Raw genomic sequence first — 449,965 nt, 5'->3', positions numbered from 1 at the left:
CCGGAGCATGTTCGCCCGGCCGCGCGTAGACTGAATCTCCTCTTCGGCGGCCCGGAAGGTCGGACACATGACGCCACCAACAGTGGACTGCTGGCCGCGACAGCCCGCACAGCCGTGACAGAGTTCGACCATGCCCTCGAAGCCGTTGTCGTTGTCCCAGTTGAGCGCGGGGTCGAACCCGGCGTCGAAGTCGTAGTCGGGCGAGAACCGGAGGTTCTCGGTCATGTCGTAGTCGCCGCAGATGTTCCCCGGATTGAGGAGCCAATCGGGGTCGAACGCGGATTTCAGGTCGCGGAAGACGTTCCAGAGGTGGTCGCCGTACAGTTTGCGGTTCCACTGCGTTCGCGCGCGGCCGTCGCCGTGTTCGCCCGAGACAGAGCCGCCGTACTTCACGACGAGGTCGGTCACTTCGTCGGCGATAGCCTCGAACGTCTCGACGCCTTCGGCCGTCTTCGTGTTCACGAGCGGGCGAATGTGGAGGACGCCCGGCCCGGCGTGGGCGTAGTACGAGGCGAAGGTGTCGTGTTCGTCGAGGATGTCCTGGAAGTCAGAGACGTAGGCGGGGAGGTTCTCCGCCGGAATCGCCGTATCTTCGATGTACGCGATGTGCTTCTCGTCGGAGGTCCGCGAGAGGAGAATCGGAAGCCCCGACTTGCGCATCTTCCAGAACTTCGCGCGCGTGTCGGCGTCGTGGGCCTCCATGAAGTCGGTGGCGCAGCGCTCCGTTTCTGTCACCGAAGTCGCCCCATCCGAGGGGTCGAACTCGGTCGCACCCGAATCAGGAACGCGGTCCGCGACGAGGTCGGCGACTTTCTGCTTGCCGTCTTCGTCGGAGTCGGCGTAGAACTCGACCAAGAGCGTCGAATCGGTTCCCTCGGGCAGCATCCCGACTACGTCCGCGAACTCGGCCGTGTCGCGGGCCAAATCGAGGAGCACGTCGTCCATAACCTCGACCGCGGCCGGTTCGTGTTCGAGGATGGGCGCGACGTCGTGCATCGCGTCGATGACGTTGTCGTAGGTCAGGAGCGCGACAGAGGCCGTGTTCGGAATCTCCGCTAAGGAGACGGTCGCCTTCGTGACGATGGCGAGCGTCCCCTCCGACCCGGCGATGAGGCGACCGAGATTGACGTGTCCTTCTTCCCAGTCGTCGTCGATGCCGGTGTCGTCGGGCGTCCGGCGCTCGCCGCGCATCTCGTCGACGAGCATGTCGAGGTTGTACCCCGAGACGTTGCGCTTGAGGTCGGGGAAGCGCTCGGAGATTTCGTCGGCCTCTTCGTCGAGAATCTCGGCGACTTTCGCGTAGATTCGCTCTTCGATAGTGCCCGTTGGGTCGCCCTGCTCGCGCAGTTCGTCGACGGTCGTCTCGCCGAACGTCGTCACCGTGCCGTCGGCGAGGACGACCTCGACTTCCTCGATGTAGTAGTCGGTCTTGCCGTACTTCAGCGAGTGTGCGCCCGTGGAGTTGTTTCCGATAGCGCCGCCGAGTGCGGAGCGGTCGCCCCACGCCGGGTCGGGGGCGAACTTCAGTCCGTGTGGTGCCAGTTGTTCGTTCAGGTCGCCGAGTCGAACCCCGGCCTGTGCCGTGGCCGTCCGCGCCTCGGGGTCGACGTGTTCGACGTCGCCCATGTAGCGGACGAAATCGAGGACGACTGCCTCGTTGACCGTCTGCCCGGCGAGACTCGTCCCACCACCCCGCGGAAGGACGGGAATCTCGCGTTCGGCGCAGTACTCCATCACCGCCGCCACGTCGTCCGTCGAGGCCGGCATGACGACGCCGATGGGCATCTTCTCGTACGCGGACGCGTCCGTCGCGTACATCGTTCGCGTGTAGGTGTCGAATCGCACGTCGCCCTCGACGATAGATTCGAGGTCTTCGACCAGCCCCGGCCGTTCTACGTCGTCGTTGACGTAGTCGTAGTTCCCCTCGGTCGAGGGGTCGGCGGCCGCGTCGTGCGTGTTTGATGCCATTGTCAGTTGCTCGCTAGTAGTCGATTTGTGTGACACAATAAAGACACCCGAGAGTGGGTGAATCTGCTCGAAATTCGTTGCCGGTACGCCATTCCGTCGCCACCGTTCAGAATACGCCCGGGAACAGCACGTAGCTGAACAGGAGCGTCAGAATGCCGGTGGCAGTCCCGTAGTAGACGAGCGGGATGAGTTCGAGGCGGATGACCCGACCCTCCTCGCCGACGAGGCCGACGACCGCGAGCGCGGCGACGACGTTGTGGACGGCGATGAGGTTACCGATGGCACCGCCGACCGCCTGTGCCCCGAGCATGATGGTCTTCGGCGTGCCAATCTGGTCTGCGACACCGTACTGGAAGGTGCCGAAGAGGATATCCGAGACGGTGTTCGACCCCGCGAGGAACGCGCCGAACGCGCCCACGTACGCGGCGAAGAACGGGTAGGCCGAGCCAGCGACGCTCGCCATGCCCTCCGAGAGGACGATGAGCATGCTGTCGGTCCCCGTTGCTGCGCCGGACTGCAGCATAATCTGGACTGTCGCGACTGCGAACAGCAGTGCGACGACCGCCGGAGTGACCTTCTCGATGGTCTCTGCCCACGACGCCTTGATTTCCTTGCTCCCCATCCCGTGAATCGGAATCGTCAGCAGGTGGACGGCGATGAACACCGCGCCGGGCAGGTAGAGGAACGCGAAGTCGTTTCCGAGGTCAGTTCCGAGGATGTTGCTCCACGCCAGTTTGAACACGTCCATCGTGATGAAGCTCTGGACGGGGTCGACGACGCGGGTGACGACCAGAAGCAGCGCGACGAGCGCGTACGGCGTCCACGCCTTCAGAAGCGACATCTGTCCCGCGGACGCGGGCATGCTCGACTGAACGTTGCCACCGTCGGCGGCGACAGAGACGTTGTCGCTGGTCGATTCGCCGGGCTGGATGTCACCGACCCAGTGGTCGGGCCACGCGGACTCTGGCTCGAAGTCCCACTCCTCGTCGGGGTGGAAAAAGCCCGCTTTGAGTGCGCCGACCGTCACGGCCAGTCCGACCATCGAGCCGAGCAGCCCCGGGAACTCCGGTCCGAGGAAGTACGCGGTGAGGAAGTAGGGGACCGAGAACGACGCCCACGCGAAGAGCGTGAGTGGAAGCACTTCGAGCGCTGGCTTGATGGACCGCTCTTCACCGAAGAAGCGGGTCATCATCGCGACGCCAATGAACGGGAGTGCGATGCCGACGATGACGTGGTGCATCGCGGCGAATACGGCGATTTCGCCGACCCACGCCGCGATGGTCTCGAAGTTACCAGTGCCGAGTACTTCGGTGCTGATGGATTCGACGCTCTCGAAGATGTCTATCATCCCGATGATGAGCGGCGTCCCGACCGCGCCGAAGGTAATCGCCATCAGGTTCCCCGTGAGGGCGACCACGACGGCGGCCAGCGGCGGGAAGCCGAGGCCGACGAGAAGCGGGCCGACGATGGCTGCGGGCGTCCCGAAGCCAGCGGCCGACTCGATGAACGAGCCCATGAGGAACACGAGCAGGACGACCTGTACGCGGCGGTCCTCGCTGATGTCTGCGAACCCGCTGTTTATCGCATCGAACGCGCCCGTCTGCTTGAGCGTGTACAGGAGGAGGATTGCCCCGAAGACGATGTACAGGATGTTCGCTGCCGTGATGAACCCGTTAATCGTCGATGCCGCGATCCACTGTACCGACATGCCCCAGCCGACGACGCCAGCCCCGACTGCGACGACCCACGCGACGGGCATCGCCCGCGTCGCGGGCCAATAACGCCCGACCATGAGGTACGCGATTGTCAGAAGCGGAAGCAGCGCGATGAGTGCGTCGGCCGCACTAACCATGCTGTCCACCCCCATTGTTGATTCCAGCCGATGCCATTCCAGTTCCGTGCCTGATTCCGTGCATCGTGGAATCTCATACACAACTTTTGTGATATATATCTATCGTTCGTCCCGATTTGTGACATGAAATCAGGCTCTCCTTTCCCGTCCTCCCGAGACCAATACACACGTGTGAAAACTTCGAAATAGGCGATTAAATGCCAAAAAAACGGGGTTTGCAGAGGTTCTATCTCAGGCACGATTTCCTCAATTTGAACTGTGTTCTCCTGTCGCATACGACCAATATACTCGTATGAAGTGGCCATTACACACATCTGAACTGGGAGTTCACTCGTGTGCAAAGGCTTTTACTCTCGTGTGTAAAGGACAAACCATGGAAGACGAGGCTGGCGCGCGCCCCCGAAACGAACACGGGCAGTACGTCGGCCGCATCTCGCTCGACGCGGTGTTGACGGTCTTCGACGACCGGGAAGACGCCGCCCGACCACTGACCGCGGCGGACGTGATGGAGGAACTCGACTGCTCGCGTCGAACGGCGCACAACAAACTGAACGAACTCGAAGAGCGCGGCGACCTCGCGACGAGGAAAGTCGGGGCACGGAGTCGCGTCTGGTGGATCCCGATTCCCACATCTCCCGAACAGGACCCCGCGACGACGAAACAGGCAGCCAATCCGCAGTCCGAATCACCGGCGACACCCGCTTCCGAACCAACTGACTCGGAACACGCGAGCGACCACCCGCCGGCTGTCTCGAACGCTATCGAGGCCGCTGACCTCCCGGGCAGTGGCCCGATGCTCGACTCCCGACGCGAGGCGCTCTCGGCCGCATACGACTACCTCACCGACCACCCGGAGGCGAAGAAAGCGGACTTCCTCCGCGATGTCTACCACGACTACCCCGCGGGGTTCGAATCCGCCGAAGGCTGGTGGAACGCCATCCAACCCGCGTTGAAGCAACTTCCCGGGGTCGACCCGCCGGAAGAACGCGGCCACATCTGGCACTTCCTCGGCGGCTAACTCCCGTCACCGCTGGTGCCACATCCCACGATTTTATACCGTGAGAGGAACCATTCACGGCAGACGCACCGATGTCCCACGATTTACCGGGTATAGCTTCTCTCGATGGGGATGTCGATGAGCGACGGTGACGCCGACTCCGGGGCCGGGGACGGTTCTCCAGGCGACCGCTCACCACCAGACACGGGCACCAGCGGAGACCATTCAACGCCAGAGGCAGGCACCGGCAACGACCGCTCAGCGCCAGAGACGGCAGACTCCCGTGAGTGGGAAGACGCCAATCGGTCGCTGGACGACCACCCCACTGGCGGCGACGACGTGTACGCCTCCGAAGTAGAAGGGAAACAGTACCGCGGAACGTGGTACCTCCCGCTTCGGTACGAGGACCTCGACGAGGCACCGGAGTCCGAGGAGTATCCCGACCAGGGGACCGGCGGGTCGTTCCGAGTCGCCGACCTTCCTCGCGTCCCCCGAGTCGGCCACGTCGTCGGGCCGTCGGCTATCATGCTCGGCGCGTCGCTCGGAAGCGGCGAGACGCTCTTTTGGCCGGTGTTGACCTCGCAGTTCGGATGGACGCTCTTCTGGGCGTTCCTCGTCGGTATCCTCACGCAGTTCGTCATCAACACGGAACTCCAGCGGTGGACGCTCGCGACTGGCGAGAGCATCTTTCGCGCCTTCGCGCGCGTGGGAACGTATTGGCCGTGGCTCTTCCTCTTCGGGGGCCTCATCAGCCTCGGGTGGCCCGGGTGGGCCGCCGGTGCCGCACAGGTCGCCGCGGTCGGCCTCGGTTTCAGCGGGACCGTCGAAGTGCTCGGCTTCGCCGTCGCGTCGTGGAAACTCATCGCCGCGGCGTTGATGGGCGTCATCTGGCTCTCGTACCAGATATCGTCGGTCATGTACAACGCCGTCGAGGTGTTCCAGATTGGACTCCTGTTCGTCGCCATCGGGGCGGCGTTGATGCTCGTCGCCGTCACCGGGTCGTGGGTCGAGTTCGGTTCCATCCCCGACGCCGCAGGGTCGGTCGGAACCCTCCCAGAAAGTCTCGATATCGCAGTGTTCCTCGGCGGGCTCGCGTTCGCGGGTGCCGGTGGATACCTCAATCTCTCCCAGAGTCTCTGGATGCGCGAGAAGGGGTACGGCATGGGCAACTATCAGGGCCGAGTGAAGAACCCGCTTCGCGGTGACGACCCGGAACCAATCGAGCGCGATGGCTTCACGTTCCGCCCGACTGTGACCAACCTCCGTCGCTGGCGCGGCTGGTGGAAAGTCGTCCAACTCGAGCACCTCCTGACGTTCGTCGTCGGGTTACTCCTCGTCGCACCGGCGCTGATGAGCGTCGCCATTCACTACTCGCCGGGTGAGACGACCGACGCGATTCAGATGTGGCTCGGAGGCATCGCCCCGTTGGTCGGTCCCGTCGGGACGTTCCTCGTCTTTGCCATCCTCTTTGTCGCCCTGTTTACGACCGAGTACGCCATCGTCGAGTCCTTCGTTCGAAACAGTGCAGATGCGCTCTACGAATCCTTCGGCCGTGAGGCCGGATGGGACCTGCCCAAGCTCTTCTGGCGACTCCTCACGGCGTTCTGCCTGTGGGGGCTCATCATCATCTTCGCGTTCACCTCGCCGTTCGAGGGGCGCGAACCGTTCTTCTTCCTCGTCGTGGGTGCTGCCATGTCCGGCATCATGATGTGGCCCTACACCGCGCTCGTCCTCGTGATGAACACGACGCGCCTCCCCGAACACGTCCAGCCGGGGTGGGCACGCGTCGCGGCGATGTGGTGGGCATCCGGCTTCTACGGCTACTTCAGCGTACTTCTTATGGGGACGACGCTCGTCGAACTCGGGTTCCCGGTGTTCGACACCGCACCGACGATTCTTGGAAGCAATCTCGGTGGGTACGTTCTGTGGGCAGGATTCCTCCTCGTTCAGGGATACGCGGTCGGACGCTCGGCCGTCGGAAAATATCAAAAATCGAATACAGTCCCGGGCGCAGACGAGGCGAAAGGCCGGTTCTCGTGAACTCCCGAAACCTTCACAATTAACCGACACAGGGCTGTTCGAACCCGAAGAACGATTATGCAGAACATGTAATGCGAACACATGTCAACCGGCACGGTTGCGACGTTCGAGGACTCTCTCGAACGACTCGAAGTAGGCTGGACACACACGTCTTCGGACGAGTTGGGCGACGTCCTCCGCGAGGTCTGTGACGACCCTGCGGTGGGTGTTCCACTTCCGTCTGACGCACCACTCCCGGAGTGGGTGAACACGAACCCCACACCGGCGGACCTCCGTGAGGCGAATGCTGGCGTCACGGCAGCGGGAATCGGTATCGCGGACTACGGCAGCGTCGTCGTGCAGGGCACACCCGACGGTGTCGAACCCGTGAGTCTCTTTTGTGACCGACACGTTGCCGTCCTCCAGCAGTCGGACATCGTTCCCGGCATGCCGGAGGCGTTCGAATGGCTGGGCGAGGAGTTCCGCACGGGTCACTCCTCGGCTATCATTGCGACGGGACCGAGCGCTACCGCCGACATGGGTGCGCTGGTCAAGGGCGCACACGGCCCCAAAGACGTTCACGTGGTGATTCTCGATGAGTAAGGCACGCGAGGCCAAGGCGGCCAAGATTCGGCAGTTGATGGAGACCGAAGGCGACGCCGTCAACACCGGCACCAGCGGATTCAATCAGGGTCGATACGAGTCGGTCCAAACGCTCGACGACTACGACGGCCTGAAGTCAGAGGCCCGGGCCGTCAAGGAAGACGCCATCGAGCGCCTGCCAGAACTCATCGACGAACTCCGCGAGACGGTCGAAGAAAACGGCGGCACGCTCTACATCGCCGACGACGCCGCCGACGCGAATCGCTATATCCGCGAGGTATGCGAGGACAACGACGCCGAGCGAGTCGTCAAATCGAAGTCGATGACCTCCGAGGAAATCGAGGTCAACGAAGCACTCGAACACGCTGGAACCGAGGTTATCGAGACGGACCTCGGCGAGTGGGTGTTGCAGGTCGCCGACGAGGCACCCTCGCACATCGTCGCGCCCGCAATCCACAAGTCCCGCGACGCCATCGCCGACCTGTTCAACGAGACGTTCGACCCCGACGAACCGCTGGAGACGGCCGAGGAACTCACCATGTTCGCCCGCGAGCAACTGGGCGAACTCATCGAAGACGCCGACGTGGGCATGACCGGCGCGAACTTCATCACCGCCGACACGGGAACGATTGCCCTCGTCACCTCGGAGGGCAACGCCCGAAAGACGGCCGTCGTCCCCGACACGCATGTCGCTGTCGCAGGTGTGGAGAAACTCATCCCGACGGTCGAAGACCTCCAACCGTTCGTCGAACTCATCGGGAAGTCGGGAACCGGACAGGACATCACCTCCTACATCTCGCTTCTGACCCCGCCCGTCGAGTCGCCGACGGTAGACTTCGACGACCCGGACACCCCGATTACAGACGCCGAGACCGACCGCGACTATCACCTCGTCCTCATCGACAACGGTCGCATGGCCATGCGCGACGACGACCAGTTGCGCGAGACGCTCTACTGCATTCGGTGTTCTGCCTGCTCGAACGTCTGCGCCAACTTCCAGCACGTCGGCGGCCACGCCTTCGGCGGCGAAACCTACTCGGGCGGCATCGGAACCGGGTGGGAAGCGGGCGTCGAAGGACTCGACTCCGCGGCCGAGTTCAACGACCTCTGTACCGGCTGTAGCCGGTGTACCACCGCCTGCCCCGTCGAAATCGACATTCCGTGGATAAACACGGTCGTCCGCGACCGCGTCAACCGTGGCGACGTCTCGGAAGTCGATTGGCTCGTCGAGGGTCTCACCCCCGACGAGGAACCCGGCGGAGTCAGTTTCCAAAAGCGGTTCTTCGGCAACTTCGAGACGGCCGCGAAGGTCGGGAGCTTCTTTGCCCCCGTCTCTAACTGGGTCGCCCAGTCGTCCGTCTCTCGGAACCTCATGGAGCGGTTCCTCGGCATCGACGCCCGCCGGGAACTCCCGGCGTTCCAGCGTGAGACGCTGGTCGAGTGGTTCGACGCCCGAGGGTCGCGCGTCCAGAACCCAACGCGAACTGCCGTCCTCTACCCCGACGTGTACACCAACCACGTGCAGGTCGAACGCGGCAAAGCCGCCGTCCGCGCGCTCGAAGCCCTCGACGTCGAGGTCGTCGTTCCCGACGTTCGGTCGTCGGGCCGCGCCCCGCTCTCGCAGGGCATGATTGCGACCGCCGAAGACCACGCCCACGACGTGTACGCCGGTCTCGCCGAGTACATCGACGCTGGCCACGATATCGTCGTCATCGAGCCGTCGGACCTCGCGATGTTCAGAGGCGAGTACGAGAAGTTCCTCCCCGAACAGTCCTTCGAACGCATCGCCGACAGCAGCTACGAGGTCATGGAGTACGTGTTCGGCCTGCTCGAAAACGGGGCCGATGCTGACGCGCTTTCGGTCGTCGACGGCGACGAAGTGGCCTACCACAGCCACTGCCAGCAGCGAACCCTCGGTCTCGAAGGCTACACCGAAGCCGTCCTTTCGGACCTCGGCTTCGACGTGGCGACCTCCGACGTGGAGTGCTGTGGGATGGCCGGTTCGTTCGGCTACAAATCCGAATACTACGAACTGAGTATGGACGTCGGCTCCGAACTCAAGTCGCAGTTCCAGACCGACGACACGCGCGACCGAACCGTGGTCGCAAGTGGAACGTCGTGTCTCGAACAACTCGATTCGCTCCTCAGTCGGCCGACCCAGCACCCGGTGCAACTCGTCGCACCGAGTCGGTAGGCTGCCAGCGACCCCACCGACTCTCTCGGCTTCACTGCTTTCACGACTTCTCCCGACTCTTTCAACCCCCTGTCATCTCTCCATCTGTTGTGCCGTCTGACGCCCGTCAGCCACGCGTCTGCGTCGATTGCGGGGGGCTACGAACAATTAAGGCCCGGCATCTCATGATGGCGGATATGGACGGGACGCCCGAAGAGATTACGACGCTCGTCGGCCGCGAGGTCTACTCGAACAGCGGTATGTTCGTCGGTGAAGTCGAAGACGTCCGTCTCGACTTGGACCACGAGTCAGTCACTGGAATGGCACTGACCGAACTGAATCAAGAACTGTTCCGCGGACAAATCGAACCCGGAAAGGGAGTTCTCATTCCGTATCGCTGGGTTCGCGCTGTCGGCGACGTCATTCTCATCAACGACGTCATCGAGCGCCTGAAGACGCCCGACGAAGACGAAGAGTCGCTGGCTGTCTGATTAACTGCCGTTACCGCTCTCTCCGCTTTCGACACCCATCGCACGGAAGAGCTTCCGCTTTACCGCTTCTTCGGTGAGTTGCAACAGCGTATCGCGGTTGTCGTCGCTGGACTCGATGCCCGTGAAGATGCCGAGCGGAATCTCGACGGACCCCTGCGTGGAGTGGCCGCCCGCCTCGCCGATTCCCGTGAAGGCGTCCGAGAGAATCTTCCCGATGTTCATGCGGATGTCCTTCGACCGCGCCGCGAGGTAGATGGTGTCGTCGGCGATGCCGAAGACGGCCGTCGTGGTGATTCCCTCCAGATTCAGGAGGTGCTGTGCGGCCTGCGAGAGGGCGTCACGGTCGCGGATGAACCCGGCATTCGAGACGAGGTGCGACCCCTGAACCTCTCGGTTTTGAATCGCCTCGGCAAGCACGTCCAGCGTCTCCGGCGACATCGACGGCGACTCGACTTTTTCGAGGATGTCGTGGTCGGCGAAGGGATAGAGGTACGCCGCCGCGGTCAAGTCGGCTGGTGTCGTATCGCGTTTGAAGTCTAACGTCTCGGCGCGGATGCCGTACAGGAGTGCCGTGGCGACCGCTTTCGAGGGACTGAGGTCGAACTCCTGGATGTACTTCGTGAGGATAGTCGACGTCGACGAGACGTTCGGCCGAACGTCGGTAAACTGCGCGTCGATACCCTCGTCGGGCTCGAAGTGGTCGATGAAGACGGCGATATCTGCATCCCCGATGTCCGGGAGTCCCGACTTCATGTGGTCGACGAGCGCCAAGGCACCGTACTCGTCGAGCGCTTTCGCGTCTCCTCGCGGCGTGAGTTCGATACCGAGGATGTTCACGAACGCCCGATTCTCTTGGTGGCCCATGTCGCCCGAGTAGAGGATGTCGGCGTCGACGTCGTACTCGTCGGCGATGGCTTGCAGCGCCACGGCCGAAGCGAGCGAGTCCGGGTCGGGGTTGTCGTGGGTGAGAATCGCCATCCCGTGGTCCGTCTCGCGCAGGAGGTCCGCCAACTGGCGCGCTTTGTATTCGAGTTCGCCGGACTCGACGCTTCGAAGCGCGGAGTCGGCGATGACCTCCGAGGGGTTGATGACGACATCGGCCCCGAGTTTCGTGAGTTCGTCCTCCGAGACTGGGTCCGAAGCGCGGACGACGACGAACTGGTCGTCGTTGCGCTCGCGGATGGCCGAAACGGCCGCCTTGTTCGCCTCGACGTCAGATGCGAGGATGAGAATGACGTCTCGGCCGGCGACGGCGTCGGCGACTTCCTCGTCGGCGATGTCCGTCGTCTGCGCGTTCAGGTCCTGGTCGCGCAGGGCTTCGACGCGGCTTTCGTCCTTATCCAGGATGAGGACGTCTTTCCCTTCGTCTGTCAGTTCCTCGGCCACCGCGTGCCCGACGCTCCCGCAGCCGAGAATCGCGTAGGTGGACATCGAGGAGACTGTAACCCCTGCACTCATCGTTGGCGGCTACTCCGGCGGGCCGACACTTAACACCCACCGTTCTCTCTCATGGACGGCACCCGGCCACCACCTCTTTGCCGTGTGCGCCTCTCTGCCGTCGCCGTACAGAAAGGAAAGTCATTTTACCAACCGGGGGTTACGAGGAATCGCAAGGGCCGGTAGCTCAGTTAGGCAGAGCGTCTGACTCTTAATCAGACGGTCGCGTGTTCAAATCGCGTCCGGCCCACTTCCTTTCCGATGGAATCACAGTTTCCAGAGAGCGGTTGGTGCGTCCAAATATACGTAGTATAGCCATTAGAACCATCTGGAACACCCGAAAGTCCGGCGTTAGTTCAACACGAGACTGACGCGACTCAACGCAGTCTTGCGATTAGCCAATAGTCGAAGTAGTCTGACGGTATCAGCACATGGACTCGCGTACTGTATTCAGCATACCGTTTCCCTGCTATCTGATGAGTTGCTATTTGAGGTAGTCAGTCAGCGACTGAATTACGTCCTCGACTAGCGAATCGCTGACCGTCCCTTGCCAGTAGTCGATGTCTCCGCTTCCGAGTGACTGAACGCCCCACGGGACGATACGACTCTCGTCGGGAGTTCCACCACGAACCCAGTTCGTGTCAGGAATATCGACAAACTCCTCGTGCCACGTCTTCGTCGTCAACGTTACTGCAATGTACTGGTCGCCATGGAATGGTTGCCCTTCGTGATTCGAGATGACGAGCCACGGACGCGCGTCCTCGTCACCTTTGAACGGGTCGTCACCGTAGACAACATCTCCGGGCTCGTACGTCGGCGATTTCTCTTCGTCCGTCACTCCTCGTCCCTCAGACTCGGATGGTCTTCTTTCGGTGCGTGCTCCCGCCACTCGTCTCTGTTTTCGGTTCCCAGTTGTTCGTTGAAGAGTGCTGTCGCTCGCTCGTATCCACTATACGACCGAAGCCTTTCTTCATCGGTCGTCACGGCCCAGTACGTCGCCTTGTGCTCGACGAGTTCACGCTGCTTCAATCGAGTCAGTGCAGTGCTTACTGCACCCTCATCGAGGTCCGTCTGGGATGCGATTTCACGAGCCTGAAATGCCCGGTCGTCGTGAGCGGCAAGGAATCCAAGGACCTGATCAGGGACGGACAGACCCGTGAGTTCCTCCTCGCTTGTATTCTCGAAAGTTTCCCTGTCTATCGACATCGTCGAGTGAAAAGATGGTCTCCGATGATAAGAGTGTAATTGGTGAAAACTATGAAATCTCACACGGCGTCTATGATAGGCCACTGTGTCGCTTCACAGGCACCTCTCCAGACGAGCTTAGGTTCAAATCGCGTCCGGCCCACTTCCTTTCCGAAACAATGCCCTCGAGAGCCGAGCGTCTCGATACGGAGAGCACGTTCCCGATAACTTATACCACACGACGGTGTGGATGGTCTCATGCCCAAGAGCGACCGGACCGGCCTCATCCTCGTCTTCATGACGCTCCTCGTCGCCGCCGTCTTCGGGCTCGCGGTCGGTATCCCCGACCACTTTCGGGCAGACCGGTTTCTCGTGTCGCTCACGCCTGACTTCGCCGTCTTGTTCGGAAGCGACGTCCTCGCAGGGACGGTTCTCGTCCTCCTGTTTGCTGGTCTCGTCGGCGGTGCGAAAATACTGCTCGGACCCTAGCAATCGAGTGCGAGCCACGTGTTCCCGCGCCCTGGCGTCGGCGCAAGCGTGAGCGTCACCGTTTCTCCCGCTGCTGTTCGTTCGAGTGCACGACGAACCCCCGGCGACCCGTACCCCACCAGTGTACGGCACTCGCCGGAATCGACTAGGCGGACGGTCATTGCCCGATGGTCGTTCATCTCCCGCTCAACCCTCACACGCCGTGTTTCGGCTCGTTCACCCGGCTTACTCCCACCACCATGTTTCATGTTAGCATATCAATCAACGGTCCAAATAAAATGTCTGGCCACAATACGGAGCGCATTTATCAGCGTCCTCACGCCGACGACAGTTTCGAAATACCTTTTCGGTCGATACCCAGAGACGACGTATGGACCGCACCCGCCTCAGGTTCTGGGCGCTGTACTTCACTCGGTTCGCTGGCGGGTTCGGTTTTATCACTCTCGTCACACTCCTCCCGAAATACATCAACGAGCTAGACCCCACTGCGTTAGTCCTCCCCGAAATCGCAGTCGGTAGCGTCGTTCTCGGCGGCGCAACGCTCTCGCGCGGCTTCGTCATCGGGATGTACACGACGGCATTTACACTCGCACAGACTGTCGCCGTCGTCCCACTCGCGTGGGCGGGGGACCGCTACGACAAACGGTTGGTTCTCGCTGGAACGGTCGGCGTCGGTGCCGTCGTCTACGCTGTTTTCCCACTCGTCGATTCGAGTCTCTCGTTCGTCGTCGCACGTGCCGCACAGGGGATTGCCGTCACCGGTGCGGGCCTCATGTCGCTCGCGCTCGTCGGCGAACTCGCGTCGCAGGGCACTCGTGCGAATCACATCGGCAAGGCGAACGCCGCCCGATTCGCGGCGTCGATTCTCGGGAGTCTCAGCGCCGGGTACCTGTACGACGCGTTCGGATTCACACCGATTTTCGTCGTCATCACGGTCTTGATGACCGTCGCAACCGTCGGCATCTGGGTGTTCCTCCCACCGGACGAGACGACCGTTCACGGTTTTCCGTTCACCGACCTCGCGCTCAACGAACGTATCTTGACGATGGCGACGTTCCGGGTGCAGTACGCCGTCGCCGTTACACTCGTCCGCACGTGGGTTCCTATCTACGCCGGTGTCGCCGCCGCATCGGGCGGCCTCGCATACGGCGGGATTGCTGTCGCCGCCACAGTCGTCGCCGAGAAGTTCACCAACATGCTCTGTCAGCCCTTCACCGGCCGGGCTTCAGACACCTACGGCAGAGCCCGATTCGTCTTCGTCGGCGGCGGCCTCTACGGTCTCGTCGCGCTCGCCGTTCCATTCTCGCCCGCCATCGGCGAGGCGCTCGGACTCCCGTCGATGTTTCCCGTCTTCGGTCCACTCTCGCCCGCGTTTCTACCTCTCGTCGGTTTCGCTGGTCTTCTCGGAATCGCGGACAGCATCCGCGAACCGGCCAGTATGGCACTGTTCGCCGACGAAGGCTCTGACGGCGCAGGTGTCGCCAGCAGCTTCGGGATTCGGGAGTTGCTGTGGCGACCCGGCAGCGTCGTCGCACCACTTCTCGGCGGCTATCTCATGACCGACGTGGGGATGGAGTGGGTGTTCTACGTCGGCGGCGGGTCGGCTCTCACCGGCGTTCTCTCTTTCCTCGGCGTCCTCGTGTGGTCCCACGGGACTGGCGCGCTCGGACAGTGGTGAGTCTGCCCCCGTCTTCGTAGTTAATTCCTTCCCTGTCGTAGTGTGTGCATGACCGAAGAACCAACGCGCACGTCGACACGTGACCGGACGGTGACAGTCAGAAGAACCCCGCCGCACCGTCACTCGTCTGTCCGCTCCACGCCGCCAACATCGAGTGCGACATCCGGGCCGAACGCACTTGCGGGCGTCTGGAAGCCAGCGGGTGCGTCGCCGTCGCGGACGCGGGCGGCCAGGTAAGGTGCGCTGTGGCTGGTAAACAAATACGACTCCGGCGTCACCAACCGCGAGACGACCGACTCCTCGCCGTTCGTCGCCCGTCCCCAGACGTACATCGACTCTTCGCGGCGGGCGGTCTCGCTCGGCCCGTCGACGAACCAGTCAACGAGACTATGCAATACGGACTGCACGGGGGTGCTCCCGAGCAGCCACCCCAGTCGGTTCGACAGCCGCATGAACCGGATGGTCGCCTCCGGCTGGGCGGCGTAGACAGTCACGTTCGGGATGCCTGTCGTGTGGTACGCCGTGGAGACATCGCCCCACTGGATGGTCGCTGCGGTCGTCGGGCCGTCACCGAAGTCGATGGTCCGGGCGTCGTGTGCGACCGGTACGTCTACGAGGTCACCGTCTCGGCGGACCGTACCGCTCTCGCCGAGCGACTCGATAGTCGTGTGGGCGGTGCCGGGTGAGAGTTCATCGAGACCTTGGAAGCCAAGTTCGAGGTGGGTCGCGTCGGGGAGCCGTTCGGCAAGGTGGGCGGCGAGGCTGTCGGTCGGCACCACGTCGAAGCCGACGCCCGGCATGAGCGTCACGCCAGCGGCCTCGGCCTCAGTGTTGCGTGCGGCGATGCTCTCGAACACCTCGATTTCGCCCGTGATGTCGAGGTAGTGGGTGCCCGTCTGGATGGAGGCATCGACCAGCGGCTCGCTGGTCCGGACGAACGGCCCGGCGCAGTTGAGGACGACCTCGGCATCCGCGAGCGCGTCTGCAACAGCGCGGTGGTCGTCCAGCGCGAAGACGCGGTGGTCGAGGCCGTGGTTGGTCGCCAGCGACTCGACCTTCCCGGCGGAGCGGCCGGCGACGATGGGGTCGAGACCGTCCGCGACGGCCTGCTCAGTCACGAGCCGTCCGGTGTAGCCATACGCGCCGTAGACGAGAATGCGGTCGCTACGCATCTGATTCCCTCGTAATAGAGGTGGATGATAGCTCGGTGTCGACGCTGCCGGAGGTGCCTGTGACGAGCATCGCCTCGTGAATCGTGGTGGCCATGATACCCCTTACTCCACACACTGGAGTCATAAGCTGTCGAGTATAGCGTATTGGAGTAACTCCAGTTTCACGGAGTAAAGCTCGACAGACACTCGGCCAAGCAGTATCGCTCCAGAAGTGAGGGCGTCTCCACGACAGAGTCCACAGACACCGAGGATATCTGCACGACCGAGGGCTGACGCCTCGCCGGGAGCGACAGTATTGGATTGCCCCAACAGAAGCCACGCCGCAATCTCATCCACCGATGGTTGTTTCGGGCGACGCTAGCACCATTTGATATAGCAATATGTGGTTCATTTGTCTGACTTCGTGCGAATTTACCGTAGATGCTGTCCGGCCACCAACCGCCAACAAAATGTGATTTCGATGGTTTCAGTGTCGTGCTCGCACAGTATTGGCCCGTTCGAGTTCAGTACCTCGCCAGCAATTCGTCGAAGTACGGTTTTCCATTTCCGTGGTGGACGCGCGAGTAGTCGAAGGTGAACACCTCGTGCGTACAGGTTCCCGTCCAGCCGGTGTCGACGAGTGCGGCGGCGAGCGGTTCGAAATCGACCCGCCCCAGTCCGACGGGCAAGTGCTCGTCGTCCGATTCGATTCGGGTGTCGTTCAGGTGGATGTGTGAGATTCGGTCGCCGTGTTCGCGTAGCAGGTCTGCTTGCCCGGCCCCGTCTATCCCCGTCACGAATGCGTGACCCGTATCGAGACACATCTTGGCATCAGGGTGGGCGTCCGCAAGGAGTCCGGGGAGTTCGGCCGCATCGACGGGTCCTTTCAGGTTCTCGGTGACAACTTCGAACCCTCGCTCGGTACCGTAGTCCGTCATTCGACGAACTGTGCTTCGGATTCCCTCTCGAATCGGTTCTTCCCCGATTCGCCCTGGGCGCGCCAGCGAGTCGGCGTGGATGACGCCCTTCTCCGCGCCCATCTCGACTGCCACATCTATCGCCGCCTCCAACTCCCGACACGCCCCGTCGCGGACGTGCTCGTGCGGCGAACACATATCGAATCGGTACGGGAGATGGACGATGAGGTCCAGATTGTGCGCCGCTGCGGCCTCACGAACAGACGCGGGGTCGATTCGCGCTCGGTGGAACGCCCCCTCCATGTTGAGTTCGACGTAGTCGAAATCGGCTCCAGCAGCGTCTTCGAACACGTGCCGGTATTCTTCGGGCGAGTCTACCCACGAGACGAGGAATCCTTGTCGGACGGCCATGGACGGTTTCTAGCGGCAAACGAGTTATAAATCCAATAGCTATCTGTTGCTATCGCACGTCTCATTATCGAATATTATTCTGGAAAGCGATAACTGCTGCTCTCGCATCTGTGGCGTAGCACGATACTTGGTGTTTGGGGCGCTTCCTGTAGTGATTAAGCCATGTGACTAACGTTATCATTCTAGATAATGAAAACCCTAGGATTATGTTACTCGATTGTATTGTAAGCGCCACTGGCCCTTTCAGACTGACAAGAGTGGGAGGGACCGACCGGAGAGTTACATCATATGTTCGAATCACTTCGCAACGACGACCGTGGTCAAGTCGGTATCGGGACGCTCATCGTGTTCATCGCGATGGTTCTGGTCGCTGCAATCGCGGCGGGTGTTCTCGTGAACACCGCCGGGTTCCTGCAGGCGACTGCGGAAGATGCCGGACAGCAGAGTGTGAACAAGATAACCAACCGAGTCGAGGTGCTCAACGCACACGGCGTGGTCGGGACTGCGGACAACATCAAGGATATCAAGATGAATCTCCGTCTCGCCGCGGGGTCTGGAAGCGTAGACCTCAACTCCACGACGATTAAGTACATCAGCACGACGTCGGTCCAGACCCTGACGAATCAGAGTACGGCCGGAGGCGACGACGGGACTCCACAAACCCCGGACGCGGACGAGTTCGCAATCGAGAAAGTGACTGCCGACGATGGCACCTTCGGCGTGCTGAACACGATGGGTGACCGCTACACCATCATAATCGCCGCCTCCGACGTCGAAACCGGGACCAACGGCGCAGCAGACGACAAGGGACTCTCGACGGGTGACCAACTCACGCTCGAAGTAACGAGCCGAAACGGCGGAACGACACCTGTGATTCTGAACATGCCCCAACAGTTAGCGGGCAGAGACGACGGCGACCCGGTCAAACTCTAATTTCTCCCTCTCGACGCTTCTTGTCCGCCGCTTTCGACACCTTCGCTCGCCCCCAGCGACAGTGAACGCGTGCTGTGGGTCCGCCGTTACGCGTTTTCGACGCCGTAGCCGCGGTCACGAAGGAGTTCTCGAACTCGTTTCTCGTGGTCGCCTTGAATCTCGATACGGTCGTCTTTGACCGTCCCTCCGGTCCCGAGTGCTGACTTGAGGTCGCTGGCGAGGTCGTCGATGTCGGTATCGGTCTGGAACCCCTCGATGATGACCATCTGTTTTCCGTATCGCCGCGTTTCGGTCCGCACCGTGAGTTCCTGTGTCGCGCGGTCGAGGTCCGAAAGCGGGTCGTCTGGGATGTCGAGGTCGTCGAACGGGTCGTCTTCGCTCATCGTCTTGGGTATACTTCGCCGCCCAACCAGAATTCAGTTGCGGACGTGAAGACCGTGCTCGACTTTCATACACCGGTCTTGGACGACATCGACGCCAGCAGCTTCCGCCTTTCGAGCAGCCTCGTCGTTTCGAATTCCGGGTTGCAACCAAATCGCCTTCACGTCGTCACGGGCGAGTGCTTGGGCGACGATTTCGGGAACCTCCTCGCTTGGTCGGAACACCTCGACAACGTCGACGGTGTCTGTCACGTCGGCCAGCGAATCGACTGCCGGGAGACCGAATATTTCGTCGGCGTTCGGGTTGACCGGCCGAAGTTCGTATCCGTGACGCTGGAGATACGCCGGGACGATGTGCGCCGCTTTCTCGTAGACGGTCGATGCCCCGACGACAGCGACGCGGTCGTATTCGAGAACTCGACGGAGTTTCCCGGCGTCTTCGGATGGCATACTCGTGATTACAGGAGGCGGGAAATCAGTCTACCGCCGACGGTACTGACTCAGCGGAGTTGCTCGATGAACGAATTAATCATCTGGACCTCGTCGTCGTTTATCGCGTGCCCCAGTTCGTCGTAGAGTCTGCTGTCTACGTCTCCGCCGAGTCGTTCGAACACCCGCGCCGAATCGTGGATGCGCTCAGAATCGACGTAGGGGTCTTCCGAACTGCATCCGAGGAACACCGGCGTTCCGTCGATGGAACCGTCGCGGTCCTGTCCCGTCTCGGGCCCGGGGAGGCTTCCAGATAACACGACGAGTCCGCCGTAGCGGCGCGGATTGCGTGCGACGAATTCACTCGCGAGACACCCGCCTTGGGAGAACCCGAGGATGAGCGTTCGTTCCGGTGGAACACCGGCGTCAGCAGCCACCTGAAGCGCCTCCGACACGCGGTCGAGTGCGGACGAAAACCACGGCTCGTTGTCCTCGAACGGCGCGTACGCAGCGCGGGGATACCACGTCTTGCCGGCCGCTTGCGGTGCGAGGTACATCACGCCGTGGTGCAGAAACTCGTCGATTAGCGTGAGGATATTTCTCGCGGTCGACCCCCGACCGTGAAGCAGCACGACGGCCGCGTCGGCCGCTTGCGGTGGTGCGCCCGCAGTCTCGATAGGCTGGCCTCGGTGTGGGTCCGCTTTCGACCCGGTTGAGTCGGTATTCCGCTTCATCAGTTCTCCTCTGGCTTCGAGAGATCCAGCGGCGGGAGTTGACCTTCAATCATCTCGCGGTCTTCTTCGAGCCACGGCGGGAGAAACAGCGACTCTCCGAGCGCGTCGCTGTCGACCCCCGCCGCGACCCCCGGCCGTTCTGTCGCGAGTTCGAACAAGATGCCGCCCGGCTCGCGAACGTACAGCGAGTAGAAGAAATGCCGGTCCTTCACGCGCGAAACGTCGTACTCGCGCTCCCGAAAGAGGTCGTGCCACTCGTAGAGTTGCTCCTCGTCGGGGACGCGCACAGCGACGTGGTGGAGCGACCCCGCACCCTCGCGGCCGAACGGAGCGTCCCGGTCGAGGAGGTCGATGACGGTCGCACGGTCACCCGATGCCTGATATCGGACTCGGTCGCCCTCCTGTGCGACGAGGTCGAATCCGAGCGTATCGAGGACGCTCGCAGTAACGAAGACACTCGTCGAGAGCAGGGTCACGCCGTGGATGCCGCGAATCGCGTGGCGAGTCGGGACCGACCCGCCGTCCCACGGCTCGACGGGTGACTCGCCGGTGACGAGTTCGAGGTCCGTGCCGTCCGGGTCGGAAAACTGAAGCACAGTTTCGTCGAACCGTTCGGACGGCCCCTCGACTGCAACGTCGTGTTCTGCGAGGCGGTCTTGCCAGTAGGATACCGACTTCGGCGGAATCACCAGCGAAGCGGTACTAATCTGCGGTTTTCCCGGTCGGCCGTCGTCCTCGGCGGGATACGGAAAGAACGTCAAAGCCGTCCCTGGTGACCCGGTCTCGTCGCCGTAGAAGAGGTGGCGCGTGAACTGTTCGTTGAAGTTCACCGTCTGCTTGACGAGGCGAAGCCCGAGCACGTCTCTGTAGAAGGTGACGTTCTTCTGGGCGTTGCGAACGATTCCTGTGAGATGGTGGATTCCGGGTGTATCTGTGAGCACGTCTGGGTTGGTAGGGGTGGGTGGTGAGTGGTGAGTTCGTATGGTGCTGTGCGTTGTCGTGAGTGTCGTTTGCGTTCGTACGGGGTCGTGTGTCGTTTCACTTCGCGCGGGCGGATTAGTCGAGCCCGCCCGTTCCAGTCTGCGCGTCGGGAAGCGATTTTCTCTCGACCGGGAGGCCGAGTTCTTCGAGCGCGGCTTCGAGATGTTCGCCCTTAGCGAACGCTGCACCGGCCTGAAGGCGCTTCTGTTGCGCGAGTGCAAGTACCTCGCCGCGTCGGTCGTCGGGAATCTCGTATTTGTCCGTCGCGAGTTCGATGACGAGTCCGTTGTGGTCGGTCGTGTACAGCGAGTGGAAGATTCCACGGTCGAACTCGTTGTAGTTGTAACCGTGTGCTTCGAGCCCGGCGCGAATCTCTTCGAGGCGTTCGGGGTCGAACCGGAACGCGATATGGTGGACGCCTCCAATCGGCGTTCGCAAACGCCCCGTGTTCGACTCGCGGCCCTCTTTCACGAAGAACGTGAGCATGCGCCCGTCACCCGGGTCGAAAAACAGGTGCGTGATGTTTGGCGCGTCGAGGTTCGGCTGTTTGAGGACGAGCGGCATCCCGAGCACGTCGCGGTAGAACGCAATCGTGTCCTCGACGTTGCTCCCGATAATCGAGACGTGGTCCATCCCGGTCACGTGGAACGCACTCGCCGGGAGGTCTGCGGTCACGAGCGGGTCGGTGGAGTGAGCTTGTTCGTCTGTCATGGTTTCCTTGTGTTACCTGATTCGGTTTCGAACCGATATAACTGCTCGCGGACACCAACATAACCAGGTGACACCGATGCCAGTACGGAATCTCCCTCCACGTACCGAGTTCGTGCAGCGGAACCTAGTTCACTGGGTGCACACGGACACTCCCCTCTCTATTCGGGCCTAGGGTCATTAACGTGTCACGCGTATCACACCCTATGGACCATCTCGAAACGCCCGCGGTGCATCGACTGTTGACCTCTCCCGCCGGGCGGGTGTTCACGTCTCGCCCCTTCGAGGCGCTCAAGACACGGATGCTGCCGCGCGAATTCAGTGTCGTCCGCGCCCGCGCTGCCGCCGACGTCGCACTCAGCGCGGGGCCCGAAGCCTTCCTCCGAGAGGTCGATGCCCCGCCTGCACCGCACCTCCACGACAGAATCGAGCGCGCACTCGCCGAGTACGCCCGCATTCGGGACGCCTACGACGAGACGATGGAGCGCTGGAACAGCGTCTTCTGGGGCGACTACGAATCACTCCCGGACGAGCGCGTCGCTATCGAACGTGAACGCCGCGAAATCTCACAGCAGCGTGCCAAACCGAGTGACGTCTTCGGGTTCCTCTCGAAAGACCACTTCGTGCCGCCGGTCAAGTTCGAGACGCCAGACCCGGAGGCTGCGAAGGTTCGGTGGCACCACGAACTCGCCGAACCGGAGCGACTCTACGGCTTCGCTGAAGCGCGGGTGACAGAGGAGTTCCCCCGGGTCGAACGCTCTGCCACCGTCCGCGGACCGGGCACTGTCGAGTACCTTCTCAGGTTCACGTCGCCATCGCCGCACCTCGGCGACAAGGCGACTGCGCGGGTGTACGAACCCGACGACGCGGATGGCGACCTGCCGACGCTCGTCTTTCACTCCGGCTGGGGCATGTTCGACGACCAACTCGTCTACTGGCCGGAAGAGGAGTACCTCGGTCGGACGCTCGCCCCGGAGGGGTTCCGCGTCATCCTCCCGGACGCACCGTGGCACGGCTGGCGCGAACTCTCGGGATACTATAGCGGCGAACCCTACATCGCTCGCGCACCCGTCGGGCTGTTCACGCTCTACTCGGCCGCGGCGCTCGAAACCGGCGTCCTCGTCGATTGGGCGCGAACCGAGGGCGCACCAGCCGTCGGCGTCGGCGGCGTCAGTTTAGGTGGGATAACGGCCCTCCACGTCGGCGGTCGGTGTGACGACTGGCCTGAGTCGATGCGACCGGACCTGCTGTTCCCCGTTGGGATGCCGGGTGCAGTCGACCAGACGCTCCTTTCGGGCGAGCTTACGAACCTCCTCGGCATCGACACCGTCCTCGATGCCGCCGGCTGGACCGGCGAGACGCTTCACGAGTTCGCACCGCTTCTCAACCCACCGGAAGAGCCAGCAATCGCTCCCGAGCGCATCTTCTCGTACATCGGCACGCGAGACGAAATGGCCCCGTCGCGAACGGCGCGCATCCTCCTCGACGAGTGGGGCGTGCCCACGCAGAACCGACGCGAGTGGGACTGCGGCCACTTCGGCGTCCTCTCGAAGTTGATTCGGGGCGACGAGTTCCAACAGACCGTCAAAGGAGAACTCGGGGCGGCGGCCAAGGGCGAACACCCCCGAGTGACCGCCTGAAACAAAAGCGAGAGTCGGAATCGGAAACGAGCGTCGCTTTTTCTATTCCTCGTCGGCGAGGAAGTCGGGTTCGGGACGCTTTTCGGCCGCTTCGGCTTCGAGGTGGTCGCGGAACTCCTCGACCGTCACGTCCTGCGCTTCGCGTTCCTTGCGGTCACGCACGGAGATGGTCCCGGCTTCTTCCTCGTTGCCGCCGACGATGACCATGTACGGGACGCGGTCGGTCTGCGCCTCGCGAATCTTCCGGCCGAGCGTCCACGAGCGGTCTTCGATGGTGGTACGGAAGTCGCCGAGTTCGTACTTGAGCTTCTTCGCGTAGCCGATTTGGTCGTCCGAGATGGGCAGGATACGGACCTGCTCGGGGGCGAGCCAGAAGGGGAACTTGCCGTTGTAGTGCTCGATGAGGACCATGAAGAACCGCTCGAAGGAGCCGTAGAGGGCGCGGTGAATCATCACCGGGCGGTGTTCTTCGTTGTCCTCGCCCGTGTACGACAGTTCGAACCGCTCGGGCATGTTGAAGTCGAGTTGGACCGTTGGGCCGTCCCACTTGCGGCCGAGGGCGTCTTCGAACGCGAAGTCGATTTTCGGGCCGTAGAAGGCACCGTCACCGGACTCGACGACGTAGTCCATCTTGGAGGCGTCGAGGACGGACCTGAGTTGGGACTCCGCTTGCTCCCAGATTTCGTCGGAGCCGACAGACTTCTCGGGGCGCGTCGCGAGCGCGACTTCGTAGTCGAGGTCGAACGTTTCGAGGACTTCGAGGATGATGTCCATGATGTCCTCGACTTCCTGTTCGATTTGGTCGGGGCGGACGAACAGGTGGCCGTCGTCGATGGTGAACGCCCAGACACGCGAGAGGCCGGAGAGTTCGCCGCGCTGCTCTTTCCGGTAGACCTTCCCGTTTTCGGCGTAGCGAACCGGCAGGTCGCGGTAACTCCAGCTCCCCTGCTTGAAGATGGTCGCGTGACCCGGGCAGTTCATCGGCTTCAGGCCGTACTCCTCGTCGTTCACGTCGAGGAGGAACATGTCGTCCTGGTAGTTGTCGTAGTGGCCCGACTGCTTCCACAGTTCCGTCCGGAAGAGGTGCGGCGTCTCGACGTAGTCGTAGCCGTAGTCGTCGTTCAGGTCGCGGCCGTAGGTCTCCAGCGCGTCGAGAACCTTCTTTCCGTTGGGGTGGTACAGCGGCAGGCCTGGTCCCGTGACGCTCGGAATCGAGAACAGGTCGAGTTCCTGCCCGAGTTTGCGGTGGTCGCGCTCTTCGGCCTCGGCGCGCATTTCGAGGAAGTCTTCGAGGTCGGATTCGGACTCGAAGGCCGTCCCGTAGACGCGCGTCAGCGTGTCGTTTTCCTCGTCGCCGCGCCAGTAGGCCGCGGAGATGTTGAGAAGCTTGACAGCGCCGATTTCCCCCGTCGATTCGACGTGCGGACCCTTACACAGGTCTTCGAACTCGCCTTGCTCGTAGAACGAGAGTTCGTCGTCGCCGGCGGCCTCGGTTTCGAGGATGTCGCGCTTGTAGGGGTTGTCGGCGTACTTTTCGAGTGCTTCCTCGCGGTCGACGAGGGTTCGCTCGATGTCGAGGTCTTCCTCGATGACGTTCCGCATCTCGTCTTCGATGGCTTCGAGGTCCTCCTTTTCGAGGTCGACGTTCGTCACGTCGTAGTAAAAGCCGTCGTCGGTCCACGGGCCGATGGTCAGTTTGGCCTCGGGGGAGAGTCGCTGGAGTGCCTGTGCGAAGACGTGGGCCGCAGAGTGGCGAAGCACGTCGAGATACTCGTCGGACTGGTCGGTGACGATGACGAGATTCGCGCCGTCGTGGAGCGGCGTCTCCTTGTCCACGAGGTCACCATCGACGACGCCGGCTACGGTGTCCTTGCCGAGGCCGGGGCCGATTTCGAACGCGGCGTCTCGCACCGTCGCACCCTCCTCGACGGAGAGTTCCGTTCCGTCTGGGAGGATGACAGCGATATCACTCATACGCGCACGAAACCGACGGGGGAGAATAAGTGTTGTTGAGACGGCGCGCGAAACGCGGAGACGCGGCCGAATCTGTGCTATTTGGTACCGAATACTGGAACGTGTGAGTGGCCTGTCCCGACCCAAAGGACCAACTGGGTTGCACCCCGTGCAATTGGTATGCGATTCACCCGACAGAGCGGCGTCTTCATGCACGTCACCTCGTTGCCCGGCGCACACGGCATCGGTGACCTCGGAGACGGTGCCCGCGAGTTCGTCGACTTCCTCGCGGACGCCGAGCAGTCGATGTGGCAATTCTGCCCTCTCGGGCCGACCTCGCCCGCGCACGCGAACTCACCCTATCAGTCCTCGTCGTCGTTCGCCGGGAACCCGCTTCTCGTCGACCTCACAGACCTCGAAGCTCGCGGCTGGCTGACCGACGACGACCTCGAACCCGTCCCCGACTTCGACGACCACGCCGTCGAGTACGAACGCGTCGGCAACTACAAACGCTCCCGGCTTCGAACCGCCTTCGACCGGTTCGAGGCGGACGCGTCCGAAGACGACCACTCCGCGTTCGAGGACTTCTGCGAGCGCGAAGCCGGATGGCTCGACGATTACGCCCTCTTCGCGGCGCTGAAAGACGAGTTCGAAGGCGCGTGGATAGACTGGCCCGAGGAACTGAAAACCCGCGACCCCGACGCGCTCGACCGCGCCCGCGACGAACACGCCGCCGAGATTCGCTACCGCAAGTTCGTCCAGTTCTGCTTCGACGAGCAGTGGCACGACCTCGCCAACTACGCCGACGAGAAGGGCGTCACGCTCGTCGGCGACCTCCCAATCTACGTCGCGCTCGACAGCGCAGACGTGTGGGCCGCGCCGGACGCGTTCGACTTGAACGACGACCACGAACCGGCCGTCGTCGCGGGCGTCCCGCCGAACCCGAACGATTCGGGGCAGCGCTGGGGCAACCCCCTCTACGACTGGGACCACCTCCGCGAGAACGGGTACGGCTGGTGGCTCGACCGTCTCCGTCGCCTGTTCGACCTCGTCGACGTGACCCGCATCGACCACTTCAAAGGCTTCGACGAGTACTGGGCTATCGACGCCGACTCGGACGACCCCGCAGACGGCGAGTGGCGAGATGCCCCCGGCCACGACTTCTTCGAGGTCGTCGACCGCGAACTCGGCGAACTCCCCTTTATCGTCGAAGACCTCGGCTTCCTCGACCCCTCGCTCGTGGACCTCCGCGACCGCTTTGCCTTCCCCGGCATGCGCGTCCCGCAGTACGCCGACTGGTGCCGCGAGGGCGATATGTACCAACCGATGCACTACCCCGAGAACTCGGTCGCCTACACGTCGACGCACGACACCGACACCTTCGTCGGCTACTACCAGTCGCTCGACGACCACACCCGCGACTGCCTGCACTACAACATCGGTGCCGATGGCTCCGAAATCGAGTGGTCGATTATCGACGCCGTCTGGAACTCGGCGTCCGTCCTCGCGTTCACGACGATGCAGGACCTCCTCGGTCTCGACTCGCACGCCCGGTTCAACACGCCCGGCACGCAGAACGGCAACTGGGAGTGGCGTGTGACTCGTGAGGGCCTCGACGACGATGTCGCGGCCCGTCTCGCCGACCTGACGGACCTTCACATCCGAAACTAACGAAGGAATCCGGCATCGAAACCCGCAAATCCCCCGCGCCCAAGGTGGAAGCGATGGAGACGGGTGTCATCGACCTCGCGGACCTCGACGGCGCGTTCGACCTCCAATCGACGCTGGAGAGCGGCCAGTCGTACCTCTGGGACCGGCCGGACGGCCGGATGTACGAACGTGACGCGGCCTACGGCGGCGACGCGTGGTACCAGACGGTCGTCCCGCCGCTCGATGGCGTCTCGGACGAGACGGCGGTCGTCCGGGTTCGCCAACGAGACGGCCAGTTGGAGTGGGAATCGACGACCGACGCGGTCCCGATTTTGACGCATCTGCTCCGCCTCGACGACGACCTCGACGCGATTTTCGACGCGATGCCCGACGAACCGTTGGTCCAGCGCGCGTACGACGCCTACCCCGGCATGCGGCTCGTTCGTGACCCGCCGTTCGGGTGTCTCATCTCGTTTATCTGCTCGGCGCAGATGCGCGTCTCTCGTATCTTCGGGATGCAAGAGCGCCTCCGGGAGACCTACGGCGAGGCTGTCGAGTTCGACGGCGACACCTACTACGCGTATCCGACTGCGGAGCGACTCGCTGAAACCTCCGAAGACGAACTCCGCGACCTCAGTCTCGGATACCGTGCGCCCTACGTCCAGCGGACCGCAGAAATGGTCGCGACGGATGAGGCAGACCCAGCGGACGCGCGCGGGCGCAATTACGAGAGCGCGCGTGAATTCCTTACGTCGTTCGTCGGCGTCGGCGACAAGGTGGCCGACTGCGTGCTTCTGTTCTCGCTCGACTACCTCGAAGCGGTGCCACTCGACACGTGGATTCGCTCGGCTATCGCCGACCACTACCCCGACTGCGACCGCGGAAACTACACGGACACGTCGCGGGCGATACGCGAGCGCCTCGGCGGTTCGTACGCGGGATACACCCAGACGTACGTGTTCCACTACTTGCGCTCTGGCGGCGAGTGAGGCCGTTTTTCATCTGGCAAGAAGGTTGATAGCCTTCGCGCCACAATTTCGTACCAATCATGGACTGCAGAGTCGTCGTCGAAGCCGCGGTCCCGGTGTACGACGTCGAGAACGAAGACGAGGCGATTCGCATCGCCATCTCGAAGACGGGTGAGATGCTCAACCCGGACCTCAACTACGTCGAAATCAACATGGGGACGCGAATCACTCCCGGCGGCGAGGAGTTACCCCCGGCCTTCATCGCCGCAGACGAGGCCCTCGTCGCCCTCGAACTGGAGATGACCGTGTTCAACGTCGAACAGGAAGAACACGCGTCCCGCATCGCTCGAAAAGAAATCGGGCAGCGCCTCGAAAACGTCCCGCTGAAAGTCCTCTCTGTGGACCGTCTCGAAGACGAAGAAGAGGCGAAGACAGACGGAAACGGCGACGGCGACTCCGACCTCATCCCCGAGTTCGACGACCTCGTCGAAGACGACTGAGACCCTTGACGTCGCCGCCGAGACTCGTCGGCTCGATTAGCGGGGCCTGCTGCCGCTCACGAGCATTTTTGGACTACTACCGACACAGCGCACTCGCTGGTGTGTCGTAACTTCGTGGAGGAGAACGCGTAGTCGTTGCCTTCGATTCAGTCGGCTTGTGGGGCGACGGGTTCCGGTTCGGCTGCTTCCATCGCTCCAGTGATTCCCTTTGCTAACTTAAACACGGCTGCCTTGTGGTCAGTTTTGGATTTATGGATAGATGTCGGTCGGACACCAAGAGAATTGTATTCGACGAGTTCAATCTCTTCATCTTCCCATGCTTCCATCTGCGTGTGTACCTCGGCGAGCAGGCCGTGCAGGTGGATGAGTTCCTGCTTCTTCATGAGCAACGCTGGCTTGAAACCGGAGGGATATAGTATTATCTTGAGCCACGTTAGCATGCAACTTTCTTAAACGCCCGATTATCGGCGTTTCAGGCAAAATTAAGTGTTAATAATCTTTCAATTGGTTTCCTGTTTTCGGCTTCTGTTGGAAAACCCCGTCGAAATCTCCGGAGTCCTTTATACCAATATGTACCGCGCGCTCTCCCGCGCCGTTGGCGTGAATGTTTTAGGCGGCGCTGTGAGTATGTCAGATATGGGCTACGAAGACCACCTCGACCGGGCGCTCTCTGAGACGCCGGACACCGCCGAGCGAGGTGACCGATTCTCTGTCCCGGACCCGGTCGTCCGCCAGGAAGGGAACGCTACGGTCTACGAGAACTTCGCAGACACGCACGACACGCTGGCGCGAGAGCCGAATCACGTGCTGAAGTTCCTCCAGACCGAAATGGGAACGAGTGCCCAGATAGACGCGGCGGGTCGCGCGCGACTCACCGGCTCGTTCAAACAGCGCCGCGTCGCCGACGCCCTCGACGAGTACGTCGAGTCGTTCGTTCGCTGTAGCGAGTGCGGCTCTCCCGACACGCGATTCGTCACTGAACAAGGAGCGAACGTGTTGAAGTGCGATGCGTGCGGCGCGCTATCGGCGATTCCTGATATCTAAAAGACTGTACTGCTGCGACGCGTTTTATTCGAACTGTTTGAGCGTCTGAAGATCACGCTCCGTCCGCATGAACTCCGCAGTACGCCGTGTCGTACCGCACCCCTGACACGAGAAGTTATCACGGTGAGGAGGAAGGTCGGTCGGAGTAGTCTCCCAGTCCTTTCCACATTCGGGGCACAAGAGTCGGACGAATGCTTCGACCATACCCCGATATGCTCCGGGAGCGCGGATAAATCTTGTTACGGGTTCGCACAATAAAGAGGTAGCTCGTCCACCGGGTCCACCACGAACGCTTAGGCGAGCATGTTGCTGTCTTGCACTTCGAGCAGTTCCTTGTAGCGGTTGCGGATGGTCACCTCTGAGATGTCTGCGACCGCAGAGACCTCGCTTTGAGTCACCTTCTCGTTGGTGAGGAGCGCAGCGGCGTAGACGGCGGCCGCTGCGAGTCCGACCGGGGACTTCCCGGAGTGGACGCCGGTTTCTTTCGCCCCGCGGAGCAACTCCCGCGCCTGTCGCTCCGCTTCGTCGGAGAGTCCGAGTTCGCTGGCGAAGCGGGGGACGTACTGCTCGGGGTCGGCGGGCTTAATTTCGAGCTTCAGCTCGCGGACGATGTAGCGGTACGTCCGCGTGAGTTCCATCTTCTCGACTCGGGAGACCTTCTCCAGTTCGTCGAGCGACCGGGGGGTATCGGCCATGCGGGCGGCGGCGTAGAGAGACGCCGTCGCGACACCCTCGATGGAACGGCCGGGGAGCAGGTCGTCGTTGAGGGCGCGGCGGTAGATGACCGAGGCGGTCTCGCGGACGTTCTCCGGGAGGCCGAGGGCCGAGGCCATGCGGTCGATTTCGCCGAGTGCCTGCTTGAGGTTGCGTTCCTTGGAGTCGCGGGTGCGGAACCGCTCGTTCCACGTGCGGAGGCGTTGCATCTGCTCGCGCTGCCGCGGTGACAGGGACTTGCCGTATGCGTCCTTGTTCTGCCAGCCGATGTTGGTCGACAGCCCCTTGTCGTGCATCATCTTGGTCGTCGGCGCACCGACGCGGGACTTGCTGTCGCGCTCGGCGGCGTCGAACGCGCGCCACTCGGGGCCGCGGTCGACCACGGTGTCTTCGACGACGAGTCCGCACTCACCGCAGACGGTCTCGCCGCGTTCGTTGTCCTGAACGAGGTTGCCACCGCATTCGGGGCAGATTTGTTCTTCGTCGTCTACTCGCTGCGATTCGTCTCGCTCGGACTCGATTACGTCTCGAGCCGTCGCGTCTTTGCTGTACGTTCGGGTGGTGGTGGTGTCAGTCATTATGGGTCGGAGGGCGCGGACACGTCTCGGCCGGTTGAAATGAAGAAGACGAAAGAGGATACTCCGGCGGGGGACGCGTCCTTACCAGTAGTAAGTTCGAGAAATATTTAAATGTTTCCCCGTTGTGCGAGGAGAAATCGAACGAGGTAGCCGTTGTGTTGGCTCGAAATGGACGTGAAACGCTACCGGCCTGCGGTCCACGGAATATGTTAATACTTTCGTTCAGACTACAGCCATCCCTCCCGTCGAAAGTAGACGAGAAGGATGCCCGCAACCCCGGCCATACCGAGCATCGTGGCGAGGTATCCGTATCGCCAGCCGAGTTCGGGCATGTTGAACGGAGACGCGGCAGGGTCGAAGTTCATGCCGTACACGCCCACGACGAACGTGAGCGGGAGGATAATGGTCGCAACGACGGTCAGTGTCTTCATCACCTCGTTGGTCGACTGCGAGAGCGTGTTGAGATACATCTCGCGAGTGCCGCGAGCGAGGTCACGGTACGTCTCTGTGAGGTCGACCAGTTCGACGAGGTGGTCGTAGACGTCGCGGTAGTACTTCTCGGTCGGCTGTCTCACGAATTCTGGGTCGCCGCGCGCGAGCACAGCGGCCGCTTCACGAGTCGGCCAGACAGTCTTTCGAAACGAGAGCAGGTCGCGTCTGACGGCGTTCAGTCCCTCTAAGACCGATTGGTCGGTCCCTTCGAAGACGGTGTCCTCGATGCTCTCTATCTCCTCGCCGACCTCGTCCAACAGGTCGAAGTATCCGTCTACGATGCGGTCGACGACGCGAGACGCGACGAAGTCGGGACCGAAGCGTAGCATCCGCTGTTCTTCGCGTTCGATTGCATCCCACACGCGGTCGATTGGGGCGAGTTCGCGCCGCGTGAACGTGACGAGCCAGTCGTCGCCGAAACAGAGGCCGACCGGTCTGGTCAGAACCTCCTCTTCGAACGGCTGGTCTCCCTTTCGGAGCGTTGCGATTCGAACCAGAACGAAGGTGTAATCGAGGTACTCTTCGGTCTTCGGCCGGGCGTCGTTGCGGATGTCTTCCACCGAGAGCTGGTGGATTCCGAACTTGTCGGCGACCCGGTCGAAGTCGGCCTCGGCGGTCGCTCGGACCCACGTCGTCCCGTCGGCGTCGCGGGCCGCAGCCAACTCGTCGGCCGAATAGGTGGTCACGCCGCCGTCGTCGTAGACGAGCGCGGATATCACGCGTCGCCTCCGATGGCCCAGAGTGTGATTCCGACCATGAGCGCGGTCACGGAGAACGCACGCCCGGGATACGCGACGAAAACGCCGCCCCCGTAGCCAGCCACCCCGAGGGCAGTCACAGCTACCCCTATCTTTCGCATGCGACTCATGAACACACCGACCAGCGGCGACGAGAAAAAGTCTCGCTCAGAAACGAGGTTTCAGCCCTCTGCTTCGGCCGGGTGTTCGACAGAGCGCATCAGTTCGAGGATGTTACTCTCTTCGTCGCCGAGTTGCTGCGGGTAGAGCCCGAGTGCGACGATGAAGTCGTCGTTGTGGCGGACCTTCGTGACGTGGACGTAGACGTCGAGCGTCTGGCCCTTGACGCGGGCAGTGGCGCTGTACTTCGTCACGTTGGCCGTCTCACCAAGCACCTGTACGTTTCGCGAACTCACCTGTTCGACGTCACTGAGACCCTGATAGCGACTCTGGATGAGTCCGACTAACTGGTCGTTCGAGTAGTCGCCGATGGGGTTCAGCGTCTCGCCGGCGACTTCGACCGCTGGCGTCGAGATGACGCTGAACACGCCGAGTTTCACGTCACCGAAGAGCCCGAGGTCGAGCGACTTCTCGTAGGTCGTGACGTGGTTGCTCGCGACTACTTTCCGCTCCTGTCCGGCGACAGAAAACGAGCGGTTGACTTCGAGGGTCTGGGTGCCGTTCGTTTTGTAGCCGGCGTCAGAGGCCACCGTTGCGTCTGCGGCCGCAGGTTCGGACGATAGCTTCAGCGCTTCCTCGCCTGTCAGGACGCCGAGACACCCGCTCGTGACCACCAGCAACGCGAGCGCGGCGACAGTTGCGAAACGTTTGGTACTCATCAACGGTCGTTCCGTGCCGCGGTGTATAAGTTCGGTGGCTGGAGACGGTGAAACCCTGAAATGTCAGGCCAAGAGGGTTCAGCGACTCACTCTGCGACGTCGCGAGACTCGTTCTCACGGCGGATGAGACGACGACTGTAGAGGTAGTACGCCGGTGCGACGAATGGGAGCGCGAAGGCCGCACCGAACCAGAGGTGCCGCGAGAACCCCCAGTCGAGTCCCTGGCTTCGGAGTGACTTGATGTCAGCTCGGATGAGCCCAGCGTAGAACAGGTGCGTGACGAGATAGACTGCGAACGCCTGTTCGGGACCCATGAAGAGCGAGACGACGACGAAGATGACAAGCCCGATACCGTAGATGACGGGCAACACACCGCGATATCGGCCGTGAACCGCCCGTTGGTTCTTCTCGCGTTCGCGTTCGACCGCCCGCCCGCGGCGGTACTCGTCGGTGCTCATGTCCAGACCGTCTCGCTGGCATCGAAAAAGTGGTTCGTTCGAGAATGACTGTCACGCACAGGTCGCTGGCTAGCCGAGATACTTGACCTCGACTTCGTGAGCGCCGGACGCCGTCGGAATCGAAATTCTGTCTCGGAGGTGGTCGCGCACCGCCGTTCGCCACTCCGAGACGGCCGCTGTGTGTCGCTCGTGGTGGGTTTCTACGTCGTACGGTTCGGGGCGCGTCTCGTGTGTCTCTGGATAGTGTGGAGCGGTTTCAGCGAGAAAACTCTCTGGAGACAGATGCAACGGCGACGGCTCTCCGTAGTCGCTTGCTTCCCCACCGGCGAGATGAATCCGTGCTCGCATCCGCCCGTAAAACGGCGGCGTCACCCGAAGAACGGCCGTTTGACTGCTTCGCTGGTTCGCTTCGAGGGCCGTCACGAGGTCACTGGTCGTCACTGCGAGCGAGCGGATATCAGTCGGGTCCGACGACGTTCGCGGACCGCTCACCCACCTGCGGGGTGGCGATTCGTCGCCGACCCTGGTCGCAGTTCTCCTTCGCAATCCGGACAGTTCGCTCGGTACGACGACGCACTCACCGTTGTCCGACAGTCCCGACAGACGTACGATGCCCGTTCCATCGAATACTCGTTGGAAGTGGTATATGTTAAACCTTACCACGGGTGAACAAAGGAGCGAGACGGCCCTCGGTCCGAGTCCTTTTACGTGGACCGGACACAACCCGCCACCATGACAGACGCATGGTTCGCCGGTGTGGACCCAGATGACCCCGCTGCAGGAGCGACAGGGGTCCGTGAGGGGCACGCAGACGCCCCCGCGGACTGGCCTGCCGAAGCCGTCCAAGGCGGGTTCGCAGCCGACGAATCCGAGTATTACGAGCGTCTCCGGGAGGCGACTATCGAAGCCGCACGCGACGAAGTCGCCGAACGCGAGGGTGCAGACGACGTACAACTCACACACGCGGTTCGCGCCATGGACGACGCCGAGCGAACCGCCAACGAACTCGCCGAGCGCGTCGTCGAGTGGGCGGGAACGCTCTACGAGGACGTGCCACGCGGACTCGACGGTGTCCGCGACATCGCCGACCGCGACCCGACGACGCCGGCCGAAGAACGGGTCGTCTCGTACGCGACTCGTGCGGTCGACCTGCTCGCCGAGCGCGACGAACTGCGGACGTTTATCGAAGAGCGCGCCCCGTCGGCCGCGCCGAACCTCGCCGAGATGGCTGGTCCGGTCCTCGCGGCCCGACTCATCTCGCTGGCCGGTGGTCTCGACAAACTGGCCAAGGCACCCAGCGGAACCGTACAGGTGCTCGGCGCCGAAGACGCCCTCTTCGCGCACTTGAGCGGCCGCGCGTCGTCGCCGAAACACGGCGTCATCTTCACCCACGAGTACGTCAACGGAACCAGACCCGAAGACCGCGGGTCGGCCGCGCGCGCCTTCGCCGGAAAGCTCTCTATCGCCGCCCGAATCGACCACTACTCCGGCGATTACCGGCCGGAGGTTCACGCCGAACTCACCGACCGCATCGAGACGATTCGCGCCCGCGCCGAGGAGGGAGACGAATGAGCGACGGCCTTCCCGAAGGCGTCGAGCGCCGCCCCTACGACGGCCGCGAGCGACTCGCCACGAACGGCGAACCGGTGTACGGTGAACCGACCGATTCCGACGGCTGGCGCGCGTGGGACGCCGGACGGTCGAAACTCGGTGCGATGCTCGAACTCGAAATGGACACCGGTCTCGACGGCGGCGAGACGGTCCTGTATCTCGGTGCCGCGTCGGGGACGACCGTCTCGCACGTCGCCGACTTCGCCGGCCCGACCTACGCGGTCGAGTTCGCACCGCGTCCCGTCCGCGACCTCGTCGGCGTCGCCGAGGACCGCGACAATCTCTTCCCGCTTCTGAAAGACGCGCGCGACCCCTCGTCGTACGCGCACGTCGTCGAAGCCGACGTAGACTGTCTGGTGATGGACGTGGCGACTCGCGGGCAGGCGACGGTCGCCATCCGCAACAAGCAGTTCTTGGCCGACGACGGCCGGTTGCTGATGGCCGTGAAAGCCCGGAGCGAGGACGTGACCGCCGAGCCGGACGACGTGTTCGACGACGTCGTTTCGGACCTCGAAGCCGAGTACGAGATTCTGGAGACCGCGCGACTGGACCGATTCCACGCCGACCACCTCGGTATCGTCGCCCGGCCGAAATAGTCCACTGACGGAGACGGCTGTCGGTTTCACTGGCATTCAGCGCGGGGTGCGGGTAGGAGAACGGTTCGCCGGGGTCCACGACGTTTTTAATTCGGCGACTCTAACCGCGTTTCGATGGAACTTGGGTCGGCGGACGCATTCGAACGGATGGGTACACTCGGTGTCGAAGAGGAGTTCTACATCGTCGATGCCGACGGCCGGCCGGTGTCGGGGACCGACGACCTCGTCTACGGTCCGACACCGCCGGAGCCGCTCGCCGACCGTATCGACCACGAGCTGTTTCAGTTCACTATCGAGACACAGACGCCGCTTATCGAGGACCCCGGGGAGGCTGCCGACGCGATAACCACAGTCCGCGAGGCGCTCGTCGAACACGCGTCGAATCAGGGCTACCGAATCGCCGCGGCGGGCCTCCACCCGGCGGCGAAGTGGCGAGAACTCGACCACGCGACGAAGCCGCGGTATCAGGCGCAACTCGACCGAATTCAGTACCCACAGCACCGAAACACGACCGCCGGCCTGCACGTCCATGTCGGCGTCGACGACGCGGACAAGGCCATCTGGATTGCCAACGAACTTCGCTGGTATATCGCCCCGCTGTTGGCGCTCTCTGCGAACTCTCCTTTCTGGAACGGCTTCGACACCGGCCTCGCCTCGGCGCGGGCCAAGATTTTCGAGAACCTCCCGAACACGGGGATGCCGACCGCGTTCGACGACTTCGCGGACTTCCAGACGTTCGAGCGCCGGATGGTCGAACACGGCTCTATCGACGACAGAGGCGAACTCTGGTACGACGTGCGCCCTCACACCGGCCACGGCTCGGTGGAGATTCGCACCCCCGACGCCCAGACCGACCCCGACCGCGTGGCCGACTTCGTCGAGTACGTCCACGCGCTCGTCTTGGACCTCGCGGACCGATACGAGTCAGGCGAAGACGGCCACGACATCCGCCGTGAACTCCTCGACGAGAACAAGTGGCGAGCCACGCGCTACGGCCGCGAGGCGAGCTTTATCGCGCCCGACGGCGAGGGCGTCGTCTCGCTCGAATCGTTCGTCGAGTCCGAATCCGACCGCCTCGGAATCTCAGGCCTCCAAAACCTCCTCGACGCCGAGTCAGGAACCGAGATTCAACGGCGCATCCACGCCGAAGCGGGACTCGACGCTCTGTGTGAGTTTCTCACTCTCGAATAGCCGAAATTCTGAGGGTGGAGGGTCCAAACGGCGGGTCTGACGAGAAACATTTTTTACCGCCTGTGTTTTGTCCTTTTCCGTAGCACAAATGCCTGCGAATCAGCCCACCGGGAAGCACGCAGAGTCGACGGACGAGAAACAGGACGACAGCGCGGCGGACCGTGCTGTCTCCGAATTCGACGACGGGTTGGTAGACCTACTCGCGTGGATTCTCGATACGGAGACGCGGGCGCGCATCTACGTGTACCTCCGGAAGAACCCCCACTCGACGAGCGAAGAGGTTGCTGAGGGAACCGGTCTCTACCCGAGTACCGTCCGCGAGGCACTCGCCGAACTCGCCGACGACGAGACGGTCGACCGACGGAAGCGAAAGAACTCCGGCGCGGGGAACAACCCCTACGAGTACGTCGCCATCCCGCCGAGCGAACTCGTGCAGGGTGCTGTCGGACAGGTCCAAGAACAACTGAACGCGGTGTTCAACCTCGACCGTCGCCTCGGTGCCGACTGCTCTGACGAGACCGAACCGGTCTCGATTACCGTCCGCGAAGAGTAAGTCACGCGCTCTCTCCTGCCGCGCGTAAACTCCAGCAAATCTGTTTCGGATAACCCGACCCGCTTAAGTTGCGGGGCCTCCACCCCGAGTGTATGCACGTCGCGCTGGGCGGGACGTTCGACCCTGTCCACGATGGACACCTCGCGCTCTTCGAGCGCGCGTTCGAGTTGGGCGACGTTACGGTTGGACTCACGAGTGACGAACTCGCGCCGAAGACCCGCCACGTCGACCGCTACGTCCGGCCGTTCGAAGACCGGAAGGCGGACCTCGAAGCCGAACTCGAACCGCTGGCCGAGGCGCACGGCCGCGAGTTCGAGGTTCGACAACTGGACGTTCCCACCGGCATCGCAACCGAACCCGGATTCGACGTTCTCATCGTCTCACCAGAGACCCGCGAGGGCGGCGAGAAGGTCAACGAGATTCGCGAAGACCGCGGGCTGAAGCCCCTCCAAATCGAGGTCGTCGACCACCTCCCCGCCGAGGACGGCGAACGCATCTCTTCGACCCGAATCGTGATGGGCGAAATCGACCGCCACGGAAACCTCACACCCGACCGAGAGGGTCGCGGCCGAACCCCACCCAGCGCCGACGAATAGTTTTCTCGGTGCACTTCTGTACCGGAACGGACACCGCGGGGGTCTGTGCGGACTGCGGCTCTTGTCGTCACTTCCTACAGCAACTTCATCTCGCGTGCTACTGTATCTCTAGGGATGCCTACCGTTCAGACGAACGATATCGAGACTCACTACGAGACGCGTGGAAACGGCCCGCCTCTCATCTTTATCCACGGCGCACTGGCTGATCATTCAGCAGCAACACGACAGTTGGCGGCGTTCAGCGACACGTACACCGCCATTGCATACGACCTGCGGGGCCACGGCAACACCGCAAATCCGCGTCACGAACCGTACTCAATCGACCGATTGGCGGAGGATATCCACGCGTTTATCACCGAATTGGACCTTGAGAACCCAGTTCTCTGTGGGGTCTCGATGGGCGGGATGGTCGCGCAAGTCTACGCGAGTCGGTATCCGAATCAGCTTCGCGCCCTCGTGCTCGCCGACACCTTCTCCCCGGCGTTCCTCGGCCGGCGCGACCGTATCGAGCGATTCAGTCTGGTGAACGTTATGGCGGCCCTCGTTCGACTCGTGGGATACAACCGCGCGAAGGGACTTCTGTTGTGGCTCGGACGAAAACTGGAGCGAGACCAGACGACGAGCCTCCGCCCGGAGGCATTCCCGGATATGGAGACTGTAGATGCCGTGAACTCCCTCAAGGCAGCCGCCGGTTTCCACACCACCGATATCGACCTCACCTCGATTACCGTCCCGACGCTCGTTCTCTACGGCGAACACGAACCCTCCGTAATCAGCCGCCATGTGCCGGTACTCTCCGCCCGAATTCCTGACTCGACCGTCCAGGAAGTCCCCGACGCAGGCCATGCATCCCCGTGGGACAACCCCGAGTTCTTCAACAGCACAATTCGCGCGTTTCTCACGAGTCAACCCCAAATCGAAGTCGAGTAGAGGCGGTTTCAACAGAGGCGTTTTCTTCTCCCCCTCTGTACTGTCACTCATGCGTCACCCGCTTTTCGCCAGCTTCGCGGTCGGCCTCGTTTCGGCCTTCGTGGTCGGCATCGGCGTCACGGAAGTCGCGTCCCGATGGATTGCCTTCTCGCTTTTCGTCGGCATCCCCGCCGGTCTCGTCGCTGGCGTCGTCGGCGTGGCCGTCGCCTATGCGATTCTCACGCGGAAGGTGGCACCCGTCGTGGAGACGACGGACTGAGTCGTGTTGGCGGGCGCGAGTGCGACCCCTGAAACCGCTCCTCACCAACTCGGCGGCCGGAAACCGGCGTCGCGGAGGAGGTCTTTCCACCGCTGTTGGATACTGAGTCGGGAGACGTCCATCGCGTCGGCGACGGCGCTTTGGGAGCGTTCGTCACCGGCGATGAGCGCCCCGGCGTAGAGGCTCGCTGCGGCGACGGCGTTCTTCGAGCGGTCTTCGTCGGGGAGTTGCGAGAGAAACAGGTCCGAGGCGAACGACCGGGCTTCGCTACCGAGTTCGAGACTGTCGGCCGCGGCGTCGATGTTGGCCAGCCACTCCTCGTTGTCTCGTTGGTCTCGGGCGCTGTACATACTCGGCGTTGCGGCCGGGCGTACATAACCCCGACGGCGAACGACAACTTGATAGGCCGGATAGAGTTACTCGAAAGTGCGCGCGGGTAGCCAAGTGGCCAAAGGCGCAGCGCTTAGGACGCTGTGGTGTAGACCTTCGCAGGTTCGAACCCTGTCCCGCGCATACCGTCTCGAACATCGTGAGAGACGTGTCTGCGCGCCAAAGGATTCGAACCAGAGAGCAACTCGGAGAGTTGCGACCGTGGTTCGAACCCTGTCCCGTACCTCGCTATTCACGGAAGCGCCGACGACAACGCCCGCCACCCCCCAACCAGTCACTCGCCTCCACACGTTCGAAGCCACCCCTCATCTGCCAACAGGCCTTTTAGCTATGCGAACACCGCTTTTCGTGAAGCGGGAGAACTTCGACATAGGGACGATAGCTTCCCGCTTCGTTCCTCGTTATCAGACCGAAGTCGACGACACTCGGCGACCGATGGTGCCAAAACACATTCGTCTGTAGTCCATCGACTGAAACCAACGATGGGCCAGACGTTCGAAATTTCGGGCACGTCACTCAGTCTCGTGCTGTACGCGTTCCAACTGGTCGCGATTCTGCTGGTCCTCGGCTTCGTCGTGTTCCCGCTCGATAGTTCGGCCACCGTCGTGTTAGGGCTCCTGTTCGGAGTCGTCGCCCTTGCGGTGATATTCGGTGTGTGGCGATTGGCGACCGGACGCGATGGGGGACGCCACCTCGGTACTACGGAGGATATTACCTACGACCCGTTTGCGGACCCCGGACAGGCAGCGAAAGACAGATGGGAGAAAGCAGTCCGCCGACTCCCCGGCCGTGACGACGACCGGGACTGAGCACTGACGCCACAGCGACGGGCACACACCCGAACTGGACTTCTGGGACCCACGGCCCCATCCGAGAACCACGGTCAAGCACGTTGTGTGGTACCAATAATCATTTAAATACCCGACTTTGTCATCACTCAAAACTACCCCGAATTTGTTCGGAGTCAAACTTACTGGTGCGATGGACAACCCACCGATGGATGCAAGACCAGTCCCTCTACAGTGAAATCGGTGGCCACGAGGCCGTCGACGCAGTCGTCTCGGACTTCTACGACCGCGTGCTTGCCGACGAGTCGGTCGCCCACTACTTCGACGACACGGATATGGCGAAGCAACACGCTCATCAGGTGCAGTTCATCAGTGCCGTGGCCGGTGGGCCGGTCGAGTACGACGGCGAAGACATGCGCGACGCACACGCGCACCTCGGTCTCACAGGCGACGATTTCGACGCCATCGCCAACCACCTCGAAGTGGCCCTCCGAGACAACGGTGTCTCCGAGTCGAATCGGGCGGCGATTCTCGACGAAGTCGAAGCACTTCGCGCCCCAATTCTCAATCAGTGAAATAGCGTCGGTCGAGCGCACGACAAGCGTCAGACACGACACAACCCTTTTTCTCACCCGGCGTGTGTCTCCACCAATGGTGGCGCTATCCGAAATATTGGACGACCTCGTGTCGGATGTCGACGGGCTGTTTCTCTTCACGCCGAGCCACTCGCATTACGAGCGGTTCGCCGACCTCGATGTCCCGACGGTCGTTATCGCCCCGGAGAATACAGTCGAGGCCGAGCCGTTCGTCGAACTCCCGCTCCAATTCCAAAATGTGAAAGACCGCATCCGGTTCGGGGTCGAGGGTGCGATGGAACAGAACATCGTCGAGGCGGGCGACGACATCGCGTGCAACGTCGGCATCTTCGGCGGCGACCCCGACTCGGTGGTCCGCGTTCGCGTCGAAGAGAACATGCGCTCGGGCATCTACGACCTGTTCGCCAACTCCCGCGCGGACCCCGGCGTCATCCGCGACGTGTTCGAAGTCGCTATCGAACTCGGAAAGAAGGGACAGAAGGGCGAACCCGTCGGCGCGCTGTTCATCGTCGGCGACGCCGGGAACGTGATGAACAAGTCCCGGCCGCTTTCGTACAACCCCTTCGAGAAGTCCCACGTCTACGTCGGCGACCCCATCGTGAACGTCATGCTCAAGGAGTTCTCGCGCCTCGACGGTGCGTTCGTCATCTCCGACTCGGGGAAAATCGTCTCCGCCTACCGCTATCTCGAACCTTCCGCCGAGGGCGTGGACATCCCGAAAGGCCTCGGCGCGCGCCACATGGCCGGCGGCGCAATCACCCGCGACACGAACGCGACTGCAATCGTCCTCTCGGAGTCTGACGGACTGGTTCGCGCGTTCAAGGGCGGCAAGATGATTCTCGAAATCGACCCGGAGGATTACTGAAATGACGGGGTTCGTCGCGCCCCTTCCGCTCCAACCGGTCGATACCCTGGTCACACGAATCGTCGAGTTGGTCGGCCTGCGGTTCATCGGCGTGCTGGCCGTTCTCTTCGTCGGACTCATCTTGGCCTATGCGGCCGGGACAGCCGTCCAGCGACTCCTGATCGGCGTCGGTCTTCCCGACGCCATCGAGGGCACGGCGTTCGAACGGACCGCCCGCGACTTCGAGACCTCGACCGTCGAAATCCTCTCGTGGCTGACGCGGTACTTCCTCCTCGGCGTCACCATCTTCGCTGCACTCTCGGTTGCGGGTGTCAACTACGCAGACAGGTTTTGGAACCTCGTCATCGCCATCCTCCCGCAACTGTTCATCGCCATCATCGTCCTTATCGTCGGCATCGTCGTCGGCGACAAGGTGGAACTCCTCGTAGCCGAGCGGTTCCGCGGCGTGAAACTCCCACAGGTGAACATCCTGCCGTCGCTCGCGAAGTACACCGTCTTCTTCCTAGCCGCACTCGTTGCGCTCTCGCAGGTCGGCGTCGCGACCCTCGCTCTCATCGTCCTCCTCGGTGGGTATCTGCTGGGTCTCATCGTCCTCAGCGCCGTCGCGTTCCGTGACCTCCTTCGGTCCGGTGCGGCTGGGACGTATCTGCTGTTTTCCCAGCCCTACACCATCGGCGACGAAATCGTCGTCGGCGACGTTCGCGGCGTCGTCCAGGAGTTCGACGTCTTCGTCACACGCATCGAGTCCGAAGACGAGGAGTACATCGTGCCGAACGCCCGCGTCTTCGACACGGGCGTCGGACGCATCAGGTAACGCTCCCTCGGCGGTTCTCGACTGATTTCGTCGGTGGGTTGTCGTTTCATTTCAGCACCATAACAGTTTAGAGCGGTACCGCCGATTCAGTCATATCGGAATCCCTGAATTCGATGATGACAAAACTGCCAACTCTCGACGCGTCGCCTCCAACGACCCGCGCTCTCGACGCGGCTGAAGCCCTCCTTTTGGGGTTTTACCACCAGGACCTCCGCGAGACGCACCTCACGAACTGCGAGTTCGACGCGGCGCGAGCGGCCGCCGAGAGCGCCGAAGCACACATGTCTCAGGCGTTCCGCTTCGAGTTCCCGGACGTTCCATCGCCGAGGTCGGAGCGAGCAGGTGAGCTATTCATGCGTGCGCTCTTCGTGCAGGACGAAATCGAGAATCAGGAGGCGTTCACTCACTGCTTTACCCACGAGGTTCCCGACGATGTCTTCGTCTCCGACGTGGAGGCGATGGTCCAGACCAGTATCGACGACGACGCTCGGTGGGCAGACTGCGAGCGACTCCTCGAAGCGGCGTGTGACGAGGTGGGTATCGACCCCGAGTACGCCACGCTTCACGTCCGATTTTGGCGGATGCACGGACAGAAACGCGATGGATGGCGCGCTGCCGCTCGTCGTGCGCACCGCATCAAACTCGCGTGCATGGTTCCAAAAGCAGACACGGATACCGTCGAGACGCTCGCACAGTACTTCGTCGCCGGCGCAGAACGCCACGACGAGTGGGCGCGCCGAGACGTCCACCAGGAGGTCGGTTCGGCCCTCGATATCGTCGCCACGTACTATCAGGCCATCCTCGACCTGAGAGACGTGTGACACTATTTTCACTATCTGAACCACCGCTGATAATAAGTACTGGTGGGGCAATCGTATCGCAGGAACAGCATGGTGGACCACAATCCGGGGCTGTATCACGAAGTCTTCCACAGCACGGACGTTCCGATGCTGATTACGGATACGAACTTCACGTTCCGGGATATCAACGCTGCCGGACTCGACCTCCTCGGCTACGAGTACGACGAAATCGTCGGGGAGTCGGTCGGCATCATCGCTGGCGACACCGAGACGTACCACCAAATCGTCGAGGAACTCGTCGCCGGCGAGACGTGGTCCGGTGAGTTCGTCGTCTGCAAACGAGACGACCGCGTCATCTACGGAAACGGGTTCGCCACTCCAATCGTCGTCGACGACGAGGTCAGAGGGTTTCTGGCGCTCTTTCTCGACAACACGAAACAACAGCAGTACGAGAGCACCTCCGAGGTTCTCAACCGCCTCTTGCGACACGACCTGCGTAACGAACTGAACGTCATCTACGGCTACACACAGCAAATCGAAGACCGGGTCGAAGACGAACAGGCACTCAAAGAGCTCCGGCTGGTCCAAGACCGGGTGCTCGATATCGTCCACAAATCGGAGCGTGCCCGCAACCTCCGAGACCTGCTCGAACGGTCTCACGGCTCGTCGAACAGACCGATTCGACTCGACGTGGTCCTCCAAAACGCGGTCGTCGATGCCATGATTGAGTTCCCTGACGCGGAGTTCGAGTTCGGCGAGGTTCCGACGCTCTCTGTCGTCGGCGACGACTTGCTCGGTGAAGCACTCGAATGTATCCTCGAAAACGCCGTCGAACACAACGACAAGGAGACTGCAACTGTCGAAGTCGGCGTCGAACGCGAGGGTGACGACGTCGTGGTTCGTGTCGCCGACAACGGCCCGGGCGTCCCCGAAGACCAACGTGACCTCATCTTCGGCCGCGAAGAGTACGACCAACTCCACCACGGCACGGGTATCAGCCTCTTTTTCGCCGACAGCGTCATCTCGTCGTACAACGGCGACCTCTGGGTCGAGGACAACGACGACGAGGGCGCGGTCTTCTGTCTTCGCCTCGAAGTTGCGGACGAAGACCCGACCGAGTGACCACTGCCTGCGGGCTACTCGTCGTTTGGTTCGTCCGCTTTTTCTGACATCGGTCGCGCCGGAACGCCCGCCACGGTCGCCCCGGGCGGCACGTCGCGCGTCACGAGTGAGTTCGCCGCCACCTGCGCGCCTTCGCCGATTTCGACACCGGGGAGAATCGTCGCTTTCGCGCCAATCATCGCCCGTTCGCCGACGACGACCTCACCGGTTCGGTACTCGTCTTGCAGGAACTCGTGACACAGGATGACCGAGTCGTAGCCGATTATCGCGTGGTCTTCGACCGTCACCAATTCCGGCCAGAACACGTCCGGCGTCGCCTCCAACCCCCACGAGACACCCGTTCCGACCGTGACGCCGATTTGCCGGAGCGCCCAGTTTCGAATCCGAAGCGACGGGGCGATGCGGGCGACGAGGACGAACACGTAGTTGAGCATCACCCGCCAAACGGGTTTCGCGTCGGTCCAGTACTGAAGCGAGTTCAGCGGTCCCGGCGTCGGGTGGTGGTCGATGCGGTCGTGTCGAGGGGTGTCGTCGTCGGTCACGCCAGTCGATTCGGTGGCAGTGCTAAAAGTGGCACCGTCGTGCGTCGGAGAAATCACGGGGCTGCTGGGATGTCACCCGCCGCAGCCCGCTGGACTGTTATTCGCCGCGAAGTTCGGCCATGTGGTCGATGCGCTGCTGGACGAGCGTCTCGGTCCCGATGTCGTGGCGGATGTGGAACCCGTCGCCAGCGGCGGCGAGGGCGTCCTCGGCGAGTTCCTCCGCGCCGGAGATACTGTCCGCGACGCCGACGACGGCGAACGACCGAGAGGTCGTCGTGTACAGGCCGTCGTCGCGGGCGTCGACGCTCGCGTAGTAGAGGAGCGCACCGGCGTCTTCGTCCACCTCGACTTCTATCTTCGCGCCCGCCTTCGGGTCGGTCGGGTAGCCCTCGGGGACCGCATATTTGCAGACGGTCGACTGGTCGGCGAAGTCGAGTTCCGGAAGCGACTCGCCTTCGCGTGCCGCGACGAGCACGTCGAGGAACGGCGTTTCGAGAACCGGCAGCGTGTTCATCGCCTCCGGGTCGCCGAAGCGGGCGTTGAACTCGATGACCTTCGGCCCCTCGGTCGTCAGCATGAACTGACCGTAGAGGATGCCCTTGTAGTCGGGCAGCGCGTCGACGACGGCTTCGATGACCTCGACTGCGGCCTCGTAGTCGCCTTCTTCCATGAACGGAAGCGACGGCGTCACGTCGGTGTAACTGCCCATGCCGCCGGTGTTCGGGCCTTCGTCGCCCTCGTAGGCACGCTTGTGGTCCTGCACGGCGGGCGTGACGCGGAACTCGCCGTTGGCGACGAACGCTTGGATGGTGAACTCCTCGCCGACGAGGCGCTCTTCGAGGACGACGCGCTCGTAGTCCGAGTCGCGGAGGTACTCTTTGGCCTCCTCGGGCGTCACTTGGTCGCCGATGACTTTCACGCCCTTGCCGCCGGTCAGACCCGCGGGCTTGACCGCGAGGTCGCCGTCGTACTCGTCGATGTAGTCGCAGGCCGCCTCCATGTCGTCGAAGGTGGCGAAGTCCGGGTTCCCCGGGATGTCCTCGTCGCGCATGAACCGCCGCTGGAACGCCTTGTCCGTCTCGATGCGGGCCTCGGCCGCCTGCGGGCCGAAGGTGTAGATACCCGCCTCGTCGAGCGCGTCGGCGACGCCCGCGGCGAGTCCCGCTTCCGGGCCGACGATTGCCAGCGTCGCGTCCACGGACTCGGCGTAGGCGACGATGTCGTCAGCGGCCGTCTCGGAGATGGTTTCGAACTCCGCGGCCAATTCGGCGATACCGGGGTTTTGGTTGCTCGCACAGGCGTACAGGTCGCAGTCAGGGGCCAGCGCGCGGGCAATCGCGTGCTCGCGGCCGCCGCCACCGACCAGCAGGACGGTCTCGCTCATACTCGCATACCCTGCGCACGGGAGTGTAAAGATTGCTCTTCTCAAAAGCAGTTCTAATCACAGATGTGCATACAATCGATGTCCATCGCGTCCCGATACGGCCGTAGCGACTTCCGGAACCCCGGCATTCATGTCATATCGTCCTCACCTACGCGCATGGATTCCCCACCGCAAACCGACCGGCGGGAGACGGGATACACCCTCCACGGCGACGACATCGATGACCCGTATCTGTGGTTAGAAGAGTCCGACGACGACGTGGCCGCGTGGACGGCGGCGCAAAACGAGTACGCCGACGAGTACCTCCACTCGCTGGACGTTCGCGAGTCGCTCAGGCCACGGTTCGAGGAACTGGCGCGGACGACGACGTACATGGCTGTCAAGCCTCGTCCGAACGGCTACTTCCAGCGTGTCCGCGACGCCGACGCCGACCACCCGGTCCTCACGTTTCGCCCGGATGTAGCCGCCGACAGGCGAGTCCTCGTCGACCCCAACGAGATGAGCGACGACGGGAGCGTCTCTGTCGACTGGTACGTTCCGAACCCCGACGGTACTCTCGTCGCCTACGGAGTCGCCGAGGGTGGTGACGAGCAGTACGACGTTCGAATTCTCGAAACCGAGTCGGGCGAACGACTCGAAGAACTCACCGGCGTCGGCCAGACCGGACCGTGGGGCTTCAGTTGGACGGACGACGGGTTCTACTACCTGACCACGGGGTCGATAGACGACGGCGGCCAACTGGACAAGGCGGTCCGATTCCACGAACTCGGCAGCGACCCGGCGGACGACTGGACGCTCGCAGACGACTTCTCGGCGCAGGTGTGGCCAGTGGTTGAGACAGACGCCGACAGCGACTACGTCGTCCTCGGCGAGAGCGACGGGTGGGAGCGAACCGACCTCTACTACGCCGAACTCGGGTCCGACGAACTCCACCCACTCGTCGTCGGCGAAGACGCTATCTTCCACCCGACGCTCGACGGGAGCGACCTCTACGTGAATACGTCGCTCGACGCGTCGAACTACCGCGTGGCCCGCGCGTCGCTGGACGCTTCGGACCCGAGCGAGTCGTTCGAGACGCTGGTCGAAGCGCGCGACGACGCCATCGCCAAGGAACTCGACGTAATCGGTGACAACCTCGTCGTGAAGTACCTCCGCGACGCCGCTCACGAACTCGTCGTCTTCGACCGCGACGGGACCGAAGTCGAGACGGTTCCTGTCCCGGGCCGCGGGTCTGTCGCATCGTTCGGCGGCGAGGACGACCTGTTTTTCACGTACGAGTCGTTCACTGAACCGTCCACAGTCCGCCGGTTCGACTTCGGCGCAGACGGGACGTCAGTCGTGGACAGTCCCGATACCGAACTCGAAATCGACGTGACCGTCACCCAAGAGTGGTTCCGGTCGGCTGACGGGACCGAAGTTCCGGCGTTCGTCGTTCGCCGTTCGGACCTCGAACGCGACGGCGACAACCCCACAGTCCTGTACGGGTACGGTGGGTTCGAAATCAGTCTCACACCGTTCTTCCAGCGGTTCTTCATCCCGTTCCTCGAATCGGGCGGCGTGCTCGCCGTCGCCAATCTCCGCGGCGGTGGCGAGTTCGGTGAATCGTGGCACCACGCGGGTCGCCGCGAGCACAAACAGCGGGTCTTCGAGGACTTCTTCGCCGCAGCAGAGTTCCTCGTCGAGGACGGCTACACTTCGCCGGAGCGACTCGCCTGTTTCGGCGGCAGCAACGGCGGCCTCCTCGTCGGAGCGGCGGTCACTCAACGCCCGGACCTGTTTGCGGCGGCAATCTGCAAGGTCCCGCTCCTCGACATGCTTCGGTTCCACACTTCGCTCCTCGGAGAGACGTGGACCACCGAGTACGGGTCGCCCGAGGACCCCGAGGCCTACGAGTACATCCGAGAGTACTCACCGTACCACAACGTCGAGGCGCGCGAGTATCCGGCTGTACTCTTTTCGACCGCTGAGGGCGACGCCCGCGTGGACCCGTTCCACGCCCGGAAGATGACCGCCCGCATGCAGGCCGCACAGGAAGGCGACGACCCGATTCTCCTGAAAACTCGGTCGAAGACGGGCCACGGAACCGGGAAACCGATTTCGACGGTCGTAGAAGAGAACCTCGACGGTTGGGTGTTCCTCGACGACCACCTCGACGTGTTCTGAGACGGCTCGCCCGCCGGGGACGCGACGGTGACTCGCCGCCTCCACGCCGCTTTAGTTCACGGGGTCCCGACTTCGAGACATGACCGACCCGGTGGGACGCAACCGACTCGACGACGAACAGAGTCCCTATCTTCGCCAGCACGCGGACAACCCCGTCAACTGGCAACCGTGGGACGACACGGCGCTCGAAGCCGCCCGCGAAGCGGACAAACCCATCTTCCTCTCTATCGGCTACTCGGCGTGTCACTGGTGTCACGTCATGGCCGACGAGAGCTTCTCGGACCCCGACATCGCTGAGACGCTCAACGAACACTTCGTTCCGGTCAAGGTCGACCGCGAGGAGCGACCCGACCTCGACCGCATCTACCAGACCATCTGCCAACTCGTCACCGGCGGCGGCGGGTGGCCGCTCTCGGTTTGGCTCACCCCGCAAGGAAAGCCCTTCTTCGTCGGGACGTACTTCCCGCCGGAACCCCGACGCGGTGCGCCCGGGTTCCGCGACCTCGTCGAAAGCTTCGCCGAGTCGTGGCAGACCGACCGCGACGAGATAGAAAACCGCGCCCAGCAGTGGACGAGCGCCATCCACGACCAACTCGAAGACACGCCCGACACGCCGGGTGAGGCACCCGGTTCCGAGATTCTCGAACAGACGGTGCAGGCTGCGCTTCGCGCTGCCGACCGCGACGACGGTGGCTTCGGCGGCGGCCCGAAGTTCCCCCAACCCGGCCGCATCGACGCGCTCCTTCGTGGGTACGCAATCACCGGCCGCCGCCAGGCACTCGACGTTGCGGTCGAATCCCTCGACGCGATGGCCAACGGCGGCTTGCGCGACCACCTCGGCGGCGGCTTCCACCGCTACTGCGTGGACAAAGACTGGACCGTCCCGCACTTCGAGAAGATGCTGTACGACCAGGCGGGACTCGTGCCCCGGTATCTCGACACCTACCGTCTCACCGGGACCGAGGCGTACGCCGATGTCGCGGCCGAGACGTTCGAGTTCGTCCGCAGGGAACTCTCTCACGACGACGGCGGCTTCTTCGCCACGCTCGACGCCCAATCCGGCGGCGAGGAGGGCACGTTCTACGTCTGGACGCCAGACGAGGTTCGCAGTCTCCTTCCCGAACTCGAAGCGGACCTCTTCTGTGACCGCTACGGCGTCACGCCCGGCGGCAACTTCGAGAACAAGACGACCGTGCTCAACGTCTCGGCGACCCTCTCCGACCTCGCCGAGGAGTACGACATCTCGGAAGACGAGGTCGAAGACAAACTCGCAGAGGCCCGAAAAGCCCTCTTCGCCGCTCGCTCGGGCAGAGAGCGCCCCGCCCGCGACGAGAAAATCCTCGCTGGCTGGAACGGCCTGATGATTTCGGCGTTCGCGCAGGGCGCAGTCGCCCTCGAAGACGACTCGCTCGCAGACGACGCTCGCCGCGCGCTCGACTTCGTGCGCGAGCACCTCTGGGACGCGGATGCGGGACACCTCTCGCGGCGCGTGATGAACGGCGAGGTCAAAGGCGATGGCTACCTCGAAGACTACGCCTTCCTCGCCCGCGGCGCGTTCGACCTGTATCAAGCAACCGGCGACGTAGACCCGCTCGCCTTCGCACTGGACCTCGCTCGCGCGATTCACCGCGAGTTCTACGACGACGCGGCCGGGACGCTCTACTTCACCCCCGAAAGCGGCGAGGCCCTCGTGACGCGCCCGCAGGAGGCCACCGACCAGTCCACACCGTCGAGTCTCGGCGTCGCCACCTCGCTATTCCTCGACCTCGAACACTTCGCGCCCGATGCTGGCTTCGGCGAGGCCGCCGACACCGTCCTCGAAACCCACGCGAACCGCATCCGCGGCAGCCCGCTCGAACACGTCTCGCTCGCGCTCGCCGCCGAGAAAGCCGCAAGCGGGGTTCCAGAACTGACCGTCGCGGCCGACGAGATGCCCGCCGAGTGGCACGAAACGCTCGCCTCGCGGTACCTTCCGGGTCTCGTCGTCGCACCTCGGCCAGCCACCGACGACGGACTGGACGCGTGGCTCGACGAACTCGAACTCGACGAGGCTCCGCCCATCTGGGCCGCCCGCGAAGCGGACGGGGGCGAACCGACCGTCTACGCCTGCGAGAACTTCACCTGCTCCGCGCCGACTCACGACATCGACGAGGCGCTGGCGTGGTTTACCGCGGGACGGGACGACTGAGAAGCGGGGTTGCTTCCCCCGCCTTCTCCTAAACAGAGTTCAGTGGCGGTGTCCGTCACCCATCATTCGACACCGACCAGCACGCCCTGCTCTTCCGCCCGGTACGACGACAGATACATTCGGTTCTCACCGGCAACGGGTGCAAAGCCCATCTTCCCGTCGAGTTCCAGCGTCCACCGGGGGTCGCCGGAGTCCACGTCGAGGGCGTAGGCGACCGCCGCATCGTCGCTCTGGGGGTTTTCTGTCGCGGCGACGACCGAGTTCGCAGTCACCATGGGATGCGAACGGAGGTACGTGTCGGCTTCGTAGCGCCAGCGAACGTCGCCGTCGTCGCGACCGAACGCGACTGCTTGTGAGCCGCCGGTGGCGTACACGCGCTCGTCGTCGACTGCGAGGCGGCCGAAGCGACGGTCTCCGGTCGGTTGCTCCCAGACGCGACTTCCATCAGTCATATCGAGGGCGTGAATCGCGTTCGCACCGGAGAAGTAGAGTGTCCCGTCGACGGCGGTAATCGGGTTGATGTTCTCGCCCCGGGCGGCTTCCCACACCACGTCGCCCGTCTGGAGGTCGAGCGCCGCGACGACGGACGCGTGGTCGTCTTCTGATTCGTTGTTTTCGCCGTCCGGGCTGAAGACTGAACCGACGTAGACCGTGCCGTCGACGATAGTCGGCGTCGTCAAGAAGACGTGCCCCGACTTCGAGTATCGCCACAGTTCCTCGCCCATCGTGTCGAACGCGATGACGTGGTCCTGCTGTGCGAGACAGACGACCCCGTCCGCGGCACTAACCGGGCGATTTACCGACCCACCGAGTTGCGCGTGCCACCGAATCGCTCCGGTTCGGGCGCTCACCGCATAGAGGCTGTAGTGGCCCGCGTCGCCGACGTACACCGTCCCGCGGTAGACGACCGGCGGGCACCCGGCGTACGCCCCATGCGGGTCGCCGAAGACGGTCCGCCATCGCTGTGTTCCCGTCTCTCGGTCGAAGGCGAAGAGCGCCCCGACGGGGAACCGGCCCCCCTCGTCGTCACGTACTCCAGCAGAGAGGTACACTGTGTCCCCGGACACAGCCGGCGTTGTCACTGGACCGTCGTTCTCGATACGCCACGTCTCCATTGGGTCGGTCACTGAAAGCGACGGCGCACGGCGCTGATTTGCAGGCGTGGGTCCCTGTTGGGGCCAGCCCGCGTCTTCGTTTGGGAGGGGCTCGGTGTCTCGTGGGCCACAGAGGTTCTGGGCGTTGCACCCTGCGAGAGCGGCGGCACCGAGTGACGCGAGGACCTGTCGTCGTCTCATCTGGTCGGTGTACTCGGCCGTATCGTATCAGTCCTCCGACACCGTGAAACGAAAACGACTCGACCGCGACTCAGTTCGACAACTGCGCTGCGAGGTAGACCGCGATGGGGTCGGCTTCTTCCTCGACGAATCGGGCGACTTCCTCGCCGTCGAGTTCGACGACGACCGTCGGGATGTACTCGATGTCGTACTCCTCGACGCGGGGGCCGATTTTCGACCCGTCGTCGGCTTTCTCGACCGGGTAGTGTTCGATGCGGTCGGTATCGACGCCAGCCGCGTCCAGCGCCGCGCCGAAGTCCGGCAGTTGGTCTTGGCAGTCGCCGCACCAGTCGCCGCCCCAGACTTTGAACGTGTAGTCGTCGCCGCCGAGGGTCGCAACGGCCGCTTCGTACCCGTCTGCGTTCCACTCGGGGTTCGGTTGCATCGTCTCCAGCGTCTCCGCCTGTGCCATGGGCGGGTGTAACGAACGCGCGGATTTAACGGGTGCGCTCGCGGCGGGGTTCGCCACGGTCGCTTGGCTCATCCCCCTCAGCAGCCGAACAGTGGCCGAATCGTCCGGCTCCGCCAGTCGTTTAGGTGCGCGTGGTAAACCGGAGAGCGATGGACGACAGTATCCTCGACGCTATCGGGTCCCCCTTGGTCCGCGTCGACTCGCCCGCCGGGTCGACCATCGCAGCCAAAATCGAGTCCAAGAACCCCGGCGGGTCGGCGAAAGACCGCCCCGCGCTGGCGATGGTCGAGGCGGCGGAAGACGCAGGCGACATCGAACCCGGCGACGAACTCGTCGAACCGACCTCCGGGAACACGGGTATCGGATTGGCGGTGGTCGCGGCCGCGAAGGGCTACGACCTGACTATCGTCATGTCCGAGTCGATGTCTCCCGAGCGTCGCGAAATCATGCGCGCCTACGGTGCGACAATCGAACTCGTCGAGGGCGGCATCTCCGACGCGAAAGACCGCGCCGACGAACTCGAATCTGAGGAGGGAATGTACCAACTCCGGCAGTTCGAGAACCCGGCGAACCCGAACGCCCACTACCGAACGACCGCAGAGGAGATACTCGACCAAATCGGCGACCGGCAAATCGACGCCCTCGTCGCCGGAATCGGTACCGGCGGCACGATTTCGGGGAACGGCCGCCGCCTCAAAGAGGAGTTCCCGTCGATGACCGTCGTCGGCGTCGAACCCGAACAGAGCGCCGTCCTCTCGGGCCACGAAGTCGGCGACAACGAGTTTCAGGGGATGGGGCCGGGATTCGTCAGCCCCAACCTCGATACCGACCTGCTCGACGACGTGGAAATCGTCGCGGTCGAAGACGCCGAAGCCGAGTGTCGAAGACTCGCCCGCGAGGAGGGTATCCTCGTCGGCCAGTCCTCGGGTGCATCGCTGCTCGCAGCCAAGCGTGTCGCCGAGCGCATCGCGGAGCCTGCCGCTCCCGACGCAGAGCAACCGCTCGTTGTCACGGTATTCTGGGACTCCGGCGAGCGATACATGTCCACCGGAATGTTCGACTGACGGTTTTTTTTCTGGCTCTTCTCGTCTGAATCGTCGCTCTCGGCTGAATCGTCGCTCTTGTTCGAATCGCTGCTATCGGCCGAATTCGTCTTCGCCGACGCGGACGACCACCGTCTCTTCGACGTCCCGAAGGTCGTAGGAGGGGACCGACCCATCGACTCGCGTCACGTACATCGGTTCGACGAGACGGCCGTCTTCGACGCCGTAGATTGCGAGGTGGTCACCGGTCTCTTCCGGCGAGACGTGGCCGTCTCGAACGTCGCGGGCGAGGTCGCGAGAGAGCCACTCGTCGGCTGAGATGGAGGGTTCGAGGACGAGGCAGGCGTCTGCGAATCGGACGAGATACCAGTTGAGGTCGTTGAGGAGCGACACCGCCGCGCCGATGCTCACCGTCTCGACGCACAGCGAGTTCTCGAACGGCTCGGTGATGTCGTACGTCGAGAGCGCCGCGCGGGCGGTCTCTCGCGACAGCAACTCGTACTGGAGGTGAACGTCTTCGGACCCGACGATACAGACCTGCGTCACGTCGGAGAGGACGGTATGGATGCGGTAAAGCGGTTCCGATACTCTGGCATCGTGGGAAAAAATCGACTGGGTTCAGGTTCGCGTCCGGTTTCGCGCCGCCTCGGCCGCGAGGTCGAAGAGGTCGTCCGGTTCCGCCCGCTCGACGGCGGCGAGAGACGCGTTCGTCTCTGGATACGACGGAGCGACGCGCTCACACCCCACCGGAAGCGTGGAGTCGTGGAAGGTTCCCAACTCGCGCGCTTCGGCGACGATATCCGTCTTGTCGCGGGTCAAAAGCGGCCTATGAACCGGGTACTCGGTCGCAGCGGACGTGACGGCGAGGTTCTCGCCGGTCTGACTCGATTTCTGCGCCAGCGACTCACCGGTCACGATGGAGTGAGCGTCTTCCTCGGCGGCGACTTCGGCGGCGATGGCGAGCATCACCCGACGAAGCGAGAGCATTCGCGTGTCGTCGACGGTGTCCATCAGGCGATCGACCACGTCGCCACCGGGGACAACGTGGACGCGCATGTCGAAGTTCGGCGCGCGGCGTCCGATAGTTCGGACGGTCTGGACGGCCCGTGCGCGGTGGTCGGCACCGCCGAAGTCGCCGAGGTCGACGTAGACGGGGACGATTTCGCACCCGCGGCGCATCAGTTCCCACATCGCGACGGGCGAGTCGATGCCGCCGGAGATGAGCGCGACCGCCTTCCCCTGTGTCCCCAGCGGAATGCCGCCCGGCCCATCGAATTTCTGAATCGAGACGTACGCGGTGTCTTCCCGACACTCGACGCGATAGGTGTGGGCTGGATTGTCGAGGTCGACGGGCGCGTCGGTGGCTTCGACGACGGCGCTGCCCGCGTCGCGCTCGATATCGCGGACAGAAAAGCCGTGGTTCTCTTTGGGACCGATTCGGTCAGCGTCGATTGCGAAACTCGCCCCGTCTGGGTGTTCTGCGGCGAAATCGCGGCACACCGTGACCATCGAATCGAGCGTCGGTTCGCACGCGACAGTCGGTCTGGCCCAGACGACGCCGGGGACCTCGGCACACGCGGCGGCGACCGCCTCGGGGTCGTCGGCGTCGACGACGCGAAGTCGAGACCAGGTTCGTTCGACGCGACCCGAGAGGGATCTGTCGTCGAGGACCGCCTGCAGGTTCTCCCGGAGGCGTTCCTCCATCTTCGCTCGGACGCTCGAACTCTTCGTTCCGACCTCGCCGTAGCCGACGAGGACGACGCGTGCCGTCTCGTTCACACGCCTGCTTCTCGGCCACCACGTTTCAGCGTCTCGTTCCGCTCGTCGGATGTCGTGTCAACAGCACTAATATAATTATATAGTTGCATATAGTACCTTTTACTGAACTGTAATCAGTGGTCGAACCAATATAAACCGCTTAATACGAAACGCGCCGTGTACTGTTTGTAGATTCGACCAGAGCGGTATGTTGTCGTGTGACAGTGACGACGACGCCGCGACGGTCCGCAAGTCGCCGTTATCCAACGATGCCATGACCAACGAGTCGCCTGCCGATATCGACCTCTCGGACCCGCAGTATTATCTCAACCGCGAGCTGAGCGAACTGGCGTTTCAGTCACGAGTACTCAACGAGGCGCTCGACGACAGAAACCCGCTTCTCGAACGCGTTCGGTTCCTCGCCATCTTCACGAAGAACCTCGACGAGTTCTTCATGAAGCGTGTCGGCGGGCTGAAACAGCAAATCGACGCCGGGGTGACAGAGCGAACCACCGACGGGCGGACTCCCCGCGAACAGTGGGAAGAAGCCATCGACAAGGCTCGCCCGATGTTCGAACAGCAGGCGGCGTGTTACCGCGAGGAGATACTGCCGGCGCTCGCTGCCGAGGGCATCCACATCTGTGACTACGACGAGTTGACCGCAGACGAGCAGTCTGAGATGCGCGACTACTTCGAGATGTCCGTGCTGCCGACGCTCACTCCGCTTTCGTTCGACCCGGCGCACCCGTTTCCCTTCATCTCGAATCTCTCGCTCTCGATGGCGGTTCTCACGCGCGGCGGCGACGACGACCCGACGTTCACCCGCGTGAAGATACCGCAGAATCGTCCTCGTCTCGTCGAAGTCGACACCGACACCGACGAGACCCGGTACGTGCTCCTCGAAGAGGTCATCCGCGCGAACCTCGACTTACTGTTTCCGAACGTCGAGGTGCTCGACACTGCGGTGTTCAAGCTGACGCGAAACGCCGAAGTCAGGCGCAACGAGGAGGTCGCAGAGGACCTCATCGACATGATAGAAGAGGTGCTCGAACAGCGCCGATTCGCGACCGTGGTGCGACTCGAAATCGAAGACGACGCATCCGACTCGGTGACAGACCTCCTCGTCGAGCAACTCTCCCTCGACGAGCGAGAGGTCTTCTCGCTTCCCGGCCCGCTCGACTACCGCGAGTTCATGGACCTCACCGACCTCGACAGGCCGGACCTCAAACTCGACTCGTGGACGCCGCAACCGCACCCACGGCTGCACGACTTGGGTCGCAACGAGGCCGGTTTCAAGACCGGCGAGGAGACGATATTCGACGAAATTCGCCGGAAAGACGTGCTGTTGCACCACCCGTATCACTCGTTCGGTGACACGGTCCAGCGGTTCCTCGACGCCGCAGCGAACGACCCGAACGTCCTCGCTATCAAGGCCGCCATCTACCGGACAGCCTCAGACTCGAAGGTCATTCAGGCACTCATCGACGCCGCCGACAACGGCAAGCAGGTCGCGGCGATGGTGGAACTCAAAGCCCGGTTCGACGAGCAGAACAACCTCGAATGGGTCAGAAAGCTCGAAGAAGAGGGTATCCACGTCGCATACGGCACCATCGGACTGAAGACGCACACGAAGACGGCGCTCGTCGTTCGCGAGGAAGAAGACGGTGTGCGTCTCTACTCGCACGTCGCGACCGGAAACTACCACTCGGGAACCGCAAAGGGGTACGTCGACCTCGGCATGCTCACCGCCGACCGCGACATCGGACAGGACCTCGTGAAGGTGTTCAACTTCTTCACCGGTCCCTCGCTCGACGAGGAGTTCCGAAAACTCCTCATCGCACCGGTGACGATGCGCAACGAGTTCACGAAGTGTATCCGGCGCGAGGCCGAGCACGCTCGGGCGGGCCGCCCCGCCCGAATCGTCGCGAAGATGAACGCGCTCGAAGACCCCGGTATCGTCGAAGAACTCTACAAGGCGTCGATGGCGGGCGTCGATATCGACCTGCTCGTCCGCGACATCTGCCGCCTTCGTCCGGGAATCGACGGCCTTTCCGAGACCGTGACAGTTCGGAGTGTCGTCGACCGCTTCCTCGAACACTCTCGCATCTTCTACTTCGAGAACGCCGGCGACCCGGACTACTACATCGGCTCTGCGGACTGGATGACGCGCAACCTCGACAAGCGCGTCGAGGCTATCGCCCCCGTCGAAGACCACGATATCCGCGAGCAACTCCGGTTCATCCTCGAACTCGGCTTCGCCGACAACCGCAAGGCGTGGGAGATGAACGCCGATGGCTCGTACGACCAACTGACGCCGGGGAGCGACCCCGAAGTCAGAATGCAGTCGATACTGATGGGTCAAGCACTCGCCGCGAACACGCAATCGGACCTTCCCATGGGAATGCCCGCGTCGCACCCGAACGTTCCCGAGACGCTCCTCGTCGAGCCGAACCCGACGTTTATGGCGTCCCGAGAGGACTCCGACCAACTGACACCCGATATCGAGAACGGTTCTCCACACCCGATGGGAGTCTCCGGTGCTGCAGACACCTCAGCGCCAACTCTCGTCGACGAATCGGGCCAACCACTCGACGATGCACCGGCCCAGTCCCAGAACGGTGAGGGGACCGAGGTGGTCGCTTCCGAGAACGGTGACCCGCGTGCGACTCTCGACCGCTTCCCCGAGAAGTGGTACGTCCCGAAGAGCAAGCACTACCAGTACGCCGTTCGGACGCCCGACGGCAACCGCGACTACCGGAAGACCGCAGCGGCGGCCGCGAAGCTTCTCACGAAGTACTACGACTCGGACGCTCAGTGACCGGTTTTTCCACTGGTCGAATCCACAGTTCCTGGTTCGCAGTTCCTGGTTCGCAGTTCCTGGTTCGCAGTTCCTGGTTCGCAGTTCCTGGTTCGAACGAGAGAACAGCGCTGTTCTGCGCCGACTCGTCTTCTTAGAACGTGCTGAGTTCGCCTTCGATAGTGCGTCGGGTGATGTCGGTCACGTCGGCGAGTTCGCGGTCGATGATGGCGACGACGTCGTCTTCGATGTCGGCGACGGTGACGCCGTCGTGGGTGACGACCTTCGCGTCGGCGACGTGCGGTTCGTCGATAGGGCGACCGATTTGGGAGAGCAGACGGACCTGCAGGTCGCGGATGCCGTCGACTTCGGCGACGACCGTCTCGGCGATGTGGGTCGAAAGCAGGTTGTAAATCTTCCCGATGTGGTTGACGGGGTTCTTGCCGGAGGTCGCTTCCATGCTCATCGGACGGTTCGGCGTGATGAGACCGTTGGCGCGGTTGCCGCGGCCGACAGACCCGTCGTCACCCTGCTCGGCCGAGGTGCCGGTCGTCGTGAGGTAGATAGAGCCTTCTTCGTAGTCGTCGGCGGTGTTGACCTCGACGTTGACCTCGCGGTCGGTGTACTCGGTTGCGAGGTCCGAAACGAACTCGCGGACGTCCTCGACGGCGGCGATGTACTCTTCCATGCCATCGACGTAGGCGTCGACCATGGCGGCGGCGACGGTCACGTCGATGACGTTGCCTTCGCGCTTGCCCATGATTTTGATGTCCTGTCCGAGTTCGGGGTGGTCGTCGCCGTAGCGAGCGCCGTTGAGGGCGCGCTCCGTCTCGCGGACGATTTGCTCGGTCTCGGTGAGCGGGGCGTGGCCGACACCGAAACTGGTGTCGTTCGCCATCGGGACTTCCTGTGTCTCCTCGCCGAAGACGTCTTGGAGGTCGCCGGAGCCCTCACCGAGTTTGACGTCGACGATAACGTCGCTGCCGACGTCGAGTTCGGGGAGGTTCTCGGTCAGGTACTCACGCGCCGCGCGAAGGGCGACGGAGTCGACGGGGAGCTGAAGCGTCTCGCCGTCTTTCACGTACTTCTTGGTCGCCCGCCCGACGATGAGGAGGTAAATCGGCTCGATGACTTCACCGCCACCGAACGCGGGGGCGGCAGTACCGGCGACGAGCTGTGTCTCGTCCGTGTTGTAGTGGAGGACTTTGCCGACGCGGTCGAGATAGAGATTCGACAGCGCACGAGAGACACTTTCGGCGACACCGTCGCAGATAGAATCCGGGTGACCGATTCCCTTTCGTTCGACGATTTCGACCTTCTGGTCCTCGATTGCCCGCTTGTCGGCGGATTCGAGGCGGATGTTTCGGTCGCTCATTGGCCAGACGTACCCAGCGGGCCGTTCTATAACTTGCGGAAACCTTGCCTCAAACGTGTATTACTATGGGGTATCAGGGTGGCAACGGTTGCCGTTATTCTTCGGGCGCGCCGAGCAACATCCCGAGGTAGGAGGTCCGAATCTGGTCGTCGGGGTCGAGTCCGAGCTTCCGAAGCACGTCGAAGGCACCGTCGCGAGCGTCGTCGAGGCCGGTTTCGACTTCGACTTCGACCTCCACGAACTCGCCGAGTCCGGAGACGGCGTCGAGGGAGACGGTGTATCCGTCGAGTGCGAAACGTTCGCGCTCTTTTTCGACGGTCGCTGCCGGTTCGAAGCCGACTGCGCCACAAATGTCGTCCATCGTCTCGCCGTCTTCGACGCCCGTCTCGAACTCGCGGCGGGTCTTCGACGACTCGTCGACGAGCGGGCCTTTGTAGGTGAGACGGGTCGTCTCGGAGACGACCTCGTCGCTCTCGTATCGCTTCTCACGGCGAAGACGCAGCGCCTCGTCGGTCTCGGCGAAGTCCTTGTGCGGTGCGTCGTAGTAGGTGTCGGTCTGTGTGACGCGATTGACCTGCTCGGCCCCAGTCGTTTCGAGGCGCTCTCTGACCGCCTCGTGGTCGGCGCGAACCTTGACCTCGACTTCGTACATCGACCGAAGGGTGGGGTCGCGCGACAAAAACGTCGGTGACTCGCGAGCATGGCGGGGACGAGAAAATATGTCTGAGTTGACATTGGGAGCTTTGGAGTTCCATCGTCCGAAACGGAACAGTACGTATTTCTGGTATGTCAATTGTTACCCTTTATCGTGGGGGCTATCGTAATACGAGGAGACGATGAGCCAAGAGACACCGAATCCGGCCGTGGGTGGGGTAGAACAACCAGCAGGCGAGACGCTCGAACCGGAGATAACCGGGCGCGTCATCGCCGCGGCGATGGGTGGCGGTCTCGTCGGGACGGTACTGATGTTGCCAGTGCTCGTCGGGATTCCCGAGCTACTCGGACTGTTCGTCACGGAACCGGTGACGCGATTCGCCGGGTTCGCGCTGTTTTTCGGGTTCGAACCGACGGTTACCCTTGGGGTCTTACTGTTCGGTATCGGTGGTGTCGTCGTCCTCCCGTTGACGTTCGTGGTCGTCGGCGCGTTCCTCCCACCGGAGTCGCCCGAATACCTTCGGGGCGTCTCCTTTGCGACACTGTACTGGCTCGGCTTCGTGCCGGCGTTCTGGCCGGGAACGGACCTCGCGGTCCTCGCGTCGTTCCTCGTGTTCTCGCTGGCCGCACACTGGATTTACGGCCTCGCACTCGGGTACACGCTCGACGTCGTGGCCGAGATTCCACAACACCAAGTCTAGTCGGCTTCGAAACGGGCCACCGTTGCTGGCCGTCACGACCCACATTCTTCCTGTTTTTGCCACCTGTCGCCAAGTCACCGCCGTTCGCCGAAACAGTGATTATCATGAACGTTAATTAACATGGGTAGGTGATGTTATCAATGGGCACAACACTCGTCGGCAGTAGCCCGCTTTTCCTCCAGTCGGGACTCGTCCCGCGGGGGTCGCGCATCATCGTCTTCGAGAGTATCTTCGAGGTGTTCCTGCTCCTCGGAACGCTCGTCGGAGTGGTGGTCATCGGCTATATGCTGTACAACGCCTACAAGTACCGCTCCGGGGCAGCAAAGGGGGGCAAGGAGGTCGAAGACCGCCCCGTGCTGGGCGAGCTTCCGACGGGTAGTGGGGGAGGACGGAAACTCGCCACGTCGTTTTTCATGAGCATGATTATCGTTGTCTCGCTGATTTCGTGGACCTACCTGACGCTTCTGTACGTCGAGGAGGGTCCGTCGGCGGACGACTCGTTGGACATCGAAGCCGAAGGCTACCAGTTCGGATGGCGATTCACCTATCCGAACGGCCACACGACCGACGGCGTCCTTCGCATCCCGGCAGAACAGCCAGTCAGATTGCAGGTGACGTCGGCCGACGTGTTCCACAACTTCGGCATCCCCGAGTTGCGTGTCAAGACCGACGCGATTCCCGGACAGGAGACCGAGACGTGGTTCGTCGCCAACGAGACTGGGACCTACACCGCTCAGTGTTACGAACTGTGTGGCGCCGGCCACTCGTACATGTCCGCGGAGGTCATCGTGATGCCTCCTGACGAGTACGAGGAGTGGTACGAAAGCACCGGGAACGGGAGTAGCGAACGCGTGAGCACCGAAAACGAGAGCGCATCCGTGGAGGCACGAGCAGCATGAGCGACACGAACCCTGAACGGACAGACGGTGACTCTGAACGGACAGACGGTGGCACAGAAGTCGGGAGTGAAGTCGTCTCGGGCGGCCACACCGACGACCACGACCACGGTCACGACTTCCCGGGGACGGGCAGTATCAAGCGCTGGTTCGTCACGACGAATCACAAAGACGTCGGTATCCTCTACATCGTCACGTCGCTTTTCTTCCTCGTCCTCGGCGGCGTCCTCGCGTGGTTGATGCGCATCCAACTGTGGGCACCGCGCGCCCCGACTGAGACGATTCTCGCCCCTGTCGCGTACAACCAGGCCGTCTCGGCCCACGGGCTGTTGATGGTGTTTTGGTTCCTCTCACCGTTCGCGTTCGGCTTTGCGAACTACGTCGTCCCGCTCCAACTCGGCGCGAAAGACCTCGCGTTCCCCAGACTGAACGCGCTTTCCTACTGGCTCTACCTCTTTTCCGGCATCCTCTTCGGCGTCTCGTTCTTCCAAGGCGGCACCTTCTCCGGCGGGTGGACGATGTACGCCCCGCTGAACGTCCCGACGTTCACACCGGACGTCGGGGCGTCGACGGCGGTGCTGGCGCTCGTCCTGTTCGTCGCCTCAGTCACCGTCTCGTCGGTCAATTTCCTGACGACGATGCATCGGATGCGGGCCGAGGGGTTGACGCTCCGCAATATGCCGCTGTTTAGCTGGACGATTCTCCTCACCGTCTGGATGATGCTCTTCGCCTTTGCGGCGCTCCTCGCCGCGCTGATGGTCCTCTCGGCGGACCGACTGCTCGGGACGACCTACTTCGCCATGGAGTCACCGGCGGGGGCGCTCCTCTGGACGCACCTCTTCTGGTTCTTCGGCCATCCCGAGGTGTACATCGTGTTCTTCCCGGCGCTCGGCGTCATGGCCGAGGTGTTCCAGACGTTCACCAGCCGCCGCATCGTCGGGCGGAAGTGGTTCATCATCGCGATGGTGCTCGTGGCGATTCAGAGCTTCGTCGTCTGGATGCACCACATGTTCCTGACGAGCATCAACCTCCAGGTGAAGACACTCTTTATGATTACGACCATCGGCATCTCGCTGCCGTTCGACCTGATGGTCTTCGCGCTCATCTACACCATGCTGAAGGGGAAGATACGCTTCACGACGCCCTTCCTCTTCGTCTTCGGGGCGCTCCTGTTGTTCATCATCGGGGGTATCACGGGCGTCTTCCTCGGCGCTGTCGTCCTCGACTACGAGTTCCGCGGCACCTACTGGGTCGTCGCGCACTTCCACTACGTGATGGTCGGCGGCGTGACGGCGCTCGTCGGCGGCCTCTACTACTGGTTCCCGAAGATTACCGGCCGGATGTACGACGAGTTCCTCGGGAAGGTCCACTTCGCGGCCTACTTCGTCGGCTTCAATCTGCTGTACTTCCCGCTTTTCGTCGCGTGGGAGACGCCACGGCGTGTCTTCGACTACGCGCCGGAACTCGCGCCGTGGCACCAACTCGCCACTATCGGCGGGTTCGTCCTCGGGTTGTCGTTCCTCATCATGTTCTACAACCTGTTTAAGAGCGCCTTCACGGGCGACCCGGTCTCCGACAACCCGTGGGAGTACGCGACCACCGCGGAGTGGGCCGTCTCGTCGCCGCCACCCCTCGAAAACTTCGAGGGCACGCCGACCTACCGCGACGGCCACCTGTCGTTCATCCTCGACAGAGAATCGGACGCGACAGGTGGTGCAACCGCGGCCGACGGCAGCGGGGGAGCAACCGCAGACGGCGGCGTCGCAACCTCACCACACACCGCGGTTACGACAGAGTACGAACCGACGGTCGAGGCCACCGAGGTCGAAGGGCTGAGCCACGCGAGCATCTGGCCGTTCGTCCTCTCGCTGGGCGCGTTCCTCATCTTGCTCGGTATCTCGCCGCTGCAAGACGCCGCGTTCCCCGAAGGGATGATGGGGGCCGCCTATGCGACGACTGCTGTCGCCGGATTCGGCGTCACCCTCGGGTCACTCATCGCGATGGGGCTCGAACCGTTCCACGGCCCGGTCTTCGACGAGGGCGAGGCGTGGCCGTTCTCCGGCATCGACAACGGCAAGGTGGGGATGTGGATATTCCTCGCGTCCGACGTGGTCCTGTTCGGCGGCTTCCTCGGCGCGTACATCTTCACGCGATTCGCCTTCGGATGGACCGGGTGGCAACCCGTCCCGGACGACCCAATCCCGGGACTCGTCAACACCTACATCCTGTTGACGAGCAGTTTCACCGTCGTCTTGGCGCTCGTCGCGGCCGAGAAGAAGCACAAACTGGGGCTCGTCACGAGCCTCGGAGCCACCTTCGTCCTCGGCATCGGCTTCCTCGTCAACAAGGCGCTGGAGTGGCAGCACCTCTTCCACGAGGGGCTGTGGCTCTCGACGAACGTCCGCACGTCGACGTTCTTCCTCACGACGGGGCTGCACGCAGCCCACGTTATCGCGGGGCTCATCGTCGCACTGTATCTGACCGCACGCGCATGGAGAGGCGCGTACCTCGAAGACAGCCGGTCGGTGGAGTACTTCGGCCTCTACTGGCACTTCGTCGACATCGTCTGGCTGTTCCTCTTCCCGCTGTTCTACATCCTGTGAGGTGACCACGATGGTATCAACAAAATTCTATACGGCGATTTACGTGGTATTGTTCGTCTCGGCGACGGTGCAGGTCCTCGTCGAGTTCGCGGGGTTAGCCTACTGGACCGCCTTCGGCATCATCATCGTCCTCTCGGCGGCGAAGGCCGTGCTGGTCGCGGCGTACTTCCAGCACCTCCGTTGGGAGCCGCGGTCGCTGACGTATCTGGTCGGCATCGGCCTCGTGGCAGCGCTGGCACTCACGGTCGCAGCGTCGTACTCGCTCCTGTGACCGTGACTCGCTCAGACGCAACAGCCGACGTCGAAGCCGATTCCGCCTCCGCGGTCAGCGACAGCCCTTCGCTACGCACGGCTGTCGCCTACGCGCTCCTCTTTTCGGTCCCTGTCGGCGTCGGCGTGACTGTCATGATGACTCGCGTCGTTCCCGGCAGTCTCACGACACCGCTGGTCGTCGGTCCCGGACTCTTGCTCGGTATCACCGTCTTCGCACTCGTCGTCGTGGCGGCCAGAAGCGGCGAGAACGCGGCGAACTGATTCGCCTGCAGGACGGTCTCCGGGCATACCTTCTTGATGGCTGGTGTGTTATCATTGTACATGATTGAACACTCGGTCGAGCTCGGCGTCTCGTTCGTCGGCGTCGTGCTCGGACTCGTCATCCTGCTCGTGGCGGAGGCGGTCGGCGCGGGCGAAGTTGTCATCGCTGCGGGTGGCGCGGTTGCGATTCTCGGCGTCGCCGTTCTCACTGCCGTCGTGATGCGCCTTCCAGAACCCGCTGATTCCGACGGCGACCACGAACACGGCCACGCGTGACGCTGAAGAGAAGGCCAATCAAAGTAAGGAGAAGCCCAGTTAGAGGCTGAATCCGACCACGGCAAGCAAGAACAGCACCGCGTAGGTCGCCCCGAGTGCCCCCGCGACCTTCAGGTGGTACTGAAACAGGTCTTCGGACTCGGCTTCGACGGCCACTTCGTACGCCTCCCGGTCTGCGTCTGTCCACTCCTCGTGTACGTCGCCGACGTGCAAGTCTCGGAGTCGCTCCCGGCGGAACGGTCGGTCGCAGTACGGGCACGTCGCAACCGGTTCCGCTCCGTCGGGGACGCTCGTCTCGGGGGTCGGCGTCGCCATCCTGTGTTCTCTCAGTCGGCTCATCCCGCGACACCTCCGAGTGTCGGTTGGGCGACGACCCAGAGACTCGACGCCGTATAGCAGATGGTCACGACGACGAACGGGTACTGGCTCCGGAGCGGTTGCAGTCGCCCGGGGAAGACGTCGAACGACCGCGTGTGTGCCACCCAGACGGCCAGTAGATGCCCGAGAACGACGAACACGAGCTGTAGACTCCCGAACCACTCCGGGATAGCTAACACCGTGATGTTCGCAGGTGGCGAGAGCGGGTCGAACGCGACTGTCGCCAGCGCGGGTGCAAGGCCGACGACGTAGCCCGCGAAGTGGGCGAGGTGGTAACCTGCGGCGATAGGAACCAACGCGGGTGCGAACCATCCGGCGATGAAGTCGCCGGTGACGTACGTCTCGGCGGTCTTGCGGGCCGAGTCGGCCGCGCGATGGTAGACGACGAAGAAGACGAGAAAGCCGGCGACGACGCCGACGAGGTTCACTCCCCACGAGGGAACTGGGGCGAGCGCGTCGAGGACGCGTCCCCACGCGACGGTCGAGACGAGGCCGTCGTACGTCGTCACCCACAAGAGGCCGATGACGAAGGCGACGTCGTCGGTGTCCATCGCCGTCTCGACGCGAGCCAATCCCGCTCCGGGGAACGACACCGAGAGTCCGTCGTCAGTTCGCTGAATCGGTGCGAGCAGGCCGTAGAGTCTGAACACACGGGAGACGGGGTCGACGTGGTCGAACCACGCGTCACCGAAGACGACGGCCCCCGCGACTGTCACGACCGAATAGCCGAGGACGACGACCGCCAGCGCCCGCGGATTGGCCGAAAGCGGGCTGACGACTTCTATCCAGACGAGCGCGAGCAGGCCCACGACGCTCGGCCACGACCCCACCGCCTCCGGGATGGTACGCGTCGGAATCCCCCCGAGTGACCGGACTACTGTGCCCAGCGTCCGCGTCGGATTCACGAGCGGCCACACGTCCACGACGAGGTAGGTCAGCATGGTGAAGCCAGCCCACCAGCCGACCCAGACGAGGAGCACACCGAGATTCGCAATCGCGGTCTTCGGCCCGAACAAGCCGGCTGCGACGACTGTAAGCAACCCAACCACGCCGCCGACTTGGAGTCCTCTTCCGACGAGTTCGACGGGGCGACCGAGCGCAACGCTCCGGCGGGCGAACGCGCCGAGCGTCTCGTCGTCGGTCACGAACGCCGAGACGAGAAAGGAGACGCCGACGACGCCGCCGCCGGAGACGACGACGAGCCAGAACGGTGCTGGGACCGACCGGAGCGACCCGCCGAGCGACCCGGCGTGAGCCGCCACTGGCTGTGTCGCGGCCGCGAGGCTACCAATGAGTACTGCCAGTGTAACGAGAGTGCGGCGGGCCCAGCCCAGCAGACGTTGGAGACTCATCGTTCGCAGACCGCCACGCCCCACATCTCAGAGCAGGCCGAGGAGTCGCAAGGAGAGGGCGACGATGAACAACAGGCCGAGTACCCACGACCCGAGAAGCGCCGCCTGCGACCGTTCGAGTCCCCAACTCCGAGCGGCGTGGTACGTCCCGTGAAAGAGGTACGCAACCACGACGAGGACCGTGGCTCCCACGAGTACCGCGCCCGCGGTGTTGGTCATCTCCTCGGACACGCCCCCGCCGCCGACGAAGAGGACAGCTATCAGACCGAATCCGAGTGCGAGGAGAAGGAACGCGAGCGAGAGCACCGTCGGGTCCTCGGTCCAGTTCGACATGGTACTGCTCGGTTCGCCACTGCTGCCACCCGAGCCACCGCCACCGACGGGCGCGCTGACCGTGTACTGTCGCCACCCGCGTCCGACGTACGCCACGACGAACGCCAGTAGTACCACCCCAACGACGAACCCAACGAACAATTCTGTCTGAGCCATGTTGACACGCCTCTATTAGTATAAACCGTGATAGTAACATAAACGATTCGACGGATATCGTCTGTCGTGCCCGAGTTTCGGGGGTACGTCCGACGGAACACCTCGCACCGGCGAAACGTGATTCTTAAGGGTCGCACGAATCACGTAGGGTGTATGAGCGACGAACAGCAGGCGGAGGCCGAGCAGGTCGATGAAGAAGTCGAGTCCGGTATTCAGGACGGCGACTTCGTCCGCCTCGCGTACACGGTTCGCACGGTCGAGGACGGCGACGTCGTCGACACTACGAGTAAGGAAGTGGCCGAAGAGGCCGAAATCGACGTCGAAGGCTACGAGTTCGAACCCCGAGTCATCATCGTCGGTGCGGGTCACGTCTTCCCGGCCGTCGACGACGAACTCATCGGCGCCGAAGTCGGCGACGAGGGCGACGTCGAGATTCCGGCCGCCGAAGCATTCGGCGAGTACGACGAGGACGAAGTGCGCACGGTCAGCGCCAACAAGATTCCGGAAGACGACCGCTACCCCGGTGCGCAGGTCACCATCGACGGCGACCAGGGTCGTCTGGAGACCATCATCGGCGGTCGCGCCCGCGTCAACTTCAACCACCCGCTCGCGGGCAAGGACCTCGAATACGAATACGAAGTCCTCGACGTCGTCGACGACCGCGAAGAGCAGGCGTCCGGCCTCCTCGGAATGTACCTCCAGCAGGCTCCCGAGGTCTGGGTCCAGACCGACGAAGTCGAAGAAGAGCAGGTCGTCGAGTCTGACGACGACGAGGAAGACGAAGACGCAGAACCCGAGACGGAACTCGTCACCGTCGAGAAGGACACGCTCTACATCGAGGCGACGCCGCAGATGACGATGAACCAGCAGTGGCTGTTCTCCAAGCAGCAGATTGCGCAGGACGTCATGCAGCGTCTCGACCTCGACCGCGTCATCGTCCAGGAGACCATCGAGGGCGGCATGGGCGGCATGGGCGGCCTCGGCGGCATGATGGGTGGCGCAGGCGGCGCTGACATCGAGGAAGCTATCGAGGACGTCGACATCGACGCCGACGAACTCGCTGCCGAACTCGACGCCGACGAAGAATAAGCGAGCACCCCGTTGGTTCTCTCGAATCGGCGGCTTCTTGATACTCGCCTCCAGACCGCTTCGTAGCGATGGCTTCGTCAGACGACACTTCGGCGCTCGAGTTGCGTGACGCGACAGACCTGCACGTCGCGCTCGTCGCCGGTGTCTGTACCGTCGGACTGACGCTGGCGCTCAAATACGGTGCCGGCGTCGAGGTTTCGTTCGTCTACCGCCTTTCACCCCTCGCTCCCTACTTCGCGTACGTCTTTAGCCGTGGTGCGGGTCTCGGTGGCCGCACGTGGATGGGACTCATCGTCGCTATCACACTCGGTACGTTCGGCTTCTTCGTCGTCTAACGGGCTACTGCGCTTTCCCTGTCCGCGGCGACGTTCGATTCAGGCGATGTCGCGGCTGGTGTCGACCGAGACGCGCTCGGCAAGCCGGAGTTTGATAGTCTCGTCGAGCGCCTGCCCACCGCGGAACTTTGGCACTGCGAGCCGATTTTCTATCTCCGACCCGTCTATCTTCGTTTCGAGGTCGAACACGATGTCGGCCATGTGTTCTGTCAGGTCACGGTTCTCCGGGACCGACTCGCCTTTCAGGCCGTGGAGAATGGTAAGCCCTCGCGTGTTGACCATATGTGTCTGGAGGTCGTTGAGGAACTTCCTGAAGCGAGGCGGCTCGGTTCGTTCGAGCATATCGACGACGTCGATGACGAGATTCGCCCCTTCCGGGAGGTCGCGGACGAGTTTGTTCGCCACGTCGAGGGGTGCGTCGCCGCCGACGTCTCGAACTGTCGGGTTTCCCGTCGGCATCGGACACCGGTCGAGCGCATCTCTGACGGCGACCTCAGAGCGAAGGGTCGTGAGCCACAGCGTCCCTCGGGTGGTCGTCAGTTCGTAGAGGAAGAGTTCCGACTGGCTGGCCGGGTCTGCCGTGAGCAGAACCACGCTCCCTGCCGGGATACCCCCACCGAGTTGCCGGTCGAGGATATCGATGCCCGTCGCCAGCCGATTCATACCCAGTTCTACGACAGTCAGTCATAATAGACCTTCCCCCCGAATATCGTCTGCAAGCCGCCGATACGCGGCTTTTACTGTCGGATTTGTAAGGACTGGCGAGGTTCCGTCGGGGATGGTACCGAGCAGTGGCGCGTTGAGCACGTTGCCGACGGCATCCGGCGCGACTCGCGCCCGAGAGACGACGCCACCCACGACTGGCGTGCCGAGCGCCCTCGCCATCGCGGCCGTCTTCGCGGCATCTCGGAGCGCCGGCGTACACAACGGTGTGACGACGAGCACTGCGTCAGCGGCCCGGAGCGGTGCCGCGGCGTCCGGCCCGGCACCCGCCGGACAGTCGACGAGCGCGAGGCGGTCGTCGCTGGCGAGCGACTGCAACCACTGCTCGAAGGCATCGTCGTCCACCCCTCGCGGGGCGGGTGCGACCGAGACCGACGGGTCGTTCGGGTGCGACTGCACTGGTGGGATGTCGTCGGCCGGTCGCTCGACGCCCGCCATCGCGTGTAAATTCGGCATGTCGCGGTCGGCGTCGACGGCGAGAACGTCACCGTCGAACGCCTGCGCTAATCCGAGTGTCGTGGTGGTCTTGCCGCTGCCGCCTTTGCCGCCCGCGATTGCCAACATACGCGGGGCTGGTCCCGGCTTGGTACTTGAACCTGCGCCCGCGAAAACGAAGTGTTCTCGACGCGTCCGTTTCTCCGGCGCGTCCGTCTCTCCGGCGCGTCCGTTTCTCCGGCGCGCCCCTCAGTCGTTACAGCACCCGCCGGCCTCGCCGCCGAAGTCGACTGCGAGCGGCTCGGAGATGGCCTCGTTTACCTTCTCCAGTTCGCCGACCATCTCGGCTTGGGCGAGCAGGAACTCCTCCATCACGGGGAGTGAGTGGAGTTCTTCCTGTGCCTCTTGGACCTTCTGGAGGTCTTCTTTGGTCGCCTCGCCCATCTGTCGGGCGACGTTGAACTCCTCGCGGAGTCGTTCGAACTCGGAAATCTGCGCTTGGGCTTCGTCGTCGGCCTCGACCGCCGCCTTCGCCTCCTCGTAGGCTTCGTACTTCGGGTGGTCGGCGATGGCCTCGCCAAGTTCGCGGCCGAGTTCTTCGAGCCGCGTCGTCTGCGTGCTCATGCCCTCGCCTTGGGAATCGAGCGATTTCAACCTGCCGAACGGGGAATTCGGTCGCCCCCCGCGACTCAGGCGTGTTCTTCGACGAACGCGACGGCGTCGGTCAACTCGTCTGGACCCACGCCGTGTGGGACGTCGTACGTCCGGAACGTCACGTCGGCACCGAGTTCCTCCAGACGGTCTGCAGCGCGCTCTGCCCGCGACGCGGGAATCACTTGGTCCATCGACCCGGCACCGACGAAAACCGGCTTGTCGGCGATGCCATCGGGTCTGTGACCCGCGTGCGACTCGGCGAGGTAGCCGTGGAGGGCGACGACCCACGCGTAGTCGCCCGGGTCGTCGAGGAGCAGTGCGAGACTGGTGATTGCCCCCTGACTAAAGCCGAGCAGGCCGATTCGGTCGCGGTCGAGGTCGTACTCGTCGATGGCGGCCTCGATAGACTCTCGGACGAGGTTTCGCGACCGCTCGAACTGTTCCGCGTGGGGTTGGCTCTGGTGAAGCCCGCCGCCCGACAGGTCGAGGTCGTACCACGTGTAGCCGCCCTGTAAGCGGTCTGGCGCGCGGAGGCTCACGACGTGGAGGTGTGGCGGGAACTCTCGTGCAATCTGCAGGAGGTCCTGCTCGTTCGACCCGCGACCGTGGAGGAGAACGACGGCTGGTCCCGGTCCCTCGGTCGGTTCGGATGGCTCGACGTGAACGTGTTCGAGCGGGAGGTCAGACATGCCTGCCGCTAGGCGGCCGTGCCGCTTCAATCCACGAGTGACAAGAGGGTAACCGGGTGACAGCAGAACTGCTTAGTCTCGGATTCGGACACCCAGTGTCGCGCCGCACCCTTTGCACAACCAGAGGTCGTTCGGCTGTCTGCCGACCATCACGCTCCGTTTCCTCATCGACCGAATCTCGGGCACCGAGTCGCCGCGGACGATGTCGTCTGCACCTCTGATTGAGTCACCACAGTTGGGACACTCAGCCAACTTCGCTTCGTCTGCCGGGTCGTGGCTGTGTTCGTGACTGTCTTCGTGGCTGTGTTCGTGGTGGTCTGCGGGTTCGTTGTGTCCGTAGTAGTCGTGGTGGTCGCTACTTCTGTGTGTCTCGGTATCGTCTGCCATAGGTTTCGCTAGACGCTCTCGTCGGGAAGGTACTCCGGGGCTTGGTGAGGCTGACGCACAAGGGGCGACGGGGTGGCGATTCGAGGGGTTGAGCCGACAGTCGAAGGCCGAAAATTCGCCGCGTGTGCGGGTATGTGACGCCCAAGCGTGGGGAAGCGCCGTCGTTATACATCTCCATCGGTAAGGGTGGTCCAATGAGTCAGGACGCCTCCTCGGAGGGGGACCTTCGAAACACCGGGATGTCGCTGAAGCACGACCGGGAGTGGGACTACGAACTCGAACAAATCGTCGACGCCATCGAAGAGCGCGACGCCAAGCGCGTCGGCCTCCAGTTCCCTGAAGGCCTCAAGCGCCGCGGCCCGGCGGTCGCCGACGACCTCCGAGAACTCTGTGACGACGACGTGACGTTCATGCTCTCGGGACAGCCGTGTTACGGCGCGTGCGACCTCGACACCTACCTCATGCGCCGGACGGACGTGTTCGTCCACTTCGGCCACTCCCCGATGAAGGAGTCTGACAAAATCATCTACGTCCCGCTGTTCTCCAACGTCGACCCGTTCCCCATCATGGAGGACGCCCTCGACGAAATCGAAGGCGACGAAGTCGGACTCGTCACCACCGCCCAGCACATGAACCGCTTCGAGGACATGTGCGATTGGCTCGAAGAGCGCGGCTACACCGTCCAGACGCGGAAGGGTGACGACCGCCTCACCTACGAGGGGCAGGTTCTCGGCTGCAACTACGCCTCTGCGGACATTCCCGCCGACAACGTCCTCTACGTCGGCGGCGGTAAGTTCCACCCGCTCGGCCTCGCGATGGAGCACCCCGAAAAGAACGTCGTCATCGCCGACCCCGTCAACAACGTCGTCACGCTGGCCGACACGCGCAAGTTCATGAAACAGCGCTATGCGTCGGTTCACAAGGCGATGGACGCCGAGAAGTGGGGCGTCATCTTCTGTACCAAAATCGGGCAGGGGCGCATGGAAATCGCCGAGAAGATTCTCGAAGACAACGACAATGCCTATCTCATCACCATGGACGAGGTGACGCCGGACCGCCTGCGCAACTTCGACATGGACGCGTTCGTCAACACCGGCTGTCCGCGAATCACGACCGACGACGGCCCGCGCTTCCACAAGCCGATGCTCACCCCGCAGGAGTACCGCATCGCAGTCGGCGACGAACCGCTCGACTCGCTCTCGTTCGACACCTTCCACGGAACCTGGTAACGCGCGGCTCACACCCACTCTCGGACCCTCTCCTTTCGGACCCTCTCCTTTCGGACCCTCTCCTCGCGGCACCCTACTCTCGAATTCGCTTCTCTCCCACGCCGCTGGCGTCTCTCTTTGCGTGCTCGTATTGTCCAGCCCGAAAGCTGTCGTTCAGAAAACCTTTGTCGCCTGGGTTTGCTAGGCAACTTATGGTCCCCCCTCGAAAATCGACCTCGATAGGGCTGACGCTCCTCGGCGTACTCGCCCTCGCAGGTGTCGCCTCCGCACAGCCAGTCGAATCGACCCCACAGTTCTCTCCCACGATTCAAGCGGCCGGGTCGTTCATCTTCAACCTCGTCGTCGGCGGCCTGCTCGTCGCCGCGGCCCCGAAGTTCACGCGAAACCTCATCGACGAGATACGGTCTGACCCCGGTGAGTCGTTCATTTGGGGCCTCCTCGTCGGAATCGGCGGCCTCATCGTGCTCGTCATCCTCGCCATTACCATCATCGGCCTCCTCGTGGCGATTCCCGGATTCCTCGCGTTCTTCGTCCTCGCAATCGTCGCCGGGGGCATCGCGACAGTGTTCATCGGGTCGCTCGTGGTCGGCATGACGTCCAGTGAGTCGCCGTCACTCGGCCTCTCGCTCGTGGTCGGCGCACTCATCACCGGCGTGTTGTCCGCCATCCCGTTCCTCGGTGGACTCGTGCTTTTCATCGCGAACACGCTCGGGCTGGGTGTCCTCGGTCGGAACATCTACGAGTCGTGGTCCTGACGCTCGCCCGGAACATCTACGAGTCGTGGTCCTGACGCTCGCCCGGAACGATTCACCACAACATTGACGGCATCTACCGAGAATCGGTGAGACAGATGCCGACGACCCACCTCTCCATCCTCGGACGCGACGTCCAGCGGGTCGTCACCCCGCTCGAAGATGGCGACTTCGACGCTGACCGTGTTCGTCTGGTCCGTGCCGAGTCTGACCCCGAGCAGGGTCGCGACCCGGACGACTGCGCTCCCGGCACACCACAGCTACACGCTCGTGTCGCCCGTACAGCAACTGAAGCGCTCTCGACCGCACTCGACGCACCCATCGACGAGGTCAGACTGCCATTCGACTCGTCGTTCCCAGCGTTGTACGCTGCGACGACGGACCTCCTTCGCGAACTGGCGGCTGACGGCACTGTCGACGTGAACCTGTCGAGTGCCTCGCCGCACGTCGCGGCCGCGTTCTATGCGGCCCGAACCGCGCTCGTCGACGCTGGCGACGTCGAGACAGACGCGATTACGCTCTTTCACGTCCCGGCGACCGAGTCGCTCGACCTCGACGTGGTCTCGGACCTCCGGGCTGTCGTCGCCGACGTCGAGATGACGCGCTCGGCGCTCGACGGATTCGAGCGCGTTGCTGACGGTCCCGGAGCGGCCGCCGTGGTCGAACCCCTCCGAATCGCGCTCGAAGACCTTCGAATCTCACTCGCCGATGCGAGCGGGGACACCTCGACAGCCCGCCAACTTCGGTCTGCACGCCCCTCGCCGAGACGCGGTCAGAAAGGATTGAATGCCGTTCTCGGTCGTGCACGCGAGCAGATTGCCGACCTCGTCGAGTCCGACCAACAGATTCCAGACCCGGCGGAGACCCGCGACCCGGACGTCGTTCTCGACGCCATCGAGGCGTGGGTCGATAGCGAAGTCGGACTGCTTTCAGACGTCGAAGAGGACCCGCGTGAACTGGTCACTCGGTTCCGCGAGAGCTGTGAGGCCCGCTTCGGGAAGTTCGAAGACGAAGCGACCGTCTCGCTGTTCGAGTCACTAGGTCGCTTCGAACGCCATCTCGACGCGTATCTCGACGCGCGCGAACACCTTGGTGCGGCGTACGAATCGGTTGCGACGCGGACGGCCGAACTCGACGAACGCGTCGAGACGTCGTCGGACCGTCTGGCCGCCCTCGACGAGTCCGGTGTCGCCCGCGGTTCGGGGACGTATACGTTGGACCGGCACACGCTCGCGCCGCTCGACGACCTCGAAGCGGTCGTCCTCAAGATACTCTCGACCGGCCCGCCTCGGTCGCGCCCACGAACACGCCGAGCGGTCGCGTCGGAACTCCGCGAGCGGGCCGAACACCACGGAATCGTCGCCGCCGCCCGTGACGGCGGGCCGAAATCGTCGTTCGAGGCGTTCTGTGTCGGTGTCGCTCGCAACGCCACCGAAGGCGAGAGCTTCGAGAAACGACTCTCGAACGACCTCCGCGCGCGTCTCGACGTCGCGTTGGAGGCGCTGACCGCGAACGGCTACGTCACCACGGTCGAGCGTGAGGCCGGGCGCGACGCCGTCGAGCCGACCGACGCGGGCCGCCTCTGGGCGGAGACGACCGACTGGGAGACGTTCCGCGACGAAGTCGTCGACGACCTGCTTCGCGACTGCGTGGAACGGGAACTCGACTAAGGAGCTAGTCCCGACGTTCCTGTTCGACGTACGCGACCGCTTCTTCTGGCGTCGAACAGGGCTGGAACCCGTCGAGTCCGTCGATATCGTGCGTTTCGAGACCGGCGATTGGCCGGTCGAAGACGTGGCCGAAGCCAATCTCCGAGAGCGTGCCACCCGCGCCGTCGATGGCGATGACTGCGTCACCGTTCATCACGACGAGCGCGTTGCGCGCGTGACGGAGTCCGGTCGCGATGGGCACGTCTATATATTCGTTCGCGTCGGTTCGGTGCTCGCTGGGGAGGATGCCGATAGTCGTTCCGCCGGCGTCTTTCGCCCCGCGGCACACTGCTTCCATGACGCCGCCTAACCCGCCACAGACGACAGTGTGGCCGCGCTGAGCGAGTCGTCGCCCGACTTCGACCGCTATCTCCTCGGCGTGTTCGGCGGCCGACCCGCCGCCGATGACGCTCACGCGCACGACTGACCTCCGGCCGGTGAGTGGTCGCTGACTGCGTTCATGGTCGTCTGCACTCTGCGCCGGAGCATAAGCTCCCGGGCGTGAGAAAATCGAGAGACCGAGCGAGTAACGAATGCGGGGACGTGAGTAGCGTCGGTGCGGCTGTCAGTACTCGTCTCGTCCGAGAGCGTCGTCTTCGAGCGGGGACTCCGGGTCCCACGTCCCGCACGCGCGCATCGCCTGAGCCATCGACGAGAAATTCGCCGTTCGTTTGTGAGTGCCTGACATTGTGAACTACATGACGTTGGTATACGATAAATATCTTATCCGGGTAGCACCTTATATTCCAAATACCTAGGGGTAGTCTATTGTGATATACCGTATCAGGACGGATAATTGGGCAATTGTCCGTCGGATAGTGGGTCGGCGGCTGGGCCGGTAGAGACGGGGACGCGACTCGGATGCGGCGGCTTTCGGAACCCGGCGAGAGTGACGAGAGCGCAACGCTTAGTCCCCCCGCGCGAAGACTGGTTTCTATGACGGTAAGCGACTGGAGTGACTGGCTTCCGCGCGCGGTCGAGTCGGCCGACCCGGAGACGGTCGCAATCTGGTATCTCGGGTGTAACGGCTTCGTTCTCAAGGGCAGCGACGGAACGACGGTGTTCATCGACCCCTACGTCGGAGTCGGCGACCCGCCGCGGACGGTTCGGATGGTTCCGGTTCCGTTCGACCCCGAAGACGTGACCGAGGCCGACGCTGTGCTCGCCACGCACGAACATACTGACCACGTCCACGGCCCGAGCCAGGCCCCGATTCTGGAGAACACCGGCGCGACGTTCGTCGCCCCGGACGACTCACTCGCGGTCGCCTACGACGACGAAGCGTGGCTCGACGACTACGACCTCTCGGAGGACCAGTTCGAGGAGGTCTCCGAGGGCGACACCATCGAAATCGGTGAGTTCACGGTTCACGTCGAGCCCGCGTACGACCCCGACGCGACTCACCCGGTGTCGTACGTCTTCGAGCACGAATCGGGGACGTTCTTCCACGGCGGCGACACCAAACCGTCCGACGAGTTCACCGACATCGGCTCGCGCTACGACATCGACCTCGGCGTCCTCGCGTTCGGAACCGTCGGCAACATCGCCGACAAGGAGACCGGCGAACCCGTCCGGACGAAGTGGTACAACGACGAAAACCAGATTGTCGAGGCCGCGAGCGACCTCGACCTCGACCGCCTGCTCCCGTCGCACTGGGACATGTGGAAGGGGATGACGTCGGACCCGAAGGTGCTGCACCACCACGCGAAGAGTTTCGCGGCCCCGCGCTCGCTCGAACTCGTCGAAATCGGCGACCGAGTCGACCTGTAACCGTCGAGCCGGAACTCACGAATCGCAAGACAGCGCCGAGGTGGGTGGTTCCTGCCCGGTTGTTTTATAATGTATGTCGCGGAAGTGGCGGCCATGAGCCGCGAGTCTGATGGGGTCGTCACAGTCTCGGACGGCGAGGTAGCTGTCGAAAAGACCTTCGCCGCCGACGAGTTCCCCGTCCCAGCAGTCAAGTTTGTCATCTCTTCTTCCCTCGACGAACCGACTCGGATTCGAATTATCGACCGAATCCCCGAGTCGTTCCCGATGGAGAGTGTGGGCTTTCACCCCGACTACGAGAGCGAGAATTGGACCGCGTACAAGGACAACCGCGTCGAGTACGAGCGAACGCTCGACCCGGACGAGGAGGTCGTGACAGTCTACGGAATCAGACTCACGAACGGCGAAGACCCCGAGTCGTTCCTCGAAGAGCCGACGCTCGAACGCATCCCGGTCGATGGCGGCATCGACCCGGACGACATCGACGACATCCTCGGCGAAGACCGGAGCCAACTCGTCCGCGACGTGCTCGCCGGAAACCGAAGCCCCGGCGACGACGAGCCCGCGGACGCTGCCCAAGACGCGCCGTCAGGCGTCGGCGAAGAGGCACCGTCCGACGACGACCTCGCTGCCGCGTTCGGCACCGACGAGTCCGATGCTGATGCGTCCGACACCGACGAGTCGGCACCGTCCGAACCCACCGACGAGGACGAAGTCGTCGCGGCCGCAGCGGCCGAATCGGAAGCGCAAGAAGAGAGCGAATCGGCTCCCGACGCCGATGCCTCAGACGATGAATCGGAGACGGCGCTGCACGGAGGAGACGAGGATGCACCCGCCGCTGTGACCGAACACGTCGACGAACCTGCTGTCGGTGACGCTGCCGAGGCGGCCGACGATGACGTCGATTCGGACACGGCAGTCGAAGCCGAGACAGAGACCGAAGGCGAAGCGGAACCTGCCGAGACCGACGCAGACGGTGTCGAGGCTGCGGACGACGCAGTCTCAGCCCGCGACGCCGCAGCAGCAGCCGACACGCAGACTGCTCACGCTGCACCCGAAGAAGGGCTCGCCGCGGCCCTCGCCGACGAGATTCGCTCGGGGTCGGTCGAGGACGACGACCTCGACGTCCTGCGCGACGCCCTCGACATCGACACCCGGCGGAGCACCGAGGTTCGTATCCGACGGCTCCAATCGCAGGTACAGGACCTCGAAGCCTACTCTGACGCACTCGAATCGTTCATCGACGAAGAGGGGACCGGCGAGGAACTCATCGCCGACTTCCGCTCCGAAATCGAGGACTTCCGCGAGGACATCGACGCGCTCGACACGATGGTCGACGACGCGGTCGAGAGAGTCGACGACACCGTCGTCCGCCTCGACTCGGCAGAAGAGACGCTGGCGACCGTCGACGACCGAAGCGACCGACTCGAAGGACGTGTCGGCGACGTCGAGGGTCGCGTCGACGACTACGGCGAACAACTCTCCGAGCAGTCCGACCGGTTCGAGGCCGTCGGCGAACGCCTCGAAGACTTCGACGGGCGACTCGAAGCCGCCTCGCGCAACATCGACGCGGGTGCCGCGCGCCTCGACGACGTCGAAGAGACCGTCACAGCCCACGACGACTCGCTCGACCAAATCGACGCTCGCTTCGGCGACCTCTCCGACCAACTCGACGAGATTGCCGGTCGCATCGAGAGCGTCGAGGAAGACGCGGCGGCGGCGACCCAGACCGCCTCGAACCTCGACGACGAAATCGGCGAGATTCGCGAGGACATCGCCTCGCTCGACGGCGACGTGGTCGACGTTCGCGACGCGATGGAAGCGCGTCTCACCGACCTCGAAGCGAGCATCCAAGACGTCTCCGTGGAGGACGAACTCGAACCGCTTCGGAGCGATATCGACGACCTGAACGACACCGTCGAAGAACTGGAGACCTTCCGCGACCGACTCGCTGGCGCGTTCGGAACCGGCATGGGCGGCAACGGCGGAAACGGCGGAAACGGCGGAAACGGCGGAAATGGCGGCAACGGCGGCGACGAACACGAAGAGTAAGCCACCAGCCCACGGCGACCCATTTCCATTGGCTACACGTTTTCCCGAAGCGCAACCTGTTTAGCGGCCCGCCACAACCATCGGATGATGACAGAGACGGTGCGCGTCGCCGTTCCGCGGAAGGGACGCCCCCTCGAAGCGGTGCTCGAACGATTCGCTACGGCGGCCGACTTCGCCGAGGTCGCCGACGAGATAACCTCGACCCTCAGGTTCGAGAAATCCGTCACGAAGGGCCATTCACATCCCGACCAGAACGTCTACGAGCGACTCGCCGCCTACAGCGACCTCGAGGCGGCGACCGCACCGGAGTACACGCTCCTCCGCGACGACCGCGAGGGGATGCCTCGCCGAATCGTCTTCGACAGCGTCACCTTCGAAACCGACGACGTGGAGGTCCACCTCGTCGGCCGCGAGGAACCCTTCCGGGCGCTTCGCACCCACGAGTTCGCACTCGGCTTCGACAGCGCCGACCTCGTCCTCGAAGAGGTCGTCCAACTGCAACCCGACGGCCTCGGGAGTATCGAGGACGTCAACGCCCGCATCGACCCGATGGACACCGACGTTCGCGTCGTCTCGGGACTCGGCGACACGGTGTACCACACGCTCATGGCCGACCCCGAACTGCTCCCGCCGGGGGCAGACCTCGACCGCGACTTCGTCGCCGACTACGCGGGCGACCTGTGTATCTCACCGCGGTACGAGCGACTGGTCGAAGCCGTCCTCGGGACGCGCTGTCTCGACGACGTGACGTTCGCGTATCCCAACGAGGGCCCCGAAGAGGAAGCCGCAATCGCGGACACCGGTCTCGGCGTCTACCTCACGATGACCGGGTCGACAGCCCGCGAACACGGTCTCGTCCTCGGCGAGCATCTCTTCCCGAGCGAGACGGTGCTCATGGAGAACGTCGCCGAGACGCAACCTGAAGCAGAGACGGTCAAGAACATCGTCGCGTCGCCGGACCTCGAAACCGAACTTCGGGTCTGACGGGGCTGTCGGGGTCCACGCCGAGGACACTCGCACCTTTTGTAACCCCTCCCTCGCGCTGTTTCCGACACGACCAGCGACGTTCTCGAAGTGTGAAATGTGTAGATACGTTGATGATTGTGCAGTGCTAAATGTTGGCACATGGACTTCGACGAATTCACTGGCCAGGTGACACACCGACTCGAACTCCCCGGCACTGGCAAATCAGTCCGGGCGATTCGCGCGACGCTTTCGACGCTCGGCCAACGAATCCAGAAAGACGAGGCGAAAGACCTCGCGAGTTCGCTCCCGGTGGAAATCGACTGGTACCTGACGGGCGCGGTCCGAGAACACGGCGAGCGCTTCGACTGGCACGAGTTCGTCGACCGCGTCAGCGAAATCGAGGGTATAGACCGGTCGAAAGCGGCGTATCACGCACGGGTCATCGTCGACCTCGTCGCCAGCATCGTCCCCGAAACGGAGATTCGGCAGGTTCGAAATCAACTCCCCGAGGGCGACGACGGTGAGAACTGGGACCAACTGTTCTCTCTCGTCGACAGCGGCGGGTGGGGAGACGCACAGGAAGCACAGACCGGCGGCGGCCCGCAACCGACAGACGAGGGCGAAGGCGACGCGAGCGCATGAGGCCCCGTCAGCCGGGAGCGCGGTCGATACCTACTCCGGTTTTTGACAGGCCATCAGCGTCGAGGCCGTCGCCGACGTGAGCCCACCGCTGTCGTCGAGTGAGATGGTAGTCCTCGAATTGTTGCAATCGAACACCGACTGGTCGATAGAGACTGCCTTCTCGGTGTCGTTGTCGAGTCGCACCACTCGTGCGACCAGTGCGCTCTGCTCTGTCACCCGAACGTCGACTCGGGCGTCCGATTCGAGTCGGTAGCGACCACCGAAGGCGACTCGACCCTCGTCGGTCTCTATCGCCACGTCGACCAGCGTCGTCTCGTCTGTCTCGTTTCCGACCGACACCGCGTGGGGCTTCGTGTACGACTCACTGGAGAGCGAGCCATCGCCCACCGTCACCGAGAGCGCGTCGTCTCCGGTGAGTGTCGGCGGCGCGCAGGCCATCCGCGTCGATGCGCCTGCGACCGAAATATCGTCGCCGTCGGGCGAGAACGCGGTCCACGACTGGTTACAGTCGAAGTCGTCCGGCGACAGCGACTCTGTCGCCGTCGCGCCGCTCTGTACGTCCGTGACACGCACGTCGTAGTCGGCCGGCACTCGGAGCACGACCGACACCTCGGCGTCAGGGGCGAGTTTGTACGTTCCCGCGTGAGGGTGTGCGAGCGTCGGCGTCACTTCGATTCGGGCGACCCACGGCTCTTCGGTATCGTTCGTGAGTCTGAGTCGGTGCGGAACGAACCCACTGTCTCCGTCTGGTTCCGTTCCGACGACTGCAGTCACGCGCTCGCCCGCATCGACCGCCAGAGAGTCGTCCGAGTCGTCGGTGTCCGGTTCGTCCGTCGTGGGCGGCGCGTCAGTCGTCTCGTCATCACCAGTAGAGCCACCGTCGTCGGCGCTTGCCAGACAGCCAGTGACCGATGTGAGTCCGATTCCAACAGCAGAGAGGAAGGCTCTTCGTTGCACACTGTACCCGACGGACTACCGTATCATCTCCCTATGGTTGGCTCAAACGCGTCTTTGAGTCCACACCATCGCAAGGGCCACTGCGAAGACGAGGGCCGCGCCGACTGCGAGAACGACCAGTCCCGGCCCGTCCAGATATGCCGAGAGGAACGTCGTCGGCGTCGTCGGCTTGGGCTCGGCCCGCGCAGTGAACGTTCGAACCGGCGGCTGTCGCGTCATCCAAACCGCTTGGACGGCGAGGCTCGCGACGACGGTCCCAGCGAGTCCGCCGACGAGCGTTCGCAGTCCAGACGAGAGCCGCGGCTCGGTCTTCTCAGCCCCGGCAAACAGGACGACGGCCGTGTTCGTCGGCCCGTAGACTGCCATCTCCCGCCCCTGCGCGGAGAGCCACGTCGTCACCTCCTCGACCAAGTCGGCGTCTTCGAGGCGTTCGAGGTGGTAGCTCACGGTCTGTAGCGTGGTGTCGAGCGCGGACGCTAACTCGGAGGCCGGACGCGGTTCCTCGTAGATGGTGGTGAGGATAGCTCTCGCAGTCGACGACGAGAGTGCCGAGAGGATGTCGTCGGCGGCGGGGTCGTCGAGTGCGACGAGAAGCGGGTCTATCTCCCGGTCGTGAATCGATTCGGCGGCGGGTTTCAACGGTAGCAACGAACTCACGGTCTCGCGCCACGTTCTCGCTCGACTGATAAAGGGTTGTGCAAGAGTCAAACGGTCGTTGTAGTTCTCTGTCTGGTACCTCGTGGCGCACACAGCTTTGCCGCCCAGAGCCGTCTCACTCCTCATGGGAACTGTTCCCGACGAGGCGGCGAGACTCGTCACGAGCGAACCGCTGATGGCGCATCTGGCGACGTGTCGCGGCGGCCGCCCCCACGTCGCGCCGGTGTGGTACGTCTACGACGAGTCCGACGCGGTTGTCGAACTCGTCACAACCGGCCGAAAACTCGCGAACGTCCGGGAGAATCCGCGGGTCGCCCTCTCGATTCAGAAGGACGTGGAGGGGCGGGCGCAGTGGATGGTCTCGATGCTCGGCACGGCGACTGTCGTCGACGACGATGACGCCACACGCGACGCGACGAGACGCATCAACGAGAAATACGGGGCTTCGGAGTCGGCGTGGTCGGAAAACGTGCTGGTCAGAGTCGCTATCGGGTCGGCCTCGTTCAGGACGTATTGAACGGGTTGGCCTGTGGTCGGGGTGGGCTGTGGTCGGGGTGGGCTGTGGTCGGGATGGGTTGTGACCGGGGTGGGCTGTGGTCGGGATGGGTTGTGACCGGGGTGGGCTGTGGTCGGGATGGGGTGGTCGGTTTCCCAGTTACTCGCCGTCACCTCGTCCGAAGAGGACGTAGATAGAGACTCCAGCGAGCGCGACGAGCAGGAGCAGCACGAGGAATGGTCCGTTCCCGCCGTCGTTCGTCTCGTCGGACGAGTCCGGGTTTTCGACAGCCGTCGCCGCGGCCTCCTGTTCGGTCTGCTCGGTCACGACGCGCAGTTTCCCAACGGATTCTCCATCGACGGTCAGTTCGTACGTTCCAGCCGATTCGAACGCCGCATCGAGCGAGACGGTGCGTTCTTCGCCAGCATCGAGTGCCACGGTCTCGGTGGCAATCGTCGTTCCATCGCTGCGCAGTTCGAGCGTGTAACTGCCCGCTGCACCGCCGAGGTTCGAGAGCGTCACGTCGACGGTTGCATCGTCGCCGACACCCATCTCGTCGTGCGACAGCGCCGTCTCGGACACCTCGAATGCCGGGGCCGTCGCGCCGATGACGAACTCAGAGAGCCCGGGCGACTTGGCCTCGAAGACGTACTGCGTCTCCGTCTCTCCGACGAGTCTCGTCGACAGTTTGTTCCACCGAACCGTCTCGTTGCGGTACAGTGCAACCGACTCTGGGGTCACCCGGGTCGAGTCCAGATACGCCTTGCTCACGCGGAACGTGAACGTCACGTCGTCGATGCTGTCGTCAGCGAGGTCGTCGTGGTCGACGATGACGTAGCCTGCTGGTCGCGCGCCGGTCTCTTCGAGGAACTTGCGGTCGGTGCCGGACATACCGCGCGTCGTGTTCGACGGCCCAGTCGAGTCGGCTTGACCGGTCGTCTCTTGTGCGCTGCCATCCGATTCCGAGTTGGACGCAACCTCTCTCGTCGTGACGTTCAACGAGAAGTCACCAGACCGACTGACGTTCATCTTCATGTTCGCCACGGAGATGTTCGCCGGACGCTGGCGGTCGGTCGCGTTCGCGGTTTCGTTCCCGGCGTCGGCGGCCGTCTCGTTGCCGGTACTGGTCTGGTTCCCCGTCGCCGTGCTGTTTTCGAGGTCGGTACTCGACGTGTTGTTCGCGCGGTCTCCGGTGTCGGAGTCCGCCGTCTCGTCGAACGTGATTTCGACGGTGACGCCGGGTGTCACGTTCTCGACTTTCACGTCTGCGGATTCGCTCTTTTCCCTGTCCGAACTCGACTTGCGTTCGACGCGCACCTTCGTTCCGCTCTTCTCACCGGCCGGTTCGTCCTTCGAATCGTCGGTTTCCGGTGCGGTCGTGTCCGAACGCTCTGATTCCGAGTCATCGTCGTCGGAATCGCTGCTTCCGGAGCTGCCACTGCCGGACCGATTATTGTCCGGGTCGACGACGGTCACGACGACGGTGTCGTTTGCGGTGTTTCCGGCGGCGTCAGTGGTGGTGAGCGTGACGGTGTAGGTCCCGGGAGTGTTGTATGCGTGCGCGGCACTCTCGCCGGTTGCACCGTTTCCATCGCCGTAGTCCCACCGGTAGTTGACGATACCGACGTTGTCGGTGGAGTCACTCGCATTGAACTGTACTGGTCTGTTCTTGCTCATGGTCTGGTCGCTCCCGGCGTCCGCAGTCGGGTCGGTCGTATCGTTGACCGTGACGACGAGGGTGTCGGTGTCGTTGTGCCCGGCGGCGTCAGCGGTCTCGACGGTCACGGTGTAGGTACCGGGCTGGGCGTAGGTGTGCGAGACGTTTTCGCCGGTGGCATTCGAGCCGTCGTCGAAGTCCCACTCGTAGGAATCGACGCCGACGTTGTCGGTGGAATTACTCGCGTTGAACTGCACCACGGTGTCTTCGTCGACTGTCTGGTCCGAGCCAGCGTCGGCGACAGGAGCAGTCGTATCGTTGACCGTGACGACGAGGGTGTCGGTGTCGGAGTTCCCAGCCGCGTCGGTGGCGGTCAACGTCACGGTGTAGGTGCCGGGTTGGGCGTAGGTGTGCGAGACGTTTTCGCCGGTCGTGCTGTTTCCGTCGCCGAAGTTCCACTGGAGGGAATCCACATCGACGTTGTCTGTGGAGTTGCTTCCATTGAACTGGACGGCGGTATCTTCGTCCGTAGTTTGATTCGACCCGGCGTCCGCGACCGGGTTGGTCGCGTCGTCGACGGTCACGACCATCGTGTCCGTGTCGTTGTTTCCGGCGGTGTCAGTGACGTTCAGCGTGACAGTGTAGGAACCGGGCTGGGCGTAGGTGTGCGAGACGTTTTCGCCGGTCGCGTTGGTGCCATCACCGAAGTCCCACTCGTAGGCGTCGATAGCGACGTTGTCCGTCGAGTTGGTGCCGCTGAACTGGGCTGTCGTATCTTCGTCGACTGTCTGGTCCGACCCGGCATCTGCCGTGGGTGCGGTGCTGTCGACAGTGACCGCGGCGTCGCCCTCGGAGTAGTGGATGCCGAACTCGACGTACGCGCCACCGCCCGAGACGGCGGTGATGGTCGTCGTCCGGGAGGCACCGTTCAGTTCACCGGCGAGTTGGTTCGCGTTCACCCCCCAGTCGTCGAGGAGTTTCTGCGGCAGGAAGGCCTCGAAGAAGCCGGTGTTGTTCGCGCCGCTCGTCGTGAAGTGCGGTGCCTTCACGCGCAGTTCGACCTTGTCGTTCGTCCCAGAGGTGTTGTACTGCGGCGACCCGAACTCCTGTGCGTCAGTCACCATGACCGAGCCGTTGAGTCGCTCGCGGTGCGTACTCGGCAACACATCGAGGTCGTCGACGGCGAAGGTGAGCGCGGCCGTCTGCGACTCGTTCGCTTGGATGGTTCCCGGCCACGAAGTCGGCGAGGAGCCGTTCGCGTAGAAGAACGACTGCACTTCGGCTGGCGTGCCGGTAATCGAGAGCGTCCACGTGCCGTTTTGGTGCTGCGTCCGCGTCCAGTTCACGTCGTGGGCGCTCCCGATGAGTGCCCGCGGGGTGTATCCCTGGACGGTCACGTTCGTCCGAAGGACTGTCGTCGAGTCGGCTCCGAGTCCGGCGAGTTCGTAGTCGGCCTCGGTGCTGAAGTCCGAGGTGTTCGCCGTGGCGTTCTTCGCTTGCAGTTGGAGCAGTCCACTGCTGAACCACGCGTCCAGCGTGACGTTGCTCATGTCTGGCTGTGACCCCGACACGTACTCGATACTGCTCGAAACGACCGCGGTCCCAATCGAGACGCTTGCGGACTCACTGGACGCACCGTCGTTGTTGGCGGCGTCCATCGCCGAATCGAGCGTCGCAGTGTAGGTCCCGTTGCTGGAACCGTCGTACGTGGCCGTGTAGGTGTACGGACCACTGCCGGTCTCAGTGAAGTTTCCGAGCGAGAGCGTCGTCCACTCTGGCCCGCTGAGAGAGACCTGTGTGCCTCCCAGTTGCTCGCTCGAATTGAACGTGATAGTCACGTTCTGCCCCGACGCCTCCGTGGCGCTGAAGTTCGTAATCGTCGGCGGCGTGGTGTCGACGAGGACGCTGTCGGAATTTCCGGACGCCTTGTTGTCGCCACTGCTGTCGTTTGCCACGGTGAGCGTCCCGGTGTAGGTGCCGTCGGAATTCCCGACGTAGTTTGCGCCGTAGGTGTAGGTTCCGTCGCCGTTGTCCATCTCAGTGAAGTCGTTCTCGGTGAGCGTTGCTGACTCGGCACCGCTGAGTGTCATCGAGATATCGACGATTTGGTCGTGGGTGTCGAACGTGACGGTCACGTTCTGACTCGATGGGTTCGAGACGGAGAAGTTCGACACGCCCGGCTCTTTGAGGGCGTAGAAGTGGCTGACAGAGCCGTAGTAGAGTGTGCCGTTCCACGGGAGAGGCGTCGGGTAGAGGTTCGCTGTCGGCGAGTCGTACTGCCACAGTTCGGTTCCGTCGGTCGCGTTGAAGGCGTGGACAGTTCCATTTCCGAAGTCGGAGATGTAGAGGACGTCGCCAGCGACGACAGGCGCACCGCGGAAGTCGCTTCCCGAAACGTTCCAGAGTTTGCTCCCGTCTACGGCGTCGAGTGCGACGAGGTCGCCGCCACGACTGCCTGCGTAGAGCGTGCCATCGGCGTAGACCGGGCTCCCGTCGACGTCTCCAGTCATGGTGTAGTTCCATCGCAGCGACCCGTCAGTCGCGTTCAGGGCGTAGACTTGTCCGTCTCCGCTTGTCGTCCCTGACGTGCTGTCGCTGCCGATGAAGACAGTGTTGTTGGCGACGGTCGCGTCGGATTGTATCCCGTCCACGGCCGTGTAGTTCCAGATTTTCTGGCCGGTGGTGGCGTTCAGCGCCGTGACGTTGTCGTCGTCGGCCCCGAAGTAGACGACGCCGTCAACGACCGCAGGGTTTGACTCGACGAGCACAGGCTGAGACAGCGTGTGGTACCACAGTTCCTCGCCAGTACTCGCGTTCAGCGCGGTCATGTTGCCGTCGTTGCTGCCGAAGTAGACGACGCCGTCGACGACTGCTGGTGCAGACCGGACGTTGGTTTGCGTCGAGTAATTCCAGAGTTCGGACCCATCAGTCGCATTGATGGCGTGGAGTTTGTAGTCGTTCGAGCCGAGGAAGAGTACACCGTTGGCGTACGCGGGTGTCGTCCACGTCGACCCGGAGGACCCACCCGGTGTTGCGTTCCACTTTTCCGCGCCGGTCACGGGGTCGACCGCGTAGAGTTTTCCGCCATCGTGGAAGGCAAAATAGAGCGTGTCGCCGACGATTGTCGGTTGCATCACCATCGGCGTTCCGTCAGTCATATTCCAGAGTTCAGTGGGCGTCGAGGTCGGTCCCGACTGGTCTGGATAGTACCCGGGGTTCCCCTGCCCACCGTGGAAGTTCGCGTTCGCCGATTGGACTGTCACCGTTTGGCTGGCGAGTCCTCCAACCGAGACGTCGCGGTCACCGGTGTCCCAGAGCGTCTTCGTGAACGAAACGGTCGTCGTCTCGCCTGCGTTCAGGCTCCCTGTCTTGGAGGCGACGACCGACCCGTCGACGGTCACGGTCGCGTTGTAGGACTGTTGGGAGTTCCCCGTGTTCTCGACGGTGACAGTGGCGTTGATGGCACTCCCTGTGTAGAGTGTGTCGGGTGTCACGGACGCGGAACTATATACGATATCCGGCCCGTCCACCACGGCGAGCCTTGCAAGTCCGGCGAGTGACTGAGTTTCTTGTATGTCTCCGCCCGCGATTCGATGCTGATACTCTGGCGTTGCACCGACTGCGGTCGGGTAAAAACCAGCAAAAGTGGCTGTGGACGAAACAACTATTAGTAGCGTGAAAACGAGCTTCCAATCTATCCGGTTATCATTATTCATGATGTATCAACTGACGAACCATATACCGTTGTCTAGAATATAACTTGAACGGTTGGTATGCGCTGGTGGTATTCTGAAACAATCTCTCCCGGCAGTGATGTGAGAATATTCGAGATTCGGTTGTATGGGCGGTTTTAGTTCCTATCACCGACTGTTCGACTGGCCGGGAGAGTAGCGACTATCCGAGAGTCACCAGATTCCAAAATTTGGAAACAAATTGATATGCACACTTTCAAAAATAATCAAATATTTTGACACATAGGTCGCCGCCGTGTCTCGATTTCGCATGGACTATCACAGACTCCCGCGAGGTGCTCGTCCGTTGTTCGAGCGATAGGGGACGTCTTCGAAAGCTCGTGGACTATCGAACAGACGACCTCGGTCGCCTCGGAGTTGGGTAGACTCCGAACCGACGACCGATGGGTGAGCCGAACGTCGCTTGTTCGCCCGAACGGGCTTTCTGCGAGCTTTCACACAGCGACCAGGGTGCGCACGCCGGGGTCGCTGTGGAAGGCGGGACTCGTGACTCGGTTAGATATCGCCGTTGACGATATCCGCGACTCGCGTTCGGTCGAACAGTTGTTCTTCTTCCGGGATGTCCGGGTACGGCTCTCCATCGACGTAGCCGGGCCACGCACCGAACTCGTCCGGATAGAGCTGCTTTGCGGCCATCTCGGTCTGGAACAGATTGAGAATCGGACCCTGTCGCCGCGCTCCTTGGGTGTAGACGCGGCCTTCTTCGACAGCAGTGATTTCCCCCGCGACCTGGTGGTTTTCGAGCGAGGTTCTGATTTCGTCGATGTTGTGGTACTCCGACATCGGGCCGAGGACGAGCAATACGTCCGGGTCGGCTTCGAGGAGGAGTTCGTAATCCAGTGTGATGTTCCGGCCATCGTCCTCGTACCCCGGCCCGACGGCCGCTGACAGTGCGTCTGTGGCACCGAGCGGTCGAGTGTGCGCGGCGTAGTAGCCCGGGTGGTTCATCTTGTACCCCCAGATGCGGTCGTCAGACGTGGAGAACAGCACCAGCGCGGCGCTCGGGCGCTCGCCTTCGGGTGGAAGGTGCTCTTCGATGTGGGTCAGCATCGAGTCGCGGACGGAAGCGAGTGCCTCGTACCGCTGGGTCTCCTGAAAGACCTGAGCGACCTTGCCGAAGATTTCCCAGAGAGGATAGTACTCGTAGTCGTCGGCCCAGCCCTCGGGTGGCGCCGTGTGGCTCCCGCTGAGTGTGTTGCCGAACCACGGACCGACGTTGCGCTCGATTTCGGTGAGAGCGTCTTCATCCCAGCCTTCTGCCGTCGCTACCTTCGCTGGGTCGGCGAGGTGGACGTCGCTGTCCAGTTCGTACAACTTCTCTTTCGACGGTGGCCACGAGGAGTACAGTCCGTCCCAGTCGATGGAGACGCCGTCGAGATGGTGTGTCAGCTTCTGGTACAGCGATTGGATGTAGCCCGGCCCGTGCAGTGCGTTGACCGAGTTTCCCCGGCCGAGCGCGAGCACCATGTCGGTGTGGTGGTTCAGTATCGTGAACACACTCTCCGGCACCGAGTCGAACTCGACGTCTCCCATCGGGGCCATGCGTACTGAATACGATTCGTCTTCAGCCGTAGCCTCGGTGGACGCCGCTGTGGTGGTACTCGTCCCCTCCGTCGTCGCCTGTTCTCCTTCGCTCGTACAGCCAGCGAGAAGCCCTCCTGTGAGGACTGCACCGCCGTACTTCACGTAGTCACGCCGTGTCGGCGCCTTCTCGTCGTTGGAACTGCACTCCATGTTTTAGGCTGACCTAAACAATGTATAGTTCTTATGGATTTTAGGCCAACCAAAAACGCGAACTCATCGCGGTGCGCCACAGTGCGGACACATCGGCGGCCCGGATTCCGGCAACGCGACGCCGCAATGAGGGCATTCCTCGTCACTCTCGGGTGAGCTAATCGCATCGACGGCTTCACTCGTCGTCCTTCGTACGGACTCGATGGTTCCGAACTCGTCACAGTCACTTTCCAGTGTCTCACTTTCTCGTACCGCGTCGAGAGCGAACTGCACACGGTCGTCGGCGAACGTGTCGTCGTCGCCGTCGGGTGCTTCGAGCGTCGTCTCCAGCGACGACCCCTCGTAGACTCCCTCACGAGCAAGCACACCGAGGGCTTCGGCGGCCCGGCCTCTGACGTGAGCGTTCTCGTCACCCAGTCGCTCCGCGAGCGCGGCTGTGACACCGCTGAGGCGCTCTGGGTGTTCGGTTCCGACTGCGACGAGTGCTGTCGTGAGGTGGTATCGAACGAGTTCGTTCTCGTCGTCGAGGTGCTCGGTGAGTCTCGAAACGTGGTGGCGAAGTCGCTCTGGATTCCCCACGGCGACGTATTCTATCGCTTTCGCCAGTTTCTCTTTGACTTCGGATTTGTCGAACGACAGGCCGACGCGGAGGTCGGCGAGGACCTCCGGTGAACTGACCTTGTCGGGGTATTCGAGTGCAACGTACCCGAGGACTTCGGCAGCGCGGGCCCGCACGTAGTAGAATTCGTCTTCGTCTGCGAGACGGGCTGCAACCGGTTCGGCGACCGTGACGACTGCGTTCGGATTCGATTCTGCGATAGTGACGAGCAGCCTCGCGGTCGTCAACCTGACAGACCGTTCGGCATCGGTCAGAAATGGAGTGAGTGCCGGAACGACGCCGTCGAACACACCCGCCTGTTCGTCTGCAAGGCTTCGGAGCGTCCGAAGGGTGCGCTTCCGCGTTTTGGGTGTCGCTGCTTCCAACTCTTCCAGCGACTCGACTACCTGACCGTACTCGCCAGCGGTAATGAGCGACGTAAGGGAATCGACTGAAGATGACTGTCTGGCGTCTTCCATCGGCAGTTCGGTATGTCAGGAATATTTCCCGTCTACAATGAATCCGATGGTTTGGGGTGTGATGTCGAACACCCCATCTCTACGTTTCCTCCGCAGTCGCGAACCCCACCAACCAACAATTGGGTATAGCGACATACAATTTATTCATTGGCATGCAGACAGAGTATTCACAACCTAGAGTAGTGAATAAATGTTTGATTCGTACGTTTCGCGCACTCTATCGCCCCAATTGTGGGTGTAGGTGTCGATGATGTCTCCGCCGACGTCGCCACGGAGGTACTTGACGATACCCCTGTCACCGGTTCGGTCTCGGAGGTGCGTCGTGAAGAAGTGCCGAAAGTAGTGGGGTGTGACGTTCTCTTCTCGGTCGCCACCTTTGCGATACCACCCGAAATCGGCGGCGCGAGCGGTGACGACGTGGTGGACTGCGTCCGGCGTCAGTCGCGTTCCCCACCCGGATGCGGTGCCGAGAAACAGCGGTTCCGCAGGCGAGGTCGTATCGGGCCGAATCGCGAGCCAACGCAGCAGCACCGTCTCTAATTCGTCGTCGACGGGGACGACCGTCGAGCGCTTTCGTTTGTTGGAGGCCGTTCGCTCCTCACCGTTCGAGGTCGCTCCAACACTCGGCTCTGCGGAGACGTATATCGACGGGCCGCGACCGTCGAGTGCCGCCCGAGTCGATACATCGGCGAGCGGTTCATCGACCGAGAGTGAGAGGTCGCGAAGGTCGAGGTTACAGAGTTCGCCGACACGCATCCCCGTCTTGAGGAGCGTGACGACCAGTGCGTGGTCCAGTGGATGCCGTATCTGGCGGACGAACCCCCGCATCTCGGGCACCGAAACCTCCCTTCGCGCCGGGTTGGTGTCGATTCGCTCGTCCATCTCCTCGACGACGAGGCTCATCGGGTTCGAGTCGAAGACGCCAATTTGGGCCATATATGCGTAGAATCGGTGTAGATAGGAGGCGTACGTCGCGACCGTACTTGGTGTGACGTCACGATTTCGGAGGGTGTGCACCCACGCCATGCAGTCGCGGTGGCTCGCGTCTTCGACCGCCGTCGCCGACCCGGTGGGATTTTGCGATGGGTTCCCGAGGAACGCTTCGAACTCCCGGAGGACGCGCTCGTACGCATCGCGGGTTCGGTCGGACTTTCCGTGATAGGTCATATCCTGGAGGAAGTACCCGACGGCGTCCTCGACTTCGGACGGTTGCTCAGCGGCCATCGTCCTCCGCTAAGGTGTACCCGCCATGGCGACCACTGTACACGACTCTCCCCGACGACTGGAGCTCTTGGAGGGTCGATTCGAGTCGGTCTTCGATGTTCTCGGTGAGCGTCGAAACGAGGTCGTCCCACGACTGATACGATTGGGCTTCTAGTGCGTCGACGACACGGTCCGAGAGCCCACCATTATTTCCGCCTCTTTTGTCCTGATTCGAACCACCGTTCTGAAGAGGTGTTTTCGCCCCGTCGACCCCTGGGGTTGTGGTCGCTTCATCGCCTCTCTCAGGAACGTCGAAATTTGCCCGTCCTGCCTGTACCATGGTTCTGACAAATTCGCTCTGGCTCATCCCGAGTTGGTCGGCGTGTTCCTTCCAGATGTCTTTCTGGTGGGACGGCACGTAGGTTTGGACGGTCGTTCGGTCGCCCTCGTCGCTCATAGTCGGGTCGACTCGGAGGGAGATATTCAATCTACCGGCACTATCACGAATAAGGGAATTTATCTGAATCTGTGCCAGTATAATTCGCAGCGAAATATGGGATTATGCTGAATTATAATGGTGTAAAAATCGGTGTCTGATTGCACCATTCAGGATATACTTAATTGCTCGAAACGTCTGAATTCGGGGTTTTCGAGAGGTTTGATTTGGCAGAGATATTGGGTTGCCACAAAAGCAACATATTATTCCAACATGGCCCTCACATTCGGAATGCAACCCGGAATTTAGATGGGTATTTTGTATGCGTTTACCCTTGGAGTTCAGGTGCGAAGATTCCCTTTCACGGGATTCGTTTTTCCACGAGTTATATTTATGAACTAATATGGGTTGGCTGAATTCTCTATGTCTGCGCTGGTTAGTTTCGAGATGGAAAATATAGAATTATATTTGGTTAATTTCTACGCTAGTGTAGTTATTACAGAAGAGCATGAGGGCGTATATATTTGGCAGAATCTGAGTCATATATCTAGAACAGACGAGATGAAAATAACAAATAGAATGTAGTTCAGAAACCTCTGAAATTATGTTGGCTGAGCTCCTTTGTTTCAGTGTGAAGATTGCAAAATAATATGCCTCAATATTGTCCTAACCGATGCGAGAGTGTTGTCGTTTCGAGACACAATGCGCCGGTAAATACCGACTAAATACCTCAAAACACCCTCCGAAATATAATTAATTCTAGTACAAAATCAGTATCCAAATTTTGTTGGGTAATCAACCCACCCTGGCGAGAAAAATCGCGGTCTACGTCGACGACGGCCCATCGGCTGGCACACTATTGGAGTCGTCGGAGTTCGAGTTGCTTCGCCACCGAAGGACCGCGGCACCGACGAGGAGTGCCCCCCCGGCGATGAGGAAAAACGGCTCGGCTCCGAGGACGAATCGAGTCACGCCGCCGTCGTGAGCCGGGACCTCAGTGTAGAGTCCTGGGTGGGTCGTCCACTGCACGATTGCTCGGAGGGGATAAAACAGGACGATAGCCCCAGTTACGGCTGGAACGATGGCCAACTGTCGCCATCGCAGTGCGGCAATACCGCCAACTGCACCGAGAGCACCAAGCCGTGCCAGCAACCGCTCTTCGTGGTTGAGGCTGCCTCCCCACCCCGTCTCGATTGTTCCGTCGTACATCGGGGCAACGTGCAGTGCGTCCTGGTATATCCCGAACGCGACCGCTCCGAATCCAGTCACGGCGAGGGCCGCAGCGACGAGGTGCTGTCGCTTCATACGCTCTCTTTCGTTGACGAATTGAATAAATCTCTTGACGACTGTACTGGGTTGGGGGACAACTCCTCGCCAGAGCCGGTTGCTGTGTCACTCTATACTTCCAGAGCATCCAAACTCCCATAGTCTCCCCCGGCGACGAACGGGCGCTCAGACGCCGTGTGTGGCGCTTGAGGCACCCTTGATGGGAGTGTGATGGGAACTGGTGCAATTGTTCTTCAGAGCGCCGTGTGGCGGGTAGGGCAACCAGTGGCGAGAGTAGTTTGCCTCGTGTTGCTCCGACCAGTCGGAGTCGTTCGGTCTCCATAGTACGTACTCTCGCCAAAAATCCGCTGAAAACGGTATCTTCGTGGGTATTCGGGGCTCTTCGGTGTCTTCCACTTCATTCAACCCCGTTCGACACCTGACTTGTGAATCATATAGTGCTATACACAATCAGTGGTGCTGAGACGTGTCCCGGCACGAACCTGCTGGTGAGGCTTACTCAGCAAGCACGACGACGCGCGGAGAATCGAGTGAAACGTCTCTGCCAGCGAACCCACCGAACAGCGAGATATCTTCGAATCCGGCTCGTTCACACATCTCCCGGAGTTCGACGGGCGCGTACAGTCGTGGCTGGAACGCTATCGTGTCGAGATAGTCGTACTCGGTGCCTTCCGACGAGAACACGTCGACTGTGGTCTCGAATCGCCCCGTCTCGACGTCGAAGTCCTTCCGTTCGACGTGGAGTTGGTCGCCCACTTCTTGGACGTTCGACTCCTCGAAGTCGCGCACGTAGAACTCCTTGTTGCTCGTCTCGATTGCTAACACGCCGTCCTCAGAGAGAAGACGCCGTATCTCCGACAGCATCTCCACGTCGGTCTGTTTGTCGTAGTATCCGAGAGAGTTCCAGATGATAGTGACGAGGTCGAACGGTCCCTCGAACTGCTCTAACTCGCGCATGTCGTGGACGTGGAACTCGGCCTGTCCGGTGAGTTCTGCGTCACTGGCCCGCTCTTGGGCTTCTCGAATGAACTCCGGGGAGAAATCCAGCCCTTCGGCGTTGCACCCCTCCTCGGCGAGTGCCAAGACGTGCCTTCCGACGCCACATGCAACGTCAAGGGTTCGCTCCGGGCGCACTCCCCGCTGGTTTTCGACGAGTCGGAGAAGCTGTTCGACCTCCTCCGATGCCTGTTCGAACCGTCGTTCGAGTATCTCTCCGAACGTCTCTGCGTTCTCGATAAAGAGCTGCTCTGTCCAGTGTGTCATCCCGTTATTGAATTATTATTGTCAATATCTGGGAAAAGTATACTGGCTGTTGCAGCGGGTATCTCTCGGGTCGAAAAAATGCAAGTCGTTCGCGTGCTCGGCCACTCACGCGTTCGAAGCCGGGCTGCGAACCGTGCTCTCTCTGGCTCTCTCCGACGTCGGCAGTTGCGGCTCGACAGGCTCTCGTTCGCGCAGGAGAGCGTTCAGCGCGTACTCGCTGAAACTCCTCGCGCCACAGACGAGACACTCCTCCGGTGGTGTCGAAGATGCGGTCCCGTGGACGACTCCACAATGTCGACACACGTGCAAGTGATTTCTATCCCCCATCGCGTCTTCCTAGTCGAGCGAGAGACGCTTGGGTAGAATCCGCGATACGGGTGATTGTGTTGATTAAGCTGATGTAAACGACGACCATCCCGGATTGTCGTCTGTCTCGAATCCCAGTGGGTCGAAACGTCGTTTCTGCTCGGCCTTCCTCACGCCTTCGTTACACCTCGACTGGTTCGATGAGGCCCCGGCCGTCGTTCGCAGGACTGTTGACCCGTGTCGAGACGGGATAGGCAGTCATCTCGTCGTCGGGATGCGTATCGAGCAGCGACTCGACTTCGTCGGTGTCGCCGTGGAGCCACGTCTCTTCTTCTTCGGGCGCGAGGACGACAGCCATGCGGTTGTGGAGGTCGGAGATGAGGTCGTTTGGCTCGGTCGTGACGACGGTGAACGTCTCCAGCGGTTCTTGCTCGCGGGATGGACCGCTCTCTCCGAACTCGCCGAGTCCCGTCTGCTTCGTCTTCGGCGTCCACCGTTCCCACAGGCCGGCCATCGAAAACGGGCGGTCGTCCTCGAAGGCGACGCGATACGGTTGTTTGGACCCGTCGCGGTCGACCCACTCGTAGAATCCGTCGGCGGGAACGAGACAGCGGCGCGACTCGTACGCGTCGGCGAAACTTCGCTTTCGGTCGACCGTCTCGGCGCGGGCGTTGATGCGGTCGTTGCCGACGCTCGCGCTGTCGGCCCACGAGGGAACGAGGCCCCACTTCAGGAAGCGAAACTCGTCGGGGGCGTCGTTCGTCACCACGGGGAGTTCTTGACCGGGCGCGCAGTTGTACCGGGGTTCCATCGGTCGCGTTGCGGTCGCCCCGAATCGTTCGCGGAGGTCTTCGGGCGACGTAAAGAGCGTATACCGGCCACACATGTCCCTGCGTTCGCGCCGTGTGGGTAAAACGCCGACGGCGGCGGCCCTCTCCGACACATGTGCCGCAACCGACACTCCTCCACGACGACGGATTTAGGGTCGCCACCGCCTCCATCTCTGTATATGCGAATCGAGAACAGTTTCATTCCCGTTCGCGGTGTGGGGCCGCAGACGGAGCGAAATCTGTGGTCGTCGGGCGTCACTCACTGGGACGAGTTCGACCCCTCACTCGTCGGCGGGAAGACGGCCGACCGAATCGAGTCGTACGTCGCCGAGGCCGCCGAGCACCTCGACGACGGGAACTCGGGGTTCTTCGACGACTCGTTTCCGTCGGGCGAACGCTGGCGACTCTACGAGAACTTCCGCGACGAGACGTGTTATTTCGACATCGAGACGACGGGGCTCTCGCCCGAGCGCGACCAAGTGACCACGGTCTCGTTCTATCAGGGCGGCGAGACGACGACGCTCGTCAGCGGTGAGGACTTGACTGCTGACGCGCTCCGAGAGCAGTTCGTGGACGCGAAACTCGTCGCGACGTTCAACGGGGCCAGATTCGATATTCCGTTTCTCGAAACCTCGTTCGACGTCGATATCGACGTTCCGCACGTCGACCTCATGTATCCCTGCAAAAAACTCGACTTGACGGGCGGGCTGAAGCAAATCGAGCAGGATGTCGGCATCGACCGGGACCGCCCGGACATCTCCGGCCGCGACGCGGTTCGCCTCTGGCGCGAGTACGAACGCGGCGACGACGACGCCCTCGACACGCTCGTGTCGTACAACCGCGAAGACACCGTGAATCTGGAACGCCTCATGGAGACTGTGACCGGCCGCCTGCACGACCGAGTCTGTGACGGCGTCGACGCTGACTTCGCTTGAATCGACGACGGAACCACCTTCTTTTTCACCCCCGAAAGCGACGCGCCGCACATGGCCGACGACTCCGAGGCCGACGCCGACGCGACGATAGAGGGTGAGATGGACGAACCGACCGACGACGAGGTGGACGATTCGACCGCTGAAGCTGAGCATCTCGAAAACGGCCAGCAGGCCGCCGCAGGGGAGAGACCAGAACACGCACGCGGGGACGAGACTGTCCCGCACGTGGAACTCGAACTGTACGAACTCTCTGTTCGTGTGAGTGGACAGTCCACCGACGGCCTCGACGAGGTAGAGGAATCGGCGACTCGACTCATGGACGTGCTTATCGAACACGCCAGACAACTCGAAGACGAACCCGACACGCGCGGCCTGAGCTAAGATTCATTTCGGCGAATTGGCACTGTTTTTGGTAAACCTAAAAGCTCAAGGGCAGCGGTCGACAACCCCGCGCAATGAGTTCGTACACGTTCGACGACCTCGCGGTCGTAATGGGCACCTACAACGAGGAACAGGCTATCGGGTCTGTCATCGCAGATATCGACCGCATCACCGACGGCCGAGCCGAAGTCGTCTGTGTCGACGGGTCTGACGACCGAACGCCCGAGATTGCTCGAAAGATGGGCGCACGAGTTATCGAACAGGAGCCCCAGGGCTACGGCGTCGCGGTCGAGGAGGCCGTCCTCACGCCCGACCGGCCGGTCGTCGTCACCACCGACTGCGACGACACGTATCCGATGGAGTACCTGCCGAAGTTTCTCGACCTCATCAACGACGGGTACGACGTAGTCTCCGGCGACCGAATCTCGAAGGGGGCCGAGACGATGCCGACGCTCAACCGCTTTGGGAACAAGGCGTTCGCCCGGATAGCGAGTTTCCTCATGGGCGCGACCGTCCACGACACGACCACGGGGATGCGCGCCTACCGGCGCGAACTCCTCCACGACATCGACTGGACGGAGAACACGGGTCTGTCGGCCGAACTGCTCATCCGCCCCGTGATGCGCGGATACGAAATTGCAGAAGTTCCCATCCCGTATCGCGAGCGCGCGGGCGAGACCAAACTCGACCCCTTCGCTGGCGGCGCTGCCATCGCGAAGTCCATCGTGAAAGTCTGCCTCGAAGAGCGCGCACGGTTGTAACCCACCGAACAGAGCGAAACTGCAGTTAACTGCTGAGTCCGAGGCTGTGCTCCGTCGCCACCGGTCGTGCACCACGCCACCAGACCGCATGGAGTTCATGCGTCGGTCGAACGAATCACTGCTATGGACCGACGCCGCTTCCTCGCCGCACTCGGAGGTGTCACTGCGCTTTCCGGCTGTCTGGAGGGTGGCCCACCCACAGCGGACGGAAACACACAGGGGGACACAGACGACGCCGGAGGCTCGACAGCCGGCGGCACGACGACTCCGTCGCGAGCGTCGGCGTTCGACCTCCCGGTTCCGAAAGACGAACTCCGGCGTGGGGCACCGAAAGACGCCATCCCGGCTATCACCGCCCCCGTCTATTCCGACGACTGGACCGGATTCGACGAGGTGAACGTCACTCTCGAAGACTCCTTCGAGGTCGTCGGCGTCGAAATCGACGGTATCGCTCGGGCGTACCCACTCGCCATCCTGAACTGGCACGAAATCGTCAACGACACCTTCGATGGGCGGCCTGTCGTCGTCACCTACTGCCCGCTTTGCGGGAGCGCCGTCACCGCGGACCGACTCGTCCAAGGCGAACCGACCTACTTCGGCGTCTCGGGATTCCTCTGGATGTCCGACCTCGTGATGTACGACGACCGCACGGAGTCGCTGTGGAGTCAAGTGCTCGCTACCGCCATCCGGGGAGAACTGACCGGCGACACGCTCTCGCTTATCCCCTCGACTATCTCGACGTGGGGCGAGTGGAAAGCGTCGCATCCAGAGACGGAGGTACTGGTGCCGCCGCCGGTCTCCGGGACCATCAAAGGACGACAGACCCGCCGGTACGGCGTCAACCCGTACCGAGGCTACCAGCAGTCCGGTGCTATCGGCATCGGATTCAACGAGGAAGTCGACGAGCGACTCCATCCGAAAACCTCCGTCATCGGGGTCACGTCCGGCGGTGTCGCGCGGGCCTACACACTCTCGACTGTCAACGACGAGGGGGTCGTCAACGACGAAGTCGGCGGCCTTCCGGTCGTCGTCGCGTCGTCGAAAGACGGGTCGCTCGTCGCCTACGTGCGACGGGTCGATGGCGAAGTCGTCGAGTTCGAGCGCGACGGCCGGGACCTCGAAGCGGCCGGGTCGCGCTGGGACCTCCTCACCGGGCGCGCGCTCGACGGCCCGCACGAGGGAACCACGCTGACGCGCGCGAACGACCGCTCGCCGATGTTCTGGTTCGCGTGGGCAGATTTCAACCCGGAGACGGAGATTTACGGGCGATAGACTCGAAGGAGTCTCGCCTCCGGGAACCCGGGGACGGCACCCCCTGAGTGGTACTATTTGACAAGAGACTTATCCGCTCACCTGTCACCTCTGTGCTACAGTGTCTCCGAAATTGCGTGGCCTCCTCGTGTTTCTCCTCTTGATTGGAACACTCGGAACCGTCGCCTCCTACGGATGGGCGTACGACTCACACCTCGGCCAGCACACCGTCAGCGTCATGTTCGAACCGGCCGATTCGACGCCGAACTCTGCGGTCGGGACGCCGGACGACCTCCCGCCGAAAGCGGCTGAATCAGTCCGAACCGGCGTCGAAGACGGCTTTGTCACCGTCCACAGAGACGACCGAGACGAGGTAGCCGAAGCTCTCGAATCGCTCCCCGGCTACGTCCGCGTCGATGGCGAGACCTATCGTGTCGTCCAGGTCGCCGACGAGAACATGACGCTTCTCGGCCCGCTCCCGCAACTTACGGCCTTGTTCCTCTCGCTTGGCGTCCTCGGTGTTGGCGTCGCAATACTCCGAAACGGGGCGCTCAAGCCGCTTTCGGCCGCCGCCGCGATGACCATTCCGGGGGTGGCGCTCGCCGTCGATGTCGCTGTCACACTCCTCGATTCGATGCTGACGTTCTCGGGTGGTGCCGACCTTCCGGTGGTTCCGGCCGCGACCGGATTTGCAGTCGTCGGTGTCGCTGCGCGGACGCGTGACTGGCCGCTGGCGGTCGGTGGTACCGTTGTCGTGTTGCTCGCCGCGCAGTTTGCGTCCGTCCTCGGCGGCACCTCGCTCGGTCCGCTCGGGTCGCTCGTTCCCGGCGCCCCGCTGTTTGCACTCGGCTACCTGTTGGGTGGTGGACGCCTGTACGACGTGAACGCGGGTAGGAACTCGTCGACAGTGGCGTCCGAGTAGTTCGGGTCGTTGCGAACGGGGACGTCCAGTTGCGGAGTCGCGGGGGAGTTACGACGACTTCAGAATGTCGCGGACGCGACGCGGTTCCCCGTTGAGGGAAGGCTGCTTTTCGACGATTTTCAGCACCTCGTGGTCGGTCACGTCGGGGTAGGATTTCCCGATAGCCTCCTCGATGAGCGCCTTTTCGAGGCGGAACTCCGTGCCGTCGTAGACAACGTCGACGCCGTCTTCGTCGAAGGAAAGAACCGTCATAGCTGTTCATCGATGCTACGGATATTTAAACGCACGCCGTCGCCTCCGAAATCACAAGCCAGCGTCACGTCAGACGCCCGTCTTGCGGACGGTTTATTATTGCCGAGGTGGTGGTTCGGAGCGTGTCACTGGGCACAGACCCACTCGAGGCGCTCGAAGTCCCCGACGGGACGACGGTCGAGGAACACGACCTCGTAACCGACGGTGACGTGGTCGTCGGCGGCCAGAGCACCGTCGAGTTCGGCGTTCGCGGACGGAACGTCGTAGCCGGCGAGCGCGTCTCGTTCGGCGGCGACATCGAGGCGGAAGGCGACTGCCGTCTCGACCTCATGAGTGACGTGTCCGGAAACGTCCTCGTCGGCAAGGACGCCTACCTCGGCGAACGCGTCCACATCGCCGGTCGGCTCATGGTCTCGGGCGACCTCGACATCGGCGACGACGTAGATATCGAAGAGGGATTCGAGGCAAACGGTTGGATTGTCATCCGCAATCCCGTGCCGACGCTCGTCTTTTACTTCATCATCCTCTCGCAACTGCTCCGACTCGGCGAGGAGGACGCTGCGGGCGAACTCGCGGAGTCACTGAGCGGCGAGTCACCCAAAGACCCGCTTGTCATCCCGCGAAACGCGACTGTCTCGGACGACGCGTGGCGGGTCTCGACGCCCGCGTTCATCGGGTCGGACTGCCGAATCCACGGGAACATCCGCGCCCGCGAAATCGAGTTCGAGTCCGACAACAACGTCTTCGGCAGCCTTCGCGCCCGCGACGACATCGTCGTCGGCTCGGGGACTCGAATCCACGGCGACGTGACGACGCGAAACGGAGAAGTCCGCATCGAAGAAGGCGCGCGCGTCCTCGGCGACGTCTCCTGCCGCGACCTCGTTCTCGAAGAGGGTGCCCTCGTCGACGGGACGATGCGCGCTCGCGGCGAGATGCGCATCCATCGAGATAATCTCTCGCGCGACGCCGAGTAGGAAGCCGAATCACTCGCCCACCGCTTTCTCCCGTCGCTGCGAGAAAAGCACAAATCAGCCTTTGTGTCAACCCAATCATTAACCCTCGACGTGGTGAGTGTCAGCTATGGACAGAAGACTGAAACTTCTCTCTGTCGCCCTCCTCGTGGTCCTCGCCGGGTGTACCGGCGCGGGTAGTGGCGGTGGTGGCGGCGACGCTGCGACCGGTGAGAGCATGACGCTCGACGCGGGCAGTGGCGCGGCCGAAGAGGCACAGGCGTCCGACGGAGAGGACCTCGCCCAAATTCAGAACCGGCAAATCATCAAGACTGGCCGCGTTCGGTTGAGCGTCGACGAATTCAACTCCTCGCGCGACGCTGTCGAATCGACTGCCGAATCCCACGGCGGGTTCGTCAGCGACTCGAACGAGCGAGTCAACCGTCGCGGTGGGTCGACCTATCGGTCCGGCGAACTCGTCGTTCGCGTCCCCTCGGAGAACTTCTCGGCGTTCATCTCCGAGACGAAGACGCTCGGACAGGTCGAACACGTCGAGACTAACTCGCAAGACGTGACCGACCAGTTGGTCGACATCGAAGCCCGACTGGAGAACCTCCGCGCACAGCGCGACAGACTCCGCGACCTCTACGAATCGGCTAACACGACCGAAGACGTGCTCGCGGTCGAAGAGCGACTCACCGACGTGCAGACGGAAATCGAGCGTCTCGAAGCCAAGCAGGCCTCGCTTGAAAACCGGGTTGCGCTCTCGACGGTTCGCGTCTCCCTGTCTGAAGAACCCCCGAGTCCCGCCCAGTGGTACGACGTGCCCGTCTTGCAGGCGTTCTTCGACTCCGTCAGCGGAGTCTTCGTCGCCCTCAGAGCCATGGTCGTCGCGCTCGCGTACGCACTGCCGTACATCGTCGTCTTCGGCGGTCTGGTGACGCTCCTCGGCGGTGGCGTCGTCGTCGTGGGTCGCGCCGCACTCAACCGACTGTCGTAGCGTCCACCCGACTGTCGTCACGTCCCACGTTTGCGGGCGATTTTTCGGCCGCCTTCCGCCCGCCGTCCGGCTAGTCCTTTTCAGCATCGCCACCATTCGTACAGTCATGCTCTCTCTTGCACTCGCCGGCAAGCCGAACGCCGGGAAGTCGACTTTCTACACTGCGGCGACGCTCGCGGATGTCGACGTGGCGAATTACCCGTTTACCACCATCGACGCGAATCGCGGCGTGACGCACGCCCGAACCGAGTGTCCCTGTCTCGAACTCGACGAGCGATGCGGGAACTGCGAGGACGGGATTCGGTACGTTCCGGTCGAACTCGTGGACGTGGCGGGTCTCGTCCCCGGTGCGCACGAGGGTCGCGGCCTCGGTAACCAGTTCCTCGACCAGTTGACGAACGCCGACGCAATCATCAACATCGTAGACGCCTCCGGGGGAACGAACGAGGAGGGCGAACCCGTGGAAGTCGGCACCTACGACCCAGTCGAGGAGGTCGATTTCATCGAAGCGGAACTCGAACAGTGGCTCGCGGGCATCGTCCACGACAACTGGGAGACGGTGGTTCGAAAGTCACGCTCGCCGGATTTCGACCTCGACGACGCGCTCACGGACCTGCTGACGGGCGTCGGTGCCAGCGAGCACGACATTGCAGCAGTGCTTCGGGATGTCGAATACCCGCCGAACCCCCGTGAGTGGAGCGACGACGACCGACTGCGGCTTGCCACCGCGATTCGCCAGCGAACCAAGCCCATCATCCTCGTCGCCAACAAGATGGACATCGCGCCGACGGAGAACCTCGAACGACTCGCGGAGACCGGCAAGCCCGTCATCCCCGCGACTGCCGACGGCGAACTCGCCCTTCGCCGAGCCACGGAAGCCGGTCTCGTCACGTACCATCCCGGCAACGAGGACTTCGACCTCGTCGGCGACGTGAACAGCACCCAGCGCAATGGTCTCGAACAGATTCGAGAACTGATGACGACCTACGGTGGAACCGGGATGCAGGAGGCGATAAACACGGCCGTCTACGACCTCTTGGACCACATCACCGTCTACCCGGTCCAAAACGAGTCGAAGTGGACCGACGGCACGGGGAACGTGCTGCCCGATGCCTTCCTCCTTCCCGAGGGGTCGACGCCGCGTGACCTCGCGTACGCCGTCCACTCCGACATCGGCGAGGGCTATCTCCACGCCGTCGATGCGAAGTCGAAACGCCGCATCGCCGAAGACCACGAACTCAGCGAAGGCGACGTTATCAAAATCGTCTCGACGGCGAATTAGTTGGGTTCTGGCTGATAATTTTTGGTTCTGTGTTGTCTTCTATGGGACAGAACCCCGTCGCGTCTGCCACAAATAAATCATATTTTGCTATACAAAATGGTGGTGCTGAAGACCGGTACGTCAGAAATAATCGCTTGGACTGTGCTGCCTCCCAGCCTTACTACTCCGAGGCGTTGATAGCGGTTCGCAACCCCGGCGACGTGAACAATCCACTCATCGTTTCCAGTACTGTCCAGAATCGGCTGCTGAATTGTCAATGAATATTTATATTCGGCACCGTTTACAAGAAGTACCTCATGCCTTGGTCACGGCGACACATTCTCGGATTTGGTGGGCTATCTGTCCTCTCTGGATTCGCTGGCTGCACGTCAGTCCCGTTCATCGGGACAATCGGGCTTGTCCTCCGCAACTATACAGAGAACGCCTACGACGCCCGAATTGAAATTCGAGTCGCTGATCGAGTCGCGTTCGAACAGACGTACCGACTCCCAACTGCGAGCGAGGCGAAACCATACGTGGTCACAGAGGCCGACGCTGTCTCCAACATTCCGAAGGGGAGGACGTACACCGTCTCCCTGTTCCTCGATGGGACGGAGGTTGACACCCTCGAAGCGACGATGGACTGTACCAAGAGAGACTCACACTCGGTAGAAGAAGAAGTTAGCATCGACATCGGATTCCCCGGGGAGAAGACTGTGGATATGGCCGACTCCCAGTGCTAACACCGAATGTCCGTCTGATTTGACGACTCGTGGCGACGATGAGAGAGATAAGCCACGCAGCAAAATCATCCTCCGAGGTCGTGTACTGGCCCAGAGAAATCTGAATGCTCACTATCACGACGCACATATGTGAGCGCCCCCGAGAGTTCGCGCAATGAGCGACGACGGTGGCGACGGCGCGAAACAACTCCAAGACGCGCTCGACAAGGTTGATTTCGACGAATTGACTGACTCACTCGCAGAAGGAATCCACCGGGCCATCGAGATGGACGAAGACGTTGAATCCGGTCCCAAGGGACCAGCCAACGAGACCGAGTACGTCCTCCATCAAGACCGTCTGCCGTCCGACCGATACCACGAACTGGCCCGAACCGTCACCAAAGAAGTCCTGAGTGTGAGTCCCCGAACGGTGGCCGAAGTCGAAGTCGGTGGCATCGCGGACTTTCTCCGGAATCGGGACGAAGCGGCCGTCGAAACGCTCCTCGAAAACGGTGCCTCGCTCGTCGAGTCCGCGACTAACGACGGGACTATCGAAGGGCGGTGTAGTGCGAATTCGGGCGTCGTCGAGGCGGTACTCACATTCTACATGCCGGGCTTCTGGCAGGCGTGGTTCCTCGACGCAGACGGGAAGGCGATTGCGGCGCGGTACGACGATAGGATACAGCACTACTGGCTCCCGGAACCAGGGTATGCCGAGTTAGGCGAGCGCCTCGACTCGGACCTGTTTTCGGCGGTCGTACCGAAAGACACGTAATCTCTTCACCGCCGCTTTCCCCGCTCTCCACTCTCTCCCTCTGTGCTAGTCATTCACAGTGTCCGATGCACTAACTCTCGGTATGGAACGCCTCGTTCGACTTCGGGGGTGGTGGAGCGGATGAGCGAGACGATTCGCCTCGGCTTCACGGGTGACGTGATGCTCGGTCGCCTCGTCAACGAGCGACAGCAACACCGCCCACCGCACGCGGTCTGGGGGTCGATACGGGAGTCACTGCAATCGCTCGACGGTCTGTTCGTCAACCTCGAATGTTGTCTCTCCACGCGGGGCGAGCAGTGGCAACGCACCTATCGCCCGTTTCACTTCCGCGCCGACCCCGACTGGGCGATTCCGGCGCTACAGGACGTGGGTGTGACGTGGGTTACGCTGGCCAACAACCACGTGCTGGACTACGAGGAAGTCGCACTCGAAGACACCTTCGACGCGTTGGAGGATGGGGAAATTCCGTACGCCGGAGCGGGACGAACTGAAGCGGATGCGTGGGAACCCTCGCACGTTCAGGTCGCCGGACTCGACGTGGCACTCGTCGCCTTCACCGACAACACGCCCGAGTACGCGGCCGACGGCGAGAGCCCGGGGACGGCGCACGTGCCAATCGACCCGGAGGACGACGCGGTTCTGGAGCGCGTCGAGGCCGCACTCGGTTCTGCACGCACGCACGACCCAGACGTGCTCGTCGCCTCGCTTCACTGGGGGCCGAACAAGCGAGAACACCCGCCGCAATCGTTTCAGGACTTCGCGCACTGGCTGGTCGAACGCGGTGTCGATATCCTCCACGGCCACAGCGCCCACGTGTTTCAGGGCGTCGAGGTGTACGACGACTCGGTGATTCTCTACGACACTGGGGACTTCGTGGACGACTACGCCGTCGACGAGACGCTGCGAAACGACCGAAGTTTCCTGTTCGAGGTTCGCGTGTCGAGCGAGGGTGACGTCCACGACTTGCGCCTCCATCCGACCGAAATCGGGGAGCTTGCGGTCCACCGCGCGTCATCGTCCGTCGCACAATGGTGCCGGAAACGACTCCGAGAGCGTTCTTCCTCGTTCGGAACGACGTTCGAGCGAGTCGACGACGGACTCCGTGTCGAGATTCGGGAGTGACCACCCCGGCGACAATTATGCCCGTGGCGAGCGTATGGCTCGTATGGCCACCGAATCGCGGACTGTTCCGACACGGGGACTGACGTTCGACGAGTCACGCCTGCTGTTGGGGTTGGGGTTGTCGATTGCCCTCGTCGCAGGGGTTGTGTTCCGCGTCGTCGGGCATTTCGTGTTAGACCCGTCGAACCCGGCTGTCGTCGCCGCCGTCTTCGTCGTGACGGTGCCGGCGATGTGGGTGCTTGCGGCCGGTATCTTCCGTTGGCGCGGTCATACTGGCGGTGCTCGGCGGGAGGCGGCAGCAGTGCTCGTCGTCCCCGGAATGCTCGTCGACGCCGCTTCGACGGCGCTGTTTCAAGTCGTCTACCCGAACATGGTGGTGAGCGCGGCCGGTCTCTTCGGTGGTCTCCTGTTGTTGGCGTACGCGACAATTCTCGTCGCGGGGTTCGTCGAACTCCCGCTCGGGAATCGGGAGACTGAGGAGGCGGCCGAGCCGTGACATATCGGTTTTGTACTTCCACTCACAGGAGAACGTATGGACTACCGTCTCGACGAGATTGACCGCCTAATCTTGCACGCGTTGATGAGTGACGCGCGCGGAACGTCCGCGCCGATGATTGCAGACGAGGTGAGCGTCTCGCCGGGAACGATTCGGAACCGCATCCACCAACTCGAAGACCACGGTATTATCACCGGCTACCACGCTCACGTCGATTTCGAACAGACGGGCCACCGATTTACGAACCTCTTTGTCTGTACTGCACCGGTCCCCGAACGCGAGCGTCTCTCGAAACTCGTCCGGGAGATTCCGGGCGTCGTCAACGTCCGCGAACTGCTTTCGGGGCGCGGCAACCTCCACGTCCTCACGGTCGGCGAAGACATGAACGACGTGACTCGCATCGGGCGCGAACTGTCGAACCTCGGACTCGACATCGAAGACGAGAACCTCGTCCGCCGGGAGTCGTTCGAACCGTACAGTCCGTTCAGTCCGAACGACCGACCCGGATTCGGTGCGCTCGCCGACGTGGTGAGTCTCGCCGGTGGGTCGGAGATGGTCGAACTCGTCGTCTCGACCGACGCGCCACTCGTTGGGAAGACGCTCGGCGAAATCGGCGACGACGACCTCCTCGCCGACGACGTTCTCGTCGTCTCTATCGAACGCGACGACGATATTCACACACCACGCGGAGGGACGACCATCGAACCCGACGACGTGGTCACGCTGCTCTCGCGTGGCGGCGTCAGCGAGGAGACGATTCGGCTCTTTGCGTCGCCGGAGACTGATGACTCCGACGTAACCGTGGCGTCCGACGAGAACGACGAGGAGTAAGGCAGGGGTTCTCGCGGCCGATATTTGAGCACAGCCACGCCTGTCTCGGGGAGTCTGGCTGCGAAAGAAGAGGTGTTCGTCTTCGCCGCGTTAGTCCGACGACGAACCGAACGTCGTCGGGACGCTCACGTCTGCGTGCTCGGAGAGGTAGTACGCGACACCGAAGAGCGCGACTACGCCGACCGGCAGGAGCATGAGCGGGCTCACGCCGTATCCACTCGCGAGGAACAGGCCAGTCGCGACCACACCGCAGAGAAGCGCGTACGGAATCTGCGTGTTCACGTGGTCGACGTGGTCTGCACCGGCGAACATCGACGACATGACGGTCGTGTCGCTGATGGGCGAACAGTGGTCACCGAAGAGCGACCCGGTGAGGATTGCGCCGGTTGCGCCCGCAAGCGGTGCGCCGAGTTGGACAGCCAGCGGCACTGCGACAGGGAACATGATTGCCATCGTCCCCCACGACGTCCCGATAGAGAACGAGATAATCGCCGCCGTGACGAACACGACTGCCGGCAGTAGTGGTGCGGTGATGATGCCCTGCGAAACACCGATGACGAATTCTCCAACCTTGAGTGATTGGCTGACGGAGCCGATGGTCCACGCCAGCGAGAGGACGGCGACGGGGAACATGACCATCTTGAATCCCTCGAAGATGGAGTCACTGATGGCGTCGAGTTGGACGCGGGCGTGACCCACGAGGATTGCGAGGAGTAGCGCACACGCCGAGAACACGCCCCAGAGAATCGCGTCTGCGGTGGCGGCTCCCTTCAGTGCCTCGACGGGGGCCTTCGACGGCCAGCCGCCGGAGTACAGGAGACCGAAACCGGTGACGGCGACGAGTGCGACGATGGGCACGGCGAAGTACCACCAGCGGGCGTCGACGTGGTCGGGCGTGACGATGTCTTCTTCGCGCGTCTCGATGAGGGGGTCCGCGCCGTCCTTGAGGACCTTCCCTTCAGTCCGTGCGCGTTCTTCTGCTTCCTTCATCGGACCGAAGTCCCACTCCATCACGATGAGGATGAAGACGAGCGCAATCGCCAACAGGCTGTAGAAGCGGAACGGGATGCTTTCGAGGAACACCACGAACGCGCTCTTGTCCACGCTGGCGATTTGGTTGAGTTGGTCTCGAATCAGGCCGACTTCGAAGCCGACCCACGTGGAGACGACTGCGACACTCACGACCGGCGAGGTCGTCGAGTCGAGCAGGTACGAGAGTTTCTCACGGCTGATGTCGAACTTGTCCGTGATGGGGCGCATGACCGACCCCGTAATCATCGTACTCGCGTAGGAGTCGACGAAGATGAGCATCCCGAGGATGCCCGTTCCGATTTCGGCCTGTTTTCGGGTCTTGATGCGGGCGATGATGCGCTGTGCCAGCGCGTTCATCCCACCCGAGAGGAAAATCATCCCGAGCATCGCACCCGAGAGGAACGTAAACAGGAGGAGTTTGCTGTTGAACGATCCAGTCACGCTGTTGATTACCAGTTGGAGCGAGTGCGCCGCCCCTGCGATGGGGTTCCATCCCATCAGGATGGTCGCACCGATCCAGATGCCGGTAAACAGTGACAAGAGTACCTGTCTGCTGACCAGCGTCAGAATGATGGCGAAGAGCGCTGGGAACAGACTGATAATCCCGTACGATTCTGCTGCCATGACAAGAGTTATCTCACCATCTCCCCATGTTAAAGGTTTCCAATTTAGGCTAAAATAATAATACAAATTAAATGATGAGGTATACCTAAAAGTCGCAGTATAATCGAAAGATAGCGGCGGGATTATCTGGTTATATCACGGAATCGTATGCTTGGCGCATGATAGCAATTGCCTCTTTCAGCGAGTCGGTGTCAGTCGCGTACGAGAGGCGGGCGTAGCCCTCGCCGTGTTCGCCGAACGCCTCTCCCGGGACGATGATGACGCCGCGGTCGAGACACTCGTCGACGAAGCCCTCCGGAACTTCGGGCATGGCGTAGAACGCGCCCTTTGGCGAGGGGACACGAAGGCCGATGTCTTCGAGCCCGTCGACGACGATGTCACGGCGCTCGCGGAACGTTTCGGTCATCTCGTCGATGCGGTCCTGTGGACCGGTGAGCGCTGCCTCGGCGGCGAACTGCGCGGGAGCAGAGGCGCACGCTTGCACGTACTGGTGGACGCGAACCATGCGCTCGACGCGACGCGACGAGCCGTAGACCCAGCCGAGTCGCCAGCCGGTCATCGAGAAGAGCTTCGACGCGGAGTTGACGACGACGACGTTGTCAGTCTCCGCGAACTCGATGGGCGAGCGGTGTTCGCCTTCGAAGACGGTGTACTCGTACACTTCGTCGGAGATACAGAGCACGTCGTGTTCGTCGGCGATGCGGGCGAATTCCTCCATGTCCTCCGGCGGCGAGACTGCGCCCGTCGGGTTGCCGGGGCTGTTCACGATGAACGCTGCCGTGTCCTCGGTGATGGCCTCCTCGACTGCGGCGGGGTCCAGCGTCAGGTCGTCGCGGAGCGGGACGGGAACCGGCTCGCCGCCCGCGAGCTTCGTCAGCGCGTCGTAGGAGACGAATCCCGGGTCGGGGATGATGACCTCGTCACCCTCGTTCACGTGGGCTTCGATGGCGAGATGGAGCGCTTCGCTCCCGCCCGCGGTGGCGATGACGTCGTCGGGGTCGAGGTCGACGCCCTGGTCGCGGCGGTGCTTCTCCGCAATCGCCTCTCGAAGGCTGAGAAGCCCCTTGTTCTCGGTGTAGCCGTCGGCTTCGCCGGATTCGATTGCCTCGATTGCCGCCTGCCGCGCGTGGGCCGGCGCGGGGAAGTCTGGCTGGCCGAGACCGAGGTTGATAGCGTCTTCACTCGCTGCTTCGAACACCTTACGAATCCCGCTGATGGAGATGCGCTCGACTCGGTCGGAGAAGTGCGTCATATTCTATCCGGCGTTGGCATCCGGGATAGTTCTTCCCACGCATGGCCGGACACGACTGCCCAACTCTGCCGTGTGTTCTCATCCCACACTCGTTAGCGCCGAGCGCTCGTTGGTGTTAGGTACGAACCGGTCTCAGGCACGCTCTGGCAACTCGCGCTACTCGCGCGCTTCGCGCAGTGCTTCGACGTGCGAGTCGATGACCGACAGCGTCGCGTCGGCGTCGACGTAGCCTTTGTCGTACTCGCTCATCGCGCTGTTGTAGTCGCTGAGGAACTGCGCCACGGCGTCTTCGAGGTCGTCGCTCATACCGAGTCGTTGTTCGGCCATGTGATTTGAACCTTCGGACGGCCGACCGTCTGCCGGTGCGAGGGCGTCGTCGCAGGCCCGCTCGGACCGTCGATTTATCACCACGCCTCGCCAACCCGCCGGTAGTGACGACACTGCGTTTCGAAGACGGGACCGTCCACGTCGCCGCCGACGAGTCGCTCCCCGCCGACATCGACCTCCCGGGCGCTGCGTCCGACCCTCGGAGTGGCGGCTTTCGAGCGCCTGCGATGCGATATGCCGAGATTCGAGACGCACTCGACGAGGCTGGCGTCGAGTACGACGACCGTATCGCTGACGACGCTCCTTCGCTCTCGCTCTCGACAACTTACGACCTCCGCGAGTACCAGCAGGCCGCGTTGGATGCGTGGCTCGACGCCAACAGCCGCGGCGTCGTCGAACTCCCAACCGGTGCGGGGAAGACGGTCCTCGCGGTCGCCGCGATGGCCCACCACTCGGTTCCGACGCTCGTCGTCGTTCCGACCATCGACCTGCAGGACCAGTGGATACGCGAGTTAGAGACCGAATTCGACGTGCCGGTCGGCCGCTTCGGCGGTGGCGAGCAACGACAGGAGGCGATTACGGTCTCGACGTACGACTCGGCGTTTCTCCGCGCCGACGACGTTGGCGGCGACTTCGGCCTCGTCGTCTTCGACGAAGTCCACCATCTCGGTGGCGAGGGATACCGCGACATCCCGCGGTTTCTCACCGCACCCGCCCGTCTCGGCTTGACGGCGACGTTCGAGCGCCCGGACGGCGCGCACGAACACGTCGAATCGCTCGTCGGGCCGCGCGTGTACCACCTCGACGTGGACGACTTGGCGGGGGACCACCTCGCCGACTACGAGATTCGGCGTGTCGAAGTCGAACTCACGGCCGACGAGCGCGACGCCTACGAGGTGGCACAGGAGACGTTCGTGAACTACCTTCGGACCTCGGGGTTATCGATGAACTCGGGCAGCGACTACCAAAAGCTCGTGATGCGCTCCGGGAACGACCCTCGGGCGAGAGAGGCCCTACTGGCCAAGCAGCGCGCCCGCGACGTAATGATGAACTCCGACGCGAAGGTGGACAAACTCGGTCGCCTCCTCGACCGCCACCGCGACGACCGCGTCATCATCTTCACCGCATCGACCGACCTCGTCTACACCATCGCCCAGCGGTTTCTCGTGCCGCCAATCACGAGCGAGACGGGGACCAAAGAGCGCCGCGAGATTCTGTCGCGATTCCGTGACGGGACCTACGACACCGTGGTCGCGGCGAACGTCCTCGACGAGGGCGTAGACGTTCCCGACGCGAACGTGGCGATTCTCCTCTCGGGGTCGGGGTCGGAACGCGAGTTCACCCAGCGATTGGGTCGCGTCCTCCGCCCGAAGACCGACCGCTCGAACGCGATTCTCTACGAACTCGTGAGCGTCGAGACGGCGGAAGAACGGGTTGCGGACCGGCGGCGGTAGAACCCCGCGTTTTCAGGCGAGCGTCACGTCTAAGTTGCCGCCCTTGACGAACGCGTCGAACGTAATATCGAACTCGACCGTGAATGGAACCGTCTCGCCGGAGGGAACCGTTACGCCGACGGTTCGAGTCGATTCCGTTTCGCCGGCCTCGACGCGCGCTTCGACAGTGACGACACGTTCAGTTTCGGAGTCGTTGACGACTTCGCCGACCACGCGGAGACGGCCATCGTCGGTCTCTTCGGCGTCGAACGTGGCGATTCTGACGGGGGGTGTCTCCGGCGTGTAGCGCTGCTCGCCAGCGGGTGCAGGTGGCGGGGTTCGCGGGCCAGTCGCGTCGGGGAGTGAGCCGAGACACCCCGACGACAGGCCGACGGCGAGCAGTCCGAGGAGACGGCGGCGCTCCATATCTTCGCCTCCGTCGCCGGTGGCATGAACTTTGCCGTCCGGTCTGCGACCGCCGCCCCGTGGTGCTTTTGTCGCCGCCGCGCCTCGTGTCGCTCGTGCTGACGAAAGACCTCCTGCGCGTCTCGCGGGCGGGCGGCGGCTATCACCCGCAGTTTGCGACTCGCGAGGACCGCCCGCTGGCCGCCAAGGCACTCGGTGTCTTTCAGCGACACGTCGGAGAGCGGCGGGCCGATTTGGACGAGGCGCTGTCGGGCCTCGAACCCGAGGCGGACGACTTCAAACTTGCCCGCGGGTTCGCGTCGCTTCTCGACCGCGACGCCGTCTTCGAGACGCAGGCTCCGCTGCCGCCCGCCCGTGCTCGCCGGGCCGCGTTCGAGGCGGCGATGGAGGTCGGCGGCGTGACGACCCGCGAGGAGCGACAGGCGGCCCTCGACGACGCAGCTACTGCGCTCGGTTCGACGCCGGAAGCCGTAGACGACTCGCTCGTCGCCGACCGAGAGGTCGAACAGGTCCTCGCCGCATTCGACCCGCGGTGGACGCCCGACGAGTTGCTGGCGCAGTACAACCTCTCGTTGGCGCAGACGGCGCTGTTCGACGCGACCGAGGTTCGGGTACGGAGTTCCGACCCGAAGGCGCTCGTCTCGGCCGTCAAACGGCTTCGGCTGATGTACGAAATCGAGAAGACTCCGAACGGCCGGGAAGTGGTCGTCACCGGTCCTGACGCGCTCTTTCAGCGAACCCGCCGGTACGGGACTGCCTTCGCCCGCCTTCTCAGGACTGTCGCCACTGCCGGAGACTGGACGCTGACGGCGACCATCGACGACCGGGGACGCGAGCGCGAGATGACGCTGACGAGCGACGACGTGGCCGTTCCGGGCGTCGAACCGATGGCCGAACCCGGATTCGACAGCGACGTGGAGGCGGACTTCGCGGCTCGATTCCGCGGCCTCGACCTCGATTGGACGCTCGTCAGGGAGCCCGAACCGCTGGAAACTGGGACGAGCGTGATGATACCGGACTTCGCCTTCGAGTACCGCCACGCCGACGCTCGCATCTTCTTCGAGATTATGGGCTTTTGGACCCCAGAATACGTCGAGAAGAAACTCGGCCAACTCGCGGACGTGGAGGACGTGGAACTGGTCGTCGCCGTGGACGAGTCACTGGGTGTCGGCGAGGAGATTACCGCCCGCGACCACCGCGTCGTCCCCTACACCGGGTCGGTTCGGGTGAAGGACGTGGTGGACGTTCTGCGAGAGTATGAATCGGACCTCGTCGCAGACGCGGCCGCAACGCTTCCCGACGCTCTCACACCCGACGAAGGCGTGATTTCGTTGGCGGCCGTCGCCGAGGAACACGGGGTCGCAGTCGACGCTCTCGACGGCGTCTCGTTTCCCGACCACGAACTCGTCGGTCGGACGCTGGTTCGGCCCGGAGTCCTCGACGAACTCGGCGAGGAAATCGAGGCGGGGATGTCGCTTTCAGAGGCTGAGTCCGCCCTCGACGAGCACGGCCTCGACGATGCCAGCGCGGTTCTCTCGTGTCTCGGCTATCGCGTCGAGTGGGAGGGACTGACCGGCGGGACGGTCAGAGAAAAATAAGACGCGGCGGGCGTCGCTCAGTCGAGTTCGACGAGGTCTTCCTGCCGCCCTTTGGGAACCGTCGAGCGCAGTTCGCCGTGGAGGTACAGGCCGACACCGAGTGGTTCGCGTTCACCCGCAATCTCGTGGGCGGCGACGAGGTAGCCCCAGTCGCCGTCCCACCAATCGAGTTGTTGGTCGTGACCCGCGACGAACGCCTTCGCCTCGCCCGGACTGAGTTCGATGACGTTCTTCGTCGCATCGCGGCAGAAGCGCTGCACCGCGTTGGTCGAGGGCTTCCAGTGTCGCTGGCGAGTTCGGAGGATGCGCATTCCGAGGCCTTCGATTTGAATCGGGTCGACGACTTCGCCGTGGAAGGCCCAAATCTTCCCCGCTCCTTTCTCCCAGAAGGTGTAGCCCTCGAACAGTTCGGGGTCGATATCGAAGCGCTCGACCCACCAGTCGATGAGTTCCTCGCGGGACGGTCGTCCCTCGACGACCCGGTCGTCGGGAGTCGCCGGGAGACGGTCGAACTGCTGGCCCCAGTTTTCGTCTTCGGCGGTCTCGTCTCTCATGCCTCTACCTCCAGTTTCGCGGTGAAGAACCCGCCCGTGTCGTTCTGGTGGGGGTAGACGCGGCGTGCCTTGGCGACCGAGGGGTCGTATTCGGCGTCTTCCCACTCGGTGACACCGGGGGAGGTTTCGAAGCCGTCGGGAACGTCCCACTCGACGAGTTCGCAGTCCTCGCGTTCGAGGACGAAGTCGAGGACCGCTTCGTTCTCCTCGGGCGCGAAGGTACAGGTGGAGTAGACGACGGTCCCGCCGGGTTTCGTCACCTGCACGGCGCGGCGAAGGATGCCCTTCTGGATGCCTGCGACGCTCTCGACGTGACTCATGTGCCACTCGTCGAGGACGTCGGGGTTCTTTCGGCAGGTCCCCTCACAGGAACACGGTGCGTCCACGAGAACGCGGTCGAACTCCTCGAACGCGCCGGATTCGTCGAGATTTCGCTCGCCGAAGGGCTTCATCGAGAAGTTGCGGGCGTCCTGATTCGTGACCGCGAGGTTGGTCACGCCCAATCGCTCGGCGTTGTGGCGGAGCGCCGAGAGGCGGCCGAGGTTGTTGTCGTTGCCGACGAGAACGCCTTCGTCGTCCATCATCGCGGCAATCTGGGTCGTCTTCGACCCCGGTGCCGCACAGGTGTCCCACACCTTCTCGCCCGGTTGTGGGTCGAGCGCGATAGCGGGAAGCGCGGACACTTCTTCTTGGCCGTGGAGCCAGCCGTGGAAGTACGGCCACGACGTGCCGGGGCTGTCGCCGTCGAGTTCGAGAATACCTGGATGCCAATCGGTCGGTTCGTACGCGACGCCCTCGTCGTCGAGGGCGTCGCGGGCACGCGCCACGGTGGTTTTGATGGTGTTGACGCGAACCACCGACGGAAGCGGGCGCTCGCAGGCTTCGAAAAACGCCTCCTCGTCGTCTACGAGGGGCGCGTACCGCTGGAGCGGGTTCATACCACGTGGATTTGACGGGGGCGTGTTTGTCGGTTTCGGAGTGTGCGGCGAGCGTCGATATTCGCAACTTCGGGACGCTTGCGTGACGCCGGGAATTGTGCTTCAGGACGCTTCTGTGACGCCGAGAACTGTGCTTCGGGACGCTTCCGTGACGTCGAGAATCGTGCTTCCAGACCTCCCCAGCGACGTGAGTGGCTGGGTGCGACCAGCCCACCACCCCGGCGGTTTTACTTTCACTGGGTGTTCATGTTTACCTATGGCACGACTTTCAGTTCTCGAAGGCGAACTCACCGATCAGCTCGACTCGCCAACGCTCATCGAGGGGCTCCCGGGTGTCGGACTCGTCGGGAAGATTGCGGCCGACCACATCGTAGACGCGTTCGACATGGTCCACTATGCGGACGTGTACTGTGACGGCGTCCCGGACGTCGCGGTCTACATGGAAGGAGACCCCACGCTCCACCCGCCGGTTCGCCTGTACGCCGACACGGAACACGATTTGCTCGTGTTGCAGAGCGACGTTCCAATTCGCCCGGACGCGGCGACCGAACTCGCGGTCTGTCTCGAACCGTGGTTCGACGACCTCGACGTGACGCCGGTGTTCCTCTCGGGTATCGCGCGTGAGAAATCCGATGCGCCACCGGCGCTCTACGGCGTCGGCTGTCACGACGCCCTGTCCCGACTGGACGACGTTGGCATCGGAAAGCCGACTGAATCCGGTCTCGTCTCGGGACCGACGGGCGCGCTCCTGAGTAACGCCGTCAAATCCGGCCTCCCGGCGCTCGGACTCATCGTCGAGTCCGACCCGCAGTTCCCGGACCCGGAGGCAGCCCGCATCATCATCAAGAATGGTATCGAACCCCTGACGGGCATCGAGGTTCCGGTCGACGACCTCATCGACAGGGCGGCCGAGATACGGCAGGCCAAAGAGCAGTTCGCCCGGCAGATGCAGCAGGCCGACGAAGAGAGTTCGCAGGCCCGGCCGCTCGGGATGTATCAGTAATCGCCGCCTGCGACGAACGCGGGAGTCGAACTCCCGTATCTGGTGCGCCCCGGTGAGAATGTTTCGGCCGCCCCGCAGTCTACACTCTTAAGCCCTGTCGGACACTTCACCCGTCCATGAGCGACGACCCTGCCGAGTCGGTGACGGAACCGACTGCAGAATCCGACGACGAGACGGCCGCGAGCGCGGACTCGCAGTCGAACGACGAGGACGCGTTCGACTTCGACGACGAGGTCGTAGACGAGAACTCGGGTGCCGACGAGGGGGCCACCGAGCCGAAGGACGCCGACGAGACGGCCGCTGGCGACGCGGCGTCGGCCGACGACGCCGAGACGCTCGCCGACCGCGTCTCCGAGTACGACGACGACCTCGCCGCTAAGGTCGCCGACCTCGAATCCCGTGTCGAGACACTCGAATCCGAACGCGAGGAGACCGAAGAACGAGCCTCTGAACTCGAAAGCCGTCTCAAGCGGACGCAAGCCGACTTCCAGAACTACAAGAAGCGCGCGAAGAAGCGCCAACAGCAAATCAAAGACCGCGCGACCGAGGACTTCGTCGAGCGAGTCGTCACCGTCCGCGACAACCTCGTCCGCGCGCTGAGTCAGGACGAAGACGCCGATATCCGCGACGGCGTCGAATCAACTCTCAAGGAGTTCGACCGCATCCTCGAAGACGAGAACGTGTCGGTCATCGACCCCGAACCGGGGACCGAGGTCGACCCGAACCGCCACGAAGTGATGATGCGCGTCGAGAGCGACCAACCGGAAGACACCATCGCCGACGTGTTCCAACCCGGCTACGAGATGGCCGACAAGGTCATCCGCGCCGCACAGATCACCGTCAGCAAAGACGAGTAACGAACACGGCGAGTCGCAACCGACACCGACGCGTCTGACGCCAGCGAGGACTTTTCTTTGTACCGCTCGTCAGTCGTGATATGCGACTCCGTCCCCGTCGCCGACGCCCGACGGTCCGCGTCACGCAACACGGCGACCCCCTCGACGACGACCTGCTTTTCGTCCTCGGATGGGGGAACAAGCCCGACCACCGAAGCGTCGAGTGGCTCATCGACCACCTCACGCACGCTGGCTACCACGTCCACGCGGTCGAACTCCCGACGAACGGGTGGGACTTCGACAGCCAGTACGTCGACCCCGTCAGAGCGTACGTCCTCGACCGGGACATCGACCTCGTACTCAGCCACAGCACTGGTGGCCTCGTCGGTGCGCACCTCGACCTCGCGGTCAGACACGTCTTCCTCAGCCCATGGTGGGGAATGGGACTCGACGGCTTCGACAAGGTGCTGTTCCCACTGATTCGTCGGTTGCCGACGACCCGACGACTCGTTCCGTCTGGAATCACCCGGGAGTCACTGGGTGAGTTGAAACTCGCTGCCGAAGTCGCGGACGCTCCCGACCGCGTCTCACCTGCGTTCCTCCGAACGATTCGGGAGGCCCAACAGACGTTGCCGCCGTTTACGTCGCGGAACGTCGTGTTCTACTCGCCAACGGACAGCGTCGTGGGCGTTCGAACCATCGGGGAACGGACGCCAGCGTCGAACCTCGTCCCGTACGATGGCGGACACGAGTTCTTCGCCAGCGAGGCGCGTGAACGAACGCTTTCGAAGGTCCTCGACGTGCTCGACGCTGGGGTCGAGGCAGTTCGACCCGGCACGGCGGATGGTGAGCACTCGGAGCCGCCACGGTCGGCAGACTAAGGTTCGGAGCGCCCCCAAGCGACACCCGTTTCACTGACTGATTGTTCGACAGAGATACGTCAGGCGGTTCTACATAAATTCCCCGACCTGTTGTCGGCGTTGTTCGTCTAATCGCAAGACGGCGTCGACGTGGTTTGTGCATGTGTGTCGGAGTGTCTAGTAACCTTTAACCGGCAAAGGACGGTATCTGTGCGCAAGATGGCGAGCAATAAGATTCTGGGTATCGACCTCGGTACCACGAACAGCGCGTTCGCGGTGATGGAGGGGGGCGACCCGGAAATCATCGTCAACGCAGAGGGCGACCGAACGACACCCTCCGTCGTCGCGTTCACCGACGACGGCGAGCGATTGGTGGGCAAACCGGCGAAGAATCAGGCCATCCAGAACCCTGAGCACACGATTCGCTCCATCAAGCGCCACATGGGTGAGGACGACTACGCCGTCGAAATCGAGGGCGAAGAGTACACGCCCGAGCAGATTTCGGCGATGATTCTCCAGAAAATCAAGCGCGACGCCGAAGACTACCTCGGTGACGAAGTCGAGAAGGCGGTCATCACCGTCCCCGCGTACTTCAACGACAAGCAGCGTCAGGCGACGAAGGACGCCGGCGAAATCGCAGGTCTCGACGTGGAGCGCATCGTCAACGAGCCGACCGCGGCGTCGATGGCGTACGGTCTCGACGACGAGTCGAACCAGACGGTTCTCGTCTACGACCTCGGTGGCGGTACTTTCGACGTTTCCATTCTCGACCTCGGCGGCGGCGTCTACGAAGTCGTCGCGACGAACGGGGACAACAGCCTCGGTGGCGACGACTGGGACGAAGCCATCATCGACTGGCTCGCCGAAGAGTTCCAGAACGACCACGGCATCGACCTCCGCGAGGACCGACAGGCCCTCCAGCGCCTGAAGGACGCGGCCGAAGAGGCCAAAATCGAACTCTCCTCGCGCAAGGAGACGACCATCAACCTCCCGTTCATCACGGCGACCGACTCCGGTCCGGTCCACCTCGAATACGACCTCACGCGTGCGAAGTTCGAGTCGCTCACCTCCGACCTCATCGAGCGCACGGTCGAACCGACCGAGCAGGCCCTCGAAGACGCCGGCTACTCGAAAGACGACATCGACGAGGTCATCCTCGTCGGTGGCTCGACCCGCATGCCGCAGGTCATCGACAAGGTCGACGAAATTCTCGGCTCCGAGCCCAAGAAGTCCGTCAACCCCGACGAAGCGGTCGCGCTCGGTGCGGCCATTCAGGGTGGCGTCCTCGGTGGCGAAGTCGACGACATCGTCCTCCTCGACGTGACGCCGCTGTCGCTCGGTATCGAGGTCAAGGGCGGCCTCTTCGAACGTCTCATCGAGAAGAACACGACCATCCCGACCGAAGAGTCGAAGATTTTCACCACCGCGGCCGACAACCAGACCACGGTTCAGGTCCGCGTCTTCCAGGGTGAACGCGAGATGGCCGAAGACAACGAACTCCTCGGCGAGTTCACGCTCTCGGGCATCCCACCGGCACCGGCCGGAACGCCGCAGATCGAAGTCGGATTCAACATCGACGAAAACGGTATCGTCAACGTCTCCGCCGAGGACAAAGGCTCCGGCAACGCCGAGTCCATCACCATCGAAGGCGGCGCTGGTCTCTCCGACGAGGAGATCGACCGCATGCAGCAGGAAGCCGAGCAGCACGCCGAAGAGGACAAAGAGCGCCGTCGCGCCGTCGAGGCCCGCAACGAGGCCGAAGGGGCGATTCAGCGCGCCGAAACGCTCCTCGAAGAGAACGAAGAGAATGTCGACGACGAACTGCAGGCCGACATCGAAGCGGCCATCGAGGACGTCGAAGCGACGCTCGAAGACGAAGACGCCTCGACCGAGGAGCTCGAAGACGTGACCGAGCACCTCTCGAAGGAACTGCAGGAGATTGGCAAGCGCATGTACCAGCAGCAGGCACAGGCCCAAGCAGGCGGTGCTGGCGGCGCTGGCGGCATGGGCGGCGGTGCCGACCCTGAGGACTTCGTCGACGCCGACGCCGACTTCGACGAAGAAGACGACAAATAACTCCGCCGACACGCGCTCGCTCGGGGTGACCCCAACGCGGGCAGGCGGAATTACAGACATCCGGGGGCTGTGAGACCGCTCGCACTCGCATCCGCCGGAGACGCATTTTTCAAATACCTTCGACGGTTACAAGGTGATAACTGATGAGCGAGGACTTCTACGACGTACTCGGGGTCTCGCGGGACGCCTCCGAAGACGAGATCAAGAACGCGTACCGCAGAAAGGCCGCCAAGTATCACCCCGACGTCTCTGACGAGGACGACGCCGAGGAGAAGTTCAAGAAGGTCCAGAAGGCCAAGGAGGTCCTCACGGACGACGAGAAGCGTCAGATGTACGACCAACTCGGCCACGAACAGTTCCAGCAGGCCCAGAAACGCGGGGCTGGCGGTGGCGGCGGCCGCGGGCAGGGCAATCCCTTCGGTGGCGGCGGCAACCCCTTCGGCGGCATGGGTGGCGGCGGCTTCGAAGACATCTTCAACAACCTGTTCAACGGCGGCGGCCGTGGCCAACAGCGCAACCGACCGCGGCAGGGCCGCGACGTCGCCCAGCGCATCTCTATCGACCTCGAAGAGGCCTACCACGGAGTCGAAAAGGACGTCACCATTCGCCGCCGCGAGGTGTGTCCCGAGTGTGACGGCGCGGGCCACCCCGACGACGCCGACGTGAACACCTGTTCGCAGTGTAACGGACAGGGCCAACAGACGACCGTCCAGCAGACGCCGTTCGGCCGCGTCCAGCAGACCCAGACCTGTCCCGCCTGTGACGGCGAGGGCAAGACCTACAGCGAAGATTGTTCCGAGTGTCGCGGTAAGGGTCGCGTCCGCCGCACCCGCGACGTGACCATCAACATCCCCGCCGGATTCCGTGACGGCCAGCGCCTCCGGTACCGCGGCGAGGGCGAACCCGGCGAGAACGGCGGGCCGAACGGCGACCTCTTCGTCGAAGTCACCGTCCGCGACCACGACGAGTTCGAGCGCGACGGCGACGACCTGTACTACACTCATCCCGTCTCGTTCCCGCAGGCCGTCTTCGGTGCGACCGTCGAGGTACCGACTATCGACGGCGAAGAAGAACTGGACGTTCCGGCCGGAACCCAGAGCGGAACGACGTTCACCGTCTCGGGCGCGGGGATGCCGCACCTCGACAGCCGAGGTCACGGCGACCTGCACGTCGAGGTCCACGTCGTCACTCCCGAAGACCTCAACAGCGAGCAGCGCGAGGCGCTCAAGCAGTTCGCCGAGGCCGGTGGCGAAGAGGTCAAAGAAGGTCTCTTCCAGAAACTGAAGAACTCGCTGTAACGCGGCGGTCGATTCCGAGTCTCTCGTTTCGTCTTCGCCACTACGTTCACCTTTCTGCGGCCCCGAGTTCCTAGGGATGTCCTACACGAAGGCAAACTACCGCGACGTGGACGAACTCGCCGGGGCGCTGCACTTCATGCGCGGGCCGCTGGAGTGCGACACCGTCGGGTTCACCGTCGTCGAGTGCGACCCGGAGTGGACGGGGAAAGAACACGACCACGCAGAACTAGACCACGAGGAGGTCTACTTCCTCGTCTCGGGGAGTGCAACGATGGTTGTCGAGGGCGAGACGGTCGAACTCGAACCCGGCGACGCAATCCGCGTCTCGCCCGAAGCAACCCGGCAGTTGCGAAACGGGGACGAAGAGAGTATGCTCATCATCGCCGGCGCGCCGTGAGTTTTCGGGGCGTGAGCGGATGATGATTTTGTGCCAGTGGTCTATATTGGTTAATATGACGACACGCCGTGAGCTGCTCACCATGCTTGGGTCAAGTGTGCTGGTGCTAACCGCTGGGTGTTCGACGACCAGTGAGCAAGAAACTCGGAACACAATCGATGTTATCGTGAACAACAACCGTCGGGAGTCGCCAGCTGCAGTTACTGTCGAGCTCTTGAAAGACGATGCGACGGTATTTCACCAGTTTGTAACACTCCAAGCAGGACCGGATTCTGTGTCGAGGTCTATTGGTGCAGTTCGGGGGGTGCAGGACGAAGCTGAGGTGACTATCAAGGCGAGTCTTGAATCCCCTGCCAAAGAATCTTCTAAGACGATTGCTGCCGGATGTCTTCCAGATGATACACACACCGAAGTCATTGTAACAATCGCACCGGGAGATAATATCGAGATCTCCTCGAACGGTTGTGACCGATAAAAGACCGTGCCTTCGAGGCCTGCTCCGAGTACGATAGTGAGAGAATAGTCCACGTCTTTTTTCACACCGACTCCGTACGACCGGCTATGGACGTTATCGGCGACCTCATGGCACGGGACCGGCGGAGCGACCGACTCGCGCTTCGGGTCGATGGCCCCGGTCGAACCTACACGTACCACGACCTCATCACGACATCGTACAAGGCCGGTAACGTGCTTCGATATCTCGGCGTCCGAAAGGGCGGCCACGTCGCTATCGAACCGACCCTCCTTCCCGAACCGATACTGACGTTCCTCGGAGCGGCGCAACTCGGGGCGACCACGGCGTTTGACCCGCAGTTCGAGGCCCGAGCGACCGTCGTGGATGTCGAACGCGAATCCGAGTTCGAAGCCCTTCCGCCGGGCCAGAAACTCGCCGTCTTCGGCGGCCCGCCGACCAACTCGACCACGACGCACTGGGAACAGGAAGTCTGGAGCGAGAACCCCGCGGTCCACCCCGAAATCGTCGGCCCCGACGACCCGGCACTCGTCGCCGACCGAGAGTACACCCACGGCGACCTGCTCGGGGCGGCCGAGCGTGTCGTGTCCGACTTCGACCTCGACGAAGACGACACCGTGGCGGTTCGTGCGTCGCTCTCGCATCCCGGAACCGCCGTCGCTGGCATCCTCGCGCCGCTTCTCGCCGGGGGGACGATTCGCGTTCCCGACGGCGGCGACTCCGTCGAGACTGCACTCCTCGTCAGCGAGCAGGGGACCGAGTCGAACGCGCTCACACCGGACGAAGTCCTCGACGACTGAACCACGTCGAGTGTCAGATTCGGACTGAGTTGGACAGCACCGCCGGAGTCTGGACTGGATTCGACTTCCGCGCCGATGGTTGTTTCATGGCCAATATATTTATCAGTATGTTGTCCACTTAGTGACAACACACGCCATGTCAAGTTCTGGCACTACGTCGCTGTGGCAGCAGTACCGGTCTGTGAGTATCGTCTACCGAATCGGGGTGGCGTTCGTTCTGGGTTCGATTCTCGGTCTCGTCGTCGGTCAGCCCGCGACGGCGCTGAAGCCAGTCGGCGACCTGTTCGTTCGGTTGCTGAAGATGCTCATCGTCCCCATCGTTGTGTTCACGCTTCTGATGGGTGTTCGGCAACTCTCTCCGTCGTCACTCGGGCGCGTCGGGGGACAGGTCGTCGGCCTCTATGCTGTCACGTCGGCGCTCGCAGTAGCGATTGGACTGGGCGTGAGTAACTTCATCAGCCCCGGTTCTCGCGGGCTCCAACAACTGCTCGCACAAGCCGATGCCCGGAGTGCCGAGGCACCAAACGCGGCCGAGGTGATTCTGAACATCGTCCCGACGAACCCGCTGGGTGCGATGGCCGAGGGGAACGTGCTTCCGACGATTTTCTTTGTCGTGGTGTTCGGACTCGGCCTCTCGTTAGTCTGGGAGGAGACAGACGACGAGGCGGTTCGCTCCGGTATCGAGACGTTCTTCGACCTCGCGGACGCGGGAGCCGAGGCGATGTACAAGGTCGTCTGGGGCGTCATGGAGTTCGGTGTCGTCGGCGTCTTCGCGCTCATGGCGCACGTCTTCGGTAAGGCCGGTGTCGATGCGATTCTACCGTTCGCGCTTCTTATCGGGACGATGCTCGCGGCCGCCGTCGTCCACATCGGCGTCGTCTATCTCGGCGGTCTCGTGGTCGGATTCGCCGGTCGCTCGCCGGTTGCGTTCCTCTCGGGGTCGCGGGATGCGATGGTGACTGCCCTGAGCATTCGGTCGTCGTCGGGGACGCTCCCAGTCACGATGTCTGACGCCGACGAGAACCTCGGTATCGAAGAGCGCATCTACGGCTTTTCGCTCCCGCTCGGCGCGACCATCAACATGGACGGGACGGCCATGTACCAGGGTGTCGCGGCCATCTTCGCGGCTAACATCATGGGTGTGAGCCTCTCGTTCGCCGACCAGTTCGCGGTCGTCGCCGTGGCTGTCCTCGCAAGTATCGGAACCGCCGGAGTGCCGGGGTCCGGCCTCATCATGCTCACGTTGGTCCTCACGCAACTCGGCTTACCCCTCGAAATCGTCGGCCTCGTCGCGGGCGTCGACCCCATCCTCGACCGGATTCGAACGATGGTGAACGTCACTGGCGACCTCGCGGTGACGACCGTCGTCGCGAAGTGGAACAGCGCAGTCGACTTCACGGCCGAAGCGTGGAACGACGGCGTCGTCCCGTCGATAGCTGACTGAGGCGGCGCGCGTCAGGAAGCCGCGCGTTTCGGCACTCGTTCGAACATCGACTATTTGTGTCGGTGCCGCATCGCCTCACCCATGAGTGACACGACAGTCATTTCGGACGACCGCGTTTCCCTCCGCCCCGTCGAGCGCGACGACGCCGACCTCCTCCAGCGGTCGATGACCGACCCCGAGATTCGCATTCCACTCGGCTCCGACCTGCGGAACCGGCACGAGACGACCGAGTTCATCGAGGAGTACATCGAAGGCGACGACAACCTTTCTCTCGTGGTCGAAGCCGAGGGTGAACGAATCGGTATCGTCGCCGCGAAGAGCCTCACGCCCGTTCGACCGGGACTCGTCTACTGGTTCTTACCAGAGTATCACGGACAGGGGTACGGAACAGAGGCCGTCAGTTGCTTCGTCGAGTACGTCTTCCGAAACGTCGATTGCCACGGTGTCCACGCCGCCGCGTTCGACTTCAACGAGGGGTCCCGCGCCCTCCTCGAAGGACTTGGATTCACCGAAGAAGGACGGTTCAGAGAAGCACGATTCGTCGATGGGTCGTACGTCGACGTGGTTCACTTCGGCTTGCTGCGCCGCGAGTGGGAAGCACGCCAGTCAGACTGACGGGACAACTCCTCGCGGGAGCGCCAGCGGGACGCCAGCCTCAGGACGCCTGTTCGAGCTTTTCGAGCGCTTCGGGGTTCTCGATGCTGCTCATATCGCCGAGTTCTTCGCCCGCGTAGATGGAGGCGATAGCGCGGCGGATAATCTTGCCCGACTGCGTCTTCGGGAACTCGTCGACGAAGAGAATCTCGCGCGGGCGGAACGGCTTGCCGAGTTCCTCGCCGACGACGCCGCGGAGTTCTTCCCGCAGGTCGTCGCTCTCCTCGACGCCGTCTTCGAGGACGACGTAGGCGACGACGGCAGTGCCGGTGGTTTCGTCGTCAGCACCGACGGCGGCGGCCTGGTTCACGGCGTCGTGTTCGATGAGCGCGCCTTCGACCTCTGCGGGACCGACCTTGCGGCCGGCCACGTTGAGGGCGTCGTCGGCCCGGCCGTGGAGGAACCAAAAGCCGTCTTCGTCTTTCTGCGCCCAGTCGCCGTGGTCCCAGAGGTCGTCCCACGACGACCAGTAGGTATCGAGGTAGCGCTCGTCGCCGGACCAGAGGCTCTTGGTCATCGACGGACAAGAGTCGCGGGCGACGAGGAAGCCGCGTTCGTGGGTGTCGGCGATGGACTCACCCGAGGAGTCCACGATATCGATGTCCATCCCGAGGCCGGGGCCGCCCAGACTGCACGGCTTGAGGGGTTGGGTCGGCATCGGCATGAGGAAGCACCCACAAATTTCGGTCCCACCGGAGATGTTGATGATGGGTGCCTCGCTCCCACCGACGTTCTCGTAGAACCACACCCACGATTCGGGGTCCCACGGCTCGCCCGTGGACCCGAGGAGCCGAAGACTCGACAGGTCGTGTTTTTCGACGTGTTCGTCGCCGTACTTGCGGAGCGCGCGGATTGCCGTCGGCGAGATACCGAAGGTGGTGAGACGGTGGCGCTCTATCATCTCCCAGAAGCGGTCCGGTTCCGGGTAGTCGGGCGCGCCCTCGTACATGAAGATGGTTCCGGCGAAGGTGTGGTTCCCGATGAGCGTCCACGGTCCCATCATCCAGCCGATATCGGAGACCCAGAAGAAGCGGTCTTCGGGTTTCTGGTCGAAGCCGAAGTGAATCTCTTTGGCCGTCTGCATCTGGACGCCCGCGTGAGTGTGGACGATGCCTTTCGGCTTGCCGGTCGTCCCCGAGGAGTACAGGAGCATCGACTCGGCGTCCGACGGGAGTTGCTTCGTCTCGTACTCCGCAGCAGCCTCGCCGACGGTGTCGTCCCACCACTCGTCGCGCTCGTCGTGCCACGGGATGTCGGTTTCGCCGCCTTCGCCGTCTTCGAACCGCTGGTAGACGACCGTGTGTTCGACGCACCCGGCTTCCTCGATGGCTTCGTCGGCGGTCTCCTTCAGGCGAACCTCCGAGCCACGGCGGTAGAAGCCGTCTGCGGTAAAGAGCACCGAGCACTCGGGGTCTTCGAGACGGGTCGCCGTGGCGTCGACGCCGAACCCGGAGAAGATGGGGACGGCGATAGCGCCGACTTTGAAACACCCATAGAGGATGGAGATAACTTCGGGAACCATCGGCATGTAGAGCCCGACCGTGTCACCAGTACCGATGCCGTAGGATTCGAGGACGTTGGCGACGCGGTTTGCTTCCCGGTAGAGGTCGTGGTAGGTCTGTTCGACGACCTCGCCGTCTTCGCCTTCCCAGATGCAGGCGACGCGGTTTCGGTCCGGCGAGTCGACTGCGGCGTGGCGGTCCAGCACGTTGTGGGCGATGTTGATTTCGCCGCCGGGGTACCAGTCTGTGAACTGTGGTCCCTCGCTGTTATCGCGCACCTCGTCGTAGTCTTCGTAGAAGTCGATGCCGAGATAGTCGACGAGTTCGTCCCAGAACCACTCGACGCCGGAGGCCCCCACACCCGGCATCTCGGTCGTGGTCCGCTCGATGAGTTCGTCGTAGTCGTCGATGTCGTACGCCCGCATGAACTTCGTCACGTTGGCGTCGTCGACGAATTCCGGGTCCGGTTCGTGCACCACCGTGTCGGTATCGGGTACGTCCATAAACCGACATACCGCGACGGCAACCAAGAATCTTTACTGTCTTTCATTTGGAATCCGGGCGGCAACCGACGATTGGGTGGTTCGCCCGGGGTGTTTTTGTCGGCCCGTCAGCTATACTGCACTATGTACGTCCGGGATGCCAAGAACCGAGACGAGGTCTGGTTGCTCGACGCGCTCGAGGAACTGGGGTTCGACGATGGCGCGTTTCGGTCCCGCGACTACGTCATCGCGCTCGACGAAGAAACCAACGAGAAGGCCGGATTCGGCAGGATTCGCGTCCACAAGGGCGACGATCCGTTCTGCGAGATAACGTGTGTCGGCGTACCCGAGCGATGGCGACGGCAGGGCGTCGGCGCACACGTCATCGAACGCCTCGTCGACCGGGCCAGCGCCGAAGGATTCGACACGGTCTACGGCTTTTCGTCGGCGTATCGGTACTGCACGCAGTTGGGATTCGACCCCGTGGACGCTCGTGACCTTCCGGACGAGGTGCACGAGCGCCTCGAACAGGTCAAAGCGGACGACTCAGACGCCATCGCGGTGCGCCTCGACCGCGACGAGTTCGCCATGCCGGAGCGACTCCGAGAGCGATTCAAGTCGGCGGCGCCGATGGCCGACTCCGGTGCCGGAGAGTCTGAACTCTCGGCGGAAGACTTCGGCTACGACGAGGAGACGCCGACGAAGTATTCGACGAACCTCCGACGGTGAACCCGGATTTCAGGTTCGGTCTTCGAGGAAGTCGGTGCTGAAGACAATCCACGACAGCACGCTACAGAACAGAATCGGCGGGAGGATGGCGAATCCCCACAGGGGTTCGAGTCCCTGAAGTAAGATGAGGACCACGTCTGCGAGTCCGAGCGCCAGAAACGGTGCTGTCGCCAGCGCGGCGCGCTTTCGGTTTTTTCCGCCCTCTTCTTCCGGGAGCGGACCGGGTCCGGACTCATCGGACGAAGTCGGCGTCGAGGTCGACGAGGGCGCGTCCATGCTCGTCCCTCGGGCGTGGACGGAAAAAAGCAGTGCCCTTTCGTTCTGCGACGTGTTCGATTCGGTCAGTTCGTCTCAGGCCTCTTCGAGACGCGACGCGAACTCGACGAGACCGAACAGCGCACCGAGGGCGAACACCGAGACGACCATCCCGTAGAGGGCGAACGCGACGGGCGTCGTCGGCAGCGACAGCACGCCGAACAGTTGTATCGACTCGGTGACTTGCCCGCCGTTTTCTCCGATAAACACGCCGAGGATACCCGAGATGAGGACGACACTCACACCGATGACGAGGAAGACCCGCCGACCGCCCATTCTATCGCTCACGACGCGGGCTAGTGGCCGAACCGTATAGTCCCTTGCGGGATTGGGTAGCCCACGTAACGAGACTGCCCACGAGACGAACCACATAAGCGACACCGCACGAATTCCGCGACACGATGCCCGAAGCACTCGTCGAACGCGCCCGCGACGCTCTCGACAACGCCTACACCCCGTACTCCGAGTACACCGTCGGTGCGGCCCTCCGAACCGCCGACGGCAGCGTCTTCGTCGGCTGTAATATCGAGAACGCGAACTACTCGAACAGCCTCCACGCCGAGGAAGTCGCCATCGCCGAAGCCGTCAAGAACGGCCACACGGAGTTCGACCGTATCGTCGTCACCTCGGGGGCGCGAGACGGCGTCACCCCCTGTGGGATGTGTCGCCAGACGCTCGCGGAGTTCGCCGACGAAGACCTCGAAATCGTCTGCGACCTCGGCGGCGAGGAGACGGCCGAGTACACCCTCGGCGAACTGCTCCCGAACACCATCTCACTCGACACGCTCGAAGCGGCCGCCGAAAAGCGCGACGCAGAGGAGTAGACTGCGGAACGCAAGAATTTCCATCGTCCCCCCGGGAGTACCCACATGAACGACAGTGAGGACCCGAACGCAGAGGTCCAGTACCACCTCGAAGTCGGTCCCGAGGACCTCGCGGACGCCGTGTTGCTCCCCGGGAACCCGGAGCGTGTCGACAAAGTAACTGCCCTCTGGGAGGACCACGAGGAGAAGGCCTACCACCGCGAGTACCGAACCGCGACGGGCACTTACGACGGGACGCCTATCTCCGTCACCTCGACGGGTATCGGAAGTCCCTCCGCAGCTATCGCCGTCGAAGAACTCGCTCGCGTCGGTGTCGATACCTTCATCCGCGTCGGTTCGTGCGGTGCGATTCAGCCCGAGATGGACGTCGGCGACCTCGTCATCACGTCCGGTGCCGTCCGACAGGAAGGAACCTCGAAAGAGTACGTCCGCGAGGACTACCCCGCCGTTGCCGACCACGAAGTCGTCTCCGCCCTCGTCGCCGCCGCCGAGCGTCTCGGCTACGACTACCACGTCGGACTGACGATGAGCGCCGACTCGTTCTACGCCGGACAGGGTCGTCCCGGATTCGAGGAGTTCCGCGCCGCAGGGTCGGACTCGCTCGTCGAGGAACTCCAGAACGCGAACGTGAAGAACATCGAGATGGAGGCCTCTGCACTGCTCACCATCGCCAACGTCTACGGACTCCGCGCCGGTGCGGTCTGTTCTGTCTACGCGAACCGCGTCACCGGCGAGTTCCGAACCGAAGGCGAGTCCCGCGCGGCCGAAGTCGGGAGCCTCGCCGTCCACCTCCTCGCAAAGATGGACGAGGTGAAACGCGAGGCTGGCGTCGAACAGTGGCATCCGGGCCTGTCGCTGGAGTGAACACACACGAATCCGAGTAAATCGACAACCGTCGAAGTAGAATTTCGACGACTCGGGCGGTGTAGCCGTCAAATCGGCGCGAATTGGGAGCGCGTTTCAAAGCCCCTTTATCTAATGACTACACAGACGACGACATGAGTACACAGGTCGTCGTTCTCGGCTCCGGGTACGCCGGTGCCGGTGCCGTAAAGCGCCTCGAAGAAGAACTCGGGTACGACGCGGAACTGACGTGGGTCGCCGAACACGACTACCACCTCGTGCTGCACGAGGTCCACCGTTGCATTCGCGACCCGAGCGTCGAATCGAGCATCGCAATTCCCATCGACGACGTGAAATCGCCCGAGACGAACTTCGTCAAGGGTCGCGCCACGAACGTCGACGTCGACGAGCGCGTCGTCGAACTCGAAGGTGGCGACACGGTCGACTACGACTATCTGCTGGTCGCTATCGGCTCTTCGACCGCGTTCTTCGGCATCGATGGCCTCAAAAAGTACGCCCACCAGCTCAAGGGCCTCGACGACGCCCGCGAGATTCACCAGGACATCAAACAGGCGTCGGCCGACGCCTCCCGTGATGACCCCGCGAAAATCGTCATCGGCGGTGCCGGCCTCTCCGGTATCCAGACGGCCGCCGAGGTCGCCGAGTACCGCGACCAGAACCGCGCACCCATCGATATCCAACTCGTCGAAGGGATGGACGAAATCTTCCCGGGCAACGACCCAGAGCTACAGGGTGCACTCCGCAAGCGCCTCGAAGCGCTCGACATCGAGATTCTGAGGGGCGACTTCATCTCGAACGTCGACGAGGAGACGGTCTACATCGGCGGCGGCGAGGACGAAGACCCCGACGAACTCGCCTACGACGTGCTCGTCTGGACCGGCGGTATCACCGGCCAGCCCGAAGCACAGGACGTCGACCTCGAACAGGACGAGCGCTCGCACCGCTTCTACGCGGAAGACGACTTCCAGACGAGCGACGACCGCATCTTCGCGGTCGGTGACTGTGCTCTCGTCGAGCAGGGTGCCGACAACGTCGCGCCCCCGACGGCACAGGCCGCCTGGGACGCTGCTGACGTCGCTGGCGAGAACGTTGCCCGCGCCATGGAAGGCCGCCCGCTCAAGCGCTGGTCGTTCACCGACAAGGGGACGGTCATCTCCATCGGTCACGACGCCGTCGCTCACGCGGTCAAGTTCCCGGTCGTCGGCGAGTTCCCCGTCAACGTCTTCGGCGGCCCGCTCGCTCGCGTCCTGAAGAAGGGTATCGCCGCGAACTGGATTGCCGACGTGACGACGGTCAACCACGCACTCTCTGCGTGGAGCGACCTCTAAGCAGCCCCTCCCAACCACGCGGTCTCACGTATCGGACTGTTTTTTGACGAACGTTTGATTATTTATCCAGCCAGCGAAGCACTGATTCGACCCGACGACGACTCGGATTGAGCAGTGGCTCGGAGCGGAGAAAAGAGAGAAAGAAAGGCGACAGTTAGTGCTGTGCGTCGCCGACAGGAGCCTTCATGTCGTCGATGCGCAGGATGAGGATATTGCTGGTGTCGTCCTTTCCGTCGAGAGTACCGTCGACGACGAGCCTCGAAAGCGGCGTCGGGCCGACGCGGACCTTGTCGCCTTCGTGGAAGTCGCGGACGGAGCCCTGCACGTGAATCTCGGCGCGGCAGAGTTCGGGGTGGTGAACGCTCGACAGGTCGACTTCGTCGACGTTTGCGCCTTCGACGAGTTCGTCGTTGTGGAACAGCGGGACGGACGCCGGCTCGTCCATCTTCTCGACGTCGAGTGCTTCGTATGCGTTCGCAGTCGGCTTGTAGCCGCCTTTCGGACCTGGTACACCTTCGACGAGCTGCAGTGCTTTCAGGCTCTGCATCTGGTTTCGAATCGTCCCGGGGTTACGGTTTACCTCTTCGGCGATGTCCTCGCCCTTGACCGCATCTTCCGACTCGCGGTAGAGATTGATGAGTGCCGTGAGGATTGTTTTCTGACTCGATGTCAGTTCGATTGATGACATGGAGAGTGGTTGGCGACATACGTCCTTAAATGCGATGGATGAGGGGTCGAATCTACCGTTTGTCTAATTTACAACCATTATACACTCATGAATGTTTATTTTGGTCTGACGATTCGGTGGTGGGATGACGATAGCACTTTACGTCAGACGAGTGTTGAGTCGACCATGAACGGAAAGCGAGTCCTCGTCACTGGTGGTGCTGGCTTCATTGGATCGAACCTCGCGAACCACCTCGCGGAGGACAACGAGGTCGTCGCCGTCGACGACCTCTATCTCGGTACGCCGGAGAATCTCGACGACGGCGTCGAGTTCCACGACGTGAGCGTCCTCGACGACGACCTGCCGACCGAGGGTGTCGACGTGGTGTTCCACCTCGCGGCCCTCTCGTCGTACACGATGCACGAAGAGAACCCGACGAAGGGTGCTCGTGTCAACGTCGAAGGCTTCGTGAACACGGTCGAACAGGCTCGTGACGACGGCTGTGACACCGTCGTCTACGCCTCCACGTCTTCGATTTACGGGTCGCGAACCGAGCCGTCTCCCGAAGACATGCCCGTCGAGGCACGAACCGGGTACGAGGCGTCGAAACTCGCCCGCGAGCGCTACGCCGAATACTTCCACAACCACTACGACATGCACCTCGCCGGCCTGCGATTCTTCTCCGTCTATCAGGGCTTCGGTGGGGCAGAAGAACACAAAGGCGAGTACGCCAACACCATCGCGCAGTTCGCCGACAAAATCGCCAACGGCGAGCGTCCCGAACTGTTCGGCGACGGAACACAGACTCGCGACTTCACCCACGTCGACGACATCGTTCGCGGCATCGAACTCGCCGCCGAGCACCGTCTGCAGGGTATCTACAACCTCGGAACGGGCGAGAGCTACACGTTCAACGAGATGGTTCGGATGATAAACGAGACACTCGGCACCGACGTGGACCCGAAGTACATCGAGAACCCACTCGACGTGTACGTCCACGACACGATGGCCGACAGCACGAAGATTCGCGAAGCGACCGGCTGGGAACCCCAGATTTCGTTCGAAGAGGGTGTCCGTCGGGTGTGCGAACCGTACCTCGACGACTAAGTTCTCGGACCCGCTGCCTCACCAATACTGCCTCGCGGTCTCTTCTAATCGACACGTAGACGTGCGGAAGGAGGCGAATAGTAGATACAATTGTTTAGTATTCCGATGCCACTAAATCACGTGCCCGATAGCTTCAACCATGAACCAGCAGACCCGGATTATCGGTGTTCCGACCGACTACGGAGCGAATCGACGCGGCGTCGACATGGGTCCGTCTGCCATCCGCTACGCCGGATTGGCGAAGCAGCTCGAAGCCGCCGGTGTAATCCCGACCGACGCGGGTGACCTCGCGGTCCCCCACCACGCGATTCACGACGCAGATGCGGGCGGAGAGAACGCGAAGCACATCAACGAAGTCGAGGAAGTCTGTACGGCACTCGCCGACGCCGTCTCGGGTGCCCTCGCTGAAGGTGCGACACCGCTCGCTATCGGTGGCGACCACTCCATCGCAATCGGCTCGATGGTCGGAAGCGCCCGTGACGCCGACATCGGTGTCGTCTGGTTCGACGCCCACGGCGACTTCAACACGCCGGAGACCTCTCCGTCGGGCAACGTCCACGGCATGCCGCTGGCCGCCGCGCTCGGTATCGGCGACTTCGAGGGCGTCGAGTGGGCGAACGCCGACGGCCTCAAGGAGGAAAACGTCGCTATCGTCGGCCTCCGCGACGTCGACGAAAACGAGACCGCAGCGATTCACGACAGCGACGTGACCGCCTACACGATGTCCGATATCGACGAACGCGGCATCACCGAGATTACGCAGGAAGCACTCGACATCGCCACGAACGGCACCGACGGCATCCACGTCAGTCTCGACCTCGATTGGCTCGACCCCCGCGAGGCACCCGGTGTCGGAACGCCCGTTCGGGGCGGTGCGACCTACCGCGAGGCTCACGCGGCGATGGAACTCGTCGCCGACTCGGGGGCGATGCGCTCGCTCGAACTCGTCGAAGTCAACCCCATTCTCGACGAGCACAACGAGACGGCCACGCTCGCGACCGAACTCGCCGCCAGCGCCTTCGGCAAGAGCATCCTCTGATGGCAGCACCCCGAGAAGCGCCGGCACCCCACGACCTCGCCGCGGGCGTCGTCGTCATTCAGGACGATGGCATCCTCGCGGTGTACGAGAAAGGACGCTGGGGATTGCCGAAAGGCGGGTCCGAACCCGGGGAGTTCTTCTTCGAAACGGCCTCGCGCGAGGCTGAAGAGGAGACCGGCGTCCCCGTCGAGGTGCAGTCGCTCGCGTTCACGAGTGAGATTCGCGGTCCGGACCGCCGTATCTATCTCCAGCGGTTCTACCACGCAACCCCCACCGAGGACGTCGAACCCGCCCCGAGCGACCCGGACGACGAAATCGAGGAGGCGGCGTACCTCCCGCTTTCGGAACTCGGGACGACGCTCACCTACCGCCCGCGGGTCGAACCCCTCCGCGAGTGGCTCAGAGACCGCAAACCACGACACTACACCTACGACCTGACGAGCGAACCGTCGCACGTCGACGAGTAGGTGGCACCGTGTCGTCCGGCGAGACGGCATATATTTACAATTCGGTTGTCACTTTTTGGTGATGAGTCACAGGACGCTCCCGTCGCTCGTCGGTCTTCTCGTGACGGTGCTTGTCGGTGGTGGGCTCTACTGGTTCGCCGAAAACCTTGGCTTGGCGCTTGCCACGGGGATTACATGGGGTGGCGGGGTCGCCATCATGCTGTACACTGCGCGGCGCTTTCCGTCTCTGTACGCCAGAGACACGAGTGACAATACACGATGGCTCGTACTCGGTACTGTACTCCTTACTGTCCCCGCGACCGTCGGTCTCGGTTCGTCGTTTCCCCTCCCGTTCGACCTCCGTGTCGGACTCCAGTTTCTCGTTATCGGCACTGGATTCGTCGGAATCGCGGTTGCGACGGTCGCGGAACTGGAGCGAAACACGGCGTGAGACTGAGGGACCGAGTATTTGAACTGTCGCACGTTGGGGTGTGGGAATAGCTGGCCGCGAAGTCGCTCTCACGGTAGGCTTCTCCTCGAAAGGAGGCAGTTATTTATCATCGAATTAGGGTTACTGGCCGTATGGAGCGCACGTCTCTCGTTTGGCTCGTCGGCCTTCTCGTGGCGATGCTCGTGAGTAGTGGACTCTACTGGTTTGCGAATACTATCGGGTTGGCGGTGGCGACGGGGCTGGTTTGGGGAACCGGGGTCGCAACCATACTGCACATCGGATGGCACTATCCATCTTACACCACGGGAGACGAGTGGGGAGACAAACGGTGGACTGGACTCAGTACCGGTCTCGTCACGCTCGCTGCGACAATCGGCGTGAGTCCGACGCTCCCCGTCCGGTCGGAACTACGTCTCGGCCTCGGCTTTCTCGTCGTCGGCGTCGGGTTCGTCGGCTACACGGCGGCCACCATGGCAGAGATAGAACGAAACACGGCGTGAGACTGCGTCGTCGCCACTCACGAAACAGATACTAAAAGAAAATCCCGGCGTCTCCGGGGCTCGAATTACTCTTCGTCCGCGACTGCTTCGACTTCGGCGTCGGCGTCAGCCTCGGTTTCCGCGTCCGCGTCGTCTTCGAGTTCTTCGTCTTCGGTCGTCATCTTCGGTGGAATCACGTCCACGGAGGCGACGGCGTCGCCCGCGTCGAGGTCCATGACGATGACGCCCATCGTGTTGCGGCCGACCGTCGAGATATCTTCGACGGGCGTCCGGACGATTTGCCCCTCGTCGGACATGACGACGAGGTGGTCGCCCTCGCCGACCGTGTTGATGGCGCAGACGGGACCGTTGCGCTCGTTGGCCTTGATGTCGATGAGGCCCTTCCCGTTCCGCGATTGGGCGCGGTAGGCGTCGAGGTCGGTGCGCTTGCCGTACCCGTTTTCGGTGACGGTCAGAATCCAACTGTGGTGGTCCTGGTCGATGGCGGCGACACCGGCGACCTTGTCGTCGCCTTCGAGTTTGATGCCGCGAACGCCGCGGGCCGAGCGGCCCATCGCCCGGACTTCGTCCTCGTGGAAGCGGATGGACATCCCCTGCTCGCTGCCGATGACGAGGTCGCGGGTGCCGTCTGTGACCTCCACGTCGACGAGTTCGTCGTCCTCGTCGAGTTTGGTGGCGATGATACCCGTCGAGAGGATGTTCTGGAACTTGTCGACGTGGGTGCGCTTGATGTAGCCGTTTCGCGTCACCATCGTCAGGTAGCCCTCGATTTCTTCGAGGTCGTCGCAGTTGACGACGGCCGTAATCTCCTCGCCATCGTCGAAGTCCAAGAGGTTGACCGCGGACTTCCCGCGGGCCGTGCGGGACATCTCCGGCACCTGGTAGGCCTTGAGTTGGTAGACCTGTCCGTGGTTGGTGAAGCACAACAGGTCGTCGTGGGTGTTCGCGACGAACACCGACGAGACGCTGTCGCCTTCCTTCAGGTCCGTGCCGATGATTCCCTTCCCACCGCGTCGCTGGGCGCGGAAGCGCGAGACGGGCATGCGCTTGATGTAGTCGTCTTCGCTGACGACGACGACCACGTCTTCCTCGGCGATGAGGTCGGCGCGGGTGACTTCGCCCGTGTTGGCGACGAACGAGGTGCGCCGGTCGTCGGCGTACTCGTCTTTGATGTCGAGGAGTTCGTCCTCGATGACGGCGTCGAGTTCGTCTTGGTCGGCGAGGATGGTCTCTAAGCGCTCGATGGTCGCTTGGACCTCTTCGTACTCGTCTTCGATTTCGGCCGCTTCCATCGAAGTGAGCGAGCCGAGTTGCATCGCGACGATGTGGTTCGCCTGGTCCTCCGAGAAGTCGAACGACGGGAGCGGTTCGCCGTCGACTTCGACGACGACGTCGCCGCGGAGAGCGGCTTTCGCGTCGTCACGGCTCTCGGAGTTCCGAATCGTCTCGACCACGGCGTCGATGTTTTCGAGGGCCTTCAGTCGGCCTTCGAGGATGTGCGCGCGGTCTTCGGCCTCGGCGAGTTCGTACTCGGAGCGGCGGCGAACGACCTCGCGGCGGTGGTCGAGATAGTGCTCCAGCGTCTCCTTCAGCGTGAGGACCTGCGGTTGGCCGTCGACGAGCGCGAGGTTGATGACGCCGAAGGTGGATTCGAGGTGATTGTCGAGAAGCTGATTCTTGACGACTTCGGCCATCGCGCCGCGCTTGAGTTCGATGACGACGCGGATGCCGTCGCGGTCGGACTCGTCGCGGATGTCGCGGATGCCTTCGATTTTCCCGGCGTTGACGTCGTCGGCGATGCGCTCGATGAGGCGGGCCTTGTTCTCCTGATACGGGAGTTCGTTGACGACGATTCGGCCTTCCTCTTCGTCGACCTCGTAGTCGGCGCGGACGCGGATTCGCCCGCGACCCGTCTTGTACGCCTTGTGGACTGCGTTGCGGCCGACGATGTTCGCGCCGGTCGGGAAGTCGGGACCCTTGACGTGCTCCATCAGGTCCGAGACGGTCGTGTCGGGGTTCTCGATGAGTTCGACGGTCGCGTCGATGACCTCACCGAGGTTGTGCGGCGGGATGTTCGTGGACATCCCGACCGCGATACCGGAGGACCCGTTGACGAGCAGGTTCGGGAACGACGACGGGAGTACCGTCGGTTCCTGCTTGCGGTCGTCGTAGTTGGACTGGAAGTCGACGGTGTCCTTGTCGATGTCCGCGAGGAGTTCCTCCGCGATGGGAGCCATACGGGCTTCCGTGTAGCGCATGGCGGCCGGCGGGTCGCCGTCGACCGAACCGAAGTTCCCCTGACCATCGACGAGCGGGTAGCGCATGGAGAAGTCCTGCGCCATACGCGCGAGGGCGTCGTAGATAGCGGAGTCACCGTGCGGGTGGTAGTCACCCATCGTTTCGCCCACGATGGACGAGGACTTGCGGTGCGACGAGTGGGCGGTCACGCCCGCCTCGTTCATCGCATAGAGGATACGCCGGTGAACCGGCTTGAGACCGTCGCGCACGTCGGGGAGCGCGCGACCCGCGATGACCGACATCGCGTAGTCGATGTACGACTGTTCCATCTCGTCTTCGATGCGAGCGTTCTTTACTTCCGCCGCGATGCCCGCGTCGGGTTCGAAAGAATCTGGTGCGTCAGAACTCATATCAGATGTCTACCCACTCGGCGTCCGTCGCGTGGTCCTTGATGAACTGCTTTCGAGGCTCCACTGCGTCGCCCATCAGGATACTAAACATTCGGTCGGCCGCGGCCGCGTCCTCGACCGTGATGCGCTTGAGCACGCGGTTTTCCGGGTTCATGGTCGTCTCCCAAAGCTGGTCGGGGTTCATCTCTCCGAGTCCCTTGAACCGCTGGACCTGCGTGGGATTGCCGTTGCATTTCTCTTCGATGAGACGGTCGCGGTCCTCCTCGGTCATCGCGTCGTAGGTGTTGCCGCGGTAGCGAACGCGGTACAGCGGCGGTTGCGCGGCGTACACGTAGCCCGCTTCGATGAGGGGGCGCATGTGCCGATACAGAAGCGTCAAGAGCAGCGTTCGGATGTGTGCCCCGTCGACGTCGGCGTCCGTCATCAGGATGATGCGCTGATAGCGGACATCGTCGATGTCGAACTCGTCGCCGATACCGGCACCGATGGCGGTGATGAGCGCGCGAACTTCGTTGTTTTCGAGGATGCGGTCGAGACGGTGTTTCTCGACGTTCAGAATCTTCCCCTTGATGGGGAGAATTGCCTGGAACTCCCGGTCTCGGCCCTGCTTCGCAGAGCCACCCGCGGAGTCGCCCTCCACGACGAACAGTTCGGACTTCGATGGGTCGCGGCTCTGACAGTCGGCGAGTTTGCCGGGCAGTGCGGTCGATTCGAGCGCGGACTTGCGGCGCGTCAGTTCCTCGGCCTTCTTCGCGGCCTTGCGGGCGCGGGCGGCCTCGACCGCTTTCGAGATGATTGCCTTCGCCATGTCCGGGTTCTCCTCGAAGTACGTGCCCAGTTTCTCGTGGGTCGTACTCTCGACGATACCCCGAACTTCGGAGTTGCCGAGTTTCGTCTTCGTCTGGCCCTCGAACTGCGGGTCGGGGTGCTTGACTGAGATAACGGCGGTAAGCCCCTCGCGAACGTCTTCGCCGCGGAGGTTGTCGCCGTCGAGGTCCGAGAGCATCCCCTCGGAGTTCGCGTAGTCGTTGACGACCCGTGTGAGGGCGGTCTTGAACCCAGTCAGGTGAGTCCCGCCTTCGCGGGTGTTGATGTTGTTAGCGAAGGCGTGAATCGACCCTTGCAGTTCGTCGGTCGCCTGTAAGGCGACTTCGACCGCGATACCCTCGGTCTCGTCTTCGTAGTAGATGACGTCTTCGTGGAGGGCGGTCTTCGTCTCGTTGAGGTACTCGACGAACTCGCGGATGCCGCCTTCGAACATGAAGGTGCTCGACTCCTCGCTCCGTTCGTCTGTGAGCGAGATTTCGACGCCGGAGTTGAGGAAGGCGAGTTCGCGAAGACGCGTTTCGAGCGTCTTGAACGTGAAATCAGTCGTCTCGAAGATTTCGCCGTCCGGCCAGAAAGTGATGGTCGTCCCCGTCTCTTCGTCGGGTTCCATGTCGCGGACCTTCTCGAACGCACCCTGAACAGGTTCGCCCTTCTCGAAGCGGTGGTGCCAGACGGCTCCGTCGCGCATGATTTCGACTTCGAGTTCCGTCGAGAGCGCGTTGACGACGGAGACGCCGACGCCGTGGAGGCCGCCGGAGACCTGATAGGATTTGTTGTCGAACTTCCCACCGGCGTGGAGGACGGTCATGATGACCTCGACGGCGGGTCGATTGTACTGTTCGTGCGTGTCTACCGGGATGCCGCGGCCGTTGTCGGCGACGCTGACTGACCCGTCCTCGTGGAGGGTCACTTCGATAGCGTCGCAGTACCCTGCTAGTGCCTCGTCGATGGAGTTGTCGACGACTTCGTAAACAAGGTGATGAAGACCACGGGAATCGGTAGAACCGATGTACATCGCCGGACGTTTTCGAACGGCTTCGAGCCCTTCGAGAACCTGAATTTGTCCGGCCCCGTACTCGTTTTCCTGTGACATCTGAACAGGTCTAAGACACCTCGTCCCTTAAAGCCTCGCACGCGCGGGCGCGTACTACTTACCGACTCGTCGCTTGGGACAACTCCCTGTGATTTGCGAATCTCTATCACGGTCCCGTTGGCTGAAAAATGCTAGCAAGCGGCGACATCGTACCGCTGTTCACTTTCACTCTGCTGCCGGTGGGTACTTAACGCGGGACTGGGTAGATGCGCAACAGGAAATGACCTCGTTCCAGTCGACACTCGGCGACGAATCGGGGATTGCAGAGGAGCTGGCGAAAGGCCAGCGAGAGATCTCCATCGCCGAGTTCTTCGAGAAGAACAAGCACATGCTGGGCTTCGACAGCGGAGCCCGAGGGTTGGTGACCGCCGTCAAGGAGGCTGTGGACAACGCGCTCGACGCCACCGAAGAGGCGGGTATTCAGCCCGACATCTACGTCGAAATCAGCGAAGTAGACGACTACTATCGCCTCGTCATCGAAGACAACGGGCCGGGCATCACGAAGGAACAGGTGCCCAAAGTGTTCGGGAAACTCCTCTACGGTTCTCGTTTCCACGCACGCGAACAGTCCCGTGGTCAGCAGGGTATCGGTATCTCTGCGGCGGTTCTCTACTCCCAACTGACAAGCGGGAAGCCCGCCAAGATTACCAGTCGCACGCAGGGGTCCGCCGACGCCGAATACTTCGAACTCGTCATCGACACCGACAAGAACGAACCGGAGATTCGCGACGAGAAGACCACTTCGTGGGACCGCCCCCACGGCACTCGCATCGAACTGGAGATGGAGGCCAACATGCGCGCCCGCCAGCAACTCCACGACTACATCCAGCACACGGCGGTCGTCAACCCGCACGCGCGCCTCGAACTCCGCGAACCCGGGCTCGACGAACCGATGAAGTTCGAGCGGGCGACCGACCAACTCCCCCAGCAGACAGAGGAGATTCGCCCGCACCCCCACGGCGTCGAACTCGGGACGCTCCTGAAGATGCTCGGTGCGACCGAATCGTACTCTGTCTCCGGCTTCTTACAGGAAGAGTTCACTCGCGTCGGCGCGAAGACGACCGAGAAAATCATCGACTCGTTCCGCGACCGGCACTTCGGCCGCGAGATGACGTGGAAGACGCCGTCGTCCCGCGAGGCGGACGACCTCGTCGAAACCATCGAAGACGCCGTCGCCAACAAGGGACAGGAGGCGACGACCGCATTCGCCGAGGAACTGGTCGATATCGTCACCGGAAAGGACCGAATCGCACACGGTGAACTGCTCACCATCGTCGGCAACGTCGCCGAGTCGGTCGGCGACGACACGGGCAAGACCTTCGGCGACACGGTCCAGGAAAACATCGTCGAGGCGGTTTGGCCCGTCCTCACTGAGGACCGCGAAAGCGACGTGTACGCCATCGTCGACGACGTAACCACGACCCAGAAGGACGACGCCGGCAAGGTGTCGATGGCGCGTTCCATCGCCACGCAGTTCGCCGAGACGACCGGCCCGACCGACCGCGCTACCTACGACGACGTGGAGGACTTCGTCTCGTGGGCGGCCGAGCGAACCAAGGAACGCGAAGACGAGACCTACGGCGAGACGGCCCGCGAGAAGATTGCGGACGCCGTCTGGTCGCGCATGCGCACGGTCGAAGACGACGTTCCGAAGGTCCGCGACATCGCCGACAACCGGGATATCGCCCGCGACCTGCTCGAAGCGATGCGCGAGACGGACATCCTCGCGCCGCCGACGGACTGTCTGTCGCCCATCACGTCCGAACTCGTCGAAGCCGGGCTCAAAAAGGAGTTCGACGCCGACTTCTACGCGGCCGCGACCCGCGACGCGGAAGTCCACGGCGGCGACCCGTTCATCGTCGAGGCCGGTATCGCCTACGGCGGCGACATCAAATCCGACGGCAGCATCGACCTGTTGCGCTTTGCGAACCGCGTCCCGCTCGTCTATCAGCGCGGTGCGTGTACCATCACGCACGTCGTGAAGGACATCGGCTGGCGGAACTACGGTCTCGACCAACCCGGCGGCAGCGGGATGCCGAAAGGACCGGCCGTGCTTATGGTCCACGTCGCGTCCACGAACGTCCCCTTCACGAGCGAGTCCAAGGACGCGCTCGCCGACGTGCCGGCGATTCAAGACGAAGTCGAACTCGCTATCCGCGAGGCCGCCCGCGAACTCAAGTCGTACCTCTCGAAGCGTCGCTCGCTCCAGAAGCGCCGCCAGAAACAGGACGTTATCGGCCGCATCCTCCCGCAGATGGCGACGAAGCTCTCGGAGGTTACCGGCCGCGAAGAGCCGAAAATCGACGGCGCGCTCGCCCGCATCATGAACAACGTCAGCGTCGAGCGGACTATCGAAGACGGGACGGTCACGCTCACGGTCACGAACTACTCCAGCACGAACGAGTCGCCGGATATCACCGACATCCTCGACGTCGAGCCGTTGGGGCTGAACGGCGAGGCGAACGTCGTCGACCTCGACGGCGAGTGGTTCGTCAAGTGGAATCCGACGGTGGCCGCGGGTGAGTCCGAGACGCTCACCTACTCGGTCGAACAGGACGCGTCGTTCGACATCAACGTCGACGGCGTCGAGACGGAGAAACTCACGGTGAACGCATAATGGCATCCGATTCAAAAACCGCAGAGGAACTCGCCCGCGAACGACTCATCGACCTCGCGGCGGAGTTCTACGACCAGTTCGACAACGGGGAGATTCCGACGATGACGCTCCCCACGCGGACGAAGAGCAACATCGAATACGACGAAGACTCGAACGTCTGGGTCTACGGCGACCGAACCTCGACCCGGTCGGCAAACAGCGTCCGCGGCGCGCGGAAACTCCTGAAGGCCGCCTACACCATCGAGTTCCTCGCTCGACAGCTGGAAGAAGACCGCTCGTCCACCCTGCGTGAACTCTACTACCTCTCCGAATCGTGGGACGCAGAAGAGGCTCACTTCTCGGGCCAAGACGAGTCCAACCAACTCATCGAGGACCTCGAAATCGTCTCCGAAGTCACTCGTGAGGACTTCCACATGCGCCCGGAGGAGTCGGGTGCGACGCTCATGGGCCCGCTCGAACTCCGCGAGCAGACCCGCCGCGGCGAGCGCGAGATTCACTGCCAGAAGGACGTCGGCGAAGGCGGCTACCAGATTCCGAACAACCCCGACACCATCGAGTTCCTCGACCACGACATCGACTTCGTAATGTGCGTCGAGACCGGTGGTATGCGCGACCGCCTCATCGAAAACGGGTTCGACGACGACTACAACGCTCTCATCGTCCACTTGAAGGGACAGCCGGCCCGAGCGACGCGGCGCATCACGAAGCGCCTGCGCAACGAACTCGACCTACCGGTTGTGGTCTTCACAGACGGTGACCCGTGGTCCTACCGCATCTTCGGCTCTGTCGCGTACGGGTCGATTAAGTCCGCACACCTCTCGGAGTACCTCGCCACGCCGGACGCCCGATTCGTCGGCATCCAACCGCAGGACATCGTCGATTACGACCTGCCGACCGACCCGCTTTCGGACTCCGACATCAACGCCTTGGAGTCTGAACTCGACGACCCGCGCTTCATGAGCGACTACTGGACCGAACAAATCGAACTCCAACTCGACATCGGCAAGAAGGCAGAACAGCAGGCACTCGCGGCCCGCGGTCTCGACTTCGTGACCGACGAGTACCTGCCAACCCGTCTCGACGAGATGGGCGTCATCTAACCCGCCCGACTCGCAGTCGGCTCTCGATTTTCAGGGATAGAGTCCGTCGCCGCGGAAGCCGTCGAAGAAGCGCCGGACGATACCGTTGAGTTCGTCGGCTTCGCTCACTGCGAGGTCGTGTCCCGCTCCCTTGAACAGCGCCAGCGTCGCGTCGTCGATGCCGTCTTTCGTCTCGCGGAGGCGCGGTTCGGGGAAGAAGTGGTCGGCGTCGCCCGCAGCGACGAGCGTCGGCGCGTCGATATCGTCGAGCACATTTCGGGAGTCGTGTTCGAGACAGGCAGAGAGTGAGACGACCACGTCGGCGGGAACCGCCGGGCGGAGGTCGGCGAACGTGCCCGCCAACTCGACGAGTAGCGGTCCGACCGTCTGTTTGACTCCGGTCGCCGATTCACGCTCTGCGTCTGCGGCGAGTTCGGCCCACTTGCCCTTCCCGGCGAGCGTCCGCCAGTCTCGGATGACCTGTTCGCCGTGACCGCCGAGTCGCGTCGCCGACGACACGAGTGCGAGCGAATCCACGTAGTCGGCGTAGTCCGAAGCGAGGTGCTGGGCGATGAACCCCCCCATCGACACGCCGACAACGTCCGCCGGCCACAGGCCTTGCTCGTCGATTACGGTCGCGTACTCGGCAGCCATATCCCGGGTGGACGACCCGACTGGGATGTGCCGTCGGCGTCCGACGACCCACACGTCGCGGTCGGAAACGCCGCTGTAGAGTCTGGACAGAACCGCTGCAGTCGCGCGGGAGGGTGCACCTCGCTGGAAGGCGTCCGAGACTCCCGGGAGGACGAAAAGTGGGTCACCATCCGGGTCACCAACGCGATAGTACGGCCGCCGACCGTCGAGCATCCCGTAGTCGAGTGTCATACACGGCGGTACGGTGCGGGGCGAGAAAAACCGTTCCGTCTGGTTACATCTCTGGACGGGCGTTATGGTGCGCGCTCTGCACTGCTGGGCGTTACGGGAGGTGTCCCGCGCCGCTGGGTGTCAGAGAAGGCGTTCCGCGCCGCTCAGACCTGTTCGGGGTCGTCGAGGACGACCGGAATACCCCGGTTCGCCACGTCCACGACGAAGGCTTCGTCGTCGGCTTCGAGAATCGGGATGGTGTCGTAGTGGATGGGAAGCACGAGGTCGGGGTCGAGTGTCTCCGCGAGGTCGGCCGCCTCGTGGCGGTCCATCACGACGGTTCCGCCGATATTGGCGAGGAACAACGACACTTCGAGGTGACGGAAGCCTTCGAGCACGTCCGAGTCGCCGGGCCAGAAGACGGTTCGGTCGCCGATAGAGATGTGGTAGGCACATCCGAGTCCGCGCGGATGGTAGGGTTCGCCGTTGTCGCGGAGGTGCGGCCCGTCCGGGTCGTTGAACGCCGGCAGGGTCCACACGTCCACCTCGCCGACAGTGAGGAAGTCCTCGTCGTTCACGCGAATCGTCTCGTACGACAGGTCCTCGACGGGCGTCACGTCGCGGTCGATGTTCGCGGCGTTCACGCCCTCGTAGGCGACGACGGTGGCATCCTCGTCGGCAACCTGCTCGATTGCGTCAGAGTCGTAGTGGTGGTCGTGCGTGACGAGAATCAGGTCGCCGTCGCGGGCGTAGTAGTCGTCGAGGACCCCGTACCGCCCGGGGTCGAAGTAGACGACGTAGCCGTCAGGAGACTCGATTCGGACCGTGGCGTAGCCGAGCCACGAGACGTCGAGGCCGTCGTGTTTGATGGTCATACCTCAGACGAGGGCCCGGCGGCTGAAAAACGCGACTACTGCAACTCGGCTGCGAGTACCGTTTACTGGGGTTCGGTTGACTGTTCTCCGGTTTACTGCGACTCGACCAACCGTTCGACGCGCGTCAGCGAATCGGCCGTCTCGGGCGTCTTGTCTTCGCGGACGGTGACGAACCGCGGGAATCGAAGCGCGTAGCCAGACGAGTACGTCGGCGACTCCTGAATCTCCTCGTAGCCGACTTCGAAGACGACCGAGGGGCGGATATCCACTTCTTTCCCGGACTCGCGTTCGATTTCGGGTTCGAGCAGGTCGGTGAGTTCGACCAACTGCTCGTCTGTGATTCCCGTGGCGACCTTCCCGATTGTCTCGAACTCGTCGTCGCCAGAGGCGTCCTCGACGCGGGCCGAAAGCAGGAATGTGCCGAGGAACTTCGCCCGGCGGCCTTCGCCCCACTCGGCTCCTGTGACGACGAGGTCCAGCGTCTCCACGTCGGGTTTGCGCTTCAGCCAGTTCTTCCCGCGGTCGCCCGGCGAGTAGGCCGCGTCGGGGTTCTTGAGCATGATTCCCTCGTGGCCCGCGTCGAGAGCGTCCGCCTCGTAGCCGGCAATTTCGTCGGGGTCGTCCGAGAGAAGCAAGTCGGAAACAGCGGGAGAGTCCTGTCCGAGGACGGTCGCAAGCCGGTCGTGACGGGTCGTAAGCGGGGCGTTCAGCAGGTCGTCGCCGTCGGCGTGGAGGCAGTCGAACGCCCGAAGTTCGACCCGGACCTCCTCGCGCATCTGGTCGACGTCGTGTTTGCGGCGGAAGCGACGCAGAATCTCCTGAAACGGCAGCGGGTCGCCCGCGTCGTCCATCGCGACGACTTCACCGTCGAGGATGACCGGGCAGTCGACCGCGTCTTCGACGAATTCGACCACCTCGGGGAGTGCGCCCGTCACGTCCTCCATGTTCCGCGAGAAAAGCGACACCTCGCCGGACTCGTCGCGGTGGACCTGCACGCGCGCCCCGTCGAACTTCGTCTCGACAGCGGCGGTTTCCCACTCGTCGAGGGCGTCTGCGGCGGTCCCCGCCTGCGCGAGCATCGCCTGAATCGGCCGGCCGACTTCGAGGTGGACATCGTCGAGACCGGCTTCCCCGTCGTCGCGGGCGACTTCGGCGACCATGCCGTAATCGTTCGAGACCTGCAGGGCGCGGGCGACAGTCGCGATGTTCTCGTCTCGGCGCTCGCGGGCCGCCGCCTCGGTGTCCGTGTCCGCATCGTCGTCGCGGATGGCGGCCGCGTCGGCGTCGGCGACGAGGAACGCCTCTGCAATCGCGTCGCGGACGCTGCCTTCGCCGACGCCGATGCGCATCTCCGAGAGGACGAGCCGTGCGAGGAAGCGAGCTTCGTCGGGGTCGGTGCGGTTGAACAGCCCGTAGAGCGTCTTCAACTTCGTATCTTCGCTCCCGACCCCGGACGCGGCGGCGAGGGAACGAAGTTCGGAATCGACCTCGGCGACGGTCAGCCCGTCTTGCCCGCCCGCACCGAAGGCGGCGAGACCGCGTTGGCCGCCGAAGTCGTAACTCGCGGCGACCGCGCCGATTTCGCCCTGCTCGGCCAGTCTGTCTTCGACGTCGTCGGCAGAGACGTTTGGCCCGGCGGCGCGAGCGATGGCCTCGTGACAGAGGCGTGGTCCGATATCCAGCGTGGTCGAATCCCACGCGGGGAACACTCGCCCTTGGACGAAGCGGGCGACCGTTGCGAGGTCGTCGTCGGCATCACGAAACAGGTCGGCGAGATATGAGACGATAGTGAGGTCCGCGCTCTCGGCTTCGATTTCGGCCGCGCGCTCGGCGAACTCGGCGAACTCCATTGGGCGTGAGTATCGCCGCCCGCACAAAAAGGGTCTCGACAAGCGTCGGTGGTGTGAGACGCTGACGAACGAGGGAATTGCCGGGGACTTAAAGGGGATTGGGGTCTGAACGGCGGGTATGAGCGACGACCTCGCGGAGCGTGTGCAAGACGTGCTCGCGGTCGACGCGGACGAGTTCGAAGCGCAAGCGAAGGCTGATGCGGAGGTCGTAAAGCGCGAACTGCGCGAAGGAACCTTCGACAACCACCAGTCGATTATCGGTCTCGAATACGAGTTCTACGCCGTCTCAGACGGCCGGTGGTCCGTAAACGGCGAGGGGACCAACGCGCTCATGCGCGTCCCACGTCGGTTGCTCGAACTCATGGGCTTCGAGAAGGAATTGGGGCTTCACAACGCCGAGATGACGACGAGCCCTCAGCCGTTGAACCCACACGGACTTCGCGCACAGAGTTCCGAGGTTCGTGCCCGTCTTTCCGCCGCACTCGACTGCGCCGGTTCCGAGGGGATGCGTCTCGTCTCGGATGGCATGTGGACGATTCCGCCGGTTGGCGAAACCGCCACGGAGTACCTCACTGACTCCATCTCGGACAAGCGCGTCCGACTCGCGACCAACATGTCTGGCTCGGTTCGCTACCACGCGATGGCCAACGGGCCGACGGCCCCGCCGTCGCGGACGCTCGAAGCGCCGCACGTCACGCTCGAAGCCGACACCGTGATGCCCGAGTCGCTTATCACGTCGATTCAACCGCACTATCAGGTCTCCCACGCGGTTGACCTGCCGTTGTTTTTCAACTACGCGCTCCGCGCTGCCGGGCCGCTGCTCGCTCTCGGCGTCAACTCGCCGTTCTTCCCCGCCGACCTCTACGACGACGACGCGACGCCGGACGAGATACTCGCAGACGGCTGGGACGAAAACCGTATCGCGGTGTTTGAGACGGTTCTCAACGCTGGCGACCACGAGAAAGTTCGCTTCCCGAACGACCTCGGAACCGTCGAGGACGCCGTCGACCGCGTCGCCGACGACTCGACGATGGTCCCGATGTCGGTCACACGCGGCGACCGCTTCGACGACGAATTCGCGACGCTCCGCCGCAAACACGGCACCTACTGGCGATGGGTCCGTCCGGTGTTCGACGGCGCGACCAGGTCGTCCGCGAACGCCCGCATCGAGTTCCGGCCGATAGCCGCCCAGCCGACAGTCCGGGACTCGCTGGCGTTCCAGGCCGCATTCGCGGGACTGATGGAGCGACTGCCGCGACAAGAACACCCCGCCATCAACATCGAGTGGGAGACGGCCAAAGAGAACTTCTACACCGCGATGCGTGAGGGGCCGCACGGCGATATCCACTGGCTGGACGCGGATGGCGACGCGGTCGCCGGTGCAGAACTGTACGAAGACCTGCTCGTCCACGCCCGCGACGGCCTCCGGTTGGCTGGTTGTTCCGAAGAACAGGCCAACTACTACCTCGAACCCCTGCGAAAGCGCGTCGAAACGGGCGTAACCCCGGCCGACTGGAAGCGCCACCGCGTCCGCGACCACCTCGACGACGGCGCAGACTTCGAGACGGCACTCCAGGAGATGCAACGCGAGTACGTCGAAAAGCAGTCTGAGACGCTCCTCGAAGGGGCGTTCTCTGACTGGTTCTAAGACTCCACTTCTCCCGCTTCTCGTTCGTTTCTGTCCGCGACGCCCGAGAGAGCTGTTGCTGTGCCGGTGTGGAAACGGAGAGAAACGGCCGAAGCCCTATTCGAGGCCTTCGAAGTTCTGGTGACGCTGGACGTCGACACCCTCGTCGGTGACGACGGCGATGTTGATACCGTTACCCGAAGCGAGGTCACGCTCGACTGCGGCGCGGATAGCGTTCGTGGCGACCTGCTTCGCTTCGTCGACACTCAGGTCGTCGCTGTATTCGCGTTCGAGGACACCGAGGGCGTACTGGCTGCCGGAGCCCGTGACGGTGTACTCTTCTTCGAGAATCGACCCGGCGGGGTCGATGCTGTAGATGTGACCGCCGTCTTCGTCGACGCCGCCGAGGATGGGCTGGACGACGAAGAACGCGCCCGAGCGGAGGAAGTTGCCGACGAGCGTCGAGAGCGCCTGCATGCTCATGTCCTCGCCGCGGCGGGCCTCGTAGAGGCGGACCTCTGCTTTGAGGTTGCTGATGAGCGACTGTGCGGCGGAGACAGAGCCAGCGATGGTCAGGGCGGCCGTCGGGTGAATCTCTTCGACCTTCTGGACGTCCTTCGAGGAGACCATGTAGCCCATGCTCGCGCGCATGTCTGTCGCGAGGACGACGCCGTCTTCGGTCTTGATACCGACCGTCGTCGTTCCGGTCTTCGTCTCTTTGTCGCCGAGTTCGGTGGCGCGTCGCTCGGCGTGAGAGAACTCGCCGAGTTCCGGGCCGAACACGTTCGAGTGGTCGCCGTTGAGCGAGTCGAGACGGCCAGAGAACTCGTCGTGAGTCGGGGTACGCATTGTCAGCGATTGCACTTCGGCGCTGATAAATGCAACCCTTCACCTCGCCGTTGCCGGTGTCGCGGTGTCTGACGCGCGTCGGCGGCGCTGTCGCTCACGAGTCGGTTGCGAGACAAAACGAGTGGTGTATCCCTGTCTTAGCGGGTCGCGGCGCGCTCGTAGGCGTCGCCGGTGGTCTTGACGAGACGGTGAACTGGGAGGGTCACGCCCATACGGCGGGCGGCGAGTGCAACCGGAAGCAGCGCGATGCCGGTCGCGACTGTGAGCTGGTAGGCGGCGAATAGCGCGGTCTTCTGCAAGCGATGGAACATTGCCGTGTCCTCAGTTGTGGGTCGAGACGCCCCCAGTGATAAGCTTTCCCTCCGAGACCGAACCACCACCCCGACGCTGTCGTGCGATTCAACTCTACTTGTCTCTGTCCCACTGAGCTCGACTATTCGCCGTGCGTATTACATGACGTGCTGACAGCTTTCGCATAAGTTATGACGATTATCGAAGTGGCGTGCGCCGGAGTTCCGTATTCATTTCGAGCGGTGTGACTTTCGGTCAGCCGCGACGGTCACTCGCGGTGACTCGTCTCCGACACCAATGGAACCCCGTGTGGAACTCTCTGGCACCCGCGCGCACGAACCACAAAGCACGAAACCCCCTCGTCTCGTACGTCCACTATGAGCAACTATCTCGTCGCGATGGAGGCGGCCTGGCTCGTCCGGGACGTCGAGGACATCGACGACGCCATCGGCGTCGCCGTCAGCGAAGCCGGAAAGCGTCTCAACGAAAAGGACAAAGAGTACGTCGAAGTCGAAGTCGGTGCGACCCCGTGTCCCGCCTGTGGCGAACCGTTCGACTCGGCCTTCATCGCCGCTAACACCGCGCTCGTGGGCCTGCTTCTCGAAATCAAGGTCTTCAACGCAGACGGTGAAAAGCACGCCTCGCGCATCGCAAAGAGCGAAGTCGGCGGCGCGCTCCGCGACGTTCCCCTCGACGTCATCGACGTGATGGAGTTCGAGGACGACGACGCCTAAGCGACCAGAAGCTTTTTTCATAACCGTGGGTTATTCCATCGGTATGGAACTCCCCACGCCGAACGACCTCCGGGAACGTCGGAAGTCGTTAGAACTGACTCAGAGCAAACTCGCCGACATGGCGGGCGTCTCACAGCCCCTCATCGCCCGTATCGAGGGTGGCGACGTAGACCCCCGTCTCTCGACGCTCCGCCGTATCGTCGAGGCACTGGACGAGGCGGAAGGCCGCATCGTTCGCGCAGAAGACGTGATGAACACCAACGTTCGGAGCGTCGCGCCCGACGATTCGGTCCGCGAAGCCCGCGACCTGATGTTGGACGCCGGGTTCTCTCAGCTTCCGGTCATCGAAGGCGGGATGCCGCTGGGGTTCATCTCGAACAGCGACATCCGCCACGTACAGGAAGACGACGTGACACAGCGTCCCGTGAGCGAAGTCATGTCCGAGGGCCTCACGACGGTCGAACTGGACACGACGCTCGACGAGGTGAGCAGTGGTCTCGACCACAACTCGGCTATCCTCGTCGTCGAGGGCGGCGAGACGGTCGGTATCATCACCGACGCCGACATCGCCGCGCACATCTGAGCCGCGGCGGTCACAACAGAGACACCAGTACGACCGACGTCAGCGACGGCGGACGACGAGCGGTGTGTCACCGACCGGTTGGGTCGTCATCTCCGGCGTGATATCCAGCGGTTCGTCTCGGTCCCACTCGAGGTGGAAGTCCCGGAGCACGCTCGCGAGGACGATTTTGGCCTCAGTGAGTGCGAACGCGCGCCCGAGACAACTTCGCGGTCCCGCGCCGAACGGCACGTACGCGTACCGCGGGCGGTCTCTTTCTTTCTCCCATCGCTCCGGTCGGAACTCCTCGGGGTCGTCGTACCAGCGGTCGTCACGCTGCACGCGGATAATCGAGAGGTGGATGTCCGTCTCCGCGGGAATCGTTCGGTCGCCAACCGAAAACGGCCGCGTCGTCTCGCGTGGCAGCGTGTGAACCGGCGGGTAGAGCCGAAGCGTCTCTTTGATGATTCGTTCGAGAACGGGCAGATTATCGAGCGCCGCTGTACTCACCGGGCCGTCGCCGACGACGCGAGACACCTCTTCGACGGCGCGCTCGTACGGTTCCGGATTCGTCGCCAGCGCGTAGAGCGCGAACGTGAGTGCGAGCGCCGTCGTCTCGTGGCCGGCGAAAATCATCCCGACGAGCTGGTTCTCCATCGACTCGACCGTCTTCGGATACTCGGTCCCGAGGGCCTCGGCGAGGCGGGCAGTGAGGCTCTCTCGGTCCGCCGTCTCGACGAGCTTTCGGACCTCTTCGCGGAGAATCTGCTCTGACTTGTCGAAGCGTCGGCGACTCGGCGTCGGTACCCACGAGGGAAGTACCCACGACTGCGGTGCGAAGCGGCCGTTGAGGCCGTCGGCAGCGGTCCGCATCCGGTCGTCGCCGTCGAGTTCGAGTTCGCGCCCGAGGATGGTCGCGAAGATGACGTCCAAGGTGAGGTTCTTCATCTCTCCTTCCGCCGACACCGTCCCCTCGTCGGGCCACTCAGCGAGTCTGCGCTCGACTTGGTCGCGCATGACTGGGGCGTACTCGGTCACGCGGTCCCAGTGGAAAAACGGGTCCAACTCGTTTCGCTGCTTTCGCCACTCTTCTCCTTCGACCGCGATGATGGCGTCATGGAATGCCGCGTCGAACTCGTTTCCTTTCGAGATAGCGTCCGGTTCGGTCACGAACGCCCGCTCGAAGTGGTCCGGATGCGCGAGAATGTACAACCGGCCGATTCCGAGGAGGTCGAGACCGACCGTACTGTCCACACCGTGGTTAGCCAGCATGTCGGCTACGAACTGGAATGGTTCGGCCGCGAACCCGACGGTGTGTCCGAGAAGTGGCCAGCCTGCGGGTGTCGGTGGTGTACGCGTCACACACGTTACAATTCACAGAACGGTGATGAATTATTCGGCCCTGTTACAGGTCGAGGCCACGAATCGCGACGCCGTCGCCTTCCTCGACGTGGCCGATAATACGGCCGTCTGTGGCTTCGACGAGAGCCGCGGCGTTTTCTTCGGGAACCGCTGCGACGAATCCAGTTCCCATGTTGAACGTCGTGTGCATCTCTTCGTCGGAGACGCCGCCTTTCTCTTGGACGAAGTCGAAGACTGCGTGGGGTTCGAAGGCGTCGTCGACGACGTAGCGGAACTCGCCCATGCGTTCGAGATTGGTCCAGCCGCTGCCGGTGACGTGGGCTGCTGCGCGGGTCTCGGCCGTGCGCAGGTCGTCCAACAGGTAGGTGTAGAGACGCGTCGGTTCGAGAAGCGCCTCGCCGACGGTGTCGTACTCGTCGCCGTCCCACTCGTCTGTGTACTCGCCGTCGCTGGTCGCGGCCTTTCGCGCGAGCGTCAGCCCGTTCGAGTGAATGCCCGACGACGGGAAGCCGACGAGCGCGTCGCCCGGTTCGGCCTCGCCCGGGAAGATGGCGTCTTTCTTCGCAAGCCCGGCACAGGTGCCGGCGAGGTCGAGACCGTTGATGACCTCCGGCATCACGGCCGTCTCACCGCCGACGAGTTCGATGTCTGCCTCTTCGGCACCTGCGGAGAGGCCCTGTCCGACCTGCTCGGCGAAGGTCTCGTCGGGTTCGTCCACCGCGAGGTAGTCAACGAACGCGACAGGCCGGACGCCCGCGGCGACGAGGTCGTTCGCGTTCATCGCGATGCAGTCGATACCGACTGTCGAGTAGTCTCCGAGCGCCTCCGCGACGAGTAGTTTCGTCCCGACGCCGTCGGTAGCGAGGCCCAGATACCGGTCGCCGATGTCGAGGAGGCCGGCGTAGTCGCCCGACCCGCCGCCAACTTGCGCGACGAGTGCGGCCGTCGCGGCTTCACTGGCTTCGATATCGACGCCCGCGTCCGCGTAGGTCATCCCCTCGGAATCGTCCTTCGTCATGTTCGTGTACGAGTTTGGCCGAAATATAAAATCAATGGGTATCGAATATACACATTCTCGTATATTTCGATGAGTCGTGTCGAACTATCTCGGCCAGTTCCGTCGGTCGTCACCCGGACCGCGTCGGTCAGCACGTCCCGTTCCACTGCCCACGCGTCTCGACGCGGACTGGTTCTCGGGCAGGAAAGTGAGCCACGACTGTCGCGTCAGACGTTAATTTGGAAATTAGATATACAAAAATCAACCATCTGTAGTTGCAAATGGTTCATTTGGGAGCTATCGACTCAGAATCCTCTATGAACAGTCTAGGCGGTTTTAAGAGCTTCGTAAAAGGTTTGAAACACCAAATCGAGCGGTCGTGAAGAGTCTGGGATTCCCTAAAGCGTTAGAAAACCGAGCGAAATCGCGCCAACGCTCGACCCCTTATATGATGGTCCCGGTCATACGCAGAAGTGACGATGTCCGGAATCCCCTCCACGACAGATTCGGTCGCACTCGACCTCGCGGCGACGCTTGGCCGAGTTGCGCTCGCACCGTTCGAGACGATAGCGTTCTGGTCAGCAATCGCCCTTCCCCTCGCGTACCTGCCCCTGCTCGCAGAGGGACTCGGCGGCAGCAACCTGCCCCTGTTCGTCGGCTTGCTGGCACTCCACGTGGCGGCACTGGTCCTCGGCCGCGACCACGCACAGGACTGAGTCTCGGACGCATCACTCCGGCGTCGTCCCTCAGTTCCCGCCGGCGTCTCCCCTCCAAAGTGCGTCGATTGGTCCCTGCCTGCCCCCTCGTTCCTTACCCCTCGTGGCGCCCACCTCCACTCCTACCCAACGGTGGCACACTCCCTTCCCCATCCTCCCTGGTTCGTGGCACTCCCTTTCCGCCCGTGCCACCTCCTTCCCTCGTTCGTACCGCCTCTCCTCGTCCGTACCAATTGTACCGGTTCTCCTCGTCCGTACTACTCCTTCACCTCGTACCTGACGCTCTACAGCTTTCACTCGGGATTCTCACTTGAGAGTGACAGCGAGTGCGCGAAGAACCGGTCCTCGGCGTCAGAAGGCGAATTGCGAATTGCCTGTCGTCTCTGCCGTCCCTACCGTCGGCGTTAGAAGCCGACGAACAGGAGCAAGGCGACTGTCAGGACCGCCGAGAGGGCGAAGAACCCGGCGAAGACGGGTGTGCTCCACGCCTTGACGGTCCGCCCGTCCAGCGAGGCGAACGGGAGCATGTTGAACGCCGCGAGGAAGGCGTTGATGACGAGTCCCCGCGCGCCGACGAGTTCGACGAGCCCCGAATTGACGGCGAGACCGGCGACGAATATCGGCACGAAGGCGACGACGAGCACGAGGTTCATCGCCGGCCCTGCGAGCGCGATAAGCCCGTGTTCGCGCTTCGTGAGCATCCCGCGGTGGTGGACCGCACCGGGTGCCGCGAAGATGAATCCGATGAGTGCGCTCATGATGGCGATGCCGAGCATGCCGTAGTCGGCGCGGAACTCGGCGACCTGTCCGAATCTGACGGCGACGACTTTGTGCGCGACTTCGTGGAACAGAAACGCGATGCCCGCAGTCAGCAGGCTCACGACGAGTGCGAGCCCGAACGACCCGCTCAAGAGCAGTCCGATAGCGCGCTGTCCGCCGCCGGCGAAGAAGATGGCGAACGCGAGACCGAGCGCGAGCCACGCGACTGCGAGGTCACGAAGCTCGCGCGACGAGAAGGTGATGTTCATGCGAGCGTCCTCCAGAGGAGTTCGGCGCTATTTCGCGCTCCCTCGAACATCAGGTTTGCGACGCCACTGATGCCGCCGAGGTCCGCGGCGATGACCGGGAGCACGTAGGTGACAAAGAGGAAACTCGCAATCATGCTCCCGATGTTCGTCATCGCGACGACCATGATGAGCTTGAAAAGCGGGACGTCGAACAGTTGTCCGATAAGTTCCCGCATCGGGGTCTCTTCGTCCGAGAGGATGCGGTTGAGTGTGCTGATGTCGCCGACGTTGACCGGCGTGTGTCGGAGTTCGACGTAGCCGGTGAACCAACCCGGTGCGAGAAGCGGGTTGATAGAGGTCATCCACGCGACGAGACCGCCGACGAGGGCCGAGGTCCAGCGCGCACCGGCGAGTTTGGCGAGACTGGCGGCGAAGACGCCGTTGATGAGGAACCACGCGCCGAAGATAGTGAGCAGGCGTTCGTTGCCGACGCCAGCCATCGCGAGCAGGACGAAGAACGCGATGAAGATGACGGTGATACCGAAGCCGATGAGTTTCCCCCACGGGAAGCCGTCTTTCTCGGCGACGCCCACGAGCGATTCCATCGGCGGGAGCGTCGATGGGTCTCGGAGGTAGCCCTCGATTCCGGCTTTGTGGCCCGCGCCGACGATGGCGACGACGTGGTGGCCGGACTGGCGGAGTGCGACGAGTTGGTGCGCGATGAAAGCGTCGCGCTCGTCGATGAGCGCCTCCGCACCGCCGGGACTGAATCGGCGGAACTCTTCCATCATCGCCGACACGACGTCGCCGTCGGTCAGCTCTTCCATGTCGAACTCTTCGACGTCTTCCGCGGGTGCGAACAGGCCGAGTACGTTCAGGACGCTTCCGGCCGCGACGCCCACAACGATTCCCGCGAGCACGCCGAGAATGAGGCTCCCGAGGATTGCAACACCGAGGCTCCCGAGCGTGGACGAGACGAAGCCAGCGCCGAGTCCGAGACCGAACCCACCGACGAGGCCGACTGCTGCACCGCCGCCGAGGCCAGCGAGGACCGCGTCGTCGCCGTCGAGGACGAACGTCGCGACGGTGTAGAGGAGATACGAAGCCACGACGCCGACGACGGCCCCGGTCGCAGTTCGACCGAGAATCACGTCAGAGATTCCGACGATATCTCCGTAGAGGCCGATAAGCGGCCCGAGGAAGACACCGACGGCGATGCCGAAGACGGCTCCGACGCCGCGCGCGTCGGCCACGCCGAACGCGAGGTCGCCCGCCATGCGCATCTTCTCGACGAGGCCCATCCGTCGCCAGAAGCGCTGGATGGTCGTCTGGATGTCGCGGTCGACGAGCGCGACGTCGATTCCCTCGCCTTCGGCCGTCTCGACGGCCGCGAGCATGTCCGCGCCGGGTTTCACGTCGAATTTGTCTCCCATGCGCGACTGGACGTACGAGAGCATCCAGTAGGCGATAAACTGGAAGACTGTGTTCCCGCGCAAGAGGTCGCGCGCTTCGATGTCGTCGGGCGTTCCGCCCTTCAACTGCCGGTATCGACCTTCGTCGAGTTCGACCGCGACCACGTCCGGTTGCTCCGCTTCGATGGTCTCTTCGACCTCTCGGACGCTGTCGGCCGAGACGTGGGCCGTGCCGACAACGTGGACGTGGCCCTCGCCGGGCGACGAATCGTTCATCGCCGGGATTACCGCCCCACGGTTTTTATCCGTGTCGGCATCACCCACGAACCATGCACGAGTTCGACGCGCGAACCCCGACGACGACCCACGAGGTGGCACTCGACTGCCTCCGCGCTGGCGTCGAATCCGTCCGTCCCGAGCGCGTCGTCCGCGACGCGGTTGCGCTCGATGGCGACACACTCACCGTCGCGGAGACGACGTACGACTGCTCGAACTACGACCGGATTCTCGTGGTCGGCGGCGGGAAAGCGGGCGACGGCGTCGCCGACGCACTCGAAGAACTCCTCGGCGACCGAATCGACGATGGCGTCGTCGTCACCCCTAACCCCGGAGACGGGACTCGGATTCGGCGACTTCCCGGCGACCATCCCGTCCCGTCGGACCGAGGTGTCGAGAGCACGCGCCGACTCATCGACCTCGTCTCGGACCTCGACGAACGAACGCTGGTCCTCGTCGCCGTCACGGGCGGCGCGAGCGCGATTCTCCCTGCGCCCGCGACAGGCGTCTCGCTGTCGGACCTCCGCGAAACGACCGAACTGCTCCTGGAAAGCGGCGCGGAAATCGACGACCTGAACGCGGTCAGAAAACACCTCTCGACCCTCAAGGGCGGCGGCCTCGCCCGCCTCGCCGCGCCCGCGACGGTGGTCGGTCTCGTTCTCTCAGACGTGGTCGGCAACGACCTCGGCGTCATCGCCTCCGGCCCGACAGCGCCCGACGAGACGACGTTCGACGACGCCTTAGACGTGCTCGACCGATTCGACCTCGACGTGCCGAGTTCGGTCCGGACACGACTCGCGCGCGGGTCTGCGGGCGAGATTCCCGAGACGCCGAAACCCGGTGACTCGGTCTTCGACCGGGTGACGAACCACGTGCTCGCAGACGCGTTTACTGCACTCGACGCCGCCCGCACGGTCGCCCGCGACAGCGGCTACGACCCACTCATTCTCTCGTCGCGCGTCCGCGGGGAGGCACGCGAAGCCGCAAAGACCCACGTCGCCGTCGCCGAAGAGATTCGCGCGACAGGGAGCCCACTGGACGCTCCGGCAGTGATTCTCTCCGGTGGCGAGTGTACCGTGACCGTCCGTGGCGACGGGCAGGGCGGCCCAAACCTCGAATTCTGTCTCGAAGCCGCACCGGACCTTCCAGATGGGTCCGTGCTCGCGAGCATCGACAGCGACGGCAAAGACGGCGGCACCGACGTCGCGGGCGCGCTCGTGGACGCTGAGACGGTCGAGCGCCGTGAGGCAAACGCGTCGTTGGCACGCAACGACGCCCTTCCAGTCCTCCGCGACGCCGACGCGCTCGTAGAGACGGGACCGACCGGCACGAACGTCAACGACCTTCGGGTGCTGGTCGTCGAGCCAGCCGAGTTCTGTTGATTCTGCCCGCGCGTCCGACAACAAGTTTGTATCCTTCGGTGTAGTAACGGCTCGTATGGCAGATTTGCTGCCCTCCGCACCGGACACCTCCGCCGCAGACGAGCCCTCCCCCCGCGTTATCGGCCTCGACGACGACGAGGCGTCGAACCTCCTGTCGGCGCTCTCGTCGGAGACGGCCCGCCACGTGCTGGCCGCGCTCCACGACGAACCGACGAATCCCGCCGAACTCGCCGACCGGGTGGAAACGTCGCTCCAGAACGTCCAGTACCACCTCGGCAAACTCGACGAGGCCGGACTCATCGAAGTCGTCGATACGGTCTACTCCGAGAAAGGCCGCGAGATGAAAGTCTACGCGCCCGCAGACCGGCCGCTCGTCGTCGTCGCGGCGACCGAAGAGACGCGAACCGGGCTCGCGACAGCCCTGACGAGCCTCCTCGGTGGCGTCGCGGTCTTGGGACTCCTCGCGGCGTTCGTCCAGTTGGTCGCGACCCGCGGGTTGGACTGGCTCGTTCCCACGGCGCAAACTGGCGGCGCAGAAGCCGATAGCGTCTCGCTCGCGACGACCGAGGCAGCCACCGAAGCAGCTCCGGTCGTCGGACAGGCGATTCCACCCGGTATCGCGTTCTTCGCGGGTGGGCTTCTCATCCTGCTCGCCATCGCGGTCGTACAGTACTACCGCCGCTGACGTCGGCAGTCGTCGGTGCCGTGTTTCTCGCCCGCGACGCTTTGCTGGGGTAACTATTCGTACTCCCACCAACTATTGTATGTATGGAACACCGTGCCGTGGTCCGTGGCATCGGGGTCGGTGTCGGCGAGGACGGTTCGAACGTCCCGGCAGTGATTCTCGAAGCCCGAGACGAGTTTTTGCCCATCGTCATCACGTCTGACCAGGCGCAGGCGATTCAGCTCGGCCTGTCCGGCGACAAGTTCGAGCGACCGCTGACCCACGACCTGTTGGTCGAGATGGTGACTGAGTTCGGCGGTGCAATCGACAGCATCCGCATCGACGACCTCTCTGAGGGGACGTTCTTCGCGAAAGTCGACGCGGAGCGATATCACGGCGGCGAGGTGCGGTCGTTCGTCTTCGACGCCCGTCCGAGTGACGCTATCGCGCTCGGCGTTCGCGTCGATTGTCCGATTCTCATCTCCGACGAGGTGCTCGACGCGGCCGGACAGCCACCCGAAATCTTCGACGTCGACTTCGACGAGTGAGAGGACGCCCTGCCCACGGTCTCAGTCTCGCTTTCGGACCTCAGTTTCTCCCCCGACCGCAGGTCCCACGATTTCAAGCCCCCCCAGTGCGACGGCTCTCGCATGAGCCAGAAAACGTCCACGCTCGCCGAATCGCGAACCGAGATGACCGAGCTTCTCCTGCCGAACGACACGAACAATCTCGGCCGCGCGCTCGGTGGGGCGGTCCTCCACTGGATGGACATCTGCGGGGCAATCGCGGCGATGCGATTCTCGAACCGCCAGTGCGTCACCGCCTCGATGGACCACGTCGACTTCATCAGCCCTATCGACCTCGGTGAAGTGGCGGTCATGGAGGCCTACGTATTCAACGTCGGCCACACGAGCGTCGACGTAAAAGTCGACGTTCACGCAGAGAACCCGAAGACCGACGAGCGACGCAAGACCACCTCGTCGTTCCTGACGTTCGTCGCGCTCGACGACGACGGTGAGACCACGCCGGTCCCACGTCTCGAATGCCCGACGCCCGAAGAAGAGGCGCTTCGACAGGAGGCAGTCGAAGCCCGTGCCTCCCAGTTGGAAGACGTTATCGAGCGGATGGACGACGCGTAATCGCCACCTGTCGCGGCGAACGCTTATCCGGCGCGGCGACCCACCCCAGAGTATGCTCGACGTACCCGTCCCCGACCCGCCGACGCTTCCGACAGTCGACCCCAACGAGTACGACGACGCGAACATCGCGGCCGACGCCGACTTCAAGCGAACCGAACTGGAGGCGTTCCTCCACGAGGGCGCGTGGGCCGAGGCGTTCGAGACGTGGGCGGCCGAGACGCCCGTCACAGAAGCCCAGTGGCAGGTCGTCGTCGAACTCGACTTGCTTTCGTACTTCGACTTCTTCTGGGACGACTTCGCGGACCGCGTCGGCTATCACGCGCCGGGTATCCCCGAGGACTGGAAAGAGCGCCAACTTCACCCCGAACTGACCTCGTGGGGACAAGTCTCGTCTATCAACGCCGGTCTCACGGAACTCGGCCAAGAGGTGTGTGACGTGCTGAAGGACGACTACATCGACTGGGAATCCGAGTACGAAGCCCCGGACGACCTGCCAGACTTTGGGTAGTCGCGGCCGCCGCCCTCAAAATTATCCCGCAGCAGCCACGGGTATGCATATGCGCCGCCGTGCCCTCCTCGCCAGCACTGCAACCCTCTCGCTCGCCGCGACGAGTGGGTGCCTCGCCGACGTTCGACGAACTGTGAGCGGTGACATCTCTCCCGACCACGGCAGCTCGAAGCTCCACCCCGCCGACGAGCAGTACGTCCGTGGCTCGTTTTCGGAGGGGAGCAACGTCCGTGGGTGGCTGTTTCCTGAGCCGCCCGCAGACCAGACTGCCGTGTTCACAGACAGGGCGATGCAGGGGCAGTACTCGAACGACCTCCTGTGGGCCGACGGCAACTCGTTCGTCCTCCTGTTCGAAGTTCGGATGGCCGCCGAAGACGCCGCGTTCTACAACGTGGGTACCTCGCCGCGATGGAGTGGCTGGCGCGACGCCGAGGTACCGATTCGCCGCTCGCCGGACACCTCGGAGCGCGACTTCGACGCCGACGAACTCGTCTGTACGCACATCTCGAAATTCGACGTTGAGGGTGGCGGAGCACCGTCGCAGGCGACGCTCACTGTCCGTGAGCGAGAGTCCAATGCGCGTGTCGCGGAATACCGCGTCAGCGAGTGGTCGAACGAGGAGACTGTGGCGTCGCAGTGAGGTTCGGCGGGTATTGTGGGTGTGTTCGGCGGGTATCGGTGAAGTGTTCGAGTTGTCGCCGGAGTAAACGTTTTGTCCGCCGCGAGTCTGTTTTCGGATACGATGCGGCACTTGGGACCGGCTGCGGCCCGCCTGACCGAGGTCGAGCAGTCGCCACGCCGCGCTGTCGTCTCCGACTCGCTGATTATTGCGGGGCAGTAGCCTCGCATATCTCCACAACTCGTTCTCCGCGCTTGCATCGTTTCCGAGTACTCACAGCACGCCGTGTGAACCGGACCACGGCACACTGCCATGAATCGGCCCACAGTACACCGCATGAACCGGCCCACAGTACACCGCATGGACCGACCTACACACCACACTCGACAGCAGTATCGACGACAGACAGCCTCCGGGCGGTGGCGACGAGCCACCACCCCGACACAGCGGAGCGCACGCCATGTCTGAGAGCGACCAGACGGAACGACCGACGGACGCGGACGAGACCCGCCGTTTTGATATATATCCACGAGAACGTCGGGGTATGGAAGACATCGCAGACCAGTACACGCCGGGGGATGTCGAGTCCGCCGTCAGCGAGTACTGGGACGAGAACGACGCGTACGAGGCGACGAAGGAGGCACACGCCGACGACCCGTCGTTCTTCTTCGTCGACGGCCCGCCGTACACGTCCGGCCAGATGCACCTCGGCACGGCCTGGAACAAGACGCTGAAAGACGCCGTCATCCGGCACAAGCGCATGACGGGGCACCACGTCACCGACCGCCCCGGCTACGACATGCACGGCCTCCCCATCGAGGTCAAAGTCGAAGAGGAACTCGGCTTCACCTCGAAGCGCGACATCGAGGAGTTCGGCATGGAGCAGTTCATCCAGAAGTGCAAGGAGTTCGCCGTCCGCAACCGCAAGGCGATGGACGACGACTTCCAGTCTATCGGCACGTGGATGGACTGGGACAACCCCTACGAGACGCTGTCTCCCGAGTACATGGAGTCGGCGTGGTGGGCCTTCTCGAAGGTCGCCGAAAACGGTCTCGTCGAGCAGGGCAAGCGCTCGGTCAACTACTGCCCGCGCTGTCAGACCGCAATCGCCGCCAACGAGGTCGAATACGACGAAATCACGTCGCCGTCTATCTACGTCAAGTTCCCCCTGAAGGGCCGCGAGGGCAACCTCGTCATCTGGACGACGACGCCGTGGACCATCCCCGCGAACACCTTCGTCGCCGTCGACGGCGAGATGACCTATCAGGCCGTCCGCGCCGAGAAAGACGGCGAGAGCGAGGTGCTGTACCTCGCCGAACCCTGCGTCGAGGACGTGCTGAAGAAGGGTCGCTACGAGGACTTCGAAGTGCTCGACGAGGTCACCGGCGAAGAGATGGTCGGCTGGGAGTACGACCACCCGCTCGAAGACGTGCTGGGTGAGTACGCCGACTTCGAGGGTGCCGGTCAGGTCTACACCGCCGAGTACGTCGAAGCCGACCGCACGGGTCTGGTTCACTCCGCGCCCGGCCACGGTCAAGAGGACTTCGCCCGCGGGCAGGAACTCGGTCTCGACGTGTTCGTCCCCGTGGACGACAAAGGCGAGTTCACAGCGCAGGGCGGCGACTACGCGGGCACCTTCGTCCGCGACGCCAACCCGCAGGTCATCGAGGACCTCGACGACCTCGGCCACCTGCTCCACGCAGGCGAACACGACCACCGCTACGGGCACTGTTGGCGCTGCGACACGGACATCATCTTCCTCGCGACCGACCAGTGGTTCATCACCATCACGGACGTCAAAGAGGAGCTGCTCGACAACATCGAGGAGTCCGAGTGGCACCCGCAGTGGGCGCGCGACAACCGCTTCCACGACTTCGTGAGCGACGCGCCCGACTGGAACATCTCCCGGCAGCGCTACTGGGGCATCCCGCTTCCCATCTGGGTCCCGCAGGACCCCGACGCCGAGGCCGCAAACGAGATGATTGTCGTGGGCACGCGCGAAGAACTCGCCGAGCGGGCCGACCAGGACATCGACCCCGAGACGGTGGACCTCCACCGACCCTCTGTCGACCCCATCACCATCACGGAAGACGGCGTCACCTACGAGCGCGTCCCCGACGTGTTCGACGTCTGGATCGACTCCTCGGTCGCCACGTGGGGCACGCTCGACTTCCCCGGTGAGACGGAGGACTACGAGGAACTGTGGCCCGCCGACCTCATCATCGAGGCGCACGACCAGACTCGCGGCTGGTTCTGGTCGCAACTCGGTATGGGAACCGCCGCGACGGGCGAATCCCCGTACAAGGAGGTTCTCATGCACGGGTTCGCCAACGACAAAGACGGCCGCAAGATGTCGAAGTCCGTCGGCAACATCGTCACGCCCGAAGAGGCAATCGACCGCGTCGGTCGCGACCCGCTTCGCGCGTACCTGCTCAGCCACGACCAGCAGGGTGTCGACCTCTCGTTCGACTGGGACGGACTCGCGGACATGCAGTCCACGCTCAACATCTTCTGGAACGTCTTCCGGTTCCCGCTGCCGTACATGGAACTGGACGGCTACGACCCCGCCGAGGCCGACCTCTCGGAGGGCGACCTCACCGTGGTCGACGAGTGGGTGCTCTCGCGCCTCCAGACCGTCAAAGCCGAGATGCACGAGGCGTGGGACGACTACGAGGTCTCCACCGCGCTCAACACGCTTCTCGACTTCATCACCGAAGACGTGTCGCGCTTCTACGTGAAGGCAATCCGCGAGCGCATGTGGGACGAAGAGGAGTCCGCGTCGAAACTCGGTGCGTACGCGACCCTCTCGACCGTTCTCTCCGAGTCGCTCCGCCTCATCGCGCCGTACACGCCGTACATGGCCGAGCGGATGTACCAGCGTCTCGACGGCAGCGAGACGACCGTCCACATGCTCTCGTACCCCGAGGTCGACGAAGACCTTCGCAACGAGACGCTCGAAACCAACATGGCGGTCCTTCGCGACGTTGAGGAGGCCGCGGCCCACGCCCGCCAACTCGGCGGTCGCAAACTCCGCTGGCCCGTCTCGCGCATCGTCGTCGAGTCCGACGATGAGGACGTGGCCGAAGCAGTCACCGCCCTCTCGGACCTCCTCTCGGAGCGCGTGAACACGCAGTCGGTCGAAGTCGTCGAGGTCTTCGACGAACTCGTCGAGAAGGCCGAACCGCAGATGAGCGTCATCGGGCCGGAGTTCGGCGCTGACGCCCAGAAAATCATGGGCGCTGTCGAAGGGCGCACCCGCGCCGACGTCGAATCCGGCGTCGAAGTCGACGGTGAGACCTACGAACTCACAGACGAGATGGTCTCCTACGCGGCCGAACCGCCGGAGAACGTCTCGGGTGCCGAGTTCGAAGGCGGCACTGTCTACGTCGACACCACCCTCACCGACGACATCGAGTCGGAGGGCTACGCCCGCGACGTCATCCGCCGCATCCAAGAGATGCGCAAGCAACTCGAACTCGATGTGGAAGAGGAAATCGACGTGGGCGTCGTCGTCGAAGACGACCGGGTCGCCGGATTCGTCGAGGAGAACCGCGACCTCATCGCCGACGAGGTGCGCGCCCGCGAACTCGAACTCGGCCGCGCCGAGGGCGAGACGGTCGAAGAGTGGGACGTCGAAGACGTCTCTGTGACCATCGCGGTCACGCAACTCGACTGAGCGACACGCTGCACACCGGTTTTTTGATTTTTGCTCGGTCTCAGACCGCGGAGCGACGCCGCTGTCAGTCGACGTGTCTCTCGAACCGGAGTAAATCGGAGAAAACGAGTGGGGACGTGAGTCAGCAGCGGGACGTGTCAGGTCGCGTTAGAACGGAATCGCGACCCAAGACGAACCGGGGAAGACGCCCGCGATGGCGAGCACCGCGACGAGGAACGTCCCGAAGACGATTGCGGCGGCCGGCGGGTCCCAGTGGGTGTCGCCGTGCGCGTAGAAGACGCGCTGGAAGGCTTCACCGAAGATGGCACAGATGCCACCGAAGACGCCACCGACGAGGAGCGCCGCAGCACCGAGTTCGGCCGCACCCGCGGTGAATGCGAGTGCCGCCGTCGATGCGGGAAGCGACATGTGGTGGGTGACGGGGACGCGCTCGACGCCGAGGTTCAGGAAGATGAGGCTCGCCGCGGAGATACCGAACGCGAGGAACGGGCTGCCGGTCGAGAGCGCGATGTACGCGGCCACGAGACCGACGACGATGCCGATAGCCGTCACTTCTTCCCACTTGTACATGTTCGGCAGCCACGGTTCGACGCTCATGCGTGCGGTCTCGCCGCCGTCGGCGACCGCGTTACTGCGGGTCTCGCCGCGCTCGAACGGGGTCATGTCGAGGAGGCTGCTGCCGCGTGCCTTACCGATGATGTCGTAGCCGAAGGCGACGCGGTGGATGAGCGCCGAGAGCACGACACCCATCGCGATGTGGTCGTACGGCATGTTGAACGTCCCCGAGAGGACGGTCAGCCAGTAGCCGATGATGCCGAAGATACCACCGACCGCGAGCACGTCAGGCTTCGAACCGAGTGCGAAGCCGATGTCCTTCGCGTTGTGGTAGTCGAATCCGGATTCCATGTAGCCGCGGTTCGCCGCGTAGGCTGCGGCGGCCGCACCACCGGCGAAGCTGATTGCCGGGGAGAACGGGACGCCGAAGGCGATTGCGCCGGTGATGCCGACCGAGCCGAGCGCGCCCGACTCGGCGTTGACGACGCCACCGAGGGACTTGCTCGCGAGGTTCGCCGTCTCGCCAGCGATGACCATGAAGCCGGTGAAGATAAAGGCCGGAAGCGCACCGATTGCTGCGCCGAAGGCACCGCCAGCGAAGGCGGCGATGAGCATTTCGAGCGCCCAGAGTTGGTCCAGTGCCATGTGTTATTCCTCCGTGTCGCGCGCCCAGTCGAGCGAGCGGTCGACTGCTTCCTTCCAGCGGCCGTAGCGGTGTTCGACGTTCTGCGGGTCCGAGGGTTCGAACTCGCGGTCGACCTGCCAGTTCGCGCGGAGTTCGTCCAGGTTCTCCCAGTAGCCGACTGCGAGACCGGCGGCGTAGGCGGAACCGAGCGCCGTCGTCTCGTCGACCTGCGGGCGGACGATTTCGGTGTCGAGGATGTTCGACTGAAGCTGACAGAGGAAGTTGTTCTTGACCGCCCCGCCGTCGACTCGGAGGCTGGCGAGGTCGATGTCGCTGTCGGACTGCATGGCTTCGGCAACGTCGCGCGTCTGGAACGCGATAGATTCGAGCGTCGCGCGGACGATGTGCTCGCGGCGGGTGCCGCGGGTCATGCCGACGATAGTGCCGCGTGCGCGCTGGTCCCAGTGCGGGGCACCGAGGCCGGCGAAGGCGGGCACGAAGTAGACGCCGTCGGTCGAATCGACCGAGCGGGCGAGCTTTTCGGACTCGGCGGCGCTCTCGATGAGCGTCATGTCTTCGAGCCACTCGATTGCCGCGCCCGTGATGAAGATGGAGCCTTCGAGGGCGTACTGCACGGGTTCGCCGGAGCGCTGGAAGCCGACGGTGGTGAGAAGGCCGTGTTCGGACATGACGGCCTCTTCGCCAGTGTTCATGAGCATGAACGACCCGGTTCCGTAGGTGTTCTTGGCGTCACCGGCGTCGAAACAGGTCTGACCGAACAGGGCGGCCTGCTGGTCGCCGAGGGCACCCGCGACGGGAATCTCGGCACCGAGGAAGCCGTCTGCGTCGGTCGTCCCGTAGTAGTCGTCGTCAGACGACGGGCGGACTTCGGGCAGAATCTCGCGGGGCACGTTGAACTCGTCGAGGAGTTCGTCGTCCCACTCCATGTCGTGGATGTTGAACAACATCGTCCGCGACGCGTTGGTCACGTCGGTGATGTGGTTCCCCGTCAGATTGTAGATGAGCCACGTGTCGATGGTACCGAAGGCGAGTTCCCCTTCCTCGGCGCGGTCGCGGATATCTTCCGGACGCGAGCGCTGGAGCTTGATGGGGTCAGAGTTGTCCAGCAGCCACTCGGCCTTCGTCGCAGAGAAGTATGCGTCGGGTTCGAGGCCTGTCTTGGCGCGCACGTCGTCGGTCTTGTCGTCCGCTTCGAGCGTCTCGATACGGTCGGTCGTCCGACGGTCCTGCCAGACGATGGCGTTGTGAATCGGCTGTCCGGTCTCGCGGTCCCAGACGATGGTCGTCTCGCGCTGGTTCGTGATACCGATTGCTTCCAGTTGGTCGGCGTCGAGAAGCGCGTCGTCGAGCGCCTCGTTGATGACCTTCTTCGTGTTGTCCCAAATCTCGTTCGCGTCGTGTTCGACCCAACCGGGTTCGGGGTAGATCTGTTCGTGCTTCTCGTAGGCGTTAGCGACCACCTTACCGTCGTGGTCGAACACCATGAATCGCGTGCCTGTGGTACCTTGGTCGATGGCACCAACGTATTTTTCTCCTGACATTTTAACCAACCTCGTGGTGGACTCCCGCGGTGAGAGTCCGAACGTCAGTACATGGTGGAAAAACCATGATAAATGTTTCTTTACTACTGGATACTAGCCACCATTTATGATTATGTTAAGTAGACCGCTCTTGTGCCCGTATTTCGGCTGCCGTATTTTGTACTGGTGGTCGATTCGTCATTGAATTCTTCTTTCACAAACGTGGATAAAATAGTGAGTATTTAGGTTCCGAACTGTAGAGAACTGTGCATGCCCATCGAGTCTGCCGTGGTCCTCGCCGCCGGGGAGGGGATGCGGCTTCGACCGCTCACCAAGTACCGGCCCAAACCGATGTTGCCGGTGACGAACGTACCCATCTTGGAACACGTCTTCGACGCGCTCGTCGCCAGCGGCATCTCCGAGATACACGTCGTGGTCGGCTACAAACGCGACCGCGTCCAGGAGTACTTCGGGTTCGAGTACGACGGCGTCCCGCTCACCTACCACGTCCAAGAGCAGCAACTCGGCTCTGGACACGCGGTGTTACAGGCCCAACCCGGCGTCGACGGCCCGTTCTTGGTCGTCAACGGTGACCAGTTAACGTCGCCGGAAATCGTCGATGCGGTCGTCGAAGCCCACGCCGCAGGCGAACAACTCGGGACGATAAGCGTCGTCGAGTCCGAGTTAGCTTCGAGGTACGGTGCGGTCTCCCTCGACGGCGACACGGTCACAGACCTCGTCGAAAAACCGGGAGAGGGCCACCACCGCCTCCTCAACGCCGGTGTCTACGCGTTCGAACCAGCTATCTTCGACCGTATTGCTTCGACCCCCGCAGAGGACGGCGAGCGCTCGCTGACGACCGCGCTCACGTCGGCCATCGAAACCGGTTCGACGCTCACGGGTGTCCGAACTGAAGGCCTGTGGCGCGACGCGACGTATCCGTGGGACCTGCTGTCGCTCAGCGCCGAGATGCTCGACCGAAGCGACGAGGAGGTTACCATCGACCCGTCAGCGACGGTCGCAGACGGGGCTATCGTCCGCGCTCCGGTCGTCGTCGGTCCCGACGCCGTCGTCGCACCGGGTGCTGTCGTCGGTCCGTACACGACGGTCGGCCGAAACGCCTCTATCGGGTGTAACGCCGTCGTCGAGCACACTATCGTCGACGAAGACACGCGCATCGGACCGAACGCGACGCTCGTCGACTCCGTCACGGGCCGCGGGGTCGACATCGCCGCTGGCGTCACTATCGAAGGCGGAGACGGCGACGTTCGCATCGGCGACCGAATCCACGAGGAAGTCGAACTGGGTGCGGTCGTCGCAGACCGAACCGAACTCGGCGGTGGTGTCTCGGTCGAACCCGGAACCATCGTCGGCGCGGAAGCCTCCGTCGCAACTGGGGTCGTCCTCGATGGTGTCGTCGAAGACGGTGTGGAGGTCGTTCGGTAATGTGTGGAATCATCGCCTGTATCGGCCACACGGACGACACCGTGGACGTGCTGTTGTCGGGGCTCTCGTCGCTCGAATACCGCGGCTACGACTCCGCCGGTATCGCCGTCTCCAACGGAAAACTCGACGTCCGAAAGCGCGAGGGTGAACTCGACAACCTCCGCGATGCGGTCGACGCCGACCCTATCTCCGGAACGTTCGGTATCGGACACACGCGCTGGAGTACTCACGGCCCGCCGACGGACGAGAACGCACACCCTCACACGGACGCTGACGGCCGCGTCGCCGTCGTTCACAACGGCATCATCGAGAACTATCAGGAACTCCGCGACGAACTCGAAGCGGACGGCTACGAGTTCGTGAGCGACACCGACACCGAAGTCGTTCCGAACCTCGTCGCGTCGTTCCTCGACGAGGGGTACGACGCCGCAGAGAGCTTCTCGCGAGCGGTCTCGCGTCTGGAGGGAAGCTACGCGCTCGCCGTCATCGTCGCGGGCGAGGACGCCATCTTCGCGACGCGACAGGACTCGCCGCTCGTCCTCGGCATCGGCGACGACGCCTACTACCTCGGAAGCGACGTTCCGGCGTTCCTCTCGTACACGCGAAACGTCGTCTACCTCGAAGACGGCCAGTCCGTGACGCTCCGCCCGAACGGGTGGCAGGTCAAAAACGGCGATGGAGCGGTCGTCGAACCGCCAGTCAACACCGTCGAGTGGGACGCCGAACAGACCGGCAAAAGCGGGTACGAGCACTTCATGCTCAAGGAGATTCACGAACAGCCGACCGCGCTTCGACAGTGTCTGAGCGGCCGCCTCGACCCGCTCGAAGGAGACGTGGTCGTCGAGGAACTATCGGACCTCGACACGCCGGGCGCGGTCCAGTTCGTCGCCTGCGGCACCTCGTATCACGCTGCACTGTACGGTGCGATGCGATTCAGGGAAGTCGGCATCCCCGCGCAGGCGTTCCTCGCCAGCGAGTACGCGACTGCGCCGCCGCCGATTGCCGACGACGAACTCGTCGTCGGGGTTACACAGAGCGGCGAGACTGCCGACACGCTCTCGGCGCTCAGAACGGCACAGGGCCGGGGTGCAGAGACGCTCGCGGTGACGAACGTCGTCGGAAGCACGGCCTCTCGCGAGTGCGACCACGTGATGTACATCCGGTCGGGCCCCGAAATCGGCGTCGCCGCGACGAAGACGTTCTCGTCGCAACTCGTGTCGCTGTCGCTCTTCGTCGAGAGCGTCACCTCGAACACCGGAAGCGGACGGACGCGCGCTCTCGTGGAGTCCCTGCGGGACGTCGCGGGCGACGTACAGTCGGTCCTCGACGACAGCGAAGGAGAAATCGAAGACCTCGTCGACGAACTCGGCGGTTCCGATGCGTACTTCTTCATCGGCCGCGGCTACAACGCCCCCGTCGCGCTCGAAGGCGCGCTGAAGTTCAAGGAGATAACGTACGAGCACGCCGAGGGCTTCCCGGCGGGCGAACTGAAACACGGCCCGCTCGCGCTCATCACCGACGAGACGCCCGTGTTTGCCGTCGTCACCGGCGACGACGAGGCGGCGCGAAAGACCCTCGGCAACATCAAAGAGGTACAGGCTCGCGGTGCGCCCGTGGTCGCAGTCACAGACGGCGTCCTCGAAGTCGAGCGCTTCGCCGACGAAGTGCTTCGCGTCCCAGAGACTGACGGCAATCTCGGGTCGCTCCTCGCCAACGTCCAACTCCAGCTCGTCGCCTACGAGATGGCGGCGTCGCTCGGCCGACCGATAGACAAACCGCGAAATCTCGCGAAAAGCGTCACCGTGGAATAAAAGCGGGGCCGCAAGCCGGTGCGCGGGTCTCACCGCGCGGTGGCGTTCCGATTCAGACGAGCGCCTCTTCGAGCAGTTGCAGCGGGTGTTTGATGTCGTAGCCGGTGCCGTGTTCCATCTGCATCGAACAGGTCGGACACTCGGTCATCCCGACGTTGCCGTCGGCGTGCTCCATGTGGTCGAACATGTCCGCGCCGATTTGCATCGACTTGTCGTACTTCTCTTCTTTCCAGCCGTAGGTGCCGGAGATACCGGAACAGGAGTCGCCCACGTCCTCGATAGTGACGCCGTCGAGGTCACGGAACAGTTCGACCGCCTGCCGGTCGAGACCCTGATTGCGGGCGTGACACGGGGCGTGGTACGCGAAGGACTGCTCGGAGACCGACGCATCGGCGAGGGCGCTGTCGAGGTCCTCGTGGATGCGGAGGTATTCCATGGCCTCGTAGGTGTGCTCGGAGATGTCTTCGAGCCCGTCGATGTCGAACAGTTCGGGGTACTCCTGTCTGAGCGACATCGAACACGAGGTACACGAAGCGATGATGTCGTAGCCCTCGGGGATGAGACCGGCGAAGTTCTCGGCGTTGATGCCCGCGGCGCGCTTCGCGTCGTCTAGCATGCCGTTTGCGAACATCGGCGTCCCCGAACAGCGCTGCTTGGGGACGACGACTTCGTAGCCGAACTCCTCGAAGACGCGGACCATCGCCTTCCCGACTTCCGGGGTGTTATAGTTCGAATAACACCCGTGGAAGTAGGCGACGCGCTTGTCTTCGGAGCGGACCTGGGGGCCGCCGCGTTCGTTCCACCACTCGCGGAACGTCTGCGTGGCGAAGGCCGGGAATTCGCGCTCGGCGGTGATGCCGAGGACTTTCTCGTTTATCTGCTGGACCAGCGAGTTCCCCATGATGGCGTTCGTCAGGCGGGGGAACATGCTGCCGAGTTCGGCCAGCGTCCCGTAGTTCGCGAGGATGCGGTTGCGGATGTACTCTCGGGAGAGTTTGTCCATGTCCTCGTCGACGTACTCGCCGCGGGCCGTGTTGTGCATCTGGCTGAGTGGGACGCCAGACGGACAGGCGTCGTCACAGCGCATGCAGTTCGAACACGACATGATGGAGTCGTCCACCGAGGCGTCCTCTTTGCGCTTCAAGCGCCACTGTTCCGGGCCTTGGAACTTCGGGCCGGGGAACTCGTCGTCGACTTCCGCGACCGGACAGGACACGTCACAGGAGGTGCACTTGTAACAGTTGTCCGCGCCGGGTCGGAGGTCCATCTCGGTGCTCTCGGGGAACACCTCTACTGGTTCGAAGTCGTCTTCGCCCTGTTCGCCGGGTGTGGGTGTCGTGTCTGGTGGTGTCTCTGCGTCACTCATTGGGTTGCGTCCTCCCCCGCGAGGCGGCCGGCAACCGCACCAGTCGCCAGCGAGACGCCGCTCGCGGATTTCTCGCGTGCGACGTGTGCGCCACCGACGACGCCACCCGCCGCACGCAGGTTTTCGAAGTGCGATTCGCCGTCCGCGTCAGTTGGCCGGAGTTCGTCGTCCGGCACGACACCGAAGCGAGCGAACTCGTGGTCACCGAAGGCCTCGGGTTCCGACCAGTCGTAGCGGTCCTCGGGATGCGGGACGTGACAGCCGAACACTGGCTCGGTCACGTGCGCTCTGTCGGAGTCGAGGCCCTTGCCGACGAGACCACCCGTCGCGAGGACGATTTGGTCGGCTTCGTAGGGTGTCATCCGACTCTTCTGGTCGACGAGAACCGTCTCGATTCGGTCGCCGTCGGCTTCGAAGTCGACGGCCGGATTGCCGGACGAGATTCGGACGCCCGCTTCGTCGAGGGCGTCGAACAGCATGTCTTCGAGTTTCAGGCCGAGGAGACTCGGCGGGCCGGTGGGGACTTCGAAGACGGGAACGCCGAGGCGGTCGGCGAGTTCGTCGCGGACTTCCGTGTCGTGGTCGTCGCCGAGCATGGCCGGGAAGCCGACCCGCGTCTCACCGTCGAGTTCGTCGGCGACGGCGTCGGCGAGGGACGAACGAACCGTTCCGCTCTCGACTGACTCGTCGCGGTCGAGCGCCTTGGCGAAGCGCGTCAGTTTGGCGTCCGCGCGGAACGTTTTGGGGAACGGGAGGCTCACGCCGCGAACCGAGAATGGGACGCCCGCAGCTTCGAGGTGGTCTGCGGCGACCGGCGCGTCGAAGTCAGTGAGGCTCTCGAAGCCGACGAGCAGCATGTCGCCGGACGCGCTCACGAGACCGGACGCGACCGACTCGGGATACCGAGCGGTCGGTTTCATCGTGCCGCCGTAGGTCGCCACGAGGGCGTTGTCGTCGGTGTGGCCGCCGCGGTAGGCGTCGCCCACGGCTTCGTCGAAGAGGCGCAGGCCGTCGCGGATGCCGTCTTCGCCGACGATTCGGTAGGGGTGCCCTTCGGGGAGTTCGTCGAGGCCGTCGTAGGGGTTTGCGAGTGGTCCGTCGTCGCCCGCGTACCCGAGCACGTCCACGAGGCCGCTGGCCTGTCGGAGCGTGCTCTTCTTGTGGGCGAGCAGTCGAACCTGCGCGCCGGTCTCGGCGGCCGAGAGCGCGGCCGTACAGGCGGCGATACCGCCGCCGATGACGAGCACGTCGTCAGTAATCGCCATCGTTCACCTCCGAAACAGCGTGTGCGTCGCGGCCGCCGTCCGCGACGGCCCCGTCGTCGAACGCCGCGAAGTCTACGCCGGATTCCGTTGCCGCCGGGTCCGAATCGCGGTTCATCGTCGTCGCGTGGAGCATGTGCTTGAGCGCGGCTTGCGAGAGTTGTTCGCCCCACATACCGTGGCGCTCGCCCTTCCAACGCTCCTGATAGAGGTCGTCGAGCGAGGCGCGGACGACGTCTTCGTCGTATTCGGGGGCGAGTTCGGTCGCCATCCGGTGACAGCAAATCGCGCCCTGACAGTTCCCCATCGAGGCGCGCGTCTGGATACGAACCGAGTTGAGGTCGGTTCCGGCCGTGTCGAGTGAGTCTTGAATCTCCGCACGGGTGACGGCCTCGCACTCACAGACGACCGGGTTCGGGTCGACGCTGGTCAGCACGTCGTCGGCGCGAGAGCCGAGGCGCTGCACCGAGCGGCGGCCGATTGGCGAGCGCAGGCCGAAGTCGTCCATGTAGTCGCGGAGGACGCTGAAGTCCTCGCTTCCGGGAAGCGGCACGTCGGCGGTGCGGCACTCGGCGTCGACGCCAACTTTCTCGCAGACGTGGTCGGAAATCTTCTCGGCCATCATCCGGTAGGTGGTGAGTTTGCCGCCGACGATGCTCGTCATGCCGGGGAGGTCGTCGCGGTCGGCGTGGTCGAGCAAGAAGAACTCGCGGGTGATGTCCGTCGGGTCCTCGGTGCCGGTTCCCGGCGGTTCGTAGAGCGGTCGCACGCCCCAGAACGACCGAATCGTCCGCGCGTCTTTCAGCATCGGAACGAGTTCGGAGAGCGTGTCTATCATGAGGTCGACTTCCCAGCCCTCTTCGGGGTACTCTTCGGGGTCTTCGACCTCTTCGTCGGTCGTGCCGAGGATACAGGTCGTCTCGTGGGGGACGATGATGTCCGCGTCGCCCTTCGGCCGACAGCGGTTGACGACCGTATCGACCTGCCGGGTGTTCATGATGGTCATGACGCCCTTCGAGGGGCGGACTTCGACGTCCACGCCCGCGAGGTCGCCGATTTGGCCTGCCCACGCACCCGTCGCGTTGACGACGTAGTCGGCGCGAATCTCTTCGACTTCACCGGGATTCCCGTGGACGTACGGGCCGGTTCCGGACTTGTGTGTGACTTCGACGCCGACGACTTCGCCGTCCTCGACGAGCACGTCTGTGACTTCCGAGTGGGTCTCGATGCGCGCGCCGTGTTCGACCGCGCTCGCGGCGTTCGCGACACAGAGTCGGAACGGGTCGATAGCGCCGTCAGGAACTCTGATGGCGCGTTTGATGTCTTTCGCGAGGTACGGCTCTTGCTCGCGTGCCTCTTCGGCCGAGAGGACTTCGACGGGAATGCCGCACTCCCGACAGCCTTCGAGTTTCTTCTCGAAGTATTCGTCCGAGTCTTCGGGTCGCTGGACGAACAGCCCGCCGGTCATTTCGACGCAGTGCCCGGCGATTCGTCGCAGGACGCGATTCTCCACGATACACTCCTTTGCGGACGCCTGGTCAGATACCGCGTAGCGTCCACCGCTGTGGAGGAGTCCGTGCATCCGCCCCGTTGTCCCGTGTGTGAGGTTCCCCTTCTCGACGAGGGTGACGTCAAGACCGCGCATCGCGAGGTCGCGCGCGATGCCGGTTCCGGTCGACCCCCCGCCGATGACGAGAACGCTCGGCGATGTACTCATCCGTCTTTCGTGAAGAAGAACTGCGGGCACTTTATTTTACCTTCACTGGCTAACGAGGCGGTTTAGTTCAACTTCTGGACTGCTTTTCCAGTCCCGGTGCGCTGTTCAACCCCGTAGAATAGCGGAGTATGCGGTTTCTCCGTGGGTCACATAGGACAGGAAGATTTCAAAATGAACATTCAAAATAGTTATTGGTACTCCGAATCTACGGGCAAACCAGTGGCATTCACAGTGGCTCACAGTACTCCCTCACCGCGCCGGAGAGTGACACTGCCGGTGGGACAGCGGTCTCTGGAAAATCCCGAGACGACAGTATGTTCATTTTTATCCATGCACTGAAAATCAGCCACGTAAGAGACAATTCCTCATGCGACTCGAAGACCGAATCGCGCGACGCCGGAACCGAGGTGAGTCGAGACGCCGTATCGTCCGCGACGTGACCGTGTTGAACCCGACGGTCCACCCGGACGAACCGACTGGTCGCGGGCCAACGCTCGAAATGCTTCTCGACCATCTGGACCCCGTCTTCGACGGGTCGCTTCCGACGCACGCGTACGTCCACGGGCCGAAGGGCGCTGGGAAATCCGCACTCGTAACCTCTCTGTTCGACCACATTTCGCGGGCGATACCGTCCCCTCAGTCGGTGATTTACACGACGACGCGCGCGGTGCAACCGCCGACCATCTCGTTTTCGTACGTCGACGCCCGCGCGGCCCAGACGGAGTTTACGCTCCTCCACGCCGTCCTCGACGACCTCAGCGAGGAGGAGGTCCCCTCGCAAGGCGTGGGCGTCGAGTCGCTCCGCACCCGACTGGCAGACCGACTCACGCACGACAACCGGGCGGTCGTCGCGGTCGACCACGTCGGCGAACCGATGACGTACAGCGCGGAAACCGCCATCGAGACGCTCGCAGACGCCTCGCCCCATGTGTCCGTCGTCGCAATCGGGCGAGACGACCGACCGGCGCTGGAAGCGGACGTGACGGACATCGAGATTCCGGCCTACGAGCGGCACGCACTCGCCGACATACTCGCCGAGCGCGGGTCGGACGCCATCACGCGAACCGCGCTCACCCACGACGTGACGAACACCATCGCCGATTGGGCCGACGGCGATGCACACGACGCGCTCTCCGCACTCTACGGTGCGGCGACGCTCGCCGCGGCAGACGAGGCGGACGCTATCGAACCGGAGTACGTGACCGCCGGCATCGACGCGGTCCCCGAAGACGGGTGCTCGCTCGGCCGCGTCTTCGCCCTCTCCGAAAACCGCCGACAGGTGCTTCGAGCGTTCGTCGAACTCGACGACGACGAGTGTGAGTCCGTCACGGCGGCGACCGAGGCAATCGCCGCGCACCCGTCGGTGTCGCTCTCGCAGACGACTGTCCGGCGCGTCCTCTACGAACTGTCGGACCTCGGAATCGTCCGCCGTGTCGCGGTCGCCGAGACGACAGACGGGCCGGGGCGACCCGCGACGCGTCCCGTGCCGAACTTCTCGACGCTGGTGTTCCGCGGAATCGACGGCTCCGACCGCTGACTCTTTTTCCCCCGTCTCCCAAGCGGTGGTATGGTTCCACCGCTCGTACTCGATATCGACGGAACACTCACCGACGCCGACGGCCACCTCGACCCCCGCGCCTTCGACGTCCTCCCCTCGTGGGACGCCCCCGTGGTCTTGGCCACTGGAAAGGCGTTCCCGTACCCCGTCTCTCTGTGTCACTACCTCGGACTTCCCGAGACGGTCGTCGCCGAAAACGGCGGCGTCGTCCTCGTCGAGGGCGACGTGACCTTCGCGGGCGACCGCGAGGCAGCACAGGCCGCCGCAGACGAGTTCGTCGCCCGCGGCGGCGACCTCGGATGGGGTCCCGCCGACACCGTCAACCGCTGGCGCGAGACGGAGATTGCTATCAGCCTCGACGCCGACGAAGCGCTCCTTCGCGAGGTCTCCGCCGAGTTCGACCTCGAAGTCGTCGATACGGGCTTCGCGTACCACGTAAAGAGCCCGGGCGTCGAGAAGGCGGTCGGCCTCGAACACGTCTGTGACCGCCTCGACTACGACCCCGCCGACTTCGTCGCAATCGGCGACAGCGAAAACGACGCCTCAACCTTCGGCGTCGCCGGGCAGTCCTACGCCGTCGCGAACGCCGACAACGTGGCGAAAGCGGCCGCAGACGAAGTGCTCGAAGACTCGTACATGGACGGCACGCTCTCGGTCCTTCGGTCGCTACAGGAGTCGTAGAAGCGCCAGCGACGGAACCGTCGTTTGTGGCTAGTTTTGGTCCGATACTTCGTCCGAGACCCACGTCGCGTACTCGTCGAGGACGTGGGATTCGTCGAACCGTTCGACACAGGGCACGTCGTATGGGTGGAGTTCGACCACCCGCGAGGCGAACTCGTCGTATCGGTCGTCGGTCGTCTTCGCGAGCAGGATGACCTCGTCGTCGTCGTGGACCTCGCCGTCCCACCGATACACCGACTGGCAGGGCACGCGGTTCACGCACGCCGCGAGTCGTTCCTCGACGAGCGTCCGAGCGAGTTCGTCTGCCGCGTCGGGCGGTGCAGTCACGTATGCTGTCGGCATCGCTGTGTAACTCGTCTCGTCGTGTTACGCCGGTTCTTCGAAGGGTGCAAAGCGGCCGTTGATGTCCCACTCGTGGATGCAGTAGGGGTTTCCGACCTGCTTGTCGCCGTCTTCGGACGCGACACGCCACGTCGCCGCGTCGCCGTCCCATCGTTCCACGCGACCACAGCGCTCGCAGGCGCGTCGAGTCGGTCGTCGAAGTTGGGGTTCCATATCTCCAATGGTGTCTGTCGGCACGCAAAAGCCCATCGCCGACGGCATATTCGGTCTTTATCGTGTGCTCACCGGGCACAACCGAGACGTAACCGATGGGACTTAGCACCTGCCGAACACACCTCTCGTATGGGATTTCACACCTTCGACGTCGACTCTGCGGCGAAGCTCGACGACCCGAGTCGATACCGGTTCGTCTCTCGTGAAGAATTACTCTCCCTGCTCGACCCGCGTCCGGGGGACGTCGTCGCCGACCTCGGGAGTGGAACTGGCTTCTTCACCGACGACGTCGCGCCGTTCGTCGACACGATGTACGCCGTGGACGTACAGGAGGCGATGCACGACTTCTACCGCGACAAGGGCACCCCGGAGAACGTGGAGTTCGTCACCGCGGACGTCGCCTCGCTTCCCTTCGACGACGACCACCTCGACGCCGCGTTCTCGACGATGACCTACCACGAGTTCGCCACCGACGAGGCGCTGACCGAAATTGCGCGGGTCGTCGCGCCCGGCGGTCACGTCGTCACCATCGACTGGTCCACCGCTGGCGACGGAGAAGCTGGGCCACCGACTGACGAACGATTCGGACTCGGAGACGCCGTCGAAGCCTTCGAAGCGGCCGGGTTCACCGTCACTCACGGGGCGACGCGACGCGAGACGTTCGTCTGCGTGGCTCGGCGGTAAATCGAACTCAGAAAACGCTGCTTTCCTGCCGACTTAGGACTCGATGACCGACGTGTATCGGTCAACGAGGAGGACGATTGCGGCTCCGATAACCGCCGTGACGGCGAAGATGCCGACGAGTTCGGCGGTCCACGGCTGGTTCCCTTCGGCGAGCTTTTCGCTGGCTTTGACGATTGGTGCGCGGAGTGCGCCGACGATGAGGCTCACGAGGAACGCGAGGGTCGCACGGCGGTAGTGTTCGAGCGCCCAGCGAACGGCGTGGGCGATGGTGAACAGGCCGACGAGCGCGCCGCCGATGAACGCGACGACGATGGCTCCCGGTTCGACGAGTGCGGCGACTGGGCCGCCCGTCACAACGTCCAAAAGCGCGTCGACGAACGTCTTGAGTGCCTCCGTCATGAACTCGTACTGACCGAGGAGCAGCAGGAGGAGTGACCCCGAGATACCGGGGAGAATCATCGCACTCACCGCGATTGCGCCCGCGAACATGGTCGCCGGTGGCGAATGACCGAGTGCGGTGCCGGCGGTCCCCGACGCGACGAAGGCGAGGAGGAATCCGGCGGCGGCCGCAGCGAGTTGCCGCGGGCCGTCGAGTGAGACTTGCGCGTACAGCACGACGGCCGACGCGCCGATGAGACCGAAGAAGAACCCGAACGTGATGACCGGATACTGGTCGATAGCGGTGTGGAGGACGCGCGTCACGGTGATGACGGCAGTGGCGATACCCGCACCGAGGACGAGCAGGAATCCGACGTCTATCTCGCGGAGCGCGGAGAGGGCATCTTCGCGTCGGGTCGATGCGATACCCGAGAGAACGCGCTGGATACGCGTCGGCGTGATGGCAGTGAGCGCACTGATGAGCCGTTCGTAGATGCCGGTGATGAGTGCGATTGTACCGCCGGAGACGCCCGGAACGGCGTCGGCCGTACCCATACAGACGCCTTTCAGATAGAGGATTACCCAGGGCACGAGCGCGGACCGTTCGTCGGTTCCCGTCGTCATTTCGTGTTCCGAAGCTTCTCCGCGAGGGATATGAGTCCACCGTTCGTGTCCGCGAAAGTACGTTCAGAAAGTACGTTTAGACACGCTATTTCGCCACTTTGTTCGGTCGGCGTGCGTCGCGCCGAGCTGCTGAACGCGCCCGTCGGAAAGAATGAAACCACTCCGAAGCGACAGGTGACGTAATGAAGCTCAGCATCATCGGGAGTGGGTACGTAGGCACCACAATCGCGGCGTGTTTCGCGGAGTTGGGCCACGACGTCGTCACCGTCGACATCGACGAGGACATCGTCGACACACTCAACGATGGCCGCTCGCCCATTCACGAACCGGGCCTCGACGAACTCGTCGCCGAACACGCCGGCGACCGACTCCGAGCGACGACCGACTACGAGGCGATTCTCGACACCGACGCGACGTTCCTCGCCCTCCAGACGCCTGCCAACGACGACGGCAGCATCGACCTCGGTGCGGTGAAAGCGGCGTCCACGTCGCTCGGGGAGACGCTCGCCACCAAAGACGACTACCACCTCGTCGTCACGAAGAGTACGGTCGTTCCGACGACGACCGAAGAGGTCGTCGGCCCGCGCGTCGCGGCAGCCGCCGGCAAGACCGTCGGCGAGGAGTTCGACATCGCGATGAATCCCGAGTTCCAGCGCGAAGGGACCGCAGTCGAGGACTTCCTCGACCCCGACAAGGTCGTCCTCGGTGCCCACACTGACCGCGCGTTCGACCGCCTCGACGACATCTTCGCTCCGCTCGTCGACCACGCGGACGACCCGCCGGTCGTCGAGACCGGTATCCGAGAAGCGGAGATGATTAAGTACGCGAACAACGCCTTCCTCGCTTCGAAAATCAGTCTCGCGAACGACCTCGCGAACATCTGCAAGGAGTTCGGCGTCGACTCCGCGGAAGTGCTCGACGCTATCGGCCTCGACTCCCGTATCGGCGCTGCGTTCCTCGGTGCGGGTCTCGGCTGGGGTGGCTCGTGCTTCCCGAAAGACACCGCCGCAATCATCGCTGCTGCCCGCGAACGCGGCTACGAACCACGCCTCCTGCAAGCCGCTATCGACGTCAACGACGGCCAGCCAGAACGTATGCTCGACCTCCTTCGAAAGCGGTTCGACCCCGAAGGCAAGCGCGTCGCCGTCCTCGGACTCTCGTTCAAGCCCGGTACCGACGACATTCGCTCGTCGCGGTCGATTCCGCTCGTCGAGGCACTGCTCGACGCTGGCGCGGACGTCGTCGGCTACGACCCCGTCGCGACCGAGAACATGCGCGAACGGTTCCCCGACATCGACTACGCGGACTCTGCGGCCGCCGCGCTCGTCGATGCGGACGCCGCGCTCGTCGCAACCGCCTGGGACGAGTTCGCCGCGCTCGACGAGCAGTTCGACGAGATGCGCGAGCCCGTCGTCATCGACGGTCGCCGCATCGTCACTCGCCGCGACGGTATCGACTACGAGTCGCTGGTCTGAGGACTACGAGTCGCTGGTCTGTGGGGTGCGGGAGTCTCGAACCCCAATCTAGCTACTCTGCCCTTTCACACTGTTTTCTCGTCGGCTCGGGTCCGAAGCGAGCGCTGTCGCTTTCTGGGTCGAAAAATGGAAGAAGTGCGTTTCGGACGGCGAATCGAGTTGCGGACTGCGAACCGCGTCGAGCGAACTTACGCGACGACCGCGGTCAGCGCGCCGGCGTCGATGGCGGCCGACTCGTTGGTCGACGTGTCGTTCGTCGCAGTTTCGTTGGTTGCCGACTCGTTCGTTGCCGTCTCGTTCGTGGCGGTTTCGTTCGAAGACGCTTCGTCGTTGTTGAACGAGAGCTCGGACTCGGCGCGTTCGAGCGTCACCTCGACGGTGCCGTCTTCAGCACCGTTGACGAGGCCTTCGTCCACGCTGACGTTCTGTGCTTGATATCTGACGATGGTGTTGTTGCCTTCGAACGACGTCGGCCCGGCGAAGGTGTAGTCACCAGTCGCGCGGACGCTGACGTTCGTGTAACCGTTTTCGGGACCGTAGTCGTCGTAGCCGGTCGTCGAGTACGGCAGCGTCATCGTGAACTCACCGTTCCCGTCGGTCTGCGCCTGCTGGGTGTAGGTGAAGTTCGTACCCTTCGTCAGGTCGCGCATCTGGACGCGAGCAGTCACCGTCGTGTTGGCCGGGGCACCGCTGCCTTCGACCGTCGCACCGGGGACGCGCTCGAACGTCTTGACCCACGCCGGGTTGTTACCGAGCAGCGCCTGTGGCTGGATGCCGTAGGTGCTGCGCGCGCGAACGAGCGAGTTCTGATAGGAGCCGGAGCGGAGCGACGAACTGTTCGACGACTTCACGAGGCGGTAGTGTTCGAGTGCCTCGACGCGCTCTTCGGGGAACGAGCCGATACCGCCAATCTGCGAGGTCGGGTCGTTGGCGACGTACTCCTCGGCCGCGCTCATGTTGTCGAACGTCTTGACTGCTTGGCCGTCAGCGGGTGTCGTGCGGAACGTCACCGAACCGTCGGCGTTGGTGCGTTCCTCCCAGTCGACGACGATGGGCGAGGGTGCCGTTGCGCTCCCGTGGAACTTGTAGAGCCGAACCATGAGGCTCTCGTAGTACCGCTGGTCGTGAACGTTCGCAGAGGAGACGAGGCGCGTCTGGCCGTCCTGCTCCTGCAGGCGGTAGACGCGGTTGTAGAAGTCCGAGGTGGAGATGTTCGACTGGTCGTACCAGACGGTCGGTGCGCCGAACTTCGACTCGGTCGAGGCCATCTGCCAGTCGACCATGACGTAGCGCGTGTTCTCGCCTTCACCGTCGTCGCCCATCGAGGAGAGGACGTCAGACGCCTGCTCCTCGTCGGGGGCGAGCAGGAAGTTCGCCGCCTCCGTCGCACCACCCTGGAACGGGTTCGCGTTCGGAATTCGTTCGCCGAGGAGGGTAATCCAGTGACCGTAGTCCCACCACGACATCACGCCGTAGGCGCCGTCAGGGTAGTCGAAGTCGTCCGTGTATTTGTACGTCCCGTAGTAGTCCATCTCGTTCGATGCACCGCCGAAGGACCCCTCCTTCGGGGTGTTGTTCTGCATCCAGCCGAGAGTCCCGTCCCACTGCGTGACTGGGCCGGGGCCGGTTTCGGCGGCCTGATACGCAGTGTTGGTCGCCTGTCCGTTCCCGAGTTGAACCGGGACGATGAGGACCGGCGTGAGGACGAGGAGCACCGCGATAGCGACCGCGGCGACCTGTCCCGGCGAAACGTCGTCGAGTCGGTCGATGTCAGCGAGACCGACGAAGTCGATGGCGAGCACCTCGCGGAGGAGATACGCGTTCATGACCGCGACGACGACCGCGAGGTAGTAGTTGAAACGAACCTGCGTGAACGCGGCCGACGTCATGATGGCCGCCCACACGAGGACGAAGAGGTGTTCGCTCTCGTAGTCAGCCTGCATCACCGCACCGACGATGATGGCGGTGACGATACCGAGACTGACAAGCGAGGATTCGAGACCGACGAGGCCGCCGATGCTGTCCGGGATAACCGGGAGCAAAAAGAGGAGGCCGATGCCTGCGAGACCACCTGCGGCGTAGCCAATCTTGCGCGTCTCGCCGTCTCGGACGAGCGGTTTGGCGACGAACCAGATGGCAGCGGCAACACCGGTGAAGAACGTGAAGCCGTACTCCGACATGATGCGGTCGACGGCGGAGATACCGGCTGCCTGCAGCGTGTTCTGGGCGAGGAACGGTTGTGCCTCACCGATGGTTCGCGTCGCCGCACCGGCGCTGAAGCCAACGGTGCGGAGGAAGTTCCGTGCGATGCTTCCGAATACGTCCGGAAGAACCACCGAAAACAGCACGAGTCCGACGACTGCGATACCACCGACCGCAGCCGGGTAGCCGCGGTCGTCGACGTCGTTCGACTCCCACCAGCGGGCGAGGCCAGCGAGGAACACGGCACCGAGACCGACACCGAGGGAGAAAAGCGGCTGAAGGAAGCCGAAGTCGGTGACACCGAACGTCGGCTCGTTGAACGGGACGACCATCAGGACTGCAGTGACGAGCATCGACACCGCTCCGACGAACGCGGCGTGCTCCGGCGAGCGTCCGCGAACGTAGTCGGAGGTCATCTTCAAGACGAGGAAGAGACCGAAGATACCGACCAGAAGGATGCCCGGCGGCCACGACCACATGTACAGCGCAATCGCGACGCCAGCGAGTGCAGACCACTTCAGTGGCTTACGGAGGGCGTCGAGGTCGCGGGCTTGAACGAGTTCCCAGACGGGTTTCTCGCGCTCGGCGACCGTGAGGGCGATCATGACAGCGAGGACGGCGAAGCCCTGGAACAGCGGCTCGACAATGTTGTGGTCGGCGAACCCGACCAGACCGCGCTGGAGGAACGTTCCGGGGAGGAGCATCAGGACGGCCGCGCCGAAGAGACCGGCGAGTCGGCCACCGAGACGCTTGCCGATGAGGTACGTCGGAATCGCAATCAGGGCACCGAAGATGGGTGGGGCGACCAACAGCGTCTTGGCGACCAAGTCGGACGACGGACTACCGAGTCCGACGACGAGTGCCGCGGTCGCGACGAGTTGGTCGTAAATCGTCCCGAACTGTCCCGCGCTCGTTCCGAACGGGAACTCCGTCCACGGGTCGAACGGCATGGTTGCAGGCCAGTGCTTGACCGTGTATTCGACCTGGCGAAGATGATACCAGGCGTCGTTTCCTGAGAAATACACCGAGCCCGCTCGGGTAAACGCCTCGTAGCTGCGGAGTCGTATCCACAGCATGACGAGGACGATAGCCGAGAGGACCGGTATGTGATACCAGTCGCGAGCGAGATCCGCTACGGAAGGCGAATACTCTCGTTGCTCGTCGCTCATTGTGCCCAACAACTGTCAAGCCTTTCATAAGCCTTGTGATAGGCGATTTCGACCGATTTGGGTGAATTCGACCGAAGGACAATGCTTATTCGGCCGTCCTCGGTAGCACCGGGCGATGAAAGTCTCCGTCGTGGTCTGTACCTACTCGATGGAACGGTACGAACCGTTTACCGAAGCCGTCGAGAGCGTGCTCGAACAGACCTACGAACCCCTCGAAGTGGTCCTCGTCGTCGACGGGAACGAGGAAGTGTTTGCGCGTGTCGAGGAAGACTTCGGCGACAGAGAGAACGTCGTCCTCCACTGCAACGACGAAAACCGAGGTATCTCCTACAGTCGGACGAAGGGTGCCGAACTCGCCTCGGGCGACGTCGTCGCGATGATCGACGACGACGCGACGGCCCGACCAGACTGGATCGAGACGCTGGTCGAGACCTACGAGGAGAATCCCGAGGCTGTCGCCGTCGGCGGCACTGTCGTCCCCGACTGGGTCGCTCGCAAGCCCGACTTCTTCCCGGAGGAGTTCTACTGGCTCGTCGGCTGTGACGAACGCGGATTCGGACACCACATGGAACGTGTCCGAAACACCTACGGCTCGAACATCTCGTTCAAGCGCGACGTGTTCCTCGAAGCCGGTGGCTACGACACGAACACCGGCCGGAAGGGCGACAAGCACGTACAAGCCCACGAAGCACCCGTCTGTATCCGCATCTACAACAACACCGGCAAGCGCGTCATCTACAACAAGCGCGCCCGCGTCGACCACAAGCTCTTCGAGTACCGCACCAAGTTCCGCTGGCTCACCTTCCGGTCGTTCTGGCAGGGCTACTCGAAGCGCGTGATGGACCTCTTGTACCCCGAGGCCTCGGGCGACAAGAACGACTACCTGCGAGACCTGATGCTCGTCTACGTCGTCGACCGCCTCGTCAAACTCCTCAAAGAGCCGTCGATGGCGAAGGTCCAGCAACTGATTGCTATCTTCGTGTTCACCGCTGCTGTCGGCTTTGGCTACGTCTACGGGTTGTTGACGCCGGACTTGGTGGAGAAGACGAACGCGTAAACCGGAACCTCTCTTTCGCTGAACACCTCTCAGGCAGAGTCCTACGCCAGTAGTTGGCCTCGGTAGACCTCTTCGAACTGTGCTGCGATGTCACACCAGTCGTGGTTCTCTCGCGCCGCGTCTCGGTTTCTGTCGCGGAGTTTGACCAGTTCGTCCTGCGAGAGTCCCCGTGCAGTTTTGAATCCATCTTCGAGTCGGTCGTAGACGATGTTTCCCTCGGGGACGATAGAGGGGATACATCCAGCGCGTGGAGCAATAACCGGACAGCCGAATGTGAGGCTCAAGACGACCGACCCTGAACTGAAGATATCTCGGTAGGGAAACACGCCGAAGTCACACGCTGCGAAGTACGTCGGGACCTCTTCGTTTGGGATGTACCGAAGGTCGGTGACGACGTTCGACTGGTTTTCTGCGAGTGTACGTATCTCCGTTATTTCGGTCGTAGACATGGGATTTCCGGCGATGACAAGACATTCGTCGTCGTTGCTCACGCGTTCGAACGTCTGTAGGAGTTTCGGGATTTGCTTGTACGGCCGAATCATCCCGAAGAATAAGTAGACCCGCTCGTATACGTCGACACCGAGTTTTTTTCGGGCCTTGTCGGTCGATACCGATAGGCTGTCTTCGTAGACAGGCTCATAGTTTCCGTGTGGAATCGCGACAGCATTGCCCACGTCGGCATCGACGAACGACTCCAGTTCCTCGTGGGTTCGGTCGTCCCATACTTGAACGCTATCGGCCATCCTGACGAGTCGTTCGCTGACTATCTTGTCAAGCGAGAGGAATTTCTGTTCGTGGTTGTGTTTGTTGTGGACAGTCCAGACGATTCGGTCGCACAGGTATGAAGCGAGTTTTACCTGTAGGAGGAACCACACCGCGGCGAGCATCGCGACGATTCGACTTCCGGGAATTTTGTAGGCCCACTCCACGCTCCCAAACAAGAAGTACGGGTGTGTCCAGTGAAGATGGAGGATGTCGACGTCGTCGAGGAGGACGGAGAATATGAACGGCGAGAACGGAATCGGCTCTTCGTCGACTGTCACCTCGATTCCACGGTCTTCGAGGTGTTGTATCAGGAGGTCCTGATACGGATTTCCCGAGTAGTACGGGGCCATGAGGACGTTCATGAGTTACCTGTCTAGCCGTGTTTCTAAGTGGTTCCGTTTTTTGCGCTTTCTGTGTGTCGACTGGTGTTTGCTGTGTTCTCGGGCACTGTGTCGTCCAACAAACGGGTCGGTTAGTCTTCGATTGACTCGGTCAGGCGGCGCTCCGCTTCGTCTCGGTCTTCCGGGTATCCGATGTCCATCCGCCAGCCGTCGATGCGGATGGCGTCGATGGTCCGACCGGACCGAATCAACAGGTCGATTGCCTCGCTAATCTCGTACTCGCCGCGATTCGACGGTTGGACGAGGTGGCACGCGTGGAAGATTGCGGGGGTGAACGTGTAGAACCCAGTCATCACGAGATTCGACGGCGGCTCTTCCGGCTTCTCGATGACTTCGGTAATCTCGCCGTAATCGTTTGTCACACAGACACCGTAGCGGGACGCTTCGTCCCAGTCTACCTCTTCGACGAGGAAGGCGGCGTCGGCCCGGTCTTCTCGCTGGCGCTTGACAACGTCGCCGAGGTTCGCCTGGAAGATGTTGTCACCGAGCATGAGCATGAAGTCCTCGTCGACGTGCTCTTCGACGGTGAGGAGAGCGTGTGCGAGACCTTTCTGCTCACGCTGATGGGAGTACGTGATAGGGACACCACGGTATTCGTCGTCGTAGTGCTCGATGATAACCTCCTTCTTGTAGCCGACGACGACGACGAGTTTCTCGGCACCGAGGTCGACGAGTTGGTCGAAACAGTGTGTCAGGATTGGTTTCCCGTCGACTTCGACCATTCCTTTCGGTTTGTCTTCCGTGAGTGGCCGGAGTCGAGTTCCTTTCCCGGCGGCGAGGACGACTGCTTGCATATCAAATCAGGTCCAACCCAACCGTATAAACTCTTGTGTCGGTTCTCGTTCGGCTGTTCGGTAATGTGGCCGAATATCTATCTCGGAGCTTCACAAACCCGGATAGCCAATTAGAACTAACAGAACGACTCTTCAGGAAGAATCGCCGTCGTACATTTCGGCGTACTTGGTCGCTACCGCGTCCCAGTCGTGTACTTCCTGCGCTACTCGCGCGTTACGTTTCCCTACCCGTTCGAGTTCTGCGAGCGGTGTGTCGTCGAGAGTATCTAGTGCGCCAGCGAGGTCGTCGTAGACGATGTTCCCGCCGCTGTCGACAGACGGAATACATCCGATGCTCGGTGCGACAAACGCCCGCCCAAACGACATTGCCAGCAACACAGACCCGGAGTTGAAGATGTGGGCGTAGGGGAGCACGACCGCATCTGCCGCAGCGAAGTAGGAAGGGACCTCTCGGTCCGGGATATAAGCCAGTTCCAGACTGACGTTTTGTGCCCCAGCAGCGAGTTCGACGAGTTCGCTTTCGAGTGCATCGTTCACTGGGTTCCCGGCGATAAGGAGTGTCGCGTCGCTCTCTTTTTTCTCGAATGTTCTAATGAGTTCTGGGACCTGTTTGTACGGTCGAATGACACCAAAGTAAAGGTACACTCGCTCTGTCTCGGACAGTCCAAGCGCCTCTCTCGCGTCTTTTCTCGTCGGAATCGATGCGTCGTCGTACAGTGGAACGTAGTTACCGTGTGGAATCTCCCAGACGCGTTCTAGGTCGGTATCGACGTATCTCTCGAACTCTTCGTGGGTCCGACTGTCCCACACTTGAACCGCGTCGACGAGAGAGACGAGATGACGGCTCACCGCTCGGTCGAGTGTTTCGTATCGACGCTCGTGATTACACTTGTTGTGGACGGTCCAGGCGACCCGGTCACAGAAAAACGTCGCTAGCCAGACTTGAACGAGAAAGAACCCAGCTGCGAAAGTGCAGAACAGTCGCGAAAATGGGAGCTTATATGCCCACAGTTTGCTACCAAACAGGAAGTACGGATGCGTCCAGTGGAGGTGAAGAACGTCTATATCCTCCACCACGAGGCGGTGAACGAACGGCGCGAACGGGATGCTGTGGTCCTCCCTGCGGACGTCGACCCCGGCTCGAAGAAGTGCAGTTTCGAGGAGTTCCTGAAACTGATTCCCTTCGAAGAACGGTGCGTGGAGTACTCTCATTGAACGACATTTGGTCAGTGGCACACCGCTCACAAAAGGAGATGGATATGTCTGCACAAAGTATCCTAACCGATTGTTATAACTGAGTCGTGTGACGACTACCTCCAACGGATGTACTCTCTCGATCAGATTCGGAACGGTCTCTCTTCGCCGGCACTCCTCTTGCGAGAGCTCAATCGCCTCTACTACACCCGCTTCGACACACACTCGTACAACCCGAATGGAATCGACCTGATGGACGAAGACTGGGACGTATTGCAGATTCTTGATGCGTGCCGGTACGACATGTTCGCCGAGCAATCGACGCTTCCCGGTGAGCTAGAGTCACGAATTTCCCGAGGGTCGAACACGATGGAGTTCCTCCACGCGAACTTCGACGACCGGGAGATGCACGATACGGTCTATGTGACGGCCAATCCCCAGTTCCGGCGACACGAGGACGAAATCGACGCCGAGTTCCACGCTGTTATCGACGTTTGGCTCGACGAGGGCTGGGACGAGACCTACAACACCGTGATGCCCGAGACGACTGCACAGTACGCGATGGAGGCTGCCGAGGAGTACCCCGAAAAACGAATCCTCGTCCACTATCTCCAACCACATTACCCCTTTATCGACCCTGAGTCGACGTTCGACAAGAAACACATCCACGAGACTGATGACGACACCATCGACTTCTGGCACGAGATCATGTTTGGGCGTCTCGACATCGGTGCGGACGACGTGTGGCCGCTCTACCGAAAGACGCTCGACGAGTCGTTCCCGCACGTACAGGAGGTTATGGAGACAGTAGGTGGCCGACACGTCGTTACTGCAGACCACGGAAACATGGTCGGTGAACCGGCCCGTCCTGTTCCAGTCCGCGAATGGGGCCATCCTCAGAGTATCTACACCGAAGAACTGGTCAAAGTTCCGTGGCTCGTATTCGACAACGGTGGTCGGCGAACGGTGAGAGCCGAAGAGCCACACTCGGAGACCGAGGGTGTCGACGACGACGTCGTGAGTTCGAGACTCAAACACCTAGGATATACAGAGTGAGTGTCCGGAACAACGTCTTTATCAGACCACTACTGCTCAACCCCGATAAGAAAAATATAATCCGCACCAACAAACCATGACCTCTCTCAAAAATACTACCCTCAGACTGCTTTCGAAAGTAGGGGCTGGGACGACGGCCCTCAGATTGTACGACTCGTTCACTGATTACACAGGGACAGTCGATGAATCGATTAGTTCGTTTGACGAAGACACTGGCGAGAATGGCTACGTCGTATTCCCACTCATACCAGGATACCGAACGTTCTGTCTCCGTTATTCGATTCTGGCAGATGCGTTCCGTCGGAGAGGATACTCACCGATCCTACTCGTTGACGACGTAACTGACGTGCCCGTCGAACGTGCCGTTGACGACGACCGCACGATTTCTGTTCAAACGTCGTATTTTGAAAAGCGTATCCCCGAGAAGTTCGGTCTCGAAGTGACTGGAATTTCTGAATACTTATCTTCGACAGAAGTGGATATCAACGAGTCAAGTGAAATCATCGAAAGGTACTCCATCGACACTTTCGCTAAAGGGTCAACCCGGCGTAGACTCAAAAGATATTCACTCGACTTAGACGAGACAGAGGTTGTTCGTGAATATGAAAGATTCCTCTCACTAGGTATCTTATTAGCACGTTCGGTAGAGCAACTACTCTCTGTTCACAATACGGAGCTCGTTGTCGTCCACGAGCCGTATTATATCCAGGGAGGGGTACCAATGTCTGTCGCGCGAGCTAAGGGAGTGCGTTCGTATAGTCAAGGATTCGGGTTCAGGAATGGAACGTTAATTTTTGGTGGCCAATCTGAACGCTCTTCACTCCCACACTTCACGAGTGAAAGTGTAGTTCGCAGCCAGATCGACACAGCTCTGTCGAGTGAAGAGGCGTCTCGGGTTGACGAGATAATGTACGGAAGAGAGTCTGGTCAGGAGATGTCTATCGATTATTCTTCTCATACGAACCAAACCGCGGCATCTGACGGTGTTGTCTCCGTCGGGATGTTTACGAATCTCCTTTGGGACGCGTCTCTTGAACCGGAATATGCGCTCTATTCGGACGTTTTCGAGTGGGTATCAGATACAATTACTGCCTTCGAGGACATCCCGGACGCCGAATTAATCATCAAAACCCACCCTGCCGAATCGAAGCGCGGAACGAGAGAAAGCGTCACAAGCCGTATCAGAGAAGATTTCTCCCCCCTCCCGGACAACGTCAAACTCCTTCATCCAGACACGGATGTTGATACGTATGCACTGATAGACTCTCTGGATGCATCTGTCGTTTATAATTCCACGGTTGGATTGGAGTCTGCATACCGAGGTCTGCCAGTCATCGTCGCCGGTGAGACACACTACAGAGGGTTCGGGTTTACTATCGACCCAGAGACAAAACAGGAATATCTGGCGCTCTTGAATGACGTGAGCCAAATCGAGCCACCGGAGGAAACAGAAACATTAGCCCAACGGTATGCCCACCTGCTGATGGCGAAGCGGCATACCCCATTCCCATATTTCGTCCTCGACGTTGCCCAGGAACAGGAGTTCAAGAAAATAACTGCTGCTGATACCAAACCTGGATCTGAGCCAATTGAGACACTTGTCACGTCGATGCTAAATGGTGATGAAGTGGTACACCCCTCGACTTGACCATTTACGGTAATACAGCGCAGCAGAGACCAACTACTCTGATAACCCAGCAATCAGACCATTGGCTACGTCGTGGATGCTGCTTTGGGGTAAGTCTGCGTACATCGGAAGTGCGAGAACACGACGTGAGGCTTTCTCGGTTTTATCGAGACTGTCCCCGATGTGCTTCTCGGTATTGTATGCCTCAGTCGCGTGTACCCCTGGCATCCAGTATATTTTACATGAAATATCCCGTTCCGATAGTTCCGAGATGACCGAACGTCGTTGTTCCTCGGTGTCGAACTCGACCGTGAACAGCTGATAGACGTGTGTGTCGGCATCGAGTGCAGTATGTGGCTCGACACCACTGACGTCGCGTAGTAGTCGTCGGTAGGTTTCTGCAACCTTTCGCCGCCCATCAATGAGATCGTCTACCTTCTCTAGTTGGGAACATCCCAATGCGGCGACGATGTCTGGCATCCGGTAATTCGACCCAACGCGTTCGTATTGTCCACTATCTACCGAGTCGAAGTAATTTGACGACGTTCGTCCATGGCTTCGATACGCCGCGATAGACCTTGCTAACTCGTCGTTGTCGGTGATGACCGCACCTCCCTCGCCAGTTGGTAGAATCTTGTTCTGACAGAAACTGAGTGCTGCAACGTCACCAATCGTTCCGACGAGTTCGCCGTCAGCAGTTGCGCCGAATGCCTCGGCGGCGTCTTCGATTAGGTAGAGGTCGTGTTCGTCAGCAACCGCTGCCAGTTCGTGGATTCGGCACGGTGCACCGTACACGTGGACGGGAACGATGGCTGCGGTATCCTCTGTAATCGCGTTTCGGACGGAATTGGGGTCTAGGCCATAAGTGTCTGGTTCGATATCGGCGAATATCGGAGTTGCACCGACCATTCGGACCGTGTTCGCCGTGGCGATGAACGTAAACGACGGTACGATGACTTCGTCACCCTCACCGATACCACACGCTCGCAACGCACATTCGAGAGCAGTCGTTCCTGAGTTCACCGTGAGTGCGTGGTCAACCTCGAAGTAGGACTCTAATCCTTCTTCGAACGAATCGACGTACGGGCCTTTCGCCCAGTAGCTCCCACGAGACACCGACGAGACGACGTTGGCGACATCCGATTCGTCCCACGGTATCTCGAACAGCGGTATTCCGTCGCTCATTGTTCTTTTTGTGCCGGGACGACCCCTGCAGAGTCTATCATTTCGATGAGTTCCGACGAAGACAGACGCTCACCGCTTGCGGAGGTGTACTCTCCGTCGAGACTGTGATCACCTCCCTGCGTGGTATCGTATGGCCCCATGTCGATATCTGGGTGGATGACGAACATATCCTCGAGCTCTTCGGTGTTCGGTAGCTCGTCTTCCGAGATGAGTTTCTCGTGCATCCGCTCTCCGGGGCGGGCACCGATGAGTTCGACGTCGATATCCGCTGGTTCGTATCCGAATTCTGGTGCGTATCGTTCGATCATCGCATCTGCGAGCGTCCCTACGTCGAACGTTGGCATCTTGAGAACGAACACCTCACCGCCGGTCATACGACCGTTCGTACTCAATACGAGGTCGACGGCGTTGCCGATGGGCATGACAAACCGCGTCATCTCCGGATTGGTGACTGTAACCGGCCCGCCGTTCTTTATCTGTTCGTAGAAGACAGGAACGACAGACCCACTCGAACCGAGAACGTTCCCGAACCGTGCACAACTGAAGGACGTCTCTCTTTCGCCTTTATACGTGTTTGCGGCGATTACGAGACGCTCGGAGAGTAGTTTCGTCGCACCCATGACTGAAGCAGGGTTCGAAGCTTTGTCCGTGCTGATGGCGACAAACGACTCGACTTCTTCTTCGAGCGCTGCTCTGATGAGGTTCTGCGTGCCAACGACGTTCGTCTGTACTGTTTCGAACGGATTGTATTCGTTGAGCTCGACGTGCTTGAGTGCTGCTGCGTGGAAGACGACGTCGACATTCTCGAGTGCGAGGCGAAGTCGCTCTCGGTCACGAACGTCTCCGAGAAGACACCGAAGTCGTTCGTCGCCGATTTCGTGTTGTAATCTGAAGAGGCTCTTTTCGTCGTTGTCGAAGACGCGGACCGTCTCTGCACCTTTATCCAGAGCTCGAGAGACGATTTGTGACCCGATAGAGCCACACCCTCCCGTCACGAGGACCTGTTTTCCAGAGAGCATAGTCATACCCGCGTCTCCCACGCCATCGGTACTAATCTTTTTGATGCCACGGATCGCCGAGGGGCAGAAATATAACGTCCCGTTGTACAGTTCGAGTATGGAAATCGGTGAGTCTGTTATCGACTCAGATACGACGTATTTCATCGCCGAGGCGGGCGTAAACCACAACGGCGACATGGAGTTGGCTCGCAAACTTATCGACGCAGCTGTCGATGCCGGTGCAGATGCGGTGAAGTTTCAGACCTTTCGGGCCGACCGTCTCGTGACGAAGTCGGCAACGAAAGCAGACTATCAAACAGAACAGACTGATGTAGAGGAATCCCAGTACGACATGCTCCAGCGGTACGAATTATCGAAGGCAGACCACGAGGAACTCATGTCGTACGCGGACGAGCAGGGAATTACATTTCTCTCGACACCATTTGATGAACAGAGCGCAGATTTACTCGACCAGTACGATCTCCCAGCAATCAAACTCGGGTCGGGGGAACTTGATAATATTCCGTTGCTTCAGCACGTCGCTAAGCTGGGGCGGCCGATGATAGTCAGCACCGGGATGAGTACACTCGACGAAGTGAAACGAGCAGACCGAGCGATTCGGAACGTAAACCCGGAGGTTCCAGTCGCCTTTATGCACTGCGTGTCGTCGTATCCGACAGACCCGTCAGATGTCAACCTCCGAGCGATGGACGTCATGAAAGGAGTCGTTTCTGGTCCAGTTGGGTACTCAGACCATACGACCGAACCAGAAACCCCAGCACTTGCAGTTACTGCCGGAGCACAGGTTGTCGAAAAGCACTTTACGCTCGACAAGACCATGGAAGGACCAGATCACGCGGCATCTCTCGAACCAGACGAGTTGGAGCGTGCAGTCGATTTGGTTCGACACGCGACAACTGTCCGGGGGGACCCACAGAAGCAGCCCACGTCTGACGAGGACAACAAGACCACGATTCGAAAGAGCCTCCACGCGGCCGTGGACATCGACGCTGGAGAAGTGCTGACAGAGGACCACATCAAAATCGTTCGTCCTGCAGACGGTCTCTCACCAAGTGAACTCGACACTGTTCTGGGGAGAAAACTCTCTGTGAACGTAGACGAAGACGAACCGATTGTCGAGTCTGCATTCGGTGGCGCTCATGAGTGATAGAACCGTCCTCGTTATCGGTGCACACCCCGACGATGAAGTTCTCGGTGCTGGAGGGACGATGGCGAAACACGCGGCAGCGGGCGACGAAGTTCACGTGCTCATCGTCACTGAAGGTACGACGCAACAGTATGATGACGATTCGATAATCGAACAGAAACGCGAGGAGGCTCGGGAATGCGCGGACACGCTCGGAATCGGAGCGGTTCACTTCGGGGACTTACCAGACATGCGCCTCGACGACGTTCCACACGTCGAAACCAACGCCGTAATCGAATCAGTTGTCTCCGACCACTCTCCAGATGTTGTCTATACGCACTCGCCACACGAAGTGAATCTCGATCATAAAGCGGTGTACGACTCGACACTCGTTGCGACGCGACCTGCAACCGGCGTCGAGCGTGTACTCGCGTACGAGACTCCATCTTCAACGGGGTGGACCGGCGGCGCGACATCGCAGTTCGGTGCAGACGTTTACGTGGACATCACAGGGTACGTCGATACCAAAGTCGAGGCGTTCAACGCGTATGAATCCGAAACGAGACAGTTCCCGCACCCCCGTTCAGGTAAGTCACTCTCGGCGCGTGCGACAGCCCGCGGCAGCGAAGCTGGATTTGCGGCAGCGGAGGCCTTTTCCCTCGTTTACGAGCGGGTGAGTGAGATATGAGCGACCGAACGATTGGTGTCGTCACTGGTACGCGGGCGGAGTACGGGCTACTCAAATCGTCGATGGAAGCCATCCGAGACCATCCCGAACTCGATCTCACAGTGTACGTTACTGGGATGCACTTGTCTCCACAATACGGGAACACCCGAGACGATATCGTTGCGGACGGGTTCGAGGACATAGTCGACGTTCACATGCTCCTCGACGGCGATTCCGAGCTGAGCATGGTGAAGTCACTCGGTGTCGGCATCTCGTCGTTCGCCGACGCTTTCGGTCGAGACGACCCCGATATTGTGGTCGTACTCGGTGACCGTGACGAGGCACTAGCGGCAGGCATGACGGCAGCGCACATGAACATCCCTGTCGCCCATATTCATGGAGGGGACACCACTGGTGGTGCGATTATCGACGACAGCATCCGGCACGCACTCACCAAGTTCGCACACATTCACTTTCCGGTTTCTCCGTTGAGTGAACAGCGAATTCTCGAACTCGGCGAAGAGCCGTGGCGTACGATGGTCGTGGGAGCCCCCGGCTTGGACGACATTCTCGCTGGAGAATACAACGACCCAGACGATGTGCTCAAGCGTCACGATATCTCAACTGAAGGGCGTCCGCTCGCACTCGTCGTTCAACATCCTGTGACGACTGCACCTGGGTTGGCGGGTGAACAGATGCGCACGACGCTTGATTCGATTGCAGCGTCCGACGTTCATCCGGTTATTATCTACCCTAATTCTGACGCCGGTGGAAAGCTCATCATCGACGAAATCGATTCCCACCCTGTTGGAGAGCGTGCAACCGTGTTTCGGAGCCTTCCGCGCTCAGATTATCTGGGACTCATGGCAGCAGCAGACGTCATGGTTGGGAACTCAAGCAGCGGAATCATCGAAGCGCCATCGTTTGACTTACCTGTCGTCAACATCGGCCCACGCCAAGACGAACGAGAGCGTTCGGAAAACACGCTCGACGTTCCGCACGAGGCGACAGCTATCAGTGACGCTATCGAAACTGCACTCACTGACGACTTCCGGGAACGAGTCGCTGCAGCGTCGAACCCGTACGACCACGGTGGCGCGGCACAGAACATCTGTGACCGGTTAGCAACTATAGATTTGGGCGAAGAGGTACTTCGAAAGCGGCTGACGTACTGATAATGGCGTACTGATAACTACGAAGTTTCATTAGCGACACACGCAAGCGTGCATCCATGCGCGCGGTTTTCGTTACTCACAACGACATTGGTCGAACGTGTCTCGAAGAATTAATCCAGTGTGGTGCAGACGTGCCCGCAGTCTACACACAACCAAAAAAGAAGTCTCTCTCTGACCAAATCTCTCTCGACTCGTTCTGTGCGAAACACGACATCGAACTTCACCGGACCGGCTCGGTAAACGACCCCAAGACGCGAGAACAAATCGAGTCGTACGACCCCGAGTATCTGTTTGTGATCGGTTGGTCACGTCTCGTGAACGAGGATGTGTTGAACATCCCTTCGGTGACGGCACTCGGGATGCACCCTGCGCCACTCCCTCGTGGTCGTGGACGTGCACCGATTGCATGGAGTCTCATCAAGGGGCTCGACACTACTGCGATGTCATTCTTCCACCTCGTTGAAGAGGCCGACGCTGGCGACCTCGTCGCACAGCACGAGATTCCGATAGAAGTCGAAGACGACGCCGCATCACTCTACGAGAAGGTCCGGGTCGCGGCAAGAGACCTCATTCGTGCTACCTACGACGACTTGAAATCACACGACGTTCCCCGAATCGAGCAAGACGACTCAAAGGCGACGTGGTGGCCGAAGAGAGTACCTCGACATGGACTTGTCGACTGGACGAAAACTCCTGAAGAACTGTACGACTGGATTCGAGGGCAGAGTCACCCGTACCCCGGTGCGTTCTCGTATCTCGACGGGACTAAGGTACGCTTGTGGAGTGCCCGCCCGCCTTCCGACGACACGGTGTTCGCCGCTCCTGGTGAGATTCTCGGTGTGACTGGCAATGGCGTCGAGATAGCGGCGTGGGAGGGTTCGATTGTCGTCGACCGTATTCAGGTGGGCGACGACGAGGAGACTACTGGTGCGGCGCTGCTTGACTCGTACGAGTTCGAAGTCGGACAACGATTCGAAAACGCCCGAGACGTACTCGTCGACTAACCTAGTCTGACTCGTACGACGAAATCGTTCCCGACGATGCGCCGCTCTCTACGTCGTCTTCGTGGGTGATGTCGACTTCGACGTAGTAGCGTTCCCCATCTACTTCGACTCGCGCGTTGTTGAACGGTGGATAGGTGAGTGCACGGAGTACGTCGAGCAGTTCTCTGACCGTGTATTCTTCATCTGCATCAAGTTTGCACAGGTCTTCGAAGTCCGACTTCTTGTGCATCGACGAATCCGTGTCCTCCTGTGGCACTGGTTCTATCTCACCCGATTCAATCTCCGGCCACGTTTCGGCGAACAACTCAACCGCCGCAGTTTCAAGGCGCTCGTACACGTCTCTGCCGTTGTCGTCGAAACGGGCCTCCACCTCCCGAGTTGCGAGAATTGCCCCGGTGTCGATACCAGCGTCCATCTGGTGAATCGAGACGCCGGCAGGATGGCCTTCGACGATGCTCCAGACGTTTGGATTGAAGCCGCGCCCCTCAGGTAGGTGACCGGGGTGTACGTTGATGAATCCGTGCTTGGGAATTTCGAGGACCGATTCTGGGACAATATGGCGATATCCAACGGCCACGGCGATGTCTGGCTGGAGTTCCTCGACGAGTTGCAACTGGTCTTCCGTCGTAATCATCGCCTGTACGTTGACTCCGTCGCGTTCGCAGAGCCACTCGTATATCTCGAGTCCCATATTGTTGGTCCCGAGAAAGAGAACGTCCATACACGATGTAATTCGACGAACTGGTATTATTTTGGTGGTTTTGAGGAGTGAAGAGCTGAACAAAACAACTTACATGATGTCCCTGTATACTCCATTTAATGGATACGATACTGTTTACGGGTCTGGGTTCTATCGGGTCGCGTCATCTCAGATTACTTCGTGAACGGGAACCAGACGCTGATATCCACGCGTATCGGAGCCATGAGTCAGCACCATCGTACGAAGGGGTCACCGAGCACTATTCGCTCTCTGACGCCCTCTCTGTGTCACCGGATATTGCATTTATCACTAACCCCACGTCGATGCACGTTGAGACCGCCATTGAGTGTGCAAAGGTCGGTGCAGACTTGTTTATCGAAAAACCATTATCTGACTCCCTTCGTCGAGTTGACGAACTCAAACGAACCTGTGAAGCGAACGATGTTCTGACTTACATCGGTTGCCAGTTTCGGTTCAACCCCATCTTGAACAGAGTCAAGACAATTCTCAAACGCGGAGAATATGGCTCCGTCAGATCGTACCGTGCATATAGTGGTTCATACCTTCCGGACTGGCGACCCAACAAGGATTATCGAGAGACGTACAGTGCAAAACGAGAACTTGGTGGAGGTGTCGCCCTTGATCTCATACACGAGATTGACTATACGTATTGGCTATTTGGACCACCGTCACACACTGTACATCTCTCCGGCCAAGCGAGTGACCTCGAAATTAACGTCGAAGATTACGTCGAACTTTCCCTCAAAACCGAGGACGGTGTTATCGGTCAAATCCACTTGGATTACTATAGGCGGACACCCAGACGGACGCTTGAAATCTCAGGTTCGGAAGGGGTCCTAACCGCGGATTTAATCTCTCAGGACCTGCGAATCGAGACGCCCGAGTCAACTGTGCGGGAGACGTTCGAGTACGAACGAGACGATATGTTCCGCGCACAACTTGACCACTTCTTCGATCATATCGACCGAGATGTTCCGTTTCAAAACGACATATCGGAGGCAGAAGAGGTATTGCAGATTGCACTGAATCTTCAGGACGACTACGAATGAACCTTGGCGATTCTGTTCTCGTAACGGTCTGTGCACGCGGTGGATCGAAGGGAGTCCCGAACAAGAACGTCCGACGCATCGCGGGCGAACCGCTCATCGCACATACGTTGCGGCAGGCGAAGTCGTGGGACCGGATGACTGACTTGGTCGTTTCGACGGACGACGACGAAATTGCATCGGTCGCTCGCGAATGTGGTGCAGCGGTTCCGTTCAGACGACCAGATCATCTCGCTTCGGACGTGGCTGCGAAGCTACCAGTCATCCAACATGCGACGAGACAGATGGAAGATGAGACCGGACAGGTGTACGACTACGTCGTCGACCTCGATGCGACCGCCCCAATTCGACTCGTCGAGGATATTGAGAACTGCTTCAGAAAAGTCGCAGAGACAGAGGCAAACAACGCGTACACGGTCACCGAGGCCGACAAGAATCCCTATTTCAACATGGTTGAACTTGACGACCGTGGATATGCTCACCTCTCTAAGGAACTCCCCGACGAGGTCGTGCGGCGTCAAGACGCGCCATCAGTATATGAAATGAACGCATCGGTCTACACGTACGAGCGTGACTATTTGAGTGGGGCAACATCGCATCACTCCGAGAAGACGGCTATTTCGACCATGCCGCCGGAGCGTTCTATCGACATCGACCGTGATATCGACTTAGCGTTCGTCTCATTTTTGATGGAAGAGTGGGGGGTGAACTATGACTGATTGCTTAGGACTGTCTGACCACGTCTCGGTTGTTACCGGTGGGGCGGGCCTCATCGGCAGTTCGATTTCACGTGGTCTCGCCGACTGCGGTGCGACGGTGGTGATTGCTGATCCGAGCGATGCTGGTTCCGAATTAGCCGACCAACTAGGCGACCATGTACACCATATCGACACCGATGTAACCGACCCAAACGCAGTCGAACTGCTGTTCGAAACCACAGTTAAGGAGTTTGGTAGGATAGACTCGTTGGTAAACGCTGCGTACCCCCGAAACGATCAATACGGTGCTAAATTTGAGGATGTCACGTTCGAGGGATGGAACGAGAACGTTTCGCTCCACCTCGGGAGTTACTTCTACACGTCGAAATGTGCCGCTCTCAAGATGCAATCTCAACCAGAGGGTGGGAGTATCGTGAACTTCGGTTCGATATACGGCATTGAAGCTCCTGATTTCACCGTCTACGACGGAACTTCGATGACGAGCCCGGTAGAGTATTCCGCTATCAAAGCCGGTGTTATCAATCTCACTAGATACCTCGCGTCGTATCTCGGATCGGACGGAGTTCGTGCGAATACGATTAGCCCAGGTGGAGTATTCGATGACCAAAACGAACAGTTTGTGAGACAGTACGAAGATCAGACACCGATGGGGAGAATGGCGATGCCAGAAGACATTGTCGGTCCTGTTTTGTTCCTCGTATCCGACCTATCAACGTTTGTTACGGGTCAAGATATTGCCGTTGACGGTGGATGGACGATTTCGTAACTTAATTCTTTTTTGCGGTCCTTAGGACGTAATCCTACTGGGAAGATTGTCTATGATGGTCTTTCGGAACTGAGATGAGAGTATGAATACCGAAGTCGTGTAAATCGCTGCACCGACGAATACGAGTGGGATTACGGCGAACAAACTCTTTCCAAAAACGGTCACTCCGGCGAATACTGTCCCTGCCATTATGGCAGCAGAGACAACCTGTCTTCCAACCTCGACGAGTGGGAACTCGAATTCGACGTATTGAGAGAGTGCTTTGTATCCAATCGCGGCTGCGACCCCTGACGACAATGCAGTTGCGACTGCTGCACCAATCCACCCGTACTGCCAGATAAACACGACGTTGAGACCCACGTTGAGAGCAACGAAGGTCGTCGTTATACGGAACGTGACGTCAGGTCTATTCAGTGCGTCGATAGCATTGGTGAACTGCATTTCGTACGCGTAGAGTAGTCTCGCACCGATGAGGATGAGCAAGACTGTGTAGCCTTTGACGAACTCTTGTCCGTAAATCGAGAGCACAGTATCTCCGACGATGGCGGCACCAGCTAAGCCGGGAATAAGAAAGAGCCCAGCGTACGCGAGTGCTGCTTCCACGAGTTCACCCACTCTCTCGGTTTCTCCTTGACTCGACAGCGAACTCATCTCCGGGAACAACGTTCGACTGATCGAGGCACCAAATATTGCAAATAGGGAGGCGACATTCCACGCGATTTCGTACACACCGATGAATCCCTTCGCAACGAAAAACCCGAGGACAATCGTGTCCATGGACGTGAACGTCCTGCCTTTGATCGCACCGACCCAAGCGTATCGTGCGTACGAGAGGAGGTCAACAATATGCTCCTTCGTCGGCCGAGCTGCTTCAAATTTGACGAACCACGTCCCGACGACGACAGTGACCACGCCCGCGATAAGATATCCCCATAGGAGGCCGACGAGGCTTAGCCCGAGTGTAATCGCGATGATTTGCGCACCACTCCGCACTGTGAGGTCAAGCGGATCGAGCAAACTCGAGATGTGTACCTTTTGCTGGCCATCGAGGACGGTCACGACGAACACGTAGCACGTCCGGAGGAACAGCATCCCAATAAAGAAGGGGAGAACGTCCACTCCGAGGTACGAGTGCAACTGTCCCCGAAACGCGATCGCGAGGCCGATAAACAAGACAAGAACAGACGCTTGAAGAACCAAGCCGGACGTGAGATACCCTCCCTTAGTACGAGCCTCGCTAACTCGCTTCTTGATTGCAATGGGGATTCCTGCGCTCCCACCGATGACGACCCACGCCAGAACCGAGAGGATAAGAACGTACGTCCCCAGAACCTCACTCCCGAGTTCGCGGGCGATGTACCAGTTCGCGGCGAACCCCGCGACAGACATGAGGAGCTTGGCACCGAGGTTGATGACCGCAGTCTGTCCACGTTTCATGAGCGCTGGAAGTTACTCGGCATTTACCCCCCACTCGCTAATGCACTTCGGTCTCCGTCCCGCTAAACTGAAACTATTTTACCCTCGGCCGGATGCCTCACGAACGATGCCCAACCCAGACTCCGTCTGCGTCCTCGTCCCAACCTACGATGAGGCCGAGACGATTGCCGATGTCGTCGCCGACTACAGGGAGGAAGGCTTTACGAATATCCTCGTCATCGACGGCGGCTCGACAGACGGCACGCGCGAACTCGCCAAGGAGGCGGGCGCGCACGTGGTCATGCAGTCCGGGTCTGGGAAGGGTCAAGCGGTCAGGGAGGCTGTCGAAGAGCACATCGTCGCGGAGTACGTCCTGATGCTCGACGGCGACGGGACCTACCTCGCGAAGGACGCCGAGAAGATGCTCGCCCCGCTCGACGAGGGGTTCGAACACGTCATCGGCGACCGATTCGCCGACATGCGCGAGGGGGCGATGACCTCGTTGAACAAGGTTGGAAACCGAATCATCAACCGAGCGTTCGCCTACATCCACGGCACGGACTACGAAGACATTCTCAGTGGGTATCGGGCATTCACACGTGAATCGTTCCTCGAAATGACACTCACGTCCGACGGGTTCGGCATCGAGACGGAGATGGCAGTCGAGTGTGCGAAACGCGGCATCAAGACCACCGTGGTCCCGACGACGTACCTCCCGCGACCGGACGGGTCGGACACCAACCTCCATCCTGTTCGGGACGGCGGTATCATCTTCCTCGAACTCTACCGTCGGGCGAAGACGAACAATCCCCTGTTCTACTTCGGGAGCGTCGGGTTGGCGTCGACGGCGACCGGTCTCGGACTCGCGGCGTACGTCGCCTACGAGTGGATCGTTCGAACCGTCTCACACGAAGTCATCGCCGTCGTCTCGGCGGCAGGTATCCTCTTCGGCGTGCAACTGCTGATGTTCGGGGTGCTCTCGGACCTCATTCTCTCGTTGCACCGCGAGCAGATGAAGCGAATCGAGGAGTCAGAGTAGGGTTCGTCGTCGCCGGTCGTTCCGCCGGCGTCGAAACGCGAGCGTTAGAACGGAACGAGAGCACGGAGCCGGCCGAGGAGGCTCGTCGAGGCCTTCGCACGGAACTCTTCGAAGACAGGGTGGAGCACGTCGAGCAACTCCCGACGCGACTCGAACGTGGTTCGCCCGGTGGCTTCGAGTGCCTCGTCGATAGAGACGGTGTTTCCGGCAGCGTCTATCGGAACGTCGACGTGGCCGAGCGCACGCGCAATCGTCTGCGCGTCCGCCGGAAAGTCGATGTCCGCCTCGTCGACGTCGTCGGCCAGTGCGGCGATACCGAACTCAATCGTGTCCGGTTCCGACGTGTTGTCTTGCGGCGGTCTAGCAGCCATCGCGTCGGAGTACGGAACCCCCCTTGAAAAATCCCCGACCGTTGGGGTTAACCCTCGTCAGGGCTTCCAATCTGCTATGACGGAGTACACGACGGTCTCGATTCCGAAGGAACTGGCCGCTCGCGTCGACGACACCATCGAGGGGACGACGTTCTCCAGTACGAGTGACCTGGTTCGGTTCCTCCTTCGCAGTATCGTCATCCAACACGAGCGGTCCGACGGCGAACTCTCCGAGTCGGAGTTTCAAGAGATTGCAGAGCAGTTGACGGACCTCGGATACCTTCGGTAGTTGCGAGCGGCGGTTTCGTGTGTCAAGTCACACGAGTTCTGCTGTCGAGTCACGCGAGTTCTTCTGTCGGTGGTTCCGCGTCGAGAATCGTGAGTTCGAGCGTTCGCCCGGCGCGGTCGAAGGCACCGAACGTCTCGTCTTCCCACGGGGGGACGGCGAGCAAGACGACCGCGGCGAGGTCGTCGCGTTCGGTGAGTTCGAACGGCCCCTGTGGGTGAGTCAGGAACCGGGCGCGTCCTCGGCCTGCGGGAGTCCCGAGGTCCATCCCGAAGACGGCGCTGACCGACCCGCCTGCCTCGGACATGTAGAAGTGCGTGAGGACCGGTGTCTCCGGGTCGATACCGAGGTCGGCATCGAATTCACCGGCGGGCGTCGGCGCGAGAACGACGTTTACGTCGTTGGGTTCAGCCGTCTCCGCCATCTCCAAGAGCACGTCGACGAGACCGCGAGTGACGTAGACTTGGCGGTCCACCGTCTCGGTCTCTGAGTCGGACGAGTCGCTTCCGACGTCGGTGGTCGGGGATGCGCCTCTGTGGTCGCCATTCTGGACGTTCCCGTGGTCGCCGCCGTTTTCGACGCTCCCGTGGTCGCCGCCGTTTTGCACGCGCACGTCGTCAGACTCGGACATCAGTTCGTGAGCATCGACTTGAACGCCCGAGCGTACGCACCGGGGAGATTCTTCCGCGCGTTCAGCAGCGCCTCACGAAGCGCATCGCCAGCACCGTCTGTCACCCCAGCACCGTGTCCGACGAGGAGGCGCTCGGGGTCGAATCCGGTGAGTGTCTGGCGTGGTGGGAACGGGCGGAGCATCGGGTGGACACCCAGTCGCTCTCCGGGGGCGCAGAAGTAGCCGACGCTTCCCACGGTCTCAGGAACGACGAGCGTCCGCAACTCGTCGTGGTAGAAGCCGACTTCCTGCCACGGCGGGAACGTCCGGTCGACGATACGGAACGTCTTGAACCCCGAGTCTGCGAGCGTCCCCCCGAATCGTTCGACGTCGGCGTCGAGTTTGTCCGCGACGCCCGTCATCCACGAGGCCACGTAGACCGGGACTTCGTGGCGGTTCGCGATGGCGGCGGCATCGCGTTTGTGCCTGTCGAGTCCGACGACGACGCCCGCGACGTCGCCGAATTCTGCCAGGAGGTCGTCGACGCCGGGCGCATCGACGGGGTCGAATACCCACACGTCACCGTCGTCGACGCGAACCGCGTGGCTGGCGCGTTGCATCTTCTCGTCGGGATACGCGAGCCATCCGACGCCGTCCTCCCAACGGTCGATTTCGCGGAGCTGTGCCGTTCCGCGACCTTTCATCGGCATGACCGTAATAACGGGTGGACGCCGCATAAGCCCTCGCCATGCAGCGTTCTCACCCGGTTTCGGCTGTCAGTTGTAGATGAGACGTCGCAGAGCTGTTGGCAACTCGGACCGGTGTCGTGGGTAGCGGGGAAACGAGAAACGAGAACCCACTGCCGGTGTCGAATCGGGATACCCAGAGATGGTCCGCACTCAGAGGTTGTCCGTGTCGATATCGACGCCCGGTGGAGAGACGATGAGGAACTTCCGGAAGTGCATGAGCTGGCCGCCCATGTCCTTGACCTCGCGTGCGAAACTGGAGGCGAGCTTGTTCAGGTCGCCCTCGATGGCGAGCACGAGGGTGTTCCCGCGTGCGATGGATTCGACCCACTCTTCCGGTGGCGTCGACCCGTCGAGCACGCCAAGCACTACGTCACCCTCGGCGTCGTCACCGTCGAGGTGTTCTTCGGCCGTCTGTAAGTTGAGGTTGAAATCGCCCATACCCCCTGCGTGGGCAACAGACGAGAAAAGCGTTCGGTCGCGTCGGACAGTTCACGACCGCTGATTGACTTCACACTGACAATTCTCTGGCGGCGACGTGATTCACAATCGTCCACTTGGTGGCGCGCGTGATGGGGCCGAACTATTATTTCTAAACCTATAGTGGTTGGTTTATGACTTCAGCAGAAGTGGATGCTGTGTCTATATATCAAGACACAGTATGTCATGGGTTTGTATAAGGTCGTTTATGTCGTGCGATTAGGTTCGTGAAGTGGTGTCATTCGGTCCACCGAGAACATTCGTGATACTGTCTGGGAGAAACACTTAAATATGAGTTCGGGCACCTGACTGACACGATGTCTCACAACGACACGGAGGATTCGTCGGGTTCCCCGGCGGGTCGAGTTCTTCCAGGGCACGTTAGCCCAACAATCTGAAATCGAAGACGTACGAATCTTCGACACGACACTCCGCGACGGCGAACAGTCACCCCGAACCTCGTTCAGTTACGAGGAGAAACGGGATATGGCCGCCACCCTCGACGACATGGGTACCCACGTCATCGAGGCAGGGTTCCCGGTCAACTCTGACGCGGAGTTCGAAGCAGTCGCGGATATCGCTGCTTCGACGGACACGACGACGTGCGGGTTGGCCCGCGTCGTCGACAAGGATATCGAAGCCGCGCTGGATTCCGGCGTGGACATGGTGCACACGTTCGTGAGCACCAGCGACGTCCAACTGGCCGACTCGATGCACGCTTCTCGCGCAGAAGCCGTCGAGCGCGCCGTCCGTAGTGTCGAACGCGTCCGCGACGCGGGCGTCGAAGTAATGTTCTCGCCGATGGACGCCACCCGAACGGACGAGGAGTTCCTCATCGAAGTCGTCGAAGCGGTCTCCGAGGCCGGCGTCGACTGGATTAACCTCCCCGACACGTGCGGTGTGGCGACGCCGACGCGGTTCGCACGGATGGTCGAAACCGTCCGCGAACACACCGACGCCCGAATCGACGTGCACGCGCACGACGACTTCGGACTGGCGTCGGCTAACGCGATGGCCGGGTTCGAAGCCGGTGCCACACAGGCGCAGGTTTCGGTCAACGGTATCGGCGAACGTGCCGGTAACGCCGCCTACGAGGAGGTCGTCATGGCCGCAGAATCCCTCTACGGCGTCGACACCGGCATCGACACCACCCGAATCACCGAGCTGGCTCGTATCGTCGAGGCGGCGTCCGACATCCCGATTCCGGCGAACAAGCCGGTCGTCGGCCGCAACGCCTTCTCTCACGAGAGCGGCATCCACGCCGCCGGCGTCATCGAGAACGCCGACACGTTCGAACCGGGCGTCATGACCCCCGAGATGGTCGGGGCGACCCGCGAGTTCGTGCTCGGCAAGCACACGGGGACGCACTCGGTTCGCAAGCGCTTGGCGGACATCGGGTTCGACCCCTCGGACGCCGAGGTCCGGGAGGTCACCCGCCGCGTCAAGGACCACGGCGCGGAGAAAGAGCGCGTCGACGACGTGACGCTCAGGTCGTTCGCCCGCGACGTGGGTGTCACCCACGTAGACGACACGGAGGAGGAGGTCCGCGCCTGATGGCGTCGGGCTGTGGCCCTACTGGGCGACCGCCCCACACTGACTTCCCGACCCCGAACGCGTGCAATCGTTGCGCGCCGCGAAAGGGTTATTACAGACCGGGAGTACGTGTGGCATACGATGAATCAGCACGACGACACCCTGGCACTCCCCGCTCCGCAGTCCGGAGTGCGCGGTGCCGCCGTCGCTGCTGTTCGGTCGCTCATTATTGTAGGGGCATAGCCCCTCACCACTCCATCTCTCAGTCCCACGGGTTTGCACCGTTTTCAGCCACGTTTGGAGTCCCCAATATGGAGCACCAGCACCACGAAACCGACCGACAGCACGCGTATCGACCGCAACGAACACACCACCACGGAGCCCGCACATGAGCGAACGCACAGCATCACCGGCCGAGACTGACGCACCGACGCCCGCAGACGACGACCCGACGGAGACAGACGTCACCTCGGGTGCGACGTCGGTCGTTCGGGCACTGGAGAACGCAGGTGTCGAGACCGCGTTCGGTGTGCAGGGTGGCGCTATCATGCCAATTTACGACGCCCTGTACCACTCAGACATCCGGCACGTGACGATGGCCCACGAGCAGGGTGCCTCGCACGCAGCAGACGCCTACGGCGTCGTCAAAGGAGACCCCGGCGTCTGCCTCGCAACGTCCGGTCCCGGCGCGACGAACCTCGTGACGGGCATCGCCGACGCCAACATGGACTCCGACGCGATGCTCGCACTCACCGGGCAGGTCCCCTCCGAGATGGTCGGCTCCGACGCGTTCCAGGAGACCGACACCACCGGCGTCACCGCACCCATCACGAAGCACAACTACTTCGCCTCGTCGTCCGACACGGTCGGCGACGTTGTCGGCGAAGCGTTCGCGCTGGCGGGCGAGGGCCGACCCGGACCGACGCTGGTGGACCTCCCGAAAGACGTCTCGCTGGGCGAGACCGACCGCGAACCCGGCGAGGCACGCGCCCCAGCGACGTGTCGCCCGAAGACCGACCCCGACAGCGACGAGGTCGAAGCGGCTGCTCGCGCCATCGAGCGCGCAGAGAAGCCACTGCTCCTGTTCGGTGGCGGCGTCGTCAAAGGAGATGCGACCGAGGAAGCACGGGCGTTTGCGACTGAGCACCAGATTCCGGTCGTCACGACGATGCCCGGCATCGGCACGATGCCCGAGGACGACGCCCTGTGTCTCTCGTGGGCGGGAATGCACGGCACCGGGTACGCCAATATGGCCATCACCCACACCGACTGCCTCATCGCGGTCGGTACCCGCTTCGACGACCGCTTGACCGGCGGCATCGACACGTTCGCACCCGAGGCGGAGGTCGTGCACATCGACATCGACCCGGCGGAGATTTCCAAGAACGTCCACGCGGACTATCCGGTCGTCGGCGACGCAGGCCGAGCTATCGAGGCAATCGACGCCGAGATGGACCAGACGCCCGACGCCCGCGAGTGGCGCGAACAGTGCCTGACGTGGAAAGACGAGTACCCGATGGACTACGCGGCACCCAACGACGAACCACTGAAACCGCAGTTCGTCGTCGAGGCGCTGGACGAAGCCACGCCAGACGAGACCGTCGTCACGAGCGGCGTCGGCCAACACCAGATGTGGGCCGCCCAGTACTGGACCTTCCGCGAACCGCGGCGCTGGGTGTCCTCGCACGGACTGGGCACGATGGGATACGGCTTGCCTGCCGCCATCGGTGCACGGCTCGCTGCCGACGACGACGAAACCGTCGTCTGCGTCGACGGTGACGCCTCGTTCCTGATGACGATTCAGGAGCTGTCGGTCGCCGTCCGCGAGGACCTCGACATCACCGTCGCTATCCTGAACAACGAGTACATCGGGATGGTTCGCCAGTGGCAGGACGCCTTCTTCGAAGGCCGACGCATGGCTGCCGGCTACGACTGGTGTCCGCAGTTCGACAAGCTCGCCGAGGCGTTCGGTGCCCGCGGCTGGGCCGTCGACTCCTACGAGGAAGTCCCGGACGCCATCGAAGAAGCGCTCGCCTACGACGGCCCGTCGGTCATCGACTTCCACGTCGACCCGGCGGAGAACGTCTACCCGATGGTCTCGTCGGGTGGCGCGAACGGAAAATTCGCTCTCTCGGAGGACCAGTTATGAGCAACGACCAGGGACTGCAGGGACCCGCCCCGGAAGAGCGGCCACACCCCGACGGCCGCCGGAACTCCCAGGGCATCCGCATCGACCCCGAAGCAGAAGCCGAACACGACCCACGCAGAACCGTGCTGTCGGCCATCGTCGAGCACGAACCCGGCGTCCTCTCCCGAGTCGCCGGACTCGCCGCTCGCCGACAGTTCAACATCGAGAGCCTCACTGTCGGGCCGACCACCGTCGACGGCCACGCGCGTATCACGATGGTCGTCGAGGAACCCGACCCCGGAATCGACCAAATCGAAAAACAGCTGGCCAAACTGAAGCCGGTCATCTCCATCGGCGAACTGGACGACGACGCCATCCGCGCCGAACTCGTCCTCCTGAAGGTTCGCGGCGAAGACCCCGACAAGGTCCACGCAGTCACGGAGATGTACGACGGCCAGACCCTCGACGTCGGCTCCGAGACCATCACGGTCCAACTCACCGGCGACGAGCGCAAGATAGACGACGCCGTGGACGCGTTCCGTCGGTTCGGCATCATCGAAATCGCCCGAACCGGCCAGACCGCCCTCGCTCACGGCGCGAAGAAGACCGTCCCCGGAGAGGAACCCGGCACGTCCGGCGAACCGACGACACCAACGACTGATACACAATGACCGATTTCACCACGACTGTCTACTACGACGACGACGCAGACCGAACGCACATCGATGACAAGACCGTAGCCGTCCTCGGCTACGGCAGCCAGGGTCACGCCCACGCACAGAACCTCGCCGACAGCGAGGTCGACGTGGTCGTCGGCCTGCGCGAAGATTCCTCGTCCCGCGCCGCCGCACGCGAAGACGGACTCCGCGTTGCGACCCCCACCGAGGCCGCAGCAGAGGCGGACATCGTCTCCGTGCTCGTCCCCGACACCGTCCAGCCGGCGGTTTTCGAGGAGATTCGCGACGAACTCGACGCCGGCGACACGCTCCAGTTCGCCCACGGCTTCAACATCCACTACAACCAGATTCGCCCCCCGGAAGACGTGGACGTGACGCTCGTCGCGCCCAAGTCGCCCGGCCACCTCGTCCGCCGCAACTACGAGAGCGGCGAGGGCACGCCCGGCCTCATCGCCGTCTATCAGGACACGACCGGCGAGGCCAAGGAAGAAGCGCTGGCGTACGCCCACGGAATCGGCTGTACCCGTGCAGGTGTCATCCAGACCTCGTTCCGCGAGGAGACCGAGACCGACCTGTTCGGCGAGCAGGCCGTCCTCTGTGGCGGCGTCACCTCGCTGGTCAAGCAAGGCTACGAGACGCTCGTCGATGCGGGCTACTCCCCCGAGATGGCCTACTTCGAGTGCCTGAACGAGCTGAAGCTCATCGTCGACCTGATGTACGAAGACGGACTCGGCGGCATGTGGCACTCCGTCTCTGACACCGCCGAGTTCGGCGGGCTGACCCGCGGTGACCGCGTGGTCGACGAACACAGCCGCGAGCGCATGGAGGAAGTCCTCGAAGAGGTCCAAGACGGCACCTTCGCCCGCGAGTGGATTCTGGAGAACCAGGCGGGCCGCCCGTCGTACTCCCAGCTCAAGGAAGCCGAAGAGAACCACGACATCGAGGACGTCGGCGGTCGCCTGCGCGAGTTGTTCGCGTGGGCCGACGAGGCCGACGACACAGAGAAAGCAGAAGCACCGGCAGACGACTGACCACCCCCTAATACACCCGATTCAGTACCATGACCCGAAACGAGAACCGAAGCAACACACCGACCCGCATGCGAGATGTTAGCCACACGAATCCCTACACGGGAGAGACCTTCACAACGGTCTACGAGCGCGGCCCGGCCGTCACCGACGGCGGTGCCGTGGACTCGACCGACTCGTCCCCGGCGATGACTGGCGGTTCCGACACGATGGACGACGTGGACCACACGCCGCCGCACGGAGACGACGCGAACCGCGTCTGGAACCGCGGTCGCACCGAAATGACCCATCATCGCCACCCCGGAGCAGACGGAAATCGGGCCGAGACAGGTGACGTAGATGAGTGAGGGCACGCTCTACGACAAGGTCTGGGAGGAACACACCGTCTCCGAACTCCCGACCGGACAGACGCAGTTGTTCTGCGGCCTGCACCTCATCCACGAGGTGACGAGTCCGCAGGCGTTCGGGATGCTCCAAGAGCGCGACCTGGAAGTCGCCTATCCCGAGCGAACCCACGCGACGGTGGACCACATCGTCCCCACGTCGGACCAGTCGCGGCCGTTCCAAGACGACGCCGCAGAGGAGATGATGTCCGAACTCGAACAGAACGTCCGCGACGCGGGCATCAATTTCTCGGACCCGACCTCCGGTGACCAGGGTATCGTCCACGTCATCGGGCCGGAGCAGGGACTCACCCAACCCGGAATGACCATCGTCTGTGGTGACAGCCACACCTCGACCCACGGCGCGTTCGGCGCGCTGGCGTTCGGTATCGGGACGAGCCAGATTCGGGACGTGCTGGCGACCCAGACCGTCGCGATGGAGAAAAAGAAGGTTCGCAAAATCGAGGTCACGGGCGAACTCGGTCCCGGCGTCGAGGCCAAGGACGTCGTTCTCGGAATTATCCGTCGCCTCGGCACCGAAGGCGGCGTCGGCTACGTCTACGAGTACGCCGGCGAGGCCATCGAGAACCTCGACATGGAAGGTCGGATGAGTATCTGCAACATGTCCATCGAGGGCGGCGCTCGCGCGGGGTACGTCAACCCCGACGAGACCACCTACGAGTGGCTGAAGCAGACCGACTACTTCCAGGAGAACCCCGAGAAGTTCGACGAATGCAAGCCGTACTGGGAGTCCATCCGCTCCGACGAGGACGCCGAGTACGACGACGTCGTCACTATCGACGGGTCCGAACTCGAACCCGTCGTCACGTGGGGAACCACGCCCGGACAGGGCGTCGGCATCACCGAACCGATTCCGGCCCCGGAGGACCTGCCCGAAGAAAAGCAGGACACCGCCCGGATGTCGCAGGAGCACATGGGCGTCGAACCCGGCGAGACGATGGAGGGCTACGAAATCGACGTGGCGTTCCTCGGGTCGTGTACGAACGCGCGGATGCCGGACCTGCGCCGCGCCGCCGAGGTCGTGAAGGGTCGACAGGTCGCCGACAGCGTCCGCGCGATGGTCGTCCCCGGCAGTCAGCGCGTCAAGGCCGCCGCCGAAGCGGAGGGCCTCGACGAGGTGTTCGAGGAAGCCGGATTCGAATGGCGTGAAGCGGGCTGTTCGATGTGTCTCGGCATGAACGAAGACCAACTGGAGGGCGACGAAGCCTCGGCGTCCTCGTCGAACCGCAACTTCATCGGCCGACAGGGGTCGAAAGACGGCAAGACCGTGCTGATGAACCCGCGCATGGTGGCCGCGGCGGCCGTGACCGGCCACGTGACTGACGTGCGCGACCTGAAGGAGGTGACAGAAGCATGACCGACGAAATCCCAGAAATCGACTCCGCCTCGGGGACGGGTGTCCCAATCCGCGGCAACGACATCGACACGGACCAGATTATCCCGGCGCGGTTCATGAAGGTCGTCACGTTCGACGGCCTCGGCGAGTTCGCGTTCTTCGACAAGCGGTACGACGAGCACGACGACCCCAAGGACCACCCGATGAACGAGCCGCACTTCCAGGAAGCCTCTATCATGGTCGTCAACGCCAACTTCGGCTGTGGCTCGTCGCGCGAACACGCCCCACAGGCGCTCATGCGCTGGGGCATCGACGCCATCATCGGCGAGTCCTTCGCGGAAATCTTCGCGGGCAACTGCCTCGCGCTGGGCATCCCGACGGTCACCGCCGACACCGAGACAATCGTCGAACTGCAAGAGTGGGTCGACGAGAACCCCGACGCCGACATCGACGTGGACGTGGAAAACGAGACGGTCACCTACGGCGAGAAAACCGTGGACGTGACCGTCGACGACGCACAGAGAAAGGCGCTCACCGAGGGCGTCTGGGACACGACGGCGCTCATGAAGTCGAACGCCGACGCTGTCGCCGAGAAAGCTGCCGCACTGCCCTATGTCGATGACTGAGGAAATTGTCGTCATCCCCGGCGATGGCATCGGGGCGGAGGTCGTCCCGGCCGCCGTGGACGTACTGAAAGCGGTCGGCGACTTCGAATTCGTCGAAGCCGACGCGGGCGACCACGTGAAAGAAGAAACCGGTGAGGCGCTCCCGCAGGAGACCTACGACCTCGCGGCCAAGGCCGACGCGACTCTCTTCGGTGCCGCGGGCGAGACGGCGGCGGACGTTATTCTCCCACTTCGGACTGCTGTGGACTCTTTCGTCAACGTCCGCCCGGCAAAGGCCTACCCCGGCGTGGACGCCCTGCGCCCGGAGACGGACCTCGTCTTCCTTCGGGAGAACACCGAAGGCGTCTATTCGGGTCACGAAGACCGTCTCTCCGACGACCTCTCGACGCTCACCCGCGTGGTCACTACGTCCGCCTCGGAGCGTCTCGCCGAGTACGCCTGCGACTACGTCGGCGGCGAGGGCGGCAGTTTCCAGGTCGCTCACAAGGCGAACGTGATGCGCGAGACCGACGGTCGCTTCCGCGATGCAGTCGTCTCTGTCGCCAACGAGAACGGCGTCGAAGTTGAGGAAGTTCTGATGGACGCGTTCGCCACGCGCGTCTGTCTCGACCCGACCCAGTTCGACACCATCGTCTGTCCGAACCTCGCGGGCGACGTGCTGTCGGACCTTGCGGCGGGCCTCGTCGGTGGTCTCGGTCTGCTCCCCTCGGCGAACATCGGCCCGGACAGTGCGCTGTTCGAACCGGTTCACGGCTCTGCCCCCGATATCGCCGGGGAAGGCATCGCCAATCCGGCGGCGACGATTCTCTCGGCCGCGATGCTCCTCGACTACCTCGACTACGAGGACGAGGCACAGCAGGTCAGAACCGCCGTCGAAGGCGTCCTCGAAGACGGGCCGCGGACGCCAGACCTCGGCGGCGACGCCTCCACCGAAGAGGTCACGGCGGCTATCGTCGACCGTCTGTAAGCCGCACGACCTCCGAATCGCCCCACCGACCGCCTTCTTTCGATTCGCTCACTCGACCCGAGAGCCGCGGCTCTCACCCGTCGCTTCCTCGCTTCCTCGCCCGTCGTTCCCTCGCTTTCGGCTGTCGACGAATTCTGTCCTCCGTCGTACTGTTTTTCGTTATTGAGTGAAGTATGCCTGTGGCGAGCAAATTCACACGAAATCCAACACAAACAATTAACAATGCACACCGACCTATCTAACAGACAACGAGGAACCGCTATCGATGTTACCAGCAGAGCGAAAACGCCGTATCGTCGAACTCGTCTCGGATTCTGAGGGCCGGTCGGTCGAGGCACTCGCCAGCGACCTCGGCTACTCGAAAGCGACGATTCGCCGAGACCTGCGCGAACTCGAAGACCGCGGCCTCATAGAGCGTTCTCACGGTGGCGCAGTTCCGGTGACGTCCGTCGGTCGAGAGCAGACGTACGGGGAAAAGGAGGTACAGCATCTCGACGCGAAGCGGGCAATCGCCGAGCGTGCCAGCGAGGAACTCGCAAGCGGGCAGGTCGTCTTCTTCGACGCGGGAACGACGACAATTCAAATCGCAAAGCAGGTTCCGAACGACGGGGGCATCCTCGGCGTCACGAACTCGCCGCGTCTCGCAATCGAACTGAACGACGAAGACAACGAGGTAAAGCTCACCGGCGGCACACTCCGACGGCGGACGCGCTCGCTCGTCGGCCCGACTGCAGAGGCGTTCATGCAGCGGACCAACTTCGACCTCCTGTTTCTGGGGACGAACGCTATCGACGCCGAATCCGGCCTCACGACGCCGAACGAGGACGAAGCACGGATGAAGGAACTGATGGTTGAGAAGGCTGCGCGCGTCGTCCTCGTCGCCGACGAATCGAAACTCGGCCGCCGGAGCTTCGTCCAGTTCGCGTCGTTCGAAGACGTAGACCGATTCATCACCGACGCCGTCATCGACGGCGAGACCCGAGACGAACTCGAAAACGCGGATGTCGACATCGTCGATGGGGTCGGCCGATGATTTTCTCCGTCACGCCGAATCCCGCTATCGACCACACCATCAACTTCGACGAGCCACTGCAGACCGACGTCGTCCACCGGACCGACGACCAGGTGTTCACCGCCGGTGGGAAGGGTATCAACGTCGCCAAGTACGTGTCCGCGCTGGCTGTCGACGTCACCGCGTCCGGATTTCTGGGTGGGTACTTCGGGAAATTCATCGAAACCCGACTCGACGACGACGGCATTCCGAGTGCGTTCGTGCACATCGATGCAGAGACACGACTAAACACGACCGTACTCGCCGGAGACGGTGAGTACAAACTCAACCACAACGGCCCGACCGTGGGAGACACCGACGTGGACAAACTGCTCAGCATCGTACAGAAACACGACCCCGAGACGGTCCTCGTCGGCGGGAGTCTTCCGCCGGGCATGCCGTTGTCGGCGGTCGACAGGCTTGCTGAAGCGGGTGACTGGCGGATGGCAGTCGATATGGGCGGCGAGTCGCTCACGGAACTCGACGCCGAATACTTCGTTTGCAAACCCAATCGCTCGGAACTCGAAGCGGCGACCGGCCGGACAGTCGAGACGAGAGAAGAGACGATTTCCGCGGCGAACGCCCTCCGTGAACAGGGATACGAGTACGTCCTCGCATCGCTTGGCGCGGACGGCGCGGTTCTCGTCGGCGAAGACGAAACCGTCGCGGCGTCGGCTCTGGACGTGGACGTCGTCGATACTGTCGGCGCTGGTGACGCCGTTCTTTCAGGCTTCCTCGCCGGTCTCGACCACGGACACGACACTGTGGCGGCGCTTCGGATGGGGATGCTCACTGCAGCGCGCGTGGTCGGTGTCGCCGGGACGCGCGTTCCTGACCTCGAAGACGTCCTCGAAAGTGACACCCAGGTCGACGTGCAGGAGTATTGAGGGAGTGCATCGACCGTCTCGTTGGATTCAATCAAAAACAATCATTCTGGCGTGAAGTCATCCACTCACTCTGCCAAGATATTGTAAGTATAGTAATAGGAGGTGCCGTTGACGGGATGGTGTCACCCCCGAAGAACGTGGATAGTTCTGACCGGCCAAGATGCTCGCAGTTGGTTGATTTCGACGTATATATGGTCAGCTACCGGGGTGGCACAGAGATGAGAAATTGGTGTTAGAGAAAACAGTGTCTCGAAAAATTAACTCGGTAGTGAACGAACACTAACGAGCAAAATCAAAACCATATTCCCATAGATTATTATCCTCGCAGTCGTTGGCCGAGACGAGGTGAACGCATAATGCCGTTCTACGGCGGGGAGGAACTCGCCACAGTGTACGACGAGGCGCTCGACGAAGGGTTCGGTCTCATCGCGAGCAACATCGCAGAGCCGAGCATCATGATGGGTCTCATGGAGGGTGCCGACCGGATGGATTCGGACCTCCTGTTACAACTCAGCGGCGGGGCCTGCAAGTTCGCAGGTGACGGCGACCCGGTCGCGGGCCTGAAGGCGATGGGCACCTACATCGAGACCATCGCCGAACGCTACGACATCGGCGTCTTCCTCAACATGGACCACCAGACGGACCTCGAGTTCATCCAGCAGCAAATCGAACTCGACATCCCGTCGTCTATCATGATCGACGCCTCCCACGAACCGTTCGAGGAGAACGTCGCGACGAGCCGTGAAGTCGTCGAGATGGTCGAGGAAGCTAACTCCGATATCCTCATCGAGGCGGAACTCGGCCAAATCAAGGGCGTCGAAGACGAAATCGAGTCCGAGGAAGCGTTCTACACGGACCCCGAACAGGCCGTCGAGTTCGTCGACAGGACGGGTGCCGACCTGCTTGCTATCTCCGTCGGAACCCAGCACGGCGTCGCCAAGGGCAAGGACCTCGAACTTCGCCCCGACCTCGCCCACGACATCCGCGTCGCGCTTCGAGACCACGGGCTCGACACACCGCTCGTCCTCCACGGGTCGTCCGGCGTCCAGCCCGACCAACTGCAGGAGATGCTCAAACACGGCATCTGCAAGGTCAACAAAGACACGCGCTACCAGTACGAGTACACCCGGACTGCGTACGACCTCTACAGCGAAGACCCACACGCTATCGTCCCGCCGGAAGGCGTCGAGGACGCGCGTGACACCTTCTTCAACGAGACCGACTGGTCGCCCGACAAGTCGGTGTTCGACCCCCGTGTCGCCGGTCGCGACATTCGCGCACGCATCGCCGACGTGCACGCCGACCTGACGACGGTCTCTGGCAGCGCCGGTCAGACGCTCTTCAAGTAATCAGTTTCGACCCGTCGAGCGCCCCATCACCGGGTCGAATGCGCCTCTTTCGGGGCTGAGCCGTGGATACGTCTTGGTTCGAATTCGAACCGTGCACCACCGTCCGCGCCGTCGGTGACTGCAACTGTCCAGCCGTGTGCACGAGCGATGGCGGCCACGATACTGAGTCCGAAGCCAGTTCCGGACCGGCTGTACGAGACACCATGTTCGAAGATGTTCTCTCGATGAGTCGGTGGGATACCGACGCCATCGTCTTCGACGTAGAATCCGTGACCGCTGTCGAGGCTGTCGACAGTGATACTCACGTCGTCACCGCCGTGTTCGGCGGCGTTTCGAAACAGGTTCTCGAACAGTTGCTTCAACCGACTCGGGTCGCCAGTAATCGTCGGTAGCTCCCCAACCGAGAGGGTTGCATCGGCAGTGTCGACGTACTCCCACGCCTCGTTCGCTATCGAATCGAGAGCGACGTCGACGCCGTCTTGGACTGGTCGCTCGCCCCGAGCGAGACTCAGGAGGTCGCCGATGAGGTCCTCGATGCGCTCGTGGGCAGATTCGACCTTTTCGAAGTACTCTTTTTCGCCTGTCTCTTCGGCGATTTCGAGGAACCCGGTTGCGACAGAAAGCGGGTTACGGAGGTCGTGTGAAACGACCGATGCGAACTGGTCGAGTCGTTCGTTCTGCTGTCGAAGTTCGCTTTCCCGCTTCGCTCGCACGAGTGCCGCTTCCACCGACGACGCGAGGATTCGAAAGAGGTCGACGTCCTGTTCGCTGAATTCGTGCGGCGACGTCGACCCGGTGAGCAAGAGACCGATATCTCCCAACGGAACGATAATCTCGCTGCGAATCTCGGTGTCGTCGTTGTAGCGGTTGTCGTATTCGCGGACATCGTCGTAGGCGCGAACCTCGCCAGTTTCGAACGCCTCCCACGCGAGGCTTCGGCCGGGGGTGAGCGGCGGTGTCTCCCCGTAGAGCCCTCGTGCTGCACTCGTCTCAGTGAGTGGTACGAGTCTCTCTCGGCGGTCGTCGTACTGCCACATGCTGGTCACGTCGAGACCGAGGACGTCTGCCGCGGCATCGACGGCAATCTCGGCGATATCGTCGACCGAAGACGCGGCGCTGAGTTCCTGTGCCGTCTGTTGGAGTGCTCTGAGGTTCGCTTCGAGCGTCTTTTGCGGCGTGATGTCTTCGAGGACGGCGATTGTTCGGTCGATATCGCCGTCTGCCGACTCGACGGGCGCAGTCGAGAGCAGATAGTCTCGTTTTTCGCCGTCTTTCGTCTGGCGACGAACCTCTTTCCCGCGGATTCGGCCTCCGGCGAACGTCTGTTTTCGGTGTGTCTCGAACTCTTTTGTTTTGTCTTCGGGGATGAGTGGGTTCTGCTCACCGACGACTTCGTCACTCGTCCACCCGAACATCTTTTCGGCACCGTGATTCCAGAGGTGGACGTGTCCATCCTCGTCGACTTCCATAATCGCCATCGGCGCGGCCTGAATCAGCGATTCGAGTCGTTGATTCGTCTGTTCGAGCTTGCATCGACTCCGCTCCCGGGCCAGTTCGGTACTCACGAGCTCGCCGAGAAGCTCGACAAACGTTCGTTCGAGCTCTCCAAACGCACCGTCTCTAGAGTTCGAACTGGAGAAGTTCACCGTCCCGAACCGTTCACCGTCGACCGACAGTGGTGCGCCGATGTACGACTCCAGTTCGAACTCCTGGTAGGCTGGATGGCTCTCTCGCCCGGCCTCGACAGCGTCCACGAACGAACACACCTCGTCGCTGGCGACGACCGCTTCGCAGTACGTCGATTCGAGGTCGAACCGGTCGCCGACGGAGATGCCACCACCAGTGGAGACGGCCGCTCGAACGACGTAATCCGACCCGTCGATGTCGGAGACGATACCGATATCTAGGTCGAGCGTCCGTCGGCCGACGTCGAGCAACTTCGTCAACCGCTCGTCGGTCGACAGGTCGGCGTCACCCATCACTCGTTGAACTGCTTGCAACGCGTCTCGTTCGCGTTCGAGTTGCTGTTTAATCTCCTGATGGTCGGTCACGTCTCGGCCGACGACGAGTACCCTGTCTTCGTCCGACTCGGTGAGGGGTGTGAGTCTGACGTCGAACGTCCGGGGACCGTCTGCCGCGTCGAACGTCACCTGAAGGTCGGCATCGTACAGTCCCGTCTGCGCACCGTCGCCCCGCACGTGGGTTCGCGAAATCGTCTCCGAGACCGCCTCGCGGAACCGGGTGATGTCCTCGTCGGGGACGCGGTCGTCGACGATGTCGAGGATGTTCGTCCCGCGCATCTCGTCGGGGCCACCGCGAGCACGGGCGGCCGATGGGTTCGCGTACTTGATATCGAACGACGAATCCAAGACGAACACGACGTCGTGGACCTGCTCTAAGATTGCCTTGCTCCGCTCCAATTCGTGCGTTTGTTCCCGCTCTTCGGTTATCTCGCGGGAGAAGACAGTCAATCCGTCGTCGTCCGGGAAGGCCCGAATTTCGACCCAGTAGTCGAACGGCGGTTCGAGGTACTGCTCGAAAGACACCGGTTCGCCGGTCTCCATCGCGGTTCGATACTTCCGCTCCAGTTCGGTGCCGACGATGCTCGGGAACTCCTCCCAGAGTGTCGAACCCATGATGGCGTCTGGGTCACAGCCCACGCGCTCTGCCATCTTTTGGTTCATGTACTCGATGCGCCACTCGGTGTCGACCGCGTACACCGCGTCGGTCGCGCGTTCGAGCGTTCGGCGGAATCTGTCGCTCGTCTCGTCTGCACGCTTCGCGGCCCGGGAAGCGTCGACGAGCGTCTCGATAGCGGATGCGAGCAGCCCGAGAGTGTCTTGTCCCACGTGAATCGCAACGTGGTCGGAGACGCCGACACCGTATTTACTCGGGGGAAGCTGCTCGTTTTGGCCGTCAGTACACAGAATGGTCGGCAGATTCTCGTCGGACTCCTGTACTGAATCGACGAGGTCGATACCAGTTTGTTCACCGAGAGAATACGCAGTCACGACACAGTCGACAGACTGTGCGGCGAGCGTCTCGAACGCCTCGTCGACAGTGCCTGCAAGAGTAATATCGAAGCGCGAATCAATTCGGGGAAGTTCCGTTTCGACGAGATTCGCGAACTCCGCGTCGTCGTCTACGTAGAGGACGCAAATCGGCTGTTCGCGTCTATCTTCCAGACCATCCACAATAGTGACGGGTAAGGTGGCGAGCGTGTTAACGGTTCAGGTCAATTCGATAGAACGACCGCCATAGTTCGGGACCGCCCTGCCGCTTAAGTCGCCTGATGACGTGATTCCAACCATGCCCCAAATCCACCTCGACGACGAGACAATCGCCCGACTCGACAACCTACGCGAGGAAGACGAAGAGTACGACGAACTCATCACCGAGTTGATGAACATCTACGAGGCCAGCGAGCGGACGCTGTTCCACGCGGGCGACGAGTACTGACTGAGCGACAGAGTGCCACTGACTCGCTGACTGAGCAGCAGACAGTTTCCCGTCGCATAACAACGCTCAATCCGTGGGAGAACGAGCCCCGAGGTGGCAGATTACTCCTGGTAGGCGAGTCTGACCTGCTCCCACTTCCCCTTGCTTTCGAGGTGTTCCTGAAGCGCGTCCGCGTAGGCTTGGGTCAGTCGCTCCGCATCTTCGAGTTTCTCGTCGGACGCTTTCTCACCGCCGCCGTTTCCGAGGCCGAGCGCACCTTTGATAGAGTCGACGAGGCCGCTACCGCCACTACCGCCGCCGGATTCCTGTGGTGCGCCACCCATCGACCCCATCTGCTTGCGGATGTTGTCGAGTTCGGGGATAATCTGCGGTACTTTGTCGGTGTTGGCGACGATGCGCGCTTGCTCTGGGTCGTCGGCGTGTTCGATTTCGAACTCGGTGGCCGTCATGATGAGCCCCCACTCCTGACTGGAGAATCGGGAGTTCATCACGTGGTCGTTGAACTCGCGGTCCACCGTCATTCGGTCGCCGACGATGCTGTCGGTCCAGTGTGCCATGTGCACATGTCGTCGGTCGGACCGTATCAGGGTTGCGGGGTCTGTCGAGTAGGCGCCACCGATTGACTGCGCATACCGGCGGCGGTATTCACCGAACGACGCGGATTTAATGGCTGGGGGTGACCACACCGACACATGGAGCGGTACGACCTTCTGTATCGGCTGTACGACACCTTCGACGCCGCGGGCGTCCGCGAGGAGCAGGACTTCGTCGACTTGCTGCCGCCGCTGGACTCGCGGGTCGGACTCTCACACTGGCAGGCGGTTGCCGACGAACTATCCAACGAAAAGGCACGCATTCGCCGGTCGCTTCCCGACGGCGACCGTTACGCGGAACTCGCAGCACGGGCGACCCGAGACCAGGCGTTCACCGCCCTCGACCTCTACACCAAGTACGGTCGCGCCGTGAACGCGCTCGTCCTCGACGTAGACGAGACGTTGCGGTCGGCCGGGAGCACGGACAACGAGATTCCACGAGAGGTGCTGCACCTCCTCACCGAGTTCCACGAGTCAGGCGTCCCCATCGTCATCTGCACGGGCCAGACGCTGGAGAACGTCAAGGGATTCGCGATTCAGGGGCTGGGTAACGAACTCGTCCACTCCGGCGACGTGAGCATCGTCTACGAGGCAGGAACCGGTGTGTTCACACCGGGCCACGGGTCGGACACGAAGCGCCTGCTCTACGAGACACTCGACGAATCGGTCCAGTCGGTCTTCGAGTCCGTCCGCGGGCGCGTCATCCGTGACCTCCCGGACGAACTCCGCGGTAACGTCCACCTGCAAGGAAACGAGTTCAACGTCACGCTCAAGCCGAACTACGAGACCGGCAGCGACGACGCCGAGGCAGTCATCGACGGCGGACTGGTCTACATGCTCGACTTGCTCGGCGAGGCCGTCACCGACGACCCGGCGGGGCCGGAGTGGGCGCGGGCCTTCTACGCCGAATCGGACCCGGAAATCGAATCGGTTCTCTCCGACCGCGACGCGCTCCCCGAAGCGGGCGTGACAGACGAGATTCCGGACGAGGTCCGAGAGACGTTCGACCGCGTCACTATCGCCTACTACCACGCCGACGCTGCGGAACTCTCGGCCGTGGACCTGAACAAAGCTGCGGGGGTCGAAGCCGCACTCGACGTGCTCGGCGTCGACGACCCGTTCGTACTCGTCATGGGCGATTCCAAGTCCGACCTCGACGTGATGGAGTGGGTCGCGGAAAACGACTGTGGCATCTCCGCCGCACCGGAGCACTCCTCACCGGGCGTCCTCGACCACGTCCGCGACACGGACGGCCTCGTCTTCGACCGAGGCGACGCCTCGTCGATGCTCCGAACCATCTACGCGCTGAATCTGCTGGTCGACTGAACCGCCTCGTCGACCGATTTCGGTCAGCCTGCTGCGGCCACGGTGAACGTCTCGCTTTCCGCCACCACCGCCTCTGTCGTCGCTGTCTCCGTTGTCTCCGAGTCGTCGTTGGAACTGTCGTCGGGGTTAGTTTCGCTGGTGGCGTCGGTCTCGGTTTCGTTGGTGTCGCTGGAGTCGGAGTCGTTGATGTCGCCGGTCTCGGTTTCGTTGATATCGTCGGAGTCGGATTCGTTGATGTCGTCGGTCTCCGTCTCGTTGATGTCGTCAGAGTCAGATTCGTTGATATCGCCCGTCTCCGTCTCGTTTGATTCGGTCGTGTTCGTTTCGTTCGTGTTGCTGTCGGTTTCGTTGCCGACAGTCGTGTTGGCGGCCGGGGTGTCGGTCTCGTTCGTGACGGTCGTGTTGTTGAACGCGGTCTCAGTCTCGTTTTCGTCGTCGGATTCGTCCAGCTCATCGCCCTCGTCGTCGTCCGTGTCGCCGGTTTCGTTCTCATCTGCGGCAGCGAACGCCACAGCACTGCCATCACTTGCACTCTCGAACCCGCTGCCGCCCGAATTCTCGTCGGCAGCGTCGAACACGCCGGCCGACACGACGGCGTCTGCAGTTTCAGTATCGGTGAGGGCGCTAAACGTGTATGCGCCGCCGGAGGCAAACGAGAGCATCACGACCGCGACGACTGCGAGTGCGGTTCCGTACCGGTTGACCATCATCGCTCACGCTCCTGTTTTACGAGTCCCTTCCCGACGAGCGAGTACACCTCGGACACTGCCAGAAGGAACGCGGGAACGACGATTATGGAGAGCTTACCCATCGGCGTACCCGCAAACGAGACCAGATACCCGAACTTGGGAATGCTGAAGACGACCACTCCGATGACGCGGTCGGCAGGGACGAGCCCTGGGTCGGGGTCCTCGTTCGCATCTCCCTTCGTCTCGAAGTAGATGCCGTCCGCTCGTTCGTGAACCGCGACGACGCGGTGTGTCACCCGAACGTCGCTCTGTGAGGTGAAACCGGACGGGACGAACGTGATAACGTCGCCTTCGGAGATGCGTGCTGCCGGTCGGTCGTCGACGATGATAGCGTCGCCGGCGGCGATTGCTGGAGCCATACTGCCGGTAAGCACGACGTAGCCGTGGTCGGCACCGACGACGGCGGGGACGGCGAACACCACGGCTATCGAGACACCGATGACAACGACGGCGACGAGGAGGCCCCGAAGCAGGGTTGACGGATTGAGGTTCATGTACGGAAATGGGTGGGTGCGAGACGGTGGCGGTCGCCCACCGCTCGTGGTCGGTTCTTAGTCGTCTCTGACGTCGATTTGGAGACCAGTCTCCTGGGCGGATATCGTCCCGGACAGCTCGATGGTGCCCGTGACCTCGACGCCGCCGCTGAAGTCACCGACGTCGAATTCGATGCCCTTCGTTCCGTCTCCGGACTTCGTCACCATTCCCGGAGCGGCGGCGATGCCGTTGATAGCGACGTTCGAGACTTCGACGGTCCCGCCGGATTCGGACTTGGCGATGAGCGCGAAGATGCCGGAGTCGGTCGAGGGAACCGTCCCGGTCACTGTCGAGCCGCCGCTTCCACCGAGGTTGATGCTCGCCGTCGTCGCACCATCGTACGTGAACGTGAACGGGGCACTCAGTGGTGAGCCAGTCCACGTGTACGAGCCACCGGGGTTCCCGGAGATTCGGAGTTCGTCACCAGAGCCGCCAAAGACGGCCTTCGTATCAAAGGCCTTGTCAGAGGCGGTCCACGCGGGGAAGCCATCGAAGCGCGAGTTGCCGCTCACGTCGCCGTAGCTGTTCGACCCGCCGTCGATTGACGTTCCGAGGACCGCCTGCATCATGTCGAACGCGAAGTCGACGCTGATGGTGTCGGTCATGATAGTCGAGGGCGCGGAGGCGGGCAGTTGCCATTCGAGGACGAACTTCACTTTCTCACTCGGTGCCAGCGGGTAGTGGACAGCGAACGTCTTGCCCGACTGGAGGCGGTTCGACGCCTTGCGGAAGACGTCGTCACCGAGATACGTCCGGTCGCCAGTGGCGAGGTCTTCGAAGTACATCCGAACCGTGAGATACTCGGGCAGTTCGGAGTCGGAGTCCGTGTCGCCTGCTTCGCGTTCCATCTCAGTCCGGCCGTTCTCTCTGGCGTTGACGTCGGTGATGCGAACGTCGACTGCACCGCCGGTGCTACTGCTGTTGTCGTTCTTGAGGTGAACCATCCCGGAGCCACTCTGCCCCGGCACGATTCCCTGTGCGTTGAGGAGCCTGACGTTCGAGTCGCCGAACGAACCCGGCGACCCAATCTTGAGGTCGAGTGTCCCCGCGTAGATACTGTTCCCGTTGCTCGTCTCGGTATCGTTGAGCGCGGCGATGGTTCCCGCCCCTGCTGTCGCAGACGCGACGCCGATGACCGCGAGTCCACCGAGTACTTTCCGCCGCGAAAGTTCGATAGTGTCCTTTGATGACATTACGTGAGTCCCTTCGTCAGACTGGTGTTTCGTTACTTCACGACTACCAGCGATTCAGAACCATCGTCGATTATGACGTGTACTCGCGGTGCTTTCAGGGAGTGTCTACCACGTCTGAGAGGCCCTGAAACCCCGACTGCGGTGCTGCGTACATATCAGATACAATGAGGTTTACCTCGGAAATCTGGATATAACTGTGTTCACGAATACCGCCCATCACTGAGCGTCTGTGTGGGTGACAACCTCGCTTATGCTCTCCCCTGTCGTACTACTAGCATGACTGCAGCAGTCGACCGTATCGTCTCTCGGGTCCTCCGGTGGCCCGGAGTCGAAGTCGAACCACACAGATTCGGTGGCACCGAGTTCGTCGTCGCGGGCAAGGAGATTGGCCACGTCCACGACACCGGTCTCGTGGACCTCGCGATTACGAAGCGAGTCCGAGATGTCATCCTCACGGAAGGACTCGCAGATGCACATCACGTCCTCCCGAACTCGGCCTGGGTGAGCTACCGGGTTCGTGGCGAACGTGATATCACGGGCGCGATGCGACTCCTCAGACTCGCGTATCTCTGGCGACTCTCCGCGCTTCGGCGTCGTGGCTTCGACCTCGACCCGACGTTCGACGCCCACCGCGAACTTCGACGCCTCGACCTCCCCGTCGAACTCGACACGCTCGTCCGAGATACCTTCGGCGACGCATTGAATCGGCAGGCGTACGCCTAATACCGGCCGTTTCGGAGCCGGGACGGGCACAGAGCGACCCGTCGAACCTTGGCCGCGTCGGAAAAACTTTACTAATGACCGAGTAAACCACTACACATGGGTAAGAACTACGCGGACCTTCACGACCCGAACGCGGAGTATACGATGCGAGAGCTCTCCGCGGAGACGATGGGCGTCACCGCAAAGCGCGGTGGCGGCCGCGACGTGGAGATTACGGACGTACAGACGACGATGGTTGACGGCAACTTCCCGTGGACACTCGTCCGCATCTACACCGACGCCGGTATCGTCGGCACCGGTGAGGCCTACTGGGGAGCGGGCGTCCCGGAACTCATCGAGCGCATGAAGCCCTTCATCGTCGGCGAGAACCCGCTCGACATCGACCGTCTGTACGAGCACCTCGTCCAGAAGATGTCCGGCGAGGGCTCCGTCGAGGGCGTCACCGTCACGGCCATCGCCGGCATCGAAATCGCCCTGCACGACCTCGCGGGCAAGATTCTCGAAGTCCCGGCCTACCAGCTTCTCGGTGGCAAGTACCGCGACGAAGTGCGCGTCTACTGTGACTGCCACACCGAAGAAGAGGCCGACCCGCAGGCCTGCGCCGACGAGGCAGAGCGCGTCGTCGAGGAACTCGGCTACGACGCGCTGAAGTTCGACCTCGACGTGCCGTCTGGCTTCGAGAAGGACCGCGCGAACCGACACCTCCGCCCCGGTGAGATTCGACACAAGGCCGAAATCGTCGAGGCTGTCACCGAGCGCGTGAAGGACCGCGCCGACGTCGCCTTCGACTGCCACTGGACCTTCTCGGGTGGCAGCGCCAAGCGCCTCGCCGCGGCTATCGAGGACTACGACGTGTGGTGGCTCGAAGACCCCGTCCCGCCGGAGAACCTCGAAGTGCAGGAAGAGGTCACGAAGTCCACGCTCACGCCCATCACGGTCGGTGAGAACCGCTACCGCGTGACCGAACTGCGTCGCCTCATCCAGAATCAGGCGGTCGATATCGTCGCGCCCGACATGCCCAAGGTCGGCGGCATGCGCGAGACGCGGAAGATTGCGGACGTGGCGAACCAGTACTACGTCCCGGTCGCCATGCACAACGTCTCGTCGCCCGTCGCGACGATGGCCTCCGCGCACGTCGGCACGGCGATTCCGAACTCGCTGGCCGTCGAATACCACTCCTACGAACTCGACTGGTGGGAGGACCTCGTCGAGGAGACCGTCATCGAGGACGGCTACATCGAGATTCCCGAGAAGCCGGGTCTCGGTCTGACGCTCGACATGGACGCTGTCGAGGAGCACATGGTCGACGGCGAGAGTCTCTTCGACGAAGCGTAAGCCGAGAACGTTCTTCTGCGGTTTTCTCTTCGCAGACACCGACTGCGCAGTGACTTCGCCGACTTACCGCTCTTCGACCGGCGTCCACGTCCGCCCCTTTTCGCCGACGTAGTGACTCCGGGGTCGGATGATGCGATTGTCGGCGAGTTGTTCGAGACAGTGTGCCATCCAGCCGCCGACGCGGGAGATAGCGAACGTCGTGGTAAAGAGCTCCTTCGGGATGCCGACGCCGTGGAGGAGCGCGGCGGTGTAGAACTCGACGTTCGTTTCCAGTCGCCGACCCGGTTTGTGGTCGGCCAGCATCTCGACTGCGACGTCTTCGAACTCCTGGACGGTGTCGAAAAACTCGGTGTCGCCGCTGTCTTCGTAGAAGCTCTCCGCCGCGGCCGAAAGCACCGCAGCGCGGGGGTCGCGGACGCGGTAGACGCGGTGGCCGAAACCCATCAGGCGCTCGCCCGCGTCGAGTTTCGCTTGGACGTACGCTTGCGGGTCGTCCTCGTCGGCGACCTCCCGAAGCATATCGAGGACGGGTCCGGGTGCGCCACCGTGGAGTGGCCCTTTGAGCGTCCCGACAGCAGCGGTGGCCGCCGAGACGACGTCCGATTCGGTCGAGACGACCACGCGGGCGGTGAACGTCGAGGCGTTGAGTCCGTGGTCGACGACAGTGTTGAGATAGGTTTCGAGGCCGCGAACGGCGGCGTCGGTCGGCTCCTCACCGTTCAGCATGTAAAGGTAGTTCGCGGCGTGGCTCAGGTCGTCGCGGGGTGCAACTGGGTCCTCGCCCTGTCGATACCGCCAGTAGGTTGCGACGATTGTGGGAAAGACGGCGACTGCGCGCTTTGCCGCGGATTCGTTTGAATCGGCGTCTGTGCCGAGACTCGCCGCCGCGACACCCATTCGCAGCGCATCCATCGGGGGTTCGTCCGCCTCGGCGGCGCGTTGGAGGACGTCACGCACCTCGGAACCGATTTCGCGTCGTGTTGCGAGGTCGCTCCGGAACTCGTGGAGCTCTGTCGCCGTCGGTAGCCTGTCGTTCAGAAGCAAGAAGACGCTCTCTTCGTACGTCGCGTTCGCCGCCAGTTCGGCGAGCGGGAACCCACCGATGATGAGTTTGCCCTCCTCGCCGTCGATGTAACTCAGTCTTGTCTCCGCGACTGCAATCCCTTCGAGGCCGCGGTTGAGCTCGTCACCCATGTGTTTTGATACCATTTTACCACCTTATGTAATTCGATTTACTGTTGTTGCAGACAGTTTGGTCAGAACCGGGCTGAGATGGTAGACGAATTTCCGCTCGCGTCGCAAAACTCCCAATGTTCGAGTTCTCGGACGCCTAGCTAGCTTTTGTCACTTCGCCACGTTATATGCTAGCGCATGTCGTCTAATTTCACCGTCGACCACGAACTGACCGCCGCCGAAGAGAACATCCACAACAAGTGGGACAATCGACTCGAACCGCTCGTGACGGTGGACCCGGGTTCAGTCGTCCGCTTCGAGTGTCGGGACGCACTCGACAGGCAAATCACACCGCAGTCCACTGCCGAGGACTTCGCAAACGTGGACTTCGACCCGGTTCACCCGCTCACGGGACCGGTCGCCGTCGCAGGCGCGGAACCGGGTGACGTACTCGCCGTCGAGTTCCTCGACTTCGAACACAAAGGGTGGGGCTATACGGGCTATTTCCCCGGTGGAATGGGGTTCGGCTTGCTGCCGGAGGACTTCGAAGAACCAGGCCTCCACGTCTGGGACCTCGACGACGAGGTGGCGCACTTCGTCGACGGTATCGAAGTCCCACTGGGCATGTTCGCCGGCGTCTCGGGTGTCGCCCCCGCCGAAGACGGCGCACACAACACGCTCCCGCCGCGCGACACCGGCGGCAACATGGACATCAAGCACCTCACAAAGGGTTCGACGCTCTACCTCCCGGTCGAAGTCGAGGGGGCGCTCTTTTCCACCGGTGACTGCCACGCGGCGCAGGGCGATGGCGAGGTCTGTGTGACCGGTATCGAAGCACCGATGTTCGTGACGGCGCGGTTCGACGTGCTGAAAGGGAAATCCATCTCGCAACCCGAGTTCGAGACGAGCGGACCATTCACCCCGACAGGGATGGACGAGCCGATGTACGGCACCTCGGGCGTCGCAGACGACCTGATGGTCGCCACGAAGAAGGCGATTCGACACATGATTTCGCACCTGCAGGTCGAACACGGACTGACCGCTGGCGAGGCGTACATCCTCTGTTCGGCCGCGGTCGACCTCAAGATAAACGAAGTCGTCGACGCGCCGAACTGGACCGTCTCGGCGTACCTGCCGGAGAGCATCTTCCCTGAGTAAGAGTAGACGGTGGTTAGTCGGACATAACCAGTCGAACACCACCGCTGGGACGGCAGGCGAACACGTCGGCCGCGTCGCCGACTCGGCTCGAAACGCTGGCGCGAATCTCGCGTTCGACTCGGTCGAGTTCCGAGCCATCGACCAGCGCGACGGCACTCCCACCGAAGCCGCCGCCGGTCATCCGCGCGCCGTAGACGCCCGCTGTCTCGGACGCGAGTTCGACGGCGGCGTCCAACTCGGCGCAACTCACCTCGTAGTCGTCGCGGAGGCTCTCGTGACTCTCGTACATCGCGTCACCGACTGTGTCGAAGTTACCCGCTGCCAACGCCTTCCGCGCGGTTTCGACGCGCTCGTTCTCCGACACGACGTGTCTCGCCCGGCGGTAGTGAACGTCGTCGAGGGCGTCGGCGTGGCGTTCGAGCAGGTCGGTATCGACATCTCGGAGCGACGTGAGGTTCGAGTCTGACGCCGCTGCGAGTGCGGCGACCGCCTCGCGACACTCGCGTACTCGGTCGTTGTACCCGGAGTCGGCAAGTTCGTGGGAGACGCCGGTGTCGACGACCAGAATACCCACGTCGCCGCCGAACGCGACGTGTTCGAACTCGCGCGAACGGCAGTCCAAGAAGAGCGCGGAGTCGGGTTCGCAGAGCCCGGACGCAAACTGGTCGAGGATGCCGCATTCGACGCCGACGCCCTCGCGCTCGGCCCGCCAGCACGCGAGCGCGAGGTCGGTCGGGTCCATGGTCGCGTCTGCGACCCCGAGCAATGACTGGCCGACCGCGAGTTCGAGTGCTGCGGACGACGAGAGCCCGGCACCAGATGGCACGTCGGAGGCGATTGCGAGGTCAGCGCCGGGGAGGGTGACGTCTTCTCGGAGGACTCGGGCGACGGCGGCGACGTAGGCGGCCCATCCATCGGGGCTGTCGTCGGGTGCGAACGTCGCCGTCTCCCCGAAGTCGGTCGCGTGGGCACGAATCACGTCGTCGTCTCGGGGCCACGCGGCCACGGCGACGTGTCGGTCCACGGCGAGCGGGAGACAAAGGCCGTCGTTGTAGTCTGTGTGTCCTCCGACGAGGTTCACGCGACCGGGAGCGACTGCAAGAACCGGGTCGGACGCGTGCGGGCGGTCGCTATCGAATGCGGCACGCAGTCCGGCAATCGCGCGGGATTTGGGGTCCGACTCGGGGTCGGAACTCGGTCCAGTCATTCGATGTCACCCCCGAGTCGCTCGGCGATGTGGCGACCCATCTCTCGTGGGTTGGCTTCGACTACCCGAAGTTCGTCGCCGACTCCGACGCGGCCGGGTGCGACGACTTCGGCGCAGATACCGCCGCGTTTCTCTCGGAGGGCGTCGCCAACGTCGTCGCCGACGAGGTCCGCGAGGTGTGCACAGGGCGGTCGGAGCTTCGTTCCGCGGAGCGTCGCCTCGCCGAGGTCGAACGTCGCATCGAGGAGCGTTTCGAGGTCGACGCCGCGAACGACGATATTGCGACGGTGGACGCCATCCGAGAGGTCGAGACCGAACTCGGTTCGGGCGTCGTCGAGGAAGGCGGCATCGACGAGCGTCACTGCACACCCGTCTGTCGCCGAGTAGTACCCCGTGCCGTCGCGGTAGCGGTCGCCAACGAGGCCACCATCGCACAGTTCGACGGTGTCGTGGGCGACCATCGGCGAACCTTTCGAGGGCGCGGTGTAGAGTTCCTCGACGCGCCCCGTCTCGGTTTTCATGCGTCCGGCTAGCACTGGCGGGGACGAATAGGTTCGGTTGCGTCGTTCGGCCGTGAGCGGGATGGCTGCGACTCAGCAGAGTGGCTTGGGGTCGACGCCGAGTTCGGCGAGTCCGTCGGCGTAGTCGTCGTAGGCGACCTGTATCACGTACTCGGCGACCATCTGCGCGCGTTCCCAGTCCTCGTCTGATTCGCACAGGTCGTCCAGGAGGTCGAGTCCGGTCGTGAGCGTCGCGTCCGTCTCGCGTTTGAGGTCCCGAAAGAGGTCTGCACCGGCCGGGTCCGCTTCGTTGATGAAGAAACTGATGACCTGCGTGTGGGTCCGAAGCGACACGACCCCGCGACCGACCATCCCGGCCGCAACGCGCTCGATGGTGTCGTCGCGCCCGCGGAGATACGCGTGCATCGGGCCCGGTTCGTCTGGAAGTTCGATATCTTCGTCGTGGCGTTCGAGGACGCGCTGGAGGTGTTCTGCTTCCTGTTCTGCGGTCGATTCGAACGCCGCTCGCGCCGAGTCGACCGCCTCGTCGGCTGCCCACTCGCTGAAGGTTTCGCGGGCCGCGTGCTCGGAGAACGCAGCGGCCCGGAGCACGGCTGGCTCGGAGAGGTCCGCCTCGGTCAACGCGATGAGGAGTTTCGACGAGCCGAGTCGGTCGAGTTCGGTCTGTTTTGCGTCCTCGACCGCGTCACGAAATGCATCGGCGTCCATGCGACGACGCACGTTCCCCACAGATGTTAACGTTCTGTCCAAATCGCCGTGTCGATGCGAAATAATGTCCCCGCGCATCGAGGGTATCAATCGTGATACTGCGTAGTGAGGATTGAAATAGTGGAATCTGTTCAATACCGGCAATGGCTGACTCCTCCGAACAAGTAACGGCTGACGCGAGGGCGCGCGTCGACGGAGAGCACCTTCTCTCACGATTGAATATCGACGCAAAAGAGGTCGAAGAGCGCAAATCGTTCGTCAGACTTTCGGACGACGACGAACGCCTGCTCGAATCGTTGGAACCGCTCTTCGACGACGTCGCCGACGAGTTCGCAGAGGAGTTTTACGACCACCTCGGCGAGCACGCTGGCGCTGCCGCGTACTTCGACCGGTCGACCAAGACGACCGAGATGCTCCAAGCCGACCAGGCGGCGTATCTCCGCGCGCTGGGTCGCGGCGAGTACGACACCGACTACTTCGCGAAGCGGGCGCGAATCGGCAAAATCCACGACATGATAGACCTCGGCCCGAAGTACTACCTCGGGGCCTACTCGGTGTACTACGAGGGCATTGCCGAGGCAATCGCCGAGGACGTGAAAGCGGAGTTCGGTGGAACCAGCGCGTCCGCAAGTGCCGACGAGTCGGCTGACTCCCCCGTCGAAGCACTGCTCGGCAAATTCCGCGGTGACGCCACAACCGAATCGAACGTCGAAGACGCGGTCGATGCTGTCGTCGAGCGATTCATTCCGGTGTTGAAACTCCTCTCGTTGGACCAGCAAGTCGCGATGGAGACGTACATCGACTCCTACAGCGAGACGGCCCAGCGGGAGGCAGAACAGCGTCGCCAACTCGCAGAGGAGGTCGAAGCCGACGTTCGAGAACCCGTCGAGACGTTACTCGAACGTTCGCAGGAAGTGACGGACCGAGCGACCCACATCGAGGATATCGCCGACTCGCAGGCCGAGGACATGTCCACGGTCGCTGCCGAGGTCTCCGACATGAGCGCCACTGTCGAGGAGATTGCGGCGACGGCCGAAGAGGTCGAGCGAACGAGCGCCGACGCGGCAGAACGCGCGGCCGAGGGCGAAGACGCGGCAGACGAGGCTATCGACGTCATGCGCGACGTGAGCGAGGCGGCGGAGACGGCGTCGGAGGACGTCCAGCAACTCCACGACAGAATCGACGAAATCGACGAGGTCCTCGAAGCCATCAACGACATCGCAGAGCAGACGAATCTGCTCGCACTCAACGCGTCTATCGAGGCGGCCCGCGCGGGCGACGCCGGTGAAGGATTCGCCGTCGTCGCAAGCGAGGTGAAGAACCTCGCCGAGGAGTCACAGGCACGCGCGACCGAAGTCGAAGAGACGGTCGACCAGATTCAAGTCGAGGCACAGGAGACCATCGACAGTCTCTCGCAGACGACCGACCGCCTCTACGACGGTATCGACCGAGGAGAGGACGTGATGCGGAGTCTCACGGACATCTCTGCGGCGGTCGAACAGGCGACCGCAGGCGTCAGCGAAGTCGCGGCCGCGACTGACGACCAAGCGGTGAGTGCAGAGCAAATCGCGGATATGGTCGAACGAGCGACCGAACACGCCACGGACGTCTCCGACGAAATCGGTGAGGTTGCCGACGCCAACCGCGCTCAGACCGAGCAAGTGCTCGCGATTCGCGACGCAACCCACCGACTCACTGAACTGGACGAGACCGGCGGGGCCTCTCGCCTCGATGCCGCGACGCCCGGGTCAATGCCCGATGCGGCGTCAGACGCTGTCTCCGGGGCTGCTGACGGGCCGTCCGGCGTCGATACGATTCCGGGGTCGGTCCAAGACGGGTCGATAGACGACCCACCGGCCCACTTCCGCAACGACGGCGGCGAAGACCAGTAACGGACGGTCATCGGCGTCTGCTGCTGTCTCTCTCGGAGGCTCCGTTTTTCAGCTCCTTCCCGCGGTGTGTTCTTACGTCGGGCGACCCTACGACCCCGATATGTCCCCAGAGACGCTTGCACGACGACTCAAGCGTGGTGAACCGACGACCATCCTCGACGTTCGGAACCGCGACGAGTTCGAGGAGTGGCACGTCGATGGTCCGAGCGTCACCGCGACGCAGATTCCCGCGGTCAAGTTCACGCAGGCGGAGGTGCTCGGCACCGTCGACGAACTCGCCGAGCAGTTCGCTGACGCGCCCGACCCTGTCGTCGTCGTGTGCGGCGAGGGGAAGGCGAGCGACCACGTCGCCGACCTCCTGAACGAAGTCGGCGTCGAAGCCGAGAACTTAGCGACCGGTATGGACGGCTGGGCGCGGGTGTACCTGTCCACAGAGATACCACACGCCGACGCGACAGTGCTCCAGTACGACCGCCCGTCGAGTGGCTGTCTCGCCTCGCTCGTCGTCTCCGGTGACGAGGCCGTCGTCGTGGACCCGCTGCGCGCCTTCGCCGACCGATACGTCGAAGACGCGGCCGACTTGGGTGCCGACATCGTCGCCGCCATCGACACGCACGTCCACGCCGACCACGTGAGTGGCGTCCGAGCCGTCAGCGACCGCACCGGTGCAGAAGTCGTCCTTCCCGCAGGTGCGACCGCCCGTGGTCTCGACTTCGACGCGCGACTCGTCGAAGACGGCGACACAGTGCCCGTCGGCGACACGGAACTGGTCGCAGTCGCGTCGCCCGGACACACCTCGGAGATGACCGCCTACCGACTCGGTGACCTACTTTTCGTCGGCGACGGGCTCTTTCTGGAGAGCGTCGCCCGACCGGACCTCGAAGACGGCGACGAGGGTGCGCCCGAGGCCGCCAGACGACTGCACGAGACACTCGTCGGGAGGTACGCCGAGTTCGACGGCGACACGCGAATCGCACCGGCTCACTACAGCACGCAGGCGACGCCCGAAAACGGGGCGTACGTGGCGACGCTCGACACACTTCGAGAGCGTCTGGAGGCGCTCTCGATGGACACCGACGAGTTCGTCGAGTTCGTCCTCGCCGATATGCCTCCTCGCCCGGCGAACTTCGAGCGCATCATCGCGACCAACCTGGGCCGACAGTCGCTCACCGACGACGAGGCGTTCGAGGCGGAACTGGGGCCGAACAACTGCGCGGCGACAGTTCCAGACGCGTAAGTGAAGAGGAACGGACCAGCACCCGCCCACACCGGGCGAGCGTATCTCCGAAGAACCCGTCGTTAGTCGTCGTCAGCGACAGCGCCGGCGGCGGCGGCGTCGTCTTCGATACTCGGCGGGTAGACGCCGCGTTCGAGTTTGAGGTCGCTCTGGGGGCGTGCCATACAGGTGAGTGCGTACTGCTCGGCCTCCTCGTCGGTCAAACCGCGGGCCGCAGGCTGGGTAACTTCGCCTTCGAGTATCTCCGCGGAACAGGCGAGACACATCCCGACACGGCAGGAGTACTCCTGTGCGATGCCCTCCTCGATACACGCTTTCAGGATGGTCTGTTTGTCGGAGACGGTGATGGTCTCGCCGGTCCCGACGAACTCGACGGTGTAGTCAGTCATACCTCGGGATATGAGCGACCCCGACAAAACTGTTTATCAAAGGTTGACCGGAGGTGTAGTTTAGTCGCCACAGAGGGGACGAATTGGGATGGTCGGAAACGAATTGGGGCGGTCGGCTGACCTGTGTCTTCGGACTACGCGGTCTCCGCGTCCTCGGCGTCGGCCATCTCGTCCGTCTCGTCTTCGTCTCCTGTTTCCTCGTCCATCCGAACCGTGAGAACCGGAACCGGCGAGGTGCGGACGACGCGCTCGGTCACGCTGCCGAGCAGGTAGTGACTCAGACCGGTGCGTCCGTGGGTTCCCATGACGACGAGGTCGATGTCGTGAGACTCGATGTAGTCTCGAATCGACCGGTACGCAGTCCCGGTCGTCACCTCGGCGTCGGCGTCGACGCCGGCGTCCTCGGCGGCATCGAGGATGTGCTTGGTCGCAACGTCGCCCTCGCGTTCGAGGGCGTCGATGACGACGTCTGCCCCGGCGTCGAGCGACGTGTAGATACTCGTGTCGACGACGTAGAGCGCGTGCAGTGTCGCACCGTAGGTCTCAGCGATATCGAGTGCGTGCTCGATGGCACGCTCGGCGGCTTTACTTCCGTCGGTCGGCACGAGAATATCGTCGTACATGACAGTTGTATTTGGGATGCGGCGGAGTTAGTTCTACTCCTCGTTCCCGTCGTCGTGGAAGGAACGAACCGCCTCCTCACAGGCTTGCAGGCCGTCGATTCTGGCGGTCTCCTCGTCGAGTTCGACGGTGTCGACGACCGTCCATCCCTGCCGGTCGTCGTAGGCGACTCCTTTGACCCACGACGCGGTCGCAAACAGCAGTCCGCGCGCCGGCTCTTCGCTCTCGATAGAGACGACGAGTTCGAACGCGTCAGACCGATTCAGCGACGTCAGTTCGGAGGCTTCCAGTGGACGCGGCGGAAGCGATTCGATGAGCGCCATACCCGTCACCTACCGGGCCGGTAGGATGACGCTTTCGAACGCGACTGTGGGACGACGACGACTCGATTGTTCCGAAAACACCTTGCCGCCCGCGGTGTCACGTCACCCCATGATTCCCGCTCGCCTCCGGCGACGAGTCGACCGCACAGGGCTCGCCGTCGGTGCGATGGTGGTCCTCGCACTCGCGGTTCGCCTCGCCGCGCTCGGGTCTCGGCCACTCCACTGGGACGAAGCCCGAGTCGGCTACTGGAGTCTCAGATATCTGGAGTCTGGGTTCTTCAGCTACCGCCCCGTCGCTGGCGGCCCGCTCGTCTACCTCCTCGCCCGACCGTCGCTGGCCCTGTTTGGCACGACCGACTTCGCCCTCCGGCTCCCGTTCGCCCTCGCCGGAGCGCTGCTTCCCGGTGCCGCGCTCCTCTTTCGAGCGCGACTCGATGACGACGAAACCGTCGCACTCGCCGCGATTCTCGCCCTCAATCCGCTCCTCGTCTACTACGGCCAATTCGCGCGCGGTGACGTCCTCGCGGCGGGCTTCGCCCTGCTCGTCCTCGGGTTCGCCGTCAGGCTCCTCGACGGCGGCAGCAGATGGAACGCCTATGGACTCGCGGCGGCCGCAGCGCTCGCTATCGCCGCCTCGGGCTTCGGCATCGTCGCGCTCGCGTGTCTCGGCGTCGCTGGTCTTCTCGTGTTCGACCACGCCGCGCTCGTCGCTTCCTCGCGGCCGGTCGCGACGCGACTGGGTGAGCTCGTCGCACGTGCTCGCGGCTCGGCGACGCCAGCGGCCCGGGCGTTCCTCGTCTTCGTCGGTCTGTACGTGTTCACGTTCGCCCCCCGTGCGGGTGAGACCGACGCTGCCGGTCTCTACACGCCGGGAACGATACTGGCCGCGCTCGATGCGGCGCTTTTCGGCTCTGTTCGGCGACTCGTCGGCGTCCGCGTCGTTCACCGATACCCACACTACACTCACGAGTACTTCCCGTATCTCGGTGACCTTCTCGGCACGCTCGCCGTCGCAGCAGTTCCGCTGTCGATACTGGCGCTCGGCGCGTTCCTCGTGGACAGATACACTGCGAACGGACCGCGCGCACTCGTCTCTGTGGGCGCGTACTGGGCCGGGACGGCACTGGTCTTCGTCCCGATGCTCTCGGAGGTTTCGGCTCCGTGGCTCGGCGTGCACGTGGTCGTCCCGCTCGCACTTCCGGGAGCGGTCGCGTTGGCGGCCCTCGTACGATGGGGACAACGTGCGTTCGACGCGGGCGACGCCTCGCGGGTCGCTGCCGCGGTGTTGATTTTCGGTGCGCTGTTCGCTCAGACCGGGGCAGTCGCCGCCAGCGAGGTGTACGGACCGACCGAACGCGACACCGACCTCGCACACTACGCCCAACCGAACGCGGAGTTCACGTCCTTCCGAGAGAACGTGTCGGGCTGGATTGGGGAGACAGACGACGCGGGCGCGGACGTCCTCTACTACGGGAGTTCGATGTACGTCGCAGACACGGCTGACGCCTATCCGCCGGTGCCAGCTTCGTGGGGCGAGCGATTGCCCGTCACGTGGTACGTCGCTCGCGAGGATGCGGACACACGCTCGGTTGCGAACGCGGCCGAACTCCGGACGATGTCGGACGTTCCCTCGGTCGTCATCGCGCCGGCGACCGAGCGCGGAACGATAGCGCCGCTGCTCGATGGGTACGTCGCGCACGAATACGACACAGCTCTGTGGGGGCGGGGCGTCGTGGTGTTCGTTAAAAACTGACGACGGACGTTAGCGGAAGCCCATCGCTTCGATTTGTTCCTGGTACCGGTTCCGGATGGTGACTTCGGTCACCTGCGCGACGTCGGCGACTTCGCGCTGGGTCTTCTTCTCGTTGCAGAGAAGCGATGCCGCGTAGATGGCTGCGGCGGCGAATCCGGTCGGCGACTTGCCCGAGAGCAGGCCCTGCTCTGCGGAGACGTCGATGATTTCGGTGGCCTTGGACTGAACTTCTTCGGACAAATTGAGCGCGGATGCAAAACGAGGGACGAACTGTTTGGGGTCGACGGGTTTGAGTTCCAACCCGAGTTCCTGCGAGATGTATCGGTATGTTCGTCCAATCTCCTTCTGCGGAACGCGAGATACCTCCGCGACTTCGTCGAGCGAGCGCGGGATACCTTCCTGACGGCAGGCGGCGTAGAGCGCCGACGTGGCGACGCCCTCGATGGAGCGCCCGCGAATCAGGTCTTCGTTGAGCGCGCGGCGATAGATGACCGACGCGACCTCACGGACCGACCGCGGAACGCCGAGTGCCGACGCCATGCGGTCGATTTCGCTGAGTGCGAACTGCAGGTTTCGTTCACCAGCGTCTTTGGTTCGAATTCGTTCCTGCCACTTTCGCAGGCGGTGCATCTGCGACCGCTTCTCCGAGGAGAGCGACCGTCCGTATGCGTCTTTGTCCTTCCAGTCGATGGTCGTCGTCAGCCCGCGGTCGTGCATCGTCTCGGTAATCGGCGCACCGACACGAGACTTCGATTGGCGTTCCGAGTGATTGAACGCACGCCACTCTGGACCACGGTCGATTTGACGCTCGTCGAGAACGAGACCACAGTCGTCACACACCAGTTCCCCCTGGTCTGCATCGGTGACGACCTGGTCGGACCCACACTCCGGGCAACTTAGTTGCTCGTCCTCCTGTGCCGTTGCCTCCTCACGTTGACGCTGCCGGCTCGGACGTTCCATTAAAAGGTTTCTGGTGGAGCTCGAATTTAAACCTTTGTATCAGAAATATTATACAGCACGCTGTCTAGCGATTCGCCTCTCTCGCCGGTCGACCTGTCTGACTCACCTACTTATAATGTTCCTTGACCAACGGTGAATCGGATGGTCAGACGTGCTACCGCGACACTCGTTGTCGTGATTCTCGCGGTTCTCGCGGGATGTCTCGGCGGCGGAATTGGTCAGACAGATACCACGACGAGTACGGCGACGAGCGCGACGACGACACCGGCCCCGACGACACCCACGGAGAGAGCCGACCCAGCAGAGAGCGACGTGACCGTGGAGGTCGTCGAAGTTGTCGATGGCGACACTATCAAAGTCGTCATGCCCGACGGCGCGCGCGAGACCGTCAGGTTGCTCGGCGTCGATACGCCGGAGGTGTACGGCTCGAACACACCCGACGAGTTCGAAGGCGTCCCCGAGACCGAGGCGGGCGAGGCCTGTCTCCGCGAGGCTGGACACGACGCCAGCGACTTCGCAAAAACGCGCCTGTCGAACCGAACGGTCGGTCTTCGGTACGACGAGAAGGCGGGCGAGCGCGGCTACTACGGGAGGATTCTCGCCTACGTCGTCGTCGACGGCGCGGAGTTCAACTACGAGTTGCTCGCCGAGGGACACGCGCGGTTCTACGAGAGTTCGCTCGAAGAGCGCACGCGGTACGAACGCGCAGAGCGCGATGCGCGTGAGCGCGGTGTCGGCTTGTGGTCGTGCGCGACCGAAGGAGGTGCTGCCGAAGGGACCACCGCAACGAACGAGTACGGGCTCAGCATCGACGTCGTCGCCGACGCACCCGGCAACGACAACGACAACCTCAACGGGGAGTACGTGACGCTCCGAAACGGTGGCACGGAGACGCTCGACCTCTCGGGGTGGACCGTCTCGGACGCGGCCGGTGCGTCGTACACCTTCGCCGAGGGAACCGAACTCCCGGCCGGAGAGACGCTCACGCTCTACACCGGGTCCGGGACGGACACTGAGACAGACGTGTATTGGGGACGCTCGGGTGCGGTCTGGAACAACGGTGGTGACACGGTGACTGTGACCGACTCGTCGGGATCGACGGTGGCCACGTACACGTACCAGTAGGCGCTACTCCAGTGAGACTGGAAAGAGTCCTACTCCAGTGAGACCGGGAAAAGCGCCACCCCAGTGAGACCACGCGTTGGAAAAGCTCCCCCAGGGGTGTTGTGCGACTCCACACTCCGCCGTGGGGAATGGGGGTGAAGCGTGTGACCCCCGAAGTACGTTCGGCCTCCGCCCTCATTAGTCTCTAGCCTGCCGTTTTGAGCCGACTGAGCCGAATTCCTCCCGAAATCTCCTGCCCTATGATTACTACTGCGCATTCACAAAGCTATATGTATAACTAGAGAATATGTGTGGACGACATGAGCACCCACGACACCTCGGACGTGAAAGCAGCGCTCTCGACCACCCGCTCGACCGACCTCACCCCTGTCGTCCTCGACGCGTCGAACCTCGATTCGACCGCCCCGTCGCGGCTTCGGGACCTGAAAGCCGGACTCGCCGACGAGGGCTACCTTCCGGCCGAACTCGTCGTCGAAGCGGAGTTCTGCGAAGACGACCCGCTGGCGATTCAGTCCGAGTCCGACCGTCTGCGTGAGTACGTGCGCGCGGCGTCGTTCCTCGGTTCCGGGCGTATCGTCGTGGACGTGGCCCGGTCGTGTCGCCCGGAGGACGAGGAGTCGGCGCTGGCCGCCCTCGAAGAACGGGCCCACCGCGAGGGTGTCGCTTTTGAGGTTCGCCACCGCACGAACACCTGATGGCAACCAAGGCCGCGTTAGAGGCGCAACTGGCGGTAGTCGCTGGCTTCGAAAACCCGAAAGTCGCCCTCGAACAGTACCCCACGCCGCCGGACCTCGCGGCGCACCTCGTCCATCTCGCCGACCTCCGCGGTGACATCGACGGGAAGACGGTCGTCGACCTCGGGACCGGGACAGGAATGCTCGCTCTCGGTGCCGCCCTCCGGTCTCCTGCGCGCGTCTTCGGCGTCGAACTCGACGCGGACGCGCTCGAAACCGCCGTGGACAACGCCCGTCGCGTCGGCGCAAGCGCCCCCGTTCACTGGGTCCGCGGCGATGCGACGAGACTCCCGCTGTGTCTCTCCGAGCACGAACCGGTGACAGTCCTGATGAATCCACCGTTCGGTGCGCAAAACGAGAACGCGCACGCAGACCGCGCGTTCCTCGAAACCATCGCGTCGCTCGCCGACGTCTCCTACTCCGTCCACAACGAGGGCAGCAAGGAGTTCATCGAGGCGTTCGCCGAGGACGCCGGTGCCGAGGTGACCGACGCCTTCCGGGCGACCTTCGACCTCGACCACCAGTTCGACTTCCACGAAGACGAGCGACGGGAACTCGACGCCGAAGTGTTCAGAATCGAGTGGTGACGCGGTCGTCCGGCGGGGCGCTCTTTAATTATACGTCTCTTCCCGCGCGACTCGAACGCGCGTCCCTCGATGCTCGGCGAAGACGAACTGCTCGTGTCTGACGAATCGGATGTCGTCGAGGGTCGTGCTGACGTTCGCTGTGGGCATCGGTCCGCGGACGGTCCCCCGGTCTGACGAAACTCGGAGGTCGTAGCCCGCGTCCGTCGGGACGACAGAGATGTTGCGTCCGGCGACGACGGGTTCAGCCTGTACGGGTCCGGTCTTGTGGGCGAGGACGGTCTCGTTTCCTGTCGCGAGGAAGACGCGATACGCGGACGTTCCCGTGCCCATGACGACGTAGCCATCGCGGGCGGCGACGGCCTCGTCGCGCCAGCCGACGCCGCCGAGTCTGACGACCGACCGACCGTCGAACGCGAGTCGGTTTTTCGAGACTGCCGTCGTCCAGATACCACGCTGTTCGCTCTTGACGACGACGCCGGACGTGTTGGTCGTCGTCGACTCTCCGAAGAGTTCGATGTCGAACGCGGCGGTCAGTCCGTTCGGAACGTCCTCGACGTAGGTGATTTCGTAATCTCTCACGTCGACGCTTTCGCCGGGCAGGTCGTCGGACGCGGCCGTGAACATGTTGGCTGGAATCGCCGGTCCCGTGAGTGCCGACGTGGCGAGGAGGAGTACGGCAATCCCGACCTGCCACCGGTGTGCGGACCCGACCGACCCGGTCGGTGCGTTCGCTCGAATCGGCCGGTTAGAGGAGGCGACGGTGAGTGCCACGAGTATCGCCAACATGATGACGAGGGCCAAGCCGACGGCACGGAAGAGGACGAACGTCTCGGACCCGCGGAACCAGTAGACGGCCCACATCGACTCCTGGACCGCAAACAAGAGGACTGCGGCGAAACTTCGCATCGCCGTCGGTTGGGGGCCGTCGCGACGACGCAGGACCCAGATGCCGAGCATGACGCCGAACAGAAGCCCAATCGCGTGCCCCTGCAGGGCGATTTGTGCCCACCACGGCGTCGAGAACACGGGGCGGGCCGTGGCAGTCACTTCGGGCGAGAGCATCGCGTCGTAGAACAGACGGACGACGCGACCCGAGAACAGTGCGAGGATGGTCGTGATGGGTCGCGTGACGAGTGCGAACCCGCCGAACGCGAAGACGACGCCGGAGAATCCGATGACGGGACCGAGCGCGAACACCGAGGTCAGGAGTCCGACGACGAACACGCCCGCAGGGAAGAGGAGGAAGGCGCGAACGTAGGGGTTGGTGCGATACGACCCGAACGAGGTCGACCCACGTCGCCTCGGGTAGTGTCCGAGCGCATACTCTGCGACAGGAGCCAGCGTCAGCGTTCCAATCAGGTTACCGACGAGGTGTCCGGCGCTCGAATGTGAAAACGGTGCGCTGAGCATCCCGAGTGGGTAGAAGTACGACCACGCCCGGAACGGAATGACGATTGGTCGATACCACGACGACCAGCCGTCCTGCAAGAAGAGATACACTGCCAGGACGCCACCGATGGTGACGAGCGTGCCCCACGGAACCCCGAAGAGGAAGCGTCGGCGAAGCGTTGCTGTGAGACGGTTGGGCCGGTCGACGAGAGCGAGCGCTCCGATAGCAACGAGAAGTGCGAAGACGACCGCAAGCCGGTGGAGCGGCACCCAACCGGGGATGTCGAGCATTTGCTACCAGTCACCAGCAAACGAGAGGTTAAGAAACCAGTGGGAAAATCGTGTCACGTGCTATCGCGAAGCACGAAGTGGACGAAAGTGAGCTCCGGCAGTCGGTTCTGGTGTGACTGATGCCGGCGGCGGGCAGTGCTGCGAGCGGGGGGACCCGTTCAGATCTTACCTTCGGCGTCGTCTGCGAGTTCTTCCATACGCTTTCCGACGCGGCCGGCACTGGAGAACTCGTCTTCGCTCATCGCGGTGGCGAGGGCGTTCCCGAGGACGAAGACGGCGTGTTTGTGTTCGCTCTTCGATTTGTGGACGTGGGACGGCTCGACGCCGAGTTCGTCGTACGGGTCGAACAGCGTGTCGTCGACGTGATTGCGGGATTTGAAGTGGTCTTTGATGATAACCATCTGTTCGTGGAGCTCGAGCAGTTCGTCCTTGTGCATGAGGGTTGCTTAGGTTCGACGGTGGTTTAAGAGTTATTGGGGCGGGCTGTCATTCGGCTCAGAAGACGTACTCGTCTTCGTGACCCATCATCCCGTCGTCTTCGTAGGCCCGGTCGTCGTCCGACATCGGGCCGCTGGTCTTGTACGCACGAATTCCGGTCGACAGGAGGTCCTCGATTGCCTCGTCGCGGTTGACGAACTCCCCCTGTTCGACGAGCTGCACGATTTGCATCTCCAGGTGTTCCGGAACGGTTATCTCTACTTTCGGCATCTGAACGTCCGACGGTTTGAAAGGGCCGTATTTAAGTCTGCCGGGGGGACAATTCGGATTCTCGAATTGTTGGTTACGGATTGGTATGTTTCTTTTTACCATCGGTGGACGTTCGTTTTCGAACACCGAACCGACCGCGCTCTCCGAGTCGGTACAGATAGGTGCGTCGGGTCGAAGATGCGACCATGAGCAAGAACGTCACGCACCTCCACGAAGAGTTCGATGGAGACCGCCTGCCGCCGGGACAGCGCGAGACACAGCGGTTCCCGGTCCTCTCGAAGAGCGGCACGCCGTCGTGGGACCCCGAGACGTGGTCGTTCGAGGTCTGGGGCGCGGTCGAAACCGAACTCGACCTCTCGTTCGAGGAGTTCCAGTCGCTTCCCTCCGAGACGCAGGTACAGGACTTCCACTGCGTCACTGGCTGGAGTAAGTTCGACTGCGAGTTCGAGGGCGTCACGTTCCCGACGCTCGCCGAGGAAGCGGGCGTCGTAGGCGACGCGGTCCACGTCATGTTCCACGCGCTCGACGGCTACACGACCAACCTCCCGCTCGACGAGTGCATGCGCGACGAAGTAATGTTCGTCTGGGGGTACGACGGCGACGACCTGCCCGCGGACCACGGCGGCCCGCTCCGCGTCGTCACACCGCACAAGTACGCCTACAAGGGCGCGAAGTGGGTGACGGGCGTCGAGTTCCTCACGGAACCCGAACGCGGCTACTGGGAGAAACGCGGCTATTCGAACACGGCGAATCCGTGGAACGAAGAGCGGTACAGCTAACGCCCGAGTTCTTCTCCGTTGGAAAAAGTAGGTCGTCGCCGACCCACTATTGGGGTGCTTCGACGACGCCGAGCTGCTGCATCATGCTCATCATGTCGATAACTGACCAGCCCTCGACGACCGTTCCATCCTCGAACCTCCCAATGCTGATTCCTTGGACCTCGATGGTCTTCCCGGTTGGTTCGATGCCCATCAGTTCACCTTCGTGTGTCCCTCTGAGCGTGTAGCGCGTCACCACTTTGTCACCCTCCGAAATCAGGTCCTCTGTGGTCACGTCTAAATCCGGGAACGCCGACCGAACCATCTCGACGTTCTCTTTGTACCCCTCCGGCCCGTGAATCGGCTGGGGTGATGCGGCGTTGTGCTCGACGTAGTCGTCGGAAACGTATCCGTCGATGACATCGAGATTCCCTTCTCCCCAAATCTCGTCGTTCGACTGCCGGACTAGCTCCTTGTTGGTCTCCTCTGTTGCTGCCATTAGCTCCCCCTCCTTCGTGACGTTCGTCCCAGCTACTCCCTTCGCAATCACCCTCCCGCTCCAACCACTCTCGCTTCCGTCTCTTCTCCGAAACGAACGTCGTCTAGACTATCGGTGTGCAGTATGTTAACTCTCTGCACTTCTGGTGCACGAGAGCCATCGAGTGCGACTGTCATACGTATCGACGCTCGATTCTGTCGGCCATTGCACGTGTCTGTTCACGGGTCGGTCAAATATTGGAACAGAAGGGAGAGTTTCAAGCGTCCCCGGTCCTGAGCCTCGTTCGATGGAACCGTTGCGGACCGACGAGGTGGCTACATCCCTCGTCAGCAGGTCGGCTCGACTGTCTGTGCCGTCGGTCAGGGCGGCCCTCACGGCGGTCTCTCGCCCGCGGACGTTGTGGACCGCTCCCGACGAACCGACAGTCGTCGGCGGGGGTGCAGCCGTCACCGTCGAGGCGGACGGCCCGGACCGTCTTTCGTGCGTCCGCGAGCGGGCGACCGAACTCCTCGACGGTGCCGACGTCGACGCACCCGACGTCGCCCGCCCGCGCTTCTTTGGCGGTCTCGCCTTCCACGAGGAGGCGACCGGCCGCGACCCGTGGGCCGACTTCCCGGCGGCGCGCTTCGTCGTCCCCGAAGTCCAACTCGTCTTCGCCGACGACGGAGTGTGGCTGACGGTCACTGACGTCGGTGCCGACGCCGGTGCGGTCGAGGCTCGCCTCGACGAGGTCCGAGCAGACCTCGACGCGCTCTCTGCTGTCGACCCCGACGGACCACCCGGCGTGGTCGGTCGGCACCGAACGACGTCACTCGATGCGTGGCGCGAGAGCGTCGACGCCGCCGTGTCGCGCATTCGCGCTGGCGACCTTCGAAAGGTCGTCCTCGCGCAGGCGCTCGACGTGGAACTCGGCCGCCCGGCGTCGGTGCCGGACCTGTTGGCTCGCCTCGGCGAGACGTATCCCGAGTGTCATCGCTTCCTCGTCGAACCCGCGACGGGAGCCAGTTTCCTCGGCGCGACCCCCGAGCGACTCGTCTCGCTTCGCGGGCGCGATATCGAGACTGGCGCGCTCGCCGGGACGACGGGTCGCGGCGACACCGACGACGAAGACGCGTGGCTGGCGAACGAACTCCTCGCGAGCGAGAAGGACAATCACGAACACGAACTCGTCGCCGAGACGATTCGCGAACAACTCGACCCGCTTTCGGCCGAGGTTCGCGTCGGCGAGCGCGGCATTCGCAAACTCGCGACCGTCCAGCATCTCTGGACGCCTATCGACGCGACCCTCGAACGTGACGAGCACGTCCTGTCGCTGGTCGATGCACTCCACCCGACGCCCGCAGTCGGCGGGTTGCCACCGGCCGACGCACTCGGAGTCATCCGCGAGACGGAACCGTTCGACCGCGGCTGGTACGCGGCTCCTGTCGGGTGGTTCGACGCCGACGGGGACGGAAGCTTCGCCGTGGCGATTCGCTCGGCGGTCGTCGACGACTCGCTGGCAACGCTCTTCGCCGGTGTCGGCCTCGTCGCCGACTCCGACCCCGACGCCGAGTGGGACGAAGTGCAACTGAAGTACCGGCCTATCCTCGACGAACTCGAACGCGAGGCGTAGCCGGACCGCCGTATCGCTCCGTGAGACGACGACTGAGACGAGATTATCGACACGAGACGAGATGACAGCACCGAATCGAAACGCCCTCTGGGCACGGACGTTCGTCGACGAATTGGCTCGCACCGGCATCGACGCGGTGTGTATCGCACCCGGCAGTCGCTCGACCCCGTTGACGGAGGCGTTCGACGGCCACGACGACATCGAGACGTTTTCACACCTCGACGAGCGCTCGGCGGCCTACTTCGCGCTCGGGCGCGCCCGCCGAAGCGGCGATGTGACGCCCATCGTCTGTACCTCCGGTACTGCGGCGGCGAACTTCCACCCCGCCGTCATCGAAGCGTCGCAATCGCGCGTTCCGATGCTCGTGCTCACGGCCGACCGCCCGCCGGAACTCCGTGACAGCGGTGCGAACCAGACGATAGACCAGGAGAAGCTCTACGGCGACGCTGTCCGCTGGTACAAGGACATGCCGGAACCGGAGGCGACCGAGCGCAAACTCCGAAGTCTCCGAACGACCGCGGCGCGCGCGCTCTCTGAGGCGACTGGCGCCGACGGCGGCCCGGTCCACCTCAACTTCCCGTTCCGGAAGCCCCTCGAACCGACCGCTGTCGAAGACGACATCCCGAGCGGGCTGTCCCGCGAGGCGCTCGACGGCCGCGACGACGACCCGTACGTCAAGACGACCGGCGGCGTCCCCGAACTCTCGGAGGACAACCTCCGAAAACTCGCCGACGAACTGACCGCCGACCGCGGGCTCATCGTCGCTGGCCCGGCCGACTCGCCGGGATTCAACACCGAGGCCATCGCCGCGCTCGCACACGCGACAGGGTTCCCCATCGTCGCCGACCCGCTCTCCGGCCTCCGGTTCGGGGGCCACACCCGAACGACGACAGTTCTCGGCGGCTACGACGCCTATCTCGACGAGCGCGTCACCGACGACTGGCCAGACCCCGAAGTCGTCGTTCGAATCGGTGCGTCACCCACCTCGAAACCGCTCCGAAAGTACCTCGCGCGGACTGATGCCCGACAGTATCTCGTCGACCCCGCGGGTCGCTGGCGAGAGGCCGAGTTCACCGCGACCAATCTCGTCGAGGCCGAACCGTCGGTGCTCGCGTGGCGACTCTCCCAACTCGTCCGCAACCGCCCCGATTCGGAGTGGAATCAGCTGTGGACCGACGCCGAAGCGACACACTGGGACGCTGTCGACGCCGAAACCGACGGGTTCGAGGGTCGCGTTGCGGCCGACGTGGCCGACCTCGCACCCGAGCCATCGACCGTCTTCGTCTCGAACTCGATGCCCGTCCGCGACCTCGACCGCTTCGCTCGTCCCTCGACGAAGGCCCGGACGGTCCTCGGGAACCGCGGTGCGTCCGGTATCGACGGCATCGTCTCGTCGGCGCTCGGTGCCGGGTCGGCGACAACCGACCACCTGACGCTCCTGACCGGTGACCTCGCGTACTACCACGACATGAACGGCCTGCTCGCGCTCGGTCGCCTCGGTGTGGACGCGACTATCGTCCTCGTGAACAACGACGGCGGCGGCATCTTCCACATGCTCCCCATCGAGGAGTTCGAACCGCCGTTCACGGAGCAGTTCAAGACGCCCCACGGCCTCGACTTCGAGGCCACGGAGGACCTGTACGACCTCTCGTTCGACTCGGTCGAGATGGACGACTTCCGCGACGCGTACGCCGAGTCGGTGGCGAGCGTCGGAACTGACGTTATCGAGGTTCGGACCGACGCCGAAGACTCCCATCGCGTGCGCGACGACCTGCGCGAGCGGGTCGTCGAAGAGTTGTCCGACTGAGTCTCGGTCGTTCTCTCTTTCCTCTCCCTCCATTCACATCAACCGACTGACTTTTCAGCCGCGGATTGCATCGTAGTCGTATGCCCTCCACGCGGACCACTTACGTTGCTGCAGTCGTTGCCGGGTTGTTGCCGGTCGTACTCTCGTTTCCGTATTTCAATCCATTCGCCGGGCTTCTCACCGGTGTCTCCACCGCGGTTGCAGTCCTATTGCTTTCCGACATCGCTGACAATGGGTATTCGACCGAACCCCAGCGGTGGGTGACGCTCGCGGCCGTCGTCGGTGCCTGTCTCTTCTTCGGAGACGGCCTTCTCTCCGCGCGCCCAATTCTCGAGTCGTTCGTTCCGATGCTTCTCCTCCCACCAGCGGCCATCGCGGTGTTGATGCTCGGTCGCCTCTCGTTTCCTGGCTATCCCGAGTCGCTGGGCCGTCGCCGGTCGCTCACGACCGGACTCGTCGTGAGTAGTCTCGTCGCGTACGGGGCGTTTCACGGCGCTGTCGGGTTGCTTGCGGGCATTTCGACTGGCGTCCTCGCCGGTCTCGTGTCGTGGTTGACGAGCCCACTCGGACCGCTGCTTGACACGGCCGACGATAGCTGAGTGCTTCATTCTCCTCCCACGTCCAGTCTCACGAACCGCCCGGCGACCCAGTAGCAGGCGGCGTCGAGAACGACGAACACGCCGCCAACGAGCGCGCCGACGAGGGCGGCGATGCCCACGCCGAGGAGGATGATAAGCAGGAACGGGAGTACCTGCAATCCGCCGGTCGTCCCCGGGTCGAGGAAGAATTGAACGACTGCGACAGCGGAGCCGACGAGAATGGCTCCGAGGAGGAACCCGCCACCGATTCCGGCACCTGCGATGGCACCCCGTCCGACGAGCGTCGTGAGTTCTCCCTCCCGGATTCTGTCGAGGCCGCCGTCTGAGAGCGCCCACCGAGTCGCAACCAACGTGAGCGCCCACAGGTAGGCGAACGTCACCACGCCGGGGAGCGTCCCGAAGTTGGGGAGACTATCGGTCAACGCGCCGGTCGTATGGCCCGCGATGATGCCCACGAGTCCCAGCGCGACGACGTTGAACGTGGATACCGTCCACACTTCGAGCCAGTCGGCGTCAGCCATGGGCCAACACCTCCGCGAGCCCGACGAGGAGGACGAGCAACCACGCTGTCGCGCCGTAGAACTGCCCGAGTGTGAGTCGCCGGAGCACCGAGATTCCGTGTCGCTCGACCGTCAAAACGACGAACGTCCGGAGGAACGACCCGACGACGAAGACTGCGACGACGCCCAACTTGAGCGTCAGCACCGACCCCCAGCGGGTCGCTGGGCCGGGCGCACCGAGCGTGCCGAGATTGCCGACACCGGTGACGAGCATCGCAGCCATCGTCCCCCAGAACACCCACTCGTACCCGGTGGCGAGGCGAAGTCGGTCGTCGCCGACTCCGGCGGTTCGACACGCGTACCACACGAAGACAGAACCACCCAACAGAAGCGCCATCCCCGAGACGTGAACGAAGCGGACGAGGAGGGCAGAAACGGCGGACATACCACGGTAATTGTCTGTCGGGCGTCAAATACGATGGGGCTGTCACGCGGCTTCGAACCGCGGGTTGTCGTCGCGGTGGCCACGCAAGCGAATCTTTTTGCGCCGCCCGTGCCGCCACTCGATATGGTCTCGGAGATATTCGACCCCGACCGCTGGGAACCGGTCGATGGGTCCGACGAGTTCGACGACATCACCTATCACCGCGCCGTCGACGTTCCGGCGGTGCGCATCGCGTTCGACCGCCCCGAGGTCCGCAACGCCTTCCGCCCGGGGACGGTAGACGAACTCTACGCCGCACTCGACGACGCACGCAAGCGCGCCGACGTGGGCTGTGTTCTCTTGACCGGAAACGGCCCGTCCGAGAAAGACGGCGGCTGGGCGTTCTGTTCCGGCGGCGACCAGTCGGTTCGCGGTGGGTCGGGCTACGAGTACCGAGAAGACGACGAGGCAGACGTGTCCGACGACCCGCTCGTGCGCGAGGCCAAGGCCGGCCGACTGCACATCCTCGAAGTCCAGCGACTCATCCGATTCATGCCCAAGCCCGTCGTCGCCGTCGTTCCCGGCTGGGCCGTCGGCGGCGGCCACTCGCTGCACGTCGTCTGCGACATGACGCTCGCGTCCGACGAGCACGCGAAGTTCCTCCAGACCGACCCCGACGTGGCCTCGTTCGACGGCGGGTTCGGCTCGGCGTATCTCGCAAAGCAGGTCGGCCAAAAGAAAGCCCGCGAGGTGTTCTTCATGGGCAAAACCTACTCCGCCGAGGAAGCCGTGGACATGGGAATGGCGAACGAAGCGGTTCCCCACGAGGAGCTGGAGGACGTCGCGCTGGAGTGGGCCGACGAGATGACGAAGAAGTCGCCGACGGCCATGCGGATGCTCAAGTACGCGTTCAACATGACCGACGACGGCATGGTCGGCCAGCAAGTGTTCGCCGGCGAAGCGACCCGGCTCGCGTACATGACCGAAGAAGCCCAAGAGGGCCGCGACGCATTCCTCGAAAAACGCCAGCCAGCCTTCCGCGACTACCCGTGGCACTACTGAGGCAGTAGCGGCCACGAACGAAGGATTTAGGCCTGCCTAAAATTAGGAAGCGACTTATACCTTTAGGTGAGCCTAAAGATATGGACAGAGACTCCACGGAACGCAACGGGCTGACGCGACGCAACTGTATACGGTACGGCGCACTCGCCGGTACTGGGCTTCTCGCCGGGTGTACGTCCGATTCGAGTGGCGACAGCTCCACCGAGACGACGACAGCGGCAGAGACCGAATCTGAGACTGACACTGCGTCCACGACGACGGCGGAACCCGACACGTCGTACTCGGTGTCGATGGCTCCGGTGGGTGAGGTGACGTTCGACTCGGTCCCCGAGTCGTGGATTGCCTACGACGGCGGCTACGCCGACATGGGCGTCGCACTCGGCCTCGGCGACAAGATGACCGGTATCGGCGGCGCGGGTCGCTACTACACCTACGTCTACGACGAACTCCCCGGCGTGAGCGTGGACCGCTCGGTCATAGAGGAGAACCAACTCTCGGACAGCGACATGTCCAAGGAGATTTTCTACGAGTTGGACAACGACGTCCACCTGATGGACCCGGAGATGCTCATCAACTGGTTCGGGTGGAAGCAGAAGGACGTCGACGAGATTACCAAGGGCGTCGCGCCGTTCTTCGGGAACCTCATCTTCCGACGCGAAGACGAGTGGCACGACTACCGGTACTACACCCTCTACGAGGCCTTCGAGAAGGTCGCACAGCTCTTTCAGGAAGAAGAACGCTACGAGGCGTTCGAATCGCTCCACGACGAGTTCATCGCCGACATCCAGGCGAAGCTTCCGTCCGCCGACGAGCGCCCGAACGTGCTTCTGGTGTACGCCGGGAGCGACGAACCCGAGAAGTTCTCGCCGTACCGCCTCAACGACAAGGGGACGAGCAAGAAGCAGTGGCGCGACCTCGGCGTTAGCGACGCGCTCTCGGGAACCGGTATCGAGGGACTGAGCACGACCGACCGCGGCAAAATCGACTACGAGGCCATGCTGGAGGTCGACCCCGACGTCATCCTCCTGCGCGCTCACGAGCGCAAGTCGGCCGAGGAGTTCCGCGACACCGTGCTCGAATTCATGAAGTCGCACCCGGTCGCGAGCGAACTGACCGCCGTGAAAAACGAGCGCGTCTATCGCGGTGGCTACCTCTTCCAGGGTCCGATTCAGAACCTGTTCCTGACCGAGCGCGGGGCACAGCAACTCTACCCCGACGTCTTCGGTGAGGTCACGAGCGACGAGACGCTGTTCGACCGCCAGCGCGTCGCGGACATCGTCAACGGCGACTTCTGACCATGTCGAGCGACGACTCACAACCATCGCAGACCGAGTTCGACCGCGACGTCGTCATCGTCGGCGGCGGTCCAGCAGGCTGTTCGGCGGGCGTGTTCACCGGCCGATACGGCCTCGACACGGTCATCTTCGACCGGGGCCGGTCGTCGCTTCGACGGTGTGCGCACCTCGAAAACTACCTCGGATTCCCCGGCGGCATCGACATCGACACCCTCTACGACCTGATGCACGACCACGCCGAGGAAGCCGGGTGCGAAATCGTCCCGGACCTCGTCGAGGAGGTTTCCGAGTCGGAGACAGGCTTCACCGTCACGACGCAGGATGGCCGGACAGTCACCACGAAGCGCGTCGTCGCGGCCGCCCGGTACGGCGGCGAGTACCTCAAGCCGCTCGGCGACGATTCGATGTTCATCCAGTACGAACACGACGGCGAGGAACAAGAGCGATTCAACCGCGACTACCCGGACCAAGACGGCCGGACGCCGTTCGATGGGCTGTACGTCGTCGCGCCCGTGACCGACATCAACGCGCAGGCGATTATCTCGGCCGGTCACGGCGCACGTGTCGCCCGAACAGTAATCGCAGACGCGCGCCGCGACGCGGGGTATCCCGAAGCAATCGCCAAGCACTGGGACTGGATGCGCCGCGAGGCGGAACTCGAAGGCGACCGCGACGACTGGCGCGAGTGGTTCGACGAGCGCGTCCCCGACGACTGCGACGTCGACGAGGAGCGACTCACCGAAATCCGCGAGGCCGAAATCGACCGCCGACTCTCGACGTACCTCTCCGACGAAGAAATCGAATCGCGTGCCGAACAGGCCCACGAGCGACTCGCTGAACACCTCGACATCGACGCCGAGTCGTCGTAGCCACGCCTCCATCGCACCAGTGTCGCGCGCTTTTCGATAGGAACTTACTCACTGCTACGGCCCTCGTGTTCACACAATGAGCACGCAGGACATCTCTCGCACGAAGGCGTGGGTGATGGCGTCGCGGCCGCAGACGCTCCCCGCGGCCGCCGCGCCAGTTCTGGTCGGCACGGCCCTCGCGGTCCACGACGGCCTTTTCGCCCCGCTTCCCGCGCTTGCGGCCCTCGTCGGTGCGCTTCTCATCCAGATTGGAACCAACTTCGCCAACGACTACTACGACGCGATTCAGGGTGCCGACACCGAGGCGCGCGAAGGCTTCACTCGCGTGACGGCTGGCGGTCTCATCCCACCCGCCGAGGTCAAGCGCGCGATGTATCTCACCTTCGCCGCGGCCATCCTCCTCGGCACGTACCTCGTCTACGTCGGTGGCGTGCCGATTCTCGTCATCGGGCTTCTCTCGGTCGCCTCCGGCATCGCCTACACCGGCGGGCCGTACCCCCTCGGCTACCACGGACTCGGCGACCTGTTCGTCTTCGTCTTCTTCGGTCTCGTCGCCGTCGTCGGCACCTACTACGTCCAAGCAGCGAGTATCCTCGCCGCCCCGCTGTCGATGGGTATCCCGGCGGAGACAGTCACGCTCGTTGCCATCCTCGCCAGTCTCCCAATCGCGGCCATCTCGACGAACATCCTCGTCGTGAACAACATCCGCGACAAGGAAGAAGACGCCACCACGGGCAAGCGAACGCTCGCCGTCCGGTTCGGCTACGGTTTCGCCCGCGCCGAATACGTGGTGATGCTGGTCGTCGCCTACGCGGTTCCGCTCTATCTCTGGACGCGCTCCGGGTTCGAGTGGCACGTCTTGCTGCCGTTCCTCTCGATGCCTATCGCCGCGCGAATCGCCCGGACTGTCCTCACGGAGACGAAAGGCGAACTGCTCAACCCCGCACTTGAGGACACCGGGAAACTGCTGGCACTCTACGCGCTCCTGTTCTCGGTCGGCCTCGCGCTCGCGTGATGCGCGTCCACGACTTCGCACTCGACCTGCGACAGCCGCTCACCACCGCCCACGGTGACATCGAGCGTCGCGAGGGGTTTCTGGTCGCGGTCGACGTTGACGGCCACAAAGGCATCGGTGAGGCGACGCCGCTCCCCGGCTGGACCGAATCGCTCGCCGAGTGCTGCGAGGCGCTCGCCGACGTGAACGACCCGAAGCAAGCAATCGAAACCGACGCCCTCGCGGACGCACCGGCGGCCAGACACGCGGTATCGCTGGCCCTTGCAGACGCTCGCGCCCGGCGCGACGACGCCCCGCTGGCGGCATCGTTCGCTAGCAACTCACACACCTCGCTTCCGGTGAATTCGACCGTCGGCGACGCGCCCGTCGAAGAGACAGTCGAGGCCGCCGAGAACGCGGTTTCCGCGGGGTTCGACTGTCTGAAACTGAAGGTCGGCGCGCGCGATACTGACGCCGACATCGCTCGCCTCCGGGCGGTCCGAGAAGCAGTCGGCGACGACGTGTCGCTTCGGGCCGATGCAAACGGCGCGTGGGACCGCTGGACGGCCGACCGAGTCCTGGCAGCCATCTCGGACCTCGACCTCGAATACGTCGAACAGCCGCTTCCGGCCGAGGAACTGGCTGGCCACGCCGTCTTGCGCCGCCGCCACGACACACCCATCGCGCTCGACGAATCGCTCGCGTCGGTCCCGCCAGCGCGTGCGCTCGCGTCGAACGCGGCGGACGTCCTCGTCTGTAAACCGATGGCACTCGGTGGGCCGGACCGCGTCCTCGACGTGGCATCTCACGCACGCGACGCCGGTGTCGATATCGTCGTCACGACGACTATCGACGCAGTCGTCGCCCGACTGGGTTCGCTTCACGTCGCGGCCGCACTGCCCGGCGAGCGCGCACACGGGCTTGCGACTGCCTCGCTCCTCGATTCCGACGTTGCGGCCGACCCAGCGCCAGTCAGCAAGGGGATTATGAGCGTGCCCGAGTCGCCCGGTCTCGGCATCGACCCCGACGCCGTACTGGACTGAGACCGCAGTCTCGGGGCGGGAAACTCTCCACGGACCAAACGTTTTTCACGGTTCTACACGTCCACGTCGAAAATGACCGAAGTCGAACTCGACTCCGACGCAGTGCGTCTCGCTATCGACGAACACGTCGCCACAGTGACGCTCGACGCGCCAGAGACGCGGAACGCGCTCACGATGGAAGTGACCGCAGGCGTGCGCGAGGCGCTCGACTCTCTGCCGGACGAAGCACGCTGTGTCGTCTTCCGCGGGTCTGAAGGCGCGTTCTGTGCAGGCGGTGACGTCAACGCGATGATGCAGTTGCAGTCCGGTGCCCTCTCGCTTCCCGATGCGGTCGACCACGTCATCCACGATACGGCCGACTGTGTTCGCCGCGTCTACGAGTGTGACCTCCCGACGGTCGCCGCAATCGACGGCGCAGCAGTCGGCGCTGGCGGTGCGCTGGCCATCGCCTGCGACATCCAACTCCTCCACGAAGAGGCTCACATCGGATTCGGATTCCGCCGTGTCGGTCTCGCGGTGGACTCTGGGCTCTCGTATCTCCTCCCGCGACTCGTCGGCCAGAACGTCGCCATGGAACTCGTCTACACGGGCGAACTGCTCGGCCCCGAGCGGGCGCTCGAACTGGGCGTCGTCAACCGCGTCGCGGGCGCGGACGAGTTCGAAGCCGAACTCGACGAGTTGACCGCGCGCATCGCGGGCGGGCCGACGAAGGCGCTCACCGCGTCGAAGCGCCTCCTTCGCAGACAGGACGACTCCATCGAAGCGGCCATCGAACACGAGGCGACGGCGCAGGCGGTCATCTTCGAGACCGAAGACCACACCGAAGGGGTCGAATCGTTCATGGAGCGCAGAGAACCGGAGTTCGACGGGCGCTAAGCGTTCGGGTCACACAGCGGTGGCTACTTGTCCTCGCCCGGTGACGGCGGGCGTATGGTCACGGTCACCGTCTGGAACGAATACCGCCACGAGAAGGAAAACGAGGACGTCGCCGCCGTCTATCCTGACGGCATCCACGCGACTATCGCCGAGGGCCTCCGCGACGCGGGCTACGACGTGAACACCGCAACGCTCGACGAACCCGAACACGGCCTCTCCGAATCGGTCCTCGACGACACAGACGTGCTGGCGTGGTGGGGCCACAAAGCCCACGGCGAGGTGGACGACGAAATCGTCGACAGAGTGGTCCAGCGCGTCCGCGACGGGATGGGGCTTCTCGTCCTCCACTCGGGCCACTACTCCAAGCCCTTCCAGCGACTCATGGGCACCTCGTGTTCGCTGAAGTGGCGCGATTCCGGCGAGCGCGAACGAATCTGGACGGTCGAGCCGGGCCACCCCATCGCCGACGGGCTCCCCGAGTCGTTCGAGGTGCCGCGCGCCGAGATGTACGGCGAGCGATTCGACATTCCCGCTCCCGACGAACTCGTCTTCCTCTCGTGGTTCGAAGGCGGCGAAGTGTTCAGAAGCGGGTGCTGTTACACCCGCGGTAAAGGGCGCATCTTCTACTTCCGACCGGGCCACGAGACGTTCCCCATCTACGAGCAACCGGAGGTTCGGACCGTCCTCGCGAACGCCGTCGACTGGGCGGCCCCCGGAAACGGACCCGACCCGAACTTCGACAACGTCGCCCCGCTCGAAGACCTCGACTGAGGTGCGTTTGCAGCGTTGTTCGAGTCCCCTGACCGCACCACTAACCCCCGAAGTACTCATTTTCGAGTCGGAAAGAGAGTCGGGGCCGAACGCAGATTCGCGGCCGAACCTGTCGCGGTCGCCGACTATGCTAAGTGCTGTCGGTCCTGAACGAACGCCATGGCACAACCGACGAGTGGCCAACGACGCCTCATGTTCGTCTTGTTCGCAGTCGCCACGCTGATTTTCGTCCTCGGAATCGTCGTCATCGGGTTCCTCTCGGGTGCGCTCTGACGACTAGCCGAGGCGCAGCACCGATTCCGGTTAGCGCGTCGAATCCTCGGGACGGAAGGTCTTGCCGCCTTTCTCGTCGGCGGTCATCCGCCTGAGGGCCGCCGCCGCGTTGCTCGCGTCGTAGCCGAAGAGCACGTCTTTCGCGTATTCGTCGGCGACTTCGAGCGCGTGAATGAGGTCGTCTACGTCCACGTTGACGGCGTAGAGTTCCACAGAGAGGTCCGCGCCGGTGTCGGCGAGGAGCGTCTGGAAGCCCTTCGCGATGGTCTCCAGCCAGTAGGTTGTGCCGTAGTTGGTGTCGTACAGCGGGACGACGAACTCGTCGACGTACGTCGAGAGAGCGTCGATGTCGAGTCCGGCGCGACGATAGAGGTGTCCCGGATACGGGTCGGGGTAGAGCGTCAGATACAGTCGCCCGGGGATTCGGTCGGCCGCCTCGGCGACGAAGTCGGTGATGACCTCGGCACGCCAGTCGAACCAGTCGTCTTCGTCGCCGTCGTGGTCGTTCTCCGCAGTCCACTCGCGGAACTGCTGGGTGCAGCGCTCGCAGTGGCAGTACTCCTCGCGAGGGAACCCGACGTCGTCGAGTCGAACGTCACCGTTCGCGTCGGCGGCGTCCTCGACGATTTCGAGGAGTCCGGCGCGGTACTTCTCGTTCGTGGGGCAGATGTAGGCCCAGTCGAAGTAGGTCCGGTCGCGGGTGGCGAGATTCCCCTCGTCGTCGACGGGGACGAGGTCTGGGTTCTCGTTCGCGGCGGCGTTGTCGCCGAAGCACGATATCATGTTGACCGCGTTCGACAGCGGTTCGGCCGCGCGGCCGGTCACGTCCTTGACTTCGTAGAATCCGCGGTCGAACTCTGGCCAGTCGACCTCTTCTTCGTTGCGTGTGACGACCCCGTACATGAGTCCGCTTTCGGTTGGGTCGTGGGTAAGTCGTTCGCTCTCCGAAGCGCCGAATCGACGCTGAAAAAGCGCTATCGAGACGGCTGACTCACGGGACAAAAAACGGAGGCTCGGCTACTGCCGAGCGACGGAGGGTTCGACTACTCTTCGATTTCGACTTCGACCGCTTCACCATCGCCGGAGAAGACGGTGTAGAGGACGGCGACTACTGCGAGCACCAAGACGAGTTTGGCCTTCTTGGACATGCCTTACCGTAGACTGTGGCGACACTAAGTGATTTCGACACGACGCGCGGAGGCGACACGAGACCTCGCACCGAGAGTCTATCGAGACAGTATTTACAATATGAATATTGTTTCTACAGTACAGTTATGAGCTTTCAGTCCGTCTTCTCAGCTAATTCCGACTCGGTTCGGTACATACCATGCCCTCTGAGACACCTCATATCCTCCTCGTCGGTGAGTCACAGGTAGCCGAGCCGCTCGTCACCGCGTTCGAAACCGCGGGCGACGATTGCAACGGTGAGACGGTCTCACTGACGGTTACTGATGGTATCGGCGCTGCACTCTCTCGACTCCGGGGGGACGGCCCGTTCGACTGTGTCGTCGTCGCGGAATGGCCGGAGGACGGAGTCGGCGTCGAACTCGTCAGGGAAATTCGCGCCACGGACAGCGGCCTTCCAATCGTCTATCTCGCAGACAACACCATCCCCGACCGCACCGTCCCCGACCGCACAACCGAACTCGTCGAACTGGGAATCGAGGGCTATCTGCAACAGGGTTCGTTCGACCCGAACATCGAACTTGTCCCCCGGGTCGAGCGTTTGGCGACTCGACACCGTGCCGAACGGCTCGCAGAGGCCGCCACCGAAGACGGAAGTGGATATCCCGACGACGACTGGCTCCTCGAAGATGCGCTCGACGCCCTCGACGACGTCTTCTACGTCTACGACTCGACCGGCTCGCTCGTCCGGTGGAACGCACGACTCAACGAACTGTTCGGACTCTCGGACGAGGAACTCTACGGGAAGAACGCCGACTCGTTTTTCGACGAACGGGACCGCCCCGCCATCCGCCGGGCGTTCAACGACGTCCTCGAAGGCGAGGAGAAAGTCGTCGAAGCGCGGGCGAACACGAAAGAAGGGCCAATCTTGTTCCAACTGTCGAACCGTCGATTGGTCGCCCAAGACGGGTCTATCGTCGGCGTCTGTGGTGTCGCGCGCGACGTGACGCTCCACAGACACCACGAAGAGCAACTCGCGCGACAGAACGAACGCCTCGACGAGTTCGCCCGCGTCCTCTCGCACGACCTCCGGAACCCGCTTTCCATCTCGATGGGCTTTCTCGAACTCGAACGGGAGGCCAACGACTCGGAGTATCTCGGTCGCGTGGCCGACTCGCTCGAACGGATTCGAGACATCGTCGATGACGTGTTGCACGTCGCCCGACAGGGGACCGCCGTCCTCGACATCGACACCGTCTCACTCGAATCGGTCGCACGAGACGCGTGGTCGACAGTCGACACGAACGGGTCGACGCTCGTCGTCGAGGCGGACGCGACCATCGAGGCGGACCGCGAACGCCTGCAACGACTGTTCGAGAACCTCTTTCGCAACTCGATAGAACACGCCGGTCCATCGCCGACGGTGACGGTCGGACTGCTCGACTCGAACGCGGGGTTCGCCGTCGGAGACGACGGGGACGGAATCAATCCGAACGTCGACGGGAACGTCTTCGAACCAGGTGTCACCACCAACCCCGACGGGACGGGATTTGGCCTCGACATCGTCCGGTCGCTGGCGGACGCACACGGTTGGTCGGTAGAAAACGCAAGCGGGGACGCCAAGGGTGCGCGCTTCGAGTTCACTGGCGTGACGTTCTGCCAATCGGCGGCAGACGACACGGACTCGACCGGCGAAAACGAGTGACGACGTGCGTTAGCTGACGTCGAGGTTCGCGGCGATTTCTTTCTCGCGGACGATACTCCCGCAGTAGTCACAGCGGACGCCGTCAGAGAGGACGGCGAACCCGGAGGTAATCGGCTCGTCGGCGTTGCTGATGCAGTTGCGGTTCGGACAGGAGACGACGCCCGAGACGGTTTCGGGGCGGACGACGCGGCTCTTTTCGACCACTTCGTAGTCGCGGACGATGTTGATGCTCGCCGCCGGGGCGATAAGCGAGAGCACGTCCACTTCTGACTGACTCAGTTCGCGCCCTTCGACCTTGACGATGTCCTTGCGGCCGAGGCGGTCCGAGGGGACGTTCATCCCGACAGAGACGGTCTCACCGCTGGTGCCGTCGATTCCGAGGATGGCGAGGACGTTGAGTGCCTGGCCAGCCTCGACGTGGTCGATGACGGTTCCGTTTTGAATCTTGGAGACGCGGAGTTGGTGGTCGTCAGTCATCGTTGGAGAGGAGGATGTCCAGAAGTGCCATCCGGACGGGGATGCCGTTGTGTGCCTGTTCGAAGTACTTCGCGTGGTCGCTGTCGTCGATTTCGGGTGCAATCTCGTCCACGCGTGGCAGCGGGTGCATGATGACGAGGTCGTCGGACGCGGCGGCGAGCGTCTCGTCGTCGATTTTGTACTCGCCCGCGACTTTCAGGTACTCGTTTTCGTCGGGGAAGCGCTCGCGCTGGATGCGCGTCACGTAGAGCACGTCGAGTTCCGGAAGGACCTCGTCGAGTTCGGTGTGTTCCTTGACGCTCGCGCCCGAGGCGTGCAGGTCGTAGCGAACGTTTCGGGGCAGTTGCAGGCTCTCGGGGCTGATGAAGTGCTGATTCACGTCGAAGTTCGTCAGCGCTTCGGCCAGCGAGTGCACCGTCCGGCCGTACTTCAGGTCGCCCATGATACCGATGGTGAGGTCGTCCAGTCCGGCGTTTTCGCGGATGGTGTAGAGGTCGAGGAGTGTCTGACTCGGGTGCTGACCCGCGCCGTCGCCCGCGTTGACGAGCGGCACGTCGATGAACTCGGCGGCCATCGTCGCCGCACCCTCACTCGGGTGGCGAAGGACGAGGGCGTCCGCGTAGCCTTCGACGACGCGGACGGTGTCGGCGAGCGTCTCGCCTTTCTTGACCGACGACGACTCGACCGGTCCCATATCGACCGTCTGGCCGCCGAGGCGTTTCATCGCGGTATCGAAGCTCATCCGGGTTCGCGTACTCGGCTCGAAGAAACAGAGTCCGAGAACCGTTCCGGCGTGCCGCTGTCGGAACGCCGCTGGATTCGCGTCGATTTCGGCCGCGCGGTCGAGCACCGCCTCGATGTCCTCCCGCGAGAGGTCTACCGCGGAGATGAGGTGGTCCTGACGCATTGATGATTTGACCGACCTACACCGACTTGAATCCCTCGGCATCGGACGGAGTGGGTGCTATACATTTCCATGCAATAACGCGTGAGCGTCGGGAAATTCCTGTTCCATGCCGGTGCGATGCCGATGACGCCACCGGGGGTAACGAGCCCGTCAGTTAGGGCCAGTTGCCGCTCGACTCGTAGGAGTCGACGACGCGCTGGATGGCGACGACGTAGGCGGCGGTGCGGAAGTTCGGCAGGTCGTGGGTCTCGTAGGCGTCGACGAGGTTGTCGAAGGCATCGACGATGATGCGTTCGAGTTCGTCGTTGACGCGGTCTTCGGTCCAGTAGAACCGCTGGCGGTTCTGGACCCACTCGAAGTACGAGACGGTGACGCCGCCCGCGTTGGCGAGAATGTCGGGGAAGACGTGGACATCGCGCTCGGTGAGCACGTCGTCGGCGCGGGGCGTCAGTGGGCCGTTCGCGGCCTCGGCGATGATGTCGGCTTCAACCTCTTTCGCGAGGTCGCCGTCGATGGCGTTTTCGAGTGCGGCGGGGACGAGCAGGTCGATGTCGAGCGTCAGCAGTTCGTCGTTCGTGATAGCCTCGGTGTCCTGATAGTCGGAGACGGAGCCGGTCTCGGTCTTGAAGTCCTTGACGGCGCGGGCGTCGAGGCCGTCGGGGTCGTAGATACCGCCGGAAGAGTCGGAGACGGCGACGATGTTCGCACCGAGGTCCTCGATAAGCTTCGCGGCGACAGAACCGGCGTTTCCGTAGCCTTGGACGGCGACGGTCGCGCCCTCGATGTCGCGGTCGAGGTATTCGAACGCCTCGCGCGCGGTGAGCATCGTCGAACGACCGGTCGCTTCGACGCGACCCTCACTGCCACCGTTTTCGAGCGCCTTGCCCGTGATGACGCCCGGTGCCGTGGTGTTTTCGAGGGTCTCGTAGGTGTCCTTAATCCAGTTCATCTCGCGCTGGCCGGTGTTCACGTCCGGCGCGGGGATGTCGCGACTCTCGCCGATAAAGGGGCGAAGTTCCTTCGCGAACGAGCGAGAGACGCGTTCGAGTTCAGACTCGCTGTAGTCTGCGGGGTCGATGACGATACCGCCTTTGCCACCGCCGTACGGGATATCGACGACGGCGCACTTGTACACCATCCACCCGGAGAGTGCCTTCACTTCGTCGCGTGTGACGCCCGGGTGGTATCGAATACCTCCTTTGTACGGGCCTCGGTCGCCGTTGAACTGCGAGCGATAGGCGCGGAAGAGTTCGATGTCGCCGTCGTCCATCTCGACGGAGAGGTTCGTCTCGAGCACTCGCTCGGGGTTCTTCAGGCGCTCGATGACATCCTCGCTCACGTCGAGGTAGGCGGCTGCGTCGTCGACTTGTTCCTGCAAACTCTCGAACGGATTCGCCTCTTGTGCCATGTTATGATACGCACCGGCCGGTGGTTTAAGAGTAGCGGAAATTTTACCATATTATAATGATAATATGCGTACCTAGTGGTAATAGGAGTATTCAGCACACGGACCTGTCGGCCGATTAGTGCGTGCCGACATGCGGACCGAGAAACTGTTTGATTTCTAGTACGATTCGCCGGCCCGGTCGAGAATATTCTCCGCCTGTTTAATCAGCGGCGCGTCTATCATCTCGCCGTCCACGCCGAAGACGCCGCGGTCGTCCGCGTTCGCCTCGTCACGCGCTCGCAGCACCTTTTTCGCCCACGTCACGTCTTCGGGGTCAGGTGAGAACGCCTCGTTGATTGGGCCGACCTGTGCGGGGTGAATCGCTAACTTCCCGTCGTACCCGAGTTCCCGACCGAAGCGTGCGTCTTCGCGCAGGCCTTCTTCGTCGTGGTAATCGACGTGGAGCGTGTCGATAGCATCGACGCCCGCTGCGGCGGCCGCGACGACGACGCGCTCTCTGGCGTAGAGCACTTCGGTCCCTTCGTCGGTCCGCGTCGCGCCCACGTCGGCGGCGAAGTCCTCCGCACCGAAGATGACGGCGGTGGTGTCGGGCGCGGCGGCAATCTCCGGGGCCGCGAGGACACCAGCGGCGCTCTCGACAATCGGAATCACTGGACAGTCGGCACCGACCTCCCGTGCCGCGGCAGCGACGTTCGTCACGTCTGTCCCGTCGGTCGCCTTCGGGACGACGAGCGCGTCCGGCGGATGTGTCTCGCACACGGCCGCGATATCTTCGAGGCCCGTCTCGCCCGGATTCACACGGACCGTAACCTCCGCGTCCGGGTCGAACTCGTCGTCGGCGAGGAGGTCGCCGACGGCGGCTCTGGCTTCGGTTTTTCGCCCGGGTGCGACGGCGTCTTCGAGGTCGAAGACGAGTACGTCGGCACCGGAGCCCGGGGCTTTGCGCATCAGTTCGGGTCTATCGCCGGGTGAGAACAGGACGCTCCGTCGTGGCATGTCGTGCGGAGAGAGGGATGGAAGGGTGAAAGTTGTACGGGGATTGAATTGTTCGTCGTCGCGGACGAGTGGCGACGGCGGAGACAGCCGTCGGTTGCACTCGTATCTGGCCGAGGCTGGTTCGGCCTGTGTTCGACGCGTCTAGGGCCAGAGCCCGCGGTGCTCGTGGGCGGCCGCGACGCGTTCGAGTGCGACGATGTACGCGGCGTCGCGCCACGTCACGTCGCGGGATTCGACTTCTTCGCAGACGGCGGCCCACGCATCGAGCATCTCGGACTCCAGTTCGTCGTGGACGCGTTCGAGCGACCACGAGCGGTGGTTGAGGTCCTGCAGCCACTCGAAGTACGAGACGGTGACGCCGCCCGCGTTGGCAAGGATGTCGGGAACGACGTGGATGCCGCGCTCTTCGAAGGTCGCGTCGGCGGCCGAGGTCGTCGGTCCGTTCGCACCTTCGACGATGAGGTCCGCCTTCACGTCGTCGGCGTTCTCCTCGGTCAGCACGTTACCGATTGCTGCCGGGATGAGGACGTCGACGTCGAGTTCGAGGAGTTCCTCGTTGGAGAGTTTCTGCGGCGCGTCGTACTTCATGACGGCTTCAGGCTCTTCCTCGTGGGTCGGGACGTCGTGGGTGTCGAGTCCGTCGGGGTCGTAGATTGCGCCGTTCACGTCGGAGACGGCAACGACCGTCGCGCCGTAGTCGTCGAGGAGGCGCGCGGCGGGTGCGCCGACAGAGCCGAAGCCCTGCACGGCGACGGTGGTGTCTTCGAGGTCCCAGCCGAGGTGCTCGATAGCTTCGCGAGCGATGATGGCGACAGAGCGACCGGGGGCCGTGTCACGGCCCTTGCTCCCGCCGACGACAGGGGGCTTGCCCGTGACGACGCCCGCCTGCGTCTCGCCTTCCTGCATCGAGTACGCGTCCATGAACCACGCCATCGCCTGCGAGTCCGTGCCCATGTCGGGTGCAGGGATGTCTTTCGTGGGGCCGATGAAGGGACGCAGTTCCTCGGCGAAGCGGCGCGTCAGACGCTCCTTCTCGTCGACAGAGAGGTCTTTGGGGTTGACGACGATGCCGCCCTTCCCGCCGCCGAATGGGATGTCCATCAGGGCGCACTTCCACGTCATCCACATCGAGAGGCCGATACACTCGTCTTCGGTGACGTCGGGGTGGAAACGGAGGCCGCCTTTGTACGGGCCGCGCACGCTGTCGTGCTGGGCGCGGTAGCCGGTGTAGACTGCGGTCGAGCCATCGTCACGCTCGAGAGGGACCGAGACGCGGTGGACCTGGTTCGGGTGGTGAAGCCGCTCGATGATACCCGGGTCAACGTCGAGGTGCGCTGCCGCGCGGTCGAGTTGGCGTCGGGCTGTTTCGAGGGCTGTCTCTTCCGTCGGTTCGTCGTCCGGCTCGGATGTTGGTGCTGCGGATGCCATAGTGCGTTCGTACCAGCCTGGTACCGGCCGTGCAGCCGGTCAGATACTGTCCATGACGTTCATCAGCCGCCCGTGTGGGCAGCTAATGAGCGTGTTCGCGTTGCTCTTCGTTGAATAATTATAACGGTTGTTATCTGATTTCGCTTGGGGCAAGAGTTGTCATACCGTGAAACGGCCACCGAACCGTCACGGTTTTATCACGGTCTTACACAAACTGGCGTATGACTGGCCTGTACTACGAGGAGTTCGAGGTCGGACAGACCATCGAACACGAAAAGCGGCGGACGGTCTCGGAGTCAGACAACCAGCGCTTCTGCGACATGACGATGAACCAGCAGCCGCTGCACCTCGACGAGGAGTTCGCCGCGGACACGCAGTTCGGCGAGCGTCTGGTCAACGGCCTATTCACGATGAGCCTCGCAGTCGGCGTCTCGATTCCCGATACGACCGACGGGACCATCGTCGCGAACCTCAGCTACGACAACGTGTCGCATCCGAACCCGGTGTTCCACGGCGACACGCTCCGCGCGCAAACCACCGTCCTCGACAAGCGCGAAACGTCCGATGGAGAGCGCGGTATCGTGACGATGAAAGTCGAGGTGTTCAATCAGGACGACGACCTCGTGTGTGAGTTCGAGCGCACCGCGCTGTCGCTGAAGAAAGCGAACGTCGACGAAGCGTAGGGCGTCGTATCCGAAACAGGCTCTTCTCCGCTTCGACCTTCTCGTTCCGTACCGCTTTGTGCGCTGCGTCGCTACGTCGGGCTATGGACTTCGACGGCTTCGCGTCGCACCTCGCCGAGCGCGCCGCTCGTGCCCCCGCACCGATGGCTCTCGCGCGGGTCGGTCTCGGCGCGATGGTGTTCGCCGCTGGTGTGCACAAACTCCTCGACCCGCTGGCGTGGTCGGCCTACGTCACAGACTGGCTCGCGCCGTTTCTCGTCGTCTCGCCGGTCGTGTTCATTCTCGTCAACGGCGTCCTCGAAGTCGGCTTCGGCGCGGCCATCGTCGCGGACCGATACACCAGCGTTGCGAGCGCCGTCGCGGCCGTCTCGCTCACGGCGACGTGTCTGTATCTCGCGGTCGCATTCGTCGTCGAGGGCGGGCTGTTCGGCGACGTGCTCGCCCGCGACATCGGATTGGCGGCACTCGCGTGGGCGGTGCTCGTCGAGTCGCTTCGGGACACCACCGCCAATTAGCACCCGGCTACGCGCTTCTCGTTCGCGCTGCCCTGCTACCCCACTGACGTCAAGAGGATGAGTTGGGCGTTCATCAGGCCTGCAACGCCCCACGGGACCGCGACACCGATTGGAATCGCACCGCGGTAGCGAACGGGGAGAAACACCCACATCGTCCCTGAGATGAGAAGCACGACCGATTTCAACAAGAGCAACGTCCCGAGCGCGCCGAACTGCGGCATCAGGGCGAGGACGACCGGATTCAGCTCAGAGAGGCCGAGACTCAGCCCGAACATCGTGGTCGCCACGTCGAGGACGAGCGCCAAGAGCGTGACCAACCAGAGGTGGGAATCGTCGCTGACGACGCGGGAGAAGAGCGTCGGGGCGGACTCAGGCCGCGGTGTTTCGAGGCTCATAACACGCACCAGAGACGGTGACACCCGTGGTTGGCGCGCAGGTATCCTCAGTAGCCACTCCATACGTCACTTATCGCGACATTACCGGCCGGAAAAACAGAGTATTAACGCCGCTCAGACGCCGTCTTAGAGGATGGTGCCGTGTTTCTTGTCCGGCAGCGACTTGTCCACGTCGGCGTAGAACTCGAAGCGATTGACGAGTTCCTCGCGGAGCGTCGACGGCGGGACGATTTCGTCGATGACGACTTCGCTCGCCATCCGGTGGACGTTGATGTCCTCGCGGTACTCCTCGCGGAGTTCGTCTTCCATCGCTTTCCGCTCTTCGGGGTCGTCGATGGCGTTGAGTTTGTTCGCGTAGACGGCGTTGATTGCTGCCTCGGGGCCCATGATACCGATTTCGCCCGACGGGAGGCCGATGACGCTGTCTGGGTCGTAGGCGGGGCCGCCCATCGCGTAGATACCCGCGCCGTAGGCCTTGCGTACGATGACCGTCTGCTTCGGCACCGTCGCCGACGACGTGGCGTAGATGAACTTCTTGCCTTTCTCCAGAATGGCGTCTTTCTCGACCTGCGACCCGGCCATGAAGCCCGGCGTGTCACAGAGGTACAGAAGCGGAATCTCGTAGGCGTCGCACGTCCAGATGAACTCTGCGGCCTTCTCGGCGGCGTCGGGGAAGATTGCGCCCGAACGCTCCGTGGGTTGGTTGGCGACGATGCCGACCGGTCGGCCGTCGATGCGGGCGAACGCCGTGACGATTTCCTTGCCGTAGTCGGGTTTCAGTTCGAAGACGGACTCGGCGTCGGCGATGCGCGCGATGAGGTCGTGAACGTCGTAGGCGCGGTTCGGTGACTCGGGGATGAGTTCGTCGATGCCTTCGGGGGAGAACCGCGGCGGTTTCGGCTCCGAGCGCGGCGGTTTCTCGCCTGCCTTGTCGGGCAGGTAGGTGATGAGCTGCGCCACGAGTTCGCGGGCGTGTTCCTCGTCGCGGGCGACGAGGTCGGCGCTTCCCGACTCTTGGGCGTGCATGTGCGCACCGCCGAGGTCCTGCATGTCGATTTCCTCGCCAGTGACCATCTTCACCATCCGCGGGGAGGCGATGGCCATCGCCGACATCCCCTCGACCATGATGGTGAAGTCCGCGAAGACGGGCGTGTACGCCGCACCGGCGATACACGGCCCGTAAAGGACGCAGATTTGCGGGACGTATCCCGACAGCATCGAGTGGTTGTAGTAGTACTTCCCGATGCCCTCGCGGTTGGCGAAGAAGCCGGTCTGCTGGTCGATGCGCCCGCCGGAAGAGTCCATCAGGTAGAGTACCGGCTTGCCGGTCTTGAGCGCGCGCTGTTGCATGCGGAGGAACTTCTCGACGCCGCGGCGCGCCATCGACCCGGCCTTGACGGTGAAGTCGTTGGCCATGAAGTGGAGGTCGCGGTCTTCGAACTCGGCCGCGCCGGTGAGCAGCCCGTCACCCGGAAGCCGATTGTTCGGGTCTGATTCCTCGACTTCCGGCGAGTCTTCGTGCCACGAGTCGAAGTTAGCGAACTTGCCGTCTTCGAACTTCAGGCCCTCGGGGAACCAGAGGTCGAGACGGTCACGGACGAACAGTTTGCCCTGCTCGGGGAGGCGGTCTTTGTACTTCTGTGGACCCCCACCGAGGATGTCGGCAATCTCCTCTTTGAGTTGTTCTTCGCGCTCTGTCGGAGAGAGGTCGTCGTCGAGCGGGAAGGCCTCTGCTGGCGGTTCGGCGTTCGCTGCGGCGTCGTCCTCGTCGCCGACGTACACGTCGACGTCCGTTCCGAGGTGTCGCGCCAGCGCGCCCGCGATGGCTTCTGCCTCTTCGCCGGTCGCGCCGTCACCGATTCTAACCTTCATACGTTCGGATGACACACCGGAATCAAAATGGTTTTCCATGCACGATTTGCCACCTCTCCGAAACAGGGATGTGTTATCTGACGAAACGTATTCGCCGTGTCTCCTCTCTCGACTCCCTCCCGACGCGCGTTCCTCGGTGCTGCCGGTGCCATCGTCTTCTCCGGACTCGCGGGGTGTCTCGGCCGCTGGAACTACGACGCGGCGGCGCTCGAAAGGGAACTCCAAGACCAAATTATGCGAGTTCCACCGGGTGACCTTCCGCTCGCCGACGGCTACCTCTGGAGCGCGCGTGAGACCGCGGAACGAAGCGCGTCGGTACTCGCCGAGCGTCTGTCCTCGCTCCCCAACCACGTCTCACCGGACAATCCCTCCGTCGAGCAAGCGTCGAAGCACTTGATGTGGGGTCGAGCGGCCATTACTGAGAGCACCACCCAACAGTCCACCAGTGCGATGCGGAGGGTCCGAGAAGCACGAACGACGCTCGGAAGAGGGCACGGATGGCTCGATACTGCCGTGGGCCCGGCCGAGACTGACGGTCTCCGAGAGCAGCACACCAACCTCGTCCGTGTACTCGCCCGTTCGTGGACTGGGGTCGAGTATCGGGCGACGACGGTTTCGGTCGGTATCTACGTCGCCAGCGTGACTGAACAACTTCTCTCTGAAGCCGCGTCCTCACTCGAATCGGTCGACCAGGCACTGGACGGCGTCGACAGCACCGACGACGACGAGAAACGCGCTCGACTGTTCGCCGCTGCTGCGGCCGAAATCGCACACGCCCGTGCGGCACTCGCGGACGCGAACGCCGTCATCGGCGGGCAACGAACACAGGTCTTCGAGGGAACGCCATCGCTTCGAGACCCGATGACAGTCGCGGCGCGGAACCTCCTCGAAACGACCGAGGCAGACATCGAATCGGTAACTCCGGTCTCGGACGACCGGCCATGGGTCGTCCGCGAGGTGCTCGACGAACTGTCCGTCAGGCCACCGCGCGACGTTCGAGACGCGCTCGGCGCGGACCGTCCGGCGACGGCACTCTCGAACCTCCGATGGCGGCGACAACGACTCACAGGCCGGGAACGACTCGATACTGACACGCTATCGGTTCCAAAGTCGAGCGAGGCACTGGTCTCGTCTCGGCGTGCAGCTCTCGACGCACTCCAGCAGGCGCGTTCAAACGTCGGTGGCCCCGTCGAGCAAACCTGTGTTCGACAGGCACAGCTCAAAGCCATCAACGGTGACCGTGACCTAGAGAACGTAGTCAGCGAAGCGCGGAGTACCGGAGCCCGGTCCACCAAGCTTGCGACAGAGGCGTACGCCCGCTACGTCGCTGCTCGAACGCTCGCAGAGGCGGCGAAGCCGACGGCTACGAGACTCACTCAGGCCGTGGCAAACGAACTCGGTCGGTAGTCCAGACCGAGTCAGTCGAGCGCCGCTTCGAGGTCGTCGATAAGACTCTCGTTGCCGATGTGGACCGGGGTCCGTGCGTGGAGTTCGTCTTTGTCGACGTCGAGAAGCGACTGTGTTCCGTCGGAGGACGCGCCACCGGCGGTTTCGAGGATGTAGCCGATGGGGTAGCCTTCGAACTGTACGCGGAGTTTCCCCTCCGGTGCCGACTGGAGACCGGGGTAGCTGAAGATGCCGCCGTAGGAGAGAATCTGGTTCACGTCGCCAATCATCGAGCCGCCGTAGCGGAGTTTGCGCGACGCGTCCTGTTCGACCTCGCGCGCGAAGTTCTCGAAGTCCTCGGTCCAGTCGGGGACGCGACCACCGAATCCGTAGACGGTCCCCTCGTCGGGGAGCGTGACGTCCTCACGGACGAGTTCGTAGCTCGAATCGTCGTAGATGACGAACTCGTCGACCGAGCCCTTGCGGGCGACAATCATCGTCATCACGGGGCCGTAGAGGACGTAGCCGGCGGCGACGAGGTCGCGGCCGTGGGCCGGAAGCGGCGCGTCGTAGACGGCGAAGATGGTCCCCATCGTGTTGTTCGGCTTGAGGTTCGACGACCCGTCGAGGGGGTCGACAGCGACCGAGAGGTTGCCACTGCCGACGTCGATAGACTCGGGGCGTTCCTCGCTCGCGTACTCGCTGACACCGTCGAGTGCGCCGATTCGCTCACAGAGCAGGACGTCGGCGAACACGTCGGCGGCCATCTGTGTCTCGCCGCTCGGGTTCTCTTCTTCCGACGCAACGCGGCGGCCGGGAAGTCCCGTGCGAATCTCGGGCGCGGTGGTCGCGATAACGTCGACCACTTGGTCGATAGTTCGGACGTCCTCCGTGGAGTCTGCCGTGTTCACGTCGTGCGCCGCCATCAGAGCCGCACCTCCGACGCACCGCGGATACAACACCGGGGAGTTCGGACCAGCGAGGAATCAGAACCGGGGGCTGTCGAAGACGTGGGACCCGCCTCGGCGGGGCTAACGGACGTGTCGACACCGAGCATCATCTACGTCAGCATCGGGTAACTTTGTATATAAAGTCATTGGCTGGAGCGGGAACTCAGAAAGTGTAGAATCCAACCGGTAGAAGCGCTCTAGTCAAATATTGCGATTCAAAACACTGTGAATATAAATTACTACTCGGATAGTAAATTTTCGGACAGTATAGACTACTCCATCGACTCGCGGGCCTGTCCCTTCCACGCGCTGACGACCGCAGGGTCGATTTGCAGGGCGTCTGCGACGTGTTCAGGGTCGGCAGTGGCGAGTCGGCGCACGGAGCGAACGCCCGCCTCGGCGAGCATCTCGGCGTCGGCTTCGTCGATACCGTCGAGCGTGGTGAGTGGCGTCGGTTTCGAACGCTCACGCCACGCTGCTTCGGCGGCGAGCGCGTCACCGGACCCATCTGCGGACGCGCTACTCCCGGCGTTGGACGTCCCGCTCGGTGTCCAGTCTCCCCCGTGACTGGTGCCACTTCGCTGATTGGGGTCGCATCCCTGAGTGGAACGTGTCGCGTCGGATGACTCCTCTCGGTTCGTCGGCGTCCAATCACCGCTTTTGGTCGCATTCTCGGACTGTGCGGCCGACCCGGAGGGCGTCCAATCGCCCTCTCGCGTCGGGCCGGTCGTCGCCTGCGACTCGCCGGTCGGGGTCCAATCGCCGTCAGCAGTTTCGGCGTCGTCGTCGGTGCCCCAGTCGCCGGAACTCGCCGCGACCCACTCCCGTTCTTCGTCGCCGAGTCCACGAACTTGCGCGGAGCGGCGGTCGAGGTCGTCACCGGAACTGAACGACCACGAAAGCGAGTGCCAGCGACGAATCTTGGCCGCGACGCCCGGATTGACCCCCGCATCGACGAGGTCGCGGTAGCAGACTGCCCCGTCGAGGATAGATTCGACGCCGATTTCGGAGTCGCCGAGTTCTGCTGCCGTCGCGGGACCGATGAATTTCAGGTCCGCTAACTCCTCCGGCGTGTCGTCGCCATCGGCCGCGCCGCGCGGCCTGAGAAGCTTCTCGATTGCCTCGTCGGTACTCGGTTCGCGTGCGTCGTCGCTCCCGGAATCTGGTCGGCCGTCGCTCTCAGAATGGTGTGTGTCGGCCGCGCCGGACGCCGAATTCACACTCCCGGTTTGCGCCCCGCGGCCGCTCTCGTTCCCGGACGAACCACCGTCCGGTGCGGCATCCCCGTCGTCCCTGCCCATGTTGTTCGCGCCAGTCACCGTTGCGTGTGACCATTCCGGCCCCGAACTTGAGCGTTTCCGTGAAAGTCACACAGTTGTCACAATCGAGTGAACTGAGTAATCGATTGTCACAGTTCTGGATAACTCGGCAAGTTTTACCTTGCGTCCTCGCGGAGTCCAGCGCATGCGCGGCATGAACGATATCGACACGGTTGGAGTCATCGGCGCTGGAACCATGGGCAACGGAATCGCACAGGTCGCGGCGATGTCCGGCTACGACGTGGTTATGCGGGACATCCAGGCGGAGTTCGTCGACCGCGGGCTTTCTGCAATCGACGACAGTCTCTCGCGCTTCGTCTCGAAAGAGAAACTGAGCGAGGACGAGGCCGAAGCGACGAAGGACCGCATCACGGGCACGACGGACCTCGACGCGCTGGCCGACTGCGACCTCGTCGTCGAGGCCGCCGTCGAGAACATGGACGTCAAGCGCGACATCTTCTCGGACCTCGACGACCTGATGCCCGCGGACGTGATTCTCGCGACGAACACCAGCACGCTCTCGATTACGACCATCGCGGCCGCGACAGAGCGCCCCGAGCAGGTCGTCGGTCTTCACTTCATGAACCCCGTTCCCATCATGAAAGGCGTCGAAGTCGTCCGCGGCGAGAAAACCGACCCCGCAGTCGTCGAGTTCGCCCACGAGTTCTCCGAAGAACTCGGCAAAGAGACGTGGGAGTCCGACGACAAGCCCGGATTCGTCACGAACCGCATCCTCATGCCGTGGATTAACGAGGGTATCCGCGCCTACGACGAAGGTGTCGCCTCGAAGGAAGACATCGACCGCGGCATGACCCTCGGCACCAACGTCCCGATGGGGCCGCTCACGCTCGCCGACCACATCGGACTGGACATCTGTCTCGACGCCTCCGAGACGCTCTTCGAGGAACTCGGCGACCGCTACAAGCCCGCGTACCTGCTCAAGCGCAAGGTCGACGCTGGCGACCTCGGCAAGAAGACGGGCAAGGGCTTCTACGAATACGACTGAGGAGGGTACGGCCGACGGCCGCTAGAGTCCACAGCCCATCGTCGTCGAAATCGACGAGTGGTCGATACCCTCGTCGGTCGCGACGAGGCTGAACGCTTTTTCGTTGCAGTCGAACTCCGAGTTAGCTATCTCCGTTTCACCCTCGTGTGTGGGCGTCGAGACTCGAATCCGATAGGTCGCGGGGTCCCGAAGGACGAAGTCGATTCTGGCGTTCGCTGCGAGACTGTGTCGCCCGTCGTACAGCGAGGTCCACGAAAGGAGGTCGCGGCGTTCGACGGAGATACTCATCTCGGCAGCCGACCCTGTCTGGTTGGCGACGACGAGGCCGACTGGCTTCCCCGCGAAGACGTCGTCGGGACCGCGGTGGCCGACGACGTGGGTCGTTACGATATGGGCGTCTTCTTGGACGTTTAGCGGAAGCATTCCCACCCCGTCGAGGTCGGTTTCCCGCAACGGGACCACCGCGGCACGGCCGAGACATCCCGAACTCGCACCCAAAACCGACGCGCCAGCGACGCCAAGAAACGTTCGTCTATCGATGCTGACCATACGCTTGTCTGATAACAACTCGGTGAGTATCTTCTGGTCAGTCGGGACGCAGGTGTGTTCTCTGGTCAGTCGCCGCGCCACCGTCTCGTCAGTCGTCGCGCAACAGTTTCAGCACGCCAGCGCCGACGACACCCGCGACGAGAAACAACCCACCGAGACCGGCGAGCGCGAACGCCAACCCGTTTACGATGTCTGAGCCACCGCCCGCGACGCTGGCCAGTAGCGCCCCGAAGAAGAACATCGCTGCCACGAAACCACCGACGAAGAGGACGAACGCGGGTGTCAGGAAATCGTCGGCGGGCATGACTCTCCATTCGCCGTGGGGGACCGAAACTGTTGTCCCGCGGAGACGACGCGCCTCGGACCTGTTATCCTGCGAAGACGAAGCCTATCAGTTCTGAAATCCCGCGCGAACCCTTTTATCCCGTCCCGCGTGAAGGTCTGGCAATGATAACGGTCGAGAACCTGCGGAAGGCCTACGGCGACTTCCCCGCCGTCGTGGGCAGCGACTTCTCGGTCGAGTCTGGCGAGGTGTTCGGCATCGTCGGTCCCAACGGCGCGGGCAAGACGACGACGCTGAAGATGCTCGCCGGACTCGTCGAACCCACCGACGGCACCGCTTCGGTCCTCGGATTCGACCCCGAAGAGCCGGAGATGCGCCGCCGACTCGGCTTCCTCCCCGAAGAGTCGCCACTCTACGAAGACATGACGCCGCGGTCGTACCTCCGATTTTTCGCCGACTTGTACGACGTGCCGCGCGAAGAGGGAACCAAACGAACCGAGGCCGTCCTCGACAGACTCGACCTCGAATACCGCGACCGCCGCCTCGGCGACATGTCGAAAGGGATGAAGCGAAAGGTCGCTATCGCCCGGTCGCTCGTCAACGACCCCGACTTGCTCATCTACGACGAACCCGCGAGCGGACTGGACCCGCTGACGACGAACGTCGTCTTGGAGTTCGTTCGTGAACTCCGCGACGAGGGGAAAACGGTCGTCTTCAGCGCGCACAACCTCTTTCACGTCGAATCGGTCTGCGACCGCGTGGTCATCATGAACCGCGGGGAGATAATTGCCCGCGGGACGATTCCCGAAATCCGCGCGGAACACGGTGAGACCACCTATCGCGTGTACACCACCGTATCTCTCTCCGCGACGGACCACCACCCGGCGACCGAGCCCGAAGGTGACCAGCACGTCGCCGTCGTCGACGAGATGGCCGACGTGGAAGCCATCCGCGAGGCGGCCGAAGCAGCCGGTGGAAGCGTCGCCGACATTCGAACCGACGAGCCATCGCTGGAGGACATCTTCCTGCAACTCGCTCGCGAAGCACCGACGACGAGCGCGGCAGAAGGGGGTCGCGGCCAGTCGTGACCGACGACACCGGACTGAAGTCCCGTCTCGTCGCGCACACTCGTGCGATAGCCAGAATCGCTCGCTGGGAGGTCACGCGCTCCGCGGGGACGCTCGACCGCCGGACGATTATCCTCGGGCTCATCGCCGTCCTCGTCGCCGGTGGTGTCGCACTCGGGGCTGCTGGCGGTGGTGTTGCAATCGACAAAGACCTCTATCGAGTCGGCGTCGCGTCCGACAGCCCGTACTACGACGCTGTCGAGGAATCGACGGTTCTCGACCCGCGGCCGGTCTCCGACCCGAACGTCGAACTCATCGTCAGCGAGACGCACGTCTCGGTCACTGACACGCCGACCGGGATGGCCGCCTACGAAGCGTTCCGCGACGCGGTGCAAACCTACAACGAGCGCCAGATGCTCCGCGAGTCGAACCAGACTGCGGCGTTTCCAGTCGTCGTGAACCTCCAATATCGAGAGCGCGGGGCACTCGTCCCACCCGGAAGCCGCGTCGATGACGGAAGCGGTGGTGGAAGTGCAAGTGGCGCGGCCGCAACGGGCGACGGCGGCAGTGGCTCATCTGATGGCGACACCGATGGACAAGCAGGCGGCACAGCTGGCTCCTCAGCGGCCAGTGGTGCCGCCGCAGCAGACGACGGGCCGATAGGTGCCCCGGATGTCGGCGGCGCGGGTGGCTTCCTCGGCGGCGACACCAGCGGGTCGCCCGCGAGCATCAGCCCGCCGTTCCCCTTCGCCTCGCTGGTTCTCGCCTTCGCCTTCCTCGTCCCGATGAACTTCGTCATTCAGGCCTACGGGTCGAGCATCCTCAACGAGCGTGTGAACCGCCGCGGTGAACTTCTCCTCGTCGCGCCCGTGACGCCCGGAGACATCGTCGCCGGAAAGACTGCGCCGTACCTCGCTGGAATGGTCGGTCTCACCGTCGCCATCGCGCTCGCAATCGGCGGTGGGCCGGTCTCGGTCGCCGCCGTCGTCCCAATCGGGCTGTTGTTCCTCTCTGCGACCTTCGTCGGCGCGATGTTCGCGCGGTCGTTCAAGGAACTGACCTTCGTCACCGTGACTATCTCGGTGTTCCTGACGACCTACACGTTCGTTCCGGCTATCTTCACGAACGTGACGCCAATCGCGCTCATCTCGCCGCTCACGTTGGTCGTCCGCGACTTGAGTGGAACGGCCGTATCGCTCGGGGACTTCGCGTTCTCCGTCGGCCCGATTCTCCTCGCCGCGCTCGTCTTGTTCCTCCTCGGCACCGGCGTCTACCGCGAGGAAGACATGTTCACCCAGCGCCCCGTCCCGCTGAAGTTCCTCGACGCGCTCGACAGTCGAATCTCTCGCCCACGGTCGGTCGCGACCCTCTCGGCGCTGTCGATTCCGTTCGTCTTCATCGCCGAACTGCTGGTCATCGCCGTCTTGTACGTTCTCCCGGTGGACCTCACGATTCCGCTTGTCCTCCTCGCGGTCGCGGTGGTCGAGGAGTTGGCGAAGAGTCTGCACGTGTACGCCGCCTTCGAGAAGGCACGGTTCGCCCGGACGCTTCGCGTCTCGCTCCTGCTCGGCGCGCTCTCGGGCTTCGGCTTCTTCGTCGGCGAGAAATTCACGGCCATCGTCCAACTCGTTGGTCTCCCTTCGCTCACGCTCGGACAGGCGGCGTTCGCACCGTCTGGTATCGGTGTCGTCGCAGCCACGGGCCTCCTGCTCGCACCGCTTGTCCTGCACGCCGTGACGGCTACGGTGACGGCACTCGGGGCCACGCGTGGACGGTCGGCCTACGCGCTCGCGTTGCTCGGTGCAATCGGCATTCACGTCGTCTACAACCTGCAGGTGGTGAGTTCCCTTGGGTAACCCGCGATTCGACATCGCCCGGCGCGAACTCGGGAGTCTCGGCAAAGAAAAGACAATCGTGCTCGCGCTGGCTATCCAGCTGTTCGTGGCGGCGTTCTCGTCGTTCCTCGTCGTCGGCCTCGTCTCGCTGTACGACCCCGGCGCGTCCAACTACCAAGTCGATGTCGCAGTCACTGGTGGTGACGAGGCGGTCGACGACCTGTTGCACGCGATTGGCACCGAAGACGGGCTCGCCGGACGGTCGTACGCCTCGACCGACGCGGCGATGACCGCCTTCGAAGAACGGCGCGCAGACGCGGTGATAGAGGCCTCGACGGGAGAAGACGGTCGGATACGAGTGCTCGCTATCGCTCCCGACTCCGGCGTCGAAACGACTGCGGTGGTCGTCCGCCTGCGGGACGCACTCCGCGAACTCGAACGGAGCGAGCGCACCGAGCGAAGCGCGTACCTCTCCACGACGCCGCTTTCACTCCCGCCCGCCGGGACGTCGAGCCCGTATTTCAGCTTCACGTACACGGTGCTCGTCCCGCTGCTGTTGTTCCTCCCGGTGTTCATCTCCGGGTCGCTCGTCGTCGACTCGTTGACCGAGGAGATAGAACGCGGGACGCTCGAACTCCTGCGCGTCGCCCCGGTAAGCTTCTCGGCCGTCGTCGACGGGAAGGTCCTCGCCGCCGGTGCCCTCGCACCGATTCAGGGGGTCGCGTGGATGGTCTTGCTCCAACTGAATGGCACCGGCATCGACAACCTCCCGTGGCTGTTCGGGATGGTCGCTGGATTGGCCGCGCTCGTCGTCACCCTCGGCGCGACGGTGGCGCTGACGGCACCCGACCGGAGAATCGCGCAACTGCTCTACTCGCTCGGCGTCCTGCTCGTCTTCGCGGGCACGTCGCTCCTCCCGCTGAACCCCGCGAACACGGCTGCGCGCCTCGCAATCGGCACGGCCGGTGTGGGCGCGCAGGCCGCGGTCACGGGACTCGTCGTGGTTGGCTTCGTCGCGCTCGTCGGACTCCGATTCGTCGTCAGACGCGTCGACCCCAACGAACTCGGCTAAGGCGACTTCGTCGCTGTGTTTTGCGTCTCCTCTCCCGCGGCACCGGAAGTCGTACAAGTCCGGAGTTCGAGAACCGACACATGGCACTCGGAGGAACCGCGAAAAAGCTCCAGAAGGTCGCAGAGATGGCCGAAGACGTCTACAAGAAACTCAACGAACTCCGCGAGCAAATCGTCGAGGTTCGTGAGACGGTCACCGAGACGAAAGACCGCGTGGACCGACTCGAAGCCGAGAACGCGGAACAGCGCGCGATTCTCGAAGCCATCGCCGAAGAGCAGGGTATCGACCTCGACGCCGTCATCGCCGACGCACACATCACCGAAGCGGAGGCGCCCGCAGACGACTCGGCGACCGACACGACCGACGAGGCTGCCGACGCCGACCAGTCCGAGTAGCGCGACGACTCGCTTTTCTCCCCGTTTTCCTCACACGCCGTTCTTGCTGAGCACGTACCACGTCACAGCGGGGGTGATTCCAGCGGCAAGCAGGGTCGTGATGATGACGACGGCCTCTGGTGCCCGGACGACAGCGTCGAAGAACGTCGCTGTGGCCCACACGCCAACCCCGGTCGACAGCCCAGTGAGGACGATACCGAGTTTCTGGTGTTCGAGGTCGGTGTCGAGTTCGTCCCGGACATCCGAGAGGAGACGTTCCATATCTGCTATGGTGTCTACAGAGTAACATTAAATCTACCTCTCGGTGGCGGTGAGGGTGGTCACTTCGCGTCCCCCGACGACGGGATGATAACGTTCAGGACCGGGGGCAACATTTGCCCCAGTATGACCACGCACCGCGAACCCCTCGACTCGGTGCTCGACACCATCGCCGAGACGCCACTCGTCCGGGTTCAGGCATCACCCGACGAAGTACCCGTCTACGCGAAGCTGGAATCGTTCAACCCCGGCGCGAGTGTCAAAGACCGCATCGGGAAGTACATGCTCGAACAGATGCTCGACGACGGGACGCTTCCCGAAGGTGGCACCGTCGTCGAACCGACCGCGGGTAACACCGGCATCGGTATCGCCGTCGCCGCCAACCAACTCGGCATCCGCGCGGTGTTCGTCGTCCCCGAGCGATTCAGCGTCGAGAAGCAGACGCTGATGCGTGCGCTGGGCGCTGACGTCGTCAACACCCCGACCGAAGACGGCATGGGCGGCGCAATCGACCGCGCGCACCAACTCGCCGAGGAACTCGACGACGCGGTGGTTCCACAGCAGTTCTCGAACCCGCTCAATCCCGAAGCGCACTACGAGACCACTGCGCCGGAAATCTACGACGCGCTCGACGACGAGGTCGGGGCGCTCGTCGCTGGCTGCGGGACTGCGGGGACGCTCATGGGGATGGCCCGCTACGGGCGCGAGCGACACGAAGACACGTTCGTCACCGCCGTCGAACCGGTCGGGTCGCTGTACGCGACCCACGAGGGCCGCGACGTCGAAGAAGCCGAGTACAAGACCGAAGGTATCGGGACGCACAACCCCGCGACGAACGAACTGTTCGACCCGGAGCTCGTGGACGAAATCGTCCAAATCGACGACCGCGACACGCACGCGGAGATGCAGCGACTCGCCGCCGAGGAAGGCCACCTCGTCGGGTCGAGCGCCGCCGCGAACTGCCTCGCGGCCGTCGACCTCGCCGAGCGCGCTGCCGCCGGTGAGGTCGACCTTCCGTACGATTCGGTCGTCACTGTCTTCGCCGACTCCTCGGAACGCTACCTCTCGAAAGGCGTCTACGGCGACTTCGAGTCCTGGGAAGGCTGACGCTCGTCACTGGGTCGCTGGACTGTTCCGTCCCACTCAGGCGACGAGCCGGGCGTGTTCGACTTTGTAGCACTTGTTTTGAACGAACGCGAGGCCCGCCTCTTCGGCGCGAGCGGCCGCCTCGTGGTCTGTGATTCCCAACTGAAGCCAGACTGCCGCTACGTCGCCGCGCGTCTGTGCTCGTTCGATGGCCGCGTCGACGATGTCGCCCGCTTCGTCCGACGGCCGGAACACGTTGACGAGGTCGATGTCTTCTTCCACGTCGGCCAGCGAGTCGTACGCTGTCTCGCCGAGAATTTCGTCGTGGAACGGGTTGACTGGAATGACTCGATAGCCGTGGCGTTGCATGTACGCCGGAATCTCGTGGGCGGCCTTGCCCGGCGTGGCCGAACAGCCGACGACCGCAATCGTTTCGAGGTCGAAGAGGTCCTGTAGCGTGTCGCTGCTGGTGCTGGGCATAATTGGTGCTGGGTGTTAGTAGTGAGTCGGTAAAAACGGCGGGCGGCCGTGCGCCGAAGGCGCAGTCGTTCGGCGGTCGCCACCGACTCGTTAGTCGCCTGCGAGGCGAACGTCGGGCTCCGCGTCTTCGTGGGTGGTGATGATACCGTCGAACAGCTGTTTGATGGTGTTCATCGTTCGGTCGTCGTGTGCGTCCGCGTCGATAGCGAACAAGCCGAGGCCGCCGACGCTCTGGATGCGACCGGTGAAGACGTGGAGGAACCGGAAGACGGTCTGCAAGTCGGCGTACATCAGGAGCGTCGAAAGCGAATGCAGCATGATACGGTTCTGTTCGAGACCGCGCTGCTGGTAGTACTCCTGAAGTACCTCCGAGAGTTTGATACCGATACCTGTCATGTCCACGGGCGACGACGTGTACTTGACACGCTCGTCGTCACGCACGTCGCCGACACCTTGCTGTCGCGTGACGCAGTCGACGACCGAGACGGGTTTCCCCTCGTAGTCGATGCGCTTCGCGTAGTCGTTGAGGACGCGGTCGGCACCGTCTTTAGTGGTGACGATGACCGCACCCTCTCCGTTCTCGGTCCCCGCTGCCAAGATGTCGAGTGCGAGGGCTCGCTTGCCGGTCAGCGGCGGTCCACTGATGAGAAGATTCGTTCCCGGTTCGACCTCGGCGTCGAGGTCGGGGCCGAGGTCATACATACGAGCACCTCGGCTGTTCACCGTTCGCTCCGAGGTGGACAATCGAATGACGCTTCCGCTCGCCGGGAGTCATCGGATAATACGACCATACCGTGAGCAAGTAATATTCTTTTTGATTATCCCATCCCGATTTTGGATTTCGATGGGGGTCACTCATACCGAAACACCACCGAGCGCTGCAACCCGGCCGACGATGAATGCGGCAGCAGCCAGAAACATCCCGTGTTTGAGGCGGCGCTGTGCCAGCGTTGGGTCCTGAAACGACCGAATCGTCCCCGCGAGCATCAGCACGTCGGCGGGAACGACCAATCCGAGGTACGCGAGTCCGAACTCGCCGTCGAGATACGGGACCGCGCTCGCGAGGACGGCGACGACGAGAACGACTGTCCCGAACACGAGCGACGGTCGCTCGCCGACGACGATGGGAAGCGTGCGAAGTCCCTCCTCCTTGTCGCCGGCGATGTCCTCGACGTCTTTGACGATTTCACGGGTGAGCGTCGCCAGCGCGGCCAGCACGCTCAGGATGGCTGCACCGAGTGGCTCGCCGATAGCCGCCCCGCCGAAGAGGAACGTCGACCCCGTGAGGGCCGCGACGACGACGTTCCCGACGCCCGGTAGCCCTTTGAAGAACTCAGTGTACCCGAGGAGGGCGACGAGGTTCACGACCGCGATAGCGATAGCGACGAGTGGCAACACGAGCGCCGACACGACCGCGCCGCCGAAGAGCGCGATACTGAACCACTTGGCCTCGTCGGCACTGACTGCGCCGCGCGGAATCGGTCTATCGGGGCGGTTGATGCGGTCGATGTCGCGGTCGAAGTAGTCGTTGACCGCGTTTCCTGCTCCCGTTGCGAACACCGTCGCGAGGATAGCCGCGACGACGACCAGTGTGTCTTCGAGTGTCCCCCCTGCGACGATTGCACCCGTAAACGTGAGCACGCCCGCGGCGATGGCGTTCCCTGGCCGGGTGAGTTCGAGAAAGCCGCGCGCCCGCACTCCCAGAGACATACCCCGTACTGTTCGGTGACTTGGTATAAATCGCGCGGAGTTGTCGCCGCGAATCAATCCATTTAAAATGGTTGGCAACAGACGGAGTATTGTCGGGCGCTTAGCTCAGTCTGGACAGAGTGCTTGGCTTCGGACCAAGTTGCCGTGGGTTCAAATCCTGCAGCGCCCATCCACGAAATAAACGCCGTACATCCACTATACGGCGTACAGACGCTTTTAAGGACACTACCGAAGTACCCTGCGTGCCCATCACGCTACGTGATGCGGGCGCGGTCGTCCCCACTCTGTCGGTCGATTCCACAGAGCCAATATCGGACCTATCTACGATAAAGGCGCTCATTGAGCAATGGGTGTAGTTCTCTCCCGGACTAACTCTCGGGTCGGCTCGCGCGACACTCAGAACAATATCATGTCGTATATGTAGATGCTATTTCGTCGGGGACGGTGAGGATGAGTGACGAAAAAGACCTTGAACAGATACAGTACGAACTTGAACGTGCGCGGCAGCATCTGGAAGCCGCGAATCAAATCGCGGTAGATGGCGAATGGAGTGCCGACGAAACGTACGTCGTCGGGGTTTTGGAGCAGTTTGTCGGAGCCATAAACGACTCCATCCAGCGGCGCTTCGTAGAAGGGCCGTACGAGTACGAACCCACTGGTGAAGTAGAATATCTACTGGGCTACGAGAAGTTGGAGGAGTAAGAGGATGAGAAGTTCACGAGAAGAGCCGAGCGACCGAGTTTGCTAAGAACGGCATCGAAGTGGAGTGCGAATCGACTTTGATGTTCGATGGTCGCTCGACAGTTCAGACTACGCATTTCTCCCTTATTAGTCATTCCCCAAACATATCAGTTTGAGGTAATACCTTTGTGGAGTAGTGTCGAATATATGACTAATGTCGAGTGCGAATCTGACATCGACTGTAGTACCGACTGGAGAACAGTATGCCTCTGCTGTCCGCTATGCCCGTGAACAAGGGCGTTACCGTAATGACGGCGACCTCGGGCGGTCTCATGACGACTGGCTCCTCGACGTGTTCCTCGGGGACCTCGCTGAACACGTCGCTGCGGCGTACCTTGCTGACGACCTCGGCCTCGACGTGCGGCTCGTCTCGGACGCAGAAGACCCGAGCGTAGACCTCGAAGTAGAGGGTGCGTCCATCGACGTGAAGATGCGGAAACGCTGGGAGCGGGAAGACCCCGACCTCATCGTCCGGGCGAAGCGACACCCGAGCGCGGATGCTTACGTTATGGTCGAACTGGAGAAGACGGAGACTGGCTACGCTGCGCACGTCTCGGGTTGGGTGGCTCTCCAAGAGGTCGTCGCCTACGGCGAACCGTTCCTCCCGGGGAGGTCGAAGCACGACAAACTCCTCGTGGACCGCAAGCACCTGCGAGACGTTGATTCACTGCCGGACTTCCTCGACCTGCTCGGTAGGTGACTCAGAATTATTCAATCGTCACCATCGAGTCATCAACCGGGTATGAGACCTTGAACTCCCATTCCTTCTCTGCGCTGTAATCGAACACCTCGTCAATATCCATATCGTGAAACGAGTTCACCTCAATACGTTCCTCCTCGTCCGTGTCGCTTCGCCCTTGGAGTTGCTTCCGCCGTATGTTGACGATTTGGTCGATGAGGAGGTAGTTGATGTAGCAGAACTGGAGGAACAATTCGTAGTCGAAACCACTCATCACTCGATGCAACGTGTGGTAGACCTCACTGTCCTCGCGACCTACTTCCTCCTCCTCAAGATAGACGTGAGTCGTTCCCTCACGTTGGAACATGACTGGCCCTGTCTCCCCCATGAATTCCTTCTCAGGAGCCATCTGGATACGACCACCAGAGGTGGAAAGCCGCATTCCGTGCTTGTACTCGTTGTAGATGTCGTTATCCAAGTACCAGTCACTCATCCGGGCAAGGTACTCTTTGATGAACTCGATAGACTGCTCAATCGTACCTTCGTGTTCCTCCGGCTCCCGCATTCCCGGGTAGAAAATCTGCTTAATATCGTCGTCTTCCCACTCTTTCTCCATAACCACATCGCGCATAAAATCCGCAATCTCACCGACTCGGATATGTTTCATCTCAACCCACGGAAGAATGCTGTTACAGACGCTGATTAGCATAAACAGCGATTCCGTCATATGATAGAAATTGAAGACAATCTCACTCTCGATTGCCTGATGGAATGAGTCAGCAGACTTCTCTTGGAATTCCTCGTCTCCCATCTCCTCCATGAACTCCTCGTGGTTCTCAAGCAGGGTGTCGTACGTCTTGATTTTGTAGAACCAGTGGTCGGCGTCGTATCCTCTCCAGAACTCGTTATTCATCCGTTCTCGGGCTTCCTCAGAAATAAGATAGTGAATGGCCATAGGGCGCACTCTGTCGCTATCTAATATAAATCCCTGTTCGTCGCTCCCGTTTGGGGATACGCCTTTGTGTGCTTACTGACAAGTTATTGATATGAGTGCGAATCCAGTACTCGAAGTAATAGACGTACAGCCAACGGATGTTGAACAGACTCGCGACTACTACGTCGCAGAAGCCCGTTCTGTAGGGGTTGATGATGACTTCGTAGATGACTTCGACGCTGTGTTATCCCACGCTGCGGAATCTCTTCGTCACGCTCCTACGGAGCCGCACGCTCGCTCGTGGGTCCGTCAGATGGAAGGATGGGTTGCCCAGATGTACGCAACCATCCACGACATTCCTGTGCAGGCTGCTTACGCCCACCTTGATGATGCGGGCTATGTCGTCAGCACGTATTGGGGACGGCCCATCGTCAAGTTGGAGGAGATGTACGGCGACGAGGAACTCCAGAAGATAGTCACCGCCGCTGAGAAATCAGAAGAAGAACTCGCCGCCCTCAAAGATTGGGAGCGTGAACAGGGCATCCGCCCCGGTGATGCGTAAATGTTCCTCGATGAGAAGACGTGTCCATGCTGCGGTCTCTCGTTGAGTTTCGCAGAGACCGCCGCCGAGGAATATTGTCGGATGGGGGATGAGTATGTCTACGGCACCTCTGAGGCAACGTACTACTATGCTAAGGCAGACCATCTGGCGTTTTTTGACTACTACTGCTTCGCCTGCGACATCGGATTCCAAGAGCAGGATGTGGATACAGCCCGTCGGCAGATGCGCCTCGGTGAATATAGACCGATGATGGGAACAGGGAAGACGGACATCGCTCTCGGTCTCGCCCAGAACTGAATCCGTCCATAGGACGCCCTATTTTCAATTCCCTCGCTCAGAGGAGCAATCATACCTGTTGAGGAGAACTGTCTTCTCTATCGGCTTGTGAGAGGGCTTATTTTGGATTCGGGGAGATAGTCATCTCCCTCATCTCTCATCGAGGATGGGTTGCGCTGCTACTCGCAGCCCTGCTAACACCGGGTCACTTTGGCTGGCCCAACCCCCCACGCTCTGCGTACCATCTGGGGGTGAGCCTCTATAGAGGGGGTCGGACGGGCGGTCTCCACCATCAGTACCCGTTCGATTCCGTTCCTACTTCGCACGCCTTTCGCACGGGTTCACACGCACACCTTTGCACTTGTAGTGTCAACTATTGTATATGACTGAACTCAAGTGGCAAATCGACCACGACGATGCACGATTCATTGACGCAGTACGGTATTACGGCGGTGAAGCAGCGATGCATGAGATTCGCGGGCGAACGGGGTTGAGTCGGGGGAAGGCCAACCACCGTTTCGACAAGATGGAAGACCTCGGCCTCATCGACGTGACGAAGCAGCCGTACAAGAGCGGTGAAGAGAAGGTCGCTCATCTCACTGGGAAGGCTCGTCGCGAGATAGAGCGTGGGCTCCTTAACGACCTCCAGCGAGGGATGGACGCAGGCGACGTGGACGACCTCATCAGCGAAGTCCGGGGGCTCCGCGACGACCTCCAGCGGGTAGAAACCAAAGTGGACGTACTCAACGAGGCAATCCGCGACCTCGACGACGATGTGGAGTGGTTGGATGAGTATGTCGTAGAGTGGACCGATGAGGCTGAAGGGCAGATTATTGCGATTCGTGACGCCCTCGACGCTGAATTCGACGTTGATGCGCTAGAGTATCGCGATTAATCCTCTTCCTCGGGTTCGGGCAATACATATAGGATTCTAATCATAATCTATCTGATGTATGGGATACAGTAATCTCAACATCAAGCGGACAGGGCTTGCGTTCAATCACGCATTCTTCCTCCTGTTCTCGCTGATTGCATATGGTGTTGTATCGGCTACGATTAATATTGGGGACATCGCTCTCGGAGCGCCAGTAGACGCTCTTAGCGGTCTTCCGCTTGCACTCCCGTTCGTCTGGGCGACGTTCGGTCTCGGGTTCGTCTTCCGTAACCACAAGCGGCTGGACACTATCGCTAAGGTCTGTGCCGGGTCTTTCGTGGTAACGTCACTTCTGGCGTTCATTATCGCGCCCGTCGCAGGGTTTGTCCTCGGAAACGCATTCGTTGGACTCGTCTGCGTCGTGTTCTCGCTCACATCCTACGCTGTAGTGGTGATTCGATAATGACGGGGACACGCTCGAAGGTCCGGTCTATCAGCCTCGCGCTGATGCTTGTTCTCTCTGTGTTTGCAGGCTCGCTGGCCTTCGCAGGCAATGCAGCCGCACACGATACGGAGATGACCATTTTCGGGGATAACCCGGGGAACATCACAGCAGGGTCGAGTTACACGACAAACACCTTCTGGACGATTGACGGCGAATCGCTCGACCGTGTGGATATGAGCGTAATTGCTGGCAGCGGTACTGTCGAACTCAAGACCGTCAATCCTGATGGGAACCAGACGGTGCAGTCTATGACTCTCAACGGGTCTGGGTCGTACTCGATGGATGTCTCCCACGGTTCGATTGACACGTCCAACGAGTACTACCTCGTCTTCTCTGCAGATTCGGACGTACAACTGGATGTTGAGTCCGTGAATGCGTATGCGTACACGAACGGACTGCCGACGGCTGACGCTGGCTCTGACCTGACAGGCGCTGAGGCAGGGCATACAACCGTCGTACTCAATGCCTCTGGCTCCAGCGACCCTGACGGAGACAACTTGACGTATGAATGGGATTTCGGTGATGGTAACACTGCATCCGGGCTTGAGGTCAACCACATCTACGACACTGAAGGCACGTACAATGTGACCCTCACAGTCACTGACGAACACGGTGCGACGGCGACTGACACGATGAACGTCACGGTTGAGAACGGACTGCCGTCGGCAGTCATCTCCCCGGACAACACCATTGATGTCTACGCTGGTGATTCTGTGTCCTTCAACGCATCTGGCTCCAGCGACCCTGATGGCGACAGCCTGACCTATTCGTGGGACTTCGACGCTGATGGCGTGGAAGACGCAACGGGCGTCTCCCCATCCTACACGTTCGACACAGCGGGGACGTATAACGTCACGCTGACTGTGACGGACGCTGACGGTGCGACAGACACGGCGACGACGACGGTCTCCGTTTCGGACCCGCAGACGACCACCGACGACGGTACTTCGGACGACTCAGACAACACGACCACTACGACGGACTCCACAACGACTGAGGAGCCCGCTACCTACGACGTGACCTTCGAGGTTGCGAATAACGGTACTGCGGTCGAGAACGCCTCGGTCGTCGTCACCCAAAACGGTACGGAGGTCGCGAACCTCACGACCGACGCTAACGGTAGCGCAGTCGCATCCCTCGAAGACGGCAACTACTCGTTCACGGTCTCTGCTGACGGCCACTCGGACAAGTCCGGGGATGTCGTCGTTGACGGCGCGGGTAAGACCGTCTCTGTGGACTTCGCGGAGGATGGTGACGGCGGCGTAGTCATCATCGACGGCGGCAGCGGCTCGTCCCTCTCCGGTAGTCAGATGGCGGGTATCGCTGGAATCGTCCTCGCGCTCCTCGCTCTCCTTGGTCTCCTCGCCCTCGCGGGCCGAGACCACTGAGGCGGGCCGACGGAACACATTTAGACTTTCTTACATATTTTTAGGTAATGAGTAGCAACAGCAGACTCAGACAGATTTTGTCACTCGCCATCCTCACGATGGTACTGACAGCAGGTATTGTTCCGGTCTTCTTCGCAGGGCCAGCAGCAGCAGTAGATACGACCGACGGCGACTATATGGGTGTCCTTGATTGTGACCTTGACCCAGTATTCGGCATTGTCCCAGTCTGTGAGGTCGGCGTTGAATATATCGACACGTCCGGTCGCACGGCTGAGCAGGTACACTACGATATGTACTCTATTGCTGTCGATAAGCAGGATACGTGGGAGCGACAGACGAAGGAAGCCAAGTCGCACAGTAACCAGACCTACGGTATCGGGCTTGCAGAAGCCAAGTACACCATTATCAAGGAATTGAACAATGGCTCGTCCAAGGCCGAAGCGAGGTCGGCAGCAGTTGAGCGTGTGAACGAGTTCTACGCTGAGCAGCAGAAGGGTCTATGGTCTACGCAGGCTGCGTCTGCGAAGCAATCTGAGTCCATCACTTTCGCCGTCCAGAACACGACCGGACTCGGGAACGGCATCTTCGTGAACTATCCGCTGTACTACCACACGTATAAGGATAACAAACTGAATGTGACGTGGGAGACTCGGGAAGTCACGCTCTGGGATGGTGAAACCATCAACGTCACCTCAGGGTACACCCGAACGTTCTCTGACGACGGTGTAGTCGGTCAAGACGGGTTCTACTCCTACACCTACTACAACGGCTCTATCAGCACTCCTGACGATGGTTCTGAAGGGATGATGCGGACCGTGGACTTCGGCGTCAACTCTCCGTACAACGGTACAGAGTACGCTATGATACTCGACGCTGCTGAGTACAAGCGAGCCTACGAAGTCCTCAACAACAATCGGCAGACGACGATGAATCAAATCGCCCCGCTCACGGACGACATCTACACGAACTACGAGCCGGGCGACCTTGACCTCAGTGATGTAAAGTCACCCGCTGAACTCGTGCGTACGTCGATTACGGAATATGAGACGACGGGGGATATGGCATACCCGCTTCTCGTCGCTAATGAGATGGGGTACGCTACTAACGTCTCGACTAACTTCGACATCTCTTACAGGCCTGCTGGTGCGACGGAGAGTCAGAGTCTCACGGGCACTATCGCTACCGAGCCCGGAGTATTCCCTAACGATACTATCGAGACAGGAGTTGAGTACGTCACGGCGTCTGCTGGTCAGCCGAGTGCAGGCCAGACTGGAATCGATGGTACGGTCTGGATGTACGTTAAGACAGGCGCAGGTGTCGAACGGACGCTCCTGAATGGGACGTTCACTGTCACAGAGATGCGCGATACGAGTGAAAACGTGACCATCAATTCGACGACGTTCCAGTCCTCCGATTTCGCGACGACAGATGCTGACAATATGCAGCAGCAGATTGACGATACCTATAGCCATCGGGAGAACATCTCGAAGACGGTGAACCACGAGTACGCTATCACTCTCCCCGGTATGGAAGATGGTAACCTCCAGAATATTGGGATGGTTCTCGGTATCGGACTCGTCGTCCTCATCGTCGTCCTCGTTATCATCAACCTCGTCGTGGGCATCGTGAATCCGCTCAAATAAGCGTCTCACGCCCCGTTTTGTCGGAACTCCTTTGCACTATCATATCAAGTATTTAATATATGCATAGAGTATCGCTAATCACCGTTCTCTCTTTGCTTCTGCTGGCTTCCTCGATGGGGATTGCAGCGGCACAGGAGAACGCTACAGACCTTTCTAAGTGTAACCCAGAGTCAGACCAATACCGTGACTGCGTACTGTCTAACACGTCCGTAGAGGACGTGTACGTCTGGCTCAACCAGACGCCGGACAGTCTGTCTGAACATCAGAAGTTCGCATTCTCCGCCTACACCTCTGAAGAGGAATTCAACTCCACTTTCTCGGACGAGACGCTTACTCGTGTTACGGAGTGGAAGAAGTGGGATAACGGGCTCATCAAGCAGCCTGAATGGTTCAGAACGCCCCTGAATGGGACCTCAGCGACAACCCCGGACAACGAGCAGCCCGACCCTGAGCGGGATGCAGATGCGCCCGACACGAAGTGGCGTCAGATTCGGGACGGCCAGTGGATTGTTGAGAAACCTTCCTTCGATGATAATGGGACGGGGACAATCCGAGTTTACAGCGAGTTTGACGGTAGTTTAGCCGTCGTGGACAACATCGATTGTCGTGGGGCTGAGAACGGCTGTAAACCCGATGTGACCAACGTTGATGTCTCTGCTGAGCAAGTTACTGAAATTACTTTCGCAGCATCTACGGCATCAAATGGATACCAAGAAGGGACGCTCAACTCCCTCACGGATTCTGACGGTCACTACGACTTGGCTGTGATGCTGCTGACAGACCAAGCCGACGATAATCCGTGGGACGCTGGCCCATCTAAGTGGGACTATGTGTTTGCATTTGCAGGAGCAATCCTCGGATTTGGACTGTTAGCAGTCGTGCTGACGGCGATTTATATCCATATCAAGAACCGTGAGACGAGTTTCAACGCATATGACAAACTGCACCGACGAACATGATTAGAGATAGATTCACATCAGACGATGAATCGACAGAGGAACAGAAGGAGATGGTCGTCCGTCCGGGGCGACGAACCAAACTAGATGCGGCTGTAGACATCACAATCGCCCTGCTACCCTATTCGTTCATCCTCGGACTGGGATACGTCGGGCTAGGACTACTCGGTCTTGTCCCCCTCCCCACCTTCGGCCTCAAATTAACGGTGATGAACCTCTTGATTGCGTCTGGCGCTATCACAGGATTCCTCACCTTCTCGCTCGCTTCGTATCTAGCCATTGAGTGGCATCGAGATGTAGATTACGTCCACGTCGTTGAATTAGATAAGACGGGTAAGCAAATCGACCAAGAAACAATGACGCCGCAAAGGTGGCGCAAGATGGAAGTCCGCGATGATGCAGGTCGGATGCCTCCGACTCGGAAGACGAAGAGCGGGGATACCGTCTACTTGTGCAAGGAGGTCAACATGGCGAAGAACTACGTGAAACCTGCTGGAGACATCGAGAATGCACCCGTAGACGACCAAATAATCGCCTCCAAGTCGGCTCTTGAGACGTTTGTCACCCTGATGGAGACGAGAGCCCGGAACTACGACAAAGTGCGAGGAAACCTGCCTGCTATTCGTGAGACACTCGCCAGTCGTAACTTGACTGATATGGCGGTATCTATGGAGCAGTCCGAACACGGCGGCGAGCAGGTCGAACACTTGTTTGAGTCCATTGTCAGCGATTATGAAGCAATAGAGTCGGAACGAGACGACCAGTCGGCTGAACAGTTGATGCGGTCTCTCGGTCTCGATGTAAACCAAATGCGGAACACGGAATCATCCGGTGGTGAAAATGAGCAGTGAGATTAACTGGGCCGCATCTGACCTCCGTTCACAACTCCGCAAGCGGTATATCGAGGAGGAGTCTGGTGCAGTCCCCGAAGCAGTCTTAGCCGACCGAGAGCGGCTCGTAGACCTAATGGTCCGTCTGGTTCGGGACTACAACGCAGATGAACATCCCGACCTTCCCGACGACGTGAGAGACTCGGTGATGTTCAAGAAACTCCACGACCGGATGGAATCCCACAGAGGGTATGATGCCGTCCGAACGGGCGACCTGACCACGATGCGCCATATGGCAGGGTCTACTGGAGATGACGGAATCGATATGGCTGACTGGAAGCAATACGAGATTCTCAAGGACCTTTGGCGTCAGGAGCCAGTCTACGATAAGGACTTCACAAATTCAATCTTTCAGGCCATCATCTTCTCGAACAACATCCCACCGACCGGACGTGGGAAGTCGGATTGGATGTACTCGAACATCCAGTTCGGCCTGCTGGAGTACCCAGATGCCCGGGTGATTACCAACAACACATCCGACCCCTTTGAGGATACTCCCGAGCAGTGGGACGACCTTGAACACGAAATCAAGAATCACGATGGGTGGATGATTCTCGGGATTGACGAGGCGGCACAGTTCCTCCAGTACGACGACCAATCCGGCGGGAAGACCATCTCACAGCGGCTTAAACTCCTCCGGCACAACCGCTGCCATATCATACTGGTTGCGCACACAGGAATCGACATTCCCGCTGACATCCGCCGACAAGTGTTCGTGATGAACAAGTTGGACAAGCAGACGGCCCAGTTGGGATACGGTATCAAGCCGATGGCAAACGATGACCGGATGGAGGTCGCCAACGAACTGTACCGTTTCAACACGATACCTGCGACCGACATCAACTACGACGACATCGACGACGAGGGTATCGAAATCAAGTTCGACGGTAGTAGTAGCACTTCCAACGAAGACAGAAATCAACCGACAGCGGAAGAATCGAACGCTGGGGAGAAGCCGAAGACGGACGCCGAACGAAAAGATGTCGTCATCGAGTACCTCACAACAGACCAGTCAATGTCTGATATGGGCGAAAAATACGGTGTAAGCAAGTCTACCGTCTCTGACTGGGTTGAGAAATTCAGTCGTGGAGATGATTGATTACCGTTCGATTCTCACTCCCACTATACTTCGTATAGTGAAGCCCCCGAACGGGGGGCACCCTACACCAATCAATGTGGCAGCCCAGCAACCCGCGCTTACACCCAAAATCTGGCGCGAGTCAAGGCCATTTCACTTTCGCCCCAGTTAGACAATTTTAAAGTGGGCATACTTCATCGTCCATAACAATGACTGATGAGTCGCTGAAGTACCCCACTCCTGATAGGTCTCCGACGCACGAGACTCACGAAGCAGACGCTCGGGACCTCCCTCTGGAGGACAACACGGTGGACTTCATCGTTACTTCGCCTCCTTATTGGCAAAAGCGAGACTACGGCTTTGAGGACCAAATTGGACAGGAGGAGACGCCGGAAGAGTACGTCGAAGTTATTATCGAGACCCTCGATGAATGGCGGCGAGTCCTGACCGACCACGGCTCCATCTTCTTCAATATCGGTGACACGTATGAGAAACGGTCTCTGACAGGTATTCCGTGGAAGGTCGCGGAAGCAGCCCGGGAGGACGGCTGGCTCGTCCGCAACGAGATTCAATGGGTGAAAGAGAGCGGGATGCCCGACCCCGCAAAGAATCGGCTTGCGAACCGTCACGAGCCTATCTTCCACTTTACGCAAAATAACGACTACTACTACGACCAGCACGGGTATTCACACAAGTACGGATACAACGGCGCGAATCCGAGCGACGTGTGGAACGTCGGCTTCGAGCGGAATACGGGCGGCCACCTTGCACCATTCCCCAGCGAACTCGTTGAGCGAGCCGTCACGCTCGGTTGTCCGCCTGCTGTCTGTACGGAGTGCGGGGAGCCACGTACTCGTGAACTGCGGCGGACGGACAAACTTGACGAGAGCCGGTCACAGGCGAAGCGTGCGATGGAGATATACGAGCAGTCGGACCTGACGAAGGAACACATCCGCGCGATTCAGTCCTACGGCATCTCTGATGCAGGGAAGGCTCGTGAGATTCAGGATGGTACAGGTCGGAATGCCGAGGAAGTCCAAGAACTTGCTGAGGAGGCAAAGGAGGTTTTGGGCGGCTACTTCCGCGAGTTCACATTTGCTAAGAAGGAAACATCGGGCTGGAGCGAGTGTGATTGCGACGCTCCGACCCGCCCCGGTGTGATGATGGACCCATTCTGCGGAACGGGTACATCCCTTGACGCCGCCGCGAATATGGGCTTCTCAACGGTCGGCGTAGACCTTGACCCGCCCGAGGAGATTCAGATGTCCCTCGGAGCGAGTGTACAGCAAGGTTAAGTATCCACATTTTGTGGGCATTTATATGGCCCAATACGTGCTGCATCCCGATGCTGTGGAGGGATGTATGTGGGATTTGGCGGAGGAGAAAATCCACCGCCACTTCGGAGGCTACCTCGGGATGTTACGAACAGCCGAGGTCGAAGGGAAGACTGACGATTTGTTCTTCGATTACGAGGGCTTCTTTGATGCCTTCTTCAAGGTGCGTGACGACGGGTATCCGTACTTAGTCCCGTTCGATACGACTGACCTTGATGACCGGGAGGACTTCTGGTTCAACGACAACGTTGGCGGGTCCTACTCCACGTCATCTATCCGTGATGACCTCCCTTTCTCCTCGGTCGTGGACTATGGAGGGAGATACGCTGACCGCTGGTGGACGCTCAAAGATAATCACCACGAGATTGCGTTCGAGGAGATGTTAGAGCGCGAGGTCCCCGTCGAACCGCTTGCAGGTTTCCTCTATCGCGACTTTGCGATAGAACTGGATGAAGGTGAGCCGTCGATAGACCACTACGTGCGAATCTTCCGTGAGGAGTTCGGTCTGGTGGACGACGAGGGCGAGCCGACCGAGGTGTACAACCACCTCTTCCGAAGCGTGGATTTCGACTACGACTCCCCATTCGAGGCTGCTCAACATGGCTGAATTCGAACCATCATCCCCCGACCCGCGCAGTTCGCTCCGTTCGAAGAACAAGGTCCGCGCCCTCCAAGACCAAGACCTCGGGTTTGCCTCCAGTTCGGTGGTCGAAGACGACATCGAGCAGTTCGCGGAGGAAAGCGGCGTGGATGAGGAGGACATCGAACGGTGGATACGAGCCATCCGCCGCAAGGGACAGGCTATCTTCTACGGTCCTCCGGGCACTGGAAAGACCTACAACGCCGAGCGTATCGCGGAAATCCTCACCGGGACGAGCGATAACGTCACGACAATCCAGTTCCACCCGTCGTACTCCTACGAGGAGTTCATCGAGGGGATTCGGCCAGAGTACGATGACGCTGATGACACGTTGAAGTACCCGACGAAGAAAGGTCGCTTCGTGGAGTTCTGCGATGAAGCACGGAATTCGGACGGTAACTACGTCCTCATCATCGACGAACTCAACCGTGCCGAGGTCTCCGCTGTCTTTGGCGAGTTGATGCATCTGCTGGAATACCGAGGCAAGGAGATTCCGCTCCCGCAGTCTGACCGCGAATTCAGCGTCCCCGAGAACATCTACGTCCTCGGGACGATGAACACCGCCGACCGCTCCATCGCGCTCGTAGACTATGCTCTCCGCCGTCGCTTTGCGATGATAGAGATTGGTCCCGATTACGACGTGCTGCGGACCTTCCACGATGACACCGGGCACGACGTGGACGGGCTCATCGAGACTCTCAAGGAAATCAACGAGGAAGCCATCGGTGACGAGGACTTCTATCTCGGGATTACGTACTTCTTAGAGTCCAAACTGGACGAATACATCGAGGACATCTGGGTGATGGAGATTGAACCCTACCTTGAGGAGTACTTCTTCGATGAGGATGAGGTCGTGGACGAGTATCGATGGGATGCCGTCAAAGACGATGTGAGACCGTAGGTATGAGCGAGGAAGAGAAGACCATTGAACTGCCCGAATACGACCCCAAGGAGTACGACTTAGGCGAACTCCCTGACCACGTACTCGAAACTATCTACGAGCAGTACGGCGAGCAGGTCAATGTTGAGTGGCCGTCTCCGAAGACCGACGGTAAATGGGTACTCAAGAACGACGGGTATGCAGGACGAGTCTTGCTCGATGATGGGTGGACGCTTGTTCTGGAGCCCAAGGTCTCCCTCAGCAATATCTTTGGGATGTTGGAGTACGCCTACGACTTGGAGTCCGCCGAGTTTCTAGAAGGCGTCTACGACGCCGACAGCATTGAGGGATTCTTCGACCGGGTTGCATCCATCCTCGCGAAGAACGTGGAACGACGGAGTAATCAGGGGTTCCACAAGGAGTACGTCGAGAAGCAGGAGGAGTCGTCGTTCGTGAGAGGTAAAATTGACCTCCAGAAGACCGTCCGTGAGCCGTGGAAGCCTGAGGTTCACCAGACGTACCGCGACCTCACCGCCGACATCGAGGACAACCAAATTCTGCTCTGGACGCTGTGGAAGGTCCTCTCCAGCGGGTTGCTGCGGGAAGAGACTCGTAAGCAGGTTCGACGTGCAGTGCGTTCACTGAGGGAAATCGCTACGCTCCAAGAGTTTACCGCGAACGACTGCACCGGACGCACGTATCGGCGGCTCAACAGCGACTACGAGTTTATGCACTCGCTCTGCTACCTGTTGCTGGATAACAGTGGCCCGACCCGGGAGATGGGCGAACAAGAGATGCGTCCCTTCAGCGTCGATATGCCACGGCTGTACGAAAGATTCGTTGCTCGTTGGTTGAAAGAACACGTTCCCCAGTCGTACGAGGTTCAGTCGCAAAAAACTGTCACCATCCACGAGTCTCCGAGTATTCAGTTCGACATCGACCTCGTTATCAAATACAACGGGAACGTCGTCGCCGTGGCCGACACAAAGTACAAAGAGCGGACTCGCCCGGACACTGATGACATCGCGCAAGTAGTCGCCTACGCCGAGTACTACGGTACGGAGAATGCCTTCCTCATCTATCCTGAAGACCTCCAAACCGATTTCGATGTCGCCGTAGGCGACGTTCACGTCCAAGACCTCCAGTTCCGGCTCGGTGGCGACCTCGAAGCAAATGGAAGTACGTTCAGAAGCGATATTCTACGAGCAATTCGCCGTCCGATGAGTGGCCAAGCCGATTTGGACTCGTTCGCTGACGTTTTCTCCGCCTAATCAGTTTCTCAGGGACCTGTGACTGCGATACACATTTGCGTCAGTAAATCAATACTTCAGGTATGAACGTCCCTGAGAACGTCCGGCTCGTCGGCGTCCGTGCTGAGTCTATCGAACACATCGAGACGTGGCCAGTCTTCGATGACGACGAAGACGACGAGTGAATCGCGGCGGCGAAGCACCTAAGCAGTCTTTTATCGTAAATCTGTCATATGGCAACGATTAGCCACGAACAGTGCGGTAACTGCGATACACTTCTCCTCAACCACGGTGATGAGGTATTCACCTGCCCTGAGTGCAACGAAATCTACGCTAAGACGCTAATTCGGGTCTCCCCCGGTGGGTCGCGATGATATTGCGAGCAATTGGCGCAATCGTCGTCTCGGTCCCCATCGGCGGAATGCTTGCAGGCGTCATTTCCGCTCTGGCGGGTATCTGGGCTCCTGAACTCGCGCTCGCGACTATCCCCGCGACGTTCCTCGGACTGATGGTTCTGTCCAGTTGAATCGTCGTTGAACGCCTTGTTGAACATCTTGAACATCTTTTGCGTCCACTTTCGCCCCGGGCTGACCGCACGTTTCCGCTCTAAAAATCGCACGGGCATATAGTAAACTATATGACAATAACTATCCCCCAGTACCTTGACGGTCAGAGGTATGGGGAAATCAGGTAACCCGTTTGACGAGGCGACCGCGACAACGACCGAGTGCGAAGCGTGCGGTTCGGCCATCGATACCGACGGAGCCCGGTTAGAGATTGCAGAGTATGACGAGACCGGAGCCCGAGTTGAGCAAGTGTCATTCTGCGACGCCGAGTGTCTTGGGGACGTTTACTGACGCTTACGTCGGCTCATATCTCACCTTTTCAATTGCAGGAAACGCTGTGATTCTCCGTATCAACAGCAAACCTTTGCAATAGCCATTCATCTGTCACTTTAATGAGTGATAGTAGCAGTACTCGTGGTGCGAGATGATATGCCAGTCTGACCGAGACTGCACCCGCGACCTCCTTGATGACGAATGGACGATGATGCGAACAGCAAACGGAATTAAATACTACTGTCTGGAGTGTGCCCAGATTGCGCGAGCAGGTGGTCACGAGTGAATAGCCTCTTCTTGATAACGGTCGGAATGTTCCCTCTCTGGGCGTCAGGCATCCTTTTCGTTGGTCTCAAAGCCGGTCAGATATGGACCGTCCCGTCAAGAGGAGCGACCGACGACGTGTACCGATGGATGTGATGGTGGGCGCGGTCGTGTCCGGGCTCGCCCTGCTCGTTGCATTTCTCCTCCACGAGTACGGCAACTAAGTGGCCAGATGCTTCTAGAGTAGTGACTATAATCCTTGAGATAGTACAGTAGAATGATGAGTGCCCAGACACAGGTGGTCAACGCCATCATCATCTTCATTCTCGCCTTTCTCGGGATTGCAATTCTGGGCGCACTCCCCCCTGTTGAAGGACCCTTAGCAGAGGAGGGAGCGCAACTACGAGTAGACCTCGCAGACGTAATCGTTCTTGCAGCGACCCTGCTTGGGGGATTTTCGTTCTATATTCTGGGATTATTGAGGTCCGCGCGATGACTGGATTCTTCGAGTATCTGAAAGCCCTCCTCGGAGGGATTCTCGTCCTTATCGTGGTCGGCACGTTCATCACGTCGGTCGTGAGCGTCGGCCTCGCACCTCAACCGGGAGACCCGTTTTATGCTGCGTGGGCGGTCTTGACTCAGTATGGGTGGCAGGCACTATTGTTAGTTGTCCCCGGTGCAGTGGGAGCAGCCTATGTCGTCTTCGAGATGCTAGATTCAGGTGGTTTCTGAGATGACCTTTAAGAAGTTCGTGAAGCAGATGGTGTTCATAGTGGTCTACGTACCATTCGCAACAGCCGCACTCATCTATCTCTTTTCTGGCGGAGAGTTTGGCGCAGAAGCAATGGTGAAAGCGGCAGTCCTCCCGTGGTGGCTTCCACTGATTGCTGTTCCACCGCTGCTAGTGTTGGTATTCGTCGGATTATCGAAACTGGGGCTAGACGAGTCCATCTGACTTGAAGTAAATCTTGAAGTAGGTGTCCTTCCCAATCCAGAATATCGAGAATGTCCGACGAACTAGAATCAGTCACCGCGATTATTCAGTTAATAGTCGCGGCTTTTCTTTCGCTCTATCTCTTTCACTTCTTCTCACTTTTCCCTGAGGACCTGCTTGATGGTCCATTCAGTGATGTTTTCTTGCTCTTCAGAAGTCTACCGTGGATTATAGTGGCGATGACGGTTCTTGCACTAGTTTCAATGATTTTAGAGGTGATGGACTAATGCGCATCTCCTCTTTTAAACTGCCCGCTCTACTCGAACTCTTATCGTACCAAATCGTGGTGACTGCCATTGGGTTCGCCTTGGCCGCCCGATTCCTTCAGCCACAAGTATCGGATGTTGCAGCCGCATTAGATGCCACTGCGAGTATCTTAGGTCTCCTCGCTCTACTCACGTATCGTCTGAGCAACCACGAGGAGTAATTCGTCGTGATTTCGAGTTAATGGGGTTGTTGGCTGTCCGCGCGGGTGAAATGTACGACATTTGAGGACGTAACCTCGTTAGAGGTTGTTGCGCAAATTTTGCATCATCGGCCCGACGTACCATTCGTTGTCTGATAGTTGTTGCACGTAGTCGTTATCTTCCATAAAATCGAGGACGGAGCGCACTTCGTCTTCCTCGTAGTCATCGAGGTCCTCGATGGTGATGGTCTCATTGTCGAACAAGTGGGTAGTTACGGTTGACCATATTTGGCTACGTTCTTCGCCCATGACATGGACCTGATTCCAGAAGACATGAATTTTCGCATTGGTTCGATGGTAACCCGGTGTCGTATTCTGGCGTAATACTGTGTACTGGAACACCGTTTCTCTCGCTATGATGGGCGAAAGTAGGGTGAGTGCCGTGGATGTGGGGGTCATCGTCGGTTCTACGTCTATATCGAGTGTTCCCGACACACCTCCTAATCGACTTGTCCCACAACTCGATTGTGTTGGATGGTCGAGCCTCGCTGAAACCCCGATATTCGCCCATTTTCGTGAACAAGCGCCTAGAATTTGTCAGATAGTAGATAGATATTTGAGCGTTTAGTTCTAATAACTCGCTTATGGTTCGCATTGACGACTCAGGAAAGCGGACGAAGTGCTGGCTTGACTACCCCGATGAGGTTGATGACCTCGCGACTGCCGCTCGCAGAACCGACTGGGAGCGCGACATCGCGATGAAACTGATGGGTTTCGTTGGATGCCGTGTTTCTGGAGTGGCATCGGCTCGGCCAGACGGAGTGACGTACAACAACGATGGTGATTACTGGCAAATCGAGATTCGAGGGAAGAACACAAAGGGCGGTGAGAAGACCATCCGAGACGCATACCTCCCCCGACGGGTCAAAGATATGCTGGACATCTACGCAGAGGAACGAGACATCGCAGATGACGAACCGTATGTCGATGCATCCGAATCTACGATTCGGCGTTGGGTCAAGGAATCCGCCGAAGAGATGTATGAGGAAACGGGGAATGAACGTTGGCTCTCCGTCTCCAGTCACGACCTTCGCCGGTCGTGGGCAACGCATCACCTCGTAGAGAAGGACGTGCCCGTGCGGGTGATGATGGAAATCGGTGGGTGGTCCTCGTACGAGGCCATCGAGCCCTACCTGACGAAGCCGACACCCGAAACTATTGGTCGAGAGATGCAGGCTGCCGGGCTCGTCTAGTCCCAGTTGAACTCGCCGTCGAACTCTACTATCGGCTGGTTTCGTATCTCTTCCATCTTCTCGTATTCCCTCACCTGCTCTTGGTGATGGACCCACTCGCTTGTCGTCATTCCAGTCGTCTCGATGGTCGGTTCATTCCCGGTCTGCGTTCGGTGCCCTGATGGAGGACATAGGTCGGATGTTCCTGACGGCGAACTCCTCTCTGTGATGTTCTTCGACGCCGATGGGCCACACTCGATGTACGGTCCTGTGAAGAGCCCAAAGCCGACTGAGCAGCCCAAATTCCATTCTACCATATTGTCTTACTATTCGACAGCATACCAAAAGCCTTCTCCGCCGAGTGGATGATGTCTGGGCTCGCCTGAGGCAGGCGCTCTTTTTACTTAATCGACCGTCATCGGAGATATGCCCGACGACTGGACCGAGGTCTCCACCCCCGAAGAACGAGTCCACACCATCGCGGAGTCGATGTCCGGGTCACGCACAGTAGAGTGGATAGCGGAGCAAGCAGAGGTAGACGAGGAGACCGCGCAGGTCGTGCTGGCCACGATGGTCGATGCCGGGACGCTTACCCGAGATGGCGACCGCTACGAAGTCAACGAGTACGCAGCCGTTGCGGACTACATCCGTGACATCGGTGAGGAGACCGAAGAAGGCATCCTGATTCCGTGGGAGACTATCGACGAGTTCGAGTCGCCGCCGTCCTGATGGCGTCTGCGGGTCTTGTCTAACTCTTCGCACGCACGTATAGGCTCTATTTCTTCTTCACATCGTTAAAAAGCCATTATTTGTTCCCTTTTGGGGGTAAGTATTTATACTACCCATTCTTCTATAGATGTATGAAGTCAGACAAGACTTCCGACAAGTGCGAATCGACAACCAACCACCCTACCGACGGCTACGTCTGTGACGACTGCGGCTCCGAATTCGATACGAGTCTGACGGCGTGGATGAAGACGTGGAACGCACCCGAACACGGAGAGAACGGACTCTGCTTCCGCTGCACAGGCTGTTACAATATCGGCGTCATCGTCTACGACTCCGAGGAAGGCGGCGTCAAGCGTCGCCACGGGATGGTCGCAGATGTTGCGGACGAACCCGAGTCGGACGCCGACAACATCTGGGTGGCCGCCGACGACAACGGCATCCTGATGACCGACGGTGGGCGCGACCTCGATGCCATCGACGCCGACATCCAGCACGAACTGGCTGGCTATCACGACGACATCCTCAATATCGAATCGACGACGCTCGTCCACGAGGACGACGACGCCTACTACGTCATCGCGAACTACTGGACCTTGGCGGAACTCAACGTCCCAGAGGAAGACTGGCGGCCTGTTGTCGGGGAAATCTACACGCCTGCAGTAAGCGAGGTCGCCAACGGCGAATACGGTGATGTCTCCGCTGCAGGATACCCGCTCATCCTGCGTAAGGAGGACTAACCCGTGACGGCGCAGCGAGGTTCGATTCCTCGCACGGGCTTCAGACGGTCTCTGTCACGTCTTAAAACCCGATGGAGGTGAGACAACCTATGTCAACCACAACAACGAACCAAGTCGTATCGGAACTGAACGCAATCGGCGTCGAAGAGCCGACCGTCGCCCACGACTGCAGCCGAGTCATCGACGGTGACGAAGTAACCTACACCAAGGTCTACGCAGGCTCATTCCAGAACGATTCGAAGGCCGCCCGAGCCCACTACGAGGAAGTCCGGGCAACCGTTTCCGTGGGGAGCGTCAACCTTCACCGTTCCTGCGCGAACGGGAACACGGTCCACTACCTCGTCATCATCACGCTTGACGGCAGTGATAGAGATGAGTGAGACGACCGTCCGCGACCGAGCGTGGCTCGTCGTCATCGACGCACTTCGCGAACAGGAATCAATCACGGCGACCGACGTGCAGGACCGCGCGGACGTATCCCGACCTGTTGCCCGGGGCGTTCTCCACGCTGCCGAGGAAGACGGGCTGCTCACTCGGGAGAGTGAGAGGTCGCACACCTACAAGCCCGCGATGTGGTTGATTCGTGCCGTTGAGGACCCGTCGTACCGGCGGGCCGTCGAGACGCTCATCGAGGAAGAACAAGCGACGAACGGGGCGTGATAGCAAGAGAACTATGACAGAATCCAACGACAGCAACGACGACGTATCGACCCGACAAATCCGCTGGAACGCCGAATGGCGACTCACAGACGACGAGCGCGAACTGATGGCGGCCATCGTCAACCTTGATTGTACGACGTGGGCACAACTCGATGAAGAATACGAGAGGCCACCCAGCAAACTGATGCCCCGGCTCAAAGCGATGGCGGCGAAGTTCCGCGATGCCACCGAGTACGCCGACGACATCGACTTCGAGACCTACACATCTCTCACTGGTTCCGACCGCGAGCGTGCGTTCTTCGCTCGGTCGTATGCAGGCGTCTGGGAGATGTGCTTCGAGGGAGCCTACACCGACCTCGTAGCCGAGTACACGCAGATATACGACCAGTAAGCGCCCCCGGTGACCTTTCTTCAGACTTTTCCTCGGCAGTTGCTACTGTAATTGTAGATGCTACCCTTATCGTAGCAACACTAATAGGGCATCTCCCTAAGTGTAAGGTATGGGACAATCAGATACGATGCTCTCCCCACGAGAGCAAGAGGTCCTTGAACAGATGCAGAAGACGCTGAACACCCGTTCCATCGCAACAGCGATGGACATCCGCATCAGTACGGTCCATACGTACCTGCAGCGGATTGACGAGAAGCAGCGGAAGGCAGCCGCGACGCTGGCCGCGCTGGACGACATCGAGTACGACGAGCGCCGCGCCCGGATGACTCGCGACGACGATGACGATGAGGGTGACTCCGCCCGTGATGAGACATGAGTGACAACCGCCACAACACCCGTCTAAAAGACGCTCAAGAGGAATACTACCAGAAGCACAAGAACGAGATAAATCTCTCCAAACTCCTTCAGGAAGCAGTAGAGGACCACCGACTCCGACGCACAGGCAATAAGGAACGGCTCAATCGGCAAATTGCAGAGAAGAAGGCGAAAATCACGGAGAAGGAGGCTGAAATCGATGAACTCCACTCCGAAATCGACGAACTGGAGAAGCGACTGGAGCAGATTGACGAGGCTGTCGAGAACGACTACGAGTCCGTCCGCAACCTCCTCGAAAAACTTATCCAGATTCCGCCGGAGGAGCGAGAGGCGGCTGTAAAACGGTCGGACGTACAAGTGCCGACGGTCAAAGTGATGGCCATCGTAGATGCTATCGACCTGCACTACTACGACGGTCAGAACTGGGAGAATGGAGACCGCCTCCACGCCGCACTCAACGATGCAGACATTGACGTACTGACGATGACTGACGACGAGGCAGCAGAGTACCTGACTCAGATGCTCCCCGAGGAGGAGGAAGCGTTTGAGGCGGAATGGGAGGAGTATTCCGAGGCGGACGGGGACGAGGAGAGTACCGATTAATCGGCTTGCTACGGTTTTTGTGGCACTTCCCTACAACTAACTATACAACATACACTATACATATACACACACTACTGTGTGTATACACACATCCCTACTACCTCCCTCAGACGTGACTTAATCGACAGATGTTGTAGCAAACATCCTCTGAATGTGTGTGTACACACATCGGCATACACATACACATCTTCACTTGTACACTCTCGCTCGGCTGCGTATCGACATATCTTGTAGTAACCCCGCCCATCCCTACGTCTCCTCACTCCTCGGGTGCTGGTCGGAACGTACGGCGCAAGATAGGCGCTCTTTTGATTGGTAATCTCGTATCTTAGATTGGACTGGCCACCTGCTACCTAACCATCCTCAACAACAGCCGGTCAGTCCAGTAGTGCCTTTCATTCTCCTCAAAAATAGAGTCCTCTGGTCCGAGGGCTGATTAGATGTCGTCCAAGAACTGCCTCCGCTGCTCCATCTTCCGCAGGTCTTCTCTCTCGTCGTAGTGTTCTTCGATGACCTTCTCCGACACATTAGCCCTCTCACTCACGTGGTCGCGACGCCAGTCCTTATCCAACCAGTGCGTGATGGCCCCGCGACGGATAGCGTGTGGACTAACGCTCCCCGGGCATTTGAAGGCACTCTGCTTGTTCTGGTTCGCTGTGCAGGTCTTCGGGTCTTCGTCGTGCGGGCAGTCGTCCGTGAGACAGGGGCGGCTGGCCCAGTAAACGTAGTTGCGGATGGTCGTGCGGCTGATGCGTCCGTGGACGGTCGTCAGTAGTGGTTCGCGCCCGTACTCGTCTTCTACGTCACGGCGTTGTGTGTCGCGCCAGTCGCGGAGCAGTCGGGCAACCCCATCGGAGATGGCTACCGGGCGTTCGCCGTTGGACTTGTTCTTCAGGGGCGTATCGCTCTCTGGACGGTGGTGCAGTTCGATGTAGGGTGTCTCCCCAAGATGGAGGTCATCGAGGTCGATGGACCGAACTCCTCCCATTCGCATCCCGGTGTGCCATAGTAGTTCCACGCACACGTGTTCAAGTGAGCAGTACTCGTACTTTCGTAGGTACTCCAGTACGTCCTCTGCGCGGTCGGCAGATAGCATCACGTCCCGAGCGTGGTCTCCCTTACTCAACGTCGGCGGGTCTATCTGTTCGGGGAGGAGCGGGTGGACGCCGTTCGCCTCCGCGCAGTGTCTGAGGTACACCCGAAGGGTGTCTATAGCGGTCTTCAGTGTCGGGCGGGCGATTGGTACGTTCTCAGGATTCTTCCCATTCTGAAACCTTCGCCAGTCTCGATACCGGATGATGTCTCTGCCCGTTACGTCGTTCAGGTTGTCGATGCCCTCCTGCTCACACCACTGTAGCCACCATTTGATTCGGCTCTTGTGCGAGCCCTCTGTCCACGCTGCGTTCTCCTCGCGCACTCGGGCCATATGAATCTCGTAGCCCTCCTGCGGGGTCATCGGCTCTAGGGGAATGGTCGGGTGTGGTTGTGCGTAGGGGTTGTCCGGGTCGATGCCTCTGTCTTGCCACGGAGTATCGTTGCTCATTGGTTGGCTCCGTGGAACCGGGTCCGACTGGGTGAGATTGCGCTTCGTGTCCGCGATGTGATGACTTGGCTTCTTGCTCCTTTTGGTCAAGGTTTTGTGAGACGCTGGAAGCGGCGAACAAAAGGTTGTGTCGCGGGTTCAAATCCTGCAGCGCCCATCCGAAATTAACGTTCTTCGGAGCCGAAATTAAAACGGCGAGCGAAGGCTGTTCCTCGTCGAAATCGGCAGGTTCGGCGATTTCTCAAAACGACCCGAAAAAGTATTTCCACAGGTTTCCTGAAACGGGTCTCCGCCGTCTGTCGAAATTCGAAGCCAAGGAGGAGGCGTGAAAGATGTCTCAAACCAGCCCCCAGAGACATCTGTGGCGGTACGTCCGCTACGTCTGCGGCAGCTGCAAAGCCTGGTGTCTCGTCGACCACGCTGAGCGCGCCGCGAAGATGCGCGAGTGCAAAGACTGCGCACGCATCCCCGCCATCGAGGACGAGATTCGGGACCACCGACTCACCTCGCTCCTGTGGGCACACCAACTGGCTGCAGAAACCACCGCAAGGACCGGAACAGCGGAGGGCGGGTCCCAGTCCGCCCGGAGCGGCCGGAAGCAGGGGCTTGCCCCTGACCCGGAAGCCGGTCCGCATGAGGCCGGCGGCCGCCGGCCGAAAACGAGTGGCGGTAAGGCCCAGTGCCGTCTGAGCGATTTCATCCGCACAGACGGGGGTTCGCGTGAGTAACGCGGGCACTCGCGCCCCCGGCGCTCACGACTCACCAGCCGCGCGTGCGATTTCTCGGAGAGACGAATGAGCGTCGGAAAACGCTCATCGTCCGAAATCGCGGACGTATGGGGCTCTCGGCTCCGCCCAGACCGATGTAAAGATACCCACTTGGTGGACTACCTGGGCGACCTCGGCCTGCTGGCCTACGGGTACGACCCGGCAGACCCGGACGACGACCTCGAACTTCGCGGGCGCGACCGCGACCGCGTACGACTAGTAAAGCGCATCTCGACCTCGCCAGAGGGGATTTATCTGCCGACGCTCGTCTCTGAGTGCATCAAGGGTCAGTACATCGGGCAGTGTGAGCGGTTCGACGGGAGCGACCCGGACTACCAGTTCGTCTACCGGTTCCTGAACGACCTCGACGGGCACGACCCCCAACTCATCGAAAAACGCCAGTCTGACGGCATGACGATGGTCACCCCGACAATTCGCCTACTTGACTTGATATCAGAAGGCATTACTCAAACAACCGGGGAAAACGACGACCTGCTGTACGACCGCCATTTCTGCGAAAACTACCTGAGAACCGCGAATAAGGTCGATGACTGGGGTCGGGACCTGCTGGAAGACTCTTTACATCGGTATCTGAAGCGCATCGAGAACTACCAACTGCTGTTCGACGTCCACTTCTGCGGGCGACGCGGCGGCGACACCACCCGCCGGATGACGAAACAGTACAACACCCGCTTCAACTCCCAGGGACGGCTCCGAAAGACGTGGGCGCGCTACAACAGCGCGCTCGAACACGCCTACGAGAAGTACGACAACGCTGTCTTGATGACGCTGACGACGGACCCCGGCACGTACGACGACCCGACTCGACCTGACCCACGCTCGCTGTACGACGGTATCTCGTCGATAAACCCGAACTTCAATCGGCTCCTCTCGTACTTCGACTCCGACCCGTCGACGAAAGACGACACCAGGAAGGACGGCGTTCCCAGCTGGTCACCGGCGCTCGACGGCAAGGTGACCGGGCGACCTCGCTACCGGCCACCGTATCTGAAAGCTCTGGAGTTCACCGAGAAGGGCTACGCGCACCTGCACGTCCTGATGTTCGACGTACCGACCCGCGAGAGCGACGGGATGCCGTTCCTGATAGACAAAGCGGAGCTAGAACGGAAGTGGAAGGACTACGGTCAGGGCCAAATCGTCGACCTCTACCCGCTCGTGTTTCGGGATGACCTCGACGAAGTCGGGAACTTCGGCACCAAAACGCTCGTCGACGACGACGGCGACGAGTTCGAAGTACCGGTTTCGAAAGGGTTCGTGGACTGGTACCGCTACGGCGACCACGACCACGGCGAAGAGTGGATAGCGAAGAACGCGAGGTCTCACGACCTCATCGAGTTTTACGACGACGAGAGCGGCGAGGACGGCGACGAACAGATGCAAAGCCGGACGGCTGGCGCGTACCTCGGAAAGTACCTCTCGGCCACCTTCGGTTCCCTGCTCGAAGCCTCCGAGTCGTTCGAGGATGCGAAAGAGTCGGATTCGTACGCGGACAAGGCGGCGACGTGGAAACTCGGCCTCTACTGGGCGACCGGTAGGCGATTCTGGTCCATCTCGCGGGACATCGAGAAAGCGATAGAGAGACCCGAACACCTGCAAGACCCGGATGTTCGGCACGCCGTTCGAGAGCTCTCTATCGACTCTCTCCATCTCGCGTGCGATGGCGCGACAGTCGATGACCTCGACCTCGACGACGTGGTGACTCCAGGCGTAGAATCGACGCTCCCGGAGAGCGCCGATTTCTACTGCCATATCGACTACTTGGGTTGCTACGCCTACTGGGATATGCCGACAGCGGACGCGACGGCTACGAATCTCGAACACGTCGAAGATTACGTTGCTTCGGGCGGCCAGCCCGAATACCCCGATGTCGGCGGCGAGAAACCCCCGCCGGTAGCAGACGTGTGGGGGTGATGTAGGCACCTACTGTCCGGTGATTCCACTTTCACACGGCTGGTAGGTACGACTAGTACCTACTAACGGAGTAGTCTAGTTGTAATGGCGTCTGAACCAATGTCGTTCGACGACTTCGAAGAAACGGAAGTCGAAGACGACTACGACGACGGAGTAGAGGAAATCAAGTTCGAAGTAGACGAGCCGGTCATCGGCGTTATCGTCGACATCGACCGCGACGTGGGACCGAACGAAAACGACGTGATTCACCTCGCCCGCGGCGGCGACCTCGGTGACCGAGTGAAGTTCTGGTCGAACGGCCAGATTCGCCGGACCATCGACAAGAAGGGCCTCGGCAACGGCAGCTGGCTCGCGGTCAAGAAGATCGACGAGACGCGCACCTACGAGTACGAGACCGACGACGGCGAGACGGAAGAACGCGAGTACCACGTCTTCGACGTGAGGGGCGAATAATGGCGTCCAGATACTCGAACGGTCTGAGCGGCCTCGCATCGGACTACGCGATGCTGCGGACGATTCCGGCGATGCTGTCGGTCGTGTTCGTTGCGACTGGCCTGTACGCCTTCGGCGGCGTCTCGGACATCACGCTGACGTGGCTGTCGAACTACACGCTCACGACCGAACACGCGACACTCGGTAGTGTTGCTGTCTACCTGCTGGCGTTCATGTCCAGCGAGACGAAGTCTCTCGAACACTACGAGATGTGGGAGGCTGGTTTCATCGTCGCTACCCTTGCTTCGGTTCTCGGGTGGCAGTACGTGACTGAGTTCAAGGACTTCATGCTCGGCCTCGGTGACCCGTTAGGCGCTCAAATCGCCTTCGTCATCACCATCGTCGGTTGGGCAGTCGCTGTGAGGTAACCTGACCATGACGTACAATTTTCGGCTGACTAAGTCCCAAGCAGTCGCGGCACTCGGGTACTCCGCGGCTCTGTTTGCCGGGGTCTCCCAGTTCATCGCAGGTGGTCTCTGATGAACCTCGGCTCCATCCTCACGTACCTCGGAGTCACCTCGACCTCAGGCGCGGTGTACCTCGGTTTCGTTTATGATGACGTGGGTGCAGCGCTCGCCGTTGCTGTTGTTGCGATACTCGCATTCGGCGTCCGGTTGTCGATTCTCGACCTCGACCTCGGGCCACGGTCGGACCGTGTGAGGAGCTTCGTGCAAAAGGGCGCTGCGCTCGCTGGCGTCGGCCTGCTCGTCACGACCGCCGCAACCAGTGGTGTCGTGCCGGGCGTCTCTCCAGTTGGTACCGCTTCCGCTGAGTGGGTCGAGTGTTCCATCACTGACCCTCTCGTAGGGGCAGCTTACAACACCATCATAGGTGCTGACTCGGGCTGCCGTTGGGAGTCCGGTGGTCAGACCGACGTGGAGAACCTGACGGCTACGGACGCCTACGCGAACGGCCTCGCGCTCAAAGACTCGTCAGACTCGTACCTGACGCAGACTGAGAATTTCGTTGAAGACACCCGGACGGTCGCCTATACGAAGGCGAAGATATCGCTCATCAACGACATCAACAACGGAACCAACGTCTCACAAGCGAAGAACAACGCGAACGAGACTGTTGAGGACTACTACTCGCAAATCGAGCGAAACATCATCGCCGACTGGAACCAGAAGACGCTCCAGGCTGAGTACCTCACGAACACGTCGCTTAACGTCTATCCGTACCACTCAGGACACTACGGCGGCGCTACATCGTCGATGAACTCCGATTACCGAGAACTCGGATTCGGTGGCGATGCAGCCGACCAAGGACGTGGTTGGGCGAACTACACCTTGATGAATGGGTCGAACGTGTCGGTTCGCTACGTCATTCACGACCACGGGACGTTCAACAGCGGTGAAGATGCGCTTTGGGCACCTGACGAGAACGACGTTGACGTATCCACGTTAGCCATGTTGGACGCAATCGCCATCGAGGACCCAAACAACACTTCGAACCTCCCGCATGTGCTCGACCGAAACCGAATCGCTGCCGTCATCGACGACCTCGACGCGCAAGCCTCGCAGGTTAAAAGTAACATGGGTCCGGTCGCAGACGGGTACTACGCCGAGTATCAGGCCGGGGACATCAACTCGACGGAGCTTGCGATGCTCGACCCGAGTGTTATCGCCGCCGAAGCCTCCACGGACCTCAACAGTACGGGCTACTACTCGTACGCCGCGGTTCAGTTGGCTGCGATTGGGGCTGAAGGTTCGCTCAACACGTCGCACAACCTCACAGTGAGTGGTGGTGCTTCAAACGTTACGTTCGACGGGACGCTGTTCTACTCCGGTGACGATGCCCCTGCCGGATGGGACACTAACACGACTTACAACATGTCGTCCTTCAACGGGACGTTCTACTTTGTCGTCTCGCCGTCGGACGTGAACAATTCCTCGTACATGACGGACCTCTCAACCCACGGGACCCACTTCACCATCAATGAAGCAACAAACGCCGCCACTGGTGAGTCGTTGAACACGACGACTATCCACAAATACGTCTACGAGGACACCAACGCGACCGCGTTGCAGTCTCAAATCGACCAACTGCAAGAGCTGCGTAACTACTACGAGACGCAGGCGTCTGGTGGTAGTTCGTCGGGGGGTATTAACACGAAACTCCTCGGTGGCGCGCTTCTCGTCGGTGCTGCTGCGGTACTGCTGATTCAACGGGAGGGGAGAAAGTGACATGCTGACTTTCGTCCTGAAACTAATCCCGATTGGACCTGCTGTTGGTCTACTCGTCGTTGCTGGTGCTCTGCAGCTTGTCGGCGTCGACGTGCTCGGGATGGCATCGGACTTTGTGCTCGACCTGCTCGGGGTACCCGACTGGTCGGGCTGGTTCGATAGCCTGCTGTAGCGTTTCTAACTCCCCCAACCCCTACCCGTATGACCCGAACACTCACCATCATACTCATCAGTTGCATCGCTCTGCTGCTCGTCGCTCCCAGTTCGGTCGTCGCACAAGAGGACTCAACCGCGACCGCGTCTGCTCCGACAGAGACGACGACAGCCGCGGCTCCGTCCACGGCTTCGGAGTCGTCGAACGAAACGACCTACTTCGGCGACGTGGCCGGTGACCCACTGCTGCGCATCGTCGACGCGGAATACCGAGATGGTACCGCTATCATCACACTTGAGGCGGACGCTCCGCGGTTGGTGACGGTGACCGCGCCGACCGGCTCGACGTCGGCTGGCGTTGCCTCGGGGAATATCGTTCGTCGCTCCGTTCCGGAAGGACGTTCGACGATTCGAATTACCTCACCTGAACCGCACGTTACGTTGACCACCTCAACCAGCATCTCGAACAACAAGTACACCGAAATCCGGTTCGAGGATGGTTCATCGCTTATCTCCGGTCCGTTCACCGGCAAGGACGTGCGAGACGCAGCAATCGGCGGGGCGCTCGGAACCTCGTTCGGTGCGCTCCTGATAATCGTGCGGCGACGGTTCGGCCTCCACAGAGGCATGGAGCGTGTCGCATGACTGACGAAACTCCTGAAAGCGGAGCTGCGTCTGAGCGCGATACTCCCGAAGAACCGGACATGTCGGCGGCCTCGACGACGGTCGCACCGGACCCAGAAGCCGGGCGACTCGTAACAGCGTTCGTGTGGGTGATGCGCTACGGCGTTCACCTCGCGGTCGCTGGCGGCCTGCTGCTCGTCGGCCTCGTCCTCGTCTTCGACGTCCACATACCGCGCTCGCTGCAAATCATCGGCCTCACAGGTGGCCTCTCGGCGGTCATCGCCGGACGCTGGGTCGGCGGGCAGGCCGTCGACCTGATGGGCGGCCCGCAGATGATGTGGCTCGTCGACGTCGACCTGCTCGACCGCGACGGCGCGGGTGTCTACACCTGCCCGACGCCGCGGTGGTCCGAGTGGACAGTCGTCGATGGACAGCTGTGGTGGGCGACGCCGAACCTCGCGTTTGGCCGCGGCGTCGACCTCGACGCGCGGGAAGTCGCCGGGACGTGGGTCGGCTCACTGCCGGACCCGGTGCTGGCGCGGGCGCTCGAATACCTCCGGTACAACCGCAAGCAGTTGGAACCGAAGGCCCGGAAAGGCGAATCGCTCGAAATCAACTCCTTCGCTATCGTCCGAGCGGCGGCGGTCAAGACCGTGAAACACGTCGTGCGGACGTTCGAGAAAGGCGCGCTCCCGGACGACGGCGAGGCGCTTCACTCGGAGATTGATAGCGTGCTCGAAGACTTCGACCTGGACGGCTCGGATTCCATCTTCGACGAAGACCCGACCGAGTGGGCACCAGGCGACGGCGACCCGGCACCGGACCCGCTGGCCGACCTCGACCAGCGACGGAAGCAACACGCGGCCAACGGTGAATCAGAATGAAACTCGAACTCGAACTCTCGACGCGCGAACAGTACATAATCGCCCTCTCGCTGTCGGTCGGCATCGTCGCTGGCCTGTGGTTCGGTATCCTGATGATACCGCCGCGGGCGCTCGACGTGCCGATGCGCTTCCTCGAGGACGGTTCGGTGTCTGCGTCGTACTACCCGGTGACGAACACGCACCTGTTCATCTCGGCGGCGCTGCCGCTGGCGACCGCGTACCTCGTGCGGAACCACGCACGGGACGACGAGACGGACGACGCGGACGAACTCACGCCTGACCGCTCCGACGGTGACGGAGATGGGCGCGACTGCGCTCACGACCTCGACGGCAGTTCGACCCGCGAGTTCGGCCCGCATCCCCTTGACGGTGGTGAGTCCGCGTGACCGACGAACGACTGCTGACGGCGGCGAAGCTGTACGAACAGGTGCGCGGGCGCATCGACGGCGACCACAGACTGCTCGACCACGCGGGCCTGCCGGTCTCGCAGGGTGACCACGCGAACCTGTCGTTCCTGAACTCGCTCGACCTCACCGAGGACGACGAACTGGCCGACTCGTTCGCAGAAACCTCGCTCGGTCGCCTCGTCGATTCGTCGCTTCGGACCCAAGCCGCGACCCGCGCGGTCCAGTCGTCGCACGCGACCGCGCTTTCGTACCTCGTCGGCGTGACTCAACAGGACCTCGACGCCAGTTCGCTGACGCTCCCGCTGCGGCTCGTCGACGAACTCGAAAACGGCGGTGGTCTCACGACGATCACCGGCGCGGGGAACCCGAACACGGGAAAGACGAATACGATGTTCCTGCTGAACGGCGACCTCGCGCGGGCGCACTTCGGTGATGACCTGCTGGTCATCTCGAACGTGGGGACGTGGGACGGCGCGGACATCGTGGTGCGGTCGATGTACGACCTGATGGACGTGCTGCTGACCCACCGCGAGCGACCGAAGACCGTCACTATCGACGAAGGCTCGACGCACTTCGACGCTCGGACGTTTAGCCGAGAAGTGGCGTCCCAGTGGACGCCCGCGATTAAGCGGTTCTCGAAGCTCGGCGTCGAATCGGTCGGCGTGGTGAGTCACACGGGGAAGGACGTCCACCCAGAACAGAAACGACTCTCGACGCTGTCGTTCTATAAAGAGGCGCAGGACGAAGTGACGTTCTACCGCGACTGGGACGCCGATTCAGACTCGCCCGATGGTGAGCTGTTCGGCGGCTCGCTCGTGAACCTCGAACCGACGTTAGAGAAGTACGACCCGGACGACGCCGCGCCGTGGGCGTGGAACCTACCGAGTGACCTGTTTCAGGAGCAGTTCGAAGACTGGGAGGAGTTCCACGAATTACTTGAGAGAATGAAATAAGAATATCAGAGCAGTTTATAAGATGGTGTCACCCCATCTATGCTCTTCTTGCCTTTCTTCACTGAAGTTTTCTGGCACGATACTAAAACTCGTATCAAGTCCACCCCTGATATCAGACGTAACTGCCTCTTCAAATGATTCGTACCGCTCTGCATCCACTACTATATCAATCACATTACGAATTCTCAATGTTTCTTCCCATGGTTTGTCGGCCTTTACCTGTAGCCCTCCAGATGGTTCGGACTCTATCCCTAGGTTTGATTCAATCGGAGAATAATATGTGACAAAAACTCTAATTCTAAACAAATTATAGGCATCTGATGATTTGTCAGACTCCTTTAGATCGTCCAATAGTGAATTTTGAGCCTCTAAATATTCTACTCGACTCGGGAAATATTGGGATGTATTCACATATATCTCTGAACTAAACTGCCCGCTCTCCTCCGGGACTAGTATGTTCCTATTCATTTCTTCGCTTGAATATTTCAATAAGCGGTCAACGTCGTGGAAACCCACATCACTATGGATTCTGCTTAAATTCGACCAATCTACTGTTCTCACCTTGTCTAATTTGACTACATACCCAATATTGGATGCAGTTCCTTTCCCAACATTTGTTAGATCAAAGCGAATCGAATTGTCGTTGACTTTCCAGCGATTGACTATTATCCGTGGTATTTGTTCGAACTCCATCAGTCCTTGTTGTCTTTGTTGTATTTTTGTCTGTGTTTTTTGAATCCCTGACAATTTAGAATATAATACAACAAGGACAAAGCTGAGTACGACAGACCCAATCGAACCTGCACCAGTAAGGAGTGTCTCAAAGGAATATTCCGTTATTTCAGATGTATATAGTGATAGGGGGAACAAAAGTAGGATACTAACAAATACGGCCAGCAAAAATATATTGTCTTCAACCCATCCCCACTTATCTATTAATTGCGACCAAATAGACGGTCCAATCTCGTTCTCAATTTTGTCACGTAGTGTTTCAAGTTTCTCCATTTGAATGTCAATTGCCACTATCTACGTTTCAATATTCTCACTACGCAACCCACCCATCCACCCGCCCCCTTTACGGGTAAGGGTGGTGGGTGCTTGCTCACTCGCTGTTCTCTAACTCGGCGGCGTCGATCTCCCCGGCGAGAAAGGCGCGACCTTTCTCAGAGAGTCGGTAAATTGCTCGCTCCTCGTCGTGGTACTCGACCAGCTCGTGTTCAAGGAGGGTCCCAAGGTGTTCGCGTACGGTTGTCCGTGCGTAATCGGTGTTCTCTGCAATCAGGGCTGGCGTAAGAACGAGTTCGTCGTTCCCCTCGTTCTGCAGTCGCTCCAGTATCGACCTGTCCGCAGGCGTCATCCAGTCGGCAAGAGGAACGCGCATGGATTACAACTACATTGATATAGTAAATCTATTTTCATCACTACGAACTTCGTATTAATTTGTATCTAAAACCTTCAGAACTGTGGGTAAGTATTAAGTCACTCACCTACAGTCCTGTTGGTATCGGAAGCTACACGCGACGTTGACTGTTGTTCAGTCGGCGTCAGAAGCGGACCCGGTGCGGACACACCGGCCCGCGGTGGCTCCCGTAATCAAGGTACGGAAGCATGTTTGCCTACACGACTCGGGCTATTGAAGCCCCACGACCGACGATTGGCTGCGAACTCCTAGAAAAAACCATCACTTTCGCTCAAGCGTACACTTTCACTCCGCGGTCATGGCTCAGTGCTTTAAGAGAACGGCTCGAACGGCTTACCCGGCTGACGGTCCCCTTCGAGGGCGCTCACCGTACCAAAGTTAGCGCCCTCGACCCGGACCGCGGCCTCACAGTGGAAGCCATGATTAGATTCACGCACCCCGATTGTAAGCGTAGCGAATGGACCGGAAGTGGTGTGGCCCCGGAGGTGGTTCGATGAGCGTAAAACTCGAACCTCTCGAACCTGAGCTGGCCGTCCAGATGTACCTGGACGCTCGCCGGGACGAACTCGCAGACTGGACACTCAAATCTCACAAGTATCGACTCTCCGCGTTCGTCCAGTGGTGCGAAGAAAACGACGTCGGCAACCTGAACGACCTGAACGGTCGGGACCTGTATCGGTTCCGGGTATGGCGGCGTGAAGGGAACTTCGATGCCGACGACGGCGAAGAACCGAAGGAAATCGCCCCGGTCACACTCAAGTCGCAGCTGACGACGCTCCGTGCGTTCCTCCGGTTCGCCGCGAACGTGAACGCTGTACCTGAGGACTTCTACGAGCGCGTTGCCCTGCCGAAGATTTCGGGGACCGACGACGTGAGTGACTCGACGCTCGAACCGGACCGGGCGACGGCCATCCTCGACTACCTGTATCGCTATCACTACGCCTCGCGGAAACACGTCGAATTCGCTCTGCTGTGGGACACTGGTGCTCGCATGGGCGCGATTCGTGGCCTCGACCTGCGCGACCTCGAACTCGACAGTCGAACGCCTACTGTTCGGTACGTCCACCGCCCCGAACAGGGGACGCCTATCAAGAACGGCGAGAGGGGCGAGCGATACAACTCGGTCTCTGACCGGGTTGCCGAGATGCTACAGGCGTACATCGACGGCCCGCGCGTCGACGCGAAAGACGACTTCGGCCGGCGTCCGCTGCTGACGACGCACCACGGGCGCGTGTCGGCGAGTGCGATTCGGCAAGACGTGTACTCGGTGACTCGCCCGTGCTGGATTAATGAAGGCTGCCCACACAACCGCGACCTCGACACCTGCGAGGCGGTGGACCTGAATCACGTCAGTAAGTGCCCGTCTTCGCGGTCTCCCCACGACGTTCGGAAGGGGGTGGTTACCCTCTATCGACGCGAGGAAGTGCCAAGACGAGTGGTGTCTGACCGCCTCGACGCGAGTGACCACGTGCTTGACAAACACTATGACAAGCGTGGCGAGCGCGAGCGCGCTGAACAACGCCGGAATCATCTCCCGTGGTAAGATGACTGTCATTTCCCCAACCACGATACCGGACGGAGTTTATATACCCCGGTTCCGGAACCCCTGCAGCGCCCATGATTCTTCCGCGAACAACGTGAGCGGAGAATCATCTCCGCGAAGGATTTGAACTAGACCGAGGTTCTGCGCGAAGCGCAGGTTCTCGGGCGTAGTTCACAATCCTGCAGCGCCGGTTCGAAACACGTCTTTTTGGATACACTACCCTGCTCGAAGTGGATTCGTGCGAGTAAGTGACTCTCGACGTTGTCGTTCCACAAAGAGAAACAGGACGAAGTGACGTTCTACCGCGACTTGGACGCCGATTCAGAATCGCCTGATGGTGAGTTCTTCGGTGGTTCGCTGGTTAATTTGGAACCGACGTTAGAGAAGTACGGCCCGGATGATGCTGCGCCGTGGACGTGGAATCTACCGAGCGACCTGTTTCAAGAGCAGTTCAAGGACTGGAAAGAGTTTCATGAGTTGCTTATTCAGAACTCACCGTTGTCGTGAAATGACTACCTAGATTTATAATCAATAATTCAACTATTATGTGTATGTACGAACTCACCTATGGGCGCGCAAGGCTCGGAAAGTTTGACTCTCTTGAAGATGCCCAAAATGAGAGAGATAGATACCATTCCAGAGATGATGTCAAGCCCGAGTTACTCAGAATTTGGACATACGAACCAATCAAACCAAATAATGCAGAAATCTCGATGGGACTTGATGGACTCACAATTGAAGATATCAACCGTGCCTTAGTCGACGAAGGAAGTCAAATCTGACACCTCTGAGAGATTGTAGTGTACCGCTATACCCCCTCGGAAATCGACTACGAACGCGCCAACCACCAAGCGAAGGTCCAAGACCGAAAGAACCTCGACGTAAAGCGAATCGGGAACCTCGGAGAACTCGCATTCGAGCAGTTCTGCCGTGAATACCTCCCCGTTGACCTCTGGGAGTGGAAGAACGAAGAAGCGATGCGGCGCTGCAATCCTGAAAGTTTCTCGTCGTACGACTTCGAAGTATTCGGCTACGAGGTTGACGTAAAGACCTCGCGCGACGTGTCGGCGTTCCTCCCCGAAACACTGCTCGACAACGACCCAGATGACGATATCATCGTGATGGTCTGGCGCCGAGACAAAGAGGACAGTCTCATCATGCTCGGCTGGGAGCGCACCGAGACGCTGAAATCGAAAGCGGCGTCGCAGGAGAAGTATTCCGGCGAAGAACCTGAGAAACTGGACCACCTCGCAGCGCGGCCGATGAACGAACTCATCGACCTCGGTCCGAACACCGCCTACATGAACCAGAAGCCGGAGAATCCGTTCTCGCCCGGCGACCGCGTGAAGAAGAAGGGCGACGATGACGCGTCTGTCGCGGTCGTCGTGGAGGTGCTACCGCCGGAGCAGAACACGGGCGCGTACGGTGTGCAGATGGAAGGCGAAGCGGTCAGCGTGGCGTTCCCGTCCAGCCTCGACGAAGGTCCGGGGAACTGGGAAACGATTCACCCGGCGCTGTATGCCTCGTACTGCTACGACCAGAATATCAGGCTCTACACGTACAAGCACTCGAATCTGGTGTTTGCTGAGGACGAGTAGCTTGAAACGACGTTAAGAAAATAAGATTCGGACGACGCCGCGCTGTGGGTGTGGAGTCTACTGAGTGGTCTCTTTCAGGGGCAGTTTGATGACTGAGTGAGTTCCATGAGGTTCTGCTAAACTCAAGCTCTGACTACTGGTTAGTGAGTAGAGTTAATTATACAGCTGGATCTCTAATTTCATGAGATCATCTAGGAACAGCGTTGGGTTGTCGAAGTAATCTACAGAGTCAAAGCTTGTATAGAAGATTGGACTTGGTCCATTTTGATTCGGAAACTTCCTAAGCTCTGAGAATACCGAATTGACGGCATTTTCACCGATTGTGTTCTCACTCATTACTTTGCGGACACTACTGTCCAAATTAACATGTGCTGACTCAGTCCCTATCGAGATCCCGATGAAAATCAGGACCATTGTAAAATGATATGTGAGGTCAAAGTTCTCAATTTTTGCAGATTCAATTGCTAATTCTTCAAGTTTTGAAAGAATCGTCTGTTCAATCTTTAGAGTGAATGTGCGTTCTACCGTCCCCTTTCCTCGCATTTTGAAAATTGAACTGGATACACTTTGGAACCCATCTTCAAAATGGTTGAAACTATGTTCATATTCCAGTAGGTCTGCGCTCATGTATTTGGGGTCACCATATCCAATTTCACTCATCGGGACTGTTGTCCCGTGGTTCTTGACATATACAATCCAACCATCTAATAGGATTCTAACTAAAACATCCACAACGGTTGTGCCATGTGGCGAGAATGGCTTGAAATCTTCAGAAAAATCAGAAACCAACAAAGAAATTGCATTTGTGGTCATTCCAATTGTTCGGCCTATATCCTTCTCTGAAGCACTAGTCAAAATATCATCATACCTTATCCAAGTTGACTTGGCTAATGTATCTCCAAGCATATCTGGAATAATCCTTGTGCTCATCTGATGAAGAGAGCTTACAGAATTGGTGGCTAACCTTTCAAAATCATTGTCAATAGCATTTTGCGCAATATCTGCTAAGCAGTTCGCAACATTGTCGACCATCTGTCTGTCAGCTCTGTCGATCGCAAGTTCACCTATTCTTTCTAATTCATCAACAACACCAAGTGATAAAATCAAGATGCTAGCTGCGGTGGTGTCATCAGATCTAGAAAGTGCCGTTTCGAATACAGTCTTAATTGAGTCTGTCAGGGCTTTAGTGACTACCCTCGAATTCTGGAGATCACTTGATTTCACCGCTTCTCGGGTAGTTTCAAATTGGTTGTAAAATGGTCTTGATAGGTCGTCGCTACGAATCTTTTTACTAAGCGAATCCCACGTGATCGACTTTTCGATTAATTTTGCAATTCTATCTGGCTGTGCCCGCCCAACCATTTCATCTTGAACTAGGAATAGCGTGAGAAATGATAATGTTGCGAAAGATATCGACGTGAATAATACTATGCTACTTATCGCTGTATCTTCCCCAATAGATTCATAGAATGTCATACTAATAACATCAATGAGAATCGAGAGTCCAAAGACCGAAACAATAACTGCGAAGTTGCTATCTCCAGCTTCAAACTCTAGTACTCGTGGAGAATAGCGGTCTGAAATTAACTGACTTGCAAGAACATAAATTGCAACAATAATACTCAGAAGAGTCGCTTGTACTGCGGCAAGTGTACTGAAAACCTGAGACAATGATGCTGGAACGTACCCTGTAATTCCCCCTACAAAAATGCCAATTGCTGAGGATAAAAACACACCCGCGAACAACTCACGTCGGTCCATCATCCGACAAATAATCTGAGATCTGATTATATCTGTGGTTGTCAGTCTAGTTTTCCCGATGTTCCTCACTTACCCACCCATCCACCCGCCCCCTTTACGGGTCAGGGTGGTGGGTGCTATCTCACTCGCTTTGTTCCAACGTCGAGGCGTCGATCTCCCCCGCGAAATAGACACACCCCTCCGTAGAAGTCCGGGAGTACCTGCGCTCGACCTCTTCGAGTATCCCCACTTTGCTGAGTTTACTCATTCGTCTGGAAACCCAGTTTCGACTGTAATCGAGCACCCACGCCGCGACAGGGTTCGCAACGTGCTCTCTCCCGGAAAACCCGCGAGACTGACCAACAGCCAACTCGACACCACGCCACCGGGCTACTCTTCGAGCAGTCCCATATCTTCCGTGACGAGGTCCGCAATTTGCTCTGCGAGTTCGGGTTCGACCGTGGCGACCGACTCGCCGTCGTGGCGGGTCTCGTTGTGTCGTTCGAGGAGGTCTGCGAGGTCGGAAAGCGGAACGCGGGTTCGCGTGCCACAGTCGTCGCAGACAATCGGAACAGTCGGGTCGTCGCTCGAATCGAGGCTCATGTAAGTCGCTCGTCACCGATTCGGTGTAAACAGGTCGGTTCGTCGGTCGACTTTGAACCTCACTTTCGTCGATGCCGCAGAAGTTGCAGACGGAGACACGACTAGCCACTGTGGTCTGAATGCCAGACAGGGACGGGGGAGTGGCTGCGAAGCCCCCCGTCGTGTCAGAAGAGGCCGAGGATTATCTGCAGTATTTCGAGACCGGCCTTGGCTACGTCGAGCCAACTTGCAAGCACGAAGGCTGGAATCAGTGGCAGTGCGAGCGTCAATGCATTGAGTTTGGATTCTTGCATTGCATTTCCAGCCAGTGGCTGCTACCAGTTAATTATTATCAGATATTTAATCCTTTCTCACAGCCATGAATCGGACAGGAAAATTCGACCGGAGTTTTAAGTTATCAACTGTTAGAAGTTTTGGAAAATCCAAGAATAGCGAAACGTTTTTAATTAGATTTTTCACCGTGAGATGGGGTGCACGTCCAGTGGCGACGGCGGAACCTCGCTCCCATAACGTTCAATATGTAGTTTGAATACAATTGGGATGTTGTCATGAAAGACGACAACGACGACTCTGGATTGGTCGACGACTCGACGCGACGAACGGTCCTCAAGACTGGCGCAGCAGCGGGGATTGGGATGCTTAGCGTTGGCGCGAGTACCGGCAGCGCCGCCGCATCGAGTGGCCCCACGGCCGTCATCAACGCCGACTCGCTTCCGGCCGAACAGGGCGACGAGATTACGTTCGATGCGAGCGAATCGAGCGCACCCGCCGGAATCCAGTCCTACGAATGGTACGTTCGCAACAACGAGACGCAGGACGACTTTCTCTCCTCGCCGTGGAAGACCGGCACGACGTTCACCGAATCGTTCGCGGACAGTCCGTTTTCGCTGAAACTCGTCGTCACTGACAACGACGGGAACACGGACAGCACGCGACTGGATTTCATCGCACACCAAACGGTCACACCGACCGCACGCATCACCCGACTTCCTGAAGCACCGGACAACAGCGGGCCGATTACCTTCAGTGGCCGACTCTCGGCAGCGCCGCGTGGCACTATCGAGTCCTACGAATGGTACGTCCGAAACCACGAGCACCAAGACGACTACCTGTCTTCGCCGTGGAAGACCGGCCCGACGCTCGTCGAGCAGTTCGCCGACGACAACACGTTCTCGCTGAAACTCGTCGTGACCGACTCACACGGCAACACGAGCGCTACTGAAACGACGTTCACCGTCTAACACCGGGGAACACGGGGGCTGAGTCCCCTCCCTCCGTGTCCTCCCTCGTCCCCTCTCTCGTCCCCTCGTCAGAATCTGCCTTTGAATAGCTGGGTCACGTCCAGACCGATATCGCTACCGGACGGTTTTCGTCACCCAGCCAGACGGCCCGCTCGGGAACGGCGACGACTTTGCTTCGGGTTGGAGTGCGCCCGTGCCGTCGGTGGCGCGGACGACGACTTCGTGTTCGCCCTCCGGCGGGTCGTAGGTGTGGGTCCACTGTCGCCACACGTCGGCTCCGGGAAGCGGGTCCGAGAGTGTGGCGTCGACCCACGTGTCGCCGCCGTCGGTCGAGACTTCGACGCGGTCGATACCTCGAACGCCCGCGTAGGCGTGGCCACCGACTTGCTTGCGGCCATCGTCGAGCGTGTTGATGACGTGGAGTTTCGCGACCGTGTTGACCGGGCCGGTTCCGTGCCAGCCGCGTTCTTCCCAGTAGCCGTCTTGCTCTGCTTCGAGAATCTCGATTTCGGTGAGCCACTTGACGTTGATTTCGCCCCAGTGGCCGGGGATGAGTGCCCGCGCGGGGTAGCCGTGGCCGCGGGGAAGCGGCCCCCCGTTCATTCCGATGGCGAGAAACCCGTCTTGGAGGGCTGAAAGCGGGAATTCTTCGTAGAACCCGTCGGCGGCGCGGAGCATCACACAGCAGCCTTCGGGGAGGCCGGCGGGTTCGACGAGGTCCATAATCGAGACGCCAGTCCACAGCGCGTTGTCCATCTTCTTCCCGTTGAGTGCCTCGCCGACACAGCGCAGCGAGACGAACTGGTGGTCGACCTCCATCGCGAGGATGTCCTCGTACGAGTAGGATAGCTCTCGGTCGACCGTGCCGGTGACAGTCAGCGACCACGAGGCGGCGTCGAGCGTCGGGTCGGTGGAGTTGATGTCGACCTCGTAGAAGCGGTCGCTCACGAGGGGTTCGAGCCCCGAGACGTCGAGGGATTTCTCGGCCGCTTCCGCGAGGAGCGGTTCGACTTCGGGAGCGGCCCACGGTTGGATTCCTTCGAACGTCGGTGGGGAGACCTGGGTCGATTGCTGCGAGCCGAGTACGTAGCCACCGATGCCGAGCGAGGCTGCACTCGCAACCGCTGCGAGCAGACGTCGGCGGCCTGCAGAGAGGTCGGAAGCCCGGGACGTAAGCGACGAAACGGGTTGACTCCGGCCGAGGTCGGAGAGCAGAACCACGGTTCCGGTAGCGACGCCCGCGACGACCGAGGCAGTCGGTGCGGCGGTAATCCCGACCGAGATGAGTGCGGCCGTCGCGGCCGCGACGACGCCAGCGATGGGATACGCCGTGCGCTGTCCGACGGCCTGTCCGAGTAGTGCCGCGACAGCGAAGACGGTGGTCGAAAGGCCCACCGCGAGGAGGACGTTGAGCTGGCTCCCCACGTCGCCAAGCACGACGATACTGAACGTGATGAGCGCACCTGGAAGCGTTCGGGCCATGAATCCCGCAATCGGGCCGGCGATAAACGCGGGGGTGAACGCGGCGACAGCAAACGACCCTGCGACGCCCGCGACGCCGGCGAGAAGTGCGACGAGCACTGATTCGATGCCGGGCAATCGGTCGGTGACAGGGTGTGTTGGATGGGACATTGGCGACGGTGAAGCTGACGTGTGTCTGTGAGCGGAACCCAGTGTGTTTGCGGCCGAACACCGAATTCACTACTGTGCAGGTGTATACTCGTCCAGAAATCTACTTGAGCTCTTTTCCAACTCTCTTCCAACTCTCTGTCCAATTCGGCGTGGTGCGTTCGGACAAGCGAGCTAGCCGGTCTCGATACTGTCAGCCCGACTACCAAGAATGCTGCACTGAAGAAAAGATTCATACTGGGCCGGGAAATGCCGGTGGTAAGAGAATGAAACGCTGCTCACACCCGGGCTGTTCGTGGCAGGCTATCGCCCCGTCTGCGGATGCGGCGATGGCGCAGTATGCCGAGCATCTCGTCGAGGCCCACGCGAAGACCGTGGAGGCGGACATCCCGGACGGGATGGTCCAAATCAAACTCCAAGAGGACGGTGAGTGGATTACGACGACGTTCGAAGAGGCACGGGAACTTCACGACTCGTTCCACGACCACTGAAGACGGCGGGGACGGCGAGTACCACTGCGGAGTCACCACTAAAGCCACTTGCATGGGGCAGTGCAGCTAGCCGGTTACTGCGTCGAGGAATCGTTCTTCAGCGTCTCGCCCCGGGTCGAACATGCTGCCGTCGCGCTCGCTCGCCAGCGATTCTTCGACAGTCCGTTCCATGGCCACCGCTGGCGGCGTCGAGTCCCATCCAAGTGACGAGAGTTTGCACGTCGAGAGCACGTGCGGGTAGTCGCTTCCGAGGTGGTGATAGAGGACGAAGTCGTCCGGTTCGAGACCGAATTCGGCGAGTTCGCGGCGACTCGCGTGGAACACTTCCACGGTGGTATCGAGCGACTCGGCGATGAGGTCGATGACGTCTTCCATCGTGAACACGGTGCGGTCGGCCGCGTTGTAGGCTTCGCCGGGCGTCCCCTCCTCGGCGACGATTCGGAGTGCCCGCGCCACGTCTTCGACGTACACGCGGTGCCAGATTGCGGTTCCGTCGCCGGGGACGACGACCCGGTCGTAGCGGTCGAGTCGGTCGATCCAGTAGTCGTGGTGGTCCTGTAGCTCTGGAAGGTCTGCCGCCCAAGAGATAGACCCCACCAACGAGGTGTCGCTGGAGGCGGCCGATTTTGGCCCGTAGACCATCGTCGGTCGGACACACGTGGCTGCGACGCCTCGGTCGGCAGCGGCCCTGACGATTCGGTCACACTCGGCCTTGCGAGGGCCGTAGGTTCGCATCGTGTTGTCGCCCGCCTGTTCTGCGGAGAACGAATGCAGTGTGGTTTCGTCCTCTCGCTTCGGAATCTCGTGGGCGTCGTAGACGCCACCGCTGGAGACGTAGACGTACGCCTCGACGTCTGCGAAAATCTCCACTGCCTCGCGTGCGTGTTCCGGGTGGAAGAGGGCGTTGTCGATGACGATGTCGGGGTCGACGCGTTCGGCGGCCGATTCGAGCGAGTCGGCGTCGGTTCTATCGACCGTGACGTAGGAGACGCCGTCGCGCGGGTCCGATAGATAGTCTCGGACCCCACGGCTGAACACCGTCACCTCGTATCCGTGGTCGAGCAGTTCTGCTGTGGTGTGGTGGCCGACGAAGCCAGTTCCCCCAATGACGAGCGCGGATATCATGCACGATATACAATCCAACTGAGCAAAACTGTATGCAACGGTAGAATAGTTTACTTAACGCAGTGTCTGACAGTCTCGGCGAGTGATGAGACTGTGTTCGATACGTCGCACAGCGTTCGAGAGCACCGCCGCTCTTCGAGTGTAGCTTCGTGAGAAATAATCCGTAGTATTGTCGCTACGCGCGACGTCCTACCGATTTAAAGACGCGTGAGGTTCGTCGCACGCGGGCCCTTGGGGGCCTGTTCAATGTCAAACTCCACATCCGTTCCTTCTTCGAGGTCAGGGCCGCCGATGTCTTCCATGTGGAAGAACACGTCGTCGTCCGCATCGTCCGTCGAAATGAAACCGTAGCCGCCAGTGTCGTTGAAGAAATCAACGTTTCCTTTCGCCATTGCTTTTGGACACAGTGGCCGTTTGGGGATAAAGCTTGTGAGGGTCGTAGTGTCATGCCTCGATTTTGTTGAATTCTTTTTCTGATGTCGCCACTCAAATAGACATTTGTTCTGATTCGTCTATTCTGTGTGTGCTCGGCTAGCGCATCGTCGGTGTTCGGAGTGGATTCTGTGGTATCGGCAGTTCTGGTCGCAGCATCGGGGACCGCTCGTCCGACGAGGCTTTACCCGTCGAGGAACCCGTGATTCCTGTGGGTCCTAACGATGTTCGTCGGCAGTGGGCAGACCGGTCGGGAGAGTTTTCCCCGGAGTACTACGCCTATTACGGCCCGAACGAAACGAGCGAAGCGATTCATCAGATTCTCGACGACGCCATCGACCCGTCTGCGTCGGTGTTAGAACTCGGATGCGGGTCGGGGCGACATCTGTCGCACCTTCGGGACAACGGCTTCGAGAACGTCTACGGCATCGACATCAACGACGACTCGTTCGAGGTGATGCGAGAGGCGTATCCCGAACTCGCTGCCAGCGGCACGTTCTACGCGGCAGCCATCGAGGACGTCGTCGAGGAGTTCGACGACGGCCAGTTCGACGTCGTGTACTCTATCGAGACGCTTCAGCACATCCATCCCGACGACGCGTGGGTCTTCGAAGAACTCGCCCGGTGTACGAACGACCTTCTCGTCACCGTCGAAAACGAGGGGGCTGACGACGACCAATCGAACGGTTCCGACGTGAACGACACTCAGTACGACTTTCCGCTCTACTACCGCGACTGGAACGATATCTTCACACAGTTCGGCTTTTCACAGCGCGACGTCGCGCGCGGCGACCCGGATACGTTGCGAGTCTTCGAACGGCAAGACAGCTAAATCGGCGCTGGAGACGCCTCCTGCACGTGACGCGTAGAGACGCCTTGCACGTTGGAGGCGGCGACCGACCGCTCGTCGTCACGACGGTAACTGCCGGGCGGTCACTCGTCGAGGTGTTCGATGCCCTGTTTCGAGACGTTGGCTCGCGTGACGCTGTCGCCCATCCACTCGGGGTCGTCGTCGGTCTTCGATTCGGTCCACGCCCAGCCATCGTAGACGTGGACGCGGTCGGTCCCACGCTCGCGGAGTCGCAGGGTGGCTTTCCCGTCTACCTCGTCACGGCTCGGGGCGGGATGGAGTCGACGGGCGGCTTTCAACGCCGCCTGCCGTGGATACTGTCCGCTAAACACGCTCGTTTCTTCACCGTCGTCTTCGATGAGGACGAAGTTTCGCTTGCCATCTTTTCGCGGCATGACGTGTTATACCACAGACATGGTGTTAGTACTTCGTGTCGAATCGACGTGCTTCTCGGTGACGCCGCCGCCGGAGCGGCGACCGAACGGGGTGGGTTAGAAGCCCTTCCCGAGCAGTTCGCGTGCGATGATGGTCTTTTGAATCTCGGTCGTCCCCTCGTAAATCTGGGTAATCTTGGAGTCGCGGTAGAGACGTTCGACGTCGTGGTCGTTGACGAACCCGGCACCACCGTGAATCTGGACGGCTTCGTCGGCGACGTCGGTGGCGACGTCGGATGCGAACTCCTTGGCCATCGACGCGAGCGCAGTCAGTTGGCCCTCGTCGTTGTCGACGCTCCAGGCGGACTTGTAGGTCAACTGGCGCGCGGCTTCGGTCGCGGTGTGCATCTCGGCGAGTTTGTGCTGAATCGCCTGGAAGTCGCTGATGGAGCGACCGAACTGTTCGCGCTCTTTCGCGTATTCGAGTGCGCGCTCGCAAGCACCCTTGGCGATGCCGACGCCTTGTGCGGCCACTGCGGTCCGGGTCTCGTCGAAGAACTGCATGAGCTGAAGGAAGCCCATCCCTTCGGTTCCGATGAGGTTCTCTTCGGGGACGCGCACGTCGTCGAGGATGAGTTCGGCCGTGTCGCTGGCGCGAATGCCCATCTTTCCGGTAATCTTGTCGGCGCTGAATCCGTCACGGTCGGACTCGACGACGATTTGGGAGAACCCGGAGTAGCGGTCGTCCGCGTCGGGGTCAGTCTGGCACATGACGACGAAGTAGTCGCCGACGGTCCCGTTCGTAATCCACATCTTGTTGCCGTTGAGGACCCACTCGTCGCCGTCTTTCTCTGCCTGCGTGCGCACGGACGTCACGTCTGAACCAGCCTGCGGTTCACTGATTGCCGCGCCCATCACGGACTCTCCCTCCACGATAGGCGGCAGGAATCGCTCTTTCTGGTCTTCGGTTCCGAAGTTGATGATGGCCTCTGCTCCGAAGCCAGCACTCGTGATACAGAGTCCGATTCCGGGGTCGACGGCGAACAGTTCCTCCGTGACGAGCGCGTTCTCCAGCGACGAGTACCCGACACCACCGTACTCGACGGGGAAGTGTGCCCCGGTCAGCCCCATCTTGGCTGCCTTCTGCATGATGTCGTGGGGGTACTTTTCTTCCTCGTCGTACTCGCTGGCGACGGGTGCAATCTCGTTCTCGGCGAATCGGCGGACCTCCTCGCGGATGGCCTCTTGCTCCTCTGTGAGATGGAAATCCATGGTTATTAATCACAAACGACTCCAATAATGTTTGTGACACTCAAAGAAACGGAGACTCTGTTGTCTGTGTTCGAGTTTTTGCTCACGAGATAATATGCAGATATAGTGCTCCAGGCTCCAAATTTCGGTGTTTTAAGTCATCGGAGATATCTTCGACGTTGGTCATCGTCCTGGTGGCGATGAGCGGCGCTCTCACAAGTCTGTCCCATCGCACCGACCACTGAAAACCTGTCGCGCTCCTCGCGCGGACCACTCACGCCAACGGGAGTTCGACCATGAACCGCGCGCCGCGGGGGTCGTTGTCTTCGACCCACACCTTCCCGCCGTAGGTTGTGACGATTGCGTCGACGAGGTAGAGACCAACCCCCGTTCCCGGGCTTTCGAGGCCCTTCTCCCCTTTTCCGAAGACCTCTTTCTTCTTGTCGTCTGGAATTCCGGGGCCGTTATCGCCGATTCGGACGGTTGCAACGTCCTCAGTCACCGACAGTCCCACGTCGACGGCGGGGTCGTCAGCGTCGTTGTGGACGATTGCATTCTCGATGATGTTCACGAAGACGGATTCGAGGAGGTCGTTTCCGAGGATAGCCGCCGCCGGAAGCGACGCGACCGTAATCGTGGCCTCGGGGTGGCTCTCGCGGACGCTGTCGGCGACTTTCGAGACGACGGTGCCGACGTCGACCGAATACAGTCGTTCGTCCTCGTTGGTCACTTTCGTTAACTGACCGAGGGCGTCGGTCAACTCGACTGTGTTCTGCGCCCGGGTGAGCGCCGTCTGGAGATATGGTCGCCCGTCCGGCTCGACCAGCCCGTCTTCCATCGCCAGCTCGATGTAGGCGGTGACGATTTGCATGTCGTTTCGGATGTCGTGTCTGACGATTCGGTTCAACATCTCCAGTTCGTCGTTTCGCGACTCCAGCGACAGTTCGTACTGCTTTCGCGGCGTCACGTCCCGGACGGTGATGACCCAGCCGACGCGCCCGTAGGACTGTTCGAGCGGAATCCGCGTGAGTTCCACGTATCGGTTCGGTGCTTGCTGTACCTGGCAGTCGAGCGGCTCGTCGCTTCGCTTCAGCTGGTCGTACGCCGGAATCACGTCGGCTGCGGCGTTCCCTCTGAGCGGCCGTCTCGTCCCGAGCAAGTTGCCGGCGGTGTCGTTCGTGTGAACGACGGTCTCCGACGAGTCGAGGACGATGAACCCGTCGGTCGAGTGCTCCCCGGCCGCGGCGTAGGCGATGGGGAGAATGTCGAGAAGCTTGTAGCGGAAGACGGCAATCGCGTACAGCATCGTCGGAATCGCGAGCGACGCCGGGACGAGGTTCACGCCGCCCGCGAGCGGTGGCGTGTCTGTGAACTCGAACACGGCGATGACAGTTGGCGCGACCATGCCGGTGAGTAACAACGCCGCTTGCAGGCTGAACGGTTTGCGGAGCCTGATAGCGTGGTGTCCGATAACGCTGAACGCCGTGAAGAGAGCGGCGAACACGTAGATGAACGTGAGGGTGCTTACGGGACCGTCCTCGACACTAAGCGTCCTGACGCCATTGGCGGTCGTGGAGAGGTCCCACCCCGTGTACGCGAGTTCCATCGGGTTGGTAAACAACACGAGGACGAACACCGACGGAACGACGAATATCGCCCCGACGGTCTTCCTGTTCAGGTACTGTTTCCGGTCGGTGTAAGCCAGCGCGAAGAGGAGAAACGCCGGCGGAGCGAACGTGCCGCCGATGTGCAACACCTTGTAGGCGAGGAGCTTCACGCCCGCATCCACGGCGAGTAGCTTGACGACGGTCGTCCCGGTCCAGAGTGTCGTCGCCACCGCGAGCGCGGCAAACGAAAGCGCGACCGGGCTCTGCCCCCGTTGCCGCATGAAATCGAGGGTGTAGACGAAGATGATGGCCGACGCTACGGCGGCGAATACCGTCGGATACGCGTAGATTGTGTACTGCCACTCCATCAGACGTCGACACTCACTGGCACCACATCGTTCACTGTGTTGATACGACTCGTCGAACTCACACCGCTCACTGGAACGACGACCTCACACCGTCTAGCTCTCGGGCCGCGCCACTCGACCGTCCCATCTCGTACGGCCGGAAGAATCGGAACCGGATAAAAACCACCATCGAGACAGCAGCGAATTCGGTGTGGGCGCCCCTCTCCCGCCGAGATGTTTCGATTAGCTGTTCAGTTCCTCTTCGACGAGTTCGGCCGCCTTCGAGATGGCACCGACCGACGTGAGGTGGCCTGCTCCCACGGTCGCTTTCATCGCCTTCGCCGCGCTCCCACAGAAGATGCTCGGGCCGACCTGTGCGACGGCCCCGTCGCCGACAGAGACAATCCAGCCGGGGACGTCGAACCGATACTGTCGCGGCCGGGGCGGGAAGTCACCGAAGTCACCAGTCTGTTCGTAGGCGACCTGTTCCGCGATGTTTTCGCCGACGACTTTCGCTTCGCGGATTGCCGCGGAGGCACTCGCGGGGACGGGTTCCCCGTCGGCGTCCACGGCTCGGGCAGCGTCACCGACGACGTAGGTTCGACGGTCGAGACGGAGGTCGGCGCGGACGGCGGGCCTGTCGGCACCCATCGCGTCTTGCCCGGCGAGCCCTCCGGCCCAGATGAGCAGTTCGTAATCGAGGTCGCCGGTATCAGTCTCGACGGTCGACGCGCTTACGGACTCGACGGTCGTCTCAGTTCGAATCTCGACGCCGCGGTCGAGTAACTCGTCTCGAACGGCGCGCTGGAACGACTCGGGAAACGAGGGCGCGACAGTGTCTAACTGCTCGACGAGGACGATATCGGTGTGCGCGTCTTCTTCGGCGCTGAGTGTCGCGAGCTCACCGGCGACTTGGATACCCGAGAGACCGGCCCCGCCGACGACGACTCGGCCGCCGTCGTCGCAGGCGTCGAAGTAGCGAGCACGGATTGCTGCCGCGTCGTCCAGTGACTTGAGGGGAATCGCGTGGGATTCGAGGCCCGGAATGTCGTAGTATGCGGTCGTCGCGCCGAGACAGACCGCGCAGTAGTCGTAGTCGAGTGGGTCAGCGTCGGCGAGGTGGACCCGGCGTCCCGTCCTGTCGATGTCGGTCACGCGGTCGACGACGATTTCGGCGCGGTCGAGCGCCTCGTCGAGTGGGACTTCGATAGCGTCGGCGACAGACGGGCGACGAATCGCGCGGTGGACCTCGTGTTGGACGAGGTGGAAGGGCGAGTCGTTGACGACGGTCAACTCGACGGCTGCCGGGAGTCGGCGTTCGAGGTCGCGGGCGAGTGTCAGGCCAGCATATCCTGCGCCGAGTACGAGGACGCGCATGACCGTGACGTAGGAGCCGAGAGAAATGAGGGTGACGGCAGCAGAAAATCAACGTGGGCGAGGCACACCATCGCGCCGAGGTGGTAGACTGTCGCGTCGCGATGTCAGAACGCAGTCGCGCTGTTAGAACAGCGCTTCGGACTCGTCGAGGACTTCGGCCGGACCGCCGACGCTCCACACGTCAGTCTCGACGCCGCAGTCGGCGACGACTTCCTCGACGCGGTCGACGTACTCCTCGGTCGTGTTGATGTAGACGCTCGCGCCCGTGTCGGTCGAGAAGTAGACCGGAATCTCTTCTTCGGTGCGCAGTTCGCGGACGGCGTTGAAGACGGCGATAGTGCGTGGTTGCCAGTAGACCCATCCGGCGGGGCCGGTCATGGTCGTCGCCGCGAGCGACAGCGAGTCGTGTTCGGCGAGTTCGAAGGCGGCGTCGAAGTCGGCGTCGTACAGCGCGTCACGCATGTCGTCGATTTGGGCGTGTATGTGCGCCATCCGTGCGTCGAACATGTGGCTGTCCGCCGCTTCGGCGTGGGCCTGTTCGGTCTCCTTGTAAGCCGGGACGTGCGCGGCGACGATGCGCAGGTCGTCTTCGAGGTCGGTCTCGATGCGCTCGGAGCGACAGTCGGTGTCGTTCATCCCGGAGTAGAGATGCGAGAACGCACCCGTAACGGCGCGGGCGGCAGAAGCCGACCCGCGGCGGGCGATAGTCGAGACTTCGGGGCGCGTCATGTCGAGGTCGGCCGCCTCGGCGAGGGCCATCGCGGCGGCGGCGAACCCGGACGCCGACGACCCGAACCCGATGTTCGAGGGGAAGGAGTTCTCACTCTCCAGTCGAACCCGGTGGTCGAAGTCGGCCAGCTCGCGGACTCGGTCGACGACGGCGCAGATACGCTCCGCACCGCGCCCGTCGACTTCCTCGCCGCCGATGACGTAGACGTCTTCGTCGGCGTCGGGGAGGAATTCGACTGTCGTCTTCGTGTGGCTCGGTGCCGTGCAGACGCTGATGCTGTCGTGGTACGGCATTCGGCGCTCCGTGTCTCGCATCCCGTGATACTTCACGAGGCCCTGAATCGGGTGAGCCTTGGCGGTAGCCTTCATATTCGAACGCCCGTCGGACTCGGGGTTAAACGTCCCGATAGGTATCGGAACGGCGAGTCGGTCGACACGGTTCGGCTTCGCGGAGATGGAACGCCTTCGTGGAGATGGAACGCCTTCGTGGAGATGGAACGCCTTCGTGGAGATGGAACGCCTTCGCGGAGACAGAACACCTTCGCGGAGACGGAACGTCGTCACTGTGCGCGGAGTCAGTTCGAACGGAGAAGGAGACCCCCACGACAGGGGTCGTGGAGACGACCGCCGGTACGAGTTCGCCGTTCTGTTCGGTTTCTCAGTTGTTTGTGTTCGGTTCCTTCGTTGCCGTATCTGGTCTCTTACCTGTCTGTGTTCGGATTGTCAGTCGTCTGCGTTTGCTTCTGCTTCGTTTCCTCGTTCCCAGACGTTGGTGACGCTCTCGCCCGCTGGCGGCGTGTGGCTAACGTCTTTCATGCTTCGTCGGGGTTCGGAGTGGTTTGTGTGCATCTTGGTATCACCTAACTCGGTTTCTATGTAAAGTTTTCGCCCATGTTATATTACGACTTATTACCATACTAGGTTGATGAATGTGATATCAGGTCGACGCTCTCGAATCGAGCAGACGCCCGATGGTCGGCGATTGGTCGTCGCTCGCGTCGTCGACGCGCCACTCGACGAGGTGTGGGACGTTCTCGTCACCGTCGCTCACTGGCCTGCGTGGGGACCATCTGTCTCGGCGGTCCGGGGTGTCGAAGGAGCAATCGAGGAGGGAACCCGCGGCGAAGTCAAGGTTGCCGGCGCGTGGATTCCGTTCGTCGTCGAAACGTGTCGAGACTATCGCTGGACGTGGCGCGTCGCTGGTGTCTCCGCCACCGGCCACCGAGTGAAACCGGCCGGTGTCGAACAGTGTGAAGTCGCATTCGAAATTCCGCTGTGCGCTGCGCCCTACGCAGCAGTCTGTGCGGTGGCACTCCGCCGAATCGACGATATCGTCTCTCGACGCCGCTGAGTGAGAAGGCGACGGATACGTGGCGAACAGTCCTCAGAGAACGCCGAGTACGACCAGCGCTCCGCCGACGAGAATGACGAGCACGACTGCGACGAGGAGAAGCGTCGTCAGTCCGAGTCCCGAGTCAGACGTGTCGGCTGTCGCGGCTGCCGCCTCCTCCTCCGCGTCGATTTCGTTGAGCACCTCTTCGAACTCGGGTTCGTGCGGTTCGTGATACTCGTCGATGACGTCCTCGTCGAGTTCGTGTTCCTCCAGCGCCTCGACGAGGTCGTCGAGCGTTTCGAGCGTAATCGGTGTCTCGACGTCCTCGGGGTTGACCGCGAGTTCCGGTTCCGCCTCTTCGTCTTCGGGTTCTTCGAATTGCTCTTCGGTTGCGAAGGCTCTCGCCAGCGTCTCCCGAGCCTCGTCTCCATCACCGGTCGTGAGGAGCGTCCCGGAGACGTCCCGCGAGTCGCAGCGCTCGGCGAACACTTCGACCGTCTTCGTGTCGAACTCGGCTGCGATATCGACCCAGACGACCTCAGTCGGTTGCTTTTCACCTTCCGGTGCGACGAAGAGGAACGTCCGGTCGTCGCGGTGGACTCGCTTCGTTCGTTCACCACGTCGAGCGCGCACTCGCTCGACGACGGTCGCGAGGTCGTCGACATCGAGGAAAGAGAGCACGTTCGACAGCGACACGTCACTCATTAGCCGAAGGAACAGAACATCGAGAAATAAATCTTCCCGCCTACGGCGGCCGCGTGAGTTCGAATCGGTCTGTCGTGTGAACGTACTGACTCCCCGCGAGTCGTCCGACCGCTTCGAGTTTTGTCGTATCGAGTTTCCCGTCGGTCAAGACGTCGTCTGCGACGTGGGCGTGGACGACTTCACCGAAGACGAGTGTGGACGACCCCATCTCGACGGTATCGTGGAGCGTACACTCGAAGGCGACGTGCGCATCGGCGACGCGCGGCGCGTCGACGACCGTGGACTCGGCTTTCTCGACGCCGGCGTGGTCGAACTCGTCGACACCAGCGGAGACTGTCGCAGCGGTCTCGTTCATCTGGTCGACGAGGTCGCGGGTGACCACGTTGACGACGAACTCGCCGTGTTCGATGGCGTTTCGCGGCGTATCTTTCAGGTCGTCACCGCGGCCGACGGGTGCGAATACGACAATCGGCGGGTCGATGCTGGCGACGGTGAAGAAACTGTACGGTGCGAGGTTGTCTGCGCCGTCGTCGCGAGTACTCACCCACGCGATGGGCCGTGGGACAACCGCCCCGGACAGGAGTCTGTAGGCGGACCCGAAGTCGGTCGGCGACCCCTCCATTAGGGTGCCTCCATCGTAGTCGTCGCGTCAGTCATGCTTGGGAAAGGGAGGTGAAGCGAGATGAAAGTGTGGTCGGTCGAGAAGGGTGTCTACGTCGGTTGTCGGTCGTCTCAGAACACCGTGAGTCCGATGGCGTACGGCCACGAGACCGAACTGAGCGCGAGGAAGACGAGTGCGCCACCGAGCATCACGACGTTCTTGAGGAAACTGGTCATCTCGGATTCTTGCTGCTCTTCGGGCACCGCCCAGAAGTTGTGGAACATCGGTGTGCTGACGAGCAAGAAGAGGATGATGGCACCGGCGGCGACCCCCGGAAGGACGCCTGCCGCGATACCGAGACCGCCGAAGACGAGCATCCCACCGGAGAAGACGACCCCGAGACGAGGTGCCGGGAGGCCCTTCATCTCGGCGTAGCCAGCCATCTGGTCAGTGTTCATGAAGTGGTTGAGGCCCATGAACGCGATGACAGCACCGAAGAGCACACGCGCCAGGAGGAACGCGATGTCGGCCGTCGGAGTGGCGAATTGAACTGGGACGCTCATTACGCCACCTCGCTCGCGGGGGTGGTCGACTGCTGTGCTGGCTGCAGTGGATAGGATGACATTGCACCTTTCACTACAGTTCGCCCCACTAATGTACGTTTGCTAACATGTATGTTACCGGAGGGCTGCACGCACACCAGGTCACACCGGTGATACTGAACAACCATTCGATTGACAATATTGTTAATTTCAGAACTTATTTTACAATTACCGTACCACGGGCGGAGTCTCGGTCGTCTCCCCCGACAAAATGACACATTGTATAAATGTGGTATGGGTTTGTCTTGAATTCCTCGAAAAATATACCCGTCTCGAAAATCGATAGTTAAACGGGACGTGTCAGCAATGATGAAAACGAATAGCGAGGACGATACGCCATGACCGAAACGTGGGATTCGGCTGGCTACATTGCGAGTTCTCGCTACAGACTCGCAGTGTGTGAGTATCTCGTCCAGCACGGTTCTGGACTTCCGTCGCGAATCGCGACGGAGACGGGACTCGCACAACCACACGTATCGCGAGCACTTTCCGAGCTTCGAGACCGGGACATCGTAGAATTACTTGTTCCCGAATCGCAGCAGAAAGGTCGGTTGTACGGACTGACTGACCATGGAGAACTTGCGTACGAACGAGTCGCATCGGACCGAGAAGCAGAATTGAACATCGTCGAGAGGAGTGAGTTTCCGGCCCCAGAACTGGTCGAGTCGCTCGCAGAGTCCTACGACGACGACCTTCGGGCAGTCGTCTGGTGCGAGCCAAACCAAACGTGGGTCAACTTCACCTCGTCGACGGTATCTGACGACTACGACACGGAGACGCTGAAAGCAATCGTCTCGACGTTCAAAGACGACGAAGAGTTCGAGGCTGTGTTGGCGGACTCGCCGACTGGCGGCCCCGAATTTGTCGCATTCGGACTCGAGGACGCGCTCGTGGTCAGAATTCCTGTGGAGAGCGAGATCGCGTTGCTCGTCTCCGTCGATGCCGACTTCGACGGGAAGCTTCGCGGACTCATCGAGACGTGCCACTCTGCAACGCAGGTGGTGGCACTGGAATCAAACTAGTACTGCACTCTCACTACACGGGGGACAGTGGCCCCCTGACTTTGTTCTCTTGGTGATACAGTTAGTCACGAGACACTGGTATCTGAACAGTTTTCGGCCCAGCGTCTGGAGTACGGGGACTGCTGTGCGGAGGGTGGTTCCTGGAGGCTGGTGTGCGGAGGGTGGGCCTTTGCATTCTAGGTTGTCTCTCCGACTCCTCACAGATATTTACAATCGTGCACATTTTGTCACCTTTCTACCTAGTGTTAGAATATATAGTGCACAATATGACGTGGTATGTCTCGCAGAACAAGATATTTATGCGAAGTCGATGAATGCGTAGTTGGCGTGACCACTGACACCATCTACTGTGTTACATCCAGCCCAGCCTAATGCGTGATTCAGTGCCAGCCAGTTAGCCGGTCGCGCCTCCCGCTGCCAACGGGTTCGACTGCCTTGCCCCGGCGGTCGAACCTCATACATCTCAGTTCTGTCGTCGACACGCATGTCTCGACGAGCGAGTTCCGCGTCGTTCCGGACCGAAAGTACATCTCTCTGCCCTCCATACGACGGGTATGTACACCGGCAGGACGGAGCAACCGTGCTGTCTCTGCGACGACCCGAAGACCGTCGCACGAATCGCAGTACCACCGCGAGCGGTGCTACTCATGAAGAACTCCGGCCCCATCGCCTGGCGGGATATCGTCGGCGACGTGACGCTACATTTCTGTGAGAGCGACTGGGAACTCGTCTCCGAACTCGTTCTCGATTTGGGGACACACCCACTCTCTCGGTGCAACGTCGCGCGTGCAGACTTCAGTATTCGCGAGGACTTCGAGGCGCTGTTGAACGCCACCCGCGACGAACCAGACCAGACCGAACAGGAGCAGCAACTCCTCTCGGAGGCACGCGAAGTTCTCGACGACGCCGAGAATCCACTAGTCGAACGTCGCGACCTCGTCGAGGCCCACATCGTCGTCCGCGCGATGGCGGAACTCGGTAGCCACCCTCGAACGTCGTAACGGGGAACACGGCAGAGTCACCGCCACAGAATCATATATCTACAGAACTCTGCAGAGCCACCTCCGCGGCTCTGTTGAAATCTTCGGGATCGGATGGTTTTCCGAGGGCGTGCTGAATCCAGAGCGCAAGTCGGTCATCACGCTCACCCGTGCCCGAACAAATTACGTTTTCATTTTCGCTGTGAGAGCGGTATGCCGAATGATTATACAGTTCATCAGGCAACTAGGGATAAGATGGCCAGTTCGACTCGTAACGGCGATACCAACGAAGGCGAGATTCGTCTCTGGCAAGAGGATGGCTGGTGGATTGCGAGGGACGTCGATACGGGCGTGACCACGCAGGGTGAGTCCAGAGAAGAAGCGTTGGACAACCTCGACGATGCCGTCGCAGTCCACACCGGGAAGCGTGGACGCGAACCGACGGACGAAGAACTTCGTGCGCTGGGAATCGACCCAGAGAACAACACCACAGGCGACCAGGAACCACCGGACGTCCTCGACTAATCGATGGGGCGGCGAACGTTTTCAGGGATGGAGGTGGTGAAAGTGCTGGTCAACGTCGGCGGATTCGAGTAGCGACGAACGACTGGTGACCACGCTCAACTGTACTACGAACACCCGACGAACGAAGCAGACCGCCGACAGGTGACCGTCCCGCTGCATAGCGAGCTACGTACCGGGACGCTCCGAAGCATCGCTGAGAGTGCTGGAGTACGATTTCGATGCTTTCTGTGAATGGATAGACGAAAATTCCTAACCCTCGACTAAGAGACGAACACTCTCACGATTGTCGCATCTTGAGTAGGGCTACAGCGCCATAGCCACATTGAGTAGGGCTACAGCGCCATAGCCACAGCACAAACTGACTGTCTCGGTTGGCTGAGTATCCTAACTAGTGTGAATACGGGTATTTCCCTGTCGGCAACGTATCAATGGCCAGTTGGGTCGGTACAGTTCCGCCCTCCACCGGCGCTCGCGAGTCGATTCGCAGTCGGTGTGTTCACCTCGGAGGTCCAATGAAGAGAACCCTCGTCATCCTATCTGTCGTACTGCTCGTCCTCATGCCAACTGCGGCGCCGGTCGCGGCGCAAAGCGACGAGGAGCGTGACCCGAACAAAGTGCCCGTCTTTCGCGCCTACGTCGTCGACCCAGTCGTCGAACCCGGCGAGGAGATGACGGTTCGCGTCGTCTTCACCAACGACCCGGGAAAGCCTGAAGACGTGTCGAAGACGGCCGAGAACGTCCGGGTTCGGCTCGAATCTCGGAACACTCCGTTCGTCGTTCGAACCGGTGATATCGTCGTCGGGCGCATGAACGACAGCGACACGCGAGAGGTCGCCTTCCGCGTCGAAGCCCCCGAGAACATCGCGGCCGGTGAGTACGACCTCGGACTGAAAGTGTTCTACGAGTTCGACAACGCCCACCGCCGAACGTACAACCTCGACGTGCCCCTCCGCGTCGAAAAACGCGTCCGATTCGCAGTCGTCGGCTCCGAGGCGACGGTCCCTGTCGGCGGTCGTGGCGACGTCGCCATCACCATCCAGAACACCGGCGAACTCGACGCGCGAAACGCAATCGTCGCCGTCACGTCGCAGTCCGACGAGGTTAGATTCGAGGGCTCGGCGACTGCGACGCAGTTCGCGGCGTCGTGGCCGGCGGGCGAGAACAGAACCTTCGTCTACGACACGTCGCTCTCGTCTGAGAGTTCAGTCCGCGGCTACGCGCTCGGCTTGAACGTCGCCTACGAGAACCCTGACGGGGCGCGACTGGCGTACACTGACCTCGCCGCGGGGTTCATCCCGGTCGCAGAACAGTCGTTCAGCGTCGACGAGGTGACGAGCACGCTTCGCGTCGGTGACGAGGGCCGCGTCAGCGGTGAGGTGGTGAACGACGGTGGCGCGCTCGCGAAAAACGCCGTCGTGACGCTCTCGGTGCCCGAAGGAACTGCGACAGCGACCGAGACAGAGTACGCACTCGGCGACATGGAACCCGGCGAGTCGGTGCCGTTTTCGTTCGACGTGCAGGTAGCCGGCAACGCTGACCCCGGCCCGCGACAGTTCACTGCCACCGTCACCTACCGCGACGCAGACGGTGAGCGCCGGTCGAGCGACGATATCGACCTGCGAGTCGAGGTGGCACCCGAGACGCCAGAGTTCGACGTCTCCGTCGAAGAATCGACTGTCGCGCCGGGCCAGAGCGCCGAACTCCGCGTCACCATCGTGAACGCCCGCGACGAGACGCTTCGGGACATCTCGGCGAAGGTGTACTTCGAAGAACCGTTGTCGTCGTCGGACACCGAATCGTTCGTCAGTGAACTCGAACCCGGCGAGTCGGCGACGCTCGTCTTCCGGGTCGCTGCCGATGGGGGTGCACTGGAGAAGCAGTATCCGGCCGAACTCGACTTCCGCTACGAAGACGAAAGTGGTGAGACGACTATCTCTGACGCTTACCGTGTCCCGGTTCAGGTCGAAGCCAGTGAGGACCGCAGTGGGCTTCCGTTCGGTCTCACGCTGCCCCTCCTCGGTGCTGCTGTCGTCGTCGCTGCGGCGGGTGGTGCTGGCTTCCTCGTCGTCCGCAGACGCGGACGGGACTGAGCGATGTCCCGATTGGACTCGGTGTCTCGATTCGACTTTCAGCGGTTCGTCGACTGGGTCGATTACCGCATCGTCAATCGCTCTCGGCGCGTTATCCTCGTCTTTCTCGCCTTGACGCTCGTCTTCGGGGCTGGCCTGAGCGCCGTCGAGACGGAAGCAGGAACTGAACAGTTCGCCGAGGAAGTTCCCGAAGAAGAGGCCTTCTCGCGCATCAGCGAGGAGTTCTCACCGAGTTTCGCCGAGTCCACTGGGAGCACGCAACTCATCCAACGCGCACCGAACGTCCTGACGAGGCGCGAACTCCTTCGAATGCTCGAAGCGCAGAAGCGACTGGCAGACCGTGACGACCTCCGCGTGAGTTCGACCGCGAGTGCAGCGTCTGTCGTCGCACAGACGCTCGACGAGGACGCCGATACACTCGACGCACAGATAACTGCCGTCGAACGGGCGACAGACAGGGACGTCGCCGCCGCGGTCAGCGCGAACGCGAACAACCCCCGATTCATCGGGCTTCTCGCCGACGACTTCAACCCGACCGGCGCTTCGTCGACGGCGACTATCGCCGTCATCACTCACTCGCTCCCGAAGGACGAAGCCGCCAGTGCAGGACAGGGCGGCGAGAGTCAACTGACGCCGATTCAGCGCAAAGCACAGCGCATCGTCGCCACCGTCGGCGGCGACATCTCGGTGTTCGGAACCGGCGTCATCGCCGACGAGTTCAGCACGGTCATCGTGGACTCGCTCATCATCGTCGTGCCCGCGGCAGTCCTGTTTATCGTCCTCTTTCTCGTCGTCGCCTACCGCGACCTCGTGGACCTGCTGTTAGGGACTGCTGCGCTCGGGATGGCTCTCGTCTGGACCTTCGGGTTCCTCGGCCTCGCGGGCATCCCGTTCAACCAGATTATGATTGCCGTGCCGCCGCTCTTGTTGGCGGTCGGCATCGATTTCGGGATTCACGCGGTGAATCGCTATCGCGAAGACCGCGCCGAGGGCCACGACGTCGGCGAGGCCATGCGCAAAGCGACCGACCAACTCCTCGTCGCGTTCTTCATCGTCACCGGAACCACGGTCATCGGCTTTCTCTCGAACCTCGTGAGCAACCTCACGCCGATTCGTGATTTCGGCGTGGTCGCGGCTATCGGTATCATCTTCACGTTCTTCGTCTTCGGCGTCTTCCTCCCCGCCGCGAAGGTCGAAATCGACCGTCTCCGCCAGCGATACCCGATTCCGACGTTCAGCCAGTCCCCCCTCGGGCGCGAGGGGAGTTCACTCGGGTCGGCGCTCCGAGTCGGCATCGGCCCTGCACTCCGCGCGCCTGTAGTCGTCCTCGTCGCCGCACTGCTTCTCTCCAGCGGCGCGATGTGGTACGCAACCGGCGTCGGCACCGAGTTCGGCCAGGAAGACTTTCTGCCGCCCGCGGAGGCACCAGCCTACCTGAAGGCGCTACCCGAACCGTTCGCACCCGGTGACTACAGTGTCGTCGCCGACATCGAGTTCCTCGAAGACCGCTTTACGTCCTCCCAAAGCGGCGTCGTGACGATATTCTTGGAGGGTAGGATGACAGACGGCGCGTTCCTCGAAGAACTCGACCGAGTCGCACAGGACCCGCCGGACACGTTCCTCGTCGAGAACCGCCGGGCGGAATCGACGAGCATTCTGACCGTCCTGCAGGCTGAGGCGGCCAGAAACGAGGACTTCGCGACAGTCGTCGCGCGCCACGATACCGACGGCGACGGCATCCCCGACCGTGAGTTAGAGACGGTGTACGATGCGCTGCTCGCCACCGAGTCGGGCGAACAGGCTGCCAACTATCTCGCCGACGACTACCGGAGCGCCCGCGTAGATTACCGCGTCAAAGCCGACGCAGATGACGATACGGTCGTCGCCGACGCTCGCACCATAGCCGACCGGTTCCGAACCACGAGCACTGCGACGGGGACAGTCGTCGTCTTCACGGCCATCTCGGACCTCATCCTCGACTCGGCGATTCAGAGCCTCGCCATCTCTCTCGCCGGCACGGGTGCGTTCCTCATCTTCGTCTACTGGTGGCTCGAAGGCCGACCCTCGCTGGCGCTCGCCAATCTCGTGCCCATCTTGGTCGCCGTCACGTCGGTCGCCGGGACAATGCGACTGGTTGGAATCTCGTTCAACGCCTTCACCGCGACGGTTCTGGCGTTGACTATCGGCCTCGGCGTCGATTACTCGGTCCACGTCGTCCACCGCTTCATCGACGAGCGCGCAGAGAACGACCTCCGGACGGCGCTCGACCGAACTGTTCGCGGAACCGGCGGCGCACTCGCGGGCAGCATGCTCACGACCGTCTTCGGACTCGGCGTGCTCGTCCTCGCAGTCCTCTCGGTCCTCGGGCAGTTCGGGCTTCTCACTGCGGCGAGCATCGTCTACTCGTTCCTCGCGTCGGTGCTCGTCCTCCCGTCGGCACTCGTCGTCTGGGACAGATTCAGCGGCAACGACCCGATGGTCCCACTCGGCGCACTGGAGATGGACGTCGGTCCCACGCCGGGCGACGATTGAAGTCAGAGAGACGGGGAGAATGCCTAGAGATGAGGGGAACCGAGGAGAACACCCACGGCTTCAGCCGGTGGGAGAATCTCCCCCACCCAAAAACTGCTTTCGGACCTCGGGGTCGTTCAGCAGCGCGTCGCCCTCGTCTGTGTATCGGTTTTCGCCCTGTGTAAGCACGTAGCCCCGGTCACAGCGACGAAGGGCGGTCTTCGCGTTCTGCTCGACGATGACCACCGTGACTCCGCGGTCGTTGACCGCGTCGATATGGTCGAACACGGTGTCGACGAGGTCCGGGGCCAGTCCCGCGGATGGTTCATCCAGCAACAGCACGGGTGGGTCCGGGATTAGTGCCCGCGCCATCGCAAGCATCTGTTGTTGGCCCCCGGAGAGGTTGCCGGCCCGCTGGTCCAAGCGCTCTGCGAGGATGGGGAACTGTTCGACGACCGCTTCCTGCCGGTCGTCCGGGAGACCGCCGAGCAGATAGCCACCTATCTTGAGATTCTCCTCGACGGTCAGTGTCGGGAAGATGTTCTCCGTCTGTGGGACGTATCCGAGTCCGCGCTCGATTCTCGTTTGGGGTTCCAAGCCCGTGATATCCTCGCCGTCAAACCGAATTTCCCCACCCATGTGCGTGGCCAACCCGACGACGGCTTTCATCACCGTCGACTTCCCGGCCCCGTTGGGGCCGACGATTGCAACGTACTCGCCTTCGGTGACGTGGAGGTCGACTCCGAATAGTACCTGCAGGTCGCCGTATCCTGCGTCCAGTTCAGTGACCTCAAGCAGGCTCATCGGCCTCGCCTCTGTATCGGCCCCGGTCGGCTGGTTGCCCTGTTCTCTGTGAATTCAGTTACCCAGATAGGCATCGATTACCTCCTCGTTGCTCGTGATTTCCGCCGGCGTACCGGTCGCCAAGACGCGCCCATCGGTCAGCACAATCAGGCGGTCGACGAGGTCGGTGAGCGTCTCTAGTTCGTGCTCGATGATGAGAAGCGAGAGTCCGTCGTCGTTGAGCGATTCGAGGTGGGCGACGAGTTCTGTCGTGAGCGTTGGATTGACTCCCGCAAACGGTTCGTCGAGCATGAGCATCGTCGGGTCGAGCATCAACGCCCGCGCCAGTTCCAGCAGTTTCCGCTGCCCACCTGAGAGGGTACCAGCGTACTCGTCAGCCTTCGAACGAATGTCGAACACGTCGAGTAGTTCCATCGCTCGCTTTCGCGCCTCTCGCTCGCGTTGCTGGCTCGCCTCCGACCGCGTGATGGCATGCCAGGCCCGTTCGCCGGGATGAGCAGGTGTCGGTAGCAACACATTCGCTTCGACGGTCATCGTCGACAGTTCTCGCGTTTGCTGGAACGTCCTAACCAGCCCACTCCGTGCGAGTTCGTACGCGGGGACGTTAGTCACGTCCTCGCCGTCGAAGGTGACGGTGCCAGCGTCGCTGGCGAGGACGCCGGAAATGCAGTTGAACGTCGTCGTCTTTCCGGCACCGTTCGGACCAATCATCCCGACGATTTCTCCGGGCTCGATTTCGAAGGTGACGTCGTCGACTGCGACGAGACTGCCGAACGAGCGGTGAAGCCCATCGACTTCCAAAAGCGTCACGAGTCGGCCTCCAGTTCCTCGGCGGTTCCCCAGATTCCCTCGGGGCGATACTTGACGACGAGCATCAACAGCAGTCCCACAAGAACGAGGCGAATCGAAGCGAACTGGTCCTGTGTGACGAACGGAAGCAGGTCGTTGAGAAAGCGGGTGAACAACTGAAAGCCCATGATGAGCGCGAGTCCGCCGAGCACGCCGCGGTCGCTGCCAGCGCCGCCGACGAGCATGCCTATCCAGACGATGACCGTGACGTCGATAGTGAAAAAGCTCGCCGAGGCAGCGCCGTTGTAGAAGACGAGGAGCGCGCCAGCTAGCCCCCCGATAGCTGCCCCGTAGATGAAGACGACGAGTTTGTACCTGAACACCCGCTTGCCGAGCGTTTCAGTCACCTGTTCATCGGCCCTGATGGCTCTGAGAACACGCCCGTAGGGCGACGCTGACAGCCGATGGAACACGCCGTAGGCGAGGAGGCAAACCGAGCCGAGGACGACGATTGTTGCGAATAGCTCTGCGCCGCCGCCACCACCGGTCATGTCGGCTATCGGTCGCGGAACGTTCTGCAGTCCGATCGAACCGCCGGTGACGTCGCGGAACGTGATGGTCAGCCCGTGAATGATTTCGGCTACCGCAAGCGTAACGATTGCGAGGAAGTCGTCCCGGAGTTTAAGCGTCGAGAAGCCGAGTAAGACGCCGAGTGCGACCGCGGCGAGGACCCCGGCGACGAGGCCGACTGGCCACGCGAAGCCGAGTCCGACAGCTCTGTAGGGGTCGTTCGCAGTCAGTATCGCAGCGGCGTACCCGCCGACGGCGAAGAAGGCGACGGGTCCGAAGTTGACGAGTCCCGTGTGGCCGAATTGGAGGTTTAGTCCGATGAGTATCAGCGCATACAACAGAAAGAGGACGGCGAGTTCGAGGAAGACGAACGTTCCGCTCGGCGGCCTGATAAAAACCGGGCTGTAGAGGAAGATAACTGAGGCGACGAACAACACGAGACCGGCGCGAGTCGCGTCGATTTCGGGGAGTTCGAAGCGGCTCATTGGCGCACCTCTGTGTCGACGACGGACTGCAACGTCATGACGTCCGCACCTCCGTGTTGGCGATGCCACCGGGACGGACCAGAAGGACCACGATGAGGATGGCAAAGGCCATGGTCGAACTGAGCGCCACGATGTCGGCTGGCAAGAAGGCCACGGAGACGGCGATGCCGACCCCCAGCAGATACGAACCGGCGACCGCTCCGTACGGACTTCCGGCACCACCGAGGATGGCAGCCGTGATTATCAACAACAGTTGGCCGAATCCGACGCTGGGATTCGCAGACTGTGAGACCGCAAGCATGACACCGGCCACGCCCGCCAGCCCGGAGGCTGCGAGCCAGACCGCGTTCCGAATCTGCCGTGTATCGATGCCGGAGACGAGTGCGAGACGCTCGTTGTCGGCGGTTGCACGCATCGAAATCCCGACCATCGTTCGACTGAGAAACAGGTGTAAGACGAGCACCGCGAAGAGCGTCACCCCGATGATGAACAATTGATTGCTCGTCACGAAGAAGCCGAGGTCGTCGAAGCGATAGGTCGTGACGGCAACCGGTACGTTCCGGCGGTCGGGCCCTGCAATCGCTCGCATGCCGTTCCGGAGCACGAGCCCCAGACCGATAGACATCAAAAGCAGCGGCACCGCGCCGGCGTCGTTCATCGGCTCGAAGGTGAGTCGTGCGATGGCCCATCCGGTGACGGCGGCGACGAGGAGCGCGACGAGGAGCGCAACCGGGAGGGACACCCCACCGAACACGACGGCGAGGTAGCCGACGAACGCCCCGATAGTGATGAACTCCCCGTGGGCGAAGTTAATCATGTTGACGAGCCCGTACACCAGGGTGAACCCGATGGCACCCAGCGCGATGTACGACCCGATGACGAGTCCGAAGATGAGTTCTTGTGCAAGAGGGAGTGCCATAATCGAGGAACCAACCCGCAGTCAGTAGTCGTCGATTTCGGCCTGCAGCTTGTCGGCCCCGATGGTGAACTCGTTCTCGAAGCCGTCGGGAGTGACCCTATCAACTGCGACGTCTCCCCAGACGTTCCCGTGCGGGGTGAAATCGACGTTCGTGACCGCGCCCTCGTAGTTGATTTCTTCGCCGTTGTCGAGCGCCTCTTTGCCCTCGGCGAACGTCGTGACGGTCGTCCCACCTCCTCGGGCGACATCGCCGAGGCTCCGCTGGATGGCGTCGTGCGAAGCCTCACCGGCGTGGTGGATGGCGAGTGCGATGACGTTCGTGGCGTCGTAGGCGGCGACTCCCCACGGGTGGAGGCTGGCATCACCCGCGTCGCGGAACTTCGGGAGGAAACTCTCGAAATTCGGGCCCTCTGTGCTCCCGGCCGCAATCCACGCTCCTTCGGCGACGTCCCCAACTGCGTCGATGAGGCCAGGGTCCCGCAGGCCGTCTTCCATCAGAAGCTGTCTGCCGTACCCTCCTTCGTCCCAGTTACGGATGATTGTAGTTGCATCTTCGAGAGCAAAGGAGAGTGCCCACGCCTCGAAGTCGTTCTCGAACAGTCTGTCGAGTTGGCTCTGATAGGAGGACTGCCCGCCCTGCGCCGAGACGACCTCGACGACCTCTCCACCGAGGCTCTCGTACCAGTTGACGAACTGCCTCGTCCACCCCTCTTCGCCCGCAGACGTGGCGCTGAGGATACCCATCTGTTCGATTCCGGCTTCGTCAATCATCGCTTCCGCCGCCCCGGAAGTGTGGACGGTGTCGCCGATGACAGTTCGCCAGAGCCACTCATCGTCACCGAGGTCGTCCGTTCCCTTGTCCCCGCCCCGAGTGTCGAGGAACGTCGTCCCCGGCCACGGCGTGACGACCGGGACTTGCTGTTCCTGGAGGAAGTCCCACAGCGGAACGATTTCGCTGGAGAACAGCCCGTTTATCGCGTGGACTTCGTCGCTATCGACCAACTGCCTGACGACCTGTCGGGCCTGCTGTGGGTCGACTGCCGTGTCGCGTCGTTGTACTTCGAGCGTCGCGTCGAGTGGTCCACCTGCCTCGTTGATTTCCTGCACCGCGAGGTCCGTCGACTGCGACACTGCCGGCTGGAGGAAGTCCCACTGTCCGGTCAGCGACGCCGGCTGACCGATGACGACGCGCTCGGGTCCTGCCATCTCTGTGGTCGTGCCAGCGGTAGTGTCCCCGTCAGTTGGCTCGTCGGTGGGAGTCCCACCATTCCCGTCACCGTTCCCGTTCCCCTCGGTTCCGACACAGCCAGCGAGCCCAGCGGTGAGAACTGAGCATGCCCCCGTCTTTTTCAGGAACGTTCGTCGGTCAGTTCTGTTCGCAGCGTCGACACTTCCACCCATGACATTTGTCATTAGTGCACACAGGGTATAGTTATTCGGTGAAATAGCCACTATCTGGGCCGGTAGCGGCGTTTCTTGCACTATACTCGCAGCTTGGTGTTGCACTCCCCAATGACAAACGAAGCGACAACCCAAGTCAGGAGATGTTCAAGGAAGCCAGTGACTGCTGTCTATCGACCTGTGAACGTCCTGTCTCGATTAGACTCTCAGGCGGCCACGCCACCGATACCGAACAGCCGCGTCGTCCCCCACGACAACACGACGATGCCGACCACGAAGGCGGCGAGTGCGCCCATCATCGGGAACGGGTCGAGCGTCGGGCCGCCGAGAAACGGCCCTTGGATGATGAGAAATGCGGTGCCAATCGAGAGACCAAGCCCGATTCCACAGACGACGGTGAAGAACAGTTGTATCACGCCGATTCCACGGGTGTCGCTCCGGAAGCTCATGCGGCCACGTCTGCGAGGTGGCCGCTTGAATAATTTGGCCGATTCGTTGACGTGAGCTACCGCTCGACGGTGAATCCGGTCTCGCCTTGCGGTTCTTCGTAGGTCACGTCCACGTCGGAGACGCTGGCCATCGGACTCCCGTCGTGACACCACCGAACCATCTCTTCGACGTCGTCGCGCGGCCCCTCGAAGACGGCTTCGACGCGGCCGTCGGAGAGGTTCTTCACCCAGCCGTCGACGCCGAGGTCGCGGGCGGTGTCTCGGGTCGTCGCTCGGTAGTACACGCCTTGGACGTGACCTGAGACGTACACGTGTGCGCGGGTACGCGAACTCTCGCTCATGAGCGGTGCTTCGACGGCCGACACAAAAGGCGTGGCGTCTACGCGGTCGCGCTTCAGCTATCCCAACCGTGCCTGCACCTCGCACGCGCCTCCCGAATCGTCAGCATCTAAGTGCGGCCCACACCACGCTGGAGTATGGAACTCTTCGGTACTGCCGGGATTCGCGGCAGCGTGACGACGCGAGTCACACCGGAACTCGCTCTCGACGTCGGTCGCGCCGCCGGCCGAGCCGCACTCGAATCGGACGCCACCGCCGAGTTCGTCGTCGGCCGTGACGGCCGGACGAGTGGGGAAAGTCTCGCCGCCGCAGTCGAGGCGGGTCTCCTCTCTGCCGGTGCGGATGTCGTCCGTGTTGGCGTCGTCCCGACACCGGCGCTCGCATACGCCTCCCAAGGTCGACGCGGCGTCATGTTGACCGCCTCGCACAACCCGCCGACCGACAACGGAATCAAGATGTTCGTCGACGGCGAGGAGTACGACCGCGACCTCGAACGCGACATCGAAACCCGCGTCGAAGCCGGTGTCACCGCCGCCGACTGGGACGAGTGGGGGAAAAGCGGCGCTGCCGACGTGCTCGACGACTACCGCGACGCCATCGTCGATTTCGCACGGGACCACGGGTCAGACCTCGACGGTCTCAACGTCGCTGTCGACTGCGGCAACGGAATGTCCGCACTCGGGACGCCACAGGTGCTCCGTGACCTCGGTGCACACGTCGTCACGCTGAACGCGCAAATCGACGGGCACTTCCCCGGTCGCGAGTCGAAGCCGACGCCCGAGACGCTGTCTGACCTCCGTGCGTTCGTCGCCGACGGCGACTTCGACTTCGGCATCGGGCACGACGGCGACTCCGACCGCATCGTCATCATCGACGGCGAGGGCGACGTGGTCCACGAAGACACGGTCGTCGCCATCGTCGCGGCGCACTACGTCCGCGTGAGTGACGCTGAAGACCCGGTCGTCGTCACGACGCCGAACGCCTCGGGCCGCATCGACGAACGCGTCCGCGAAGCCGGTGGTCGCGTCGAGCGCGTCCGACTCGGTGCGCTCCACGAGGGAATCGCAAGCGCCCGCGCCGACGGCGGTGACGTGGTCTTCGCGGCCGAACCGTGGAAGCACATCCACCCGGCGTTCGGCGGCTGGATAGACGGCGTCGTCTCCGCCGCGCTCGTCGCGCGACTCGTCGCCGAGTCGGGTCTCGATGGCCTGCGCGAGCCGGTGACGGAGCGCCCCTACCGGAAAGTGAGCGTCTCCTGCCCGGACGAGAAGAAGGCAGTCGCGATGGCTGCCCTCGAAACGTCACTCCCCGAGGCGCTGTCGCCGGAGTCGGTCGATACCGAGTACGGTGTTCGCCTCGAATTCGACGACGCGTCGTGGACGCTGGTTCGACCGTCGGGCACGGAGCCGTACATCCGCGTCTACGCCGAAGCCGACGACGTCGACGCGCTCGTCGAGTCGGTGACTGCCGTGGTCGAAGACGAAATCGCAAACGCCTGAGCGGTCACGGGTCCCTCAGCCACCACCGAGTAGTCGAGGCCAATCTCGGGCTGACTAAATCGCGTGACGGTGGCACAAACGAGGCTCTAGTTTTGCCGAATTTGTAAGCGAGGAGGCTTGTATCCTCTGAATACCGAAACGACACCTTTATGCAATTTTCACGGCCCCTGTATCAATAGGAGACAATAGTCATGGACAGACGCTCTTTTGTCAAAGCGGCAGGGGTCGCGGGTATCGCCGGCCTCGCAGGGTGTACAGGCGGCCCGTCCGAGGGTAGCGAACAGACGACCACCGAGCAGTCCGGTGGCAACGGTGGCGACGAGACGACGGCCACCGAGCAGCCGACCGAGGAGTCCGGTCCCGCAGCCAACGTGGGGATGGTCTACGCACTCGGCGGTCTCGGCGACAAGTCGTTCAACGACGCGGCCAAGCGCGGTATCGAACAGGCGAAGTCCGAACTGGGCATCGCCTACGAGGAAGCACAGCCGTCTGCGGCCGAGGAGTTCCCGCAGTTCCAGCGCCGCTTCGCGCAGTCGTCGAGTCCGAACTACGACCTCGTGTCGTGTATCGGCTTCGCGCAGAAGTCTGCGCTCTCCGAGACGGCACCGAACTTCCCGGACCAGAACTTCATGATCGTCGACGACGAAGTCGACGAACCGAACGTTGCGAGTTACAAGTTCCGCGAAGAGCAGGGTTCGTTCCAGGTCGGCTACATGGCCGGTCTGCTCACGACGCAGGAGTTCTCCGCGGGTGCTGGCGCGACGACGACCGGCGAGAAGCGCGTTGGCTTCGTCGGTGGTGTCGACGCACCGCTCATCCGCAAGTTCCAGGCTGGCTACGAGGCCGGTGTGAAGCACGCTGACGAGGAAATCACCATCGACACCGCGTACGCTGGTTCGTTCTCCGACTCCGCGAAGGGGAAGGAAATCGCCACGTCGATGTACGACAAGGGTGCGGACATCGTCTACCACGCTGCTGGTGGGACCGGTCTCGGTGTCTTCCAGGCGGCGAAGGAACAGGGCAAGTTCGCTATCGGTGTCGACTCCGACCAGTCGAAGACCGAGTCGAACTACGCCGACGTCATCCTCGCATCGATGGTCAAGCGCGTCGAGACGCCCGTGTTCGCCTCCGTCGAAAACGTCGTCAACGGCGAGTTCAACGGTGGGTCGACCACGACGCTCGGACTCGAAGAGGACGGCGTCGCCGCCGTCTTCGGTGCCCAACTCGGCTCCGAGATTCCGCAGGACGTCAAGGATTCGCTCACGGAGTCCCGTGAGTCCATCATCGCCGGCGACATCGAAGTCCCGACGACGACCGAGTAACTCCGTCACCGAACCTGTCGTTTTTTTGATACTGTCGTCGAGCGACGCAACAACCAGACACTATTGCCGCTTTCATATTTCAATAAATTGGTAATTCACGACTGGTGAATATTCCAAATCGCCCAAGAAGCGCCTCGATACACCGTGTGGAGGTGTCCCGCGGCGAATCGAATCCCACGAGTTTAAGCAAACCCCCCCGAAAAAGTGTGCAAGATGAGCACCGCTGTTCATCTCGACGAAATCACCAAACGGTTCCCCGGCGTCGTAGCGAACGACGACGTGGACCTGACCGTCGAGCGCGGCACGGTGCACGCACTTCTGGGTGAAAACGGGGCCGGCAAGACGACGCTGATGAACATCCTCTACGGGCTCTATGAACCCACAGAGGGGACCGTCTACGTCGACGGTGAACCGCGGGACTTCGACTCCCCAGCGGACGCCATCGAGGCGGGCGTCGGGATGATTCACCAGCACTTCATGCTGGTCGACCCCATGACTGTCGCCGAGAACATCGTCCTCGGCAACGAGCCGCGGAAATGGTTCGGGACGACGGTCGACCGGGAGCGCGCGCGCCAAGAGGTCATCGACCTCTCGCAACGATACGGATTCGACGTGAACCCCGACGACACCATCGAGGACGTGAGTGTCGGCGTTCAACAGCGCGTCGAGATTCTGAAAGCACTCTATCGTGGGGCAGAGATTCTGATTCTGGACGAACCCACCGCGGTCCTCACGCCACAGGAAGTCGAAGAGCTATTCGAAGTCTTCGAGGAACTGACGGCGCAGGGCAAGACGATTATCTTCATCAGCCACAAACTCGGCGAAGCGATGCACGCCGCCGACGACATCACCGTCCTCCGCGACGGGAAGAACGTGGGAACGGTGAAGGCGGACGAGACCTCCAACGAGGAACTCGCCGAACTGATGGTCGGCCGCGAGGTCCTCCTCGAACCCAAGAGCGCCCACCGAGAACCGGGCAAACAGGTCCTCTCGGTCGAGAACGTCCACGCCGACGACAACCGCGGTATCGAAGCGGTCTCCGACGTGTCGTTCGACATCCGCGAGGGTGAGGTGTTCGGTATCGCGGGCGTCGACGGTAACGGGCAGTCGCAACTCGTCGAGACGATTACCGGGCTTCGCGAACCCACGTCGGGGCAGATTACCTACAAGGGCCGCGACATCACACGCGCATCCCGTCGCTCCCGTATCGAAGACGGGATGGCGTACATCCCCGAGGACCGCCACGAACGCGGCCTCGTGATGGACTTCGACCTCGTCCAGAACGGCATCCTCGGCAGCCAGCACAGTTCGAAGTTCTCGTCCGGTGGGTCTATCGACTGGTCTACCGCGCGCGGACACGCAGAACGAATCATCTCCGAGTACGACGTGCGGCCGCCACACGCGGACGCCGACGCCGAGTCGTTCTCGGGCGGCAACCAGCAGAAGTTCATCGTCGGACGTGAGTTCGAACGCGAACCGGATTTCGTCGTCGCAACCCACCCGACCCGCGGCGTGGACATCGGGGCGATGGAGTTCATCCACGAACGACTGTTGGACCTGCGACAGCAGGGCAAGGCGGTCCTTCTCATCTCCTCGAAACTCGACGAGGTGCAGGGACTTTCGGACCGCCTCGGCGTCATGCACGACGGCGAACTCATGGACATCGTCGACCCACGAAACACGACGGAAGAAGAGATTGGCCTCCTGATGGCCGGGGAGCGCCCCGGGTGGTCGGACACCGAGATAGACACCGCAAACCCATCGGTTGGTGACGCGCAATGAGTGCCGGAAACGGCGCAAAGTCCGTCCTCCGTCGCCTCGTGAATGCCTCGACCGTCGAACGTATTCTCATCAGTTTCGCGGCGCTCTTCATGGCCGTCGTCGTCGGCGCGGTCATCGTTCTCATCTCCGGCCGGGTCGCCACGTGCCAGACCGCGGCGGCGACCTTCTTCGGTCTCGGCTTCTGTTACGACCCTGTCGAAGTGTATCTCGTGTTGTTCAACGGCGCACTCGGTGGGCCGTTCCTCTTGGACGCTCCCGGACTGTTCAACCCGAACTGGAACCCGCTGAACTTCGGATTCGCGCTCACGCTCAAGGAGACGACGCTCCTCATCTTCACCGGCCTCTCGGTCGCTGTCGCCTTCCGCGCGGGGCTGTTCAACATCGGGACGCAGGGACAACTCATCCTCGGCGCGCTCGCGACGGCGCTGTTCGCGTTCTTCGTCGCGCCGTTCCTCCCGGCGGGAATCCTCGGTGGCCTCATCCTGATTCCGCTTGCAATCCTCGTCGGCGCGCTCGTCGGCGGCCTCTACGGCGCGATTCCGGGCGCACTGAAAGCCTACGCGGACGCGAACGAGGTCATCACGACCATCATGCTGAACTTCATCGCCGCACAGGTGGCGTTCGTCCTCGTCAGCGAGTTCTTCCGCAACCCCGACTCGCAAGTCGTCGAGACGACGCCGCTTCCCGACTGGGGGACGTTGCTTCCGGTCGCATTCCCCAAGGGCGGTGACTTCTCGCTTCTCGCGCTCGCATTCGGTCTCGCCTTGGTCGTTGCTGTCTGGTATCTACTCGAACGGACGTCGTTCGGCTACGACTTGCGGACGAGCGGTGAACAGCCAGAGGCAGCCGAGTACGGTGGTGTCGATGCCAAGCGCACGACCGTCACCAGTATGTTCCTCTCCGGTGCCCTCGGTGGTATCGGCGGGGCTATCTGGGTTCTCATGGTCATGGGCAAGTGGCAAGCCGGTGTCCCGTCGCTCGGTTTCGACGGCATCACCGTCACCATCCTCGCGGGCAACAACCCGTTCGGTATCGTCCCGGCGGCGCTCCTGTTCGGGACGCTCAAGTCCGGGTCGCTCGCCGTGCAGTTCGGGACGGGCGTCCCGAAGCAACTCGTCGGGGTCCTTCGCGGCCTCATCATCCTTTTCGTCGCCATGCCGGAGTTCTTCCGCATGATTGGGTCGAGCATCAACCTCGAAACCGACGACGACGCCGTGGCGACCGACGGCGGCCGCAGTCTCCTCGGAGGTGACGACGAATGAGCACGACTACCATCGACCAACTCCGTGACACGGAACTGTCGTATCGGATGCTCTTGGCTGCCGGGGCTATCGCGGTGTTCTCGTTCATCGCATTCTTCGGCCTCGTGTTCCCCGAGAGTATCTGGGCAGACCTGCTGGGCATCCTCATCAGTCGCAGTACGCTCTCGTCGGCGCTGCGACTCGCGGTGCCCATTACGTTCGCCGCGCTCGGCGGTATCTTCGCCGAGAAGGCCGGCGTCATCAACATCGGACTGGAAGGCCTGCTCATCATCTCGGCCTTTACGGCAGTCATCACGACGGCCGTCATCGGCCCCGGTGTGACTATCCTCGGTCTCCCGGCAATCTGGGTCGGCTTCTTCGCGGGCGTGCTCGCATCGCTCGTGTTCTCCCTCATCTTCGCCGTGGTCTGCATTCGGTTCAAGGCGGACCAAATCATCGCCGGACTCGCCGTCTGGCTCATCGCCCTCGGTCTCGCACCGTTCGCGGCGACGGTCTACTACGGCGGCGTCAACACCGACAACGTGGGGACGACGCTCGGAACGTGGACGATTCCCGTCCTCTCGGACATCCCGTTCTTCGGCGCGCTCTTCGACGCTGGCCCGGCGGTGTACATGATGCTCGTCGCGGTTCCGGCGTCGTGGTTCGTGCTGAACCGCACGGCGTTCGGTCGTCACATCCGCGCGTCCGGTGAGAACCCGAAGGCGCTCGACACCGTGGGTGTCGACGTGAGTCGCGTCCGCTACGCGGGCGTGCTCCTCTCCGGGTTCCTCTCCGGTATCGGCGGGTCGGCGCTGTCGCTCGGTCTCGGCCAGTTCATCGGGAACAACCAGACGATGGTCAACGGCAAGGGGTTCATCGCCATCGTCGCGTACCTCTTCGGGAACTACAACCCGCTCGGCGCGTTCGGCGCGTCGTTCCTCTTCGCCGGACTGGAGGCCGTCCAGATTCGCCTCCAGCAGGTCCCGGGATATGCGATTCCCGACTCGCTCATCCAGACGATTCCGTACATCACGGTTATCGTCATCCTCGCACTCGTCGGCCGCACTCGCATCCCACAGGCCGCCGGGGAACACTACGACACGGGCGAAGACAACCGCTAACGTTCGGTCGTCGTCCGATTTTCTCGCCCCGTTCGGTGTTTCGTTTTCTGTAGAAGGACAGATTGGGAGTAAAGAGTTTTCTGCCCACGATATGGAGGTGATACCATGTCCACAGACGAGAACGAAACCGCCGAGGACTCCTCGGCGAACCCACGGACAGAGTCCGTGGATGTGGTGGTCGTCGGCGCGGGAACCTCCGGTTGCTACGCCGCTGCGACCATCGCCAACGCGGGCTACGACGTCGCCGTCGTCGAGCGAAAGTCCGCCGAGGAAGCAGGACACATCGCGTGCGGTGACGCTCTGAAAGGCGCAGACGCCTTCCCCGACGCGATTCCGAAGTCGCAAATCGAACCCGCGTTCACGAACACCGAGGTCGACCACGGTCGGTTCGAGATTCCACAGGAAGACACGGTCCTCGACATTCCCGTTCCCGGTGAACTCGCGGTCATCGACCGCTGGGAGTACGGCCGTCTCATCATCGAGGGGGCAGACGAGGCCGGTGCCGAGTTCCACTACGACACCGTCGTACAGGACGTCACACAGGACGACGACGGCGTCGTGACCGGCATCCGAGCCAAGCACGACGGCGAGGTCGTCGAGTACGACGCCGACATCGTCATCGACGGTGCGGGCGCGCTCTCGCTCCTCCAAGACAAGGTCGACTTCTCGGACGCGACGTTCGACACGAACGTCTCGTACTCGCAGTTCTGTTCTGCCTACCGCGAAGTCGTCGAGGTTCCCGAACCCGTCGAGTGGTCCGACGCGCTGGTGTTCAAACCGGCCGACGTCGCCGCCGGCTACGTCTGGTACTTCCCGCGCACCGAGACCGAAATCAACGCCGGACTGGGCTTCCAGATGACAGAAGAGCCGATGAAGCTCGTCGACGACCTGAAGAAGGACCTGCGCGCCCGTCCCGAGTTCGAGGGCGCGGAAGTCGTCGACAAACTCGGCGCGGCACTGCCGACCCGCCGCCCCTACGACTCGGCCACCGCACCGGGCTATATGGCAGTCGGTGACGCCGCAGCACACGTCAACCCGACGACCGGCGGTGGTATCGCCGGCGCGGCCTACGCCGGAGCCTACGCTGGCGAGCAAGCCATCGTCGCGCTCGAAGACGACGACGTGTCCGAAGAGACGCTCTGGCGGTACAACCAGCGCGTCATGGACCACTTCGGCGGTCGCTACGCCAGTCTCGACGTGTACAACATCCTCTCGACGGCCGTCGACGTGGACGACCTGATGGGTCTCATCGCCTCGCTACCCGGCGAGAACCTGGCCGAAGCGCTCTACTCGGGGACGACCTCGTTTAGCCCGGCGCTCCTCCTCCAGACCGCCGTGTCGAGTTACGGCCACTGGGGCCAGATTTGGAACTTCTTCAAGGTGAAGCGACTCGCCGACGAACTGATGGCCCACTACGACCGCTACCCGACGCGGCCGAGTGCGCTCGCTGGCTGGCAGGACGAACGCGACCGCATCATGGACGAAATCTACGAAGTCACTGGCGCGGACCCGAAGTACTGAGTTCGGTCGCGAGCGTCACGTTCCGGAACTCGAATCGCGCGCCACCGCTTTCTGCGGCCGTCGCCTCGACGGACCAGCCGTGGGCTTCCGCGACGCCCGAGACGATTGCCAAGCCGAGACCCGTCCCGTCGGGGTTGTTCGAGTAACCGGATTCGAAGATTCGGTCGCGCTCTTCCGGCGGGATGCCCGGCCCGTCGTCTTCGACGAAAAAGCCGTCTTCGAGCGGGCCGACGCGAACTTGCACGTCCGGGCCGCCGTGGTCCAGCGCGTTCCGAAAGAGGTTCTCGAAGACGGCGGTGAGTCGCCCGGGGTCCGCTTGGAGGTCCACGTCGGCCTCGACGGTGAGTGCGGCGGCGTCGAGATTCGTGTTCGCGACGGCGTCTGCAGCGACCGTCGCCAGGCCGACAGGCTCGGTGTTACCCACTGCCTCACCGCTTCGTGCGAGTTGCAGCACGTCTTCGATGAGCGATTCCATTCGGTCGTGTGCGTCTGCGACCGTCGAGAGGTGTTCGGTGCCGTGACCGTCGCGGGCGAGTTCGAGGCGCATCTGTGCGACGTTCAGGGGGTTGCGTAGGTCGTGGCTCACCACCGACGCAAACTGGTCGAGTCGCTCGTTTCGGCGTTCGAGGTCCGCTTCGTAGGCGCGTTTTCGCTCGACCCAGCGGTACGTCCCGAGGACCAGCGCGCCCGCGCCGAGGAGGAGTGCGCCATCTTCGAAGACGAGGGCGAACGCGTCGGGTTGTGTGACCACTTCGTCGAGGGCGTCGGTCACGGCGTACACGCCGATGAGGACGGTTCCCGCGTAGAGTGGTCGCCAGACGGTCTGAATGTCTCTGATTGTCGTGAGGACGAACGAGCAGATGAGGGGAAGCGGGACCAACAGAATCTCGACCGCGAACCGAAGCCACGAGGTGTCTGCCGTGCCGGGAAAGACCACGACCTGCAGCGTAGCCGCCCCGGCGACGACGCCGACGGCGAGAGCGGCGGGACGAAGGTCGGCGTCTGCGAGCAGTTCACCTCGGCGGGCACCCATCGCTGCCGGCTATGCACGGGGGGGACAAATAACCGCTGGCGGTCCGTTCGTCACGCCGCCGGTGAATTATCAGGCTGACTGCGGGTCCGTGGCCGCGATTTGCTCGATACTCCCCGAGAGAACGTCGATAGCGATACGAATCGTCTCTTCGTCGACGTCGAAGGTACGGGTGTGGTGGCCGCCCGGATGGTCGGTGCCGACGCCGACGTAGGCCGCGAGGCCGCCGTTGTCTTGGACGTGTTGCATGAGGTAGGTCGCGTCCTCGCTGCCGCCGAGGTCGTCGCTGTCGAGGATGGAGTCGACGCCCTCGACACTCTCGCTCACCGACCGGACGAGCGTCGTGAGTTCCTCGTCGCTTCGGGCGCTGGGTGCTTTGCCCTCGACACCGATGTCGACCTCGCAGTCGTACATCGCGGCGGCCGATTCGATGACGGTGTGGGCGCGGTCTTCCATGTACTCCATGAGTTCGGTCGTCTCACCACGAACCTCGCCCTCGATGAAGGATTCTTCGGCGACGATGTTCGTCGCAGTGCCGCCGCCCATCAAGCCGACGTTGACGCGAGTCGCGCCGTCGGAGTGGCGAGAGATGCCGTAGAGGTTCTGTGTTGCCGCGGCCGCGGCGAGATTGGCGTTCTTCCCCTCCTCTGGTTTCGCGCCCGCGTGGGCTGGCGCGCCGGTGAAGTCAGCGCGGAAGTGTGAGACGGCGAGGAAGCCATCGACACCGCAGACGACCTCTCCGGTCGGGTGGTCGAGGCCGACGTGGACCGCGAGGAGGGCGTCCACGTCGTCGAGGTGGCCGCCCTGTACGACTGCCTTTCCGCCTGCGACCCGTTCCTCGCTCGGTTGGAAGAACACCTTGAGCGTTCCCTCGAAGTCGGAGTCGAGGACGGCGTCGAGGACGCCGAGACCGATTGTCGCGTGCGCGTCGTGCCCGCAGGCGTGCATGAACCCCTCGTTCTCGGAGCGGAACCCTTCGGCCGTCGGCAGATGTGTCTCCTCGTCGGACTCGGTGATTGGGAGCGCGTCGATGTCGACACGCAAGCCGACTGTCGGTCCCTCGCCGCGTTCGAAGACGGCCAATGCGCCGGTGTAGCCGCCGGTGAGGCGTTCGAGGATATCTTCGCGGGCACCGGCCGCACGCGCACGCTCGAACCACGTGTCGAGTTCGTCGTCGTCGGGGACGGCCATTCGCTCCTCGGTGCCGAGAATTTCCGGGCCGACGTAGAGCGCGTCGAGGTCGCGCGTCTCTAACTCGTCGACGATACGAGCGGTCGTGTAGAACTCTCGCCACGCGGGTTCGGGATGTTGGTGGAGGTCGCGCCGGAACGCGATGAGGTCGTCCATCGTCGCTTGGTGACTCATACCCCGACTCACTCCCCGGACGGAGATAAACGCTCTCGACCGCTGGTAAAATTAACCTGAAAGGAAAGTATGACGCAAAATTCAAATACGAGACAGATAGTTAGAGGAAATTCGTGCCTATTATATATCACAGTGAATGTCTGACAAACGATGCCAGAAGAACCGGACATCGAGCTCAGTTTCCGCGGTGGGAGACTCGTTAGCGCGCTCCCCATCGCGTTCTTCATCGCCTGGGCTATTTTCCAAAGCGGTATCCTCGGAATCGGCGATACGACCGGCCTCGTCGCGGGGATGCTGACAGGACTCATCGTTGGACTGCTGTTCGTCCGGGGAGATTGGAAGGACTACGCGGACGTCGTCTTCGCGGGCATGACCCGTCGGGTCGCTGCGACTGCTGTGGTCGCGTGGCTGTGGGCAGGCATGTTCGCAGAGACGATTCAGGTAGGCGGCTTCGTCGACGGCCTCGTCTGGGCGGCGACTGCGCTGAACGTCGGCCCCGGGTTGTTCCCGGCTGTGACGTTCCTGCTCGCAGCGCTGCTCGCGACGGGCATCGGCACCGGCTACGGTACCGCAATCGCCTTCACGAGTCTCGTGTTCCCCGCGGGGCTCCTCCTCGGCGCGAATCCAGTGCTGCTGTTCGGTGCCATTCTGTCGGGTGCCGTCTTCGGTGACAACCTTGCACCCGTGAGTGACACCACAATCGTCTCCGCTGTGACGCAAGACGCCGACATCGGTGGCGTCGTCGCGTCCCGCGTGAAGTACGCCGTCGTCGCGGCGGCGCTCGCAATCGCGGCCTACCTCGCCGCCGGGTTCGGAATCCCCGGCGTCGTGAGTGGGATGCCGCACGCGAACGTTACCGGGCAAGTCGATGCCACGGTGTCGGCGTGGGGTCTCGTTCACCTCCTCGACATCGCCATCGTCATCGTCCTCGCGGTTCGCGGTCGCCACATCATCGAAGCCATCTCGTGGGGACTCATCGCCGCGGCGGTGTTCAACGTCGCACTCGGTGCCGCGGACCTCATCGACGTTTCGGCCGCGAGCATGCTTCTGTTCCGGGCCCCGCAAAACGGCCTGACGCAGGCTGTCGATGCGCTTCCGCTCATCGGCGCGGTCGTCGAAACCGTTCCGGGTGGACAGGCTGGCGTCGGCGGGAGCATCTACTCCGGTGCCGCGGGCTTCTTCCCGCTCATCGTGCTGACGCTCCTGCTCGTCGCTGGCGCTGAAATCATGCGCGCCGGTGGCGGCTTCGACGCGATTCAGGAACTGCTCATCGACCGTGTCGCGACCACCGTCCGCCGCGCCGAGACCACGATGGTCCTCGGGACGGCGCTCGTCAACGCGACGGTCACAATCAACACGGCAGCCGAAATCGCTATCGCGCCGTACATCGCCACGCTCGGCAAGCGCTTCAACATCAACGGCTACCGTCGTGCCAACATCCTCGACGCCAACACGTCCGCGCTCGGGTACATCTTCCCGTGGGGTGGTGGCCTGCTCGCTGGCTTCGGTGCCATGCAAGGGCTCGTCGGCGGGAACGGCACGCCGTGGTTCACCCAAGAGATGCTGGTGAACCCCGCGTCCGTCTGGCCGTACGTGTTCCACGGCTGGTTCCTCGTGGCCGTGTTCCTCGTGGCCGCGTGGACCGGCTACGGCCGCGAATACGTCTCCGACCGCACGTCTGAGGAGGTGAGTCGCGTATGAGCCGACTCGGAAAACTCCTCGCAGGCTGGACGTTCCGCACCGCGACGCCGTCGTTCGAACCCGGCGACGTCATCACGGCGTTCGTCACCCACAGCGACGGCGAGGGAGTCTCGTCCCGAATCGGTGATTCGGTGCTCCGAATCGAGGGGGACACCGAGGTCGACGTCGAAACGAAAGTCCGCTTGAAGGTCACGTCGTTCGACGACCAAAATCACGTCGGCACTGCCGAAATCGTCGAATTCCTCGGCGAGTTCTGAGCCGACCCACCTCGTTTTTTGGACACTGCGCTCGCCAGTGGCGTCGCTGGCGAATTCGATATCGTCTGCGCCGTGACGCACCGACGGTTGCTACCTCGTGACAAGACGAACGAAAGAGAGACGAAAAGCGAAGACCCGCGTCGAGACGCGCTCGCGGTCGGCCGCGCCGACGTCAGTTACGGCGGTGGCCGAGCGGTTTCTTCTGTTCGAGTTCGATTTCGATGTGGACGCTGTCGGGGTAGTCCCGCTCGCTCACTTGGCGGGCGATTTGGTCTGCGCCGTGAATCTCCAGTCGCCGCGTGTAGACTGTGTAGTTCCACGCGGGGAACTGGTCTCCCGGTTGGAGCGTGCGATACTGGGGGACGTTCGTGCGCTCTGGTTGGTCGGCGTGCGGGCCGCGGCACTCCGCGCCCTTCTTTTCGATGAGTGATTTGAGGTTGCCGACGACTCTGTCGAGGACGGCCTTATCACCGCTTTGAAAGGTGAGTTTCGTGACGAAGGTCATAGCTGGGTACTACCACGTTCTTGGTTGCTCCGACGGTAAAAACGCATCTACACGTGCGCGTGGTTGGGCCGACTCGATTCGGTTCTGCACGAACGACCATGTCACGGCGGGGGTAATTCTCCGATACCCTCTTAAACGGTGGCACGTTTATCTCGGGTAATGGCAGTCGAAGCGGTAAGCGCTGGTGCCATCCTCTTCCGCGACACCCGCGGCCGGAGGGAGTACTTACTCCTGAAGAGCCGTCCTGGGGACTGGGAATTCCCCAAAGGCGGGGTCGAAGGGGACGAGGAGCTCCAGCAAACGGCAATCAGGGAAGTCAAAGAGGAGGCCGGAATAGCAGATTTCCGCCTCATCGACGGCTTCCGCGAAGACTACGACTACGTCTTCGAAGCGAACGGCACGACCATCCACAAGACGGTGCACCTGTTCATCGCACACTCGTTCGAGGCGTCCGCGGAGCTCTCGACCGAACACCGCGACCTTCAGTGGCGCGACTACGAACAGGCCATCAACACGATTACCCAAGACGGCCCGCGCGACATCCTCGAGCAAGCACACGACTTTCTCGACCACCTCGCGGCGAAGAACGAAGGCCAGCACAAGTACCTGAAATAGGGTCGTCGGCACCGTGTTGGCGGCGAACGGTTCGCACCTGCGGCCAGCCACTGCTCTCTGACTGGTGAGCCGTAACTCCGTGACCGAAATACCTTCACGAACGCACGGAGACGCTTCACTGTGACCGAGAGCGCCGACCGCGACCCGGAGTTCGCCTTCGAGCTTCGAGTCTGTCGCTGGGCGGAGCGCGCGTGGCACCCCGACGGGCCGCGCCCGGCCTTCGTCGCGCGACAACTCGGGACGCGCGACAGACGATGGGACACCGTCGTCGTCGAAGTCGACCCCGACGCGTTCGCCGCGCGCCGCGCCCTCTCGACGGATGGCTTCGACTCCGACCTCCTGCGGGTCATGCGCCACGCACCCGCCGACTGGCAGTGGTATCGGGACGCGATTCCGAAACCCGACTTTCCGTGGCGGCACGTCGTCCCGGCGGTCCACCGCGCCGCGGGACGCGGCGTGGTCGAGAAGCGTCGCGGAAGCCGGAACCGCGTCGAGTACCGACAGACCGCTCCGTATCCCGACTGGGTCGAACGAATCGTCGCCATCGAGAACAAACCGGACCTCGACGCCAGCGCCGCCCGCGCACTGGCCGACCAACTCGAACACGACGTCGAACGCGGCCTCGCCGACGAGGTGTGGGTCGCGACCGAAGCGACCGGCGACCGGGTCGAACCGGCACTGCTCGAAGACCTCCCGGTCGAAGTCGGTATCCTCTCGCTCGACGACGACGGGACGATGGACGTGCTGTGGCACCCGAGCACACTCACGCCCGACCCTGACGACGCGCGCCGCCGCCTCGTCCTCGCAGAGCGAGCCTACGACCGCGGCTGGCGGAGCTACGTCGATACCATGCGCCCCGACTGTCGGCACTTCGAACTCGCGCGCCGAGGCATGGCGCTCGTCCCGCGATGTGCCGCAAAAGACTGTTTTCAGAGCCAACGCGAGTGCGCCCACTCGTGTTCGGCGTTCGAGCCCGAGCCTCCGGCGTGGCGGATGAACGGCTGGCCTATCGAGGGCGGGCCGGGGAAGGGGCTGCGAGAGTTGCTCCGTGCGCGCCGCGAGCGCGAACGGGAGCGGATGGAACCGTCAGAGTAGACGATTGATGGTATCTGCCGAGTAGACGATTGACGGTATCTGCCGAGTAGACGATTGATGGAACCCGCCGATTAGACGATTTCCACGTCGACCTCGTCTCGCTCGACGGCGAGTCGGAACGTGGGGACGGTCCGGTAGATGACCTCGACGACTCCCTTCCGGCGGAGGCTCTGGAGCGCCCGCCGAACGTCGTCCACATCGGGGTCGATGTCGAACTCCTCGCGGACTTTGTTGAGGACGCTGACGACGCTCTCGGAGCGCTCGTCCGGACCGGCGACGACCTGAAAGACGCGCGCTTCGAGCGTGGGGACGCGGATGACGCTCGGAACCGATTCCTCGTCGCCGTCGCTTTCGACGCCGGGGTCGACGCCGACGAGTTCCGCCGCCTCGGCCGTGGCGCGGATGAGGCTGTTGTCGTCGCGGTAGTAGTAGTCCTTCAGTTCGGATTCGAGATACTGGTGGACCTCACTCCCGCTTTCGAGGTCCCATCGCTCCTGAAGCTCCTTGTTCTTCGTCGGCTGCAGGCGAACGATGTCGGCGAGGCGTTCTGTGGCCTCATCGGAGAGCGTCATATTCGCACGATTCGACGGACGGGATATAACGTTGTTCGAGACGGGTTTCGGTTCTCCGGTGAACGTTAATTATTATCCCGCCGCCCTTCGTCCGCACTCGTATGAGCTGGGAAACACTTCGACTCGAATGGGACGGCGACGTGGCAACCCTCGTCATCGACCGCCCGGACAGTATGAACGCGCTCAACACGGACACGCTCGACGCGCTCGAAGAGGCGCTCGACGAGGCCGAAGCGGAGGGTGCGCGCGTACTCGTCCTCACCGGAGCGGGTGACAAGGCGTTCATCGCCGGTGCCGACATCAGCTACATGAAGGACATCGACACACCGGCCGCACAGGAGTACGCCGAGCAGGGCCACCGAATCGCCTCGCGCATCGAGACGTTCCCCGCCCCGACCATCGCGGCTATCAACGGCTACGCGTTCGGTGGTGGCATGGAGTTCGCACTCGCCTGCGACCTGCGCGTCGCCTCCGAGCGCGCCGTCCTCGGACAGACCGAAATCGACCTCGGAATCATGCCTGGGTGGGGCGGCAGTGTCCGACTGCCGAAACTCGTCGGCGACGAAATCGCGCGCCGACTCATCTACTTCGGGGAGCGAATCGACGCGAGCGACGCGCACGAACACGGTCTCGTCGGCGAAGTCGTCGCCCACGACCAACTCGACTCGCACGTCGCCGAACTCGCGGCGGAACTCGCAGCGAAGCCTCGCCACGCGCTGCAGGGTGCGAAAGCCGCAATCAACATGTCGCACGAAGCACCGCGCGAGGCCGCCCTCGAATACGAAGCACGCGTCTGGAGCGGTCTCTTCGGAACCCACGACCAGCGCGAAGGGATGGACGCCTTCGTCGAAAAACGCGACCCGGACTTCGAGTAAGAGACGTCGAATCGCTCAGTCGTCGAGCGTTCCGAGCGTCGATTCGAGTTCCTGAACCGATTCGGAGATGTCGGCGACGACTTCGACCTGCGTGTCGTTCGCCGCGGCGACGTTTCTGGTCTCTTCCTGTACGTCGACCGCCTGCTTGGCCGCGTTGTCGACCATGTTCGCGACCTCTTCGGTTCGTACTGCTTGGTCGTCGGTCGCGTTGGCGATGTCGTCCATGCCCGTCGCAGCCTCCCGAATCGTCGCGGCAATCTCGTCTTGGTTTTCGATGAGCGTGTCGATGCGCGCTGAACTGTCGCGGACGTCCTCGGTGAGCGATTCGATTCCCTCGACGGTCTCCGTCGCGTCCTCGCGGGTTTCGATGATAATCTCCTCGATGCGTTCGGACTCGGCTTGGACTTCATTCGCGAGCGACTTCACCTCGTCAGCGACGACCGCGAATCCGGCACCCGCGTCCCCTGCGCGGGCGGCTTCGATGTTGGCGTTGAGCGCGAGGATGTTGGTCTGGTCGGCGATGTCGTTGATGACCTCGATGATGTCGCCAATCTCCTCGATGTGTTCGGCGAGTTCGTGCGTGCGGTCGGCGACGTGCTCGCCGCCCTCCGCAACGCGGTCCATCGCTTCGGACACGGCTTCACCGTCTTCGCGGGACTCCTCTGCGAGGTGCTGGGCTTCCGTGCTCTGTTTGTTGATTTCGTCTGCACTGGCGGCGATTTCTTCGACCGTCGCGGACAGCGAGCCGATTTCGTCGGAGACTTCTTCCATCGCGTCCGCTTGCTGTGCCGCAATCTCTCGTGCCGCGGTGGCGCTGTCGGACACTTCGTCCGTGCAGGCCATCGCCTGGTCGATAGCACCGGAAATCTGCTCAGAGAGGTGTTCCTGTGCTTCGGCCATCTGTTTGTTCTTCCGAGCGACGTCGGTCGTGATGGGCGTGAGTTCGAGCGCGCCGACGACTTCGCCGTCGGGTGCGTGAAGGGGAAGCCCCATCGACCGATTCCAAAGCGACCCGTCTTCGGTCGGCACTTCGCGGAAGTCGTCTTCGCGGATGACCTGGTCGGTCCGCGCAATCGTCTCTGCGAGAATCTCGTCTTTGCCCTTGGTTCCGAACGCCTCGATACCGCGTTTTCCGTAGTCGTTCTCGTCGAGTCCGTACCGCTCGAACGTGAGGTCGTTGATGTGTGTGAGTCGGCCTTCGTCGTTGACGACGAACGCCGGTTCGGGGATGTCGGCGACGACTTGCTCGAACAACCCTTTCCAGAAGTCACGTTCTGCTTCGAGTCGCTCTGGTTCGGTTAGCGAGTCGTCCGGCTCCCACGCGAGTTCAGCCCGTGCTGCCTGTCTCTGCATACGTGTCAGAGAAAATAAAAACTCAGTTTAAAAATCCTTCACGCAGAATATCACGACTGATAGCAGCTTCCGCTTGCGGTAATTGTCGCTACAGGTCGTGAATTAATTGTGATGATTGGGGCTGAGTGGCCGATTCAATCGTGTACTCAGTCGTCGTCCATGGTCGCCATCGTCGACTTGAGTTGTCGGACCGATTCGGAGATGTCGGCGACGACTTCGATTTGCGTGTCGTTGGCCGAAACTGCTCTCGCGGTCTCTTCTTGGACCTCGGTGGCCTGTTTCGAGGCGCTGTCGACCATGCTGGCGACCTCTTCGGTCCGAACCGCTTGGTCGTCGGTCGCGTTGGCGATATCGTCCATACCCGTCGCAGCCTCCCGAATCGTCGCGGCAATCTCGTCTTGGTTTTCGATGAGCGTGTCGATGCGGTCGGCACTGTCCTGTACGTCTTCGGTAAGCGACTCGATACCCTCGACGGTCTCCGTCGCGTCCTCACGAGTCTCGCTGATAATCTCCTCGATGCGTTCGGACTCGGCTTGGACTTCGTTCGCGAGCGACTTCACCTCGTCTGCGACGACCGCGAATCCCGACCCGGCTTCGCCCGCCCGTGCCGCTTCGATGTTGGCGTTGAGCGCGAGGATGTTGGTCTGGTCGGCGATGTCGTTGATGACTTCGATGATGTCGCCGATCTCCTCGATGTGCTCGGCGAGTTCGTGCGTGCGGTCGGCGACGTGTTCGCCGCCCTCTGCGACGCGGTCCATCGCCTCCGCAGCCACTTCGCCGTCTTCGCGGGACTCCGCTGCGAGCTGTTGGGCTTCCGTGCTCTGTTTGTTGATTTCGTCGGCGCTGGCGGCGATTTCTTCGACCGTCGCAGACAGTGAGCCGACTTCGCCGGAGACCTCTTCCATCGCATCCGCTTGCTGTGCCGCAATCTCTCGGGCCGCGGTGACGCTGTCGGACACCTCGTCGGCTGAGGTCATGGCCCGGCCGATAGACGCAGTGACCTCTTCGGAGAGTTGTTCCTGGGCTTCGGACATCTGCTGGTTCTTCTCGACGATGTCGGTCGCGTCGGTCGTCAGTTCGAGCGCGCCGACGACCTCACCATTTGGCGCGTGCAGCGGTACGCCCATCGCTCGAACCCAAACCGTCCCCTCGGACGTTGGGACGCCGCGGAAGTCGTCTTCGTGGACGACACTGTCCGTTCGGGCGATGGTCGTCGCGAGAATCTCGTCTTTACCTTTGGTTCCGAACGCGTCGATACCGCGTTTTCCGATATCCGCCTCCCGGTCGAGTTCGTACGTCTCGGCCGCCTTCGCGTTGATATGCGTGAGGTGCCCCTCGGCGTCGACGTTGATTATCGGTTCGGGGAAGTGCTCGACGAGGTCCTCGAACAGTCCTTTCCAGTGGTCCCGCTCCGCTTCGAGACGCTCCGCTTCCGTCAGTGAGCCGCTGGGTTTCCACTCCTGCCCTGCCTGTGTTTCCGCTCCCTGCATACGTACCCGAGCGCATGAAAACACGGATAATAAACCCTACACGCCGTCTATCACGGCCGATAGCACGTCTGCCCACCACACATCTCCCTCTTCTGTTTTAAACGTTATGTGCTATCATGTGTCATGTAATGACTAAGCTGTTCCAAGTATAACAAACAATAATGAATAATACTATCAAGTTGAGCCACCTCCGAACTGCCCTACGGGACATCTCGTACCCAGTCGAACGACGCGAGGCTGCGAGCGCGTTCGACGGTGTGACTGTCCTCATGGCCGACGGCGACGCCGACCTCGGGGGGCTCATCCGTGACTGTGTCACAGACGAGTTCGCAGACCCGATGGACCTCTACTACGAGTTACACAACGCGATGCCGATAACGGCGCTCGGTGAGCCGGGCCAGTCGGACGGCGACGCCTGAACCGACCGCAGTCCCCGAATTAGACCGACCCACCACACCCCTTCTTCGGCGACGTAACCCAGTTGCTTAAGTGCCTCAAGCGGTAGGACGTACTATCATGGAGTTCTGCGACGACTGTGGGTCCCTGATGACGCCTCAGGACGGCGTCTGGGTCTGTCCGAACGGCCACGAGAAAGCGCGCGACAGCGAGAAAGAAAAGACGATGGTCACGACAGAGGGCCAAGAGTCGAGCGAAGTCGTCGATATGTCCGACGTCGACAACGCCGATATCGGCCCGACGACGACGGCTATCTGTCCGGAGTGCGGCCACGACGTCGCCCGCTACGAGATGAAGCAGATTCGCTCGGCCGACGAGTCCGAGACGCGCTTCTTCACGTGTGTCGAGTGCGACCACAAGTGGCGCGAAGACGACCACTGAGCGGCACGTCTTTTTCTCCCCGCCGTCCGTACGCGGGGTATGGCCGATTCGCTAGCCTCGCCGACACTTCCCGCGCTCGATGGCTGGGTCCGCGTCGATGAATCGACCGACCGACTGTTCCAGTTCGGTCTCGTTCGCGTCACCGCGAGGACCGTCGTCTACGAAGACGACGCGATTCGGTCGCGGGTGCCGGAGGCCGGAGACGACACGTGGCGGTTCCTCTTTGCGAGTCGGCTCGTGATTCGCCCCCGGACCCCGCCGTCGGCGGCGCTCACGCGACTCGTCCGAAACGGTGCGACCACCGAGTTCAAATCGCGTCTCCGCGACCGCGGGTTTTCCGATATCCAACGCGTCGACTCGCGGACACTGGCTGTCGACGACGGCGAGGCCGAAGTCGTCCACTACACTGCAACTGTCACCGTAAACGGCGTCGACCTCCTCGCCGACGCCTACGTCGCAGTGACGCCGGTCGACGGTGAGTTCTTGTTGACGGGAGGCGCGTACCCGCGCGAAGTCGGCGGCGGTGACGAGGAGACGGCCGCCGCGCTCCGCGACGTCATCGACCCGGAGCGATTCAGAGAAGAGTTCTTCGACGTGGTTCGGCACATGGAGTGACCGCCACCCACGAGACGAATTACTCGTTGCGAGCGAAGACGAGATAGCCCGTGTGTCCGACACCGGCCGTCGACGGTCGGGACCCGCGCTCGCCGAAGTCCATCTGGCGCTGAATCGTCTCGAACGTCTCGATGTCCGAGAGACCGGCCTCTTTGGCGGCTTCGACCGTCGCTCGCGTCCCCTCGACGAACGGGGAGTAGACGGCGACGTAACCGCCGGTCGAGAGGAGGTCCGGTGCTTCGCGGACGACTTCCGGTGCGTTCTCCGTGTCGAGCGTGAGCGCGTGGAACTGCTCGTCGCGCAGGTCGTCGAGTTCCTCGGTGATGTCGCCGGTTCGAACGTCGACGTTTGCTTCGACGCCAGCGAGTCGCATGTTCTCGCGGGCGACGTCTGCGAAGTCGGCGTTCCGTTCGAATGTGGTCACCTCGACGTCGAGGCGACCGAGATACGCCGACAGAACGCCCGTGCCGGTTCCGGCGTCGAGGACGCGCTCACCGGCCGCGATGCCGGTGTGGCCGACGATGAGACCGATGTCGCGCGGCATCATCGGCGCGCCCGTTCGCTCGAAGTGGTTGAACAGGTCGGGGCCGCGCGGCTCGCGGACGAGGAACTCCTCGCCGATGTGCGTCTCCAGCGTCTGTCCGGCTTCGACGTCCTCGGGGACAGTCAGCATCCCGAGGTCCGTGTGTAGCTCCTCACCGGGGGCTCGCAGGTACTCCCGGTCGCCGTGGACGAGGAGTATCACTCCAGTCGCGCGATTGCCGCGGCGAGGTCGCCGCCTTCGGCCTCCAGTGCTTCGCGGGCCTCGTCCTTCGAGGCACCGGCGCGCTGTGCGACGATTTCGATGTCGTCTTCCGGGATACCGGCGTCGGCATCGGCTGCGTCGTCGTCGCCGCCCTCGTCACCAGCGCCGAGTGCGCGCGTCTCGGGTTCGCCGACGATTTGGTAGGTCTCCTGGCCCTGCGCGTCCATGCGCGTGACCTGCGCGTCGGTGAAGACGAGCTCTTCGTCGGCCGTCTTGATGACGACTTCCTCGGCGTCGAGCTCGGTGACGTCGATACCCATCTGCTTCATCATCTGCTTCATCTTTCGCGGGTTCATCCCGCCGCCTCCAAACATACCCGAAGGGTCGGGGTGGGCGCTCAAAAGCGTGGCGAACACGCCCAGTCGCTCCCGTCTGGTGAATCCCTCGTCGACACTCCGGCGAGCGCGACACTCAGCTGTAGGGACTCCACAGCGAGAAGGCGGCCGTATTGAGGGTCCCGGTGTACAGGAGCGCCGGGTCGCCGCCGACGTTGTGGTCGCTGTCGAAGACGTGGTCGCCGTTGAGTCGGAGGTCCGTCCCGAGTGCCCCGGCCACGTCGTTGAGATTCGCGCGCGTGTCGGGCATGATTTTCCCGTCGCCGCTCCCCATCAGGATGACCGCGCCGCCGTTTTGGACGAAGGTCCGCAGTGCATCGATTTCGTCGGCAGCGAAGCACGACCGCGGCGCGGAGATGAGAACAGCGCGAGCGGTCGAAAGCGCGTTGTCGCCGCTGCCGTCCAGTGAGTTGACCTGTTCGAACGCGATGTCCTGTCCTTCGAGGTAGCGCTGGTAGGCGACGGCGTCTTCGGTCGACACCGAGTGCGATTCGTTGAACTGGCCGTGGCCGCCGTCGACGAGAATCTTCCCGCACCTGTCCGAAAGCGAGTCGACGAGGTTCGTGAGGAAGGCCTCGTGTTCGTAGGCCGTGACGTCGGCCCGATACGACTCGTCTATCGGGAGGCCGCCGACGAGGGCGGTTCGGTTCGCGGCGTCGACACCGACGAGCGGGATATCGCCGCTGTACTGAACCCCATCGCGGAGGTCCTGTGTCGCTGTGCTCTCGGCGAAGACAGGGACGCGCGACGACGAGATTGCCCCGGCAGTCGTGCGGACACTCGCAGCGTTGGGCACGAATACGTCCTCGACGGGTCGGTCTCGAACTTCGGCGGTGTTCGCGGGGTCGCTTGCCTGCCACACGCCAGTCCCGGCCGCTCGCGCGTCAGCCTCGGCGTTCCAGAAGGCGTCGTGTTTGGTCAGACTCGACCCGTACACCCGGGCGTATCCCGTTTCGACCATCTCGCGGTTGAACAGCGTGTCGGCGTTTCCGTCTCCGGTCGTGTCGTAGTAGACGTACGCGAGGTGTCGGCCGAATGGGTCCGTGATGTCCTCGCTAGGGTCGAACTCGATTTCGACCGACGCGCCGCCGAGTGCCTGTTTGGCGTACTCTTTGGCGTTCTCACCCCAGTCAGTCAGGTGGGTTTCGTCTTCGATACCTTCCCACTCTTCGACCTTCTCGTGTGAGGCGTTGCGTTCCGTCTCCGGGGTGTCGATGCCGAGCAATCGGAGTTCGGCGGTCGTCCCGTCAGCCAACGTCACATCGACCGTGTCGCCGTCGGCGACGCTGTCGACCGTCGCTTCGTATCGGACGCCAGCGTCGAGGCCGAGACCGCTTCGGTCCTCGAACAGAGCGAACGTGTTGGTGTTGTACTGGCTGGTCGTGATATCGAAGGACGCGCCGTCGACGTTGTTCGTGTCGTCGTCGATGTCGTCGTCGTTGAATCGGAACGCGAGGTCGAGTTCTGACGCGATTTCGTTGAGGTTCGCCGTCTCGTCGTAGTCACTGTAGTCAGACTGGTCGTGGAGGTACAGTGCGCCACCGTCGGCGACGAACTCGGCGAGCGCACCCAACTCGCTCGAACTGAACGACTCACTCGGCGTGGTGACGACGACGGCGTCCGCGTTCGAGAGGTCACTCGCAAGTGACGTCGTCGGAGAGACGGTGTAGCCGTTGTTCTCGGCGTAGGATTCGAACTTCGAACACGAGTCGAGCGTGAAGTACTGCCCGTGGCCCTCGTCCCAGAGGACGGTGCCGGACCCGCCGAGTTCGGCATCCCACGCGTTGAGCACGAACTCTTCGTTGCCGTAGTCGAAGTTGATGTCGTCGTCTTGGAGGAGAATCGCGCCGAACCCGTACACGCTGCCGTCGACCGACACGAGCGGGAGCGGTGCCAACTCGTCGTAGTGATACGCATCGCCGTTTCCGTCGTCATCCCCGTTCGTCGCGGTCGGTTCCGCCCAGACGGCCACGACTGAGGGGTCTGCCAGCGCCTCGTGGTTTGGCGTCACTTGGCTGGACGCCGAGTGGAACTCGATTTTCGGAATTCTATCCGTGGACTCACAACCCGGCCCCGCAGCGGCCGAGGCCGAGGTGGTCCCGAATTCGAGTGCTGAGCTACCGGCGACCGTCGCGGTCACGACCGATTGCAGAAACGTCCTCCGATTGAACTGCATGACAAATATCCAAAAATACCACCCCCGTTTAGCTATTTATAATATTACGAATGATTGATAGTTATGCAACAATATGGCATATTTCTAATATAAGTTTGGAATAATCGGACAATCGGTTCGGACAATCGGATATCCGGACACTCGATTCGGCCTCGCGAGTCGCCGGTGGCCGTCGAAAAACGGTGCTGGGGAGCTACTCCACGCGGGAACTAACTGCGAGGCCGTTTCCGACGGGAAGGACGATGGTCTCGTAGCGCGGGTCGGCCCGGACGGCATCGAGATACGCAGCGACACCGCGGGTGTCGGCGTTCACGCCAGTGAGTGCGTCAGACTCGCCTTCGACGCGCTCGACGAGTGCGCCGAAGTCTATCGGACCGCGCATCATGTTGTCGGCGACGACGATGCCGCCGACGCTCACGCGGTCGTTGACCAGGTCGAACGCCTCGGCGTATCGGTGTTTCTGGTGGTCGAACAACACGAGGTCGAACTCGCCATCGACCGTCTCGACGAGTTCGAGGGCGTCGCCTTCCAGGAACGTCGTCTGGTCTTCGAGCCCCGCCCGGTCGAAGAAGTCGCGAGCCATGTCGAGTTCGTCGGGGTCGTGTTCGGTCAAGAATAACTCGGCGTCGTCTGCCATCCCTTTGGCGAACCACGTCGCCGAGTAGCCGAACCCCGACCCGAACTCGAACAACCGTTTCCCGCCGGAGAGTCCGGCGAGGAACTGGAGGACGCTCCCCGCCTCCGGGCCGACGATTGGGAAGCCGTGTTTGGAGGCGTACGCCGCCATCTCTGCTTGCACCGCGTCGTGCTCGGGCGCGAGCGCCGCGAGGAACCGCTCGGTGTGTTCGGTGAGGATATCCATACCGAAAGAGGGCCTGCAAGATGGATAAATTGCTGTCATTACCGGAAACCGGTCGTACTCGCGTCGTCACGGGTGTCTTGCACGTACACCTTCACCCGACTGTGATAGACGTTATCACTCGCCGCAAATACGATTCTACTATGCACCCGGACGACGACGGTCGGCGTCTCGCGGCTGATTCCGGTGAGCGGCCGACTGGAATCTCCCGACGAGCGTATCTGAAACTCATGGCGGCGACGGGTGTCGCGACCGCGAGTGGCGCACCCCTCTCACAGACTACCCCACTAAATCTCGCCCACGAAGTAACCGCGTACTGGTCCGGCCCGGAAGCAGGCAAGCCGTCGTCGGCACCAGTCGGGACGTGGTACTTCGCGACCGACACGAACCGACTGTTCGTCTCCACAGGCGGCCGCTGGCACTGGCTCTCGATTTCGACACCGGCACTCCAAACTGACCGGCTTCTCGGCGTCGCCGACCGAATCGTCTCGACCACCGACGGACTCGAAGCCGCAATCGAGGAGCTTTCTAGAGGCGATACTGTCGTCCTCGCACCCGGGACGTATCGAACGTCCACGTGGCTCCGTATCGACCGCGACGACGTGACAATCCGCGGGGCGGGACCGCGTGCAACACTCGTCAAACCGGCCGATGGCGCAAACGTCGGCGGCTTCCACGTCGGGTCCCGTCGTCGCGTCAACAACGTTCGCATCCGCGGTATCGGCTTCCACGGCAATCACTCGACGATGGACGACGAGGTGCATCGCTGTCACGCCTTCCTCGTCGACGACGCGGAATCGGTCGCTATCGAGGACTGCTACGCGACCAAGACTCACCCCTATCACGAACACGACGCCGGCGGCAGCGGCTTTTGTGTCCGTGAGTCGGCGTCGAACGTCTCGCTCGTCGGCAATCGGACCCACGACATCGGCGACCGAGGTATCCAAGTCGCGGGGCGGGACATCGTCGTCGCTCGAAACCAGTTCACCGACGGCTTCGACCGGTGTATCTCGCTGGAAGTTCGTCACCCGGACGGTCGAAAACGGTTTGCAGAAAGCGTCTCCGTCGTGAACAACGTCGGCAGAAACAACTCTGACGGGTCGTTCGTCGGTGCGTCACAGGGGCCGACCGACGAACCCGGGCCGGGAAACGTGGCCATCGTCGGCAACGTCGCGGCTGGCACGCATCGGCGAACCGTGTACCTCGGGGTCGAAGCCCGAATGGAGAACGTCGCTATCGTCGGCAACGTGGGCAGACAGGCCGCCTTCGACGAACGACGGTCGGGCATCTACGTCGCCGGACACGTCTCGAACCTGACTGTGACCGGGAACACGCTCTCGGACTACTCGCTCCACGGCATCGAACTCGTCGGGAACGGGTCGGGTGTCGTCTGCGCCAACAACACCGTCGCCAGACCAAGACGGGCTGGTATCGTCGTCGACGTGGAGGACGCTGTAGTCACGGGAAACCGTGTCTCACGACCGCGGCGAGACGGGATTGTGGTCGAATCGACCGACGTCAGCCTTCTCGGAAACGCAGTGAGCAACCCGCGGGACGTCGGGATTCACATCTCGGAGGCTGCCAAACGGGTTTCGGCCATCGGCAACCGTATCCGAAACGCGTCGCAGGCAGTCAGCGTTGATGGAACCGAATGCGTCGTCGCCGGAACCGTCGCCCCGGATGGGGCACTCTCGGAAGGCCCGGACGCAGACCAGAACATCCTGTTTGGGAACCTGATTCGCTCGCGGGCCGTTCGCGGTCAGGAGACGACAGTCGTCGGTGGCGGCGAACGCCACACGGTCACCGTGGACGATGGGGAGACGGTCGTCGCCTTCGAGCGACGATACCACCGCAAGCCGACGCTCAGTGTCCACAGCGACGACCCGGTTCTCTGGTCGGCCGACTGGGTCCGAGACGACGGCGACTACGTCGGCGTCGGTCTCTCGGTCGTCGATTCCAACCAAACTCCCGTGTCGACTGCGGCGACAGTGAGGGTTCACGCGTAACCCGCCTACGCTTAAGTCAGGGCGACCCTCATTTTCGACCATGTTTGACCCCGACGAACTCGAACAGATTCGGGAGGCGAAGTCCGAGTGGGAGGAGGAGACGCTGTCGCCGACGCTCGAACGATTCGGGGAGCGCGAGGAGGAGTTTACGACGGACACGGGTGGCAACACCGTCGACCGGTTGTACACTCCCGCCGACGTGGACCTCGACTATCGGGAGGACCTCGGCTTCCCCGGCGAGAAACCCTACACGCGCGGTGTCTACCCGACGATGCACCGCGGCCGGCTGTGGACGATGCGACAGTACGCCGGCTTCGGGACGGCCGCCGAGACCAACGAGCGATTCCGCTACCTCATCGAAAACGGGTCGTCCGGCCTCTCCCTGGCCTTCGACCTGCCGACGCAGATGGGCTACGACTCCGATGCGATGATGGCCGCCGGTGAAGTCGGGAAATCCGGCGTCGCCATCGACAGCCTCCACGACATGGAGACGGTCTTCGATGGCATCGACCTCGGCGAAGTCTCGACCTCGATGACCATCAACGCGCCCGCAGCAGTGCTCTTGGCGATGTACGTCGCCCTCGGCGACAAACAGGGCGTCCCCCGCGAGCAACTCCGCGGAACCATCCAGAACGACATCATGAAGGAGTACATCGCGCGGAATCTCTACATCTACCCGCCCGAGCAGTCGATGCGACTCATCACGGACATCTTCGAGTTCTGTGCGGAGGAGACGCCGAAGTTCAACACCATCTCTATTTCCGGCTACCACATCCGCGAGGCGGGGTCGACCGCGGCCCAAGAAGTCGCGTTCACGCTCGGCAACGGAATCGAGTACGTGCAGGCCGCAATCGACGCCGGACTCGACGTGGACGACTTCGCGCCGCAGCTTTCGTTTTTCTTCAACGCGCACAACAACATCCTCGAAGAGGTCGCGAAGTTCCGCGCCGCCCGCCGCATGTGGGCGAAGATTATGGAAGAGCGCTTCGGCGCGGAGAACCCGAAGTCGATGCAGTTGAAGTTCCACACCCAGACCGGCGGCTCGACGCTCACCGCCCAGCAGGTCGAGAACAACGTCGTCCGCGTCGCCTATCAGGCGCTCGCGGCCGTCCTCGGCGGGACACAGTCGCTACACACGAACGGAAAAGACGAGGCGCTGTCGCTGCCGACCGAGCAGTCGGTTCGGACGGCGCTGCGTACCCAGCAGATTCTCGCTCACGAGTCGGGCGCGGCCGACACTATCGACCCCCTCGCCGGGAGCTACTACGTCGAGGCGCTGACCGACGACATCGAGGAAGAGGCGTTCGACCTGCTCGACGAGGTTGACGAACGCGGCGGTGCGCTCGAAGCCCTCAAAAACCAGTGGATTCAGCGGGAGATTCAGGACGTCGCCTACGAGCGCCAGCGCGAAATCGAGACGGGCGAACGCGTCATCGTCGGCGTCAACGAGTATCAGGTCGACGAGGAACCGACCGTCGAAGTCCAGGAAGTCTCCGAAGAAGAAGAGCAAAAGCAGGTCGATTCGCTGAACGCCGTGAAGGAAGAACGCGACTCCGAGGCCGTCGAGGCGGCGCTCGAAGACGTTCGGGCCGCTGCGAACAGCGACGAGAACCTCATGCCGCCAATCGTCGAAGCGGTCAAAGTTTACGCCACGGTCGGTGAGATTTGCGGCGTCCTCCGCGAGGAGTTCGGCGAATACGAACCCGGGATGGCGTGACCGGCCACTCTGTGTGGTTCGCCAACTAGTTTCATAAATTATACTTTCGCCCGCCCAACAAAATTTATTATCCACCCCCGAGTGGCGAGTAACGAGGATTGACGATGCCTCTTATTGGATTCTGACCCCCCCGTCACACGCCCGGCCGCTTCTGCGTTTCTCGTGGTCACTCCACAGCGGTGTGTAGCCACGCGGCTGGCGCGTCGTGGGGCATCTCTTACCGGAGAGCCCCCGGTATCGCATCCGACTGTCTCCATCAGAACACGAATGTCACGAAGACACTCCCACGACTCTCGTACAGACTCCGACTACCCACCCACACACCACCGACCAGCGCCGTCGTTCACGGTGCAGGCCATCATGCTGGCGCTTACCGTCGGCGCGGTCGTCGTCGCTAGCTATCCCGTGCTGTCGCTGGTCGCCATGACCGCGACCGTCGGTCTGGTCACCCTCGGTCGCGTCGTGGCCCACCGCGCCGAGCGCGATTCGGTGAACGTCCGCGTTCCCGGTCTGCCGGTTCAGGTCACGGTCGCCAGTACGGCCGGCGACTGAACACCAGTTCCGCCCGCAACTGAACACCGACACATCCCACGGCCCCAAACCAACACTCCCCGCGACGCACGCCTCCCGCCCCCGGAACAGCATCTCCCGCGTTTCGGCCCTCCTCCTCACGTCTCCGCCCAACCGACGGACTTCCAGCAGCTTTGTACGTCACCGAGTCGACAGCGATGTCAATGGACGACCGAATCGAGACGGCGCTCGGGCGTGCCTTTCCCGGCCGCGACGTCGACAGCGTTGCGCCCGCGGGAATCTCGTGGAACGAGAAGAACACCACGGTGCGAGTGGAATTCGCCGATGGCGAGGTCGTCTACCTCAAGGTCGCCCACGACCACGGCGTGCGAATCGCCCGCGAGTCGGCGGTCGTCGCCTACGTGGGTGCACACACCGACGTTCCCGTGCCGACGATTCTGTCGAGTGAGGCCGACGCGTCAGTTCCGTACCTCGCGACTGCCCCTGTCACCGGCCAGATTCTCGTCGAACCGTGGGGGAACGCCACCGAGTCAGCCCGTGAGTCTCTCGCCTACGAAACCGGGGCGGCGCTCGCCCGCGTTCACGCACTGCGGTTCGACGACCACGGACTCATAACCGGTGGGGACGCGAGTCAACTCGAACTGGAGACGGGGTCGTGGACTGACGTACTCGTCGAGACAATTGGACACACTCGTGCACTCGCGTCTACGGACCGCTTCGACCACTACTTCGACGAGGTCGTCGCGGCGGTCGAAGAGAATCGCTCTCTCCTCGACGACGCCCCCGCAGCACTGGTCCACGGCGACCTCGCACAGCCGAATTGCTTCCGGCTCGACGACCGAATCGGCTTTCTCGACTGGGAGATTTCCCACGTCGGCGACCCGGCGAGAGACCTCTACCGGGCGAAGAAACAGCAGTTCAACGTGTTTCGAACCGAGCCACCTGAGCGGGGTGTCGAGGCACTCTTCGACGGGTATCGCTCGGTCGCGGGCGGCCTGCCGGAGGGGTACGACGACCGCCGGCCCATCTACGAGGCCGTCTGGTTCCTCAGCGTCCCGGGGTTCTTCGACAAGTTCGTCGAGGACTACGACGAGGACCCCGAAGAACTCGCCGAGTGGATGGCGGACGAGATGGCCCGGCTGCTCGGCAGAATCACGTCCTAACCTCTCCGCCAATCACTCGTCAGTGCGTTTGCGTCGGCGGTCCTGCGGCTATCGCAGCAACCTGATAACCGCCCCGACGACCATCGCTTCGAGGTACCCAACCAACGCGAGCGCCGGGTAGAACACCGTATTCGCTCGAACCCCGAATTCGTTGTACGCGAGCGTGTCGAGAAAGAACGCGACTGCGAGCGCGGGGAAATCGACGACCCACACTTCCTTCGGGAGCGCGCCGACGAAGCCGAGAAGCCACGCGAGCGCGAGGACTGCAAACGCGACGATAGTCTCGGGAGCCACTGCGACGCGCCACAACCGGCGACTCATGCTGGCGTCGCCGGTGTCGGGGGTCATGCAGTGGTTTCGTTGGCGTCGGACTTTCCAGCGAGTTTGACTGCGGTGCCGTAGGCCAGAATCTCTGCCGCACCCTGTGCGACTTCCGAGGTGACGTATCGAACACCGACGACGGCGTCCGCACCCATCTCCTCGGCTTCTTCGACCATCCGGTCTGTCGCTTCGGTGCGGGCATCGGTCATGAGGCCGGTGTAGGACTTGAGTTCGCCACCGACGATGTTTCGAAGCCCCTGTGTGATGTCGCGGCCGACGTTGCGGGCGCGAATCGTGTTCCCGCGAACTGCACCCAGTGTTTCGGTTATCTCTTCGCCAGCGACGGTTTCGGTTGTCGTTACAATCATGACAGGTGCATCGAATCGACTGGGTTTATCCCTTGTGCCCGTGGAACGTCCCCTATGCACTTCGACCACATCGGCATCGCCACGCCGGATGCCGCCGGGTTGGCAGCGCTGTTCGAAGAACTGTTCGACGCGCCAGTCGCCCACGAGGAGACGTTCGACGGGATGACCGTCGTGTTCCTCGAACTCGAAGACGGGTATTTCGAACTCCTCGAACCCCACGAAGGCGGCGCTATCTCCAAGTTCCTCGACAAACAGGGTGCCGGTATCCACCACATCGCGCTGGAGACCGACGACATCGACGCCGCGCTGGCGACCGCACGCGACGCCGGTGTCGAACTCATCGACGAGGAACCGCGACCGGGCGCGTGGGGTCACGACGTGGCCTTCCTCCACCCCAAATCGACCGGCGGCGTGCTCGTGGAGTTCGTCTCCCACTAACCCTGTGGTCGGACCACACCTTCGCTCGTTCCCCAGACGACCATCCCCGCACGGACGACCTCCAGCGAACCCCATCCACGGTGAACGATGACGAACGATTCGACGACAGACGACCGCGACGATTCGACCACAGCAGGTCTCTCCCGACCGATGCGTGACTGGCTGTCTCACCGCGTCGCCGCGACGCCGGACCGCCAAGCGCTTATCCTCGCGTCGTCGGGTGAGTCACTGACTTTCCGAGAACTCGATACGCTCGTGACCGAGACGGCCGGACAACTGGCTGCACTCGGTATCGAAGCGGGCGACCATCTCGGAGTCATTCTCGAACCCGGCCTCCAGTACGTCCGGTTGATTCACGCCGCCACCCGGCTCGGTGCCGTCTTGGTTCCGCTGAGCGAGCGACTGACCGCGACTGAAGTCGAGCGTAACGTCGACATCGCGGACGTTACGACGCTCATCTGCGGCGAAGAGAGCGAGGCGGTCGCCGTGGAAGCGACCTCAGACGTGCCGGTCGCGTCGGTCGACGAACCGCGGTGGGAGGGCGTCGTCAACCTCTCGTCTATCGCTCCGAAATCTATCACACCCGCGGGCTGGGGCCTCTCGGAGACGATGCTTTTGCTTTTCACCTCGGGGACCACGGGAACGCCGAAAGCGGTTCGACTCTCGATGGGGAACCTGTTGGCGAACGCCGTCGCTTCGGCGTTCAGACTCGGTCTCTCGCCGGACGACAGGTGGATGGTGACGCTCTCGTTGCACCACATGGGCGGCATCGGGCCGATTCTCCGAAGCCCGCTCTACGGGACGACAGTCGTCCTCCGCGAGGAGTTCGCCGCCGGTGGCGCGGCCGACGACATCGGGAAGTACGACGTGACGGGTGTCTCGCTCGTGCCGACGATGCTCACCCGGATGCTCGACAGTCGTGGGACGCTCTCGGACTCGCTTCGTGTCGTCCTGCTCGGCGGCGCACCCGCCACCGACGACCTCATCGAACGCTGTCGCAACTACTCCGTGCCCGTTTACCCGACCTACGGGATGACCGAGACGGCGTCGCAAATCGCCACGGCGACACCGCGAGAAGCGTTCGACGCTATCGGTACGGTGGGCCGACCGCTATACTTCGCCGACCTCACGGTCGTCGACGACGACGGCGCGCCCGTCGAACCGGGAACGGTCGGTGAAATCGTCGTCTCCGGGCCGACCGTCACCACAGGGTACTACCAGAACCCCGAGGCGAACGCCGAGTCGTTCACCGACCGTGGCCTCCGAACCGGCGATATCGGCTATCGAGACGAAGACGGGTTGCTGTACGTACTCAACAGGAGAGACGACCGTATCGTCACCGGCGGCGAGAACGTCGACCCCGGCGAAGTCGTCGAAGTCCTCCGTCAGTACCCGGCTATCGACGACGCGGTCGTCCTCGGAATTTCGGACCCGGAGTGGGGCGAGCGCGTCTCTGCGCTCGTCGTTCCGACCGACCCCGAGACCAGCATCGACGAGACCGCTCTCGAAGCCTTCTGCCGCGAGCACCTCGCCGGCTACAAGATTCCGCGACTGGTCGAAACGGAGACGGAACTTCCGCGAACGGTCTCTGGAACCATCGACCGCGACGCGGTCCGCGAGCGTCTCGAAGCGGCGCGCCCGGTCGACGTGGCCGAACCGGGATGGCAGGACGACGACAGTGCTGCCAGTGAGTCAGACGACGGCAGTTTAGAGGCTGACTCGGACCTCGTCGACGATGCAGAAGCGACCGACGCTGATGCGGACGACAGCGAAACGGGCGAAGTCGAAGCGGGCGAGGGTGAAACGGATGCGGCTGAAACGGACGAAGCCGAAGCCGAAAGTTCCGACGCAGCCGACCCTGAAGGAGTCGCTGAATCGGGTGCGACCGAAACAGACGACGAACCCGAAGCGACCAGCACCCAGCGCGAAGCGCCAGATGAACCAACTGCGAGCGACCCAGCCGCGGACGAGACGACGCTCAACCAGAAGACACCTGACGAGACGACACCTGACGAGACGGCCCCAGAAAGCGAGCCGCGAGATGCTGGTAGGAGTGCGGCAGACGTTGCGGACGAACAGGAGGCCGACGTGGTAAATGGCGACGCCGTTGCTGAGGCCGAAGACAATGAGACCGGTAGTGCCGACGAGACTGACGACGGCGACGACGCTGAACTCGAAGACGACGCCGACGAAGCCTAAGAACCACTCTCCTGGGCGAAATCGACAGCCGCCGTCCAGATTTCTTTTTGCCAAACAATGATTACAGTATACACCATGGGTACCACTATGGTAGGTGCTACCAATCAAACACTTCGTCCGTTTATGTGGCGCGCAGGCAAACTCTTTCCCGACCGAGAAATCGTCTCTCGGACCGCCGAGGGGTTAGAGCGCTACACATATTCGGAGTACGAAGACCGAGTCGCACAACTCGCGGGTGCCCTCGCCGACGCGGGAATCGATAGGGGAGACCGGGTTGCGACGTTCTGCTGGAACCACAATCGACACTTCGAGACGTACTTCGGCGTGCCTTCGATGGGCGCGCAACTGCACACCATCAATCCGCTCCTTCCGGACCACCACATCCAGTATATCGTCGAGAACGCGGAAGACCAACTCATCTTCGTCGACCCGTCGCTAGCGCCCAAACTCGCGGGCGCTGTCGACGAGGACGCCTTCGATTCGGTCGACCAATTCGTCGTGATGGCATCGGAGGTTCCCGAGACGGACCTCGAACCAGTGACCGATTACGAGTCGTTCATCGCCGACCACTCGACCGACTACGACTGGCCGGACCTCCCGGAAGACCAACCGGCGGGGATGTGCTACACCTCGGGTACCACCGGGAAGCCGAAGGGTGTCGAGTACTCCCAGCAGATGCTCTGGGCGCACACGATGGCGACGCTACCCAAATCGGCGCTCGACATCGGTGCCAGCGACGTCATCATGCCAGTCGTGCCGATGTTCCACGTCAACGCGTGGGGCCTACCGTTCTCGACGACGGCAGCGGGCGCGAAACACGTCTATCCGGGGCCGTCGCCGACGCCGGAGGACCTCGCCAAACTCATCGAAGAAGAGGGAGTGACGATGACCGCGGGCGTGCCGACGGTGTGGCTCGGGCTTCTCGAATACCTCGACGAGAACGACGCGGACATGTCTTCTCTCGAACGCATCATCATCGGTGGGTCGGCCGCGCCGAAGTCGGTCATCCGCCGCTTCGACGAGGAGTACGACGTAGACGTGTTGCACGCGTGGGGCATGACCGAGATGTCGCCCGTCGGCACCGTTGCGCACCTCAAACCCGGGATGGAAGACCTTCCCGCCGAAGAGCAGTACGACAAGCGCGCCAAACAGGGCCTCCTCACGCCGGGCCTCGAAATGCGTGTCGTCGACGACGACGGCAACGAAGTTCCGTGGAACGGCGAGGACTTCGGCGAGTTGTGGGTCCGCGGGCCGTGGGTCACGACCGAGTACTTCGAGCGCCCCGACGCCAACGAAGCGGACTTCGAAGGCAACTGGCTGAAGACGGGCGACGTTGTCACCGTCGACGAAGAGGGCTACGTGAAAATCGTCGACCGGGCGAAAGACGTCATCAAATCCGGTGGGGAGTGGATTTCCTCCGTCGAACTGGAGAACACCATCATGGCTCACGACGACGTGGCCGAAGCGACAGTGGTGGGCGTCCCGCACGAACGGTGGCAAGAGCGCCCCGTGGCGTTCGTCGTCCCGACCGCCGGAGTCACAGAAGACGAAGTCAAACAGGGCGTCGTCGAACTCGTCCGCGAGGAGTTCCCCAAGTGGTGGACGCCCGACGAAGTCGTCTTCATCGACGAGGTTCCGAAGACCGCGACCGGGAAGTTCGACAAGAAAGTGCTCCGCGACCAGTACGACGACTCCTCGCTCGTCGAAGGGAAGACACCCGAGGAGGACGCCCCGACGGACAACGAGTAACTGATTGTCGGCTGTCTTCTGGACCAACGGCACACTTTTTCGGCGTCTCTCGTCTCAGACGGCGGTCTCTCGGAGTCACAATAAAGAATCTGTTTGAAGTTTATACGGGTTCCATATATCTTTTCATGATAGAACCCGACAAGGGTGTATGGACCTCCTCGACGATTCAATCGTCCCCGAACACGCCCGCGAAATCAAGCAGGACGCGCGCGAGTTCGCAGAAGAATACATCGAACCCGCCGCCGAGGAATACTACGAATCCGGCGAGTACCCGTGGGAGATTCTCGAAGCGGGTATGGAGGCTGGACTCGTGGCACAGGACATCTCCGAAGAGTACGGCGGTCGCGGGCTCACGCTCGAACAGATTCTCGCCATCGCCGAAGAGTTCTACCGCGCGGACGCCGGTATCGCCCTGACGCTCCAACTGGCTTCCTTCGGCTGTGAGATTATGCAGCACTACGGCAGCGAGGAGCAGAAGGAGAAGTGGCTCCGCCCAGTCGCCGAAAACGAGCAGATTTCGGGCCTCGCCGTCTCCGAACCCCAGACCGGCTCCGACATGGCCGGGATGGAGACGACCGCCGAGAAGACCGACGACGGGTACGTCCTCAACGGCGAGAAGTACTGGGTCGGAAACGCCGTCGAAGCCGACTGGATTACCGTCTACGCGAAGACCGGCGACTCCGACGACCGCTACTCGAACTACTCGATGTTCATCGTCCCGACGGACACCCCCGGTTACGAGGCCGAACACATCCCCGAGAAGATGGGCATGCGCGCCTCGAAGCAGGGCCACATCGTCTTCGACGACTGCGAGATTCCCGAAGAGAACCTCATCGGGACGGAAGGCGGCGGCTTCTACATGCTCGCGGACTTCTTCAACCACGGTCGCATCATCGTCGGCGGCCACGGCATCGGCCTCGCGGCCGCGGCCATCGAAGAGACGTGGGACTTCGTCCACGGGCGCACGGCATTCGGGCGCAACGTCTCGGAGTTCCAGTCGGTCCAGCACATCCTCGCCGACATGCGCATGGAGTTCGAGTCCGCGCGGGCGATGAACTGGCGGGCCGCATCGAAAGTCGCGAACAACGACGACGCCGGCTTCTGGGCCGCGGTCGCCAAGACCAAGTCCACCGAGATGGCCGTCGACGTCGCCGAGCGCGGGATGCAACTCCACGGCGGTCGCTCCGTCCTCAACGAGTTCAAAATCTCCCGCGTCTACCGCGACGTTCGCATCCCCGTCATCTACGAGGGTGCAAACGAGATTCAGCGCAACCTCATCTACAGTCAGGGCTCGCTGTAGGCTCTGTACGGGTCAGTCTGGGCGCTCCCCGCGTTTCTGTTTTCTTCGTTCGCGACCGGCGCGAAGACTTAACTGCGATACCGTCGCCACTCTCACCTGAGTCGTAACGGTCTCGACTCGGTGACACTCATGGACCTCGACGAATTCATCGACACGCACGCACCGAAAGACGGGGGAAAGACGTTCGAACGCGAAAACTCGAAACTGCTCGACGTGACGCTCGACGGGAGCGTCATGGCCAAGGCAGGGTCGATGGTCGGCTACACCGGCGACGTCTCCTTCGAGCGAAAATCTGCTGGCGGCCTGACGGGAATGCTCAAAAAGAAGGCGACGGGTGAGGGGTCGGTCATGATGGAGGCGTCCGGGTCGGGACAGCTCTATCTCGCAGACCAGGGCAAGGAAGTCCAGATTCTCGAACTCGACGCGGGCGAGGAACTCAGCGTCAACGGCAACGACGTGCTGGCCTTCGAGGACTCCGTATCGTGGGATATCAAGATGCTCTCCAGTATCGCCGGTGCCAAGACGGGTGGACTGTTCAACGTCTTCCTCGAAGGCCCCGGTCACGTGGCAATCACGACCCACGGCGAACCAATCGTCCTCCCGACACCAGTCAGCACAGACCCTCACGCAACCGTCGCGTGGAGCGGGAACGTCACTCCGAGTTCGAAGCGCGACATCAACATCAAGGGGCTGTTGGGCCGGTCGTCCGGCGAGTCGTATCAACTCCACTTCGAGGGGGCAGACGGCTTCGTCATCGTCCAACCGTTCGAGGAAGTCGGCCCGAGTCAGTAATCCGGCACGCCTCGCATTTTTCCAGCGCTCCGCGTCGAGCGTGCCGAAAAGATTCGTAGCAGTAGTGCTCGACACTCATATATTGATTGCCTGAAACGTTATCAGCACTCAATCCTAAGCCCGGCTATGGGTGACATCAGCGTCCACCTGCTCGACCGCGGCCGAATCTACGCCGACATGGCGTACGTCCTCGACGGCTACTCCATGGGAAGCGCATCGAATCCGGACCCAGACCACGAGATTGCCGAGTTCGTCGTCTGGAACGCCGTCATCGACGGCCCCGACCAGACAGTGCTGTGGGATACCGGGTCGAATCCGGAGGCGGCAAACGGCTACTGGCCCGACCCGCTGTACGACGCGTTTTCGCACGTCGATGCGGCGGAACACACGTTAGAAGCCGACCTCGATGCGGTCGGGTACTCGCGGTCCGACATCGATGCGGTCGTGACGAGTCATCTGCACCTCGACCACGCCGGTGGGCTCGCCGAGTTCGCCGAGACTGGCGTGCCGATTTACGTCCACGAAGAAGAGTTGAAGTTCGCCTACTACTCGGCGAAGACGACCGAGGGGTCGATTGCGTACCTCGCGTCGGACTTCGACCACGACCTGGACTGGAACGTCGTCCACGGCTCGGAGCACACGATGTTCGACGGGTTCCGTCTGCTCCACCTCCCGGGCCACACGCCCGGCGTCCTCGGTGCCCACATCGAAACGCCGGATGGTGATGTGCTCGTCGCCGGCGACGAGTGCTACGTCGAGGGGAACTACACCGACGAAGTCCCGCTCGGACCGGGACTGCTGTGGAGCGACCGCCACTGGTTCGAGAGTCTACAGAAAATCAAGGAGCTGGAACGACAAACCGGCGCAGACGTGTTGTTCGGACACGACTTAGACCGGTTCCGCTCGTTCGAAGGGGGGTGGAACGTCTGAACAGTCGGCTGTGGTAACGTGGTGGCGCCGAGGGGGAAGGCGGGAGCGCGTCGCCGCAGACGAATCAAATCATGAGTTGCACGTCGGCGTCGGCCATGTGCTGCAGTGCCGTGGCCGCGCCGACGCCGGTCGTGACGCCGTCGTAGAATTCGTCTTCGTCGTAGTCCATCAGTTCGATGGTCATCTGACACGCCTGCAGGTCCACGCCCATATCGAGGCTCGTCTCGATGAGTTCCTCGATAGTCGCGGTCCCGTTTTCCGCGATTTTCTTTTCCATCATGCTCGTGGCGACGTTGTCCATGAACGGCAACGCGGCGACGGCGTTCGGCATGGGCATGCTGGGATTGCCGACCGCGCTGAGTTTGAGGTTCTTCGACTTCTCCTCGTGGAGGATTTCGAGTCCCCAGAACGTGTGGAAGACCACGACGTCCCAGCCGAATGCGGCCGCCGTACTCGCGAGGATGAGCGGCGGGTACGCCATGTCGAGTGTCCCTTTGGTCGCGATGATGGTCATCGACTTCTGGCCGTCGTCGTCGACCGCCTCGCGGAGGTCCGCAAGCTCCGCTTCGAGTGTCTCGACGTGCGCTTGCAGGTCTTCGACGGAAGCGGTCGCCGTCTCGACGGGCGCGTCAGCGTTCGAGCTCATTCCTTCTGGATGTAGTGGACGAAGAGCGTGTCGCCGCTCTCTTCGGTTTCTTCCTGGTCGAGCATCGAGACGCCGTCGGTGCTGTCGGCCCAGCCCTTCAGGTCGCTCATACTACCGGAGTCCGTCGAGACGACTTTCAGCACCTCGCCGGCAGAGAGGTCGTCGACCGCACCGCGGGTCTTGACGACGGGCATTGGGCAGGACAGTCCTTTCACGTCGAGCGTCTGGGTGACTTCGTGTTGGCTCATTTGTTGAGTTCACCTGTGTTGGGTGTATCCCACAATATCAGGGTGTTTCGTAAAAAGTTTGTCGGTTCTTGGACTGACTACACAAGACTAACTCTCCGAGACGGTCTGTGACTAAAATTCGGCGTGTAGTCGTGCCTAGTATCATTCCTTGCCCCTGCGAGTGCGTAATCACACTACAATTGACCCGGGTTACCCACATCTAGTCTTGCAGTAAAATCGAACGACTATGCAAAATCTTAAGTCAAGCCACCCAATAGTGGGTGATGCATACATGACTGCACTCGACCTTCCGGAACTGGATACCGACGTTCCCGTTATCGAGCCCGAGACGCTCAAAGAACGCATCGACGACGGTGAATCGCTCACCATCCTCGACAACCGCGTCCAATCCGAACACGAGGAGTGGCGCATCGAAGGCGAGAACGTTTCGCACGTGAACATCCCGTACTTCGAGTTCCTCGACGACGACCTCGGCGAGGACCTCTTCGAAGACCTCCCCGAAGACGAGGAGTTCGTCGTGCTCTGTGCGAAGGGGTCGTCTTCGGAGTACGTCGCCGGACTTCTCATCGAGGAGGGATACGACGCAGTCGCGCTCGAACGCGGCATGAACGGCTGGGCCAGCATCTACGAGTACACCGAACTGGACACCGACGGCGACGCCGTCGTCGCACAGTACCAGCGGCCCTCCAGTGGCTGTCTCGCGTACCTCATCGTCGACGGCGACGAGGCCGCGGTCGTCGACCCGCTTCGGTACTTCTCCGACGAGTACGTACAGGACGCAAAGGCGATGGGCGCAGAACTGAAGTACGCCATCGACACGCACATTCACGCTGACCACATCTCCGGCGTCCGTACGCTGGTCGAAGACGAAGGCGTCACTGGCATCATTCCCGAGGCCGCCGAGGACCGCGGCGTCGACTACGACGTCGAATACGAGACCATCGCGGACGGCGAGACGCTCACGATTGGCGACACGGACCTCGAAGCCATCCACACGCCGGGCCACACCACCGGCATGACGACCTACAAGGTCGACAACGTCCTCTTTACGGGCGACGGCCTGTTCATCGAGTCGGTCGCCCGTCCGGACCTCGAAGACGGCGACGAAGGCGCACCCGACGCTGCGGGCATGCTCTACGACTCGCTCCAAGAGCGCGTCCTTTCGCACGACGACGACGACATCGTGGCCTCTGCACACTTCAGCGACGCGGCAAACCCCGCCGATGACGGCAGCTACACGGCGACACTCGGGGAACTGAAAGACACCATGGACGCGCTCTCGATGCCCAAAGAGGAGTTCGTGGAGTTCATCCTCTCGGACATGCCGCCTCGCCCAGCCAATTACGTCGACATCATCGAGACGAACCTCGGTGTACAGGAGTCGGACGACGACCGCGCGTTCGAACTCGAACTCGGCCCGAACAACTGCGCGGCCAGCAACGAAGCGCTGACGAACTAAATGACGGGTCTGACGCCGCTCCTCGTCGACAGCCTCTTTCCGAACGGAATCGCGCACTACGCGCTCGGTGGCTTCCTTATCGGTCTGGGGACGGCCATCATCTACCTCGGAACGGGCATCATCGCGGGCGCGAGCACGTTCCTCGAATCGACGCTCTCGTACGTCTCGGACCTCCCGCGGTTCAACAAAGCGAAGTACGTCGCGTCGCGCAACTGGCGGGTCGTCTTCACGCTGAGTATCGTGGCCGGGGCCGCCCTCTACACCGTCACACTCGGTGACGGCTGGTGGGTCTCGGACGTCCAACCGTGGCGCTTCGCCGTCGGCGGCGTCCTCGTCGGAATCGGAACCCGAATCGGAAAGGGATGTACCTCCGGCCACGGGGTCTGTGGCGTCGGCTCTCGGTCGCGGACGTCCTTCGTCAACGTCGCCACGTTCATGCTCGTCGCAATCGGTGTCGCACAACTCATGAGCGCACTGGGGGTGTCGCCGTGAGCAACGACGAACGCGGACTCGGGTTCATGCTCGTCGTCGTCCTCGGCGGCCTGATATTCGGGTTCGGGCTCGCGCTGAGCAACATGGCCCGGCCGGAAGTCGTCCTCGACTTCCTCCAGTTCGAGGACTTCGGACTCGTCTTCGTCATGGGCGGGGCTGCAGTCGTCACTGGGACCGTCTTCGCGCTCGCAGAGCGGTCTAAGGGTCGTGCACCCCTCACCGGTGCCGACTACGGACGTCGCCTGAAGTCGTTCGACAAGAACGTCGTCGTCGGTGGCGTCGTCTTCGGCGCTGGCTGGGGCCTCTCCGGAATCTGCCCCGGTGCCGCGTACGCAAGCGTCGGCGTCGGTAACTATCCCATCCTCATCGCAATCGGTGGGATGTTCGTCGGTGCGTATCTGCAAGGGCTCTGGCGTGCCCGTCGAGCAGAGAGCGCCGCTCGCGGCACGTCGGCCGACTGACTCCCGTTTTCTTTCTCGGCATCTGCTCGACGTAGCCTGCCGCTTTTCGACGCTCTCGTTCCGTCCTTCGTTGGTGCCATGGACAGAGTAGCGCGTCAGTGACCACTCAGTAGTGGTAGAGTAGCGCGTCAGTGACCCAGTCGGTAGTGGGAGGATAGCCCGTCAGCGACCCGGCCGGTAGTCGTGGAATACTGTTCGCCGACTGTTACCAAATAGTATTGCACATGTCTCGAACAACAATTTTGTCATAGATAGCTGCAGTATTTGTTCGTAACTTTCTGAGATACAAAATTTGGCGCAGTATGACGGTATTTCCATCTCAAACTCATAACTTATGAGTATCCAATTGCGATATGGTCTTGCACGCTATTCCCAAAAGCGTTATATTCTCACTCCGGTTAGCCAGCAGTGTACAGGAAAGCATGATTCGTACAATACACACTGAGTACCCCTTGGGGTGCTGGTAAGATGTTCGGAATCGAGACCCTGACTGGAAGCACGCAGGCGGCGGCACTCGTCGGTGTCGTCCTCGTTGAGGCGATGGTACTGTACGTCGGATACGGCGCACTGGAGAGCGCCGTCGGCTCGACCGTTCTCAAACTCCTCGGAGGGAACTGATGTTCGAGTTGTTCGGAATCTCGGCTGGACTACTGGCGATGTTCGTAGGGTTCGGCCTGCTCATCGGCGTCCTCTTCGGATTCTTCGGGATGGGCGGGTCGTTCCTCGTCACGCCCGCACTCCTCGTGATGGGCTATCCCTCGCGCGTGGCCGTCGGGTCGGGATTGGCGTTCGTCTTCGGGACGTCCGTCATCGCGACGCTCAAGCACCGCGACCTCGGCCAAGTCGACTACAAACTCGGCGTCTCGATGATTATCGGGACGACCGTCGGCCTCGAAGTCGGGAAAGAAATCGTCCTCTACCTCGAAGAGTTAGGGCTCGCCGGCAACATCATCAGCGTCACGTACGTGCTGCTTCTCGGCGGTATCGGCGCGTTCGTCACCTACGAGGCGCTGAAGGGTGGCGACGGTGACGGCGGCGTCAGTCACGACGTCGAAGAGGACGCCGAGATAAACGCCGACGACATCCCCGAAATAGCGAAGAAGATTCAGTCGTACTCGCTGCCGCCGATGATTACGCTCCGCGGCGGTATCCAGGTCTCGCTGTGGATGGTGCTTCTCGTGGCGTTCGCGACGGGCCTGCTGTCGGGGTTCCTCGGCGTCGGTGGCGGCTTCATCCGCATGCCCGCGCTGTTCTACCTCATCGGCGTGCCCGTCCCCATCGCCGTCGGGACCGACCTGTTCGAGATTATGTTCTCGGGCGGTATCGGCTCGTTCCTCTACGCCCAGTCCGGCGGTGTCGACCTCTCTATCGTCGCTCCGCTGTTGGCTGGCTCGGCGCTCGGTGCCCGCGTCGGCTCCGCGGCGACGTCCATCGTCAACGAAGACGAGATCAAGATTTACTTCGGCCTCATGCTGCTTCTCGGCGCGCTCGCCGTGGCAGTCCGTCAGGCCGGTAACTACCTCGGAATGGGCGTCCTCGACTACGTCAGTCTGGCACTCATCCTCGGGTCGGCGCTCATGGTCGCTGGTGCTGTCATCTACAGCGCCCTCAAGTCCATTCGTGCGCCCGGCTCAGCCGGTGTAACCGCAGACTAGCGCTCCCTCGTAACTCCCCTTAGACGTTCATTTCTCCCGCTTCGAATCGCTCCCACCGAGCGACTGCACCTCGGTCCTCGGTGTTGCACAAAGTATACAAACCCTTTTGACTGCGCACTACGTAGGCCAACCTGAAATGGCTAGCTCGATGGTCGAATACCTGCAGTCAGACATGCAGTGTGAGGGGCTCCTCGAGTGTCTCCACGGACTCAAGCAGCTCGACCGACGGTGCTTCGAGGTCCTCGTCGAAACCGAGGACCCCATGACCGTCGACGAGGTCGCAGAGGCCGTCGAACGCGAGCGCTCGACGGCGTACCGCGCGATTCAGCGGCTCCTCCAATCTGGACTCATCCAGAAAGAACAGGTCAACTACGAACACGGCGGCTACTATCACGTCTACCGGCCGACCGACCCCAACGAAGTCGCAGACGACATGCAGCGGCTCCTCAACGACTGGTACGCCCAGATGGGCACGCTCATCCAGGAGTTCCGCGACAAGTACGACGAGAAGATTCTCACCGCCGAGTAAGGCTCGGTCACGCGCGGAATCGCCAGTCGGCACCGGGATTCTCCTGCGGACCAAATCGGTTAGGCTCGTTATTCAACCGCGCCGGACCCGTAGCTTCTTTTACGACCGCCCTATGTCGAAGAGTAAGAGCAGTCCTCGCAGCAACGAATTCGTCGAAGAGTGTCCGTCGTGCAAATCGCGCACCCCACACGAGGTCTCGATAGAAATCAAGACCGAAAGCCGGAAACGGGAGAACCGGCAGTTCTCCCGCGAACCGTACCGGGTGTCGACGTGCGCACGATGTGGCGAGACGCGCTCGCAGCGAATGAACGACGCATAACCGACCGTCCTGGTCACGGGTGAGCCGGCGTGCTCGCAGACGACTTCCATCCGTTTCGAGAGATGAAATCCGATTCCACACACGACGACCCGACGCTCCTCATCGTCGACGACGAGGAGGCGCTCGCAGACAGTATCGCCCTCTGGCTCGGCGAGCGCTACGACGTCCGAGTCTCGTACTCCGGGCGTGAGGCCCTCTCGGCGTTCGACGACGCCGTCGACGTCGTCTTTCTCGACCGAAACCTTCCAGGTCTCTCCGGCGACGACGTGCTCGACGAATTACGTCGACAGTCGGCCGACGACCTTCGCGTCGTCCTCATGACGGCGACGCCGGAAAGCGATGTCTCAGACCTCCCTGCGGACGACGTGCTCACCAAACCGGTGACGAAGTCCGACCTGTTCGAAGCCGCCGCTCGTCACACAGTACGCGAAATGGAAGCAACGGTGAGCGATACAGCAGACCCCGGTGTCGACGACCCGGCAGAAGCGACCCTGGATTAGTCGTCTTTCGACTCGCGTTTGTCTTCGAAGTACGTCTCGATGAGCTTCCGCTCTGCCGTCCGAAGGTGTTCGTGCAGCGTGGGCGGTGAGATTCCGAGCGCGTCGGCGACTTCTTCTGCCGTACTGCCGCGCGGCCAGTCGAAGTACCCAGAGACGTACGACGTTTCGAGAACGGACTGCTGTCGCTCGGTCAGTTTGTCGTCGAGGTCGGTTCGGAAGGACTCGGTGGACGTGACCGTTCGCTCGACTTCGCGCTTCGCGACGACCGACGTGCCGGGAATCGACTCCGAGAGCGTCTCGGCGATTGCGCCGTGGTCTGCGTCGGGTGCGACGTGGAGCGCGAGCGTCCCGCGTCCCCCGTCGAGTTCGAGCGCCTCGATACTCGCCCCGTACTCGGCGGCTGCGATGAGAATCGACTCCTCGGCGAGTCGGAGTTCGACCACCGACTCGTCGTCGCCGTCCGCGACGACTCGCGCGCTTTCGAACTGGTCGCGGTCGTCGGCCGCGTCGACGACCTCGGTCGCAGGGGCATCACGCACGGTCGCAAAGCACGTCACGGTGTCGTCGACCTGTGCGACGCCGTCGAGCGAGAGGTCACAGCCGAGGTCGGCGGTGACCGAGGCGAGCGCATCCGACTCGGGGCCGAAGGAGAATTCGAGTTCGACGACGCTGTCGCCGTTGAGCAGGCGCTTGCTCTCGATTGCGTTGATACCGTTTCCGACGCTCGAACCGAGGTCCGAGAACACCGACGCCGACTCTTCGTCGAACTGCGTCCCGTCGCCGTAGACGACGAGGATACCGTACACCGTCTCTCGGTACGAGATAGGAACACAGAGCGCCGAGACCGAGTCAAACTGGTCGGCCTGCCCGTTGAACACCGCCGCCCGGTGTGAGTCGGAGATTCTGTCGACGGCGCGGACGTCGCCGGGCGAGATATCGGTGCCGAGGGCGTCGGTGATGAAATCGAGGTCGACCGCCGACGGGTCGACGTCGAGTCCAGAGACGGCGGTACACCGAAGCAACCCGGCGGCGGTGCGGCGAGCGACGAACGCCGCTTCGTGGGCGTCGGCGACCGACTCACAGACCGTCTGTTCGATTTCGTCGCGCGTGCGGGCGTCGACGATTGCGCGGTCGACCTCGCGAAGCAGGTCGTTGACCCGAGTGACGCGAGCGAGTTGCTGCTCGCGGTTTTCGATTGCCGTCTCGTGTTCGCTCCGGATTGCGTCGAGTCGGTCCCGGAGGTCCTCCAGTGCGTTCGGATGGCGGAGTTCTTCGACGTCGCGGCTCTCTAACGCTTCCTCGGTCGATTCGAGCGCGAAATACTCGCGTACCTCCGCTTCGAACCCGGAGCGGACGAGAAGTTCCTCGACCGTCTCTGTGACCTCCGCCTCCGAGACCGGCTTGACGAGATATGCGTCGAAGGGCATGTCGACGATGTCCGTGTCCGGTTCGACTGCGGTCATCATCGCCACTCGGCAGTCGATGTCGCGGGCGCGAATCTCGTCGAGCACGTCGTCGCCCGAGATGGACGGCATCCGGCGGTCCAAGAGAACGACGTCGATACTGTCGTCCAGACGCTCCAGCGCGGCGGTCCCGCCGTAGGCCGTCTCGACGGTGTACCGTCCGTCGTCGAGCCAATATTGACAGGTATCTGCGAGGTCTTTATCGTCGTCGACGACGAGGACGACTGGCTCGGCGGTCTGTTGGCCGGTTTCGTGTCCCGCCGAGCGTTCGGAAGCCATCGTATCGAACAAACCCTCTCAGTGTACAGATATATATCTGGCCATCGTTCGAGGGGTGTTTACTGCTGGTACACGCCGGCGTTCGGTTTCTGTCAGCGCGTCTACGGACGAGGGAGGGTTACGAGTGTGGAAGGTCTACGCACGAGGAATGCCTACAGGCGAAGAATGCCTACGGGCGTGGAAGTTCCACGACGAACGTCGACCCCTCGGGGTCGTTGTCTTCGATTCGGACGTCGCCGCCGTACCCCTCGACGATTTCCCGAACGAGAAACAGGCCGAACCCACTGCTCGGATTCGACAGGTCCTCGATGCGCTTGTCGACTATCTTGTGCTTTTCCTCGTCAGGGATGCCCGGTCCGTCGTCCGAGACGCGGAGTTCGACAGTTTTGTCGCCTGCTGCGACGTCGAGCGTGACTGTCGGATGGGGGGTGTCGTTGTGCTGAATCGCGTTCGCCAGGAGTTGGTCGACCACTTCGTCGAGTAACTCGTCGGCCCACACCGAAATTTCCGGAATCGAGCCGACCGAAATCGTCGCGTCGGGATAGTCGTCTCGGGCCGCTGTGACGCAGTCTTCGACAGTCTCCGAAACCGACCGCGCTTCGAACTCGTGTTGTTCGTCCTCGACGATGACGTTCATAAACGTCCGCATGGTCCCGACGAGGTCCGTCATCTCGTCGACCCGGTTTTGGATGGTGTCGAGGTGCGTGCGGCCAGCGTCGTCGACGAAATCCCCGAGGATGTCCGCCCGCGCACCGACCACGTTGAGACCGTTCAGGAGATTGTGACGGATGACGCGATTGACGAACTCGAGTCGCTCCTGTTCACGGCGGAGTTCGCGCGCTCGCTCTTTTCGAACGGTGATGTCGTGGCCTTCGGGGACGACGAGAGAGACGTCACCGTCGTCGTCGTAGACGGGTGTCAACGAGAAGTCTATCGTCACCGGGCGGTCGTCGTCACACTGGGTGGTGTCGATGTCGACCTCGTATTTGACGAACTCGCCCGACGAGGCCCGTTCGATGGCGTCTTTGAGTGACGCGACGCGCTCGTCGTTGCCCTGCCACCACGGCGTCTCCCACGCCGGGCGACCGATGATTTCCTCGCGTGACTCCTCGACCAGTTCTAACGCTGCGTCGTTCACACGGAGCACCGTCCCCTCGGTGTCGAGCAATCCCATGAACTGGAACGTGCTGTTGAACACGGCGTCTAAGTGCCGCTCGCGACGCTTTCTGTTCGTCATGTCGCGAGTCACCTTCGCAAAGCCGCGGACGGTTCCGTTCTCGTCGGTCAACGCGTTGACGACGACCGACGCCCAGAATCGGGTGCCGTCGGCCCGGACGCGCCAGCCTTCGTCTTCGGCCCGCCCGTTCTCTCGTGCTTCGTCGAGTAACTGCTCCGGAAGCCCACGGTCGCGGTCTGCTTCGGTGTAGAACGTTCTGACGTGGCTGCCGAGTATCTCGTCTGCCGAGTAGCCTTTGATGGCCTCAGCACCGCGGTTCCAACTCTCGACGTGTCCGGATGCGTCGAGCCGAAAGAGTGCGTACTCTTCGATGTCGGCGACGATTCGCTCGAACGCCTCGCGTTGGCGTTGGAGTGCCGTCGAAGGCTGTCCTGCGTTCGATTCGGATGCGCTGCAATCCGCCGAGCGGATGCCGTGAGCCACGGCACGGCCGAGATTTCGAAGTGCCTCGGTTACGTCGGACGTGAAGACAGCGTCGTCGGCCTCGACGACGATGACACCGTACGTACGGCCGTCGTCAGCCAGCGGAACCACCGCAACCGAGTGTCCTGACTCGAATGCTTCGTCCGCCGACACAGGCGTTTCAGAGAGCGACTCGACGAGTACGACTGTCTCTGTCTGGAGCGCCTCCTGAACGGCAGCTGCCGACTCTACGGGCGTGGACGACGGCGACGACGAACTTGTGTCCAAGTCCAGCGCGTCGGGGTCGGTCCCCGCCCACGCGAGCGGGTGAACCCGACGTCCCGCTTCGTCGACGACACCACTCCATACGAAGCGAATCGCGTCTGCCCCGACGAGGCGGTCACAGACCGGATGGTCGATGTCCTCGCGGGCCGACACGGAACCGATGCGCTCGGTCACGTCCGTGAGAGCCGCAGTGACCGCAGAAAGTACGTCGAGTTGGTCGGACGCGTCGGCGTTTCGTTCCGGTGAGTCGTCGTTCATCGTCGAGTGTGTATCTGTCATCTGGCAGCGACCTCCGGCTGACAGTCACGTCCTTGTGGTCGCATACCTGCACTCGTGTGCTCTGCCACCTTGTGCGTTTCCCGACGCCGCGAGGCAGTCCCTAATTGAATAGGTGCTGGAATTACTACGGTTGCGTCCATTCAATAAGGTGGACACAGTGACCCTCCCGGTCACGTCGTGCCCGCACGTCCTCACCGAGAAACTCCCCCCTTGTTCTCGTGGGGACGTGTCCCTGCCCAACCCTACTCCCTTCGAACACTCACCCGCCGAGCCGAGCGTCTGTGGAACGATAGGAACGAATTAGAATCGTCAACCAGCGTTATATATTGATTAATTTGCCCGAAATTGCGTGTTATTCCGACCAACAGATATATTTTCTACGTGTCTATCGGACATACATTCATTCCTAGTCGAAGCAGATTAAAGACTAAATATACGCTTTACCGCCGGTTTTACGCCAGATGAGCACGTATGTGTGGCTCATGAAGAAAAACGAACTAATCCACATGCACACACTGCTCGTCGAAATCGCGTCGGACTTCCTCGAAGAGGGGATTGCCACACGGGACGACGTGAAAGCGTACAACCGACTCGAAGTCGGACCGATGGCGCTCAGGTCGTGCCGTGCAGACCACGAAATCGCAGTTCGAACACTCACGACTGCGCTCGCGACGTGTGCGGCGCACAATCTGGGACGCGACACCACCACTGTGCCGGGTCAGTCTCTGTTGGAGCCACCCAACAGAACAGACTCCACAGGAACGGACCAGCGCGTCGCTTCGAACTAACCCTTCTCCTCGCTCGTACGACCGCACGACGGATGACCTAAGACACGTCAGTGTGACCGGCCGGTATGCGACTCGAAGACTACTGGGGGGTCGGCCCGAAAACGTCGGCCCGCTTGGAATCGGCACTCGGCAGGGAGGGCGCGGTTGCCGCCATCGAGTCGGCCGACGTTCGTGCGCTGGTGGACGCGGGAGTCACCCGCGGGCGAGCAGTGCGTATTCTCCGGCGAGCGAACGGGAAAAGCGGTATCGACGCGCTTGCGACGCGTGACGCCAGAGATGTCTACGACGACTTGCTCACGCTCGCAAGCGAGTGCGCCGTGACCGACCACGCCGCCGACCGAATTCGCGTGTTGACGCCGCTGCCGACAATCGAGGCCCGCCGCGAGCGACTCGACCGAGTGCTCGCAGCCCGCGACGCGTGGGACAGACTCGACGACGAAGCGCGGACTGCCGTGAAAGCGGCCTTCGACGCCTACGACGAGGCCGGCGAGACCGAACGCGCCGCGGTCAAAACGGCGCTCGAACTTCGTGACGCCGGGCTCCGTGGAGAGACGTTCGAGGCGCTGGACGAAGCTGACCCCGATGCGCTCCGCGATGCGCTCGGTGCTCTCGGCTACGTCTCCGCCGACGGCTCGGTCGAACCCGGGGCAGACGACAGACTCGACCGGATGCGCGACCGACTGGAGACACTGCAATCGCTCGAATCCAGCGCCTTCGACGTGCTCGAAACGATTCAGGAACGCGGCGTGCGCTCGCTCGACGACTTCCGAGCCGCGTTCGTCGAGTACGTCGCCCACGAGACTGACCTCTCGCGCGGCGAAGTCGAATCGGCTGCTGCCGCCGACGCCCGCGACGCGGCCGACTTCGTGAGTACGTCGCTTCGAGCGCTCGTGGACGAACTCGAAGCCGACGTGGACGCGCGAGAAGAGACCGTCGCCGAGGAACTTCGGGACCGCATCTGGGCCGCTCGCGACGACGTGGACGTCGCTGTCGAAGTGGTCGACGACGTGGCGCTGTCGCTGTCGCTCGCCCGGTTCGCCGACGAGTACGACCTGTCGGAACCCACGCTCTCCGAGACGGGGTTGGCAGTGTGCGGCGCGCGAAACCTCTTTCTCGACGACCCACAGCCCGTCTCCTACGCCGTCGGGGAGCACGACCTCTCGTGTCCGTCGGGCGTCGTCCCGCCGAGTGGCGACCGCGTCTCGGTCCTCACCGGGGCGAACAGCGGTGGGAAGACGACGCTGTTGGAGACGCTCTCGCAGGTGGCTATCCTCGCGTCGATGGGGCTTCCGGTCCCCGCCGAATCGGCGGTCGTCGGCCGATTCGACGCGCTCGTGTTCCACCGTCGGCACGCGAGCTTCAACGCCGGCGTCCTCGAATCGACGCTCAAGTCCATCGTGCCACCGCTTTCGGGTGATGGCCGGACGATGATGCTCGTCGACGAGTTCGAGGCAATCACCGAGCCGGGTCGCGCGGCCGACCTGCTCAACGGACTGGTGAACCTCACCGTCGAACGCGACGCCTTCGGCGTCTACGTGACGCACCTCGCAGACGAGCTGAGCCCGCTCCCGCCCGAGGCGCGCATCGACGGCATCTTCGCAGAAGGACTGACCGAGTCGCTCGAACTCCGCGTCGACTACCAGCCGCGGTTCGGCACCGTCGGCAAGTCCACGCCGGAGTTCATCGTCTCGCGGTTGGTGGCGAACGCCCGCGGCCGGGCCGAACGCGCAGGCTTCGAGGCGCTGGCGGCGGCTGTCGGTGAAGAAGCGGTACAGAAGACCCTCTCGGACGCGGAATTTACGGACTGACCACGCCGAGTCGACGCCTTCAGCACCCGGCGTCGCGTCCGGTCACCGCATCTCTTCGAGTGAGACGAAGGCGTCGGCGTCGGCCGTGAGCCACGCCTCGATTTGGTCGCAGCAACTGTCTCGCCGCGGGTAGACGGTCACTTGGTCGGAGCCGTCTCGGTAGTTTACGACGACGCTGTGAAGGAAGCACTCCTCGTCCGCCTCCGAACCGAAGTGGTCTGTAGTCCCTGCAACCGAATCTTGGTGAGCGGGCATTTCGGACATTCGCCGTCGCATGTACAGAGGCGACGGTGCTTACATAACTTTCACTAAGTGTGGTACAGATTGCCAATACCTCGTGGGACAAGCACGTTTCCGAGGGGTACGGAGGTGTGCGAAACATAGTCGCAGGTGGCGATTCGTCCGGTTTCTCTGGTTCTTCCGGTCTCTCCGGTTCGTCGTCGGAAACGGCGGTCGGTTTCGATTTCCGGTGGGCGACTTCTGCCGCCGGAGTCGGCTTCAAGTACGCGGCCACGCCACATGCGTGTCGATGGTGGACCCGACATCTGACTTAGAAGAGGACGTAGACCCAGCCGACGCCCCGACGTGTGCGACCTGCGGCGACCCAATCGTGAACAGCCCGAGCCACCGCGTCGTCACGTGGGTCGACGACGGGGAGACACGACAGCGACACTTCTGCGACGACGCGTGTCGGGACGACTGGGACGACGAGCGATAGACTCGTTTCGAGAGCCGCCGCGGGCTACTCGACGCCCGACCAGAACTGGTCGAGGGCGAACCCGAGCATGTCCGGACTGACCGGGCGGAACTCCTCGCGCTCTTCTTCCGGGAAGTATTCGCGCACCCCGTTCCACGAGTCGCGGGCGTAGCGCGCGTCTACGAGGACGCGAACGCCGACTTCGTCCCACCCTCGGATGACGCGGCCGAGCGCCTGCCGAGCCTTTCGGACGGCCGGGACGGTCAACGCGGTTTCGAACCCATCGCCGAACTCTCTGTCGTAGGCCGTCATCACCGCCCGCGTCCGCGGCGACGACGTGTTGATGAGTGGGACGCCGCAAACGACGGCGGCCGAGAGGCGGTCGCCGCTGTAATCGACGCCCTCGGTCAGCGTTCCGCGGAGGCTCGTCACGAGGACTTTCGCCTCGCCGCCGAAGAAGTCGCTCTTGAGGTCCTCGGTCGCCCCGTCGTCGGACGATTCGTCGAGGAGGACCGGTCGGTCGACGCGCTCGTCGAGGATGCCGGCCATCCACTCCGCTTCGGCGTAGTTGGGCATCCCGACGAGGACGTTTCCGGCCGAGCGCCGACAGACTTCGACCGCGGCATCGGCGTGAGCCAGTCGCGTCTCGTTTTCCTCGCCCGGCGCGCCGCGGTTGCTGTGGGTGAACTTCGGTACGTCGACGGCGAAACTGGCGCGGTTCTCTTCCGGGAAGCCGAGACCGTAGGTTCGCTCGGCAACCGGGCGGCCGTCGTCCACGAGGGAGTCGAGACCGGTGACGCGCCGGAACACGTCGAGCGGTTCGAGTGTCGCGCTCATGAGCACACCGCCGCCGAAGTCGGCGAGGCGCTCGGCGATTGCCTCGCCGGGGACGCAGTTGTGGACCGAGAGGTGGGCGTTGTAGGCCCGCCGCCACGACTCGGCCGGTTCCATCTCGTCCCACGTCCGTTCGAGGTCGATTTCGCGGAAGTAGCGCTCGTGGTCGGCGTAGGCCCACGTAGCGAGTGCGCGCCCTGCGGCGGGTGCAGCACGGCGCTTGTCTTCCTCTTCGACCGAGTCGAGGATGCGAGCGACCGCGGACCCCGTGGCTTCCGCCCGGACCCACGTCCCCTCGTCGTAGCCGTTTTCCTCGGCCCACTCGGTGAGTTCGTCCACGCCGGGTTCTTCGGGGTCTCGGAGCGGAATCTCCTCGTCGTCGAGTTCGGTCACGTCGGCGCGCCAGCCGACGTACTCGGTGTCGAGGTAAGCGGTCACGCGGCGGTCGAGTTCCTCGCGGAGGTCGCGGATGAAGTCTCGCGTCTCCTTCAGTTCGCGGAGCGTCACGTCGGCTTCCTGCAACTCGCCGCGGACGAGGTCCGCGTCGGCGGTGGACTTGCCCGCGTCGTCGAACTCGACGGGCTGGATGACGCGGGTGTACTCGCTTTCGGCGTCGCGGAGGGTTCGGTCGCCGACCCCGACCGAGACGAGGTCGCGGACCCGGGGTTCGAGCATGTGCGCCTCGTCGCAGATGACGAACGTCGAGTCGTCGACGAGCGGGCCGGTGAACGTGCCGACCGTCGTCGGGTCGAAGGCGTGGTAGTAGTTGCCGACGACGACCTCGATGTGGGGCAACAGCGCGCCCATCACGGAGTGCGGACACGAGCCAGCACCGGCGGCCAGCGAGACGAGGTCGTCGGGCGTGATGTGGCCCACGTCGTCGAACTCGAAGGGGACTGCCTCGACGGGGTCACCGTCTTCGGGGAGGTCGGCGAGGAAGTTCGCATAGAACGGGCAGTACTCCACGTCCTCGTATTCGGGCATCGACTTCGGGTACGGCGTCGGGTCGCCCGCGGTTTCGAGATACGACGGGCCGGCCGCCGACGAGCCAGTGTCGAGGAGTCCGGTCTGCTGTTCGCGGGCGTCTTTCGCCAGTGCTTCCGCGCTGGTGCGGCCGCCGTCGCCGACGAGGCCACGTGTCCGGTCGCGGAGGCCGTCACACCGGTCGTAGACGGTCGATTCGTCGATGCCGCCGCAGCGCTCTCTGCTGTACGGACAGACGTCTGCTTTCCCGACGAGCGTGAGGCCGGAGACGGGTTTCCACTCGTCGGGAAGGTTCTCGTTGATGGTTCGGAGGTCGGCTTCGAACTGCCGGAGTTGCTGTTTGACGCTCGTGAGGACGACCACGCGGTCGTAGTCGGAGTCGGGGTCGCGCACGAGTTCGATACCCGCGGTGAGCGCCAGCATCGTCTTGCCAGTCCCGCAGGCTCCTTCGACGACCGTGAAGCCGTCGTCTCGGGCGGTCGCTATCGCAGTCTCGATTCCGTCGGCTTGTTCCGGATACGCCTCCGGGTGGCCGAACACCTCCTGCCAGGTCACGCTCTCAGGTCCACTTGGGACGGCCATAGGGATGTCGGTGACTGGCCGCGGTTTCGTATTTGAACGTTCGGCGGTGGTGGGGGTGCCGCTTCCTCGCCGCCCGAACTACTCTAAAAAGGACTCGATGGCGTCGACGATGCCTTCTCTCGCACCGTCGTCGTCGACGCCGCCGACACAGACGACGAACGGGTCGTCGGTCGGCGCGTACACTTTCATCTCTCGACCTTTCTCCGAGTACCGCGTTCCGGCGAGTTGGACCAACTCGGCGTCTTCGAGGTTCCCGAGGTGGTGGCGCACGTTCTGAATCGACGTATCGACCGAGTCGGCGAGTTCCGCCGCCGTCGCGGGCGACTCGTGTAGACTCGACAGTATCTCCCGCGCGGTCGCACAGGAGAGACTTCCGATGAGTTCCTCCGTCTCCTCGTCGTCGAATAAATGGACACGCGGCGACCCCTCACCACCGACATCGACGTCGCCGTCAGACGGTAACAACCCTGACACAATATCAGCCAAATGAAGTGAAGGTAGTAAACCGTTTCGGAGTCCTACGTAGACGGCCTCGTTTTCCGTTGTACTCCCGGTAGTCGGTCGGCGGCGTAAAGGACAGACAGCAGGACGACAGCCACGATGAGCGCACCCGCGAGCGTCTGGAAGATGAACTCGAATCCGTAGTTCGCCTCGGTCAGGAACCCGACAGCCCCGCTCCCGTTGGCTTCCAAGAGGAGCGCCGCGCCGCTGAAGATTGCGTAGGCGCTCCCGCGAACGTCGCTCGGGAGCGACGAGAGCATGAACGTGTCCAGTGCGGGGAACAGGCTGTGGATGACGTACCCGAGGATTGCGATGACGACGGCCACGGCGAGAAAGCCCTGTGCGAACGTCAGCGCGACTAACGCACCCGAGAAGGCGACGAGAAGCGCGAAGATGTAGGGCACGTGCGGGAGTTTGTCGGCGAGTCGCCCCGACAGCGAAAACGCCGGAACGCCAGCAGCGAAGACGATAGTGAGCATCGTACTCGCCGTCGTCGGGTCGAAGCTCTTGGCATGCGTCATATAGGAGACGAAGAAGTTGAACAGGCCCTGCCAGATGAATCCCGCGGGCGCGATGAGGAGGATACCCGTGAGGATGACTTTCCAGTGCGCGAGTGCGGCCATGAAGTTCCGGTCTGCACCGGTCGCCGCGTCCATGCTCCCGTCGCGGGAGACGACAAAGAGAAGCAGCGTCACGGCCGCCGCAACGACAGAGAGCGCCCAGAACGTCTCGCGCCACGAGAAGGCGGCGAGGATGGCGACGACGATTGGCGCGGCGACCACGGCCGCGACTTGGCTGGCGGTGCCGTGGATGCCGACCATGCGGCCGACGCGCTCCGGGAACAACTCGCCGATGAGCGGCACCGCGGAGACGAAGTACGCACCGGAGGCAACGCCGATGGCGAACGCGCCGACCTGAAGCATCGGAATCGACGTCGCGCTCGCGGTGAACGCCGACGCGAGCACGAGTAACGTCCCCGAGGCGAGGACGACGCGATGACGCGGAATGCGGGTGAGCAGATAGCCGACCGGGATGCGCGGCAGCGCCGTCCCCAACCACACGAGACTGGTCACGATACCGATTGTCGCCGGTCCAACGCCGAACTGGGTCTGAAGGGTCTCGACCAGCGGCGGAAATGCCACGCGACCGAAGTTGACGAGGAAGACGAGTCCGCAGAGAGTTCCGAAGAGGCGGCGAGTCACTACCCCCGATTCAGACGGGGGCGAGTCAAACGTTGCGAATCTGGACGCTCCCGGGGCGTGGTCCCGGACCACAAACGGTAACGCGGGACCGGCCGAACACCACTACATGATTACGAGTCGACGCATGGCCGCGGTCGACCTGAACGCCGAATCCCTCGGCGTCCCGCGGAAACAGCTCATGGAGTCGAGTGGGAACGCCGTCGCTCGGGCGTGTCGCGACCTCGCAGAACCCGGTTGCACGGTCGCTATCGTCGCCGGGCGCGGCAACAACGGGGGCGACGCCCTCGTCACAGCCCGGTTCCTGAAAGCATACGACGTAACGGTTCACCTACTCGGCCGTCCCGAAACCATCTCGACCGACATCGCCCGCGAGAATTGGGACGCGCTCGTCGCCGCCGAAGCCGACCTGCGGACCATCACCGACTCGGACGACCTCGACCTCGGCGACCCGGACGTGGTTATCGACGCGATGCTCGGAACCGGCGTCACGGGTGCGCTCCGCGAGCCTGAAGCAACCGCTGCGCGAGCAATCAACGATACCGACGCGACAGTGCTCGCTGTGGACGTTCCCTCGGGTGTCGATGCCGACACGGGCGAGGCCGAAGGCGTCGCCGTCGCGGCCGACCACGTCGTCACCTTCCACGACGACAAACCCGGCCTCGACGCGCTCGACTGCGAGGTGGCGGTCGCCGACATCGGCATCCCGGACGCTGCCGAGTTGTTTACCGGCCCCGGCGACCTCCTCGCGCTCGGACGCGACTCACAGAGTCACAAAGGCGACCACGGCGACGTGCTGGTCGTCGGTGGCGGCCCGTACACTGGCGCGCCCGCACTCGCTGCACAGGCCGCACTCCGCGCCGGTGCCGACCTCGCGCGCGTCGCAGCGCCCGAACACGTCGCCCGCGAGATTCAGGGATACTCGGAGAACCTCATCGTCTCTGGCTTCTCGGGCGACCACCTCACGCCCGACCACGTTCCTGACCTCCTCGAACTCGCCGCCGACCGCGACGTCGTCGTCTTCGGCCCCGGGTTGGGCGACGCCGATGCGACTCTCGACGCAGTCGGTGCTTTCCTCGCCGATTTCGACGGAACAGCAGTCCTCGACGCCGACGCGTTGCAGGTCGTTCCCGAGGTTGACACCGACGCGACGCTCATCTGCACGCCTCATCAGGGTGAGTTGCAGAAGATGGGCGGCGAGACAGCGGACGACTGGAACGACCGAAGCGACCTCGTCCGCGACTTCGCGGGAGAACTCGGGCACGTGCTCCTCGTCAAGGGAGCCTACGACATCGTTTCGGACGGTGACGACGTACGCGTCAATCGCACCGGCAACCCGGGAATGACCGTCGGAGGTACCGGCGACGTGCTCGCAGGCGTGACCGGCGCGCTCGCGTGCGTGCTCCCGCCTCTCGACGCCGCCGCGGTCGGCGCGTACGTAAACGGCCGTGCGGGTGACGTTGCAGTCGAGGAGTTCGGTGGTGGACTCGTCGCGACCGACGTTCTGGAACGCGTGCCTGCCGGACTGGAGGTGGACGAATGACGAGAGAAGACGATGCGACCCCGCAAGACGGTCCCGCCGAACCGGGCGACGCTGCCACCCAAGACGACCTGACACACGTCGACGACGACGGAAACGTCCAGATGGTCGACGTCGGCGCGAAACCCGACACACACCGCCGCGCGGTCGCCCGCGGGACGATTCACCTCAGCGAGTCTACGGTTCGGGCGATTCGCGACGACCAAATCGGAAAGGGCGACGTGCTCGCAACCGCCCGTATCGGCGCGATTCAGGCGGTCAAACACACGTGGGAGACGATTCCGATGTGCCACCAGATTCCCATCACCAACGTCGACACCAACTTCGACATCGGCGACGACGCAGTCACGCTCTCGGTCACCGTCGAGACGACCGGAAAGACTGGGTGTGAGATGGAGGCACTGGAAGGCGTCACGACCGGTCTCAACGTGGTCTGGGACATGGTCAAGGCAGCCGAGAAAGACGACGACGGACAGTACCCGGGGACGAAGATGTCAGATATCAAAGTGATACGGAAAGAGAAACATTCGTAGTCGGTCGTGCTCGCCGAGCATCGGATATATTATTTTCTTTGAATACAGCAGCATACGACAGCTCTAATTGCCCGTAATGGCCTCCTCACCCGCTCTCTCGATATCAATTTTGACTCTGTTGAAGTCAGTTTTATTAATTTGGTCTAGATACACGTCCGCATGGCAGGGGACAAGGATAACATTCTGACATTATTGGTGGCGCTCGTGGTCGTCACGTCAGTCGTTCCGCTCGGAGCGATGGTGACGGCCGCCGCCGGGTTGACGGCACCAGCGTCGTCGCCCGAAATCAAAGCACAGGCACAGACGACAATCACGCCGGGGCAAGCGACCGACATCGGGGTCGCGTACAATCTGACAGGGGCCGTCGACCAATCGGACTTGGTCGTCAGCGTCGTCGACCCGGCCACGGGAGGGACGCTGGTGTCGAACTCCAGTAGCCCGCCGCTCGTCGATTCGACGACGATGTCTATCGCTGATGGGACGCTCAACACGGGGGCAAAGCGGCTCACAGCGACGACGTACAACAGTTCTTCGATGGAAGGACTCGTCTCGCAGACGTTCGTCGTCGACTCCGGGGGGAACGTCACAATCGAGTCGTACAGCGTCTCCGAGAGCGCAGTCGACGCCGGTGAGACGTTCTGGGTCAACGCCACGCTGAACAACACCGGCGGCGTCTCCGAGACGTTCGACGCGCGCGTCTACGGACAGCTGGGGAACACGACGCCGATGAACAATACGACTGAGACGCTTTCGGGCGGGACGACGACCTCGGTCAATCTCTCGGTCGCCTACGGCTCGTCGGCTGCGGGCACGACGCAACAACTCACGCTCAACAACGAGACGACGACCAGCGTGCAAGTCAACAGTTCTGGCGGCGGTGGCTCCGGTTCCTCCTCGCCGAGCGTCACCGTCTCGGACCAGTCGACGACCACCGGCTCGACGGTTGACGTGACCGTCCAGTACAACGTCACTGGCTCGGTCACGACCGACAACGCGAATCTCACGCTCCGTGGCCCGAACGGCGTCATCGACTACAACAACTCGCTGAGCACGCTCGACGGCTCCGCGACGTTCACGCTGCCCGCGAAGACCGCAGCAGGCGAGTTCCGCGTCCGCGCGGCGGTCATCGACGACTCGATGCAGTGGGCGTCGCTCAACCCCGTCGCGAAGGACCGCTTCTCGGTGAACGTGACGAACGACGTCACGCTCGAATCGTACACCGTCGACGACGACCCGCTGTTCAAAGGTCGGTCGTACCCGGTGAACGTCACGCTGAACAACACCGGCGGGACCGCACAGAACTACACGGTTCACGTGTACCCGCAATCGGGCGGCTACGAGGCGCTCAACAGTAGCACGTTCGAAGTCCAACCGAACAGCGAGCGCACCGTGAGCGTCATGGTGTCGTATTCGAGTTCGTACACGGCCGGGTCGTACCAACTCAGCGTCGGCAACGAGACGCCCGTCACGGTCACTGTCGATGACCTCGCGACCGTTCAGGGGTGGAGCGTCGTCTCCGGACCAGAGAATTCCTCGAATGTGGACACGTCTGTCGCTCCGCCGTCTGGACAAGGCGGACTGCTCCAGTTCGACCTCAACGACTACCAGAAGACGTGGCCGCAGAACCTCTCTGGAACCGGCCTCACGAACGAATCGAGAGTCAAGATGACGCTCCATGTCAACCACTCCTACGAGCCCGGTGTCCTCATCGCGACGGCACAGAACGTCTCGATGAACGTGACGAACAAGTCCTCGTACTACGAGGTGAACGTCACGGCGAACCCAATCGAGTCGCAGTACACCAGTAACGCGTCCGGTGTGAGTGACTGGGAGACGCTCTCGTCGAACGAGGACAAGGCGACTGAAGCGTTCAAGCCGATGTTCTCGCTCGCGTTCGTCTCGAACGACAGCGTCCAGACGTTCAATCCGAACATGTCTGGCCTCGTCGTCGCCACCGACGCACAGGCGTTCACGCCGCCGAGATACAACGACACGGCGGGACAGTTGGAAGTCGAAGTCGCCGGACCGCACAAGACCATCAACGGCGACAACAACACGGGACGGTTCGAAGCGACGCTCCCGTCGGCGCTGCTCAACCAGTGGGGCGTGTCGTCGCCGTCCGACCTCTCTGCGGATTACGAGGGCGAGAACAAGTCGGTCAACGCCCAGTCGAACTCCGACGGCAGTATCGACGTCGGCTTCGACATCCACTACTCTGCAGGACAGGTCAACTTAGCGCCGGACTCCGGAAGCGACTCCGGGTCGGACGATTCCTCGTCGTCTTCGGGGTCGTCGCCGTCGTCCGGTTCGAGCCCGTCGTCCTCTTCGAGCGACGACGGTGATGACGACGACAGTGACGACGACGCAGACACCACGACGACCACCGGCGACGAGACTGACGACACGAGTTCGACCACCGAAGTCGACGCGAGTACGTCCGTCTCGGGCGCGGAAACCGCGACCGCCTCGACCACCGGCGAGGAGACGACGGTGACGCTCACCAACGCCTCCTCGGACGAGACGGTTCGCATCGACCTCGAAGACCTGAACAACGCGTCGAACACGTCCAGCAACGAGACGACCACGAACGGCACGACCACGAACGAATCGGCGACGAACGCGACGAGCGCGAACGCGACCGCAGGCGCATCGAACGACACGCGACCGTCGGTCTCGCAACTCGACCTCAACCTCTCGTCGGAGGCTCCGGAGATGGGCGTCTCAGTCAGTTCCGCTGACGAAGCCCCCGACGGAACGCCCGAGTTCACGGGTGCCGAGTCGGACGATGGCGAGTCGAGTACGGAAGTCGTCGGCTACCTGCAAATCGACCTCTCTGGAACGACCGACGACGACATCGAGGACGCGACGATTACGTTCACGGTTCCGGCGGAGCGACTCGAACAGTCCGGAACGGACCCGGCAGACGTGACGCTGTCTCGCTACCACGACGGCGAGTGGCAGACGCTGGAGACGACCCACCTCGGCGGTGACCGCTACGCCGCCGTGACGCCGGGCTTCTCGGTGTTCGCCATCTCGGCCCAGTCGGCAGACGCCGGCACCGAGACGACGGCCGAGTCGGGCGAAGACGCCGCGGAACAGACTGAGACGACCACGTCTTCGGCCGCGACGACCGTCACCGAGACGCAGCAGCCGACGGCGACTTCGACGACCCAGAGTGACGCACCCGGATTCGGAGTGACTGTCGCACTGGCCGCACTCGCACTGGTGGCTGCGCGCGTCTGGCGCGACTAACCACCCACCGTCTCGGTCGAGCGAGAAACAACTCTTCGACGCCGCTTTTTTGAAAAGTAGACTCGGTATCGCTAGTTCGGCGCAGCAGACAGCGACGAGGCCTTCGCCCGCGCCTTCTCGACGATTTCCGGTCGCGCTTCGAACTCGACGAGCACCTGTTCGCCTTCGTACTCCTCGCTTTCGACGTGTGCGTGGTCGTAGAGCCACGAGACGAGGCTCATCGTGTCGTCCGCCATCGGAAGCAAGAGCCGTTCTTCTTCCCATGCAGGCAACGCGCGCTCGACGCGCTCGGTCAACTCTGCGATGTTCTCGCCGGTCAGCCCCGAGACGGGAACCGGATTCGGCGCGAGCGCCGACAGCGCCGCGCGCTTTTCTTCGAGTTCCTCGTCGTCGACTTTGTCCACCTTGTTGAACACGGTCACGATGGGGGCCTCGTTGCGCTCGTAGAGCGTGTCGTGGCTCGTGACGAGTTTCTCCCGCATCGCTTCGAGCGGTTCCGACGCGTCCACGACGAGGAGGACGAGGTCGGCACGGTAGACCGAATCGAGCGTCGACTTGAACGACTCGACCAGCCAGTGTGGAAGGTTCGAAATGAATCCGACAGTGTCGGTCAGAAGGACGTCTCGCTTGCCGGTCTCGGCCCGGCGCGTCGTCGTCCCGAGCGTCGTAAACAGTTTGTCCTGTGACTCGGCGGTCGGGTCGAGGTCGGGGTGGAGGTCCTCGTTCTCCCCGACTTCGAGGTCCGCCGCGAGACGCTGCATGAGCGTCGACTTCCCGGCGTTCGTATAGCCGGCGAGCGCCACGAGGTCGAAGCCCGACTCCCGGCGCTGTTCGCGCCGCGTCTCTTCTTTCTCGGCGATGGAGTCGAGTTCGTTCTTGATGCGCGAAATCTGCGCTTTGATGTCGCGCTCGCGGCTCTCGTCGTACTCGCCGAGTCCCATGAACCCGGGGCGTTCGTCGCGCTTCGCCAGCGACGCCTTCGCCTCGGCGCGCGGCAGTTCGTAGCGCAACTCGGCCAACTCGACCTGCAACTGCGCCTTGCGCGTGCTCGCTCGCTGTCCGAAGATTTCGAGGATGAGCGTAAAGCGGTCGACGACCTCGGTGTCGGTCGGAAGCTTCTGGGCGATGTTGTACGTCTGGTACGGGCCCAGTCGGTTGTCGATGACGACCGCCCCGGCGTCTTCGCGCGCGACGAGCGACGCTAACTCCTCGGCTTTCCCTTCACCGAAGTGGTACGCGGGGTCTTCGTCACGAGTTTGCGTGAGGCTCGCGACGACGTCGTAGCCGGCCGCTCGCGCGAGGTCGGTTATCTCGGAGAGGTCGGCGTCTCCCCTGTCGACGCGCTTCGCGACGACGACGCGAGTCATCGCCGTCCCCCGTTCGTCTGGTATCTCGCCTGCACTGTGTCGGTGTACCCTAGCCGGCGGAGGCACTTAAGCCCCCCTCGGGCAGACTCATACGACGAGATGGGTGCTCGACACCTCCACGTCCATACGAGTGATACCACGGGCTGAGCCTTGTAGGTTATCACCCACTGAGTGGATTGTTTCGAGGGTTGTCGGATTCCTCCCACGGCTAAAGCCGTGGGCTTCCTCCTTGCATTCGTGTGACAGTCACTGTCGCTTTCGCGAGCGTCGTGTCCGCTCACTGTGAGGTATCCGCCCCACAAATCACTTATATGAACGCGCAGGATGTTCGGCGTATGGACCCCTTGCAACTGAGCATCGACCCACAACAACTCGGTCTCGAATTCGGAAGCGGGGCCGTCGTCGGCGGCATCATCGGCTTCGCCGCCAAGAAGGTGGCAAAGCTCATCGCCGTCATCGTCGGCCTCGAACTCGCCGTGTTCAAATTCCTCGAATCACGGGGCATCATCACCGTCGACTGGGAACGTCTCACCGGCGGCCTCGTGAGCGCGACCCAGGACGCCGCGACCGGCGCGCCCCCGGACTGGATTTCGACTATCCTCTCGACGCTCTCCATCTCGGCTGGCTTCTCCGGCGGCTTCCTCGTCGGCTTCAAGAAAGGGTAGTTCGCGGCCGGTTTTTGCGGCTGGTTTTCGTTCCGTGCGAGTCGACCCCTGAGTCGCGCCTACAGGTCGTCTTCGTCTTTGACGATGCGCGTCTCGGCGGTCCCGCTCGTGATGTTGTTGACCTTGTCGTAGAAGTCGTTCTGCATCCCTGCCGGGAAGGTGATGACGCCGACCCACGAGCCGTCGCTTTGCCACTCTTCGCGTTCGAGGTCGCCGTAGCTTCGAATCTGCGCCTGTCCGCTCCCGGCGTATTCGGCGGGCAGTTGGACGGCGACGGTGACTTCGGCGAACTTGATGGGGAGAACGGGACGGAGCGCGTCGAGCGCGTCGTCGACCTGCGATTCGACCGGCTCCATCGGGTCGATGGTGAATCCGGCCTCTTCGAGCGCTCGCTCGATGCGCTCGGGTGGGTGCGGCGTGTCGTTCATCTGCGGGTTGACCGCGTTCCGCGCGATGCGGTTGATGAGCGACCGGCGCTTCTGTTCTTGCATCTCGCGGCGCTGTTCGGCGGTAATCTGAATCTCGCCTTTCTTGACGACCTCGGGGATGATGGTCAGCGGGTCTGTCGTCCCGAAGACCTCTTCGAGGTCGTTTTCTGCGGGACGGTCGCCGCGAGACGCGTCCTCGAACACGTCTTCGGCGGCGATGACGTCCTCTAGGTCGCCGTCGAACTCGTCGCGCTTGATTGCCAGTGCGGCGTCGGGGTCGATGAGGACCTCGAAGCGTGCGCCGTGTGATTCCAAGCGGGCGGTGACTGCTTCGTCGAGTGAAATCATAGACGGCGATTCACTCTCCGTGGTAAAAAGCCCTCGCCGCCTGTCGAACGACGGCGGTCGAACTGGAAAATCGTCGATTTTCCGACGAAGAAACCGTTATGCTCGCCGACTGCCCACGTTCTGGCATGAGTTCCCAAGCCTCCGAGAAGTCACTCGAAGAGCGCGTCGAGTTGTTCATGCGCCGCAACTTCCCGCAGATTCAGATGCACGGCGGCAGTGCTGGCATTGACGCTATCGACGAAGACACCGGTGAGGTGTGGATTTCGCTCACCGGCGCGTGTTCTGGGTGCGGTATCTCGCCGATGACGATTCAGGCGCTGAAGTCACGGATGGTCGCCGAGTTCGACGAAATCGACGCAGTCCACGCCACGACTGGTGGCTCCTACGACGACGGGCAGGGTTCCGGAGTCGAACCTGACATCTCCGACGTGCCGTTCTGAACGCGAGTTTCGATACCTGTGTTCTCGAAGCCGTGAGCCGAGCAGTCGCTCGCGCGAGCGACGGTGAAAACAAAACCCGAGTGAGTACGGCCGTGAGTCGCTATGCGAGTTGCTCGATGATTTCGACGAGGTCTTCTTTGCTCTGGACGCCGATGACCTGTTTTACCTGCTCGCCGCCGTGGTAGAACTGGAGGGTCGGAACGCTGCGAATCTGTTTGTCGCGGGCGAGCGTCTGGAGTTCGTCGATGTCAACTTTCGCGACGACCGCGTCGGTCTCGTCGGCGATTTCCTCGACCGTCGGTTCGAGCATCTTGCACGGCCCACACCACTCGGCGTGGTAGTCCACGAGGACGATGTCGTGGTCGGCGAGGAGTTCGTCGAGATGGTCCGCGCTCTCGACGTGGATGGGGGTGCCTGTTGATTCGGGAGTACTCATGCAGATTCATATTCGCGCGACACTCTTACCGGTTGCGCCCGTCTGCGCCGGGATGCACGACCGCAGAAGTCGAATTTCTGACGGGAGGGGGGACCTATCGAACGACCACTACTCAGCAGTCGTACGTCAGCAGCACCCCGTCGTCGACGCGCTCGACGTCTCGAAGCGAGAGTCGGGGAAAGTCGGAGACGAATCCGTCGCCGTCTGCGAGTGTGGGCGCGTCGCGGCCGCCGATAACCATCGACCCGACGTAGAGCGTGAGTTCGTCCACGAGGTCGTCGTCGAACAGTGAGAAGATAATCTCGCCGCCACCTTCGACCATCACTCGCTCGACGCCCGCTGCTTCGAGGGCCTCGAACGCGGCCGGAAACGAGACGCGCTCGGACCCGGCGACGACGAGAGTCGCGCCCGCGGCTTCGAGTTCTCGACGGCGGGCCTCCGGTGCGTCCTCGGAGACGAGGAGGTACGTCGTCGCGATGTCGTCCAAAATGCGCGCGTCGGTCGGTGTCCGACCCTGGGAGTCGGCGACGACTCGTGCCGGGTGGGGACTATCTCCGTTCTCGGCGCGCTCAGCGACGAGTTCCTCGTCGTCGAGCGTGAGGTGCGGGTCGTCGGCGAGAACCGTGCCGATACCAACGAGGACCGCGTCAGATGCCGCGCGTATCCTGTCCACGCGCGCGAAATCGTCGTCGCCGCTAATCATGACTTGTTCGCGTCTCCGAGAGGAGAGTTTTCCGTCGACGCTCGTGGCGGCGTTCACGTGGACGTGCATACTCGCGAGTCGCGCGGGCGTCGAAAACGCCTTTCGGTGACCGAATCGAGCGGAGAGGAATTAAATACGGTTCCGTGTTACTTTGTGCCATCAATGGTTCCGAAGGTCCTCATGCTGGGGTGGGGGTTCCCGCCGAACGTCAGCGGCGGCCTCGACACACACGTCGGCGAGATGTTCGAACGTCTCGAAGACCGCGACGACGTCGAAATCGAACTCGTGTTGCCTGCCGAGTACGCCCCGGACCGTGAGGGAATAGTCGGTGTCCCGACCGGCGACGGCGACATCATCACGCGTATCGGCCGATTGGGGTCGACGTTCGCCGAGCGAGCCGAAGACGCCGACATCGTCCACACCCACGACTGGTTCGGCTACGGCCCCGGGTCGCGCGCGAAGTCGAACAACGAGGACGTAACGTGGGTCTCGACGTTCCACTCGCTGTCGTCGGACCGCAACATCGACCCGCCCCAGCGAGAGGTCGAAACCGAACGTCGCGTCGTCGAGCGCTGCGACCACCTCATCGCGGTGAGTAAACTCCTCGCCGGGAAGGTCAAAGAGGAGTACGGCGGCGACTGCCACGTCATCTACAACGGGTTTTCGGAGTGTGAGACGACCGGCCGCGACATCAAATCGGAACTCGGTATCGACGGGAAGATGCTCTTTTTCGTCGGCCGTCACACCGACCAGAAGGGAATCTCGCATCTCGTCTACGCGCTGGAGAAACTCGACCGCGACGACGTGACGCTCGTCATAGGTGGGTCGGGACACCTCACCGACCAGCTCAAGCGATTCGCCGAACTGCTCGGCGTCGAAGACCGAATCGAGTGGGCTGGCTACGTCCCCGAAGACGAACTCGGCGACTACTACGCCGCCGCCGACCTGTTCGTCTCACCGTCGCTGTCGGAGCCGTTCGGCATCACAATCGTCGAAGCCCTCTCGGTCGGCACGCGCGTCGTCGCCACCGAGAGCGGAGCCGCAGAGGTCCTTCCGGACGACTGCGTCATCGAAGTCGAACCCGACTCACACTCTATCGCCGACGGCATCGAGTACGGTCTCTCACTGGAGGGCGAACCCGAATACGAACCGTACACGTGGGACCGCGTCGTCGACGAGACGGTCGACTACTACCACGACGTGTTAGACGGCGAATAGTAGGAGACCGAACTACCGCAGCAATCGCACGTCAGTCACCGGTTCCGGGTGCCGGATTCGGTAGCCGTCTCGCGTCGGCACCATCCCTTCTCGGGGCATCGTCCCGCGGGCGGACTGATACGGTGAATCGTCGGTCTGGACCGACTGGTACGGCGAATCTGCCGACTGGTAGGCGCTGTCGGAGCGCTGGTACGGGCTATCGCCGGACGCGTCGGCGTCGAAGCCCTCTGGTGGGAGATAGATTCGCTCGCCGGACTCCGAGCGGACGATGACCGCGGTGTCTTTGTCGCCCTCCATCACGATGGTCGTCCACCCGTTTTCGACGGTTACGGAGAAGGAAACGTCCTCCGCAGCGTCGGGGTCGGCGTCGTTCGTCATACGAAAGCAACTGACTCGCGAACACTTAGTGATTCGCTCCCACTGGAACCCGAGTCCGAAGTCAAGTTGGAGCCCCGGCAATCCTTTTTATTGGATGGGGGCGAAGCCCTCACCGATGGAACTCGATCACCATGCCGAGGAGCTTGCCTCCGCCCTCGGTGTCGACAAAGAGGAGGTCAAAAGCGACTTGCAGAACCTCTTGCAGTACAGCGTCCCGCTCGACGAAGCGAAACAGAGCGTCCGCCGAAAACACGGCGGGAGCTCGTCGAGCAGTGATGCGCCGCCGTCGGCCAAGCGCATCGCCGACATCGAACCCGACGACGGCAACGTCTCGGTGACCGTTCGCGTTCTCACGGTCGGCACGCGCTCTATCGTCTACCAAGGCGAGTCCCAGACGATTCACGAGGGGAAACTCGCCGACGGCTCCGGAACCATCTCCTACACCGCGTGGCAGGACTTCGGGTTCGAACCCGGCGACTCCGTCACTATCGGCAACGCCGGCGTCCGCGAGTGGGACGGCAAGCCCGAACTGAACATCGGCGCGGCATCGACCGTCGCGGTCGAATCCGAGCCAGTCGAGACGGCCTACGACGACCAAATCGGCGGCGATGCCGACCTCATCGACCTGCAGGCCGGCGACCGCGGCCGGGTCGTCGAGACGCGCGTGCTCGAAGTCGAATCGCGGACTATCGACGGCCGCGACGGTGAGACGTCCATTCTCTCCGGCGTCCTCGCGGACGAAACCGGGCGACTCCCCTTCACCGATTGGGCACCGCGCCCGGACCTGAAAGAAGGCGCGAGCCTTCGCCTCTCGGACGTGTACGTCCGCGAGTTCCGCGGCGTCCCGCAGGTGAACCTCTCGGAGTTCACGACCGTCGAAGTGCTCGACGACCCCGTGGAAGTCTCCGACTCCGCGCCGCGCCTGAAAATCGGCGAAGCGGTCGCCGCGGGCGGCGTCTTCGACGTCGAACTCCTCGGCAACGTCCTCGAAGTACGCGACGGGTCGGGACTTATCGAACGCTGTTCCGAGTGTAGTCGCGTCCTCCAGAACGGCCAGTGTCGCCAGCACGGCGACGTCGACGGCGAAGACGACATGCGCGTCAAGGCGATTCTCGACGACGGCACGGGAACCGTGACGGCCATCCTCGACCGCGACCTGACCGAAGCAGTCTACGGCGGCACGATGGAAGACGCGATGACTCAAGCACGCGAGGCGATGGACAAGGAAGTCGTCGCCGACGACATCGCCGACACGCTCGTCGGCCGCGAGTACCGCGTTCGCGGGAATCTCTCCGTGGACGAGTACGGCGCGAACCTCGAAGCCGACGAGTTCGAAGAGACCGACGACGACCCGGCTGAACGTGCTGCGGCCCTCCTCACGGAGGTGGGCGCATGAGCTCCTCACCGGTCGTCGGAACCCGCGAGGTCGCCTACCGCGTCTTCGCCGCCGAGTTCGACGACGCGTCGCTGTCGTACTCCGAGAGCGACGAAGAGCGTGCCCCGAACTACGTCGTCACGCCGACGGGCGCGCGCCTCAACCGGACGTTCGTCGCAGGCGTCCTCACGGAAGTCGAGCCCGTCAACGACGAGGTCCTTCGCGGCCGCGTCGCTGACCCGACGGGCGTGTTCGTCACCTACGCCGGACAGTATCAGCCCGAGGCGATGGCGTTCCTCGACCAGACGACGCCCCCCGCGTTCGTCGGGCTCACCGGCAAGGCGCGAACCTACGAACCGGACGACTCCGACGTGGTCTTCACGTCGGTCCGTCCGGAGAGCGTCAACGACGTAGACGCCGACGTTCGGGACCGCTGGGTCGTCTCCGCGGCCGAGGCGACGCTCGAACGCATCGCCGTCTTCGACGAGGCGCTCTCGATGCCCTACCGCGGCGACAACCTCCAGACGGCGCTGGAAGCCCGCGGCGTCGACCCGACGCTGGCTGCCGGTATCCCGCGTGCAATCGACCACTACGGGACGACCCGCCGGTACCTCGAAGCCATGCGGACCCTCGCCGTCCAGACGCTCGAACTCGTCGCGGGCGACCGAACGGAAGTCGACCAGCTCACCGTCTCGACGGACGAACCCGGCGACGTGACACTCGGAACGCTGCCGGAGATTGATCTCGAACCAGCCGATTCCGTCGCCATCGAGGAGTCGGCCGACGAGACAGACGCCGACCACAGTCCAGAGGCGGACGCGGTCGAAGAGCCGGGCGAGACGCCCTCCGAGTCCGAACCGATTGCTGCCGAAGCGTCGGTCGACTCGGCCGAAGCGACCGACTCGACACCGTCGGAGTCGGAACTGGACCTCGAATCCGACAGCTCCGAGCCCGTGTCTGAGATTGAGCCCGAACCAGAGCCAGAGGCCGAACTGGAGTCGGAGCCCGAAGCCGACACGGAGACCGAACTGGAGTCGGAACCCGAACCGGAATCGGAACTGGACCTCGAATCCGAACCTGAATCCGAGCCGTCGCTGGATGCTGAATCCGACGCTGAGTCGTCGCCGGATACGACCGACGACCTCGGTGACTTCGACGATTCGACACCCGAATCGGATGAGTTGGGTGATTTCGACGACACCGAAAGTGGAACACTCGGCGACTTCGACGATGGGTCCGACTCGACCGACGGAGAACTCGGCGACTTCGGAGACGAGCCTGCTTCGACTGAAGACGACGACACGGCCGACGCAACCGGTGCAACCGACGCGGCCGACCCGAACGGGATGTACGAACTCGACGACGAAGAGCGCGAAGAAATCGAATCCGAGTTCGGAACCGAGTTCACGAGCGGTGCAGAGGTCGACCCCGCCGGTGAGGCGGATATCGACGTGCCCGACGCAGACGAACTCGAAGCGGAAGCCGCAGACGAACCGGTGGCGGACACCGAACCGGCCAGCGAGGAACCGACGCTCGATGTCGAGTCGGAGTCCGAACCTGAGCCAGAAGCAGACTCTGAGTCGGAATCCGCGGCTGAGCCGGAGCCTGAGCCAGCATCGGAATTGGAATCGGAATCAGACGAACCAGACGTCGCTCCCGAGGACGTGAACCTCGAAGCGGTCGTCGTGGAGGCGATGGAGAGCCTCGACGACGGCGACGGCGCTGCACGCGACGCAGTCGTCGATTCCGTCGTAGACGAGTACGGCGTCGACGCCGACGCGGTCGACGACGCCATCGAGGAGGCGCTTCTCGGCGGGCGCTGCTACGAACCGAAGGAAGACGTGCTGAAGGCAATCTGAGGGCGTGACCGACCCACTCGTCGAACCGATTCCCGGCCATCCCGCGGCGGTCGCACGAACGACACGCCGGGACTTCCCGGAGCGGTCGCTCGTCGTCGCCGACTACCACGCCGGTATCGAAGCGGGTCTGCGATACGAACGCGGCGTCGAACTCCCGTCGAACGCCGACGTTCGCCGCGAGCGACTGCTGTCGCTTCTCGACCGGACCGACGCAGACCGAGTGGTCGTCCTCGGCGACCTCGGACACCGGATTTCCGGCCCGAAGGGCGACGAAGCCGAGGAACTGACCGACCTCGTAGAGGCTGTAACCGACCGCGCGGAGATGACGCTCGTCCCCGGCAACCACGACGGCGGCCTCGCGGACTTCTTCGGCGATCGCGTCGAGGTGACCGACGGCTCCGGCGCCCGCCTCGGCGACGTCGGCTTCTGCCACGGCCATACGTGGCCCTCGCGGGAGGTGCTGGCGGCCGATATCGTCTGCTCGGCGCACGAACACCCGGCGGTCAGACTCGAAGACGAAGTCGGCGGTGGGCGCAAAGAGCGCGTCTGGCTTCGCGGGTCGCTCGCACCCGACGTGTTCGCCAACCACTTCGGCGTTGACGTCTCGGAGTTGGCGTGGAACGACCCCGAACTGGTCGTGTTTCCGGCGTTCAACAACACCTCCGGCGGGACGTGGGTCAACGTCCCCGGACAGGGATTTCTCTCGCCGTTCCTGCCGGACGGGTTGGTAGACGGCCAAGCGTACCTGCTCGATGGGACGCGCTTGGGTGACTATCGAAACGTCTGAGGTGCCCGAGTAGCCCCTCCGTCAGAACAGGCCCGAGCCGAAGACGAACGTGAGGCTACCGAGGACAAACACAGAACCGGCCGTCACGCGAGCGAGTCGCTGCCAGCCAGTCCACTCGTAGAAGAACACTGGAACGCCTTTCTCTCGTTCTCGAACAGCGTAGCCGACGAACCAGAGCGTCGAAAGCACCAGCACCGCGGCGAAGACCAGTTGCCACGCCGCAAGGTCGCCCCACTGGTTGCCGAGTACGATAAGCAGGTTCCCGGCAGTGAATCCCGCCTGCGACAGCCAGAACGTTCGTTCTGGGGTCACAGTGTCACACCACCCTCGGAGCGCGGTGACCACATCAGAGGACCACCGAAACGAACTCCCACACAGTTAGTGCGACGTACAGGGCTGCACTCCCCGCGACGAGATAGACGAGCGGCCCCCATTCCGTTGGACCGTCGACACGCTCGGGGTTCGACAGCGTGACCACGGCGACAGCAACGATGACGGCCCCTCCGAGGGCCGAAACGAGAGTCGCGATGTCGGTCGCCCCGTGGACGATATCCACGCCAGCACTGGCTGCTGCGGCGAGGCCGAAGCACACGAACGAGAGCCAATAGACGCGATTCGGGGACACGGGCGAAATTGATTCACGCCCGACATGAATCTGCCGGAGACGACCACCCCGAGCGGTGCGTTTAATCGCGTTCACCCGTAACCTCGGGCGATGCCAGACGGCGAGGCCGCCGCCGGAATGGACGCCTTTACGAGGCTCTCGCAACCCGTCCGCAACGCCCTCTCGGAGCGCGGGTTCACGACGCCGACGGAGCCACAGCGCCGGGCGATTCCGCCGCTCGCCGCCGGAAAGAACGGCCTCATTATCGCGCCGACCGGGACCGGGAAGACGGAGACGGCGATGTTGCCAGTCTTTTCGGCCATTGCCGACGCCGACGAGCGATTCGGCATCTCGGCACTCTACATCACGCCGCTTCGGGCGCTGAACCGCGACATGCGCCAGCGCCTCGATTGGTGGGGCGAGCACCTCGGAATCGACATCGACGTTCGCCACGGCGACACCACGCAGTACCAGCGCCAAAAGCAGGCCAACGACCCGCCGGACGTGCTGGTGACGACGCCCGAGACGTTGCAGGCGATGTTGACCGGGAAGAAGCTCAGAACGGCGCTTTCGGACGTTGAACACGTCGTCGTCGACGAGGTGCACGAACTCGCGTCGGCGAAACGTGGCGCGCAGTTGACCATCGGCTTGGAGCGACTTCGGGAACTCGCGGGGTCGTTCCAGCGAATCGGCCTCTCGGCGACTGTCGGGTCGCCCGAAGAGGTCGGACGATTCCTGACCGGCGACCGGGACTTCGAGATTATCGAAGTCGACGTGGACAACCGCGTGGAGTTCGAGGTGGTCCGCCCGCAGGTGACGAACGAAGACGAGCGACTGGCGGGGAAACTCGCCACGGACCCCGAGATAGCCAGTCACGTCCGAACGATACGCGACATCGTCCGCAACCACGAATCGGTGCTCGTCTTCGTCAACACCCGCCAGACCGCCGAAGCACTCGGGTCGCGGTTCAAGGCACTCGACGACCCCATCGAGGTCCACCACGGGTCGCTGTCGAAGGACGTGCGAATCGACGTGGAAGACCGATTCAAAGCAGGCAAGTTGGACGCACTCATCTGTACGTCGTCGATGGAACTCGGCATCGACGTGGGGCGCGTGGACCACGTGGTGCAGTACAACAGCCCGCGCGAAGTTTCCCGACTGCTCCAGCGAGTCGGGCGAGCGGGCCACCGCCTCGGGGTCGTCTCCCGCGGCGCCATCGTCACTGACCACCCGGACGACACGCTCGAAGCGCTCGCTATCGCCCGCCGCGCCGAGTCGGGGGAAGTCGAACCCGCCCGCGTCCACCACGAGAGTCTCGACACCGTCGCGAACCAGATTGTGGGCATCGTCATGGACTACGGCGACGTGTCGGCCCGGCGGGCGTACGAAATCGTCACGCGGGCGTACCCCTTCCGCGACCTTTCGGAGGACGACTTCCGCGAAATCGTCCGCGAACTCTCGCAGAACCGGCTGCTCTGGGTCGAAGAGGAAAAAGACCTCCTCGAAAAGTCCAGCGGGACGTGGCAGTACTTCTACGCGAATCTCTCGATGATTCCCGACGAGGAGACCTACGAGGTCCACGATATCTCCTCGCGGCGGCAAATCGGAACACTCGACGAGAAGTTCGTCCTCAACTTCGCCACGCCGGGGGCGACGTTCATCCAGCGCGGCGAGATGTGGCGCGTCAACGACGTGGACGACGAGGAAGCGCGGGTGAACGTCTCGCCAATCGAAGACCCCGGCGGCGAAGTCCCTTCGTGGGTCGGCTCGGAGATTCCGGTCCCCGCCGCAGTCGCCGGAGAGGTCGGGGAACTCCGCGACGTGGCTGCGCCGCAGTTCGAGTCGGGTGCGGACCGCGAGGGCGTCGCCCGCGACATCACCACGCAGTACCCGACCGACAACGAAACCGTCTCCTCCGCGCTCGGACCAATCGAACGACAGGTCGAGTCCGGCGCACCGATACCGACCGCCGACAGCCTCGTCCTCGAAGGCTCGCCCCGACAAGTGACGCTCAACACCTGTTACGGCCACCGCGTGAACGAGACGCTCGGCCGCCTGCTGTCGGCTCTCGTCGGCCAGCGAACCGGGTCGTCGGTCGGGATGGAGGTCGACCCCTACCGCGTCGAGTTCGACGTGCCGGGGAAGGTGAGTCCGACGACGTTCGCCGAGGTGCTTCGAGAGACCGACCCCGAGCACGTCGAAGCCCTCATCGAACTCGCGCTCAAGCGCTCGGACTCGCTGAAGTTCACGCTCGCACAGGTCGCCGCGAAGTTCGGGACGCTCAAACGGTACCAGGGGAAGGGTCGCTTCGGCGGCGACAGACTCCTCGCGGCCCTCGAAGGAACCCCCGTCTACGACGAGGCGGTTCGCGAGGTGTTCCACACCGACCTCGCGGTCGACGAGACGGTCGAACTACTCCGGCGTATCCACGACGGCGACGTGGAACTGGCAGTCGCCCGCGAACCGACGCCAATCGGCACCGGCGGACGCGGGTCCGGAACCGACTTGCTCGTCCCCGAAAACGCCGACGCCAGCGTCATCCAGACGGTCAAAGAGCGCATCCAGAACGACCGCGTGTTGCTCGCATGCCTCCACTGCAAGGACTGGACGCGGAAGAAACCGGTCAAGCGCGTTCGCGACCCGCCGACGTGTCCCGAGTGCGGTGCGACCCGCATCGCCGCGCTGAATCCGTGGGACGACGAGGCGGTCAAAGCCGTGCGAGCGAGTGAGAAAGACGAGGAACAAGAGCGCCTGACGAAGCGAGCGTATCGCTCCGCGAGTCTGGTGCAGGCCCACGGCCGAAAGGCGGTCGTCGCGCTCGCGGCCCGCGGCGTCGGCCCGCACAACGCGGCGCGCATCATCAACAAACTCCGCGAGGACGAGGACGACTTCTACCGCGACATCCTCGAACGCGAGCGCGAATACGCCCGGACACAGTCGTTTTGGGACTGAGTGTTCACTCCGCTATCGCCCACTCGTCGAGAATCTGGGTCGTCGCGCTGGCGAGCGCTTCGAAGTCCTGCATCGAGATGCCGTCGGTCGTGACGAACACGCCGATATCTTCGAGCGTGATGCGGACGAGATAGCCGTTTTCGAACACGCGAATCGTGTACTCGTAGTCGCCGAGTTCGGACCCGCGGTAGGCGTCCTGAGTCATCTTGAAGTCGTGCCACTCGTTGCCGATAAAGGAGTTCAGGTCGGCTTCCTGTTCGAGGTCGTCGCGGAGATACACCTGCACGTAGTCGAAACGATTGAAGTACGTGAGCGACCGCAGACTGTCGCCGACCGCGGTCCGACACGTCGTAATCAGCTTCTCTTGGGCCTCGTCGGGGAGGAGATTTGACATCGGCTGAAGGGTGTGTGATGGAGTGACAAATAGACGGTGTCTGCGGCAGGTACCGCGGCGGCGGGCGACTGGGGTCGGATTCGGCGTTCGCGGCGACTTACTCCGACGAGTAGGCGTCGCGGTAGTCGTGCTCGCGGCGGATGAGTTCCTCGACGCCGTATTCGAGGATGTCCTCCCCGAGCGACGTGGCGCGGTAGTAGGAGAACAGTCCGTCCTCGTCGGCGCGGGAGCGTTTTCGTTTCTCGACGAGCCCGGCGTCGACGAGTTTTCGGAGGTGGTAGTGCAGGTTGTTCGCCCGAATATCGAGCGCCGCCTCCAGTTCTTTCGGACTCCGCTCGCCGAAGTGGACCAACCGGTAGAGGAGCGTAAACCGCGTCCGGTCGCCGATGGCCGCCTGCATGTCGAGATACTCGTCCAGCGTCAGGACGCTCGTCGGCGGCAGCAACTCGGCCGGGTCTTCGGGGTGGCCGTCCGAGTCGGCAGGGGAGTTCGTCGCCATCTCAGTTCGAGAGATGCAGCGTATCGACTTAACAGTTCTCGAGTCAAATATCGCTGAAAAGGCCGTTTTTTATAAGTAGTTTCGGTCAGTACGTCGTCACATGCAGGACGCCATCACGCGCGAGGACATCCGCGACGCGCTCGGAACCACCGCCTACGACCGGTTTCTCGTCTACGTGATGGGTCCTTACAAGTCCTTCAACCTGAACTACGTCCTCTCGGAGCGGGAACTGGCGAACATCGACATCGAGGAACTCCCCGGACCAATTCGGAAGTTGTTCTCGGCGCGCGAGGACATCGACGACGCGCTGGCGCTCCTCCGTCGCGTGCAGGGGTCGCTGCGGGCCGACCCGGGAGTGAACGCCTTTCTCGCCGTAGACGTGGATATCGACACCGACGACGTGGACGCCGCGACACAGAGTATCGCCTTCGCGGAGGCGAGCAACGCAACCGTGTTCATCCTCCCGTTTCTCGGACACAACTTCGGCGTCGGCGAGGAGGCGGGGTCCGTCCTCGAACGCCTCTCTGAGACCCACGGCGACCGAATCGTCTTCGTCCACGAGGACTCGGTCACGAGCGAGATGATTCGGGCCGCACGGACGCGCTGGGACCTGCGAGTCGAGACGTACGACACCGAAGCAGAACTGCACAAGCGCATCCGACTCTTCGTCGCGGACGTGATGAACAGAGAACTTCACGGCGATTTGGAACGTCTCGATTAGTTTGTCCATCGCTACCGAATAGCAGATTAAATTTATCTGACAAACTCACGACTCCCAATTCGTCATGCCCGACGACGCACTCGGACTGGCGATGCTCGATAGATTTCGCGGTTGCTTGCGCGCTCCGTGTGTCTACCGCGACGGCGCGGACGCTGGCGACGCCCACGTCTATGAGCATTATCTCGTCCCGTCCGAGGAGTGGCCCGAGTCGAAGTGGGAGTTCGTCGAGTCGCTTCGGACGCCCGTGCTGGATGTCGGCTGTGGCGCGGGACAGCACGCACTCGCAATACAGGACTGCGGCGAGGTGGTCGCCTTCGACGTGAGTCCGAACGCGGTTCGTACGGCCCGAGCGCGAGGTGTCGAGTTGGTTTTCGTCGGGGACATGTTCGACCCACCGGCCGAATCCGGTCGGTTCGAGACGGTCCTCGCGAACGGGACGCAAATCGGCCTCGCGGGGTCGCTCGACGGCCTCGCGGACCTACTCGCGTCGCTCGCTGAATTCACCACCGACACGGGCGAACTCGTCGTCGACTCCTACGACCCGACCCGAATCGACTCTGAGGCGTTCTTCGGCTACAGACCGGATTCGCGTACCGGGGTCGCGCGCCGGACGTTCCACGTCGAATACGGCGGCCTGCGTGGCCCCGACCTCGATTTCCTCCTCGTGTCGCCGGAGCGACTGCGCGAGGTCGCCGCCGACGCCGGTCTCGATGTCTTCGACGTGTCGTACTCGGCCCCCGAATCGAGTTACTTCAAAGCGCGACTTCGGTGACGGTCGGGGTTGTGGTTGGCGGTGTAGTCGAGGCTGAGACCTCGAATTTTCCTGCTACTCCCACCGATTCGTCGCTTCGTTCCGTCTCGGCAGGAACGGGAGCAACAGGGCGACGACGAAGACGATTCCAGCAATCGCGAGGTAGTCGGGCGTCGTCACGACGAGCGCGACGAGCGAGAACACGGACGCGTCCCCGCTGTTGACCGCCTCGATGGCTGCCATCTCGCTGTTCAAGAGGACGAAACCCATGAAGATGACTTCCGCGAACACCACCCTGATTCCCGCTTTGGTGAGCCACCACCCGGCAGAGAGTGGTCCGCCCGTGAGTGCGCCCCACTCGCGACGGACTTTCCGCCGCCACCCGGCACTCACGACACACCACCGTTGCATGTGAACATGCGTCACTATTCGCGAGGAGGAGAGATAATCCCGAGCGTTTCGACGGGTGAAGAGTACTCCCGTCCGTTTCGTCGGGGGAGTAACGAGTGATTTCGTCGAGAGAGGTGTTCCCCCCTCAGGCGAGCGACGGCCTGACGGACGCGATTGCTTCGTTGAAGTGCTCGCGGGTGATGCGAATCTCGTCGGCGTGGTCGTTCGCGGCCGTTCCCTCGTAGGCGTTCGCCACGTCTTCGATGGCTCGGAGCGCCGCCTCGCGGCAGACCGCGGCGACGTCAGCACCGCTGAAGCCGTCCATGTGAGCAGCGACGTCGTCGAGGTCGATGTCGGGGCTGAGCGGTTTGTTCCGAACGTGTACGTCGATGATGGCACGGCGGGCTTCGATGTCCGGCGCGGGGACCTCGACGTGTGTCTCCAGTCGCCCCGGTCGGAGGAGTGCCGGGTCGAGGGCGTCGCGGCGGTTGGTCGCCGCGAGGACGACGAGGTTTGGGTTGTCGGCGGCGTTGTCCATCTCGGTCAAGAGCTGCGAGACGACGCGTTCTGTCACACCCGAGTCCGAGCCCATGCTGTCGCGGTCGGTAGCGAGCGCGTCGATTTCGTCGAAAAACAGGATACTCGGTGCGGCCTGTCGGGCGCGGTCGAACACCTCGCGGACGGACTTCTCGGACTCGCCGACGTAGCGGTCGAGGAGTTCCGGTCCGGCGACGTGGATGAAGTTGACACCGCTTTCGGCGGCGATGGCACGGGCGAGAAGCGTCTTCCCGGTTCCCGGTGGGCCGTGTAGGAGGACGCCAGTCGGCGGGTCGGTTGCGGCCGCCTCGAACAGCGGCGCGTAGGTCAGCGGCCACGTGACGGCGCGTTCGAGCGACCGTTTCACGTCGTCGAGTCCGCCGACCGCTTCGAATCCTTTCGTGGGTTGCTCGGCGACGTACTCGCGCATCGCCGAGGGCTCGACCGCGGCCATCGCCGCTTCGAAGTCGGCGCGGGTGACGGTCATCTCCGAGATTGGTGAGTCGGCACCGTCTCTGCGAACACGTCTGAGTGCGGTCATCGCGGCCTCTTTCGCCAGCGATTCGAGGTCGGCACCGACGAACCCGTGGGTTCGTGAGGCGAGTCGGTCCACGTCGACGTCGTCGGCGAGTGGCATCCGGCGGGTGTGGACGTCCAGAATTTCTCGGCGACCAGTCTCGTTCGGGACGCCAATCTCTATCTCGCGGTCGAACCGGCCACCGCGGCGAAGCGCGGGGTCGAGGCTGTCGACCCGGTTCGTCGCGCCGATGACGATTACGTCGCCACGGGCGTCGAGACCGTCCATAAGCGAGAGGAGTTGGCCGACGACGCGACTTTCGAGGTCGCCGCCGTCGTCGCGCTTGGACGCGATAGAGTCGATTTCGTCGAAGAAGATGATACTCGGTGACTCCTCGCGGGCCGCTTGGAACACCTCACGGAGTTTCTCTTCGGATTCGCCTTTGTACTTCGAGAGGACTTCCGGCCCAGAGACGGTGATAAACGTCGCGTTCACCTCGTTTGCGACGGCCTTGGCGATGAGCGTCTTCCCGGTTCCCGGTGGGCCGTGCAAGAGGACGCCTTTCGGCGATTCGGTTCCGAGATGCGTGAACACCTCCGGTTCGGAGAGCGGGAGTTCTATCATCTCTCGGACGAGTTCGAGTTCATCGTCGAGACCACCGATATCCTCGTAGGTGATTCCCGTGGCACGGCCGCGACTCCCATCGGATTTCTCGCCACCGGTCACGGTCTTGACGGCGTCACGGACTGCCTCGCTGGCTCCTTTCGAGCTATCGACCGTCACGGTGACTTTCGTCGAATCGGTGACGCGGACGATGCCTTCCGGGTTCGTCGATTTAACCGTGAGCGCCGCCCCACCGAGGCGTTCGACGCGAACGCGGTCGCCAGCGCGGAGCGGGCGATTTCGAATCTCGGCGCGAACGACCTCCTCGACGGTGTCGCGGCTGACGCTGGTTCGGTCGAGTGCGTCAGGGCCGGCGAGTGTGACGGCCGTCGCGTCCTCGACAGAGACCTTGCGCACGTGGACGGAGTCGCCGATTTTCACCCCCGCGTTGGCGCGGGTGTCGGCATCGACCAGAATCTCGCCCGCGTCGGCTCCCGGGCGGGCGGGCCACATCTTCGCCACGGTCTCCCTGGAGCCGTCGATAACGACTGTCTCGCCACTCAACACGCCGAGTTCCTTCCGTGCACCCTCTGGAAGTCGGGCGATACCACGTCCGGCGTCTCGCTTCTCCGCGGCGCGGACGACAAGTGTCACCCCGTCTTCAGTCATGGGGTGCGATTAGACCCCTCGGCTCTTGAGGGTTCGCCCGGGGCAACCGTTTTGCCCAACGATGTGATAGCTCTACACATGGTCGCCACGACTCAGAAAGACGGGTCGACGTGGTACCGGTGTGAAGAGTGCGACATGCTGTTCGACATCGAAGAAGACGCCGAGGCTCACGAGGAGCATTGCGACACGGACAGTCCGTCGTACCTCCAGTAGGGACAGGCTGATTCGACGACGAAGAGCGGGAAAACCGAGAGGAGAAAACGGAGAGCCAGAAACGCTACGCGGGGTCGTGTTCGGCGGCGATGCGCTCGGCGTGTTCGAGTGACGTCGCTCGCTCCCAGCGGACTTGTTCGCCGTCACCGTACGCCAATGCCTCCTTCAGTTCGTCACGGAGGACACCGACACCGCGACCGACGAGGGTGCCGTCGGTATCGCCGAGTTCGTAGTAGCCGTAGGCTTCCGGTGCCTTCCCGATGGTCGGTTTCTCCAGCGGTTGCCAGCGTTTCCGAAGCATCACTCGGCGACGAACTCGTAGGCGTCTTCGCTCCAGTCGTCTTCGACGAAGACGAACACGCGACCGCGGGCGACTTCGGGGTCGGCGTCGACTTCGAAGCGATGCCCGGAGATGCGGCGGGCGACGACGCCGGGGAACAGTTCTTCTTCGTCGCCTTCGGCGAGGATGACCCGACCGACGCCGCTCGATTCGAGCACCTCGTCGTGTGTCTTGAGGTCGTTGACGTACATCATCACGCCTTCCGTCTCCGACGGGTCGGTGACGAGGACGTGGACTTCTCGCCCGGGCTTGGTCGTCAGCGTGTCCGTGACCGCCTCGGGGACGCCCCGGTAGACGGTCGTCCGACCGTCGAGATACTCCACCGCGACGCCGTAGTCGAGGAGTTCCACACCGAGTGTACTCGGGGCAACGTCGTTTCGGGCGCTCATACCACGCGATTACGTCGGTGCGGTGAAAAGGAACGCGGTACACGGACGCGCTGTATCGGCTGTGTCGATGCAACGTGCGCCGACTCCCACCCACGCGACAGCGGTGGATATGGCATGGACCGCTACTTCTTTGCCTCCGCTCGTTTCGGTACAGATATGCACGGCCGAGCAGCCGCCCTCGGTGCGGGGACGATACTGAACGCACTCGCCACACACACGGGGTCAGCGTTCGCCATCGACGCCGAGACGACCGCGACGGTCGAACTCGACGACTCGGACGCAGTCTCCGGCACGATTGCGGAGGACCCCGACGCCGACACCCGGCTCATCGAGCGCTGTGTCGAACTCGTCGTCGAGCGCTTCGGCGACGGCGAGGGAGGGACGGTCGAAACCGAGAGCGACGTGCCGATGGCCGCCGGGCTCAAGAGCTCCAGCGCGGCCGCGAACGCCACGGTGCTGGCCGCCCTCGACGCAGTCGGCGCGTCGGCCGGTCCCGGCCCGGACGACGATATCTCCCGCCTCGACGCCTGTCGCCTCGGTGTGGAGGCCGCCCGCGACGTTGGCGTGACCGTCACGGGTGCGTTCGACGACGCGACCGCCTCTATGCTCGGAGGCGTCGTCGTCACCGACAACAGCGCGGACGAACTCGTCGTCCGCGACGAAGTCGAGTGGGACGTCCTCGTCTGGACGCCACCGGAGCGCGCCTACAGCGCCGACGCCGACGTCTCCCGCTGTGAGAACGTCGCCTCGATGGCCGACCTCGTCGCCGACCTCGCACTCGAAGGCCGGTACGCCGAGGCGATGACTGTCAACGGACTGGCGTTCTCCGCCGCGCTCGACTTCCCGACCGACCCGGCCGTCGAAGCGATGCCAATCGCCGACGGTGTCTCCCTGTCCGGAACCGGGCCGAGCGTCGTCGCGGTCGGCGACCGAGACGACCTCGAACTCGTCCGCGACCTGTGGGACGCCCGCGACGGCGAGACGCGACTGACCACCACGCGAACTGATGGAGCACGAATCTTATGACAGAAAACACCGCAGACACTGCAGATAGCGTCGATTCTGCCGAATCGATTCAGGACATGACACTCGACGAACTCCGCGCGGAAATCGGAGATATCGACCACGAACTCGTCGAACTCATCGCCCGCAGAACCTACGTCGCCGACGCCGTCGCGCAGGTCAAAGCCGAAAAGGACCTGCCGACGACCGACGAGACACAGGAAGAACGCGTGATGAAGCGAGCAGGCGAAAACGCCGACCACTTCGGCGTCGATTCGAACCTCGTGAAGGCCATCTTCCGGTTGCTCATCGAGATAAACAAGGCCGAACAGCGCGAGAGTCGGTAGTCGAAAGATACTGTCTCAGCGCCCTCTACTTCTGACCGAGTGGCTCATTCTTCTTCCGGCAGTTGTCTTTCGTCCTTCAGCCGGTGCATCATGGACTCATGTGGGCTATCCTATCAGTCCAAATATCCCGAGAATCCACCGCCCAATCTCGGAGGTTGCGAACAGGGCACCCTCCGCCCGAGAGAGTTCTCGTTTCGTCCAGAAGGCAGCAACCATCAACAGGGTGACTCCTGCCATCCACGCTAGCGTCTGCAGTGCTGGGATACTCACGGTGAGTGGACGAATGACCGCCGCAACGCCCAGGATGCCCGTGATATTGTAGATGTTGCTGCCGACGATGTTGCCAACTGAGACACCGAGGCTCCCCCGCTTGATTGCTACCAACGAGACCGCGAACTCCGGTGTCGACGTGCCTGCTGCGACGATAGTCCCGCCGATTACCCACTCGGAGATACCGACACTGCGAGCCAGTTCCGATGCGGCGACTACCATATAGTCACCACTGACTAGCACTACCGCTAACCCACCCAAGAGGAGTACGACGTCGCGCCCGCGGAAGGTCACCTTCTCCGTCACTTGGCGAGTTATCTCCCCTTCGCTGAGTGCCTGACCGCTGGGCACTGTCGAGTCCGACTGAGTGGTCCGGAGTAGGTACGCTGTATAGGCGACGAACGCCCCGACCAGGAGGACGCCTTCCAGTCTTGTAATCTGAAGATTGAAAATCACGACCCCACCGACGAGCGTGCTCACCAGTAGAGCGACGCCGTCACGATGAATGAGTGACTCTGCAATCGGAATCACCTTCAATAGAGAGATTACTCCTAGAATAAACGCCAGGTTGTAGATATTCGAGCCGAGGACATTGGCGACTGCGATATCACCCACTCCTTTGAGCGCGGCATCGACTGAAACCACGAGTTCTGGTGTTGAGGTTCCCATTGCGACGATAGTCAGTCCGATTGTAAGGTCCGAGAGTCCGAACTGTCGAGCCAACCGTACGACGGCGTCGACCAAGAGCCGAGCGCCAATCCACAGCCCCAGTATCGAGAGAAGAATCACACCGATTTGGACAATTGGGCCGCCTTGAACCATCGTACGAGTCTACTGCGGGTCAGTCAATCAAAGTTAGGCACCCAGTTTCCACCACCGGTCGCACACGCTGGTCACATACGGCCCTGTGAGCGCGCCGATATTGCGTGTGATTCTGAGCCTGACTAGTTCAAATGATTTTCACCCTGCTGTTTTATGCCACAAAATTTGGCTACCTAAACAAGGCCGAACAGCGGCAAACCGGTAGCCGAAGATAGCGATTTTACCCTCGATATCGACCGGTGAGACCGGAATCGCCGGCTATCGGTCGGCTCTCCCCAGAAAAGTGATAGCGGTGCTCCTGCTCCGGTAACGTGTGTTCCCACCTTCCACGACGCTCGATTTCGCTCTCTCGGGGACGATGCTCGTCGTGGCGACGGTCTGGCGTCTCCGAACACGGGAGAGTTCACGGGACCGTGTACAGACCCTCATCGCCATTACCGGGGTGCTCGGCGCAATCACACTCCTCTGGTTTACGCTTCGTCGGTTCGGGTACGTCGAGGCAGTGTTGGCTCCTTCGTCGGGCTTCCAGTACGGACCATTCTGGCGCGTTCTTCCAGCTATCGCGGCAACGACACTCGCACTCGGCTTGTTCTCGATTCCTCTCGTAAGCGGTGTTCTGACGACGATTGGCTGGCATCCCCGAACGCGGCAGAATCAATAGCGGAACTCACGCCGCCGACCGAGTCGCCTTCGGCAGCGTGACCGAGAACACAGTCCCATCGGGGTCGTTGTCTTCGACGGTGATGTCTCCACCGTAGGTATCGACGAGCGACTGGACGAGATACAGGCCCATGCCGGTGCCGTTGCTCCCGAGGCCTTTCTCGCCCTTTCCGAAGATGTGCTCTTTGTGGCCGTCTGGAATCCCGGGACCGTTATCTGCGATGTGAACCACGACGTCTTCGTCGCGTTCCTCCGCAGAGACCGTTATGTTCGGAATCTCCTTGTCGTTGTGCTGGTTCGCGTTCTTCAACAGATTACGGAAGACGGACTCCAGCATGTCGTCGCCACGGACGGTCACGTTCGGAAGCGGCCCCTCGGAGATAATCACCGACTCGGGGAACGACGACCGAGCGTCTTCGAGTTCGCGTTCGAGGACGCGTCGGAAGTTCACGGGCTCGGACGCAGACGCCTCCGAAAACAGCACCTTCGAGATGTCGCCCGCTGTCTTCGTCAGTTCGACCGCGTGATTCGCCCGCGCCTGGACGATCTCGATGTGTTCTTTCCCCTCGTCGTCCAATTTGTCAGAGACGAACTCGGCGTAGGCGATGACCAACTGGAGGTCGTTTCGGATGTCGTGGCGAAGAACCTGGTTGAGTATTTCGAGCGTGTTGCGCTGTCTCTCCAGCCGCTTTTCGTACTCCTTTCGTTCAGAGATGTCGCGTGATAAAACGGTGAACCCACCGTCGTCGGCGAACACTCGAATCTCGACCCACATATCCATCGGCTCCGGGAAGTAGTGTTCGAACTCCCTCGACCCGCCGGTCTCCATCACGTCTCGATACTCCGCTTCGAGTTTCGACGGAACGTCCTCACCAACCACGTCCCAGTAGTTCTCCCCGACGATTTCGTTCGCATCAACCCTGGTTCGGTCGGACATCCGGTCGTTCCAAAACGTGACGACCCACTCGGAATCGACTGTGAAGACCGCGTCAGTCGTTCGTTCGAGGAACCGATACCGGTCCGAGAGGTCGATTGCTGCGAACATGGCACCCTCTACGTCATCATTGGCATCGTACAGCGGTTCGGCAGCAGCGCGGTAGCGGTTTTGTCCCCACGGCTTGACGAACGTGAACTCGCGTTCGACACGAGACTCAGTCTCGATTGCGTCACGCTTCAGTTCCGTCGTGGGCTGCGAGATATCGCTGGGAAACAGCTCTTCGTCCGTCTTCCCGAGAATCTCCGCTTCTGGCGGTTCGGGAGACGAGTTGTGGACCCACGTGTGACGGAGGTCGGTATCGACCTTCGACCCGTTCATCTCCCCGGTTTCGAGAACCAGATTCAGGAAGCGCTTCGTCCGTTCGAGTTCTCGTCTACTATCCTTACTCATGTATTCGCCGCCCTCGAACGACAACTGCTGTGATTTCTCGAATTCGTCGTCCACCGGCTAGAAGGCAGAAAGAGTGGCGATGCTCGCTGCGCAGCCATACGTGCTACTCTTGGACAATCCGCATAAGTGTGTGAGTTAGATAATTGATGAATCCAGAGCGGTGGGTGCTCTCTCGGGCGTTTCGATGCTAGCCAAACAATCTCTCGACAAGCCCTCGCGTTCGTGCTCGCTCGGCGAGAAGGACCGAACAGTCTACGTCGTCGACGATATCCACGACGACTGCGCCCCTGACGAGTCGTGACAGGAGTCCCTCTTCTGTGGCACCGACGATGACCATCGAACACTCCTCGGCAGCGGCCTCGATAGCGGTTTCGACGTCACCGGTCTCGACTCGGAATTCTGCGTCGCCCAGGTCGTGGTCGTGCGCCCACGATTCGAGGAACGCTTCGCCGTCCGCCAGCGAGTCCGCGACGTGGAGCAACGTGAGTTGCGACCCGTATTCGGCTCGGAGGTCCGATGCAACCGCAGCAGAGAGGTCGGAGTCCGGCCCGCCTGCGGTCGGGACGAGAATGTGTTCCGGGTCGAACCCACGGTCTTTCAGGACGAGGAAGTCACACGGCAAGTCCATCGCGAGGTCGTCGATTGCGCTCTCGACCCGACCCGGAGAGCCGTGTAACTCATCTCCCCATTCCATCACGACGAGAGACGCCTGATGTGACCGAGCGGCGTCGAAGATTTCCTCGAACGACCGGTGCGAGATTATCGTGTGAGTTTCGACGGGAACGCCGAACGTTTCTGCATCCTCGCGGGCCGCGTCGAGGAGTTGTTCGGAGGTCTCGTCGAGTTCGTCCGCGTACGCCGCCGCACCCGCCAACGCCGTCTGGTCCGGCACTGTCACGATGTGGATGGCGTCGACGATTCCGCCGTGTTGCTTTGCGATGGCACTTGCGAGCGTGATGAGGTCTTTCTCGTGTTCGGGGTCCGCCACGGGAACCATCACGCGGTAGCGGCCGCCGTTGGGCTGGACGCTGGTCGCGACTGAGACGGCGGCGTCTACAGGCGACTGCGAGATGATGTGTTGATTCAAGATGCCGCGTTTCTCGGTCTGGTTTCGAGCGTAGACTACGTACCAGACGACACCGCCCGCGACGAACACCAGTGAGAGACCGATTTCGATGGGTTCCATGAAGGCGATTAACCCGAACGACGTGAGTGCGCCGAGGACCGGGACCACGGGGTACAGGGGAACTTCGAACTCGGGTTGGTACGATTCGACGTCGGCTTCTCGCATGACGATGAGCGCGATGTTGAGCAGGCCGTAGACGATGAGATGGAGGACGCTGCCGGCTTTGGCGAGCGTCTTGATGTCACCGAGGACGACGAACAGTAAGATGAGCGCGCCAGTCAGGACGATACTCCGGTACGGGGTTGCGAAACTCGGGTGAACCGCGTTGAGTGTGTCGCTGACGAGTTTGTCACGGCCCATCGCGAAGTTGATACGCGACGCGGCGAGAATCGACGCGTTCGCACTCGACGCAGTCGCCAACAACCCCGCGAACGTCAGCAAGCCGACCCCGACCGTGGCGAGACCAACTGTTCCGAACGCGATGTCGGCGACGTCGAGAACGGGTGTCGTGGTGAACTCGGGGGCGAGTTGCCGCCAGTTGACGACGCCCATCAGGACCACCATAATAAGCGCGTACATCAGGGTCACGATGACGACGCTTCCGACGACTGCGAGCGGGAGATTCCGACCGGGATTCCTGAGCTCTTCGGCGACGGTCGTAATCTTCGCGAAGCCGAGAAACGAGACGAACACGAGCCCAGTCGCGGGGAGAACGGCGGTTGCACCCCCGGTTTCTGGCGGGAAAAACGGACGAAGTGTCGTGAGGTCGGCCTGCAACATGCCGAGCACAGAAAAGACGGTGAGAATCGCAACGAGGATGGTCACGATGACGATTTGGACGTTCCCGGTCTCCTTCGCGCCAACGTAGTTGACGGTGATGAATGCAGTGCCGGCGAGCAACGCTCCGACTTGGAACGGCGTCAGACTGAGTGGGCCGAGCGCGAGCGCTGGCAGCGGGAGAAACGTCGAGAGGTACTCACCGAATCCGAGGGTGTAGAACGCACTCGCAAAGGCCAGTCCTATCCAGTTACCCCATCCCGCAATCGACCCAAAGAGCGGCCCGAGTGCGTGGTTGACGTAGTAATAGCTGCCGCCAGCCTTCGGCATCGCGGTCCCGAGTTCCGACGCCGACAGCGCCGTAAAAAGCGAGATACCGCCGCCGATGACGAACGACAGCGCGACTGCGGGACCCGCCGCAGCGGCGGCCTCACCCGGGAGCACGAAAATGCCAGCGCCAATCATGGTGCCGACGCCGATAGTGAGCGCGGCGAGCAACCCGAGGTCTTTCGCGAGTTCCTCGTCGCTGGTAGTCATCCTTATTCTGGGTGCGGGAGCGCGATGATGGGCAGCGGAGCGCTCGTGACTAAGTGGAGTGTTCGGTCGCCGGTGAGCAACTTGACGATACGGCCGCTTTCTCTCGGGTGGAACGCGATTGCACTCGCATCGATGTCGTCGGCGACGTCGACGATGCCCTCGACGACGGCGCGTCGATACGTCATCCTCGACTCGGCGTCGGGGAAGGTCTCGCGGAACGCGGCGAACGACTCGGCAGCGAGCGACTCGGACTGTTCGACCGGCGTCTTGTCCGGCACCCCTTCACCTTTCTCGACGACGTGTACGACCGTGACGCGACCGACGGAGTACGGTTCGAGGGCTTTCGCAGTGACGCGAGCGTCGTCTTCGTTTGCGACGGGGACGAGTACGTGGCTGGTGAGGTTCGTTCGTGACATTGGGGGAACACTCCTACTGAGCAAGAGGTGTGGTTGACTCGCCGATACAGCAACCGACCAGACGTTTGCTGGGGCTTTGGATATCGGCGTTCATACCTCTATAATGTGGCCAAGATGTGATAAAATCGACTCTAAGCGAGACCTATGTTCAGAATCTCCCCGATGACAACCCAGTCACGCACGTTCTTTGGGCGAATAGTCCGGGGGAACCAGATTCATCGCTGCACGTCTCGGCGACAGTGCGCTGTTTCCGGTGATTTTCGTAAAGACCAGCGCCACACCCCCGCGCGCTTGTGTGTTTTGATTGAAAAGTTCCACTTATCCGTGCTGGTGTGGTACGGTAGCATAGGGTTGGGACGATATGGTTTCAGTCATCGCAGATATCCGCGTCGCTGGGCCGAGTGCTGTCTTAACACAACACACCTTGAGGGAGCTTCCAGAGGCTGAAATCAGGATTCAGTATCAGGGGTCCTCCGAGAAAGCAGGGCTCGTCGTTCGCGAGTGCGACTTCGACGAATTCGAGTCGAAGGTCGAAACAGACCCGTCCATCGGCTCGTACGAGCACGTCGCCGACTTCTCGGACGTGCGTGTCTACAACATTACTGCCGGTGACGTGCCAACGCTCGTCTCGGAACATCTCGCCAGCAAGAACATCCAAGTCCTCGAAGCGACGAGCCCGTCGGGCGATTCGAACTGGCAACTCCGCGTCCGCAGTCCGAGTCGGAAAAACCTCGCCGACGTTCTGTCTGAGTGCCGTCGTGGGGGAAACTCCATCCAGTTGAACACGCTCTATTCCGAAACGAATCCACCGGACGAGGCTAACTTCGGGTGTCCCTCGATGGACCGCCTCACGGACGACCAGTACGATGCGCTGGTGGCTGCCTACGAGAGTGGATACTTCGAGATTCCGAAAGGAACGTCACTCGCACAACTGAGCCAGGAGTTCGATATCGGGCCACAGGCGATGTCGGAGCGACTCCGTCGCGCCACGAACAGGATGCTCGAATCTCATCTCCAACAGGACGTCGCTACAGCCGAGCACTGACTGCGTTGGCGTCCACGAACTCACAGGAAACGTCTGGCTTGCCGCCGCGGTGCCGCTCGTCGTGTTCACTGCCATCCACGTCCCGCTGTGGGGAGTCGGTGCGACGCTCCAAATCGGCGCGTGGTCTGTCGTCGTAACCGCCGTGTACCTCTGGCGGCGGACGCTCGTCGCACCAATCATCATGCACCTGCTCAACGACATCGTCGGGTTCGTCATTCCCTCAGCGATGGGCTGACACCGGTGGTCGCCGCGTGTAAATTCGTGTTTTGTTTATGACTATTCGAGAAGCTTTACCCGCGATTGTTCCGATACGGCTTCATATACAATGACAACAAATGGCACGATTCGTGAGGGAGATTCGAGGACGTACACGCGAACGTTCACGAACGAGGAAGTCCAGCAGTTCGCAGAGCTATCGAACGATACGGGATACCACCACCTCGTCGCGGACGAGGACGGGCAGGTCGTGCTGCACGGTCTGCTGACGGCGACGATGCCGACGAAACTCGGGGGCGACCTCAACTACCTCGCTCGGACGATGGAGTTCGAGTTCCCCCGTCCCGCGTATACCGGCGTCGAGATAACGTGCGAGGCCACGTACGAATCGGTCGAGAAACAGGACGACCGCACGTATCTCGAAGTCTCGTTCGTCTGCGAAACCGAAGACGGCGACGTGGTTCTTCGCGGGCGGAGCGAAGGTGCGATACTGGAGTGACGACAGTGAACGACCGTCGTGAGAACGCTAACTCCGGGTCGCACCGGTATCGATTGTATCGGCTCCTGGCGACCCGTCACGGACAACGAAGGCGGTCACCAGTAGAATCGCCGACGTGGGCAGCATCACCAGTCCGATAGTGAACTGCCAGAACCCGAGGAGGAACAGACCGAGACTGCCGACTATCGTCGGCCAGAACTGTTTCCGAACCGCGCCGAACGCCCCAATCCAACCGAGGGCGACGACCGCGGCGAACAGGACGAGACGCGACGTTCTGAACCCCGGTCGCGGGAGTAACGCTAGCAGGACGACCGTCGTAATCGCGACTGCTGTGACCGACGCACCCCGAAGCACGTCGACTTTGGAATACGAACTCACCATATTTCGTGTTGGTTCTCTAACCATATACTCGTTTCCCAGCGGTGACTCAATATACTCGTTTCCCGGTGGTGGTACGGCCCCCGCGGAGCCTCCGAGTCACGTGTCTCAGAAGTCGGTTCGAGCTATAACTCGGCAGGGAGTGCAAACTCGTATTGGATATTTCGGTCCGCTCGTGCGACGCCGAGCACACGCTCTATGAACGCGCGCTTGCCCTCCGAATAGGCAGTTACGTCGTCGTGTTCCGCGGTCAGTTCGCGCTTTAATTGCTCGTATTCGGCACACAGGTTGGGGTGTGTCCGGAGCACGTCGCGCGTGACGACGCTTACTTTCCACTTGTCGCTGGACGCGCCAAACACGTGGTCGTTGAATCGTTGACCGTCCTGTCGTCGAAATACGGGGTGCCACCGCTCAGAGTTCTCGACCCGGTCACCGCCGAGTGTTGCTTCGAGCACCTGCGAGACGTCGCTGACGACGTCGTCGGCGACGACGATGTCGAGGTCGACGACGTCTTTCGCCGCCAGGTCGGGGACTGCCGTCGACCCGACGTGGTCGATTCGCTGAATTGCCGGTTCGAGCCCACTCGTCGTCAGCGTGGATAAAATTCGATTTCGCTCGGCGACGAATTCGTCACACCACCGCTCGTACTTCGACGGCACGAGTTCGATTGGGTCGTCGTCGATGCTAACCATTAACACATATACTGACGGTGAATAATTCAAACTTCCGCCACTTCACCCCATCGCGGGTCCTCGGGCCGACCAACCGAGCAAAAAGTCGCGAAAACGAGAGTATGAGGCCCGTGTACGTCTGATTCTGAGACTTATACGAAATCGAGGAGAATACCTGACTCTTTAGGGTCAGGATGAATCCGACAAAATCCTACACGAACCCCCTTCGATGGCATTCCTGAGTTTCCAAAATCCGCAGTTCCAAGTATTGTAACTTCATATCAATAAGTAAGGTCAGGTCGGAACGGAGCGATTCCGAACTGCCTTCGGAGGCGGTCTACCCGCCACTAATGAGACAGTATCCGAAACGCCAACACGGTGAACACGAATGCTGAAACGTTCGTCTCGTGCCTGTTGGTTGAGCAAGCCAAGGTAACTCCAAGTCCGGCGAATCGACGTGGACTCCCTGCTGGCAAAAACAACAGATGGGAGTCAACGACGCCGAGGATAGGAGTAACGGCGGTTTGGCACCGCCAGTCAGCCGCTGACCACGACGACTGGGTTAAATGGGTTCCCGAAAAGTGGCAGAGTCATGGTTGCGAACCTGAAACTCTCAACGCTCGGGATTCCTGCGTCTTCAGGCGCAGGAGGATGTCAATGTGCGACTACACAGTAACAAACATAATAATATTTACACATTTTTATTAGATTCGCACACCAACAGAGACGTGGTTCTGACGCACACGTTGGGATGGGGTTCGAACCGGGACGTGGGGCGTGAGCGCTAGAATCACAGGAGAGACAAGATATGGCAACGACAGCAGGGAGAGGCGATGTCGGTGCGGTGCGGGCAGACATCGAAGAGACGCTCGGATTCGTGCCGGGGTTCTGGGAGCTAAACGACGCGGACCTCGTCAACGAGTGGCCGAACTTCAAACGGCACGCGTTCGAAGAGACTGCGATTCCGCCGAAATACAAGGAGCTAATCGGGTTAGCAATCGCGGCGAACATCAAGTGCCCGTACTGCCAGCGGTTCCACAAAGGGGCGGCCAAGATGCACGGTGCGACCGAAGAGGAACTCAACGAGGTTGCGTTCCTTGCCAGTTGGACCGCACGCTACAGCGCCATCATCCACGGGATGGACTACGACATGGACACGTTCGAAGACGAATTCGAACGGATGGCCGAACACCTCGAAGAACAACTGGCTGACGACGACTGAAAAGCTAGGATAACCGTCTGACTTCCAGTCAGGCGATTTTTCCTACGGCGTCGTTGTCGGTTCGGGACCGGGTTCTCCCGTTTCGTGACTCCGCCACGACATCCCCGACGTGACGATGACGAGTACCGCGAGCAGGACGTACGCAATCGGCCCGACCGGGTTCGTCTCAGGTCCGGGGGGTCCGTACACTCCGAGGACGGTGACGCCGACCGCGACGAGGACGAACACGCCTGTGAGTGCAGCCATCGCGTACGCCACCACAGTCTCCCGGTCGAGCAAGAGGTAGCTTATCACGCCCCCGGCCGCGGCGACGAGGAACAGTGCGGCTGTCTGTGGCGGCGGGTCTAACCCAGGAGTCTGGACGACTGCGATGTGGAGAAACATCGCGCTCGCTGCCGCGAGTCCACCGACGAGCGCACGCGTGATGTGGTGCCACTCCGTTTCGGCCGCTGTTTCAGTTGGTACTGTCGAGTATGCCATTCGTGCTCACAGCTAGCATATAGCACGCCAGGAGAGATAACATCTCGCCCGCTACGACGCGTCCGACATCCGCGAGAGTGTATCTACTGCGCCGCCCAAAATAATATATTCGCCGACATTACCATGCCGGTGGAGTGTGTATGTGCTTCTGGAATGCCCACAAAGCAAGCCGAAACGACGTGGCAGGGTGGCAAAGACGGACACGGTGACTTCGAGACCGAGAGTGGCGACGTCTCAGGGACGTTCAAGTTCCCGACCCGATTCGAGGACGAACCCGGAACGAACCCGGAGGAGCTTATCGGCGCGGCGCACTCCGGCTGCTTTTCGATGCAGCTGACCGCGTTCCTCGACGCCGAAGGCTACACTCCCAACGACCTTCACACGGTCGCGGACGTGCACCTCGAACGCGCCGACGACGGCGGATTCGAGATTCCACGCATCGACCTGACGTTGGAGGCGGACATTCCCGAAATCGACGACGAGACGTTCCAGGAACTGGCACAGCGCGCGAAAGAGGGGTGTCCGGTTTCGAAAGCCCTCGCCGGACCTGAGATTTCGCTCGATGCGTCGCTTGTGAGCTAAGCACGGTCTTCAGTCGGACTATTTTTCGCGGTGCCGATGCGCGTGGCTACGGGCGCTTCCTACGGAGAACTGTGTTGGACGGTCTGCCAGACACGACCGCCACAGAACGTGTGGTCGTCGAGAGGGGCGCGCGACTCCTGACTGCCACACGTGTTCCAGAGCACCGCTCAGTCGGTTGTGAATCTTTTGGCCGGATTCGCCGCCGAACAAACCCGAACGCGACGCTCCCGCGATTCACTCCCCGTCCCGAATCATCATCACCTTCACGCGGCGGACGCCGTCGAAGTCGCGGAGGCGGTAGGTCAACTGCCGGACGCGCTCGCTCGGTCCGCGGCAGAACAGCGATTCGAGACACCACTCGCCTTGGTGGGTGTGGCTCGTGTTCAGAATGACGTCCTGGTAGTCGTGTTGCACCGAATGCAGTTCGCCGATGACCTCGTGGTGTCGATAGTCGAAGCCGACCAGCGCGACAACGGTCCCGTCGGTGTCTTCGAGTCGCGTGTGGGACTCGATGTACTCTTGCATCGCCTCTCGGACCGCCCGTGAGCGGTTCTCCAAGCCCTGTTCGTTCCACACCCGGTCGAACTCGGCGACGACCTCATCGGGGATGTTGAAACTCGTTCGCATGTACGGACGTGCCTCGGCCAGCACTAAGAGGGTCTGTATTACGACCACCGGGTTCCGGTATTAACAACCGCTATACAGAGCGGCGGCGGAGGTCCTGCCGAAGCGATGTTCGGAACCGACACGATTGGGTTGTTCGCGGGGGCCGTCGCGCTCGGCGTCGTCCACGGCATCGAACCGGGCCACGGTTGGCCCGTCGCCGCCTCGTACGCCCTCGACCAGGCGAACGAATGGGTCTACGGCTTCGCCGCGAGTTTCATCCTCGGGGTCGGACATCTCGTGAGCAGTCTCGCGATGGTTGCGGTGTTCTTCTACGCGAAGTCCTACTTCGAACTCACGCAGGTCAACGAACCACTGACGATACTCGGCGGCGTCCAAATCGGTGGCCCGGTGAGTCTCGTGGCGGGTGTCCTGCTCGTTGCACTGGGAATTCGGGAATATCGTGGCGGCGGCCACTCACACGACCACAGAAGCCAACATGGTCACGGAAGCCAGCACGACCACGGAAGCCACCACAGCCACAGCGCTCACGCCCACAGCACCGACGACGGCGACGACCACACTCGGGAGCATCATATTCGTGGCCACCTCAGCGAAGACGCCGTCCTCGTCGGTAACGGGCACAACCCCGATGGGCACGGTCATGATGAACGCGGCCACGACGGACACAGCCATAACGACCACAGCCACGACGACAACGCCGGAATCCTCTCCCGACTTCGAGACACCCTCCCGTTCGCTGGCGGGCACTCACACGGCCACCACGGCCACGGTCACGACCACAATCAGGGCCTTGACGAGGCGACAGACCGCGGACTCCTCGGCATCGCGTGGTTCGCGTTCGTCCTCGGATTCGCACACGAAGAGGAGTTCGAGATAATCGCCATGTGCGCCGGGTCGAACTACTGTCTCGAACTGATGAGCACCTACGCGCTCACGGTCATCTTCGGCATCGTCGCGCTGACGATGGCCCTCATCGCGGGCTACCAGTCGTTTGAATCCGAGGTGGAGAAGTACACGCCGTATCTTCCGGTTTTCTCGGCCGCCGTGCTCATCCTCATGGGCGTCGGCTTCATCGTGGGACTGTTCTGACCGCCGCCTCAGTCGGTCGGTTCGTCGGCGACGCCCGCGACTCAGCGATTCGCCTCAAACCAGTCGACGGCGAAGTCGACGAGTTCGGGTTGGTCCATCAGTTTGCACGTCGCCGCGCCGACGACTCCCTCCGTGACGTCGACTTCAGCTTCGAAGTCGGCTCCGAGTTCCTCGAAGTCGTCGGTGCTCGTTTCGAGGTCGTCGTACTCGACGACGACGCGCTCGCCGTCGCGGAGGAGCGGTGCCGACGATGTGGTGTACTCTTTTTCGAAGTCGGCGCGGTACTCGGCGAGGTGAATCGACGTGTTCGTGCTGTAGCCCGTTCCGAGGTGGAGTACGTCGGCGTCCCGGTCGTAGGCACGGGCGAGTGGTGAGTTCTCGCCCAGTCCGTGGTCGATGCTGTGGTCGGCGACGATTTCCTCGGCCGCTGCTCCCCACGCCGCTACGGAGTACACCGGGTGGCCGCTTCGGACGACGCCGGGATAGTTTCGGAAACACTCCGGAATCGCACCCATTCCGCGAGTCGGTGTGACTTTGGGGCGGTACGGTGGCCGTTCGTCACGGACTGTCTGCACCCAGTTGTCGGGGACTGGTGGGTTCTCCCAGACCGCCGGGTCGGAGTACTGGCCGCTGTGGGTCTGCATTACGAGTGTCCCTTCCTCAGTCAGCACTGTCTGAAGAGCGTCAACGACGGCCGTCGGGTCGACGGCGACCCACCCGAGCGAACTCAACGAGGCGTGTACGAGGAGGGTATCGCCGGCACCGACGCCGAGTTCGCGGAGGTCGGAGACGAGCGACGAGACCGTGACCGGCTCGTCGACTCGCTCGATGGCGTCTGCTTCCGTCATGACTCTCGTCTCACGTGGCCAACGCTTCAAGGTTCGTTTGTCTCCCTCTCGAACGCGGGCAAAAAACTCAATCCGTCCTCCCGTGTTTCGAATACTATGGCCGAAGTCTCCGCCCGCGACGCCCTCCGATACGCCACAGAAGATGAGATGGTGAAACTCTACGCCGTCGTCTTCGGTGGGTGGCTCCTCCTGTTCGTCGCCGAATTCGCCTTCAACAGGCTCACTGTTGGAATGATGTCGTTCGTCGGCGTTGTCGCCTTCCTCGCTGGCGCTCTCGCAATGTTCGCTGGACTCGTCGGTATCGCGTACAAACTACTCCGCGAGACGCGAACAGACTGAGAACGAGACTGAATCAGCGTTCCGACCCGGGACTTACTCGATGTACGTCTCTGCGAGTGCGTCGAGCGCCTCGTGGTGCTGGGTCGTATGGGGTGCCGTCAGCGGCGAGACGGACACTTTGCCGTCGATAACCGCCCGGCGGTCCGTCCCCTCAGGGTCGGGAATGTCGCCGCTGCGCATGCGCTCCCAGATTCGGTCCTGGAGTCTGACGGTGCCGTTTTCGAACTCGGCGGTCATGTCGTACATCTCCGAGGGATACGTCACTTCCATGTCGGCCGGTTCGTCGGTCGAGCGCATCGGCGCGTTGACGTTCAGGTAGTCGCACTGCTTGAAGACGCCCGCACCGACAGCGTGTTTGGCGAGGTACGAAGCCGCGTGCGTCGCCTCGCGGTAGTCGCGCGGGTCAGTCGCCAGTTCGTGCCACGGTTCGTCGCCGTCGGCGGGGACGTACATCGAGACGGCGATTGCGGGTACGTCGAAGAACGCGGCTTCGACGGCGGCGCTGACGGTCCCCGACCGACCAAGGACGTACGCGCCGATATTTGCGCCCTTGTTGATGCCGGAGACGACCATGTCGACGTCGGGACAGAGCGCTTCGAGACCGGCGACAGTGCAGTCTGCGGGGGTCCCCTCAAGCGCGTAGCCGAGTTCGTGTTCGGCGACGATGGCGTCGGACGACATCTTCCGCCCGACGGCGCTTTGGTCCGTCTTGGGCGCGACGGCGGTCACGTCCGCGAACTCCGAGAGGGCGTCGTAGAGGGCCCGAAACCCGACGCTCTCGATACCGTCGTCGTTCGTCAGGAGGATGGAGCGTTCACTCATGGCTTCGACTCCGGCCGGAGCGCGCAAAAATCCACGCCTCGCGGCTGTCGACGTGCCGACCACACACCCTCGCTTCGGTGGCCAGTCGAAGTCGGGTCAGACCGCGCGGTCGACGATAGTCTCGTCGTCGACGACGAGATTGTAGGCTTCTTCGTCGTCGTTCCAGAGGACGAGAACGTTTTCGAAGACGAGGATATCGCCGTAGTCAGCCTCGTCGAGGTCGGCGTTCAGGATGGTCGGTTTCGTCCTGACGGCGTAGTGGTCGGTCTCCTCGCTGCCGTCGCCGATTTTGAACAGTTGATTTCGGCTCTCCGAGAGGTCGTGACTCAGTTTGACGGCTAGGAGGTCGATACGATTCGTGACGTGGCGTTCCATCTCGGCCATCTTGGCGAAGCGCTCCGGATTCGCACGGATTCCGAATCGGCGCTCGCCATCGGTTCGGAGGATGCTGTAGGAGTACTGCACGTCCACGTTGACGAAGGTGCCTTCGTCCTCATCTGGGTCGCGGCCGTCGTCCAGTCGAGACTGGAACGCGGGGACGTCGAGGTCCGGTTGCACGTCGAACGACCAGCCGCGGTCGGACGGCGCGTACCCGTCCCACAGGCGAAGCGTGGGCGAGTAGATGGTGACGTCGCCGTTTACCGGAGCGACCTCGCGTTCGACCTCGCGGAGACCGATGCTCGTGTTTCTGTCGGCGGGTTCGATGGCGACGATAGCGCCGTCGTCGGCGACGACGTCGAGGTACTTCTGGACGACTGCGACGGGGTCGTCGAGTTCGTTCAGGACGTTACCGAAGAGGACGATGTCGTACTCGCCGTCGGGGTCGAACGCTTCGGCCGTCTCGCGGTGGATGCTCGTTCGGAAGTTGCGGCGCGTCTCGGAAAGCATCCGTTCGAGCACGTCGGCGGAGGCACTGGGTTCGAGCGCGTGGTAGTCCACGAGCGCGTCGTCCGGCAGGTAGTCGTGGAGGCCGAGTGCCGGGCCGCCCGTTCCCGCCCCAACGTCGAGGACGCGGAGTTGCCGCGGCAGCAACCCGCGTTCTGTGAGGTCGTCGAGGACGTAGCCGACGGTCGCGTAGTAGTCGGGGAGGTGGTAGATAGCGTACCCGAGGGCAGCGTCTTCGTCGTACTCGACAGGGTTGCCCTCGAAGTAATCTGTTTTCAATTGGCGAATGCGCTGTCGGAGTCGGTCACCGGAGTCGCCGACGTGCCAGTTTGCGCCGTAGCGCTGGATGAGCAGGTCTTCTACCGCAAACGAGTAGTCACTGGGGAAGGTCTCCGGCGACCATCCCGGCAGCGAAACCGGGTCGTCGTTGGCGGGGACGAACGTCCCGTCGTCTTGCTCGAACAGCCCGAGGTCGTAGGCTTCCTCGCGGAGCGTCTGTTTCACCACCGCGGGGTGCGGTGCGCCTTCGATGTATTCGGCAATCTCGTCGGGGTCTATCGGGCGAACGTTTCGGAGGTACTTCGCGTTGTCGCGGACGGCGTCTCTATCTATCATCGTCGGAACAGCAGGTCAGGTATCATCGGTCTATCTATCGGTCGGTAGTCGTCGAAACGGGGGCGAGTCGTCGCGGTCAGGGTTCGGCGTCGCTGGCGTCGTCGAGCGATACAGCGCCCGTCGCGGCGACCGCCCGGTAGAGGTCGGCGAACGTCTCGTCGTCGGCCATCGCGAGGGCGCGTGCCGCGTCCGCAACGCGGTCTGTCCCGGCACCGAACTGCGATTGAATGTCGGTGTACACGCGAGGCGTGCCGCCGGAAACCGCCGTGACGAGTTCGTCGAGGGCGGCGGAAATGGGTGTCGCAAACTCGTCGCGAACGTCGTCGGCCGCGAGTCCGAACGCGAGGACGGCGGCGTGGGCCGCGGCCTGCACGGTCTCCATCGCGGCGTCGTGTTCGTCGGGTGTCGTCTCGAAGACGTGGTTCCCCGCAGTGGAGAGGTCGGCACAGACGGCGTCTGCGAGCGGCCCCGCGGTATCGCTGACGACAGCGACGTTTCCGGGGGCGTTCTGCGGGGCGAACAGTGGGTGTAAGCTGAATCGCTCGCGGTCCGGCAGGTGCTCGCGCATCGCGCTAACCGGGCCGCCCATCGCGCCCGTCACGTCGCACATGCCGCCGGTCGCCCGGTGAGCGTGTTCCGCGATGGCCTCTTCGGCGAGGCCCATCGGGACAGCGAGGCAGACGAGGTCGAATTGCTCGTCGCCGTCGAAGGGGACGACGCGGCCGCCGACTTCGTCGGCCGCGCTCTCGGCGACATCGAGGTCGACGTCTGCAAACGCGGGTTCGGCATCTACCGTCCGGCCGAACCACCGGCCCATGGCACCAGCACCGACGACGAGCAAGTCCATCGGTATCGTGTGGACGCGGGCCGCCCAAAAGGCAATCGGTGCTGGCGGGTATGAAGCGTCGGCGGGCATCGCCACGGAAGAAAACAAGAGATGGCCGAACACACGCAATAGAAGGGACAAAACGGCGGTTTCTCGGCCAGATGGACCTTGTCTTGTGGTCACTTCAGGTCTGCAGCAGTGGCTATTTGTTGACACGTTTGGAATCCGTACCTAAAGTCATGCCCTCCAGATTCTCCTCCACAGGCGAGAGCTACGCGAGAAGACGTTTCCTTTCGGGACTCGGAGCGGTTGTTATCGGCGGTTTTGCGGGTTGCAGTGGTAGGGTTCCGGGTGCAGGCCCCAAACAACTCGATACAGAGTCGGTGGTCCAAGAGAAGGACGACCCATCGATTCTCTGGCGCTATCCACCACGAGACGGCGATGTGGACGGAATCGGGTACGCAGAAGTCGAGTTCGAGA

The 449,965-nt window shown here is 62.0% G+C and carries 463 protein-coding genes, 3 tRNA genes and 2 pseudogenes (1 of these 468 cut by a window edge); 267 read left to right on the top strand and 201 right to left on the bottom strand.

Annotation, left to right across the window (positions count from 1 at the left end; all coding sequences use genetic code 11):
- Together KU306_RS13710 and KU306_RS13705 are read right to left on the bottom strand one after the other, a co-directional pair.
- On the bottom strand, window positions 1-1,968 hold the 5' portion of the coding sequence (locus KU306_RS13710; protein ID WP_258302274.1) for an FAD-binding and (Fe-S)-binding domain-containing protein. 1,110 nt of this gene lie to the left of the window's left edge; only the first 1,968 of its 3,078 coding nucleotides appear in the window; its start codon is at window positions 1,966-1,968; its stop codon lies off the left edge, out of view.
- Window positions 1,969-2,074: 106 nt separating this feature from the next.
- The gene (locus KU306_RS13705) at window positions 2,075-3,820 is read right to left on the bottom strand and encodes an L-lactate permease (RefSeq protein ID WP_007540582.1); all 1,746 of its coding nucleotides are present in this window, start codon (window positions 3,818-3,820) and stop codon (window positions 2,075-2,077) included.
- A gap of 373 nt (window positions 3,821-4,193) precedes the next feature.
- On the opposite strand from KU306_RS13705, the gene KU306_RS13700 reads away from it, so the two are divergent.
- The 5 genes from KU306_RS13700 to KU306_RS13680 all read left to right on the top strand — a co-directional run bounded on the left by KU306_RS13700 (window position 4,194) and on the right by KU306_RS13680 (window position 10,103).
- Window positions 4,194-4,838: a helix-turn-helix domain-containing protein gene (locus KU306_RS13700; protein WP_007540580.1), complete on the top strand. Its 645-nt coding sequence runs from the start codon at window positions 4,194-4,196 to the stop codon at window positions 4,836-4,838.
- 111 nt (window positions 4,839-4,949) lie between these two features.
- Window positions 4,950-6,857: an Nramp family divalent metal transporter gene (locus KU306_RS13695; RefSeq protein ID WP_007540578.1), complete on the top strand. Its 1,908-nt coding sequence runs from the start codon at window positions 4,950-4,952 to the stop codon at window positions 6,855-6,857.
- A gap of 81 nt (window positions 6,858-6,938) precedes the next feature.
- Window positions 6,939-7,439: a LutC/YkgG family protein gene (locus KU306_RS13690; RefSeq protein WP_007540576.1), complete on the top strand. Its 501-nt coding sequence runs from the start codon at window positions 6,939-6,941 to the stop codon at window positions 7,437-7,439.
- Window positions 7,432-9,633 (top strand): LUD domain-containing protein, encoded by a 2,202-nt coding sequence (locus tag KU306_RS13685; RefSeq protein ID WP_007540573.1) that lies wholly within the window; start codon window positions 7,432-7,434, stop codon window positions 9,631-9,633. Before KU306_RS13690 ends, KU306_RS13685 begins: the two co-directional genes overlap by 8 nt.
- Window positions 9,634-9,809: 176 nt before the next feature.
- Window positions 9,810-10,103, top strand: coding sequence for a PRC-barrel domain-containing protein (locus KU306_RS13680; RefSeq protein WP_007540571.1), 294 nt, complete (start codon window positions 9,810-9,812; stop codon window positions 10,101-10,103).
- On the opposite strand, the gene KU306_RS13675 is transcribed toward KU306_RS13680, so the two are convergent.
- Entirely contained in the window at window positions 10,104-11,561 is a 1,458-nt protein-coding gene (locus KU306_RS13675; RefSeq protein ID WP_007540569.1) for a DHH family phosphoesterase, read from the bottom strand.
- A 155-nt stretch (window positions 11,562-11,716) separates the two neighbouring features.
- Between KU306_RS13675 and KU306_RS13670 the strand changes: the two genes are divergently transcribed.
- Window positions 11,717-11,790: transfer RNA gene (locus KU306_RS13670), tRNA-Lys, on the top strand.
- Between the two features lie 234 nt (window positions 11,791-12,024).
- Here the strand turns inward: KU306_RS13670 and KU306_RS13665 are convergent.
- Window positions 12,025-12,378: a type II toxin-antitoxin system PemK/MazF family toxin gene (locus tag KU306_RS13665; protein WP_258302273.1), complete on the bottom strand. Its 354-nt coding sequence runs from the start codon at window positions 12,376-12,378 to the stop codon at window positions 12,025-12,027.
- Window positions 12,375-12,746, bottom strand: coding sequence for a MarR family transcriptional regulator (locus tag KU306_RS13660; protein WP_258302272.1), 372 nt, complete (start codon window positions 12,744-12,746; stop codon window positions 12,375-12,377). Before KU306_RS13660 ends, KU306_RS13665 begins: the two co-directional genes overlap by 4 nt.
- A gap of 237 nt (window positions 12,747-12,983) precedes the next feature.
- Here KU306_RS13660 and KU306_RS13655 point away from each other — a divergent pair, with 237 nt between their 5' ends.
- Complete coding sequence (locus KU306_RS13655) at window positions 12,984-13,214, top strand: hypothetical protein (RefSeq protein ID WP_007540566.1); 231 nt, start codon at window positions 12,984-12,986, stop codon at window positions 13,212-13,214.
- On the opposite strand, the gene KU306_RS13650 is transcribed toward KU306_RS13655, so the two are convergent.
- Entirely contained in the window at window positions 13,211-13,375 is a 165-nt protein-coding gene (locus KU306_RS13650; RefSeq protein WP_425499527.1) for a DUF7999 family protein, read from the bottom strand. The two genes, KU306_RS13655 and KU306_RS13650, sit on opposite strands and share 4 nt — an antisense overlap.
- A gap of 209 nt (window positions 13,376-13,584) precedes the next feature.
- Between KU306_RS13650 and KU306_RS13645 the strand changes: the two genes are divergently transcribed.
- Window positions 13,585-14,892 (top strand): MFS transporter, encoded by a 1,308-nt coding sequence (locus tag KU306_RS13645; protein ID WP_258302270.1) that lies wholly within the window; start codon window positions 13,585-13,587, stop codon window positions 14,890-14,892.
- Between the two features lie 119 nt (window positions 14,893-15,011).
- On the opposite strand, the gene KU306_RS13640 is transcribed toward KU306_RS13645, so the two are convergent.
- Window positions 15,012-16,064 (bottom strand): saccharopine dehydrogenase family protein, encoded by a 1,053-nt coding sequence (locus KU306_RS13640; protein ID WP_258302269.1) that lies wholly within the window; start codon window positions 16,062-16,064, stop codon window positions 15,012-15,014.
- Between the two features lie 503 nt (window positions 16,065-16,567).
- Window positions 16,568-17,371, bottom strand: a complete 804-nt coding sequence (locus KU306_RS13635) for a sugar phosphate isomerase/epimerase family protein (RefSeq protein WP_258302268.1) — start codon at window positions 17,369-17,371, stop codon at window positions 16,568-16,570.
- A gap of 288 nt (window positions 17,372-17,659) precedes the next feature.
- On the opposite strand from KU306_RS13635, the gene KU306_RS13630 reads away from it, so the two are divergent.
- On the top strand, window positions 17,660-18,304 hold the full coding sequence (locus KU306_RS13630) for an archaellin/type IV pilin N-terminal domain-containing protein (RefSeq protein WP_258302267.1): 645 nt from the start codon (window positions 17,660-17,662) through the stop codon (window positions 18,302-18,304).
- An 86-nt stretch (window positions 18,305-18,390) separates the two neighbouring features.
- On the opposite strand, the gene KU306_RS13625 is transcribed toward KU306_RS13630, so the two are convergent.
- The 5 genes from KU306_RS13625 to KU306_RS13605 form a co-directional block, all read right to left on the bottom strand.
- Entirely contained in the window at window positions 18,391-18,687 is a 297-nt protein-coding gene (locus KU306_RS13625; RefSeq protein ID WP_007540556.1) for an SUI1 family translation initiation factor, read from the bottom strand.
- Between the two features lie 33 nt (window positions 18,688-18,720).
- Window positions 18,721-19,134: a CoA-binding protein gene (locus tag KU306_RS13620; protein ID WP_258302266.1), complete on the bottom strand. Its 414-nt coding sequence runs from the start codon at window positions 19,132-19,134 to the stop codon at window positions 18,721-18,723.
- A 50-nt stretch (window positions 19,135-19,184) separates the two neighbouring features.
- Complete coding sequence (locus KU306_RS13615) at window positions 19,185-19,847, bottom strand: alpha/beta hydrolase (RefSeq protein ID WP_258302265.1); 663 nt, start codon at window positions 19,845-19,847, stop codon at window positions 19,185-19,187.
- Window positions 19,847-20,788, bottom strand: a complete 942-nt coding sequence (locus KU306_RS13610; RefSeq protein ID WP_258302264.1) for a VOC family protein — start codon at window positions 20,786-20,788, stop codon at window positions 19,847-19,849. Before KU306_RS13610 ends, KU306_RS13615 begins: the two co-directional genes overlap by 1 nt.
- Before the next feature lie 115 nt (window positions 20,789-20,903).
- On the bottom strand, window positions 20,904-21,539 hold the full coding sequence (locus KU306_RS13605) for a VOC family protein (RefSeq protein WP_258302263.1): 636 nt from the start codon (window positions 21,537-21,539) through the stop codon (window positions 20,904-20,906).
- A 203-nt stretch (window positions 21,540-21,742) separates the two neighbouring features.
- Between KU306_RS13605 and KU306_RS13600 the strand changes: the two genes are divergently transcribed.
- Complete coding sequence (locus KU306_RS13600; RefSeq protein WP_258302262.1) at window positions 21,743-23,176, top strand: alpha/beta hydrolase; 1,434 nt, start codon at window positions 21,743-21,745, stop codon at window positions 23,174-23,176.
- A gap of 42 nt (window positions 23,177-23,218) precedes the next feature.
- On the opposite strand, the gene thrS is transcribed toward KU306_RS13600, so the two are convergent.
- Window positions 23,219-25,150: a threonine--tRNA ligase gene (thrS, locus tag KU306_RS13595; RefSeq protein WP_258302261.1), complete on the bottom strand. Its 1,932-nt coding sequence runs from the start codon at window positions 25,148-25,150 to the stop codon at window positions 23,219-23,221.
- 159 nt (window positions 25,151-25,309) lie between these two features.
- On the opposite strand from thrS, the gene malQ reads away from it, so the two are divergent.
- From malQ to KU306_RS13580, 3 genes are read left to right on the top strand one after another with little or no spacing between them, the layout of a single operon-like run.
- Window positions 25,310-26,800: a 4-alpha-glucanotransferase gene (malQ, locus tag KU306_RS13590; RefSeq protein ID WP_258302260.1), complete on the top strand. Its 1,491-nt coding sequence runs from the start codon at window positions 25,310-25,312 to the stop codon at window positions 26,798-26,800.
- 53 nt (window positions 26,801-26,853) lie between these two features.
- Window positions 26,854-27,768: a DNA-3-methyladenine glycosylase family protein gene (locus tag KU306_RS13585; RefSeq protein ID WP_258302259.1), complete on the top strand. Its 915-nt coding sequence runs from the start codon at window positions 26,854-26,856 to the stop codon at window positions 27,766-27,768.
- Between the two features lie 59 nt (window positions 27,769-27,827).
- A complete protein-coding gene (locus KU306_RS13580) occupies window positions 27,828-28,247 on the top strand; it encodes a DUF555 domain-containing protein (RefSeq protein ID WP_007540539.1) in 420 nt (139 codons plus the stop codon).
- A 146-nt stretch (window positions 28,248-28,393) separates the two neighbouring features.
- Here the strand turns inward: KU306_RS13580 and KU306_RS13575 are convergent, their stop codons facing one another.
- On the bottom strand, window positions 28,394-28,630 hold the full coding sequence (locus KU306_RS13575) for a UPF0058 family protein (RefSeq protein WP_007540537.1): 237 nt from the start codon (window positions 28,628-28,630) through the stop codon (window positions 28,394-28,396).
- 253 nt (window positions 28,631-28,883) lie between these two features.
- Between KU306_RS13575 and KU306_RS13570 the strand changes: the two genes are divergently transcribed.
- Window positions 28,884-29,291, top strand: a complete 408-nt coding sequence (locus tag KU306_RS13570) for a translation initiation factor IF-2 subunit beta (protein WP_258302258.1) — start codon at window positions 28,884-28,886, stop codon at window positions 29,289-29,291.
- 24 nt (window positions 29,292-29,315) lie between these two features.
- Here KU306_RS13570 and KU306_RS13565 read toward each other — a convergent pair whose 3' ends face one another.
- The 7 genes from KU306_RS13565 to KU306_RS13535 all read right to left on the bottom strand — a co-directional run bounded on the left by KU306_RS13565 (window position 29,316) and on the right by KU306_RS13535 (window position 33,601).
- Window positions 29,316-29,495 carry a DUF7836 family putative zinc-binding protein gene (locus KU306_RS13565; protein WP_007540533.1) on the bottom strand — a complete coding sequence of 60 codons (180 nt, stop codon included), beginning with the start codon at window positions 29,493-29,495 and terminating at the stop codon, window positions 29,316-29,318.
- A gap of 89 nt (window positions 29,496-29,584) precedes the next feature.
- Window positions 29,585-30,583 (bottom strand): transcription initiation factor IIB, encoded by a 999-nt coding sequence (locus KU306_RS13560; protein ID WP_007540531.1) that lies wholly within the window; start codon window positions 30,581-30,583, stop codon window positions 29,585-29,587.
- Between the two features lie 227 nt (window positions 30,584-30,810).
- Window positions 30,811-31,794, bottom strand: coding sequence for a magnesium/cobalt transporter CorA (corA, locus tag KU306_RS13555; protein ID WP_258302257.1), 984 nt, complete (start codon window positions 31,792-31,794; stop codon window positions 30,811-30,813).
- Window positions 31,791-31,943, bottom strand: coding sequence for an MICOS complex subunit MIC60 (locus KU306_RS13550; protein ID WP_258302256.1), 153 nt, complete (start codon window positions 31,941-31,943; stop codon window positions 31,791-31,793). The genes corA and KU306_RS13550 overlap by 4 nt, the downstream gene beginning before the upstream one ends.
- A gap of 51 nt (window positions 31,944-31,994) precedes the next feature.
- Window positions 31,995-32,651, bottom strand: coding sequence for a DUF6517 family protein (locus tag KU306_RS13545; RefSeq protein ID WP_007540524.1), 657 nt, complete (start codon window positions 32,649-32,651; stop codon window positions 31,995-31,997).
- A gap of 86 nt (window positions 32,652-32,737) precedes the next feature.
- Complete coding sequence (locus tag KU306_RS13540; protein WP_007540522.1) at window positions 32,738-33,109, bottom strand: hypothetical protein; 372 nt, start codon at window positions 33,107-33,109, stop codon at window positions 32,738-32,740.
- A 69-nt stretch (window positions 33,110-33,178) separates the two neighbouring features.
- Window positions 33,179-33,601, bottom strand: a complete 423-nt coding sequence (locus KU306_RS13535; RefSeq protein WP_258302255.1) for a DUF8009 family protein — start codon at window positions 33,599-33,601, stop codon at window positions 33,179-33,181.
- Between the two features lie 240 nt (window positions 33,602-33,841).
- Here KU306_RS13535 and KU306_RS13530 point away from each other — a divergent pair, with 240 nt between their 5' ends.
- The 7 genes from KU306_RS13530 (at window position 33,842) to KU306_RS13500 (ending at window position 38,845) form a co-directional block, all read left to right on the top strand.
- Window positions 33,842-34,681, top strand: a complete 840-nt coding sequence (locus tag KU306_RS13530; RefSeq protein ID WP_258302254.1) for an NOP5/NOP56 family protein — start codon at window positions 33,842-33,844, stop codon at window positions 34,679-34,681.
- The gene (locus KU306_RS13525; protein WP_258302253.1) at window positions 34,678-35,316 is read left to right on the top strand and encodes a fibrillarin-like rRNA/tRNA 2'-O-methyltransferase; all 639 of its coding nucleotides are present in this window, start codon (window positions 34,678-34,680) and stop codon (window positions 35,314-35,316) included. The genes KU306_RS13530 and KU306_RS13525 overlap by 4 nt, the downstream gene beginning before the upstream one ends.
- A gap of 114 nt (window positions 35,317-35,430) precedes the next feature.
- Entirely contained in the window at window positions 35,431-36,507 is a 1,077-nt protein-coding gene (locus tag KU306_RS13520) for a glutamate--cysteine ligase (protein WP_258302252.1), read from the top strand.
- Between the two features lie 88 nt (window positions 36,508-36,595).
- Complete coding sequence (locus KU306_RS13515; protein ID WP_007540513.1) at window positions 36,596-37,060, top strand: winged helix-turn-helix domain-containing protein; 465 nt, start codon at window positions 36,596-36,598, stop codon at window positions 37,058-37,060.
- A 92-nt stretch (window positions 37,061-37,152) separates the two neighbouring features.
- Window positions 37,153-37,656: a phosphopantetheine adenylyltransferase gene (locus KU306_RS13510; RefSeq protein ID WP_258302251.1), complete on the top strand. Its 504-nt coding sequence runs from the start codon at window positions 37,153-37,155 to the stop codon at window positions 37,654-37,656.
- Between the two features lie 114 nt (window positions 37,657-37,770).
- The gene (locus KU306_RS13505; RefSeq protein WP_007540510.1) at window positions 37,771-38,586 is read left to right on the top strand and encodes an alpha/beta fold hydrolase; all 816 of its coding nucleotides are present in this window, start codon (window positions 37,771-37,773) and stop codon (window positions 38,584-38,586) included.
- A 49-nt stretch (window positions 38,587-38,635) separates the two neighbouring features.
- A complete protein-coding gene (locus KU306_RS13500) occupies window positions 38,636-38,845 on the top strand; it encodes a DUF8147 domain-containing protein (protein ID WP_074795348.1) in 210 nt (69 codons plus the stop codon).
- Between the two features lie 41 nt (window positions 38,846-38,886).
- Here the strand turns inward: KU306_RS13500 and KU306_RS13495 are convergent, their stop codons facing one another.
- Entirely contained in the window at window positions 38,887-39,195 is a 309-nt protein-coding gene (locus tag KU306_RS13495; protein ID WP_007540506.1) for a cyclin family protein, read from the bottom strand.
- 80 nt (window positions 39,196-39,275) lie between these two features.
- On the opposite strand from KU306_RS13495, the gene KU306_RS13490 reads away from it, so the two are divergent.
- The 7 genes from KU306_RS13490 to KU306_RS13460 all read left to right on the top strand — a co-directional run bounded on the left by KU306_RS13490 (window position 39,276) and on the right by KU306_RS13460 (window position 44,220).
- Window positions 39,276-39,358: transfer RNA gene (locus KU306_RS13490), tRNA-Leu, on the top strand.
- 359 nt (window positions 39,359-39,717) lie between these two features.
- Window positions 39,718-40,044 carry a DUF8000 family membrane protein gene (locus KU306_RS13485; protein ID WP_258302250.1) on the top strand — a complete coding sequence of 109 codons (327 nt, stop codon included), beginning with the start codon at window positions 39,718-39,720 and terminating at the stop codon, window positions 40,042-40,044.
- A 191-nt stretch (window positions 40,045-40,235) separates the two neighbouring features.
- Window positions 40,236-40,598 (top strand): group I truncated hemoglobin, encoded by a 363-nt coding sequence (locus KU306_RS13480; protein ID WP_007540502.1) that lies wholly within the window; start codon window positions 40,236-40,238, stop codon window positions 40,596-40,598.
- 76 nt (window positions 40,599-40,674) lie between these two features.
- Window positions 40,675-41,484 (top strand): diadenylate cyclase, encoded by an 810-nt coding sequence (gene dacZ / locus KU306_RS13475; RefSeq protein WP_007540500.1) that lies wholly within the window; start codon window positions 40,675-40,677, stop codon window positions 41,482-41,484.
- 1 nt (window position 41,485) lies between these two features.
- On the top strand, window positions 41,486-42,298 hold the full coding sequence (locus KU306_RS13470; RefSeq protein WP_258302249.1) for a mechanosensitive ion channel domain-containing protein: 813 nt from the start codon (window positions 41,486-41,488) through the stop codon (window positions 42,296-42,298).
- 113 nt (window positions 42,299-42,411) lie between these two features.
- The gene (locus tag KU306_RS13465; RefSeq protein WP_007540496.1) at window positions 42,412-43,119 is read left to right on the top strand and encodes a hypothetical protein; all 708 of its coding nucleotides are present in this window, start codon (window positions 42,412-42,414) and stop codon (window positions 43,117-43,119) included.
- A 69-nt stretch (window positions 43,120-43,188) separates the two neighbouring features.
- On the top strand, window positions 43,189-44,220 hold the full coding sequence (locus KU306_RS13460; protein ID WP_258302248.1) for a sensor histidine kinase: 1,032 nt from the start codon (window positions 43,189-43,191) through the stop codon (window positions 44,218-44,220).
- Between the two features lie 14 nt (window positions 44,221-44,234).
- Here KU306_RS13460 and KU306_RS13455 read toward each other — a convergent pair whose 3' ends face one another.
- Complete coding sequence (locus KU306_RS13455) at window positions 44,235-44,762, bottom strand: acyltransferase (RefSeq protein ID WP_074795358.1); 528 nt, start codon at window positions 44,760-44,762, stop codon at window positions 44,235-44,237.
- Window positions 44,763-44,859: 97 nt separating this feature from the next.
- Window positions 44,860-46,146, bottom strand: a complete 1,287-nt coding sequence (purD, locus tag KU306_RS13450) for a phosphoribosylamine--glycine ligase (protein WP_258302247.1) — start codon at window positions 46,144-46,146, stop codon at window positions 44,860-44,862.
- Window positions 46,147-46,302: 156 nt separating this feature from the next.
- Between purD and KU306_RS13445 the strand changes: the two genes are divergently transcribed.
- Together KU306_RS13445 and KU306_RS13440 are read left to right on the top strand one after the other, a co-directional pair.
- Window positions 46,303-48,309, top strand: a complete 2,007-nt coding sequence (locus KU306_RS13445) for a prolyl oligopeptidase family serine peptidase (protein WP_258302246.1) — start codon at window positions 46,303-46,305, stop codon at window positions 48,307-48,309.
- Between the two features lie 79 nt (window positions 48,310-48,388).
- Complete coding sequence (locus KU306_RS13440; protein WP_258302245.1) at window positions 48,389-50,497, top strand: thioredoxin domain-containing protein; 2,109 nt, start codon at window positions 48,389-48,391, stop codon at window positions 50,495-50,497.
- A gap of 62 nt (window positions 50,498-50,559) precedes the next feature.
- Here KU306_RS13440 and KU306_RS13435 read toward each other — a convergent pair whose 3' ends face one another.
- On the bottom strand, window positions 50,560-51,792 hold the full coding sequence (locus KU306_RS13435; RefSeq protein WP_258302244.1) for an outer membrane protein assembly factor BamB family protein: 1,233 nt from the start codon (window positions 51,790-51,792) through the stop codon (window positions 50,560-50,562).
- Between the two features lie 70 nt (window positions 51,793-51,862).
- Entirely contained in the window at window positions 51,863-52,243 is a 381-nt protein-coding gene (locus KU306_RS13430) for a thioredoxin family protein (protein WP_258302243.1), read from the bottom strand.
- 149 nt (window positions 52,244-52,392) lie between these two features.
- Here KU306_RS13430 and KU306_RS13425 point away from each other — a divergent pair, with 149 nt between their 5' ends.
- Window positions 52,393-53,307, top strand: coding sequence for a PLP-dependent cysteine synthase family protein (locus tag KU306_RS13425; protein WP_258302242.1), 915 nt, complete (start codon window positions 52,393-52,395; stop codon window positions 53,305-53,307).
- A 72-nt stretch (window positions 53,308-53,379) separates the two neighbouring features.
- On the opposite strand, the gene KU306_RS13420 is transcribed toward KU306_RS13425, so the two are convergent.
- Window positions 53,380-53,832 (bottom strand): DUF5804 family protein, encoded by a 453-nt coding sequence (locus KU306_RS13420; protein ID WP_007540480.1) that lies wholly within the window; start codon window positions 53,830-53,832, stop codon window positions 53,380-53,382.
- Window positions 53,833-53,904: 72 nt separating this feature from the next.
- Window positions 53,905-55,065: a tRNA sulfurtransferase gene (locus tag KU306_RS13415; protein WP_258302241.1), complete on the bottom strand. Its 1,161-nt coding sequence runs from the start codon at window positions 55,063-55,065 to the stop codon at window positions 53,905-53,907.
- Between the two features lie 253 nt (window positions 55,066-55,318).
- On the opposite strand from KU306_RS13415, the gene ppk1 reads away from it, so the two are divergent.
- The gene (gene ppk1 / locus KU306_RS13410) at window positions 55,319-57,862 is read left to right on the top strand and encodes a polyphosphate kinase 1 (RefSeq protein WP_258303401.1); all 2,544 of its coding nucleotides are present in this window, start codon (window positions 55,319-55,321) and stop codon (window positions 57,860-57,862) included.
- 133 nt (window positions 57,863-57,995) lie between these two features.
- On the opposite strand, the gene KU306_RS13405 is transcribed toward ppk1, so the two are convergent.
- On the bottom strand, window positions 57,996-59,216 hold the full coding sequence (locus KU306_RS13405; RefSeq protein WP_258302240.1) for a methionine adenosyltransferase: 1,221 nt from the start codon (window positions 59,214-59,216) through the stop codon (window positions 57,996-57,998).
- A 94-nt stretch (window positions 59,217-59,310) separates the two neighbouring features.
- A complete protein-coding gene (gene cyaB, locus KU306_RS13400; RefSeq protein ID WP_258302239.1) occupies window positions 59,311-59,868 on the bottom strand; it encodes a class IV adenylate cyclase in 558 nt (185 codons plus the stop codon).
- 184 nt (window positions 59,869-60,052) lie between these two features.
- On the opposite strand from cyaB, the gene KU306_RS13395 reads away from it, so the two are divergent.
- The 6 genes from KU306_RS13395 (at window position 60,053) to KU306_RS13370 (ending at window position 64,880) form a co-directional block, all read left to right on the top strand.
- Window positions 60,053-60,571, top strand: coding sequence for a DUF6789 family protein (locus KU306_RS13395; RefSeq protein WP_258302238.1), 519 nt, complete (start codon window positions 60,053-60,055; stop codon window positions 60,569-60,571).
- A 140-nt stretch (window positions 60,572-60,711) separates the two neighbouring features.
- Window positions 60,712-61,470 carry a cytochrome c oxidase subunit II gene (gene coxB / locus KU306_RS13390; RefSeq protein WP_258302237.1) on the top strand — a complete coding sequence of 253 codons (759 nt, stop codon included), beginning with the start codon at window positions 60,712-60,714 and terminating at the stop codon, window positions 61,468-61,470.
- Window positions 61,467-64,070 (top strand): cbb3-type cytochrome c oxidase subunit I, encoded by a 2,604-nt coding sequence (locus KU306_RS13385; protein WP_258302236.1) that lies wholly within the window; start codon window positions 61,467-61,469, stop codon window positions 64,068-64,070. The genes coxB and KU306_RS13385 overlap by 4 nt, the downstream gene beginning before the upstream one ends.
- A 10-nt stretch (window positions 64,071-64,080) precedes the next feature.
- Window positions 64,081-64,341, top strand: a complete 261-nt coding sequence (locus KU306_RS13380; RefSeq protein WP_258302235.1) for a cytochrome C oxidase subunit IV family protein — start codon at window positions 64,081-64,083, stop codon at window positions 64,339-64,341.
- A complete protein-coding gene (locus KU306_RS13375; protein WP_258302234.1) occupies window positions 64,338-64,604 on the top strand; it encodes a hypothetical protein in 267 nt (88 codons plus the stop codon). Before KU306_RS13380 ends, KU306_RS13375 begins: the two co-directional genes overlap by 4 nt.
- A gap of 60 nt (window positions 64,605-64,664) precedes the next feature.
- Window positions 64,665-64,880, top strand: coding sequence for a hypothetical protein (locus tag KU306_RS13370; RefSeq protein WP_258302233.1), 216 nt, complete (start codon window positions 64,665-64,667; stop codon window positions 64,878-64,880).
- A 39-nt stretch (window positions 64,881-64,919) separates the two neighbouring features.
- On the opposite strand, the gene KU306_RS13365 is transcribed toward KU306_RS13370, so the two are convergent.
- From KU306_RS13365 to KU306_RS13355, 3 genes are read right to left on the bottom strand one after another with little or no spacing between them, the layout of a single operon-like run.
- Window positions 64,920-65,219 (bottom strand): DUF7410 domain-containing protein, encoded by a 300-nt coding sequence (locus tag KU306_RS13365; protein ID WP_049918613.1) that lies wholly within the window; start codon window positions 65,217-65,219, stop codon window positions 64,920-64,922.
- Entirely contained in the window at window positions 65,216-66,610 is a 1,395-nt protein-coding gene (locus tag KU306_RS13360) for a hypothetical protein (RefSeq protein ID WP_049918612.1), read from the bottom strand. The genes KU306_RS13365 and KU306_RS13360 overlap by 4 nt, the downstream gene beginning before the upstream one ends.
- A 27-nt stretch (window positions 66,611-66,637) precedes the next feature.
- Window positions 66,638-67,099: a hypothetical protein gene (locus tag KU306_RS13355; RefSeq protein ID WP_258302232.1), complete on the bottom strand. Its 462-nt coding sequence runs from the start codon at window positions 67,097-67,099 to the stop codon at window positions 66,638-66,640.
- 153 nt (window positions 67,100-67,252) lie between these two features.
- Between KU306_RS13355 and KU306_RS13350 the strand changes: the two genes are divergently transcribed.
- Window positions 67,253-68,188, top strand: coding sequence for an FKBP-type peptidyl-prolyl cis-trans isomerase (locus tag KU306_RS13350; protein ID WP_008324431.1), 936 nt, complete (start codon window positions 67,253-67,255; stop codon window positions 68,186-68,188).
- Window positions 68,189-68,256: 68 nt separating this feature from the next.
- Window positions 68,257-68,523 carry a DUF8049 family protein gene (locus KU306_RS13345; protein WP_007540449.1) on the top strand — a complete coding sequence of 89 codons (267 nt, stop codon included), beginning with the start codon at window positions 68,257-68,259 and terminating at the stop codon, window positions 68,521-68,523.
- 39 nt (window positions 68,524-68,562) lie between these two features.
- Here KU306_RS13345 and KU306_RS13340 read toward each other — a convergent pair whose 3' ends face one another.
- The 5 genes from KU306_RS13340 to KU306_RS13320 form a co-directional block, all read right to left on the bottom strand.
- Window positions 68,563-69,186: an RAD55 family ATPase gene (locus KU306_RS13340; RefSeq protein WP_007540448.1), complete on the bottom strand. Its 624-nt coding sequence runs from the start codon at window positions 69,184-69,186 to the stop codon at window positions 68,563-68,565.
- A 21-nt stretch (window positions 69,187-69,207) separates the two neighbouring features.
- Entirely contained in the window at window positions 69,208-69,810 is a 603-nt protein-coding gene (locus KU306_RS13335) for a nucleotide-binding protein (RefSeq protein WP_258302231.1), read from the bottom strand.
- A gap of 120 nt (window positions 69,811-69,930) precedes the next feature.
- Window positions 69,931-70,305 (bottom strand): YlbF/YmcA family competence regulator, encoded by a 375-nt coding sequence (locus KU306_RS13330; protein WP_007540444.1) that lies wholly within the window; start codon window positions 70,303-70,305, stop codon window positions 69,931-69,933.
- A gap of 65 nt (window positions 70,306-70,370) precedes the next feature.
- Window positions 70,371-71,024: an alpha/beta hydrolase gene (locus KU306_RS13325; RefSeq protein ID WP_007540442.1), complete on the bottom strand. Its 654-nt coding sequence runs from the start codon at window positions 71,022-71,024 to the stop codon at window positions 70,371-70,373.
- A gap of 72 nt (window positions 71,025-71,096) precedes the next feature.
- Entirely contained in the window at window positions 71,097-71,411 is a 315-nt protein-coding gene (locus KU306_RS13320; RefSeq protein ID WP_258302230.1) for a hypothetical protein, read from the bottom strand.
- A gap of 194 nt (window positions 71,412-71,605) precedes the next feature.
- On the opposite strand from KU306_RS13320, the gene dph2 reads away from it, so the two are divergent.
- The 3 genes from dph2 to KU306_RS13305 all read left to right on the top strand — a co-directional run bounded on the left by dph2 (window position 71,606) and on the right by KU306_RS13305 (window position 75,062).
- Window positions 71,606-72,640: a diphthamide biosynthesis enzyme Dph2 gene (gene dph2, locus KU306_RS13315; protein WP_007540438.1), complete on the top strand. Its 1,035-nt coding sequence runs from the start codon at window positions 71,606-71,608 to the stop codon at window positions 72,638-72,640.
- 191 nt (window positions 72,641-72,831) lie between these two features.
- Window positions 72,832-73,395: a DUF8173 domain-containing protein gene (locus tag KU306_RS13310; RefSeq protein WP_258302229.1), complete on the top strand. Its 564-nt coding sequence runs from the start codon at window positions 72,832-72,834 to the stop codon at window positions 73,393-73,395.
- Between the two features lie 95 nt (window positions 73,396-73,490).
- Window positions 73,491-75,062, top strand: a complete 1,572-nt coding sequence (locus tag KU306_RS13305; RefSeq protein ID WP_258302228.1) for a hypothetical protein — start codon at window positions 73,491-73,493, stop codon at window positions 75,060-75,062.
- Window positions 75,063-75,066: 4 nt separating this feature from the next.
- Here the strand turns inward: KU306_RS13305 and KU306_RS13300 are convergent, their stop codons facing one another.
- Both KU306_RS13300 and KU306_RS13295 read right to left on the bottom strand, forming a co-directional pair.
- Window positions 75,067-75,522, bottom strand: a complete 456-nt coding sequence (locus KU306_RS13300; protein WP_049918611.1) for a TIGR00725 family protein — start codon at window positions 75,520-75,522, stop codon at window positions 75,067-75,069.
- A gap of 144 nt (window positions 75,523-75,666) precedes the next feature.
- On the bottom strand, window positions 75,667-75,789 hold the full coding sequence (locus KU306_RS13295) for a hypothetical protein (RefSeq protein ID WP_258302227.1): 123 nt from the start codon (window positions 75,787-75,789) through the stop codon (window positions 75,667-75,669).
- A gap of 248 nt (window positions 75,790-76,037) precedes the next feature.
- On the opposite strand from KU306_RS13295, the gene KU306_RS13290 reads away from it, so the two are divergent.
- The 4 genes from KU306_RS13290 (at window position 76,038) to KU306_RS13275 (ending at window position 80,528) form a co-directional block, all read left to right on the top strand.
- Window positions 76,038-76,871 carry an MBL fold metallo-hydrolase gene (locus KU306_RS13290; RefSeq protein WP_258302226.1) on the top strand — a complete coding sequence of 278 codons (834 nt, stop codon included), beginning with the start codon at window positions 76,038-76,040 and terminating at the stop codon, window positions 76,869-76,871.
- Between the two features lie 93 nt (window positions 76,872-76,964).
- Window positions 76,965-78,920 (top strand): hypothetical protein, encoded by a 1,956-nt coding sequence (locus tag KU306_RS13285; RefSeq protein WP_258302225.1) that lies wholly within the window; start codon window positions 76,965-76,967, stop codon window positions 78,918-78,920.
- 87 nt (window positions 78,921-79,007) lie between these two features.
- Window positions 79,008-79,904, top strand: coding sequence for a phosphoribosyltransferase HisG-related protein (locus tag KU306_RS13280; RefSeq protein ID WP_049918610.1), 897 nt, complete (start codon window positions 79,008-79,010; stop codon window positions 79,902-79,904).
- A 141-nt stretch (window positions 79,905-80,045) separates the two neighbouring features.
- Window positions 80,046-80,528, top strand: a complete 483-nt coding sequence (locus KU306_RS13275) for a DUF2267 domain-containing protein (protein WP_258302224.1) — start codon at window positions 80,046-80,048, stop codon at window positions 80,526-80,528.
- 30 nt (window positions 80,529-80,558) lie between these two features.
- Here the strand turns inward: KU306_RS13275 and KU306_RS13270 are convergent, their stop codons facing one another.
- Window positions 80,559-81,485: a hypothetical protein gene (locus KU306_RS13270; protein WP_258302223.1), complete on the bottom strand. Its 927-nt coding sequence runs from the start codon at window positions 81,483-81,485 to the stop codon at window positions 80,559-80,561.
- A gap of 42 nt (window positions 81,486-81,527) precedes the next feature.
- Entirely contained in the window at window positions 81,528-82,142 is a 615-nt protein-coding gene (locus KU306_RS13265) for an ArsR/SmtB family transcription factor (RefSeq protein WP_258302222.1), read from the bottom strand.
- Window positions 82,143-82,266: 124 nt separating this feature from the next.
- Between KU306_RS13265 and KU306_RS13260 the strand changes: the two genes are divergently transcribed.
- Window positions 82,267-82,659, top strand: a complete 393-nt coding sequence (locus KU306_RS13260; protein ID WP_007540420.1) for a pyridoxamine 5'-phosphate oxidase family protein — start codon at window positions 82,267-82,269, stop codon at window positions 82,657-82,659.
- Window positions 82,660-82,797: 138 nt separating this feature from the next.
- Here the strand turns inward: KU306_RS13260 and KU306_RS13255 are convergent, their stop codons facing one another.
- From KU306_RS13255 to KU306_RS13220, 8 genes are all read right to left on the bottom strand, one after another.
- The gene (locus KU306_RS13255; protein WP_258302221.1) at window positions 82,798-87,789 is read right to left on the bottom strand and encodes a PKD domain-containing protein; all 4,992 of its coding nucleotides are present in this window, start codon (window positions 87,787-87,789) and stop codon (window positions 82,798-82,800) included.
- Window positions 87,790-88,542: 753 nt separating this feature from the next.
- Window positions 88,543-89,781 (bottom strand): ABC transporter substrate-binding protein, encoded by a 1,239-nt coding sequence (locus tag KU306_RS13250; RefSeq protein ID WP_258302220.1) that lies wholly within the window; start codon window positions 89,779-89,781, stop codon window positions 88,543-88,545.
- Window positions 89,782-89,844: 63 nt separating this feature from the next.
- Window positions 89,845-90,858, bottom strand: a complete 1,014-nt coding sequence (locus tag KU306_RS13245; protein WP_258302219.1) for a HEAT repeat domain-containing protein — start codon at window positions 90,856-90,858, stop codon at window positions 89,845-89,847.
- Window positions 90,859-91,032: 174 nt separating this feature from the next.
- Window positions 91,033-92,082: a tyrosine-type recombinase/integrase gene (locus KU306_RS13240; protein ID WP_258302218.1), complete on the bottom strand. Its 1,050-nt coding sequence runs from the start codon at window positions 92,080-92,082 to the stop codon at window positions 91,033-91,035.
- A complete protein-coding gene (locus KU306_RS13235) occupies window positions 92,072-92,518 on the bottom strand; it encodes a DUF5805 domain-containing protein (RefSeq protein ID WP_258302217.1) in 447 nt (148 codons plus the stop codon). Before KU306_RS13235 ends, KU306_RS13240 begins: the two co-directional genes overlap by 11 nt.
- An 804-nt stretch (window positions 92,519-93,322) precedes the next feature.
- The gene (locus KU306_RS13230) at window positions 93,323-93,802 is read right to left on the bottom strand and encodes a hypothetical protein (RefSeq protein WP_258302216.1); all 480 of its coding nucleotides are present in this window, start codon (window positions 93,800-93,802) and stop codon (window positions 93,323-93,325) included.
- A gap of 477 nt (window positions 93,803-94,279) precedes the next feature.
- Complete coding sequence (locus tag KU306_RS13225) at window positions 94,280-95,047, bottom strand: class I SAM-dependent methyltransferase (RefSeq protein ID WP_258302215.1); 768 nt, start codon at window positions 95,045-95,047, stop codon at window positions 94,280-94,282.
- 487 nt (window positions 95,048-95,534) lie between these two features.
- Entirely contained in the window at window positions 95,535-96,239 is a 705-nt protein-coding gene (locus KU306_RS13220; protein ID WP_007540405.1) for an SOS response-associated peptidase, read from the bottom strand.
- 123 nt (window positions 96,240-96,362) lie between these two features.
- Here KU306_RS13220 and KU306_RS13215 point away from each other — a divergent pair, with 123 nt between their 5' ends.
- From KU306_RS13215 to KU306_RS13195, 5 genes are all read left to right on the top strand, one after another.
- Window positions 96,363-97,118 (top strand): ribonuclease H-like domain-containing protein, encoded by a 756-nt coding sequence (locus KU306_RS13215; protein ID WP_258302214.1) that lies wholly within the window; start codon window positions 96,363-96,365, stop codon window positions 97,116-97,118.
- 51 nt (window positions 97,119-97,169) lie between these two features.
- A complete protein-coding gene (locus KU306_RS13210) occupies window positions 97,170-97,499 on the top strand; it encodes a DUF8002 family protein (protein WP_007540401.1) in 330 nt (109 codons plus the stop codon).
- Window positions 97,500-97,573: 74 nt separating this feature from the next.
- Window positions 97,574-98,260 carry a dolichyl-phosphate hexose transferase gene (locus KU306_RS13205; protein WP_258302213.1) on the top strand — a complete coding sequence of 229 codons (687 nt, stop codon included), beginning with the start codon at window positions 97,574-97,576 and terminating at the stop codon, window positions 98,258-98,260.
- 123 nt (window positions 98,261-98,383) lie between these two features.
- Window positions 98,384-99,532, top strand: coding sequence for a DUF3179 domain-containing protein (locus KU306_RS13200; protein WP_007540397.1), 1,149 nt, complete (start codon window positions 98,384-98,386; stop codon window positions 99,530-99,532).
- A 100-nt stretch (window positions 99,533-99,632) separates the two neighbouring features.
- Window positions 99,633-100,433 (top strand): hypothetical protein, encoded by an 801-nt coding sequence (locus tag KU306_RS13195; protein ID WP_007540395.1) that lies wholly within the window; start codon window positions 99,633-99,635, stop codon window positions 100,431-100,433.
- 48 nt (window positions 100,434-100,481) lie between these two features.
- On the opposite strand, the gene KU306_RS13190 is transcribed toward KU306_RS13195, so the two are convergent.
- Complete coding sequence (locus tag KU306_RS13190) at window positions 100,482-100,685, bottom strand: DUF5800 family protein (protein WP_007540393.1); 204 nt, start codon at window positions 100,683-100,685, stop codon at window positions 100,482-100,484.
- Window positions 100,686-100,807: 122 nt separating this feature from the next.
- Between KU306_RS13190 and KU306_RS13185 the strand changes: the two genes are divergently transcribed.
- The 8 genes from KU306_RS13185 to KU306_RS13150 all read left to right on the top strand — a co-directional run bounded on the left by KU306_RS13185 (window position 100,808) and on the right by KU306_RS13150 (window position 107,842).
- Window positions 100,808-101,659, top strand: a complete 852-nt coding sequence (locus KU306_RS13185; RefSeq protein ID WP_007540390.1) for a polymer-forming cytoskeletal protein — start codon at window positions 100,808-100,810, stop codon at window positions 101,657-101,659.
- Between the two features lie 106 nt (window positions 101,660-101,765).
- Window positions 101,766-102,635, top strand: coding sequence for a DUF4349 domain-containing protein (locus tag KU306_RS13180; protein ID WP_258302212.1), 870 nt, complete (start codon window positions 101,766-101,768; stop codon window positions 102,633-102,635).
- Between the two features lie 106 nt (window positions 102,636-102,741).
- Window positions 102,742-103,917, top strand: coding sequence for a redox-regulated ATPase YchF (locus KU306_RS13175; protein ID WP_007540387.1), 1,176 nt, complete (start codon window positions 102,742-102,744; stop codon window positions 103,915-103,917).
- 296 nt (window positions 103,918-104,213) lie between these two features.
- On the top strand, window positions 104,214-104,639 hold the full coding sequence (locus KU306_RS13170) for a hypothetical protein (RefSeq protein ID WP_007540385.1): 426 nt from the start codon (window positions 104,214-104,216) through the stop codon (window positions 104,637-104,639).
- A gap of 154 nt (window positions 104,640-104,793) precedes the next feature.
- A complete protein-coding gene (locus tag KU306_RS13165; protein ID WP_258302211.1) occupies window positions 104,794-105,393 on the top strand; it encodes a hypothetical protein in 600 nt (199 codons plus the stop codon).
- Between the two features lie 120 nt (window positions 105,394-105,513).
- Window positions 105,514-106,515 carry a CapA family protein gene (locus tag KU306_RS13160; protein ID WP_258302210.1) on the top strand — a complete coding sequence of 334 codons (1,002 nt, stop codon included), beginning with the start codon at window positions 105,514-105,516 and terminating at the stop codon, window positions 106,513-106,515.
- A gap of 43 nt (window positions 106,516-106,558) precedes the next feature.
- Window positions 106,559-107,011 (top strand): DUF5367 domain-containing protein, encoded by a 453-nt coding sequence (locus tag KU306_RS13155; RefSeq protein ID WP_258302209.1) that lies wholly within the window; start codon window positions 106,559-106,561, stop codon window positions 107,009-107,011.
- A gap of 36 nt (window positions 107,012-107,047) precedes the next feature.
- Window positions 107,048-107,842 (top strand): TrkA C-terminal domain-containing protein, encoded by a 795-nt coding sequence (locus tag KU306_RS13150; protein WP_258302208.1) that lies wholly within the window; start codon window positions 107,048-107,050, stop codon window positions 107,840-107,842.
- 90 nt (window positions 107,843-107,932) lie between these two features.
- On the opposite strand, the gene KU306_RS13145 is transcribed toward KU306_RS13150, so the two are convergent.
- From KU306_RS13145 to KU306_RS13135, 3 genes are all read right to left on the bottom strand, one after another.
- The gene (locus tag KU306_RS13145) at window positions 107,933-109,498 is read right to left on the bottom strand and encodes a Na+/H+ antiporter NhaC family protein (protein ID WP_258302207.1); all 1,566 of its coding nucleotides are present in this window, start codon (window positions 109,496-109,498) and stop codon (window positions 107,933-107,935) included.
- A gap of 130 nt (window positions 109,499-109,628) precedes the next feature.
- Window positions 109,629-110,750 carry a pyridoxal phosphate-dependent aminotransferase gene (locus KU306_RS13140; protein ID WP_258302206.1) on the bottom strand — a complete coding sequence of 374 codons (1,122 nt, stop codon included), beginning with the start codon at window positions 110,748-110,750 and terminating at the stop codon, window positions 109,629-109,631.
- Between the two features lie 156 nt (window positions 110,751-110,906).
- Complete coding sequence (locus KU306_RS13135) at window positions 110,907-111,056, bottom strand: hypothetical protein (RefSeq protein WP_258302205.1); 150 nt, start codon at window positions 111,054-111,056, stop codon at window positions 110,907-110,909.
- 125 nt (window positions 111,057-111,181) lie between these two features.
- Here KU306_RS13135 and KU306_RS13130 point away from each other — a divergent pair, with 125 nt between their 5' ends.
- The gene (locus KU306_RS13130) at window positions 111,182-112,531 is read left to right on the top strand and encodes a DEAD/DEAH box helicase family protein (protein WP_258302204.1); all 1,350 of its coding nucleotides are present in this window, start codon (window positions 111,182-111,184) and stop codon (window positions 112,529-112,531) included.
- 12 nt (window positions 112,532-112,543) lie between these two features.
- Here KU306_RS13130 and KU306_RS13125 read toward each other — a convergent pair whose 3' ends face one another.
- On the bottom strand, window positions 112,544-112,936 hold the full coding sequence (locus KU306_RS13125; protein WP_258302203.1) for a transcriptional initiation protein Tat: 393 nt from the start codon (window positions 112,934-112,936) through the stop codon (window positions 112,544-112,546).
- Between the two features lie 95 nt (window positions 112,937-113,031).
- Between KU306_RS13125 and KU306_RS13120 the strand changes: the two genes are divergently transcribed.
- Window positions 113,032-114,534, top strand: a complete 1,503-nt coding sequence (locus tag KU306_RS13120) for a DUF790 family protein (protein ID WP_258302202.1) — start codon at window positions 113,032-113,034, stop codon at window positions 114,532-114,534.
- 17 nt (window positions 114,535-114,551) lie between these two features.
- Here the strand turns inward: KU306_RS13120 and KU306_RS13115 are convergent, their stop codons facing one another.
- A complete protein-coding gene (locus KU306_RS13115; RefSeq protein WP_074795479.1) occupies window positions 114,552-115,088 on the bottom strand; it encodes a DUF7122 family protein in 537 nt (178 codons plus the stop codon).
- Window positions 115,085-116,026: an RsmB/NOP family class I SAM-dependent RNA methyltransferase gene (locus tag KU306_RS13110; RefSeq protein ID WP_258302201.1), complete on the bottom strand. Its 942-nt coding sequence runs from the start codon at window positions 116,024-116,026 to the stop codon at window positions 115,085-115,087. The genes KU306_RS13115 and KU306_RS13110 overlap by 4 nt, the downstream gene beginning before the upstream one ends.
- A gap of 256 nt (window positions 116,027-116,282) precedes the next feature.
- Between KU306_RS13110 and KU306_RS13105 the strand changes: the two genes are divergently transcribed.
- From KU306_RS13105 to KU306_RS13060, 10 genes are all read left to right on the top strand, one after another.
- A complete protein-coding gene (locus KU306_RS13105; protein WP_258302200.1) occupies window positions 116,283-117,029 on the top strand; it encodes a proteasome assembly chaperone family protein in 747 nt (248 codons plus the stop codon).
- Between the two features lie 116 nt (window positions 117,030-117,145).
- Window positions 117,146-117,886: a nucleotide exchange factor GrpE gene (locus tag KU306_RS13100; protein ID WP_258302199.1), complete on the top strand. Its 741-nt coding sequence runs from the start codon at window positions 117,146-117,148 to the stop codon at window positions 117,884-117,886.
- Window positions 117,887-117,966: 80 nt separating this feature from the next.
- The gene (locus tag KU306_RS13095) at window positions 117,967-118,746 is read left to right on the top strand and encodes an alpha/beta hydrolase (protein ID WP_258302198.1); all 780 of its coding nucleotides are present in this window, start codon (window positions 117,967-117,969) and stop codon (window positions 118,744-118,746) included.
- A 198-nt stretch (window positions 118,747-118,944) separates the two neighbouring features.
- Window positions 118,945-120,801 (top strand): molecular chaperone DnaK, encoded by a 1,857-nt coding sequence (gene dnaK / locus KU306_RS13090; protein WP_258302197.1) that lies wholly within the window; start codon window positions 118,945-118,947, stop codon window positions 120,799-120,801.
- A 143-nt stretch (window positions 120,802-120,944) separates the two neighbouring features.
- Entirely contained in the window at window positions 120,945-122,099 is a 1,155-nt protein-coding gene (gene dnaJ / locus KU306_RS13085; protein ID WP_258302196.1) for a molecular chaperone DnaJ, read from the top strand.
- Window positions 122,100-122,175: 76 nt separating this feature from the next.
- The gene (locus KU306_RS13080) at window positions 122,176-122,496 is read left to right on the top strand and encodes a cupin domain-containing protein (protein ID WP_258302195.1); all 321 of its coding nucleotides are present in this window, start codon (window positions 122,176-122,178) and stop codon (window positions 122,494-122,496) included.
- Between the two features lie 55 nt (window positions 122,497-122,551).
- Window positions 122,552-122,971: a hypothetical protein gene (locus KU306_RS13075; RefSeq protein WP_152417700.1), complete on the top strand. Its 420-nt coding sequence runs from the start codon at window positions 122,552-122,554 to the stop codon at window positions 122,969-122,971.
- A gap of 86 nt (window positions 122,972-123,057) precedes the next feature.
- The gene (locus KU306_RS13070; RefSeq protein ID WP_258302194.1) at window positions 123,058-123,768 is read left to right on the top strand and encodes a long-chain fatty acid--CoA ligase; all 711 of its coding nucleotides are present in this window, start codon (window positions 123,058-123,060) and stop codon (window positions 123,766-123,768) included.
- Window positions 123,769-123,904: 136 nt separating this feature from the next.
- Window positions 123,905-125,212, top strand: a complete 1,308-nt coding sequence (locus tag KU306_RS13065; RefSeq protein ID WP_258302193.1) for a dicarboxylate/amino acid:cation symporter — start codon at window positions 123,905-123,907, stop codon at window positions 125,210-125,212.
- Between the two features lie 81 nt (window positions 125,213-125,293).
- Entirely contained in the window at window positions 125,294-125,827 is a 534-nt protein-coding gene (locus KU306_RS13060; RefSeq protein ID WP_258302192.1) for a GNAT family N-acetyltransferase, read from the top strand.
- A 40-nt stretch (window positions 125,828-125,867) separates the two neighbouring features.
- Here KU306_RS13060 and KU306_RS13055 read toward each other — a convergent pair whose 3' ends face one another.
- Window positions 125,868-127,871 (bottom strand): AMP-binding protein, encoded by a 2,004-nt coding sequence (locus KU306_RS13055; RefSeq protein WP_258302191.1) that lies wholly within the window; start codon window positions 127,869-127,871, stop codon window positions 125,868-125,870.
- 123 nt (window positions 127,872-127,994) lie between these two features.
- Between KU306_RS13055 and KU306_RS13050 the strand changes: the two genes are divergently transcribed.
- Entirely contained in the window at window positions 127,995-128,579 is a 585-nt protein-coding gene (locus KU306_RS13050; protein ID WP_258302190.1) for a GNAT family N-acetyltransferase, read from the top strand.
- A 9-nt stretch (window positions 128,580-128,588) separates the two neighbouring features.
- On the opposite strand, the gene KU306_RS13045 is transcribed toward KU306_RS13050, so the two are convergent.
- Together KU306_RS13045 and KU306_RS13040 are read right to left on the bottom strand one after the other, a co-directional pair.
- Window positions 128,589-128,855 carry a DUF8142 family protein gene (locus KU306_RS13045; protein ID WP_007540340.1) on the bottom strand — a complete coding sequence of 89 codons (267 nt, stop codon included), beginning with the start codon at window positions 128,853-128,855 and terminating at the stop codon, window positions 128,589-128,591.
- A 75-nt stretch (window positions 128,856-128,930) separates the two neighbouring features.
- On the bottom strand, window positions 128,931-129,170 hold the full coding sequence (locus KU306_RS13040) for a DUF7520 family protein (RefSeq protein WP_007540338.1): 240 nt from the start codon (window positions 129,168-129,170) through the stop codon (window positions 128,931-128,933).
- 125 nt (window positions 129,171-129,295) lie between these two features.
- Here KU306_RS13040 and cdd point away from each other — a divergent pair, with 125 nt between their 5' ends.
- The 3 genes from cdd to KU306_RS13025 all read left to right on the top strand — a co-directional run bounded on the left by cdd (window position 129,296) and on the right by KU306_RS13025 (window position 131,910).
- The gene (cdd, locus tag KU306_RS13035) at window positions 129,296-129,718 is read left to right on the top strand and encodes a cytidine deaminase (RefSeq protein WP_258302189.1); all 423 of its coding nucleotides are present in this window, start codon (window positions 129,296-129,298) and stop codon (window positions 129,716-129,718) included.
- 45 nt (window positions 129,719-129,763) lie between these two features.
- On the top strand, window positions 129,764-130,582 hold the full coding sequence (locus tag KU306_RS13030) for a nucleoside phosphorylase (RefSeq protein ID WP_258302188.1): 819 nt from the start codon (window positions 129,764-129,766) through the stop codon (window positions 130,580-130,582).
- A gap of 134 nt (window positions 130,583-130,716) precedes the next feature.
- Window positions 130,717-131,910 (top strand): NAD(P)/FAD-dependent oxidoreductase, encoded by a 1,194-nt coding sequence (locus tag KU306_RS13025; protein ID WP_258302187.1) that lies wholly within the window; start codon window positions 130,717-130,719, stop codon window positions 131,908-131,910.
- Between the two features lie 154 nt (window positions 131,911-132,064).
- Here the strand turns inward: KU306_RS13025 and KU306_RS13020 are convergent, their stop codons facing one another.
- Window positions 132,065-132,598 carry an Rrf2 family transcriptional regulator gene (locus KU306_RS13020; protein ID WP_007540321.1) on the bottom strand — a complete coding sequence of 178 codons (534 nt, stop codon included), beginning with the start codon at window positions 132,596-132,598 and terminating at the stop codon, window positions 132,065-132,067.
- Between the two features lie 165 nt (window positions 132,599-132,763).
- Between KU306_RS13020 and KU306_RS13015 the strand changes: the two genes are divergently transcribed.
- The 5 genes from KU306_RS13015 (at window position 132,764) to KU306_RS12995 (ending at window position 136,120) form a co-directional block, all read left to right on the top strand.
- The gene (locus KU306_RS13015; RefSeq protein WP_258302186.1) at window positions 132,764-133,684 is read left to right on the top strand and encodes an NAD-dependent epimerase/dehydratase family protein; all 921 of its coding nucleotides are present in this window, start codon (window positions 132,764-132,766) and stop codon (window positions 133,682-133,684) included.
- A 205-nt stretch (window positions 133,685-133,889) separates the two neighbouring features.
- The gene (rocF, locus tag KU306_RS13010; RefSeq protein ID WP_425499544.1) at window positions 133,890-134,723 is read left to right on the top strand and encodes an arginase; all 834 of its coding nucleotides are present in this window, start codon (window positions 133,890-133,892) and stop codon (window positions 134,721-134,723) included.
- Entirely contained in the window at window positions 134,723-135,190 is a 468-nt protein-coding gene (locus KU306_RS13005; protein ID WP_074795509.1) for an NUDIX domain-containing protein, read from the top strand. The genes rocF and KU306_RS13005 overlap by 1 nt, the downstream gene beginning before the upstream one ends.
- A 61-nt stretch (window positions 135,191-135,251) precedes the next feature.
- Entirely contained in the window at window positions 135,252-135,620 is a 369-nt protein-coding gene (locus tag KU306_RS13000; protein ID WP_007540313.1) for a hypothetical protein, read from the top strand.
- A gap of 131 nt (window positions 135,621-135,751) precedes the next feature.
- The gene (locus KU306_RS12995) at window positions 135,752-136,120 is read left to right on the top strand and encodes a hypothetical protein (RefSeq protein WP_007540311.1); all 369 of its coding nucleotides are present in this window, start codon (window positions 135,752-135,754) and stop codon (window positions 136,118-136,120) included.
- Between the two features lie 65 nt (window positions 136,121-136,185).
- Here the strand turns inward: KU306_RS12995 and gyrA are convergent, their stop codons facing one another.
- Together gyrA and gyrB are read right to left on the bottom strand one after the other, a co-directional pair.
- Entirely contained in the window at window positions 136,186-138,768 is a 2,583-nt protein-coding gene (gene gyrA, locus KU306_RS12990; RefSeq protein ID WP_258302184.1) for a DNA gyrase subunit A, read from the bottom strand.
- 1 nt (window position 138,769) lies between these two features.
- Complete coding sequence (gyrB, locus tag KU306_RS12985; RefSeq protein ID WP_007540306.1) at window positions 138,770-140,689, bottom strand: DNA topoisomerase (ATP-hydrolyzing) subunit B; 1,920 nt, start codon at window positions 140,687-140,689, stop codon at window positions 138,770-138,772.
- Between the two features lie 220 nt (window positions 140,690-140,909).
- On the opposite strand from gyrB, the gene KU306_RS12980 reads away from it, so the two are divergent.
- Both KU306_RS12980 and KU306_RS12975 read left to right on the top strand, forming a co-directional pair.
- Entirely contained in the window at window positions 140,910-143,306 is a 2,397-nt protein-coding gene (locus KU306_RS12980) for a DNA topoisomerase VI subunit B (protein ID WP_258302183.1), read from the top strand.
- Complete coding sequence (locus KU306_RS12975) at window positions 143,306-144,406, top strand: DNA topoisomerase IV subunit A (RefSeq protein ID WP_007540303.1); 1,101 nt, start codon at window positions 143,306-143,308, stop codon at window positions 144,404-144,406. Before KU306_RS12980 ends, KU306_RS12975 begins: the two co-directional genes overlap by 1 nt.
- A gap of 30 nt (window positions 144,407-144,436) precedes the next feature.
- On the opposite strand, the gene KU306_RS12970 is transcribed toward KU306_RS12975, so the two are convergent.
- The 3 genes from KU306_RS12970 to ligA form a co-directional block, all read right to left on the bottom strand.
- Window positions 144,437-145,270 (bottom strand): alpha/beta fold hydrolase, encoded by an 834-nt coding sequence (locus tag KU306_RS12970; RefSeq protein WP_007540301.1) that lies wholly within the window; start codon window positions 145,268-145,270, stop codon window positions 144,437-144,439.
- Between the two features lie 143 nt (window positions 145,271-145,413).
- Window positions 145,414-146,124, bottom strand: coding sequence for an MBL fold metallo-hydrolase (locus KU306_RS12965; protein WP_258302182.1), 711 nt, complete (start codon window positions 146,122-146,124; stop codon window positions 145,414-145,416).
- 92 nt (window positions 146,125-146,216) lie between these two features.
- On the bottom strand, window positions 146,217-147,974 hold the full coding sequence (gene ligA / locus KU306_RS12960) for an ATP-dependent DNA ligase LigA (protein ID WP_258302181.1): 1,758 nt from the start codon (window positions 147,972-147,974) through the stop codon (window positions 146,217-146,219).
- 118 nt (window positions 147,975-148,092) lie between these two features.
- Here ligA and KU306_RS12955 point away from each other — a divergent pair, with 118 nt between their 5' ends.
- Window positions 148,093-149,622 carry a glutamate-cysteine ligase family protein gene (locus KU306_RS12955; protein WP_007540296.1) on the top strand — a complete coding sequence of 510 codons (1,530 nt, stop codon included), beginning with the start codon at window positions 148,093-148,095 and terminating at the stop codon, window positions 149,620-149,622.
- A gap of 96 nt (window positions 149,623-149,718) precedes the next feature.
- Here the strand turns inward: KU306_RS12955 and psmB are convergent, their stop codons facing one another.
- Window positions 149,719-150,450 carry an archaeal proteasome endopeptidase complex subunit beta gene (gene psmB / locus KU306_RS12950; protein WP_007540294.1) on the bottom strand — a complete coding sequence of 244 codons (732 nt, stop codon included), beginning with the start codon at window positions 150,448-150,450 and terminating at the stop codon, window positions 149,719-149,721.
- Window positions 150,451-150,587: 137 nt separating this feature from the next.
- Window positions 150,588-150,761, bottom strand: a complete 174-nt coding sequence (locus tag KU306_RS12945; RefSeq protein ID WP_007540293.1) for a hypothetical protein — start codon at window positions 150,759-150,761, stop codon at window positions 150,588-150,590.
- Window positions 150,762-151,118: 357 nt separating this feature from the next.
- Here KU306_RS12945 and KU306_RS12940 point away from each other — a divergent pair, with 357 nt between their 5' ends.
- Together KU306_RS12940 and KU306_RS12935 are read left to right on the top strand one after the other, a co-directional pair.
- A complete protein-coding gene (locus tag KU306_RS12940; protein WP_008324300.1) occupies window positions 151,119-151,475 on the top strand; it encodes a DUF555 domain-containing protein in 357 nt (118 codons plus the stop codon).
- 43 nt (window positions 151,476-151,518) lie between these two features.
- Window positions 151,519-152,058: a CBS domain-containing protein gene (locus KU306_RS12935; RefSeq protein WP_007540289.1), complete on the top strand. Its 540-nt coding sequence runs from the start codon at window positions 151,519-151,521 to the stop codon at window positions 152,056-152,058.
- Between the two features lie 39 nt (window positions 152,059-152,097).
- On the opposite strand, the gene KU306_RS12930 is transcribed toward KU306_RS12935, so the two are convergent.
- Together KU306_RS12930 and purM are read right to left on the bottom strand one after the other, a co-directional pair.
- Window positions 152,098-153,396: a cytochrome P450 gene (locus KU306_RS12930; protein ID WP_258302180.1), complete on the bottom strand. Its 1,299-nt coding sequence runs from the start codon at window positions 153,394-153,396 to the stop codon at window positions 152,098-152,100.
- 43 nt (window positions 153,397-153,439) lie between these two features.
- The gene (purM, locus tag KU306_RS12925; RefSeq protein WP_258302179.1) at window positions 153,440-154,414 is read right to left on the bottom strand and encodes a phosphoribosylformylglycinamidine cyclo-ligase; all 975 of its coding nucleotides are present in this window, start codon (window positions 154,412-154,414) and stop codon (window positions 153,440-153,442) included.
- 458 nt (window positions 154,415-154,872) lie between these two features.
- Between purM and KU306_RS12920 the strand changes: the two genes are divergently transcribed.
- The gene (locus KU306_RS12920) at window positions 154,873-155,109 is read left to right on the top strand and encodes a DUF8028 family protein (protein WP_007540284.1); all 237 of its coding nucleotides are present in this window, start codon (window positions 154,873-154,875) and stop codon (window positions 155,107-155,109) included.
- Window positions 155,110-155,513: 404 nt separating this feature from the next.
- Here the strand turns inward: KU306_RS12920 and KU306_RS12915 are convergent, their stop codons facing one another.
- Both KU306_RS12915 and KU306_RS12910 read right to left on the bottom strand, forming a co-directional pair.
- Complete coding sequence (locus KU306_RS12915) at window positions 155,514-156,137, bottom strand: zinc metalloprotease (RefSeq protein ID WP_007540282.1); 624 nt, start codon at window positions 156,135-156,137, stop codon at window positions 155,514-155,516.
- Window positions 156,134-157,804, bottom strand: a complete 1,671-nt coding sequence (locus KU306_RS12910) for a TraB/GumN family protein (protein WP_258302178.1) — start codon at window positions 157,802-157,804, stop codon at window positions 156,134-156,136. The genes KU306_RS12915 and KU306_RS12910 overlap by 4 nt, the downstream gene beginning before the upstream one ends.
- A gap of 53 nt (window positions 157,805-157,857) precedes the next feature.
- Between KU306_RS12910 and KU306_RS12905 the strand changes: the two genes are divergently transcribed.
- The 7 genes from KU306_RS12905 (at window position 157,858) to ileS (ending at window position 165,792) form a co-directional block, all read left to right on the top strand.
- A complete protein-coding gene (locus KU306_RS12905) occupies window positions 157,858-159,186 on the top strand; it encodes a glycerate kinase type-2 family protein (RefSeq protein ID WP_258302177.1) in 1,329 nt (442 codons plus the stop codon).
- Window positions 159,187-159,241: 55 nt separating this feature from the next.
- Window positions 159,242-159,871 carry an ArsR/SmtB family transcription factor gene (locus KU306_RS12900; protein WP_007540278.1) on the top strand — a complete coding sequence of 210 codons (630 nt, stop codon included), beginning with the start codon at window positions 159,242-159,244 and terminating at the stop codon, window positions 159,869-159,871.
- A gap of 83 nt (window positions 159,872-159,954) precedes the next feature.
- Window positions 159,955-160,398 (top strand): bifunctional nuclease family protein, encoded by a 444-nt coding sequence (locus tag KU306_RS12895; RefSeq protein WP_008324285.1) that lies wholly within the window; start codon window positions 159,955-159,957, stop codon window positions 160,396-160,398.
- Between the two features lie 102 nt (window positions 160,399-160,500).
- Complete coding sequence (locus KU306_RS12890) at window positions 160,501-160,989, top strand: acyl-CoA thioesterase (protein ID WP_074795544.1); 489 nt, start codon at window positions 160,501-160,503, stop codon at window positions 160,987-160,989.
- A 52-nt stretch (window positions 160,990-161,041) separates the two neighbouring features.
- Window positions 161,042-161,497 (top strand): DUF7992 family protein, encoded by a 456-nt coding sequence (locus tag KU306_RS12885; protein ID WP_258302176.1) that lies wholly within the window; start codon window positions 161,042-161,044, stop codon window positions 161,495-161,497.
- 49 nt (window positions 161,498-161,546) lie between these two features.
- The gene (locus KU306_RS12880) at window positions 161,547-162,137 is read left to right on the top strand and encodes a hypothetical protein (protein WP_258302175.1); all 591 of its coding nucleotides are present in this window, start codon (window positions 161,547-161,549) and stop codon (window positions 162,135-162,137) included.
- A 523-nt stretch (window positions 162,138-162,660) separates the two neighbouring features.
- Window positions 162,661-165,792, top strand: coding sequence for an isoleucine--tRNA ligase (ileS, locus tag KU306_RS12875; RefSeq protein WP_258302174.1), 3,132 nt, complete (start codon window positions 162,661-162,663; stop codon window positions 165,790-165,792).
- A 147-nt stretch (window positions 165,793-165,939) separates the two neighbouring features.
- Here ileS and KU306_RS12870 read toward each other — a convergent pair whose 3' ends face one another.
- Both KU306_RS12870 and glpK read right to left on the bottom strand, forming a co-directional pair.
- The gene (locus KU306_RS12870; RefSeq protein WP_258302173.1) at window positions 165,940-166,992 is read right to left on the bottom strand and encodes a DUF7973 family transport facilitator; all 1,053 of its coding nucleotides are present in this window, start codon (window positions 166,990-166,992) and stop codon (window positions 165,940-165,942) included.
- A 3-nt stretch (window positions 166,993-166,995) separates the two neighbouring features.
- Window positions 166,996-168,534 (bottom strand): glycerol kinase GlpK, encoded by a 1,539-nt coding sequence (gene glpK / locus KU306_RS12865; protein WP_258302172.1) that lies wholly within the window; start codon window positions 168,532-168,534, stop codon window positions 166,996-166,998.
- A 249-nt stretch (window positions 168,535-168,783) separates the two neighbouring features.
- Here glpK and KU306_RS12860 point away from each other — a divergent pair, with 249 nt between their 5' ends.
- A complete protein-coding gene (locus KU306_RS12860; RefSeq protein WP_074795557.1) occupies window positions 168,784-169,959 on the top strand; it encodes a sugar phosphate nucleotidyltransferase in 1,176 nt (391 codons plus the stop codon).
- Complete coding sequence (gene glmS, locus KU306_RS12855; RefSeq protein WP_007540269.1) at window positions 169,959-171,770, top strand: glutamine--fructose-6-phosphate transaminase (isomerizing); 1,812 nt, start codon at window positions 169,959-169,961, stop codon at window positions 171,768-171,770. Before KU306_RS12860 ends, glmS begins: the two co-directional genes overlap by 1 nt.
- 52 nt (window positions 171,771-171,822) lie before the next feature.
- Here the strand turns inward: glmS and KU306_RS12850 are convergent, their stop codons facing one another.
- From KU306_RS12850 to glpA, 3 genes are read right to left on the bottom strand one after another with little or no spacing between them, the layout of a single operon-like run.
- Window positions 171,823-173,136 carry an anaerobic glycerol-3-phosphate dehydrogenase subunit C gene (locus KU306_RS12850; RefSeq protein WP_258302171.1) on the bottom strand — a complete coding sequence of 438 codons (1,314 nt, stop codon included), beginning with the start codon at window positions 173,134-173,136 and terminating at the stop codon, window positions 171,823-171,825.
- The gene (gene glpB / locus KU306_RS12845) at window positions 173,133-174,401 is read right to left on the bottom strand and encodes a glycerol-3-phosphate dehydrogenase subunit GlpB (RefSeq protein WP_258302170.1); all 1,269 of its coding nucleotides are present in this window, start codon (window positions 174,399-174,401) and stop codon (window positions 173,133-173,135) included. Before glpB ends, KU306_RS12850 begins: the two co-directional genes overlap by 4 nt.
- Window positions 174,388-176,115 carry an anaerobic glycerol-3-phosphate dehydrogenase subunit GlpA gene (gene glpA, locus KU306_RS12840; protein ID WP_258302169.1) on the bottom strand — a complete coding sequence of 576 codons (1,728 nt, stop codon included), beginning with the start codon at window positions 176,113-176,115 and terminating at the stop codon, window positions 174,388-174,390. The genes glpB and glpA overlap by 14 nt, the downstream gene beginning before the upstream one ends.
- A 367-nt stretch (window positions 176,116-176,482) precedes the next feature.
- Between glpA and KU306_RS12835 the strand changes: the two genes are divergently transcribed.
- Window positions 176,483-177,652, top strand: coding sequence for a Cdc6/Cdc18 family protein (locus KU306_RS12835; RefSeq protein WP_258302168.1), 1,170 nt, complete (start codon window positions 176,483-176,485; stop codon window positions 177,650-177,652).
- 30 nt (window positions 177,653-177,682) lie between these two features.
- Window positions 177,683-178,354 (top strand): HAD-IIB family hydrolase, encoded by a 672-nt coding sequence (locus KU306_RS12830; protein ID WP_258302167.1) that lies wholly within the window; start codon window positions 177,683-177,685, stop codon window positions 178,352-178,354.
- 30 nt (window positions 178,355-178,384) lie between these two features.
- On the opposite strand, the gene cutA is transcribed toward KU306_RS12830, so the two are convergent.
- Entirely contained in the window at window positions 178,385-178,696 is a 312-nt protein-coding gene (gene cutA, locus KU306_RS12825) for a divalent-cation tolerance protein CutA (protein ID WP_258302166.1), read from the bottom strand.
- Between the two features lie 24 nt (window positions 178,697-178,720).
- A complete protein-coding gene (locus KU306_RS12820) occupies window positions 178,721-178,909 on the bottom strand; it encodes an HEWD family protein (RefSeq protein WP_007540262.1) in 189 nt (62 codons plus the stop codon).
- 129 nt (window positions 178,910-179,038) lie between these two features.
- Here KU306_RS12820 and KU306_RS12815 point away from each other — a divergent pair, with 129 nt between their 5' ends.
- The gene (locus tag KU306_RS12815; protein WP_007540261.1) at window positions 179,039-179,593 is read left to right on the top strand and encodes a class I SAM-dependent methyltransferase; all 555 of its coding nucleotides are present in this window, start codon (window positions 179,039-179,041) and stop codon (window positions 179,591-179,593) included.
- Between the two features lie 33 nt (window positions 179,594-179,626).
- On the opposite strand, the gene KU306_RS12810 is transcribed toward KU306_RS12815, so the two are convergent.
- Window positions 179,627-180,595, bottom strand: coding sequence for a DUF368 domain-containing protein (locus tag KU306_RS12810; protein ID WP_007540260.1), 969 nt, complete (start codon window positions 180,593-180,595; stop codon window positions 179,627-179,629).
- A 182-nt stretch (window positions 180,596-180,777) separates the two neighbouring features.
- Between KU306_RS12810 and aglM the strand changes: the two genes are divergently transcribed.
- Complete coding sequence (gene aglM / locus KU306_RS12805; RefSeq protein ID WP_258302165.1) at window positions 180,778-182,070, top strand: UDP-glucose 6-dehydrogenase AglM; 1,293 nt, start codon at window positions 180,778-180,780, stop codon at window positions 182,068-182,070.
- A gap of 188 nt (window positions 182,071-182,258) precedes the next feature.
- On the opposite strand, the gene KU306_RS12800 is transcribed toward aglM, so the two are convergent.
- Window positions 182,259-185,441 (bottom strand): oligosaccharyl transferase, archaeosortase A system-associated, encoded by a 3,183-nt coding sequence (locus tag KU306_RS12800; protein WP_258302164.1) that lies wholly within the window; start codon window positions 185,439-185,441, stop codon window positions 182,259-182,261.
- Between the two features lie 115 nt (window positions 185,442-185,556).
- Here KU306_RS12800 and aglG point away from each other — a divergent pair, with 115 nt between their 5' ends.
- On the top strand, window positions 185,557-186,498 hold the full coding sequence (aglG, locus tag KU306_RS12795) for a glucosyl-dolichyl phosphate glucuronosyltransferase (protein ID WP_258302163.1): 942 nt from the start codon (window positions 185,557-185,559) through the stop codon (window positions 186,496-186,498).
- Between the two features lie 41 nt (window positions 186,499-186,539).
- Here aglG and KU306_RS12790 read toward each other — a convergent pair whose 3' ends face one another.
- The 3 genes from KU306_RS12790 to KU306_RS12780 form a co-directional block, all read right to left on the bottom strand.
- Window positions 186,540-187,625: a glycosyltransferase gene (locus KU306_RS12790; protein WP_258302162.1), complete on the bottom strand. Its 1,086-nt coding sequence runs from the start codon at window positions 187,623-187,625 to the stop codon at window positions 186,540-186,542.
- Between the two features lie 110 nt (window positions 187,626-187,735).
- Window positions 187,736-188,458, bottom strand: a complete 723-nt coding sequence (aglF, locus tag KU306_RS12785; RefSeq protein WP_258302161.1) for a UTP--glucose-1-phosphate uridylyltransferase AglF — start codon at window positions 188,456-188,458, stop codon at window positions 187,736-187,738.
- A gap of 132 nt (window positions 188,459-188,590) precedes the next feature.
- The gene (locus KU306_RS12780; RefSeq protein WP_258302160.1) at window positions 188,591-189,307 is read right to left on the bottom strand and encodes a glycosyltransferase family 4 protein; all 717 of its coding nucleotides are present in this window, start codon (window positions 189,305-189,307) and stop codon (window positions 188,591-188,593) included.
- A 195-nt stretch (window positions 189,308-189,502) separates the two neighbouring features.
- Between KU306_RS12780 and KU306_RS12775 the strand changes: the two genes are divergently transcribed.
- From KU306_RS12775 to KU306_RS12765, 3 genes are all read left to right on the top strand, one after another.
- Entirely contained in the window at window positions 189,503-189,673 is a 171-nt protein-coding gene (locus KU306_RS12775) for a hypothetical protein (RefSeq protein ID WP_258302159.1), read from the top strand.
- Window positions 189,674-189,781: 108 nt separating this feature from the next.
- Window positions 189,782-190,708 carry an alkaline phosphatase family protein gene (locus KU306_RS12770; protein WP_258302158.1) on the top strand — a complete coding sequence of 309 codons (927 nt, stop codon included), beginning with the start codon at window positions 189,782-189,784 and terminating at the stop codon, window positions 190,706-190,708.
- Window positions 190,709-190,784: 76 nt separating this feature from the next.
- Entirely contained in the window at window positions 190,785-192,356 is a 1,572-nt protein-coding gene (locus tag KU306_RS12765; RefSeq protein ID WP_258302157.1) for a capsular polysaccharide export protein, LipB/KpsS family, read from the top strand.
- A 33-nt stretch (window positions 192,357-192,389) separates the two neighbouring features.
- Here the strand turns inward: KU306_RS12765 and KU306_RS12760 are convergent, their stop codons facing one another.
- Both KU306_RS12760 and KU306_RS12755 read right to left on the bottom strand, forming a co-directional pair.
- Window positions 192,390-193,520 carry a DegT/DnrJ/EryC1/StrS family aminotransferase gene (locus KU306_RS12760; protein WP_258302156.1) on the bottom strand — a complete coding sequence of 377 codons (1,131 nt, stop codon included), beginning with the start codon at window positions 193,518-193,520 and terminating at the stop codon, window positions 192,390-192,392.
- On the bottom strand, window positions 193,517-194,545 hold the full coding sequence (locus KU306_RS12755; protein WP_258302155.1) for a polysaccharide biosynthesis protein: 1,029 nt from the start codon (window positions 194,543-194,545) through the stop codon (window positions 193,517-193,519). The genes KU306_RS12760 and KU306_RS12755 overlap by 4 nt, the downstream gene beginning before the upstream one ends.
- 91 nt (window positions 194,546-194,636) lie before the next feature.
- Between KU306_RS12755 and neuB the strand changes: the two genes are divergently transcribed.
- From neuB to KU306_RS12735, 4 genes are read left to right on the top strand one after another with little or no spacing between them, the layout of a single operon-like run.
- A complete protein-coding gene (gene neuB, locus KU306_RS12750) occupies window positions 194,637-195,686 on the top strand; it encodes an N-acetylneuraminate synthase (RefSeq protein WP_258302154.1) in 1,050 nt (349 codons plus the stop codon).
- Window positions 195,679-196,353 carry a PIG-L deacetylase family protein gene (locus tag KU306_RS12745; RefSeq protein ID WP_258302153.1) on the top strand — a complete coding sequence of 225 codons (675 nt, stop codon included), beginning with the start codon at window positions 195,679-195,681 and terminating at the stop codon, window positions 196,351-196,353. Before neuB ends, KU306_RS12745 begins: the two co-directional genes overlap by 8 nt.
- Window positions 196,350-197,507, top strand: a complete 1,158-nt coding sequence (gene neuC / locus KU306_RS12740; RefSeq protein ID WP_258302152.1) for a UDP-N-acetylglucosamine 2-epimerase — start codon at window positions 196,350-196,352, stop codon at window positions 197,505-197,507. Before KU306_RS12745 ends, neuC begins: the two co-directional genes overlap by 4 nt.
- A 56-nt stretch (window positions 197,508-197,563) precedes the next feature.
- The gene (locus tag KU306_RS12735) at window positions 197,564-198,511 is read left to right on the top strand and encodes a methionyl-tRNA formyltransferase (protein WP_258302151.1); all 948 of its coding nucleotides are present in this window, start codon (window positions 197,564-197,566) and stop codon (window positions 198,509-198,511) included.
- Between the two features lies 1 nt (window position 198,512).
- Here KU306_RS12735 and KU306_RS12730 read toward each other — a convergent pair whose 3' ends face one another.
- Window positions 198,513-199,232, bottom strand: coding sequence for a methionyl-tRNA formyltransferase (locus KU306_RS12730; protein WP_258302150.1), 720 nt, complete (start codon window positions 199,230-199,232; stop codon window positions 198,513-198,515).
- Between the two features lie 98 nt (window positions 199,233-199,330).
- On the opposite strand from KU306_RS12730, the gene KU306_RS12725 reads away from it, so the two are divergent.
- From KU306_RS12725 to KU306_RS12715, 3 genes are read left to right on the top strand one after another with little or no spacing between them, the layout of a single operon-like run.
- On the top strand, window positions 199,331-200,281 hold the full coding sequence (locus tag KU306_RS12725) for a Gfo/Idh/MocA family protein (RefSeq protein ID WP_258302149.1): 951 nt from the start codon (window positions 199,331-199,333) through the stop codon (window positions 200,279-200,281).
- Window positions 200,278-200,997, top strand: coding sequence for an acylneuraminate cytidylyltransferase family protein (locus tag KU306_RS12720; protein ID WP_258302148.1), 720 nt, complete (start codon window positions 200,278-200,280; stop codon window positions 200,995-200,997). Before KU306_RS12725 ends, KU306_RS12720 begins: the two co-directional genes overlap by 4 nt.
- Window positions 200,990-201,763, top strand: a complete 774-nt coding sequence (locus tag KU306_RS12715; protein WP_258302147.1) for an oxidoreductase — start codon at window positions 200,990-200,992, stop codon at window positions 201,761-201,763. Before KU306_RS12720 ends, KU306_RS12715 begins: the two co-directional genes overlap by 8 nt.
- 21 nt (window positions 201,764-201,784) lie before the next feature.
- Here the strand turns inward: KU306_RS12715 and KU306_RS12710 are convergent, their stop codons facing one another.
- Complete coding sequence (locus KU306_RS12710) at window positions 201,785-203,200, bottom strand: oligosaccharide flippase family protein (protein WP_258302146.1); 1,416 nt, start codon at window positions 203,198-203,200, stop codon at window positions 201,785-201,787.
- A gap of 106 nt (window positions 203,201-203,306) precedes the next feature.
- Between KU306_RS12710 and aglJ the strand changes: the two genes are divergently transcribed.
- Window positions 203,307-204,218 (top strand): S-layer glycoprotein N-glycosyltransferase AglJ, encoded by a 912-nt coding sequence (aglJ, locus tag KU306_RS12705; RefSeq protein ID WP_258302145.1) that lies wholly within the window; start codon window positions 203,307-203,309, stop codon window positions 204,216-204,218.
- Window positions 204,219-204,262: 44 nt separating this feature from the next.
- Here the strand turns inward: aglJ and KU306_RS12700 are convergent, their stop codons facing one another.
- Complete coding sequence (locus tag KU306_RS12700) at window positions 204,263-204,589, bottom strand: hypothetical protein (RefSeq protein WP_007540225.1); 327 nt, start codon at window positions 204,587-204,589, stop codon at window positions 204,263-204,265.
- A gap of 76 nt (window positions 204,590-204,665) precedes the next feature.
- On the opposite strand from KU306_RS12700, the gene KU306_RS12695 reads away from it, so the two are divergent.
- Window positions 204,666-204,878: a ribbon-helix-helix domain-containing protein gene (locus KU306_RS12695; RefSeq protein ID WP_074792596.1), complete on the top strand. Its 213-nt coding sequence runs from the start codon at window positions 204,666-204,668 to the stop codon at window positions 204,876-204,878.
- A 49-nt stretch (window positions 204,879-204,927) separates the two neighbouring features.
- Here KU306_RS12695 and KU306_RS12690 read toward each other — a convergent pair whose 3' ends face one another.
- The 3 genes from KU306_RS12690 to KU306_RS12680 form a co-directional block, all read right to left on the bottom strand.
- Window positions 204,928-205,506, bottom strand: coding sequence for a JAB/MPN domain protein-containing protein (locus KU306_RS12690; protein ID WP_258302144.1), 579 nt, complete (start codon window positions 205,504-205,506; stop codon window positions 204,928-204,930).
- Complete coding sequence (locus KU306_RS12685; protein WP_007540219.1) at window positions 205,506-206,195, bottom strand: MBL fold metallo-hydrolase; 690 nt, start codon at window positions 206,193-206,195, stop codon at window positions 205,506-205,508. Before KU306_RS12685 ends, KU306_RS12690 begins: the two co-directional genes overlap by 1 nt.
- Window positions 206,196-206,384: 189 nt before the next feature.
- Window positions 206,385-206,672 carry a DUF5779 family protein gene (locus tag KU306_RS12680; RefSeq protein WP_007540217.1) on the bottom strand — a complete coding sequence of 96 codons (288 nt, stop codon included), beginning with the start codon at window positions 206,670-206,672 and terminating at the stop codon, window positions 206,385-206,387.
- A gap of 348 nt (window positions 206,673-207,020) precedes the next feature.
- On the opposite strand from KU306_RS12680, the gene KU306_RS12675 reads away from it, so the two are divergent.
- The 11 genes from KU306_RS12675 to fba all read left to right on the top strand — a co-directional run bounded on the left by KU306_RS12675 (window position 207,021) and on the right by fba (window position 218,697).
- The gene (locus KU306_RS12675) at window positions 207,021-208,265 is read left to right on the top strand and encodes a LeuA family protein (protein WP_241429811.1); all 1,245 of its coding nucleotides are present in this window, start codon (window positions 207,021-207,023) and stop codon (window positions 208,263-208,265) included.
- A 367-nt stretch (window positions 208,266-208,632) separates the two neighbouring features.
- On the top strand, window positions 208,633-210,393 hold the full coding sequence (gene ilvB / locus KU306_RS12670; RefSeq protein WP_258302143.1) for a biosynthetic-type acetolactate synthase large subunit: 1,761 nt from the start codon (window positions 208,633-208,635) through the stop codon (window positions 210,391-210,393).
- Entirely contained in the window at window positions 210,390-211,043 is a 654-nt protein-coding gene (ilvN, locus tag KU306_RS12665) for an acetolactate synthase small subunit (protein WP_258302142.1), read from the top strand. Before ilvB ends, ilvN begins: the two co-directional genes overlap by 4 nt.
- The gene (gene ilvC / locus KU306_RS12660) at window positions 211,040-212,080 is read left to right on the top strand and encodes a ketol-acid reductoisomerase (protein WP_258302141.1); all 1,041 of its coding nucleotides are present in this window, start codon (window positions 211,040-211,042) and stop codon (window positions 212,078-212,080) included. Before ilvN ends, ilvC begins: the two co-directional genes overlap by 4 nt.
- A gap of 29 nt (window positions 212,081-212,109) precedes the next feature.
- The gene (locus KU306_RS12655) at window positions 212,110-212,424 is read left to right on the top strand and encodes a DUF7989 family protein (protein ID WP_007540198.1); all 315 of its coding nucleotides are present in this window, start codon (window positions 212,110-212,112) and stop codon (window positions 212,422-212,424) included.
- On the top strand, window positions 212,417-213,838 hold the full coding sequence (leuC, locus tag KU306_RS12650) for a 3-isopropylmalate dehydratase large subunit (RefSeq protein WP_258302140.1): 1,422 nt from the start codon (window positions 212,417-212,419) through the stop codon (window positions 213,836-213,838). The genes KU306_RS12655 and leuC overlap by 8 nt, the downstream gene beginning before the upstream one ends.
- Window positions 213,835-214,443, top strand: a complete 609-nt coding sequence (gene leuD, locus KU306_RS12645; protein WP_007540194.1) for a 3-isopropylmalate dehydratase small subunit — start codon at window positions 213,835-213,837, stop codon at window positions 214,441-214,443. The genes leuC and leuD overlap by 4 nt, the downstream gene beginning before the upstream one ends.
- Window positions 214,436-215,410 (top strand): 3-isopropylmalate dehydrogenase, encoded by a 975-nt coding sequence (leuB, locus tag KU306_RS12640; RefSeq protein WP_258302139.1) that lies wholly within the window; start codon window positions 214,436-214,438, stop codon window positions 215,408-215,410. Before leuD ends, leuB begins: the two co-directional genes overlap by 8 nt.
- Before the next feature lie 265 nt (window positions 215,411-215,675).
- The gene (gene glpR / locus KU306_RS12635) at window positions 215,676-216,443 is read left to right on the top strand and encodes an HTH-type transcriptional regulator GlpR (RefSeq protein ID WP_258302138.1); all 768 of its coding nucleotides are present in this window, start codon (window positions 215,676-215,678) and stop codon (window positions 216,441-216,443) included.
- Window positions 216,440-217,348, top strand: coding sequence for a 1-phosphofructokinase (pfkB, locus tag KU306_RS12630; protein ID WP_258302137.1), 909 nt, complete (start codon window positions 216,440-216,442; stop codon window positions 217,346-217,348). The genes glpR and pfkB overlap by 4 nt, the downstream gene beginning before the upstream one ends.
- Window positions 217,349-217,704: 356 nt before the next feature.
- On the top strand, window positions 217,705-218,697 hold the full coding sequence (fba, locus tag KU306_RS12625) for a class II fructose-bisphosphate aldolase (RefSeq protein WP_007540187.1): 993 nt from the start codon (window positions 217,705-217,707) through the stop codon (window positions 218,695-218,697).
- A 26-nt stretch (window positions 218,698-218,723) separates the two neighbouring features.
- Here fba and KU306_RS12620 read toward each other — a convergent pair whose 3' ends face one another.
- Complete coding sequence (locus KU306_RS12620; RefSeq protein ID WP_258302136.1) at window positions 218,724-221,891, bottom strand: PAS domain-containing protein; 3,168 nt, start codon at window positions 221,889-221,891, stop codon at window positions 218,724-218,726.
- Between the two features lie 115 nt (window positions 221,892-222,006).
- Here KU306_RS12620 and KU306_RS12615 point away from each other — a divergent pair, with 115 nt between their 5' ends.
- A complete protein-coding gene (locus KU306_RS12615; protein ID WP_007540184.1) occupies window positions 222,007-222,156 on the top strand; it encodes a DUF7557 family protein in 150 nt (49 codons plus the stop codon).
- Window positions 222,157-222,257: 101 nt separating this feature from the next.
- Here the strand turns inward: KU306_RS12615 and KU306_RS12610 are convergent, their stop codons facing one another.
- The gene (locus KU306_RS12610) at window positions 222,258-222,713 is read right to left on the bottom strand and encodes a DUF5799 family protein (protein ID WP_007540181.1); all 456 of its coding nucleotides are present in this window, start codon (window positions 222,711-222,713) and stop codon (window positions 222,258-222,260) included.
- Between the two features lie 135 nt (window positions 222,714-222,848).
- On the opposite strand from KU306_RS12610, the gene KU306_RS12605 reads away from it, so the two are divergent.
- The gene (locus KU306_RS12605; RefSeq protein WP_258302135.1) at window positions 222,849-224,075 is read left to right on the top strand and encodes an HAD family hydrolase; all 1,227 of its coding nucleotides are present in this window, start codon (window positions 222,849-222,851) and stop codon (window positions 224,073-224,075) included.
- A gap of 23 nt (window positions 224,076-224,098) precedes the next feature.
- Here KU306_RS12605 and KU306_RS12600 read toward each other — a convergent pair whose 3' ends face one another.
- Genes KU306_RS12600 through KU306_RS12590 form a run of 3 tightly spaced genes read right to left on the bottom strand, consistent with a single transcriptional unit; the run spans window position 224,099 to window position 226,551 of the window.
- The gene (locus KU306_RS12600; protein ID WP_258302134.1) at window positions 224,099-224,785 is read right to left on the bottom strand and encodes a hypothetical protein; all 687 of its coding nucleotides are present in this window, start codon (window positions 224,783-224,785) and stop codon (window positions 224,099-224,101) included.
- Window positions 224,782-225,318: a signal peptidase I gene (locus tag KU306_RS12595; protein ID WP_258302133.1), complete on the bottom strand. Its 537-nt coding sequence runs from the start codon at window positions 225,316-225,318 to the stop codon at window positions 224,782-224,784. Before KU306_RS12595 ends, KU306_RS12600 begins: the two co-directional genes overlap by 4 nt.
- A gap of 57 nt (window positions 225,319-225,375) precedes the next feature.
- Complete coding sequence (locus KU306_RS12590; protein WP_007540174.1) at window positions 225,376-226,551, bottom strand: SipW-dependent-type signal peptide-containing protein; 1,176 nt, start codon at window positions 226,549-226,551, stop codon at window positions 225,376-225,378.
- 276 nt (window positions 226,552-226,827) lie between these two features.
- Between KU306_RS12590 and KU306_RS12585 the strand changes: the two genes are divergently transcribed.
- Together KU306_RS12585 and KU306_RS12580 are read left to right on the top strand one after the other, a co-directional pair.
- Window positions 226,828-227,274: a luciferase domain-containing protein gene (locus KU306_RS12585; protein ID WP_007540172.1), complete on the top strand. Its 447-nt coding sequence runs from the start codon at window positions 226,828-226,830 to the stop codon at window positions 227,272-227,274.
- Window positions 227,275-227,370: 96 nt separating this feature from the next.
- On the top strand, window positions 227,371-228,609 hold the full coding sequence (locus tag KU306_RS12580) for a mandelate racemase/muconate lactonizing enzyme family protein (protein WP_258302132.1): 1,239 nt from the start codon (window positions 227,371-227,373) through the stop codon (window positions 228,607-228,609).
- A 63-nt stretch (window positions 228,610-228,672) separates the two neighbouring features.
- Here KU306_RS12580 and KU306_RS12575 read toward each other — a convergent pair whose 3' ends face one another.
- Window positions 228,673-229,803, bottom strand: a complete 1,131-nt coding sequence (locus KU306_RS12575) for a citrate synthase/methylcitrate synthase (protein WP_258302131.1) — start codon at window positions 229,801-229,803, stop codon at window positions 228,673-228,675.
- 177 nt (window positions 229,804-229,980) lie between these two features.
- Between KU306_RS12575 and KU306_RS12570 the strand changes: the two genes are divergently transcribed.
- Window positions 229,981-230,940 carry an acetamidase/formamidase family protein gene (locus KU306_RS12570; RefSeq protein WP_258302130.1) on the top strand — a complete coding sequence of 320 codons (960 nt, stop codon included), beginning with the start codon at window positions 229,981-229,983 and terminating at the stop codon, window positions 230,938-230,940.
- A gap of 13 nt (window positions 230,941-230,953) precedes the next feature.
- Here the strand turns inward: KU306_RS12570 and galK are convergent, their stop codons facing one another.
- The 3 genes from galK to KU306_RS12555 form a co-directional block, all read right to left on the bottom strand.
- Window positions 230,954-232,147, bottom strand: coding sequence for a galactokinase (gene galK / locus KU306_RS12565; protein WP_258302129.1), 1,194 nt, complete (start codon window positions 232,145-232,147; stop codon window positions 230,954-230,956).
- On the bottom strand, window positions 232,144-232,668 hold the full coding sequence (locus KU306_RS12560) for an MOSC domain-containing protein (protein ID WP_258302128.1): 525 nt from the start codon (window positions 232,666-232,668) through the stop codon (window positions 232,144-232,146). Before KU306_RS12560 ends, galK begins: the two co-directional genes overlap by 4 nt.
- A 72-nt stretch (window positions 232,669-232,740) precedes the next feature.
- Window positions 232,741-233,376 carry a rubrerythrin family protein gene (locus tag KU306_RS12555; RefSeq protein WP_258302127.1) on the bottom strand — a complete coding sequence of 212 codons (636 nt, stop codon included), beginning with the start codon at window positions 233,374-233,376 and terminating at the stop codon, window positions 232,741-232,743.
- A gap of 143 nt (window positions 233,377-233,519) precedes the next feature.
- Between KU306_RS12555 and KU306_RS12550 the strand changes: the two genes are divergently transcribed.
- Window positions 233,520-235,268, top strand: coding sequence for a globin-coupled sensor protein (locus KU306_RS12550; RefSeq protein WP_258302126.1), 1,749 nt, complete (start codon window positions 233,520-233,522; stop codon window positions 235,266-235,268).
- A 100-nt stretch (window positions 235,269-235,368) separates the two neighbouring features.
- Entirely contained in the window at window positions 235,369-236,505 is a 1,137-nt protein-coding gene (locus KU306_RS12545; RefSeq protein ID WP_258302125.1) for an MBL fold metallo-hydrolase, read from the top strand.
- A 62-nt stretch (window positions 236,506-236,567) separates the two neighbouring features.
- Here the strand turns inward: KU306_RS12545 and KU306_RS12540 are convergent, their stop codons facing one another.
- From KU306_RS12540 to KU306_RS12530, 3 genes are all read right to left on the bottom strand, one after another.
- On the bottom strand, window positions 236,568-236,894 hold the full coding sequence (locus KU306_RS12540; RefSeq protein ID WP_258302124.1) for a 2Fe-2S iron-sulfur cluster-binding protein: 327 nt from the start codon (window positions 236,892-236,894) through the stop codon (window positions 236,568-236,570).
- A gap of 134 nt (window positions 236,895-237,028) precedes the next feature.
- Window positions 237,029-237,517: a universal stress protein gene (locus tag KU306_RS12535; RefSeq protein WP_258302123.1), complete on the bottom strand. Its 489-nt coding sequence runs from the start codon at window positions 237,515-237,517 to the stop codon at window positions 237,029-237,031.
- A 33-nt stretch (window positions 237,518-237,550) separates the two neighbouring features.
- Complete coding sequence (locus tag KU306_RS12530) at window positions 237,551-237,838, bottom strand: DUF7964 domain-containing protein (protein WP_007540130.1); 288 nt, start codon at window positions 237,836-237,838, stop codon at window positions 237,551-237,553.
- Window positions 237,839-237,947: 109 nt separating this feature from the next.
- On the opposite strand from KU306_RS12530, the gene KU306_RS12525 reads away from it, so the two are divergent.
- Window positions 237,948-239,591 carry a flippase activity-associated protein Agl23 gene (locus tag KU306_RS12525; protein WP_258302122.1) on the top strand — a complete coding sequence of 548 codons (1,644 nt, stop codon included), beginning with the start codon at window positions 237,948-237,950 and terminating at the stop codon, window positions 239,589-239,591.
- A gap of 9 nt (window positions 239,592-239,600) precedes the next feature.
- Here KU306_RS12525 and KU306_RS12520 read toward each other — a convergent pair whose 3' ends face one another.
- Window positions 239,601-240,551 carry a transcription initiation factor IIB gene (locus KU306_RS12520; protein WP_007540126.1) on the bottom strand — a complete coding sequence of 317 codons (951 nt, stop codon included), beginning with the start codon at window positions 240,549-240,551 and terminating at the stop codon, window positions 239,601-239,603.
- Window positions 240,552-240,692: 141 nt separating this feature from the next.
- On the opposite strand from KU306_RS12520, the gene KU306_RS12515 reads away from it, so the two are divergent.
- The 3 genes from KU306_RS12515 (at window position 240,693) to KU306_RS12505 (ending at window position 242,997) form a co-directional block, all read left to right on the top strand.
- Window positions 240,693-241,676 (top strand): lamin tail domain-containing protein, encoded by a 984-nt coding sequence (locus KU306_RS12515; RefSeq protein ID WP_258302121.1) that lies wholly within the window; start codon window positions 240,693-240,695, stop codon window positions 241,674-241,676.
- Window positions 241,677-241,975: 299 nt separating this feature from the next.
- Entirely contained in the window at window positions 241,976-242,371 is a 396-nt protein-coding gene (locus KU306_RS12510) for a DUF7961 family protein (RefSeq protein WP_074792564.1), read from the top strand.
- Complete coding sequence (locus KU306_RS12505) at window positions 242,371-242,997, top strand: METTL5 family protein (protein ID WP_258302120.1); 627 nt, start codon at window positions 242,371-242,373, stop codon at window positions 242,995-242,997. Before KU306_RS12510 ends, KU306_RS12505 begins: the two co-directional genes overlap by 1 nt.
- Window positions 242,998-243,021: 24 nt before the next feature.
- On the opposite strand, the gene KU306_RS12500 is transcribed toward KU306_RS12505, so the two are convergent.
- From KU306_RS12500 to KU306_RS12490, 3 genes are all read right to left on the bottom strand, one after another.
- A complete protein-coding gene (locus KU306_RS12500) occupies window positions 243,022-244,677 on the bottom strand; it encodes a rhomboid family intramembrane serine protease (protein ID WP_258302119.1) in 1,656 nt (551 codons plus the stop codon).
- Between the two features lie 158 nt (window positions 244,678-244,835).
- A complete protein-coding gene (locus KU306_RS12495; RefSeq protein WP_007540117.1) occupies window positions 244,836-245,114 on the bottom strand; it encodes a UPF0058 family protein in 279 nt (92 codons plus the stop codon).
- A gap of 58 nt (window positions 245,115-245,172) precedes the next feature.
- Complete coding sequence (locus tag KU306_RS12490) at window positions 245,173-245,385, bottom strand: ribbon-helix-helix domain-containing protein (RefSeq protein ID WP_007540115.1); 213 nt, start codon at window positions 245,383-245,385, stop codon at window positions 245,173-245,175.
- A 185-nt stretch (window positions 245,386-245,570) separates the two neighbouring features.
- On the opposite strand from KU306_RS12490, the gene KU306_RS12485 reads away from it, so the two are divergent.
- A complete protein-coding gene (locus KU306_RS12485; protein ID WP_049918588.1) occupies window positions 245,571-246,164 on the top strand; it encodes a sulfite oxidase-like oxidoreductase in 594 nt (197 codons plus the stop codon).
- Window positions 246,165-246,210: 46 nt separating this feature from the next.
- Here KU306_RS12485 and KU306_RS12480 read toward each other — a convergent pair whose 3' ends face one another.
- On the bottom strand, window positions 246,211-246,642 hold the full coding sequence (locus KU306_RS12480) for an ester cyclase (protein WP_007540111.1): 432 nt from the start codon (window positions 246,640-246,642) through the stop codon (window positions 246,211-246,213).
- Window positions 246,643-246,928: 286 nt separating this feature from the next.
- On the opposite strand from KU306_RS12480, the gene KU306_RS12475 reads away from it, so the two are divergent.
- The 3 genes from KU306_RS12475 to KU306_RS12465 all read left to right on the top strand — a co-directional run bounded on the left by KU306_RS12475 (window position 246,929) and on the right by KU306_RS12465 (window position 250,660).
- Window positions 246,929-248,254 carry an isochorismate synthase gene (locus KU306_RS12475; RefSeq protein WP_258302118.1) on the top strand — a complete coding sequence of 442 codons (1,326 nt, stop codon included), beginning with the start codon at window positions 246,929-246,931 and terminating at the stop codon, window positions 248,252-248,254.
- Between the two features lie 61 nt (window positions 248,255-248,315).
- Complete coding sequence (menD, locus tag KU306_RS12470) at window positions 248,316-250,061, top strand: 2-succinyl-5-enolpyruvyl-6-hydroxy-3-cyclohexene-1-carboxylic-acid synthase (protein ID WP_258302117.1); 1,746 nt, start codon at window positions 248,316-248,318, stop codon at window positions 250,059-250,061.
- Between the two features lie 80 nt (window positions 250,062-250,141).
- Window positions 250,142-250,660 (top strand): hypothetical protein, encoded by a 519-nt coding sequence (locus KU306_RS12465; RefSeq protein WP_258302116.1) that lies wholly within the window; start codon window positions 250,142-250,144, stop codon window positions 250,658-250,660.
- A 5-nt stretch (window positions 250,661-250,665) separates the two neighbouring features.
- Here KU306_RS12465 and KU306_RS12460 read toward each other — a convergent pair whose 3' ends face one another.
- Window positions 250,666-251,181, bottom strand: a complete 516-nt coding sequence (locus KU306_RS12460) for a DUF7965 family protein (RefSeq protein WP_258302115.1) — start codon at window positions 251,179-251,181, stop codon at window positions 250,666-250,668.
- Window positions 251,174-251,605, bottom strand: coding sequence for a hypothetical protein (locus tag KU306_RS12455; protein WP_007540102.1), 432 nt, complete (start codon window positions 251,603-251,605; stop codon window positions 251,174-251,176). The genes KU306_RS12460 and KU306_RS12455 overlap by 8 nt, the downstream gene beginning before the upstream one ends.
- 123 nt (window positions 251,606-251,728) lie before the next feature.
- Between KU306_RS12455 and KU306_RS12450 the strand changes: the two genes are divergently transcribed.
- The 7 genes from KU306_RS12450 to KU306_RS12420 all read left to right on the top strand — a co-directional run bounded on the left by KU306_RS12450 (window position 251,729) and on the right by KU306_RS12420 (window position 258,494).
- Window positions 251,729-252,646 (top strand): 1,4-dihydroxy-2-naphthoyl-CoA synthase, encoded by a 918-nt coding sequence (locus KU306_RS12450; protein WP_258302114.1) that lies wholly within the window; start codon window positions 251,729-251,731, stop codon window positions 252,644-252,646.
- An 80-nt stretch (window positions 252,647-252,726) separates the two neighbouring features.
- Window positions 252,727-253,941 (top strand): ABC transporter substrate-binding protein, encoded by a 1,215-nt coding sequence (locus KU306_RS12445; protein ID WP_258302113.1) that lies wholly within the window; start codon window positions 252,727-252,729, stop codon window positions 253,939-253,941.
- Window positions 253,942-253,943: 2 nt separating this feature from the next.
- A complete protein-coding gene (locus KU306_RS12440) occupies window positions 253,944-254,810 on the top strand; it encodes an NAD(P)/FAD-dependent oxidoreductase (protein WP_258302112.1) in 867 nt (288 codons plus the stop codon).
- Window positions 254,811-254,925: 115 nt separating this feature from the next.
- Window positions 254,926-255,825, top strand: coding sequence for a 1,4-dihydroxy-2-naphthoate polyprenyltransferase (locus tag KU306_RS12435; protein ID WP_258303400.1), 900 nt, complete (start codon window positions 254,926-254,928; stop codon window positions 255,823-255,825).
- A complete protein-coding gene (gene menC / locus KU306_RS12430) occupies window positions 255,825-256,847 on the top strand; it encodes an o-succinylbenzoate synthase (protein WP_258302111.1) in 1,023 nt (340 codons plus the stop codon). Before KU306_RS12435 ends, menC begins: the two co-directional genes overlap by 1 nt.
- A gap of 72 nt (window positions 256,848-256,919) precedes the next feature.
- On the top strand, window positions 256,920-257,723 hold the full coding sequence (locus KU306_RS12425) for an enoyl-CoA hydratase/isomerase family protein (RefSeq protein ID WP_007540091.1): 804 nt from the start codon (window positions 256,920-256,922) through the stop codon (window positions 257,721-257,723).
- Window positions 257,724-257,777: 54 nt separating this feature from the next.
- A complete protein-coding gene (locus tag KU306_RS12420) occupies window positions 257,778-258,494 on the top strand; it encodes a ThuA domain-containing protein (RefSeq protein ID WP_258302110.1) in 717 nt (238 codons plus the stop codon).
- Between the two features lie 303 nt (window positions 258,495-258,797).
- On the opposite strand, the gene KU306_RS12415 is transcribed toward KU306_RS12420, so the two are convergent.
- On the bottom strand, window positions 258,798-259,670 hold the full coding sequence (locus KU306_RS12415) for a glycoside hydrolase family protein (RefSeq protein ID WP_258302109.1): 873 nt from the start codon (window positions 259,668-259,670) through the stop codon (window positions 258,798-258,800).
- 424 nt (window positions 259,671-260,094) lie between these two features.
- On the opposite strand from KU306_RS12415, the gene KU306_RS12410 reads away from it, so the two are divergent.
- Entirely contained in the window at window positions 260,095-261,597 is a 1,503-nt protein-coding gene (locus KU306_RS12410) for a hybrid sensor histidine kinase/response regulator (RefSeq protein ID WP_258302108.1), read from the top strand.
- Between the two features lie 9 nt (window positions 261,598-261,606).
- Here the strand turns inward: KU306_RS12410 and pyrI are convergent, their stop codons facing one another.
- From pyrI to gdhB, 5 genes are all read right to left on the bottom strand, one after another.
- Window positions 261,607-262,074, bottom strand: a complete 468-nt coding sequence (gene pyrI / locus KU306_RS12405; RefSeq protein ID WP_007540080.1) for an aspartate carbamoyltransferase regulatory subunit — start codon at window positions 262,072-262,074, stop codon at window positions 261,607-261,609.
- Window positions 262,067-262,981 (bottom strand): aspartate carbamoyltransferase, encoded by a 915-nt coding sequence (gene pyrB / locus KU306_RS12400; RefSeq protein ID WP_007540078.1) that lies wholly within the window; start codon window positions 262,979-262,981, stop codon window positions 262,067-262,069. The genes pyrI and pyrB overlap by 8 nt, the downstream gene beginning before the upstream one ends.
- Window positions 262,982-263,135: 154 nt before the next feature.
- Window positions 263,136-264,389, bottom strand: a complete 1,254-nt coding sequence (locus tag KU306_RS12395; protein WP_258302107.1) for a Glu/Leu/Phe/Val family dehydrogenase — start codon at window positions 264,387-264,389, stop codon at window positions 263,136-263,138.
- A gap of 156 nt (window positions 264,390-264,545) precedes the next feature.
- Window positions 264,546-265,385 carry an HpcH/HpaI aldolase/citrate lyase family protein gene (locus KU306_RS12390; protein ID WP_258302106.1) on the bottom strand — a complete coding sequence of 280 codons (840 nt, stop codon included), beginning with the start codon at window positions 265,383-265,385 and terminating at the stop codon, window positions 264,546-264,548.
- A 141-nt stretch (window positions 265,386-265,526) separates the two neighbouring features.
- Window positions 265,527-266,813 (bottom strand): glutamate dehydrogenase GdhB, encoded by a 1,287-nt coding sequence (gene gdhB, locus KU306_RS12385; protein WP_007540072.1) that lies wholly within the window; start codon window positions 266,811-266,813, stop codon window positions 265,527-265,529.
- 200 nt (window positions 266,814-267,013) lie between these two features.
- Here gdhB and KU306_RS12380 point away from each other — a divergent pair.
- Window positions 267,014-267,496 (top strand): annotated as a pseudogene (locus KU306_RS12380) (MaoC family dehydratase); the annotation flags it as partial.
- Between the two features lie 83 nt (window positions 267,497-267,579).
- Window positions 267,580-268,011 carry a DoxX family membrane protein gene (locus KU306_RS12375; RefSeq protein ID WP_258302105.1) on the top strand — a complete coding sequence of 144 codons (432 nt, stop codon included), beginning with the start codon at window positions 267,580-267,582 and terminating at the stop codon, window positions 268,009-268,011.
- A 35-nt stretch (window positions 268,012-268,046) separates the two neighbouring features.
- On the opposite strand, the gene KU306_RS12370 is transcribed toward KU306_RS12375, so the two are convergent.
- Together KU306_RS12370 and KU306_RS12365 are read right to left on the bottom strand one after the other, a co-directional pair.
- Window positions 268,047-268,406, bottom strand: a complete 360-nt coding sequence (locus KU306_RS12370; protein WP_007540066.1) for a hypothetical protein — start codon at window positions 268,404-268,406, stop codon at window positions 268,047-268,049.
- Between the two features lie 126 nt (window positions 268,407-268,532).
- Window positions 268,533-270,278 carry an acyl-CoA carboxylase subunit beta gene (locus tag KU306_RS12365; RefSeq protein ID WP_007540064.1) on the bottom strand — a complete coding sequence of 582 codons (1,746 nt, stop codon included), beginning with the start codon at window positions 270,276-270,278 and terminating at the stop codon, window positions 268,533-268,535.
- 96 nt (window positions 270,279-270,374) lie between these two features.
- Between KU306_RS12365 and KU306_RS12360 the strand changes: the two genes are divergently transcribed.
- Window positions 270,375-271,685, top strand: coding sequence for a hypothetical protein (locus KU306_RS12360; protein ID WP_258302104.1), 1,311 nt, complete (start codon window positions 270,375-270,377; stop codon window positions 271,683-271,685).
- Between the two features lie 11 nt (window positions 271,686-271,696).
- Here the strand turns inward: KU306_RS12360 and KU306_RS12355 are convergent, their stop codons facing one another.
- Window positions 271,697-272,590: a class 1 fructose-bisphosphatase gene (locus KU306_RS12355; protein WP_258302103.1), complete on the bottom strand. Its 894-nt coding sequence runs from the start codon at window positions 272,588-272,590 to the stop codon at window positions 271,697-271,699.
- Between the two features lie 296 nt (window positions 272,591-272,886).
- A complete protein-coding gene (locus KU306_RS12350; RefSeq protein ID WP_049918602.1) occupies window positions 272,887-273,915 on the bottom strand; it encodes a helix-hairpin-helix domain-containing protein in 1,029 nt (342 codons plus the stop codon).
- Window positions 273,916-274,078: 163 nt separating this feature from the next.
- On the opposite strand from KU306_RS12350, the gene KU306_RS12345 reads away from it, so the two are divergent.
- Window positions 274,079-274,939, top strand: a complete 861-nt coding sequence (locus tag KU306_RS12345; protein ID WP_007540057.1) for a 3-hydroxyacyl-CoA dehydrogenase family protein — start codon at window positions 274,079-274,081, stop codon at window positions 274,937-274,939.
- Between the two features lie 21 nt (window positions 274,940-274,960).
- Here KU306_RS12345 and KU306_RS12340 read toward each other — a convergent pair whose 3' ends face one another.
- Together KU306_RS12340 and KU306_RS12335 are read right to left on the bottom strand one after the other, a co-directional pair.
- Complete coding sequence (locus tag KU306_RS12340; RefSeq protein ID WP_258302102.1) at window positions 274,961-275,488, bottom strand: hypothetical protein; 528 nt, start codon at window positions 275,486-275,488, stop codon at window positions 274,961-274,963.
- An 88-nt stretch (window positions 275,489-275,576) separates the two neighbouring features.
- Window positions 275,577-275,792 carry a hypothetical protein gene (locus KU306_RS12335; protein ID WP_007540053.1) on the bottom strand — a complete coding sequence of 72 codons (216 nt, stop codon included), beginning with the start codon at window positions 275,790-275,792 and terminating at the stop codon, window positions 275,577-275,579.
- 143 nt (window positions 275,793-275,935) lie between these two features.
- Here KU306_RS12335 and KU306_RS12330 point away from each other — a divergent pair, with 143 nt between their 5' ends.
- The 4 genes from KU306_RS12330 to KU306_RS12315 all read left to right on the top strand — a co-directional run bounded on the left by KU306_RS12330 (window position 275,936) and on the right by KU306_RS12315 (window position 280,140).
- The gene (locus KU306_RS12330; protein ID WP_258302101.1) at window positions 275,936-276,859 is read left to right on the top strand and encodes an ABC transporter ATP-binding protein; all 924 of its coding nucleotides are present in this window, start codon (window positions 275,936-275,938) and stop codon (window positions 276,857-276,859) included.
- Complete coding sequence (locus tag KU306_RS12325) at window positions 276,856-278,694, top strand: PrsW family intramembrane metalloprotease (protein WP_258302100.1); 1,839 nt, start codon at window positions 276,856-276,858, stop codon at window positions 278,692-278,694. Before KU306_RS12330 ends, KU306_RS12325 begins: the two co-directional genes overlap by 4 nt.
- Window positions 278,687-279,745 (top strand): ABC transporter permease, encoded by a 1,059-nt coding sequence (locus KU306_RS12320; protein ID WP_007540048.1) that lies wholly within the window; start codon window positions 278,687-278,689, stop codon window positions 279,743-279,745. The genes KU306_RS12325 and KU306_RS12320 overlap by 8 nt, the downstream gene beginning before the upstream one ends.
- A gap of 80 nt (window positions 279,746-279,825) precedes the next feature.
- Entirely contained in the window at window positions 279,826-280,140 is a 315-nt protein-coding gene (locus KU306_RS12315) for a DUF5798 family protein (RefSeq protein WP_007540047.1), read from the top strand.
- A 30-nt stretch (window positions 280,141-280,170) separates the two neighbouring features.
- On the opposite strand, the gene KU306_RS12310 is transcribed toward KU306_RS12315, so the two are convergent.
- Window positions 280,171-280,401, bottom strand: a complete 231-nt coding sequence (locus KU306_RS12310; protein WP_258302099.1) for a hypothetical protein — start codon at window positions 280,399-280,401, stop codon at window positions 280,171-280,173.
- Window positions 280,402-280,524: 123 nt separating this feature from the next.
- Between KU306_RS12310 and KU306_RS12305 the strand changes: the two genes are divergently transcribed.
- Window positions 280,525-281,505, top strand: coding sequence for a PLP-dependent cysteine synthase family protein (locus tag KU306_RS12305; protein ID WP_258302098.1), 981 nt, complete (start codon window positions 280,525-280,527; stop codon window positions 281,503-281,505).
- A gap of 36 nt (window positions 281,506-281,541) precedes the next feature.
- Here KU306_RS12305 and KU306_RS12300 read toward each other — a convergent pair whose 3' ends face one another.
- The 3 genes from KU306_RS12300 to KU306_RS12290 all read right to left on the bottom strand — a co-directional run bounded on the left by KU306_RS12300 (window position 281,542) and on the right by KU306_RS12290 (window position 283,674).
- On the bottom strand, window positions 281,542-281,964 hold the full coding sequence (locus KU306_RS12300; RefSeq protein ID WP_258302097.1) for a CoA-binding protein: 423 nt from the start codon (window positions 281,962-281,964) through the stop codon (window positions 281,542-281,544).
- Between the two features lie 90 nt (window positions 281,965-282,054).
- A complete protein-coding gene (locus tag KU306_RS12295; RefSeq protein WP_258302096.1) occupies window positions 282,055-282,666 on the bottom strand; it encodes an RAD55 family ATPase in 612 nt (203 codons plus the stop codon).
- A gap of 153 nt (window positions 282,667-282,819) precedes the next feature.
- Window positions 282,820-283,674 (bottom strand): geranylgeranylglycerol-phosphate geranylgeranyltransferase, encoded by an 855-nt coding sequence (locus tag KU306_RS12290; RefSeq protein ID WP_258302095.1) that lies wholly within the window; start codon window positions 283,672-283,674, stop codon window positions 282,820-282,822.
- 94 nt (window positions 283,675-283,768) lie between these two features.
- Here KU306_RS12290 and KU306_RS12285 point away from each other — a divergent pair.
- From KU306_RS12285 to KU306_RS12275, 3 genes are all read left to right on the top strand, one after another.
- Window positions 283,769-283,843 (top strand) — tRNA-Arg (locus tag KU306_RS12285).
- Between the two features lie 281 nt (window positions 283,844-284,124).
- Window positions 284,125-284,376: a hypothetical protein gene (locus tag KU306_RS12280; protein ID WP_258302094.1), complete on the top strand. Its 252-nt coding sequence runs from the start codon at window positions 284,125-284,127 to the stop codon at window positions 284,374-284,376.
- Between the two features lie 193 nt (window positions 284,377-284,569).
- Window positions 284,570-285,115 carry a hypothetical protein gene (locus tag KU306_RS12275; RefSeq protein ID WP_258302093.1) on the top strand — a complete coding sequence of 182 codons (546 nt, stop codon included), beginning with the start codon at window positions 284,570-284,572 and terminating at the stop codon, window positions 285,113-285,115.
- Window positions 285,116-285,122: 7 nt separating this feature from the next.
- Here the strand turns inward: KU306_RS12275 and KU306_RS12270 are convergent, their stop codons facing one another.
- Window positions 285,123-286,049, bottom strand: coding sequence for a hypothetical protein (locus tag KU306_RS12270; RefSeq protein WP_258302092.1), 927 nt, complete (start codon window positions 286,047-286,049; stop codon window positions 285,123-285,125).
- Window positions 286,050-286,140: 91 nt separating this feature from the next.
- Here KU306_RS12270 and KU306_RS12265 point away from each other — a divergent pair, with 91 nt between their 5' ends.
- The 17 genes from KU306_RS12265 (at window position 286,141) to KU306_RS12190 (ending at window position 300,362) form a co-directional block, all read left to right on the top strand.
- Window positions 286,141-286,590, top strand: coding sequence for a hypothetical protein (locus KU306_RS12265; protein WP_258302091.1), 450 nt, complete (start codon window positions 286,141-286,143; stop codon window positions 286,588-286,590).
- Window positions 286,591-286,887 (top strand): hypothetical protein, encoded by a 297-nt coding sequence (locus tag KU306_RS12260; protein ID WP_258302090.1) that lies wholly within the window; start codon window positions 286,591-286,593, stop codon window positions 286,885-286,887.
- Between the two features lie 361 nt (window positions 286,888-287,248).
- Window positions 287,249-287,761 (top strand): hypothetical protein, encoded by a 513-nt coding sequence (locus KU306_RS12255; RefSeq protein ID WP_258302089.1) that lies wholly within the window; start codon window positions 287,249-287,251, stop codon window positions 287,759-287,761.
- 58 nt (window positions 287,762-287,819) lie between these two features.
- The gene (locus tag KU306_RS12250) at window positions 287,820-288,203 is read left to right on the top strand and encodes a hypothetical protein (protein ID WP_258302088.1); all 384 of its coding nucleotides are present in this window, start codon (window positions 287,820-287,822) and stop codon (window positions 288,201-288,203) included.
- On the top strand, window positions 288,203-289,633 hold the full coding sequence (locus tag KU306_RS12245) for a PKD domain-containing protein (protein ID WP_258302087.1): 1,431 nt from the start codon (window positions 288,203-288,205) through the stop codon (window positions 289,631-289,633). The genes KU306_RS12250 and KU306_RS12245 overlap by 1 nt, the downstream gene beginning before the upstream one ends.
- 47 nt (window positions 289,634-289,680) lie before the next feature.
- A complete protein-coding gene (locus KU306_RS12240; RefSeq protein ID WP_258302086.1) occupies window positions 289,681-291,276 on the top strand; it encodes an Env/VP5 family phage fusion protein in 1,596 nt (531 codons plus the stop codon).
- A gap of 59 nt (window positions 291,277-291,335) precedes the next feature.
- On the top strand, window positions 291,336-292,235 hold the full coding sequence (locus KU306_RS12235) for a DUF8063 family protein (protein ID WP_258302085.1): 900 nt from the start codon (window positions 291,336-291,338) through the stop codon (window positions 292,233-292,235).
- Window positions 292,232-293,083, top strand: a complete 852-nt coding sequence (locus KU306_RS12230; protein ID WP_258302084.1) for a hypothetical protein — start codon at window positions 292,232-292,234, stop codon at window positions 293,081-293,083. The genes KU306_RS12235 and KU306_RS12230 overlap by 4 nt, the downstream gene beginning before the upstream one ends.
- Window positions 293,073-294,221 (top strand): hypothetical protein, encoded by a 1,149-nt coding sequence (locus KU306_RS12225; protein ID WP_258302083.1) that lies wholly within the window; start codon window positions 293,073-293,075, stop codon window positions 294,219-294,221. The genes KU306_RS12230 and KU306_RS12225 overlap by 11 nt, the downstream gene beginning before the upstream one ends.
- Window positions 294,222-294,409: 188 nt before the next feature.
- On the top strand, window positions 294,410-295,495 hold the full coding sequence (locus tag KU306_RS12220; RefSeq protein ID WP_258302082.1) for a DNA methyltransferase: 1,086 nt from the start codon (window positions 294,410-294,412) through the stop codon (window positions 295,493-295,495).
- Window positions 295,496-295,520: 25 nt separating this feature from the next.
- The gene (locus tag KU306_RS12215; protein WP_258302081.1) at window positions 295,521-296,141 is read left to right on the top strand and encodes a hypothetical protein; all 621 of its coding nucleotides are present in this window, start codon (window positions 295,521-295,523) and stop codon (window positions 296,139-296,141) included.
- Entirely contained in the window at window positions 296,134-297,075 is a 942-nt protein-coding gene (locus KU306_RS12210) for an McrB family protein (RefSeq protein WP_258302080.1), read from the top strand. Before KU306_RS12215 ends, KU306_RS12210 begins: the two co-directional genes overlap by 8 nt.
- 2 nt (window positions 297,076-297,077) lie before the next feature.
- Window positions 297,078-298,325: an McrC family protein gene (locus KU306_RS12205; RefSeq protein ID WP_258302079.1), complete on the top strand. Its 1,248-nt coding sequence runs from the start codon at window positions 297,078-297,080 to the stop codon at window positions 298,323-298,325.
- A 349-nt stretch (window positions 298,326-298,674) separates the two neighbouring features.
- The gene (locus tag KU306_RS12200) at window positions 298,675-298,830 is read left to right on the top strand and encodes a hypothetical protein (RefSeq protein ID WP_258302078.1); all 156 of its coding nucleotides are present in this window, start codon (window positions 298,675-298,677) and stop codon (window positions 298,828-298,830) included.
- Window positions 298,831-298,981: 151 nt separating this feature from the next.
- Window positions 298,982-299,161, top strand: coding sequence for a DUF7576 family protein (locus tag KU306_RS19065; protein WP_425499526.1), 180 nt, complete (start codon window positions 298,982-298,984; stop codon window positions 299,159-299,161).
- A 738-nt stretch (window positions 299,162-299,899) separates the two neighbouring features.
- Window positions 299,900-300,139, top strand: a complete 240-nt coding sequence (locus tag KU306_RS12195; protein WP_258302077.1) for a hypothetical protein — start codon at window positions 299,900-299,902, stop codon at window positions 300,137-300,139.
- Window position 300,140: 1 nt separating this feature from the next.
- Window positions 300,141-300,362: a hypothetical protein gene (locus KU306_RS12190; RefSeq protein ID WP_258302076.1), complete on the top strand. Its 222-nt coding sequence runs from the start codon at window positions 300,141-300,143 to the stop codon at window positions 300,360-300,362.
- Window positions 300,363-300,906: 544 nt separating this feature from the next.
- Here the strand turns inward: KU306_RS12190 and KU306_RS12185 are convergent.
- Window positions 300,907-301,302, bottom strand: a complete 396-nt coding sequence (locus KU306_RS12185; protein ID WP_258302075.1) for a hypothetical protein — start codon at window positions 301,300-301,302, stop codon at window positions 300,907-300,909.
- A 149-nt stretch (window positions 301,303-301,451) separates the two neighbouring features.
- Between KU306_RS12185 and KU306_RS12180 the strand changes: the two genes are divergently transcribed.
- Window positions 301,452-302,060, top strand: coding sequence for a site-specific integrase (locus KU306_RS12180; protein WP_258302074.1), 609 nt, complete (start codon window positions 301,452-301,454; stop codon window positions 302,058-302,060).
- Here the strand turns inward: KU306_RS12180 and KU306_RS12175 are convergent.
- On the bottom strand, window positions 302,057-302,356 hold the full coding sequence (locus KU306_RS12175) for a hypothetical protein (protein WP_258302073.1): 300 nt from the start codon (window positions 302,354-302,356) through the stop codon (window positions 302,057-302,059). The two genes, KU306_RS12180 and KU306_RS12175, sit on opposite strands and share 4 nt — an antisense overlap.
- Before the next feature lie 109 nt (window positions 302,357-302,465).
- On the opposite strand from KU306_RS12175, the gene KU306_RS12170 reads away from it, so the two are divergent.
- From KU306_RS12170 to KU306_RS12140, 7 genes are all read left to right on the top strand, one after another.
- Complete coding sequence (locus KU306_RS12170; protein WP_258302072.1) at window positions 302,466-302,768, top strand: DUF7342 family protein; 303 nt, start codon at window positions 302,466-302,468, stop codon at window positions 302,766-302,768.
- Between the two features lie 131 nt (window positions 302,769-302,899).
- The gene (locus KU306_RS12165; RefSeq protein WP_258302071.1) at window positions 302,900-303,505 is read left to right on the top strand and encodes a hypothetical protein; all 606 of its coding nucleotides are present in this window, start codon (window positions 302,900-302,902) and stop codon (window positions 303,503-303,505) included.
- A gap of 89 nt (window positions 303,506-303,594) precedes the next feature.
- Complete coding sequence (locus KU306_RS12160; protein WP_258302070.1) at window positions 303,595-303,885, top strand: hypothetical protein; 291 nt, start codon at window positions 303,595-303,597, stop codon at window positions 303,883-303,885.
- Window positions 303,878-304,165 carry a hypothetical protein gene (locus KU306_RS12155; RefSeq protein WP_258302069.1) on the top strand — a complete coding sequence of 96 codons (288 nt, stop codon included), beginning with the start codon at window positions 303,878-303,880 and terminating at the stop codon, window positions 304,163-304,165. Before KU306_RS12160 ends, KU306_RS12155 begins: the two co-directional genes overlap by 8 nt.
- 13 nt (window positions 304,166-304,178) lie before the next feature.
- Window positions 304,179-304,556: a hypothetical protein gene (locus KU306_RS12150; RefSeq protein ID WP_258302068.1), complete on the top strand. Its 378-nt coding sequence runs from the start codon at window positions 304,179-304,181 to the stop codon at window positions 304,554-304,556.
- Window positions 304,557-304,665: 109 nt separating this feature from the next.
- A complete protein-coding gene (locus KU306_RS12145; protein ID WP_258302067.1) occupies window positions 304,666-304,932 on the top strand; it encodes a LuxR C-terminal-related transcriptional regulator in 267 nt (88 codons plus the stop codon).
- Window positions 304,929-305,534, top strand: coding sequence for a hypothetical protein (locus KU306_RS12140; protein ID WP_258302066.1), 606 nt, complete (start codon window positions 304,929-304,931; stop codon window positions 305,532-305,534). The genes KU306_RS12145 and KU306_RS12140 overlap by 4 nt, the downstream gene beginning before the upstream one ends.
- A 436-nt stretch (window positions 305,535-305,970) precedes the next feature.
- Here the strand turns inward: KU306_RS12140 and KU306_RS12135 are convergent, their stop codons facing one another.
- A complete protein-coding gene (locus tag KU306_RS12135; RefSeq protein WP_258302065.1) occupies window positions 305,971-307,077 on the bottom strand; it encodes a tyrosine-type recombinase/integrase in 1,107 nt (368 codons plus the stop codon).
- Window positions 307,078-307,409: 332 nt separating this feature from the next.
- Between KU306_RS12135 and KU306_RS12130 the strand changes: the two genes are divergently transcribed.
- The 10 genes from KU306_RS12130 to KU306_RS12085 all read left to right on the top strand — a co-directional run bounded on the left by KU306_RS12130 (window position 307,410) and on the right by KU306_RS12085 (window position 315,475).
- Entirely contained in the window at window positions 307,410-307,805 is a 396-nt protein-coding gene (locus tag KU306_RS12130; RefSeq protein ID WP_258302064.1) for a hypothetical protein, read from the top strand.
- Between the two features lie 153 nt (window positions 307,806-307,958).
- Entirely contained in the window at window positions 307,959-309,776 is a 1,818-nt protein-coding gene (locus KU306_RS12125; RefSeq protein ID WP_258302063.1) for a DUF8148 domain-containing protein, read from the top strand.
- A gap of 84 nt (window positions 309,777-309,860) precedes the next feature.
- A complete protein-coding gene (locus KU306_RS12120) occupies window positions 309,861-310,229 on the top strand; it encodes a hypothetical protein (RefSeq protein WP_258302062.1) in 369 nt (122 codons plus the stop codon).
- Window positions 310,229-310,636: a DUF8023 family protein gene (locus KU306_RS12115; RefSeq protein ID WP_258302061.1), complete on the top strand. Its 408-nt coding sequence runs from the start codon at window positions 310,229-310,231 to the stop codon at window positions 310,634-310,636. The genes KU306_RS12120 and KU306_RS12115 overlap by 1 nt, the downstream gene beginning before the upstream one ends.
- Before the next feature lie 111 nt (window positions 310,637-310,747).
- Window positions 310,748-312,454, top strand: a complete 1,707-nt coding sequence (locus tag KU306_RS12110; RefSeq protein WP_258302060.1) for an Env/VP5 family phage fusion protein — start codon at window positions 310,748-310,750, stop codon at window positions 312,452-312,454.
- A gap of 1 nt (window position 312,455) precedes the next feature.
- Complete coding sequence (locus KU306_RS12105) at window positions 312,456-312,626, top strand: hypothetical protein (protein WP_258302059.1); 171 nt, start codon at window positions 312,456-312,458, stop codon at window positions 312,624-312,626.
- Between the two features lie 29 nt (window positions 312,627-312,655).
- Window positions 312,656-313,252: a DUF8063 family protein gene (locus KU306_RS12100; RefSeq protein WP_258302058.1), complete on the top strand. Its 597-nt coding sequence runs from the start codon at window positions 312,656-312,658 to the stop codon at window positions 313,250-313,252.
- A complete protein-coding gene (locus KU306_RS12095; RefSeq protein WP_258302057.1) occupies window positions 313,249-314,115 on the top strand; it encodes a DUF8125 domain-containing protein in 867 nt (288 codons plus the stop codon). The genes KU306_RS12100 and KU306_RS12095 overlap by 4 nt, the downstream gene beginning before the upstream one ends.
- Window positions 314,112-314,501 (top strand): hypothetical protein, encoded by a 390-nt coding sequence (locus KU306_RS12090; protein WP_115860436.1) that lies wholly within the window; start codon window positions 314,112-314,114, stop codon window positions 314,499-314,501. The genes KU306_RS12095 and KU306_RS12090 overlap by 4 nt, the downstream gene beginning before the upstream one ends.
- Window positions 314,498-315,475 carry a hypothetical protein gene (locus KU306_RS12085; RefSeq protein ID WP_258302056.1) on the top strand — a complete coding sequence of 326 codons (978 nt, stop codon included), beginning with the start codon at window positions 314,498-314,500 and terminating at the stop codon, window positions 315,473-315,475. Before KU306_RS12090 ends, KU306_RS12085 begins: the two co-directional genes overlap by 4 nt.
- 15 nt (window positions 315,476-315,490) lie before the next feature.
- Here KU306_RS12085 and KU306_RS12080 read toward each other — a convergent pair whose 3' ends face one another.
- Both KU306_RS12080 and KU306_RS12075 read right to left on the bottom strand, forming a co-directional pair.
- Entirely contained in the window at window positions 315,491-316,480 is a 990-nt protein-coding gene (locus KU306_RS12080) for a hypothetical protein (RefSeq protein ID WP_258302055.1), read from the bottom strand.
- A gap of 97 nt (window positions 316,481-316,577) precedes the next feature.
- On the bottom strand, window positions 316,578-316,856 hold the full coding sequence (locus tag KU306_RS12075; protein ID WP_258302054.1) for a winged helix-turn-helix domain-containing protein: 279 nt from the start codon (window positions 316,854-316,856) through the stop codon (window positions 316,578-316,580).
- Window positions 316,857-317,388: 532 nt separating this feature from the next.
- Between KU306_RS12075 and KU306_RS12070 the strand changes: the two genes are divergently transcribed.
- The 4 genes from KU306_RS12070 to KU306_RS12055 all read left to right on the top strand — a co-directional run bounded on the left by KU306_RS12070 (window position 317,389) and on the right by KU306_RS12055 (window position 320,036).
- Window positions 317,389-318,438 carry a tyrosine-type recombinase/integrase gene (locus KU306_RS12070; protein WP_258302053.1) on the top strand — a complete coding sequence of 350 codons (1,050 nt, stop codon included), beginning with the start codon at window positions 317,389-317,391 and terminating at the stop codon, window positions 318,436-318,438.
- Between the two features lie 261 nt (window positions 318,439-318,699).
- Entirely contained in the window at window positions 318,700-318,945 is a 246-nt protein-coding gene (locus KU306_RS12065) for a hypothetical protein (RefSeq protein WP_258302052.1), read from the top strand.
- 44 nt (window positions 318,946-318,989) lie between these two features.
- Entirely contained in the window at window positions 318,990-319,220 is a 231-nt protein-coding gene (locus KU306_RS12060) for a hypothetical protein (RefSeq protein ID WP_258302051.1), read from the top strand.
- Window positions 319,221-319,238: 18 nt separating this feature from the next.
- Window positions 319,239-320,036 carry a DUF7961 domain-containing protein gene (locus tag KU306_RS12055; protein ID WP_258302050.1) on the top strand — a complete coding sequence of 266 codons (798 nt, stop codon included), beginning with the start codon at window positions 319,239-319,241 and terminating at the stop codon, window positions 320,034-320,036.
- A gap of 153 nt (window positions 320,037-320,189) precedes the next feature.
- On the opposite strand, the gene KU306_RS12050 is transcribed toward KU306_RS12055, so the two are convergent.
- From KU306_RS12050 to KU306_RS12040, 3 genes are all read right to left on the bottom strand, one after another.
- Window positions 320,190-321,800: a hypothetical protein gene (locus KU306_RS12050; protein WP_258302049.1), complete on the bottom strand. Its 1,611-nt coding sequence runs from the start codon at window positions 321,798-321,800 to the stop codon at window positions 320,190-320,192.
- A 366-nt stretch (window positions 321,801-322,166) separates the two neighbouring features.
- Window positions 322,167-322,379, bottom strand: a complete 213-nt coding sequence (locus KU306_RS12045; protein WP_074792510.1) for a DUF8149 family protein — start codon at window positions 322,377-322,379, stop codon at window positions 322,167-322,169.
- Between the two features lie 164 nt (window positions 322,380-322,543).
- Window positions 322,544-322,672 (bottom strand): hypothetical protein, encoded by a 129-nt coding sequence (locus KU306_RS12040; protein ID WP_258302048.1) that lies wholly within the window; start codon window positions 322,670-322,672, stop codon window positions 322,544-322,546.
- Window positions 322,673-322,927: 255 nt separating this feature from the next.
- On the opposite strand from KU306_RS12040, the gene KU306_RS12035 reads away from it, so the two are divergent.
- Window positions 322,928-323,620, top strand: coding sequence for a PKD domain-containing protein (locus KU306_RS12035; protein ID WP_258302047.1), 693 nt, complete (start codon window positions 322,928-322,930; stop codon window positions 323,618-323,620).
- Window positions 323,621-323,734: 114 nt separating this feature from the next.
- Here KU306_RS12035 and KU306_RS12030 read toward each other — a convergent pair whose 3' ends face one another.
- Window positions 323,735-325,252 (bottom strand): molybdopterin-dependent oxidoreductase, encoded by a 1,518-nt coding sequence (locus KU306_RS12030; RefSeq protein WP_007540025.1) that lies wholly within the window; start codon window positions 325,250-325,252, stop codon window positions 323,735-323,737.
- Between the two features lie 263 nt (window positions 325,253-325,515).
- Here KU306_RS12030 and KU306_RS12025 point away from each other — a divergent pair, with 263 nt between their 5' ends.
- A complete protein-coding gene (locus tag KU306_RS12025) occupies window positions 325,516-325,740 on the top strand; it encodes a DUF1059 domain-containing protein (RefSeq protein ID WP_258302046.1) in 225 nt (74 codons plus the stop codon).
- Window positions 325,741-325,806: 66 nt separating this feature from the next.
- Here the strand turns inward: KU306_RS12025 and KU306_RS12020 are convergent, their stop codons facing one another.
- Together KU306_RS12020 and KU306_RS12015 are read right to left on the bottom strand one after the other, a co-directional pair.
- Window positions 325,807-326,865 carry an NAD-dependent epimerase/dehydratase family protein gene (locus KU306_RS12020; protein WP_258302045.1) on the bottom strand — a complete coding sequence of 353 codons (1,059 nt, stop codon included), beginning with the start codon at window positions 326,863-326,865 and terminating at the stop codon, window positions 325,807-325,809.
- A gap of 197 nt (window positions 326,866-327,062) precedes the next feature.
- Window positions 327,063-327,257 carry a cold-shock protein gene (locus KU306_RS12015; RefSeq protein WP_004041873.1) on the bottom strand — a complete coding sequence of 65 codons (195 nt, stop codon included), beginning with the start codon at window positions 327,255-327,257 and terminating at the stop codon, window positions 327,063-327,065.
- 251 nt (window positions 327,258-327,508) lie between these two features.
- Between KU306_RS12015 and KU306_RS12010 the strand changes: the two genes are divergently transcribed.
- Window positions 327,509-328,129, top strand: coding sequence for a class I SAM-dependent methyltransferase (locus tag KU306_RS12010; RefSeq protein WP_258302044.1), 621 nt, complete (start codon window positions 327,509-327,511; stop codon window positions 328,127-328,129).
- Window positions 328,130-328,230: 101 nt separating this feature from the next.
- Here the strand turns inward: KU306_RS12010 and KU306_RS12005 are convergent, their stop codons facing one another.
- From KU306_RS12005 to KU306_RS19130, 6 genes are all read right to left on the bottom strand, one after another.
- Window positions 328,231-328,542, bottom strand: a complete 312-nt coding sequence (locus KU306_RS12005) for a non-histone chromosomal MC1 family protein (RefSeq protein WP_258302043.1) — start codon at window positions 328,540-328,542, stop codon at window positions 328,231-328,233.
- A 96-nt stretch (window positions 328,543-328,638) separates the two neighbouring features.
- Window positions 328,639-329,793, bottom strand: a complete 1,155-nt coding sequence (locus KU306_RS12000) for an acyl-CoA dehydrogenase family protein (protein ID WP_007540013.1) — start codon at window positions 329,791-329,793, stop codon at window positions 328,639-328,641.
- 253 nt (window positions 329,794-330,046) lie between these two features.
- Window positions 330,047-331,747, bottom strand: a complete 1,701-nt coding sequence (locus tag KU306_RS11995; protein WP_258302042.1) for a histidine kinase N-terminal 7TM domain-containing protein — start codon at window positions 331,745-331,747, stop codon at window positions 330,047-330,049.
- A gap of 222 nt (window positions 331,748-331,969) precedes the next feature.
- Window positions 331,970-333,103, bottom strand: coding sequence for an NAD(P)/FAD-dependent oxidoreductase (locus KU306_RS11990; RefSeq protein ID WP_258302041.1), 1,134 nt, complete (start codon window positions 333,101-333,103; stop codon window positions 331,970-331,972).
- A gap of 123 nt (window positions 333,104-333,226) precedes the next feature.
- Entirely contained in the window at window positions 333,227-334,201 is a 975-nt protein-coding gene (gene mvaD / locus KU306_RS11985; RefSeq protein WP_258302040.1) for a phosphomevalonate decarboxylase MvaD, read from the bottom strand.
- 354 nt (window positions 334,202-334,555) lie between these two features.
- Window positions 334,556-334,648, bottom strand: a complete 93-nt coding sequence (locus KU306_RS19130; protein WP_484494621.1) for a DUF7989 family protein — start codon at window positions 334,646-334,648, stop codon at window positions 334,556-334,558.
- 109 nt (window positions 334,649-334,757) lie between these two features.
- On the opposite strand from KU306_RS19130, the gene KU306_RS11980 reads away from it, so the two are divergent.
- The gene (locus KU306_RS11980; RefSeq protein WP_193788095.1) at window positions 334,758-335,183 is read left to right on the top strand and encodes an SRPBCC family protein; all 426 of its coding nucleotides are present in this window, start codon (window positions 334,758-334,760) and stop codon (window positions 335,181-335,183) included.
- 33 nt (window positions 335,184-335,216) lie between these two features.
- Here KU306_RS11980 and KU306_RS11975 read toward each other — a convergent pair whose 3' ends face one another.
- The 3 genes from KU306_RS11975 to KU306_RS11965 all read right to left on the bottom strand — a co-directional run bounded on the left by KU306_RS11975 (window position 335,217) and on the right by KU306_RS11965 (window position 337,034).
- Window positions 335,217-335,870 (bottom strand): hypothetical protein, encoded by a 654-nt coding sequence (locus KU306_RS11975; RefSeq protein ID WP_007540000.1) that lies wholly within the window; start codon window positions 335,868-335,870, stop codon window positions 335,217-335,219.
- Window positions 335,871-335,910: 40 nt separating this feature from the next.
- Window positions 335,911-336,492 carry a flavin reductase family protein gene (locus tag KU306_RS11970; RefSeq protein ID WP_258302039.1) on the bottom strand — a complete coding sequence of 194 codons (582 nt, stop codon included), beginning with the start codon at window positions 336,490-336,492 and terminating at the stop codon, window positions 335,911-335,913.
- 110 nt (window positions 336,493-336,602) lie between these two features.
- Window positions 336,603-337,034 (bottom strand): DoxX family protein, encoded by a 432-nt coding sequence (locus KU306_RS11965; protein ID WP_007539996.1) that lies wholly within the window; start codon window positions 337,032-337,034, stop codon window positions 336,603-336,605.
- Between the two features lie 377 nt (window positions 337,035-337,411).
- On the opposite strand from KU306_RS11965, the gene KU306_RS11960 reads away from it, so the two are divergent.
- The 6 genes and pseudogenes from KU306_RS11960 (at window position 337,412) to KU306_RS11935 (ending at window position 344,222) form a co-directional block, all read left to right on the top strand.
- On the top strand, window positions 337,412-338,095 hold the full coding sequence (locus KU306_RS11960) for a winged helix-turn-helix domain-containing protein (protein WP_258302038.1): 684 nt from the start codon (window positions 337,412-337,414) through the stop codon (window positions 338,093-338,095).
- 554 nt (window positions 338,096-338,649) lie between these two features.
- Entirely contained in the window at window positions 338,650-339,096 is a 447-nt protein-coding gene (locus KU306_RS11955; protein WP_007539993.1) for a DUF7960 family protein, read from the top strand.
- A gap of 234 nt (window positions 339,097-339,330) precedes the next feature.
- Entirely contained in the window at window positions 339,331-339,600 is a 270-nt protein-coding gene (locus KU306_RS11950; RefSeq protein WP_258302037.1) for a type II toxin-antitoxin system HicB family antitoxin, read from the top strand.
- Window positions 339,601-339,603: 3 nt separating this feature from the next.
- Window positions 339,604-339,853, top strand: a pseudogene (locus tag KU306_RS11945) (type II toxin-antitoxin system HicA family toxin).
- Between the two features lie 259 nt (window positions 339,854-340,112).
- Window positions 340,113-341,690: a COG1361 S-layer family protein gene (locus KU306_RS11940; RefSeq protein WP_258302036.1), complete on the top strand. Its 1,578-nt coding sequence runs from the start codon at window positions 340,113-340,115 to the stop codon at window positions 341,688-341,690.
- A gap of 3 nt (window positions 341,691-341,693) precedes the next feature.
- Window positions 341,694-344,222 carry an efflux RND transporter permease subunit gene (locus KU306_RS11935; RefSeq protein ID WP_258302035.1) on the top strand — a complete coding sequence of 843 codons (2,529 nt, stop codon included), beginning with the start codon at window positions 341,694-341,696 and terminating at the stop codon, window positions 344,220-344,222.
- Between the two features lie 60 nt (window positions 344,223-344,282).
- Here KU306_RS11935 and KU306_RS11930 read toward each other — a convergent pair whose 3' ends face one another.
- The 7 genes from KU306_RS11930 to KU306_RS11900 all read right to left on the bottom strand — a co-directional run bounded on the left by KU306_RS11930 (window position 344,283) and on the right by KU306_RS11900 (window position 349,959).
- Window positions 344,283-345,005 (bottom strand): ABC transporter ATP-binding protein, encoded by a 723-nt coding sequence (locus tag KU306_RS11930; RefSeq protein ID WP_007539987.1) that lies wholly within the window; start codon window positions 345,003-345,005, stop codon window positions 344,283-344,285.
- 54 nt (window positions 345,006-345,059) lie between these two features.
- Entirely contained in the window at window positions 345,060-345,815 is a 756-nt protein-coding gene (locus KU306_RS11925; RefSeq protein WP_049918584.1) for an ABC transporter ATP-binding protein, read from the bottom strand.
- On the bottom strand, window positions 345,812-346,849 hold the full coding sequence (locus KU306_RS11920; protein WP_258302034.1) for a branched-chain amino acid ABC transporter permease: 1,038 nt from the start codon (window positions 346,847-346,849) through the stop codon (window positions 345,812-345,814). The genes KU306_RS11925 and KU306_RS11920 overlap by 4 nt, the downstream gene beginning before the upstream one ends.
- A gap of 34 nt (window positions 346,850-346,883) precedes the next feature.
- Window positions 346,884-347,768 (bottom strand): branched-chain amino acid ABC transporter permease, encoded by an 885-nt coding sequence (locus tag KU306_RS11915; RefSeq protein ID WP_007539981.1) that lies wholly within the window; start codon window positions 347,766-347,768, stop codon window positions 346,884-346,886.
- Between the two features lie 21 nt (window positions 347,769-347,789).
- Complete coding sequence (locus KU306_RS11910; protein WP_007539979.1) at window positions 347,790-349,169, bottom strand: ABC transporter substrate-binding protein; 1,380 nt, start codon at window positions 349,167-349,169, stop codon at window positions 347,790-347,792.
- A gap of 206 nt (window positions 349,170-349,375) precedes the next feature.
- Window positions 349,376-349,618, bottom strand: coding sequence for a DUF8132 family protein (locus tag KU306_RS11905; protein ID WP_258302033.1), 243 nt, complete (start codon window positions 349,616-349,618; stop codon window positions 349,376-349,378).
- A 56-nt stretch (window positions 349,619-349,674) separates the two neighbouring features.
- Complete coding sequence (locus tag KU306_RS11900) at window positions 349,675-349,959, bottom strand: acylphosphatase (protein WP_049918583.1); 285 nt, start codon at window positions 349,957-349,959, stop codon at window positions 349,675-349,677.
- Window positions 349,960-350,094: 135 nt separating this feature from the next.
- Between KU306_RS11900 and KU306_RS11895 the strand changes: the two genes are divergently transcribed.
- The 6 genes from KU306_RS11895 (at window position 350,095) to KU306_RS11870 (ending at window position 358,443) form a co-directional block, all read left to right on the top strand.
- On the top strand, window positions 350,095-351,456 hold the full coding sequence (locus tag KU306_RS11895; RefSeq protein WP_258302032.1) for a phosphopentomutase/phosphoglucosamine mutase: 1,362 nt from the start codon (window positions 350,095-350,097) through the stop codon (window positions 351,454-351,456).
- 191 nt (window positions 351,457-351,647) lie between these two features.
- Window positions 351,648-352,778, top strand: a complete 1,131-nt coding sequence (locus KU306_RS11890; protein ID WP_007539971.1) for a BMP family lipoprotein — start codon at window positions 351,648-351,650, stop codon at window positions 352,776-352,778.
- Between the two features lie 213 nt (window positions 352,779-352,991).
- Window positions 352,992-354,560 (top strand): ABC transporter ATP-binding protein, encoded by a 1,569-nt coding sequence (locus KU306_RS11885; RefSeq protein WP_007539969.1) that lies wholly within the window; start codon window positions 352,992-352,994, stop codon window positions 354,558-354,560.
- Complete coding sequence (locus KU306_RS11880; protein ID WP_258302031.1) at window positions 354,557-355,822, top strand: ABC transporter permease; 1,266 nt, start codon at window positions 354,557-354,559, stop codon at window positions 355,820-355,822. The genes KU306_RS11885 and KU306_RS11880 overlap by 4 nt, the downstream gene beginning before the upstream one ends.
- Window positions 355,819-356,922, top strand: coding sequence for an ABC transporter permease (locus KU306_RS11875; RefSeq protein WP_258302030.1), 1,104 nt, complete (start codon window positions 355,819-355,821; stop codon window positions 356,920-356,922). The genes KU306_RS11880 and KU306_RS11875 overlap by 4 nt, the downstream gene beginning before the upstream one ends.
- Window positions 356,923-357,027: 105 nt before the next feature.
- Window positions 357,028-358,443, top strand: coding sequence for a geranylgeranyl reductase family protein (locus KU306_RS11870; RefSeq protein WP_258302029.1), 1,416 nt, complete (start codon window positions 357,028-357,030; stop codon window positions 358,441-358,443).
- Here the strand turns inward: KU306_RS11870 and KU306_RS11865 are convergent.
- Window positions 358,418-359,476 (bottom strand): sensor histidine kinase, encoded by a 1,059-nt coding sequence (locus tag KU306_RS11865; protein WP_074792482.1) that lies wholly within the window; start codon window positions 359,474-359,476, stop codon window positions 358,418-358,420. The genes KU306_RS11870 and KU306_RS11865 overlap by 26 nt on opposite strands.
- Before the next feature lie 69 nt (window positions 359,477-359,545).
- Window positions 359,546-360,838 carry an amidohydrolase gene (locus KU306_RS11860; protein ID WP_258302028.1) on the bottom strand — a complete coding sequence of 431 codons (1,293 nt, stop codon included), beginning with the start codon at window positions 360,836-360,838 and terminating at the stop codon, window positions 359,546-359,548.
- Between the two features lie 150 nt (window positions 360,839-360,988).
- On the opposite strand from KU306_RS11860, the gene KU306_RS11855 reads away from it, so the two are divergent.
- Together KU306_RS11855 and KU306_RS11850 are read left to right on the top strand one after the other, a co-directional pair.
- Window positions 360,989-362,539: a Na+/H+ antiporter NhaC family protein gene (locus KU306_RS11855; protein WP_007539958.1), complete on the top strand. Its 1,551-nt coding sequence runs from the start codon at window positions 360,989-360,991 to the stop codon at window positions 362,537-362,539.
- Window positions 362,536-362,796 (top strand): DUF7513 family protein, encoded by a 261-nt coding sequence (locus KU306_RS11850; protein ID WP_007539956.1) that lies wholly within the window; start codon window positions 362,536-362,538, stop codon window positions 362,794-362,796. Before KU306_RS11855 ends, KU306_RS11850 begins: the two co-directional genes overlap by 4 nt.
- Before the next feature lie 172 nt (window positions 362,797-362,968).
- Here KU306_RS11850 and KU306_RS11845 read toward each other — a convergent pair whose 3' ends face one another.
- The gene (locus tag KU306_RS11845; protein WP_007539954.1) at window positions 362,969-363,301 is read right to left on the bottom strand and encodes an uS10/mL48 family ribosomal protein; all 333 of its coding nucleotides are present in this window, start codon (window positions 363,299-363,301) and stop codon (window positions 362,969-362,971) included.
- Between the two features lie 159 nt (window positions 363,302-363,460).
- Here KU306_RS11845 and KU306_RS11840 point away from each other — a divergent pair, with 159 nt between their 5' ends.
- Both KU306_RS11840 and KU306_RS11835 read left to right on the top strand, forming a co-directional pair.
- Window positions 363,461-363,916: a bis(5'-nucleosyl)-tetraphosphatase gene (locus KU306_RS11840; RefSeq protein WP_007539952.1), complete on the top strand. Its 456-nt coding sequence runs from the start codon at window positions 363,461-363,463 to the stop codon at window positions 363,914-363,916.
- Window positions 363,917-364,036: 120 nt separating this feature from the next.
- A complete protein-coding gene (locus KU306_RS11835) occupies window positions 364,037-365,011 on the top strand; it encodes a DUF5787 family protein (protein WP_258302027.1) in 975 nt (324 codons plus the stop codon).
- Between the two features lie 71 nt (window positions 365,012-365,082).
- Here KU306_RS11835 and KU306_RS11830 read toward each other — a convergent pair whose 3' ends face one another.
- Window positions 365,083-365,583 (bottom strand): DUF5797 family protein, encoded by a 501-nt coding sequence (locus tag KU306_RS11830; protein ID WP_007539948.1) that lies wholly within the window; start codon window positions 365,581-365,583, stop codon window positions 365,083-365,085.
- A gap of 101 nt (window positions 365,584-365,684) precedes the next feature.
- On the opposite strand from KU306_RS11830, the gene KU306_RS11825 reads away from it, so the two are divergent.
- Window positions 365,685-366,458: an enoyl-CoA hydratase/isomerase family protein gene (locus KU306_RS11825; RefSeq protein ID WP_007539947.1), complete on the top strand. Its 774-nt coding sequence runs from the start codon at window positions 365,685-365,687 to the stop codon at window positions 366,456-366,458.
- Between the two features lie 15 nt (window positions 366,459-366,473).
- Here the strand turns inward: KU306_RS11825 and KU306_RS11820 are convergent, their stop codons facing one another.
- On the bottom strand, window positions 366,474-367,811 hold the full coding sequence (locus KU306_RS11820; RefSeq protein ID WP_258302026.1) for a methyl-accepting chemotaxis protein: 1,338 nt from the start codon (window positions 367,809-367,811) through the stop codon (window positions 366,474-366,476).
- A 146-nt stretch (window positions 367,812-367,957) separates the two neighbouring features.
- Window positions 367,958-369,301, bottom strand: coding sequence for a methyl-accepting chemotaxis protein (locus tag KU306_RS11815; protein ID WP_258302025.1), 1,344 nt, complete (start codon window positions 369,299-369,301; stop codon window positions 367,958-367,960).
- Window positions 369,302-369,462: 161 nt separating this feature from the next.
- Between KU306_RS11815 and KU306_RS11810 the strand changes: the two genes are divergently transcribed.
- The 3 genes from KU306_RS11810 to KU306_RS11800 all read left to right on the top strand — a co-directional run bounded on the left by KU306_RS11810 (window position 369,463) and on the right by KU306_RS11800 (window position 370,753).
- Window positions 369,463-369,720 (top strand): DUF5789 family protein, encoded by a 258-nt coding sequence (locus KU306_RS11810; RefSeq protein WP_258302024.1) that lies wholly within the window; start codon window positions 369,463-369,465, stop codon window positions 369,718-369,720.
- A 97-nt stretch (window positions 369,721-369,817) separates the two neighbouring features.
- On the top strand, window positions 369,818-370,138 hold the full coding sequence (locus tag KU306_RS11805) for a transcription factor S (protein WP_007539939.1): 321 nt from the start codon (window positions 369,818-369,820) through the stop codon (window positions 370,136-370,138).
- A gap of 39 nt (window positions 370,139-370,177) precedes the next feature.
- Window positions 370,178-370,753, top strand: coding sequence for a DUF6517 family protein (locus KU306_RS11800; protein WP_258302023.1), 576 nt, complete (start codon window positions 370,178-370,180; stop codon window positions 370,751-370,753).
- Window positions 370,754-370,772: 19 nt separating this feature from the next.
- Here the strand turns inward: KU306_RS11800 and KU306_RS11795 are convergent, their stop codons facing one another.
- The 4 genes from KU306_RS11795 to KU306_RS11780 all read right to left on the bottom strand — a co-directional run bounded on the left by KU306_RS11795 (window position 370,773) and on the right by KU306_RS11780 (window position 374,931).
- Entirely contained in the window at window positions 370,773-371,498 is a 726-nt protein-coding gene (locus KU306_RS11795) for a tRNA (adenine-N1)-methyltransferase (protein WP_258302022.1), read from the bottom strand.
- Window positions 371,495-371,872 carry a nascent polypeptide-associated complex protein gene (locus KU306_RS11790; RefSeq protein ID WP_007539934.1) on the bottom strand — a complete coding sequence of 126 codons (378 nt, stop codon included), beginning with the start codon at window positions 371,870-371,872 and terminating at the stop codon, window positions 371,495-371,497. The genes KU306_RS11795 and KU306_RS11790 overlap by 4 nt, the downstream gene beginning before the upstream one ends.
- A gap of 97 nt (window positions 371,873-371,969) precedes the next feature.
- Window positions 371,970-374,069 carry a DUF4350 domain-containing protein gene (locus tag KU306_RS11785; RefSeq protein ID WP_258302021.1) on the bottom strand — a complete coding sequence of 700 codons (2,100 nt, stop codon included), beginning with the start codon at window positions 374,067-374,069 and terminating at the stop codon, window positions 371,970-371,972.
- Between the two features lie 193 nt (window positions 374,070-374,262).
- Entirely contained in the window at window positions 374,263-374,931 is a 669-nt protein-coding gene (locus KU306_RS11780; protein WP_007539931.1) for an O-methyltransferase, read from the bottom strand.
- 140 nt (window positions 374,932-375,071) lie between these two features.
- On the opposite strand from KU306_RS11780, the gene KU306_RS11775 reads away from it, so the two are divergent.
- From KU306_RS11775 to KU306_RS11760, 4 genes are all read left to right on the top strand, one after another.
- Complete coding sequence (locus tag KU306_RS11775) at window positions 375,072-376,934, top strand: right-handed parallel beta-helix repeat-containing protein (protein ID WP_258302020.1); 1,863 nt, start codon at window positions 375,072-375,074, stop codon at window positions 376,932-376,934.
- A gap of 40 nt (window positions 376,935-376,974) precedes the next feature.
- The gene (locus KU306_RS11770) at window positions 376,975-378,651 is read left to right on the top strand and encodes an acyl-CoA mutase large subunit family protein (RefSeq protein WP_258302019.1); all 1,677 of its coding nucleotides are present in this window, start codon (window positions 376,975-376,977) and stop codon (window positions 378,649-378,651) included.
- Between the two features lie 267 nt (window positions 378,652-378,918).
- Window positions 378,919-379,203, top strand: coding sequence for a hypothetical protein (locus tag KU306_RS11765; RefSeq protein ID WP_258302018.1), 285 nt, complete (start codon window positions 378,919-378,921; stop codon window positions 379,201-379,203).
- 182 nt (window positions 379,204-379,385) lie between these two features.
- Window positions 379,386-380,345, top strand: a complete 960-nt coding sequence (locus KU306_RS11760) for a phosphotransferase family protein (RefSeq protein WP_258302017.1) — start codon at window positions 379,386-379,388, stop codon at window positions 380,343-380,345.
- Between the two features lie 48 nt (window positions 380,346-380,393).
- Here KU306_RS11760 and KU306_RS11755 read toward each other — a convergent pair whose 3' ends face one another.
- Both KU306_RS11755 and KU306_RS11750 read right to left on the bottom strand, forming a co-directional pair.
- Window positions 380,394-380,693: a hypothetical protein gene (locus tag KU306_RS11755; protein ID WP_007539923.1), complete on the bottom strand. Its 300-nt coding sequence runs from the start codon at window positions 380,691-380,693 to the stop codon at window positions 380,394-380,396.
- The gene (locus tag KU306_RS11750) at window positions 380,690-381,034 is read right to left on the bottom strand and encodes a YbjQ family protein (protein ID WP_007539921.1); all 345 of its coding nucleotides are present in this window, start codon (window positions 381,032-381,034) and stop codon (window positions 380,690-380,692) included. Before KU306_RS11750 ends, KU306_RS11755 begins: the two co-directional genes overlap by 4 nt.
- Window positions 381,035-381,088: 54 nt before the next feature.
- Here KU306_RS11750 and mce point away from each other — a divergent pair, with 54 nt between their 5' ends.
- The 6 genes from mce (at window position 381,089) to KU306_RS11720 (ending at window position 388,442) form a co-directional block, all read left to right on the top strand.
- Window positions 381,089-381,472 (top strand): methylmalonyl-CoA epimerase, encoded by a 384-nt coding sequence (gene mce / locus KU306_RS11745; protein WP_007539919.1) that lies wholly within the window; start codon window positions 381,089-381,091, stop codon window positions 381,470-381,472.
- Window positions 381,473-381,559: 87 nt separating this feature from the next.
- Window positions 381,560-383,671, top strand: a complete 2,112-nt coding sequence (gene menE, locus KU306_RS11740; RefSeq protein ID WP_258302016.1) for an o-succinylbenzoate--CoA ligase — start codon at window positions 381,560-381,562, stop codon at window positions 383,669-383,671.
- Between the two features lie 87 nt (window positions 383,672-383,758).
- Complete coding sequence (locus KU306_RS11735; RefSeq protein ID WP_258302015.1) at window positions 383,759-385,420, top strand: long-chain fatty acid--CoA ligase; 1,662 nt, start codon at window positions 383,759-383,761, stop codon at window positions 385,418-385,420.
- A 148-nt stretch (window positions 385,421-385,568) separates the two neighbouring features.
- A complete protein-coding gene (locus KU306_RS11730) occupies window positions 385,569-386,720 on the top strand; it encodes an acyl-CoA dehydrogenase family protein (protein WP_008324047.1) in 1,152 nt (383 codons plus the stop codon).
- Between the two features lie 129 nt (window positions 386,721-386,849).
- On the top strand, window positions 386,850-387,512 hold the full coding sequence (locus tag KU306_RS11725) for an AIM24 family protein (RefSeq protein ID WP_007539915.1): 663 nt from the start codon (window positions 386,850-386,852) through the stop codon (window positions 387,510-387,512).
- 126 nt (window positions 387,513-387,638) lie between these two features.
- Window positions 387,639-388,442, top strand: coding sequence for an N-acyl homoserine lactonase family protein (locus KU306_RS11720; RefSeq protein WP_258302014.1), 804 nt, complete (start codon window positions 387,639-387,641; stop codon window positions 388,440-388,442).
- 64 nt (window positions 388,443-388,506) lie between these two features.
- Here KU306_RS11720 and KU306_RS11715 read toward each other — a convergent pair whose 3' ends face one another.
- Both KU306_RS11715 and KU306_RS11710 read right to left on the bottom strand, forming a co-directional pair.
- Complete coding sequence (locus KU306_RS11715; RefSeq protein WP_007539913.1) at window positions 388,507-389,088, bottom strand: DsrE/DsrF/DrsH-like family protein; 582 nt, start codon at window positions 389,086-389,088, stop codon at window positions 388,507-388,509.
- Window positions 389,085-389,336 carry a sulfurtransferase TusA family protein gene (locus KU306_RS11710; protein WP_008324041.1) on the bottom strand — a complete coding sequence of 84 codons (252 nt, stop codon included), beginning with the start codon at window positions 389,334-389,336 and terminating at the stop codon, window positions 389,085-389,087. Before KU306_RS11710 ends, KU306_RS11715 begins: the two co-directional genes overlap by 4 nt.
- A 271-nt stretch (window positions 389,337-389,607) precedes the next feature.
- On the opposite strand from KU306_RS11710, the gene KU306_RS11705 reads away from it, so the two are divergent.
- From KU306_RS11705 to KU306_RS11670, 8 genes are all read left to right on the top strand, one after another.
- Window positions 389,608-390,795: an MBL fold metallo-hydrolase gene (locus KU306_RS11705; protein ID WP_007539911.1), complete on the top strand. Its 1,188-nt coding sequence runs from the start codon at window positions 389,608-389,610 to the stop codon at window positions 390,793-390,795.
- Complete coding sequence (locus tag KU306_RS11700; RefSeq protein ID WP_074792457.1) at window positions 390,796-391,287, top strand: YeeE/YedE family protein; 492 nt, start codon at window positions 390,796-390,798, stop codon at window positions 391,285-391,287. It abuts the gene before it with no gap.
- Window positions 391,284-391,748, top strand: coding sequence for a DUF6691 family protein (locus KU306_RS11695; RefSeq protein WP_007539909.1), 465 nt, complete (start codon window positions 391,284-391,286; stop codon window positions 391,746-391,748). Before KU306_RS11700 ends, KU306_RS11695 begins: the two co-directional genes overlap by 4 nt.
- A gap of 468 nt (window positions 391,749-392,216) precedes the next feature.
- Window positions 392,217-392,366, top strand: a complete 150-nt coding sequence (locus KU306_RS11690; RefSeq protein WP_007539908.1) for a DUF7512 family protein — start codon at window positions 392,217-392,219, stop codon at window positions 392,364-392,366.
- Window positions 392,366-393,403, top strand: a complete 1,038-nt coding sequence (locus tag KU306_RS11685; protein ID WP_007539907.1) for a sulfite exporter TauE/SafE family protein — start codon at window positions 392,366-392,368, stop codon at window positions 393,401-393,403. The genes KU306_RS11690 and KU306_RS11685 overlap by 1 nt, the downstream gene beginning before the upstream one ends.
- A 148-nt stretch (window positions 393,404-393,551) precedes the next feature.
- Window positions 393,552-393,932: a helix-turn-helix domain-containing protein gene (locus KU306_RS11680; RefSeq protein ID WP_007539906.1), complete on the top strand. Its 381-nt coding sequence runs from the start codon at window positions 393,552-393,554 to the stop codon at window positions 393,930-393,932.
- Between the two features lie 112 nt (window positions 393,933-394,044).
- Window positions 394,045-394,251, top strand: coding sequence for a DUF7835 family putative zinc beta-ribbon protein (locus KU306_RS11675; RefSeq protein WP_007539905.1), 207 nt, complete (start codon window positions 394,045-394,047; stop codon window positions 394,249-394,251).
- Between the two features lie 62 nt (window positions 394,252-394,313).
- Entirely contained in the window at window positions 394,314-394,751 is a 438-nt protein-coding gene (locus KU306_RS11670; RefSeq protein WP_049918598.1) for a response regulator transcription factor, read from the top strand.
- Here the strand turns inward: KU306_RS11670 and KU306_RS11665 are convergent.
- Window positions 394,748-396,493 carry a bacterio-opsin activator domain-containing protein gene (locus tag KU306_RS11665; protein WP_258302013.1) on the bottom strand — a complete coding sequence of 582 codons (1,746 nt, stop codon included), beginning with the start codon at window positions 396,491-396,493 and terminating at the stop codon, window positions 394,748-394,750. The genes KU306_RS11670 and KU306_RS11665 overlap by 4 nt on opposite strands.
- A 169-nt stretch (window positions 396,494-396,662) precedes the next feature.
- Window positions 396,663-398,696 carry a sensor histidine kinase gene (locus KU306_RS11660; RefSeq protein WP_425499525.1) on the bottom strand — a complete coding sequence of 678 codons (2,034 nt, stop codon included), beginning with the start codon at window positions 398,694-398,696 and terminating at the stop codon, window positions 396,663-396,665.
- A 482-nt stretch (window positions 398,697-399,178) separates the two neighbouring features.
- Here KU306_RS11660 and KU306_RS11655 point away from each other — a divergent pair, with 482 nt between their 5' ends.
- Together KU306_RS11655 and KU306_RS11650 are read left to right on the top strand one after the other, a co-directional pair.
- Window positions 399,179-399,484: a UPF0058 family protein gene (locus KU306_RS11655; RefSeq protein WP_007539901.1), complete on the top strand. Its 306-nt coding sequence runs from the start codon at window positions 399,179-399,181 to the stop codon at window positions 399,482-399,484.
- Window positions 399,485-399,549: 65 nt separating this feature from the next.
- The gene (locus KU306_RS11650; RefSeq protein WP_258302012.1) at window positions 399,550-401,292 is read left to right on the top strand and encodes a P-loop NTPase family protein; all 1,743 of its coding nucleotides are present in this window, start codon (window positions 399,550-399,552) and stop codon (window positions 401,290-401,292) included.
- A 42-nt stretch (window positions 401,293-401,334) separates the two neighbouring features.
- Here the strand turns inward: KU306_RS11650 and KU306_RS11645 are convergent, their stop codons facing one another.
- Entirely contained in the window at window positions 401,335-401,556 is a 222-nt protein-coding gene (locus KU306_RS11645; protein ID WP_007539899.1) for a DUF7511 domain-containing protein, read from the bottom strand.
- A 265-nt stretch (window positions 401,557-401,821) separates the two neighbouring features.
- Between KU306_RS11645 and KU306_RS11640 the strand changes: the two genes are divergently transcribed.
- Window positions 401,822-402,010, top strand: coding sequence for a DUF7576 family protein (locus tag KU306_RS11640; RefSeq protein ID WP_074792451.1), 189 nt, complete (start codon window positions 401,822-401,824; stop codon window positions 402,008-402,010).
- A 24-nt stretch (window positions 402,011-402,034) separates the two neighbouring features.
- On the opposite strand, the gene KU306_RS11635 is transcribed toward KU306_RS11640, so the two are convergent.
- The 3 genes from KU306_RS11635 to KU306_RS11625 form a co-directional block, all read right to left on the bottom strand.
- Window positions 402,035-404,389: an ATP-dependent DNA helicase gene (locus KU306_RS11635; RefSeq protein ID WP_258302011.1), complete on the bottom strand. Its 2,355-nt coding sequence runs from the start codon at window positions 404,387-404,389 to the stop codon at window positions 402,035-402,037.
- A gap of 78 nt (window positions 404,390-404,467) precedes the next feature.
- Window positions 404,468-404,863 carry an ArsR/SmtB family transcription factor gene (locus KU306_RS11630; RefSeq protein ID WP_049918579.1) on the bottom strand — a complete coding sequence of 132 codons (396 nt, stop codon included), beginning with the start codon at window positions 404,861-404,863 and terminating at the stop codon, window positions 404,468-404,470.
- Window positions 404,864-404,907: 44 nt separating this feature from the next.
- Window positions 404,908-406,092, bottom strand: a complete 1,185-nt coding sequence (locus KU306_RS11625; RefSeq protein WP_258302010.1) for an MFS transporter — start codon at window positions 406,090-406,092, stop codon at window positions 404,908-404,910.
- 106 nt (window positions 406,093-406,198) lie between these two features.
- On the opposite strand from KU306_RS11625, the gene KU306_RS11620 reads away from it, so the two are divergent.
- The 3 genes from KU306_RS11620 to KU306_RS11610 all read left to right on the top strand — a co-directional run bounded on the left by KU306_RS11620 (window position 406,199) and on the right by KU306_RS11610 (window position 411,414).
- Window positions 406,199-407,632 (top strand): NAD(P)H-hydrate dehydratase, encoded by a 1,434-nt coding sequence (locus KU306_RS11620; protein ID WP_258302009.1) that lies wholly within the window; start codon window positions 406,199-406,201, stop codon window positions 407,630-407,632.
- Complete coding sequence (gene moaC, locus KU306_RS11615) at window positions 407,629-408,162, top strand: cyclic pyranopterin monophosphate synthase MoaC (protein WP_258302008.1); 534 nt, start codon at window positions 407,629-407,631, stop codon at window positions 408,160-408,162. Before KU306_RS11620 ends, moaC begins: the two co-directional genes overlap by 4 nt.
- Window positions 408,163-408,321: 159 nt before the next feature.
- Entirely contained in the window at window positions 408,322-411,414 is a 3,093-nt protein-coding gene (locus KU306_RS11610) for a PGF-pre-PGF domain-containing protein (protein WP_258302007.1), read from the top strand.
- Window positions 411,415-411,485: 71 nt separating this feature from the next.
- On the opposite strand, the gene hflX is transcribed toward KU306_RS11610, so the two are convergent.
- A complete protein-coding gene (hflX, locus tag KU306_RS11605) occupies window positions 411,486-412,781 on the bottom strand; it encodes a GTPase HflX (RefSeq protein WP_007539891.1) in 1,296 nt (431 codons plus the stop codon).
- A gap of 335 nt (window positions 412,782-413,116) precedes the next feature.
- On the opposite strand from hflX, the gene KU306_RS11600 reads away from it, so the two are divergent.
- Window positions 413,117-413,446 carry an FUN14 domain-containing protein gene (locus KU306_RS11600; protein ID WP_007539889.1) on the top strand — a complete coding sequence of 110 codons (330 nt, stop codon included), beginning with the start codon at window positions 413,117-413,119 and terminating at the stop codon, window positions 413,444-413,446.
- Between the two features lie 59 nt (window positions 413,447-413,505).
- Here KU306_RS11600 and KU306_RS11595 read toward each other — a convergent pair whose 3' ends face one another.
- Window positions 413,506-414,222, bottom strand: a complete 717-nt coding sequence (locus KU306_RS11595; RefSeq protein ID WP_007539888.1) for a ribosome assembly factor SBDS — start codon at window positions 414,220-414,222, stop codon at window positions 413,506-413,508.
- A 125-nt stretch (window positions 414,223-414,347) separates the two neighbouring features.
- On the opposite strand from KU306_RS11595, the gene KU306_RS11590 reads away from it, so the two are divergent.
- Complete coding sequence (locus KU306_RS11590) at window positions 414,348-414,662, top strand: NifU family protein (protein WP_007539887.1); 315 nt, start codon at window positions 414,348-414,350, stop codon at window positions 414,660-414,662.
- Between the two features lie 100 nt (window positions 414,663-414,762).
- Here the strand turns inward: KU306_RS11590 and trxA are convergent, their stop codons facing one another.
- The gene (trxA, locus tag KU306_RS11585) at window positions 414,763-415,098 is read right to left on the bottom strand and encodes a thioredoxin (RefSeq protein WP_258302006.1); all 336 of its coding nucleotides are present in this window, start codon (window positions 415,096-415,098) and stop codon (window positions 414,763-414,765) included.
- 112 nt (window positions 415,099-415,210) lie between these two features.
- The gene (locus KU306_RS11580; protein WP_258302005.1) at window positions 415,211-415,870 is read right to left on the bottom strand and encodes a 2,5-diamino-6-(ribosylamino)-4(3H)-pyrimidinone 5'-phosphate reductase; all 660 of its coding nucleotides are present in this window, start codon (window positions 415,868-415,870) and stop codon (window positions 415,211-415,213) included.
- 111 nt (window positions 415,871-415,981) lie between these two features.
- Between KU306_RS11580 and KU306_RS11575 the strand changes: the two genes are divergently transcribed.
- Complete coding sequence (locus tag KU306_RS11575) at window positions 415,982-417,019, top strand: glycosyltransferase family 4 protein (protein WP_258303398.1); 1,038 nt, start codon at window positions 415,982-415,984, stop codon at window positions 417,017-417,019.
- 12 nt (window positions 417,020-417,031) lie between these two features.
- On the opposite strand, the gene KU306_RS11570 is transcribed toward KU306_RS11575, so the two are convergent.
- A complete protein-coding gene (locus KU306_RS11570) occupies window positions 417,032-417,397 on the bottom strand; it encodes a DUF7510 family protein (RefSeq protein ID WP_007539882.1) in 366 nt (121 codons plus the stop codon).
- 115 nt (window positions 417,398-417,512) lie between these two features.
- On the opposite strand from KU306_RS11570, the gene KU306_RS11565 reads away from it, so the two are divergent.
- From KU306_RS11565 to KU306_RS11555, 3 genes are read left to right on the top strand one after another with little or no spacing between them, the layout of a single operon-like run.
- The gene (locus tag KU306_RS11565) at window positions 417,513-418,793 is read left to right on the top strand and encodes a Single-stranded DNA binding protein (RefSeq protein WP_258302004.1); all 1,281 of its coding nucleotides are present in this window, start codon (window positions 417,513-417,515) and stop codon (window positions 418,791-418,793) included.
- Entirely contained in the window at window positions 418,790-420,631 is a 1,842-nt protein-coding gene (locus tag KU306_RS11560; protein ID WP_258302003.1) for a rpa-associated protein, read from the top strand. Before KU306_RS11565 ends, KU306_RS11560 begins: the two co-directional genes overlap by 4 nt.
- A gap of 4 nt (window positions 420,632-420,635) precedes the next feature.
- The gene (locus KU306_RS11555) at window positions 420,636-421,418 is read left to right on the top strand and encodes a metallophosphoesterase (RefSeq protein ID WP_258302002.1); all 783 of its coding nucleotides are present in this window, start codon (window positions 420,636-420,638) and stop codon (window positions 421,416-421,418) included.
- Window positions 421,419-421,439: 21 nt separating this feature from the next.
- Here KU306_RS11555 and KU306_RS11550 read toward each other — a convergent pair whose 3' ends face one another.
- Both KU306_RS11550 and KU306_RS11545 read right to left on the bottom strand, forming a co-directional pair.
- The gene (locus KU306_RS11550) at window positions 421,440-421,730 is read right to left on the bottom strand and encodes a hypothetical protein (protein WP_049918595.1); all 291 of its coding nucleotides are present in this window, start codon (window positions 421,728-421,730) and stop codon (window positions 421,440-421,442) included.
- A 34-nt stretch (window positions 421,731-421,764) separates the two neighbouring features.
- A complete protein-coding gene (locus tag KU306_RS11545; RefSeq protein WP_258302001.1) occupies window positions 421,765-422,043 on the bottom strand; it encodes a hypothetical protein in 279 nt (92 codons plus the stop codon).
- A 90-nt stretch (window positions 422,044-422,133) separates the two neighbouring features.
- Between KU306_RS11545 and KU306_RS11540 the strand changes: the two genes are divergently transcribed.
- Window positions 422,134-424,974, top strand: coding sequence for a DEAD/DEAH box helicase (locus tag KU306_RS11540; protein WP_258302000.1), 2,841 nt, complete (start codon window positions 422,134-422,136; stop codon window positions 424,972-424,974).
- Between the two features lie 4 nt (window positions 424,975-424,978).
- On the opposite strand, the gene KU306_RS11535 is transcribed toward KU306_RS11540, so the two are convergent.
- Both KU306_RS11535 and KU306_RS11530 read right to left on the bottom strand, forming a co-directional pair.
- Window positions 424,979-425,368, bottom strand: coding sequence for a DUF7522 family protein (locus KU306_RS11535; protein WP_007539869.1), 390 nt, complete (start codon window positions 425,366-425,368; stop codon window positions 424,979-424,981).
- Between the two features lie 97 nt (window positions 425,369-425,465).
- Window positions 425,466-425,867, bottom strand: a complete 402-nt coding sequence (locus KU306_RS11530) for an ArsR/SmtB family transcription factor (RefSeq protein WP_007539867.1) — start codon at window positions 425,865-425,867, stop codon at window positions 425,466-425,468.
- Window positions 425,868-425,967: 100 nt separating this feature from the next.
- Between KU306_RS11530 and KU306_RS11525 the strand changes: the two genes are divergently transcribed.
- The gene (locus tag KU306_RS11525) at window positions 425,968-426,588 is read left to right on the top strand and encodes a DUF7509 family protein (RefSeq protein ID WP_258301999.1); all 621 of its coding nucleotides are present in this window, start codon (window positions 425,968-425,970) and stop codon (window positions 426,586-426,588) included.
- Window positions 426,589-426,652: 64 nt separating this feature from the next.
- A complete protein-coding gene (locus KU306_RS11520) occupies window positions 426,653-427,360 on the top strand; it encodes a class I SAM-dependent methyltransferase (RefSeq protein ID WP_258301998.1) in 708 nt (235 codons plus the stop codon).
- A gap of 54 nt (window positions 427,361-427,414) precedes the next feature.
- Here KU306_RS11520 and KU306_RS11515 read toward each other — a convergent pair whose 3' ends face one another.
- A complete protein-coding gene (locus KU306_RS11515) occupies window positions 427,415-427,732 on the bottom strand; it encodes a hypothetical protein (RefSeq protein WP_309138752.1) in 318 nt (105 codons plus the stop codon).
- A gap of 142 nt (window positions 427,733-427,874) precedes the next feature.
- Window positions 427,875-430,055 (bottom strand): AAA family ATPase, encoded by a 2,181-nt coding sequence (locus KU306_RS11510; RefSeq protein WP_258301996.1) that lies wholly within the window; start codon window positions 430,053-430,055, stop codon window positions 427,875-427,877.
- A 78-nt stretch (window positions 430,056-430,133) separates the two neighbouring features.
- Here KU306_RS11510 and KU306_RS11505 point away from each other — a divergent pair, with 78 nt between their 5' ends.
- Complete coding sequence (locus KU306_RS11505) at window positions 430,134-430,268, top strand: DUF7128 family protein (RefSeq protein ID WP_007539858.1); 135 nt, start codon at window positions 430,134-430,136, stop codon at window positions 430,266-430,268.
- A gap of 64 nt (window positions 430,269-430,332) precedes the next feature.
- On the opposite strand, the gene KU306_RS11500 is transcribed toward KU306_RS11505, so the two are convergent.
- Window positions 430,333-430,569, bottom strand: a complete 237-nt coding sequence (locus KU306_RS11500; RefSeq protein ID WP_258301995.1) for a DUF7508 domain-containing protein — start codon at window positions 430,567-430,569, stop codon at window positions 430,333-430,335.
- Window positions 430,569-430,997, bottom strand: coding sequence for a DUF5796 family protein (locus KU306_RS11495; protein WP_007539854.1), 429 nt, complete (start codon window positions 430,995-430,997; stop codon window positions 430,569-430,571). Before KU306_RS11495 ends, KU306_RS11500 begins: the two co-directional genes overlap by 1 nt.
- Before the next feature lie 156 nt (window positions 430,998-431,153).
- Between KU306_RS11495 and KU306_RS11490 the strand changes: the two genes are divergently transcribed.
- Window positions 431,154-432,023: a shikimate kinase gene (locus KU306_RS11490; RefSeq protein ID WP_258301994.1), complete on the top strand. Its 870-nt coding sequence runs from the start codon at window positions 431,154-431,156 to the stop codon at window positions 432,021-432,023.
- Entirely contained in the window at window positions 432,020-432,346 is a 327-nt protein-coding gene (locus KU306_RS11485; RefSeq protein ID WP_007539850.1) for a chorismate mutase, read from the top strand. Before KU306_RS11490 ends, KU306_RS11485 begins: the two co-directional genes overlap by 4 nt.
- A 105-nt stretch (window positions 432,347-432,451) precedes the next feature.
- On the opposite strand, the gene KU306_RS11480 is transcribed toward KU306_RS11485, so the two are convergent.
- Complete coding sequence (locus tag KU306_RS11480) at window positions 432,452-433,438, bottom strand: calcium/sodium antiporter (RefSeq protein WP_258301993.1); 987 nt, start codon at window positions 433,436-433,438, stop codon at window positions 432,452-432,454.
- A 313-nt stretch (window positions 433,439-433,751) separates the two neighbouring features.
- Between KU306_RS11480 and KU306_RS11475 the strand changes: the two genes are divergently transcribed.
- Entirely contained in the window at window positions 433,752-434,099 is a 348-nt protein-coding gene (locus KU306_RS11475; protein ID WP_258301992.1) for a hypothetical protein, read from the top strand.
- 6 nt (window positions 434,100-434,105) lie between these two features.
- On the opposite strand, the gene KU306_RS11470 is transcribed toward KU306_RS11475, so the two are convergent.
- The 3 genes from KU306_RS11470 to KU306_RS11460 all read right to left on the bottom strand — a co-directional run bounded on the left by KU306_RS11470 (window position 434,106) and on the right by KU306_RS11460 (window position 438,341).
- Window positions 434,106-435,485 (bottom strand): PAS domain-containing sensor histidine kinase, encoded by a 1,380-nt coding sequence (locus KU306_RS11470; protein WP_258301991.1) that lies wholly within the window; start codon window positions 435,483-435,485, stop codon window positions 434,106-434,108.
- A 187-nt stretch (window positions 435,486-435,672) separates the two neighbouring features.
- Window positions 435,673-437,925, bottom strand: a complete 2,253-nt coding sequence (locus KU306_RS11465) for an amino acid permease (RefSeq protein ID WP_007539846.1) — start codon at window positions 437,923-437,925, stop codon at window positions 435,673-435,675.
- Between the two features lie 2 nt (window positions 437,926-437,927).
- Entirely contained in the window at window positions 437,928-438,341 is a 414-nt protein-coding gene (locus KU306_RS11460) for a universal stress protein (RefSeq protein WP_258301990.1), read from the bottom strand.
- 361 nt (window positions 438,342-438,702) lie between these two features.
- On the opposite strand from KU306_RS11460, the gene KU306_RS11455 reads away from it, so the two are divergent.
- The 3 genes from KU306_RS11455 to KU306_RS11445 all read left to right on the top strand — a co-directional run bounded on the left by KU306_RS11455 (window position 438,703) and on the right by KU306_RS11445 (window position 440,101).
- Window positions 438,703-439,386 (top strand): helix-turn-helix domain-containing protein, encoded by a 684-nt coding sequence (locus KU306_RS11455; RefSeq protein ID WP_258301989.1) that lies wholly within the window; start codon window positions 438,703-438,705, stop codon window positions 439,384-439,386.
- Entirely contained in the window at window positions 439,289-439,621 is a 333-nt protein-coding gene (locus KU306_RS11450) for a CPBP family glutamic-type intramembrane protease (RefSeq protein WP_309138751.1), read from the top strand. Before KU306_RS11455 ends, KU306_RS11450 begins: the two co-directional genes overlap by 98 nt.
- A gap of 90 nt (window positions 439,622-439,711) precedes the next feature.
- On the top strand, window positions 439,712-440,101 hold the full coding sequence (locus tag KU306_RS11445; RefSeq protein ID WP_258301988.1) for an FAS1-like dehydratase domain-containing protein: 390 nt from the start codon (window positions 439,712-439,714) through the stop codon (window positions 440,099-440,101).
- 27 nt (window positions 440,102-440,128) lie between these two features.
- Here the strand turns inward: KU306_RS11445 and KU306_RS11440 are convergent, their stop codons facing one another.
- Together KU306_RS11440 and KU306_RS11435 are read right to left on the bottom strand one after the other, a co-directional pair.
- Window positions 440,129-440,482, bottom strand: coding sequence for a hypothetical protein (locus KU306_RS11440; RefSeq protein ID WP_007539836.1), 354 nt, complete (start codon window positions 440,480-440,482; stop codon window positions 440,129-440,131).
- Between the two features lie 122 nt (window positions 440,483-440,604).
- Entirely contained in the window at window positions 440,605-441,171 is a 567-nt protein-coding gene (locus KU306_RS11435; RefSeq protein ID WP_258301987.1) for a GrpB family protein, read from the bottom strand.
- Between the two features lie 787 nt (window positions 441,172-441,958).
- On the opposite strand from KU306_RS11435, the gene KU306_RS11430 reads away from it, so the two are divergent.
- Window positions 441,959-442,372, top strand: coding sequence for a carboxymuconolactone decarboxylase family protein (locus KU306_RS11430; protein WP_007539831.1), 414 nt, complete (start codon window positions 441,959-441,961; stop codon window positions 442,370-442,372).
- 42 nt (window positions 442,373-442,414) lie between these two features.
- Here KU306_RS11430 and KU306_RS11425 read toward each other — a convergent pair whose 3' ends face one another.
- On the bottom strand, window positions 442,415-442,852 hold the full coding sequence (locus KU306_RS11425; protein ID WP_258301986.1) for a hypothetical protein: 438 nt from the start codon (window positions 442,850-442,852) through the stop codon (window positions 442,415-442,417).
- A gap of 153 nt (window positions 442,853-443,005) precedes the next feature.
- Between KU306_RS11425 and KU306_RS11420 the strand changes: the two genes are divergently transcribed.
- A complete protein-coding gene (locus tag KU306_RS11420; protein WP_007539826.1) occupies window positions 443,006-443,434 on the top strand; it encodes an OsmC family protein in 429 nt (142 codons plus the stop codon).
- 234 nt (window positions 443,435-443,668) lie between these two features.
- On the opposite strand, the gene KU306_RS11415 is transcribed toward KU306_RS11420, so the two are convergent.
- Window positions 443,669-444,061 carry a CopG family ribbon-helix-helix protein gene (locus KU306_RS11415; protein ID WP_007539824.1) on the bottom strand — a complete coding sequence of 131 codons (393 nt, stop codon included), beginning with the start codon at window positions 444,059-444,061 and terminating at the stop codon, window positions 443,669-443,671.
- Window positions 444,062-444,166: 105 nt separating this feature from the next.
- Here KU306_RS11415 and KU306_RS11410 point away from each other — a divergent pair, with 105 nt between their 5' ends.
- Window positions 444,167-445,150 (top strand): hypothetical protein, encoded by a 984-nt coding sequence (locus KU306_RS11410; protein ID WP_258301985.1) that lies wholly within the window; start codon window positions 444,167-444,169, stop codon window positions 445,148-445,150.
- A 41-nt stretch (window positions 445,151-445,191) separates the two neighbouring features.
- Here KU306_RS11410 and KU306_RS11405 read toward each other — a convergent pair whose 3' ends face one another.
- Window positions 445,192-445,998 carry an AAC(3) family N-acetyltransferase gene (locus tag KU306_RS11405; protein WP_258301984.1) on the bottom strand — a complete coding sequence of 269 codons (807 nt, stop codon included), beginning with the start codon at window positions 445,996-445,998 and terminating at the stop codon, window positions 445,192-445,194.
- A gap of 96 nt (window positions 445,999-446,094) precedes the next feature.
- On the opposite strand from KU306_RS11405, the gene KU306_RS11400 reads away from it, so the two are divergent.
- The gene (locus tag KU306_RS11400) at window positions 446,095-446,337 is read left to right on the top strand and encodes a hypothetical protein (protein ID WP_007539818.1); all 243 of its coding nucleotides are present in this window, start codon (window positions 446,095-446,097) and stop codon (window positions 446,335-446,337) included.
- Window positions 446,338-446,370: 33 nt separating this feature from the next.
- Here the strand turns inward: KU306_RS11400 and surE are convergent, their stop codons facing one another.
- The 3 genes from surE to KU306_RS11385 all read right to left on the bottom strand — a co-directional run bounded on the left by surE (window position 446,371) and on the right by KU306_RS11385 (window position 449,506).
- Window positions 446,371-447,159 (bottom strand): 5'/3'-nucleotidase SurE, encoded by a 789-nt coding sequence (gene surE / locus KU306_RS11395; RefSeq protein ID WP_007539816.1) that lies wholly within the window; start codon window positions 447,157-447,159, stop codon window positions 446,371-446,373.
- 96 nt (window positions 447,160-447,255) lie between these two features.
- Window positions 447,256-448,659 (bottom strand): small ribosomal subunit Rsm22 family protein, encoded by a 1,404-nt coding sequence (locus KU306_RS11390; RefSeq protein WP_258301983.1) that lies wholly within the window; start codon window positions 448,657-448,659, stop codon window positions 447,256-447,258.
- Between the two features lie 76 nt (window positions 448,660-448,735).
- On the bottom strand, window positions 448,736-449,506 hold the full coding sequence (locus tag KU306_RS11385) for a prephenate dehydrogenase/arogenate dehydrogenase family protein (protein WP_007539811.1): 771 nt from the start codon (window positions 449,504-449,506) through the stop codon (window positions 448,736-448,738).
- Window positions 449,507-449,965: the final 459 nt, after the last annotated feature.

Source organism: Haloferax larsenii, from assembly GCF_024730625.1.
Taxonomy (GTDB): Archaea; Halobacteriota; Halobacteria; order Halobacteriales; family Haloferacaceae; genus Haloferax; species Haloferax larsenii.
Note: the sequence above shows the minus strand (reverse complement) of the source record. Positions and strands in the feature narration are given on the sequence as shown.

Coding starts and splice junctions, on each gene's coding strand:
- KU306_RS13705 (WP_007540582.1), bottom strand. CDS start 3,820: ATGGTTAGTGCGGCCGACGCACTCATCGCGCTGCTTCCGCTTCTGACA.
- KU306_RS13700 (WP_007540580.1), top strand. CDS start 4,194: ATGGAAGACGAGGCTGGCGCGCGCCCCCGAAACGAACACGGGCAGTAC.
- KU306_RS13695 (WP_007540578.1), top strand. CDS start 4,950: ATGTCGATGAGCGACGGTGACGCCGACTCCGGGGCCGGGGACGGTTCT.
- KU306_RS13690 (WP_007540576.1), top strand. CDS start 6,939: ATGTCAACCGGCACGGTTGCGACGTTCGAGGACTCTCTCGAACGACTC.
- KU306_RS13685 (WP_007540573.1), top strand. CDS start 7,432: ATGAGTAAGGCACGCGAGGCCAAGGCGGCCAAGATTCGGCAGTTGATG.
- KU306_RS13680 (WP_007540571.1), top strand. CDS start 9,810: ATGGACGGGACGCCCGAAGAGATTACGACGCTCGTCGGCCGCGAGGTC.
- KU306_RS13675 (WP_007540569.1), bottom strand. CDS start 11,561: ATGAGTGCAGGGGTTACAGTCTCCTCGATGTCCACCTACGCGATTCTC.
- KU306_RS13660 (WP_258302272.1), bottom strand. CDS start 12,746: ATGTCGATAGACAGGGAAACTTTCGAGAATACAAGCGAGGAGGAACTC.
- KU306_RS13655 (WP_007540566.1), top strand. CDS start 12,984: ATGCCCAAGAGCGACCGGACCGGCCTCATCCTCGTCTTCATGACGCTC.
- KU306_RS13650 (WP_425499527.1), bottom strand. CDS start 13,375: ATGACCGTCCGCCTAGTCGATTCCGGCGAGTGCCGTACACTGGTGGGG.
- KU306_RS13645 (WP_258302270.1), top strand. CDS start 13,585: ATGGACCGCACCCGCCTCAGGTTCTGGGCGCTGTACTTCACTCGGTTC.
- KU306_RS13640 (WP_258302269.1), bottom strand. CDS start 16,064: ATGCGTAGCGACCGCATTCTCGTCTACGGCGCGTATGGCTACACCGGA.
- KU306_RS13635 (WP_258302268.1), bottom strand. CDS start 17,371: ATGGCCGTCCGACAAGGATTCCTCGTCTCGTGGGTAGACTCGCCCGAA.
- KU306_RS13630 (WP_258302267.1), top strand. CDS start 17,660: ATGTTCGAATCACTTCGCAACGACGACCGTGGTCAAGTCGGTATCGGG.
- KU306_RS13625 (WP_007540556.1), bottom strand. CDS start 18,687: ATGAGCGAAGACGACCCGTTCGACGACCTCGACATCCCAGACGACCCG.
- KU306_RS13620 (WP_258302266.1), bottom strand. CDS start 19,134: ATGCCATCCGAAGACGCCGGGAAACTCCGTCGAGTTCTCGAATACGAC.
- KU306_RS13615 (WP_258302265.1), bottom strand. CDS start 19,847: ATGAAGCGGAATACCGACTCAACCGGGTCGAAAGCGGACCCACACCGA.
- KU306_RS13605 (WP_258302263.1), bottom strand. CDS start 21,539: ATGACAGACGAACAAGCTCACTCCACCGACCCGCTCGTGACCGCAGAC.
- KU306_RS13600 (WP_258302262.1), top strand. CDS start 21,743: ATGGACCATCTCGAAACGCCCGCGGTGCATCGACTGTTGACCTCTCCC.
- thrS (WP_258302261.1), bottom strand. CDS start 25,150: ATGAGTGATATCGCTGTCATCCTCCCAGACGGAACGGAACTCTCCGTC.
- malQ (WP_258302260.1), top strand. CDS start 25,310: ATGCGATTCACCCGACAGAGCGGCGTCTTCATGCACGTCACCTCGTTG.
- KU306_RS13585 (WP_258302259.1), top strand. CDS start 26,854: ATGGAGACGGGTGTCATCGACCTCGCGGACCTCGACGGCGCGTTCGAC.
- KU306_RS13580 (WP_007540539.1), top strand. CDS start 27,828: ATGGACTGCAGAGTCGTCGTCGAAGCCGCGGTCCCGGTGTACGACGTC.
- KU306_RS13575 (WP_007540537.1), bottom strand. CDS start 28,630: ATGAAGAAGCAGGAACTCATCCACCTGCACGGCCTGCTCGCCGAGGTA.
- KU306_RS13570 (WP_258302258.1), top strand. CDS start 28,884: ATGGGCTACGAAGACCACCTCGACCGGGCGCTCTCTGAGACGCCGGAC.
- KU306_RS13565 (WP_007540533.1), bottom strand. CDS start 29,495: ATGGTCGAAGCATTCGTCCGACTCTTGTGCCCCGAATGTGGAAAGGAC.
- KU306_RS13560 (WP_007540531.1), bottom strand. CDS start 30,583: ATGACTGACACCACCACCACCCGAACGTACAGCAAAGACGCGACGGCT.
- KU306_RS13550 (WP_258302256.1), bottom strand. CDS start 31,943: ATGAGTCGCATGCGAAAGATAGGGGTAGCTGTGACTGCCCTCGGGGTG.
- KU306_RS13545 (WP_007540524.1), bottom strand. CDS start 32,651: ATGAGTACCAAACGTTTCGCAACTGTCGCCGCGCTCGCGTTGCTGGTG.
- KU306_RS13540 (WP_007540522.1), bottom strand. CDS start 33,109: ATGAGCACCGACGAGTACCGCCGCGGGCGGGCGGTCGAACGCGAACGC.
- KU306_RS13530 (WP_258302254.1), top strand. CDS start 33,842: ATGACAGACGCATGGTTCGCCGGTGTGGACCCAGATGACCCCGCTGCA.
- KU306_RS13525 (WP_258302253.1), top strand. CDS start 34,678: ATGAGCGACGGCCTTCCCGAAGGCGTCGAGCGCCGCCCCTACGACGGC.
- KU306_RS13520 (WP_258302252.1), top strand. CDS start 35,431: ATGGAACTTGGGTCGGCGGACGCATTCGAACGGATGGGTACACTCGGT.
- KU306_RS13515 (WP_007540513.1), top strand. CDS start 36,596: ATGCCTGCGAATCAGCCCACCGGGAAGCACGCAGAGTCGACGGACGAG.
- KU306_RS13510 (WP_258302251.1), top strand. CDS start 37,153: ATGCACGTCGCGCTGGGCGGGACGTTCGACCCTGTCCACGATGGACAC.
- KU306_RS13505 (WP_007540510.1), top strand. CDS start 37,771: ATGCCTACCGTTCAGACGAACGATATCGAGACTCACTACGAGACGCGT.
- KU306_RS13500 (WP_074795348.1), top strand. CDS start 38,636: ATGCGTCACCCGCTTTTCGCCAGCTTCGCGGTCGGCCTCGTTTCGGCC.
- KU306_RS13495 (WP_007540506.1), bottom strand. CDS start 39,195: ATGTACAGCGCCCGAGACCAACGAGACAACGAGGAGTGGCTGGCCAAC.
- KU306_RS13485 (WP_258302250.1), top strand. CDS start 39,718: ATGGGCCAGACGTTCGAAATTTCGGGCACGTCACTCAGTCTCGTGCTG.
- KU306_RS13480 (WP_007540502.1), top strand. CDS start 40,236: ATGCAAGACCAGTCCCTCTACAGTGAAATCGGTGGCCACGAGGCCGTC.
- dacZ (WP_007540500.1), top strand. CDS start 40,675: ATGGTGGCGCTATCCGAAATATTGGACGACCTCGTGTCGGATGTCGAC.
- KU306_RS13470 (WP_258302249.1), top strand. CDS start 41,486: ATGACGGGGTTCGTCGCGCCCCTTCCGCTCCAACCGGTCGATACCCTG.
- KU306_RS13465 (WP_007540496.1), top strand. CDS start 42,412: ATGATGACAAAACTGCCAACTCTCGACGCGTCGCCTCCAACGACCCGC.
- KU306_RS13460 (WP_258302248.1), top strand. CDS start 43,189: ATGGTGGACCACAATCCGGGGCTGTATCACGAAGTCTTCCACAGCACG.
- purD (WP_258302247.1), bottom strand. CDS start 46,146: ATGAGCGAGACCGTCCTGCTGGTCGGTGGCGGCGGCCGCGAGCACGCG.
- KU306_RS13445 (WP_258302246.1), top strand. CDS start 46,303: ATGGATTCCCCACCGCAAACCGACCGGCGGGAGACGGGATACACCCTC.
- KU306_RS13440 (WP_258302245.1), top strand. CDS start 48,389: ATGACCGACCCGGTGGGACGCAACCGACTCGACGACGAACAGAGTCCC.
- KU306_RS13435 (WP_258302244.1), bottom strand. CDS start 51,792: ATGAGACGACGACAGGTCCTCGCGTCACTCGGTGCCGCCGCTCTCGCA.
- KU306_RS13430 (WP_258302243.1), bottom strand. CDS start 52,243: ATGGCACAGGCGGAGACGCTGGAGACGATGCAACCGAACCCCGAGTGG.
- KU306_RS13425 (WP_258302242.1), top strand. CDS start 52,393: ATGGACGACAGTATCCTCGACGCTATCGGGTCCCCCTTGGTCCGCGTC.
- ppk1 (WP_258303401.1), top strand. CDS start 55,319: ATGACCAACGAGTCGCCTGCCGATATCGACCTCTCGGACCCGCAGTAT.
- KU306_RS13405 (WP_258302240.1), bottom strand. CDS start 59,216: ATGAGCGACCGAAACATCCGCCTCGAATCCGCCGACAAGCGGGCAATC.
- cyaB (WP_258302239.1), bottom strand. CDS start 59,868: ATGTACGAAGTCGAGGTCAAGGTTCGCGCCGACCACGAGGCGGTCAGA.
- KU306_RS13395 (WP_258302238.1), top strand. CDS start 60,053: ATGAGCCAAGAGACACCGAATCCGGCCGTGGGTGGGGTAGAACAACCA.
- coxB (WP_258302237.1), top strand. CDS start 60,712: ATGGGCACAACACTCGTCGGCAGTAGCCCGCTTTTCCTCCAGTCGGGA.
- KU306_RS13385 (WP_258302236.1), top strand. CDS start 61,467: ATGAGCGACACGAACCCTGAACGGACAGACGGTGACTCTGAACGGACA.
- KU306_RS13380 (WP_258302235.1), top strand. CDS start 64,081: ATGGTATCAACAAAATTCTATACGGCGATTTACGTGGTATTGTTCGTC.
- KU306_RS13370 (WP_258302233.1), top strand. CDS start 64,665: ATGATTGAACACTCGGTCGAGCTCGGCGTCTCGTTCGTCGGCGTCGTG.
- KU306_RS13365 (WP_049918613.1), bottom strand. CDS start 65,219: ATGAGCCGACTGAGAGAACACAGGATGGCGACGCCGACCCCCGAGACG.
- KU306_RS13360 (WP_049918612.1), bottom strand. CDS start 66,610: ATGAGTCTCCAACGTCTGCTGGGCTGGGCCCGCCGCACTCTCGTTACA.
- KU306_RS13355 (WP_258302232.1), bottom strand. CDS start 67,099: ATGGCTCAGACAGAATTGTTCGTTGGGTTCGTCGTTGGGGTGGTACTA.
- KU306_RS13350 (WP_008324431.1), top strand. CDS start 67,253: ATGAGCGACGAACAGCAGGCGGAGGCCGAGCAGGTCGATGAAGAAGTC.
- KU306_RS13345 (WP_007540449.1), top strand. CDS start 68,257: ATGGCTTCGTCAGACGACACTTCGGCGCTCGAGTTGCGTGACGCGACA.
- KU306_RS13340 (WP_007540448.1), bottom strand. CDS start 69,186: ATGAATCGGCTGGCGACGGGCATCGATATCCTCGACCGGCAACTCGGT.
- KU306_RS13335 (WP_258302231.1), bottom strand. CDS start 69,810: ATGTTGGCAATCGCGGGCGGCAAAGGCGGCAGCGGCAAGACCACCACG.
- KU306_RS13330 (WP_007540444.1), bottom strand. CDS start 70,305: ATGAGCACGCAGACGACGCGGCTCGAAGAACTCGGCCGCGAACTTGGC.
- KU306_RS13325 (WP_007540442.1), bottom strand. CDS start 71,024: ATGTCTGACCTCCCGCTCGAACACGTTCACGTCGAGCCATCCGAACCG.
- KU306_RS13320 (WP_258302230.1), bottom strand. CDS start 71,411: ATGGCAGACGATACCGAGACACACAGAAGTAGCGACCACCACGACTAC.
- dph2 (WP_007540438.1), top strand. CDS start 71,606: ATGAGTCAGGACGCCTCCTCGGAGGGGGACCTTCGAAACACCGGGATG.
- KU306_RS13310 (WP_258302229.1), top strand. CDS start 72,832: ATGGTCCCCCCTCGAAAATCGACCTCGATAGGGCTGACGCTCCTCGGC.
- KU306_RS13305 (WP_258302228.1), top strand. CDS start 73,491: ATGCCGACGACCCACCTCTCCATCCTCGGACGCGACGTCCAGCGGGTC.
- KU306_RS13295 (WP_258302227.1), bottom strand. CDS start 75,789: ATGTCAGGCACTCACAAACGAACGGCGAATTTCTCGTCGATGGCTCAG.
- KU306_RS13290 (WP_258302226.1), top strand. CDS start 76,038: ATGACGGTAAGCGACTGGAGTGACTGGCTTCCGCGCGCGGTCGAGTCG.
- KU306_RS13285 (WP_258302225.1), top strand. CDS start 76,965: ATGAGCCGCGAGTCTGATGGGGTCGTCACAGTCTCGGACGGCGAGGTA.
- KU306_RS13280 (WP_049918610.1), top strand. CDS start 79,008: ATGACAGAGACGGTGCGCGTCGCCGTTCCGCGGAAGGGACGCCCCCTC.
- KU306_RS13275 (WP_258302224.1), top strand. CDS start 80,046: ATGGACTTCGACGAATTCACTGGCCAGGTGACACACCGACTCGAACTC.
- KU306_RS13260 (WP_007540420.1), top strand. CDS start 82,267: ATGGGAACTGTTCCCGACGAGGCGGCGAGACTCGTCACGAGCGAACCG.
- KU306_RS13250 (WP_258302220.1), bottom strand. CDS start 89,781: ATGGAGTGCAGTTCCAACGACGAGAAGGCGCCGACACGGCGTGACTAC.
- KU306_RS13245 (WP_258302219.1), bottom strand. CDS start 90,858: ATGGAAGACGCCAGACAGTCATCTTCAGTCGATTCCCTTACGTCGCTC.
- KU306_RS13240 (WP_258302218.1), bottom strand. CDS start 92,082: ATGGCCGCTGAGCAACCGTCCGAAGTCGAGGACGCCGTCGGGTACTTC.
- KU306_RS13235 (WP_258302217.1), bottom strand. CDS start 92,518: ATGAGCGACGAGGGCGACCGAACGACCGTCCAAACCTACGTGCCGTCC.
- KU306_RS13230 (WP_258302216.1), bottom strand. CDS start 93,802: ATGAAGCGACAGCACCTCGTCGCTGCGGCCCTCGCCGTGACTGGATTC.
- KU306_RS13225 (WP_258302215.1), bottom strand. CDS start 95,047: ATGACACACTGGACAGAGCAGCTCTTTATCGAGAACGCAGAGACGTTC.
- KU306_RS13220 (WP_007540405.1), bottom strand. CDS start 96,239: ATGTGTGGCCGGTATACGCTCTTTACGTCGCCCGAAGACCTCCGCGAA.
- KU306_RS13215 (WP_258302214.1), top strand. CDS start 96,363: ATGCGAATCGAGAACAGTTTCATTCCCGTTCGCGGTGTGGGGCCGCAG.
- KU306_RS13210 (WP_007540401.1), top strand. CDS start 97,170: ATGGCCGACGACTCCGAGGCCGACGCCGACGCGACGATAGAGGGTGAG.
- KU306_RS13205 (WP_258302213.1), top strand. CDS start 97,574: ATGAGTTCGTACACGTTCGACGACCTCGCGGTCGTAATGGGCACCTAC.
- KU306_RS13200 (WP_007540397.1), top strand. CDS start 98,384: ATGGACCGACGCCGCTTCCTCGCCGCACTCGGAGGTGTCACTGCGCTT.
- KU306_RS13190 (WP_007540393.1), bottom strand. CDS start 100,685: ATGACGGTTCTTTCCTTCGACGAAGACGGCGTCGACGTTGTCTACGAC.
- KU306_RS13180 (WP_258302212.1), top strand. CDS start 101,766: ATGGACAGAAGACTGAAACTTCTCTCTGTCGCCCTCCTCGTGGTCCTC.
- KU306_RS13175 (WP_007540387.1), top strand. CDS start 102,742: ATGCTCTCTCTTGCACTCGCCGGCAAGCCGAACGCCGGGAAGTCGACT.
- KU306_RS13170 (WP_007540385.1), top strand. CDS start 104,214: ATGCCTTGGTCACGGCGACACATTCTCGGATTTGGTGGGCTATCTGTC.
- KU306_RS13165 (WP_258302211.1), top strand. CDS start 104,794: ATGAGCGACGACGGTGGCGACGGCGCGAAACAACTCCAAGACGCGCTC.
- KU306_RS13160 (WP_258302210.1), top strand. CDS start 105,514: ATGAGCGAGACGATTCGCCTCGGCTTCACGGGTGACGTGATGCTCGGT.
- KU306_RS13155 (WP_258302209.1), top strand. CDS start 106,559: ATGGCCACCGAATCGCGGACTGTTCCGACACGGGGACTGACGTTCGAC.
- KU306_RS13150 (WP_258302208.1), top strand. CDS start 107,048: ATGGACTACCGTCTCGACGAGATTGACCGCCTAATCTTGCACGCGTTG.
- KU306_RS13145 (WP_258302207.1), bottom strand. CDS start 109,498: ATGGCAGCAGAATCGTACGGGATTATCAGTCTGTTCCCAGCGCTCTTC.
- KU306_RS13140 (WP_258302206.1), bottom strand. CDS start 110,750: ATGACGCACTTCTCCGACCGAGTCGAGCGCATCTCCATCAGCGGGATT.
- KU306_RS13135 (WP_258302205.1), bottom strand. CDS start 111,056: ATGAGCGACGACCTCGAAGACGCCGTGGCGCAGTTCCTCAGCGACTAC.
- KU306_RS13125 (WP_258302203.1), bottom strand. CDS start 112,936: ATGGAGCGCCGCCGTCTCCTCGGACTGCTCGCCGTCGGCCTGTCGTCG.
- KU306_RS13115 (WP_074795479.1), bottom strand. CDS start 115,088: ATGAGAGACGAGACCGCCGAAGACGAAAACTGGGGCCAGCAGTTCGAC.
- KU306_RS13110 (WP_258302201.1), bottom strand. CDS start 116,026: ATGAACCCGCTCCAGCGGTACGCGCCCCTCGTAGACGACGAGGAGGCG.
- KU306_RS13105 (WP_258302200.1), top strand. CDS start 116,283: ATGGCACGACTTTCAGTTCTCGAAGGCGAACTCACCGATCAGCTCGAC.
- KU306_RS13100 (WP_258302199.1), top strand. CDS start 117,146: ATGAGCGACGACCCTGCCGAGTCGGTGACGGAACCGACTGCAGAATCC.
- KU306_RS13095 (WP_258302198.1), top strand. CDS start 117,967: ATGCGACTCCGTCCCCGTCGCCGACGCCCGACGGTCCGCGTCACGCAA.
- dnaK (WP_258302197.1), top strand. CDS start 118,945: ATGGCGAGCAATAAGATTCTGGGTATCGACCTCGGTACCACGAACAGC.
- dnaJ (WP_258302196.1), top strand. CDS start 120,945: ATGAGCGAGGACTTCTACGACGTACTCGGGGTCTCGCGGGACGCCTCC.
- KU306_RS13080 (WP_258302195.1), top strand. CDS start 122,176: ATGTCCTACACGAAGGCAAACTACCGCGACGTGGACGAACTCGCCGGG.
- KU306_RS13075 (WP_152417700.1), top strand. CDS start 122,552: ATGACGACACGCCGTGAGCTGCTCACCATGCTTGGGTCAAGTGTGCTG.
- KU306_RS13070 (WP_258302194.1), top strand. CDS start 123,058: ATGGACGTTATCGGCGACCTCATGGCACGGGACCGGCGGAGCGACCGA.
- KU306_RS13065 (WP_258302193.1), top strand. CDS start 123,905: ATGTCAAGTTCTGGCACTACGTCGCTGTGGCAGCAGTACCGGTCTGTG.
- KU306_RS13060 (WP_258302192.1), top strand. CDS start 125,294: ATGAGTGACACGACAGTCATTTCGGACGACCGCGTTTCCCTCCGCCCC.
- KU306_RS13055 (WP_258302191.1), bottom strand. CDS start 127,871: ATGGACGTACCCGATACCGACACGGTGGTGCACGAACCGGACCCGGAA.
- KU306_RS13050 (WP_258302190.1), top strand. CDS start 127,995: ATGTACGTCCGGGATGCCAAGAACCGAGACGAGGTCTGGTTGCTCGAC.
- KU306_RS13045 (WP_007540340.1), bottom strand. CDS start 128,855: ATGGACGCGCCCTCGTCGACCTCGACGCCGACTTCGTCCGATGAGTCC.
- KU306_RS13040 (WP_007540338.1), bottom strand. CDS start 129,170: ATGGGCGGTCGGCGGGTCTTCCTCGTCATCGGTGTGAGTGTCGTCCTC.
- cdd (WP_258302189.1), top strand. CDS start 129,296: ATGCCCGAAGCACTCGTCGAACGCGCCCGCGACGCTCTCGACAACGCC.
- KU306_RS13030 (WP_258302188.1), top strand. CDS start 129,764: ATGAACGACAGTGAGGACCCGAACGCAGAGGTCCAGTACCACCTCGAA.
- KU306_RS13025 (WP_258302187.1), top strand. CDS start 130,717: ATGAGTACACAGGTCGTCGTTCTCGGCTCCGGGTACGCCGGTGCCGGT.
- KU306_RS13020 (WP_007540321.1), bottom strand. CDS start 132,598: ATGTCATCAATCGAACTGACATCGAGTCAGAAAACAATCCTCACGGCA.
- KU306_RS13015 (WP_258302186.1), top strand. CDS start 132,764: ATGAACGGAAAGCGAGTCCTCGTCACTGGTGGTGCTGGCTTCATTGGA.
- rocF (WP_425499544.1), top strand. CDS start 133,890: ATGGGTCCGTCTGCCATCCGCTACGCCGGATTGGCGAAGCAGCTCGAA.
- KU306_RS13005 (WP_074795509.1), top strand. CDS start 134,723: ATGGCAGCACCCCGAGAAGCGCCGGCACCCCACGACCTCGCCGCGGGC.
- KU306_RS13000 (WP_007540313.1), top strand. CDS start 135,252: ATGAGTCACAGGACGCTCCCGTCGCTCGTCGGTCTTCTCGTGACGGTG.
- KU306_RS12995 (WP_007540311.1), top strand. CDS start 135,752: ATGGAGCGCACGTCTCTCGTTTGGCTCGTCGGCCTTCTCGTGGCGATG.
- gyrA (WP_258302184.1), bottom strand. CDS start 138,768: ATGAGTTCTGACGCACCAGATTCTTTCGAACCCGACGCGGGCATCGCG.
- gyrB (WP_007540306.1), bottom strand. CDS start 140,689: ATGTCACAGGAAAACGAGTACGGGGCCGGACAAATTCAGGTTCTCGAA.
- KU306_RS12980 (WP_258302183.1), top strand. CDS start 140,910: ATGACCTCGTTCCAGTCGACACTCGGCGACGAATCGGGGATTGCAGAG.
- KU306_RS12975 (WP_007540303.1), top strand. CDS start 143,306: ATGGCATCCGATTCAAAAACCGCAGAGGAACTCGCCCGCGAACGACTC.
- KU306_RS12970 (WP_007540301.1), bottom strand. CDS start 145,270: ATGACACTCGACTACGGGATGCTCGACGGTCGGCGGCCGTACTATCGC.
- KU306_RS12965 (WP_258302182.1), bottom strand. CDS start 146,124: ATGACCATCAAACACGACGGCCTCGACGTCTCGTGGCTCGGCTACGCC.
- ligA (WP_258302181.1), bottom strand. CDS start 147,974: ATGGAGTTCGCCGAGTTCGCCGAGCGCGCGGCCGAAATCGAAGCCGAG.
- KU306_RS12955 (WP_007540296.1), top strand. CDS start 148,093: ATGAGCGACGACCTCGCGGAGCGTGTGCAAGACGTGCTCGCGGTCGAC.
- psmB (WP_007540294.1), bottom strand. CDS start 150,450: ATGCGTACCCCGACTCACGACGAGTTCTCTGGCCGTCTCGACTCGCTC.
- KU306_RS12945 (WP_007540293.1), bottom strand. CDS start 150,761: ATGTTCCATCGCTTGCAGAAGACCGCGCTATTCGCCGCCTACCAGCTC.
- KU306_RS12940 (WP_008324300.1), top strand. CDS start 151,119: ATGAGCAACTATCTCGTCGCGATGGAGGCGGCCTGGCTCGTCCGGGAC.
- KU306_RS12935 (WP_007540289.1), top strand. CDS start 151,519: ATGGAACTCCCCACGCCGAACGACCTCCGGGAACGTCGGAAGTCGTTA.
- purM (WP_258302179.1), bottom strand. CDS start 154,414: ATGACGAAGGACGATTCCGAGGGGATGACCTACGCGGACGCGGGCGTC.
- KU306_RS12920 (WP_007540284.1), top strand. CDS start 154,873: ATGTCCGGAATCCCCTCCACGACAGATTCGGTCGCACTCGACCTCGCG.
- KU306_RS12915 (WP_007540282.1), bottom strand. CDS start 156,137: ATGAACATCACCTTCTCGTCGCGCGAGCTTCGTGACCTCGCAGTCGCG.
- KU306_RS12910 (WP_258302178.1), bottom strand. CDS start 157,804: ATGAACGATTCGTCGCCCGGCGAGGGCCACGTCCACGTTGTCGGCACG.
- KU306_RS12905 (WP_258302177.1), top strand. CDS start 157,858: ATGCACGAGTTCGACGCGCGAACCCCGACGACGACCCACGAGGTGGCA.
- KU306_RS12900 (WP_007540278.1), top strand. CDS start 159,242: ATGGCAGATTTGCTGCCCTCCGCACCGGACACCTCCGCCGCAGACGAG.
- KU306_RS12895 (WP_008324285.1), top strand. CDS start 159,955: ATGGAACACCGTGCCGTGGTCCGTGGCATCGGGGTCGGTGTCGGCGAG.
- KU306_RS12890 (WP_074795544.1), top strand. CDS start 160,501: ATGAGCCAGAAAACGTCCACGCTCGCCGAATCGCGAACCGAGATGACC.
- KU306_RS12885 (WP_258302176.1), top strand. CDS start 161,042: ATGCTCGACGTACCCGTCCCCGACCCGCCGACGCTTCCGACAGTCGAC.
- KU306_RS12880 (WP_258302175.1), top strand. CDS start 161,547: ATGCGCCGCCGTGCCCTCCTCGCCAGCACTGCAACCCTCTCGCTCGCC.
- ileS (WP_258302174.1), top strand. CDS start 162,661: ATGGAAGACATCGCAGACCAGTACACGCCGGGGGATGTCGAGTCCGCC.
- KU306_RS12870 (WP_258302173.1), bottom strand. CDS start 166,992: ATGGCACTGGACCAACTCTGGGCGCTCGAAATGCTCATCGCCGCCTTC.
- glpK (WP_258302172.1), bottom strand. CDS start 168,534: ATGTCAGGAGAAAAATACGTTGGTGCCATCGACCAAGGTACCACAGGC.
- KU306_RS12860 (WP_074795557.1), top strand. CDS start 168,784: ATGCCCATCGAGTCTGCCGTGGTCCTCGCCGCCGGGGAGGGGATGCGG.
- glmS (WP_007540269.1), top strand. CDS start 169,959: ATGTGTGGAATCATCGCCTGTATCGGCCACACGGACGACACCGTGGAC.
- KU306_RS12850 (WP_258302171.1), bottom strand. CDS start 173,136: ATGAGTGACGCAGAGACACCACCAGACACGACACCCACACCCGGCGAA.
- glpB (WP_258302170.1), bottom strand. CDS start 174,401: ATGGCGATTACTGACGACGTGCTCGTCATCGGCGGCGGTATCGCCGCC.
- glpA (WP_258302169.1), bottom strand. CDS start 176,115: ATGAGTACATCGCCGAGCGTTCTCGTCATCGGCGGGGGGTCGACCGGA.
- KU306_RS12835 (WP_258302168.1), top strand. CDS start 176,483: ATGCGACTCGAAGACCGAATCGCGCGACGCCGGAACCGAGGTGAGTCG.
- KU306_RS12830 (WP_258302167.1), top strand. CDS start 177,683: ATGGTTCCACCGCTCGTACTCGATATCGACGGAACACTCACCGACGCC.
- cutA (WP_258302166.1), bottom strand. CDS start 178,696: ATGCCGACAGCATACGTGACTGCACCGCCCGACGCGGCAGACGAACTC.
- KU306_RS12820 (WP_007540262.1), bottom strand. CDS start 178,909: ATGGAACCCCAACTTCGACGACCGACTCGACGCGCCTGCGAGCGCTGT.
- KU306_RS12815 (WP_007540261.1), top strand. CDS start 179,039: ATGGGATTTCACACCTTCGACGTCGACTCTGCGGCGAAGCTCGACGAC.
- KU306_RS12810 (WP_007540260.1), bottom strand. CDS start 180,595: ATGACGACGGGAACCGACGAACGGTCCGCGCTCGTGCCCTGGGTAATC.
- aglM (WP_258302165.1), top strand. CDS start 180,778: ATGAAGCTCAGCATCATCGGGAGTGGGTACGTAGGCACCACAATCGCG.
- KU306_RS12800 (WP_258302164.1), bottom strand. CDS start 185,441: ATGAGCGACGAGCAACGAGAGTATTCGCCTTCCGTAGCGGATCTCGCT.
- aglG (WP_258302163.1), top strand. CDS start 185,557: ATGAAAGTCTCCGTCGTGGTCTGTACCTACTCGATGGAACGGTACGAA.
- KU306_RS12790 (WP_258302162.1), bottom strand. CDS start 187,625: ATGAACGTCCTCATGGCCCCGTACTACTCGGGAAATCCGTATCAGGAC.
- aglF (WP_258302161.1), bottom strand. CDS start 188,458: ATGCAAGCAGTCGTCCTCGCCGCCGGGAAAGGAACTCGACTCCGGCCA.
- KU306_RS12770 (WP_258302158.1), top strand. CDS start 189,782: ATGTACTCTCTCGATCAGATTCGGAACGGTCTCTCTTCGCCGGCACTC.
- KU306_RS12765 (WP_258302157.1), top strand. CDS start 190,785: ATGACCTCTCTCAAAAATACTACCCTCAGACTGCTTTCGAAAGTAGGG.
- KU306_RS12760 (WP_258302156.1), bottom strand. CDS start 193,520: ATGAGCGACGGAATACCGCTGTTCGAGATACCGTGGGACGAATCGGAT.
- KU306_RS12755 (WP_258302155.1), bottom strand. CDS start 194,545: ATGACTATGCTCTCTGGAAAACAGGTCCTCGTGACGGGAGGGTGTGGC.
- neuB (WP_258302154.1), top strand. CDS start 194,637: ATGGAAATCGGTGAGTCTGTTATCGACTCAGATACGACGTATTTCATC.
- KU306_RS12745 (WP_258302153.1), top strand. CDS start 195,679: ATGAGTGATAGAACCGTCCTCGTTATCGGTGCACACCCCGACGATGAA.
- neuC (WP_258302152.1), top strand. CDS start 196,350: ATGAGCGACCGAACGATTGGTGTCGTCACTGGTACGCGGGCGGAGTAC.
- KU306_RS12735 (WP_258302151.1), top strand. CDS start 197,564: ATGCGCGCGGTTTTCGTTACTCACAACGACATTGGTCGAACGTGTCTC.
- KU306_RS12730 (WP_258302150.1), bottom strand. CDS start 199,232: ATGGACGTTCTCTTTCTCGGGACCAACAATATGGGACTCGAGATATAC.
- KU306_RS12725 (WP_258302149.1), top strand. CDS start 199,331: ATGGATACGATACTGTTTACGGGTCTGGGTTCTATCGGGTCGCGTCAT.
- KU306_RS12720 (WP_258302148.1), top strand. CDS start 200,278: ATGAACCTTGGCGATTCTGTTCTCGTAACGGTCTGTGCACGCGGTGGA.
- KU306_RS12715 (WP_258302147.1), top strand. CDS start 200,990: ATGACTGATTGCTTAGGACTGTCTGACCACGTCTCGGTTGTTACCGGT.
- KU306_RS12710 (WP_258302146.1), bottom strand. CDS start 203,200: ATGAAACGTGGACAGACTGCGGTCATCAACCTCGGTGCCAAGCTCCTC.
- aglJ (WP_258302145.1), top strand. CDS start 203,307: ATGCCCAACCCAGACTCCGTCTGCGTCCTCGTCCCAACCTACGATGAG.
- KU306_RS12700 (WP_007540225.1), bottom strand. CDS start 204,589: ATGGCTGCTAGACCGCCGCAAGACAACACGTCGGAACCGGACACGATT.
- KU306_RS12695 (WP_074792596.1), top strand. CDS start 204,666: ATGACGGAGTACACGACGGTCTCGATTCCGAAGGAACTGGCCGCTCGC.
- KU306_RS12690 (WP_258302144.1), bottom strand. CDS start 205,506: ATGTCCGAGTCTGACGACGTGCGCGTGCAAAACGGCGGCGACCACGGG.
- KU306_RS12685 (WP_007540219.1), bottom strand. CDS start 206,195: ATGCCGATGAAAGGTCGCGGAACGGCACAGCTCCGCGAAATCGACCGT.
- KU306_RS12680 (WP_007540217.1), bottom strand. CDS start 206,672: ATGGGCGATTTCAACCTCAACTTACAGACGGCCGAAGAACACCTCGAC.
- ilvB (WP_258302143.1), top strand. CDS start 208,633: ATGAGCGAACGCACAGCATCACCGGCCGAGACTGACGCACCGACGCCC.
- ilvN (WP_258302142.1), top strand. CDS start 210,390: ATGAGCAACGACCAGGGACTGCAGGGACCCGCCCCGGAAGAGCGGCCA.
- ilvC (WP_258302141.1), top strand. CDS start 211,040: ATGACCGATTTCACCACGACTGTCTACTACGACGACGACGCAGACCGA.
- KU306_RS12655 (WP_007540198.1), top strand. CDS start 212,110: ATGACCCGAAACGAGAACCGAAGCAACACACCGACCCGCATGCGAGAT.
- leuC (WP_258302140.1), top strand. CDS start 212,417: ATGAGTGAGGGCACGCTCTACGACAAGGTCTGGGAGGAACACACCGTC.
- leuD (WP_007540194.1), top strand. CDS start 213,835: ATGACCGACGAAATCCCAGAAATCGACTCCGCCTCGGGGACGGGTGTC.
- leuB (WP_258302139.1), top strand. CDS start 214,436: ATGACTGAGGAAATTGTCGTCATCCCCGGCGATGGCATCGGGGCGGAG.
- glpR (WP_258302138.1), top strand. CDS start 215,676: ATGTTACCAGCAGAGCGAAAACGCCGTATCGTCGAACTCGTCTCGGAT.
- pfkB (WP_258302137.1), top strand. CDS start 216,440: ATGATTTTCTCCGTCACGCCGAATCCCGCTATCGACCACACCATCAAC.
- fba (WP_007540187.1), top strand. CDS start 217,705: ATGCCGTTCTACGGCGGGGAGGAACTCGCCACAGTGTACGACGAGGCG.
- KU306_RS12615 (WP_007540184.1), top strand. CDS start 222,007: ATGCCCCAAATCCACCTCGACGACGAGACAATCGCCCGACTCGACAAC.
- KU306_RS12610 (WP_007540181.1), bottom strand. CDS start 222,713: ATGGCACACTGGACCGACAGCATCGTCGGCGACCGAATGACGGTGGAC.
- KU306_RS12605 (WP_258302135.1), top strand. CDS start 222,849: ATGGAGCGGTACGACCTTCTGTATCGGCTGTACGACACCTTCGACGCC.
- KU306_RS12600 (WP_258302134.1), bottom strand. CDS start 224,785: ATGATGGTCAACCGGTACGGAACCGCACTCGCAGTCGTCGCGGTCGTG.
- KU306_RS12595 (WP_258302133.1), bottom strand. CDS start 225,318: ATGAACCTCAATCCGTCAACCCTGCTTCGGGGCCTCCTCGTCGCCGTC.
- KU306_RS12590 (WP_007540174.1), bottom strand. CDS start 226,551: ATGTCATCAAAGGACACTATCGAACTTTCGCGGCGGAAAGTACTCGGT.
- KU306_RS12585 (WP_007540172.1), top strand. CDS start 226,828: ATGACTGCAGCAGTCGACCGTATCGTCTCTCGGGTCCTCCGGTGGCCC.
- KU306_RS12580 (WP_258302132.1), top strand. CDS start 227,371: ATGGGTAAGAACTACGCGGACCTTCACGACCCGAACGCGGAGTATACG.
- KU306_RS12575 (WP_258302131.1), bottom strand. CDS start 229,803: ATGGGTGACGAGCTCAACCGCGGCCTCGAAGGGATTGCAGTCGCGGAG.
- KU306_RS12570 (WP_258302130.1), top strand. CDS start 229,981: ATGTCGTCTAATTTCACCGTCGACCACGAACTGACCGCCGCCGAAGAG.
- galK (WP_258302129.1), bottom strand. CDS start 232,147: ATGACTGGACCGAGTTCCGACCCCGAGTCGGACCCCAAATCCCGCGCG.
- KU306_RS12560 (WP_258302128.1), bottom strand. CDS start 232,668: ATGAAAACCGAGACGGGGCGCGTCGAGGAACTCTACACCGCGCCCTCG.
- KU306_RS12555 (WP_258302127.1), bottom strand. CDS start 233,376: ATGGACGCCGATGCATTTCGTGACGCGGTCGAGGACGCAAAACAGACC.
- KU306_RS12550 (WP_258302126.1), top strand. CDS start 233,520: ATGGCTGACTCCTCCGAACAAGTAACGGCTGACGCGAGGGCGCGCGTC.
- KU306_RS12545 (WP_258302125.1), top strand. CDS start 235,369: ATGTCCCCAGAGACGCTTGCACGACGACTCAAGCGTGGTGAACCGACG.
- KU306_RS12540 (WP_258302124.1), bottom strand. CDS start 236,894: ATGACTGACTACACCGTCGAGTTCGTCGGGACCGGCGAGACCATCACC.
- KU306_RS12535 (WP_258302123.1), bottom strand. CDS start 237,517: ATGTACGACGATATTCTCGTGCCGACCGACGGAAGTAAAGCCGCCGAG.
- KU306_RS12530 (WP_007540130.1), bottom strand. CDS start 237,838: ATGGCGCTCATCGAATCGCTTCCGCCGCGTCCACTGGAAGCCTCCGAA.
- KU306_RS12525 (WP_258302122.1), top strand. CDS start 237,948: ATGATTCCCGCTCGCCTCCGGCGACGAGTCGACCGCACAGGGCTCGCC.
- KU306_RS12520 (WP_007540126.1), bottom strand. CDS start 240,551: ATGGAACGTCCGAGCCGGCAGCGTCAACGTGAGGAGGCAACGGCACAG.
- KU306_RS12515 (WP_258302121.1), top strand. CDS start 240,693: ATGGTCAGACGTGCTACCGCGACACTCGTTGTCGTGATTCTCGCGGTT.
- KU306_RS12510 (WP_074792564.1), top strand. CDS start 241,976: ATGAGCACCCACGACACCTCGGACGTGAAAGCAGCGCTCTCGACCACC.
- KU306_RS12505 (WP_258302120.1), top strand. CDS start 242,371: ATGGCAACCAAGGCCGCGTTAGAGGCGCAACTGGCGGTAGTCGCTGGC.
- KU306_RS12500 (WP_258302119.1), bottom strand. CDS start 244,677: ATGCTCGACATCCCCGGTTGGGTGCCGCTCCACCGGCTTGCGGTCGTC.
- KU306_RS12495 (WP_007540117.1), bottom strand. CDS start 245,114: ATGCACAAGGACGAACTGCTCGAGCTCCACGAACAGATGGTTATCATC.
- KU306_RS12490 (WP_007540115.1), bottom strand. CDS start 245,385: ATGCCGAAAGTAGAGATAACCGTTCCGGAACACCTGGAGATGCAAATC.
- KU306_RS12485 (WP_049918588.1), top strand. CDS start 245,571: ATGAGCAAGAACGTCACGCACCTCCACGAAGAGTTCGATGGAGACCGC.
- KU306_RS12480 (WP_007540111.1), bottom strand. CDS start 246,642: ATGGCAGCAACAGAGGAGACCAACAAGGAGCTAGTCCGGCAGTCGAAC.
- KU306_RS12475 (WP_258302118.1), top strand. CDS start 246,929: ATGGAACCGTTGCGGACCGACGAGGTGGCTACATCCCTCGTCAGCAGG.
- menD (WP_258302117.1), top strand. CDS start 248,316: ATGACAGCACCGAATCGAAACGCCCTCTGGGCACGGACGTTCGTCGAC.
- KU306_RS12465 (WP_258302116.1), top strand. CDS start 250,142: ATGCCCTCCACGCGGACCACTTACGTTGCTGCAGTCGTTGCCGGGTTG.
- KU306_RS12460 (WP_258302115.1), bottom strand. CDS start 251,181: ATGGCTGACGCCGACTGGCTCGAAGTGTGGACGGTATCCACGTTCAAC.
- KU306_RS12455 (WP_007540102.1), bottom strand. CDS start 251,605: ATGTCCGCCGTTTCTGCCCTCCTCGTCCGCTTCGTTCACGTCTCGGGG.
- KU306_RS12450 (WP_258302114.1), top strand. CDS start 251,729: ATGGTCTCGGAGATATTCGACCCCGACCGCTGGGAACCGGTCGATGGG.
- KU306_RS12445 (WP_258302113.1), top strand. CDS start 252,727: ATGGACAGAGACTCCACGGAACGCAACGGGCTGACGCGACGCAACTGT.
- KU306_RS12440 (WP_258302112.1), top strand. CDS start 253,944: ATGTCGAGCGACGACTCACAACCATCGCAGACCGAGTTCGACCGCGAC.
- KU306_RS12435 (WP_258303400.1), top strand. CDS start 254,926: ATGGCGTCGCGGCCGCAGACGCTCCCCGCGGCCGCCGCGCCAGTTCTG.
- menC (WP_258302111.1), top strand. CDS start 255,825: ATGCGCGTCCACGACTTCGCACTCGACCTGCGACAGCCGCTCACCACC.
- KU306_RS12425 (WP_007540091.1), top strand. CDS start 256,920: ATGACCGAAGTCGAACTCGACTCCGACGCAGTGCGTCTCGCTATCGAC.
- KU306_RS12420 (WP_258302110.1), top strand. CDS start 257,778: ATGGTCACGGTCACCGTCTGGAACGAATACCGCCACGAGAAGGAAAAC.
- KU306_RS12415 (WP_258302109.1), bottom strand. CDS start 259,670: ATGTACGGGGTCGTCACACGCAACGAAGAAGAGGTCGACTGGCCAGAG.
- KU306_RS12410 (WP_258302108.1), top strand. CDS start 260,095: ATGCCCTCTGAGACACCTCATATCCTCCTCGTCGGTGAGTCACAGGTA.
- pyrI (WP_007540080.1), bottom strand. CDS start 262,074: ATGACTGACGACCACCAACTCCGCGTCTCCAAGATTCAAAACGGAACC.
- pyrB (WP_007540078.1), bottom strand. CDS start 262,981: ATGCGTCAGGACCACCTCATCTCCGCGGTAGACCTCTCGCGGGAGGAC.
- KU306_RS12395 (WP_258302107.1), bottom strand. CDS start 264,389: ATGGCACAAGAGGCGAATCCGTTCGAGAGTTTGCAGGAACAAGTCGAC.
- KU306_RS12390 (WP_258302106.1), bottom strand. CDS start 265,385: ATGCCACGACGGAGCGTCCTGTTCTCACCCGGCGATAGACCCGAACTG.
- gdhB (WP_007540072.1), bottom strand. CDS start 266,813: ATGGCATCCGCAGCACCAACATCCGAGCCGGACGACGAACCGACGGAA.
- KU306_RS12375 (WP_258302105.1), top strand. CDS start 267,580: ATGGACTTCGACGGCTTCGCGTCGCACCTCGCCGAGCGCGCCGCTCGT.
- KU306_RS12370 (WP_007540066.1), bottom strand. CDS start 268,406: ATGAGCCTCGAAACACCGCGGCCTGAGTCCGCCCCGACGCTCTTCTCC.
- KU306_RS12365 (WP_007540064.1), bottom strand. CDS start 270,278: ATGAAGGTTAGAATCGGTGACGGCGCGACCGGCGAAGAGGCAGAAGCC.
- KU306_RS12355 (WP_258302103.1), bottom strand. CDS start 272,590: ATGGCGGCGCACGACGTGAACACGGCAGACTCCACGGAGGACGTCCGA.
- KU306_RS12350 (WP_049918602.1), bottom strand. CDS start 273,915: ATGGGCAGGGACGACGGGGATGCCGCACCGGACGGTGGTTCGTCCGGG.
- KU306_RS12345 (WP_007540057.1), top strand. CDS start 274,079: ATGCGCGGCATGAACGATATCGACACGGTTGGAGTCATCGGCGCTGGA.
- KU306_RS12340 (WP_258302102.1), bottom strand. CDS start 275,488: ATGGTCAGCATCGATAGACGAACGTTTCTTGGCGTCGCTGGCGCGTCG.
- KU306_RS12335 (WP_007540053.1), bottom strand. CDS start 275,792: ATGCCCGCCGACGATTTCCTGACACCCGCGTTCGTCCTCTTCGTCGGT.
- KU306_RS12330 (WP_258302101.1), top strand. CDS start 275,936: ATGATAACGGTCGAGAACCTGCGGAAGGCCTACGGCGACTTCCCCGCC.
- KU306_RS12315 (WP_007540047.1), top strand. CDS start 279,826: ATGGCACTCGGAGGAACCGCGAAAAAGCTCCAGAAGGTCGCAGAGATG.
- KU306_RS12310 (WP_258302099.1), bottom strand. CDS start 280,401: ATGGAACGTCTCCTCTCGGATGTCCGGGACGAACTCGACACCGACCTC.
- KU306_RS12305 (WP_258302098.1), top strand. CDS start 280,525: ATGACCACGCACCGCGAACCCCTCGACTCGGTGCTCGACACCATCGCC.
- KU306_RS12300 (WP_258302097.1), bottom strand. CDS start 281,964: ATGCCCAGCACCAGCAGCGACACGCTACAGGACCTCTTCGACCTCGAA.
- KU306_RS12295 (WP_258302096.1), bottom strand. CDS start 282,666: ATGTATGACCTCGGCCCCGACCTCGACGCCGAGGTCGAACCGGGAACG.
- KU306_RS12290 (WP_258302095.1), bottom strand. CDS start 283,674: ATGTCTCTGGGAGTGCGGGCGCGCGGCTTTCTCGAACTCACCCGGCCA.
- KU306_RS12280 (WP_258302094.1), top strand. CDS start 284,125: ATGAGTGACGAAAAAGACCTTGAACAGATACAGTACGAACTTGAACGT.
- KU306_RS12275 (WP_258302093.1), top strand. CDS start 284,570: ATGTCGAGTGCGAATCTGACATCGACTGTAGTACCGACTGGAGAACAG.
- KU306_RS12270 (WP_258302092.1), bottom strand. CDS start 286,049: ATGGCCATTCACTATCTTATTTCTGAGGAAGCCCGAGAACGGATGAAT.
- KU306_RS12265 (WP_258302091.1), top strand. CDS start 286,141: ATGAGTGCGAATCCAGTACTCGAAGTAATAGACGTACAGCCAACGGAT.
- KU306_RS12260 (WP_258302090.1), top strand. CDS start 286,591: ATGTTCCTCGATGAGAAGACGTGTCCATGCTGCGGTCTCTCGTTGAGT.
- KU306_RS12255 (WP_258302089.1), top strand. CDS start 287,249: ATGACTGAACTCAAGTGGCAAATCGACCACGACGATGCACGATTCATT.
- KU306_RS12250 (WP_258302088.1), top strand. CDS start 287,820: ATGGGATACAGTAATCTCAACATCAAGCGGACAGGGCTTGCGTTCAAT.
- KU306_RS12245 (WP_258302087.1), top strand. CDS start 288,203: ATGACGGGGACACGCTCGAAGGTCCGGTCTATCAGCCTCGCGCTGATG.
- KU306_RS12240 (WP_258302086.1), top strand. CDS start 289,681: ATGAGTAGCAACAGCAGACTCAGACAGATTTTGTCACTCGCCATCCTC.
- KU306_RS12235 (WP_258302085.1), top strand. CDS start 291,336: ATGCATAGAGTATCGCTAATCACCGTTCTCTCTTTGCTTCTGCTGGCT.
- KU306_RS12230 (WP_258302084.1), top strand. CDS start 292,232: ATGATTAGAGATAGATTCACATCAGACGATGAATCGACAGAGGAACAG.
- KU306_RS12225 (WP_258302083.1), top strand. CDS start 293,073: ATGAGCAGTGAGATTAACTGGGCCGCATCTGACCTCCGTTCACAACTC.
- KU306_RS12220 (WP_258302082.1), top strand. CDS start 294,410: ATGACTGATGAGTCGCTGAAGTACCCCACTCCTGATAGGTCTCCGACG.
- KU306_RS12215 (WP_258302081.1), top strand. CDS start 295,521: ATGGCCCAATACGTGCTGCATCCCGATGCTGTGGAGGGATGTATGTGG.
- KU306_RS12210 (WP_258302080.1), top strand. CDS start 296,134: ATGGCTGAATTCGAACCATCATCCCCCGACCCGCGCAGTTCGCTCCGT.
- KU306_RS12205 (WP_258302079.1), top strand. CDS start 297,078: ATGAGCGAGGAAGAGAAGACCATTGAACTGCCCGAATACGACCCCAAG.
- KU306_RS12200 (WP_258302078.1), top strand. CDS start 298,675: ATGATATTGCGAGCAATTGGCGCAATCGTCGTCTCGGTCCCCATCGGC.
- KU306_RS19065 (WP_425499526.1), top strand. CDS start 298,982: ATGGGGAAATCAGGTAACCCGTTTGACGAGGCGACCGCGACAACGACC.
- KU306_RS12195 (WP_258302077.1), top strand. CDS start 299,900: ATGACTGGATTCTTCGAGTATCTGAAAGCCCTCCTCGGAGGGATTCTC.
- KU306_RS12190 (WP_258302076.1), top strand. CDS start 300,141: ATGACCTTTAAGAAGTTCGTGAAGCAGATGGTGTTCATAGTGGTCTAC.
- KU306_RS12180 (WP_258302074.1), top strand. CDS start 301,452: ATGGTTCGCATTGACGACTCAGGAAAGCGGACGAAGTGCTGGCTTGAC.
- KU306_RS12175 (WP_258302073.1), bottom strand. CDS start 302,356: ATGGTAGAATGGAATTTGGGCTGCTCAGTCGGCTTTGGGCTCTTCACA.
- KU306_RS12170 (WP_258302072.1), top strand. CDS start 302,466: ATGCCCGACGACTGGACCGAGGTCTCCACCCCCGAAGAACGAGTCCAC.
- KU306_RS12165 (WP_258302071.1), top strand. CDS start 302,900: ATGAAGTCAGACAAGACTTCCGACAAGTGCGAATCGACAACCAACCAC.
- KU306_RS12160 (WP_258302070.1), top strand. CDS start 303,595: ATGTCAACCACAACAACGAACCAAGTCGTATCGGAACTGAACGCAATC.
- KU306_RS12155 (WP_258302069.1), top strand. CDS start 303,878: ATGAGTGAGACGACCGTCCGCGACCGAGCGTGGCTCGTCGTCATCGAC.
- KU306_RS12150 (WP_258302068.1), top strand. CDS start 304,179: ATGACAGAATCCAACGACAGCAACGACGACGTATCGACCCGACAAATC.
- KU306_RS12145 (WP_258302067.1), top strand. CDS start 304,666: ATGGGACAATCAGATACGATGCTCTCCCCACGAGAGCAAGAGGTCCTT.
- KU306_RS12140 (WP_258302066.1), top strand. CDS start 304,929: ATGAGTGACAACCGCCACAACACCCGTCTAAAAGACGCTCAAGAGGAA.
- KU306_RS12135 (WP_258302065.1), bottom strand. CDS start 307,077: ATGAGCAACGATACTCCGTGGCAAGACAGAGGCATCGACCCGGACAAC.
- KU306_RS12130 (WP_258302064.1), top strand. CDS start 307,410: ATGTCTCAAACCAGCCCCCAGAGACATCTGTGGCGGTACGTCCGCTAC.
- KU306_RS12120 (WP_258302062.1), top strand. CDS start 309,861: ATGGCGTCTGAACCAATGTCGTTCGACGACTTCGAAGAAACGGAAGTC.
- KU306_RS12115 (WP_258302061.1), top strand. CDS start 310,229: ATGGCGTCCAGATACTCGAACGGTCTGAGCGGCCTCGCATCGGACTAC.
- KU306_RS12110 (WP_258302060.1), top strand. CDS start 310,748: ATGAACCTCGGCTCCATCCTCACGTACCTCGGAGTCACCTCGACCTCA.
- KU306_RS12105 (WP_258302059.1), top strand. CDS start 312,456: ATGCTGACTTTCGTCCTGAAACTAATCCCGATTGGACCTGCTGTTGGT.
- KU306_RS12100 (WP_258302058.1), top strand. CDS start 312,656: ATGACCCGAACACTCACCATCATACTCATCAGTTGCATCGCTCTGCTG.
- KU306_RS12095 (WP_258302057.1), top strand. CDS start 313,249: ATGACTGACGAAACTCCTGAAAGCGGAGCTGCGTCTGAGCGCGATACT.
- KU306_RS12090 (WP_115860436.1), top strand. CDS start 314,112: ATGAAACTCGAACTCGAACTCTCGACGCGCGAACAGTACATAATCGCC.
- KU306_RS12080 (WP_258302055.1), bottom strand. CDS start 316,480: ATGGAGAAACTTGAAACACTACGTGACAAAATTGAGAACGAGATTGGA.
- KU306_RS12075 (WP_258302054.1), bottom strand. CDS start 316,856: ATGCGCGTTCCTCTTGCCGACTGGATGACGCCTGCGGACAGGTCGATA.
- KU306_RS12070 (WP_258302053.1), top strand. CDS start 317,389: ATGAGCGTAAAACTCGAACCTCTCGAACCTGAGCTGGCCGTCCAGATG.
- KU306_RS12060 (WP_258302051.1), top strand. CDS start 318,990: ATGTACGAACTCACCTATGGGCGCGCAAGGCTCGGAAAGTTTGACTCT.
- KU306_RS12050 (WP_258302049.1), bottom strand. CDS start 321,800: ATGATGGACCGACGTGAGTTGTTCGCGGGTGTGTTTTTATCCTCAGCA.
- KU306_RS12045 (WP_074792510.1), bottom strand. CDS start 322,379: ATGAGCCTCGATTCGAGCGACGACCCGACTGTTCCGATTGTCTGCGAC.
- KU306_RS12040 (WP_258302048.1), bottom strand. CDS start 322,672: ATGCAAGAATCCAAACTCAATGCATTGACGCTCGCACTGCCACTGATT.
- KU306_RS12035 (WP_258302047.1), top strand. CDS start 322,928: ATGAAAGACGACAACGACGACTCTGGATTGGTCGACGACTCGACGCGA.
- KU306_RS12030 (WP_007540025.1), bottom strand. CDS start 325,252: ATGTCCCATCCAACACACCCTGTCACCGACCGATTGCCCGGCATCGAA.
- KU306_RS12025 (WP_258302046.1), top strand. CDS start 325,516: ATGAAACGCTGCTCACACCCGGGCTGTTCGTGGCAGGCTATCGCCCCG.
- KU306_RS12020 (WP_258302045.1), bottom strand. CDS start 326,865: ATGATATCCGCGCTCGTCATTGGGGGAACTGGCTTCGTCGGCCACCAC.
- KU306_RS12015 (WP_004041873.1), bottom strand. CDS start 327,257: ATGGCGAAAGGAAACGTTGATTTCTTCAACGACACTGGCGGCTACGGT.
- KU306_RS12005 (WP_258302043.1), bottom strand. CDS start 328,542: ATGCCGCGAAAAGATGGCAAGCGAAACTTCGTCCTCATCGAAGACGAC.
- KU306_RS12000 (WP_007540013.1), bottom strand. CDS start 329,793: ATGGATTTCCATCTCACAGAGGAGCAAGAGGCCATCCGCGAGGAGGTC.
- KU306_RS11995 (WP_258302042.1), bottom strand. CDS start 331,747: ATGGAGTGGCAGTACACAATCTACGCGTATCCGACGGTATTCGCCGCC.
- KU306_RS11990 (WP_258302041.1), bottom strand. CDS start 333,103: ATGCGCGTCCTCGTACTCGGCGCAGGATATGCTGGCCTGACACTCGCC.
- mvaD (WP_258302040.1), bottom strand. CDS start 334,201: ATGAAGGCTACCGCCAAGGCTCACCCGATTCAGGGCCTCGTGAAGTAT.
- KU306_RS19130 (WP_484494621.1), bottom strand. CDS start 334,648: ATGAAAGACGTTAGCCACACGCCGCCAGCGGGCGAGAGCGTCACCAAC.
- KU306_RS11980 (WP_193788095.1), top strand. CDS start 334,758: ATGAATGTGATATCAGGTCGACGCTCTCGAATCGAGCAGACGCCCGAT.
- KU306_RS11975 (WP_007540000.1), bottom strand. CDS start 335,870: ATGAGTGACGTGTCGCTGTCGAACGTGCTCTCTTTCCTCGATGTCGAC.
- KU306_RS11970 (WP_258302039.1), bottom strand. CDS start 336,492: ATGGAGGGGTCGCCGACCGACTTCGGGTCCGCCTACAGACTCCTGTCC.
- KU306_RS11965 (WP_007539996.1), bottom strand. CDS start 337,034: ATGAGCGTCCCAGTTCAATTCGCCACTCCGACGGCCGACATCGCGTTC.
- KU306_RS11960 (WP_258302038.1), top strand. CDS start 337,412: ATGACCGAAACGTGGGATTCGGCTGGCTACATTGCGAGTTCTCGCTAC.
- KU306_RS11955 (WP_007539993.1), top strand. CDS start 338,650: ATGTACACCGGCAGGACGGAGCAACCGTGCTGTCTCTGCGACGACCCG.
- KU306_RS11950 (WP_258302037.1), top strand. CDS start 339,331: ATGGCCAGTTCGACTCGTAACGGCGATACCAACGAAGGCGAGATTCGT.
- KU306_RS11940 (WP_258302036.1), top strand. CDS start 340,113: ATGAAGAGAACCCTCGTCATCCTATCTGTCGTACTGCTCGTCCTCATG.
- KU306_RS11935 (WP_258302035.1), top strand. CDS start 341,694: ATGTCCCGATTGGACTCGGTGTCTCGATTCGACTTTCAGCGGTTCGTC.
- KU306_RS11930 (WP_007539987.1), bottom strand. CDS start 345,005: ATGAGCCTGCTTGAGGTCACTGAACTGGACGCAGGATACGGCGACCTG.
- KU306_RS11920 (WP_258302034.1), bottom strand. CDS start 346,849: ATGAGCCGCTTCGAACTCCCCGAAATCGACGCGACTCGCGCCGGTCTC.
- KU306_RS11915 (WP_007539981.1), bottom strand. CDS start 347,768: ATGGCACTCCCTCTTGCACAAGAACTCATCTTCGGACTCGTCATCGGG.
- KU306_RS11910 (WP_007539979.1), bottom strand. CDS start 349,169: ATGGGTGGAAGTGTCGACGCTGCGAACAGAACTGACCGACGAACGTTC.
- KU306_RS11905 (WP_258302033.1), bottom strand. CDS start 349,618: ATGAGCTTCCGGAGCGACACCCGTGGAATCGGCGTGATACAACTGTTC.
- KU306_RS11900 (WP_049918583.1), bottom strand. CDS start 349,959: ATGAGCGAGAGTTCGCGTACCCGCGCACACGTGTACGTCTCAGGTCAC.
- KU306_RS11895 (WP_258302032.1), top strand. CDS start 350,095: ATGGAACTCTTCGGTACTGCCGGGATTCGCGGCAGCGTGACGACGCGA.
- KU306_RS11890 (WP_007539971.1), top strand. CDS start 351,648: ATGGACAGACGCTCTTTTGTCAAAGCGGCAGGGGTCGCGGGTATCGCC.
- KU306_RS11885 (WP_007539969.1), top strand. CDS start 352,992: ATGAGCACCGCTGTTCATCTCGACGAAATCACCAAACGGTTCCCCGGC.
- KU306_RS11880 (WP_258302031.1), top strand. CDS start 354,557: ATGAGTGCCGGAAACGGCGCAAAGTCCGTCCTCCGTCGCCTCGTGAAT.
- KU306_RS11875 (WP_258302030.1), top strand. CDS start 355,819: ATGAGCACGACTACCATCGACCAACTCCGTGACACGGAACTGTCGTAT.
- KU306_RS11870 (WP_258302029.1), top strand. CDS start 357,028: ATGTCCACAGACGAGAACGAAACCGCCGAGGACTCCTCGGCGAACCCA.
- KU306_RS11865 (WP_074792482.1), bottom strand. CDS start 359,476: ATGGGTGCCCGCCGAGGTGAACTGCTCGCAGACGCCGACCTTCGTCCC.
- KU306_RS11860 (WP_258302028.1), bottom strand. CDS start 360,838: ATGAGTCACCAAGCGACGATGGACGACCTCATCGCGTTCCGGCGCGAC.
- KU306_RS11855 (WP_007539958.1), top strand. CDS start 360,989: ATGCCAGAAGAACCGGACATCGAGCTCAGTTTCCGCGGTGGGAGACTC.
- KU306_RS11850 (WP_007539956.1), top strand. CDS start 362,536: ATGAGCCGACTCGGAAAACTCCTCGCAGGCTGGACGTTCCGCACCGCG.
- KU306_RS11845 (WP_007539954.1), bottom strand. CDS start 363,301: ATGACCTTCGTCACGAAACTCACCTTTCAAAGCGGTGATAAGGCCGTC.
- KU306_RS11840 (WP_007539952.1), top strand. CDS start 363,461: ATGGCAGTCGAAGCGGTAAGCGCTGGTGCCATCCTCTTCCGCGACACC.
- KU306_RS11830 (WP_007539948.1), bottom strand. CDS start 365,583: ATGACGCTCTCCGATGAGGCCACAGAACGCCTCGCCGACATCGTTCGC.
- KU306_RS11825 (WP_007539947.1), top strand. CDS start 365,685: ATGAGCTGGGAAACACTTCGACTCGAATGGGACGGCGACGTGGCAACC.
- KU306_RS11820 (WP_258302026.1), bottom strand. CDS start 367,811: ATGCAGAGACAGGCAGCACGGGCTGAACTCGCGTGGGAGCCGGACGAC.
- KU306_RS11815 (WP_258302025.1), bottom strand. CDS start 369,301: ATGCAGGGAGCGGAAACACAGGCAGGGCAGGAGTGGAAACCCAGCGGC.
- KU306_RS11810 (WP_258302024.1), top strand. CDS start 369,463: ATGAATAATACTATCAAGTTGAGCCACCTCCGAACTGCCCTACGGGAC.
- KU306_RS11805 (WP_007539939.1), top strand. CDS start 369,818: ATGGAGTTCTGCGACGACTGTGGGTCCCTGATGACGCCTCAGGACGGC.
- KU306_RS11800 (WP_258302023.1), top strand. CDS start 370,178: ATGGCCGATTCGCTAGCCTCGCCGACACTTCCCGCGCTCGATGGCTGG.
- KU306_RS11790 (WP_007539934.1), bottom strand. CDS start 371,872: ATGTTTGGAGGCGGCGGGATGAACCCGCGAAAGATGAAGCAGATGATG.
- KU306_RS11785 (WP_258302021.1), bottom strand. CDS start 374,069: ATGCAGTTCAATCGGAGGACGTTTCTGCAATCGGTCGTGACCGCGACG.
- KU306_RS11780 (WP_007539931.1), bottom strand. CDS start 374,931: ATGGATATCCTCACCGAACACACCGAGCGGTTCCTCGCGGCGCTCGCG.
- KU306_RS11775 (WP_258302020.1), top strand. CDS start 375,072: ATGCACCCGGACGACGACGGTCGGCGTCTCGCGGCTGATTCCGGTGAG.
- KU306_RS11770 (WP_258302019.1), top strand. CDS start 376,975: ATGTTTGACCCCGACGAACTCGAACAGATTCGGGAGGCGAAGTCCGAG.
- KU306_RS11765 (WP_258302018.1), top strand. CDS start 378,919: ATGTCACGAAGACACTCCCACGACTCTCGTACAGACTCCGACTACCCA.
- KU306_RS11760 (WP_258302017.1), top strand. CDS start 379,386: ATGGACGACCGAATCGAGACGGCGCTCGGGCGTGCCTTTCCCGGCCGC.
- KU306_RS11755 (WP_007539923.1), bottom strand. CDS start 380,693: ATGACCCCCGACACCGGCGACGCCAGCATGAGTCGCCGGTTGTGGCGC.
- KU306_RS11750 (WP_007539921.1), bottom strand. CDS start 381,034: ATGATTGTAACGACAACCGAAACCGTCGCTGGCGAAGAGATAACCGAA.
- mce (WP_007539919.1), top strand. CDS start 381,089: ATGCACTTCGACCACATCGGCATCGCCACGCCGGATGCCGCCGGGTTG.
- menE (WP_258302016.1), top strand. CDS start 381,560: ATGACGAACGATTCGACGACAGACGACCGCGACGATTCGACCACAGCA.
- KU306_RS11735 (WP_258302015.1), top strand. CDS start 383,759: ATGGTAGGTGCTACCAATCAAACACTTCGTCCGTTTATGTGGCGCGCA.
- KU306_RS11730 (WP_008324047.1), top strand. CDS start 385,569: ATGGACCTCCTCGACGATTCAATCGTCCCCGAACACGCCCGCGAAATC.
- KU306_RS11725 (WP_007539915.1), top strand. CDS start 386,850: ATGGACCTCGACGAATTCATCGACACGCACGCACCGAAAGACGGGGGA.
- KU306_RS11720 (WP_258302014.1), top strand. CDS start 387,639: ATGGGTGACATCAGCGTCCACCTGCTCGACCGCGGCCGAATCTACGCC.
- KU306_RS11715 (WP_007539913.1), bottom strand. CDS start 389,088: ATGAGCTCGAACGCTGACGCGCCCGTCGAGACGGCGACCGCTTCCGTC.
- KU306_RS11710 (WP_008324041.1), bottom strand. CDS start 389,336: ATGAGCCAACACGAAGTCACCCAGACGCTCGACGTGAAAGGACTGTCC.
- KU306_RS11705 (WP_007539911.1), top strand. CDS start 389,608: ATGACTGCACTCGACCTTCCGGAACTGGATACCGACGTTCCCGTTATC.
- KU306_RS11700 (WP_074792457.1), top strand. CDS start 390,796: ATGACGGGTCTGACGCCGCTCCTCGTCGACAGCCTCTTTCCGAACGGA.
- KU306_RS11690 (WP_007539908.1), top strand. CDS start 392,217: ATGTTCGGAATCGAGACCCTGACTGGAAGCACGCAGGCGGCGGCACTC.
- KU306_RS11685 (WP_007539907.1), top strand. CDS start 392,366: ATGTTCGAGTTGTTCGGAATCTCGGCTGGACTACTGGCGATGTTCGTA.
- KU306_RS11680 (WP_007539906.1), top strand. CDS start 393,552: ATGGTCGAATACCTGCAGTCAGACATGCAGTGTGAGGGGCTCCTCGAG.
- KU306_RS11675 (WP_007539905.1), top strand. CDS start 394,045: ATGTCGAAGAGTAAGAGCAGTCCTCGCAGCAACGAATTCGTCGAAGAG.
- KU306_RS11670 (WP_049918598.1), top strand. CDS start 394,314: ATGAAATCCGATTCCACACACGACGACCCGACGCTCCTCATCGTCGAC.
- KU306_RS11665 (WP_258302013.1), bottom strand. CDS start 396,493: ATGGCTTCCGAACGCTCGGCGGGACACGAAACCGGCCAACAGACCGCC.
- KU306_RS11660 (WP_425499525.1), bottom strand. CDS start 398,696: ATGACAGATACACACTCGACGATGAACGACGACTCACCGGAACGAAAC.
- KU306_RS11655 (WP_007539901.1), top strand. CDS start 399,179: ATGAAGAAAAACGAACTAATCCACATGCACACACTGCTCGTCGAAATC.
- KU306_RS11650 (WP_258302012.1), top strand. CDS start 399,550: ATGCGACTCGAAGACTACTGGGGGGTCGGCCCGAAAACGTCGGCCCGC.
- KU306_RS11645 (WP_007539899.1), bottom strand. CDS start 401,556: ATGTCCGAAATGCCCGCTCACCAAGATTCGGTTGCAGGGACTACAGAC.
- KU306_RS11640 (WP_074792451.1), top strand. CDS start 401,822: ATGGTGGACCCGACATCTGACTTAGAAGAGGACGTAGACCCAGCCGAC.
- KU306_RS11635 (WP_258302011.1), bottom strand. CDS start 404,389: ATGGCCGTCCCAAGTGGACCTGAGAGCGTGACCTGGCAGGAGGTGTTC.
- KU306_RS11620 (WP_258302009.1), top strand. CDS start 406,199: ATGATTACGAGTCGACGCATGGCCGCGGTCGACCTGAACGCCGAATCC.
- moaC (WP_258302008.1), top strand. CDS start 407,629: ATGACGAGAGAAGACGATGCGACCCCGCAAGACGGTCCCGCCGAACCG.
- KU306_RS11610 (WP_258302007.1), top strand. CDS start 408,322: ATGGCAGGGGACAAGGATAACATTCTGACATTATTGGTGGCGCTCGTG.
- hflX (WP_007539891.1), bottom strand. CDS start 412,781: ATGACTCGCGTCGTCGTCGCGAAGCGCGTCGACAGGGGAGACGCCGAC.
- KU306_RS11600 (WP_007539889.1), top strand. CDS start 413,117: ATGGACCCCTTGCAACTGAGCATCGACCCACAACAACTCGGTCTCGAA.
- KU306_RS11595 (WP_007539888.1), bottom strand. CDS start 414,222: ATGATTTCACTCGACGAAGCAGTCACCGCCCGCTTGGAATCACACGGC.
- KU306_RS11590 (WP_007539887.1), top strand. CDS start 414,348: ATGAGTTCCCAAGCCTCCGAGAAGTCACTCGAAGAGCGCGTCGAGTTG.
- trxA (WP_258302006.1), bottom strand. CDS start 415,098: ATGAGTACTCCCGAATCAACAGGCACCCCCATCCACGTCGAGAGCGCG.
- KU306_RS11580 (WP_258302005.1), bottom strand. CDS start 415,870: ATGCACGTCCACGTGAACGCCGCCACGAGCGTCGACGGAAAACTCTCC.
- KU306_RS11575 (WP_258303398.1), top strand. CDS start 415,982: ATGCTGGGGTGGGGGTTCCCGCCGAACGTCAGCGGCGGCCTCGACACA.
- KU306_RS11570 (WP_007539882.1), bottom strand. CDS start 417,397: ATGACGAACGACGCCGACCCCGACGCTGCGGAGGACGTTTCCTTCTCC.
- KU306_RS11565 (WP_258302004.1), top strand. CDS start 417,513: ATGGAACTCGATCACCATGCCGAGGAGCTTGCCTCCGCCCTCGGTGTC.
- KU306_RS11560 (WP_258302003.1), top strand. CDS start 418,790: ATGAGCTCCTCACCGGTCGTCGGAACCCGCGAGGTCGCCTACCGCGTC.
- KU306_RS11540 (WP_258302000.1), top strand. CDS start 422,134: ATGCCAGACGGCGAGGCCGCCGCCGGAATGGACGCCTTTACGAGGCTC.
- KU306_RS11535 (WP_007539869.1), bottom strand. CDS start 425,368: ATGTCAAATCTCCTCCCCGACGAGGCCCAAGAGAAGCTGATTACGACG.
- KU306_RS11530 (WP_007539867.1), bottom strand. CDS start 425,867: ATGGCGACGAACTCCCCTGCCGACTCGGACGGCCACCCCGAAGACCCG.
- KU306_RS11525 (WP_258301999.1), top strand. CDS start 425,968: ATGCAGGACGCCATCACGCGCGAGGACATCCGCGACGCGCTCGGAACC.
- KU306_RS11520 (WP_258301998.1), top strand. CDS start 426,653: ATGCCCGACGACGCACTCGGACTGGCGATGCTCGATAGATTTCGCGGT.
- KU306_RS11510 (WP_258301996.1), bottom strand. CDS start 430,055: ATGACTGAAGACGGGGTGACACTTGTCGTCCGCGCCGCGGAGAAGCGA.
- KU306_RS11505 (WP_007539858.1), top strand. CDS start 430,134: ATGGTCGCCACGACTCAGAAAGACGGGTCGACGTGGTACCGGTGTGAA.
- KU306_RS11500 (WP_258301995.1), bottom strand. CDS start 430,569: ATGCTTCGGAAACGCTGGCAACCGCTGGAGAAACCGACCATCGGGAAG.
- KU306_RS11495 (WP_007539854.1), bottom strand. CDS start 430,997: ATGAGCGCCCGAAACGACGTTGCCCCGAGTACACTCGGTGTGGAACTC.
- KU306_RS11490 (WP_258301994.1), top strand. CDS start 431,154: ATGCACGGCCGAGCAGCCGCCCTCGGTGCGGGGACGATACTGAACGCA.
- KU306_RS11485 (WP_007539850.1), top strand. CDS start 432,020: ATGACAGAAAACACCGCAGACACTGCAGATAGCGTCGATTCTGCCGAA.
- KU306_RS11480 (WP_258301993.1), bottom strand. CDS start 433,438: ATGGTTCAAGGCGGCCCAATTGTCCAAATCGGTGTGATTCTTCTCTCG.
- KU306_RS11470 (WP_258301991.1), bottom strand. CDS start 435,485: ATGAGTAAGGATAGTAGACGAGAACTCGAACGGACGAAGCGCTTCCTG.
- KU306_RS11465 (WP_007539846.1), bottom strand. CDS start 437,925: ATGACTACCAGCGACGAGGAACTCGCGAAAGACCTCGGGTTGCTCGCC.
- KU306_RS11460 (WP_258301990.1), bottom strand. CDS start 438,341: ATGTCACGAACGAACCTCACCAGCCACGTACTCGTCCCCGTCGCAAAC.
- KU306_RS11455 (WP_258301989.1), top strand. CDS start 438,703: ATGGTTTCAGTCATCGCAGATATCCGCGTCGCTGGGCCGAGTGCTGTC.
- KU306_RS11445 (WP_258301988.1), top strand. CDS start 439,712: ATGACAACAAATGGCACGATTCGTGAGGGAGATTCGAGGACGTACACG.
- KU306_RS11440 (WP_007539836.1), bottom strand. CDS start 440,482: ATGGTGAGTTCGTATTCCAAAGTCGACGTGCTTCGGGGTGCGTCGGTC.
- KU306_RS11435 (WP_258301987.1), bottom strand. CDS start 441,171: ATGGTTAGCATCGACGACGACCCAATCGAACTCGTGCCGTCGAAGTAC.
- KU306_RS11430 (WP_007539831.1), top strand. CDS start 441,959: ATGGCAACGACAGCAGGGAGAGGCGATGTCGGTGCGGTGCGGGCAGAC.
- KU306_RS11425 (WP_258301986.1), bottom strand. CDS start 442,852: ATGGCATACTCGACAGTACCAACTGAAACAGCGGCCGAAACGGAGTGG.
- KU306_RS11420 (WP_007539826.1), top strand. CDS start 443,006: ATGCCCACAAAGCAAGCCGAAACGACGTGGCAGGGTGGCAAAGACGGA.
- KU306_RS11415 (WP_007539824.1), bottom strand. CDS start 444,061: ATGCGAACGAGTTTCAACATCCCCGATGAGGTCGTCGCCGAGTTCGAC.
- KU306_RS11410 (WP_258301985.1), top strand. CDS start 444,167: ATGTTCGGAACCGACACGATTGGGTTGTTCGCGGGGGCCGTCGCGCTC.
- KU306_RS11405 (WP_258301984.1), bottom strand. CDS start 445,998: ATGACGGAAGCAGACGCCATCGAGCGAGTCGACGAGCCGGTCACGGTC.
- KU306_RS11400 (WP_007539818.1), top strand. CDS start 446,095: ATGGCCGAAGTCTCCGCCCGCGACGCCCTCCGATACGCCACAGAAGAT.
- surE (WP_007539816.1), bottom strand. CDS start 447,159: ATGAGTGAACGCTCCATCCTCCTGACGAACGACGACGGTATCGAGAGC.
- KU306_RS11390 (WP_258301983.1), bottom strand. CDS start 448,659: ATGATAGATAGAGACGCCGTCCGCGACAACGCGAAGTACCTCCGAAAC.
- KU306_RS11385 (WP_007539811.1), bottom strand. CDS start 449,506: ATGGACTTGCTCGTCGTCGGTGCTGGTGCCATGGGCCGGTGGTTCGGC.